The organism is Stappia sp. (assembly GCF_040110915.1).
Classification (GTDB): Bacteria; Pseudomonadota; Alphaproteobacteria; order Rhizobiales; family Stappiaceae; genus Stappia.
Genome location: NZ_CP157793.1, coordinates 340,203 through 792,861, shown reverse-complemented (window position 1 = coordinate 792,861; position 452,659 = coordinate 340,203). Strand labels below are relative to the sequence as shown.

The window sequence follows — 452,659 nt, the reverse complement described above, 5'->3', positions numbered from 1 at the left end:
GGCGCGCGCGCATGCGTCGGGGTTGTCGCCCGGGCTCCGCGAGGAGCACTGGCAAACCGGTGATCTCGTGTTCGCACGCCCCAGATTTGCACGCTTCAGATTTGCACGCCTCAGATGCGTCCACGATCATGCCCCTGGATTGATCCGTTTCGATTGATCCGCTTGCAAGTGCCTGTGCCGCCCTCGATACGGCCATCGGGGCGCAGCCAGTGAGTGGCAGCCGGCGAGAGGCTGCCGTTGAAATGCAGTCGCCGGTGCGCAGCGACCGGGGAGCAATGGGGTGCGCGCAGTCGCGGCGGCGACCGGCGTAACGACGGGGTGCCGATTGCATCGAAACGCCAAGTCGCAAGAGGGTATTCGCCATCAGCCAACGAGCGCAACGTTCTCATAGTGCATACCGGGTTTGTTCCAGTTTGACGAGTGCCCTCGGGATGCTTTGTCGCCTTTTGCCCGCTCCGGTGGGCGACATGGCGATCGAAACAGACCGAGACACATGCGGACCGCAGGTAGCTTCTTTCTGCTATCGGATCGCACGTGACCCAACTGGGCCGGGTTTCGAGCCCGGCCCACCTTTTCACGCGGGCAACTGACGCTCGTTTGGGGGCGGTCGTTCCAGGGCGTGGCGGGAACGGACGATCCTGGCGGCACGCGCCGGGTTCATGCCCTCCTCCGGCCTTTCCTTCGGGGAACTCGCGAGAGGGGCTTGGAAAGCCGGGAACCTGGAAACCTTGGGCCTTGGCAAACCGGTATGCGGCAAACCGGGATGCGGCAAACCGGGATGAAATACCGCAGGAAAGAAAAGAGGCACCTAAGAGAAAGAGGCACCTATGGGCCGCCGGGCAGGCACTCACAGGGCGGGCGCTCAGAAGAGTACGCGCTCGCAAGGGGGCTGTCGCAAGGGGTCTGTCGCAAGGGCCGCCAAGCGGCTCTGCCGCAGGCATGGCGCGCGATGAGTACGCGGCGCGGCACGCGGTGGGGAGCCGACGGCGAAGCCATTTGCCGCAATTGCGCGGCGGATCGGGCCAGGATGCCCGGACCGCAAATTGTGACCGGAGCATGCGACCGGACCGCGATGTGACATGCGGGACGAGTGGGTTTTGAGATCGCTTGCGAGCGACGTTGATTGAGGCAACGGGGCCAGCATTGGCACGGGAGGGTCTTGCGCCCCGGCGCCGCAATTTTTAGCCAGGCGGCAACAGTCATTTGATGCGAGACTAGTCCAGATCTTTCAGGAGATCGCCGCCCATCCGCTTGCGGGTGGGCGGCTTTTTCTCTTGCGCGCCCGCCTTGCCGCACGGGGTCTCGGCTCCCCTGCGCGCAGGACACGCGGCCGGCCCGCCGTGCCCCCGCGCTCCTCACCGGCCAGCCAGCCATCGCGCGGCCGCTTCGCGCTCCCGGGCAGAAACCGTCGCTCGGCCAATCGGTTGCCTTTCGACGGCCTGACCATCGCGCCGCGCCCCGGGCAGAAACCGGTTTGCCTTTTTCCGCGCACTCGGCGACCCTCGCACCCTCGCATCCCCTCCCCGGAGCCTTTTGCATGGACTGGACGTCTCTCCTCTCGAGCCAACGCCTGTGTCAGGCCGACTACAAGGCGCAGGAAGGCCGGTCGATCTTCGTGCAGGATCACGACCGGATCGTCTTTTCCGCCCCCTTTCGTCGGCTGGCGAACAAGACCCAGGTCCAGCCGCTCTACGAGCACGACCATGTGCACCACCGCCTGATTCACTCCATCGAGGTCGGCAGCGTCGGCCGCTCGCTGGCGATGCAGGTCGGCCAATGGCTCGCAAAGCGCGACCAGATCCCCTCCGATGCGGTGCACAGCCTGGCCGACATCGTGCAGGCGGCCTGCGTCGCCCATGACATCGGCAATCCGCCCTTCGGCCATTCCGGCGAGGAGGCGATGGGCACCTGGTTCGCCGAACGCTTCGCCGCCGGGCACGGTCTTTTCGCTGACATTCCCGCCGGACTGCGGCCCGAGTTCGAGGCCTTCGAGGGCAACGCCCAGGGCTTTCGCATCCTGACCCGGCTGGAGATGTACCGCGAGGACGGCGGGATGCAGCTGTCCAAGGCGACGCTCGGGGCCTTCTCCAAGTATCCGGTGACGGCGGCCGTGCGGGCGACCGTCACGGGCGACGGACCCGCGCCCTACGTCGGCTTGAAGAAATTCGGCGTCTTCGAGGCCGAACGTGCGCGCTTCGAGGAGGTCGCGCGCACGCTTGGCCTGCCGGAGGAACGCGCGGAAAACGGCTCCTGGTGGCGCCGGCATCCGCTAGTCTTCGTGGTCGAGGCGGCCGACGACATCTGCTACGGCATCGTCGATCTGGAGGACGCCTTCACCACCGGCGAGCTGTCCTTCGACACGGTGACCGGCCTGCTCGCCCAGCTGTGCGGCGAGATCAAACGCGACCTCTCCACCTATACGCAGGCCGAGGTGATCGCCTATCAGCGCGCGATCGGCATCGGCAAGGCCATCACCGCCTGCGCCGAGGCCTTCACCGAGAATTACGAGGCGATCATGGCCGGCACCTTCTCCCGGGATCTGGTGTCGGCGAGCCGGCTGGCACCGGTCTTCGCGGAGATCAAGCGCGTGTCCGGCCAGCGCATCTTCACCGCGCAGCGCAAGACGGAGCTGGAGATCTCCGGCCGGCGCACCATCGCCAATGTGATGGACGGCATTCTCCCGGTCTACGAGGATCTGGCGGCCGCCGGCTGGCGGGCGGACAGGCTGAACGGCCACTCCGAGCGGCTGATCCGCGCGCTCGATCTCGATCTGCGCGGGGTCGACGACGCGCCGTCGGCGCTGCATGCGCTCGCCGATTTCACCTCCGGCATGACGGACCGCTACGCCCTGCGCATCTCGCGCATGCTGTCGGGCACCTGATCGCGCCGCCGGCCTCCCGCGCGTTTCCTTCGGCGGCAAATCGGATTAAGCAGGGCCGTGAACAGAGGGACTGGCCATGAGCGCGCTACCGCCGATCGACGTTTCCGACCTGCGGGTTCTCGTCTCGCTGGCCGCCGAGCATCATTTCGCCCGCGCCGCGCAGGCCTGCAACCTGTCGCAGCCGGCGCTCTCGGCGCGCATCCGGCGCATGGAGCAGGCGCTCGGCACGCCGCTGGTCAAGCGCGGGCACCGGTTTCTCGGCTTCACCGAAGCCGGCGAACGGGTGCTCGCCCGCGCCCGGCGGGTGCTCGCCGATCTCGACGGCCTGGCGCAGGACGTGACGGGCGGCGCGGAACTCGCCGGTCGCCTGCGTCTCGCCGCCATCCCCAGTGCCGCGCCGCTGGCCGGGCGACTTGCCGCAGCCCTCGGCGCCCGTCATCCGCTGCTGGAAACCGTCTGCACGAACCTGTCGTCGCGGCGGATCGAGATGGGCCTCAACGACTTCAGCGTGGACGCGGGGCTGACCTATCTCAACAACGAGCCGCTTGCCCATGTCGACACGCTGCCGCTGATGCCGGAGCGCTACGCTCTGGTCAGCGGAACGCCCTTTTCCGACGACGCCACGCAGGACGGCGGCGGGCCCATCGGCTGGGCGCAGGCCGCCCGCTGGCCGCTGGCCCTGCTGACCCCCGACATGCAGAACCGCCGCATTCTGGACCGCGCCTTCGCCGAGGCCGACGCCCGTCCGCAGGTGGTGTTCGAATCGACCAGCTTCCTGTCGATCCTCGGCCGGCTGCGCCCGCCCGACACGCCGATCGTCGCCATCCTGCCGGCGCTGATCGTCGAGCAGCTCGACACGCGCGGCCTCCACGTGCGCCCGCTCGCCCCGATGAAGGTGCAGCCGGTGATCGGCCTCGTCGCGCCCAAGCGCGAGCTGCACCTGCCCTCCACCTCCGCGCTCTGGCGCGTCGCGGCCGAGATCGCCGAGGGAGCCGGCGGGGACTTGATAACCTGACGTGATCACCACATCGCCAATCGCGATTTGATTTCGCCCGCCGCGCACCGTCCCCTTTCCCGATCAGGGCACGAAGCGAAACGGACGGACGATGCTGGGTGGAAGTCGGGGACCGCGCGGCGGCGTGGGCGTGGTGGACGCGGAACGCGGCAAGGGGCGACGGGCCGCACGGGTCAAGGGTCGGGCGCTGGACGAAGCGGCGCAGGCGGAGGTCGTGCGCGCGATCGGCCCCGGCGCACGCCGGCGCGATCTCCTGATCGAGTATCTTCATCGCCTTCAGGACACGTTCGGCGCCCTGCATGCGCGCCATCTCAAGGCGCTCGCCGACGAGATGCGCCTGTCGGAGGCCGAGGTCTTCGAGGTCGCGAGCTTCTACCACCATTTCGACATCGTGAAGGAGGGCGAGACGCCGCCGCCGGAGGTGACCATCCGGGTGTGCGATTCCCTGTCCTGCATGATGGCCGGGGCCGAAACGCTGATCGCCGAGCTGGAGCGCGGCGCGGACCCGGATGCGGTGCGCATCGTGCGCGCCGCCTGTCAGGGGCGCTGCGCGGAAGCGCCGGCCGCCCAGGTCGGCCGCAACGAGATCGGCCACGCAACCGCGGACACGCTGCTCGCCGCCGCGCGCGCCAGGGACACGGGGCCGCGCATCGTCGAGGGCAAGCGGCTCGACGCCTATCAGACCGAGGGCGGATACGCGCTTCTACGGGCGTTTCTGGACGGCACACGCACCGCCGACGATGCCATCGCGGCGCTGTCGGATGCCGGCCTGCGCGGGCTTGGCGGCGCGGGGTTTCCGGCCGGGCGCAAGTGGTCCATCGTGCGCTCCTACCCCGGCCCCCGGCTGATGACCATCAACGGCGACGAGGGCGAGCCCGGCACCTTCAAGGACCGGCTGTTCCTGGAACAGGACCCGCACCGCATGCTCGAGGGTGCGCTGATCGCCGCCCATGTGGTGGGCGCGGAGCGCATCTATCTCTACATGCGTGACGAATATCCCGGCGTGATCGAGGTGCTGCGCCAGGAGCTCGCCGCGCTGGCCGCGAGCGGGCTGACCGATCATGCGCCGATCGAGCTGCGGCGCGGGGCCGGCGCCTATATCTGCGGCGAGGAAAGCGCGATGATCGAATCGATCGAGGGCAAGCGCGGCCTGCCCCGCCATCGCCCGCCCTATATCGCGGAAAAGGGTCTGTTCGGCCGCCCCACGCTCAACCACAACGTGGAAACGCTCTACTGGGTGCGCGACATCCTGGAGCATGGGCCGGAGCGCTTCGCCGGGCACGGCAAGGACGACCATTCGGGCCTGCGCTCCTTCTCCGTGTCGGGCCGGGTCAAGAATCCCGGCGTGCGGATCCTGCCGACGGGCAGCACCACCCGCGAGATCATCGAGGCCTGCGGGGGCATGGCCGAGGGGCATGAGCTCGCCGCCTTCCTGCCGGGCGGCGCGTCGGGCGGCATCTTCCCGCCCGCCATGGCCGATCTGCCGATGGATTTCGGCACCTTCGAGAAGCACGGCGGCTTCATCGGCTCGCATGCGGTGGTGATCCTGTCGGACAAGGACGACCTGCGCGCCGCCGCCCTCAACCTGCTGCGCTTCTTCAAGCATGAAAGCTGCGGGCAATGCACGCCGTGCCGCGCCGGCACGGAAAAGATGGTCGCCATGCTGGAGGCCGGCGACTGGGACGGCGCGCGCCTCGGCGACCTGGAGCAGGTCATGCGCGACGCCTCGATCTGCGGCCTCGGCCAGGCGGCCAGCAATCCGGTCCGCTCGATCCTCACCTTCTTTGCACACGGGAGCGCCTGATGCGCGACGCCGACACACCTTTGATCCCCTTCACCCTGGACGGCAAGACCGTCGAGGCGCGGCCCGACGAAACGATCTGGCAGGTCGCCAGGCGGCTTGGCACGTCGATCCCGCATCTGTGCCACAAGGAGGCGACCGGCTATCGCTCCGACGGCAACTGCCGCGCCTGCATGGTCGAGATCGAGGGCGAACGGACGCTGGCCGCCTCCTGCATCCGCAAGCCGGCCGAGGGCATGGTGGTGCACACGGCCTCGGAGCGCGCGGAGAAATCCCGCGAGATGGTGTTCGAGCTGCTGATGGCCGACATGCCGGCGCGCGCCGACGCCCCCGATCCGGACGCGGACTTCTGGATCTGGTCGGACAAGGTGGGCGTCGAAGCCTCGCGATACCCGACGCGCTACACGGACGACGCCACAACCGGTCACGGCGAGATCCGCGCCGAGCGGCTGGATGTCTCTCACCCCTCCATCGCGGTCAATCTGGACGCCTGCATCGCCTGCGGCCTGTGCGAGCGCGCCTGCCGCGAAGTGCAGGTCAACGACGTCATCGGCATGGGCTATCGCGGCGGACAGGCGCGGCCCGTCTTCGACCTGTCCGATCCGATGGGCCTGTCGACCTGCGTCGCCTGCGGCGAATGCGTGCAGGCCTGCCCCACCGGCGCACTCCTGGAAAAGAGCGTCATGGACGCCGATGCCCGGCGCAAGGTGGTCACCGCCGACCGCACCGTCGACACGCTCTGCCCCTTCTGCGGCGTCGGATGCCAGACCACCGTCCACGTCAAGGACGACCGGATCGTCAAGGTCGACGGCCGTAATGGCCCGGCCAACGAGAACCGGCTCTGCGTCAAGGGTCGCTTCGGCTTCGACTATATCGCCCACCCGCACCGGCTGACCAGGCCGCTCGTGCGCCGCGACGACGCGCCGAAGCGCGGCGACATGATGATCGATCCGGGCAATCCTTTCGAGGTCTTCCGCGAGGCCACCTGGGAGGAGGCTCTGGAGCGCGCCGCCGGGGGGCTGAAGACGATCCTCGACGATCACGGCGGATCGGCGCTCGCCGGCTTCGGGTCGGCCAAGGGCTCCAACGAGGAGGCCTATCTCTTCCAGAAGCTGATCCGTCAGGGCTTCGGCACCAACAACGTCGACCATTGCACGCGGCTGTGTCACGCGTCCTCCGTCGCCGCGCTGATGGAGGGCGTCGGGTCCGGCGCGGTCTCCGCCCCCTTCATGGCAGCGGAAGAGGCCGATTGCATCATCGTCATCGGCGCAAGGCCGACGCAGAACCACCCGGTCGCCGCGACCTATCTCAAGCAGGCGGCCAAGCGCGGCGCGACGCTCGTCGTCATGGACCCGCGCGGGCAGGACCTGATGCGTCACGCGACCCATTCGCTGCGCTTCACGCCGGGCACGGACGTGGCGATGCTCAACGCCCTCTTGAACGTCATCGTCACGGAAGAGCTTTACGACCGGCAATATGTGGACGCCCATGTCGACGGGTTTTCCGCCCTTTGCGAGAAGGTCAGGGACTTCACGCCCGAGGCGATGGCGCCGGTGTGCGGGATCGATGCCGAAACCTTGCGCGCGGTGGCGCGCGCCTATGCGACAAGCCCGCGCTCGATCATCTTCTGGGGCATGGGCGTGTCGCAGCATGTGCATGGCACGGACAACGCCCGCTGCCTGATCGCGCTCGCCCTCGTCACCGGTCAGGTGGGGCGTCCCGGCACCGGCCTGCACCCCTTGCGCGGACAGAACAACGTGCAGGGCGCCTCCGACGCCGGCCTGATCCCGATGGTCTTTCCCGACTACAAGCCGGTGGAGGACCCGGAGATCCGCGCGGCGTACGAAGACGCCTGGGGGCGCACGCTCGACCCCGCGCGCGGTCTCACCGTGGTGGAGATCATGGACGCGATCCACGACGGCACGATCCGGGGCATGTACATCATGGGCGAGAACCCGGCGATGTCCGATCCCGACCAGATCCACGCCCGCGCGGCGCTCGCGAAGCTCGACCATCTGGTGGTGCAGGACATCTTCCTGACCGAAACCGCCTGGCATGCGGATGTCGTGCTGCCGGCCTCCGCGCATGCGGAAAAGCTCGGCACCTTCACCAATACCAACCGTCAGGTGCAGCTCGGCCGTCCCGCCGTGCCGCCGCCCGGCGAGGCGCGCCAGGACTGGGAGCTGATCGTCGCGCTGGCGCGGCGCATCGGGCTCGACTGGAACTACGCCCACGTCGGCGAGGTCTACGAGGAAATGCGCGAACGCATGCCCTCGCTCGACAACATCTCCTTCGACCGCATCCTGCGCGAGGAGAGCGTGACCTATCCGGCCGAAGCCGAGGACGCGCCGGGCTCGGAGATCCTGTTTGCGAACGGTTTCCCGACCGCCTCCGGGCGCGGGCGGATCGTCCCGGCCGACCTGGTGCCGCCGGACGAGATGCCCGACACCACCTATCCGCTGGTGCTGACGACGGGCCGTATGCTGGAGCATTGGCACACGGGCGCGATGACCCGGCGGGCCAGCGCGCTGGATGCGCTGGAGCCCGAGCCGATCGCCGCCATGCACCCTTCCGAAATCCGCGAACGCGGCCTGACGGCGGGCGAGGCGATCACGGTGACGACCCGACGCGGCGCCATCACCGCCACCTTGCGCGCCGACCGCGACGTGGCGCGCGGCATGGTGTTCGTGCCCTTCTGCTTCTTCGAGGCGCCGGCCAACCGGCTGACCAATCCGCAGCTCGACCCCTACGGCAAGATCCCGGAGTTCAAGTTCTGCGCCGCCCAGGTCGGCCCGGCCGGGGGGCACATCGCGGAAGCCGCCGAATAGCCGACCCGCAGCGCTGAAACGAAAACGCCCCGGTCTTGCGGCCGGGGCGGTTTTTTCATGCGGCATGAAGATGCGTCCAGGCGACGCCGTGTCGTCTCGATCAGGCGGCCGAGCGGGTGCCGGTGCCCTCGTCCTGGCGGACGCTGATGGTCTCGATCTCGCGGAAGAACTCGCGGATTTCGTCTGCGAGCCCCGTCGACTGGGTCCTCAGGCTCTCCGAGACCTTCAGGAAATCCTCCGCCGCCGCGCCCGTCTTGTCGATGGCACCGCTCACGCTGGAGACGCTGCGCGACAGGGTCTGGGTTCCGGTCGCCGCCTGCTGGACGTTGGCGGAGATTTCGCGGGTTGCCGCCCCCTGCTCCTCGACGGCCGCCGCGAGCGCCGCCGTCAGGCTGTCGATCTCGCCCACGGTGGAGGAAATGCTGCGGATGGCATCCACCGCCTTGGTGGTGCCGGTCTGCACCTCGGTGATCTGCGCGGCGATGTCTTCCGTGGCCTTGGAGGTCTGGCTGGCCAGTTCCTTCACTTCCTGCGCGACGATGGCGAAGCCCCGCCCCGCCTCGCCGGCGCGGGCCGCCTCGATGGTTGCATTGAGCGCCAGGAGATTGGTCTGTTCCGCGATGGCCTGGATGAGACCGATCACGTCGCCGATCTTCTGGGCGGCGCTCGACAGGCGGCCGACCTCGTCGGAGGCGCTGTCCGTGGTGGTCGCGGCCCGGCGCGCCACATCGGAGGCGCCGGTGATCTGGCGGCCGATCTCCTCGATGGAACTCGACAGCTCTTCCGCCGCCGAGGCGACGGTCTGCACGCCGACGGAGGTCTGCTCGGAGGCGGCGGAGGCGGAGACGGCCTCGCTCGACGCGGAGCCGGCCACCTCGGACAGGACGCCGGCGCGATCCTGCATCGTGTCGGCCGTCTGCGCGACGGCGCCCAGGGTGCGGTCGACGGTCGCGCGGAAGCGCTCGAAGGCGGCGTTCATGCGCGCATTGCGCTCCGCTTCGCGCTCGATCAGCATCGTCTGGTAGGTGGAGATCGCATAATCCAGATCGAGCATCGTCGCCTTGGTGATCGCATCGACCGCACGGGCCGCACGGGCGGGCGAAAACCGGAACCGGGCGATGACGACCCGGGTCAACGCCGACATCACGTGCTGATAGCCCGCGATGTACCAGCGCGGCTCGAGGCCGATGCGTACATGCGCGCGTCCGATTCGATTGATGCTCGCAACATAGTCGGCATCGAAACCCGACGTGAAGAGTCGCTTCCAGTGCTTCTTCTGGGCCGATTCCAGAGAGCTTTGACGATCGCCCACCATGGCCTTCATGCGCGGGTCCTTGCGCAGATGATCGTAGAACCCGGCAAGGATACCATCGAGGCTCGGTTCGATGAGCGGCCAGAGCTTGCGCAATTGCGCACATGTTTCTTCATCAATGCCCGCGAACGCGAGGCGACTTTCCTGACCGGAATCATCTGTCTGCGACATGGTGACCTCCAAAAAATTGCAGGCCGGCAGCATGCGTCGTTTGGGTTACAAATCCGCTAACGACAATCGATGGATACCATCTAATTCTTCATAACTGCATGTTTTACCAAGAGTAAGATCTCAGATCGATGCAACTTGAAACAGAAAACGAATCTCGCTGAGAGGAACTTAAGGACTTCGGGTTACAAGTAAAACAAACCAAGGGCAGTTGACAACACGCCAAAGGCGTCAGCGCTTTTTCGAGCAATCCGGACGAGGGCAGAAACGGCGACACCGCGCAAGCAATTGTCAGATTGCACAGGGGTCGTCGCGGGGCATCTGTAACTTTACGTAGCGACCGTTGGACTGCCGGTCCGGCGTCCGGCCTGCCGTCTTTCGCGTGCGCTCGCCGCGCCACGGCGGGCCGTCCGTGTCGTCGGATTTCGCACCGGGGACGTCAAGACGGTGCAACGGGCCGGAGACGGCGGGAGAGACTGGCTGGGGCGGCAGGATTCGAACCTGCGAATGACGGTACCAAAAACCGTTGCCTTACCACTTGGCGACGCCCCACCGTGGGCGCGTATATAACGAGCGTGCCGCCCGCGTGCAAGCATTGGAGCCGTTTGTCTCCACACGTTCGCGGGATGTCGCGGGAGGCAGCGGCTGGCGGGGATGTCGCGGCCCGCGTCGCCGCCGCCACGCGGCGCCCCCTCCGTTTCGGTCCGCGCCTTTCGCTCATCCACAGAAAGCTCGCTCAGCGAACGCAAAAGCCGTGATCGACAGGGTTGCGGAGTTTCGAGGGGGGTGATATGAACCCGCCCACATCAGCGATCGGTGCTGCCTTCCCGAGGCAGATTGCCCGCCAGACTTGGCAGCAAACCCTGAGATCGCCGGCGTCGGAGTGTAGCGCAGCCTGGTAGCGCACCTCGTTCGGGACGAGGGGGTCGCAGGTTCAAATCCTGCCACTCCGACCATTCTTTTCAGATCCCCCTAGATTTTTTTCAGATCCCCTACATGTCTTCCGGCGCGCCAGACCGGGCAGCAACCCGCGCCCCATTGCGCCCCGAGCCGCATGCCCCTCCCCCGCGTCCGGCCGATACGGGCAGCGCCGTACCAAGCCACCACACACGACACCCCCCCGATTAATGGCTCGAAACCGCCATCGGTCAGGACAAGGAGACGGGATGGCTGCGCTCGCGACGGTGACGGCCTGGCAGGCAAAAACGCACGATGTGCGCCCCCCTTGAAAAGCGCACATTTTGCGCTTATCTTTTCAAGTGAACGATGGCCTTGCCCCGGCCGACCGCTCCGGTGGGCGCCGTTCTTTTGGGCGGCTGCCGCGGAACTCCGGTCCGGCAACCGACCGGCCGCGCGACAGCGCAGGCGGAGGGCACAGACACAGGAAACCGCACTCATGACGTTGCAAAACGCCCGCTCCATGCTTGTTCAGCATCGCCAGGACTACAATCGCGACCGTCTCGGCTGGTTGCCGGCACGGCTCTACCGCCTGTTCGCCGACGCCAGGCCGAAAGCGCGCGGCTGACGCGCGGCCCCGGAAGCCGAAAGGCATGGCGCGCGCGATGGAGCGGACCGCGCCGCGCTCACCGGCCCGACAAGCTCACCGGCCCGACAAGCTCACCGGCCCGACAAGAATGAGCGGACCGCCGGGCTGGCGCCTCCGCCCACCATCCGCCCCGCGACACGCCTCTCTCATACCGACCAGTCCCGCAGGACCGGCGCCGTGCGCAGGGATGCGACGGCGTCGAGCCGGGCCAGCCGGTCGCGCAGGTCTTCGAGATGGTCCTGCGAGCGACAGCGCACGAAGAGCGTCATGTCGATATCGCCGGCAATCGACCAGCAGCCCATGAGTTCCGGCCAGCCGCGCACCGCCGCATGGACGGCCTTGCAGAACGGACGGTGCAGGGTGAGGTGGAAGAAGGCGCCGACGCCATCGGGCAACTCGGTCGCCGGCTCGGCGACCTCGATCGTGTAGCGAAGAATGATGCCGCGTTCGCGCAGCCGCTCCATGTGCTCCTTGACAGTGGTGCGCGAAACGCCGAGCCGAAGCGCAAGCTCGGTCTGGGATCGACGTGAGTCCTCGCGCAGCAGCGCGAGAAGAAGCCGATCCAGCCGCGACACTGCGGCCGCGCCAAGCTCCGAAGCCTGTTCCCCGTCGTGCTCGCCGCCCAACCGCGCCCCTCCCCGACCGCCCCAATCGACGCACCGCACACGCGCGATCCTGTGCCGAAGTGTGCATTTCGAAGGGCGATCCGTCAATTTGCACGCTACCATCCCGCACACTACGCGCTCAAGATGCAAAGCCACCGGAGCGGAGCCATCGCCGGAGAGAGGGAAACGCAAGCCATCGTCGCGGGCCCGGCCCGGACCTTCGGATGCGGCGCTCCGGGTGCGGCGCTCCGGGTGCAGTGCCTTGAGCGACGTGCCTCGGATGAACCGCAATGACGCCAGGCGGGACCGGGCGCGTCCCGGCGATGGACCGCAGAGTGGACCGCTTCAGAACCGCGAGGGATGCCCGAAGCATATGCCAGACTTAGCCACGAAAGACACACCCCGGAGCTCGCCAAACCGAACGGTGGGCCCCGCGCCGGGCGATCCGCCGATCCCGACCGCGCTGGCGCGCCCGCTCAACCGAGCGCTGTTCGAGAACGATTTCGATCGGGCGCTGGACCTGATCGCGACCCATATGAGGGACAAGGGTCTCACAGTGTCCCGGACAACCCGGGATCGCATTCCCGTGGCCGAAGACGGCGCTCGCCGAAAGTCGAGACCTCGCCCGTAAGGGCCTGGCCGGACGCGGGCAAAGCGTCCAGAGGCATCCAGAGGCTGAGCTGCAACGACGACTGTGACAGAAGGCTGTGATAGAGGGCTGTGACAGAAGGCTGTGACAGAAGGCTGTGACAAGGGACGCCCCTCACGGCCCGCCATGCGGCAGCCCGAGGCGGTGCGTTGCGGCAGGCCGAGACCGATGTCGGGACACCCCGAGCGCGCGATCGGGCGAGGATCTTGCGCGGGCGCCGGCATCCGCCTCTCGCGGCGTCAGCGTGTGTATCAGGCGTGAAAGCCCACCGCCGCGTTCGCGAGTTCGACGCCTTCCGCGGCATCGGTGGCCAGGAAGTCCGCCCCCACCGCATCGAAGACAAAAGGAGCCGCCGCCACGCCGGCACCGCCGACACAGATCTTGAGATCCGGATTGCAGGACACGGCCCGGGCGCGCTCGACCGCCGTGGCGACATCGCCGGCAATGGCCGAGATCCCCACGGACAGGCCGAAGAGATCGAAGGGGTCGCGCTGCAACTCCCCGAAACAGGCGTCCAGATCGCCGTTCTCGCCGGCCCGGCTGACCTGCCACCCGGACTGGCGGAACACCGATTCCACGATCTGCAGGCCAAGCGCGTGGTTGTCGCCCGGCATGCGGGCCAGCAGCATGCGCGCCTCCGCCTCGCCGGGATTGATCGCCTCGCCGTCGCTCATCATCAGATGCCGCTCGGCATAGGCCTGCGAGACGCTGTTGAACAGAAGGGCGATGCGCCCGGACGCGAGCGTGATGTCGAGAAAGGTCGCCTCCTCGCGCGACCAGCGGCCCCGCACGCAGGCGCAAAGCGGCATGAGAACGCTGCGATAAACCTCCAGAAACGGCCGGTCGAACGCCATGATTTCGGCGACGATGCCGTCGAGCCGCATTTCCTGTGGCGACAGCACATCCTGCGTGAGACGGGACACGATCATGGGCCAGGGATCTCCGTGCGACACCGCACCGCCCTGGAGAGCATGACCCGTACCGGATGTCGTCACACATCGGTCCCCGGGCGTATCCCCGTGAGACCTCGCCGTGCCGACCGCCTCATCGGTCATCGTCTCGGGCGCTGACGCGCGGCGGATCATCTCCGCCGTGACAGTGCCCTGAATGGCGCGTTTGAGCAGTCCTCGATTTACATTCGACCGACCCGCAGCCCCACCTGCAGACTTTTCGTCTGTCTCAATGGCATTACAGGCTATTATCCCCAGCAGGCCGTCCGCACACGTCGGATGATCGGCCATTGGTCCTCCCGCGGAGGGTAATTTTCGCAATCAATAGAATACCCCCCGACCTTTATGCTGTTGCAAAAAGCGAATGCCGGCAAGTCAACAATCAGAACAAGAAGTGAAGCGCCTTTTCCATTTTCAACGTAAGGGAAAGAACGCAGGCATTTACTTTCATAAAACCGAAAGTGTCTTGACGTCCCGAGCGGCATCCGCGCCCTGCAACCCCTGTATCGCCGACAGCACCTTGCAGACGATGTGGCGTGCGTTCAGTCCCGCCTCCTCGTACATGGCTTCGGGCGAGGCCTGCTGGATGAAGCGGTCCGGCAGCGTCATGGTGCGCAGGGCGGTGCGCCCGTCGAGCAGGTTTTCCTCCGCGAGCGTTTGCAACACCAGCGCTCCGAAGCCGCCGCTCGCGCCCTCCTCGATGGTCACGAGCACATCGTGCTCGGCCACCAGATCGCGCAGGAGCGCCACGTCGAGCGGCTTGGCGAAGCGCGCGTCGGCGACCGTTGTCGACAGGCCGCGCTGGTCGAGCCGCTCGGCGGCGATCAGGCATTGGCCGAGACGGGCGCCGAAGGACAGCAGCGCGACGGTGCGCCCCTCGCGCACGATCCGGCCCTTGCCGAGCGCCAGCGGTTCGCCGCGTTTGGGCAGGCGCACGCCCGTGCCCGATCCGCGCGGATAGCGAAAGGCGATCGGCCCCGCGTCGTGGCGGGCGGCCGTGGTCACCATATCGACCAGTTCCGCCTCGTCGGCGGCCGCCATCACGGTGAAACCGGGCAGATTCGCGAGATAGCCGATATCGAAGGCGCCGGCATGGGTCGGCCCGTCCGCCCCCACCAGCCCCGCGCGGTCGATCGCGAAGCGCACGGGCAACCCCTGGAGCGCCACATCGTGCACGACCTGGTCGTAGCCGCGCTGCAGGAAGGTGGAATAGATGGCGCAGAACGGCCGCATGCCGCTGGCCGCCAGACCGGCGGCGAAGGTCACCGCATGCTGTTCGGCGATCCCGACGTCGAAACTGCGTTCCGGAAAGGCCTTGGCGAAACGGTCGACCCCGGTGCCGGCCGGCATGGCGGCGGTGATCGCGACGATACGCTCGTCGCGTTCGCCCTCCGCGACAAGCGCGTTGCCGAACACCGAGGTATAGCTCGGCGGCGCCGGCTTGGAGGGCGCCAGCTTGCCGGTCACGGGATCGAACTTGGAGACGCCGTGATATTTGCACTGCGCCGTCTCGGCGGGGCGGAAGCCCGCCCCCTTCTTGGTCACCGCATGCAGAAGCACGGGGCCGTCGGCATTGGCGCGCAGGGTGCGCAGCAGGCGCACGAGATCCTTCACGTCGTGCCCGTCCACCGGCCCGAGATAACAGAACCCCAGGTGATCGAACATCGTGTAGCCGGACATCAGACCCTTGGCGAGATGGCGGGCGCGCTCGGCGCCCTCGCGAAACGGCTGGGGCAATTGCGCGGTCGCCTGTTTCACCAGATCCTTGAAATCTCGCATCGGCTGGCGCGCGCACAAGCCGGTCAGATAGGTCGACAGGGCGCCCACCGGCGGCGCGATCGACATGTCGTTGTCGTTGAGGATCACGATCATGCGCTTGCCGGCCGCCCCGGCGTTGTTCATCGCCTCATAGGCCATGCCCGCCGACATCGCGCCGTCGCCCACGACGCAGACGACGTCACCGACATCGGCGCCGAGATCGCGCGCAACCGCAAAGCCGAGACCGGCCGAGATCGAGGTCGAGGAATGCGCGGCGCCAAAGGGGTCGTAGACGCTTTCCGCGCGCTTGGTGAAGCCGCTCAGGCCGCCCTCCTGGCGCAGGGTGTGCATGCGCTCGCGGCGTCCGGTCAGGATCTTGTGCGGGTAGCACTGATGGCCGACATCCCAGATCAGCTTGTCGCGGGGGGTGTCGAAGACGGCGTGGATCGCAACGGTCAGCTCCACCACACCGAGGCTGGACCCCAGATGCCCGCCGGTGCGCGACACCGTGTTGATGGTCTCGCGTCGCAGCTCGCGGGCAAGCGCGGCCAGCTCGGCATCGCTGAAGCGCTTCAGATCATCGGGAGATGTCACCCTGTCCAGCAGGGGCGTCGGCGTGTTGAACTCGTTTGCCGCAACCATATCCGGCTCCTCCCTCTCGACGGGCCGAAGTCCGACCCTGAAGCGGCGGGCCGAAAGCGGTCGCATAAGCGCCCGTCAGCGCCCGTCGCTGCCTCTCATCTTCAACCCGACAATAGTAATTGTAAACTTCTTTTTACACTCCATCTGTCCATTTTATGTTACACTTTCTCGTGCACGGCAGATGAGGCACCGCGGCCCGACCGCGTCCGTACTGCTGCGCATGGAATTGCAATCGACACCGGAGTGTCGCATCTTGTTGACACTCGCTGTCGCGTTTGATTGACGCCTTGCCGGGAGAAAGCAATGTCTCCGCCGTTTCCGTTTTCCGCCATCGTCGGCCAGGACGAGATGAAGACCGCCCTGTTGATGTCGGCGGCCGACCCCACGCTTGGCGGGGTGCTCGTCTTCGGCGACAGGGGCACCGGCAAATCGACCGCCGTGCGCGCGCTCGCCGCGCTGCTGCCGGAGATCAGCGCCCGCACAGGCTGCGCGTTCAATTGCGATCCAGCCCGCCCGACCGACATCTGCCCGGTCTGCCGGCCCGGCGCCGGCAAACGCCGCCCGCGCGCCGCGAAACGACCCACACCCGTGGTCGATCTGCCGCTCGGCGCGACGGAGGACCGGGTGTGCGGCACGCTCGATCTCGAGAAGGCGCTGACGACGGGCGAAAAGGCCTTCGAACCGGGTCTGCTGGCGCGCGCCCATCGCGGCTTTCTCTATATCGACGAGGTGAACCTGCTGGAGGACCATCTGGTCGATCTCCTGCTCGATGTCGCCGCGTCGGGGGTCAACGTGGTGGAACGCGAGGGCCTGAGCGTGCGCCATCCGGCCCGCTTCGTGCTGGTGGGCAGTGGCAATCCGGAAGAGGGCGAATTGCGCCCGCAGCTGCTCGACCGCTTCGGCCTGTCGCTCGACATCGCCTCGCCCCGGGAGGTCGCCCAGCGCGTCGAGGTGGTGCGCCGGCGCGAGGCCTACGAGCGCGACCCGCAAGCCTTCGCCGCCGCCTGGGCGAAAGAGGACGCACGGGTGACAGCGCAGCTGCGCAAGGCGGCGAAGGCGCTCGCCGCCATGGAAACCCCGACGGAGGTGCTGGAGATGGCGGCGACGCTCTGCCTCAGGCTCGGCGTCGATGGCTTGCGCGGCGAACTGACCCTGGTGCGCGCCACGCGGGCCCGCGCGGCGCTCGCCGGCCGAAGCGCCCCCACGCCCGACGACGTGGTGTCCGTGGCGCCGATGGCCCTGCGCCATCGGTTGCGCCGCGACCCGCTGGACGAGGCCGGCTCCACCGCGCGGGTTGCGCGGGCGATCGACGAGGTCTCCTTCGCGGTGGCCGGCCATGCCTGACGGGTCGGGACCGCCGGGCCGTTTCCGCCCCGATGGCGAGACCGGCGGACTGCCGCCCGGCGGCGCCGGACCCGCATCAGCCCCTGCCGCCTGGGCCGATGCCCTGCTGGCCGCCCGCGTCCTGAGCGTCGGCGGGCCGTCCCTTGCCGGCATTCACGTGCGCGCCCGCTGCGGCCCCGTGCTCGACGCCTGGCTGGAGCGGTTGCGGCGCATGCAGCCGCCAGAAGCGGCCTGGCGCCGCCTCGCCTCCACCGTGCCGCCGGCAGGTCTCACCGGCGGTCTCGATCTCACCGAAACGCTGGCGCGCGGCCGTCCCGTGCGGGCGCGCGGCGCGCTTGCCGCCTGCGATGGCGGACTGCTGGTGCTCGCCATGGCGGAGCGCACGGAAGCAACCGCCAGCGGCATCCTCGCCGCCACGCTCGACACCGGCCGCACCGACGACGACCGGCCGGCGCGCTTCGCGCTGGTCGCCCTCGACGAGGGCGCGGAGGCCGACGAGGGGCTGCCGCCGGCGCTCGCCGACCGCCTGTCGCTGCGCCTCACGCTCGATGCCATTTCCCTGTCCGACGCGATGCGCGGCGAGCTCGAGGTTCCGCCCGCACCGCGCCGCGACTGGCACACGGTTGCCCTGCCCGACGAGTTGCTGAACGCGTTGGTGGCGGCAACGGCCGACGCCCCGGCCGCGCGCTCGCCGCGCCGGGCGCTGGCGCTGTCGCGTGTGACCCGCATTCTGGCCGCGCTGGACGATGCGTCCGAGGCGACACCCCTCCATGCGGCGACCGCGCTGCGTCTGGTCTTCGGCCTGCCGCCGGAGACCGCTTCGTCCGAGCCGGAAACCGCTCAGGATACGGCGGAGGCCGACGCGGACCCGCCGCCGGACACACAGCCGGATGCGCCCCCGCCCGACACGCCTCTACAAGACAGCCCCCCGCCCGAAACCGAGTCCGGGGACGAACGGCAGATGTCGCCGGAGGATCTTCAGGACATGCTGGTCGCGGTGATGACCGGGCATGGGCTCGACCGGTCCGCGCTGGATGCGCTCGGCGGCGGCGTCACCCAACGCGGGACGGCGGGCAAGTCCGGCGCCGAACGCAAGGGCGCCACGCGCGGGCGCGCCATCGGCATCGGCACCCGTCCCGTCCCGGCGGAGGCCCGGCCGAACGTCACCGCCACCCTGCGCGCCGCAGCGCCCTGGCAGCGTCTGCGCCGGGCCGCGCGCGACGCCGCCGGGCGACCCGCGACCACGCCGATCCTCATCACGCCGTCCGACTTCCGCTATCTGCGCCATCGCCACCGGACCGAGACGACCGCCGTCTTCGCCGTGGATGCCTCGGGCTCCACCGCCATCGACCGGCTCGGCGAGGCCAAGGGCGCGATCGAACTGCTGCTCGCCGACTGCTACGTGCGCCGCGACCAGATCGCCCTGATCGCCTTTCGCGGACGCGACGCGGAGGTGCTGCTGGAGCCGACCCGCTCGCTCGTGCGCGCCAAGCGCAATCTCACCGGTCTGCCCGGCGGCGGGCCGACGCCGCTTGCCCACGGGCTGCAACGCGCGCTCGATCTCGGCCTCCAGATCCGGCGCAAGGGGCAAAGCCCGCTCCTGGTACTGTTCACCGACGGACGCGGCAACATCGCGCTCGACGGCAGCGCGGATCGCGCGGCCGCCCGCGCCGATGTGGAGCGTCTCGCCCGCCAGGGCGCGGCACTCGGCCTCAAGAGCCTCGTGATCGACATCGCCCGGCGGCCGCGCGACGACGCGCGCAGCCTCGCGCAGACGCTTGGCGCCGACTACCGCCCGCTGCCGCGCGCTGACGCGGCCTCCGTCTCGCGCCTTGTTTCCGGTTATCTCAAGGAGGCGCCCGGATCATGATCGGCACGCGCGCCAGCAACCGCCCGGACTGGGCGCGGGAAGGACAGGCCTGGCCCAACCGCGCGGCCAGCCGCTTCGTGCGCGAAGGGCGGATCCTGTGGCACGTCCAGCGGATGGGCGACGCGGGCGCCCCGGCGCTCCTGCTGGTGCATGGAACGGGCGCGGCGACGCATTCCTTCCGCGATCTGATGCCGCGACTGGCACGCAGTTTCCAGGTGCTCGCGGTGGACCTGCCCGGCCACGGCTTCACCGATGCGCGCGGCACCGAGGTTCTGACACTGCACGGCATGGCGCGGGCGGTGAGCACCCTGCTGGATCATCTGGAGGTGGCGCCGGTCGCGGCGGCCGGACATTCGGCCGGCGCGGCGGTCGCGATCCGCATGGCGCAGACAACGGGCTTTTCGCCGTCCCATCTCTTCGGCTTCAACGCCGCGCTGGAGCCGATCCAGGGCAACGCGCTGTTCCAGCCGATGGCGCGCCTGCTTTTTCTCAACCCGCTGACGCCGCGCGTCGTCGCCTGGCGGGCGGGCTTCGGCGATCTCGGCCGCACGCTGCTGTCGGCGACGGGCTCGCGCATCGATGCGGCGGGGCTTGCCGGCTACAACCTGCTCTTTTCCAACCGCGCCCATGTGCGCGGCGCGCTCGGCATGATGGCCCATTGGGACCTCGCGCCGCTGCAGCGCGAGCTTCCCGCCCTGACCGTTCCGCTGACGCTGATCGCCGCCGAGGACGACCCGATGGTACCCGCCGCCGTCTCGCGCAAGGCGGCCGCGCGCGCCGGGGCCGGCGACTATGTCGGCATCCCGCACGGCGGCCATCTGCTGCATGAAACCGATATCGAGCCCATCGCCCGGCTGATCGAAGAGCGCTGCGGCGCGGCGAGCGCGCGGGCGCCGCTCGACGCCCGGTCCGCCTGATCGTTTCACCTGATCGCCCCGCACGCCGTGAAAGGCACCCTACCATGACCGTTCACTCCCGCCCGACGCTTCCGGATCCCGCCACCGACAGCCGGCCGCAGGCGGTCGTCATCGGCGCGGGCGCCGGAGGGCTGGCCGCCGCGATCCGGCTGGGCGCGCGCGGCTACCGGGTGACGGTGCTCGACCGGCTCGACGCGCCGGGCGGACGGGCGAGCGTGTTCCGCCAGGACGGCTTCACCTTCGACGCCGGGCCGACGATCATCACCGCGCCCTTCGTCTTCGAGGAACTGTGGGCGCTGTGCGGCAAGCGCATGGGCGATCACGTGACCCTGCGCGAGCTCGACCCCTGCTACACGATCCGCTTCGACGACGGCGAGACCTTTCGCTGCTTCGCCGACGCGGACGCGATGCGCGCCGAGATCCGCCGTTTCCGGCCGGCGGAGCTTGCCGGATACGAGGCCTATCTGGCGGAGAGCAAGCGCTGCTACGACACCGGCTTCGTGGAAATGGTGGACCGGCCGTTCCTGTCGCTCGCGAGCATGGCGAAGGCGCTGCCGGATCTGATCAAACGCCGGGCCGAGCGCTCCGTGCATGCGCTCGTGTCGAAGCACATCGGCGACGAACGGCTGCGCATGGCGCTGTCGTTCCATCCGCTCTTCATCGGCGGCAACCCCTTGCGCGTCAGCGCGGTGATGAGCCTCATCTCCTATCTGGAGCAGACCTATGGCGTGCATTACGCCATGGGCGGCACCGGCGCTCTCATGAGGGGCATGGCCGATCTGGTCGAGGGCCAGGGCAACCGGCTGCGCATGAACGCCGATGTGGCCGAAATCCTGGTGCGCGAGGGCCGGGCGACCGGCGTGCGGCTCGCCGACGGCGAAGTCCTGCCGGCCGATATCGTCGTCTCCAATGCGGATGCGGCCTGGACCTATGGCAAGCTGATCGCGCCCGAGCATCGGCGACGCTGGAGCGACCGCAAGCTGGAACGAATGGCCTATTCCATGAGTCTCTTCGTCTGGTACTTCGGCACCAACCGGACCTATCCGCACGTGCCGCATCACACGGTGATGATGGGTCCGCGCTATCAGGGGCTGCTCGCCGACATCTTCGACCGCAAGGTGCTCGCCGAGGATTTCAGCCTCTATCTGCACAACCCGAGCGCCACCGACCCGAACGTCGCCCCGCCGGGGTGCAATTCCTTCTACGTGCTCTCGCCGGTGCCCAATCTCGACGGCGACATTGACTGGGAGACGATGGCCGAACCCTATCGGCGAAGAATCGCCGCCCATCTGGAGCGCACGATGCTGCCGGGGCTGTCGGAGGCGCTGGTGACCTCGAAGATCATGACGCCGCTCGATTTCCAAAATCGGCTTCTGGCGCACAAAGGCGCGGCCTTCAGCATGGAGCCGCGCCTCACCCAGCTGGCCTGGTTCCGCCCGCACAACGCGAGCGAGGACGTCGACGGTCTCTACCTGGTGGGGGCCGGCACGCATCCCGGCGCCGGTCTGCCCGGCGTGGTCTCCTCCGCCAAGATCCTGGACAAGGTGGTGCCGCATGCAGCCGAACGGGTCTAACGTTTTCGCGCTTTCCGGGGCCGACCGGGCCGCCTGCCATCGGGCGATCCGCACCGGCTCCAAGTCCTTCTACGCCGCCTCGCTGCTGCTGCCGGCGCGCATCCGTCTGCCGGCGCGCGCGCTCTATGCCTTCTGCCGCTCCACCGACGATCTCGTCGACGAGGCCGGCGCGAAAACCGGTCACACACGGCGCGCGACCGACGTGCTGCGCGAACGGCTCGACGCGATCTATCGCGGCACGCCGGGCGATCAGATCTGCGACCGGGCCTTCGCCGCCGTGGTCGCCGCCCACCGCATCCCCCGCGCCCTGCCCGAGGCGCTGATCGAAGGTTTTGAATGGGACGAGGAGGCGCGCGTCTACCACACGCTCGACAATCTCGGCGGCTATGCGGCGCGCGTGGCCTCGACCGTCGGCGTGATGATGAGCGTGATCATGGGCGTGCGCGACCGCCATGTGCTGGCGCGCGCGGCCGATCTCGGGCTCGCCATGCAATACACCAACATCGCCCGCGATGTCGGCGAGGACGCGCGCAACGGGCGGCTCTATCTGCCGCGCGTCTGGCTCGCGGAGGAAGGCGTCGACGCCGAGGCTCTGCTGCGCGATCCCGCCCCCTCGCCCGCGCTCGCGCGCGTGGTCGAGCGGCTGCTCGCCGCCGCCGACACCCACTACGCGCTCGCCATGACGGGGATTTCCGGCCTGCCGCTCGACTGCCGCGCCGCGATCGGAAGCGCGGCGCTGATCTATCGCGACATCGGCCGGGTGATCGCGCTAAACGGCCACGACAGCGTGACGACCCGCGCCGTCACCTCGCGCCAGGCCAAGATCCGTCTGTTGATGGCGGCCGGCGCGATCCCCTTCCGCCGGCTCGCCGTGGCCGAGGATGCCCCGGCGCCCGCCACACGGTTCCTGGTGGAGGCGAGCGCGCTGCCCGACCGGCCGGCGGAGATCAAGGGCTTCGACGCCAAGCTCGGCCGGGTGCTGGAACTCCTTGCCGCGACCGAGCAGCGCGAGCGCGCCGTGACCGCCACCGCGCGCGGGCGCAGCTAGGAGGCGCGGGATGGGTCAGTATCTCGGGCTCGTGGAACTCGTCTTCACCGCGCTGGTGGTGGGGGCCTTCGGCATCTGGCAACTGAGAAGCCTCAACCGCGACATCGCGGCCAGAAAGGCGCGCGAGCGCGCCGAGGCTGCCGAGGCGGACGCGCGGGCGAAGGATGCGGGGGCGAAGGATCGGGAGACGGACCGCGCGGCCGACACGGAGTCCGGAAAAGCAGCCCCCGGCGAAACCAGGAGCACGCGGGGCGATTGACCCGTCACCGGCGCCGACGCCGGGACCGTGACACCGCCCCGCAGGCGGAGGCCGCCGCTCAGCCCGCGCGGCGGGGCATGCGGAAGGGCAGCATCAGCTTCACCAGATTGCGGGCGAAACGGTCGCCGGAAAAGCTCTCGTGCAGGCCGCGCATCGGCTCGCCCCAGACCCGGCTGTCCACCACCGCGCGGGTGTAGAACGGTCCGTCCTCGAGCGAGCGGGCGATGCGCGCCTCCTGCGGCGCATCGGCATGCAGGAAACGCTCGACGCCCCACAGCCCCCGCCCCAGCGGCGCGGCGGCGGGCAACGCGCGCCGGTCGATCGTCCCGTCGGGACCGATGGACAGGGCCAGCTCCCGGCGCCCGCCGGCCCGGCAGGTCGCGTCGTAGAGGATGGCCGTGCGCCCGTCGCCGAGCCGTCCGCGCGCCCAGTCCCAGCGGCGAAACCCCGCCTCCAGCCCCTCCGTGCCCCAGTTGCTGTCGAGATAGCCGTGTCCCGCCCAGGACGCCCCGCCGCGCGCGACCTCCATCTCGATGCGCGCGCTCGGCGCGATCGGCCACCAGCGGTGCCGGCCGGCCGCGTCGATGTCGAACACCTCGCCCGTGACCGCGTCGGGCTTCAGCCGGATGGTGCCGGCGATGCGCCTCGGCAGGGCGCCAGCGCCGGGAAAGGGCAGGCTGAGTTCGTCGAAGGAAATGGTCAGCCCCTCCGCGTCGCTCCAGTGGAGCGCGCTCGGCCCGACCCGGAACGTCGTGGCATCACGCAAAAGGCTTGCGCGCCCGCGTTCGGTCATCGCCCAGCGCGGCCCGGTCGCGGAATAGAGCGCCACGTTGATCGCGACGTGATCCTCCGGGTCGCGACGCCCCTTCCAGGCGTAATAGGGCGAGAACACCGACCCGACGAAGGCGATCACCGTGACCGCGTGACGACCGCAATCGCTCAACCCGTCGACATACCACCAGAGATAACCGCCGGGCGGAACCGGGGCATCGAAGCGCGGTCCGCGATAAAGGCCTCCGCCGCCAGTTGCCCGGAAAGCGCCGCCATCGGCACGCCCGGCCCCGGATGCACGCTCCCCCCCGCCAGATAGAGGCCCGGCACCGCCGTACGCGCCCCCGCCCGACGGAAGGACGCCGTCCATCCGTGCGACGCCCGGCCGTAGATCGCCCCGCCCGAGCCCGGAAACAGCCGCTCGAAGCCGGCCGGTCCGGTCGCGCGGACCTCCATGGTCGCGGTGTCGAGCGTCAGGCCGCAGCGCGCCATCTGGGTGATCGTGGCGTCCAGACATCGGGCGATCTCGCTTTCGCTTTGAGGGGACCGGTCGCCGTCGGCCGGCGCGTTGATCAGGCACAGGAAGGGATCGCGCGGATCCTCGCTCGCATCCCGCGCGCCGGCATCGTCGCGCTCCTGCGCGCAGAGGTAGACCGTGGGCCGCTCCGGCACGCGGCGGTCCTTGAAGATCTCGTCGAACTCGCGCGCGTAGGCATCGGAGAAGAGCACCGTGTGGCGGGCGAGCGGAAAGTCCCCGACCGACGCCTTGACCGCCCAGGTCAGCGCGGAGAGCGAGCGTGCGGCCGGCGGCACCGGTGTGCCGCCCACCTTGAGCGGGCCGAGCCGCCCGCCGGCGAGCGCCGAGACGTCGCCGTTGAAGATCACCGCGCGGGCCGGCAGCCGGGTCCCGTCGTCGAGGCGCACCGCCTCGACCCCGTCGGCGCCGGTCTCGATGCGCGCCACCGCGCGGCCGTAGTCGATGCGCGCGCCGTGCCGTTCGGCGACGCGGGCGAGCGCCCGGGCGAGCGCATGCATGCCGCCGTCGATCAGCCAGACGCCGTCCTGTTCCACATGGGCGACGAGCATCAGGGTCGCGGGCGCGCGAAAGGGCGAGGACCCGCAATAGGTGGCGTAGCGCCCGAAGAGCTGGCGCAGGCGGGGATCGCGGAAATAGCCGCCGAGCGCCGACCACATGGTGGAAAAGGGTTTCAGCGCCCACATGGCGGAGAGATTCGTCGGGCCGATGCGGCGCACCAGATCGAGCGGCGACGGGCGCTCGGCGGCGATGTAAGTGTCCTTCAGCGTCGCATAGATCGCGCCGGCGTCCCGGCAGAAGCACCGGTAGCCCTCGGCCTCCCGTGCGCCGGCAAAGGCCTCGATGGCGGCAGCACTCGCCGCGACGTCGGCGAAGAGATCGAGCCGCGTGCCATCCGGCCAGGCATGGCGGGCGAGCGTGTCCGCCTTGCGCAGGCCGAGTTCGGCCTCCAGCGTGGTGCCGGCGGTCTCGAGCAACCGGTCGAAGGCCCATTTCATGGTGAAGACGGTCGGGCCGGCATCGACCCGCGCGCCGCCGACCGCGACCTGGCGCATCTTGCCGCCGGGTGCTGCTTCCTTTTCCACGACATGCACATCCGCCCCGCGCGCGGCGAGCGAAACCGCCGCCGCGAGGCCGGCGATGCCCGCCCCGACGATGACGATGCGCTCGCGCCGCAGGCCCGCGGTCATGTCTCGCCTCCATTGCGGCTTGTGCCGGTGTCGCCTGTGTCCGTGTCGTCTGTTTCGAGGTCGCTTGTGTCGGTGTCGCGCCGCATTGACATCCCCACCGTTTGTGTCAATCTAATTTGACAGTATTGATTGTCGTTGTAAATTGACTTTCGGGAGGCGGCGCAGATGGACATTCACACCCGCATCGAACGCGGACTGGAGCGGGCGGTCGCCTTCGCCACCGCCACCGGACAGCCGCCCCGCCTCATGCAGGCGCTGCGCTACGCGGTGTTTCCCGGCGGCGCGCGGGTGCGCCCGCGCCTGTGTCTGGCCGTCGCCAGCGCCTGCGGCGATCCGCATCCGGCGGCGAGCGATGCCGCCGCGGCCGCCATCGAGCTGCTGCATTGCGCCTCGCTCGTGCATGACGACATGCCGTGTTTCGACGATGCCGCGACCCGGCGGGGCCGGCCCGCGCTGCATGTGGTTCACGGCCAACCGCTGGCGCTGCTGACCGGCGATGCGCTGATCGTGCTCGCCTTCGAAACACTGGCGCGCGAATGCGCGCTGGCGCCCGACCGCCTCGCCCCGCTCACCGCCACGGTGGGACGCGCCGTCGGCTCGCCGCATGGCATCGTCGCCGGACAGGCCTGGGAGAGCGAGAGCGACATTCCCCTCGCCGATTATCACCGCGCCAAGACGACGGCCCTCTTCACCGGCGCCACGGCCGCCGGCGCGATTGCCGCCGGCGCGGATCCGCAGCCGTGGATGCAGGTCGGCGAGGCGCTCGGCGCCGCCTATCAGACGGCGGACGATCTGCGCGACATCGCCGCCGGCGAGGACGAGATCGGCAAGCCCTGCGGGCAGGACGCGGCCAACGGACGACCGAACGCGGCGCTCTCCAACGGCGTCGGCGAGACGGTCGCGCGGCTCCAGATCCTCGTCGGAGCGGCGGTGGACGCCGTGCCCGACTGCCCCGGCGGGCCGGCGCTCAGGGCGCTGATCCTGGGCGAGGCAAAGCGGCTGGTGCCGAAGAACCTCGCCCATGTCGCCGCCTGACCCGATCTGACGCGACCTGACGCCGCCAGTCGCGGCCAGACGACCGCGGACCAACAGCACGAAGCCGACCCCGATGGACGGAACCGCCCCCGCCTCGCCCGCCCGCGCGGACGCGCCGCAAGGCCAAGGCCTCACGGCACGGCTGCGCGCCTGGCGCAACCGGATGATCGGCAGCGACCGGTTTCAGCGCACGGTCGCCCGCGTGCCGCTGCTGCGCGGCATTGCCCGGCGCAACGCGCGCGACCTCTTCCGCCTCAACGCCGGCTTTCTCTACACGCAGGTGCTTCTGGCCTGTGTCGAGCTGAGGCTGTTCGACACGCTCAGGGACAGCGGCAAGAGCGAGACGGCGCTCGCGGCCGAAACCGGCCTGTCGCGCGCCGCACTCGCCCGTCTTCTGACCGCCGCGCAAGGGCTGAAGCTGATCACCCGGCTGAAGGACGGGACCTGGTGGCTCGCCGATCTCGGCGCCGTGGTGGCGCACAATCCGGGCATCGCGGCGATGATCCGCCATCACGCCATGGTCTATCGCGACCTTGCCGATCCGGTGGCGCTGCTGCGCTCGACAGGCGAGACCGAGACCTCGCGCTTCTGGGCCTATGCGGGACAGATGGACGGGGCGTCCGTCGATCCTGAGCGCGCCGAGGCCTATTCGCGGCTCATGCATCTCAGTCAGGACCTGATCGCGGCGGAAGTGCTGAGCGCCTATGACTTCGCCCGCCACCGCACGCTGCTCGACATCGGCGGCGGCGACGGCACGTTTCTCGCCGAGGTGGCGAAGTCCCACCCCGACCTCGCTCTTTGGCTGTTCGATCTGCCGCCGGTGGCGGCGGGCGCGGAGACCGCCATGGCGGCGCGCGGGCTTGCGTCCCGCACCCGCACCTTCGGCGGCAGCTTCTTCGACGATCCCCTGCCGCGCGGCGCCGACTGCCTGAGCCTGGTGCGCGTGCTGTGCGATCACGACGACCCGGCCGCGCTCGCGCTGCTCAAGGCGGCGCGTGCGGCGATGCGCGACGGCGACGTGCTGGTGATCGCCGAGCCGATGGGCGGCACCGACGACGACCGGCGCTTCGCGGCCGCCTATTTCGAATTCTACTTCCTTGCCATGCGCTCCGGCCATTGCCGCACCCCGGAGCAGATCACGACCCTTCTGCGGGCCGCCGGATTCACCCGGATCGGCCGTCGCCGCACGGCCATGCCGCTGTTCACCGGGGTCATGACGGCCCGGGTTTAAGGGTTATTACCGCCTTTACCGTGTGTAAAAAATAATTGACACTCTCTACTGTAGATTTATGATGACACTCAGGGAGGCAGAGCCTGTCGACTCAAATTCGAACAGGCCACGCATCAGATGTTCACGTCAGCCGTCGTACTCCAGGAACCGCATGAAATCGCCGTCCGCGACGTCGCGCTGACGCCGGCGGGCGAGGCCGACATCGTGGTCGACGTCGACTGGAGCGGCATCAGCACCGGCACCGAAAAGCTCTTCTGGAACGGCACGATGCCGCCCTTTCCGGGCATGGGATATCCGCTGGTTCCGGGCTACGAATCCGTGGGCCGCGTCGCGCAGGCCGGCCCGACGAGCGGCTATCGCACAGGCGAGACGGTCTTCGTCCCCGGCGCCACCTGCTACCGCGACGCGCGGGGCCTGTTCGGCGCCACGGCGCAGACCGTGATCCTGCCGGGCGCACGCGCCATCCGTGTGCCCGACGCGCTCGGCGCCGATGCCGTGCTGCTGTCGCTGGCGGCCACCGCCCATCATGCGCTCGTCCTGCCCGACACGCCCGCCCCCGATCTCGTCGTCGGCTTCGGCGGGCTGGGCCGGCTCATCGCGCGCATCGCCATCGCGCTCGACCTGCCCGCGCCCACCGTCTGGGAGAAGGCAGCGGACCGGCGCGCGGACCCTGGCAGCGTGACCGCGATCGACGCCGAGGACGACCCGCGCCGCGACTATGCCGCGATCCTCGACGCAAGCGGCGACGGGCGCCTGCTCGACACCCTCATTTCCCGCCTTGCCCCGCGCGGCACGGTGACACTCGCCGGCTTCTACGCGGAGCCGCTCGGCTTTGCCTTTCCGCCCGCCTTCATGCGCGAGGCGCGCATTCACATCGCGGCGGAATTCACGCCCGCGGACCTGAGCGCCGTGACCGGCCTGATCGACAGTGGACGGCTGTCGCTCGCCGGCTTGATCAGCCATCGGGCGCCCGCGCGGGACGCGTGCGACGCCTATGCCACGGCCTTCGGCGATCCGCGCTGCACCAAGATGGTGCTCGACTGGAGGAGGAACGGATGACGGACGGACTGGAACCGCGGATCGACCCGAACGCCGGAACGGAAACCGAGACCGCCCACGGGAGCACCGACGCGATGTACGCGCGGCTGCGCGCGGAAGCGACCAAGGAGCCGCCGCCCCTGCCCGTCGGCGAGCCGACCAAGGCGACGCAGATCATCGCGATCTACGGCAAGGGCGGCATCGGCAAGAGCTTCACGCTCGCCAATCTGTCCTACATGCTGGCCCAGCTCGGCAAGAAGGTGCTGCTGATCGGCTGCGATCCCAAGAGCGACACGACCTCGCTGCTGTTCGGCGGGCGCGCCTGCCCGACCATCATCAACACCGCCTCGAAGAAGAAGGAAGCGGGCGAGGAAATCGCCATCGGCGATGTCTGCTTCAAGCGTGACGGCGTCTTCGCAATGGAACTCGGCGGCCCGGAAGTGGGGCGCGGCTGCGGCGGACGCGGCATCATCCACGGCTTCGAGACGCTGGAAAAGCTCGGTTTCCACGACTGGGACTTCGACTACGTGCTGCTCGACTTCCTGGGCGACGTGGTGTGCGGCGGCTTCGGCCTGCCGATCGCCCGCGACATGTGCCAGAAGGTCGTCGTCGTCGGCTCCAACGACCTGCAGTCGCTCTATGTGGCCAACAACGTCTGCTCGGCGGTGGAGTATTTCCGCAAGCTCGGCGGCAATGTCGGCGTGGCCGGCATGGTGATCAACAAGGATGACGGCACGGGCGAGGCCCATGCCTTCGCCGAGGCGGTCGGCATCCCCGTGCTCGCCTCGGTGCCGCAGCACGAGGACATCCGCCGCAAGAGCGCGAACTACCAGATCATCGGCTATCCCGACGGCGAATGGGGCCCGCTCTTCGCCGAGCTCGCCGGCAACCTGTGCGACGCGCCGCCGATGCAGCCCGCGCCGCTGTCGCAGGACGATCTGATCGCCCTGTTCGACACCGAGCAGACGGGCGGCGACTTCCAGCTCCAGCCGGCCACCCAGGCCGACATGTGCGCCGCCGCGACGCTCGAGAAGCGCTCGCTCGAAGTCATCTACGACACGGTGTGAGGCGGCCATGACGGACAAGCATCCAACCCAGGCGCCACCCGACGCCGCCACCGCACCGACGGGCGCCCAGACCGCTCCCCCGGCGGACGGTCTCGGCTGCCATGCCGGCGCCGACACGCTCAGGGCGGCGGCCAAGGCCGCCGGCAAGTCGGAGACGCTCGCGACTTACGAGCGCGACTATCCCAGGGGGCCGCACGACCAGCCGCAATCCATGTGCCCGGCCTTCGGCTCCTTGCGCGTCGGCCTGCGCATGCGCCGCGTGGCCACGCTGTTGTCCGGCTCGGCGTGCTGCGTCTACGGCCTGACCTTCACCTCGCATTTCTACGGGGCGAAGCGGACCGTCGGCTATGTGCCCTTCAGTTCCGAGACGCTGGTCACCGGCAAGCTCTACGAGGACATTCGCGACGCGGTGCGCGAAACCGCCGATCCCGAGCACTATGACGCGGTGATCGTCACGAATCTGTGCGTGCCGACAGCCTCCGGCGTGCCCCTGCAGATGCTGCCGAAGGAAATCGACGGCGTGCGCATCGTCGGAATCGACGTGCCGGGCTTCGGCGTGCCGACCCATGCGGAAGCCAAGGACGTTCTGTCCGGCGCCATGCTGAAATATGCCCGCGAGGAAGTCCTCGCCGGCCCGGTGGCCGCTCCGCGCGCCGGGGTGGAAGACCGCCCCACGGTGACCCTGCTCGGAGAGATGTTTCCCGCCGATCCGGTGATCATCGGGCAGATGCTGGCGCCCATGGGCCTTGCCGCCGGTCCGGTGGTTCCGGTGCGCGAGTGGCGCGAGCTCTATGCCGCGCTCGACGGCGCGGCGGTGGCCGCGATCCATCCCTTCTACACCGCCTCGATCCGCACCTTCCGGGAGGCAGGGCGTCCGGTGATCGGCTCCGCGCCGGTCGGGCTCGACGGCACGGATGCCTGGCTCACCGCCATCGCCGACACGCTCAACGTGGCCCCGCAGGCGCGCGACGGCGTGCGCAACGCCATGCGCGCGGCCATCGCCGGGGCCTTGGCCGAAAACCGCATCGAGGGGCGCGTCACCCTGTCGGGCTACGAAGGCTCGGAGCTGATCGTCGCCCGGCTGCTGGTCGAATCGGGCGCGGACCTGCGCTATGTCGGCACCGCCTGCCCGAAGACACCCTACTCGGCCGAGGATGCCGCCTGGCTGGAGGCCAAGGGCGTGCGCATCCAGTATCGCGCCTCGCTGGAGCAGGATCTGGCGGCCTTTGCCGAATACGAGCCCGATCTCGTCATCGGCACGACGCCGGTCGTCCAGGCCGCCAAGGAAGCCTCGGTTCCGGCGCTCTATTTCACCAATCTGATCTCGGCCCGCCCGCTGATGGGTCCGGCCGGGGCGGGCTCGCTCGCCCAGGTGATCAACGCGGCCATCGCCAACAAGCCGCGCTTCGACCGGATGACCGCCTTTTTCGAGGGCGTCGGCAGCGGCGACACCGCCGGCGTCTGGCAGGACACGCCGGTCTCCCGCCCCGCCTTCCGCAAGAAATACGCGGCCAAGACGCGCGTCTCCAAGAACGCCGTCGACGCCGGGGAGGCGGTGGGATGCTGATCCTCGACCACGACCGCATCATTTCTGTTTTGCGCGGTCCCGGCCGCGCAGGAGGATCGTCATGCTGATCCTCGACCACGACCGCGCGGGTGGCTACTGGGGCTCGGTCTATGCCTTCACGGCAATCAAGGGCCTGCAGGTGATCATTGACGGCCCGGTCGGCTGCGAGAACCTGCCCGTCACCTCGGTGCTGCATTACACCGACGCGCTGCCGCCGCATGAGCTGCCCATCGTCGTGACAGGCCTCGGCGAGGAAGAACTCGGCCAGCACGGCACGGAAGGGGCGATGAAACGCGCCCGCGAGGTGCTCGATCCGGATCTTCCGGCGGTGGTCGTCACCGGGTCCATCGCCGAGATGATCGGCGGCGGCGTGACGCCGGAAGGCACCAACATCCAGCGCTTCCTGCCGCGCACCATCGACGAGGACCAGTGGCAGAGCGCCGACCGCGCGCTGAAGTGGCTGTGGACCGAATACGGCCCCAAGAAGGGCCGGGTGAAGCCGCTCAAGCCGCGCAAGGAGGGCGAGAAGCCCAAGGTCAACATCATCGGGCCGATCTACGGCACCTTCAACATGCCCTCCGATCTCGCCGAGATCACCCGGCTGGTGGAAGGCATCGGCGCGGAGATCAACATGGTCTTCCCGCTCGGGAGCCATCTCGCCGATGTCGGCAAGCTCGCCGACGCGGAGGTGAACATCTGCCTCTACCGCGAGTTCGGCCGGCTGTTGTGCGAGGCGCTGGAGCGCCCCTATCTGCAGGCGCCCGTCGGCATCCATTCGACGACGGCCTTCCTGGAAACGCTCGGCGAGATGCTGGGGCTCGACCCCTATCCCTTCATCGAGCGGGAGAAACACACGACGCTCAAGCCGATGTGGGACCTGTGGCGCTCGGTGACGCAGGATTTCTTCGCCACCGCGAGCTTCGCCGTTGTTGCGAGCGAGACCTACGAGCGCGGCATCCGCCACTTCCTGGCCGAGGAGATGGGGCTTCCCTGCACCTTCTCCGCCCAGCGCCGGGCCGGGGCGAAGACCGACAACGCGGCGATCCGCGCGCAGATCCACGCGGCGCCGCCGCTGATCCTCTTCGGCTCCTACAACGAGCGCATGTATCTCGCCGAGGCCGGCGCCAAGGCGGTCTACATCCCCGTCTCGTTCCCCGGCGCGATCATCCGCCGGCACACCGGCACGCCGGTGATGGGCTATTCGGGTGCGAGCTGGCTGATCCAGGAGGTGTGCAACGCGCTGTTCGACGCGCTGTTCCACATCCTGCCGCTGTCGAGCGAACTCGACGCGGTGGACGCGACCCCGGTGCGCCGCGCGGGCGAAATGCCGTGGAGCGAGGCGGCGCGTGCCGCGCTCGACACGCTCGTCGCCGCCGAGCCCGTCCTGATCCGGATTTCCGCCGCCAAGCGGCTGCGCGACACGGCGGAGCGGGCCGCGCGTGCCGCCGGCGCCGACCAGGTCGATCCCGTTCATGTGCCCGGCGCCCCCGCGCCGCGCCAAGTGGAGCCGGCCGAATAGCCGGAGGTTGCGCGGAGCGTTTCGGCACCGCGCCAGTGGAGGAGTGAGAGCATGGCCACGAGAAAGCTGCGGCGTTGCGACGGCTCGCGTCTGATCGATCCCTGGGACCGGCTCGAATACCGGGTGCTCGTCGCCCTCGCCTTCGTGCTGTGCCTGACCGGCGGCCTTGCCAAACGCGCGATGCGCCTGGCGGCACCGGCGAAACCCTCCGCCTCTTCCTCGCGCGAAAGCGTTTTCGCCGAGGCGAAATCCGCGGCTCACGCCGCGGTCGGCTACGCTTTCATCTCGTAGCCGTCCATCCTTTGCCGGGGTCCAAACCCGGCAAGCGCCGACGGCGGGACCCCGTTTCCGCCCAGGCACCCCAGCCGCGGGGGATTCGTGGCTTACCTGACTAGGAGGTGACGTTCATGGCAAGCCCAGACAACGTCTCACTTACGGGTCTGACCGAAAGCGAAGCTCAGGAGATCCACAAGTATTTCATCCAGGGCTTTCTCGGATTCACGGCGGTCGCAGTCGTCGCGCATCTGTTGGTCTGGCTCTGGCGTCCGTGGATCCCCGGACCCGACGGTTATGCCGCGCTCGACAGCGTGAACCAGACCGTTTCCGCTCTCCTGCCCGTCATCGCATAGGAGAAGAGCTATGTGGAGAATTTGGTACCTGTTCGATCCCCGCCGCGTGATGGTCGGGCTCGCCGCCTTCCTGTTCTCGCTGGCGATTCTCATCCACTTCATCCTGCTCAGCACGGATCGGTTCAACTGGCTGGAGGGCGCACCGCTCACCACCAGCTCGATCGAACAATCCGTGACGGATGGCGTGGCGCCTGCGCGACTGATCGGATGACAGCGACTTCTTGACAGGGCGGCGGACGGCCCGACCGCGAGCCGGCTCGCCCGCCGCCAAAACTTCCAGGACTTTCTGACACGGAACCTCTGACACGGACCGGGCTCACCGCTGGCACGGATCATCTCAAGCAGGAGGAACGACGATGGCGTTGCTCAGTTTCGAACGCAAGTACCGCGTGCGCGGCGGCACCCTGATCGGTGGAGACCTGTTCGACTTTTGGGTCGGACCGTTTTACGTCGGATTCTTCGGCGTTCTCGGCGCCTTTTTCATCATCGTGGGAACCGCCCTGATCGTCTACGGCGCGGCCATCGGGCCGACGTGGAACATCTGGCGCATCTCGATCGCGCCGCCGGACCTCAGCTACGGTCTGGCGCTCGCCCCCCTTCAGGACGGCGGCCTGTGGCAGATCATCACGATCTGCGCCATCGGCGCCTTCAGTTGCTGGGCGCTGCGCGAGGTCGAGATCTGCCGCAAGCTCGGCATCGGCTACCACGTGCCGATCGCCTTTTCCTTCGCGATCTTCGCCTATGTGACGCTGGTCGTCTTCCGCCCGCTGCTGCTGGGCGCCTGGGGCCACGGCTTTCCCTACGGGATCTTCAGTCACCTCGATTGGGTGTCGAACGTCGGATACCAGTATCTGCACTTCCACTACAATCCGGCGCATATGATCGCGGTGAGCTTCTTCTTCACCACGACGCTGGCGCTGGCGCTGCATGGCGGCCTCGTCCTTTCGGCGGCCAATCCGGGCCGCGAGCGCGGCAATCCGTCGAAACAGGCGGAAGTCAAGACGCCGGAATACGAGGACACCTTCTTCCGCGACACGATCGGCTACTCGATCGGCACGCTCGGCATCCACCGGCTGGGGCTGCTTCTGGCGCTCAACGCCGGCTTCTGGAGCGCGGTGTGCATCATCATCAGCGGGCCGTTCTGGAACCAGGGCTGGCCGCAGTGGTGGAACTGGTGGCTGAACCTTCCCTTCTGGAGCTGAGGACGGGACCATGTCCGAGTATCAAAACATCTTCACCCTGACGCAGGTGCGCGGTCCGCTCGAGGAGGGCATTCCGCTGCCCGCCGGCGACAGTCCGCGCACCGGAAAGCCGTTTCACCTGTGGCTCGCCGGCCTGATCGGCAACGCCCAGATCGGCCCGATCTATCTCGGCTTTCTCGGCACGATCTCGATCGTGTGCGGCGCGATCGCCTTCGTGATCATCGGGCTCAACATGTGGGCCTCGGTCGGATGGGATCCGATCCAGTTCGTCCGCCAGCTGTTCTGGCTGGCGCTCGAGCCGCCACCCGCGAAATACGGCCTTGAGATCATCCCGCCGCTCAGCGAAGGCGGCTGGTGGATCATTGCCGGCTTCTTCCTGACGACCTCGGTCATCCTGTGGTGGGTGCGCATGTATCGCCGCGCCCGGCAGCTGGAAATGGGCACCCATGTGTGCTGGGCCTTCGCCTCGGCGATCTGGCTGTTCCTGGTGCTCGGCTTCATCCGGCCGGTGCTGATGGGCAGTTGGGCGGAGGCCGTGCCCTTCGGCATCTTCCCGCACCTCGACTGGACCGCGTCGTTCTCGATCCGCTACGGCAACCTCTACTACAACCCGTTCCACGCGCTTTCGATCGTGTTCCTGTACGGCTCGGTGCTGCTGTTCGCCATGCATGGCGCGACCATCCTGGCGGTGACCCGCTACGGCGGCGAGCGTGAGCTGGAGCAGATCACCGATCGCGGCACCGCGTCGGAACGCGCCGCCCTGTTCTGGCGCTGGACCATGGGCTTCAACGCCACGATGGAATCCATCCACCGCTGGGCCTGGTGGTTCGCCGTCCTGACACCGCTGACCGGAGGCATCGGCATCCTGCTGACCGGAACCGTGGTCGACAATTGGTACCTGTGGGGCATCGAGCACGGCATCGTCGCGCCGCTCCCCGACATCTATCCGGGCGTTGTTGACCCGGCAGCGACAGGAGGCGGACAATGAACCTCTGGCTACCGACGGCCGCCGGCGCAGGCGCTCTGCTTGCCGCGGCGGCGATCCTGGGGGCAGACTGGGATCTGCCCCCCGTCGACACCGAACAGGTCGGCTATCGCGGGACGGGCATGTATGTCTCCCGCGACCGCGAGAAGGTGGCGGAGCTGCAAGCCGCCAACGTGGTGCCCCCGGCGCCCTGGGAAGCGGATCCGGAAGGCGAGCGCGCCAGCGAGATCTACGAGAACGTCCAGGTGCTCGGCGACCTCTCCAGCGACCAGTTCAACCAGTTCATGGCCGCGATCACCGAGTGGGTGTCGCCGGAACAGGGCTGCGTCTACTGTCACAACGAGGAGAACTTCGCCAGCGACGACGTCTACACCAAGGTCGTCTCGCGCCGCATGATCCAGATGACGCAGGCGATAAACGAGGACTGGACGCCGCATGTCCAGGACGTCGGGGTGACCTGCTACACCTGCCACCGCGGCATGCCGGTGCCGGCCAATGTGTGGTCGCGCGACACCTCGCCGGAGCCGACGCCCGGCATGGCCGGCTATCGCGCCGGGCAGAACGTGGTCGCGCAATACGCCGGCAATTCCTCGCTGCCGCAGAACGCGCTGGAGGACTATCTGCTCAACGACATGAACATCCGCGTGCACTCCAACACCGCGCTGCCGATGGGCGACAACCCCAATGGCACCAAGGAGACGGAGAACACCTGGTCGCTGATGATGCACATGTCGGAGAGCCTCGGCACCAACTGCATGGCCTGCCACAACTCGCGCGCCTTCAACGACTGGGACCAGAGCCCGCCGCAGCGCGTGAGCGCCTGGCACGGCATCCGCATGGCCCGCGAGATCAACACCGACTACATGGTGGGTCTCACGCCGGTCTTCCCGGACAACCGTCTGGGGCCCGCCGGCGACGTGCTGAAGGTGAATTGCGCCACCTGCCACAACGGCGTGCAGAAGCCGCTCTACGGGGTGTCGATGCTGCAGGACTATGTGGACGCGATCTCCCGCAAGACCGAGACCGGCGTGCCCGATTTCGACAGCTACGTGCCGGGCGAAACCGAAGTGCTCGGCCCGGCCGCACCGGGCACGACCTCCAGCCTCGAGCAGGGCGCTGCGGAGGCGGAACGCGACGTGGCGGCGGTCACGCAGGACTAGCGCCCTTGCAAGAACCAGCTTGAAAACAAACGCCGGGCCCCTCGCCCGGCGTTTTTCGTTGGGCCTGCCGGAGGGTACGCGTCCCGGAGAGTCAGGCCGCCGATTGCCGCGACCGGCGCAGGCTGGCGAGGGTCAGGGCGTAGATGCAGGCGACGATCACCACGAAGGAGCCGATCTGATAGGGCTCCACCGCCTCTCCGAGCACCACGGCCGCCAGCACCATGGTCACCGCCGGCCAGGGCGCCGTGATGGAACTGGCGAGCGACACGTCGATGTGGCGCACTGCGTGGAACCAGACGATCAGCTCCAGATAATAGACGAGGCCCAGAGCGACGGCGTGCGGGACGAGGAGCGCCTGCGCGACACTGCCGTCGAAGCCGCCGCCGGCAAGTAGCATCACACCGAGAAAGACGGTCGAGATGGCGACCCGGAAGAAGGTCACCTGGGCCGGCGTCACGGGCGTCTGCGTCAGTTCCTGGCGAATGATCACATGCGCCACGCTCCACAGGAAAGGCACCCCGAGAGCGACGAGAAACCACAGCGACAGGGCGTCCGGACGCAAGGTGCCGCCGGTGGCGAGGAAGGCGAGCGTTCCCACGAGCAGCGCGGTGATCAGCAGTTCGACCGGCGTCTTGCGCTTGCCGAGAAACAGCGTCTCCCACAGGATCGCGAAGAGCGGATAGGCCTGGATGGCGATCGCGAGGTTCGTCGCGCCGGCCTTTTCCGCGCCGAGCACATAGAGATAGGTGGACAGGCCGAACATCGCGCCCGTCAGCAGGGCGATCAGCAGCGCGCGGCGCTTGCGGCCCGGCGCCCAGGTGGCGGCGAAGACGCCCTTGCGCGTCCCCATCATTTCCCGGGCGAACAGCGGCACCGCGAAGACGACCTGCCAGAGCGAGAGCGCGAAGGCGAAGACGAGCGCCTCGACGCGCAGGTCGCGGGCGTTCGACAGAACCGGCATGACCGCCAGCAACCCCAGGCAGACGAGCGCCAGGGCGATTCCGATCTTTGTGTCGGGAGCTTTCATGAAGGCCTCCATTTGATATGATTGATGCGCAAATTGATCAATTGAAATGACGCGAGCAAGCGGTATATTGATCTCATGTCAATCTGGGTGCCCAATCTCGACGGCCGCAACGGCCCGACCTATCGGCGCATCGTCGACGCGCTTGCCGACGACGTCGCAGCGGGGCGTCTCGCGCCGGGAACGCGTCTGCCGCCCTATCGCGAGCTCGCCTTCGCGCTCGGCGTCTCGGCGCAGACCGTCAGCCGCGCCTATGCGCAGGGCACGCAGCGGGGCTTGCTGAGGGGCGAGACGGGGCGCGGCACCTTCGTGCTGGACCCGGCCGCGCGCTCCGCGCGCATGGCGCCGGCCAGCCTCGCACGCGACGTGGATGGCCCCATCGACCTGTCGCGCAACCTCCCCTCGCCGAGCCGCGCCGACACGCATCTGGCAGATGTGCTGCGCGAGATCGGCGCCGGTTCCGATCTGCGCGGCTTCCTCGATTATCAGGACGGCGATGCCGCGCCGCGCCATCACGCCACGGCCGCCCGCGCCTGGCTGGAGGCCTGCGGGCTCGACACGCGCTCGAGCGAGATCGTGACGACCAGCGGCGCGCAGCACGGGCTCTTTTGCGCCCTGACCGCGCTGCTGTCGCCCGGCGACCTGATCCTCACCGAAGCGCTGGGATACGCACCGGTGCGGGTGATCGCGGAGCGGCTCGCCCTGCGCATCCGGCCGGTGGCGCTGGACGACGAGGGGGTTTGCCCGGACGACTTCGAACGGCTGTGCCGGGAGCGCACGGTGCGTCTGCTCTATCTCACGCCGACGCTGCAATCGCCGACCACCGCCACCCTGTCGGCGGACCGGCGGGAACGGCTGACAGACATTGCCCGCCGCCACGACGTGCTGATCCTGGAGGACGACGTCTTCGCCCCGCTGAAAGAGGACCGACCGCCACCGGTCGCGCGCTTCGCGCCGGAGCGCACGATCCATATCACCAGCCTGTCGAAATGCGTGGCGCCGGGCTTGCGGGTGGGTTTCGTGCAGGCGCCCGCCTCTCTCGCCGAGGCGGTGCGTCGCGCCGTCGTGCTCAGCGTGTGGATGACGCCGCCCCTGATGAGCGAGATCGCGGCCCGGCTGATCGAGAGCGGCGCGGCGACGCATCTTTTGCGACAGCAACGGGCCTCGGCCGAACGGCGTCAGGCTCTTGCGCGCGACCTTCTCGGAAACTTCGATCTGCGCGCCGATCCGCAAGGGCTGCATGCGTGGCTGCGGCTACCCGAGGGCTGGAGCGCGGGCGGCTTTCGCGCGGCCGCCGAGGCGCGCGGCGTGCGCGTGTCGGATGCCCGCGATTTCGCCGCCGCCGGCGTGGAGGCTCCGGCGGCCGCGCGGCTGAGTCTCGGGCACGAGGCGGACGAGACCCGCCTTGAGACCGGCCTCACCCGCCTTGCCGAACTGCTGGCGCATCCGCCGCGGGCGGACGCGCTGTTTCTGTGAGCGCCCGCGGGGCGAACCGCTCTACAGGCTGGCCCCTCTACAAGCTGTTGAAGGACAGGTCCGGATAGCGCTGAAGGTACAGCCGGAACCAGGGCGTGAACCGCTCGGGATGCGAGATCACCTCGCGCGACAGCGCGTCCGGCGTGACCCAACGGGTCGCCATCACCTCGTCCGGATTGGGAGCGAGCGGCAGCGTCACGCGGTTCACCTCGGCGACGAACATGGTAACCCGCTCGTGTTCGTGGAGCCCGCCGCCCACATCGGCGGAATATTCCACCGTGCGGCGGCGCTCCAGCGGCACCGAAATGCCGAGCTCGTCGCCGAGACGGCGGTGCGCGCAGGCCTCGACCGTCTCGTTCCAGTTGGGATGCGAACAGCAGGTGTTCGCCCACAGTCCGCCGCAGTGGTACTTGTCCAGCGCCCGCTGCTGGATCAGAAGCGCGTCACCGTCGAACAGAAAGACGGAGATCGCGAGATGAAAGACCGCATCCTCATGCGCCCGCAGCTTCTCGATCGGAAAGAGCGATCCGTCGCCGGCGATGCCGGGGATGAGAATGTCGGTGGCCGTCGTCATGACGTCCTCCCTCGGTCTGGACCGGGGCTCGGCGGCATGGCGGCTCTCAGGCCACCGCGCGGGCGAGCGCGCATTGCGACCACAGGTCGTTCAGCGCGCCGACGAGCCGGTCGATGTCGTCGTCCGTGTGCAGGGGCGAGGGCGTGAAGCGCAGCCGCTCCGTCCCCTCCGGCACGGTCGGATAGTTGATCGGCTGGACATAAATGCCGTAGCCGTCCAGGAGCAAGTCGGAAATCCACTTGCACTTGGCGGCGTTGCCGACCATCACCGGCACGATGTGGCTCGGATTGGGCATATGCGGAATGCCCCGGCGGTCGAGCAGCATGCGCAGCCGGTTCACCCGGTCCTCCTGGCGCCGCCGCTCCAGCCGGCTTTGCTTCAGGTGGCGGATGGAGGCGATGGCCCCGGCCGCGAGTGCGGGCGGCAGCGCGGTGGTGAAGATGAAGCCGCTGGCGAAGGAGCGCACGAAGTCGCACAGATCGCGGTCGGCCGCGATGTAGCCGCCCATCACGCCGAAGGCCTTGCCGAGCGTGCCCTCGATCACGGTGAGGCGATCCATCAGCCCCTCGCGCTCGGCCACGCCGCCGCCGCGCGGCCCGTAGAGCCCGACGCCATGCACCTCGTCGAGATAGGTCATGGCGCCGTGCTTTTCCGCCACGTCGCAGATCTCGGCGATCGGCGCGATGTCGCCATCCATCGAGTAGACGGATTCAAACGCCACCAGCTTCGGCCGGTCGGGATCGTCGCGGGACAGCATCCGGTCGAGATCTTCCGGGCAATTGTGCTTCCAGATCCGCTTTTCGGCGCGCGAATGGCGAATGCCCTCGATCATCGAGGCGTGGTTGAGCGCGTCGGAATAGACGATGCAGCCCGGGATCTTCGATCCCAGCGTGCCGAGTGCCGCCCAGTTCGACACATAGCCGGAGGTGAAGATCAGCGCGTCTTCCTTGGCGTGCAGGTCGGCGAGTTCGGCCTCCAGCGTCACGTGATAGTGGTTGGTGCCGGAGATGTTGCGCGTGCCGCCGGCGCCGGCGCCGCAGCGGTCGATCGCGTCCTTCATCGCCTGGGTGACGATCGGGCTTTGCCCCATTCCCAGATAGTCGTTGGAGCACCACACCGTCACCTCATGGGCGCTGCCGTCGTCGCGGTAGCGCCGGGCCTTGGGAAAATCGCCAGAGATGCGCTCCAGATCCGCGAACACGCGGTAGTTTCCGGCCTCGCGCAAACCGTCGAGCGCCTGCGCGAAATAAGTCTTCATGTCCATGAGGTTAGCCCCCTCTTGTGGTGTGATTGCCGGATCCGCGCGCGCGGCGTGGCGGTCGGGGATCTTGACGTGTCCTGCAAGGGTGCAGGCTGGTCGTCGGCGCCGGATGCGGGCGCCCGATCGCGCGCCGCCCAGAGCCAGAGCAGTTCGTCGGACACCGGCAGCACCAGAAACACATGCTCCAGAACCGCCAGGCCGAGAAAGGTGGACAGCAGCATGAAGGCCACCGCCCGGTGCACATCCGCCGCGCCGAAGGCGGCCTGCAGCAGAAGCGCGAAGGGCACCACCGCCGCGAGGATCGTCGCGGGCAGCAGCCAGCTCACCCGGTCGGTGCGGAAGTAGCTGGTGAGATAGCGCAATTGCCTGGGGATCAAGACGCTCGCCGCGCGCGGCGCGCCGAGGAAGATGTTGAGCTTGGCCGACAGGCGCATCACCCACAGAAGCGCGAAGGTCCACAGGCCCGCGTGATTGGGCCCGCCCCAGACGAGCGCGGCGACCACCAGACCGCCGGCGACGAGGGCGAACTCGTGATCGCGCACGGCGAGAAAGGCGAGCCGGAAGCGTTGCAGGCCGCGCGCCTCGCGCGGACAGCGCGCCTGACGCGGGCCGGTGACCATGCCGAAGAGGAACGTCGCCTCGAGAAAGGCCCACACGGCCAGCGCGCTCAGGAAGGCGAGATAGGTTCCCGCCACGCTTTCCATCCGCGCGCTCGCGTAAAGCCCCGCGCAGCCGAGGATGGCGACGCCGACGAAGGCGAGCAGCAACAGGCGTTGCCGCTGCGCGCCCTGCCAGGCGGCGAACATCACGACGCCGGTGGCGAGCCACCATACGACGAGCGCCACCACGCCCGCGATCGCAAGGTCGAGCACGGCCCGTCCCTCCCTTACCAGACCGGCTCGAGACGGCTCGTCTCGGGAATGGCGTTCGACTTCGTCGGGATCATGTAGACGCCGGCGAAGGTGACGGCGGCGGCCGTGCCCCAGATCGCCTTGCCGATGGCGCCGGAGATCCCGCCGCGCTCGGCCGCCGCGTTGAGGCGGCGGTTGATCCGCTCCAGCTTGCGGAAGCCGTTGAGCAGCTTCGGATTGTCCAGATCGAGCACCAGCGGGAACACCTGGCGCGAGATCTCGGAGGTGATGCGGAAGACCCGCATGTCGTAGTCCTCGATGTCGACGCCAAGCGCCTCGTGGAAGGCGGGGCGGGCATGATCGCGCACATACATGGTCGCGAAGACCGCCAGCAGGAAGAACTTGATCCAGTAGACGTTGCGCCCCGAAAGGAGCTTCGGGTCGGCGCGCATCAAGAGCGAGAAAGCCTCGCCGTGGCGGAACTCGTCGTTGCACCACTCCTTGAACCACTTGAAGATCGGATGGAAGCGCCGCTCGGGATGGCGCTCCAGATGCCGGTAGATGGTGATGTAGCGGGCATAGCCGATCTTCTCCGACAGGTAGGTCGCATAGAAGATGAACTTCGGCTTGAAGTAGGTGTATTTCTTCGCCTTGGCGAGAAAGCCCATGTTCACGCCGATGCCGAAATCCTTCAGCGCATCGTTGATGAAGCCCGCGTGGCGGCTCTCGTCGCGGCTCATGTAGCCGAAGAGCTCGCACATCTCGGCGTTGGTGCCGCGCCGTTTCATTTCCTTGTAGAGCACGCAGCCGGAAAACTCCGCCGTCAGCGAGCTGACGAGGAAATCGACCAGCTCCTTGCGCAGCTCCGGCGACAGGCTCTCGATGTCGAGATCGTCCCACGCCTCGTTGCGCTTGAAGTGCCCCTTGTTGGGATCGCGCTTCAGCTCGGCGATGAGCGCGTCCCATTCGCCGCGCACCCCGCTGACGTCGACCCGGTCGAGTTCGTCGAAATCCGTGGTGTAGAACCGCGGATTGAGCATGGTGGACTCAAGCGCCGCCTTCGTCGTGTCGTTGACCTCGACCTTGCGCGCGCGCTCCTTGAGGGGATCGACGTGGGTGTTCATAGCGTGGCCCTTTCGGAGAAGGAGAACTCGCACAGTTCCATGAATTCGAAGTCGCCGGTCGCCCGCGTCCAGGCGCGCTCCAGACGGCTTGCGCGGGTGATCGTGGCGGTGCGGCGGAAGCTCTGGCATTCGCCGTAGGGCACCGCGACCGGCGCGCCGTGCACCATCACCTCGTCACCGGGATGGACCACCGCACCATTGTCGAAGCGCACATGGGCGCCGAGCGCGTCGAAGGTGTTGTTGATCTCCACCGTGCAGGGCACATCCTCGCGCCTGCGCCAGAAAAGCGCCGATTTCGTCATGGCTCACTCCTCCCCTGTGTTCACGGCCCGCGCGGCCGCCGCGTCGCGCGCGAGGAAACCCTCGAACTGCGCCACGATGTCCGGCCCGAAGGCGTTGAGATAGATCCGCTCCCCGGTCGCCGTGTCGGAGACCGACACCGCGCCGCTGTCCCAGCGGATGATGCGATAGGGCAGCCCCTGGTCGGCCTCCTCCACCAGCCGCATGCGCTTGAACGCCGGCAGCGCGCCGCGCGCGAAGCCGCCGTCGGCCTGCGTCAGCCGGGTGATGACCTGGCCGGAGCTCGCGTCCGCCACGGCAACCGTCCCGTCGGCATGCTCCAGAAACACGATGTCGCGCATGTCGAGCGGCGTGCCGATCACATTGCGCACCGTGCCGATCTCGGTGGTCTGGCCGAAGAGCGTCGCGGCCATGGCGAAGACGACGAGGCCGATGGCGCCGAAGAGCGGCAGCCGGGGGAAGGCCGACCCGCGCGCCGACCCCGCCTCGCGGGCGCCGGGGCGCATCTGTCGCGGATTTGCATGCAGGGTCACGGTTCAGTTCCTCCCAGTTCCTTCACGTCCCGGTTCCTTCACGTCGCTTCCGCACCCCCATGGGGCGCTTGCGGTCATCGTCCTTCGTCGCGGCCGCCCGCAGCGGGCGGCCGGGTCGCCTCAGCCGAGCGCCGAGGCCGTCTTGCGTCCCGCCATCTCGCCGCGCGGGCGCGCCGGTGCCGCATCGCTGCGGGCCTGCGGCCGCGCCTCGGCCGTGGCCATATGCGGGCTCATCTCGCGCGCCAGCAGGGTCGCCACCTCGGTGACGTTCGGCAGGCAGATCAGCGTCGGTTCGGGCCGGCTGAACCGCCAGGCGCGGGCATGCGGCCACAGCACCAGCCAGGACAGGCGGATGTCGGGCCTGAGCCGCAGCGCGATGTTGCCGCTGCCATCCGCGCGCCGGTCGACGCTGGCGGCCTCGATTTCCGAGAACGGCAGGTTGAAGGTCACCGACAGGGCGGCGCCGATGCGCATGGCGACGCGGGCATTGGTGATCGTGTAGAGCGTCGTCTTGGCCACCGCCCAGGCGAAGCCCTCGACGAGGGCGAGCACGATCGCCGCCAGCACCGTCAGCGCGCCGGCCGAGAACAGGATGTAGCCGAGCGGACGGTCGTCGTAGTAGCCGGCGACCAGCGCCCAGACGACGATCACCAGGAAGTAGCCGGCGATCCAGCGGTTCTTGAGGATCCGCTGCGCGATGCGGCGATGCTCGGGGCGGCCCTGCCAGAGGATGAACTCCCCCTCCGGCAAGGTTTCCGGCAGTCCGGGCACGGGTTCGAACTCGTGCTCCGGTGCCTCGTGGATCTCGGCGCTCACAGCAGCGGCTCCGCGCGCTCGGGCGTGGCGTAGAGCTGGCCGGCGCCGAAGTAGGCGGTGACCTTCTCTTCTTCCAGCAGCGTGATCTGCTCCATGCTGGCCAGCGCCGGCACGCCGGCGAACTGCTCGGAGGTGATCGCATGAACATAGACCACCGTCTCCGCCCCGCGCGCCTTCTTGTAGACGCAGAAGGTCATGGGCACGAGCACGCGCCGGGCGCTGGCGCCCTCGCCCTCGCTCGCGGTCGTTCCGAGATCGACCTCCAGATAGCGGATCATCTGCTCCATGCGGTCGACCCACACCTCGGCGACGGTGCCGGCCAGCGCCTTGTCGCACCCGAAGATGCGCATGCCGCGCGGGTCCTTGTCGCCCTCGGCGATGTCGAAGCCCTCGGCGACGCGCAGCGGCACGATCTTCGGCTTGCCGTCATGCCACTGGTCGGGGCGGTCGGGGCGCTCGGCCCAGGAGCCCGGACCGATGCCGAGCTTCATGGGATCGCCGGTCGGGCGCATCGGCGAGCCGGGATAGCGCGGCAGCAGCCGTTCGCCCGGAATGGGCCGCGTGTCGCGCGAGTAGTCGGGATAGGACACGGTGCCATTGCCATGCGGCAGCACGAAGGTCTTCGGCTGGGCCAGGAACAGCCAGGGGTCCTTGTTGTATTCGCCGGTGACGTCGTTCTCCAGCGGATAGCCCTCGCGCCGGTCCTCCTTGCGGATGTACCAGATCAGTCCGGCGAAAAAGATCCAGAACACGTATAACGTCACCTGCGCGACGTCGATGCTACCCACGATCGATCCGGTTCCCATGACGGACCTCCTTCTGTCTGTGCCGGCTCATCCCGGCAGATCGGCCAGGCCAAACTGCCTGAGCCCGTCGCGGTCGCCCCCGAAGCGCTTGCCAGCAAGCGGTCCGAGAACGGCCAAACTCAAGAAAAGCAAAACGATTTCGACGTTGTAGACGACGGCGTAACCGGTCGAGGGCGTCTGCAGCGCCTCGCCCAGCGCGCCCGTCGCCGCCACCGCGTTGACCACGTCGCGCAGCACTCCGCCGATCGCGAGCCCGAGCCCGATGGCGGTTGCCTGCACGGCGGAAAAGGCCCCGATGGCGAAGCCCGCGTCGGTGCGCTCCGCCAGTTCCATCGCCGCCAGCATGGTGCCGACGGCGAAGAGCCCGCCGCCGAAACCGATCGCCAGCGTGCCCGCGCGAAACAGCGTCGCGGAGCCCAGCGCGCCGGAAAAGATCACGGCGGCGAAGGCGAACACGCCGACGAGCGCGCCAAGTGCGGCCATGCGGTGCATGTTCATGCCCCTGTGCAGCAGACGGCCGGCCAGCGCGAAGCCGGCCAGCGTGCCGCCCGCCCACATGGCGGTGAGCAGGGTCGTCTGGCTGACGCTGAGGCCCAGGATCTCGCCGCCGAAGGGTTCGAGCAGCACGTCCTGCATGCTGAAGGCGGCCGAGCCGAGCCCAACGCCGACCAGAAAGCGCGTCACCTGCGCGTTGCCGCGATAGGCGGCGAAGGCCTCGCCGAAGCCCTGCACAGCGCGGCCGGCGCGGGTGGCGTGCGGGCGGCGCGCCTCCTGCTTCCACAGGGCGACGACATTGAGCGCGACCGTCACCACCGCCGCGCCCTGCACGACCTGGATCAGGCGCATTGGCGAGAAGTCGGCGAGCAGCCAGCCGAAGGCCAGCGAGGCGACGATCATGCCGACGAGCAGCATCACATAGACGAGCGCGACGACGCGCGGGCGCGTCTGTTCGGCGGCCAGATCGGTGGCGAGCGCCAGACCGGCGGTCTGCGCCATGTGCATGCCGAGGCCGGTGAGCAGAAAGGCGAAGGCGGCGGCGACCGGACCGGCCCATTCGGGCCCCAGCGTCTGCGATTGCAGCAGGAGCAGCGCGAAGGGCATGAAGGCGAGGCCGCCGAACTGCAGCAGCGTGCCGAACCAGATGTAGGGCACCCGCCGCCAGCCGAGCGCGGAGACATAGGTGTCGGAGCGATGCCCGATCAGCACGCGGAAGGGCGCGGCGAGCACCGGGATCGCCACCATCAGCGCGACGAGGCTCGTCGGCACGCCGAGCTCCAGGATCATCACCCGGTTGAGCGTGCCGGTCAGCAGCACCGCCGCCATGCCGACGGAGACCTGGAACAGCGACAGGCGCAACAGCCGGCTCAGCGGCAGATCCGGCGAGGCCGCATCCGCGAAGGGCAGGAACCGGGTGCCCAGTCGCTGCCAGACCCCGATCATGCGCCGCATGCCCAGTGCACTCGCCTTCATCGCCGGGTCACCTCCATGGCATGGGAGATGTAGAAGCCGCTGGAGATGCGCGCGTCCCGGCCGACGGACCAGCCGCCGAGCCGGGGATCGCGGTGAACGCGGCGGGCAAGCTTCACGGGCGAGACCGGCTCGATGGCCGGCGCCCGGTCGCCGCGCGGAAACAGGCGGCCGACACCGTGCATGACGCTCAGCAGCGGGGTGCGCGGGGCGAGCGTGAAGAGGATCTTGCCGTCCGTGCGCTCGCCCAGCCGGGCAAGCGCGGCCAGCGTGTCCTCGCTGCGGTAGTGGATGAGGGAATCCATCGCCACCACCGCGTCGAAACGGCCGTGATCGGCGCTCAGCATGTCGCCCGCCTCGAAGCGCACGCGGGCGGCAAACGCCCCCTCGCCGGCCGCCCGGTCGGCGGCGAAACGCACCATCTCGGGCGAGAGATCGACGCCGAGCACCTCGGCGCCGCGCCGGGCAAGCTCCAGCGACAGATGGCCCGCGCCGCAGCCGGCGTCGAGAATGCGCCAGCCGGCGAGATCCTCGGGCAGATAGGAGAGAAGCGTCGCGCGCATGCGGTCGCGGCCCGCGCGCACGGTGGCGCGGATCCGCCCCAGCGGCTCGTCGCTGGCGAACTTCTTCCAGGCGTCGACGGCGGTGCGGTCGAAATAGACCTGCAACTCGCCCCGACGGCGGAGGTAGCTCGCGTGCGGCAGGATATCGCTCATCGCCCGGTTGTCTCCACTCGTCCCCAACTCACCCGGCCTCTCACTCGAAGCCCAGGAACTCGAAGATCTCGCGATCCTTCATCGGGGTCGCGTCGAACTCCTGCGATCCGCTCAGCAGGTATTCGGCGAGTTGCAGGTATTCGTTCTGGATCGCCTTGACCTCCGGCGTCTCCTCCATCTCGAAGAGCGTGCACTTCTTGAGACGGCTGATGCGCACGGCGTCGGAGTCCGCGATATGCGCCAGACGCTGCAGCCCGATGGCCTCGTTGAAACGGTCGATCTGGTCGGTCTCGCGCGAGCGGTTGGCGATGACGCCGCCGAGCCGCACGTCGTAATTCTTCGACTTGGCCTTGATGGCCGCGACGATGCGGTTCATCGCGAAGATGCTGTCGAAGTCGTTGGCGGCGACGACCAGCGCGCGCTCGGCGTGCTGCAGCGGCGAGGCGAAGCCGCCGCACACCACGTCGCCGAGCACGTCGAACAGCACCACGTCGGTGTCTTCCAGCAGGTGATGCTCCTTCAGCAGCTTCACCGTCTGGCCTACGACATAGCCGCCGCAGCCGGTGCCGGCCGGCGGTCCGCCCGCCTCGACGCATTGCACGCCGTTGAAGCCCTCGAAGACAAAATCCTCCGAGCGCAGTTCCTCGGTGTGGAAGTCGACCTCCTCGAGGATGTCGATCACGGTCGGGATCAGCGACTTGGTCAGCGTGAAGGTGGAATCGTGCTTCGGGTCGCAGCCGATCTGCAGCACGCGCTTGCCGAGCTTGGAAAAGGCGACCGACAGGTTCGACGAGGTGGTCGACTTGCCGATCCCGCCCTTGCCGTAGATCGCGAAGACCTTGGCGCCCTCGATCTCCATGGCCGGGTCGAGATGCACCTGAACGCTGCCGTCGCCATCCTCGCGCCCGCTGGCCTTCTTCAGCGCGCGGGCCTCGCGCTCGGCGGTCTTGGGGTGCGTATAGAGGTTCATGCCGCAAACTCCACTGTCAGGCCCTCGAGCCGGTCTTCGAGTTCATCTCCCGCCGCGCGCAGGGCGGCCCAGGTTTCCTCGTCGGGTTGCCAATAGGCGCGCTCGCCGGCCTCGATCAGGCGGTTCGCGAGCTTGACGCTGGCCTTCGGGTTCAATTCGGCGAGCCGCTGGCGCATCTCCGCGTCGAGCACGAAGGTCTCGGTGAGATGCTTGTAGACCCAGGGCGCCACCTGGCCCGTCGTCGCCGACCAGCCGAGCGTGTTGGTGACGTGGCTCTCGATCTGGCGCACGCCCTCGTAGCCGTGGGCGAGCAGGCCCTCGTACCACTTGGGATTGAGCATCCGCGTGCGGGTCTCCAGCGCGACCTGCTCCTCCAGCGTGCGCACCTTGCCCGCGCCGGTCGTCTGGTCGCCGACATAGACGGGGATCGCGTCGCCCCGCGAGGACTTCACCGCCGAGCTGATGCCGCCGAGCGTGTCGAAATAGTGGTCGATGGCGGTGATCCCGAGCTCGACGGATTCGATGTTCTGATAGGCCGCCTCGACCCCTTCGAGGATCTCGCCGAGCAGGTCCGGACGCTGCACCGGCTGGCCGTCGATGCCATAGGCAAAGCACTTGCGGCTGGTATAGGTCGCGCCCAACTCGTCCGCGTCGTCCCAGGCGCCGCTGTCGATCAGCAGGTTGACGTTGGACCCATAGGCGCCGGCGGCGTTGGAGAAGACGCGCAACGCCGCTTCCTCGAGCGACACGCCATGGGCCTGCGCATGAGCGAGCGCATGGGCGCGGATCGGATTGTCGGCCTCCAGCTCGTCGACGAGCGCGGCCTGCCGGCTGGCATCGGCGAGCAGCCGAGTCTGCAAGGGCAGCAGATCGCGGAAAATGCCCGACAGGGTCATCACCACGTCGATGCGCGGGCGCCCGAGATCGGCAAGCGGGATCAGATCCGCCCCGGCCAGCCGGCCGAAGCTGTCGAAACGCGGCCTGGCACCGATCAGCGACAGGGCCTGGGCGACGGGCGCGCCCTCGCTCTTCAGGTTGTCCGTGCCCCACAGCACCATGGCGACGCGGCGCGGCATGCGCCCGTGATCAGCCTGGAAACGGGCGATCAGCCGGTTCGCCTGGGCCGCGCCGTCCGTCAGCGCGAAGGGGCTCGGCAGGCGGAAGGGATCGAAGCCGTGAATGTTGCGCCCGGTCGGCACGATGTCGGGCGAGCGCAGGATGTCGCCGCCGCTCACCGGCGGGATGTAGCGCCCGTCGAGCGCGGCCAGCAGCGCCGGCACTTCCGTTTCGCGCTTCAGATCGGCGTCGAGCCGGGCCAGCCGGTCGAAGGCGTCGGCCATCGCCGGATCGGCGGGACGTTTGGCGCGCCCGGCGGCAAGCTCGGCGACCAGATCCTCGGGCAGGGCCGCTTCGCCGCTCGCCGCGTTGACCGAGGCCAGAAGTTCGGCGCGCACCGTGTCGTCCGGCACGTCGCCGACGACATGCAGGCCGTGCGGAATAAGCGAGGTCTCGAAGTCGCGCAGCCGGTCGGCCAGCGCGATCACGTCGAGGTCTGCGGCCTCAGCCGTGCCCGGCTCGATCAGATCGAGCGCCTCGGCCTGCTGGCGGATGGTCTCGACCAGATTGGTCCGCTCGCTCTCCGCCTCCGGCGGCAGCCCGCGCCAGCGGTCGATGGTCGCCTTGAGGTCGGCGAGCCCCTTGTAGAGGCCGGCCTCGGAGATCGGCGGCGTGCGGTAGCTCACCAGCGTCGCCGCCGACCGGCGCCGCGCGATGGTGCCTTCGGAGGGATTGTTCGCCGCGTAGAGATAGATGTTGGGCAGCGCGCCGATCAGCCGGTCGGGCCAGCAGTTGGCCGCCATCCCCGCCTGCTTGCCGGGCATGAATTCCAGCGCCCCATGCGTGCCGAAATGCAGCACGGCGTCGGCGTCGAAATCTTCCTTCAGATAGCGGTAGAAGGCGGCAAACGCATGGGTCGGCGCGAAACCGCGCTCGAACAGGAGCCGCATCGGGTCGCCCTCGTAGCCGAAGGCGGGCTGCACCCCGACGAAGACGTTACCGAACTGCGTGCCGAGCACGAGGATGTTGCGCCCGTCGCTCTGCTGGCGGCCCGGCGCCGGGCCCCATTGCGCCTCGATTTCAGACAGCCAGGGCTCGCGGCGCACATGGGTGTCGGCGTCGATGCGAGCGTGCACATTGGCCGGCTGGCCGTGCCGTTCGGCATTGCCGCCGAGGATCGCCTCACGCAGCGCGTCGGCATCGGCGGGCAGCTCCACCGCGTAGCCGTCGGCCTGAAGCGCCTTCAGCGTGTTGTGGAGCGAGCGGAAGACGCCGAGATAGGCGGCCGTCCCGGTCGCCCCGCCGTTGGGCGGGAAGTTGTAGAGCACGATGGCGAGCTTGCGCTCCGCCTTGGCCTTGCGGCGCATGCCGGCGAGCCTGGCGACACGGCTCGCCAGCATCTCCGCCCGCTCCGGGCAGGAATGCATGTCGCGCCCGCGCCCCGGAGCCGCGTCCTCGAAGGTGCAATGGCGGTCGCAGCCGTCGCAGGCGCCCGAGCCGTCGTTGCGCCCGCCGTAGAGGATCGGATTGGTTGCGCCGTCGATCTCCGGCAGCGCCACCATGATCGTGGTCTCGACCGGCGTCAGCCCCTGTTCGCCGCGCCCCCATTGCTGGAGGCTCTGGAACTCGCTGGCGAAAGCGGAAAGATACGGCACGTCGAGGGCGGCGAGCGCCTCTTCCGCGGCCCGTGCATCATTGTAGGCCGGACCGCCGACGAGCGAGAAGCCGGTGAGCGAGACGACGCAATCGACGCAGGCCTTGCCGTCCTTCATGAAGAAGCGCTCGATGGCCGGGCGCGCGTCGAGGCCGCTGGCGAAGGCGGTGATCACATTGAGGCCGCGCGCGGCCAAGGCCGCCATCACGCCGTCGTAATGCGCGGCGTTGTCGGACAGCACGTAGGAGCGCATGACGATCACGCCGACGGTGGCCGCGTCGCGCCGCGAGCCCGCCGCCCGCGTATAGGCGTCCAGACGCTCGGTCACCCGGCCCGGCAGCGCCGGGTGGTAGAGGCCGACGTCGGGATAATGGATCGGCATCTGCGGCGCGACGACGTCCCGCAGGGGCGCGCGCGGACCGGCCGCATAGCGCGACACCAGATAGCGCACCAGGTTGACGACGTTTTCGTCGGAGCCGGCGAGCAGATACTGCAGCGTCAGGAAATAGGCGCGCACGTCCTGCGCCTTGCCGGGAATGAACTTCAGGATGCGCGGCAGCTGGCGCAGCATCTTCATCTGGCCGCGGCTGGCCGAACCGGACTTGTCCTTCTTGCCGCGCAGCCGCTTGAGCAGGCCGAGCGCGCCGCCGGTCGGCTTGTCCATCTCGAAATCGCCGATCCGCGTCAGCTTGACGATCTCCGCCGCCGACAGGCAGCCCACGAGGCAGTCGCAGGCATCGCGCCGCGCCTTCAGCCAGGGCTCGACCTGGCGGATGTGCTCCTCCAGGAACATCATGTTGGCGATGATGATGTCGCCCTGTTCGATGTCCTCCCGACACCGCTCGGCGGCGGCCGGATCGCCGTTCCATTCGGCGACCGCATGCAGCGTCAGGCTGAGGCCGGGCAGTTCCTTGCGCAGGATCGCGCGCGCCCGCTCGACCGTGCTGTCCATGTGGCTGTCCAGGGTGACGATGACGACGCGAACCGGAATGGTCCCGAGATCCGCGAACGCCGCGTCGCTAGCGACCGAAATATGCTTTTGCATCGTACAGCGTCTCGACGGTTATCGGTGTCAGCCCCCGCTCGGCGGCGAAGCGTTCGGTGTTCCTGCGCGCCTTGCCGCGCACGAAGAACGGGATCTTGCGCAATTCCTTCTCGGCATCCGCGGTCCAGGACAGCGGGTCGTTGACGGCATCGGCGACGGCCACCTGCCCGGCGTCGTTGGCGGCATCCTGTGCGGTGGCGCGCGCGGCGGCCGGCGCGGCGTCCTGCGGGTCGGCGTCCCGCGCCGCGTTGCCGCCCCCGCCAAGCGCTGCGAGATGCGAGGCCCTGGCCTCGTCGTGGAACTCGAAATCCTCGCGGAACATGCCGAGCAGATGCTCCTCCAGCCCCATCATCAGCGGATGGACCCAGCTGTCGAAGAGCACGTTGGCGCCCTCGAAGCCCATCTGCGGCGAGTAGCGCGCGGGAAAGTCCTGCACATGCACGGGCGAGGAGATCACGGCGCAGGGAAGCCGCAGCCGCTTGGCGACATGGCGCTCCATCTGCGTGCCAAGCACCAGTTCCGGCTGGGCGGCGGCGATCGCGTCCTCGACCTCCAAATGGTCGTCGCTGATCAGCGGCTCGACGTCATACTCCGCCGCCGCCGCGCGCAGGTCGCGGGCGAATTCGCGGGCATAGGTGCCGAGCCCGCAGACCTTGAAGCCGAGTTCGTCGCGGCACACACGGGCCGCCGCGATCGCATGGGTGGCATCGCCGAAGATGAAGACCCGCTTGCCGGTCAGATAGTTGGAATCGATGGAGCGCGAGTACCAGGACAGGCGCTCGTCGGAGGACGCCAGCACCGGCGCGGGATCGACGCCGGCAAGCCCGGCCACTTCCTCGATGAAGGCCCGCGTCGCGGTCACGCCGATCGGCACGGTCACGGTGCGCGGCTGCCTGAAGCTGCGCTCCAGCCAGCGCGCGGCGGTGTCCGCGATCTCGGGATAGAGCACGATGTTGAAATCCGCCTCGGGCAGGCGCGCGAGATCGGCCGGCGAGGCGCCGAGCGGCGCGATCACATTGACCGGCACGCCGAGCGCTTCGAGGATCGCGGTCACCTCGCGGATGTCGTCGCGATTGCGAAACCCGAGCGCGGTGGGGCCGAGGATGTTGCAGCGCTTCACGCCGCCCGCCGCGCGCGCCGGCGCCTCGCGCCCGCCGCAAAGGCCCCGCACCAGCCGGTAGAAGGTCTCGGCCGCGCCCCAGTTCTCCTTCTTCTGGTAGGAGGGGAGTTCCAGCGGCACGACGGGAATGTCGAGGCCGAGCGTGCGGGCGAGCCCGCCCGGATCGTCCTGGATCAGTTCCGCCGTGCAGGAGGCGCCGACCAGCACCGCCTGCGGAGCGAAACGCTCCACCGCCTCGCGGCAGGCGGTCTTGAAGATCTCGGCCGTGTCCTTGCCGAGATCGCGGGCCTGGAAGGTGGTGTAGGTGACCGGCGGGCGCGACTTGCGCCGCTCGATCATGGTGAACAGGAGATCGGCATAGGTGTCGCCCTGCGGCGCGTGCAGCACGTAGTGCAGGCCGGTCATCGAGGCGGCGATGCGCATCGCGCCGACATGCGGGGGACCCTCGTATGTCCACATGGCAAGCTGCATGGCCTAGACCTCCACCTTGAGCGCGGCGCGCCGGCGCAGCGGACGGGCGAAGAGTTCGGCCAGGTCTCCGGCCTGCTCGTAGCCCTGGATCGGGGCGAAGACGAGCTCGATGGACCACTTGGTGGCGCGTCCCTCCGCCTCGAGGGGATTGCCGAGCCCCATGCCGCAGACGATCAGATCGGGATCGGCGGCGTGGCAGCGGTCGATCTGGCGGTCGACGTCCTGGCCCTCGCTGATGGTGACGCTGGCGGGCAGCGCCTCCAGATCGGCGCGCATGTGGGCGCGGTGGAGATAGGGGGTGCCGACCTCGACGATCTCGGCGCCGAGCTCGCCGTGGAGAAAGCGGGCGAGCGCCGGCTCCATCTGCGAATCGGGAAAGAAGAAGACCCGCTTGTCCGCAAGATCCGCGCGGTAGTGGTCGAGCGCGGCCCGGGCGCGGGCGCGCCCGGACCGCGTGACCGCGTCGAACCGCGCGGGCTCCACATCGAACGCCTCCGCCGCCGCCCGAAGCCACCTGGTGGTGCCCTCCTCCCCGAGCGGGAACGGTGCGTCGATGCGCCGGCCCCCGCGGGACTCGAGCGCCTTGGTCGCCGCCCCCAGCCAGGGCTGGGCGAGCAGCAAGCGGGTGTTGGGGCCGATTTCGGGCAGATGCGCGCCATGCCGGGACGGCAGGAAGTCCACCCGCTCGATCCCCAGCCCCTGAAAGATCCGGCGGAACTGGTCCTCCACCACGTCGGCCAGCGTGCCGACGACAAGCAGGGAGCGCGGCGCATCGGCCGGGGCCTGCGGCATCTCGGCGGCCAGGGCGGCGACGAAATTGTCCTCGCCTTGCGTGAAAGTGGTCTCGATGCCGCTGCCCGAATAGCTGATCACCCGCGTTTGCGGGGCATGCAGCCGGTGCAGCCGCTGCGCGGCGCGCGGCAGGTCGAGCTTGATGACCTCTGACGGGCAGGAGCCGACCAGCACCAGCATCTTGATGTCCGGCCGGCGCGTGAGCAGCCGGTCGACCACCCGGTCGAGCTCGTCGTTGACGTCGGCCATGCCGGCGAGATCGCGTTCGTCGATGATCGCCGTGGCGAACCGCGGCTCGGCGAAGATCATCACGCCGGCGGCCGACTGCATCAGGTGCGCGCAGGTGCGCGACCCGACGATCAGGAAGAAGGCGTCCTGCACCTTGCGATGCAGCCAGATGATGGAGGTGAGCCCGCAGAAGACCTCGTGCTGGCCGCGCTGGCGCAGTGGGGCCGCCGCCGTGCCGCAGGCCGCCGCACTGCCAGGGCCAGTGGCCGGGGCCGTCGCCATGCCCGGACCGGAGGCGGGATCGAGGGCCGGCCGCTCGAGTGTCGCGGATGCGGAATGATCGGTTCGGTCGCTCATGCCGCCCGCTCCCCGCGCGCAAGCGCCGCGTCGGTTTGGTCGGCATCCACTTCGGCCGCCGGCCCCTCGGCAGGCGCCTGACGCCGCGCCATGCGCAGCTTCCACAGGAACTGGGCGGCGTTGATCACGTAGGCCGCGTAGGCGGCAAGCGCCAGCGCCATCAGCGGGATCGGCGCCAGAAGGTTCTGGAACAGGGCCAGCAGATAGCCCGTGTGCAGCGCCAACACCGCGAAGGACACGACGTCCTCCCAGAAGAAGGCCGGCGCGAAGAGATACTGCCCGAAGACCTCCTTCTCCCAGATCGCGCCGGTGATCATGATCGCGTAGAGCGTCAGCGTCTTCACCACGATGGAGACATTGGCCGCGAACAGCCCCTCGCCCGTCAGCAGGAAGCGCAGGATCAGGGCGAGGCTCACCAGGCACACCAGAAATTGCACCGGCGCCAGAAGCCCCTGCACCAGCGTCCAGCGCGAGGCGTCCCGCCGGGCCCGCTCGGCCGGCGTGTAGAGCGCGCCCGGCGCGCCGCCGGTCGGCGACCGATCGGCCGATCGTTCAGGTTGTGCGTGGACTGTGCTGACCATGCGACCCGGCTCCCTTCAGGACTTGAGAGAACTGTAAACCCGGGCCGAAGCGAGTGTCAACTTTTGTTGACGTTCATACGCGTTTACACAAAAAATAAAGTGTGACATTCTCTCTGTCGTGGAAAAAATCCACGCCCAATACCGACCGTTGGGGCAAGGGGGAGCCGCACGGTCGGCATGTCGTAGGACCAGGTTCGAACAGGTGCTCCGGGCGGATTTCGCCCGCTTCTACCGCGACGCCAGATCGCCGAGCACTCGCAGGGCCGCAGAGAAACCGGTCTGGAATCATGCACGGAGCGGGACTTGGGGGAGCCGACGCGGACCGTCGGCGCATCGAAAACCGGCTGCAGGGCCTGCCGCCGGTCATGTCGACCACATGCGGCCTGCACGGCATGGCGCAACGGGTGCTCGCGGAGGTTGCCGCAAGGCTCTCGCGCGAGGCCCGGGAGCGGGACGTTCCGCTTCGGCTGGCGGAGAGGATCGGCGCCATCGTCCGGGACACGGAGCTCGCCACCCCGGTCGATGCGGCCCTCGCCGCCCTGAACGCCCGTCCGGCCTCCTATCCCGACAAGCTCACCGCGCTGGAGGAAGTCGCCCGGCAGCTGGGCGACGACTGGACCCAGGATGCGACCTCGTTTCTCGCCGTCACCATCGCCATGGGACGCCTGCAGTGCCTGCTGCGGCGAATCTCGCAAGGACGCCCGGCGGAGCCGTCCGACGCGCCGCGCGGAAAATCGCTACTTCTGACCCCTCCGAACGAGGAACACACCTTTGGCGTGTGCCTTCTTGAGGAATTGATGCGGGCATATGGCTGGGAAACGACGATTTATCGCGCTGACAGCGTTGAATCCCTTGTTAAAAGGATGGAAAAGTCACAAATCGACATCGTTTGTTTCTCCTGGACGAATGCCGCCCTTGCCCCAAGCGTCGGAGACTGTGTGAAAGCCATCGACCAGCTTCCCGCCGCCAACCGCCCGGCGATCATTTCGGGCGGTCACGCAGCGGGACAAAATCCCGCATGGCTCGTGCGGCTCGGCGTGAACTACGTTTGCGAAAGCGTGTATGTCGCGGTGCAGATCGCCGACGTTCACTTGCGCGAGCTGCGCGCCGTCTCCCGTCAGGACAGCACGCCCCTCGCCTGCGCAGACCCACGGCCCTGACCCGTCATGCAAATCAAGAACCTCCGCCCCGCCCCTCGCACCTTCAAGGCCTCCAAGGCCCTGTTCGAGCATGTCGGCGCGGCGACCGCGGCGGATCTCGCCGCGCTGGGGTCCGACATCACGCTTCTGGTGGCACGGGACGGGACGATCCGCGACGTGGCCTATGGCGACGCGACGCTGGCAAGCTATGACATCGACACCTTCGTCGGCCGCGCGTGGCGCGACACCGTCACGCCCGAATCGGTGGAGAAGATCGATGCGCTGCTCGGCGATATCGAAACCGCTTCGCCGACGCGCCGGCGCCAGGTGAACCACCCGGCCGCCGGGCTCGCCGATCTGCCGGTCGATTATGCCCTGGTAGCGGTCGAAGGGCTCGACTGCTGGGTGGCGATCGGCGACGATCTGCGCAAGATGGCGGCGATCCAGAACCAGCTGCTCAACGCGCAGCTCGAGCTCGAGCGCGAGTATCGCAAGATCCGCGACGCCGAGACGCGCTACCGCACCATTTTCCAGAAGATCGGCCAGCCGCTGCTCATTCTGGAAGGCGCGGACCGGCGGATCGTCGACGCCAATCTGGCCGCCTCCCGGCTGTTGCTGCGTCCCGTCGGCAAGCTGGTCGGCGAAAATGCGCTCGGCCTGTTCGATACGGCCGCGCGCGCCGATCTGACGGAACTCCTGAACGAGGCCCAGCACAGCGGCACTGCGCGCGCCACCGTCGCCCGGCTCGCCGAGGTCGACGCCGAACAGGCGATCGCCATCGAGCCGTTTCGCGAAAACGGCCGCAACAATCTCTTCCTGCGGCTCGGCACGCCCGCCGGCGCCGGTGCGGATGCGCCCGCGGCGGCGCGCGAGGGCGACGTCGATCTCTTCGACCGTCTGCCGGAAAGCCTCGTCACCATCACGCCAAAGGGCCTGATCGAGGATCTCAACGACACGTTCCTCGACATGGTCGGGCTGCTCAACAAGGAACGGCTGATCGGCCGCAACCTGAACAATTGGCTCGGCGGCTCGGCCGTCGACCTCAGCGTGCTGCTCGCCAAGCTGCGCGACGAGGGGCGCGTGCGCCAGTTCGCCACCGTCCTGCGCGACGAGCTCGGCAGCCTGAAACCGGTCACGGTCTCCGCCTCGCGCTTCGTGCGCGGCGGAACGGAGCATGTCGGACTTCTGATCGGCGACGCGGCCAGGCGCGAGGCGGGTCTGGGCATGTCGGCCGCCGGTCTCGCCCCCGATGCCGCCGATTTCTCCGAGCTGATCGGCCGGGTGCCGCTCAAGGAGCTGATCCGCGAGTCGGTCGACGTGATCGAGAAGATGTGCATCGAGACGGCGCTCCGCCAGACGGACAACAACCGCGCCTCCGCCGCCGATCTGCTGGGGCTCAGCCGGCAGAGCCTCTACATCAAGCTGCGGCGGCACGGGCTGGAGGATTTCAGCCCCAACAATGGCAACGGCAAATCCGTCAATCCAGATTGACACCCTCGATCCCAATTCTGTCAATTTGAATTGACAGTCGCGCGGGGCTAACCTAGCCTTTCGCCATGGTTGTACGCACGCTCCCCCAGCCCCGGCCCGCGAAGACGGGCGCGCCGAGCCCGATGGCGGTGCTCGAGCTGCTGAAGCCCATCACGTGGTTTCCGCCGATGTGGGCCTATGCCTGCGGCATGGTGGCGAGCGGTGCCGATCTCTTCGCGCGCTGGCCCTATCTGATGGGCGGGGTGCTGCTGGCAGGACCGCTGATCTGCGGCACCAGCCAGGCTGTCAACGACTGGTACGACCGGCATGTCGACGCGATCAACGAGCCGGACCGGGTGATCCCCTCCGGCCGGATGCCGGGGCGTTGGGGGCTGTGGGTGGCGATCGCCGGCAGCCTGATCTCGCTGGCGCTGGCTTGGGTTCTGGGGCTTTGGGTCTTCTGGGCCGCTGTCGTCGGTCTCTTCTTCGCCTGGGCCTATTCCATGCCGCCGATGCGGCTCAAGCAGGACGGCTGGCAGGGCAATGCCGCCGTCGGCCTGTCCTACGAGACGCTGCCCTGGCTGACGGCCGTCGCCGCGGCCGTCGACGGGCTGCCCGATCCGCGCATCGCGCTCATCGCCCTGCTTTACGGGATCGGCGCGCACGGGATCATGACACTCAACGATTTCAAGGCGATCGAGGGCGACCGGCAGATGGGCATCCGCTCGCTGCCGGCGCGCTACGGCCCGGAGCGCGCCGCGCGCATCGCCTGCGTGATCATGGCCGCCGCCCAGATCGCCGTCATCGCGGCGCTCATCGTCTGGGACCGGCCGATCCACGCCGGCCTCATCGGCGCGCTGACGCTGGCGCAACTCGCCTGCATGACGCGGTTTCTCAAGGACCCCATCGGCCGGGCGGTCTGGTACAGCGCCATCGGCGTCGGGCTTTACGTCAGCGGCATGATGATCGCGGCGGTCGGCCTGCGCGGGCTCACCGGCGCCTGACGCGGATCCCGGCATCCGGGGAGACCGGGCGCCGCAGGAGACTGAACGGGAGGGGATGACATGACGCGAGGCCATGCCTCACCCGGATTGGCCGCACCCGGATCGACCGCAGCCGGATTGAGTTGGGTCGCCATCGTCCGCCTCGGGCTGGTGCAGGCCGCGCTCGGCTCCATCGTCGTGCTCACCACCTCGACGCTCAATCGCGTGATGGTGGTCGAACTGTCGCTTGCCGCGATGATCCCGGGGCTGCTGGTCGGCCTGCATTACGCGGTCCAGATCGCCCGCCCGCTGTGGGGCCACGGCTCGGACGTCGGCGGCTCGCGCACCGGCTGGATCCTCGGCGGGCTTGCGCTTCTGGCGCTCGCCGGCACCGGCGCGGCGGCCACCACCTTCCTGTTCGAAAGCTCCTTCTGGCTCGGCTTTGCCGCCGCGTTCGTCTGCTACGCGCTGATCGGCATCGGCATCGGCGCCTGCGGCACCTCGCTGCTCGCCCTGCTGGCGAGCCGCACGGCCCCGGCGCGCCGGCCGGCGGCGGCCACCATCGTGTGGATGATGATGATCGCCGGCATCGTGGTCACCGCCATCGTCACCGGGCAGCTGCTCGATCCCTATTCCCACGCAAGGCTCGTCGCCATCACCGGCGCGACCGGAGCGCTGGTCTTCGCGATCGCGCTGGTCGCCGTGTGGCGGCTGGAGCGCGACGCCCCGGCGCTCGGGGCCGGAGAGGACCGGCACGAGCGTGCCGCCACCGCCTCCCCGCGCGCCTTCCGCGACAGTCTCGCCGAAACCTGGCGCGACGGCGAGGCGCGGCTTTTCACGCTGTTCGTCTTCGTGTCCATGCTCGCCTATTCCACCCAGGATCTGATCCTGGAGCCCTTCGGCGGGCTGCTCTTCGCCATGACGCCCGGCGAGACGACGCAATTGTCCGGCGTGCAGCACGGCGGCGTGCTGCTCGGCATGGCGCTCGTCGGGATCGTCGGCACGCTGGTGGCCCGGCGCAAGCCGGCGATCCTCAAGCTCTTCATCGTCGCAGGCTGCCTCGGCTCGGCCGGCGCGCTCGCCGCGCTTGCCCTGTCGGCGGCCGCCGCGCCGGCCTGGCCGCTGAAGCTCAACATCTTCCTGCTCGGGCTCGCCAACGGCGCCTTCGCGGTGGCGGCCATCGGCACCATGATGGCGCTCGCAGGCGCCGGCGGCGGCCGGCGGGAGGGCATTCGCATGGGCGTGTGGGGCGCGGCGCAGGCCATCGCCTTCGGGCTCGGCGGCTTCCTCGGCACGGTCGCGCTGGATGTGGCGCGGGCGACAACCGGCGACACGGCGCTCTCCTTCGCCCTCGTGTTTTCCGGCGAGGCCGTCATCTTCCTCGCCTCCGCCGCCATTGCCCTGCGTATCGGCGGGCGCCCCGGGACCGCGACGGACGACGCCCCTGTCCCCCTCGCACCAGCGGAGTGATCGGATGAGCCCCAAAACCTATCCAGAGACCTATGATGTCATCGTTGTCGGGGGTGGACCGGCAGGAGCGACCGCCGCGCAGGCTCTGGCGGCCGGCGGTCGCTCCACACTCCTCCTCGACCGGGAGGGGCGGATCAAGCCCTGCGGCGGCGCGATCCCGACGCGCGCGATCCGCGACTTCGCCATTCCGCCGGACCAGATCGTGGCGCGTGCCCATGCCGCGCGCGTGATTGCGCCGAGCGGGCATCAGGTCGAGATGGACATCGGCGATCTCGGCTACGTCGGCATGGTCGACCGCGACCGCTTCGACCCCTTCCTGCGCGAGCGGGCGGAAGCCGCCGGCGCGGTGCGCGTCACCGGCACCTTCAAGCATCTGGAGCACGCCCGCGACGGCCGGGTCGCGGTGACGCTCGCCGACAAGGATCGCGGCGGCGAGACCCGCGTCGTGACCGCCCGCGTCGTCATCGGCGCGGACGGGGCCAATTCCGCGGTGCGCCGCGCCGTCTTCGGGCCGGAGAAGAAGCCGCCCTATGTCTTCGCCTATCACGAGATCGTGGAGACGCCGGAAGCGCCCGATCCGGAGCTCTTTCGCGCGGACCGCTGCGACGTCGTCTACGACGGGCGCATCTCGCCCGATTTCTACGGCTGGGTGTTCCCGCACGGCAAGCATTCGAGCATCGGCACCGGGTCGGCGGTCAAGGGCCACAGCCTGAAGACCGCGACGCGGGACCTGCGCGCCGCCGCCGGGCTGGCGGAGGCCAGGACCGTACGCGAGGAAGGCGCGCCGCTGCCGCTCAAGCCCATGCGGCGCTGGGACGACGGGAAGAACGTCGTGCTGGTGGGCGATGCCGCCGGCGTCGTCGCGCCCTGTTCCGGCGAGGGCATCTATTACGCCATGCTGAGCGGCGAGATCGCCGCGCAGGAAGTGTCGGAGATGCTGGTCACCGGCGCGACGAAGCCCCTCAAGAGGGTGCGCAAGCGCTTCATGCGCGAGCACGGCCGCGTCTTCTTCGCCCTCGGCATCATGCAGGCGATCTGGTACGGCAGCGACAAGCGGCGCGAGCAGTTCGTGCGCATGTGCGCCGACCCGGACGTGCAGCGCCTCACCTGGGAGGCCTATCTCGACAAGAAGCTGGTGCGGCGCGAACCGATGGCGCATCTGCGGGTCGCGATGAAGGACATCCAGCAACTCATCGGCTTTCCAGCGCGCGGTTAGGCAGGTCGATGGACGCCCTCACGCAGGTGCTGGACCGGCTCGCCGTCGGCGGCGCGCTGGCGCTGATCGCGCTGGTGGTGCTGTCGCTGGAGATGGTGGCCTTCGCGCTCTTCGTGCGCGATGTCGCGCTGCGGCGCTCGCTGGTGCTCAACGGGGCGTCCGGCGTCGCGCTGATGCTGGCGCTGCACGCCGCCCTGACCGGCGGCGGGGGCCTGCGCATCGCGCTGTTTCTGCTGTTGAGCTTCGTGGCCCACCTTGTCGATCTGACGGCCCGCCTGCGCGCCGCCCGTGCGTCCTGACGGGCGCGCGCGCCTCAGGCGCCGCCGACGGCCTGCGACGGATTGAGTTGGATCATGCGGTAGTTCAGGAAGCCGGCGAGCGCCACCCAGGCCGCATAGGGCAGGAAGAGCGCGGCGGCGAGCGGCGAGACGGGAAAGGCCGTCACCATGAAGGCGAGGATCGAGGCGAGCAGCGCGCCGATGTCGATCAGCGCCAGATCCATGCGCTTGAGACCGAAGAACAGCCACGACCACATGGCGTTGACGACGAGTTGCGCGCCCCAAAGCAGGATGGCGATGCCGAGACCCTGCGCGCTGTAGACCAGATAGCCGGCCGCCGCGATCATCACGTAGAGCAGGGTCCAGACCACCGGGAAGGCCCAGTTTGGCGGAGTCCAGCCGGGCCGGTCCAGGCTCTCATACCAGGCGCCGGGCTTGAAGATCGCGCCCGTCGACGCGGTGAGAAACACCAGCAGCACGATGACGGCAAGGGTCATGGGAGTCCGATCCGGGTCGCGAGGAATGGGCACGCGCACGGGGCGACCCGTCCGCGTTGACGCCCTCACCCTACGCGAAATCGCCCCCGAAAGACCACCCGTGCACTGCAACATCCTCGCCGTCGCGCGATCTCACGCGGCGACGGCGGGCGCGGCCTTCTTGCCCGCACGCTTCTTCAGGATGAAGCGCCGGTGATAGAGAATGATCGCAAGCCCGGTGATCAGCGGCACGCTCCACAGCACCGGATTGAGCGCGATCTCGGGCATGATGCGCACCGCGCCGAAGGCGAAGAACGCCGTGTAGACCGAAATCCCCGCCCCCACCAGCGCCTTGACGTGTTCCGACAGCCAGCCGAAGGGATGCGGCGCGGGCCGGTACATATGATAGAGATTGGTCGCGACGGTGGCGAAGCCGATGCCGGAAATGCCGATCATCAGCGGCTGGCCGATCAGCACGCCCTGCACCACGCAGTTCACCGACAAAAGCGTCAGAACGACCTGCAGGCCCAGATTGACCGGCGTGCGCATCGCCGCGCGGTCGCGCTTCACGGTGATGCAGAGCCAGCCGTACCAGGCGAGATTGATCGTCAGCACCGCGAGATAGAGCATCATCCAGCCGAAGATGCCGCGCACGAAGACCGCATCGTCGAGATGGGGATGGGTGGCGAGCGGCGCGATCAGCGTCGCGGTGCTGATGCCGATGGCCGCCGCGCCCGTCGCCAGCATGGTAAAGGTGAAGACACGCCCGAAACGGCGGTGAACGTCGCCGCCCTTCCGGCCGATCACCGGCACCCAGAAGGCGACGAGGCCGACCGAGCCGGTCACGATGTGGGCGATCACGAAGGCCTCGAAGACCAGGAGCATGCCATCCTCCCCGGCAAGCGGATGTCTTCGTTATATTACACATTTGACCGTCACGAAATATGGACTACCCTCTACGCCGTTCCTCCCGTCGTCGCCGAGGCCGGTCTTGTACGCGCCCCCCCGCACGAAATCGCTGCCCGCGCTCGCCGCGCTCCTGCGCTGCCTGTGGCGCGGCGACGGCGATCTGCTGGGCCTGTTGCCGGCGGCGGCCTATCGCATGGACATCGGCCCGCTCGGCTATTCGCGGCGCTCCACGGTGATCGTCAACGATCCGGAGCTGGTGCTGCATGTGCTGAAGGACCCGGAGGGGATCTTTCCCAAGAGCGATCTGATGGTGGGCGCGCTGGAGCCGCTCGTCGGCGATTCCATCTTCGTCTCCGCCGGCGCGCGCTGGCGCCGCCAGCGGGAGATGATCGACCCCGCCTTCTCCCACATCCGCCTCAACCGCGCCTTCACCGCCATGCAGGCCGCCGTCGATGCCTACGAGACGCATCTGGACCGCTGCGCTGAGACGGGCGCGCCGATCTCGCTCGATCTGGCGATGAGCCATCTGACGGCGGACATCATCACCCGCACGGTGTTTTCCATGCCGCTCGCCTCGCGGATCGCGCATGATGTCTTCGCCGATTTCGCCGAGTTCGAACGGCATGTGGCGCATGTGAAGATCCTGCGGCTGATCTTCGATCCCGCCTTCCATCCGGTCGACCAGCCCGACGCGGTGCGTGCCGCCTGCGCCCGCATCCGCGCGCATCTGGGCGAACTGATCGACACGCATCTGGCGGCGGGCGCGGACTTCAACGACATCGCCTCCGCCGTGATCGGCGCGCGCGACACCGAGACGCAGACGCCCTTCGGTCGGGAAGAGCTGATCGACCAGCTCGGCGTGTTCTTTCTTGCCGGGCACGAAACGACGGCCAGCGTACTGATCTGGGTCTTCTACATTCTGTCGCAGCGCCCGGACATCGCAGAAAAGGTGCGCGCCGAGGTCGATGCAATCGTCGGCAGCAGAGAGGTCGGCTTCGAGCACACCAGGCGGCTCGCCTATACGCGGCAGGTCTTCCGCGAGACGCTGCGGCTCTATCCGCCGATCACCTTCCTGCCGCGCGTGGCGATGGCGGCGACGACGCTTGGCGGACGCAGGATCAAACGCGGCGCGCTGGTGATGATCGCGCCCTGGGTCATCCACCGCCATCACGCCTATTGGCCGGACCCGGATGTCTTCGACCCCGACCGCTTTGCGCCCGAGCGCGAAAAGGACATCCGGCACGGCACCTTTCTGCCCTTCGGGCTGGGCCCGCGCATCTGCGTCGGCGCCGCCTTCGCGCAGACCGAAAGCGCGCTGATCCTGGCGCGTCTGCTGCGCCGCTTCGATTTCGCGCCGCTGGCGCCCGACAGCGTGCGCCCGGCCGCCCGTCTGACCACGCGGCCGGCGGAGCAGATCATGGTGCGGGTGACCCAGCGCGGGTGAGCGTCACGCCGGCTCCGGCGTGTCCATCGGCAGTTCCTCCCGCCACGCCAGATCCTCCGTCGCCGTCTCGGCCATGGATTTTCCCTTGAAGATCGCCGGCACCAGGATCGGATAGGAGGTGAAGGTCATGGTCGGGAACACCAAGGGATCGGCGCGGTCCCAGGTCACGTCGCGGGCGCTGCGCAGCGCCCGCCACTTGAGCCCCGGCTCCTTGCGCGTGAAAAGCGCCGCCTCGGCCTCGATCAGACAGGGGTAGAACTGCTGCATCAGCCGCTCGGGGCGAAAGCGGACCGGATCGTCTCCGCCCGGATCGGCGATAGCGCGCGCCACATCCGCGGCTTCCAGAAAATGAATCCCGCTGGTGACCCGCGGATTGCATTCTATGGCCGTGACCGATCCGTCGGCGGCCTCCACGAAATCGAAGGACAGAAAGCCGGAATAGCCCGTCTTCGCAGAAAATTCCTCCACGAACCGCTCGATCGCGGCCTGCGCCTCCAGCCGCTCGAAACACACCGCCACCGTGCCGCTCATCACCACGCCGCGATAGACGGAGGTGACCCGCACACGGCCCGCCGCGACGAGCGAAAAGCTGCTCAGCACGCGCCCGTCCTTGCGCTCCTGCACGACCATATCGGACGACAGCGCGCCGCCGGGGAACGCGCCATCGGGGAGCGCACCGGCACCGTGAAAGCTCACCCCCAGACCGGCGCAGGAGTTGCGGGGTTTCAGCACGACAGGCGTGCGCGCGGCGAGCGCCCGCGCCGCCGCACTGTCGGCCGAATGGGTTTCGGGCGCGGGCAACCCGAGCGCGCGGATCTTTTGCGCGAAACGCAGCTTGTCGTGCAGCTCCAGCACGGTCGCTTGCGGCGGGGAATGGAGCGCGACGCCTTCGGGCAGCGTGTCCCGCAGCGCCGCCACATACAGGAGTTCCTCCGACACCGGCACGACGAGATCGACGCCTTCCGCCGCGATCACCTCGCCAAGCGCGGCGCGGTAGCCGGGCGCATCGCGCGCGGGCGCCGGCACGCGGACGCTCTTCGCGACAGCGCGCGAGGCGCGGCACAGGTGCCAGGCGAAGGGCTCGGCCACCACAACCCGCCGCCCGAGCGCGTGAAACCCGCGCGCGAGGTCGAGACATTTGGGCATCCGCCCCAGCGTAAGCAACACGGTCCTGGCCATGGTCGCAGGCTAGCAGATCCCTTCGCCCGGGACAGATCCGGATGATCCCGGCTGTCGCGCAGGACGCGCGGACGGCATGGGATCGCGTGAGGCTTGTCGACGCGCTGCAATCGGGCAATGCTTTCACACCGCCGGCAGCGGGTCCGGCTCGAGCCCCCGCCGCAGCATCATGGAGACCCTGTCATGTGGATACGCTGGCTTCTTGCCGCCGTCCTCGCGCTGTCGGGCGCCGCGCCCCTGCAGGCGCTGGAAACCGCCGAGCCGCTGCTCGACGTCGTCCAGAAACCGGCGTTCGGCGACTTCTCCGAGATGAAGAAGGCCCGGACCCTTCGGGTGCTCATCCCCTATTCCTTCACGAGCTTCTATCTGGAGGAGGGACAGGCGAAGGGCCTCGACGCCGAATACATGCGCGAATTCGAGGCCTTCCTGAACAAGGGCGTCCGCAAGGAGGCGGACAGGATCCGCATCGTGATGATCCCCACCCGGCGCGACGATCTCCTCCCCCGTCTGACGGAAGGCCATGGCGACCTCGTGAGCGCGAACCTCACGATCACGCCCGAACGGCTGGAAACGGTCGCCTTCTCCGATCCGCTTCAGGACAACGTGCGCGAGGTGCTGGTCACGCCGGCCGACGCTGCCGATCTCGCGTCGCCGGACGATCTCGCCGGGCTGGAGGTGCACACGCGCGCCTCGTCCAGCTACTTCGAGAGCCTGACGCGCGTCTCGGCGGAGCTCGAGGCGCGGGACCTGGCGCCTTTGGCCATTGTCCCGGTCGACGAGCGGCTGGAAGACGAGGACCTGCTGGAAATGGTGGCGACCGGCATCGTGCCGGCCATCGTGATGGACGAGCACAAGGCGAAGCTCTGGCTCGGGCTCTATCCCGAACTCAAGCTGCACGCGGATGTCGCCTTGCGCGAGGGCGGCGCCATCGGCTGGGCGATGCGCAAGGACAACCCGGAGCTGGCGCGCGTCGTCAACGACTTCCTCAAGACCGCGCGGCAGGGCACGACGCTCGGCAACATCCTGCTGAAACGCTACTATTCGGACGTCAATCGCCTCATCAATCCGCATCAGGCGGACTACGCCCGCAAGCTCCTGGAGCTCGATGCCCTGTTCCGGACCGCCGGGGAGAAATACCGGCTCGATCCGCTGCTGCTCGCCGCCCAGGCGTTTCAGGAATCGCGCTTCGACAACAGCGTGCGCAGCAAGGCCGGCGCGGTCGGGATCATGCAGATGCTGCCCTCCACGGCGCGCGACCCGAATGTGGGCATCGCCGATATCACCTCGGTGGAGGCCAACATCGAGGCGGGCGCGAAATACATGCGCTTCATCGCCGATCACCACTTCCCCGACGCAGACCTTGAGGATGTGGAGCGCATCCTCTTCGCGCTGGCCGGCTACAACGCAGGCCCGAACCGCGTCGCGCGGGTGCGCCCCAAGGCCCCGGACCCCAACCGCTGGTTCAACAGCGTCGAGTGGGAGGTGGGGCGCGCCGCCGGCGCCGAGCCGATCCGCTACGTGAAGAACATCTACATCTACTACACGGTGTTTCGCGGCATGCAGGAAGCCGAACGGCTCAAGAAAACGTTACAGCGGTCCGAGGCGACGGAGTAACGCGGCGCTGGACCCCTGCCCCAAGGCGGGCAATCCTGTTCGCCAGTCGTCCGGCGCGTTCCGCGCGTGAACCGGGATGGCCGCCAACCGGGCCATCACCGGGCCAGTTGACCGGACAGCCGAGCAGGACGCTGAACAGGAAAGGATCGCGAGATGGATCGCAGATTGGCGCGGGTCTTGAGCGTGGGGCTCATCGGTGGGCTGTGCGCCGTCATGGCCACGACCGGGGCGCTGGCCGCGCGGCCCGACACGCGCACGATGACCTGCGCTCAGGCACAGGATCTGGTGCAGCGTTCCGGCGCCATCGTGCTCTCCACGGGGCAATACACCTACTCCCGCTTCGTCGCCGACCGGCGCTACTGCGCCCACTACGAGATCCTGCGCCCGAACTACGCGCCGACGCGCGACACGGCGCAATGTCCGGTCGCCTACCGCTGCGAGCGGGTCGTGCGGCCGCGCCCCTGACCGCGTTGGGCGGGGCTAACCGCTGGCGCGCGCGGGCGCCGTCGCAGTCTGCCGGTCGAGATCGGTCAGCGTGACGATGCGGTTGCCGCGCAGGTCGTTGACGCAGACGATGTAACCCTGCTCTTCCATATGGGTCAGCAGCCAGCGGGCGCGACCGGTCGAGCGGGTGCCATAGGCCTTGGCGATTTCCTCCAGATCCGGACAGGCCCGGTCCTCGAGCGCGGCCTTGGCGAGCAGCAGGTAAACGCCGCGCATCTCCTCGGGAAGGGTTTCGGCCACCGTTTCCGCCGCCGCCCAGGTTTGCGGATCGATGTCGCTCGGCTTCACGCCGGCGCGCGCCAGCGCCACGCGCTGACGGAACTCCGCGAGATCGGGCGGCTTGCCGGGCAGACGGGCGATCCGGCAGCGAACCTGAAAATCCTGATAGAGCGCGGCGATCGGCTGAAACGCTGCTTCCTCGTCACCGAGAAGCTCCGCGATCACCGCGTCGACGGCCCGCTGCCACGAGTCCCGGTCGACCGGCGTGCTTTCCAGCGTCTCGCGCGCGGACGCCTGCCGCGTCAGCCGTTCGAGCACCTCGCTCGCGGGGATCTCGGCCGGCGCGGGCGGCGCTTCGGCGCGGGTGCGCTCCACCGGGCTTGCCGGCTGGAACAGGAGGTCCTGCACATCCTCGGCGCGGACCTCGGGCAGCGGGGTCAGCTTGGGGCCGCCGCCACGCCCGACCGTTTCCACCGGACCGATCCGCACGGTCATCGGGCGACGGGAGACGGCCGGCCCAAGCGCCACGAAATGCCCGCGCTCCAGATTGCGGAAGGCCTCCGCCTGCCGCTTCTCCATGCCCAGAAGATCGGCCGCACGGGCCATGTCGATGTCGAGAAAGGTCCGCCCCATCAGGAAGTTGGACGCCTCGGCGGCGACGTTCTTGGCAAGCTTGGCGAGCCGCTGCGTGGCGATCACGCCGGCGAGCCCGCGCTTGCGGCCCCGGCACATCAGGTTGGTCATCGCGCCGAGCGAGACGCGCCGTGCCTCCTCGCCCGTATCGCCGGACGCGGCGGGGGCGAAGAGTTGCGCCTCGTCGACCACCACCAGAACCGGGTACCAGTGATCGCGCTCGGCCTCGAACAGCGCGTTCAGGAAGACCGCCGCCGCCTTCATCTGCCGGTCGGGCTCCAGCCCTTCCAGATTGAGCACCACCGAGACCCGATGCGCGCGCACCCGGCTCGCGATCACCGCAAGGTCGCGCTCGCTGCCGGCCGCATCCACCACCACGTGCCCGAAGCGGTCGGACAGGGTGACGAAATCGCCTTCGGGATCGACCACCACCTGCTGCACCCAGCCGGCGCTTTGTTCCAGCAGGCGACGCAGGAGATGCGACTTGCCGGAGCCCGAATTGCCCTGCACGAGCAGGCGGGTGGCAAGCAGCTCTTCCAGATCGAAGGCACAGGAGCCGGTGCTCCCCGGCCCCAGGCCTGTCTGGGTCTGGCCCATGTCGATGCTGACGGTCATTTCAAACGATCATCCCGGGACGCGGTTCCAGTTGGGGTTCGCCCGGCGCGCGGGAGGCGCGCCCACGCAGCTCCGGCCGCACGGCAGACCGGCCGGACCGGCCAGGCTTCAGGTTGCTTGAGTGGCGGCAGTATCGTCGATTCGCACCGTGCAGACAAAGCGGCGGACGGCGCGCGTCCGCGCCGGCCCGCGGCGACGATCAAGTCCTTCTGAACAGGCGAGCAATCGCTCGATTTTTAGGCAAATTTTCACCGTTCGGCGGCAGCTTGATCGCATAATCACGAGGAAATTTCGATGACCGTGCACGCAGCTGACACCCGCCGTTCCGCCGAGGCCGAGCCTGTCTCGTCCACAAACCATCTGACCGATGCCATTTCCACCTTTCTCGGGGACGATACCACGGACCCGCGCGAACTGAGCGCCCTGTGGAGCGCGCTCAAGCCCGCGATGCCGGACATCCTCGACGGGTTCTACGACGCGGTGCAGGCGACGCCCGAGATCGCCGACAAGCTCGGCGACCCGAAAAAGCGCGTGCCGCATCTGAAATCCGCCCAGACCCGCCATTGGGACTACATCTTTTCCAATTCGCCGGATCTGGAGTTCGAGGCGCGGGCGCTGAAGATCGGCGAGGCGCATGTGCGCATCGGGCTGGACGCCTCCTGGTACCTCGCCTCCTACGGCCGCCTGCTGTCGGAAACGCTGCCCGTCATCGTGCGCAAGTACCGCTTTTCGCCGGGCAAGCTCGACGGCGCGATCCGGGCGCTGGTGGGGCGCGTGTTCCTCGACCTGATCCTGTCCTACGATGCCTATGAGAACGGCGTCGTCAAGCAGCGCAGCGAACGACAGCGCCAGGAACAGGAAATCATGAGCCTGCGCGGCCTCGCCAACACGGTGGCCGATATCAACCGGGTCGCCATCAGCATGGCGACGCTGTCGCACAACACGCATCTCGCCACCCAGAACGGCCAGGCGATTTCCTCCGCCGCCGCGCAGCTGGTGGCCTCGGTGGAGCAGATCGCGGCCAACAGCGACAGCGCCGCCTCCCAGGCGGACACGACGCGCGAGGCGGTGAGCGCCGGGCTTCAGGCCATGCAGGACGTGTCGATGCGCATGAGCGACATCGCCACCGCGTCGGAAGAAAGCTCCGCCAATCTCGCGGAGCTGCACCGGGCCTCGGATCAGATCGGCGAGTTCCTGGGCGTGATCGAGAGCATCGCCAACCAAACCAATCTGCTCGCCCTCAACGCCACCATCGAGGCGGCGCGGGCCGGCGAGGCCGGCAAGGGGTTTGCCGTCGTCGCCAACGAGGTGAAGAGCCTGGCGACCCAGGCGGCGAAGGCGACCGAGGACATCGCCCGGCGGATCGACGCGCTGAAGGCGGGCATGGTCACCACGCAGGAGTCCATCGCCGGCTCGCGCCAGGCGGTCGACCGCGGCCAGCAGACGATCCTCGACGCCAACGAGCGCATGCAGACCGTCGGCATGCAGATCGCCGAGGTGTCGGGCCGCATGCAGGACATCTCCTCGATCCTTCAGCAGCAGAAGGAAGCGAGCCAGGAGATCGCCCGTTCGATCACCGGCGTCGCCGACATGGCGGTGGAGAACGAAGGCCAGTTGCGCACCATGAACATGGTGCTGCAGGAGAGCAACGACCGCTTCTCCGCCGATGCGCGCTCCTGGTTCAACGCCGGATCGAACCGCTCGCTGTGCGAGATGGCCAAGATCGACCACGTGCTGTTCAAGAAGCGGGTCGTCGACACGGTGCTCGGGCGCGACGACTGGGCGGCGCAGGACGTGCCCGATCATCACGGCTGCCGTCTCGGCAAGTGGTACGACGCCATCGAGAACGCGGAAATCCGCGCCCATCCGGCCTATCGCGCCCTCAAGGAGCCGCACAAGCGGGTGCATGCGGCGGCGAAAGAGGCACTGGCGGCCCATCGCGCCGGCGACACCCTCACGGCCAGCGCCCGGCTGAGCGAGCTGGAAGAGGCAAGCCATACGGTCATCGGCACGCTCAACGAGCTGTCGCTCGCGCTCGAAACGGATCTCAAGGACGCCGACCGGCGCCGCGACCACCGCGAACGCAACGACTATGGCACGGCGGTCGCCTACACCAAGTCGGGCACCAAGACGGTCCAGATCACCGACCTGTCGCGCGGCGGCGTCGGGGTCACGGGCCTGTCGGCCGAGGATGTCGGCAAGCCGATCAAGCTCATTCACAACGGCGAGGAGATCATCGGCGAGGCGGTGTGGGCCGACGGCAACCGGGCCGGCATCCGCGTGATGCGCGGACGCACGGGCGTCGCCTGACAGCGAAGGTCCGTCGCGGACCGTCCGACACCGAGGGCGAAGCGGCGCTCCTGCCGCCCCCACCGGTTCCACGCGTCGTCCCGCGCGACGGCACGGCCAGAGCTGCGGGGCGGGAGTTCCGGAGCGGGAACTGCGGGGCGGGAGCACCGTCGCGCGTCCCCAGTCCGGCGTTCCCAGTCCGGCGTTCGCAGTCCGGCGTCCCCTTTCCGGCGTCCCGAGTCCGGGGAGGCCCGGGGCCAGACCCGCTGCCTCCAGGGCTCCCCGGTTCCGGGTCGCGCTGACACTTGCCCGGACTGACGCGGATGTGGGAGCGGTCTCGCGACCGTTCCCGCCTCATCCCGCACGCAGGCGACGCCGGAGATGCGGGATCGGGGAGGCCCGGAGCTTCGGTGTCCGGATGCCGGATCCCCGAGGCGCGCCAATCCCGGTTTTCCACCACACGCCAACCAGGACGACGCGGGGCAAAGCGTGTCAGCATGGTGCCTGCGCCGGCGTCCTACCGGGTGGCGCCATGGCGAACGGGGATCGGGAACAGCCGGCGCGAACACGGGCGATTGCAAAATCCCGCTTGCGCATCTCCGTCATATTCGAAATCATGCATGTGACAACAGGTCGCGCCTGCGACGCGACCCTTACGGGAGGAACCGTCATGCGCATGATCTCGCCGCTTAGCCGTCTCGCCCTTGTCTTCGCGCGCGGAGTCGCGCGAAGCCTCGCGCCGGGCCTTGTGCTGGGCGGTGCCCTCACCCTCTCGGCGGCGGCGGACGACGCCCTGCCCATCGGCCCCGACCTGACGTCGGTCACCGTCGAAACCGAAGACGGCCCGGTCGAGATCACCCGGCATCGCAACGACACGCAGCTGATCGGCGGCGTGCTTCAGGAGATCGTGCCGGTTCCCGGCGTCCGTCCGGCCGGCGAGCTGGAGGTGCTCGCCGCGCTGCAGGACGAGGGCGCCCGCGTCGTCGACATGCGCACGATGGAGTGGCGCACCAAGGCGACGATCCCGGGCTCGATCCACATTCCCTACACGGAAGTTTCGATGCGGCTCGACGAACTCGGCTGCACGGGCGCGGAAGGAGCGTGGGAGTGCTCCGGCGCGCTGGAGGTCTTCGCCTTCTGCAACGGGCCGGCCTGCGGACAGAGCCCGCAAGCGATCAAGGCCATGGTCCGCCAGGGCTTTCCGGCCGAGAAGATCCACTATTATCGCGGCGGCATGCAAAGCTGGACGGTGATGGGCCTGACCACGGTCGAAAACCTGTTCTGATCGCGCAAACCCCTCGCCTGTCGCCCCCTCGCCTGTCGCTCCCCGGCCGCGGACCGTCGGCGGAGGCGTGGCCAGAACCGGGCAACGTTGCGGGATACGCCTCAGGAAGAGGTGAAGGCGTCCTTGAACTGCTCGCGCAGCACCGTTTTCTGGATCTTGCCCATGGTGTTGCGCGGCAGCTCGGGAAGCACGAAGACCTGTTTCGGCTGCTTGAACTTCGCCAGCGTGTCGGCCAGCGGAGCGGTAATCCCCTCAGGCTCCAGCGTCACGCCCTTGTGCGGGGCGACGACGGCCACGACCCCTTCCCCGAAATCGGCATGCGGCACGCCGATGACGGCGCTTTCCGCGACGCCCTCGATCTCGTCGATGGCGGCCTCCACCTCGGCCGGATAGACGTTGAATCCGCCCGTGATGATCAGGTCCTTCGCCCGGCCCACGATTGACACATAGCCGCGCTCGTCGATGCGGCCCATGTCGCCGGTGATGAAGAAGCCGTCGGCGCGAAACTCCGCCGCGGTCTTTTCCGGCATGCGCCAGTAGCCCTGGAAGACGTTGGGCCCGCGCACCTCGATGACGCCGACCTCGCCGTGAGGCAGGATCTCGCCCGTCTCCGCGTCGGCGATGCGCAACGCCACCCCCGGCAGCGGAAAACCGACGGTGCCGGGGCGCCGGTCGCCGTCATAGGGGTTGGAGGTGTTCATGTTGGTCTCGGTCATGCCGTAGCGCTCGAGGATCGCGTGGCCCGTGCGCGCGGAAAACGCCTTGTGCACTTCCGCCGAGAGCGGCGCCGAGCCGGACACGAAGAGTCGCATGTGCGCCACCAGCTCCCGCGTGAAAGCCTCCGCCCCCAGAAGGCGGGAGTAGAAGGTCGGCACGCCCATCATCGCGCTCACCTTCGGCAACAGGCGCAGGATCGCGTCGAGATCGAACTTCGGCAGGAACAGCATCGATCCGCCGGCCAGCAGCGTCACATTGGTGGCGACGAAGAGCCCGTGCGTGTGGAAGATCGGCAGCGCGTGCAGCAGCACATCGTCGGCGGTGAACCGCCAAGTGTCGACCAGCACGCGCGCGTTGGAGGCCAGATTCTCGTGGCTCAGCATCGCGCCCTTGGAGCGCCCGGTGGTGCCGGAGGTGTAGAGGATCGCGGCGAGATCGTCGGGCCCGCGCGCCACATCCTCGAAGATCGTCGCGGCGGCGTCGACCGCCTCGGCGAGGCTGCCCTGCCCGGCCGCGTCGAGCGTCGCGACCCGCGCGCCGGTCTTCGCCGCGATCGGCTCAAGCGCCGCGACGGAGGCGGGATCGCAGACAAGCAGGGCGGGTTCGGCATCGCCCAGGAAGTAATCGACCTCGGCCGGCGTGTAGGCGGAGTTGAGCGGCAGGAACACCGCGCCCGCGCGCACCGTCCCAAGATAGAGCATCAGGGCCTCGGCCGATTTCTCCACCTGCACCGCGACGCGGTCGCCCGGCTTCACGCCGAGCCCGACCAGCGTGTTGGCATGGGCGGCGGAGCGGGCGATCATGTCGCCATAGCTCAGCGTTTCGCCCTCCGGCGTCTGGAGAAAGGCGGCCGCCTCGTCGCGGATGGCGGACCGGATCTGGGAAAACAGGTGGTTGTCGGCACTCATGCAACGGCATCCGAAACGGGTTTGGTCTTGGGTTCGGGCACGGCCTTCAGCAGCCGCGTGACGGCGCTCGCCGCGGCGACCGCGCCGCTTGCGGCGAAGGCCTCGTGGTTCTTCTCGATGTCGCCGAGATCGTAGAGGTAGTTGACCATCAGCCCATAGGACTGGCGGCGCCCGTTGGGCGAGGGATCGGCGTTCCAGTTGATGCGCTCCAGCCGCGCGCCGTTGCCCAGGTGAAAGCGGGCGACGGGATCGAGCGGACGCCGGGCGGCCTTCTTCTCGCGCATCAGGTAATGGGCGCAAAGCGCGCGCAGCGGCTCCTTGAGATCCTCGTCCGGCGCCTGATCGCTCGCGCCGCTCCCGGCCATCTCGTTCAACATCGCGCGCCGCTCGTCGGTCAGCGCGCCGAGCACGGTCTCGTCGCCGGCCGCGAGTGCCGCCTCCAGCCAGGGCCGGAAGCCCGGCAGCGGCGACAGGGTGACGAAGGTCTTCAGGTTCGGCAGGTCGCGGCGCAATTCCTCCACCACCTGCTTGATCAGGAAGTTGCCGAAGGAAATGCCGCGCAAGCCCATCTGGCAGTTGGAGATGGAGTAAAACACCGCTGTCGTCGCCTCGCGCTCGGCGAGTTCCACGCGCTCCTCGGCCAGGATCGGCGGGATGCCCTCGGCCAGCGCGCGGGTCAGCGCCACCTCGACGAAGATCACCGGATCGTCCACCAGCGCGGGATGGAAGAACGCATAGAGCCGGCGGTCGGGCAGGTCGATGCGCCGGCGCAGGTCGTTCCAGTCGCGGATCTCGTGCACCGCCTCATAGCGGATGATCCGCTCCAGGATCACCGCCGGCGTCGACCAGTCGATCCGCTGCATGACCAGAAAGCCGCGATTGAACCAGGAGGCGAAGAGATGTTCGAAGTCGCGGTCCACCACCTTGAGGTCGGGCCGGTCGCGCAGGCAGGCGAGGAGATCCTTGCGCATGGCGACGAGCGCCGAGGTTCCGCCGGGCGCCAGATTGAGCCGGCGGATCAGCTCCTGGCGGCGCGGCTCGCTGACCTCGTGCAATTGCTTGAGCCGGGTTTCGTCCTCGGGGTCTTCCAGCACGGCCTCGGCGGCCGCGCGCACCTTGTCGCGGTCGGCGCCGAAACGCCCGCGCAACTCCTCGAAGAAGGCCGCGCGTTCCTCCTCCGGCAGCGCCGCGTAGCTCGTCAGCACGTCGCGCGCCAGCGCCACGCCCGAGGCCTCGCCGCGCCCCGACAGAAGCGCCTCGCACAGATCGCCCAGCGCCCGCCCGTTCGGCGCCCGCTCGCGCCTGAGATCCAGCAGATGCCGGCCCTGCTCGGCGATCGAGGACAGAAGATCGTTGAAGAAACTTGAGCGGTTCATTGCAAGGATCCTGTGACAAGCGGAGCGGGTGCGCATCCCGCGACGCGGACAGGGCCTCGCGGCGCGGGGGTGAGACCGGAGCCGGGCGCGGCGACCGGACGCCGCCACTGCCCGGCTCTGCGGGATCGGGGGGTCAGGCGCTTTCCGGCGCCTTGTCCAGCACCTTCACCTTGGTGCGCAGCGGCACGCGCTGGAACAGATCCATGATGTCCTGATTCCACATGCGGATGCAGCCGGAGGAGACATTGCGGCCGATGCTCGACGGCTGTTTCGTGCCGTGGATGCGGTAGAGCGTGTCGACCGCGCCTTCCCACAGGTCCATGGCGCGGGCGCCGAGCGGGTTCTGCGGCCCGCGCGGGTAGCCGTCCTTCCAGTATTTCTCCAACGCCGGATTGCGGGCGATCATGTCGCGCGGAGGGCGCCAGATCGGCCAGACCCGCTTCATGCGCACCTGCGCGTCGCCGCTCCAGGCGAACCCCGCCCGGCCGACGCCGATGCCGTAGCGCAGCGCCTTGCCGCCCGGCAGCGTCCAGTACAGGAACTTGGAATAGGGATCGACGACGATGGTCCCGGGGCTGACCCGCGTCTCGTAGTCGACGACCTGCCGCCAGTACTTGCGGTCGAAATTCCTGTAGGGAACCGCCGGCACCTTGAAATCGTAGTCGGTGGTCGCCGCATAGGCGGCGGCATAGTCGAAATCCTCACCCGGCAGATCCGGCTGGTCGTGCAGGCCGACCGTGGCCACGCCGCCACCGGCCTGACAGGCGGCAAGCACCAGCGGCGCGCCGATCAGAAAGCCGCGCCGCGTCAGCCGCCCCCGCGCGGTCGCCGCGTCCTCGCTTCGCTCAAACGTTGTCTGGCCAGTCGATGCCATGCGTTACTCCCGAACCTCACACGCCCCGAACCGACCGACTTGTACCCGATCTTTGGCGCCTGTGCGAGAGGGCTCGCGCGGGCGACTTCATTCCTGCGCGGAAGGCTCCCAAGAGCGTGTTTTCCTTGATTTGGCGCGCCCGATGGCGGATGCCTTGAGGCAACCCGTATCCGCAACGCTCGCAAACGAAGATCCCAGACCCCATCATGCCGGCCTCAAGCCCTCCCCTTCGCGGCAACCTCAAGTCCGCCGTCGCCGAGACCCTCGCCCTGCGCATTCTCGACGGGACCTATCCCTCCGGCACCACGCTGCCGACGGAAGCGGACCTGCTGAACACGCTCGGCGTCAGCCGCACCTGCCTGCGCGAGGCCCTGCAGATCCTCGTCGGCAAGGGGCTGATCTCCTCGCGCCCCAAGCATGGCACCAGCGTGCGTCCCGAGGTCGACTGGAACTATCTGGACAGCCAGATGCTCGCCTGGCGACAGAAGGTCGTGCCGCAGGCACAGATTCTGTCGGAGCTCGTCGGCATCCGCGAGATGGTGGAGCCGGAAGCCGCCGCCCTTGCCGCGACCCATGCGAGCGACGCGGAAATCGCCGAGATGCGCGCCGCGCTCGACGGCATGGGCGTGGCCGACGGAAAGCGCACCCGCGAAACGCTGGACGCGGACGTGCGCTTCCATCGGCTGATCCTCGCCGCCACCCGCAACGCCATGCTGTCCGGGCTCGGCGCCTGCATCGAGAGCGCGCTGCGCGCCTCGATCACCATCACCTCCGACCCGCGGGTCAGCGACCCGATCGCGCTCGACCAGCACGGCCGCGTGCTGGCCGCCATCGAGGCGCGCGACCCGGACGCCGCCCGCAGCGAGATGCGGGCGCTGATGGGGATCACCCACCGGCTTCTCGACGAGGCCGACGCGCTGTCCTGAGCCGTCGCACCCGCACGATCCGGCCGCGACGATCGCCGATTGACGGCGCGGCCATTTGCGGTACACCTCTCGCCCATGGCTCCTCCCCTTTTGCACCTGCGCGACATCGCGCTGACCTTCGGCGGCACGCCGCTGCTCACCTCGGCCGAACTGCAAGTCGGCGAAGGCGACCGGATCGGTCTCGTCGGCCGCAACGGCTCGGGCAAGTCGACGCTGCTCAAGATCGCGGCCGGGCTGATCGAGGCCGACGCGGGCGAGCGCTTCGTGCAGCCAGGCCGCACCATCCGCTACCTGCCGCAGGAACCGGACCTGTCGGCCAGCAAGAGCGTGCTCGACTATGCCAGCGGCGGGCTGGCGCCGGGCGACGATCCCTATCGCGCGCAATATCTGCTGGAGGTGCTGGGTCTCACCGGCACGGAGGACCCGACAACGCTGTCCGGCGGCGAGAAGCGGCGCGCCGCGCTCGCCCGCACGCTGGCGCCCGAACCCGACATCCTGCTGCTCGACGAACCGACGAACCACCTCGACCTGCCGGCCATCGAATGGCTCGAAGGGGAGCTTTCCGGTATGAAGTCGGCGCTGGTTCTCATCAGCCACGACCGGCGGTTTCTCGCCGATCTCACCCGCGCCACCGTGTGGATCGACCGGGGGATGGCGCGCCGGCTCGACAAGGGCTTCGCCCATTTCGAGGCCTGGCGCGACGAGGTCTACGAGCAGGAGGAACGCGACCAGCAGAAACTCGCGCAGAAGATCAAGCGCGAGGAACACTGGATGACCTATGGCGTCACCGCCCGGCGCAAGCGCAACATGCGTCGCGTGCGCGAGCTTGCGGACCTGCGCGCCCAGAAGACAGCGCATCGCGGCCCCCAGGGCAGCGTCAAGCTGACGGTCGGCGAGGCGGAGGTCTCCGGCAAGCGGGTCATCGAGGCAAAGGACATCTCCAAGGATTTCGGCGCCGGAGCGGTGGTGAACGACTTCTCCATCCGCATCCTGCGCGGCGACCGGATCGGGCTCGTGGGCGCGAACGGCGCGGGCAAGACCACGCTGCTCAAGCTGCTGACCGGCGAGTTGGCGCCCGACACGGGCACGGTGACGCTCGGCTCGGCGCTGGAGATGGTCACCATGGATCAGGCGCGCGAAAGCCTGAAGGACGACGACACCGTGTCGGAGGTGCTGACCGGCGGCGGTGGCGATCAGGTGATGCTGTCGTCGGGCCCGCGCCATGTCGTCTCCTACATGAAGGACTTCCTGTTCGCGCCCGAACAGGCGCGCACGCCCGTCGGCGCGCTGTCGGGCGGCGAACGGGGCCGGCTGATGCTGGCGCGGGCGCTCGCGCGCCCCTCGAACCTCCTGGTGCTCGACGAGCCGACCAACGATCTGGATCTGGAAACGCTCGACCTCCTGCAGGAAATGCTCGCCGACTATCCCGGCACCGTGCTCGTGGTCAGCCATGACCGCGACTTTCTCGACCGCGTCGCGACGTCGGTCGTCTTCGCCGAAGGCAACGGCCTGTGGCGCGAATACGCCGGCGGCTATTCCGACATGATCGCCCAGCGCGGCGCGGGCGTTGCCGCGCGCGCCAGCAAGGCGACGGCTGCAAAGGCGAAGGCCAAGACGAGCGCGGAGCCGCAAAAGGCGCCGGCGAAGCCGAAGAAGACCTCGCGCCTCACCTTCTCCCAGCAGCACCAGCTGAAGACGCTGCCGAAGGAGATCGACGCGCTGACGGCGAAGATCGAGACGCTGCAGGGCGAGCTGGAGGACCCGGATCTCTTTTCGAAGGATCCGAAGCGCTTCGACACGCTGATGACCCGGCTCACCGACCTGCAGGCCCAGCTTGCCACCGCCGAGGAAACCTGGCTGGAGCTGGAACTGCTGGCCGAGGAGGACGCGGCGGACTGACCCCGCCCCCGGCCGTCACGGCAACATGCCCTCAAAAGGCCGTTTCGCGCAGCAGCACCACGCCATCGGCCATCAGCCGCAGCGCCGAGGACCGGCCGTCTGCCGTCACCGCGACCACCAGACGCACATCCTCGCGCGGCATGGCCTCGATCGCCTTGCCCTTGCCCTGCGGCACGAAGAACGCGTTGAGCCCGTAGTCGACCCGCACGATATCGGCGCCGGAGAGGCCGGACACCCGTCCGGCCAGCGCCACGCGCCCGTCCTCTGGCGGCATGGTCAGGACCGCGTCCGCCCGCCAGACGCCGTCTTCGTCGGGCGCGACCACCGTCCAGACGCGATCGCCTTCGGAGAGACCCGGCATGGTGTCGCCGAGATCCGCGCGCGACAGGCGCTCGATTTCCGGATTGAGGATCACGTAATCGCCGCGCAGCAAGTCGCGCGGGTCGACCGGGCGCAGCGCCAGCGTCACCTCGGTGCCGGTCAGATGCACCGACCAGCGCTCGGCGAGCGGCATCGCGATCAGCGCCAGTTGCAGCACCGCGACAAGGCCCCAGCGCAGCCAGGGCGACGACATCCGGCCCGCCATCACGCGCCCTCCCCCTGCTCGTGGAGCGATGCGGAACGGCGTTTCACCATCCGCGCGCTCAACCCCGCGACGGCGATCAGCACCACTCCGGCCAACAGGAAGAACACGGACTGGCCGAGCAGCGAACCGACGGTCTCCTGCAGCAGGAACAGCAGCACGGCGGCGATGCCGAGATTGCCGATAAGGGTCCAGGACAGGAGATGCGCGCCTGAACCGGCCATGGCGATGGCGATCATCGCGCCGAGTGCCAGCACCGCATGCAGCACGATCAGCCCCGGCACGGCGACCAGCGCCAGCGCGACGACAGGGCCCGCGAGGCCGGCGACCGCAATGCCGAGAGCGGCCGCGCGCGTCGATCCCTTGCCCACGAGCCAGCCGGCGCCGATGGAGGCCCCTGCCAGCATGAGAACCACGGGCCAGAGCGTGAGAACGGCGCCTGCGTCGATCTCCGCCGCGTCGAGTGCAAAGGCAATGACCAACGTCACCATCACGCCGCCCGCCAGCAGCACCACGCCGAGATACATCGCGGCCCCGGCAAGCCCCCGCAGACCCACGCCGACGCGCGCGGACAGGCGCTCGTCGCGCGAAAGCGCGTAGCCCCAGACGGCGAGCGCGGCAGCAAGGGACAGGTGGGCAAGCAGCACCGCCGACCCGATCGTGTCGTCCTGCGCGATGGCACGGCCATGCAGCGCGCCGGCCACCAGCCAGGCATAGGTGCCGCCCGCATGCGCCAGCACCGCCCAGCGCCCGGCGAGCGAGGGATGGCGGATCACATGGGCGATGGTCGCGGCAAGCAGAAGCCCCGCGATCAGCAGCCCGGCGGGCGTGAACGTCGGCACGTCCTCGCGCCAGGCCAGCCAGACCAGCGAAGCGAGCGCCGCAACGACGAGCGATGCGCGCGAGCCCGTGCCCCAGGCGGCGGCGAGCGCGCCCAGCACGACCAGCATGGCCCCGCCCGCCCAGTCGGTCGGCAGGTGATACATCTGCCCGACGAGGGCCAAGCCCGCGACGAAGACAAGCGTGGCGAAGAGCGTCGCCAGATCGGCGATGCGGTTGAGACCTCGTGTCGCGCTCCAGCCGGCGACCCCATGCGCGGCGATCAGAAGCCCGGCGATGCCGGCGAGCTTCGCCGGCCGGGGGATCGCCTCCCAGTTCGCCGCGACGAAGGCGACGACGGCCAGCGCCAGACAGATGGCGCCGATCCCGCCGAGCAGCGCCGGCAGGCGAAACCGGTCGGCGCCCGTGCCGGCGGCGACGTCCCCCCGGATGCGGGCGGCGGCCTCCGCGCTGATCCAGCCCTTCTCCACCCAGCGGGCGAGATCGGCCTCCAGACGACGGCGATAGGGGCGATGCAACATGATGACGGGTCTTCTTTTCGCACGCGGGCGTCGGCGGCACGCGTCACACTCTAGCGCATTTCTCGTGAAACCTGAATCACGCGAAATGCGCTATGTCTCTGTTTTTACGCAATTTCGCGAGCGCAAAGGCTCCAACCTTTGCTGAAATTGCTCTAGCGCACCAGCGCGAAGAGGTGCCAGACCGCGGCGGCCAGCAGGCCGCTCAGAGGAAAGGTGATGCACCAGGCCGAGACGATGGTCAGCACATGGGCGCGGCGGACGAGCCGGCGGCGGCGCCCCTCGACCGGGTCCATCGCCCCGCCGTGGCCCGCGCGCAAGCGCCGCAGGCGGCTGCGGTTCGCGTTCCATTCGCGGTAGAAGCCGACGCCGAACACCGCGCCGACGACAATATGGGTGGAGGAGACCGGCAGGCCCGCTCCGCTGGCGGTGAGCACCGTCGCCGCGGTGGCGAGCGCCACGCAAAAGGCCCGCATCGGATTGAGGCGGGTGATCCGTTCGCCGACCATATGCACCAGACGCGGCCCGAACAGCAGGAGGCCGAGGGAGATCCCGAGCGCGCCGACCAGCAGCACCGGCAGGAGCCAGAGCACGCCGGCCGCCTCCGCCTCGACGCCGGTCAGCCCCGACACGATGGCCGCGACCGGGCCGACCGCATTGGCGACGTCGTTCGCCCCATGGGCAAAGGAGAGAATGGCGGCCGCCGCGATCAGCGGCACGCGAAACAGATGCTTCAGCGCCCGGTCCCGCGCCTGAAGATCGCGGAGCGCGCGCACCACCCAAGGCCGCGCGAGGGCCCAGGCCCCGAAGGCGGCCACGCCCGCGATGGCGACATCCTGCAAGAGCGTGACCTCGTCGCCGACGCGCGGCAGACCGACCAGAACCAGATAGAGGGCGAAGGTGCCGGCCATCGCGCCGAAGAGCACCGGCAGCCAGACTTGCGCGGCGGCCTGCCGGTCCGCCCGCTCGAAGATCACCGCCGAGACGAAGGCCAGCAACAGCGCCGCCGCCAGGGCTCCGGCGAGCGGAGAGATCACCCAGGTCGCGGCAATGGCCCCGACGGTCGACCAGTCGACCACCTGCGGACCGGCGGCGGCAACACCCGCGCCGACGACGGCGCCGACGATCGAATGCGTGGTGGAGACCGGCGCGCCGATCACCGTCGCCAGATTGATCCACAAGGCGGCGGCCACCAGCGCGGCGAGCATCACGAAGGCGAGGTCGAGCGGCGTCGCGAAACCGCCCGGAGCGACGATGCGGGTGGAGATGGTGGTCACCACCTCGCTGCCGGCGAGCAGCGCGCCGGCGCTTTCGCACAGGGCGGCGAGCGCCAGGGCGCTCGTCATGGTGAGCACGCGCGCGCCCACCGCCGGGCCGACGTTGTTGGCGACATCGTTGGCGCCGATGTTGAGCGCCATGTAGCCGCCGATGACGAGGGCGGCGGACAGAAGCACCCAATGGGGGCTGTCCACCACGAAGACCGCGGCGAGACTGCCCGTCAGCACCAGGAACAACAGGCCGAAGCCGACCGACAGCAGGGAGCGCGACACGAAGGCGGTCGCCTCCTCGACATAGCCGAGCTTGTCGAGATCCTTGTCGAGCGTCGTGCCCCGTGCGCGGGGGCGTCGCAGATCCATCATCGCTCCCGCCCGGATCGTCCGCGCCCGGATTGTGCCCGCCAAGCCACGCGCGCGCCGGTGCGGCGCACGGACGCGTCGATCATATCAGGGACTTGATGACAGCCGGATTGCGCAAGAGCGCAGCAAGCTGCGGCTCGTGCACCCGTCGCGCCGCTTCCTCGGGCGAAAACCACTGCAGGGTCCGCTCGCCCTTCTCGGGGAAGACGTCGGCCGCCTCGGTCACGGCCAGCGCGAAGACCGACACCCGCACGCGCCGGTGCAGACCGCTGTTCAACCGCTTGCGATAGTCGAAGGTTCCAAGCGCCTTGGCGGCGATGCGGCCCGACAGCCCGGCCTCTTCCCAAGCCTCCTCGGCCGCCGTGGCGCTCAGGCTCTGCCCCTTCTTCGGCCAGCCCTTGGGCAACACCCAGCGTCCGGTGTCGCGGCTCGTCGCCAACAGCACCTCGACCCGCCCGCCGGGCACGCGCCGCCACGGCAGCGCCGCCACCTGGATCGCCGGCGGCTTGCCGCCGAGCCACAGGCGCGCGGCCTCCAGCGCATGGGAAATACGCTGGGACAGACGCGGGGCATATGTGTCGGCAATGGCCAAGGAAACCTGACCTCCAGGCGGTGCGGAACTGTCGGGAAAGCGGCGCAATGCGCCTGCGATGATTTGTATAGATAAGCCGATTCCGCGCCGAATGCAATAAAAAGGCGCACACACTGCGCCTTTCCTCTCGCTGAAAGCCTCCGGTCGGCGGATGCGGGATCCGCCCCCTGCATATGCGCCCTAAGTGTCCGGATTGTGGACGATCTCCCGCGTTTCACGGAATCGGATGTCCGGGTTCTTCTCGGAGATGTAGTTGACCTCCCAGGCGTTCTTGAACAGGAACACCGGCCGGTCGTCGCGGTCCTGGGCGAGGCTTCCCCGGTTGCTGTCGAGGAACTTGCGCAGGGTCGTCTCGTCGTCGCATTCCACCCAGCGCGCGGTGTTGTACTGCACCGGGTCGAAGCCTATCTCGGTGCCGTATTCGACCTTGAGCCGCTCGATCACCACATCGAGCTGCAGCACGCCGACCACGCCGACGATCCAGTTGGCGCCGATCTGCGGCTTGAAGATCTGCACCAGACCCTCTTCCGCCAGATCCTGAAGCCCCTGGCGCATCTGCTTCACGCGCATGGTGTCGGACAGGCGCACGCGGCGCAGAACTTCCGGCGCGAAGGCGGGCAGGCCGGTGACATGGATCTCCTCGCCCTCCGTCAGCGTGTCGCCGACGCGCAATTGTCCGTGGTTCGGCACGCCGATCACATCGCCGGGATAGGCGGTTTCGGCGAGTTCGCGCTCCTCGGCGAAGAAGAAGATCGGCGCGGAGACCGCGATGGTCTTGCCGGCGCGCACGTGCTTGAGCTTCATGCCCCGCTTGAAGGTGCCCGAACACAGCCGCACGAAGGCGATGCGGTCGCGGTGCTTGGGGTCCATGTTGGCCTGCACCTTGAACACGAAGCCGGAGACCTTCGGTTCCTCCGGGCGAATGACGCGGCTGGTGGCCGGCTGGGAATGGGGCGCAGGCCCGAAGCCGGCGATGAAGGAAATGATCTCCTCCACCCCGTAATCGCGCAGCGCCGAGCCGAAGAACACCGGCGTCATGTGGCCTTCCAGAAACGCCTCGCGGTCGAAGGCGGGATAGGCGTCGGCGCCGAGTTCGACGTTTTCCTCCAGCGCGTCGAGCACATGCGCGAAGACGGTGTCGGTGAGTTTGTCGTCGCGCGGACCGTCGACCTCGATCACCGTGTCGCAGCGCTGGCCGCGCCCCTCGCCCGACGTCATGAAGCGCTTGGCCCGCCAGTCGTAGACGCCGAAGAAATCGGAGCCCATGCCGACCGGCCAGGTCATCGGCGTCACGTCGAGGGCGAGCGCCTCCTGGATCTCGTCCAGCGCCTCCAGCGGATCGCGCCCCTCGCGGTCGATCTTGTTGACGAAGGTGATGATCGGGATGTCGCGCAGCCGGCACACCTCGAAGAGCTTGCGCGTCTGGGTCTCGATGCCCTTGGCCGCGTCGATCACCATGATCGCCGCGTCGACGGCGGTCAGCGTGCGGTAGGTGTCTTCCGAGAAGTCCTCGTGGCCCGGCGTGTCGAGCAGGTTGAAGGTGATGCCGTCGCGCTCGAAGGTCATCACCGACGAGGACACCGAGATGCCGCGTTCCTGCTCGATCTTCATCCAGTCGGAGCGCGCGCGGCGCCGCTCGCCACGCGCCCGCACCTGGCCCGCCGCCCGGATCGCGCCGCCCGACAGGAGCAGCTTTTCCGTCAGCGTGGTCTTGCCCGCGTCCGGGTGCGAGATGATCGCGAAGGTCCGGCGCGTGAGATAAGGCGCCGCGGCGCCGTTTGCGGCCGGCGCCTGCGTGTCGGTGAGGCTCATGCCGTCTCCTTGAGGTATTCGGGTCGGCGAACGGGCGTGCCGCGCCGTTTCCCGCCGATGCAGTGCCCGCACATCTATTCATTTCCCGCCCCGAATGCCAGTGCCGCCTTGTGTGATCGCGCGCAACGATGCCCGATGCGCCGGCGGGATTGCGGTTCGCCCGGGCGCGGCTACACTCGCGCGCGATTGCCCGAGCCCCTCTCGCGCCCGCCCCTCTCGTCCCAGATGCCCGGCAAGGATCCCCGCATGGCTTCCCGCTTCGCCCTCTCCCCGCACAGCCGCACGACGGCCATCCTCGCCGGGGTGGTGCTGACGGCACTGACCGCCGTCATCCTGCTCGGCATGGGGCGCGAGCCGATCTGCACCTGCGGCACGGTGAAACTGTGGAGCGGCGACGTCGCCTCGGCGGAGAACTCGCAGCACATCGCCGACTGGTACACGCCCTCGCACATCGTCCACGGCCTGCTGTTCTACTGGGCCCTGCATCTGCTCACACCCTCGCTCGCCCTGCGCTGGCGGGCGGTCGCGGCAATCGTCATCGAGGCCGCCTGGGAGATCGTGGAAAACAGCCCGCCGGTCATCGAGCGCTACCGCGAGGTGACCATCGCAATGGGCTACATCGGCGACAGCGTGATCAACTCGGTCTTCGACATCGTGTGGATGCTCCTCGGCTTCTGGCTGGCGCTGCGCCTGCCGGTGGCGGCGAGCGTCGCGCTGGGGCTGGCGCTGGAGATCGTCGCCGCCGCCGTCATCCGCGACAATCTCACGCTCAACGTGCTGATGCTGCTGTGGCCGCTCGACGCGGTGCGCGAATGGCAGCAGGCGGGCTGAGGACGCATCCGCCCGGCGCGCCCCGCGCCCTTGACAGAAAGCGGAGCGGCGGCGACTGTCCGCGCGCTTTCGCTCCCCATGCGCTTTCGCTCCAGTGCCCCGACCGACGGTCTCGCCCGCCCCATGTCCTTCGCTCTTCCGCTTGCCCTGTCCGCGCTCGGCGGCGGCGCCGCAACGGCCATTTTCGTCCACGATTTCTTCGAGGGCGAGACGCTTGTCGCCGATCTCCTGCGCACCGCACGGCTGGCGCGGCGCGATCTCGCCGCCCTCGACCGCGCGGTGCAGGCCGGACCGCGCTCGGATCTGATCGTCACGCTGACGACGATCCCCAGCCGCATCGCGCATCTGGAAATGACGCTGAAAAGCCTGCTCGACCAGTCGCTGCCGCCGGCCGAGATCCGGTTGAACGTGCCGCATGTCTCGCGCCGCGAGGGCTGCGGCTACGAGATCCCCGACTGGCTGTCCGCGCTCGACACGGTGACCATCGTGCGCTGTGAGGACGTCGGGCCGGCGACCAAGCTCTTTCCGACGCTGACCGGCGTCGATGCGGATACGGCCATCGTCGTGGTCGACGACGACCGCATCTATCCGCCGCATTTCCTGCGCGATCTGGCCCGCGCGGCCGAGGAGACACCCGACGCCGCCTTCGGCCTGTCCGGCTGGGTGGTGCCGGAGGATTTCATCGACCGCCCGACGACGATCCGCAGCAACCTCTACATGGAACCGCCCGCGCCGATCCGGGCCCGGCGGCTGCGCCGCCGGATGCCCATCGATATCCTGCAGGGGTTTTCCGGCTATCTCGTGCGCCCGCGCTTCTTCCCCGAGATGGCGGCGATGCTCGCCCACGAAGGCGCGCCCGAGGCCGCCTTCTTCGTCGACGACGTGTGGATTTCCGGCCATTGCGCGGTGGCGAAATACGTCATTCCGGCGAAACGCGCGGGCTTCCAGCAATGGAGCCGGCAGTCGTTCTACAAGACCACCAGCCTCGGCCTGATCAATCGCGGCAGCGGCGGCAACGAGAGCCGCAACAATTCCATCGTCATCCGCCATCTCGCGGATCGCTGGACGGTGGGCGGCCATCGCGCGGGCGAAGCTCGGCGCAAAGACGCCTGACAGCCCGCGCAAGCGCATCCTGCACCTGCGGATCGCCCCCGAGAAACCGTTTCGTCGCCGCGTTCACGGCGGACCACCGTCGGCCGAGGCCCGGCAGACCCGACACGAAGCCGAGCCGGTCGCGCACATCGAAGGCGACCGCATCGCCGTGCATCGAGATGTGATGCGGCGACACCAGCCGGGCGACATGCTCCAAGGGATGGCCTTCCGCGACCGCCACCTCGCTGTAGCTATCCCTTTCCAGACCCGAGATGCGGCGCACCTCGACCGCCTCGCCGTAGTAGGTCTCGTTTTTCTGCATCACCCGCAGGAGACCCTCGCCATCGGCGAAGACGCTGCCGGCCCCGCGACCGTAACCGAAGTCGCGGTCCGCGAACTGCCGCTCCGCATTGACCGGCAGCGGCTCGAAGGCGCCGTCCAGCAGATCCCGGCTGCGATAGACGCAAAGTCCCCGGCCCCCATCGGCGCCCGCCGGCTTCTCGCAGGTCACGAGCCACCACCAGCCGCCCTGGCGAAACAGCGCCGTGTCCACCGCGTCGACGCCCTCCCGGAGCCGCCGGACACGCCGCCAGCGGTCGGGGAAGGCCTCGCAGACATAGAGATCGAGCGTCCCGAGCGCGCAGGTCTCGGGCACCATGTAGAGCCGGCCGTCCTCCTCGAACAGGAAGGGATAGGAGGCGTGCGTGCGCAGCGGCAGGATCGGCATCACGGGGCCCGGCCGAAGCCGGTCGTCGAGTTCCATCGCGACCAGCCGGCCGAGGCGGTCGGAATAGACGAACTCCTCGACGAAGAGCCACAGCCGTTCTTTGTAACGCCACAGGAACGGATCGGCATAGTAGCTCGAGGCCGGCGCGCGGATCGGGGTCGGCGCGGCGTCGCCCGCCCGCATCACGAAGGTCTGGAAATGCTCCTTCGGCCAGCGGTGCCAGCCCTCGACCGGCCCGTGATAGAAACGCTGCCAGCGCAGATTGAGACGATCCGCCGTCTTGTAGGCCCAGTAGCTGAGCCGCACGAACGGGTCCTGCCAGAGCGGACGGTCGGCGCGCACCTTGTTGCGCGAGGTCATCCAGCGCACTGGCGCGGGCGAGGAGATGTCGATATCGCCGTCGTTCAGGACAAGTTCGCCCGCCGCCTCCATCTCGAACAGAAGCGCGGTCAGCACGGTCTGATCGGCGTTATGCGCGCGGCACGCGGGCCGGAAGGCCTGCGGATCGAGCGCCAGATCCGCCCAGCGCGACAGGAGGTCCCGCGCGGGCGCACGGGACAGATCGAAGCCGATCACCCCGCCGACACGGATCTGTCGATGCAGGAAATCGGGGTCGATACCGAGGTGCTCGCGCACGGGCACGATGCAGCGTTCGGCCAGACTGGCCTGGCCCCGCAGCGTGTAGACGCCATGCGTCTCCAGCACCGTCAACGGCTCCGACAGGTCGCCGCGAAACAGCGTGGCGCTGTCGAACCAGAACAGAAGGCCGCCATTGCGCTCCGCCGCGTCGCGGATGACGAGCGGCTTCCAGGCGAAGGTCCCGGCCTCGACCGCCACATGCGGCGGGTAATCATCGAGGGAAAAGTCGCGAACGGTGGCGAAGGGAAACCGCCTCTCGAGATCGGCGCGCTGGCGCGCGCGCATGCCGAGGTCGTAGACGACGACCCGGGTTCCGCGATGCAGAGCACGCCGGCGCACGCTCAGCAGAAATTGCGCGAGCGTGCGGGCAAAGGCGGCATCGGCCGCGGTCACGAGGGTCACGGGTTGGGTCGCGGTCATGGTCCTGCATCGGGTCGCACGGCGTCGCGGCTGTTGTCGCCCACCCGCGCGCCCGGAGCAACCGCGCATCGATGCGGCGCGGACCGCGCGCCACTCCCCCATCCCTCGATGCGTCATGGCCCCGACACGGGATCACGTCGCACAAACGGCCATGGCCCAGGCGGTTCAAGCGTCGCCTGCCGAGTGAGCGTGTTCGCGGAATTTTTGTGAGTAAGGAGAAGAGTGGTGCCCAGGGCCGGAATCGAACCAGCGACACGCGGATTTTCAATCCGCTGCTCTACCAACTGAGCTACCTGGGCGCCCGGCGCCGCGCAAACGCGCGTTGCACCGAAGTGCCGGTCTTATAGAAGCTCGCTTCCGGCCTGTCCAGTTGCCGCGCGCAAGTTTTTCACAGCTATGCGAAGACCCGATGACCCGCGCATCGCTCCCGGCGCTCCGCCCTCCAGCGCGCGGCCAACGCGCGCCCCCCACGGTTCGACTCCACGGTGCGCCCTCCACGGTGCGCCCCCCACGGTGCACCCCCATGAGGTGCGCATGCGCGGCTCAGTCCGGCACCCCACCCTGCTGCCCGACCACGATCCCGGTCGCGCGCCAGGCGCCGGTCGGATCGGCCACGCCGAAACTGCCCACGACCCCTTGCGCCGGGCCGGCGGGACCGCGCGCGAAGGATCCGGTCAACACTCCTGAGGCGCCGCCCGCCGAGGTCTCGGTCAGGGCGCCGCCGAAGCGGTTGAGATCGCTCGCGCCGCCGGGCACGCCGGCGACGCTGGCGCCGAAGTCACGCCCGTCGAAGCCGCTGATCGTCGCCGTTCCCAGACGGCTCGCGAAATCGTAGGTCATCCCGAAATCGCCGGCGGCGAGATACTGCGCGGTGCCGTCCGCGACCTGCCGCGCCACATTGCCCACCGCATGGCCGCTGAAGGTCGCCGAGCCCGCCGTCGGCAGGTCGGCATTGGCGACAATGTCGCCCGCCGCCCATGTCCCCAGATGCACGTAGTCGTCGCGGGCATCGAAGGGGCCGGTGCCGCCGTCGCCTTCGAAGCGGGTGCCCCAGTAGCCCCACTCCAGGAAGGCACAGGTGCACCGGCTGGCGGAGCCGAACAGGGCGTTGTCGGCGCCCGCCACCAGGGTCGAGGGCACCATGTAGCTGCGCGGGTTGCCCTCCGGCGCGATGGTGGCGGCCGCATCGCTGATCGCAAAGGTCTCGGCGCGATTGTGCGTGAGCGCGTAGCGGTCGTCGTCGATCAGCGCGGAGGATCCGTTCTGACCCGAAAACAGCCCCTGGCCGAAGCCGACGCGCAGGGCCGCAAGGCCGGGGTCCTCGGCGGTCTGGTCATAGACGGTCAGCGCGGCGCCGACCGTGTTGATTTCCGCATTGAACGACATGAGCAGATCGTCGGGCGTCGCGCTCCACAGCGGCACGGGAACGCCGCCTGTGGTCTGGGTTTCCATCATCGCCGCACCGTAGCCGTTGAGCACCCGGGTCGTGCGGCTGAAGGCGCCGACATCCGCCTCATTCGCGAGGCTCCCCACATGGACGAAGCCGGAGGAGCGCTCAGCGTCGCTCGCATAGGGCGCCGGACCGGCGATGGAACTGTCACGGGCCAGGTCGCTCGCGCCGGGGTCGAAGCTCAGCACGAAATTCTCCGCGTCGGGGCCGAAGACATGCCCGCCGTCGGCGCCCGGCAAGGAGGACACCGGGCCGGAGTACAACACCCCGGGGTCGGTGGCCTCGGCCCGGAAGCCGCCGCGCCGCGCGCCGCCGATCTCGAAGTCGCCATAGGCGTTGGTGAAGACGACGCCCGTCGATACCGAAATCGCGGACGACTGGTCCGTCCCCTCTCCCGAGATCAGCATGGAGGCAACGAGATAGCGGGGATCGTTCTCGCTGAGATCGTCGTTGGCCACCAGAAGGAAGTCGCTCGTGCGCACGCCGCTCAGGAAGCTTTCGCCGAGCAGGTCGGCGGCAAAGGGATTGAGGAAGTAAAGGTCGTGGCCGAAGCCGTTGCGCGCCTTCTGCAAGGGATCGGCGGCGAGATGGTAGCGTCGGATCTGATCCGGGTTTTCCGCCTCCACCGTCGCCACGTCGCTCGCCTGCCCCCACAGGCCGAACACGGGATCGTTGACCGCGAGAACGGAGGCCGAGATCTCCTCGAAATAGGTAAAGGCGATGAAGTGATCGCCGGCGATATGCACCGTTCCCGCCACCGCCCGCCCGGCGTCTGTGACGACGCGAAACGCCGCCTCGCCGGAGGCGGGCAGCGGGATCGTCAGCGTCTCGCCGTCGACGGTCCCGGTCATCTGCGTGCGGCTCGCATCGACGGTGAAGACGACGGTGCGATCCTGCGCCGGTCCGCCGCCGATGAGACCGTGACGCCCGGGATCGGGTATCGCCGCCACATCGAAGGCGGCGGTGTAGCTCTCTCCGCTCGACAGCACCCGCACGTTGATCGGGCTGCCGGCTTCGGGAGGCGTTTCCGGCGGTTCGGACGCTTCGGCCGGTTCCGACGTCTCGCGCACGATCTCGGCGTTGGCGCGCGCGGCGATCTTCTGCAAGACCTCTCCGCCCTCGCGCAGGGTGGAGGAGCGCACCGCCTGCGGCTTGGGGCGCGGCGCCACGGCAACGGTCGGCCGGGCGGAGTTGACGGGCACCACACCCGACCGCGCGACCCGCGTGTCGGTCGGCGGCGTCCGCGCGCCGCCGCTCAAGCCCGCCCGGCCGGCCAGCCGCTGCTGGACCCCGCCGAGGTCGGCCTGTGTCGTCCGGCGGATGGTCCGCTGCGGCCCCGCCTGTCCGCCGTCGCGAACGCTCAGCGTATAGCCGCGCTCGTAGACGCGTTCGCGGCTGCCATCCGGTCCGGTGAAGGTGAGTTCATCGCCGAACAGCAGCGAGAACGCCGCCTCGCCCCCCTCGACGCTCAGATTGGCGATGCCGCCGCGGATGCCGATGGTTCCGACTGGCGTGTTCACGGTGACCCCGCCCTCGGACTTGCTCAGCCGGCCGCCGACAAACCGCGCCACGCCCTTGCCGAAGGACGCGACGAGGCGTCCCGTCCCGGCATCCGGGTCGTAGACGAATTCGTCGATCACCAGATCGGAATTGGCCCCCACCGTGAAGGTCGACCCGTCGACCAGCAGGATCTGCACCAGCCCGTCGCCGCGTGTTTCGATGCGCTCGCGAAAGATCAGCGTGTCGCCGAGCACCACGGTGCGCGTCGCGGCACCCGGCGGCGTGCGTCGCGCGTCCGGATTGACGGCAGCCGCGACCCCGACTTCGGCCGCGGCCGGGGGACCCGCGAGACTGGCCGCGAAAGTGGCCGCGAGCATCGCGCCCGTCACGATCATGGCACAGCGTCTCATGTCACGCTCCTCTCCTCGACGACCACATGCACCGGCCCCCGGCCGGCACTTCCTCGCTAGCCGGCACGCCCCCGCTAGAACGTCATGATCAGGCTGACCGTGACCGAGGCGTTTGAAAAATCCCGCGTCGCGTAATTCGACTGCAGCCGGCGAAACTCCGCCGTGATCGCGGCGGCCAGATCCGCGCGAAGGGGAACGGTCAGCCCGCCGCGCAGCCAGAACTCGTTGTCGTGCTGCGCCGTGGCGGGATCGACGGCCGGGTCCGGCGCGCGATACTCGCGGCGGATGTAGCCGGCATCCGCGTCGAGCGCCCAGGGGATCTCCAGCCCCGCGATCGGCGACGCGAAGCGATAGGTCGCCCCGAGGCCGGCCCCGCCCTCGACGCTCTGCTCGAAATTCGCCGCCGCCTGCTCGAAATCGCCGAGCGTCAGCGCCCGCACAACCCAGTTCGCGTCGATCCGGTGGCTATAGGTCAGTTGCCCGAGGATCTGATATCCGTTGCGGTTGGAGACCGTCGGATAGGTCGCCGTGTCGCGAAACCAGCGATGGCGATACTCGATCTTGGCGTTGACCGACGCAAGCGGCGACGGCTGATGCACGATCCGGGCACCGGCGCCCAGCGCGCCGGAATAATTGCCGTCGTTCAGCCGCACGCCGCCCAGAATGGCGTAGACGCCGAGTTGCGCATCGTCGATGCCGAAACGGCCCATGTTGAAGGACGGTCCGAGGGTCAGTTCCGCAAGGCCGGTGTCGAGACGCTGCGTGTCGAGATAGCGCCCGCCGTAGAACAGCAGGTCCGCCTCCAGAAGATCGCCCTGCGTGCCGAGATCGTAGGCCGCATGCACGTTGCCGGCGACGAAGGCGTTCCAGTCCGGCTGACCGATGGCCGTGTCGTCCAGCAGGAAAGGCAGACCGTTGAGCGTGACCTGTCGGCTGCCCGGCCCCGCGTTGGCGTTGGACTGGTAGCGCAGGCCGGTCACCAGCGTGGCGGACAGCTTGCCGCGGGCTTCCTGCGTGTCGATCGCCGCGAGAAAGGTCTCCACGCGCGCCGCGACTTCCGGCGGCACGTCGGGCGTCGCCAGCGCCTGCTCGAAATAGGCGCGCGCGACCTCGGAGGAACCGAGCCGATAATAGAGCACGCCAAGCTCGAGCTGAATGCGCGGCAGGCCCGGCGCGTAGATGAGCATCCGCTCAAGGGTGCCGATCGCCGCCTCGTAGTCGCCAAGTCGGGTGGAGACGGTCGCATAATCGAAGGCGATGTCCAGATCGGCCGGGTCGGCCAGCATCGCCGCCAGAAGCTGCGCCTGACGGGCGCGCAGCGACGCCTCGGCGACCGCGCCCTGCCCGGCAGCGGCGTCCGGCGCGGCCTGCGCCACCGGACCGGACTGGGCGGAGGCATCCGCCGATGACAGGGCGACCGCGCCAAAGAGGCAAGCGGCGCAGAAAAAGGCGCGAACGAGGGCGGGACCAGGGGCGCAACCAGAGTCGCGACCAGAAGAGGCACGAACAAGGACACGGGCGACGACACGGGCAACGACACAGGCAAGGACGCGGGCATTGGCGCGCGGCGGCGAAACCGCCCCCCGTCCCGGCGCTCGCGAATCCGTCGCCCCAGCAATGCGCACCCCGCCCCTCCAGCAAAAAGGTGTGGCAATAGCTTGTCGTAGCGTCAATCGGCGCAAGTGTCGCTCGTCTTGAGCGGCATCTCGCGCCTTACGCACTTCAATGTTGCAATAATAGCACAATAAAGGGGCCGCCCACCACGTTTTTACGCAGCGGGCGGCCGGCGTTACTTACAAGACTGCGCAACAAACGGGCGCACCTTACTCGACCCGACGAATCCGCCCGTCGGTGAACGGCGTGTAGCCCGTGTCCATGTCGGCGATGAAGTCGGCGACCACTTCCTCCAGGCCGGGGCCGTAGTCGTAGGCGTTCGCCCCATTGTCGGCGAAGACGCGGTAGCCGTCGCCGCCGCCGCGCATGTAGTTGTTGGACACCACGCCGTAGGTGGCTTGCGGGTCGAGCGGCGTCCATTCGCCATCCGCCGAGGCGACCTCGACCGTGATGATCCGCCCCTCGCCCGGCGCGCGCGCCGGGGTCCAGCTGAAGCGCAGGCCCGCGACCTGCGGGAAGCGCCCGGCCCCGTCTTCCACCTGGGACACGCCGTTTTCCAGCGCGGCGATGACATCGGCGCCCTTGAGCTGGAAGGTCGACAGCGTGTTCTGGAACGGCAGCACGGTGAGGACCTCGCCCATGGTCACCTCGCCGGCGTCGATCGAGGCGCGCAGGCCCCCGCCGTTCTGGATGGCGATCTGGATGCCCTGATCGCGGACGCGATCGAGCATCGCCTCGGCCACCAGATTGCCCATCTGGCATTCGCCGGCGCGGCAGCTGTCGCGCGATCCGTCGATCGCCGCCTCGGTCCGGCCGATCACCCGGGCGCGCAGCTCTTCCAGCGGCGCGGCGAGTTCGGCGAGGCGCGCGGCGATGTCCTTGTCGGCGGCGACGGAGGCGTCGAGCAGGATCGGGTTGCCGTTCGCCGAGGTGACTTTGCCGGCATCGTCGAAGACAATCTCGATCTCGCCCAGATACTTGCCATAGGCATAGGCCTGCACGACCGGCACCTGTCGCCCGGCCGGATTCTGCACCAGAACCGGATAGGGACCGGCGGCGCCGTCCTCGGTGTTGGACAAGAGCGTGTGCGAATGGCCGCCGACGATCACGTCGATGCCGGGCACGCGCGCGGCGATCTGCATGTCGCGCGGCAGCCCCATATGCGTGAGGGCGATGATCTTGTCGACGCCGGAGGCTTCCAGCGCCTCGACGGCGCCCTTGAGGTAGGTTTCGGCGCGCAGGAACGCCACGTTCGGCCCCGGCGACGAGGTTTCGACGGTGTCTTCCGCCAGCGTCGAGACGATGCCGACGAGCTCTCCGCCGACCTCCAGCACCATCGAACCGGACACCTTGCCCTTGAGCTGCGGCTCGTTCTCCACGTCGATGTTGCCGGACAGGACGGGGACGTCGACCTTGTCGAGGAAGGCGGCGAGCGCCTCCGGCCCGTCGTCGAACTCATGGTTGCCGACCGCCATGGCGTCAAAGCCGATGGCGTTCATGAACTCCGCGGCCGCAGCCCCCTTGTAGGTGGTGTAGAACAGCGAGCCCTGGAACTGGTCGCCGGCATCCAGCGTGAGCACGTTGCGCCCGGCCTCGGCCAGGCTCGCGCGCCGGGCCTCGATCATCGCCTTGATGCGGGCGATGCCGCCGAAGCACTCGCCCGCCGCATCGTCTTCCGGCGCGCAGGTCGAATCGAAGCGGTTGATCGGCTCGAGCCGCGAATGCAGGTCGTTGATATGCAGGATCGTGAGCGCGAAGTCCGCGCGCGCGGGACCCGCCCCAAGCGCCAGAACCGCCACGCCGGCGCAAAGCGCGCCCGTTAGAAACTTCCGTCGTCCCATCGTCCCTCACCCCCTTGCGGCGCCTGTGTCGCGCCGGATCCGCAGCCGCATCTCGCGTGGCGCGGGCCATCGCGGCGCACGCGATCATAGCGCAGGCGCGCGGCGCATCGAAGCCGTTTCGGCGCGGATCCGCCGTGCATTCACACCCTCGCGCGCGCCTTCACGATCAGCGCCCCGTGCCGCGCAAGAGTGCCGCACCGGCATGGCAGGTGCGTGACGCGTGTCCCGCGCGTGTGATCACACCTCAGCCGCGGCCGCGCGAGGCCTCCTCGTCGGCCTGCCGCGCCTCGATCTCGGCGAGATCCTCCGGCTCCAGCTCCACGACCGGGACGCTGTAGCTCCCGGAAAGCCAGCGGTTGAGATCGACGTCGGAACACCGTTTGGAACAGAAGGGATAGAAGGGCTCGACCGACAGCTTGCCGCATTCCGGGCAGGGCCGCGCCCGACGTGGGGCTTGCGCGCCCGCGCCTTCGCTCGTGTCGTCACTCATCGCTGTCCCTGCATCCTGTTGTCCCTGCATGCTGCTGTCCGGGCATGCTGCTGTCCGGGCATGCTGTTGCTCCGCCATGCCTCGGTCGCGCATCGCGAGCACCGGGTCAACTGTATTTCAGCGTGATCCCGCCGTCGACCACCAGCGCGTGGCCGGTGATGTAGCGCGCCTCGTCGCTTGCCAGGAAGAGCGCGGCATGCGCCACGTCCCAGGCGTCGCCCATGTGCCCCATGGGCACCTGTGCATCGCGCTTGCGCCACATCTCCTCCACGTCGCCCTTGGAATAGACATCGGCGAGCCCGGCCGAATGCTCCACCATCGGCGTCTTCATCAGCCCCGGCAGCACCGCGTTCACCCGGATGCCGCGCGCGGCCACCTCCACCGCCGTGGTGCTGGTGAGATGGTTCACCGCCGCCTTGGTGGCGTAATAGGTCGAATAGGGCACGCCGGTGTAGCGGATCGACGCGATGGAGGAGATGTTGACGATCGCCCCGCCGCCCGACGCCTCCATCGCCGGGATCGCGTGTTTCATGGCGAGAAACACGCTCTTCAGGTTGACGGCGCTGACCCGGTCCCAGGTCTCCTCGGGCAGATCCACCACGCCACCGACCTCGGCGATGCCGACGTTGTTGTCGAGCACGGTGAGGCCACCGTAGGTGTCGACGGCAGCCGCCACCGCATCCGCCACGTCGCCGGATCGGGTCGCGTCGCAGCCGATGGCGATGGCCTCCCCGCCCTCGCCGCTGATGATGTCGCGGGTTTCCTCGGCCGCCGCCCGGTTGATATCGGCGCAGACCACCTTCGCGCCCTCCCGCGCGAAGAGCACCGCCGCCGCCTTGCCGTTGCCCCAGCCCGGGCCGACCGATCCGGCGCCGATCACCAGCGCCACCTTGTCCCGCAACCGTCCGCTCATGCCGTCCTCTCCCCCCTGTGTGACGTCGTTTGCTCCTCCGCGCCCCGCTCCGTCGCGCGGCGATCCATCTCGCGCAGCTCCGTCTTGAGGATCTTGCCGTAATTGTTCTTCGGCAGTGACCCGATCCGAACGTAGTCCTTCGGCCGCTTGAAGCGGGCGATCCGCGACAGGCACAGCGCGTCGAGCTCCTCCGGCGCCGCATCGCCCGCGTAATAGGCGACGACGCTCTCGCCCCACTCCGGATCGGGGCGGCCGATCACCGACACCTCGCGCACGCCGGCGTGGGTGAGCAGCACCTCCTCCACCTCGCGCGGATAGATGTTGGTGCCGCCGGAGATGATCACGTCCTTGGAGCGGTCCTTGAGCGTGAGATAGCCCTCTTCATCGAAGGCACCGACATCGCCGGTGTGCAGCCAGCCGTCGCGGATGGCGCCGGCCGTGGCCTCGGGGTTGTTCCAGTAGCCCAGCATCACCGTGTCGCCGCGCACCAGGATCTCGCCGCTCTCGCCGGAGCGCGTGCCGGCGCCGTCGACGCGCACCTCCACGGCCGAATTGGCGATGCCGGCCGAGCCCAGCCGGGCCTCCCAGCGCGGATGGTCGCGGTCGGCGATATCGGCCTTCGACAGCACCGTGGTGGTCATCGGCGTCTCGCCCTGGCCGTAGATCTGCGCGAAGCGGGGCCCGAAGCGGTCGATGGCGCGGATCGCGTCGGCCACATGCATCGGCGCCCCGCCCCAGACGATGGTGCGGATGTTGTCGGCGACGGTCTCGGCCGGACACGCCGTCATCCGCTTGATCATGGTCGGCGCGGCGAACATCGACAGGCGCGGCGTGCGATCGATCTCCTCGAAGACCTCCTCCGGCTCGAAGCCGCCGGACGGCGCCACCGCATTGACGCCGAAGCGCCCGACATGGGCCATGGCATAAAGCCCCGAGCCGTGGCTCATGGGAGCGGCATGCAACAGCGTGTCGCCGGGACCGGTCGGGTCCACGTCGGTCAGATAGGCGAAGCTCATGGCCATCAGGTTGCGATGGCTCAGCATCGCCCCCTTTGGCCGCCCCGTGGTGCCGGAGGTGTAGAACAGCCAGGCAAGATCGTCGGGCGCGCGGTGCATCATGTCGATGCCTTCCCCGGCCGCCATGCGGGCGTACTCCGGCCCGTCGAGGGGCACGATCGTGCGCAGGCTCTCCGGCGCATGGGCGGCGAGCGTCGTCTCGAGCCCGGCGCTTGCAAAGGCCAGCCGCGCGCCGCAGTTTTCCAGGATCCAGCCGATCTCCGCGCCGTGCAGCTTGGCGTTGACCGGCACCGCCGCGAGCCCCGCCCACCAGATGCCGTAAAGCGCCTCGAGATAGGTCGGCCCGTTGGTCGCGACGATGGCGACTCGGTCGCCGGGTTCGAGACCGTACGCGCCGCGCAAGGCCCCGGCGACGGCGGACGCCCGCGCGGCAAAACTGCGGTAGTCGGCATGCAGATGCGCGCCGTGCCGGATCGCGGGCGCATGCGGATGCGCGCGACCGGCGCGCGCCAGCCAGGCCGCCAGATTCATCGGCCCTCTCCTCCCGTTGGCCGTTTCCTCAAGCCACCGCGCGACGCGTCTTGCGCGCGCCTGCGCGGCGGGCTTCTCACCGTCTTATCGCAAGGATGGAGGGGGGACGCCAAGCCCAAAGCGCGCAAAAGGCGCGCGTCGGCGGTTTGCGTGAAAGGCTGGCGTGAGAGGCAAGCTTCAGGGGCGGATACGCGCCGGATCGTGCCAGCTTTCGAGAACCGGATACTTCAATCCGGCCAGCAGGTTCGCCGTCTCATGGACCGGCAGGCCGACGACATTCGTGTAGGAGCCGACGAGCTTGGCGACGAAGGCGCCGGCCAGCCCCTGGATGGCGTAGCCGCCGGCCTTGCCGCGCCATTCGCCGCTGGCCAGATAGGCCGCGATCTCGGCACGCGACAGGCGCTTGAAGCGCACGCGGGTTTCCACCAGGCGCTGGCGGACGACGTCCTTCGGCGCGCTGACGCAGACGGCCGTATAGACCCGGTGCCCGCGCCCGGACAGGAGCTGCAGGCAGGCCTCCGCCTGATCGCGGGTCTCGGCCTTGGGCAGCACCCGGCGCCCCACGGCGACCACCGTGTCGGCGGCGAGCACCAGCCCGTCGAGATTGTCCGCCACCCGGTCGGCGGCCCGGCGGGCCACTTCCGCCTTGGTGCGCGCCAGACGCTGCGCCAGCGCGCGCGGCGTCTCGCCCCTGCGCGGATCCTCGTCGATGTCGGCGGGGAGCAGCGTATCGGGATCGATGCCGATCTGCTGCAGCAGCGCGAGGCGGCGCGGCGACGCGGACGCCAGGATCAGCGGCATGCGCGCGGGCTTGGACGCGGGCGCGGCTGTCGTATCGGCTGTCGGGGCGGTGTCGGACATCGGAGCGCGGGACGCGGGGGAACTACTTGAAGCGATAGGTGATGCGACCCTTGGTCAGGTCGTAGGGCGTCATCTCGACCAGCACGCGGTCGCCGGCCAGCACGCGGATGCGGTTCTTGCGCATGCGCCCGGCGGTGTGGGCGATGATCTCGTGCTCGTTCTCAAGCTTCACGCGAAAGGTCGCGTTCGGCAGCAGTTCCGTCACCACCCCCGGAAATTCGAGGACTTCTTCCTTGGCCATATGGGTTCCTGATTGTCGTGCGAAGATGTGGCGGCGAACCTAGCGGATCGCATCCAGAAAGGAAACAGGCAGTTTCGCGCCATCCAGAGGGGCCCGCGCACGGCCGCGCGCCGTCCGCGACAGGCCCCCGCAAGGGCCGGCCCCTATCCCGGAGACCCCCGGCGCGCTCGACGGTTGCGCGGGCGCGCGATCCATGTAACCGGAAGGTGCATCGCCGCGCGCCGGACGCGCCACGCCTTGAGGAGCATGAGATGCCGGATGAGATCTGGGTCAGCACGGTTGGCAGCAATTACTGGCTTTTCGACAAGCTGGGCATCCGGGAGAAGCACTACGGTCAGGACTGGGCGCCGCCGAAATTCGAAAAGAGCGCTCTAGCCGAAACTCAATATCAGAATGTGCTTAGGTATAGTCGAGGCGAAAAGCTTGAGCGGGAAGACTTCGCCGAAGCGGCCTATGTGTTCGATCCGAAGCGCTGGTCCCGGGTGAAGGACCTTTTCGCGCTTAGGGGTTTTTTCTGCGTCAAGGGCAAGTTGGCCGAGTTGCTCAAGGGGTTCGATCTCGGCGAGGGCGGCCTCGTGGAATTCCCGATCTACGAGATGGACAAGACCACGCGGCTGCCTGGTCCGTTCTACTTTCTGAATTTCGGATCGCAGAAGGACTGCTTTCTGCCCGGTGAAAGTAAAAAAGCCAAATTGCTTGCGCGAAACAAAAAAACCGGTGTTGAAATCTGGGAGAGGCCGATAGAGCCGAGTGACGGCGATGTCGCGGTATCTGAATCGGCATTGGATGGCGCCGATCTTTGGGTCGACCCCAAATTGCATTCGGTAATCTTCATGAGCGGCCCGCTGCATGACGCGATAGAGGCCGCCCAGCTTGGAATCGATTTTTCATTTGTCAAAGCGCGCATCGTCTAGTCTTTTCCCCGATAGTCTTTCCCGGGATTTTCCGCCCCCTCGCGCCGATCTCAGCCACCCGGGGTCGGCGTCCAGCCGAAGCGCGTCTTGATGCGGGTCATCAGCTGATCGCGGACGGCGCGGTAACTGTCGAGGATCTGCTCGCGCGAGCCGGTGGCCAGCGTCGGATCGGCGGTCGGCCAGTATTCCACGTCGACGGCCTCGGTGCGGGTCATCTCCAGCGCCTTGTGGTGCGCCTCCGGGGCCAGCGTCACGACCAGGTCGAAGCCGGATTCCTCCAGCATCTCGAAGGTCTTCGGCCGGTGGCGGGAGAGATCGCAGCCGATCTCCTGCATCACCGCCTCGACGAAGGGATCGGGCTCGCCCTCGCGCACGCCGCAGGAACGCACATAGATGCGGCGCGGGAAAAGCTGTTCGGTGAGCGCCGCCGCCATGGGCGAGCGCACCGCATTCATGCCGCAGGCGAACAGGACGGCAGCGGGGGCCGTTCCCGGCCGCGTCACGCCCGTTACCCCTTCCAGTGCAGGGCGCACACCAGGGTGAACAGCCGTCTGGCGGTCTGCATGTCCACCCGGATCTTGCCTTCGAGACGCTCCATCAGGATGCGCGAGCCTTCGTTGTGCACCCCGCGCCGGCCCATGTCGATGGCCTCGATCTGGCTCGGCGTCGCCGTCTTGATGGCCTCGAAGTAGCTCTCGCAGATGAGGAAATAATCCTTCACCACCTTGCGCAAGGGGGTGAGCGACAAAAGGTGGGTGACGACCGGATCGCCGTTTTCGCGCTCCACGGCGAAGACGAGGCGCTTTTCCACCAGCGACAGCTTCAGCCGGTAGGGGCCCTTGTCGTCGCCTTCCGGCGCGAAGGCATTGTCCTCGATCAGATCGTAGATCGCGACCGCGCGCTCATGCTCTATGTCGGGCGTGGAGCGGCTGATCGACCCCTCGTCGAGTTCCACGTCGATCAGGCGTGCGGTGCCTTGCGCGCCCGCCTCCTCGGATGCCGTCATCTGTCCGTCCCGTCCTGCGCGCCATCGCGGCGCCTGCGCTCGCTCAAGCACTCCTACCGCGCCTTCGCCCGTTTCGACAAGGCCGCAGCCGGAGCGCGCCCGCCCCGAAGGCGGAGCGCGGCGTCAGAGGTTCAGCCGGATGCCGACGGAGCGCGCGTGCGCGCCGAGCCCCTCGGCCTCCGCCAGCGCCATCGCGGCGGGCCCGAGGTCGCGCAGGCTTTCCGCCGTGCAGCGCAGCAGCGAGGTGCGCTTGACGAAATCGAGCACCGACAGGCCGGAGGAAAACCGCGCCGAGCGCGCGGTCGGCAGCACGTGGTTCGACCCGCCGACATAATCGCCGATGGCTTCCGGCGTATGGCGGCCGAGAAACACCGCGCCGGCATTGCGGATGCGGGCGAAGAGCGCCTCGGGATCGGCGACGGCGAGTTCCAGATGCTCCGGCGCGATGGCATCGACCAGCGGCGGCGCGGCCTCCAGCGTGTCGAGGCAGATCACCGCGCCGAAATCGCGCCAGCTCGCCGCCGCCACCTCGGCGCGCGGCAATGTCGCGAGCTGGCGATCGACCGCCTGCTCCACCGCGCCGGCAAAGCCCGCATCGTCGGTGATGAGGATCGACTGGGCGCTGACGTCGTGCTCGGCCTGCGACAGCAGATCGGCGGCGATCCAGTCGGGATTGTTCGCGCCGTCGGCGACCACGAGGATCTCGGACGGACCGGCGATCATGTCGATGCCGACCGTGCCGAAGACGCGGCGCTTGGCGGCGGCCACATAGGCGTTGCCCGGCCCGACGATCTTGGCGACCGGCGCGATGGTCTCGGTCCCATAGGCGAGCGCGGCCACGGCCTGCGCGCCGCCCACCCGGTAGATCTCGGTGACGCCGGCCAGATGCGCGGCCGCCAGCACCAGCGGATTGAGCACGCCATCGGGGCTCGGCACCACCATGACGACCCGCTCAACGCCCGCGACCCGCGCCGGAACGGCGTTCATCAGAACGGACGAGGGATAGCTCGCCGTGCCGCCCGGCACATAGAGCCCCACGGCGGCGATCGCCGTCCAGCGGGAGCCGAGTTCCACGCCGAGCGCATCGGTGTAGCGGTCGTCCTTCGGCATCTGGCGTTGGTGATGGGCGGCGATCCGGTCGCGTGCCAGCGTCAGCGCGTCGAGGGTTGCCTGCGGCACGGCGGCAAGGGCGGCCTCGATCTCCGCTTCGCTCACCGCGAGGTCGGCCACCGAGGCCGCCTCGAGCCGGTCGAAGCGCCGCGTGTAGTCGAGCAGCGCCGCGTCGCCGCGCTGCTGCACGTCCTGCAGGATGTCGCCGACGACGGCATCGACGTCGGCCGAGGCCTCGCGCTTGCTCGCGAGCAAGGCGGCGAAACGGTCCTGGAAATCGCGGTCGGTAACGGTCAGGCGAAGGGCCAACGGGCTCTCCCGGTCATGAGGAACACAAGGTCGAGGCGCGAAGCGCGCGCCGGATCAGTCGAGCGTGTGGTGCGGCTTGCTGCCGGTTTCCCAGGCGGCCCCCAGATCGGCAAGCTGCGCCTCGATGCACTCCACGGCGAAGGACAGCGTCGCGCCGCCGGCGAACAACAGGTTGATCCGCCCGGCCGGCGCCTCGTCGGGGACATATTCCACGGCGAGCAGCGACAGGACGGCATCGCGGGCGTCCTGGCGGATGTTCTGCGCCTTGAGATCGCTGATGCGGGCGAAGGAGAGCGCGGCGCGGCGGCGTTCATGCTGCGACTTCGCGCCGCTCTCCGTCTTGTCCCAGGCGAAGCGGTTCATGGCGATCACCAGCCGCCCCTCGGCGGGCAGATAGCGGATGTCGCCCACCTTGAGCACCGCGTCCTGCACCTGCGCGGACAGCACCGCGAGGTCTTCCGGATCGAGTGCGGCGAGTTTCAACTGCTCCATCGGATCCCCGTCTGCGCGTTCGTGCGGTCGCGGGCCGGACGGCCCGTCCTTCGGCCCGGAGATAGACGGAATGTCGGCGCACGGCAAGACGGCAGGGCCGGCTGCGGCGCAAGGTCGTGCCTCACAGCGTCATGAAACCGCCGTCGACGCACAGCACATGCCCCACGACGAAGGACGCAGCGTCCGAGGCAAGCCAGGTCACCGCCTCCGCGACCTCCTCCGGCTCGCCCATGCGCCGGATCGGCAGCCCGGCGGCGACCGCCTCCATGTCCATGACCCTGGACGACAGCATCATCTCCGTCTTGACCCGCCCGGGGGCGACGAGATTGATGCGCACGCCCTGTTCCGCCGCCTCCATCGCGGCGGAGCGCACGAGCGAAATGACGGCCGCCTTCGAGGCGGAATAGACGGAAAAGCCGGGATTGGGATTGCGCAGCCCGCTCACCGAAGCGTTGACGACGATGGCCCCGCCGCCGGCGGCCGCCATCATCGGGATCTGCAGCCTGAGACATTCGAAGACCGCCTTGACGTTGGTGTCGAACACCTTGTCGAACACCGCGCCCGTCTGCTCGACGAGCGGCGCGCGCCGCTCCTGATAGCCGGCATTGTCGAAGGCGATGTCGAGCCGTCCATGTCGCGCCAGGATCGTCTTGTGCAGGGCCGCGAGATCGTCGGACGAGGTGACGTCGGTCCGGATGAACGACGCCCGCCCGCCCTCGGCCGCGATCTCGTCGACGACGGCCTCCCCCGCCTCGCAGTCCCGCGCGGCGATGATGACATGCGCCCCCTTGCGCGCAAGGGCCAGGGAACTGGCGCGGCCGATTCCCTTGGTGCCGCCGGTGACCACGGCGGTCCTTCCGGCGAATGGGGTTGTCGCGGCGTCCGACATGGCCATGCTCCCTCTCGTCATGTCGGTGCGTGCCGCGCACCTCGGGCAGGGTATAATGCACCGCAGCGCAGCACAATTCCCGCAAGCCTTCGCCGGACCGCGATCCGGTGCCGATGCAACGGCGTAAGACACGGAAACCCAACAGACTTCCATCACCGCGCGCCCGGAGCCCCTGCCGCATGCCCTCAGCCACCCGCCCCCGCATCGCCATCGTCGGCGCCGGCATCGCCGGACTGACCTGCGCCCGTCGTCTTGCCGACGCCGGCCTCGCGCCGGTCGTCTTCGACAAGTCGCGGGGCCTCGGCGGACGCATCGCCACCCGCCGCACGGCCGAGGGGCTGACCTTCGACCACGGGGCGCAATTCGCCCGCGCGCATGGCTCCGACTTCGCGGCGGTTCTGAAGGCGGCCATCGAGGCCGGCATGGCGGCCCCCTGGCCCGCCGCCGATGCGATCGACGCCGCACCGTCCGGCACGGGGGAGCGGATCGTCGGCATCCCCGGCATGTCGTCGCTGGTGAAACCGCTCGCCACCGGGCTCGACATCCGCGTCTCGCACACGCTCGAAGGCTTGCGGCGCGACGGTGGCACCTGGCGTCTGACGTTTGCGGAAGCCGAGGCATCCGCGCATGTCGCCGATGCCGTGGCGCTGTGCCTGCCCGCGCCGCAGGTGGCAGCACTTCTTCCCGATCACGGGTCCGCGCGGGCGGAGCTGGAGCGCGTCCGCATCGCGCCGTGCTGGACGCTGATGGTCGCCTTCGACGCCCCGCCCGCCGGTCTGCCGGATGCGGCGCGTTGCGACGCGGGGCCGATCGCCTGGATCGCGCGCAGTGCCAGCAAGCCCGGCCGCCCGGGCGAGCCGCCGGGCTTCGTGGTCCACGCCACGCCCGACTGGAGCCGCGCGCATCTGGAGCTGACGAAGGAGGAGGCCTGCACCCGGCTTCTGACCGCGCTCGGCGATCTGGCCGGCGCGCCGCTGCCCCCGGTGCGCCACGCCGCCGCCCATCGCTGGCGCTACGCGATGACCGAAACGCCGCTCGGCCGTCCGTTTCTGGAGATCGCACCGGACGGACTCTTCGCCGCCGGCGACTGGTGTCTCGGCGCGCGGGTCGAGGCCGGCCACGACAGCGGCGCGGCGCTGGCCGATCGTCTGCTGACGGCACGCGACCTGACGAGGCGCGCGGGCGCCGACGCAAGGGTGGGAACCGCCGATGCTTGAGATCGCCGCCCTGCTCGCCGCCGCGACGCTGTTCGGCGGCATGGTGAGCTTCTCCGCCCTGTTCGCGCCGCTCGTCTTCCTCAAGCTGCCGGCGGAGACCGCCGGCCGCTTCATCCGGGCGGTGTTTCCCTGGTACTATCTGTTCGTGATCGTTGCCGGGGCCGGCGCGGCGCTTCTCGCGGCCGCGCTGGCACCCCGGGCGGCCGCCCTGCTCGCTCTTGTCGCGGCAGGCGGCCTTGTCGCCCGGCAGATCCTGATGCCGGCGATCAACCGGGCCCGCGACGCGGACCTTGCCGGCGACGCCCGCGCCGGATCGCGCTTCGCCGTGCTTCACCGCGGCTCCGTCGTGCTCAACGTCGCGCAGATGATTGCCGTCGCCGTGGCCCTTGTGGTCTTCGCGCGGTAATGCCCCCCCTTGAGCCGTGCCCGGTGCGGCTCTGCCCGGCGCAGATCAAAGGGCGCGGCTCATCTCGGTGCGGCTCATCTCGGTGCGGCTCATCTCGGTGCGGCTCAGGGGTTTCCCTATGCGACCAACTGCGCCCTGCCGCCGGCGCCTGCGTTGTGCGAGATCGGGTTCGCGGTGTCGGCCCTCACGCGCGGAGTTCCACCAGCAGTGCCCCGAGCGTCGGCGAAAGGGGTCGCCGCGGCGGGGGTGAACCCTGCGGACGTGGCTCCTCGAGCCTGGGACGGGCACCCGATCGGCGCCACTCAGTTCAGATGCTCGCTGCGGCGGCCACGCGCCTTCTCGGCGTCGATGCACTCCCGCGCCATGCGCAAGATGCTCTCCGTATTCGGCAGCGATCCGTCGGCGGCGGCAAGACGGATCATCTCGTCCATCAATGCGATCAGCCGCTGGAGATCGTCGATTTCACGGGCAGCCATCCGTCGCGCTCCGAAGTGAGGATGAATTACTGGATACGGAACAAATAGACTATGGAATCGACTTGAATTTTACCCATACTCATTCAAAACTCAAGCGGCTCGAGGATCCCTCGCCGACCCGGTCACGACGTGGCAAACGCGACAGGTCCCGGATGGCGCGGAGCGGCGGCGGCCCGCAAAGAGGCGGCGGCGCGGCCGGACGACGGAAAAAGACCCCGGCCGGACGCGACAAGCAGACGATGCGGTCTTGACAGATGTTGCCTCAGGGGAAGGGTCCGCTTCGGGCGAAAGGAAAGGACATGAGGCTGACGACCACCACGCATGATGCGCTCGACCGGGTGGACCGGATACGCACCGCCACATCCGTCGACGATGTCGTCGATCTGCTGTCGAGCGCCCTGGAGACCTTCGGGTTCAGCGCCTTCCTGGTGACCGGGCTGCCGCCCGTGCAGGAAGATCTGGGCGATCACGTCCTCTTCAACGGCTGGCCGCGCGACTGGTACCATCTCTATTTGCGTGAGGGGTTCTACAAGCACGACCCCATGGCGGCGCATTCCCGCCAGACCATCAACCCCTTCCGGTGGCGTGACGTCGTCTATCCGCGCGACGACCTTCAGGCGCAGCGGGTGATGAACCGGGCCGCCGATTTCGGCCTCCGGGACGGCTTCTCGGTGCCCATTTTCGGCGCGCGGGGCGAACAGGCCTGCGTCACCATGGCGGGCGAGGATCTGGATCTGGCGGGCCAGAACGGACCGGCGGTGCATCTGCTCGCGCTCTATGCGCATGCGACGCTGCGCGACCTGATCCGCCCGATCCGGCGGGGCCGCCGGCAGCTTTCGGAGCGCGAGCGCGACGTCCTGCAATGGGCGGCGGAAGGCAAGACCAATTGGGAGATCGGCGCGATCCTCGGCATATCGGCGCGCACGGTCCACGGCCACATTCAAAGCGCCAGCCAGAAGCTGGATACGCTCAACCGCACGGCCGCGGTGGTCAAGGCCCTGCGTCTGGGCGAAATCGCGCTTTAAGCTTCCCCGGAGCCTGCTTCCTCTCCGTCAAGCGTCAGATGTGACGGTATTCGCACGCGCCTGCATCGTTCAAATTGCGGTCATTGCCAGTCCGCACCGAAACGATTGCAGGGGGCCGCCATGCACGCGCGCGTTCATCTCATCCATCACGACAATCGTCATCTTTATACAAAGCAGATTGAAGAGCATTTCCGCATCCGGCACGACATTTATGTCGGCGAGCGCGGATGGACCGACATCGCCCGGCCGGACGGCCGCGAGGTCGATCAGTTCGACACGGAAGATTCGCTCTATCTCCTGGCGCTCGACGGCGAGCGGGTGATCGGCGGATCGCGGCTGACCCCCACCACCTGCCCGCATCTGCTCGCGGATGTGTTTCCCCATCTCGCGCCGCGCGGCATCCCGCGCGGGCCCGACATCCTGGAATGGACGCGCGTTTTCGTGATCCCGGAGTTCCGCGAGGAAAGCGGCTACGCCCGCATCGGCTCCGAAGTGATGTGCGCGATCCTCGAATTCTGCCTGGAAGAAGGCATTTCCCGCCTCACCGGCGTTGTCGACGCCTGGTGGCTGCCGCGGTTTTCCGATTGCGGCTGGGCGCCCGAGCCGCTCGGCCTGCCGCGCGAGATCGACGGATCGCCGGCCATTGCGGTGGCCCTGACCCCGTCAGAAGAGGCGCTTCGGGCAACCCGCGAGTTGCGCGGCGTCGACTACCCCTGCCTTGTCCGCAAGGGGCCGCCGGCCCGCCACCACACCCACGTCTTCCCCGCGACGCGCAGCGTCACCCTCCCCCAGCACCTTGATGGATGACCGTCATGATCGATACCGACACACGTCCCGACCACACCAACATCGTCCGCATTCGCGAAACGATCGTCGAGGCCCGCCGGCTGGCCAAGGAATCGGACCTCGCCATGCTCGACTACATTCTGGAGATGGCGCTGATCGAGCTCTACGAGGAAGCCAAGCGCTGACAGTGGGCACCTGAGTGAAGCAAACCGGTGCGCGGGGCACGCGCGTCCCGTGCACCGGCGGTCTGTTGTCTGAGACCGGGCGACGACCCGGCGAGCGGTTCCAGGTCGACAGCGACCTGAGTGGCCGGAGATATCAGGCCCGCGGAAGACGCTCCGCCGCGGCCTCGGCGGCCGCCAGCGCCCCCTCCAGGAAGCCGCCCATTTCAGGCGCCATCTCGCTCACCGCGAACTGCAGACGTCCCTCCCAGGGATCGCGCAGATCCGCCGGCAGACCGTAGTCGGGATGAGCGCGCGGCGGCACGTGATCCGCCGGGACCGCCGTCTCCCCTTCGAAAGCCCAGTCGCGCAACGCCGTCTGGCGCGGGCTCAGCGCCTGCGGCCCGAAGAGGCGGGCCAACTGGTCGAGCGCGGCCTGCCCGATCTCCGCCCCCTTGCCCGCGCGCTGGTCGGCCGGCACGCCGAAAAAGCCGAAGAGCGCGGCCGGCGTCCCCTCCGGACCGCTCGCATCGTGGATTTCCATCAGCGGGCCGTGCCGGCTCATCGCATCCCCCGAAAGCCCGTCCGCGCGCCAGAAGGGCGTGTCGTAGACCGCCACGAATTTCGCATGCGCGCCCATCCAGGTCGGGATATCGTCCAGTGCGCGGAGCTGCTCCGGCGCAAGGTCGGGCGAAAATCTCAGACGGGCGGCGAGGCGCGGCGGCAGGGCAAGCACGATATGTCCGGCCTCAAGCGTCTGCCCGTCGGCGAAGGTCACCCGGCCGTCCCGCGCAAGCCCCGTGACGCGGGCTCCCGTGTGAAGCCGCTCGGGCGGCAGGCGCGCGACCAGGTCCTCCACCAGCCGGATCATGCCGCCGGCCACGCGCAACGATCCGGCCATGGACGCGAAACCCATGCCGCGATGGACCGTGCCGCCTTCGTCCTCGTAACAGATCGCCCCTTGCGCATATTGTGCGAAGGCGGTCAGGCCGAGGTCCGCGACGAGCGCCGCCATGCGCGGTTGCCCCGGCCAGAACCACGAGGGGCCGAGATCGACGGCCCCGGTCGGGGTTCTGAGCGCGTCGATGCGCCCGCCGAGCCGGTCCCGGGCCTCGAAGAGGCGGACGTCGCGCCCGGCGCGATGCAGGCGCTCGGCGAGCGACAGGCCGGCGAGACCGCCGCCGACGATGGCAATATCCGTTTGCATGCTGAAGAATCCATCGGACATCGGGACCGCGCGTCCCTTTGACAGCAGGCGCGGCGATCCCTTGGGAAAAAGACTGATCTTCATCTAGGCCGGCGCCTTTCGTTCGGCCAGTCCCGCCGGACGCAGCGGCTTCGGCCGCCCGTGGCAAACGGGGGCCGGCGGCCAGTCCGGCCGCGTCCGCGTGCTGCCGGTCGCGGCGCTTGCCTTCCCGGTGCATTGCCCTACCCTGCCACTTCAGAGAAGTTGCAAATATCAACGCGTGCGGGAGAGCAGCATCATGGCGGACGGATCGCAGGGCAACCTGAAGGCACAGCGCAGCGTCGTCGTTCAGACCTTCACCAACGGCATTCTCGATCCCGGCGCGCCGATGCTCGGCCCCGTCGAGAACGGCGGCACGGTGATCGCCAACACCGCACCGGGCTGCTGGGGTCCGATGATCACCCCCAGCCTGCGCGGCGGACATGAGGTCACGCAGCCGGTCTTCGTGGAGGGCGCGGAGCCCGGCGACGGGGTTGCCATCCGCATTCGCGACATCACCGTGACCTCGATCGCCACCGCCTCGGGCCACGACAGTTCGCCGGAAGGCTTCTGTCTCGGCGATCCTTACGTCGCCGCGCGCTGTCCGTCCTGCGACACGGTCTGGCCGGAAACCCACGTGGAAGGGATCGGCGGCGACGCGGTCAAATGCGACGTCTGCGGCAACACGGTGAAGCCCTTCGAGGTCGTGCATGGCTACACCGTCACCTTCGACGACACGCGCACGGTCGGGCTGACGGTGCCGAAGGCGGCGGCCGAGACCATGGCGCGCGATGCGGCGCATTACTCCGCCCTGCCCGACGCGAGCCGTCAGCACTCGATCCTCACCTATGCGCCCTCCGACATGCCGGGCACGCTGATCCGCATGCGGCCCTTCATGGGCCAGCTCGGCACCTGCCCGTCGATGCCGATCCCCGACAGCCACAACGCCGGAGATTTCGGCGCCTTTCTGGTCGGCGCGCCGCACGATTACGCGCTGACGGAGGAACAGCTCGCCGAGCATCGCACGGACGGTCACCTCGACATCGACGCGGTGCGCGCCGGGGCGATCCTCGTGGCGCCGGTGAAGGTGCCGGGCGCCGGCGTCTACATGGGCGACATGCATGCCGGCCAGGGCGACGGCGAGATCGCCGGCCACACGATGGATGTCTCGGGCAGCGTCACGCTGCAGGTCGAGGTGGTGAAGGGCTATCCGCTCGACGGGCCGGTGCTGTTCCCGCTGGTGGAGGACCTGCCGCCGCTCGCCCGCCCCTTCAGCGACGCGGAGAAGGCCAAGGGCCAGCGGCTCGCCGCAAAATGGGGCGTCGACGAGATCGAGCCGCTCGCTCCGATCTCGGTCATCGGCACGGCGGCCAACCTCAACGACGCCATCGAGAACGGTCTGGCCCGCGCGGCAAAGCTGCTCGACGTGACGGTGGCGGAAATCCGCAACCGCGCGACCGTCAATGGCGCCATCGAGATCGGCCGCGCGCCGGGCGTCATTCAGGTGACGTTCCTCGCGCCGCTCGCGAAACTCGACGCGGTCGGGCTCGGCGATTACGCCCGCGAGCAATACGACCTGTAGGCCATCGAGCATCGCTCTCACCCGCGGCGGGATGTTTCCCGCCGCGCTTTACAGACCTACGGCGGGATGTGTCCCGCCGCGGGTGCCGGCCTCCGCGTCGCATGGCGGCCAGCCGCCGGCGCTTTCGCGCTTGATCGCGCGCCCCGCGTCCCCATGATGGGACGGCATGAGCCTCACCCTTGCCGATATTCTCGCCGCGCGGCGCACGCTGGCCGGCGTGGCGGATGCAACGCCCCTCGTTCCCTCGCCCTTCATGAGCGCGAGGGTCGGGCGGGAGTTCCTTCTGAAGCTTGAAAACATGCAGCCCATCGGCGCCTTCAAGCTGCGCGGCGCGGTCAACGCGGTGATGGCGCTGCCCGAGGGCACGGCCGGCGTCACCTGCTGTTCCACCGGCAATCACGGACGCGGCGTCGCCCATGCGGCGCGCGGGCGCGGGCTGCGCGCGGTGATCTGCATGTCCGACCTGGTGCCGCAGGCCAAGGTCGACGGCATCCGCGCGCTCGGCGCCGAGGTGCGCATCGTCGGCCGCTCGCAGGACGACGCGCTCGCCGAGAGCCGGCGGCTCGTCGTCAAGGAGGGACTCGCCGAAATCTCGCCCTTCGACGATCCCCACGTCATCGCCGGTCAGGGCACCACGGGGCTGGAAATGCTTGCCGCGCGTCCCGATCTCGACACGCTGCTGGTGCCGCTGTCGGGCGGCGGGCTTGCCGCCGGGGTCGCGCTGGCGGCCAAGTCGATCAAGCCGGATATCCGCGTCATCGGGATCAGCATGGACCGGGGCGCGGCGATGAAGGCCTCCATCGATGCCGGCCATCCGGTCGAGGTCGAGGAAGTGCCGAGCCTCGCGGATTCGCTCGGCGGCGGGATCGGGCTCGACAACCGCCTGTCCTTTCCGCTCTGCCGCGACCTTCTGGACGACATCGTGCTGGTCGGCGAGGAAGAGATCTATCATGCCATGCAGGTGCTCTATTACGAGGACCGGATCGTCGCCGAGGGCGCCTGCGTCGTCGGGCTCGCCGCCTGCCTGTCGGGCCGCATCGCCCCGCGCGACGGGCCGCTCGCCACCATCATCACCGGCCGCAACGTGGACATGACCGTCTTCACCCGTGTGATCACGGGTCAGGACGTGCAACTCGGAGACAGGACCGTGAAGGGACGCACTTATGCCCGATAGCCCGCCGCGCCGCGACATCCGCATCGTCACCGAAACCGAGTTGCGCCAGATCATCCGGCTCGATCGGCAAACGGTCGACGTGATCGAGGCCGCCTTCGCCGCGCTTGCAAGCGGCGCGGTCGTCATGCCGCCGGTGCTGTCGATGGAACTTGCCGACGTCCATGGCGAGGTCGACGTCAAGACCGCCTATATCCCCGGATTCGACGGGTTCGCGATCAAGGTGAGCCCGGGCTTCTTCGACAATCCGAAGCTCGGCCTGCCGTCGCTCAACGGGCTGATGATCCTGTTTTGCGCCAGGACGGGACTGGTGCAGGCGGTCTTTCTCGACAACGGCCATCTCACCGACATCCGCACGGCCGCCGCCGGCGCCGTGGCCGCCCGGCACCTCGCGCCCGAGCGGGTCGAGACCGCCGGCGTGATCGGCACCGGCGTGCAGGCGCGCTTGCAGATGCGCGCCGCCCATCTGGTCCGCCCCTTTTCCCGGCTGCTGGTGTGGGGCCGCGACACGGCAAAGGCGGCGGCCTGCGCCGACGATCTCGCCCGCACGCTCGGCATCGACGCGCGCGTTGCCGACAGCGCGGAACGGCTTGTGCGCGACAGCCAGCTCGTGGTGACGACGACACCGGCGCGCAGCCCTCTCGTGATGGCGGAGTGGCTGCATCCGGGGCTGCATATCACCGCGATGGGCTCGGATCAGGCCGGCAAGACCGAAATCGCACCCGAGGCGCTGGTCGCGGCCGATCTCTATGTCTGCGACCGGGCAAGCCAGTGCGAGACGATGGGCGAGCTGCGCGCGGTGAAGGCGGCCGGACTGTGGCCGGGCGGCACGCCGGTGGAACTGGGCCAGGTGATCGCCGGCGAACATCCGGGACGCCCCGGCCCGGAGGCCGTAACCCTTTGCGACCTCACAGGTACCGGCGCGCAGGACACGGCCATCGCGACCCATGTGTTCAAGCGGCTCGGAGAGAGTGGCACGTCCATTCCCGTCTGACGGCGCGCTCGCTGGTCGATCTTACAGCGTGAGCAGGCCGAACGCGACAAGCGCGCTTGCGGCCGCCACCAGCACCAGGCTTTCCACCACGACGATCCCGATATGCCCGCCGCCGACCTTGGTCATCGCACCGAGCGCGGTCTTGACGCCAAGGGCCGCAATGGCTGTGACCAGCAACAGGCGGGAGAGCTCGCTCGCCACCGTCACGACGAGCGGCGGCAAGAGGCCGAAGCTGTTGAGCCCGGCGAGCACCGCGAAGCCGATCACGAAGCCGGGCAGCCCCGGCGCGCCGCCGCGCCCTCCGGCCCCCGACACCCGCAGGGCCAGAAGCAGGACAACGAGCACCACCGGCAACAGGCTGACCCGCAGCAGCTTGACGATGGTGGCGAGATCGCCGGTCTCCTCCGAGACGAGATAGCCCGCCCCCACCACCTGCGCCACGTCGTGGATGGTCGCGCCGATCAGGAAGCCGATCTCCCGGTCGGAGAAATCCAGCGCGGCGAACAGCAGCGGATAGGCGACCATGGCGACGGTCGACAGCGTGGTCACCGCGATTACCGTGAAGAGCGTGTTGCGCTCCAGCTTGTCGTTGGCGGGCAGCGCGGCGGCAATCGCAAGCGCCGCAGAGGCCCCGCAGATGGCGACCGATCCGCCGGTCAAGACCGCGAAGCGCCAGCCGCGCCCGAACAGCCGGCAGGCGGCAAAGCCGGTGGCGATGGTCAGGGCGATGAGGCCGACCACGGCGAGGCCGGTCTGCCAGCCGAGCCCGGCGATTTCCGAGGCGGTCACCCGCGCGCCGAGCAGCGCGACGCCAAGGCGCAGCAAGCTGCGGGAGGAAAAGGTGATGCCGGCGGAAAAACGGGCGTCCTCGCTGAGGAAGTTGAAGGCCATGCCGATCAGGAGCGCGAACAGCATGGCCGGTCCGCCGTAGTGGTCGGACAGGAACCCGGCGGCCGCGCCGATCACCAGCGCGAGCAGCACGCCGGGCAGAAGCCGCGCGGGCGAGGCGGCGATCCTCACAGCCCGTGCTCCGCGTGCTCCGCGCGCGCATCCGCCTCCACCGCCGCGATCTGATGGCCGTGTTGGCGATAGGCGGCGGCGGCCCGCACCAGCGCGCGGAACAGGGCACGCTGGCGCCGGGCGTAGATGAGATGCTCGGGATGCCATTGCACGCCGAGCGCAAAGGGCGGTTCGGCGCGCTCCAGCGCCTGCACCATGCCGCCCTCGTCGCGCGCGGCGACCCTCAGCCCGGCGCCGAGCCGGTCGACCGCCTGCGTGTGCAGCGCGTTGACGCGCATCGGTTCGGGGCCGGCGATCTCCGCAAGCAGGCTGTCGGCCTCCAGATGCACCCCCTTGCGCGGCAGAACGGTGCGCATGTAGCGGCTGTCGGCATGCACGGCATAGGCGTCCTGATGCAGGCTGCCGCCGAGCGCCACGTTCAGCATCTGCGCGCCGCGGCAGACGCCGAGCACCGGCTTGCCGGCGGCGAGGGCCGCGTCGACCAGACCGCGCTCCAGCGCATCGCGATCCGGATCGAGCCGCGCCGCGATGCGCAGGTCGCCGTCGTAGAGAGCGGGCGAGATGTCGTCGCCGCCGCCGACGATCAGCCCGTCGGCAGCCGACAGGTCGACGTCGCGGCGGGTGTCCCAACGCAGGCCCCGCCCGCCGGCCCACCACAGATTGAGGGCGAAAAGCGGAAAGATCCGCCAGCCGGAGCGGACCGAGGTCGTCACGCCGATGCGCGGGATCACCCCCTCCATATGTCGGCCTCGGCCAGAATGCGGTTCACGTCATGCGCCCAGTCGGAGCGGAAGGAGGTCAGCGCGGCGCGATGCTCGGCCCAGGCAAAGGCCAGCCGGTCGAGCAGATCGGGTTCGGCGGCCACGCGCTCGACGAGCACCCAGCGGTTCCACTCCACGGCGATGGAGCGATGCTCGCCACCGAGCCGCGTTTCGGGCAGGCGATAGTGCCAGGTGGGGCGACCGCCCTTGACCTGCCCGCTCGGCAGGGCGGCGCGCACCGCCTCCGGAAACAGCTCGGTGAGCAGCGGCAGGAGATCGAGCCCGTGATTGCGAGTGCCCACGAGATCGAGATAGACGTCGCGCAGGCGCGGCAGATCCCAGCTTGCGCCCTCCTCCGCGATGCGGTCGACGAAGCCGCGCGGCCAGGGGTTCACGAAAGGCAGCAGACGGCGCATGGGATCGGGCGGGCTCGAGGCGCGCAGCCAGTGCTCGACCAGCGCATAGGCCCGCGCGACCGGCACGATGAAGTCGGCGGTGCGCGCGGCGACTTCCGGATTAAGATGAATGCCGAAAGCGAGCAACACCCCCTCCCCCGACCCCAGCGCCCCGGCCGCGTCGAGACGGTCCATCAGACGGTCGACCTCGGGGAGATCGCCCATGGTCAGCGGCGCGGTGACGATCTCCACCGGCACGACCTCGCGCGACAGGTCGAGCAGCCGGTCGGCGAGCGCCGATTGCGCCTTGTCCCGCAGGAAGATATCGAGCTCGACCTTGACCTCTCCGAGGCGACCGCCCTCGACGGTGAGCGCATGCGCGCCCTCGGCCACGACGGTTCCGCCCCACAGGGCCGCGACCAGCGCGGCCGCGTCGGCCTCGGTCAGCCCGGAGAACTCGATTTCCACCCCGGTCCGGCGCTCGGCCGCACCCTCGACCGTCGGCACGGGCAAAGGCCAGAAGCGATCGCCCGGAATCCGGCGCGCGAGATCTTCAAACTCTGTCATCCGGCCTTCGCCCCTTGCCACCGCGCTGTTCTGCGAATTGTTCCTGAGGCGTGGCACGATCCTCCCCTCGCGCGCAAGAGGAACCGCTCCCGCATGCCCGGTCGGTCACGGTCCATCGGGACAAACGGCACAGGACCGGTGAATTCTTGACTCAAATAGTCCGATTTCACTTGACCCGACGACTCGTTCCTTTAGTGGAGTATTACGGTCATGTTTGGCCGCGACCATCCTCCGAAAGGGACAAAAGGGAGATGTCCATGTCCACATCGCGTTCCCCGCTCGCATGCGCCGGCCTTGCGGCCGCGCTGCTGCTGGCTTCCTCGCCGCTTGCGCTCGCCAATGGCGAACTCAATCTCTATTCGTCGCGCCATTACGATACCGATGAACGGCTGTATTCCGATTTCGAGGAAATGACCGGCATCACGATCAACCGTATCGAGGGCAATGCCGACGAGCTGCTGACCCGCATGCAGGCGGAAGGCGAGAACAGCCCGGCCGACATTCTCCTCACGGTCGACACCTCGCGCCTGGAGCGCGCCAAGGACATGGGCCTGCTCCAGTCGATCGACTCGCCGGTGCTCAATGCCCGCCTGCCCGACTACGTGCGTGACGACGACGGCCAGTGGTACGGCTTCTCGCAGCGCGCCCGCATCCTGTTCTACGACAAGAACGACGTGAGCGAGCCGCCGCGCACCTACCAGGATCTCGCCGATCCGAAGTACAAGGGCCAGATCTGCATCCGCTCGTCGTCCAACGTCTACACGCAGACGATCACCGCCGCGCTCATCGAGCATCTGGGCGCCGACGCGGTGAAGGAGTGGGCCGAGGCGGTCGTCGGCAACTTCGCGCGCGACCCGCAGGGCGGCGACACCGACCAGTTGCGCGGCATCGTGTCGGGCGAGTGCGACATCGCCATGTCCAACACCTATTACTTCGGCCGCGCGATCCGCAAGGACGTGGACGGCGTGTCCGACAGCCTCGACATGTTCGGCTGGACCTTCCCCAACCAGGACACCTTCGGCGCGCACATGAACCTGTCCGGCGGCGGTGTTGCGGCACATGCGCCGAACAAGGACAACGCCATCCGCTTCCTGGAGTATCTCGCCTCCGATCAGGCGCAGGAATACTTCTCGGCCGGCAATGACGAATATCCGGCCGTTCCGGGCGTCGGCCTCAGCCCGTCGGTCGCCCGCCTCGGCTTCTTCAAGCCCGACGACGTGGACGCCTCGGCGATCGCCGGCAACATCGCGGACGCGCAGAAGCTGCTGAACGAGGTGGGCTGGAAATAAGCCGCACGCCTTTTTCGGCTGCCACCGAACCGCCCCCTGCGCTTGCCCGCGCAGGGGGCGTTTGCATTTCCGGGAGGCGTCCCGCGCGAGCGCGAGGCGCAGCCGCACGGACAACGGCCCGCCCCACTGCGATGGATCGCGGGCGTGAGCGAGGGTTCGCCCGCCGCGTGCGGCCACCCGGTGCCGGGGGTGTCAGGTTTTCTTGGGTCTCAGACTTTCGCCGTCGCGGTTTCGGGCGCCGCCCCGGCGGCGGCCACGGCCTTGGTGCCGCGCCGCGCGCGGGCGCCCTTGAAGGTGCCATGCGCCAGCGTCCGACACACGAGGATCACCGGCAGGAGCCCGACCGCCACGATCACCAGCGAGGGCACGGCGGCCCCGGCGAGCCGTTCGTCGGCGGCGAGGCGATGCGCCTGCACCGCCAGCGTGTCGAAGTTGAACGGCCGCATGATGAGTGTCGCGGGAAGCTCCTTCATCACGTCGACGAAGACGATGAGCAGCGCCGTCAGGACCGAGGGGCGCAACAGCGGCACATGCACCCGGCGCAGCATGCCGAGCGGCGTCTGCCCGAGCGTGCGCGCGACCGCGTCCATGGTCGGATGGACGGTCGTCAGGCCGCCCTCGAAGGTGTTGAGCGCGGCCGCGACGAAGCGCACCATATAGGCCATGACCAGCACGGTGATCGTGCCGGTGAAGATGAGGCCGGTGGAGATGCCGAACCAGCTTTCCGCCCGGGCATCGATCCAGTTGTCCAGAAAGGCGAAGGGCACGAGCAGGCCCACCGCGATCACGCCGCCGGGCACGGAATAGCCGATGCGGGCGATATGTCCGGCCGTGGCCGAACGGCGCCCCGGATTGAGCCGCTGGTTGAAGGCGACGAGCACGGCCGCCGCGACCGTCAGCACCGAGGCCACCCCGGCGAGCGTCACGGAATTGCGGATGAAGTGGAGATAGCGGTCGGAGAAGAGATCCTGCTCCGAGCCGATGCCCATTTCCACCAGAAGCACCAGCGGCAGGACGAAGCCGAACAGCACCGGCGCGGCGCAGAACGCGATGGCGCCGATCCGGCCCCAGCCCGTCAGCGCCACGGGGGGAAAGCGCTCGAAGCGTTTTCCGGCCGCGTAGTTGCGCGCGGCCCCGCGCTGCATGCGTTCCAGCACGGCGAGGAACAGCGCGAAACTCAGCAGGCACAGCGCCAGTTGCGCCGCCCCGCCGCGATCGGCCAGCGAGAACCAGCTCGTGTAGATGCCGGTGGCGAAGGTCTGGATGCCGAAATAGCTGACGGTGCCGAAGTCGGCGATCGTTTCCATGACGGCGAGAAGCACGCCGCCGGCGATCGCCGGGCGCGCCATCGGCAGCGACACCCGCCAGAAGGCGCCCCAGGGGCCGCGCCCGAGCGCGCGGGCGGCGTAATTGGCGGTCGCGGATTCCTGCATGAAGGCGGCGCGCGCCAGCAGGTAGACATAAGGGTAGAGCACCAGCGTCAGCATGATCGCCGCCCCGCCGACGCTGCGGATTTCCGGGAACCAGTAGTCGCGCGGGCCCCAGCCCGTCACCGCCCGCAGGGCCGTCTGCACAGCGCCGGGATGATCGAGAAAATCGGTATAGGCATAGCCCATGACATAGGCGGGAAAGGCGAAGGGCAGCGCCAGCGCCACCTCGAAGACCCGCACGCCGGGAAAGCGCGTCATGGTGACCAGCCAGGCCGCGCCGGTCCCGATGATCGCGGTGCAGACCGCAACCAGAACCATCAGGACCAGCGTGGTCATCGTGTAGCGCAGAAGCACCGTGTCGGCGAGATGGCGCAGGGTCTCCAGCGAGCCGAGCGCCGCTGCGATGGCCACCGCCACCATCGGCAGCAGGCACAGGCCAGCGACGACATAGGCCCCGACCGTCAGCGGCCGGCTGGCCATCACGGCGCGCACGCTGCGTCTGGCGCGCGGCGCATCGCCGCCCGGCGCGGCGGTCGCGGTCTGCGTGTCGGGTTTCGGCGCGGCGGTCAGGGCCTGTCTCCCGCGTGAGCGGCCGCCACGCGCGTCGCGTCCGCCGGCTCCGCGAGCGGATCGGCCCCCGCTCCGGCGGGCGGGCATGCAAGGAAAACGGGCCTGCGCATCATTTCTTTCATGTTGGGGTCAACTTTTAGCCCTAGATCGCAAACGCGCGCCCGGGCGTCAAGAGCGCGCGGCGGCGGATGCGACGGGCCGCGCGCGGAAAACCGGGCCGCGCGCAGGCATCGCGAGGGCGCGGCACGAACACCCCCACGCACACCCCAAAGCGCACGAAAAAAGCCAGCGCCGGAGCGCTGGCCTTATCTGGTGCATATCTCAGCTTGTTAACGGCTGGACTGCGTCTTCTGAACGATGCAATCTTCGGTGGCTTTTTCGAACAAGTCAATATCTCCGGTGATTTGCATGACCGCTCCCCTTCTTCGCACCCTCGGCCTCGATCTTGGAACCAACTCCCTCGGCTGGTGCCTTCTGGAGACGGAGGGCGAACCGGGCGCGCACGACCGGGGCCGCGTCGTCGACGTCGGGGTGCGAATCTTCTCGCCCACGGAGATGGCCGGCCGCGATCCCCGGTCGCAGGAGTCGCTGGCGGTGTCCCGGCGCATCGCGCGCGGCATGCGCCGGCGGCGCGACCGCTATCTCCGCCGTCGCGCAAGGCTGCTCGCGCTGCTGACCGAGCTCGGCCTGATGCCGGAGGCGCCCGACGCCCGCACCGCCCTTTTGCGCGCCACCGACGACGGGCCCGGCGGCGATCTCTCCGCGACGGCGCTGGCCCTGCGGGCCAAGGCGCTCGACGGCCCGCTTGAACCACACGAACTCGGCCGGGCGCTCTTTCAGCTCTCCCAGCGGCGCGGGTTCAAGTCCAACCGGCGCACGGACAGTAACGATCCCGAGGAGGGGCTGATCGCCTCCGGCGTGACGCGGCTGGAAACCGCGCTGGCCGAAGACGGCGCGCGGACCTTCGGCGAATGGCTCCACAAGCGCCGGCAGGCCGGCCTTTCGGTGCGCGCGCGGCTGACGAGCGACGGCAAGGCCTATGACTTCTACCCCTCGCGCGACGCGCTGGAGCGCGAGTTCGACCGCATCATGGCGGCGCAGCGCCCCTACCATCCCGACATCCTGGATGCCGCGACCATCGCGGAGCTGCGCGAGACGATCTTCTTTCAGCGCCCGCTTCGCCCCGTGACGCCGGGACGTTGCAGCTACGTGCCCACCGAGGAGCGCCTGCCCAAGGCGCATCCGCTGTTTCAGGCATTCCGCCTCCTGAAGGAGGTCAACGAACTGGAGATCGTCGGCGAGGACCAGCAGCACACCAAGCTCACGCCCGACCAGCGCGACGCGCTGCTGCTGCACCTGCGCACAGACCTGACCAAACAGGGCAAGGCGCCCTTCGCCAAGCTGCGCAAGACCCTGAAGCTCCCGCGCGAGATGCGCTTCAACAAGGAGACCGACACCCGCAAGGATCTGCTCGGCGATGTCGTGCATTTCGCGCTGTCGCGGCCCGAACGCTTCGGCCCCGGCTGGGGAGACCTGCCGCTCGAGCGCCGGGCGGAGATCGTGGAGCGGCTGCGCACGGAGCAGGACAAGGGCGCGCTGGTCGACTGGCTGATGCGCGACTGCGGCCTGTCCCGCGCGGCGGCCGGGGACGTCGCGGACCTGCCGCTGCCGCAGGGCTTCGGACGGCTGGGCCCGAGCGCGCTGTCCGCGCTGATCGACGAGATGACCCGGGGCCGCGACGACGACGGCTTCGTCCTCACCGAGGCGGCGGCCGCCAGGAACGTCTACGGCCGCACCAACGCGGAAGACGACCCCGACCGCAAGGCGCTGACCCGGCTGCCGAAGTATCAGGAAATCCTGGAACGCCACATCCCGCCGGGCACCGGCGGCACGGCGGACCCGGCGGCGCCGGAATGGGACGAGGTGATGGGCCGCATCACCAATCCGACCGTGCACATCGCGCTCAACCAGCTGCGCCGGGTGGTCAACCGGATCCTCGACAGGCACGGCCGGCCCGACCGCATCGCCATCGAGCTCGGCCGCGACCTCAAGCTGAACGACGCCAGGCGCGAGGACGTCAACCGCAGGCTCGCGCAGACGACGCGCGAGGCGCAGCGGCTGTCGGAGTTGCTCACCCACACCTACCAGAAATCCGACACGGGCTACAACCGGCTGCGGCTGCGCCTGTGGGAGGAGCTCAATCCCGACCAGCCGGTCAACCGGGTCTGCGTCTACTGCGGGCGCGCGATCTCCGCCGGCATGCTGTTCAACGGCGAGACGGCCATCGATCACATCCTGCCCTACTCCAAGACGCTGGACGACGGGCAGTCCAACAAGGTGCTGTGCTGCACGCCCTGTAATAATGCAAAGGCCAATCGCCCGCCGGCGGACGTGCCGCAGTGGCAGGCGGGCTACGACGACATCCTGGCGCGGGCCGTCGTCCTGCCCAAGGCCAAGCAGTGGCGCTTCGCGCAGGACGCGATGGAGCGCTTCGGCGACGAGGAAGGCTTCAAGGACCGTCAGCTGACCGACACGCAATATATCTCGCGGCTGGCGCTGACCTATCTCGCCGCGCTTTACGACGCGGAGGAACCCGATATCGACGGCGTGTTCCGCCGCCACAGCCGGGTGCGCGCGCTGCCCGGGCGGATGACGGAGATGCTGCGGCGCAAGTGGGGGCTGAACGATCTGCTGGCCGACCACAATCTCGCAGAGACGGGCAAGGTCAAGAACCGGCTCGACCACCGTCATCACGCCATCGACGCGGCCGTCATCGCCGCGACCTCCCGCTCGATGATCCAGCGCATCCAGACGGCGTCACGACAGGCGGAAGATAGCGCGGCCGAGCGCGCGGTGGCCGAGATCGCCCCGCCCTGGCCGGAGTTCCGCAACGACCTGCGCGAGCGTCTGCGCGCGGTGACCGTCAGCCACAAGCCGGACCACGGCACGGTGTCGCGCAAGGGCTACGCGCAAGGACGCGGCCAGACGGCGGGCAAGCTGCACAATGACACCGCCTATGGCCCGACCTCCGACGTCGACGCAAGGGGCAATGCGCTCGTCTCCCGGCGCGTCGCCATCTCGTCCTTCGAGAATGCGAAGCAACTCGAGGCCATTCGCGGCAACGAGCATGGTCACAGCGAATTGCGCGACCGGCTGATGGCGGCGACGCGGGGTCTGAGCGGCAAGGCCTTTCAGGAGGCGGTGCAGCGCTTCGTGGAAACGGACGAGAAGTTCAAGGGCATCCGCCGGGTGCGCATCGTCGAGGCCCGCTCGCCCGTGTGGATCACGCACGGCGAGAACGGACGCCATCGCAAGGGCTACCTGCCGGGCGAAAACCTGCGCTACGACGTTTGGGAACTGCCGGACGGACGCTGGGACGCGGAGGTGGTCTCGCTGTTCGAGGCGCATCAGCCGGGCTTCGTGCCCAGGATGCGCCAGGAGCATCACAACCCCCGCAAGATCATGAGCCTGATGAAGGGCGACATGGTCGCCTACGACCATCCCGAGACGGGCGAGCGGGTGATCGCCAAGGTGCGCAAGTTCGATCAAACCGGGAAGTCGCTGTACCTCGATCCGCATTTCGAGGCCGGCAATCTGGTCAACAGAGAAAAGGAAAAGACCTACAAGCCCTTCCGCCCCATGCCGAACCCGCTGAAGAAGGTGCGCCCGCGGCAGGTGCGCGTCGACGAGATCGGTCAGGTCTTCGACCCCGGACCCTGGTGGGCGCGGGAGGGCGATTAACCAGATCTTAAGCATGGGCTGGGGACTTGCGCGCATTTGACGTAAACTCAACGCCATGCAGCGCGTGGTTGATCTTTCTTCCGACGGTCTTCACGTCTCGGTCACCCGGGGCTTTCTCGCGGTGTCGCGCGCGGGCGCCGAGGTCGGACGCGTGGCCCTTGACGATGTTCTGGCGGTGATCGCCCATGCGCATGGGCTGACCTGGTCGAACACGGTCTTCACCCGGCTCGCCGAGCGGGCCGTGCCGGTGGTGGTTTGCGCGCAAAATCATGCGCCGGTCGCCTGCGTCTGGCCGATGCAGGGCCATCACCTGCAAGGCGCGCGGCTGCTTGCGCAGGCCGAGGCATCGCGCCCGCGCGTCAAGCGGCTGTGGCGCGACGTGGTTGTCGCCAAGATCCGGATGCAGGGGGCCGTGCTCGCCGCGCATGGGGCGGAAGCCGGCGCCTTCGACACGCTGGCGCGCAAGGTCAAATCCGGCGATCCGGACAATGTGGAGGCGCAGGCGGCGCGGCGCTACTGGCAGGCGCTGATGGGACCGGAATTCCGCCGCGATCGCGACGCGGAGGGGGCGAACGCCCTGTTGAACTACGGCTACACGGTGCTGCGCGCCACGCTGGCGCGGGCGATCTGCGCCGCCGGGCTGCATCCCGGCCTCGGCCTTCACCATGCCAATCGCGGAAATGCCTTCGCGCTCGCCGACGACCTGATGGAGCCCTACCGCCCGCTGGTCGATGCCTGCGTGCACGGGCTGGCCGCCTCGGGGTACACGCAAGTCGACCCGGACACGAAACGCCAGCTTGTCGCGCTGACGACACTCGACCTGCCGAGCCGGCAGGGCATGAGCCCGCTGCATGTCCATGCCGCGCGGCTGGCGCGCGATGTGGCCGCCGCTCTGGGCGCCGAGGGCGCCGATGCGCAGAGAGGAACCAAGCCGGACCTTCCAACCCCGCTCGACCCGCTCGTTCTCGCGAGCCTTGGCCGCGCACGGGAGGAAACGCAATGACCACACTGTACACACAACGAAGGGGAGAGCGGACAGGATCGGTCCCGGCGGGGCCGACCCATTATTCCGCTTACAGGCTGATGTGGATGCTCGTGACTTTCGATCTTCCGGTGGAAACCAAGAAAGAGCGTTCGGCCGCGACGCGGTTCCGGGAGTTTCTGCTCGACCAGGGGTTCGAACGCAGCCAGTATTCGAACTATCTGCGCCTGGTGAACGGGCAGGAACAGTTCGAGACCTATGTCCGTCGCGTGGGCGCCAACCTGCCGGAACGCGGCGACGTCTTTGTCTTTCAGTTCACCGATCGCCAGTACGAGAACATCGTCCGCTTCAGCGATCAGTCGCGGCGCAAACGCCGCAAGAATCCGGAGCAAATCGCTTTGTTTTGAGGGGACGACCTGTGAAAAATCCTCGATCCGGCAACGAATTCCGCTTTGAAAGCAGGAACTTGCCGCCGGATCGAGGATAGCTGTTCAGAAGACGCAGGCCAACCGCAACTCGACCCGTCAGGCACGTCCGGCGCCGAAGAGGATAGCTGTTCAGAAGACGCAGGCCAACCGCAACCGTATTCCGCGCGGGCGGGTCCACGCGTGTAGGATAGCTGTTCAGAAGACGCAGGCCAACCGCAACCGCGGCGACTTGTTGGTCACGCGATAGCGCAGGATAGCTGTTCAGAAGACGCAGGCCAACCGCAACACCCGGCGGGAGGCGCAGGACTGGGCCGCGAGGATAGCTGTTCAGAAGACGCAGGCCAACCGCAACGGCCCGCCCGACGAGCACCGGCAGCGGATCAGGATAGCTGTTCAGAAGACGCAGGCCAACCGCAACGCTCCTGATCGTCGCCCATCGGATTGATCCAGGATAGCTGTTCAGAAGACGCAGGCCAACCGCAACGGACGGGGCGTCTTGCCGCCCGCCGTCCGCAGGATAGCTGTTCAGAAGACGCAGGCCAACCGCAACGAATGGGCACACGAGAAAGCGCGGCGGTGGAGGATAGCTGTTCAGAAGACGCAGGCCAACCGCAACGACGGCGATCTCCCCGACCTTTTCCGACCGAGGATAGCTGTTCAGAAGACGCAGGCCAACCGCAACCGACCCCGATGGGATAGGACGGATCGTGCTGAGGATAGCTGTTCAGAAGACGCAGGCCAACCGCAACGCCACCACCCCGCTGATGAGCGATTTGCTTAGGATAGCTGTTCAGAAGACGCAGGCCAACCGCAACGGGATGCCCCAGCTTGCGACAAGGTCGGCGAGGATAGCTGTTCAGAAGACGCAGGCCAACCGCAACACAGGGGCGACAGTCGCCCTTTTCGTCCTGAGGATAGCTGTTCAGAAGACGCAGGCCAACCGCAACCGTCCGTCTCATCTGCTGTCGGCGCGAATAAGGATAGCTGTTCAGAAGACGCAGGCCAACCGCAACGCGCAGGCCCGGCAATAGGCCGCGCCGCCGAGGATAGCTGTTCAGAAGACGCAGGCCAACCGCAACTCCGGCGCATAAGGATCGCCGTAGATCGCCAGGATAGCTGTTCAGAAGACGCAGGCCAACCGCAACGCCGGCGACCGGCATGAGCAGAACGTCGAGAGGATAGCTGTTCAGAAGACGCAGGCCAACCGCAACAGGGCCGCCCGTACGTCGCGCACGTCGAGTAGGATAGCTGTTCAGAAGACGCAGGCCAACCGCGCTTGATGCCGGGGACCGGCTCTCAGGGCCCGCGCCTCAGTGCGACGAGGCTCCCGGCTCCGCCGCGCCGGTGGGCGACGGTCCGGCCGGCGGAACATGCAGTGCGGCGCGCAGGCCGCCGTCTTCGCGGTTTTGCAGGGTCAGGGAGCCTCCCATGCGGGCGACGGCGGCGCGGGCGATGGCGAGACCCAGCCCGCTGCCGGTCGCCGACCGGTTGCGGCCGCGCATGAATTTTTCCATCACCTGCGGCATTTCCTCGTCCGGAATGCCGGGCCCCGCGTCCTCGACCGCGAAGATCGCCCGACCGTCCGCGCCGACCTCCAGCCGGCATACCACCGGCGTGTCCTCCGGCGCGTGGTTGAGCGCGTTTTCGATGAGATTGCGCAGGGCCAGCGTGAGAAAATGCGGCTCGACGCGAACCCGCGCGGCCCGTGCGCGCGGCCCGTCGACCGCCACGGTCACGCGCGCGCCCTGCCCGCCCGGCACCGCCTCGGCGACCATCGCAGCCAGAAGCTCCCCCGCGTTTTCCTCGCGTGTCGCCTCTTCCGCGTCGCAGGCCTCCAGGGCCGCCAGATCGAGAAGCTGCCGGACGAGCCGGCTGGTGCGGTCGACGCCGGCGGTGATCTGACGCAGGGCGTTGGCGTGCACCTGCGGATCGGCGCTCGCCAGCGCGATCTGCGCCTGCGTCTTGACCCCGGCCAAAGGCGTCTTGAGCTCATGCGCGGCGAAGGCGGTGAAACTGCGCTCGCGCTCCCGCGCCGCCTCCACCCGGCGGAAGAGACCGTTCAGGGCGCTCACCGCCGGCGCGATCTCGCGCGGCAGCGCCGCGTCCGACAGGGGCCGCAGGTCGCTCGCCGCGCGTGTCGACAGGGTCTCGGCCATGTCGTTCAGCGGCGACAGGCCGCGCCGCACACTGATCAGGATCGCCAGCGCCAGAACCGGCAGGACCACAAGGGCCGGAACCGCCAGCCCGGTCACGACATCGCCCACCAGCCCGTCCCGCACCTCCAGGCTGTCCCCCACCATCACCCGCACGCCGAGATCCGCGTTCTCGATGGTGTAGACGCGCCAGCGCTCGCCCTCCACGACCGCCTCGGAAAAGCCGCCCGCCGTGCCGCCCAGCCGCGCGGCCGGTGCGCTTTCCGAGCGGCCGACGAGATTGCCCTCCAGCGACCAGATCTGACAGGCCAGCTGCCGGCCGTAGTCCGCCGGCCCGCTGTCGAATTCGCCAATGGCGCCGGCGTCGGAGGCCCCCGTCTCGCCCACCGCGACGCGCCGGTCGGCGAGCAGCGAGTTCACCATGCGCGCCGCCTCCATCAACCGCGCGTCGAGCACGCGCTCCACCTCCGACTGGGTGCCCAGATAGATCCAGCCGACGGCGACGAGCCACACCAGACCCGTCAGGCCCAGAAGAATCAGGCTGAGCCGCGCCCGGATCGAGCTCATGCCTCCCCCTCCCCGGCCAGCCGGTAGCCGACGCCGCGCACGGTCTTGATAAAATCCGCGCCCAGCTTGGCGCGCAGCTTGTGGATGTGCACCTCCACGGCGTTGCTCTCCAGTTCCTCCTGCCAGCCGTAGATGCGGTCTTCCAGGCTGGCCTTCGACAAGACCCCCTGCGGGCGCTCCATCAGGGCGGCGAGCACCGCGAACTCCCGGCGGGTGAGCTTCACCGGCTGGCCGGCGCGCTGCGCGGAAAAGGCGGCCGGGTCCAGTTCCACGTCCCGCCAGCGCAGCGTGGCGCTCGAGCGCCCCTTGCCCCGGCGCACGGCGGCGCGCACGCGGGCGGCCAGTTCGTCGAGATCGAAGGGCTTGCCCACATAGTCGTCGGCGCCCGCGTCGAGGCCGGCGATCCGGTCCGGCACCTGATCGCGCGCGGTCAGCAGCACCACCGGGATGGCCTCGCCGCGCGCCCGCAGCGACGTCAGCAGATCGAGACCCGAGCCGTCGGGAAGCATCAGGTCGAGGACGATGCCGTCATAGTCCTGCGCCGCGACGGCCGCGCGGGCATCCTCGCAGCCCGTCACCGCGTCCACCGTGAACCCGGCAAGCCCCAGCCCGACCGTCAGGCCGTCCAGAAGAAGCGCGTCGTCCTCGACCACGAGAAGCCGCATGCCCGTTCGCCTCGCTTGTTGGATCGGCCCGGCGGGCGTCCGCTCCGGCACGGCCGATCAGTTGCCCGCGCCGGCTCAGCCGACCAGGAGATGGCTCATCGCCGGGTCCGGGATCACCACGATGGTGCTGCCGTCGCGGACCTGGTCGTGCAGATAGATGACGTCCTGGTTGATCAGGCGAATGCAGCCGGAGGACACGGCCTTGCCGATGCTCGCCGGATCCCAGGTGCCGTGCACCCGATACAGCGTATCCTTGCCATCCTTGTGGATGTAAAGCGAGCGCGCGCCGAGCGGATTGTACGGCCCCGGATCCATGCCGCCGTTGGCGATGCTGTAGGGTTCCAGATCGGGCCGCCTTGCCACCATCTCGTCCGGCGGCGTCCAGCGCGGCCACTTGCGGCGGTAGGCCATGCGTGCCCGCCCCGCCCAGGAAAACCCGTCGCGCCCGACGCCGATGCCGTAGCGCGTCGCCCGGTCGCGCGACTGCGTGTGGTACAGATAGCGGTTCGGCGTATCGACGATCAGCGTGCCGGGCTTTTCGGTGTTCGGATAGTCGACCTCCCGGCGCCAGTAGCGCCGGTCGAGCTTGGCGACATCGACCTCCGGCACCGGAAACCGTTCGCCCGGCACCGCGTAATACATCGGCGGAACCTCCGGCACCGGCGCGGGGGCGGCGGCCATCCGCGGCGCGCGGGTCTGCGTGCTCACACAGCCCGAAACCGCCAGCGCCCCCAGTCCGACGAGAAACCCCCGCCGCCCGAGCGACCCGGCGGTGCGGTCCGCTCCGCCGTCCCGCTGTCCGGGGGCCGGTCCGCTCCCCTCCGCTCGTTCCGCGGTGTCGGGCTCGAGGCCGGTTCGACATTGCACCATTTGCTGAAGCTCCTTGTTGTCGTGCCGACCGCTGGAAGCCTCACTCAGCTTAAGGCTGCCTTAAGCTGCGCCCGTCACCTGCATCCTCGCAAACGCCCGCCCGCCGGTCCCGGCCGGTCGCGGGCGCATTCCCTCCGCCAGTTCCGGCAAGAGGATCGACAGTCGATGAAAACCGTTTTGTTCGCCGCCTGGGCGCTCGTCGCGCTGGCGCTCCCGCCGGTCGCGGGCCCGGCAAGCGCCTCCCCCGGCGTCCCGCTGCCCGTTTCCGAAGCCTTCCAGCTGGAGGTGACGCGCGATCGCGACGGCGCGCTGGTGTTCTCCTGGGACATCGCGCCGGGCTACTACCTCTATCGCGAACACCTCGGCGCCCGACAGGACGACACCGACCTTCCCCTGACCACCCCACCGGGGACGGCGAAGGACGATCCGACCTTCGGGTCGATGGAGGTCTATTACGACAGCGCCACCGCGACGCTTGCGACCCCGGTTTTCGGCACGCTGGACCTGACCTTTCAGGGCTGCCAGGACGACGGCCTGTGCTATGCGCCCGAGATCCGCCATGTCGACGCGCAGACGCTGGAGGTGAGCGCGCCGGATAGCTTCGGCGGGGCGCCGGCCGCGCTTGGCGAGGGCCCGCAGATCGCCTGGACCACGGGTGGCGAAACCGCCTCCGCTCCGTCTTCTGCCCCGTCCGCCGCGCCCGCCGGCTCCACCTCCGCCGTCTCCACGTCCGGAAGCGACTTCGAGCTGGCGCGCACCGGCGGCCTGGTCGAGGGGTTGCTCGCGCGCGGCGGCGTGGCGCTCGTGCTCGTGAGCTTCCCGCTGTTCGGCCTGCTGCTCGCCTTCACCCCTTGCGTCTTTCCGATGTATCCGATCCTGGCCGGCGCGCTGGCCCGGGAAGGCGACACGCTGACCGCGTGGCGCGGCTTCGTTCTGTCGAGCATCTATGTCGTGTCGCTGGCCACCGCCTTCGGCCTTCTGGGCGCGGCCGCCGGATGGTCGGGGCAGAACCTCCAGATGGTGCTGCAATCGCCGGTCACCTCCGGCGTTCTGGCGGTGCTCTTCGCGGTTCTCGCCCTGTCGATGTTCGGAGTGTTCGAGCTGCAGCTGCCCAACGCCTGGACCAACTGGGTCTCGGCGCGCACCGGCGGCCTCGGCGGATCGAAGCGCTCGACGGCGCTGCTCGGCTTCACCTCGGCGCTGATCGTCGGACCCTGCGTCACCGTTCCGCTGGCCGGGGCGCTGCTCTACATCGCGCAGACCGCCGATGTGGCGTTGGGGGCCGCCGCCCTGTTCGGGCTGGGGCTCGGCAAGGGCATTCCGCTGATCGTCATGGGCACGCTCGGCGGACAGGCGCTGCCGCGCGCCGGCGCCTGGATGGAGGGCGTGAAGCGCGTCTTCGGGTTCGGGTTCCTCGCAACCGCCATATGGACGGCCGCGCCGCTGCTGCCGCCCGGGGTCGACCTCGCCCTGTGGGCGGCGCTGCTGATCGCGGTCGCGAGCTTCGCCTTCAGCGCGGCGCTGCCGAATGCCACCGCGCTGGCCTCGCTGCGCGCGCTCGGCGGTCTGGCGCTGGTCTATGGCGTGATCCTCTTGGTCGGCGCCAGCGCCGGCGGGACCGACCCGCTGAAACCCCTCGCCCCGCTCGCCCAGCGCGGCGGCGCCACGGCGCCCGGCTCCGCCGAGGACCTGCGCTTCGCCGCCACCGGCTCGATCCCGGATCTTCAGGCCAGGCTCGCCGCCGCGAAGGGCGAACGTCCGACGATGGTCTATTTCACCGCCGACTGGTGCGTGACCTGCCGCACCATCGAACGGTCCGTCTTCCCCGATCCGCAGGTGAAACGCAGCCTCGCCGCCTTTCAGCTGGTCAAGGCGGACCTCAGCGACTTCGACGCGGAGAATGCCGCCTTGATGCGGACGCTGCAGGTGGCGGGTCCGCCGACCATGATCTTCTTCGACGCCGCCGGACGCGAGGCCGCCGACACCCGTCTCGTCGGCACCGTGACGGTCGACACGCTGACCCGCTCGGCGCGAACCACGGAGCGTCTCTAGCATGAACGCGGTTTCCCTCGGCCCCCTGGTCATGGCCGCCGACCGCTTCGCGGCGGTGCTCGGGGTCCTCGCCTTCCTGATCGTCACGGGCATGCTCGCCCGGCGCGTGGACGAGCGCTTCAACGGCTGGTCCTGGTGGGTTCTGCTCGCCGGCCTCGGCGCCGCCCGGCTCGGGCATGTGGCGCTGCATCTCGACAGTTTCGCGGCCGATCCCTTGCGCGTCTTCTACGTGTGGCAGGGTGGCTTCTTCTGGCCAACCGGCGCGGTGGCGGTGCTGGCGTGCCTCGTCTTCCTCCTCAAGGAGCCGAGGTTGCGGCTGTGGGCCGTTCTGCCGCTGGCGCTGGCGCTCTTCGTGTGGAACACCAGCTGGCAGTTGACGGGCGGCACGCGGGCGCTTGCCCTGCCGGACCGCAGCTTCCAGACGCTGATCGGCGCCCCGCACGATCTGGGCGCCGGCTCGGGCGAACCGCGCATCGTCAACCTGTGGGCGACCTGGTGCCCGCCGTGCCGGCGCGAAATGCCGATGATGGCGGAGCTCGCCGCCGGCACCGACGATGTCGACTTCATCTTCGCCAACCAGGGCGAAGGGCGCTCCGACATCCGCTCCTATCTGGCCAGGACCGGGCTCCACCTGGAGACGATCCTCGTCGATCCCTTCAGCGACCTGTCGCGCTTCTACGGCGCGCCCGGTCTGCCCGCGACGCTGTTCATCGACGCCGACGGCATCCTGCGCCACGCCCATGTCGGCGAGATTTCCCGCGAGGTGCTGCAATCGAACATCGACCGGCTGACCGCGCCGCAAGACACCCCGTCCACGCCCTGACGCCCCGAACCAAGGAGACTTCCATGCTGACACGCCGCACACTGCTGATCGCCGGCGCCGCCGGAACCGCCTCACTGCTCACCTCCGGCCTCCCCGCGACGGCGCAATCCATTCCGACCGTCGAGGAGGTTCTGTTCGACGAGGCCATCCCGGTCATCGGCAACCCCAAGGGCGACGTCACCATCGCCGAGTACTACGACTACCAGTGTCCCTTCTGCAAACGCGGCCACCCCGACCTGCTCGACATCGTGAAGCAGGACGGCAACATCCGGCTGGTCATGAAGGACTGGCCGATCTTCGGCGATCCGTCCGTCCATGCCGCCCGCCTCGTGCTGGGGGCCGGCGACGACTACGAGGCCGCGCATACCGCGCTGATGATGACGGAGGGACGCCTCAGCCGCGACGACGTCGACGCGACGCTTTCAAAGGCGGGATACGACCCGGAGCGTCTCGCCGCCCGCGCCGACGCCCAGTCGGAGCGGATCCAGGGCATTCTCGACCGCAACATGAACCAGGCCCGCGCCTTCGGCTTTCGCGGCACGCCAGTCTATCTGGTCGACACGCGGCTCAACTACGGCGCCATGAGCCGGGAAGCGATCCTGGCGGCCGTGGAACAGGCGCGCGCCGGCTGACCCCCGCACGCCCCGCGCATCGGCCCCGGCGGCCGGTGCGGGGCGGTCGCGCGGTGGCTGTCACGAGGTGGCTGTCACGAGTTGGCGGGCAAACAGGTTGCGGGCAGACGTCCCGCCATCATCTCGCGCTTGCCGGCGAAGCCGGGGCGCCTGTCCACCTCGAAGCCGGCGGCGATCAGGTTGCGCCGCACCCAGCCGGCGGCCGTGTAGGTGGCGAAGGTTCCCTGCGGGCGCGTCCTGACGGCGACGGCCCGCATCAGCTCGGCCGACCACATCTGCGGATTGCGCGAGGGCGCGAAGCCGTCGAGATACCAGGCATCGGCCGCCCCCTCCCAGACCGGCACCGTCTCTTCCGCCATGCCGACCCGCACCTCCAGCGCGGTATGCGCGTCGAGGTCCCAGACACGCGGGAGAGGTGACAGCGTGGCCCAGCGCGCGGCCAGGGCCGACGCCTCAGCCGCCAGATCCGGCCAGGCGGCCAGCGCGCGGGCCATCTCCTGCGTTTCCATCGGATGGGCTTCGAAGGAGACGATCTTCAGATGCGCGCCCTCCGGCGCCGTCTCCCGCCATTGCCGCCAGGTCTCCGCCACGTTGAGGCCGGTGCCGAAGCCCAGTTCCGCGATCACGAAGCGCTCGCCCGGCCCGAGGTGGCGCCAGCGCTCCGGCAGGCCGTTGCCGGCGAGGAACACGTGCCGGCACTCGGCCCGCCCGTCCGCGCGGGCATAAAAGTGGTCGCCAAACCGGGTCGAAAACGGCATGGTCCCGGCCGTCCACTCCAGACGATCGCGATCGAAACGTGTCACTTTCCGCCTCTTCCGCTGCTTCTTCCGCCGATCTCGCCGTGGTTGGCGGCGGTATCGTCGGCCTCTGGTGCGCCTATCGGGCCGCCGACCGTGGCGCGCGGGTCGCCCTCTTCGAGGCGGGCGCGCTCGGCGGCGGGGCCTCGGGCGGGCTGCTCGGCGCCTTGATGCCCCATCAGCCCGTCGGTTGGAATGCCAAAAAGCAGCTTCAGCTCGACGGGCTTCTGGCCCTGCCCGGCCTCGTGCGGGCGCTGGAAGCGGAAACCGGCCTCGCCTGCGGATACCGGCGGTGCGGGCGGATCATGCCGATCGCGCATGCCGACAAGCGGCGGACCAGCGAAGGCTGGGCGCGCGGCGCGTATGATCTCTGGCCGGACAACGCGACGTGGCGCCTCTTGGAGACGCCCGATCACCCGGACTGGCCGCGCGCCGACGCCGGTTCGCACGGCTTCAACCGCGACACGCTGTCCGCGCGTCTGGCGCCGCGCGGCCTGATTGCCGCACTCGTGGCGGCCTGCCGCGCCCGCGGCGTGGACCTGCGGCCGCACACACCCGTCCGCGCGCTTGCCGCCGACGGCAGCCTTCGCACCGCCGACGGGACCCGGCACACGCCCGCCCGCCTCATCGTCACCGCCGGCTGGCGCGGCTTCGAGCTGCTCAAGCCGCTGTGGCCGACCAGCGGCGGCACCGGCGTCAAGGGCCAGGCGGCGCTGCTGGCGCCGCCGAGGCCGCTCGATCCCGCCCGACCCATCGTCTACGACAGCGGCGTCTATGCCATCGTGCATGACGACGGGCGGGTCGCCGTCGGCTCGACCTCGGAGACCGAATTCTCCGCGCCCGACACCACCGACGCCCGGCTGGACGACGTGATCGAACGCGCGCGCGCCCTGTGCCCGGAGCTCGCGCAAGCCCGCGTCGTGGAACGCTGGGCCGGCGTGCGTCCGCGCGCGGGGCGCACCGCCCCCGTCTTCGGGCCGCTTCCGGACGCGCCGGCCATCGTCGTGGCGACCGGCGGGCTGAAGATCACCTTCGCCATCGCCCACCTGATGGCCCGGGCTGCGGTCGATCACGCGCTCGACGGCGAAACCTCGCCGGCCCTTGCCGCCTTCGCGCCCGTGGGCGCTACACAACGCGCCTGAAACGACGCCGGCCCGGGCCGCCGGGTCGGCCTCTCCCATCGCGGTCGTCCGCCGCCTGTGCTATCGGGACAGCGGGCGCGCCGGTCCGCCCTGCTCTTAAACCCGGGGATCTCGCGCATGGACAAGCTCTCCGTCATGCAGGCCTTCCGCCGCATCGTCGAGCGCGGCAGCTTCGCGCGCGCGGCGGAGGATCTCGGCGTGTCGCCCGCGCTGCTCAGCCGCGAGATCAAGCTCCTGGAGGAAAGCCTCGGCACGACGCTGCTCACGCGCACCACGCGGGCCATGTCGCTCACCGATGCCGGGCGGCTCTACTACGACCAGACGAGCGGCATCCTCGATGCGGTCTCCGACGTCGAGGCGCGCATCCGCGACGGCGTCGGGGTGGTGCGCGGCCATTTGAAGGTGAACACCTCCACGTCCTTCGGGCAAACGGTGGTCGCCCCGATGCTGCCCGGATTTCTCGACGCCCATCCCGACCTGCGCCTCACCCTGTCGCTGGACGACAGGGTGGTCGACATGGTCGAGGGCGGGTTCGACGTGTCCATCCGCATTCGCCCCGCCATGCCGGACTCCGCCCTTGTCGCCCGCAAGATCGGCACCGTGCGGCAGCGGATCTTCGCGGCCCCTGCCTATCTGGCAAGCGCCGGCGCCCCCGAAACGCCCGACGACATTCGCCGGCACCGGATCATCGGCTTCCTGCTCGCCGACCATCTGACCTCCTGGGCACTGCATGGCCCCTTGGGTTCGGCCACGCTCGACCTCGACCCGCCGGTGCGCGTCGGCAACAGCCTCGTCCTGCGCGATCTCCTGATCGCCGGGCATGGCATCGGCACCCTGCCGGACTTCGTCTCCCGCGAGCCCGAGGCGACCGGTCGGCTTGTCCGGGTCCTGCCGGACTGGGAGCTCCCCGCGCCGGAGATCTTCGCGGTGACGGCCTCGCGGCTCGGCATGGACGCCAAGGTCACGGCGTTTCTCGACCACCTGCGCGCGGCCCTGCGGTCCTGACATTCTTCAACGGACGTAAAGAGTGAAGTGCGCGCGGGCCGGTTATTCCGGCCGCGCCCTTCCGCGATCCTCCCGGGCAACGAAACGGCCCGAACCCCCCGTGAGGATCCCATGACCCGCATTCTCGTTCTCTACTATTCCAGTTACGGCCACGTCCGCGCGCTCGCCGAGGCCGAGGCGGAGGGCGCGCGCAGCGTGCCCGGCACCCGTGTCGAGGTGCGGCGCGTGCCGGAAACCGTGCCCGAGGCGGTGCGCCGGACGGCCGGTTACGCCGCCGACGACACGCCCGTCGCCAGCCCGGCCGATCTTGAGGCCTATGACGGCCTCATCCTCGGAACGCCGACCCGCTTCGGCATGATGGCCGGGCAGATGAAGTCCTTCCTCGATCAGGCCGGCGGGCTGTGGGCGCGCAAGGCGCTGGTCGGCAAGGTCGCCGCCGTCTTCGCCTCCACCGGCTCGCAGCACGGCGGGCACGAGGCGACGCTGCTGACGACCCAGATCCCGCTGCAGCATTTCGGAATGCTGATCGCCGGCATGCCCTACACCTTCGTGGGTCAGACGACGGCCGAAGGCATCGTCGGCGGCGCGCCCTACGGCGCGGGGACCATCGCCGGCGCCGACGGGTCGCTGTCACCCACAGAGACCGATCTTGCCGGCGCGCGGTTTCAGGGCGCCCATGTGGCGCGCATCGCGGCCAGGCTTGCCGGCGCGAGGCTTGCCGAGGCGGCCGCCTGACCGGCCACCCCACCCACCCCCTTATTGCCGCCATTCCCGATGGCCATCGGCACCGCGCCGATGGCGCCGGCGCGCTTCCTGGAGGCTGCCTGCATGTCCCGCACATCCGATATTCTTCTCACCGCGCTCGCCCCGGCGATCTGGGGCAGCACCTATCTCGTCACGACCGAGGCGCTGCCCGCCGGCTATCCGGTGACGCTCGCCGCACTGCGCGCCCTGCCGGCCGGGCTGCTGCTGCTCGCGCTCACGCGCTGCCTGCCGCCGCGCGCCTGGCTCGGCCGCGCCTTCCTGCTGGGCAGCTTCAACTTCGCGCTGTTCTGGGTGCTTCTGTTCGTGGCGGCCTATCGGCTTCCCGGCGGGGTCGCCGCGACACTCGGGTCGCTTCAGGCGATGATGGTGATCCTCATGGCGCGCGGCTGGCTCGGCACGCCGATCCGGGCGGGCGCGGTCGCGGCAGCCGCGAGCGGGGTTTTCGGCGTGGCGCTGTTGCTGATCGGCCCTGATGCCGCGTTGGACCCGGTGGGGATCGCGGCCGGCCTGGGCGGTGCGGCCTCCATGGCGGCCGGGACGGTGCTCAGCCGGAAGTGGCAGCCGCCCGTCTCGCCCCTGAGCTTCACCGCCTGGCAGCTCACTGCCGGCGGGCTGATCCTGCTTCCGGTCGCGCTGGTGGCGGAGCCCGCGCTGCCGCCGCTCACGCCGACCAATCTCGCCGGTCTCGCCTGGCTCGGCCTCATCGGCGCGGCGGCAACCTATGCGCTGTGGTTTCGCGGCGTGGCCCGGATCGAACCGGGCGCCGTCTCGATGCTCGGCATGATGAGCCCGGTGACCGCCGTGCTGCTCGGCTGGATCTGGCTCGGTCAGTCCCTGTCGCCCGTGCAGGGGCTCGGCGCTGCGATCGTTCTCGCCTCCGTCTGGGCGGGACAGCGCGCGAACCGCGCCGGCGGTGCCCCGCTCTCCTTGCGCGGCACCGCGCGGACGCCGGCCTCCGCCCCCTGAGGCCGCCGCGCGCGTCATCGGGGTGTCGGAGGCCTGGCGTTCAGTGGAATGGCCCGCTGCCGCCCGCGCCACCCCCATTCGAGGTGACGGCGGGCTCCACGGGCGCATCGACGGGATCGAGCACCAGCACGGAGCGCGTCTGGCCCGTTCCCTCGATCGGCGGCGAGCGGTGCAGGAGACCGGAGGGCGGCTTTTGCGGCCACAGCGTCCCCCGCAGCAGGATCGGCGCGCCGGTCGGCACCGTGAAGATGCGGTCCGGCTCGACGCCGTCGGTGGACACGCCGTATTGCGTGCCGGGTCCGCGATAGGTGCACACCAGCCGCGCGGTCACCGCGTCGATATGGAACTTGCGGCAGGCGTTCGTCGTCACGACGTCGAAGCGCAAGCGCACCCATGTCGTGCGCATGAGGTCGCAAAAGCGACCGGTGAGCGCCGCGACATCCTCCACGAACAGGGCGCGGGCCGGATCGGCGGGCGTGCCGCACATCTCGCAGATCTGCAGGACGGTCTCGCGCACCGCATCCGGGCGCAGGATGACGCGTGCGCGAGGCAGGCGATCCGGCGCCAGCGCGTCGATCCAGGACTGCACCCGGGCCGTGGGCCGGCGCTGCCAGATCACGGCGGCGCATCCCGGTTTGCGCAGCGTCGCGAGCCCGTCCGGGGTTGTCGCGACGCCGACCCCGACGGCGGCGTCCGCGATCCTCCGGCGCTCCGTCGTCATTGCGCGGCCTCCGTGCGTTGCCAGCGGGGGAACGGGTCGGGCATGTCCGGCAGCGCGTCCGGTCCCCGCGCCGCGTCCTCGGGCAACAGGCAGGCGTCCAGCCGGGCCTTCAGGGTCGGCCAGTCGATGCCGGCGCCGATGAAGACGATCTCCTGGCGCCGGTCGCCCCAGGGCTCCTGCCAGTTCGCCTCCATATAGGCGCGGGCGCCCTCGTGGTCCGGCCAGCGCGCACGCGGGACGGCCGCCCACCAGGTCCCGAGCGGCTTGATCGAGGACAGTGCGCCGGCGAGCGAGAATTCGGCGACATAGTCCGGACGCGTGGCGATCCAGAAATGCCCTTTCGCGCGGATCACGCCCGGCATCTCGCCATTCAGGACGGACACAATCCTGTCCGGGACGAACGGCCGACGCGCCCGGTACACGAAGCTCGCCACACCGTATTCCTCGGTCTCCGGCACGTGATCGGCATAGCCGTAGAGCTCCTTCGCCCACATGGGATGCTCATGCGCCTTCTCGAAATCGAAGAGCCCGGTGTCGAGGATCTCGGTCGCCGCCACATCCGCGTGATTGGTCTCGATGATCCGGGCGTCGGCGTTGAGGCTGCGGATGATCTTGCGCGCCGCGTCCGTGCGCTCGGGGCCGGCGTCGTCGACCTTGTTGAGGATCACGACATCGGCGAACTCGATCTGCTCGACGAGCAGGTTGACCAGGGTCCTGTCGTCCTCCTCGCCAAGCGTCTCGCCGCGATCGCGCAGGAAATCGTGGCTGGCGTAGTCGCGCAGGAGGTTCACCGCGTCCACCACCGTCACCATCGTGTCGAGGCGGGCCACGTCCGACAGGCTGTCGCCGTCCTCGTCGCGGAAATCGAAGGTCGCGGCGACCGGCAACGGCTCGGAAATGCCGGTCGATTCGATCAGCAGGTAATCGAAGCATCCCTCGGACGCCAGACGGCGCACCTCCTGCAGCAGATCGTCGCGCAGCGTGCAGCAGATGCAGCCGTTCGACATCTCCACCAGGGTCTCGTCGGTGCGGGAAAGCTGCGTGTCGGCGCGCACGAGATCGGCGTCGATGTTGACCTCCGACATGTCGTTGACGATGACGGCGACCCGGCGGCCGTCGCGATTGTTCAACACGCGATTGAGCAGCGTGGTCTTTCCGGCTCCCAGAAACCCGGAGAGGACGGTGACGGGCAGACGGCCGTCGGTCAGGCTCATACCGCACCCTCCAGATGGTCCTTCAACGCAAGGATCGCGTCGAGCAGCCCCGTGTGGTGTTCCGCCCCCGTCGCATGCGCGCGGGAGAAGCGGGCATGCTCGCCGGCCGGCGGCGCGTCCGCATGGGCATCGCCATGGGCGATCTGCTCCTCGTGGCGGGCGATCTCCGCGTCATGGGCGAGGATCCGCGCCTCATGCGCCCAGATCGCGGCCTCCGCGCGCCGCAGGACGGCAAGGGCCTCCATGTGCTCGCCGCGCCAGCGATAATGATCCTGCGTCTGGCGCAGGTGCTCTGCATGCGCGCGTTCGGTGTCCTGGTTCATCTAAGTCTCCGTCGTTTCGAGCCGGATCAGGGCCGGATCTGAGGCGGGCGGGGTCAGGGTCGGTCAGGGTCGGACCGGCTCGCGCGCGGCGTCCGGAGCACGCCCCTCACCGGCAGCAGGGCGCCGCCGGACGGACGTCCCGGCGATCCGCCGCACACATCCCGCCTCTCCGATTGCCGTCTCGCGGCGCGCGCGTCCCGTTGCCCGGCGCCGGACCACGGTCCCCGCGTCCGCCTTGCAGCAAGTTGGTATGTTATACTATCACGTTTTGCAAGTGCCGATGGGGCGCCGGGGGGATCGGCCCGCCGTCTCCGCGCCGAAAGCACCGGTGCTCAGTCCGGCACGGGCGCAAGCGGCCGGTCCGGTACGTGCGATTTCGGAAGGTCGACCAGACGCCCGGCGGTCGCCTGAAGGGGGCGGCAAGGTCGCCACGCCCGGCGATATCGGAGGACCCGTCAAGGGCAGGCACTCGCGACCCTTGGCTTGCCCCCCTGCCTCGCACCCGAAGGCGCGCGTCGTCGCCCGTCCTGCTCCCAGATCGCAGAGGAAACAGGAGCGCAAACAGGGACGGCCTCAGGAATTGGCGGCCGGGATGCCTTTGGACGGCGCCCGTCTCAGGCAGCGGAGCCGGGCGGCATCGTCCTGCGCGGTGGTGTCTTCACGGCAGGGATTTGCGCGACGAGACGTCATGGATCTGCGGCAAGCGCCCCGGCGCCATCCGGCGGATGGAGCTTTGCATCGCCCCGGGCGTCACCCGTCGTTGCGGCGCCCCCGCTTCGGGAAACCGTGCAAGGGGGACGTGAGCGCCGCCTCACGCGCCGGGCGGCGGCGGGGCGAGGGACTCGCGGTCGACCAGCCGCGTCGTGAAGGTGAGATCGTCCGGCAAGGGCGCGTCGTCGCGCAGGGCGAGCAGCGCGCGCGCGGCGGCCGCGCCCATGCGCCGGTGCGGCACATGCACCGTCGTGAGCGCCGGCGAGACCGCCTCGGCCAGATCGATGTCGTCGAAGCCCACCACCGACACCGCGCGTGGCACCTCGATCCCCATCCGGCGGGCGGCGGACAAGGCGCCGGCGGCGATCACGTCGTTGCCGCAGATCACCGCCGTCGGGCGCGTCTCCGCAGCCATCAGCCGGGCGAAGGCGGCGGCGCCGGCCTCCAGCGCGTAATCGCATTCAATGAGCCTTGCGTCGGGCAGCGACAGCCCGCGCGCGTCCAGCGCCGCCCTGACACCCGCCACACGCGCCGCAGCGCGGTCGTTCCAGGCGGTCTTGCCGGCGATCATCGCGATGTCGCGGTGTCCGCGCTCGAGCACCGCCTCGGCCAGGTCGCGCGCGGCGGCCAGATTGTCGAAGCCGACGCAGGTGTGCGGGCACCCCGCGCGCCGCGTCCACACCAGCACGAAGGGAACGCCGCGCCGGGCCAGCAGATCGTAGGTCGTCTCGGGCCGCGCCTCGCCGATCAGCAGCAGGCCGTCGACGCCGCGGGCCAGCAGCGTCTGGATCTGCGTCGCCTCGCGCTCGGGATCGTAGCCGGAACTCGCGATCAGCAAGGTTACGCCGGCGGCGGCCAGTTCCTCCTGCACCGCCTGGATGCCGCGTGCGAAGATCGCGTTTTCCATCGTGGGAATGATCGCGCCGACCGTGTTGGTGCGGTTGGACGCCAGCGCGCGCCCCCCGAAATGGGGCATGTAGCCCAGCGCCTCGACCGCCTGACGCACGCGCTCGCGCGTCTCCGCCCGCACGCGCTCCGGCGTGTTCAGGCAGCGCGAGACGGTCGCCGTCGACACGCCCGCGCGGGTCGCGACGTCGTCGAGCGTCGGCGCGGGAGACTTGAGCATGGGGTGTTCCTTGTGAACGGGGTCCCTAGGTACCATGGCCCCGAGGGCCGACAAATGCGCATTTTGGACAATTTCGGCCAGGAAAGAGAATGTAAGCGCTTGCATTCGTCATGCAAACGCTTACCATGGTGATTACGGGCGATGGGAGACGCCCTGTCTTCTGGGGAGGAGACGATCATGAAAACCGGTTATCCGGCGCTCTTGGCGGCGCTCGCGCTGTTCGCGGCGTTCTTTGCCAATGTCGCGCTCGGGGCGTTCGCCCGCGCCGCGTTTCTCGACGATGTCGGCGAGATGCTCCTGCTGTTCGCCGCGACGCTGATGTTCGTCGTTGGCATCCTGCAGCGCGAGCGCGCGGTCCGGAACGCTGCCGGTGGCCAAAAACAGTCCGGTCCCGCGTGACCGGCCGAAACGACCTTGGGAGGAGATTTCACATGACACTTAGGGACACCGAAACGCTCGCATCCGCCGAGCGCCGCAACTTTCTCAAGCTCGCCGGACGCGGCGCCTTTACCGCCGCCGTCGTCGCCGGCGCGGCCGGCACGCTGTGGTCGGACGAGGCGGTCGCGCAGACGGCCCGCGAGGAGCGGGAGCGCGAGGCGGCGGCCGAGCACACCATGACGATCGCCACCGCCTATGTGCTGGGCGCCTCGCGGTCCTATCCGATCATGCAGCTGGACCTGAAGGAAAACATCCAGAACGCGACCAACGGCAAGGTCTACGTGAAGCTGGCGCCGGGCGGCCAGCTGGGCGCCGGCGGCGCGCTGGTGCAGGCCGTTCAGGGCGCCACGATCCAGTGCGCCCAGCATTCGCTGTCGAACTTCGCGCCCTTCGCAAGCGCCGTCGACCTGATCAACATGCCCTATTTCTGCGGCTCCAATCAGCGCTTCACCAACCTGGTGACCTCGGACACCTGGAAGTCGGAAGTCCATCCCAAGATCGAGGCCGCCGGCTTCAAGGCGCTGTTCTACGTGGTCATCGACCCGCGCGTCGTCGCCGTGCGCCAGGGCGGAGACGCCGTGATCAGCCCGGCGGACATGGGCGGCGTGAAGTTCCGCGTACCCGGATCCAAGATGCTGCAGCAGTATTACCGCATGGTCGGCGCCAACCCGACCCCGGTCGCCTGGGGCGAGACCCCCTCGGCGATCAAGCAGGGCGTGGCCGACGCGCTCGATCCCTCCGTCGGCGCGCTCTACGTCTTCGGCTTCAAGGACATCCTGTCCCATGTGACCTTCACCCAGGCCGTGCCGGACAGCCAGGTGTTCTCGATGAACCTGGAGTGGTTCAACGGCCTGCCCGCCGATGTGCAGGAGGGGATCGAGTTCGCCGGCGAGGTGACCGCCCAGCAGAACCTCGCCAAGGTTCCCGCCGCCCGCGCCTACGCCATGGCGGAGCTCGCCAAGTCCGGCGTGCAGTTCCATTCCCTCAGCGAGGACCAGCTGGCCGAGTGGCAGGCCGCCGGCGGCTACCAGCGCTCCGAATGGGACGACTTCAAGGTCGAACTGGCCGGCTCCATGGAGGCCTTCGCCCGCCTCGAGGAGGCCGCCGGCACCATGGGCCGCTACTACGTGCACGACGCCTGACCGGCGTCGCGGCGGCCCCCGCGTCGGGGCCGCCGCGCCTTCCTCGTCACGATTGAAACGAGTGTGCGCCTTTTCAGGCGCACCGCGGGCTGACGCGGCTCAGCCAACGGGAGACGTGCATGCGAGCCACCCTCAAGGCCATAGACAGGAACGCCGAGCGCTGGCTGCTGCTCGTGTTCTACGTGATGCTGGTCGCCACGATGTTCATCGAGGTGATGCGGCGGGAACTGCTCGCCTATTCGTCAATCTGGGGCGAGGAGATCGTGCGTTACTCCTTCATCTATCTCGCCTGGATCGGCGCGTCCTCGGCGGTCAAGGAGCGGGCGCACATCCGCATCGACGTGCTGATGCACTACGTCGGCCGGCGCGTGAAGGGCGCGCTCTACGTGTTCGGCGACGTGGTGATGTTCATCGTCGCCATCATCGCCTTCTACTGGTCGCTCGAAACGGTGCTGGTCTCGGCCAAGTTCGGCTCGGTCACCCACGGGTTGCGGATCAGCCAGGTCTGGTTCCTGGCGGCGGTGCCGCTGGGCTTTGCCCTGATGATGCTCCGCCTGGTGCAGTCCTTCCTGCGCGACATCAAGGATCTTCGAGGCGGACGTCCCGTCTACGAAGGCGACATGTTGTTCGACTGAGGAGGGCGGGACCATGATGTGGGGTCAACTCGGCGCCCAGACCGTCGAACTCGGCTGGGATTTCTATGCATCGGTGATCCTCTTTGTCGTGCTGGTGGCGCTGGCCGTTCCGGTCTGGGCGGCCATCGGCGCGGCCGCCATCACCATGCTGGTGTGGTCGGGCGCCCTGCCGCTCAGCCTCGTGGGGGAGCGGCTGTTTTCCGGCATCGACGCCTTCGCGCTCACCGCCATCCCGCTGTTCATCCTCACCGGCGATGCGCTTGTACGAACGGGCCTGTCGCGAAAATTCCTCGATGTGGCGGAAGCTCTGACCTGCTGGGCCAAGGGCGGCTTCGGGTCGGCGACCGTGCTGGTCTGCGGCATGTTCGCCGCCATCTCCGGCTCCGATGCGGCGGGCGCCGCGGCTGTGGGGCGGATGACGATCAACCGGCTCGTGGAATCGGGCTATCCGCGCCCCTATGCCTGTGCGCTGGTGGCGGCGGGGGCCTGCACCGGCATCCTCATTCCCCCGTCGATCGCCTACATCATCATCGGTCTCGTGCTGGGGATCTCCGCCTCGACGCTGTTTCTGGCGGCCGTCGTCCCGGGTCTCGCGATCCTGCTGTCGATCCTTGTCACCAATGTGATCATGAACCGGCTCTACGGCTGGGAAGGCGGCGGGCAGATGACCTTTTCGGAATGGGCCGGCCGGCTGGGCCGGGCGCTGGCCTCCGGCTGGTACGCCTTCATCGTGCCCGGGATCATCTTCTACGGCATCTTCTCCGGCCGCCTGACGCCCACGGAAGCGGGCGCCACGGCCGTGGTCGTGACCATCGCCATGGGCTTCATGCTCGGCACGCTCAAGTTTTCGGACTTTCCCGCCATGCTGGTCAGCTCGGCCAAGGTGAACGGGGTGATCCTGCCGATCATCGCGTTTTCCGTGCCGCTCGCCGAGGCGCTGGCGATCATCGGCGTGCCGCAGGGCTTCGTGGCCGCGGCGACCTCGGTGAGCGACGAGCCCTGGGTGCTGATCCTGATGATGATCTGCATTCTGGTGGCGGCCGGCTGCGTGATGGAGACCACGCCCAACATCGTGATCCTCGCCCCGATTCTGATGCCGCTGGCGCAGGACATCGGCATGAACGAGATCCAGTTCTGCATCATGATGATCACCGCGCTCGGCGTCGGCTTCATCACGCCGCCGCTCGGGCTCAACCTCTTCGTGGTGTCCGGGCTTACCGGCGAGTCGATCCTCAAGATCGCCTATTGGGCCGTCCCCTTCGTCTTCTTCATGCTGATCGTGACGCTGGTCATCGCCTATGTGCCGGCGATCTCGACGGCGCTTCTTCCAGACATCTACAAGTGAGTGAGGTCGACCATGGCCGTTGATTACCTGAAGAAAGCCCCGAAGCGCTCGTCCGACGATGCGGGCGACGTGCGTGCCACCGTCCAGACGATCCTCGACGAGATCGAGGCCGGCGGCGACGCCAAGGCAATGGAATATGCCGCGAAGTTCGACAAGTACGAGGGCAACATCGTCCTGACCCGCGACGAGATCGACGCCGCCGCCGCCCGCGTGCCGGAGAAGCTGAAGGACGACATCCGCTTCGCCCACGACAACGTCCGCCGCTTCGCCGAGGCGCAGAAGGACACGCTGAGGGAAACCCGGCTCGAGGTGGTGCCGGGGCTGATCGCGGGCCAGAAGGCGATCCCCTGTCAGGCGGCGGGCTGCTACGCGCCGGGTGGACGCTACGCCCATATCGCCTCCGCGCTGATGACCGTGACGACGGCCCGGGTCGCCGGCTGCGGCCACATCACGGCCTGTTCGCCGCCGCGTCCGGGTCAGGGCATTCACCCCGCGATCGTCTACACCGCCGATCTGTGCGGCGCCGACACGATCCTCGCGCTCGGCGGCGTGCAGGGCGTGGCGGCGATGGCCTTCGGCCTCTTCGGGCAGCCGAAATCCGACATTCTCGTCGGCCCCGGCAACCAGTTCGTCGCCGAGGCCAAGCGCATCCTGTTCGGCCGCGTCGGCATCGACATGTTCGCCGGCCCCACCGACAGTCTGATCCTCGCCGACGAGACCGCCGATCCGCTGATCGTCGCCTGGGACCTCGTGGGCCAGGCGGAGCATGGTTATAATTCGCCGGTCTGGCTGGCGACCACCCACCGCCCGCTCGCCGACAAGGTCATGCAGCTGGTGCCGGAGCTGATCGCGACCCTGCCGCCGACCAACGCCGAGAACGCCGCCGCCGCCTGGCGCGACTATGCGGAGGTGATCGTCTGCGACAGCCGGGAAGAGGTCGCGCAGGTCTCCGACGCCATCGCGCCGGAACACCTGACGGTGCAGGCCGCCGACCTCGACTGGTGGCTCGACCGGTTGCAGTGCTACGGCTCCCTGTTCCTCGGCGAGGAAACCACGGTGGCCTTCGGCGACAAGGCATCCGGCACCAATCATGTGCTGCCGACCTCGGGGGCCGCGCGCTACACCGGCGGGCTCTCGGTGCACAAGTTCATGAAGATCGTGACATGGCAGCGGGCCACGCGCGAGGGCGCCCGTCCCGTGGCGGAAGCCACCGCCCGCATCAGCCGTCTGGAGGGCATGGAGGGCCACGCCCGCACCGCCGACGTGCGCCTCGAGAAGTGGTTTCCGGGCGAGCGCTTCGACCTTCAGGCAACGGAGTGAGGCATGGTCCATTTGCCTGAAAATGTAAGCGCTTCCATTACCACTCACCCGGATGCGGCGAGAGGGAGGATCGCATGAGCGCTGAGTTTTCCGTCGCGGGGCGCATCGCCTGCGTCACCGGCGCGTCGTCTGGCCTCGGCCGGGCCATCGCCGACGCGCTTCAAGCAGCAGGCGCGCAGGTGGTCGGCGTCGCCCGGCGCCCGCTGGAAGGACTGGCCTGTGTTGCGGCGGATCTTTCCGACCTTGAGGCGATCCCCGACATCGCGCGGCGCGTGGCGGCCGTGCACGGAGCCCCGCAGATCCTGTTCAACGCCGCCGGTGTCAACACCCGCGAGACGGCCGACGAGGTGACGCTCGCGGGCTGGCGCACGACGATGGACCTCAATCTCGCGGCGCCGTTCTTTCTCGCCCAGGCGCTGGTGCCGGGGATGCGGGCGGCCGGCTACGGGCGGATCGTCAATTTCGCCTCGCTCCAGAGCCGGCGCGCCTTTCCGGGCGGGATCTCCTACGGGGCGTCGAAGGGCGGGATCGCCCAGCTCACAAGGGCCATGGCGGAAGCCTGGTCAAGGCACGGGATCACCGCCAATGCGCTGGCGCCGGGGTTCTTTCCGACCGAACTGACCGGCCCCGTGTTCGGCGATCCGGAGCGCGCGGCGCGCAACGCCGCGCAGACCTGCATCGGGCGCAACGGCACGCTCGAGGACATCGTCGGACCGGCGGTGTTCCTGGCCTCGCCGGCGTCCGCCTATGTGACCGGTCAGTTGCTCTACGTCGACGGGGGGTTCACCGCGAAATGAAGGCCCTCGTCTATACCGCGCCGCGCGCCCTCGCCCTGCGCGACGTTCCGGACCCGATCCCGCGAGACGGCGACGTCGCAATCGCCATCGAGGCCGTCGGCATCTGCGGCTCGGACATGCATGCCTATCTCGGGCATGACGCCCGGCGGCCGGCCCCGCTCATCCTCGGTCACGAGGCGGCCGGCCGTCTTGCCGACGGGAGCCGCGTCACCGTCAATCCGCTGGTCACTTGCGGCACCTGCGAGGACTGCCGCGCCGGTCGGGCCAACCTCTGCGCCGATCGCCAGATCATCTCCATGCCGCCGCGCGAAGGGGCCTTCGCCGAGCGGCTCGCCATGCCGGCGGGCAATCTCGTCGCGGTTCCCGACCGCGTGTCGAGCGTCACCGCGGCGCTTGCCGAACCGCTCGCCTGCGGCTGGCACGCGGTGCGGCTCGGCGAGCGCGCGCTTGTCAAACCGCTTGCCGAGGCGCGCTGCCTGGTTCTCGGCGGCGGCGCCATCGGGCTCGGCGCGGCTCTCGCGCTCGCCGCGCGGGGCGCACCGGAAATCTGGATCGGCGAACCGCATGCCGGCCGCCGCGCCGTGCTGGAACGGGCCGGCGATTTCCGGGTCCACGACCCGCTTGCCGGCACGGGTCCCGCCCCCGGCGCGATCGATCTCGTGATCGACGGCGTGGGGCTTGCGGCGACGCGGGCCACCGCCTCGGCGGCGGTGCGTCCGGGCGGGGTCATCGTGCACATCGGGCTCGGATCGTCCGATGGCGGTCTCGATATCCGTCGCATGACACTGCAGGAAATCACCTTCATCGGCACCTACACCTACACGCCGGAGGACTTCCGACAGACGGCGGCTGCGATCTTCGACGGGCGCCTCGGGCCGCTCGACTGGGTCGAGACACGTCCGCTCAGCGAGGGCGCGCGCGCCTTCGCCGACCTTGAAGCCGGCGCCGTGGCGGCGCCGAAACTCGTTCTCATCCCCTAAAGGAGACATCGATGGGAGAAAAACCACATCTTCTCGTTCACGACCGGGCCGACAATGTCGGCGTTGTCGTTGTGGAGGGTCTGACGGCCGGCACGGACATGCTGTGCGTGGTGACGGAAGACGACAGCGACTTTCACCTTAAGGTGAACGCCGACATTCCCATCGGCCACAAGGTCGCGCTGGTCGACCTCGCCGAGGGCGACACGGTGATCAAATACGGCGAGGACATCGGCCGCATGACCGGCCCGGCCCCGAAGGGCGGCCACGTCCACACCCACAACCTCAAGACCAAGCGGTGGTGATCATGCAGGACCCCAAGAGCCTCGAAGTCCGCGCCTGGCGCCGCGAGAACGGCCGCGTCGGCGTGCGCAACCACGTGCTGATCCTGCCCGTGGACGACATTTCCAACGCCGCCTGCGAGGCGGTCGCCAACAACATCAAGGGCACGCTGGCGATCCCGCATGCCTACGGCCGGCTGCAGTTCGGCGAGGATCTGGATCTCCATTTCCGCACGATCATCGGCACCGGTGCCAATCCGAATGTCGCCGCCGTCGTCGTCATCGGCATCGAGCCGGAATGGACCAGGGTGATCGTCGACGGCATCGCGAAGACCGGCAAGCCGGTGGAGGGTTTTTCCATCGAGCAGAACGGCGACATCGCGACCATCGCGGCGGCCTCGCGCAAGGCCAAGGAGTTCGTCCACTGGGCGAGCGAGCTGGAGCGCGAGCCTTGTCCGCTCACCGACCTGTGGGTCTCGACCAAATGCGGCGAGAGCGACACGACGACGGGCCTGTCGTCCTGCCCGACGGTCGGCAACATGTACGACAAGCTGCTGCCGCACGGGCTCTACGGCTGTTTCGGCGAGACCTCGGAGATCACCGGCGCGGAGCACATCTGCGTCAGGCGCGCGGCGACGCCCGAGGCGGGCGAGAAGTTCATGGCGCTGTTCCAGGCCTATCAGGACGAGGTGATCGAACCCTTCAAGACGTCGGATCTCTCCGACAGCCAGCCGACCAAGGGCAACATCCTGGGCGGGCTGTCGACCATCGAGGAAAAGGCGCTCGGCAATCTGGAGAAGATCGGCCGCACCTCGACCTATATCGACGCGCTGGGGCCGGCGGTGGCGCCGGAGAAGGGCCCGGGGCTCTACTTCATGGACACCTCGTCGGCGGCGGCCGAATGCGTGACGCTGATGGCGGCGGCGGGCTATGTGATCCACACGTTCCCGACCGGTCAGGGCAATGTGATCGGCAATCCGATCGTGCCGGTGATCAAGATCTCGGGCAATCCGCGCACGCTTCGCACCATGTCGGAGCATATCGACGTGGACGTGACCGGGGTGCTCAGCCGCGAGATGACCATCGATCAGGCGGGCGACGCGCTGATCCAGATGATCGCGCGCACCGCCAACGGCCGCGCCACCGCCGCCGAGGCACTCGGCCACCGCGAGTTCTCCATGACGAAGCTCTATCGCAGCGCGTGAGCTTGCAAAACGCGGCAGGGGCGATCGGCCCCTGCCGCCAGCTGCATCGACACTGCCGGTGTGCGATGCACACGCCCTGACGCTCAGCCCACCGCCGGTGTGACATGACCTTTCCGACCCTGCGGGCGCGCGCAGCCGCCCCCCTCTATCGCCTCGCGCCGGGCGTTCTACTCGCGCTGGTGATCGGCGCGGCCGCCGGCTTCCTGTCGGATCACTACGGCGGGCCGGCGATGCTGTTCGCGCTCTTGATCGGCATGGCCTTCAACTTCACGTCGGAAGACGCCCGCTTCGCGCCCGGCATCGGCTTCAGTTCCAGAACGCTCCTGCGCCTTGGCGTCGCGCTGCTCGGCGCGCGGGTCACGGCGTCGGAAATCGCAGGCCTCGGATGGCAGACGGGGGCGGCGGTCGCGGGGCTCATCGCGCTCACCATCGCGACCGGGTTTCTCGCCTGCCGCCTCTTCGGGCGCGGCTGGCGCTTCGCGATCCTCACGGGGGGCTCGGTCGCCATCTGCGGCGCCTCGGCCGCGCTCGCCATTTCCGCCGCCCTGCCCGTCAACGACAAGCTTGAGCGCAATACGCTCTTCACGGTAATCGCCGTCACGACGCTGTCGACGGTCGCGATGGTTCTCTATCCGCTGATCTTCACCGCTTTCGATTTCTCGCACCGCGAGATCGGCTTTTTGATCGGCGCAACGATCCACGACGTCGCGCAGGTCGTCGGCGCGGGATATCTTGTTTCGGAAGAAACCGGCGAGCTCGCGACCATCGTCAAGCTGCTGCGCGTCAGCCTTCTGCCGGTCGTGTTGATCGTCCTGCTGCTGGCCCTGCGCGGCACGAATGCCGGTGGCAGCGGCGCGGCGCCGCGCCTGCCGGGCTTTGTCATCGGCTTCGCGGTGCTGGCAGCGCTCAACAGCTTCGGCCTGCTGCCCGCGCTTGTGGTGACGGTGGCGACCGAAGTGTCGCGCCTGCTTCTGGTCACGGCGATCGCGGCACTCGGCGTCAAGACCGCGCTCGGCGCGATGACCAGGGTCGGCGGCGGCCATATCGGCATCGTGGTGACGGAAACCGTGGTGCTCGCCGGCGCGGCGAGCGCCCTCGTCGCCTTCGGGCTCCTCACGTTCTAGGAATCGTCGCGGCGGACGGCGCAAGTTGACTGATACCCCCTCGCCCCCGATGGCCTGTCCCGCGATAACCTTGCCCGCGATGGCACTGACGGACGAGAGCTCGGGTCACCACCGTCCCCGGTCGCGGCCCGTCTTGCGCCCGGGGGCTGTCACGCCCGGCTGTCTTCCACCCGGCTCTCTTCCACCCGGCTCTCTTCCAGAAGCCTGCAAAGGTCCGCGTGCAAACGCTCGGCGCATCCCGGGGCGTCGAACCACCAGTCGGTGGACCACACCCGCAAAATGGACCAGCCAAGGCCGGCGAGCACCTGCTGGCGAACCTTGTCGCGGTCACGCGCGGTCGCCGAGCCGTGATAGGTCGCGCCATCGCATTCCACCCCGGCCAGATACGCTCCGGGCCTGTCGGGATTGCGCACGCCCATGTCCACGCGGAAGCCGGACACGCCGACCTGGGGAACGACGAGCCAGCCGCGCCGCTGCAGTTCGTCGGCAACCGCCTCCTCGAACGGCGAGTCGAAACCACCCACCGACCCGATATCCTGCGCCGGAAGCGCCACGGCGCCACGCTCGGCGTAGTCCAGGAACGCCTTGAGATGCCGCACGGCGAGGCCCTTGGCCCGGCCCGTGTCGATCATGTCCGCCGTGAAGCCGGAGAACACCACCAGTTCCCGACGCGCGCGGGTCACGGCGACATTCAGCCGCCGTTCGCCGCCATCCCTGTTGATCGCGCCGAAGTCCATGGTCAGCTTGCCCGCGGCATCCTTCCAGTAGGTGATCGAGAACAGGATGACGTCGCGCTCGTCGCCCTGGACGTTTTCCAGGTTCTTGACGATCGTCGGCTCGACCCGGTCGTCGGCGAAGAACCACTCCAGATCGGGGGCGTCGCGCCGCGCCGCGTCGAGCAGGTCCATGATAAGCGACTGCTGCTGCGCATTGAAGGTGATCACGCCGAGGGTCGGGCGGTCCTCCTCGGGGAGGTCCAGCCAGCCGGTCATGCGGGCCACGGCGTCGCGCACGACGGCCTCGGCCTCGATCCGGTTGGTTCGGCTCTTGCCCCGGTCGTACACGCCGTCTGAAACCTGGCGCAGATGCACCGCGCGATCCTCCACGGTCGGGGAGGGAAAGGTCACCAGACGGTTGTTGTAATAGTGGTGGTTGGAGAAGGCGATCAGCGATTCGCTGCGGCTGCGGTAATGCCATCTCAGGTCGCGAACCGGGATGCCGGCCGCCGTGGCTTCGTCCAGAATGCTCTCCAGATCCTTCTCGTGATCCGCGATCTCCTCGTCTTCCTCGTTGCGGCCGAAGAAGTTGGTCGGAGGCAGCTGTTTCGGATCTCCGACGATGATCGTCTGCCGTGCCCGCGCAATCGCGCCGACCGCATCCCAGGTGGTGATCTGCGACGCCTCATCGAAAATCACGACATCGAAAAGCGACTGGTTCGCGGGGAGATACTGGGCAATCGAGAGCGGCGACATCAACATGCATGGCGCGAGCCTGGGGAAGGTTTCCGGCATGCTTGCGATCATGTCGCGGATCGAGCGGCTCGGGCGTTTCAGCTGCATCTGGTGACGCAACTGCCCGAGTTCCGATTTGCGGGGCACGCTCTGCACGGACGGCAGGCCATGCGCGACGGAGAGGGCGACCCTGCGGGCGGCATGCGCCTGCACCATCTCGTCGAGATGGCGGAACTGTTCGAGGGTGTTCTCGTGCTGGAAGCGCCGGAAGTCGCGGAGGATCGGGTCGCCGTCGAGAACCTTGGGAAGCCACCACCGGGCGTAACCGACCCGAAAGGCCTCCCGCGCGTCGCGGGCCGGGATGATCCCGCTCTCCAGCCCCGCAACCAGCGCGTCGAGCGCATAGACGCGCGCCTGACGTCGAACCTTGCACCAGGACGACCAGTCCCTGAGCAGATGACGCGCGTTCATCAGATCGACAAGGCGGCCCTTGAGCGCCTCGAGCGACCGGTCCTCGTCGACCTCCTCGACCGGACGGGCCGCGGCCTCGTCGAAGCGCCCGCGGGCCGCGTCCAGATCCTCCAGCGCACGCAACAGGGCCCTTGCGGCACCGCGCAGCGCGCCGCCCTCCTCGCCCGCGCCCAGACAGGGCGCGACGGCCTGCAGCACGGGCCGCAGGGCATCCGCATCCCGTTCGGGCAGGGTCAGGGCCTCACGCACCTCCCTGGCGGCGCCGAGAACCTCTCCGAGCGCTTCCAGATCCGTCGTCAGCCCCTCGAAGGGCACGCGCTTCCCGGCAAGGGGACTGTCCGCGATCCGGGCCAGGATGTCCTGCATGCGGCGCAGCACCGGAAGGTCGGTTTCCGGATTGGCACGGCCCGCCTCGGCATATCCTTGCAGCAACCTGGCGACCTTTCGCTTGCCCAGCATCGACATGGGCCACAGGGACGCCACCGCCTCCCGCCAGCGCCCGTCGAGCGATCCCGTGTCCAGATCGCGCACGGACACCGGCGCATAGGACGCCGAGAGCGCCGCCTCCTCGTTCCTGTAGGCGTCCACGTCCGCCGCGAGGCGGGTCAGCGCCCTTTCGCAGTCCGGCAGGTCGCGGTCGAAGGCGATGCTGACGTCCAGCCCTTCGCACCGGCACAACGCCCCGGCGAGCCGCTTCAGCGGCGCGACCTCGTCGGCGGACGCCCTGCGCTCGCCCTCCAGGCCGAGGGACTCGCGGAACGCGGACAATTCCGCGAGCCCCGTCTCGATGGCATCCGCAAGCGCCTGCGCCGCCGCGAGGACCGCGTCCTGCGCGCCGCTGCTCCAGCTCTCGAGATCCACCAGTTCCAGTCCGGGACGTCGTTCCACCGACGCGAACACGTGCCCGAGGTTTTCCGCCAGATCTTCAAGAGCGCGAAGCGCTTCCGCGTCCCGCGTCTCGCGCTCGCTCCAGGCAAGCTCCGGCGCCGGCATCTCCGCCTTGTGCAGCGCCAGGCCGAGCGCCATGAACGGGCTCCATCCATTGGCATGACGCCTGTGCAGGGCCTCGACGTAGGCGTTGAGTTCGTCGCGCCGCAGCCGCAGCCGCTCGTTGATCTCGATCCATTCGTCGAGATCCGCCGCGCCCCCCTCCTCCCAGGCCGACTTCAATTGCCCGAGGAAGTGGCGGCGATCCGTCTTGCTCGAATGCAGTTCGACGCAATGCGGCCCCAGCCCGTGCTCGCGAAGGCGGCGATACACGACGTCCAGCGCCGCCGTCTTCTCCGCGACGAACAGCACCGTTTTCCCGGCCGCGAGGCAGTTGGAGATCATGTTGGCGATGGTCTGGCTCTTGCCCGTTCCGGGCGGACCGACCACCACGAAGTCATGCCCGTCCGCCGCCGCAACGCTGGCCGCGATCTGAGAGGAGTCGGCGGGCAGGATATTGACGATGTCGGCGGGGTCGCAACTGCGGTCGAGATCTCCCTCGTCGCGCACCGGCGCGCCGCTCGCCTCCGGTCCGAAGGCCTGATCGGGCGTGTCGATCAGGTGCCGGACGACCCTGTTCCGGCGAAGATCGTCGGTGCGCTCGACAAGGTCCTTCCACATCAGGAACTTCGCGAAGGAGAATGTCGAAAGCGCCGTCTCGTCGACGACTTCCATTCCGGGCACATCGCGGACGGCATGGCGCACCATGGACAGGACGCGGGGAACGTCGACGCCGCTGTCGTCGGTCGGCAGCTCCCCGTCGAACCCTGTGAGCGCGAGATCGAAATCGCGCTCGAGGAACTGCAGAAGCGTTGCGTTGAAGCGCGGCTCGTCCTCATGATACCGCAGCGAGAAGCGGGAGCTGGCACTGCGCCGTTCCAGCTTCACCGGAATCAGCAGCAGGGGCGCACGGTAACTGCGCTCGTCGCTCGCCTGCTTCTTCCAGCGCAGGAAGCCGACCGCGAGAAACAGCGTGTTCGCGCCCCCTTCCGCATAGTCGTTGCGGACCTGACGGTAGAGATCGATCAACCGGGCCTCGAGCTGACGCGCGTCGAGCGTGGAGGTCAACTCATCGCGCGCCAGCGCCTCCGCCGCGAAGGTCCGCTGCAGATCCTTGCCGTGAACGTCGCGGTAAAGCGCCGCGTCGCGCTCGCCGAGCGGGTTCTGCTCCGGCAGGGAAACGATGCGGATCGCCACGCCCTCCGCCAGCCGGTCTTCCAGACGCGCAACGTCGCCGCACAGAAAGGGAATGGTCTTTTTCGACTCCGGAAAATTCAGCAAGCGGTTGCGAAGCGTCAGGTCGAGCAGCTTCCTCTGCCACCGCTCGATCCGGCCCGCCGCCGTCGTCGGCTTTTCCTCGGCCGTTTCCGGAGGCAGCTCCGCGAACGCCGGCATGGCCGGCAGCGGCAGATCGGAGACCGGCGCCTGCTCCTCCTCCCCTTCGGGCAGGCGCCGGCGCAAGGCATCGTGGGAGGCGAGCGGCGTGATCCCCGCGCTCCGCGATCGCCGGATGTCAACCGCCGCGACGAAATCCTTCGCCCGATCCTCGCCGAGACGCGGCGCCAGCAGGTGCTGCGCCGCTTCGAACGTCATCGCGGGGCGATGGGTGACGCCGGTCGTTTCGAAGACGATCGCCTCGCGCGCGGCCAGCGCCTTGCGGACTTCCATCGGATCGGTCTCGATCGACCTGGCAAAGCTGCGCTCCTGCAGCCAGACCCCGGAGGCGGCGTGCCCGTCGAACAACAGCACGAAGGGGTGCAGGCCGGCGGCCTCCAGCGCCGCCGCGAACAGCAGCGCGGTGTCGAGACAGGTTGCAAGGCGCGCCTCCGCGATCGTCGCCGGCCGTCGGATTTTCTGCCCGCGCGTTTCGAAACTGGCCGGCGGCTCGGCATAATGGAGCCCCTGCTTCGCGATGGCCGCGTAGATGGCGGCCGCGAGCATGAAGGCGCGCTGAGGACTTTGCGACTGGTATCCGTCGAGCGCACCGGAATGACCATGCGCCACGAGACGCTCCGCCGCCGCCCGCAGAACGGGCGGAATGCCCGGATCGTTCGGCAGGATGAAGGCGGGCAGCAATTGCGCCATGTCCTCCACGCCGCCCCATTCGTCGCGGGCCAGAAGCCTGACCGGAAGGCGTCGCTCGTCCAGGAGCTTGCCCGCCGCCGAAAGACGCAGGGTGATTTCCCCGCGCTCCGCCTCGTTCAACCCGTCGAGATAGGCCGCATCGAGGTCGAGCGTCCTGTCGCTCATCGCAAGGCTGTCGTCGGCACGCACACGATCGACAGTCCAGGTCTTCGGACGAAGGAATGCCGGCGACGACGTCAGCTCGAGCCGAAGATCGTCGACCTGACGATCCGACCCGTTCTCGATCGCCAGCGAGCGGATGACGGGAATCGCGTTCTGGTAGGACGCATAGGTGAAACTCGACGCGATATCGGCGCAAATCCGTGGCCCGGATGGCGCCGCACCGGCCTCCCCCGAGCCGCCGGGCGCCTCGGGGCCGTCGGGCGCCTCGGGGCCGTCGGGCACATCGGACGGCTCGAGCGCATTCGTCGGCTCGCGTGTATCGGACGTGTTCCGCGCGCCGTCGTCGCTCGGCGCGCGAATGGAAACGACGGGTCCCGTTCCCGGATCCGCGTCTTTCTGATGACCGCTCTCGATTTGACCGCTTCGCGACGCGTCGCCCCTCGAATGCACTCCCCCGGACTCGCTCACCTCGACAACCTCATGTAAGTAAAAGAAATTATACTCTCGAATGACTTGTTTCACGTTAGCCGCCGTGCATCGGCAAGACAACCCTTACGCACTTTCCAGCCATTCCACACGCCGATACATCCCGGCCGCGCGACCCCGGGCGGGCCCTTCGGCTTGCCGGCGCGCGTTTGCGGCCCATGTGTCCGGTCGTCATTTGATCTGTCGATGCCCCCTGCGGCATCGATCTGGGAGGGAGACACAATGCGCCTGAAACCGATCCTCTTTGCATGCATGCTCGCCGCGACACCCGCCGTGGCGGCCGACGTGTCCTACACCGTCGATGGCGAGGCCTTCACCGGCTATTTCGCGGCGGCCGAGAGCCCGCGCGGCCTCGTGCTGATCGTGCACGACTGGGACGGCATGACGGACTACGAGCGCCGCCGTGCCGACATGCTGGCCGACATGGGCTACAGCGCCTTCGCCCTCGACATGTTCGGCGATGCGACGCCGACGGAAACGGTCGACCACCGGCGGGCCGCGACCGGCGCGCTCTATCAGGACCGGGAGCGCATGCGCGCGCTCATTCAAGCCGGCGTCGCCCAGGCACGCGAGCAGGCGGGCGATACGAACATGGTGGTGATGGGCTATTGCTTCGGCGGGGCCGTCGCGCTGGAAATGGCGCGCAGCGACATGGCCGGCGAGGCGGCGGGCTTCGCGAGTTTCCATGGAGGCTTGTCGACGCCCGAGGGGCAATCCTGGACCGGCGACGAACCGCCTCTTCTCATCCTGCACGGCGGCGCGGACACCTCGATCACGATGGACGACGTCGCGACCCTCGCCAAGGAACTCGAGACCGCCGGCACGCCCTATGCCATCGAGGTCTATTCCGGCGCGCCGCATGCCTTCACGGTGTTCGGCTCCAACCGCTATCAGGAGCGGGCCGACACGGCGAGCTGGGACGCCTTCTCCGATTTCCTGAACGACCGCCTCTGAGGGCCGGTCCAGACGGCGCGGGCGGTCGCCTTGACCGCCCTCGGGCCCTGTGCGTGCCTTTTGCCCGGGCCCGCCCGCGTCCGCGGACCGGACACGAGGGGCCGGACGCAGACCGCCCGTCGCGGGGCCGGATCGTGAGGAGGGTCGGATGCCCGGTCTTGGACGGCTGGTTCTTGCGGTCTGTCTGATCGCTGGCGCGGGCATCGCGGCTCCCGCCGCACAGGGTGATCTGCGGGCGGAGGGTCGCGAGCGCATTCGTCTCGCCGTCGAGCGCCTGTGCCCCATCGCCGAGCTGACCGGACGCCGCGCCGTGGCCGCCTTTCCCGGCAGCAGCCTGCGCGCGGAACGCCACCGGCCGAACGTGACCGCGCCGCGTCGGACACTCATCCGCCTCGCGCTGCCGGGCGCGCGGGCGATGGAGATCGAGCGCTGGCAGTCCGGCCAGCACCTTCGCCGCTTCACCGTGTCCTACCATGCGGCCGGTCCGGACGGCGATGTCCCGGTGCTCTTTGCGATCGCGGATGGCGACTGCCGCATCCGCCAGGGACGCGCCATCAGAGCGGAAGGTCCCGCGTGGCGCCATCTCGATCTGCTCGACAGCGATCTGACGACCATAGGCGGCAGCGAGACGCTGCAGGCGCCCTGGCCGGACGGCAGGGATCCCGGCGGCGTGCGGGTGGCGCTTGTCGATTCCGGTCTCGCCTACGACCTGCCGCTCTTCCGAGACGGCCTTGCGCGCGACGCCGACGGCACGCCCCTTGGCTATGATTTCTGGGACATGGACCCATGGCCCTATGACGGCGATACCGCACGCGGGCCCTTTCTGCCGATGCGCCATGGCACGGCGGTCGCCTCGATTCTGGTGCGCGAGGCGCCGAATGTCGCCCTGATTCCCTTCCGGTATCCCCGCCCGGACATGACGCGCATGGCCGATATCGTCGACGCCGCCGCCAGGGCCGGGGCGCGCATTCTCGTGCTTCCGCTGGGCAGTCGGAACGCGGACGACTGGGAGACCTTCGCGCGGGCTCTTTCCCGCCGCGACATGCTCGCCATCGTTTCCGCCGGCAACGACGGGCGCGACATCGACCGGGATCCGGTCTATCCGGCGGCGCTCGATCTGGACACCGTCCTGACCGTTACCTCATCCGACACCGAGGGCCGGCTGGCCCGCGGCTCGAACTGGGGACGTGTCGCCGTCGACATCATGCTGCCCGGGGAAAGCATCGCGGTCGTCGATCATCTCGGCCGGACGGGCCAGGCCTCGGGCTCCAGCTTTGCCGTGCCGCGCGTTGCCGCCATGGCCGCGCGACTGCTGGAGGCAGAGCCGCAGCTAAGCGCCCGGGAGACAAAGCGGCGCATCCTGGACCGCGCCAAGCGCGTCCCGTCAGCCGACGACGCCCCGGTCGCAACCGGCTGGATTGCCGATCCGTTGTCCAGGTGAGAAGCTCCCGTACGCACGCCCGTCGCGCAGCCCTGAAGCGACCGCGATGAAAGACCGGAAAGGTGGACGCATCCCGAAGAGCAAGCACTGCGCAAAATACGCGGTGGAGGCTCGATGAACTACCGACCAGATCGCAAAAACTTGCCAATCTATTGAAATAATGGTGCTGCCGGAGAGATTTGAACTCTCGACCTCTCCCTTACCAAGGGAGTGCTCTACCCCTGAGCTACGGCAGCGATGTGCGCGGGTGTAAGTCCAAAAATCGGGCCGGTCAAGAGGCGTTTCGCCCGGCGGGCGTGCAAATCCACGCCTTCCTGCCGGGCATCCCGGGCAAGTCGTCCCGCGTTGACGGATCGCAAGGTCCGGGCGTCTTCAGGCGCAGGTCCCTTGCCTCGGGATCGTCGACCAGGGCAGGAGTGGACCGCGTCCGCCCCGTATAGCCGGGCCTTGCGATTTCATGTCCGCGACCGCACTCTTGGCGCTTCGAGGCCGGCGCCCTCGGGCGGGTCCCGCCTTGACCACGCCTCGCTTTCACCATTCCTCGTTTTCACCATTCCACGTTTTCACCATGCCTCGCGTTCAAAGGGAGACCGCGCATGAGCGACACCGGCAAGACGCCACGCGCAGACACCTCCGACCCCGCCCCCACCACGCCGGCGCCTCGCCCCGTCACTCCCGGGTCGGCACGCGCGGCGGACGGAAGCGCCCGGACCTCGGGGACCGGCGCGGGCAAGCCGCCCGGCACGGATGACCGCGAGGCGCGGCTTGCCGCCGCTTTGCGCGCGAACCTGAGGCGGCGCAAGTCGGCCAAGGCGCCCGCGAAGCCGGCCGCCGACCCGGCAGACGACGCAGCCAGGGGCGATGACCCGGCGAAGAACGACGCGCCAACATGACGCACCAACATAAAGACGGCCATCGCCTGCGGGCTGCTCGCGGGCACGGATCGCCCCCCCTCTTCACGGTGCAAGCCTTGGCCTCCCCGCTTCGGGCGGACCGATCCGTTCGGTCCCGGCGCATGGCGCTCCGGCCGACCGGCGACCGGCCTGTCCCGCGGTCCTGCGGCGCGCGTCAGTCGATATAGACGACGTAATAGGTCGACGCGGCGATGGTCATGTCCAGAAACACCAGACGGCGGATCGACGCCATCATCGCGCCGAGCCTGTCCTGCGACACCCCGCCCGCGCGCAGCGCCTTCTCGAACGCATTGAGGAACCAGCCGTAGGAGGCGATGTAATCGCTCAGTGTCACGCCATAGTGCTTGTGCTTCATCGCGATGTTGCGCGCATGCGTGCTGTAGACCTCATCCAGCGTTCCGGAAAACAACACCTGCCAATAGGCAACCTGCTTCTTTTTCAGCGCGACAAGGCAGAAATCCTTCATCCGCCACTTGTCGTCCGTCATGATCCGATTGGCATAGAACTCGTCGAGGATTTCGGGAACCCGATCCGCGAACACGCGCCATGCCTGCGCGACATTGTCGATATCCGCCGGCGACAATTCGACGAATTCCGCAAGATCGCCCAACTGCGACAACCCGCCTCCCGTCATCGCTTCCTCCGTCATTTTCGTTATTTCGATTTCCTGATACTAATAACATCCTCGCAATTTCCAACAAGTATTCAAACTATTCTCCGCAAAAACTCGAAACGGATTAAAACGTTTTATCTGATTTGGATCATTACGCATAAATTGATTCATCGTTTTCGATTTTGTAACATTTAAAAAAACAAATCACATCTGGGCTCCGGGGAAATTCATGCGCCTCACCAACCGCACCGACATCGCGGTACGAACACTAATGTACTTGGCAATAAGCAAAGATCGCATCATTCCTGTTGATGAAATTGTCGAACAAACTGCAAGTCACCGCTCACAGGTTGTTGCCGCCGTTCAGAAATTGAGGAAGGCGGGCTACATCAAATCGACCGTGGGACGCAGCGGGGGCGTGATGTTGGCCAAGCAGCCCGACGATATAGACATTAGTTCCATTGTAAAACTTATCGAGACGGATTTTGCCCTTGCGGAATGTCTCGAGGATCAATGCCCGGTGCGATGCGGATTTCAGTCCGCCTGTCGCTTCCGCACCGCGCTGGACGGCGCGCTCGCGGCCTTTCTCGACTATCTGGAGGGGGTCACCATTGCCGATCTGGTGGCGGATCGCGACGGTCTGCTGCGAGCGCTCTCGAACAATCGGCAGCGGCTCGCGCTCGAAACGCACCAGTGAGCTGCCTCGCCGGGGGCATGCGGCACGGCGCGTCGATGGCTTGAGGGGTCGGCGCGCGGGCGTTATGCCGCCTGTCCGCCCTCGCCGCCTTCCATGTTCTGCCAGATCTTCTGCCGGTTGCGGATCTCGCGCGGCGCCGGGCCGAAATAGCTCGGCGTCTTCACGAAGTCGCGCGGCTGCATGATCACGCTGTTGACGCGCTGATAGAGCGCCTTGGCGGAGATGGGCTTCGACAGGAGTTCATGCACCCCGAGCCGCCGCGCCTCGATGATCCGGCTGCGCTCGGTGTGGCCCGTCACCATGATGATGGGAATATAGGCGAAGGGATTGTGCGGGTTGCGGATCATGCGCACCATGTCGGCCCCGTCCAGGATCGGCATCACCCAGTCGAGAATCAGAATATCGGGATTGGCGCGCTCCATGGCTTCCAGCCCGGATGCGCCGTCCTCCGCCTCGACAATCCGCCGGGCGCCGAATCCTTGCAGCATCGTGCGCAGGATCGTGCGCATGTAGGCGCTGTCTTCGACGAGCAGAAATGTCAGGGATGCCAGATCGAGCGACACGCAATAACCTCCGTTCCCGCGCATCCTGACATGCGAAATCTGAAATAACGGTTAGTCCAACCGCACAGTCGCAGCCCACGCTTGCACACGGACGGCATCCGCCCGATCGCGGTGCTACGCACGCTCCCTGGAGCGCCGCTCGGACTCGCGCGGGCGCGCGTCGCGCGCCTTGGGGCGTTGATGATCCGGCAGGTCGTCGTCCTGCAGGATGCGGTATTTCGCCCCCTCCAGATCGTCGTACTGGCCGGACTTGAGCGACCACAGAAAGCCGACCAGCCCGAGCAGACCGAGAACGAGGGCAACCGGAATGAGGAAGATGAGAACGTCCATCAGGTCTCTCCCGCCGGCGGAGCCTCCCGGCCGGGGGCGCCGGGCGCACCGATCCGCAGGCGCAGGGCGTTGAGGGTCACGATCACCGACGACGACGACATCGCCACGGCGGCGAGCAGCGGCGTCACATAGCCCGCGACCGCAATGGGCACGGCGATGAAATTGTAGAGCGTGGAGATCCACAGGTTCTGTTTCATCGCGGCATGGGCGCGGCGCGAGACCGCAAGCGCGGTGACCACCGGGGCGAGCCGGTCGCCCAGGAACACGGCGTCGGCGGCCGCCTGCGCCACATGCACGGCGGTGACCGGCGACAGCGAGACATGCGCGGCGGCGAGCGACGGCGCGTCGTTGAGACCGTCGCCGACCATCAGCACCTTCGCGCCCTCGCGCGCCAATGCATCGAGCCGCGCGATCTTGTCCTTGGGGCTGAGCTCGCTCTGCCAGTCGTCGATGCCGAGCCGCTCCGCGATCGCCGCCACCGGCGCGCGCCGGTCGCCGGACAGGATGGCCAGCCGATAGCCGCGCGCCTTCAGCGCGGCGACGGCCTCGACCGCATCCGCGCGCAGCTTCTGCTCGATGAGGAAGGGCACGGGCGCCGCGTCGCCATCCCGGAAGACGATGAGCGAGGCGCCGGGATGATCGGCGACCGCGCGCGCTGCGGTTTCGGCGTCGAGCCCGCAAAAGGCCGCACTGCCGAGCCGCAGCGTGCGCCCGTCCAGCTCCGCCTCGACCCCGGAGCCGGCCGCCTCGCGGGCGTCGTCGAGCGGGCGCTCGGCGCCGCTCGCGCGCGCCAGCGCGGTCGCGAGCGGATGCCGGCTCGACAGGGCGAGCCGCCCGGCCAGCGCCAGCACCTCCGCCGGCACGGCCTCGGCGGCGCAGAGTTCCGGCACGGCGAGGGTCAGCGTGCCGGTCTTGTCGAAGACGATGGTGTCGGCCGCCGCGAGCCGTTCCACCGCGTCACCGGAGTGCAGCAGCACGCCGGCGCGAAACAGCAGCCCGGAGGTGACGACCTGCACCGCCGGCACGGCGAGGCCGAGCGCGCAGGGACAGGTGATGATGAGAACGGAGATGGCGATCACCAGCGAGGGCTGCCAGCCATAGCCCGTCAGCCACCAGCCGAGGAAGGTCAGCAGCGCGGCCAGATGCACCAGCGGCGAATACATGGCCGCCGCGCGGTCGGCGAGCTGCACGTAGCGCGATTTCGCCTGGGCGGCGGTGTCGAGCAGCCGCGTCACCTCGTCGAGCAGCGTGCCGCCGGAGGCGGTGGTGACCCGCACCGTCAGATTGGCCGAGGCGTTGAGCGTGCCGGCATAGACCGCATCGCCCGCCCCAACTTCCGCCAGCGCCGTCTCGCCGGTGACGAGGCTCTGGTCGATCTCCGAGTGTCCGCTCTCGACCCGCCCGTCGAGCGGCACCCTTTCGCCGGCGCGCACATAGATGATCTGGCCCGGTTCCACCTTCGACAGCGGCACCTCGCGCAAGGTGCCGTCCGGGCGCTGGATCACCGCCGTTTCGGCCTTGAGCGCGGCGATGTTCTCGGCAAAGGAGCGCGTGCGCCGGCGCATCGTGTGGTCGAGATAGCGGCCGATCAGCAGGAAGAAGAGCAGCATCACGGCCGACTCGAAATAGGCGTGATGGGCCGATTGCAGGGTCTGCATCACCGACAGGAAGAGCGCCAGCGACACGCCGATGACGATCGGCACGTCCATGTTGAGCCGGCGCGCGGCCAGGGCGGTGACGGCGGAGCGCACGAAGGGCCGGCCGGCGTAGGCGGCGGCGGGAAGCGCGATCAGCGCCGAGATCCAGTGAAAGAAGTCCCGCGTCTCGGGCGTGATCGTGGTGGCGTTGCCGGACCACACGGAGACCGACAGCAGCATGATGTTCATCATCGCGAAGCCGGAGACGGCCAGCGCGCGCAACAGCTCTCGCCCGGCCGCGTCGGCGCGCTCGCGCACCTGTGCGGGATCGAAGGGATGCGCGCGATAGCCCAGCCGGTCGAGGGTTTCCACGATGCGGTCGGCGGAGGTTTCCTCCGGCGACCAGTCCACCGCCAGGCGGTGGCTGGTGAGGTTGAGACGCGCGGTCTCCACCCCCGGCTGCGCGCCGAGCCCGCGCTCGATCTCCACCATGCAGGCGGCGCAGGTCACGCCCTCGACGGCCAGATCCATATGGGCCCGGCCCTCGGGCGTCAGGGTGATGAACGCATCCCAGTCCCGTTCATGCACTGTCATCGCTTTGTCGCCTCTTGCGGCGCGCGGCGGGCGGAAGACATCAGCCCGCGGCCGACACCCTGCGCGGTCAGTCGCGCTCCGACAGGAAGATCCGGTTGCGCGACCGGAAGGTCGCCGTGTCGTCACCCTTGCGGGCGTCGAGCTCCAGGATCCAGCGGCCGGCCGCGAGATTGGACAGCGTGCCCTCGTAGCGGCCGAGTTCGCCCTCCTGCAGCACCAGGACGCGCGCGGCTTCCGGGCTCGCCGGGCGGATGAGACGGGCGGTCACCAGCAGCCCGACCAGCGGATTGCCGGCCTTGTCCTTCGCCACGACCTCGACCGCCGCCTGACCGTCGGCGCTGCGCTCCACGGCGCCGGCGACCGACCAGTCGCGGGCGGCCTGCGCACGCGCGGCCGCGATCTCGTCGTTGTAGGCAAGCCCGTCCTCGTAGGAGGTCTCGCTCACCACACCCGGAAAGGAATTGAGCGCGAGGTGCAGAAACACCCCGTTGACCGCGAAGATGACCGAGAAGAACCCGATCAGCCAGATGAGCACGGTGCGCCCGGTGATGCGCCGCTCGGAGCGTCCGTCAGCCATGTGTTCCGTCGTCGATGTCATGTGTCCGTCCTGTCGACTTGCCCCCTTGCGACCCCGGCCGCAAGCCCTCCGTTGCAATATCGTGTTGAGGAATACCGTGCGTTTTGCCGCACCGCTTTGATCCCGATCATGAACGCGCCGACGGCCGGAGCGAAAGACGCCCCGGCCGCCGTTGAAAATGCCCGATCATTTGCGCGTCGAACCGCGATCAGGGCGCCTTGAAGAAGTCGGAGCCCGTGGCGATGTCGCCCATCACCGTTTCCGTGATGCGGAAGGTGATCGGGGTCGACTTCGGCATCTCGGCGTCGGCCGGCGAGAACACCAGCACGCGGATCTCGCGCGTCGTGTCCGGACCGACCGCGACGACCGGCTTGCCGTTGACCTCTTCCTCGATGCCGATCGCCTCGATGCGGGTGCCCTCGGGCATGCCCTCGACGGAGAGGATGAAGTCGCGTGCCAGCGGACGCTTGTTGAGCAGGCGTATCGTGTAGCCGTTGCGCACCGCGCCGTCGGACAGTTCGACATAGATCGGATTGCGGTCGTGCAGCACGTTCACGCCCTCGAAGTCGCGCGTGTAGAGGGCATAGGCCATGACGAGACCGACGATCACGATCAGCGCGGCGTAGATCACCGTGCGCGGACGCACGATGCGCACGAAGGTTTCCTTGCCCTCCATCCGGCGCAGGATGTTGTCGTCCGTGTCGTAGGCGATCAGCCCGCGCGGCTTGCCGACCTTGTCCATCACCGCGTCGCAGGCGTCGATGCACAGCCCGCACTGGATGCAGCCGAGTTGCGTGCCGTTGCGGATGTCGACGCCCGTCGGGCAGGCATGGAAGCACTGGTGGCAATCCACGCAGTCGCCCGCCGGCAGGCCTTCCGCCTCGCGCTTCAGGTTCTGCTTCAGCGAGCCGCGCGGCTCGCCGCGATCGTAGCGGTAGGTGACATTGAGCGCCTCCTCATCCGTCAGCGCCGCCTGGATGCGCGGCCACGGACACAGGAAGATGCAGACCTGCTCGCGCATGTGACCGGCCAGCGCATAGGTCGTGAAGGTCAGGATGCCGATCCACAGGTAGGCCGCGAAGGCCGCCTGGCCGGTGGCGAGATCCATCACCAGCGTCGGGGCGTCGGCGAAATAGAGCACCCAGGCGCCGCCGGTCCACCAGGCGATCATCAGCCACAGGGTGTGCTTGGAGATCTTCTGGGTGATCTTCTTCAGCGTCCAGGGCTCATGCTCGAGCCGCATGCGCTCGCGCCGGTCGCCCTCGGTGTGGCGCTCGACCCAGAGGAACAGATCGGTCCACACGGTCTGCGGACACAGGTACCCGCACCACACGCGGCCCGCGACCGCGTTCATCAGGAACAGCACCATCGCCGCGATGATCAGGAGCCCGGTGAGGTAATAGACCTCCTGCGGCCAGATCTCGATGAAGAAGAAATAGGCCCGCCGGCCCTCCAGGTCGACGAGCACGGCCTGGCTCGGCGCGTCGGGACCGCGGTCCCAGCGCACGAAGGGCAGGAAGTAGTAGATGCCGAGCGTGACGAAGAGCACGGCCCACTTGATCTTGCGGAACGTGCCATGCACGGCCATCGGGTAGATCTTCTTGGCCGAGGCAAACCAATCGTCCGGTTGGGCGCCGCCGCCCGAGGGGTCCGTTTCTGCACGCATCGATCCGTCCATTTTCTGATCTCTCATCGCCCCGTCGGGCGGGGTCGTCGTCCACGGAGCAGTCGCCGGGTCCTTCGGCGGACGCTCCATCGCTCCTGGCGGCGGACGTTAGCGACCATCCCTTGCCGCCGCCTTGCGACACGTCATCTCCGCGACAATCCGTCACTGCGGCCGATCCTTGCCGGCCATCGAGGTTGCGGACCATGGACCCTCGACGGCTCGGGGCATGCCCCCGCATTCCGTCGATTGGTGCATTCTAGGGTCACCAATGGCGCGGCGTCCTTGATCCCGGTCAACCGGCGGCCCGCGACAGCCCGCCGCACCCCCTCCCCGCAAAAGACAAGCGCCGCGCCTTCGCAAGGAAGACGCGGCGCCTGTATCGATTGTCGAAGCCGCCTGTCGGCGCCGGCTTTCAGGCCGGGCCGGTGTCAGTCGGCGAAGGACTGCGCGAAGGCATCGTAGATAATGTCGGGCCCATGGGCGTGGGTGCCCTGCTCCTCCAGATGCGCGGAGGCATGCCGCAGGAAGTTGCCGAAGGCGTCCTCGCCGCGCGAATCGGGCCGGATGCGCAGGAAGCCCTGCTTCTCCTCCGTCTCCTTCAAGGTGAAGATCGTCTCGCCGCCCTTGACGGTCTCGGTCACCTTAAGACCGTCGAGCGTCTCGGGGTCGATGGCGGTCGGATCGTTCGACAGGATCACGAAGTCGGCCACCTTGCCGAGTTCGATGGAGCCCTTCGAAGCCTCCTCGAAATGCTGATAGGCCGGCCAGATGGTCATTGCCTTCAGCGCCGTCATGACGTCGACGCGCTGGTGCGGGCCGAGGATGTCGCCGGTGCGGGTGCGCCGGGTGACGGTGGCATCCAGGATGCGCATGGAATCGGGGAAGGCCACCGGCGCATCGTGATGGGTGGAGAACATCATGCCGCGCTCATGCACCCAGCCGGTCGGGGAGATGTTGTCGGCGTTGACCGGCCCGACCGTGCGGTCGCGGTGCCAGTCGCCCCAGTAGAAGGTGTGCATGGGAAAGAGCGAGGGGAACATGTCCAGCGCCTGCACCGCGTCGACCTGATCCTCGCGCAGGAACTGCCCGTGGATCAGCACCGGACGGCGGTCGGCCTTGCCGTGCTTGTCCGTCGCCGTCTTCACGGCGGCGATCAGCATGTCGGACGCGCCCTCGCCGTTGGAGTGCGTCAGGATCTGCACGTCGTTCTCGAACGCCCAGTCGATCGCGTCGAACACCTGGTCGGAGGACGCCGCCGCATAGCCCGCGTAATCGGCGCGGAACTGCTCGGGCGGATCGTAGTAGGGCCGGTCGCGCAGCGCCGTGAAGCCTTGCGGCGAGCCGTCGATGGTGAGCTTCGCGCCGCCGACCCGGAAGCCGTCTTCATAGGCGCGGGACTGGCTCTTCAGGATGAAGTCGCGGTCGACCAGAATGTCGGGATAGGCGACCACGTCGATGGAAATGCGCCCGGCCTTGGAGGCCGCCTGCATCAGCTTCACGACATTGGGGGTCGCGCGCCCCTCCTGGCCGGTGGTGTAGCCGTAGCTCGCCAAGAGTTCCGTGCCGGCCACGAAAAGCTCCTGGCCGCCCTCCTTGTCGATGCCACCGAGCAGCTTGACCAGCGAGCCGAAGAACGCCTGCTCCTCCAGCACGCCGTTGGGCGTGTCGGAGCCGTCCTCGCGGCGGATCTTGCCGCCCTCGGGATCCGGCGTGTCGGCCGCGATGCCGGCCATCTCCAGCGCCTTGGAGTTCAGCACGCCGAGGTGGCCCGACTGATGGATGATCAGCACCGGCTTGTCGGTGGAGACCGCGTCGAGATCCTCGCGGGTGGGGTGGCGCTGTTCCTCAAGCTGGGCGTCGTCGTAACCGAAGCCGAGGATCGTGCCGAGCCGGTCGATCCGCTCGGGATACATGCCGGCCCAGGAGGTCAGGCTGTCGCGCAGCGCGGGGATGTCGTTCACCTGCCCGTCGGGCGCCGGCTGCAGGTTGGCCGAGACGGCCTGGATGCCGATCATGAAGGCATGGCCATGCGCGTCGACGAAACCGGGCAGCATGGCCCGCCCGCCGAGATCGACGATGGTCGTCCCCTCGCCCTTGAGCTTCAGGACCTCGGCCTCGCTGCCGATGGCGACGATCTTGCCGTCGCGCACCGCGACGGCCTCGGCGCGCGGCGCGGCGTCGTTCATCGTCAGGATGGGACCGCCCGACCAGATCCGGTCGGCCGGGGCGTCCTCGGCCAGGGCGGCGCCGATGCTGACGGCGAGAAGTGCGACACAGGACAAAAGCGATCGTTTCAAGACGGTCTCCCAGGACTGATGGCAGGCGCCGGACCGTGGTTCGATCACGCTCCGGTCGACGTCCCGTCACCAAACCCCGTCGAGGTTTCGAAAGTGTGTAACCACAGGTTACATCCCCGATTTTCCCGATCGCAAACGGAGAGCCCGCCCCCCGCGAGACGCCGAAACCCGAAATGCAAAAAGGCGCCCCGGAGGGCGCCTTTCGCAGTGCGGTCGGTCCGTTGGCCCGGGCTTATTCGCCGCCGCCGAAGGAGTGGACGTAGACGGCGAGCGACTTCACCGTGGCCGGCTCGAGGCGCGGCGCCCAGGCCGGCATCACGCCGTTGCGGGCGTTGTGGACCTGCGCCTTGATGGCCTCGATCGACTTGCCGTAGAGGTAGTTGTTGGCGGTCAGATCCGGCGCGCCGACTTCCCGCATGCCCTTGAGATCGTCGCCGTGGCAGGCGGCGCAGTTGATCTCATAGACCTCCTGGCCGGCGGCGAGATCGACACCGGCTTCCGGCTCGAGACCGGCCTGCTGGCCGACATAGTTCGCGACCTGGGTGATCTCCTCGTCGCTGAGCAGACCGTCGGCGCCGAAGGACGGCATGTCGCCGAAGCGCGCTTCGTCGTGGCCGGAGCGGATGCCGTACTTCAGGGTCGTGTGGATGTCGTCGAGCGTGCCGCCCCAGATCCACTTGTCGTCCTGCAGGTTCGGGTAGCCCTCGAAACCGAGCGCGCCCGACCCGTGACAGGCCGCGCAATTGTCGCCGAAGGCGGCGCGGCCGTTCGCCATGGCGAACTCCAGCAGCTCCGGCGTCGACTTGATCTCGTCGAGCGACGCGTCGATCAGCGCCCCGCCGATCTCCGCGCGTTCGGCCATGCCCTCTTCGTAGGCGGCCAGCGCGTTCGCACGCTGGCTGTCGCCGATCACGCCCTGCGTGTAGCCGGAAATCAGCGGCCAGGACGGATAGACGACCCAGTAGCCGATGGCCCACACGATGGTGGCGTAGAAGATGTAGAGCCACCACTTGGGAAGCGGGTTGTTGAGTTCCTTCAGGCCGTCCCACTCGTGCCCGGTCGTCTCGACGCCGGAGATGTGGTCGACTTCCTTTTTATGTGCATCAGCCATGTATCAGTCCTCCCGCAAGGGGATCTGCGCGGCGTCGTCGAAACGGCGGCGGTTCTTGGGCCACAGCGCGTAGGCAACGACGACGGCGAAGAGGATCACGAAGTAGAGAAGGCCCCAGATCTGGGCGAAGCTCGCTACGGACTCGTAGGCTTCGTTCATATCATGCTCCCTTGCTCAACGCAGGTTGGCCTTGTTGTCGTAGATCGAGAAGTCGACCAGCGTGCCCAGCATCTGGAGATAGGCGATCAGCGCGTCCATCTCGGTCACCTTTTGGGGATTGCCGTCGAAGTCCCGCACGATCGCATCCGGGTAGCGCTCCAGGAAGCCGTCGACCGCATCGGTGTCGGGGCTGGCCTGGGCGATCAGATCGGCACGGGCGTATTCCACCTGATCGAGCGTGTAGGGCACGCCGACGACCGTATTGGTCTTCAGGTGATCCTCCTTGCCGCGCGTCTCCACTTCCGCGTCCAGCAGGAAGGGATAGCCGGGCATGATGGATTCCGGCACGACCGACCGCGGGTTCACCAGGTGATCGCGATGCCACTCGTCGGAGTACTTGCCGCCGACACGGGCGAGATCCGGGCCGGTGCGCTTCGAGCCCCACTGGAACGGATGGTCGTACATCGACTCCGCCGCCAGCGAGAAGTGACCGTAGCGCTCCAGCTCGTCGCGCATCGGGCGGATCATCTGCGAGTGGCAGGTGTAGCAGCCCTCGCGGATGTAGACGTTGCGCCCGGCCAGTTCGAGCGGGGTGTAGGGCCGCATGCCCTCCACCTTCTCGATGGTGCTCTTCAGGTAGAAGAGCGGCGCGATCTCGACAAGGCCGCCGATGGAGACGACGACGAGGATGCCGATCGTCAGCACCAGGGAGTGCTTCTCGAAGATTTCGTGTTTTTTCCAAGCAGACATGTGACGTTCCCCTCCTTATTCCGCAGGGGCCATGGCGCCGGCGCCGACGGGCTTGGCTTCTTCGGCCTCGCCGTGACGGACGGTCATGTACAGGTTGTAGGCCATGATCAGGGCGCCGACGACGAACAGGCCGCCACCGATCGCACGGATCACATAGAAGGGGTGCATCGCCTCGACGGTCTCGATGAAGGAGTACTCCAGGAAACCGAGCTGGTCGTAGGCGCGCCACATCAGGCCCTGCATGATGCCGGACACCCACATCGCGGTGATGTAGAGCACGATGCCGATCGTGGAGATCCAGAAGTGCCAGTTCACCAGCTTCAGCGAGTAGAGCGCCTTCTTGTTCCACAGCCAGGGGATCAGGCAGTACAGCGCGCCGAAGGAGATGTAGCCGACCCAGCCGAGCGCACCAGAATGCACGTGACCGATGGTCCAGTCCGTGTAGTGCGACAGCGAGTTGACCGACCGCAGGCTCATCAGCGGACCTTCGAAGGTCGACATGCCGTAGAAGGCCACCGACACCACCATCATGCGCAGCACCGGGTCCGTGCGCAGCTTGTCCCACGCGCCCGACAGCGTCATCAGGCCGTTGATCATGCCGCCCCAGGAGGGCATCCACAGGATGATCGAGAAGGTCGCGCCCAGCGTCGAGGCCCACTGCGGCAGAGCCGTGTAGTGCAGATGGTGCGGACCGGCCCAGATGTAGATGAAGATCAGGGCCCAGAAGTGCACGATCGACAGACGGTAGGAGTAGACCGGCCGCTCGGCGCGCTTCGGCACGAAGTAGTACATGATGGCCAGGAAGCCGGCGGTCAGGAAGAAGCCCACCGCGTTATGGCCGTACCACCACTGCACCATCGCGTCCTGGACGCCCGACCACACGATGTAGGACTTGGTGCCGTAGATCGAGACGGGGATCGTCAGGTTGTTGGTGATGTGCAGCATGGCGATGGTGACGATGAACGCCAGATAGAACCAGTTCGCCACATAGATGTGCGGCTCGCGGCGCTTCCACAGGGTGCCGAGGAAGAGCAGCAGATAGGCCACCCAGACGATGGTCAGCCACAGGTCGGCGTACCACTCCGGCTCGGCGTATTCCTTCGACTGCGTCGCGCCCAGCAGGTAGCCGGTGCCGGCGATCACGATGAAGGCGTTGTAGCCGAGGATCACGAACCACGGGGTGATCTTGCCGGGCATGCGGGCATGGCTGGTGCGCTGCACCACATACATGGAGGTCGCCAGCAGCACGTTGCCGCCGAAGGCGAAGATCACGGCCGAGGTGTGGAGCGGACGCAACCGGCCGAAACTCGTCCAGGGCAGATCGAAGTTGAGCACCGGGTAGGCGAGCTGAAGCGCGATGACCAGACCGACGGTGAACCCGGCCACGCCCCAGAAAACCGCGGCCCAGGCGCCGAACTTGATCGGCCCCAGATTGTAGTTCGGCTTGCCGTCGATCTCCTGCGGGACGACCGTGCCGTCGCCGAGGAAGTAGTTCTTGACGATAATGAACGCCCCGACCGCCGCGAAGAGCGTGCCGATCGTGGCGTGAAATGCCATCACCTGATCATAGGTCTTGCCGGCAATGATCAGGCAGGCGAAGGCAATCACGATGAGAAAGGCGGCGTAGAAGCCTTCCTCCAGCGTGAGATATTTGGCTTTTGCATGAGCCATGTCCGCGCCCCAGTTCGTTAGTGATCCAACCCCCTATGGGTCCGGGAGACGGTATGACGCACCCCGTCAAAACCGCCTTGATCCAGGTCAACGTGGCTTAGGATAAGTCGCGGGCCATTTCATCCGCCGAAGGACGAAGTGCGACGATTTGCGCGGGAAAAATTGCGGAAAATCATATAATTACGTAGATCCCCCTAAGGGAACCCACGACGTCTTCACCGCCCCTGTCCGCCCGCCTCGGCGGCTCCGCCCCCCGAGCGGCCGGCCGCGCCCGGCGGACCGAGCACGCGCCGGGTGATCGGGGGAATCAGAAACACCATGGCGATGTAGCGTGCAAGCTGATGCGCGGCCACGAAGGCGGGGTCGAGATTGAGCAGGAAGGCCAGCAGCGTCATCGCCTCCAGCCCGCCGGGCGCGAAGGCGAGCAGCACCTGACCGAACGGCAGCCCGAGCCCCCAGGCGACGAGCCCCGACATGGCGAGCGCAATCCCCATACCGACCGCAAACGCCCCGAGCGACACCGTGAAGAGGCGCGCCAGCAACGCCAGCGAGACATCGGCGAAGCGGCTGCCGATCCAGCTGCCCAACCCCACCATCGACAGCGCCACCAGCCAGGGCGGCAGAATCACGACGAAGAGCCCGCTCGCATTGGCCGCGGCACTCAGAAAGAACGGCACGGTCAGCCATCCGGCCGGCACCCCGAGACGCGACGCGCCCCACCCCAGAAGGCTCGCGACGCCCAGGAACGGCACAAGCCCGGCCGGGCCGAGTGCCTGCGGATCGGGTCCGTCCGGCACCGGCAGGCTGCCGTCTCCCGGGATCAGCGAGGGCAGGATCGCCACCAGCACGAACAGGCGCACCGTCTGGGCCAGCGCCACGCGCACCGGCTCGGCGCGGGGGTAGGACTGCATCAGGGCCATGACGAGACCGAGCGTGCCCGGCACGGCGGCGAAATAGGCGGTCTCGCGGTCCCAGCCCGCGACGCGGCGCTGATAGGCATAGGTCGCCAGCAGCACGGCGACCACGGTGGCCAGCAGCATCGCCATGGTCACCGGCCATTCGCCCATGCGCGCCAGCGTCTCGGGGCGCACGCCGGCGCCCATCGTGATGCCGAGCACCACAAAGAAGGCATCGCGCAGCCCCTGCGGCTGGGCCACGCGCACGCGCGCCAGCGCGGCGACCGCCACCGCCAGCATGGCGCCGGACAGCCACGCCGCCGGAAGCCCGGCGAGCATGCACACCGCGCCGCCGAGACCGCCGATGGCGAGCGTGCGCAAGGCGAGCGCGCCATGCAGGGCCGCGCCGGGCCTCTCCCCCACCCTCATCGCACAAGTCCGATCGTGAAATTTACCATTAACAAAGCCTTAAATTGAACGCACACCCGGCCTGTGGTTCGCTCGCGCCGTATTGATGCCACAAACCTACAGCGAGCAGATTATGACAAATTCGGATTTCCTCAACCAAGGGTCGCCCGCCCCGCCGCGGCCCTTCGGCTCGACCTGGAACCACCTCAAGGTCGTGACCCTTCGGCAGATCATGTCCCGCCTGCCCGTCCCGACGCGGTTCCTCGAGCCGCTGATCCAGGTGCTGCGGCTCGATCTCGCGCCGCTGGATGCACCGCAGGTCCTGTGGGACCGCTCGCGCAGCTTCCGGATCGCCATCGACGACCCGTCCGACCACGTCCAGACCTACATGTTTTTTCAGGGCCGGTTCGAAGGGCCCGAAACCCGGCTCGTTCGCGACCATCTCGCGGAGGGCAACGTCTTCGTCGATATCGGCGCGAATGTCGGCTGGTTCACCCTGGCCGCCGCGAGCAAGGTCGGCCGCACCGGCCGGGTGCTCGCCTTCGAGCCGTTTCCCGCCTCCTTTCAGCGTCTCCAGCGCAACGTCGCCCTCAACGGCTTCCAGACCGTCACCGCCTTCGAGATGGGGCTCGGCGACGCGGATGCCGTCGCCCCGGTCTATGCCGGCACGGGCAACAGCGGCCGGACCTCGCTCTTTCCCGATCCCGATCAGGCGACCGCGAGCCAGATCCAGCTGCGGCGCGCGGAGGACGTCCTTGCCGAGACCGGCGTCGAGCGGATCGACTTTTGCAAGATCGACGTGGAAGGCGCGGAACTTCTCGTGCTCGACGGCCTCGGCCGTTATCTGCGGGACGGACGCATCGGCGCGATGCTGATCGAGATCAACCCGATGAAGCTCGAGCAGGCCGGCGGCAGCGCCGCCGCGCTCTACGACCGGCTCGTCGCCTCCGGTTTCCATGTGTATGACGTGCGCCGGCCGGCGGTGCGTCTCGCCTCGGCGCCGGATCGCTTCATGAACGTCCTGTGCCGGCACGAGAGCCTCGACGCGCGCTGAAACGCGACGTCCGGCCCGGGTCGCGGCAATCGCGCTCCGGCTTGAGCAAGATCAAGGCGGGGGGACGCGATCCGCGCTCCAATCGCGGCATGACACAGCTCGACGACCGCTACGCCACCCGCGCCGTTCCGCGCTACACCAGCTACCCGACGGCGCCGCATTTCCACGCCGGCATCGACGGGGCGACCTACGGGCAATGGCTCGACACGCTCGCCCCCGACACAAGGCTGTCGCTCTACCTGCACGTGCCCTATTGCCGCACGATCTGCGCCTATTGCGGCTGCCACACCAAGGGCGCGCGCCGCGACGAACCGGTGATCGCCTATGCGGACGCGCTGCTCCGGGAGATCGACCTGGTGGCCGACCGGCTCGGCGACAGGCGGCCGGTCGTGCATATCCACTGGGGCGGCGGCACGCCGAGCCTGCTGCCGCGCGCGAGCTTCCTTGCACTCGTTGCCAAGATGCGGGCCCGCTTCCGGCTCGAGGACGGTCATGAGCACGCGATTGAACTCGATCCGCGCACCGTCACGCCGCAGCTCGTCACGACGCTGAAGGAAGCCGGCATCACCCGGGCGAGCCTCGGCGTGCAGGACTTCGACCTCGAGGTGCAGACCGCCATCGGGCGGGTGCAGCCGCACGAACAGGTGGAGCGCGCGGTCGCGCTGCTGCGCGGCGTCGGCATCACGGCCATCAACTTCGACCTGATGTACGGCCTGCCGCATCAGACCGTCGAGACCATCGACGAGACCATCCGGCTCACCCGGGCGATGGGCCCGGGCCGCATCGCGCTCTTCGGCTATGCGCATGTGCCCTGGTTCAAGAAGCACCAGCGGCTGATCGACGAGGAGGCGCTGCCCGGCACCGAAGAACGCATCCGCCTCGCCGATCATGCCCGCGAGACGCTGGTCGCCGCCGGTTACGAGGCCATCGGCCTCGATCACTTCGCCCTGCCCGACGACAGCATGGCGATCATGCACCGCGACGGCACGCTGCGCCGCAACTTCCAGGGCTACACCACCGACACGGCCGACGCGCTGATCGGCCTGGGCTGCTCGTCCATCGGCCTGCTGCCACAGGGCTACGTGCAGAACATGCCCGACATCGGCGGCTGGCAGCGCGCGATCGACGCCGGCCTCCTGCCGATCGCCAAGGGCATCGCGCTCGACGACGACGACCGGGCGCGCGCGGAGATCATCGAACGGCTGATGACCGACCACGAGGCCGACATCGACGCCATCGCGGCGAAACACGGCTTCACCCCGGCGCATTTCGCGGAGGCCTTCGAGGCCCTGCAGGAGATGGTGGCCGACGGGCTCGTGGAACAAAAGGGCGCGCATGTCGCGATCACCGACACCGGCCAGCGCTATGCGCGCGTGGCGGCGGCCGCCTTCGATGCCTATCTCGCCCGCGGCACGGCGCGCCATTCGGTCGCCGTGTGATCCGCCAGGTGGTCTGCCCTGCGATCCGCCGAGCGGAGGCCTCGACGGGGGGCGCGACAAGCCATGCGAGCCGCGACTCTCGTGGCTCCGCTTCCCCCGGATCACCGGGCAAAAAACGCCCCGGTGCGACACCGGGGCGAGGACAGGGCAGGAGAAACGCGAAAGCGTCAGACATGGATACGGCCGGTGAGACGCAAAGTGACACGCCCGGCGGCACGCCTTCACTCCCGACCGGATCGCCGCGACGATGCACCCGTCCGGGACGGGCGGTTGCCTCAGTGAATGCCGGTGAGCTGGCAGATGCCGCAGACGCGCGCGATGTGAATGCGATCCTGGCGTTCGACCTTGATGAGGCCGCGGCGCTTCAGCTCGGAAATCACGCGGCTCACCGTCTCGATGGTCAGACCGAGATAGTCGGCGATTTCCTGGCGGGTCATGGTGAGCACGATCTCATGCGTGTCGGGCTCCGCCTCGGCCGGGCCGATGCAGCCCTCGCCGCTGCGATCCGGCACCATGCGCATCAGGAAGGTCGCCACCCGCTCGATCGCCGACTTGCGCCCGAGCAGCACGGCGTGGTCGTGCATCAGCTCCATCTGCGAGATCAGGCAGCGGGTCAGATGCTTCTGCAGCGGGGCCGACTGGTCGATCTCGCGCCGGTCGTAGGTGCTGATGCGCGCCGGGGTCAGGGTCTCGGCGGAGCAATCGTAGCTGTCGCCGGCCGCCGCCCCGAAGATGGTGCCGGGGTTGAGCACCTCGACCACCTGACGCCGTCCGTCCGGCAGCAGCTTGTAGAGCATCACGATGCCCTCATCGAGCTCGAACACGCGCTCGGCGCGGTCGCCCTCGTAGAAGATCACGCTGTGCTGGGAAAATCTCTGAAACTTGGCATTCTGCGACTGCTTGAGGCCAAGCGACCTCGCACCCGCATCGGACAAGCCCTGCTGGCCATCGAGAGTATCCAGCATCTGTTCCACATAGGCCATTTCGCCCTCCTGTCGCGGTCCATGGCGTCGGGAACCCTTGTCACGTTTTGCCGGCCCGTCCGCCGGCATCCCGATAGGTCGATGCGCCCCGTCCGACGCCGACCATCCGTCAACCATGCGAAAAAGCGTAATCCGAGTTTGCGAAAGCCGGAATTCGGTCGTTTTCGTACGACGTTCTACCTAGTCACATTCGCAACAATGGACCCTGCCGCAGGGTCGGGCGGGGCTTTCGCCCCGTCACCCAGACCCGTCACCTAGAGATGCGAGACGAGCGCTTCCTCGTTGAGGGGCTTGCGCAGCAGGATGGCGGGCCGTTCGCCCTCGAGCATCTCCATGATCGAACGATGCGACTGGCCGGTGATGGCGATCACCTTCGGCGGGACCTTGAGCCCGTTCAGCCATCGGATGAGCTGCATGCCGCTGAGGCCCGGCAGTCCCAGATCGACGATCACCGTGTCATGCGCGGTCGGCGGGGAGGCCTCGAAGAACGATTCCGCATCCGGATAGACGCGCGCCTCGTGTCCGATCTGCCCCAGCAGAAGCGCCAGCGAATCGCCGACGCCCGGATCGTCCTCAATGATGTGAACGGTCACGGGGTTCCCTTTCGTCCGCCTGTCCTGTGACAGGCGCAGATACGACAGGCCCACTGGCGACGGACACGAATGCGCGCGCGCAAGGCCTGCGTGACGCGGTGTCCATCCGGCGTGGTCATTCCTGCATCCATTTCCAGCCCGAACTCTGCCGGCCCCTGTTTCAGCCCGTTCGTCGGCCCCTGCCCGACCGTGACCGCGCGGTGCGGACGCACAGCCCGGCGGTGATTGCGGGCAAAGCGCATCCGGACGACGCCGGTCCAGCAAGCGGGTCCAGCAAGCGGGTCCAGCAAGCGGGCCCCGGCACGACGACGGCGCGACACCTGCCCCGCGACATCGCGCGAGGAGCCCACATGCGAGGAACCGCGTGCAAGGCACCGCCACACACGCCTTCGGCCCGCCCGGGATCCTCCCGACGGAACCATACGAGCCCGACGACTTCGTCAGTCAAATATAGGAGGTCGATCGTTCGGAAGAACTACGCAGAAGCACGGAACCCGCAGTTGCACGTAGACGGGGCCCCGGCGGGCCGCCGGCCGCGGGGCCGGCGGGTGCGTCAGTCGTGCGCGCCCCGGGTCAGCACGATGCGCACCAGATCGGCGGCGTTGCGCGCGCCGAGCTTCTCCATGATGCGGGCGCGGTGCACCTCGATGGTGCGCGGGCTGATGCCGAGCGCGCGCCCCGCTTCCTTGTTGGAGGCGCCGGCGGTGATCTCGCGCAGCACCTCGCGTTCGCGCGGTGTCAGCGTGTCGGCGCCTGGGAAGTCGTCGGCCATGGGGGCCGGCTCGTCGGCCGCCTTTTTCGCCGCGTCGATGGCATCGCGCACCCGGGTGACCACGGTGTCGGCGTCGAACGGCTTTTCGATGAAGTCATGCGCGCCCTGCTTGATCGCCTCGACCGCCATGGGAATGTCACCCTGCCCCGAGATCACGAAGACCGGAGCCTGGAAGCCGTCCTTGTGCAGCCGGCGCAGGATCTCGATGCCCGACTGTCCGGGCATGTGAACATCGAGAATCACGCAGTCCGGTGCCGTCGTGCCGACGGCCCCGAGAAACGCGTCGCCCGTCTCGAAGGTGTCGACGCCGAAGCCTTCCATGTCGAAGACGACCGACAGGGCGTCGCGGATCGCGGGATCGTCATCGACAATATGGATCACCTGCGCGTTCGCGCTCATGGCTTCGGTCCTTTCGTCAGGGTCGTCTCGTCCGGATCCGCGTCCGGCGCCGGCCGGTCCGCGGGCATGTCGCAGGGCGGATCCACGGGCAGGCGCAGGACGAAGGTCGCTCCGTCGCCCGCGCCCATCGGCTCCACCGACAGGTCGCCGCCGTGATTCTGGGCGATCGACCGGGAGATCGTAAGCCCGAGACCGAGGCCGCGACGCTTGGATCCCGAAAACGCCTTGAACAGCGACGGCACCACCTCGGCCGGCACCCCGCCGCCCGAATCGGACACGCGGATCTCCACGTCGGCGCCGGCAAGCCGCGCGGCGATGCGCACCCGCTTGCGCTCGACCTTGCGCACCGCCTCGACCGCGTTGCGCGCCAGATTGACCAGCACCTGCTGGATCTGCACCGGGTCGGCGTTGATCTCCGGCAGGGCCGGATCGAGCTCGGCGGCGATGTCGACCCCGTCGCAGGCATCGCCGAGCCGGACCAGATCGAGGCACTCCTCGATCAGCGCCGCAACCGACACGCAGCGGCGTTCCGGCTCGCGCTTTTCCACGAACTGGCGCATGCGCTGGATGATCTGGCTGGCGCGCTCGGCTTCCTTGACGCCCTTGTCGACGATCTCGACAAGCTTGTCGTCCGGCGCGTCTCCCGCCGCGACCTTGCGCCTGGCGGCCTGCAGATACAGCATGATCGCGGTCAGCGGCTGATTGAGCTCATGGGCGATGGCCGCGCCCATCTCGTCCAGCGCGCTGATGCGGGTGATGCTGACGAGCTGCGCCTGCGCCTCCGCCAGCCGGCGTTCGACCGCCTTGCGCGAGCGGATGTCACGCATGATCCCGATGAACTGGCGCCCCTCGGGCGTCGCCGCCTCGCCCACGGACAGCTCGATGGGAAACTCGGTCCCGTCGCGATGACGACCGCGCACCTCGCGCCCGATGCCGATGATGCGCTTCTCGCCGGTCTCCAGATAATGCGACAGGTAGCCGTCATGCGCGTCCGCGTAATCGCGCGGCATCAGCATCTTCACATTGCGGCCACGCACCTCGTCGGCGCTGTACCCGAAGAGCTTTTCGCAAGCCTTGTTGAAGAGAATGATGCGTCCGTGATCGTCCATCACCACGATGCCATCCACCGCGGTCCCCAGGACGCTGACCAGCCGCGCTTCCGAAACGCTCGGCGGGACCGCCATGCTGCGGGTATGGTCGTCGCGCATCCCTTGCTCGGCCTGCCCCCGTGTCCTGCCTCGTCCCGCGCCCGGCGGGCAATCATCACAAACCCTTACGCAGAAATCCGTAACGCATCCTAGACAAGCCCGTCAACGCGTATCCAGCGCGACAGACGTTCGGCGGCCCGCGTCAAATCCGCCTCGCCGCGGGCGAAACACAGCCGCAGGAAGCCCGCGCCGGCCGCGCCGAATGCAGACCCCGGCGCCAGACCGACACCGGCTTCGGAGACCAGCCGCTTGGCGAGCGCTCGGCAATCGGGATGGCCGTCGACGCGGAAAAACGCATAGAAAGCCCCGCTCGGCGCTGCGTAACGGAAGCGCGCGTCGCTATCCAGCGCGGCGCGCACGATGGCGAGCCCGCGCGCCGCCCGCGCCTGCTGCTCGGCGAGAAACGGCTCGCCGTCGCGCAGCGCGGCGAGCGCCGCGTGCTGGAGGAATTCCGCAACACCCGAGGTCGAATACTGGATCAGATTTTCCACAGCCTGCGCCAGTTCGGGCGGGGCGGACAGCCAGCCGACGCGCCAGCCCGTCATCGCCCAGTTCTTGGAGAAGGTGTTGACGTAGAGCACCCGGTCGTCGGGCTCGGCGACGTCGACGAAGGAGGGCGCGCGCGCCGTGCCGTCATAGACGAACCGGCTGTAGACCTCGTCGGCGATGATCCACATGCCCCGCGCCCGCGCCGCCTCGAGCAGGGCTGCCAGCGTGTCGCGGTCGGCGACAAAACCGGTCGGGTTCGACGGCGAGTTGAGATAGATGGCGCGGGTGCGCGGGGTCACGGCGGCGAGCAGGCGCTCGGGGTCGAGCCGCCAGCCGTCCTCGGCGAAGTCGAGCGGCACGGCGACGGCCCGCGCCCCGCCGATTTCGGCGGCCGCGGCGAAATTCGGCCAGGCCGGCGCGGGGTAGACGATCTCGTCGCCGGCGCCCGCGACCAGATCGATCGCGATCTGGATCGCCTGCATGCCGGAGCCGGTGACGAAGTGGCGCTCCGCCCCCCAGTCCTTGCCGAACTGGGCATGGGTGTAGGCGGCCAGCGCCTCGCGCAGGGGCGGGATGCCGCGCTGATAGGTGTAGAAGGTCTCGCCGCGCGCCAGCGAGGCCTCGGCCGCCCGCTTGATGAAATCCGGGGTGGGCAGATCGCCCTCGCCCACCCACAGCGGCACGAGATCGGGATGGTCGCGGCCGAAGGTCACCACCTCGACGATGCCGCTTTCCGGCGCCGCGCGCGCCTCGGCCCGAAGGCTGTCCAGAAGCTCGGTCATGCGGATTATGTCCTGCCAGAGATAACGGAAGCGCGCGGCGCGACGGCTCAGCGCGTTTTCAGAAGATCGCGGATTTCCTCCAGAAGCTCCTGGTCGCGCGTCGGTGCCGGAGGCGCTGCCGGGGCGGCCTCTTCCCTGGTGCGCAGCCGGTTGACGCCCTTCACCACCATGAACAGCGCGACGGCGACGATCAGGAACTTCAGCACCGCATTGGCGAAAAGCCCGACGTTCCAGGTGACCGCACCGGCTTCCTGCGCCGCGGCGACGGTCGGATACGGGCCGGCCGGATCGCCGGCCTTGAGCACCAGGAAGAGATCGGAGAAGTCGACCCCACCCAGCAGCAGACCGAGCGGCGGCATGATGAGATCGTCGACCAGCGAGGAGACGATGGCGGTGAAGGCGGCGCCGATGACGATGCCGACGGCCATGTCGACCATATTGCCCTTGACGGCAAATTTCTTGAATTCCTGAAGCATGCCTGAAGACCCTGAAGGAGGCGCGGCGATGCGCGCGAAGATGGGGAGATGTGCACGCCGCTCCCTTAGCATGGCTTTTCGGGCGCCGGAATCGCGGATCGCGGGCTTTGCATCGGGAAACCGGCGCACGGCGGCAGGAGACGCGGCTCACGCCCGCCGACCGGCCTCGATCAGGGCGCCCATGTCGAGATGCCGGGCGAAGTCCTCATGCACCTCGGCGAGCAGCAGCCGCAGCGTGTTGCGGATGGTCTCGCGGTCGTCGTCGGTAAACGCCCGGTCGAGCGGCAGCATCAGCGCGAAACACGCCGCCTCGCAGGGCGTGACCGCCTCGCTCAGCCCGGCGGGCGGGCGGGCGAAGGCGTCCTCCAGCAGACCGGCGGCCCGTCCGGTGGCCTGTCCGACGGCCTGTCCGCCGTGCGTTCCCGCCGCCTCGTCGTGCGCACCGGGCGCAAGGTCGCGGGCCGCGCGGGCGGCGGCCGACGCCACCACCCTGTCCCAGGCGTCCTGATGGGCGACGGGGCCCGCGCCGGCGATCTCCGCCGGGGCGAGGCGGGCGACGCGCACCACCCACACCAGCGCCAGCGGCGCGGCGCTGCGGCAGGCACAGCCGAGCGCCTCCTGGAAGGCGGCCTCGGCGAAGAGCCGGGGCCAGGAGGGGCCGACGCGCATGCGGGTGTATTCGGTGATCGCGCGTTCGGCGAGGATGCGGGAGCGGGTCGCCAGGACACCGGCCAGCGCGGGCGCGTCGGCGACGGTGCGGCCCGGTCGACCGCGCAGCAGCTTTCCCAATCCGAACAGCACTTTTCCCCGAACCTCGTGCCGCGTGCCGGCCTCGCACAGGCCCCGACCTGTCCCGGCCGGCGTTTCCCCGCATGCCCGTCCTTCGCATGATGGACAGGATCGGGCAACTGTGCTCGGATCGCGACCGGGAGGCAAGAACCGCGAGGAAGCGCCATGCTGGAGGGATGGGTCGTCGTCGTTTCGGCGCTCGGCTACGTGCTGCTTCTGTTCGCCATCGCCAGCTACGGCGACCGCAAGGCGCGCACGATGGAGCCGGGGCGCGGGCGCCCGCTGATCTATGCCCTCTCGCTCTCCGTCTATTGCACCTCCTGGACATTTTTCGGCTCCGTCGGCACCGCGACGCGCAACGGGCTGGAATTCCTGACGATCTACATCGGTCCGGTGCTCGTCTTCGCCGCCTGCTACCCGATGCTGCGGCGGATCGTGCGGCTCGCCAAGAGCGAGCGCATCACCTCGATCGCCGACTTCATCGGCGCGCGCTACGGCAAGAGCCAGTCGGTCGCCGCCGTCGTCGCGATCATCGCGGTGATCGGCATCATTCCCTACATCGCGCTGCAGCTGAAGGCAGTGTCGATGTCGGTGACGACGATGATCGCCCGGCTCGACGTGCAGAACGGCGGGCCGAACCTGCCGATCTTCAGCGACATCACCCTGCTCATCGCGGTCGGCATGGCCGTGTTCGCCTGGCTGTTCGGCACACGCCACATCGACGCCACCGAGCACCAGGAAGGCCTGATGCTGGCCATCGCGGCGGAAGCGGTGGTCAAGCTCTTCGCCTTTCTCGCCGTCGGCGTCTGGGTCACCTACGGTCTGTACGACGGGCCCGGCGAGCTCTTCACGGCGATGGCGAGCGATCCGCGGGTCTCCGAGGCCATGTCGGGCCAGCAATCGGGTGGCAACTGGATCGTGATGACGTTGCTGTCCTTCTTCGCGGTGATCCTGCTGCCGCGCCAGTTCCACGTGACGGTCACGGAAAACAACTCCGGCGCCGAACTGAAGCGCGCCACCTGGTTCTTCCCGCTGTATCTGGTGGCGATCAACCTCTTCGTCGTGCCCATCGCGGTCGCCGGCATGATGATGCTGCCGGCCTCCACCAATCCCGACACCTATGTGCTGGCGCTGCCCATCGCCGCCGATCACCCGTGGCTGGCGCTCTTCGCCTTCATCGGCGGCCTGTCGGCGGCCACCGCCATGGTGATCGTGGCGACCGTGGCGCTCGCCATCATGATTTCCAACGACCTGGTGATGCCGCTGGTGCTGCGCCGCTCCTCGGAGGATGCGATCATCTCCTCGTCCGGCGAGGACATGAGCCGGATCCTGCTGCTGATCCGACGGGTCGCGATCTTCGTCACGCTGCTGCTCGCCTATGCCTATTTCCGCGCGGCCGGCGACACGGCGGCGCTGACCTCCATCGGCCTTCTGTCCTTCGCCGCCATCGCCCAGTTCGCGCCGGCCTTCTTCGGCGGGCTGATCTGGCGCCGGGCGACGGCGCGCGGGGCGATCGCCGGCATGACCGCCGGCTTCGCCATCTGGGTCTACACGCTGCTGTTGCCGACCTTCGCCCAGTCGGGGCTGATCTCCGACGCCGTCATCGAGAACGGGCCCTTCGGCCTGTGGCTCCTGAAACCCCAGGCGCTCTTCTCCCTCAGCTTCGACCCGCTCACCCACGGCGTCTTCTGGAGCCTGTCGGTCAATCTCGCCGCCTATGTGCTGGTGTCGCTCGCCCGCCCGCCCGAACCGTTGGAGCGGCTGCAGGCCAACATCTTCGTGCCCTCCGAGCTGTCTCCGGCACCGGGGCTGCGGCTGTGGCGGACCTCGGTGACGGTCGGCGACCTGCAGGCGACCATCGCGCGCTATCTCGGCGAGGAACGCACGCAGCGCTCGTTCCACCGCTTCGCCCGCGAACGCGGGCGCGATGCCGACGCCGATTTCTCCGCGCCGGCGGACGCGCAGATCCTGCGGTTTTCCGAGCAGTTGCTGGCCAGCGCCATCGGCGCCGCCTCCTCCCGGCTGGTGCTGTCGCTGCTGGTCAAGCGGCGCGACCCCAGCGGCAAGGGCGCGATGAAGCTGCTGGACGATGCGACCGTCGCCATCCAGTACAACCGCGACCTGCTGCAGACCGCGCTCGACCAGGTGCGCCAGGGCATCGCCGTCTACGACCGCGACCTGCGGCTGATCTGCTGGAACCGGCAGTTCCGCGAGTTGCTCGGCCTGCCGGCGGAATACGGACAGGTCGGCACGCCGCTCGACGCGATCCTGCGCTACAACGCCAAGCGCGGCGCCTTCGGCGACGATCCGGTCGAGGTCATCGTCGGCGACCGGATCGACAAGCTCGCCGTGCGCCACGAGACCTTTCAGGAGCACATCGCGACCACCGAGACGGTGCTGGAGGTGCGCACCAACCCGATGCCGGATGGCGGCATCGTCACCACCTACACCGACATCACCGAACGGGTCTTGGCCGAGGAAGCGCTGGCACGGGCCAACGAGACGCTGGAACGGCGGGTGCGCGAGCGCACGTTGGAACTCACCCACGTCAACGAGGAACTGCAGCGCGCCAAGCAGGTGGCCGATGACGCCAATCTCGGCAAGACCCGCTTTCTCGCCGCCGCCGGCCACGACATCCTGCAACCTTTGAACGCCGCCCGGCTCTACGCCTCCAGCCTGACAGAGCGCTTTTCCGACGGCGAATTGCGCCATCTGGTGCAGAACGTCGGCTCGTCGCTGGAATCGGTGGAGGAAATCATCGGCGCGGTGCTCGACATCTCCCGCCTCGACACCGGCGCATTGAAGCCGGAGATCACCATCTTCCGCATCGACGAGATCCTCAATCCGCTGCGCAACGAGTTCGGCCCGATCGCGCAGGAGAAGGATCTCGACCTGCGCATCCTGCCGAGCGGACTGAGCGTGCGCTCCGACCGGCGGCTGCTGCGCCGCCTGCTGCAGAACCTCGTTTCCAACGCGATCAAATACACGCGCACCGGCAAGGTCCTGGTCGGCGCGCGCAAGCGTGGCGAAACGGTGGTCGTGGAGGTGCTCGACACCGGCATCGGCATCCCGGAATCGAAGCAGAAGCTGATCTTCATGGAGTTCCACCGCCTCGACGACGGCGCCCGCGAAGCGCGCGGCCTGGGGCTCGGCCTGTCCATCGTGGAGCGTATCGCAAGGGTGCTGAACCATCCCGTGAAGCTCCGCTCGACGGCGGGTCACGGCGCGCGCTTCTCGCTGACGCTGCCGCTGGCGGCCGCCGTTCCGGCCACGCAGGACGCGCCCGCGCCCGCGCCCGCCACCGCCGCGCTCGACGGTCTGCACGTGCTCGCCATCGACAACGAGCCCCAGATCCTCGACGGCATGCGCGTGCTGCTGGAGGGCTGGGGCTGCCGGGTGACGACCGCGCACGATCCGCGCGAGGCGGCCCGCAAGGCCGGGGAGGCCGGCGCGCCGCCCGACATCCTGATCGTCGATTATCACCTCGACGAGGGCACCGGCGTGGAGGCGGTGGTGCAGCTGCGCTGGCAGTTCGGCGCCGAGACGCCGGCGCTTCTCATCACCGCCGACCGCACCCGCGCGGTGCGCGCGGAGGCGGCGGAGAAATCCATCGACATGCTCAACAAGCCGGTCAAGCCGGCCGCGCTCCGGGCGCATCTGTCGCGGCTCGTGAGCGTCGCCACGGCCGCCGAGTAACGGCGGGTTCCCGGCCGGCCTCAAGCGTCGCGTGACGCCACCCCGCCTCGGACCCACACCGCATCAAGGGTTCGTGCGCCGTCGTGTAAAGGCTTGACTTGTCGAGCGCGCCGGCATGACTGACCTTGCCCGCGTCGAGACCGCGCCAGCCACGGCGCGGTCCGCGCATCACAGGGAGTAGGACATGGCCAGAATCGGGGCCAGAGCGGGGGCCAGAATCGGGGCCAGAGCAGGAGCCAGAACCGGAGTGAGAACCGGGGCCGCCTGCTGGACGGCGGTGCTTGCCGTTGCCGCCTTGACCGCGTTTTCCCATGCGATCGCGCATGAGACGGCGGAAGAGGTGGCGCGTGAGAAAACGCAGGCCGCCTGCGTGGCGGACAAGGCGGGTCACGCGCTGACACCGGCCGACGCCTCGGCGCTCTACGCCTGTCTGGCCGAGGACCTGCATGCCGGCTATCGCGCGGGGGACAAGCGCTGGATCCCGGCGGAATTCGTCGACGATTACCGCTCTTGGACAGCCGTCAGCGCCTTTCCGGCCGCCCCCGGAGTCCATGGCACCCGCTTCCTGATGACTTATGTGAACGCCATCGGGGCGGAGACCTACCTGCGCTATCAGGAGGCCGGCGTCACCATGCCCGAGGGCACGGTGATGGCCATGGAATCCTTTGCCGTCAACGACGAGGGCCAGGTGCAGAACGGTCCGCTGTTCCTGATGCAGAAGGTGACCGCCGGCACCTCGCCCGAGACCGGCGACTGGTACTACATGGCGGTCACGCCGGCCGGCGCGCCAATGACCATGAACGTCATCACCGCCTGCAGCGACTGCCACCAGGGCAGTTTCGGCGCGCGCGACGGCGTCGGCTATCCGGTGCCCGAGGCCCGGGTCACGCGATAAATCCGGGCGTCATCGCGGCGGCGGGCCACTCAGGAGGGAACCGCCGACTGCCACTGCCCCTGCTCGATCTTCGCGGCGGCGATGACGGCCTGCGTGCGGCTTTCGACGCCGAGCTTCTGCAGGATCGCGGAGACATGCGCCTTGACGGTCGCTTCCGAAACACTGAGCTCGTAGGCGATCTGCTTGTTGAGCAGGCCCTCCGACAGCATCATCAGCACGCGCACCTGCTGCGGCGTGAGGCTCGCGAGGCGCTGAACCATCTCGCTCACCTCGTCGCTTTCCCCCGCCATGTCGACGTCCGGCGGGATCCAGGTGTCGCCGCGCATCACGCAGGTCACCGCGTCGCGGATGACGTCGATGCCGAGCGACTTGGGGATGAAGCCGGAGGCGCCGAGATCCATGCAGCGGCGGATCGTCACCGCATCCTCGGTCGCCGACACGATCACCACCGGCACGCCCTGATACTGCGCCCGGAGGTACATCAGGCCGGAGAAGCCACGCATGCCGGGCATCGAAAGATCGAGCAGAAGAAGGTCGACCTCGTCGTGGGCATCGAGATCGGCGGCCGCGTCCTCCAGCGTGCCGACTTCGGAAATGGTCGAGCCGGGATAGACCGTCTCGAGGGTCTGGCGCATGGCGCCGCGAAACAAAGGATGGTCGTCCGCAATCACGAAATGAAAATCGGCGGTCTCCGACACGCTCTCGCCCTCCCTGCGCACCGGCTTTTTCGCCGGCGTTGCGGATCGCATCGCCTCGCCCCCGTCCCCGCCCGCTTCGCGCGGGCAAGGGGTCTGGCGCACGCCCCTGTTGTTTCCTCGAAGGACGCAGCCCGTGCGGGCGTTGCCTCGATCGCCCGCCGCCCCGTTCCGGGTGCGCCCCCCTTTGCCGCATTATTCACGCGGCCCGGTCGCGCATCAACCCGCCGATACGGGCACGACGGCACATCCGTGTTCCTCGTAGTCTCACAGATATCGTTTTCCCGAAAGTCGTAGTCCTATACCCATCGAAACACACGCCATGCCATGCTACGCGACCGTAGAGGGGCGCGATGCGGCGCCGGGTGCACGGACCGTCCGGGGGGAGAGGACACCATGACAGACCCATCGGGGAGAGACCCATCGGGGCCACGCCAATCGGGGCCCCACCAATCGGGAACAGACCCGGCCGGAACGCGACCGTCCGCGGCGGGGCCGTCCGGCTCACGTCCGCTGGGTCGGCCCATGCCGGACCCACGGATCTGGTGGCGGCGCACGGTGCGCCTGGTCCTGGTCGCCCTTGCGATCTGGTTCGTGTTCGGCTTCGCGATCCACGGCTTCGTCGACGCGCTCAACACCATCGTCGTCGCGGATTTCCCGCTCGGCTTCTGGATGGCCGCGCAAGGCTCGCTGATCGTCTTCGTCGTGCTGGTCTTCTGGTTTTGCGCCCGACAGGAGCGGATCGACCGCGACGCCGGTCTCTCGGAGCCCGAATCGCAGCGTGAGGAGATCGTCCCATGAGCCTGCCGGGACCCGACGACGCCTTTCTCGACAATCTCGGGCGGATCTACGGCACCTATGCGGGCGGCTTTGCCGCCTTCGTCGTGGTGCTGGCGATCCTGGAACAGCTCGGCGTGCCGGATCAGGTGATCGGCTATCTCTTCGTGCTGTGCACGCTCGGCGTCTATGCCGCCATCGGCATCGTCACGCGCACCGTGCGCGTTTCGGAATATTACGTCGCCGGGCGGCGCGTGCCGGCGGTCTACAACGGCATGGCCACGGCCGCCGACTGGATGAGCGGCGCCTCCTTCGTCGGCATGGCCGGCACGCTCTACGCGCTCGGCTACGACGGGCTCGCCTATGTCGTCGGCTGGACCGGCGGCTATGTGCTGGTGGCGGTGCTCGTCGCCCCCTACCTGCGCAAGTTCGGCGCCTACACGGTGCCGGATTTCCTGGCGGCCCGTTTCGGCGGCAATCTCGCCCGGCTGATCGGCATCCTGGTGCTGCTCGCCTGTTCCTTCACCTATGTGGTGGCGCAGATCTATTCGACCGGGCTGATCGCCTCGCGGTTCCTCGGCATCTCCTTCGAGGTCGCCGTCTATGTCGGGCTCGCGGGCATCCTCCTGTGCTCCATGCTCGGCGGCATGCGCGCCGTCACCTGGACGCAGGTCGCCCAATATATCGTGCTGATCGTCGCCTACATGCTGCCCGTCGCGATCCTCTCGGCGCAGCAGACGGGCTTTCCCGTCGCGCAGCTCGCCTATGGCACTGTCCTGCAGCAGATCACGGTTCTGGAACAGCAGATGCTGGCGAGCGGGCTCGCCACGGCGGAGACGCTGACACCCCATCTGGAGCCCTTCACCTCGCTCGATCCGTTCAACTTCTTCGCGCTGATCGCCTGCCTGATGATCGGCACGGCCTCGCTGCCGCACATCCTGATGCGCTATTTCACCACGACCACGGTGCGCGACGCGCGCCGCTCGGTCGCCTGGTCGCTGGCCTTCATCTTCCTGCTTTATGTCACCGCGCCGGCCTATGCCGCCTTCGCCAAGCTGGAGGTCTATCAAAACGTGATCGGCGCCGGGCTCGAGGCGCTGCCGCAGTGGATCTACACCTACGGCAAGCTCGGGCTGATCGACATCTGCGGCGCCAACGCTGCGTCGGTGGACGCGGTGCAGGCGGCCTGCGCGGCGGTGCCCGGCAACGAGGGCGTGCTGCGGCTTCCGGATCTCGCGATCGACCGCGACGTGATCGTCATCGCCACGCCGGAGATCGCCGGTCTGCCCTATGTGATCGCCGGTCTCGTCGCCGCCGGCGGGCTCGCCGCCTCCATGTCGACCGCCGACGGGCTGCTGCTCGCCATCGCCAATGCGCTCAGCCACGACGTCTACTACCGCATGGTCGACCGGCGCGCGCCGGCGAGCCGCCGGCTTGTGGTCGCCCGGGTGCTGCTGATCGGCATGGCGGTGCTCGCCGCCTATGTCGCCTCGACGCGGCCCTCCGACATCCTGTCGGTGGTCGCCTGGGCCTTCTCGCTGGCCGCCGCGGGCTTCTTCCCGGCGCTGGTGCTCGGCATCTGGTGGCGGCGCTGCACGGCGGCCGGCGCCATTGCCGGCATGCTCGCCGGCTTCGGGCTGACGCTCTACTATCTCGCCATGACGCAATACGGCGGCATGGCGGAATGGTTCGGCGTGAAGAACATCTCCGCCGCCGTCTTCGGCCTGCCGCTCGGCTTCGCGGTCACCGTGCTGGTCAGTCTCGTGACGCCCGCGCCCTCGCGCGAGGTGCAGGCGCTGATCGACGACATCCGCAAGCCCGCCGGAGAGCCGGTCCTGCGCGACGGCGCTTCCTGAGGCCCGCCGCGCCCCGGATTCAACGAGACGCGAGGTTCGAACCGCGATGGCGCTGTGGGCCTATCACCTGACCAACCTGGCGCTCGCGGCTCTCCTGTACACGCTGCTCGGACGGCTGGCGCTCACCCTCCTGCTGGGGCCCGACAGCGGCAATTTCATCCATCGCGCCTTCGTGCGGCTGACCGATCCGGTCGTGGCGCCGGTGCGCGTCGTCACCCCTCAGGCGGTGCCGCACGCCCTGCTGCTGCTCTTCGCGGCGGTGTGGCTGATCCTCGCCCGGCTGGGGCTCGCCGTGGGCTTTGCCGCGAGCGGCTGGCTGTCGGCCCCCGGCACCGGAGCCGGCGCATGACCCGCTCCGGCATCCCCCTCGCCATCGCCGCCCTGGCGCTGCTCAACGGCGTGTTCAATCCCTGGCTGCTGCCGCAAACGAGCGCCGGCGTCATCCTGCTGGCGCCGGGGCTGCTCGTGTCGTCGCCGGGGCTCGTCGCCTTTCTGGCCTATCTGCTCGGCGCCGGCGTCACCGTGGTGCTTGCCGGCGTGCCGGCCGCCCTCGTGGAGCGGATGACGGGCGCGCGCGACACGACGCCCGCCGCCTGGTTCGTCTGGCTTGCCGCCACCGCGGCGCTCTCGCTTCCGGCCGCCGGCATGGCCGCCGTGCTCCTGCTACGCTAGGGAGCGATCCGCATCGCCCTGCCCCAACCCTGAGGACCGCCCCGCATGTCCGCGCCGCTTTATCCCGTGCTCGCCCCTTTTGACGCCGGCCTTCTCCCCGTCAGCGATCTGCACACGCTCCACTACGAGCAATGCGGCAACCCGGACGGGGTCCCGGTCGTCATGCTGCACGGCGGACCGGGCGGCGGCACGACGCCGATCATGCGCCGCTTTCACGACCCCAGTGTCTATCGCATCGTCCTGTTCGACCAACGCGGCTGCGGGCGCTCGACCCCGCATGCGGAACTGCGCGACAACACCACCTGGGATCTGGTCGCCGACATCGAGCGGCTGCGGACCCATCTCGGCATCGCGCGCTGGCAGGTCTTCGGCGGCTCCTGGGGCTCCACGCTGGCGCTCGCCTATGCCCAGACGCATCCCGACCGCGTGACGGCACTGGTGCTGCGCGGCATCTTCCTGATGCGCCGCGCCGAACTCGCCTGGTTCTATCAGGAGGGCGCGAGCTGGCTCTATCCGGACCTCTTCGCGCCCTATCGCGACTTCATCCCCGAGGACGAGCGCGGCGATCTGATCGCCGCCTATCATCGGCGGCTGACCTGTCCGGACGAGGCGATCCAGGTTTCCGCCGCCCAGCGCTGGGCGCTGTGGGAAGGCGCGACGCTCTCCGTGCTGCGCGATCCCGAGCGCGAGGCGGCCTTTCACGATCCGCGCTACGCGCATGCCTTCGCGCGCATCGAGGCGCATTACTTCATCAACGGCGGCTTCCTGCCCCATGACGACCAGTTGCTGCGCGACATCGACCGCATTCGCGATATTCCAGGGGTGATCGTGCATGGCCGGCACGACGTGGTGACGCCGATGAAGAACGCCTACGATCTGGCGGAGGCCTGGCCGCAGGCGGACCTCAGGGTCGTCGAGGACGCGGGTCATGCGGCCAGCGAACCGGGGATCGCGGCGGAACTGGTCGCCGCCGGGCGCCGCTTCGCGCATCTGCGCTAGCCGCCTTCCGGCGCGGCTCGCCCGCGATCACGTGCCCAGATAGCGCAGCGTCAGGCTGCGCTGATGGGCCTCCAGCCGGTGCTCGACCACATAGACCTCCTGCCAGGTGCCGAGATCCAGCTTGCCGGCAACCACAGGGATCTGCAGGCTCACGCCGGTGAGCATCGTCTTCACATGCGCCGGCATGTCGTCCGGCCCTTCCGACACATGACGCCAGTCGGCATCCTGCGGCGCCAGATCGTCGAGCGCGTCGATCAGGTCCGCCTGCACGTCCGGGTCGGCGTTTTCCTGGATCGTGAGGGAGGCGGAGGTATGGCGCAGAAACACCGACATCTCCCCGTCGCGGGCCGTCTGCTCGCTAAGCCAGGCGTCGAGGCGGCGGCCGATGCCGTAGAAGCCCTGCCCCCGCGTGGTCACCACCAGACGTCCCATGCGCTGGCGCAGGTCCAGCCCGTCGTCCTCGAAGGTCCAGGCCTCGGCCGGGCCGCTGCGGATGGGGTGTGTCATGGTCGCGGTTCTCCTCCTGATCGCCAACTATGCGAATCGCGCAGGTCAGACGCAAGCGTGACGGGACTTGGCAGAAATTGACCCAGCCATTAGCCTGAGCGCAAAGGATTATTTCCGAAGCGGCGAAGACGGGGGCGGTCGCCTGAAATGGCTGGATCGGGTGGAGGACTGGACTGCGACGCGGCGGCTTTGGCCGAGGCGCGCGCATTCAACGAGGATCTGACGCGGCGGCTGTCGATGCTGCCCGATCAATGGTCCTATCCGCCGGCGGTGATCCGCGAGCGGCGGGCCGAGGGGCTCGGCCCCTTTCCGCAGCCGCCGAAATCGCCCGACGCGCAAACCCTGAGCATCGAAGGACCGCACGGGCCGGTTCCCTTGCGCGTCCTGCGCCCGACAACGCGGGAGCCGCGCGGCGCTTATCTGCATTTCCACGGCGGCGGCTGGACGCTCGGGGCGGCCGACGAACAGGATCCGCGGCTGGCCGAGATCGCCGAGCGCACCGGGCTCGCGGTGGTCTCCGTGGCGTATCGGCTCGCGCCCGAACATCCCTATCCGCAAGGCCCGGACGATTGCGAGACGGCCGCGCTGTGGCTGTTTCGGGAGGGCGCGCGCGCCTTCGGCGGTACCCGCTTCGCCATCGGCGGAGAGAGCGCCGGCGCCAATCTTGCCGCGACGACGCTGCTGCGCCTGCGCGACCGGCACGGCGCGGCCGACGCCTTCGCGGCGGCCGTCCTCGTGTGCGGCTGCTTCGATCTGCGGCTGACGCCGAGCGCCCGCAACTGGGGCCCCCGCAAGCTCGTCCTGAATTCCCGCGACATCGACCAGTTCGTGCGCCACTACCTGGCGCATGGCACCGACCCGGCCGATCCGGACGTGTCGCCGCTGCTGGCCGATCTCGCCGGCATGCCGCCCGCGCATTTCGTGGTGGGCGACGCCGATCCGCTTCTCGACGACACCTTGTTCATGGCCGCGCGCTGGCGGGCGGCCGGATGCCCGGCCGAGCTTGTCGTGGTGCCCGAAGGCTGCCACCTCTTTCAGCATTTCCCCCTTGAGATCGCCCGGGCGAGCAATGCCGCGATCGATGCCTTCCTGACCCGTACCCTCGCCTGACGCCGTCCGGTACGCCCCCCCAAAAAGCCCCGTCGACACACCGGAGAGCCGAAAATGGCCGCCATTGAAACAGTCTTTTCCTTTGTCAATTGCTGGGAATGCGACGAAAACGATCACCTGAACGTGCAGTTCTATCTGGCCCGCTTCGACGAGGCCGACCGGCAGTTCCGCCTGATGAGCGGGCTGAGCGACGCGCTCGCCGGGGCACGGCGGGCGCGCCACATCCGCTATCACGAGGAGCTCTACTCCGGCGACACGCTGGTGATGCGCTCGCATGTCGCCTTCGACGGCCCCTATATGCTCACCGTCGTGCATGAGCTGCGCCGCGCCGCCGACGACGCGCTGGCCGCGACCGCGACGGACGGATACGCGCCCGCGACCGCCGTCGCCAAGGAGTTGCGCCGCCGCTTCCAGACCGTCAGCGCGCCGATGCCCGATCCGGCGCAGCCGCGCAGCTTCGCCGCCAGCTCCAACGGCAACGGCGTCGTCACCGCGCAGCAGATCGAGAAGGCCGGCGCCCGCGTCGTGCACCGCGCCACCGTGCTGCCCCGCCACACCGGTGCGGACGGGCGGGCCGACGACGCCTTCGCGCTGATGTGTTTCACCGAAGCGGCCCCGCATGTGTGGAACACCACGCCGATGGGCGATGCCTGGCTGACCGAACGCGGGCTCGGCCGGGTGGCGGTGGAGATGAAGCTGGTGTGGCACGGGCCGCTGAAGCCGGGCGATCCGGTGGTGACGATGAGCGGGCTCACCGGCGCGGGCGGCAAGACGTTTTCCTTCCGCCACCATCTGTTCGAGGCGCGCACGCACCGCCTGGCGGCCGTGTGCGACGTGATGGCGCTGACGATGGACCTGAAGACGCGCAAGGCGATCCCGCTGGACGACGACGTGCGCGCCGCGATCCTCAACGGCGCGCTCAAGAGCTGACGTCAGAGAGACCAACAGCCGGGCGGGCCGGTCGCGCCGCCCCGCCGGCGGTCTATTCGCCGAGGGTTTCGTAGTCTTCCCGCAGCGTCTTCATCATTCCGAAGAAGCGGCGCATGGCGCGTTCGGTGAAGTCGAGCGCCTTGTCGAGTTCGGCTTCCTCGTCCGGCGTGAAGCGCGGCTCGCCCTCGGCGCGCGGCGTCGGATCGGGGGACGCCTTCGGGGTCGCTCCGGGTGTGCTGTCACCCTCGCCCGTCCCGTCCCCGTCCCGCGCGACGAGACGCGCGTTCAGGCGTGCGTTTTCCCGCTCCAGCCGCGCCAGTTCGTCGCTCAGGCGGGCGATCTCGCCCTCCATCGCCCTCTGCGCGTCGGGCACCGGCACGCAGCGCCACGACTGCCCGCGCTTGCGGCATTCCGCGACCCGTCCGCTTTCCCGGTCGAGGCGCAGATAGACCTCGCCCGCCGGGGCGAGCAGATAGCGGTCGGCATCGACCTCGGGGCGGTCTTCCGTCTGCGGATCTTCCGTCTGGGCGACGGCGGCGCCTGGCTCCGCAAGCCCCAGAAGGCCGGCGGCGAGGGCCAGGGCGACGGCGATCTTCGCCGTTCCGGCCGCTGTGCGCATGGTGTTTCCGCGCATGTCAGAATCCTTTTCGGCGGGCGGAGTCGCGCCCGCATCCCGGCGCATCCCATCCGCGCTCCCACTATCGCCCGACGATGATGGCGGAAGCACGACGGCAAGCCGCGCTCAGGGTACGGTGAAGGGCCCGCGCCCGCTCGCCAGCGCGGCATCCAGCAACTCGAGCCGGTCCTGGCCCCAGAAGACCTCGCCGTTCAGCACGTAGCTCGGCGAGCCGAACACGCCGCCGGCGATCGCATCGCTCTGGTTCTCCATGTAGCGTTCCACGACCGGCTTTTCGCCCGCCTGCGCCAGCACCGCCTCGGCATCGAGATCGAGGCGCTTGAGGATCGCGGCGAGCACGGGCGCGGCGGCGATGTCCTGATCCTCCGTCCAAAGCGCGCGAAACACCGCGTCGGAATAGGCGGCGACGGGGCCGCCCTCCAGCGCCAGCGCCACGGCGACCCGGTCCGCGAGATCCGGCTTCACCGGAAAATAGGCAGGCTTCAGGGTGAGCGGAAGATTGCGCTGCTCGCGCCAGCGCTGCAGCTCGATGAAGCGGTAGGCCTGGCGCACCGGATGGCGCTTCGCCAGCGGAAGACCGCCCGTTTCGGCGAAGACGGTCGTCAGCGAGACCGGACGAAACCGCACGGCGTAGCCATGTCGCTCGACAAGGGCGAGCAGCGCGGCATGGCCGAGATAGGCCCAGGGCGAGGCATGCGTGTAGTAATAGTCGATGACGCGTTGCATACGGTCGGTCCGGCTCTGATTGCGACAGGGTGCGACAAGTGGCGGCAGCCTGCGCCGGGACGGGCGAACGATCAAGCCCCGATGAGCCTCCCGCAGCGGGGAAAGCGCTCCGCCGGCATGGCCGCCGATCAGCGGCGCGGCGCGCGCCCCGCCGCCGGCTCGTCATCCGGCAACAGCGCCTCGAGCGTTTCGATGCGGTCGGCCTCCGCCGCCGGCTTGTCCCAGCGCAGCCGCGCGACGCGTGGAAAGCGCATGGCAAGCCCCGACTTGTGCCGCGTCGAGCGGTTCAGTCCCTCGAAGGCGATCTCCAGCACCAGCCCGTCCCGCGCCCCGTGGCGCACCTCGCGCACCGGGCCGAACCGGTTCGTCGTGTTGGCCCGCACGAACCGGTCGATCTCGGCCAGTTCCTCGTCGGTGAAGCCGAAATAGGCCTTGCCGACCGGCACCAGTTCCTCGCCGCCGTCCCGCATCCGCCAGACGCCGAAGGTGTAATCGGAATAGAAGGACGAGCGCTTGCCGTGGCCGCGCTGCGCATACATCAGCACCGCGTCGATGCGGAAGGGGTCGCGCTTCCACTTGAACCACTGCCCCTTGGGCCGGCCCGGGACATAGGGCGCGTCCCAGCGTTTGAGCATTAGCCCTTCGATGGCGCGGGCATCGGGACCGGCGTGCAGGCGCTCGGGCGCGTTGCGTGCCGCGTCGATGTCCGCCCAGTCGGCGGCCGGCACCAGCGGCGACAGGTCGAGACGCGGCGTGTCGAGCCGGGCGATGAAGCGCTCCAGCCGCTCCCGGCGGGCGCGAAAGGGAAGGCCGCGCAGATCCTCGCCGTCGAGCGCCAGGAGATCGTAGGCGCGGATCGCGGCCGGGTGGCTCGCCATCAGTTTCGGCGAGACGGTCTTGCGGTTGAGCCGCTGCTGCAGCGCGTTGAAGGAGCGCACCTCGCCGTCGGTGACCACCAGCAGTTCGCCGTCGATCACCGCCTCGAAGTCGAGCGCCTCGAGAATGTCGGGGAAGGTGGCGGAGATGTCGTCGCCGGTGCGCGAGTAGAGCCTGCGACGCAACGCGCCGCCATCCTCGCGCCCGGCCTCGCGCCCAACCTCGCGTCCGGCCGCCGCCTGTACGCGGATGCCGTCCCACTTCCACTCCGCCGCGAATTCGGCCGGGTCGAGGGTCTCCAGATCGCGCGGCTCGAGGGGATGGGCAAGCATCGGCGGGCGGAAGGGCACCGGGTCCACCGAGACGGGACGCGGCCCCGCCCCCTGCGCCCAGGCGAAAAGGTCCTCATAGGGCGGCTCCAGACCGTGCCACACCTCCTCGATGTCGTCGGGCGCGAGCGGCCCGAGCGCGGCCACCGCCGTCTTGGCGAGCCGGGCGGACACGCCGACCCGCAAGCCCCCGGTCACAAGCTTCAAGAGCGCCCAGCGCCCGGTCTCGTCGAGCGCGTCGAGCCAGCCGGCGATCAAGGCCGGCACCTCGGCCCGCCCGGCGGCGGAAAGACGCGCCACCACATCGGCGAGTGCGGGCGGCGGGGCCGCCTCGATGCGTTGCGGGGCGGGCCAGATCAGCGCGATCGTCTCCGACAGGTCGCCGACAAAATCGTAGGACAGCGCGAAGAGATGTTCGTCCACCCGGTCCGCGACGAGCGCGCGCAGCAGCGCCGGCTTGGCATGGCGAAAGCTCAGGCCGCCGGTGAGCGCGGCGAGGGCCAGCCCGCGTTCCGGGTCGGGCACGGTCTCGAAATGCTCGCGCATCAGCGCGAGTTTCGCCGTGCGGCGCGGCTCGAAGGACAGGCGGTCGAGAAGGGTCGCGAAGCGCTGCATGCGGTGCGCCGCCCGGCTCAGGGCTCGTTGACGATCATCGCGATCCGCCAGGTGTCGCCGTCGAACAGCAGGTGATAGTGGCAGGTGAACTCCAGAACCGGCTCGTCCGCCGCGTCGACCTGGGCCCAGGCAAGCGTCACCAGCCCGGTATCCCCGCCGACATGCGCCGACAGCACCTCGTATTCGGAGCGCACCACGCCCTCCTTGTCGAGGGCGTCGAACAGCTTCTCGATGTTCTCCAGAAGCTCCTCGTCGTCGGCGAAGACGTTGCCCTTGCCGAATTGCCAGATCACCGCGGGATAGGCGAAGCAATCCGCGACCCCGTCGGCGTCGAAATCGTCGAAGCCCGCGCAATAGTCGTCGAAGAGCTCACGCACCTCGGCATCGAGGACCGCCTCGTCGTCGGCAACGCCATCGTTCATCGCGTTCCCCGCGCCCTGTTCGTCCGTCATCGTCTCTCTCCTTCCCCCGTGATGGCCACCGCAATGGCCACTGTTATGGTCAGGCGACGTCCTCGGCCTCGCCGTCGTCGCCATAGCCGATCAGATTGAGCGGCCGGGCCGTGAGCCCCGCGCCTTGACACCAATGCACCAGCGCCTCCTCGGCGCCATGCGTGACCCAGATCTCGCCCGCGCCCGTCTCGCGGATGGTCGCGCGCAAATCGTCCCAGTCGGCATGGTCGGAAATCACGAGCGGCAGTTCGGCCCCGCGCTGGCGCGCCCTTGCGCGCACCCTGACCCAGCCGCTGGCGAGCGCCGTGACGGGATCGCCGAAGCGTCGCGCCCAGCGGTCGGCCAGTTGGCCCGGCGGGGCCAGCACGATCTCGCCGGCGAGGTCCTTGCCGCGCCGCCCGACCGTCTCCAGGGGCCCAAGCGCCACCCCTTCCGCCTCGTAGAGCCGGCACAGCTTGTCGAGCGCGCCATGCAGGTAGATCGGCCGGTCGTAGCCGGCGCGGCGCAATTCGGCGATGACGCGCTGCGCCTTGCCGAGCGCATAGGCGCCGACCAGATGCGTGCGGTCGGGAAAGGTGGCGAGCGACGCCGTCAGCCTGGCGATCTCCTCCTGCGCCGGCGGATGACGGAAGACCGGCAGTCCGAAGGTTGCCTCGGTGATGAAGACGTCGCAGGGCACGAGTTCGAAGGGCGCGCAGGTCGGGTCCTCCTGGCGCTTGTAGTCGCCGGAGACGACGACGCGGGTGCCGCCGTGTTCCAGCCGGATCTGCATGGAGCCGAGCACATGGCCGGCCGTATGAAAGGACACCGTCACACCGCCGAGCGCGATCGCCTCGCCCGGTGCCGCGACCTGTGTCGCGCCCGCGAAGTCCGCGCCGTAGCGCACGGCCATGATCTTCAGCGTTTCGGCCGAGGCGAGCACCGTGCCATGGCCGGCGCGGGCATGATCGGCGTGGCCATGCGTGATCAGCGCCCGCGCGACCGGGCGCACGGGATCGATATGGACGTCGGCGGCCGGGCAATAGAGCCCCGCCGGCGTCAGGGTCAGGAGATCGCCACCCCAGGTCATGGCGCGAATGTAGGGTGCGGGCGCGCGAAAGGAAACGGAGCACGCCCATCCATCCCCGTCATCTCGACGCGGCCCGCGTCAGGCTCTATCTGTGGCGGCGATGGACGCCGCCACTTCCCCTCTCCTGCCCGAGCGATTTCGCGACTGGTTCGCCAGCCGCGGCTGGCGTCCGCGCGCCCATCAGCTCGAGCTTCTGGAGGTGGCCCAGGCCCGCAAGTCGGCGCTGCTGATCGCTCCCACCGGCGCCGGCAAGACGCTCGCCGGCTTCCTGCCGAGCCTGGTGGCGCTCTCGCAGCGTCCGCCCAAGACCCCGGGATCCGCCGGATGGCGCGGCGTGCACACGCTCTACGTCTCGCCGCTGAAGGCGCTGGCCGTCGACATCGCCCGCAACCTCGAGGCGCCGGTCGCCGAGATGGGGCTCGACATCCGCATCGAGACGCGCACCGGCGACACGCCGACGCACAAGCGCCAGCGCCAGAAGCAGCGCCCGCCCGACATCCTGCTGACGACACCGGAGCAGATCGCGCTGCTTCTGTCGGACGCGCAGGGGCGCGCGATGCTGGCCGATGTGGACACGCTGATCCTCGACGAGTTGCACGCGCTGGTGACCTCCAAACGCGGCGATCTTCTCTCGCTCGGTCTTGCGGCGCTGCGCCGGCTGTCGCCGGGCATGCGCGCCATCGGCCTGTCGGCGACGGTCGCCGAGCCCGACGACCTGCGTGCCTGGCTGGTCGCCCAGCCGGCAAACAGCGAGACCCGCGCTTTGGCGGACTGCGTCACCGTGAAGGGCGGCGCGGTGCCCGACATCTCGATCCTGGAAAGCGAGGACCGGCTGCCCTGGTCGGGCCACTCGGCGCGCTACGCGATCCCCGAGATCTACCGGATCGTCAAGGCGCACCGCCTGTCGCTCGTCTTCGTCAACACGCGCTCGCAGGCCGAGGCGCTGTTTCAGGCGCTGTGGCACGTCAACGACGACAATCTGCCGATCGCGCTGCATCACGGGTCGCTCGACGTGGCACAGCGGCGCAAGGTCGAGGCGGCGATGGCCGACGGGCGGCTCAAGGCGATCGTGTGCACCTCCTCGCTCGACCTCGGCATCGACTGGGGCGACGTGGATCTCGTCGTCAACGTCGGCGCGCCGAAGGGGGCGAGCCGGCTGGCGCAGCGCATCGGGCGCGCCAACCACCGCATGGACGAGCCGAGCAAGGCGATCCTCGTGCCCGCGAACCGCTTCGAGGTGATGGAGTGTCAGGCCGCGCTCGCCGCCTCGCGCGAGGGCGCGCAGGACACGCCGCCGCTGCGCACCGGCGCGCTCGACGTGCTCGCCCAGCATGTGCTCGGCGTCGCCTGTGCGGGTCCCTTCGATCCGGACGCGCTTTTCGACGAGGTGCGCTCGGCCGAACCCTATCGCGCGCTCGAGCGGACGACCTTCGACCGTGCGGTCGCCTTCGTCGCGACCGGCGGCTATGCGCTGAGGACCTACGACCGGTTCGCCCGGCTGAAGGACGACGGCGAGGGCCGGCTGCGCCTCGCGCACCCGAGGATCGCCCAGCAGTATCGGCTCAACGTCGGCACCATCGTGGAAGCGCCGATGCTCAAGGTGCGGCTCGTGCGCTCCAGGGCCCAGGGACGCCGTGCTCCGCTCGGGCGCGGCGGGCGGGTGCTCGGCGAGATCGAGGAATGGTTCGTGGATCAGCTCGCGCCCGGCGACACGTTCCTTTTCGCCGGCGAGATCCTGCGCTTCGAGGCGATCCTGGAAAACGAGGCCTATGTCTCGCGCACCCGCGCGGAGGCGCCGAAGATCCCCTCCTATCAGGGCGGCAAGTTCCCGCTCTCCACCTATCTGGCGAGCCGCGTGCGCGCCACGCTCGCCGACCCGCAAAGCTGGTCGGCCCTGCCCGATCAGGTGCGCGAGTGGCTGGAGATCCAGCGCCTGCGCTCGCGCCTGCCGGGCACCGACACGCTGCTGGTGGAGACCTTCCCGCGCGCCAACAAGCATTACCTCGTGTGCTATCCCTTCGACGGGCGGCTCGCCCACCAGACGCTCGGCATGCTGCTGACCCGGCGGCTGGAGCGCGCCGGCGCGCGGCCGCTTGGCTTCGTCGCAAGCGACTATGCGCTCGCCGTATGGGGGCTCGGGGATCTGGGCGCGATGATCGCCGAGAAGCGGCTTTGTCTCGACGCGCTGTTCGACGAGGACATGCTGGGCGACGATCTCGATGCGTGGCTGGCCGAATCGAGCCTGATGAAGCGCACCTTCCGCGCCTGCGCGGTGATCGCCGGGCTGATCGAACGCCGCCATCCGGGCCAGGAGAAGAGCGGGCGTCAGGTCACCGTGTCCGCCGATCTGATCTACGACGTGCTGCGCCGGCACGAGCCCGATCACATCCTGCTGGAAGCCACCTGGCAGGACGCGGCGCAAGGACTTCTGGATATCTCGCGTCTGGGGCAACTTCTCGCCCGAATTTCCGGGCGAATCACGCATAGTCGACTCGACCGAGTCTCGCCGCTCGCCGTTCCGGTTCTGCTGGAAATCGGCAAGGAGCCGGTGTTCGGAGCCGGGCAGGAAGCGCTTCTGGCAGAGGCTGCCGACGATCTCGTCAGGGAGGCAATGGGGTGAAGCCGTTCACGGCCGAGGTTGCTCAGCGATCATTCGCACCGGTGTGCCACGACATCTCGCTGGCCGGGGAGCTGGTCGGTCTGCATGACAGCGGCGCCCTGTGGTGGCCGGACGAGAGCACGCTCGTCGTCGCCGACCTTCACTTCGAAAAGGCCTCCAGCTACGCGGGCCGCGGCGTGATGCTGCCGCCCTATGACACGGCCGCGACGCTGGAGAAGCTCGCCGAGGTGCTCGACGCCTTCGATCCGGCGCGGGTGATCGCGCTCGGCGACAGCTTCCACGACCGTTCCGGCGCCGACCGCCTGCCGGCCTGCTACCGCGCCATGCTCACCACGCTGCAGCTCGGCCGCGAGTGGATCTGGGTCACCGGAAATCACGATCCGGTCGCCCCGGTCGGTCTGTGCGGCGAGACCGTCGACGACGTGGCGCTCGGCGGCCTGACGTTCCGCCATGAACCGGCGGAGAACCCGGCCCCGGGCGAGGTCGCGGGACATCTTCATCCGGCCGCGCGCATCCGCCGCTACGGGCGCAGCGTGCGCCGGCCCTGTTTCGCGACGGACGGCCAGCGTCTCGTCCTGCCGGCCTTCGGCGTTCTGACCGGCGGGCTCAACGTGCTCGACCGGGCGTGGCAGGCGCTGTTTCCGCCCCGGGAGTTTTCCGTCTTCCTGCTGGGCGACGGTCGCCTCTATCCCTTCACCGCAAGCCGTCTGGTCGCCGACTGAGCGGCACGCTCAGACCACCGCCATTCAGGTCCGCGCGACCTCGACCAGCAGGACGCTGGCGGCCGATACCAGCAGGCTTGCGGCAACGATCACCGTGAGATGGCGGCGCAGGCGCGCGTACCACGCCGGCAGACCGCCCTCGGAGGCCGTCTTCACGTCCCATGCCCCCTGAAGCATGAAGCCGGCGGCGAGGACCAGCAGCGCCCAGGGCGCGGGCAGCAGCGCCGCGCCCCAGCCAATCAGCGACGGCACCACCGAAAGGGCAAACACACGCCCGTCGGCATCGCCACGCGCCACGGCCACCCCCCAGCGCACGCCGCCGAGAAACGACAGGATCACCGCGCCATAAACGATCACCGCGCTGGAGATCGCGGCGGCCAGCGCCACATCGCGCAGCGTCATGGCGATCGCCGTCAGCGCCGCCGCTCCGGCCAGGAACGGGATGAGTCCAGCGTAGCCAAGCGCCTGCGACCAGTCCGGCGCCGGCGCGGTCTCGGCGTCGACAGCTCGATTGGACATGGCTCCCCCTTCGCGATCGCGGCTTTCTTGTGTCGTGTCCGCGATTTACGGCTCAATCGCGCCGGAAGATCACTCCGGCGAGCCAACCCGTGAAGATGGCAAGCGCAATGGCGATCAGGCCGTAGAGCAGCGAATAGTCGTAGGCCAGACGGAAGGTGAACTGCTCGAACCCTGTCTTGGCGATGGTCAGCCGGTCCTCGTGCTCGGCCAGCAACGCCCCGCCGCGCAAGAGATAGGTGGAGACCGTATAGGAGCCGACCGGCACATTGGCCGGCAACGGCACGGTGGTGCGAAACAGGGAGTCGCTCAGGAACTCGATGGTTTCGGGGCGTTCGGCATAAAGCCCGCTTTGCACCCGCAGACGCAGGAAGGCCTCCCGGAAATCGCCGCGATCCCCGACCGGAACGGTGGATTCGCCGACAATCGGCAGATTGAGATTGCGCAGTCCGATGCGATGGCGCTCGCGCAGCGTGCGCGACGTCAGGTCATAGGAGGGGCGCGTCGTATGCACCGCGAGGAAGCTCGGCACCTGCGCGAAGGTTTCCGCGTCGCGATTGACCCAGATGCCGAAGAAGCGGCCCTTGCGCCGTGTGGTGACCGTCTGCTGCGGACCGGCCACGACCACCGCGAGGTCGTAGGGCTCGGGCCGGGCCACCGTCAGCGCGTCGCGCACGATCTCGCCGAAGACGACGATCTCCGTGCCGGTGAAGTTCGACTCGATCTTCACCTCCTCCGACGACAGGGCCACGACGAGGTTTTCCGCCGCCGCGCTCACGGTCAGCCCGAGAAGCGCCAGCCCGCCAGCAAGCCCGCCCGCCAGCGCCGACGTCACCCTTTGCCGGACTGTCGCGGCCGCGTGCCTCATCGCGTCGCCTCCATCAGCGAAACGGAGATCGAATAGAGCTCGTCCGGCGTCAGCACCAGATTGACGGCGAACCGCAGGCCGACCGACAGCACCAGCAGGGCCAGCAGCAGGCGAAGCTGATCGCCGCGCAGCTTCTGCCCCATGCGCGCGCCGAACTGGGCGCCGATCACGCCGCCGATCATCAGCGTCAGCGCCAGCACGATGTCCACCGACTGGGTGGACATGGCATGCAGAAGCGTCGCCGCGGCCATGGTGAACAGGATCTGGAACAGCGACGTGCCGATCACCACGTTGGTCGGCACCCGCAGCAGATAGATGAGCGCCGGCACCATCATGAAGCCGCCGCCGATGCCCAGGATACTGCCGAGAAAGCCGATGACACCGCCCAGCGTCAGGATCGGAATGACGCTGACATAGAGCCGCGACTGGCGAAAGCGCATCTTCATCGGCAGCCCGTGCACCCAGTTGTGGCGTCCGGGCTGGCGCACGGGCGTCTGCACGCCCTGCCGCCGCCGCGTCATCGCGCGCACGGATTCAAAGAACATCAGACCGCCGATGGCGCCCAGAAACGAGACATAGGACAGCGAGATCACCAGATCGAGCTGACCCAGCGTGCGCAGCATGCCGAACAGCCACACGCCGATCGCCGAGCCGATCACGCCGCCGACGAGCAGCACGCCGGCGAGCTTGAAATCGATCATCTTGCGCCGCCAGTAGGCGACCACGCCGGAGGCGGAGGAGGCCACGACCTGGGTCGTCACGGTGGCGACGGAGACCGCCGGCGGAATGCCCGAAAAGATCAGGAGCGGTGTCAGCAGGAAGCCGCCGCCGATGCCGAACAGCCCCGACAGGAAGCCAACGGCTCCCCCCATCCCGAACAACATGAACATGTTGACGGGCAATTCGGCAATGGGCAGGTAGATTTGCACGTCACACCGACGACTCGGCCGCTCGCTTGCCCGGGCGGCGGGGTGGGCCAAATGGGTCGAAGCCCGGTTTGCGGCCGCCCGGGCCGCGGACGACGACGCGCCGGGCGGCGCCCTTGAAAACGATAAAGCGCGCTTCCCCCGGCCCTGTCAACGCGCCAGTCGGCCCGCCGCGCGGCCGGCGCCCCGATGCCGGAAAACGGGTCGGAAACGGGGCCTGAAATCGGCGCCGTCACCGGGGACGGACCGGCCCCATCCTCTAGATCGAGCGTTCCGACAGCGCCTCGACCAGCGCCGGCGTCACGTGGCCGGTGACCGGAAGGCCGGCGGCCGCCTGGAAGGCGCGAATCGCCTCCCGCGTGCGCGGGCCGACCTGGCCGTCGGGCGTTCCCGGATCGAAGCCGCGCTCGGCGAGAAGCTTCTGCGCCTGCAGCACCATGGTGCGCGGGTCGCCGGTCATCGTCGCCTGCGAGATCGGGGCGGCCGGAGCCGACCAGCTCGGGCTCATCTCCACGGTGTTGGCGGACGCGGACTGCGGCGCCTGCTGCCAGGTCTCCACCGCCAGACGCGCCTCGGCCAGCTGCTCCTTGGACAGCATGTTGGCAAGCTCGTCGCGCTTGTTGGCGGCATCCGCGTCGCCCTGCTCGGCCGCCAGCGCGAACCACTTGTAGCTTTCGACGAGGTTCTTCTCCAGGCCCAGCCCCCGGGCATAGAGAATGCCGAGATTGTACTGGCTGTCGGTCAGGCCGAAATTGGCGGCCGTCTTGAACCAATGCGCGGCGTCGCGAAACTCCGGATTGCCCGAGATCCCTTCGGCGTAGAGCACCGCGAGATTGTGCGAGGCCTTGGCGTTGCCCTGCTTGGCGGCGCGGGCGTACCAGTCGCGCGCGGCCTCCAGATCGCGTTCCACCCCGCGCCCCTTTTCATAAAGGCTGCCGAGCCGGTATTGCGCGGGCGCAAGCCCCGCCTCCGCCGCGCGCCGGTAGTAGCGCGCCGCCTCGGCCAGATCCGGCGTCACGCCCTTGCCTTCGGTGTAGCGCACGGCGACGGCGAAGAGCGCATTGGGGTCGCCCTGCGCGGCGGCCTGGCGCAGCGGCAGAGGGCCGATGCTTTCGGGGATCCCGGCCAGCGCGTCGGAGGCGCCGGGCGTGCCCGTGCCCATCCCCGTCTCGCCGGCATCCGCGGGCCCCTGAAACTGCGAGGTCGGCAGCGTGTCGGGATTGGCGCTGAAGCCGGCCTGCGGCACGGCCGGGGGCGCGAAGGCCATCTCGGCCTCGCCCGCACCGGCGTCTTGCGCCGGCATGTCCCGGGACGGGATACCCTGTGCCGGCGACGCCGACGAACCCGGCATCCCGGCCTCAGTAGCCGTCGGCCCCTCCGGCGCGCCGGTGGCCGCGCGCTGCGCGCGCTCGACCGTCGGTCCGGCCCGGGATCCCGTGTTGGATGCGGTCTGGGCTCCTGCCTGGGCTCCCGTCTGGCCGCTCGCGCTTGCCAGCGTCGCCGGCGTGTCCGGCGCGCGCCGGGACGTCGCATCTTCCTGCGGCTGCGCCACCTGTTCGATCACGGGCGGCGTGTCGAGGGCCGCGAGATCCTCCGCGCCGTCCGAGCCACCGGGTCCGACCTGCTTGAAGATCTGCAGTGCCCCGATGGCGATCACCACGGCGGCGGCGGCGAGCAGCACCGCGCGACGTCCACCCGGCGAGAAGAGCCGGCGTCCCCCGGCCTCGGCCTGTTCGGCCTCGTCGCCGGCAAGATCCGTGGGCCTTGCATCGGCGCGCACGCTCGGCGCGGCCGCCGCCTCGTCCGCACGCGGCGCGCCCTTGCCACGCCCGCCGTCCCGGCGCTCGGCGGTGGCGGGGGTCGCGACCTCGCTCTCGGCCTCGTCCTCGCGCCCGCCCTTGCGGCGCCCGGACAGACGCGAGCGGAGCCAGCCGGCGGCCGAACGGCCCGCCGTGTCCTCGCCCTCCTGGGCAGCACTCTTGCCGCGCCCGCGCAACAGGCCGAGCGTCGACTTCGGCTCGTCCACTTCGGCGGCCGCCGCCTGCGCCGCCCGGCGGGCAGCGGCGATGAAGTCGGCCTTGCGGTCGCGCGGGTCGTTCGACCTTGCATGGCGCTGTGCGCCCTCGCCGCGCTCTGCCGAACCCGCCTGCGCGCCACCGGCCTGTGCGTCTGTCGCCTGTGGCCCTGCTGCCTGTGCGGTTCGCGGGGCGCGCGCCGGCGGATCGCCGGCGGGATCGGCACCCGGCGCACCCTTTTGCGCCGGACGGGCGCGGGCCACCGGCGTGCCGGCGCGCTGCTGTTCCTGAATGCGGATGCGCGGGCGCGGCTGCGGCTTGCCGGAGCCCGGCTCCAGCGGACGGTCGTCCTCGGGCGAGGCAAGCGGCGCGCCGTCCGCGCCGCGATCCTGCTCGAGCGCCACCAGACGCTGGTTGATGGAGGCCAGCACGCTCTGGACGCTGTCCATCGACTCGCGCGTCTTGCGCTCCGAGCTGGTGGCGGCATCCATCAGACGGTGGAGGTCGCCGCGCAGGGCGTCCATGATCTCGCCGGACATGCCGGATTGCGCCCCGGCGTGGAGATCGTCGAGCCGGGCGAACCCGTGCTCCGCCGCGTCGAGCTTCTCCGCCAGTGCGGCGATCTTGGATTCGATCTGGGCGAGCGCCGCCCCGTCGTCGCGGCCGCTGCTGCGGCTGACGGCTTCGGCCAGATCGCGGACCTGGGCTTCCAGATTGCCGAACTGCGGTTCGCCCGGGCTGGCGAGCCCCTCGCGCAGCGCGGCGATTTCCGCGTGAAGACGGTCGAGATCCGGGCCCTGGCCGGAGCTTTGCGCGCCGTCGAGGCGCCGGGTCAGATCGGCGATGCCCGATTCCAGACGGGTGAGCAGGTCGGTCTCGATCGCCGCCCGGCCGTCGCCGGCGGAAAGCGTCACCGTTTCGGGGCGGTCAAGCGCGTCGATCTTGCTGTCGATGGCGGTCAGCCGCTTTTCCAGCAGCGTGAAGGCGGCATCGTAGCTCGGCGGCATCTGGCGGGCGTTCTCGATCCGCTTCAGCCGGCCGGCGATCTCGTCCAGTTGCTGATCCAGCCTCGGATCGGGTTCGGCGGCGCGCGCCGCGCGATCGTCGGCAAGCATGCCGGCGATCTCCTCCAGCCGATCGTTCAGCCGGTCCACCGCGCCGGAGGCCGGCAGACGGCGGTCGATCTGCTCCAGACGCTCGCGCATCGCGCGCTGGTCGTCGGCCAGCTGCTCGACGCTGTCGAGACGCACGGAGAGCGTCGACAGCCGCTCCTCGATGCCGCCCAGCAGATCCTGCACGTCGAGCCGCTCGACGAGATCGCGCACGCCGCGCACCTCGCCGCGCAGCGTCTCGAGTTCCGGTCCGGCATTGCGGCGCACCAGTTCCTCGACCCGATGGCCGATGTCGGCGACCCGGTCGTCGAGCGCGACCAGTTGGTCGGCGCGGGGCACGATGCGGAAGGCGTCCTCGATCTCGGCAAGGCGCTGACCGAGATCTTCCAGCAGACGGGGCTCGGCGCGGTCGCGCGCCAGTTCGTCCAGCCGCTGGACCAGATGCGCATAACCGCTTTCCAGCGACTGCAGCATGCCGTCGACGTTGGACTGGCCGATCAGGGACCGAAGGTCGGCGATCTCCGCGCGCAGTTCGCGCGCCACCCGCATGTCGGAACGGTCCGCGCGCAGACGCTCCACCGCATCCGACAGGCGCCGCATTTCCGCCGCCTCGCGCGGCGATGCGCGCCCGCGCTCGGCGCGCAGGCTTTCCATCAGCGTGTTGCGCAACTCCGCAATGTCGCGGCGCAGGGTCGCCACCGCCACATCTTGCGGACCGCCCGCGCGCTCGATCTTGCGTGCGAGGTCCTGAAACAGCGGGCGCAGCTCCTCGCCGAGTTCGGCGGCAACCACGGCCGGGACGGGCTCGCCGCGCGCGGACCGCCGTCGCTCGGGCGCCCGGGCAGCCATCATCTCGCGCTCCTGGCGGTCGAAATCGTCGTCGGCGGCACCCCCATGCGGCGCCCGGCGCTGCGGTCCGCTTGCCCCGAACCTCGCCGCGTGCCGCGCGGCCGACCGGTCGCGGCGCATGGCCTCGACGCGCTCTTCCTCGTGCCCCGCGCGCATGTAAGGATCGGCGTCATAGGGGTCGACGTCATAGGACGGGTCATAGGCCTCGGCGCCATACGGATCGGCATCATAAGGGGCCGCATCATAAGGCGCCGCATCGTACGGGTCGGCATCATAGCCATCGGCGGGCGCGCCCTCGCCCCGCCTCGTGTCGGAGGCAGCGGGCCCCGTGGCCGCCTGGGACAGATCTTCCACCCGCCGGTCGAGCCGGTCGAGCGCACCGAGAACGGCCTCGATCCGGCTGGTGCGGCGCTCCGCCTCCGACGTCGGCGCCGGACGGCCTTCGGTGCGCGCACGCGCGGCGGCCGCACGGCGCATCTTGCGGTTGGGCTGGGGTTGAGAGTGGGGCGCGCGGGCCGGTTGCGGCGCCTCGCCGCCATCCATCAGACGCTCGAGCTGATCGGCCACCGCGTTGAGCTGATCGCGGGCGCTGCCGCGATCCGCGTGCCGCGGCGCCGGCTCGGCCGGCTCCCCGCGCCACGCGGGCGCCCGCCGCTGCGGCTCGTACCAGCTGTCGTTGTCGCGGCCCATGTCGGGGTCGGCGCCAGCATCCGGGCGAGGGGAACGGGTCGTGCGGTTTCGCGCTGTCCAGGACATCTATGGGCCTCTTCACCCGAGTTCTTCGCGCTTGCGGCGCAAATTCTTCTTCTTCCGGCCCGCTACACGGAGACTGACGGCCCGGACGACCTTCCCTGAAACTCTCCGTCGTTATGGTAAACACCGGGTTAAGCCGCGCGATTACAGGGTTAACAGGTCGTGAACACCACTCACGCCAGGCTGTGCGGAGCCGCCTGCCGGGGCCCACGACCGGCCCGAAACGCACGCCGAAACCTTGACGCTTACGTCTACGGAAGCTATGCGGAAGGCAGGTGACGTTGTGTCATGTCGCGCCAGGCGGACATGAGGCGAACGTGACCGGGGCAATGGCCCAGGGCGATGACGAGACGCATCGCAAAAACACTGTGCGGCCGCCCGCGCGACAGAAAAACATCAATGAGGACAAGCATATGAGCGAAGCGCTCTCGGTCAACAACGACATCGTCGAGGCGGTCGCGGCCAAGGACACCTCCACCAAGAAGACGCTGTTCACCATCGGCGATCTGTCGAAGGAGTTCGGCGTGACCCTGCGCACCCTGCGCTTCTACGAGGACAAGGGGCTGCTCAATCCGCGCCGCGACGGGATGAACCGGGTCTACACGCGGCGCGACCGGGCACGGCTGAAGCTCGTCATCATGGGCAAGCGCGTCGGCTTTTCGCTCGCCGAGATTCGCGACATGCTCGACCTCTACGACCTGCGCGACGGGCAGGTCACGCAGCTGCGCGTCGCCCTGTCGCGTTTCCAGGAACAGATCGACATTCTGGTCGAGCAGCGGCGCAACATCGACCAGGCGGTCGAGGAACTGGGCCGCACGGTCGAGATCGTCTCCGGCATGCTGAAAGAAAAGGAAGCCGACGGCGGCTGAGCCGGCGTCCCATCCCGAGCCCTTTCCTGCGCGTTTTTCCCGCGTGTTTTCCTGCGCGCCGGCCGGTCTCCGCCGCGCCGCCTTACACTTTTGCGCGCGGCGGCGCGGGAGATCCGGCGCGCGGATCGTCGGGTGGCGACCGACGCCCCTCTCGACGCCCCCCTCCGCTCAAACGCCGCGAAAACCCGCCCGCCACGCCCCCTTCCCGTCGAGCCCGCGCCGGATTCGCATCGCTTTCGCCCGAAAAAGCGCGCAAGGTGACGTTGGGACACGTCTTGCCGGCCCGGTTTTCCCGGCCTATAACCCGCCCAAGGTGACGTTTACGCAAACGTAAGGCTTGCGAACGTCCAATCCGAGAGCGGCCCGAGGAGGGGCCGGGACAGCGACCGGGAGGCAAAAGCATGCCCACATATTCCGCGCCCGTGAAGGACGTGACCTTCCTGCTGAACGACGTGCTGGAGGTCCAGCGCCACGGCAACCTGCCGGGCTTCGCAGACGCCACGCCCGACATGATCGACGCCATCGTCTCCGAGGGCGCCCGCTTCTGCGAGGAAGTGCTCGCCCCCCTCAACGCGGTCGGCGACCGGGAGGGCTGCACCCGGCACGACGACGGCTCGGTGACCACGCCAACGGGCTTCCGCGACGCTTATGCCACCTATCGCGACAACGGCTGGATCGCGCTCTCCATGCCGGAGGCGCATGGCGGCCAGGGCCTGCCGTCGACGCTCAACACGGTCATCCAGGAGTTCATGACCGGCGCCAATCTGGCGTGGAGCATGTATCCGGGCCTGTCGCAGGGCGCGGCGGCCGCGCTGATGGAGCATGCCAGCGAGGCGCAGAAGGCGCTTTATCTGCCCAAGCTCGCGAGCGGCGCCTGGTCGGGCACCATGAACCTGACCGAGCCGCATTGCGGCACGGATCTCGGCCAGATCAAGACCAAGGCCGTGCCGAACGGCGACGGCAGCTACAAGATCTCGGGCCAGAAGATCTTCATCTCCGCCGGCGAGCACGACCTCACCGAGAACATCGTGCATCTGGTGCTGGCGCGCATCGAGGGCGCGCCGGAGGGCACCAAGGGAATCTCGCTCTTCGTCGTGCCGAAATTTCTGCCCGACGACAACGGGGAGCCTGGCGCGCGCAATCTGGTCTCCTGCGGCTCGCTGGAAGAGAAGATGGGCATTCACGGCAATGCCACCTGCGTCATGAACTACGACGAAGCGACGGGCTGGCTCGTCGGCGAGGAAAACCGCGGGCTCGCCGCCATGTTCGTGATGATGAACGAGGCGCGGCTCGCCGTCGGCGTTCAGGGGCTCGGCCAGTCGGAGGTCGCCTATCAGAACGCCGCCGCCTACGCCAAGGAGCGGCTGCAGGGCCGGTCCCTGTCGGGCGCGAAATACCCCGACGCCAAGGCCGATCCGATCCTCGTCCATCCGGACGTGCGCCGCACGCTCTTGTCGATCCGCGCCTTCAACGAAGCGGCGCGCGCGCTGGTGCTATGGACCGCGCTGCAGTCCGACATCGCCCACCGCTCGGACGACGAAAAGGCCGCCCAGGCGGCCGACGATCACATGGGGCTGATGACGCCGGTCATCAAAGGCGTGCTGACCGATGTCGGCTTCGACAATACGGTGGCGGCGCAGCAGATGCTCGGCGGCCACGGTTATGTCGAGGAATGGGGCATGTCGCAATTCGTGCGCGACGCCCGCATCGCCATGATCTACGAGGGCGCCAACGGCATCCAGGCGCTGGATCTCGTCGGCCGCAAGCTGCCGAAGAACGGCGGACGGGCCGTGATGGCCTTCTTCACGGAGGTCGGGACCTTCCTGAAGGAGAACGGCGAGAATGCCGATCTCGCCCCGCTGCTCGGTCCGCTCAAGAGCGGGCTCGACGACCTTCAGGGCGCCACCATGTGGTTCATGAACAACGCCATGAAGGCGCCCGACAACGCCGGCGCGGGCTCGAGCGACTACATGCACCTCTTCGGCACCGTGGCGCTCGGCTACATGTGGGCGAGGATGGCGAAGGTCGCGCGCGCCAAGCTCGCCGCCGGTGACGAGGACACGGAGTTTCTTGAGACCAAGCTCGTGCTGGCGCGCCATTTCATGGAGCGGCACATGCCCGAGACGGCGCTGCGGCGCGCCCGCGTCGAGGCCGGCGCCGAGACGATGATGTCGCTCGCCGCCGAAGCGTTCTAGGCTTGCGTGCAAGGCCGGCGACCGGACACCCTCAAGGCGGCGCAAGACCGCCGGGACACCGGTCGGCGGCCCGGACACATCGCACCGGCAGATCGCACGGGCAGATCGCACGGATGGACCGCACGCACAGGGAGGAAAGCTGCGTGACCGCATTGCATGAGACCGCGCCGGAGTGGATGACCGACGAGCACAGGATGCTCGACGACGCCTTCGCCCGCTTTCTGGAGCGCGAGATCGCGCCCGACTACGAAAGCTTTGTGGAAGCAGGTTCCGTCACCCGCGAGGCGTGGGCGAAGACCGGCGCCGGCGGGTTCCTGTGCCCGGCCATGCCGGAGGAATATGGCGCGGCCGGCGGCACCTTCGCGCATGAGGCGGTGATCATCCGCCGGCTGGGGCTTGCCGGCTTCGACCATTTCGGTATCGCCCTGCATTCGGCGATCGTCGCGCCCTACATCCTGCACTACGGCTCGGACGATCAGAAATCCCGCTGGCTTCCGGGCCTCGTCTCGGGCGAGCGCATCGGCGCCATCGCCATGACGGAACCGGGTGCCGGATCGGACCTGCAAGCCGTCAAGACGACGGCGGTGCGCGACGGCAACCACTACGTCATCAACGGCTCCAAGACCTTCATCACCAACGGCCAGCTCGCCAATACCATCGTGGTGGTGGCCAAGACCGATCCGGCCGCCGGCGCCAAGGGCACCTCGCTCTTCGTGGTGGAGACCGACAAGGTCGAGGGCTTCCGCCGGGGCCGCAATCTCGACAAGCTCGGCTTCAAGGGCAACGACACCTCCGAGCTCTTCTTCGACGACGTGCGGGTGCCGGCCGACGCGCTGCTCGGACCGGAGGAAGGCCGGGGTTTCTATCAGCTGATGGAGCAACTGCCGCAGGAACGGCTGCTGGTCGCCGTTCAGGCGATGGCGGCAATCGAACGCGCGCTCGACCTCACGCTCGATTACGTGAAGGAGCGCAAGGCCTTCGGCAAGCGTGTCCTCGATTTCCAGAACACCCAGTTCAAGCTGGCCGAGTTGAAGACCGAGGCGACCATCGGCCAGACCTTCGTCAACGACTGCATCCGCAAACTCGACGCCGGCACGCTCGACACGGTCACCGCGTCGATGGCCAAATACTGGTGCACGGACCTGCAGATGAAGACCATGGACGAGTGTCTGCAGTTCTTCGGCGGCTACGGCTACATGACCGAGTATCCGATTTCCCGGCTCTACGCGGACGCGCGCGTCCAGCGCATCTATGCCGGCACCAATGAAATCATGAAGGTGCTGATCGCGCGCAGCCTGTAAGGCGCGCGTCCGGCCCGCCCATTCTCATTCGACGGCAAGGAGACATTCATGGCCGACGCATTGATTTTCGACCACGTTCGCACGCCGCGCGGGCGCGGCAAGGCGGATGGCGCCCTGCACGAGGTCACGGCCGTGCAGCTCGCCGCAGCCCCCCTGAAGGCGCTGAAGGAGCGCAACGACCTCGACACGAAGCTCATCGACGACGTGGTGCTCGGCTGCGTCGACCCGATCGGCGAGGCGGGCGGCGACATCGCGCGCGCCGCCGTCTTCGCCGCCGGCTACGACAGTTCCGCGCCGGGCGTGCAGATCAACCGCTTCTGCGCCTCGGGTCTGGACGCGGTCAATTTCGGCGCCGCACAGGTGATGAGCGGGCAGCACGATCTGGTCGTCGCCGGCGGGGCGGAATCCATGAGCCGCATCGGCATCGGCGCCTCCGGCGGGGCTTGGCCGGTCGACCCGGCCGTGGCCCTGCCCTCCTACTTCATGCCGCAGGGCGTGTCGGCGGACCTGATCGCCACCAAATACGGCTTCTCGCGCGACGATGTCGACGCCTATGCGGTGGAGAGCCAGAAACGCGCGGCCAACGCCTGGGAGAAGGGCTATTTCGCCAAATCCGTCGTGCCGGTGCGCGACGTCAACGGGCTCGCCCTGCTGGAGCGCGACGAGCACATGCGCCCCGAGACCGACATGCAGTCGCTGGCGGGCCTCGCCGCCTCCTTCGAGATGATGGGCCAGATGGGCGGCTTCGACGCTGTCGCGATCCAGGCCCACCCCGAGGTGGAGAAGGTCCGCCACGTGCATCACGCGGGCAATTCCTCCGGCATTGTCGACGGGGCGGCGGGCGTGCTGATCGGCAACCGCAAGGCCGGGCGCAGGGCGGGCCTCAAGCCGCGCGCGCGGATCAAGGCCTTCGCCAACATCGGGTCCGATCCGGCGCTGATGCTGACCGGACCGGTCGACGTGACGCAGAAGCTGCTCGCCTCGGCGAAGATGAGCCTGTCGGACATCGACCTCTTCGAGATCAACGAGGCCTTCGCCTCCGTGGTGCTGCGCTACCGGCAGGCCTTCGATCTCGACGCGGATATCGTCAACGTCAACGGCGGGGCCATCGCCATGGGCCACCCGCTGGGGGCGACCGGCGCGATGATCCTCGGCACGGCGCTGGACGAACTGGAGCGGCGCGACCTCAACACCGCGCTCGTGACCCTGTGCATCGGCGCCGGCATGGGCACGGCGACCATCATCGAGCGGGTGTGAGCGATGCGGGTCACCGCAAAGGGGCTCGGAAAAGGGGCCGCGACCAGGGTCGGGAAAGGGATCGGAAAAGGGTCAGGCCACGTCGCTGACGGCGGGCTCGGCCTGCGGATCCGCGCCGAAGCGGACCTGCGGCAGCGCCGCCACGACCGGGCGGGCGAAGTGGTACCCCTGCTGAAGCGAGATGCCGGCGGCGGCCAGGACGGCGCTTTCGGCCTGCGTCTCGATGCCCTCGGCGAGCACGGTGACCCCGAGGCCCCGGCCGATCTGCGCGATGCCGGCGACGATCGTCCGGCGCGCGGGATCGCGGTCGATGTCGCGCACCAGATCCATGTCGATCTTGATGAGATCCACCTTGAAATCCGCGAGCAGGCGCAGGCCGGAATGTCCGGCGCCGAAATCGTCGATGGCGGTCAGAAAACCGCGCCGGTGGTACTCCGCGACAATGCCCTGAACATGCGCCGTGTCGAGCATCGGCTCGTTCTCGGTGAACTCGAACATGATGCGGTCGAGGGCGAAACCGGTGCGGGACGCCGCAAGGAGGGTCGTGCGGATGCAGGCGGCCGGATCGTAGACGGCGTTCGGCATGAAGTTGATCGACAGGCGCGAGCCGTCGTCGGGAAACAGCATGGCTGCCAGTTCGATGGCCTTCACCCGGCACGCCTGGTCGAAGCGATAGCGGTTTTCCGCGGTGACGCGGTCCAGCACGGCGTGCGCGCCCTCGCCGTTCACGCCACGCACGAGCGCCTCGTAGCCCCACACGCAACGGTTGGCGACGTCGACGATCGGTTGAAACGCCATCGTGAAGTCGAAGTCCAGCCCGGCCCCGTTCCGGCACCCGTCGCAGCCCGTTCGCATCGCGTCCCCTCTGGTCTCGGCATGATCCCGACGTCGAAGGGGAACCGTAATCGACAACCCTTGATAAGGACTTACCGCAAGGTCCCGCACGCGCCGCAGCCGGCCTGCCCCTTGCACCCGGCAGGCCCCGACCCGGAGGACGCACGATGCCCAAGATCGACCTGACCGCCGTTCCGGTGCGGGACACGACGATCTATCCCGCCCCCTTCGACGCGCTCACCCGCGGCCGCGCGAAACAGGCCCTCGGCACGGCGGCCGGGCTGACCCAGTTCGGCGTCAATCTCACCCGCCTCGCGCCGGGCGCGATTTCCGCGCTCAAGCACTGGCACGCGCAGGAGGATGAGTTCGTCTTCATTCTGGAGGGCGAGGCCGTGCTGGTCGAGGACGACACGGAGACGCCGCTTTGCGCCGGCGAGGCGGCCGGCTTCAAGGCGGGCGTCGCCACCGCCCACCAGCTGGTCAACCGCTCCAGCGCCGACGTCGTCTACCTGGAGATCGGCACCCGCGCGGCGCACGAGCGCGCCACCTACCCCGACGACGACCTCGTCTTCGAACGCGACGAAACCGGACACCGCTTCACGCGCAAGGACGGAACGCCCTACTGACTTTCGGGAGGCCAAGATGACCTACACCAATTTCACGCTTGAAACCGACGCCGACGGCATCGCGCTGATCACCTGGGACATGGCCGACAAGTCGATGAACGTCATCGATCTGTCGGTGATGGACGATCTCGACGCGCTGATCGACGCGGTGGTCGCCGACGCGGCCGTCACCGGCGCCGTCATCACCTCCGGCAAGCCGACCTTCTCCGGCGGCGCGGATCTCACCATGCTGGAGGGGCTGCTGCGCGACTTTCACGCGCAACGCGCGCAGGATCCGGAAAGCGCGGCACGGCTGCTCTTCGACGGATCGCGGCGGCTGTCGCAGATCTTTCGCAAGCTGGAGACCTGCGGCAAGCCCTTTGTCGCCGCGCTCAACGGCACCTGCATGGGCGGGGCGACGGAGCTGGCGCTTGCCTGCCATGCCCGCGTCGCGGCGGAGGAACGCGCCTTCAAGATGGCGCTGCCGGAGGTCAAGGTCGGCCTGTTTCCCGGCGCCGGCGGCACCCAGCGCGTGATGCGCATGGCCGACGCGCAAGGGGGACTGCAGTTCCTGCTGCAGGGCAAGACGCTCGACGCGAAGAAGGCGCTGGCGCTGAAACTCGTCGACGAGGTGGCCCCGGCGAAGAAGCTCGTCGCGGCGGCGAAGAAGCGGCTCAAGGACGGTGTCGATCCGGTCAAGCCCTGGGACCGGAAGGGCTTCAAGCTGCCCGGCGGCAAGATCTATTCGCCCGCCGGCTTCCAGTTCTGGCCGGCGGCGAACGCCATCTACCGGCGCGAGACCCAGGACAATTACCCCGGCGCACGCGGGCTCCTGCAGGCGGTCTACGAGGGTCTGCAACTGCCAATGGATCAGGCGCTGACGGTGGAAAGCCGGCACTTCGCCCATGTGCTGCAAAGCCCGGAAGCGGCGGCAATGATCCGCTCGCTCTTCGTCTCCATGCAGGAGCTGAACAAGGGCGCCCGCCGGCCGGCGGAGGTGAAGCCGAACAAGATCAGGAAGGTGGGCATTCTGGGTGCGGGCTTCATGGGGGCTGGCATCGCCTATGTCACGGCGAAGGCCGGTATCGACGTGGTGCTGATCGACCGCGAGCAGGCGGCGGCCGACAAGGGCAAGGCCCATTCCGACGAACTCATGAGCAAGGCGATCAAGCGCGGCCGGGCGACGGAGGAGGAGAAGGACAAGCTGCTGTCGCGCATTCTCGCCACCACCGACTATGAGACGCTCGCCGACTGCGATCTCGTCATCGAGGCGGTGTTCGAGGATCGCGAGATCAAGCGCGTCGTCACGGAGCAGGCGGAGGCGGCGATGAGGACGCGCGCGATCTACGCCTCGAATACCTCGACCCTGCCGATCACCTCGCTCGCCGAGGCCTCGAAGCGGCCGAAGAACTTCATCGGCATCCATTTCTTCTCGCCCGTCGACAAGATGATGCTGGTGGAGGTGATCCTCGGCAAGAAGACCGGCGACAAGGCGCTGGCCATGGCGCTCGACTACATCAAGGCGATCAAGAAGACCCCGATCGTGGTCAATGATTCCCGCGGCTTCTACACCTCGCGCGTGGTGATGACCTACATCCGCGAGGGGCTGATGATGCTCGCCGACGGCGTGCCGGCGGCGATGATCGAGAATTGCGGGCGGATGGCCGGCATGCCGGTCGGCCCGCTGTCGCTCGGCGACGAGGTGGCGCTCGATCTCGCCTGGAAGATCGTCTCCGCGACCCGCAAGGATCTCGGCGTCAAATACGTCGAGGGTCCCCTCGACAACATCCTGGAGGAGATGGTCGTCAAGCGGGAGCGCTTCGGGCGCAAGAACGCCAAGGGCTTCTACGACTATCAAGGCAGGGACAAGACCCTGTGGCCCGGCATTCCGGAGGTCGTCGGCAAGCCCAAGCCGGCCGAGCATTTCAACGTGGAGGAGCTCAAGCAGCGCTTCCTGGTGATGCAGGCGCTGGAGACGGCCCGCATCTTCGAGGAAAAATGCCTGACGGACGTGCGCGAGGCGGACGTCGGCTCGATCCTCGGCTTCGGCTTCGCGCCGTTCACCGGCGGCACGCTGTCCTACATCGACGGCATGGGCACCGCGCGCTTCGTGGAGCTGTGCCGGAAGTTCACCAAGAAGTGGGGGCCGCGCTTCAAGCCCAACAAGCTGCTGCGCGAGATGGCCAGGACCGACGCGCGGTTCTACGACCGCTTCCCGCCCGAAAACACCGAGGCGAAGGACGCGGCCTGAGGCGGATCGGCCGGAGACGGCGGGACGGCATACCGGGGGCAGCGGAATCGGGATAGGGTCCGGATTTCAGGCCGCCCCCGCCCGCCTGCCCCGCCATATGCCGGAGTGCGTCCCGCATGTCCTCTCCCGCCGCCCCGCGGCTCGACATCGCCCTGCTGGTGCTGCTCGCCTTTTTGTGGGGCAGTTCCTTCACGCTGATCGAGGTCGCGCTCGACACCGTGCCGCCGGCCACCATCGTCGCCGGACGTCTGACGCTCGCCGCCCTCGTGCTGATGGCACTGGTGGCGATCCGCCGGCTGCCGCTGCCGAAAACGCCCCGGCGCTGGGGCGCGCTCGCAGGCCAGGGCGCGCTGCAGACCGCCCTGCCCTTCTCGCTGATCAGCTGGGGGCAGCAGCATATCGACAGCGGCATGGCGAGCCTGTTGAGCACCACGCCGCCGCTCTTCGTGTTCCTGATCGGCTTCGTGCTGCTGAAGGAGCGGGAGGCGGCGGGCCGCAAGCTGCTCGGCGTGACGCTCGGCTTTTCCGGGGTGCTGGCGATCATGGGGCCGGCGGCGCTGGCGTCGAAGGACAGCCAGCTCGCCGGTCAGTTGGCCGTCGTGGCGGCCAGCCTGTGCTATGGAGTGTCGGCCTTGAACGCCCGGCGGTTTGCCGACCAGCCGGCGCTGATCACGGCCGCCTGCTCGATGGGGTTCGGCGCGCTCCTGATGATCCCGATCGCCCTTGCGGTCGATGCGCCGCTGGCGCGCGCGCCGGATGCGAAGGCGCTGGCCGCCATTGCGGCGCTGGGCCTGCTGTCCACCGCGCTTGCCTCCGTCGTGTTCTTTCGGCTGGTGCGCACGCTGGGGCCGCTCGGGGTCACCACCGGCAGCTACATGCGCGCCGGCTTTTCCATCCTGCTCGGCACCTGGCTCTTGGGCGAGGCGGTGACGCCGGCGCTTGCCATCGGGCTGATGCTGATCTTCCTGGGCGTTGCGCTGGTGACCGGTCTGCTTCGTCCGCGCCGCGCGCGAAGCCTGCGCGGATAGGCCGTCTCAGCGACCGACGAGAAGCACAACGGCCGCGCCCGAGGCGTCGCGCAGAAGCACGCGGCCGGCGACGCCGTCGACCTCGACGGCGGCGGGGAAGTACTTCATGAAGCGCCGCTCCAGATCGCCCGCCGGGCCCTGGCAGGCCATCTTGGTGGCCATTACCCGGTCCGAGACCGAGATCGTGCGCCCCGCCTGCTCCAGCGTGCCGCGCAGCCGGTTGCAGCCGGCCGAGGCCGCCCACAATCCGTGCCGGTCGATCACGACCTCCGTGCGCGCCGAGGTCGCGCCGTCCAGATCGACCAGCGCCCCCGCCTCCGTCGCGATGGCCCCGATGCGCCATTCGCCGGCGATGCCCGGACGGTCGTCGCCGGCGGCGGCCACGCCGGGCGCAAGAGACGCGCCGAGGCAAGTGACGGCGAGGGCAGCGATGACGAAGCGAAATCCGGCAGCGGGCATGGAGGTTCGGATCCCCGATGGAACAGCAGGTCGACGCGCTTTTGTGCTCGCAGGCCGAGGGCCTCGTCAAGACCCGGCGGTCGCGGACCCCGGCGGGGCCGCATCACGCAGGCGCGCAACGCCTTTTCCCGGATGTCACAAGGCAATGCGGCGGAAGGAAGGCGTTGGCCGGCGGAAGGGTCGCGGCGTCCGGCTTGGCGCGCCCGTGCGCGGCGTTTATGGTCGCGGTCCGACCGTGATGTGCACGACGCTCCCGGCCGGGCGACCCCGCAAGGACGGGGCCGGATCCGCCTATCCAAGGACCTTCTTCATGGCCAATCGAACGCTCGCCCGCTTTCTCGGAGATTCGCCGGGCCGCGTGATCCTCAAGCTGCTGTTCCTGTCCTTCGTCGTCGGCGTGCTGATGTCGGCGCTCGATCTCGACCCGCTCGACCTGGTCGACGGGCTCGTGTCCTTCATCGAGCGGCTTTGGAACATGGGCTTCGAGGCGCTCGGGCAATTCGGACGCTATCTGCTGCTCGGCGCGGTGGTGGTGATCCCCGTGTGGATCGTGCTGCGGCTCCTCAACATGGGCCGGCGCGACTGACCGCGCGCGCTTGCGCGGCCGCCCCGCTCAGGGACCACGCGCTCACGCATGTTCCGACGCGACGCGGTGCAGGATCGTATGGCGGCGCGCCAGCCGGTCGATGTCCTTCAGGTAGCCGCCGCCGATCACGCCGGCCAGCGGAATGCCGGCGGCGCGCACGGTGCGGATGACGAAGCGGTCGCGCGCCTCCAGCCCGGCATCCGACAGCGCGAGGCGCCCCAGCCGGTCCTCCTCGTGCGGATCGACGCCGGCGTTGTAGAAGACGATGTCGGGCCGCGCGGCGCGGATCGCCTCGGGCACCGCGCGTTCGACCGCCTCCAGATAGGCCGCATCGCCCAGCCCGTCCTCCAGCGCGACATCCAGGCTCGAGGGCACCTTGCGCACCGGATAATTGCGCCGGGCATGGAGGGAGAGCGTGTAGACCGCCGGATCGCCGGCGAAGATCTCCGCCGTCCCGTCGCCCTGATGCACGTCGAGGTCGATCACCAGCGCCCGGCGGATCGCGCCGTCCGCCAGGAGCACGCGGATCGCCACCGCCACGTCGTTGAAGACGCAAAAGCCCGCGCCATGCGCCCGCCGCGCGTGATGGCTGCCGCCGGCCGTGTTGCAGGCGATGCCCTGCTCCAGCGCCAACGTCGCGGTCAACAGCGTGCCGGCGGTCGCGCAGCGGGCGCGGAAGCCGACGCTCTCGCTCATCGGCAGGCCGATCTCGCGTGCGATCGCATGCGGCACGGTCGCGGAAAACACCTGGTCGACATAAGCGCGTGCGTGCGCAAGCGCCACCCAGCCTGCCGGCGCCGGCGCGGGCCGGTGAAATCCGTCGGGCGCGACGATGCCGTCCTCCACCAGCACCTCCGCCACCCGACGAAACTTGTTCATCGGGAAACGATGACCGGCGGGAATGTCGGCACAGAAGGCGGGATGATGGACGACGGCAAGCGGCATGGGGTCGGCGGCACCGGGGATCTGCGAGACGAGGCGGGGTGATCGCTTCCGCCATATGACGCGCGTCCCGTCAAAGGCAAGATCACCCCCGAGACCTAACCGGGAGAAGACCGTACCGGGCGAAGACCAGACCGGGGGCAGACGAACGCGGGGGCAGACCAAGGCGGGGGCAAGGGATGCGCGCGATCAGGGGTCTGCGGGCTGCGCTTCGTCCGGCGTCTGCGCACCCGGAAACCAGGGCGTGTCGACAATGTCGACGCCGCCGCCGAGATCCTCCAGCCCGTCCCCCTCTCCCGCGAATGGAGCCTCCGGCGTGGCGGCGGCGGGTGCCGCGCTTTTCGTGGTCGGAGCGGGCGGTCGCTGTTCGAGTTGCCAGATGCCCTTGCGTGCGTCGCGCGCCGCCTCCGCGGCAGCGCGCATCTCCGCTCCGGCCCCCTCTCCCGGCCGCGCCCAACCCTGTTGCACCATCCAGGCGCTCAGATCCTCGTCCTGCCGGCGGCAACGGGCCGACACGAGGCCCGGCGCGATCTCCACCATGTCCTCACAGGTGACCGCGCGCCGGCGCACGAAGGCTCTGAGCGCCGTGCGCGCCCGCATGCCGCAGGGCCAGGTTCCGCCAAGGCGGGACGGACAGGTCTCCGCGAGCGCCGGCGCATCGAGGCCGGCGAGGCGGACCGTCAGACGCTTCATCCGCAAGGTGCCGGCATCGAGCACCACCGGGCGGCGAAAGCTGATCTCCTCCGGCACCTCCTGGACGGGGCGCTCTGGCGCGCGCGAGGCCACCCGGGTCAAGGGCCCCGACACCGGCGGCGGCGGCAGGATGCCGTCCGGCGCGACATTGCGGATCGTGTCGGGCAGCGGCGCGGGGGGAAGCTCCACGGCGGCGACGGGTTCCGAGGCCGCCTCTTGCGCGGAACCGGGCGCGGGGCCGGGCGCGGGCGTGCCGCCATCGGCGCCCGGTCCCCAGGCGATCTGGGCCGCCAGCAAAAGCCCCGCGGTCATCGCCGATCCGGCGACGAGCGCGATCGCGAGTTGGCCGATCCGCATGATCCCCTCCCGCCTACTGGCTCGCCCAGACGATGCGGGCCACCCAGTCGACCTCGGCCAGCGCCAGCGTCAGGGCCGGCGCGCCGGGGGCCACGGCCCCGAACTCGAAGCGCGTGCGGGTTCGGCGCCGGAAGACATGCGCGGTGAGACTGCCCGTCACCTGACGCACCAGCACGCGGTTGCCCGGTTCCAGCGCCTGGGCCGGCGACACGACAACCACATCGCCGTCGCGATAGAGCGGCAGCATGGCGTCGCCGCTGACCCGCACCGCGATATCGCCCTGGCGGCCGGTCGGGCCCATGGCGCTCATGCCGGCCTGCCCGGCCGGTGCGGACGGCCAGCCCGCCGGCTCGGGCGCGCCTCCATCGTGAAAGAAGCCGGGCGCTCCGCTCGGAGTCATGGCGAAGACCGGGACCGCCTCGTCCGGCGCGGGCGGCCGGTCGATGTCGAAGGCGGGGGGATGCGCGCGCCGCCGCTCGTCGACGAGATCGACGAAGTCGGCGAGATCCGCCTCGGTCGCATTCAGGATCTTGGCAATGGACTCCATCGACGGCCAGCGCGGACGCCCGTCGGCGGACGTGCGCTTGGACGGGTTGAAGGCCGTCGGGTCCAATCCTGCGCGCCGGGCCAGGCCGGACGGGCTCAGTCCGTGCCGCTGCGCCAGTCTGTCGATCGCGGACCATATGCTCGCATGCGACAGCATCATCCGGCTCCGTTGATCCCGCGTTGCGCTCGTGAATCGCGTCCGCCGGAGGTCTTGTCCTCCGGTCGGGCCGGGGAATCGCACATGCGGCGGGACGGTTATCCCCGCTTCGGTATATATTCCTAATTCGTAAAAAACGCCAGTCCGGGAGGGCCACTTTCTCCAAAGCCGATCTCCCGGGCCCGGTCTCTCCGGTCCGGTCTCCGTTCGGCGCCGCGACGTGCGCGGGTTGCGCGCCCTTTGCGGTCGGGCGGACGTTTCGATGGCGTTTGCTTCACCGCGCGGGATACTGATACCAGTCCGAAACAAGGGCGCGCCGCGAACGACCTGTCGCGCAGCCAGACGGTCCGGAAAAACCAGGAATGAAAACAACATGCCCGGAGATTGCGGCTTCCATCGGCGGCGCGCGGGGCGATTTTCGGACGCAAGACCTGCTGGCGGCCCGCATCACGCTTTTCGCCGTCGACCCGATGCACCCCTATCCGCTGGGAACCGTCGCGCCCGCACAAGCCGCAACCCGCTTTGCGGCGTTGCTCGGCGAAGCGCTCGCCCTTGACGCCGACCTTCTGCGCCTGCGCTACCTGCCCCCCGACGCGCTGTACGGGGCGGGAGCGCCGGACCTGCCGGCCGGAAGCCGCATCGTGCCCCATCGGTCGAGCCGCGTGGACGTTTCCGGCGGCTGGGCGCCGTCGCGGCTTGGCAGGAACGCACGCAAGAGCTTGCGGCGACGCACCCGCGCCCTCGAGGCGCTGGGGCCTGTCCGCTGCGAGGAGCTGATCGACCCGGCACAGCGTTCGGCGGCCTGCAAGCGCATGCTTCACTGGAAGCGCGACTGGCTGAACCGGCGGCTGAAGATCGCTGTCGGCTTTCGCGATCCCGTCTTCCAGACGTTTTTTCGCACCACTTTCGCGCAGGGCGATCCGGCCGGCTATCGCCTGTTCGCCCTGACCGTCAACGGAACTCCGGTCGCTTATCAGGCCTGCCTTCAGGACAACACGCGGCTTTTGTCGGTGATCTCAAGCTTCGACAACGCCCATCGCCGCTTCGCCCCCGGACACCTCCTGACGGCGGCGATCCTGGAACGCTCCCGCGCGTTGCGGTTCGACAGCTATGACATGCTGCCTCCCGCCTCCGACTACAAGCACAGCCTTGCAACCGACTCGGACCCCTGTTTCGAGGTGATCGTGCCGCGCACGCGCCTTGGCAGGGCCCTGCTCCGGCTTGCCGGAGCGCTCGGGCGCGCGTGACGCCCGGGAGCGGTTGGGCGTGCGTGACGCCCGGCGCCAGGTGCACCCGGCCGAGATTTGCCGCAATCGCCGGCCCGGGTCTTGTGCGCCGGCCGCCGCTTCAGTATCCCCAGTGAGCCGTTGCGTCTCCCAGCCGCCGAGGTTCGTTCCATGCCCCTGATCTACAAGATTTCTCCCGCAGCCGACTGGCGCGCGGCCGAGCAGGTCGGCCGTTTCACCGGCGCGCCGGTCGATCTGGCGGACGGCTACATCCATTTCTCCACCGCCGACCAGGCGCGCGAGACGGCCGCCAAGCATTTCAAGGGCCAGGGCGATCTGGTTCTTGTCGCGGTGGAGGCCGACCGTCTCGGCGACGCGCTCAGATGGGAGCCCTCGCGCGGCGGAGCGCTGTTTCCCCATCTCTACGCGGAGCTCTCCATGGACGCGGTGGTCTGGGTCAAGGACCTGCCGCTCGGGCCGGACGGCGCGCATGTCTTCCCGGAGGAAGCGGGATGCTGAAGGGTCTCGTCGATGCCGCCGCGCGGCGCGCGCTCTTTTCCCTCGACGCGGAAACCGCGCACGGGATGACCATCAAGGCGCTTGCCAGCGGCCTCACCCCGGCCTGTCCGGTCCCGGCCGACCCGCGTCTGTCCGTCTCCCTCGGCGACCTCACCTTCCCCAATCCGCTCGGCATGGCGGCGGGCTTCGACAAGAACGGCGAGGTCCCCGACGCGCTCCTGAAGCTCGGGTTCGGCTTCACGGAAGTCGGTACGGTGACGCCACGCCCGCAGGACGGCAACCCGAAGCCGCGCGTTTTTCGTCTGGTCCCGGACCACGGCGTCATCAACCGGCTCGGCTTCAACAACGAGGGTCACGCAGCACTGCGCACGCGTCTCCTCGCCCGCCGGCACCGCACGGGCGTCGTCGGCGTCAATGTCGGTGCCAACAAGGACGCGCAGGACCGGGTGGCGGACTATGTCGCCGGAATCGAGACCTTCGCCGATCTGGCGAGCTATTTCACGGTCAACATCTCCTCGCCGAACACGCCGGGCCTGCGCGACCTTCAGGCGCGCGACGCGCTGAAAGAGCTGCTGGCGCGCGTGCTCGAGGCGCGCGATGCGGCGGCCCGGACCCATGGCCGGACCGTGCCGGTCCTTCTCAAGATCGCTCCGGACGTGGACGAAGCCGGCCTCGACGACATCGCCGCCGAGGTGCTGGCCGCCCGGGTGGACGGACTGATCGTCTCCAACACGACGCTGTCGCGCGCCGGGCTCACCGACACGGCCGGTGCCGGCGAGGCGGGCGGGCTGTCCGGACGCCCGCTGTTCCGCCGCGCGACGATCACGCTGGCGCGCATGCGCCAGCGCGTCGGTCCCGACCTGCCGCTGGTCGGCGTCGGCGGGATCGACAGCGGCGAAACCGCCTGGACGAAGATCACCGCCGGCGCGACGTTGATCCAGCTCTACACCGGCCTCGTCTACGAAGGCCCCGGTCTGGTCGGGCGCATCCTGACCCATCTCTCCGCCTGTCTCGACCGGCACGGCCTGTCGTCGCTCGAGCAGGCGGTGGGCCAGAACACCGACGCCTGGGCCCGGCTCGACCCGGATGCGGACGGAGCACCCGCATGACCGTCACCCTCTGGCACAATCCGCGCTGCTCGAAATCGCGGCAGACGCTTGCGCTGCTGGAAGAGCGCGGGATTTCTCCGACCGTGCGCCACTATCTCGACGATGCGCCGGACGCGGAGGAGATCCGCGCGGCCCTCGCCGCGCTCGGCTTCGAGGATCCGCGCAAGCTGATGCGCACGAAGGAAGCCGTCTATCGCGACCTCGGCCTGACGAGCGAGACCGACCCGGACGCCCTCGTCGCAGCGATGGCCGCGCATCCCGTCCTGATCGAACGTCCGGTCGTCTTCGCCCAAGGCAAGGCCGCGCTCGGCCGGCCGCCCGAGGCGGTGCTGGCGATCCTCTGAGCTGCGGGAAACCGGACGGCGGGCGCGTTGCCTTGCGCGTGCAACGGCGGCATGATCGCGCGCAGTGACACGGCATGGACCGGACCGGGTCGCGCAGGGAGACGCAGACGACATGCCCCGACGCTTCGCAAGAATGACGACCGGATTTTGCCAGGCGCTGAGCGCTCTCATGGTGGGTGGCGCCCTTGTCCTCGGCGCATTGCAGATGGCCCTCGCGGCGGAGCCGCCGCTCATCGAGCGTCTCGAGGCCCTGTCCGACGCCGATTACGACGACCTGCTCGATTTTGTCGAAGGCAATGCGCTCTTCACGCTCTATCACGAAGCCGGCCACATGCTGGTGTCGCAACTCGACCTTCCCGTGCTCGGTCAGGAAGAGGATGCGGTCGACAATCTGGCCACCATCTCCATGTTGCAGTCGGGCGACGCGGACATGGACCACCTGCTGTCGCAGGCGATGCTCGGCTGGTTCCTCTCCGCGTCCGACGCTTACGACGATCTCGTCTTTCACGGCGAGCACGATCTCGACCTGCAACGCGGCTACCGCATGCTGTGCCTGATGGTCGGCAGCGATCCGGACGCCTTCGGCGAATTGGCCGCCGATCTCGAACTCCCCGGCGACCGCGTGGAAACCTGCCCCGCCGACTACGATCAGGCGGTGGCCGCCTGGGACGGGGTGACCGAGGCGCATCGCAAGCCCGAGAACGGGGGCGGTCTGCGCTGGATCGAGGTGCGGCACGACCCCGCGCCCGAGGATCTTGCGCCCTTCGCGGAGCTGCTGAAGGAGACCGAATTGATGGAAGTCGTCGCGCAGGAGATGGACGATCTCTACCGGTTGCCGGCGCCCGTTCTCTTCCGCTCGACCGCCTGCCAGGAGGCCAATGCCTTCTGGGACCCGGACGCGCGCGAGGTCATCCTGTGCTACGAGCTGCTCGGCGCCTTCGCCGAGCTCTTTCTCGAGGTGCTTGCGGAGGACGACTGAGGCCGCCCCCGCCCCGGCGCAAAGGCCACGCCTCAATAGGCGCTTTCGACGTCGCCGAGTTCCACGTAGACCGATTTCACCTGGCTGTAGTGCTCGATGGCGGCGTGCCCGTTCTCGCGCCCGATGCCGGACTTCTTGACGCCGCCGAAGGGCATCTCGACGGGCGTCAGATTGTAGGTGTTGATCCAGCAGGTTCCGGCGTGCAGCGCCGCGATCACGCGGTGGGCGCGGGCGAGGTCGCGGGTGAAGACGCCAGCGGCCAGACCGAAGTCCGTCGCATTGGCCCGCGCCACCGCTTCCTCTTCGGTGTCGAAATCGAGCACGCACATCACGGGGCCGAAGATCTCCTCGCGCGCGATGGCCATGTGATCGGCGACATCGGCGAAGACGGTCGGCGCGACGAAGAGCCCGTCCGGCAGACCGGGGACTTGCGCGCGCGTGCCACCGCACACGAGCCGCGCGCCTTCCGCGCGTCCCTTTTCGATGTAGCCCATCACCTTGTCGAGCTGACCCCGGCTGACGAGCGGGCCGGTGTCGACGGTGTCGTCCAGCGGGTCGCCGAGGCGCGCCCTGGCCGTGCGCTCGGCGAGGCGGGCGAGAAAGGCCTCCTTCAGGTCCCGCTGCACGAAGACGCGGGTGCCGTTGGAGCAGATCTGGCCGCTGGAATAGAAATTGGCGTTGATCGCGGCGGAGACGGCGTTGTCGAGATCGGCGTCGTCGAAGACGATCAGCGGCGACTTGCCGCCCAGTTCCAGCGTGACATGCTTGAGCGTGTCGGCCGCCGTCTGCGCGACCTTGATGCCGGTCGGCACGGACCCGGTGAGCGACACCTTGGCCACGTCGGGGTGGGCGACCAGATGCGCACCCGTGTCGCCATGGCCCTGCACCACGTTGAAGACGCCGGCCGGCAGGCCCGCCTCGGTCAGGATCTCGGCGAGCTTCAGCGCGCTGAGCGGGGTCAGTTCGGAGGGCTTGAACACCATCGCATTGCCGCAGGCCAGCGCGGGGGCAACCTTCCAGCAGGCAATCTGGATCGGATAATTCCACGCGCCGATCGCGCCGACCACGCCGAGCGGTTCGCGCCGCGTGTAGGCGAAGGCGCCGCCCAGATCGATGTGCTCGCCGGTCAGCGTCGGCGCGAGGCTGCCGAAGTACTCCAGGCAGTCCGCGCCCGACGCCGCGTCGGCGACCAGCGTTTCCTGCAGGGGCTTGCCGGTGTCGAGCGTCTCGAGTTCCGACAATTCGCGATTGCGCGCCCGCATCAGTTCCGCCGCGCGGCGCAGCACGCGCCCGCGCTCCGCCAGCGGCGTCGCGGCCCAGATCTTCTGCCCGGCGCGCGCGGCGGCGACCGCCGCGTTGACCGTCTCGGGGCCGGCGGCATGCAGACGCGCGATCACCTCGTTGGTCGCAGGATAGCGGCTTTCGAGGATCGCGCCGTCGGGCGTCTCGTGCGGCACACCGTCGATGTAGTGCGAGGCGGAGGGCTGGGCACGCATGGGGTAATCCTCCTGTGCGATATCGGGTCGAAGCGGCGGAAGCGTCAGCGCTGCGCGGTTTCCCACGCCGGATGAATCCAGGGGTCGCGGTTGCTGCGCGGCAGCGGCGTGCGGCCGAGCACGTGATCGGCGACCTTCTCGCCGACCATGATCGAGGGGCCGTTGAGGTTGCCGTTGGTGATGCGCGGGAAGATCGAGCTGTCGGCGACGCGCAGCCCCTCCACGCCGATCACCCGCGCCTCAGGGTCGACCACGGCCAGCGGATCGTCGGTCGCGCCCATGCGGCAGGTGCCGCAGGGATGATAGGCGCTTTCCACGTGGTCGCGGATGAAGGCGTCGAGGTCCGCGTCGTTCTGCACCTCGCTGCCCGGCTGGATCTCCTTGCCGCGATAGGGGGCGAAGGCCTCCTGGCCGAAGATCTCGCGGGTCAGGCGGATCGCGGTGCGGAAATCCTCCCAGTCGTCCGGGTGCGACATGTAGTTGAACAGGATCGAGGGATCGGCCTCGGGGTCGGGCGAGGTCAGCGCCACGCGCCCGCGCGACTTCGAGCGCATCGGCCCGACATGCGCCTGAAAGCCGTGGCCTTCCGCCGCCGCCTGCCCGTCGTAGCGCACCGCGAAAGGCAGGAAGTGATATTGCAGGTCCGGATATTCCACGCCGGCGCGCGAGCGGATGAAGGCGCAGGCCTCGAAGTGGTTCGAGGCGCCGAGCCCCGTTCCGGTGAACAGCCATTGCGCCCCGATCAGCGCCTTGGAGATCGGGTTCCAGTGCCTGTAGAGCGTGATCGGCTGGGTGCAGGCCTGCTGGATGTAGAGCTCCAGATGGTCCTGAAGGTTCTGTCCGACGCCCCGGCGATGCGCCACGACATCGATCCCGAGGTCGGAGAGCGCGGCCGCGTCGCCGATCCCCGACAGCATCAGGAGGCGCGGCGAGTTGATCGCCGAGGCCGCCACGATCACCTCCGCCGAGGCCTGCGCGGTCTCGATCCGCCCGCCACGCGCGTACTCCACGCCGGTGGCCCGCGTGCCGTCGAAGAGAATGCGCCGCGCCGTGACGCCGGTCAGCAGGCGGACGTTGTCGCGCTTGAGCGCCGGCTTCAGATAGGCGTTGGCGCTCGACCAGCGCCGCCCCTTCCACACGGTCATCTCCATGTCGGCGAAGCCTTCCTGCTTCAGCCCGTTGTAGTCCGGCGTCGTCTCGTAGCCCGCCTGGCGGCCGGCCTCGATGAAGGCGTCGTAGAGCGGGCTCCACTTGGTGCCGCGCGTCACATGCAGCGGACCGTCGGTGCCGCGCACGCCCGCCTCTCCGCCATGGCTGGTTTCCATGCGCGAAAAATAGGGCGCGACATCGGCATAGGCCCAGCCCCGCGCGCCCATCTCGGCCCAGGTGTCGAAGTCGCGGGCGTGGCCGCGCACATAGACCATGCCGTTGATCGACGAGGAGCCACCGATCACCTTGCCGCGCGGCGTGACGAGCCGACGCCCGCCAAGATGGGGCTCGGGATCGCTCACATAGCCCCAGTCGTAGCGGGCCATGTTCATCGGGTAGGAGAGCGCCGCCGGCATCTGGATGAAGGGACCGGCGTCGCTGCCGCCCGCCTCCAGCACGAGCACGCGGTTGCCCGGATCCTCCGACAGGCGGTAGGCGAGCGCGGCGCCGGCGGAGCCCGCGCCGATCACGATGTGGGTAGCCTCGACCATGCATTCAGTCCGTGAGTTGGCGTTCCACGTAGTCCTCGACCCGGCGCACGGCGGTGCGCGGGCGCGGCGGGCCGTCGGCGAAGACGCGCTGCAGCCACAGCCCGTCGATCAGGGCGGCGGTGCCTTCCGCCGCCGCGCGCGCCCGCTCCGCCGGCAGAAGCTCGCGAAACGCATGCGCCAGGTTCGACACCAGCCGGCGATGATAGATCCTGAGCAGCCGCCGGGTCTGCGGGTCCGTGCGCGCCTGCAGATAGAAGGCGAGCCAGGCCGAGATCAGCGCCGGCTGGAACTGATCCGGCGCGAAGCTCGCCGCGATCATCGCCGAGATCCGGGCGCGGGCGCTGTCCGCTTCCGCCATGCGCGCCTGCGTCTCGCGCGACAGATCGCTCAGCAGCGCGCGCATCGTGGCGTTCAGCAATCCGGCCTTGGAGCCGAAATAGTGATGCGCCAGCCCGCCGGAGACGCCGGCCCGCCGGGCAATTTCCGCGATGGTCGCATCGCCGAAACCGCGCGCATGGATCGTCTCCACGGTCGCGTCGATGAGCGCCTTGCGCCGGGTGGCTTCCATTCCGATACGCGGCATCACCGGGTCCGTTCGACAGGCGGGCGGCATCCGCCCGCGGGAGCCAAGGATTAATTTTGATTGGCTGTTCAATCAACCAAAAAACAGGATTATGGCCAAGGTTTGCACGCGGCGATCAAAAATGCTTTGATAAGCGTCGCGGGCCGCCCCGTCCGCACCACCGCCGCCGAAGACATCGGTGGCGAGCGCACCACCCGGACGCCTTCACTGACCGCGTCGGCGCGCAGCTTCGCGCCGGACGGCGGCGCGCCGGAAGCACGTCGGCAGGCGCCTCGAGACGGAACGCCGGACCGGCGCGTGGAGACGGGACGCCGGGACGGAACGCCAGGACGGGGCGCCGGAGAGCGTGTACCGTCGCCGACCTGCGGCACGTGTCCCGCATCGACGGGCGGCCCCCCGTCGGGACAGTTTCCCCGGGCAGCGGCCCGGCGGCAAGAACGCAACGAAGACATGCCGGCGCGGGTCCGCGTCGGCGCCAACCAGGAGGACACCTTCAGATGACCCCGATTTCCCTGCGCCTCGGCGTTGCAGCCCTCGCGCTCGGCCTGACCGCCGGTCCCGCGCTCGCGGCCGAGGCCGATTCCTGCAAGGCCGTGCGCTTCTCCGACGTCGGCTGGACGGACATCACCGCGACGACGGCGGCGGCCTCCGTGGTCCTGGATTCGCTCGGCTACGAGAGCGAGGTGAAGATCCTCTCCGTGCCGGTGACCTATGCCTCGCTGAAGAACAAGGACATCGACGTCTTCCTCGGCAACTGGATGCCCACCATGGAGGCCGACATCGCCGCCTACCGGGAGGACGGCTCGGTGGAAACCGTGCGGGCCAATCTGGAGGGCGCGAAATACACGCTCGCCGTGCCGAAATACACCTACGACAAGGGCCTCAAGACCTTCGCCGACATCGCCGCCTTCCAGGAAGAGCTCGACGGCAAGATCTACGGCATCGAGCCGGGCAACGACGGCAACCGGCTGATCATCGACATGATCGAGGCCGACACCTTCGGCCTCAAGGACTTCGAGATCGTCGAAAGCTCCGAGTCCGGCATGCTGGCGCAGGTCTCGCGCGCCGCCAAGCGCAAGGAAGACGTCGTCTTCCTCGGCTGGGAGCCGCATCCGATGAACGCCAACATCGAGATGGCGTATCTGGCCGGCGGCGACGACATCTTCGGCCCCAACTACGGCGGCGCCACGGTCTACACCAACGTGCGCGCGGGCTACCGCGAGGAATGCCCGAACGTCGGCGCCTTCCTGGACAATCTCGTCTTTTCGCTGGAGATGGAGAACGAGATCATGGGCGCGATCCTCAACGACGGCGAGGAGCCGGTGCGCGCCGCCCGCGCCTGGCTGCGCGACAACCCGTCCGTGCTCGACGGCTGGCTCGACGGCGTGACCACCTTCGACGGCGAGGACGCGCTTCCCGCCGCCCGTGCCGCCCTCGGCCTGTAACGGCCTGCCAGCGACGGACGCGCGCTCCCGTCGGCGTGCGTCCGTCGCGAACCGAAGCCGCGGCGCAAGAAATCGCGGCACCAGGGAACAAGAGCGACACTCGAAAAAGGGGCGGAGCCTGCCGTGGACTGGCTGACCGAACACAAGCTGCCGATCGGACAATGGGCCAAGACCGTCGTCGACTGGCTCACCGACAACGCCTATTGGGTTTTCGACGGCATTTCCGCCGTGCTGGAAGGCTTGATCGACGCCATCCTGTGGGTCCTGCAAGGCCCCCATCCGTTGCTCGTCGTGGCCATAGCCGCCGCCCTCGCCTATGCGGTGCAGCGCAGGATTTCCTTCGCCGTCTTCGTGGCCGCGAGCCTGCTGCTGATCATCAACCAGGGCTACTGGGAAGAGACGACGGAAACGCTCTCGCTCGTCATCGCCGCCGCGACCGTGTGCATGGCCATCGGCGTGCCGCTGGGTGTCGCCGCCGCGCATCGGCCCAGGCTCTATGCGGCGATGCGCCCGGTTCTCGATCTCATGCAGACGATCCCGACCTTCGTCTATCTAATCCCCGCGCTGATCCTCTTCGGGCTCGGCATGGTGCCGGGGCTGATCGCCACGGTCGTCTTCGCGATTCCCGCGCCAATCCGCCTGACGCAGCTCGGCGTGTCCTCCACGCCGAAACAGCTTCTGGAGGCTGGCGAAGCCTTCGGCGCGACGAAGTCGCAGCTCCTGTGGAAGGTGGAACTGCCCTACGCCCTGCCGCAGATCATGGCCGGGCTCACACAGACCATCATGCTGTCGCTGTCGATGGTGGTGATCGCCGCGCTGGTCGGCGCCGACGGGCTCGGCGTGCCGACGCTGCGCGCGCTCAACACGGTGAACATCGCCAAGGGCTTCGAGGTGGGGATCGCCATCGTGCTGATCGCCATCGTGCTCGACCGCTTCTTCCGGACCTCCAAGGACGGAGGGCAACCCTCATGACCCAGGCGGTGGTGACCTTCAGCGATGTCGACATCGTTTTCGGCGAGCATCCCGAGCGCGCCGTTCCGATGATCGACGCCGGCGCGAGCCGGGCGGAGATCCAGGAAAAGACCGGCCAGATCCTCGGCGTCGCCGGGGCGAGCTTCGACATTCGCGAGGGCGAGCTGATCGTGCTGATGGGCCTGTCGGGCTCCGGCAAGTCGACGCTGCTGCGCGCCGTCAACGGGCTGAACCGGGTGACGCGCGGCGAGGTTCTGGTGCGCCACGGCGACCAGTCGGTCAATCCCTCCTCCTGCACGGCGGAGGAGTTGCGCAGCCTTCGCCGGTCGCGCATCGCCATGGTGTTCCAGCAATTCGCGCTGCTGCCCTGGCGCAGCGTGCGCGAGAACGTCGGTTTCGGCCTGGAGCTTTCCGGAATGGCCCCCAAGGCGCGCCGGGCCAAGGTGGACGCGCAGCTGGAGCTCGTCGGGCTCGCGGACTGGGGCGACAAATACGTGCACGAACTGTCCGGCGGCATGCAGCAGCGCGTGGGGCTCGCCCGCGCGTTCGCCACCGATGCGCCGATCCTGCTGATGGACGAGCCGTTCTCCGCGCTCGATCCGCTCATTCGCGACCATCTCCAGGACGAATTGCTGGCGCTGCAGGAAAAGCTCAACAAGACCATCGTCTTCGTCAGCCACGATCTCGACGAGGCGGCCAAGATCGGCTCGCGGATCGCGATCATGGAGGGCGGGCGCGTCATCCAGCTCGGCACGCCGCAGGAGATCGTGCAGAAGCCGGCGACCGATTATGTCGCGGAGTTCGTCGCCCACATGAACCCGCTCGGCGTCTTGCGCGCCCGCGACATCATGCGCCCGCTGAACGGCGTGGCACCAAGCGCCGACGCGCCGCGCTGCGCCGCCCGGACGCCGGTGCGCGAGGTGATCGCGCTGAGACGCGCGGCAAGCGGTCCGCTCGTCGTGGAGGACAAGGGCACACCGGTCGGCCTCGTCGACGAGGCGGACATTCTCGACTGCCTGCGCTGACGCCCCCCGCCTGACCGCGCCTTCAGGCGAAGGTCTCGGCGGCGCGCCGGCGCGAGATGGCGAGCAGCGTGCCCCCGCGCGCGGCGAGAAACAGCGAGAAGGCGAGCCACAGGCCGTGGTTCCCGAGAACCGGGAACAGCACGACATAGGCAGCGACGAAGAGCGCCAGCGACACCAGCATCATGTTGCGCATGTCGCGCGACCAGGTGGCGCCGATGAAGACGCCGTCCATCTGGAAGGCGAGCACCGCGAGCACCGGCGTCGCCGCCGCCCAGGGCAGATAGATCAGCGCCGCGGCGCGCACGTCCTCCGCCGTGGTCATGGCGGCGATCAGCGCTGGCCCGCCCAGAAGAAAGAGGACGGCGGCAAGCCCCGCGAGCACGAAGCCCCAAATCAACGACAACCGAAGCGCCTTGTCGAAGGCCGGGCGATATCGAGCGCCGACGGCGCGCCCCGCAAGTTGCTCCGCCGCCGTTGCGAGGCCGTCGAGAAAGTAACTCGCAAGCAGGAAGAGCTTCTGCAGGATGGCGTTGGCCGCCAGGATCGTGTCGCCCTGGATCGCCGAGCGCGAGGTGAAGAAGGCGAAGGCGAAGACGAGCGCGAAGGAGCGCACGAGAATGTCGCGGTTGAGCGCCAGCATGCGCTTGAAGCGTGCGGCGTTGAAGATGCGAACCCGCGAGGGCAGCGGCCGGCCCTTCAGCGCACGGGCGGCGAGCAGCGTGCCGGTCAGCGCCGTCGCGAGTTCGGCCAGCACCGTCGCGCCGGCGACCCCCGCCACGCCCCACCCCAGCCCCAGCACGAACCACACCGACAGCGCGATGTTCAGCCCGTTCAGGCCCGTCTGCAAGGCGAGCGCGGTCACCGCCTGCCCGCGCCCGATGAACCAGCCGAGATAGGCGTAATTCATCAGGGCAAGCGGCGCCGACAGCGCGCGGATCGAGAAATAGGTGGTCGTCGCCTCCTTCACCGCGTCGCTGCCGCCCATGACCGCCAGTCCGGCCGTGAGGATCGGCAGATGCAGCAGCACCACGGCAAGGCCGAGCCCGAGCGCGAGCAGCCCGGCGCGGAACAGCACGGCGCGTTCCTCCTTCCCCTCCCCGGCGCCGACGGCCTGCGCGGTCAGACCCGTCGTGCCGGAGCGCAGGAAGTTGAAGCTGGTGAAGACGAGGTCGAACAGCACGCCGCCGAGCGCGATGCCGCCGATCAGCGCCGCATCGCCCAGTTGTCCGATGACCGCCGTGTCGACGAGCCCGAGCAGCGGAGTCGACAGATAGGCGAGCGTCATCGGCACGGCGATCGCCAGCACCGTGCGATTGGTCACCTCGAAGGGGCGGACAGCTTCGGATCGCGTGCCGGCACGCGGGCGGACGGAGGACAAGGGCGCGTATTCCGTGAGAAGGCCAACAGGCACGTGGAGGGGGCGGACGGGCGCGAACGGGAAACGATCCGGGACATGCCATGACCGGGGCGACGAAGCTACCGCGCCCACCCGATGCGGTCAAAGACGGCGATGCCAACGCAGGCGCCAGTCCCTCGGCTCCCGACCTCATCGCTCCCCTTGCAATGCGTGAGTAATCACGTATATATCACGCAACACTCAAATACCCCTCACCCATTCATAAGGAGCAGAGCCATGAAACCGCTCGTCTTCGATCTTCTGGACATCGCGGCGCGCATCGAAAAGCGCTTCGATTCCGCCCTGTCGCTCGCGCGCGGCGTCAGCTTGCGCGAATACCGGATGCTGGCCAGCCTCTCCGCCTTCGAGGGCGGGCGCGCCACGCGGGTCGCCCTTGCCGAGGCGGTGGGGCTGACGCCCTCCGCGGTGACCCGCGCGCTCAAGCCGCTGGAGAAGGTCGGCCTCGTGGCGACCGAAAAGAGCGCGCGCGACGCGCGTCAAAGCCTCGCCCGGCTGACGCCGGCGGGCGAGGTGCTCCTGTCGGAGGTCGAGCAGGTCGTCGCCGACGTCGCGGCATCCCTGCCGCCCCTGCCCGTCACGGAAGCCGAGATCGACGAGGTTGCGCGCGGGCTCGCCATGACGCCCCGCGCGGCGTGACCCGAGCCGTTGACCGGCGCAACCGACACGGGGGCGCCCGCTTTGCCGACGCGGTGAAGCGGGCGTCGCCCTGCCAGGCCTGCGCAGCCTCAGGTGTCTGCCATCATATGCGCGGCGAGATGCTCCGCCCAGCCACGAAACCCCTGTCTGGAGGGGTGAATGCCGTCGCTGCAAAAGGCCTCCGGCGGCAGCCCCTGCATGGCCGGGATGGCGATCGCCCCGCGTTCGCGGCACAGACAGGCACCCAGCGGATCGAGCGCCCGGCGGCGCAGGCGCAGGATCGCCGCCAGACGCGGCGTCAGACCCGGCACCTCGGCCGGATCGAGCAGCTGCGACCAGAAGATCCGGCTTTCGGGAAAGCGTGCCTTCACCGCATAGATCAGCCCGCCGAACTCCCTGAGAAAGCGGCGGCCGGAGTGAAAATTCTTCAGGTCGTTGAAGCCGACCGACAGAAGAACATGGGTGTAGGGCGCGGGCTCCAGAGCGGGCACGACATGGTCGCGCAATTGCCCCGACGTGGCGGAGTTGAAGCCGGCCGCCCGCCAGACCACGGAGCGCCCCGACCGCGCGGCGAGGGCCTCGGCCAGTTGCGGCGCGAGCCCGTCCTCCTGCCGGTCGAGCCCGACGGCGGCGGCGGAGGAATCGCCGAGCACCAGCAGCCGGATCTCGTCGTCGCCTGCCTGCCACGGGGCGCCGACCCTTCCCATGACCGGGCCGGGCGGCGGGGGAAAGCGCGGCGTGCGCGCGCGCACCCGCGTCCCCTCCACCGCGTAGAGCGGCAGCGCCAGCCAGCTCAGGAACGGCGGCAGACCGGCCATGGCGGTGCGCCCGTCAGCGCGTCGTGGCCAATTCGCCGGAGAGCGCCTTGGCGATCAGCGCACGGGTCTCGGCGATGCCGTAGAGCGCCACGAAGGAGCCGAAGCGCGGACCGCGCTCCTGTCCCAGCAGCAGCTTGTAGAGCGCGGAAAACCAGGCCACCGACACACCGGGGCCGCCATCGGGGCCCTTCTTCTTCGGGTCCTGATAGCGCTCGATCGCCCGTGCCACATCGAGCACCGCGTCCTGGATCGTGGCCCCGTCCGCGTCCGCGGGCAGGTCCGCGAGCCTGGCATCAAGCGCCTGAAGCGCGGCGCGCTCGATGTCGTCGGGCACGTGATAGACCTTGGCCGGTTTCACGAAGTCGTCGAAGTAGCGGATCGCATAGCCGACCAGCTTGTCGAGATCGGGATGGTTGTCCGGCGTCACGCCCGGCGCCTGGCGCGAGATGAACGCCCACAGCACGTCCTTGGTCTCCGCATTGGAGGCGGACACCAGGTTCAACAGCATCGCGAAGGGCACCGGATTGTCCGTCTCCGGCACATTGCCGGAATGGATGTGCCAGGCCGGATTGGCGAGCTGCTGCTCGACCGGCATCGACGGATACTTCTGCGCGAAGGTCAGATACTCGTCGACCGCCTTCGGGATCACGTCGAAATAGAGCTTCTTCGCGGTCTTCGGCTTGGTGAACATGTAGAGCGCCAAGCTCTCGGGCGAGGCATAGGTCAGCCACTCGTCGATGGTCAGGCCGTTGCCCTTCGACTTGGAGATCTTCTCGCCGTTCTCGTCCAGGAACAGTTCGTAGACGAAGTGCTCCGGCGGACGGCCGCCGAGGATCTCGCAGATCCGGTCGTAGATCGGCGCGTTGGTGAGGTGATCCTTGCCGAACATCTCGAAATCGACGTCGAGCGCCGCCCAGCGCATGCCGAAGTCGGGCTTCCACTGGAGCTTCACGTGCCCACCGGTGACCGGCAGCGTGATGTCCTCGCCCTCCTCGCCCTCGAAGGTCACCGTGCCCTCGCGGGCGTTCACATCCTTCATCGGCACATAGAGCACGCGCCCCGACGTCGGCGAGATCGGCAGGAACGGCGAATAGGTCGCCTGCCGCTCCTCGCCGAGGGTCGGCAGCATCACGTCCATGATGTCCTGATACTTCTCGGCGGCGCGGATCAGCACCTCGTCGAACCGGCCGGCCTTGTAGTAGTCGGTCGCGCTGGCGAACTCGTACTCGAAGCCGAAGGTGTCGAGGAACCGGCGCAGCATGGCGTTGTTGTGCGCGCCGAAGCTGTCGCCCACGCCGCCGAACGGGTTGGGAACGGCCGTCAGCGGCTTGTGCAGATGCGGCCGGAGCATCTCCGGGTCCGGCACCGTGTCGGGGATCTTGCGCATCCCGTCCATGTCGTCGGAGAAACACAGGAGACGCGTGGGGATCTCGTCGCCGGTCAGCAGCCGGAAGGCGGTGCGCACCATGGTCGTGCGCGCCACCTCGCCGAAGGTGCCGATATGCGGCAGGCCGGAGGGGCCGTAGCCGGTCTCGAACAGCACGGGACGGTCTTTCGGCCGCCCCTCGATCCGCTTGAGGATCTTGCGCGCCTCCTCGAAGGGCCAGGCCTTGGAGGCCATGGCCGCGTCTCTGACGGACGGGGACAGGTCGAGCGGAGGCAGCGCGGCAGAGGTCATGATCGAAACGTGGTTCCTGGTGTTTGGGACAGTCCGGATGCGGCGCGAGGCGCGCGCAGGCGGCGCGCGGACACTAATTCAACGTCCCGTGAAACGAAACCGCAAAGTACCGGACCCGCAAGGCGCGAATGTCGCCGCCGGCGCCGCGACCAGGTGCGGGCCGGTCTCCCGCCTGCCGCGACGATATCGCGTCTTGCCTTGACCGGGCCATGCCGGTACTCACCGAAGACACGATTGATGCCCCGACCGAGGAAAGGTCCGAGATCACGATGAGCGACCGCGTCTCCCTGCCCGAAGCCCTGATCTACGTGATGGTGATGGTCTCAGCCTCCGACAGCAGCATGACCGACAAGGAGCTGCATTCCATCGGCGAAGTGGTGAAGACGCTGCCGGTCTTCTCCGGCTTCGACACCGACGACCTCGTGCTCGTCGCGCAGAATTGCGGCACCCGGCTCCAGGCCGAAAACGGCATGAGCGAAACGCTGAACGTGATCGCGGCGAGCGTGCCGGAAAGCCATCGCGACACCGCCTATGCGCTGGCGGTCGAGATCGCCGTCGCCGACGTGCGGGTGCGCCAGGAAGAGCTCCGGATGCTGCAGATGCTGCGCGACGCGCTCGACCTCGACAAGCTCACCGTGGCCGCCATCGAGCGCAGCGCCCAGGCGCGTTACCGCCCGCTCTGATCCGCAGGCGCCGCCGCCCCGCCCGGCCGGCCGGGCGCGAGACCGTAGCCCACCCAGGGCTGCGGGCGGCCGATGTAGTACCCCTGCGCCATCGTCACGCCGAGGTCGGCCAGCGTCTCCAGCGTGCAGGCGTCCTCGACATATTCCGCGATGACGTCGATGCCGAGCTTGCGGGCGACCGCGACGATCCCGGCCACGATGGTTTCCTGGACGGGGTCGCTCGCCACCTCGCCGATCAGCGCGCCGTCGATCTTCAGGCAGTCGATGCGGAACTGGCGGAGATAGGCGAAGGACGACAGGCCGGAGCCGAAGTCGTCGAGAATGATAGCGCTTCCGCGCGCCCGCAGATCGTCGATCAGCCCCTGTGCCGTCGCCATCGAGCGCACCGCCGCGGTCTCCGTGATCTCGAAGGCAAGCCGGTCGGCAGCACCGGGCCGCGCGTCGAGGGCGTCAAGCAGGAACGTCCTGAACTCCGGGTCCCCGATCGACAGGCCGGACAGGTTGATCGTCAGCACCGTCGCGGGGTCCACCTCGTCGAGATGCGCCAGAACCGTCGCCACCACCCAGCGGTCGATGCGCGGCATCACGCCGTGACGTTCGGCCGAGGCGATCAGCGTCGCCGGCGCCAGCACCCGCCCCGCCTCGTCCACGAAGCGCAGAAGCACCTCGGCATGGGCGGGCTCCCGGTCGCGCACCGAGCGGATCGGCATGGTGTGGAGCTGGAAGCGACCGTCCGCGAGCGCGGCGGTCATGATCTCGAAGTTCCCGATATCGGTGCGATGGGCGACCATTTCGCGCGCATCCGGGCGATAGACGACCGGGCGGGCGCCGCCCAGTTCCTTGGCGTAGAGGCAGGCCCGGTCCGCGCGGCTGAGCAGCTGGTGCACGGTCAGCGGCGGGCCGTCCTCGGCGGCGCGCTCGATCGGCGCGATGCCGACGCTCGCGCTGACCGCATGGCTGCGGCCCTCCCAGGTGAAGCGCATCGTGGTCAGATTGGCGATCACGCGCTCGCCGAGGTCAACGGCGTCGGCCCGCGACGTGTTCCGACACACCAGCGCGAATTCATCGCCGCCGAGACGGGCGCAATGGACGTCCTCCCCGGCGAGACTGCGCAGCATGTCGGCGATCTGCCGGAGCAGCGCATCCCCGCCGCTGTGGCCGCACAGATCGTTGACGATCTTGAACTCGTCGAGGTCGATGGTGACGAGCGCCGCGCTCTCGCCGCTCTCGGCGGCCCGCGCCAGCACGTCTTCCAGCGCCTCTTTCAGCGCGTGCCGGTTGCACAGGCCGGTCAGCGCGTCCTCGCGCGCCTGCCGCCGCAGCTTGGCCGACAGGTGCGCCGCCTCGGTGATGTCGCGCAGCACGATGATGGCGCCGGTGACCCTTCCCCGATCGTCGCGATAGGGATCCATCCGCACCCGGATGTGCCGCGCCTCCGTGTCGGTCAGCCGCAACTCGTGTTCGTATTCGACCGAGGTTCCGGCGAAACAGATCTCGAACTGGCGCCGGGCGCGGCTGTCGAAGCGCTCCGCCCCGATCAGATCGCGCACGTGCAGGCCGGGGAAATCCTCCGGTTCCATGCCGTAGAAGGCCGCATTGGCGGCATTCGTCATCTTGTAGCGGAAATCGGTGCCGACGACGGAAATGCGGTCGGTCGTCTGGCGCACGATCTCCTCGTGCATGGACAGACGCTCGCGCATTTTCTGAAAGGGCGTCACGTCGCGCACGCTGGAGATCACGCAGGCGACAGCGCCGGCCTCGTCGTGGACGGGCTGCAGCAGCACCTCCAGCGTCTTGCCCCGCGTCCGGTCGCGCGCGCCGGCGGCATGCAGACGGGCCGGACGCCCCTCGAAGGCCGCGTCCAGCACCGGCTTTCGCAGCGCGAACACACGGTCCCCGAGGATATCCGCCACGTGCTTGCCGATCACCTGCGCCCGCGTCAGCCCCTCCATCTCGAGGAAGGCCGCATCGACCTCGCCGATACGGTAGTCGCGGTCGCAGACGAAGACGCCGGCGCGGTTGAGGTCGATGATCGCCGCCTGCACCGTCTCGCGCGGCAACGGCAGCATCCAGTCGCCGACCGCAGGTGATGCGGAAGAACCGGCCGGCGCCTGTGCCCGATGTCGCCCCACCCCAGGCGTCATGCGCGCGGACCGATGACCATGTCCCAGGGCGCGGGCTTGCCCACGTGATAGCCCTGAACGAGGCTGACGCCGAGGTCCTGCAGGGTTTCCAGCGTCCGCGCATCCTCCACGAACTCCGCGACCACGCGCACCTGCATGGCCGCCGCCACCGCCACGATGCCCGCCACGATGGTCTGCTGAACCGGATCGTTGGCCACGTCGCCGATGATGTTGCCGTCGATCTTCAGCATGTCGACGTCGAAGTGACGGAGATAGCCGAAGGACGACAGGCCCGAGCCGAAATCGTCCAGGATGATGCCGCAGTCGCGCGACTTCAGTGCCGCGATCAGATCCTGGGCGGTCTCCATGGAGCGCACCGCCGAGGTTTCCGTGATCTCGAAGGCGAGCCGTCCGTGCAGGGTCGGATGACGGTCGAGCTCGGCGAGCAGGAAATCGCGAAACTCGGAGTCGCCGACGGACTGGCCCGACAGATTGACCGTGAGGAAGACCCGGTCGTCGGCCTCCGCCATGCGCTCCAGAACATGGCGCACGACCCAGCGGTCGACCCTCGTCATCATCTGGTGGCGCTCCGCCGCGGCGATGAAGGCGCCCGGCGGAAACGCCCGGCCGTCGGGGCCGATCACGCGCAGCAGAACCTCGTGGTAGCTGCCGCTCACACCGTCGATGGCCGCAATGGGCATCGCATAGAGTTCGAAGCGACCGTTCGCCAGCGCGTCCTGCACGATGCGCAGATTGCCGACTTCCTCGAACCGCGCCTGGATCTCCGTATCGCCCGGATGATACACGGAAATCCGCGACCCGCCCTTTTCCTTGGCGAGACGGCATGCCCGGTCGGCCCAGTTGATGACGTCGTAGACTGTGGGCATCGCGGTCTCGAACACGTCCTTGTCGAGATAGGCGAGGCCGATGCTGGCACGGATCGCGTAGCGCGCGCCTTCCCAGTCGAAGCCGGTGGTCTCAAGCGTCGCGATGATGCGGTCGGCCAGCAGCTCGCCGGCGCGCGCCGCCGCCCCCGACAGCACGATGGCGAATTCGTCGCCCCCCAGCCGCGCGATATGGGCGCCGCTCGACATCGAGCGCAGCAGCCCGGCCACCTGCTTCAGCAGGGCGTCGCCGGCGCTGTGGCCGGCGAGATCGTTCACGACCTTGAAGCCATCGAGATCCACCAGCATGAAAGCCGACAGGCATGCATCGGTTTCGCACCCGGTGCGCGCGCATTTGGCGATCCGCGCCTGCAATTCTTCTTCCAGCGCATATCGATTGGCGAGGCCGGTCAGCGTGTCCTGGCGGGCGCGGCGCTCCAGCTCCTCGCGCATCAGCGCCGCCTTGGTGACATCGCGGCGGGTGATCGCGGCCCCGGTGATCACGCCGTCCTCGCCACGAAAGGGCACGCAGGTCAGTTCGTAGAAGGCGACGCTGCCATCCTCGGCCTCGAGGCGGAAGTCGTATTCGACCCGCTCGCCGGCGAACACGCGGGACAGGTTCGGCTCGGCCCGGTTGCGGAAGTTCTCCTCGCCGATCACGTCGCGCACGTGCCGCCCGATGATCTCCTGCGCGGTCAGGCCCCAGGTTTCGGCGTTCGCCCGGTTCGACATCAGGATGCGAAAATCGGTGCTGACGACCGCCATCGCCTCGCTCGACTGGCGCACGACCTCCTCGTGCATGGAGACCCGGGTCTCGAGCTCGTAAAGGGTGGTCGTGTCCTCCATCAGGAGAAGGATGCCGCAAATGAGGCCGTCCTCGCTGCGGATCGGCTCCAGCGTGAGGCGGATCAGAAGATCGCGCGTCGAACGGCGCATGCCCCACTCGACGAAACATTGCCGCTCGCCGGCCAGCGCCGCCTCAAGCGCGGGCTTTCGATACTCGAAGAGCGCCTCGCCGAAGACACTCGCCATGGTGCGCCCGAGCACCTCGGCGCGGTCGAACCCCTCATGCGCCAGAAAGGCATCGTTGATGCCCCGGATCACGTAGTCGCTGTCGTAGAACAGCGAGCGCACGGGCGAGGTGTAGAAGGCCGTGCGGAAGGCATCGTTCAGGAAAGCGAGAGGGTCAGCGGGATAGCCATTCAACAAATCGACAGCGTTGCGGTTCGATGCCACGACGGTTCGCCCCTTCAGACCCTCTACGGCCGTCTCCCAGCCCCTCAAGGCAGTCTGTGATTTGAAGTATTAAGATAGCAGAAAAGAAGTGCGATTCGATCATATATTTTTTCAGGACACTTCAGGATTTCGACACGCCCCGCAGCGGCTCTTCATGGTCTTGTCGGCGGGAGAACACAGACCGCAGAACACAACTATTTATTGCAATTCGACAGATCGAAGTACAATCCAGAGACGGCGGGACGCCGCCGCACTCGGGCCATGCGTGCGCGCACATGAATGCCTTTTTCACGCAGACCAGGATCAAGGCCGCTCAGTTGATGCTGCGCTGCTCGCCGGGAATGTCGAGCGAGAAGGCGGGGATCGCAATGTCGAAGCGGCCACCTTCGAGGTCTTCCATCTCATAGGTTCCGCGCATCATGCCGGACGGCGTGCGCAAGGGACATCCGGAGGTGTATTCGAAGCGCTCGCCAGGCGCGAGCACCGGCTGTTCGCCGACGACACCGAGGCCACGCACCTCTTCCTCGCGGCCCAGCGCATCGACGATCCGCCAGTGACGCGCGCGCAGGCGCACGGTCTCCTGTCCCAGATTGACGATCTCCACGGTGTAGGCCCAGAGGAACTGGTTGGCCTGCGGGTCGGATTCCTCCGCCAGATAGAACGGCTCGACCGTCACCTGAATACCGTGCGTGAGGGCGCGATACATGCATTTCCTCTCCCGTCTCGCGTGACGCGCGCCAGAGGGCGCCTCACGAGCATAGCGCGACGGCGGCCGGTTTCCAGCCTTGCGCGCCGCGTCGACGGGGTCCGGAAGAGGCGGCGATGACGCGAGCGTGAGCGGATGCGACTTGCGCGCGGGGCCCGTCCGGTCCATCCAGACGCAACCTCTGCGCCGCTTGATGATCCGGGACCGCCATGTTCGATACGCGCCTGCGCCGTCTGATCGATCCGCCCCTCGACGCCGCCGGGCGGCAGCTTGCCGCGCGCGGGGTCACGGCCGACGCGATCACGCTCGCCGGCTTCGGCGTCGGGCTCGCCGGCGCGCTCGCCATCGCGCTCGGCCACCCGGGCCTCGCCGTGGTTCTGATCCTCGTCAACCGGCTGGCGGACGGGCTCGACGGCGCGGTCGCGCGCGCCAGCCACAAGACCGACCGCGGCGGCTATCTCGACATCGTGCTCGACTTCTTCTTCTACGGCGCGGTGCCGTTTGCCTTCGCGCTCGCCGATACGTCCACCAACGCGCTGGCCGCGAGCGCCCTTCTGCTCAGCTTCTACATGAACGGCGCGAGCTTCCTCGGCTTCTCGGTCATGGCGGCGAAACGCGGCATGACCACCGACATTCAGGGCCAGAAGTCGCTCTATTACCTCGGCGGCCTCGCCGAAGGCGCGGAGACCATCGCCGTCTTCCTGGCCATGTGCCTGTTTCCGACAGCCTTCGCGGCGATCGCCTGGAGCTTCGCCGCCGTCTGCGTCGTCTCGGCGAGCGCGCGGGTGATCCTGGTCGCGCGAATGCTGCGCGAATGACACCTGCGCCCGACCGCGCCCGGTCGGGATCAGTCCCGCGCGGCGTCGAGGGCCGCCAGAATGTCCGTGGCCAGATCCTCGGCGTTTTCCAGCCCGACCGACAGCCGGAGCAGCCCGTCGGTGATGCCCAGTTCGGCGCGCGCCTCTTCCTTCAGGCTCTGGTGCGTCGTCGTCGCCGGATGGGTCACCAGGCTCTTGGCGTCGCCGAGATTGTTGGAGAGCTTGACGATCTCAAGCGCATTGGCGAAGCGGAAGGCCGCCTGCTTGCCACCCGCGACCTCGAAGGCCAGCATCGTCGAACCGGCCTTCATCTGCCGCCGGGCGAGGTCCGCCTGCGGATGGTCGGCGCGGCCGGGATAGATCAGCCGCGCGACCGCCGGATGGTCGGCGATGCGGTCGGCGAGTACGGCCGCCGTTTCCGTCTGGCGGGTGACGCGCAAGGGCAGCGTCTCCAGCCCCTTCAGCAGGACCCAGGCGTTGAACGGGCTCATCGCCGGGCCGGTGTGCTTGATGAGCGGCATCACCTCGTCGGCGATCCACTCCGCATCCGAAAGCACGGCACCGCCCAGACAGCGGCCCTGCCCGTCGATGTGCTTGGTGGCGGAATAGACGACCACATCCGCGCCCAGGTCCAGCGGCGACTGCCACAGCGGCGTTGCGAAGACATTATCGACGATGAGCCGCGCGCCGACCTTGTGCGCCATCTCCGCCACCGCCGCGATATCGATCACCTCCAACGTCGGATTGGTCGGGCTTTCCAGGAAACAGGCGACCGTCTCGGGCCGGATCGCGGCGCGCCACTGGTCGAGATCTGTGCCGTCGACCAGCGTCGAGGCAACGCCCATGCGCGGCAGCAGCGTTTCCACGATGTAGCGGCAGGAGCCGAACAGCGCCTTGGCCGCGACGACGTGATCGCCGGCCTTGCAGCAGGCCATCAGCGCCAGATTGACCGCCGCCATGCCGCTTGCCGTGCCGCGTGCGGCCTCCGCGCCTTCCAGTTCGGCGATGCGGGCCTCGAACATGGCCACCGTCGGATTGGCATAGCGCGAGTAGACGAAGCCCGGATCGTCGCCGTTGAAGCGGGCTTCCGCCGCTTCCGCGCTGTCGTAGACGAAGCCTTGCGTCAGGAACATCGCCTCGGAGGTCTCCCCGAAGGGCGAGCGCGTCGTGCCGCCATGAACGAGCGCGGTTTCGGGGTGCCAGCGGCGAGTGGTCGAAGTCATCGTGGTCTCCAAAGCAAAAACCCCGGCCGTTCGGCCGGGGTTTTTGCAACCCGGCCTTTTTAGCGACTTGTTTAACGTGGCTGCAAGCCGGCCGGCTCAAATCACCACGGAGTGGACAGGTTCTTAGGCGAACCCCTCCCCTGCGTCAACTGCCTGGCACGCTCGCCCGCGCCCCGCCGCCACCCGGGACGTGCAAAACGACCGCGCTTGCGCTAAGGACGGCACACAAAACGGGGACAGGCGACGACATGACCGCAACCGACCAGGGCATCCTTCCCGCACAGGCGCTCGAAACCATGTTCGCGCAGGGCGCGATCACTTCGCCTCGCCAGCCGGATGGCGACCAGATCCAGCCCGCGAGCCTCGATCTGCGGCTCGGGCCGCTCGCCTACCGGGTGCGCGCCAGCTTTCTGCCCGGCGCGGGCGCGAAGGTGATGGACAAGCTCGACCGGCTGAAGCTCCACGCCTTCGACCTGACGCGCGGCGCGGTGCTCGAAACCGGCTGCGTCTACATCGTCCCGCTGATGGAGGGGCTGGCGCTGCCGGACGACGTGTCGGCCACCACCAACCCGAAGAGCTCCACCGGACGGCTCGACGTCTTCACCCGCGTCATCACCGACGAGGGCCGCGCCTTCGACACGGTGCCGGCCGGCTATCGCGGCCCGCTCTACGCCGAAATCAGCCCGCGCACCTTTCCCGTGCTGGTGCGCGAGGGCTCCAGGCTGTCGCAGATCCGCTTCCGCAAGGGCGCGCCGACGGTGCCCGACGCCGAGCTTCAGGCCGTGCATCTGGCGCAGGAACTCGTCTCCGGCGGCGACACGGCGATCGCCGGCGGGGTGCATCTCACCATCGACCTTCAGGGCGAGGGGCCGGGCAGCCTGATCGGCTATCGCGGCAAGCGCCACACCGGCGTGATCGACATGGACGCCAAGGCCGCGCAGGACCCGCTCGACTTCTGGGAGCCCATCGTCAACCGCGGCGAGGCGGCGCTCATCCTCGATCCCAACGAGTTCTACATCCTCGTCTCGCGCGAGGCGGTGCATGTGCCGCCGCTCTTCGCGGCCGAGATGGTGCCCTTCGATCCGCTGGTCGGCGAGTTCCGGGTGCATTACGCGGGCTTCTTCGATCCCGGCTTCGGACATTCCGAGATCGGCGGCGGCGGCTCGCGCGCCGTGCTCGAGGTGCGCTCGCACGAGGTGCCCTTCATCGTCGAGCACGGCCAGACCGTCGGCCGGCTCGTTTACGAACACATGCAGGAACGCCCGCGCACGCTCTACGGCGAGGGCATCGGCTCCAACTACCAGGGCCAGGCGCTGAAACTGTCGAAACACTTCCGGGCAAGCGTCTGATAGCAGGCATCCGGCATTCGGCCACCGGTCCCGGCGGGCCGGACAGCGAGACGACCCCTCAGCTTCGCGTGACCATGACAAAGCCTGACCGATGGCCAACATCCTGGAAACAGACCTCTATCCTCCGATCAAGGCCTTTCTCGCGGCGCAGGGCTACGAGGTGAAGGCGGAAGTCGGCGCCGCCGATGTCGTCGCCCGCCGGGGCACGGAGGATCCCGTGATCGTCGAGCTGAAAACGGGGTTCAGCTTGGGTCTTTTTCATCAGGCGATCGCGCGGCAGTCGATCACCGATTCCGTCTATGTGGCGGTCCCCCGGCTGGCGGGCCGCAGATTTCAGGCAGCCCTGAAGAACAATCTCAAGCTCGCCCGCCGCCTTGGCCTCGGGCTGATCACGGTGCGCCTGTCGGACGCGCTGGTCGAAGTGCATCTGGATCCCGCCCCGTTCACCCCGCGCAAGTCGAAACCGCGCAAGGACCGCTTGCTGAGGGAGTTCGCCCGCCGGGTCGGCGACCCGAACACCGGGGGCTCGACACGGGTCGCCCTGGTAACCGCCTATCGGCAGGACGCGCTGCGCTGCGCCGCCCATCTCGACGCGAATGGCCCCAGCCGGGGCGCGGAGGTGGCCAGGGCGACCGGCGTGGCCCGCGCGACACGACTGATGGCCGACGATCATTACGGCTGGTTCGAACGGGTGGACCGCGGCGTCTATGCGTTGACCCCGAAGGGCGCCGCCGCGCTTCCCGGCTTGGCCGGCTTGGCCGCCCTGCCCGCCGTGGCGAAGAACGCGGAATAGCGCCTTGCCCCTCATGACGATAACCCGCGAATACGAGGGCTATCTGGAAGACCGGAAATCCCGGTTTCTGGCGCATCTGGTGCCGCTCGCCGCGTTCGACGCCCGCCTGGAGGAGTTGCGCAAGCAACACCGCAAGGCCAATCACATCGTCACCGCGCATCGCCGGCTTCTGGACGACGGCCGCATCGAGGAAAGCGCCAGGGACGACGGCGAGCCGGCCGGCACCTCCGGCATGCCGACGCTGAAAGTCCTGCAGGGCGCGCATCTGGTCGATTGCGCGGTGCTGATCGTGCGCTATTTCGGCGGCGTGAAGCTCGGCGGCGTGAAGCTCGGCGGCGGCGGTCTGGCGCGCGCCTATTCCGGGGCCGCGCAGACCGCGATCGCCAACGCCCGGCTTGTGCCCTTCCAGCGGCGGTCGACGCGCCGCGTCAGCGCGGATTTCGCCGGCACCGCCGAGCTTGAGGGTCGCGTCGCTCACCTCGGGCTGACGGTGATCGCCCGCGAGTTCACCGCCGACGGCGTGACGCTCACCCTCGAGGGACCGGAGGACGCCCTCAACGAGCTGGACGACTGATCACGTCGGGTGCCCGTCCCCCGCTTCGCCCCGGCCGCGCAGGGCCTGCACTTCCTTCCGGAGCGCGCGCACCTCGGCGAGCAGCACGCTCGTCTCGTCGTGGATCGCCTGCCGGTCGGCCTCGGCGGTCTGTTCGTGCTCCTGCTGCATGGCGGAGACGATGACACCGATGAAGAGGTTCAACACCGTGAAGGCGGTGCACAGGATGAAGGGCACGAACAGCAGCCAGGAGAGCGGATAGGTCTCCATCACCGGGCGGACGATGCCCATCGACCAGCTTTCCAGCGTCATGATCTGGAACAGCGTGTAGAGCGAGCGCCCGATGGTGCCGAACCATTCGGGGAAGGACGCGCCATAGAGCTTCGTCGTCATCACGGCGAAGACATAGAAGACCAGCGACAGCAGAAGCACGATGGAGCCCATGCCGGGCAGGGCCGCGACCAGTCCGCCGACCACCCGGCGCAGCGACGGCATCATCGAGATCAGACGCAGCACACGCAGGATGCGCAGCGCGCGCAGCACCGACAGCGGACCTGTTGCCGGCATCAGGGCGACCGCCACGACGGCGAAATCGAACAGGCTCCAGGGGTCGCGGAAGAAGGCGAGCCGGTGGGCGTAGATCCTGAGCGCGATCTCCACCACGAAGACGGCGAGCACCGCGCGGTCCAGCGCCAGCAGGAACGGCCCCGCGACGGCCATCGCCGCCGGGCTCGTTTCCAGCCCCAGCGTCACGGCGTTGATCACGATGAGGGCGATGATCGCCGCTTCCCATCGCTTCGACTGCACGAGGCGCGTCACCTGCTCCCGCATGATTTCCAGCTCCTGTGTGTGTGAGGTCGCATGATCGTGTCGCCGACCCGGCGCGCACCGCGGTGCGCGGGCGCGCGAACCGCCGCCCAACGTGGCGATTGGCCGGGCGAAATCAAGCGCAAACTCGCGCCCCCGGGACCTTCGCGCTCCGGCCCGGCGGCGACGTGGCCGGGACACGGCGGGGACGCGCGATCAAAGCCGTGCGTTGTGCGGCGACGCCGGCGCCTCGCCTCTTGACACGGGCCCTGCGGCACGCCGATATAGCGCGACGAGGCGGGTGTAGCTCAATGGTAGAGCAGAAGCTTCCCAAGCTTAAGACGAGGGTTCGATTCCCTTCACCCGCTCCATCCGCCCCGCGTCGCGGCGGCGCGCGACACGCTCCCTGACATATCCGGCAAGTCACCGCTGCAGCAAGTGATCGTGCGGCCCGTGTTCCTTCGCAGCTGCGGAGCGGGCTTCCGCCTGCCTCACCCGGCGGGCGTCTCGAACAGCGTCGGCGAGTAGAGCGGAAAGCGCGCCGTCGCCCGCTCCGCGTCCGAGGCAGGCAGGAGCAGCCGTCCGCCGCGCCCCTTGAAGAGCCCGAGCCCCGCGACTCCCCGGTCTGCCGGGTGCCGATCCGGGCCGTAGCTGGCCAGAAGCTCCGCCAGCGCCGGATCCTCGGCCATGCGCGCGTCCGCCCGCGCCAGCTCACAGAGCGCCAGGGCGATGCCGATGCGCCCGCAGCACAGACTGTCGCCGGCGCGCGCCTGACCGGAGAGCGCATGACACGCCGCCTCCCGGGCGACATCGAGAAACGCGGTCTCCGCGAACACCCGAAACGCCGCCGTGAACAGCAGCACATGACCCGCACTGCCGTGACACCAGCCCGGCCAGCCATCGGAGGGGGCAACCTCCCCGGCCTCGACCGGCCAGAAGCGCCCTTTTGCGCCGACGCGGGAACGCGCGGTCAGCCCGGCCAGCACGGCGGCGTCCAGTGGCTCGGGCGCTCGGCCCGCCGCCTTGCGGAACAGCAGGACGGCGAAGAGCGCCCCGGCCACGCCATGCGCGAAGCCGAGGTAGCGCGGGCCAGACCCGGCGACGGGATCCTCGGCGAAGCCCGCAAGCAGCGGTTCGATCTGCGCCGCAAGGGCCGCGCCCGACGCCAGCAGATCGGCCCGCGCCGGGCCGGTCGGCGCGTCTTCGCCAAGAAGCAGCATGCCGATGGCCGCCAGCACGCTGGCCTGGCCGCCGGTGACATCGATCACCGCCTGCGGGTCGGCGGGATCGCGGGCAGCCGCCCGCCGCGCGGCTGCGACGATCTCCGACAGGCAGCGCTCCGCCGTCTCGCTCTCGCCGGTCGAGGCGACGAGGCGATACTGGATGAGATCGAGACCGAGGGGGCGCTGCAGCAGGCCTTCGGGCGTTGCGAGGTCGTGCAAGGGACGCCAGCCATGCGGCCAGTCGCCCGCAAGGCGCGCACGCTCGATCCACAGATCGGCGGCCGCCACCAGGCGGGCGTCCTCGCGGGTCCTCCCGCGCTCCAGCAGCGCGAGTGCCGCGCCCGCCATGCCGTCATAGATCGCGGCCGCGCCCGGTTCGGCGAAATCCGCCTCCCAGCCCTCCAGCGTCGCGAGCGTGGGCAGCCAGACGTGGGCAAGCGGATCGGCCAGCGCGGAGGACGGAGCGGACGACGGTGGCGGAGGCACACATCGGGGCGCCTGCGCCAGCGCATCGGACAGCGCCTCGTTAAAGTCCGCCATGGAGGAAAACCGCGCCGACGGGGATTTCGCCAGCGCCTGTCGCAAGACCTGCTCGACCGGTGGCCAGTCGAGACCGAAGGCGGCGAAGGGGCGCGGGTCCTCCTCGACGATCTGGCGCGCGCTTTCCGCCTGTTCCAGCGACAGATCCAGCGGCGGCGTGCCGGTCACCACCTCGAAGATCAGGGTCGCGACGCCATATTGCTCACCGGCCGCGCTTGAGCCGGCGATCGCGCCGCCATCGCGCCGGGCCGCCAGCGCTTCGGGTTCGAAATAGGACTGGACGCCGAGCCGCCCGCCCGGCGGGTGGTCCCCGGCGACAACGGCCGCGCCGAAATCCACGAGGCGCACGCCCGGCGCGGCATCCCGACCCGCGTCTTGGGCCGGATCGACCAGGATGTTCTTGGGGTGAATGTCGCCATGCAGCACCTCCGCCGCATGCAGGCGGGCATAGGCCCCGGCCAGAGCGCGGGCCAGCGCCGCGCGCGCCGGCATCTCCTGACGGTTGGCCAGCCAGGCGGCCAGCGTCACGCCCTCAAGCGGGTCCAGCGCGAGCGCCGGCCCCGCCCCGCGCACCCCGAGACACCGATGGCGCGCGACGAGGTCCGGTGCGCGCTCGGCGAGATGCGCATAGGCCCGCGCCTCCCGCTCGAGCCCGCCGCCGACCGGCGTTCCGTGCTGCCATTTGATCACGCGGTCGATGCCTTGCGCGTCGCGCATGCGGGCAACGGCGCAGTCGGAACTGTCGGCAAGCAACGCAAGCAGCGTGAAGTCCGGAAAGGCCTCGGCCAGCCGCGCCGGAAGGTCGGGGGCGGCGGCGATGCTGTCCGGCGGCACCAGCACCTCGGCATCCACGAAGTCCGACAAAAGCCCGCCGACACGCGCCAGGATCGCCTGGGGATCGGCCCCGGTTTTCCGGGCGTAGGCGAGGATGGCGGCGGCAATCGCATGGGGCGCGCGAAAGACCTCCAGCAGGTCGGCGGTGGCGCGCGTGATGCGCTCCGAGGTGACCCGCCCGCGCAGACGCGACAGGACGACGTCGGTTTCCGCCCCGCCGAGGCTGCGGCGCATCTCCGGCGAAAACGCGCTGACCGGCGTCAGTTCGACGTCCGCGTTCAGCACGAAGGCCCCGCGCATGCCGGAGGCGTCGTCGCTCATGCCATGCGCTCCTTCGGCAGTGCCCCATCCGGCATCCAGCCGAAGAGATCGATGCGCGCCAGAAGCAAGTGGCGCAGAAGATCCTCCAGAGCGTCCGCCGACGTGCGCGCGGCCGGCATCGCGGCGAGCGTGCCGGCGATCTCGCGCGCCACATGCGCGCGCCAGCTCACGCGCTCTCCCGGCCCCGGCGGCGGATCCTCGGCCATGGCCGCGAAGCCGCGCGGATCGAGCGGACGGGCGAAGGGCACGCCCTGCCCGGCGATCCCTGCGAACTCCCGCTCAAGCCGGGCGACGAACCGGCCGCGCTCGGCCGCATCGGCGAAATAGACCACGAGCTTGTCGGGGCGCGCCGCCCCTTGCGCGCCCGCGCCGCATTTGTAGGCGGTCACGTCGCAGTCGGCGGCGAGCGCGTGCAGGCGCTGAAGCGTCTCGCCAAAGGCCGAGGGAACGGGGCTCAGATAGACCTTGTGACGCAAGGCGGCACTGACGGCGCGCGCGCGATGGTTCCAGTAGATCCAGCCGGGCGGCGTCGAGCGGAGGAAGCGCGCGTCCGCCTCCGGCAGCGGTTCCGGCGCGGCGCGTCCCGGCAGCGTGTTGAAGCGGTAGAGCTTTCCGGCCAGACGCGGCGCGGACAGATGGCGCAGCGCCAGAGCCTGAACAAGTGCGGCATGGCTTGCCGGCGCCTGGGCTTGCGCCCGCGCGAAGAGCCCGCGCAGGGCCTGCGGAAAGAGCGGATCGAGCGACGCAGGCCCGGAGCGAAACGGCCCGTCACCCGTTTGCATCTCCAGAAGCCCCCGCGCGCTCAACCGCGCGAACAGCAATGCAAGGTCCGCCACCGCCCCGGACCCGTCGCCGCACCCCCCGCACGAGGCGCCCGGCGCATCGAGGCGCCGGGCCACGGCGGCATCCACGGGATGACGAAGGGGAGATGCGACGGAAGACGTCTCCTCCCCTTGCGGTCGGCGAAGGTCGAACAGGCCCGGCGCGCTGTCCGAGGCGACGATCCTCGTATCGGGATGCAGGCGAAAGCGCGCGTGCCGCAATCGCGGCAGATCGAGGACAGTCGAGGGAATGCCGGACGGGGAGATCGCGGATGGGCGGGCGACTGGCGAAGAGGAAACCGGCGGGACGCCGGCGGCGCCGTCTTCGGAAAGGTCTTCGCCGGAATCCGCTGCATCCGAGCCGGCCGCATCCGCGTGCATGGCACCCGTTTGTCGTCCCTCCCTCGGCTCTGCCTGCGTCCGTTGTCCGGGGATCGCGGTCATCGGCCCCGGCCTCCCGTCACGAAGCCCGGCAAGGCCACGGCGTCGCAATCCGGTGCCGCCGTGGGGAAACGGTCGACTTCGCGGGTCATGTCCGCCTCACCTCCGTGCGGTCCGCTTCTCGGTGCTGCGGCCGGGTCCGGGCCACGCCATGGTCCATGCGTCCCTGCCAGATGGCCCCCCGTCCGATGCGCCCCGCCGGAAGCACTCCTGCCCGATGCCGTCCCGTGGGATACGCTTGCAGCGACGTCGTCCGCCTCGCCGGGCCCGCTTCCGCGCGCGCTTGAAGCACGCAGGGAGGATCTTCCGCCGATGGATATGCAACGGGCGCGTTGGCACGCCGAAGAGATTCCGACTCGCCCGACCTCTCCGCTCGCGGTTCAGGCTGCCAACGCCCGATCCCCGATCAACGCGGACGCGCAGCTATCCCAGGTGCTTCTTGAGCAGAGCGGCGAGATCCTCTTCCAGCGCCGCCATCCGCGCCGCCCGGGTCTCCACCACCCGTTCGCCGTCCTTGTAGGAGGTGTTGTAGCAGGACCAGTCCTGCCGGCCGCAGGCATCCAGGCTTTCGTCCGGCGGGCAGATATAGGAGCCCTGCGGTCGGCAGGTCGCGCTCTTCGCCCGCACGTTGATCGCAAGCCTCACCGATCCGAAATCCGCGTCCTCAGCCATCGTTCTCGCCTCCCGATCCCCAACACGCATCCCGCGCCATCCGCGGGCCTGCACACCAATCAGGAAACAACTCTTGAGCGCAAAACGGCGGCCGTCAATCCCCAAGGCGCCATCGGGCCGGGGCAGCAGCGAGACGACAGCGGGACGAAGGCGGGACGACGGGGGCCCGGCACAGGCCGATGATCGCGGCGGACGAGGACCGCCGGAAACCGCGGTCCCGGCGGCCTCGCGCGCCGGTACGGGCCGGCCCCGCACACGCGCCCCGGCCGCCCCGCCGTGAGCGGCCTATCCCAGATGCTTTTTCAGAAGATCCGCGAGCTCGGCCTCGAGCGCCGACATGCGCTCGGCCTTGAGCGTCACCACGGCACCCGCGTCCTTGTAGGACGTGGTGACGCAGGACCAGCTCGCCTTGCCGCAGGCATCGAGACTTTCCGGCGAGGGACAGATATACGACCCGCCTGTCTTGCAGCTCTTGTCCGTGCCCCGCACGTTGACGGCGAGTTTCACAGAACCGAAATCATAGGTGCCTTCCATCATAGCCTCCCCATCGCGAACGATTACCCAACGCGGCAATCCTCGGTCGCGTATTCCGCTACGTCAACCTAGAGTCATTACGCATGGCCGACAGGCCCTGCGTGACCCTGTTGCAGGCGCCTTGCCTCTCGCGGGCGGAGCGGCCTATCGTGGCGGCCAACATGGGACTTCGCGGCCGCTCCCGGCGGGGCGTCACCGGAGCCCGTCCCGTTCGATGATCACGGACCTGTCATGCGCATCGCCTACACCATGTCGCCCGGACGCGGCGACACCGACCTCGTTCTCGCCCGCCTCGCGACCGGGCTCGCGGACGCGGGCCTGCGGACCTGCGGCGTTGTCCAGATCAACACCGAGCGCCCCGATACGCCGGTCTGCGACATGGACGTGAAGGTGCTGCCCGAGGGCCCCGTCATCCGCATTTCGCAGACGCTCGGCCCCGGCGCGCGCGGCTGCCGGCTGGACCCGCCGGCGCTGGAGGAAGCGGTCGGGCTGGTGTCGGCCCGCCTGGCGGCCGGCGCGGATGTGCTCATCGTCAACAAGTTCGGCAAGCACGAAGCGGGCGGCCGCGGCTTTCGCGACGTGATCGCCGATGCGCTCGCCCGCGACGTGCCCGTCGTCGTGGGCGTCAACGGCATGAACGAGCGCGCCTTTCTCGACTTCACCGCCGATATGGCGACCCGCGTCGACCCGGATGCGGACGCGCTGCGGGCCTGGCTCGACGCCGCGCGGCTCGCCGCCTGATACCTTTCGGCACGGGCATCCCCCGGCGATCTCCTTCCCCCGGCGATCCGGGGTGCGGTCCCCGGAACGGGACCATGGCCTAGCCGAACCAGATCTTCACGATCACGCCGGTGGCGTCCTGTTCGATGTTCACCCGGTCGGGAACGTAATCGTCGGTGAGCAGATCGCCGGTCGTGTAGACGCGCAGCGGGCGCCCGACGAGATCGGCGACCGTGTTCGTCGCGGCGGCAATTGCACCGGCCAGGCGCAAAGCCCCCGCATCGGCGGACATCGACGCTTCCCCCGGCTTGCCGCAATTGTCCGCGATGAACCGTTCGCAGGCCGCCGGGTCGGCCGGCCCGAAGACCTGGGAATAGATGCCCGGATAGACCGCATCGTCAGCGACGGTGCGGCAGGCAACGAGGGCGGGCAAGGCCTCCGTCAACGAAATCACGATATTCATGCGCCTGTCCTCCCATCCCGGTCCGGCCATCGCCCGACCACCAATGCAATTCAAGGTCGCATTTCTCGCAAAATCAATCCCTGACATTTATGCCAGTTCGAGCAGATCGACCGTGTCGCCGAGCTCAGCCCGCGCGATCTCCACAACGCTGCGGTGGTGGGTGAAGAGGATCGGCTGCACCGTGTCGGCCAGCCGGGCGAGCGCGCGCAGGCCGGCGGCCGTTCGCGCGTCGTCGAAGGTCTGGAACAGATCGTCGCCGATGAAGGGAAGCGGCTCCGCACGCGCGGCGTAGTCCAGCAGGGTCGCGAGCCGCAGGGCGAGATAGAGCTGGTCGCACGTCCCCTCGCTCAGACCGTCGACGCCGACGCGTTCGCCCGTGCCGCGAAGCGCCAGCAGCCGGGGCCGGTCGTCCGCGTCGAAAGACTGGTCGAGACCGGTGAAGGCGCCGCCGGTCAGATCCGCCAGCAGGCTCCCGGCGCGCTCCAGGACCGGGTTGCCCTGCGCCGCGCGATGGCGCTCCATGGCCGCCGAAAGCAGCGTCTCCGCGAGCTTGAGCACCAGCCAGTCGCGTCCCGCCGCCGTCATCTCCGCCTCGGCGGCCGCCCGGGCGAAGGCCGCCCCTTCCGCGCCGCCGGCCTGCGCGCGCCGCTCCTTCTCCGCCTCGCAGGCCCGGGTTCGGGAATGCGCCTCCTTGAGCGCCTCGATGCGCTCCTGTTTCTCGGCCTCGAGCACGTCCAGCGCGACACGGGCTTCCTCGGCGTTGAACGCCGCAAGCTCCGCGGCGATCGCCTCCCGCGTTTCCCCCCGCGCCATGGCCTCGAAGCGCGCCGCGCTCTGCGCCACCGCCTCGGCGAGGGCGTCGCGGCGCGCCAGACGCGCCACGAGGTCGGCGAGGTCGTGCCCGCGCAGGGCTTCGGGCAGGCGCGCCACCTCGTCCGTCAACGCGGCATGCGCCGCGTCGCGGGCGTGGCGGGCCGTCTCCCTTGCGGCCGTCGTTTCCGCCACGGCGCGGTCTGCGGCTTCCCACAGGGTGCGCGCCGTCCGCGCCGCCTCCAGCCGCGTGCGCACATGCGTCAGCGCGCGGTCGGGCGCCTCGTCGACCAGATCGGGCGCGCAGGCGGCCACCAGCTCGCGCACCCGCGCCTCGAAGGCCGCATTGTCGCGGCGCATGCCGGCGACCCGCCGTGCGGTCTGGTCGCGCCGCGTCACGCGCTCCGGCAGATCCCGCCACAGGTCGAGCACGACGGCGGCCGCCGCAAGCCCCGTCTCCGGCGGCTGCCCGACACGTTTGAGGGCGGCGGTGAACCGCGTTTCCCAGGTCTCGAGATCGGCGGCCAGCGCGGCGCGCTCCGCCTCCAGCCGGTCGATGCGCGTCTGGATATCGACGCGACGCGCCGTGCGTTCGCGCAGATCCGAAAAGCGCTCGGTGCGGCGACGCAACGCCTCCCCGACCTGACGGGCAAGCGCGGCCACCGGGACCGGCCGACCGGCCTCCTGCCCGCCGTCCAGCTCCGGATCGATGCCGAGCGTTCGCGCGATCCCGGCAAGGCGTGCCCCCGTTTCCGCCTCGCGGGCGCGTGCCTCGGCCAGCCGGTCTCCGAGACGGGCCACCCCCTCGCGCTCGCCGAGCAGCGTTTCGACCGCCCGTCGCCAGTCGACCATCTCGTCCGCCGTGCCCGGCACGATGCCCGCGCCCTCGAAAGCCGCGGTCAGGTCGGCGCGCAAGCCGTCGTGCGCCGCCGCCAGCCGGTCGATCTCGGCGCGTTGCGTCTCGAGGCTTGCCCCCAGGTCCGCAAGCCGGCTGCGGTCGGCAAGATGACGCGACACCCGGTCGGCCTCGGCGACGGCACGGTCGGCAAGACGGTCGGCCTCCGCGCGAAGGGCGAGATAGCGCGCAAGCCGCGCCGCATTCCCGTCTCCGTCTCCGTCTCTGGCCACGTCCCCAGCCACGCCCCCGTCCGGTGTCTGCGGTCCGGCCGCTGGCGCGCGCAGGGCCTCGAACGCCGCGTCGCGCGCCTGCCGGGCGGCCGCGATCGCCTCGGGCGAGGGAACCGCGCCGCCTGCATCGGCGTCCGCAACGACCGCGCGCAGGCGATGCGCCTCGCCCTCCAGCTCGCGCAGGCGCTCGCCCGCACGCCGGCGCGCCTCGGCCAGCTCTCTGGCACGGGTGCGCAGGGCAAGCAGGGCATCCACATCGGGCAGCGGCGCGCGGGCCAGCGCATCGAGGTCGGCAACCGGCGGCGCAAGCCGGCCCGCCGCCTCCGACAGTCTGCGGCGCGCCGTGCGATGCTCGGCGGCCATCTCCTGCGTGCGCTCCAGCGCGCGCAGATCCTCCCCCATCGCCTCGAAGCGGGCGCGCAAGGGGGCGGGATCGGCGATCTCCCCCGCCTCGTGGGCGCGCATGACCTCTTCGAGGTCTGAGCGCTCCGACGTCAGTTGCCGGGCAAGCCGCTCCTGGTTTGCGTTGAACCGCTCGCCTTCGGCGATGCGCTCGGCCAGATCCGTCAGGCCCGCCTCGTCGGGCTGATGAGCGGCGAGCGCCTGCGTCTCGGGCGCCAGATGTCCCAGCCCCAGCCGGCGCATCCGGTCCGCCAGATCCGCCGTTTCCGCGTCGGCCTGGGCGGCGACGCGCGGCAGATCCTTGCAGCGCTCGCGATAGGCGCCGATCTGCGACACCAGGTCGCCGATGGCCTCGGCGCGGGAGAGAAGATCCGCGTCGACCGAAATGGCGGCGCGGGCGGCAAGCGCCTCCTGTGCCGCCCGCTCGGCCTCGGCGAGCGTCGTCCCGGTGCGCTCCCGCGCCTCCAGCCGCGTCGAAAGTTCCTCCGCGCGTCGGTGTGTCACCTCCGCGAGATCGTCGTAGGCGGCAAGCGCCCGCTCGCCCGCGGCGAGTTCGCTCAACACGGGCTCCAGATCGATGAGCCGCTGAAGACGCTCCGCCTTGCGGCTGGTCTCGCGAAACCGCGCGTCGGCCTCCTCGTGCGCGGCCTGCGCCTCGGCGATGGCGTCGTTGAGGGCCTTCCACTCGGCGGCGCGCAGCTCGCGCTCCTTTTCCTCCTGCTTCGCCGCGTCGTAGCGATCCTTCGCCTGATAGAAGAGACGGTCGCGCGATGCGCGGGGCGCGAAGATCGCGTCCGCCTCCGCGGCGAGGTCGGCGCGCAGGTTACGCACGCCGTGCAGGCCGGTGGCGGCGGCGAACAGCACCCCCTCCTCCCCGTCCGCGCCGTCGAGCATCGCCTTGCCGCCTTCGCGCAAGCCTTCGGACCCCAGACCGAAACTGCGCTCGAAGATCTCCCGCGTCGCGCCGCCCAGAAAGGGCACCAGCGCATCGTCGCGCAGGGCCTCTTCGGCGTCGCTGTCGGCGAGCAGCGTGTTCTTGCGGCCCTTGCGGCGACGGAACGCGAGTGTCTCGCCCGCCCGGTTGCGCAGGGTCGCGGCGATACGCAGGCTCGACGCCTCATGCAGGAAATCGGAGGATGTCTGGTGCGGGAAGCCGAACAACAGATCGGAAATCGCCGCCAGCACCGTGCTCTTGCCGGCCTCGTTGGGGCCATAGACGAGATGCAGGCGCGCATCGGGGCGAAAGCGCAGGCTGCAGGCGCTCAGATGCCCGTAGCGCAGGAGATCGAGACGGTCGAAGCGCATCAGCCGTCCTGCGTCCGCAGCCGCGCGGCCAGCACCGCGCGGGCCTCGTCGATCAGGCTCGCAACCTCCTCGCCGAAGGGGCGGTCGGGGTCGAGAAGGCCGGGCGGCATCTTGCGTCCGAGGTCCGCCAACGCGGCCTCGGCGGCTTGCGCCACATCGTCGTCGCGCGCGGCCGCGTCGAGAAGGGTTTGGAGATCGAGCGCGCTGTCGGCGTCGAGTGGCGCGGCCTCCAAGGGGGCGAGATCGAGGCGCAGCTTCTCCAGCCAGAGATCGGGATCGACATGGTGACAGACGGCCTCGATCTCCTCGCGAAGCCGGGCCCGGCCCGACAGCAGCCGGTCGTGCAGATCGGTCGCGCCGGAAAGCCGGACGCGCAGCGCGACGAGGCGGCCCTGCGCGGCCTGCGCGACCGCCTCCGCCTCCCCCTTCACACGTGCCAGAACGTCGGAGATATCGGCGCAGACCGCGATGTCGAGATCGAGGCGCGCCCAGCGCGCTGTGTCGACCACGAGCCGTTCGAGCCCCGTCACCCGCCCATCCTCGACATGCACCAGCACCGCGCCCTTCTCGCCCGTCTCGCGGATGTTGCGGCCCTGGAGGTTGCCCGGATAGACCACCGGCGGATCGGCATGCACCACCTCATACCCGTGCACATGACCGAGCGCCCAATAGTCGTATCCCCTGGCCGTCAGGTCCTCCAGCGAGCAGGGCGCATAGTCTGCGTGGGGCGGCCGACCGGTCAGCGAGGTGTGCAGCACGCCGATGTTGACGTGACCGGCCAGCGGTGCGGGATAGGCGCGGGCGAGATTGTCGCGCGCCTGTCGCTCGGCGAAGCTCTGACCGTGCAGCGCGACCGCGACATCCTCCAGAACATGCGTCTCCGGACGGCGCGCGGAAAAGGTCCGCACGCTGTCGGGCAGCGGGATCGAGCGGGTCACGACGCTTTCCGCGTCGTGATTGCCGCGCAGCAGGAACACCGGAATGCCGGCGCGGTCGAGCCGGGCGATCTCGCGATTGAAGAAGAGGCCGATCGCGCTGTCCTTCCATTCGCCGTCATAGACATCGCCGGCGATGACGAGAAACCGCGCTCCGGCGGCGAGCGTTCGCTCCACCAGCGCGACGAAGGCGCTGCGGGTCGCCTGGGCGAACCGCTCCGAAACCTCCCGGTCGCGCAGGGCCAGCCCGCGAAACGGGCTGCCCAGATGCAGATCCGCCGCATGGACGAAGGAAAAAGACGCCACCGATGGTCTCCCATTCCCATTCTGGTGTCCGGATCCGGGACCGGTGCGGGAACCGGCTCCGTTACCGACGGGTCGGTCTCCCACCCCGCCGCACGCCGGGCCGCTGCGCGGGAATCACCCCTCCGGCCGGTCCGGTCAGGCTAGATCATGCCGACGCCGGGTCAAACGTCGCAAGATGCCGGCGAGACAGCGACGCATCCTTGTGGGCGCCCTTGCACGCGAGGACGCGCGCGGGCTTTCGCGCATCGGCAGATCGCCGGGGCGGCGCGCGACGCCATGCTCGGTCTTCGCCCAGCGGTGGGGCGCGCGAACGATGTCCAGAACCGCCGCATAGAAGGCGATGCTCTGCGCAAGCCAGTAGACCGGGATCAGCGCCATGTCGACCACGGAGGGACGCCAGCCGCGGCGCCGCGCCCCGACCGCCATCGACAGGGCGGTCGATCCGCACGACAGCACCACGCTTGCCGCCGCGAGACACAGGATCGAGGGGACCACCCATCCCGTCCCGGTCTCAAGGCGCACCAGCCCGGCCGCATAGAGGACGAGCAGCCCCATGAAGAGCGGATGGGCGGCCAGCGTCACGACCATGCCGCTCAGATAGAGAACGATCACGAGAAGCTGCCCCCGGCCGATTTCCCGGGCGAGACGCAGCGGATCGCGAAAGGTGACGAGAAGCACCTGAAGCCATCCTTTCAGCCAGCGGGTCCGCTGCCGATGCCAGGCACCCCACCCCAGCGGCGCTTCCTCGTAGGTGGCGGAGGCAAAGGTCTGGAGCCGGTATCCGCCGCGCACCAGACGCACCGCCAGATCGGCGTCCTCGGTGACATTGTGCGGGTCCCAGCCGCCGACAGCTTCCAGCGCCTCGCGGCGAAAGTGATTGGAGGTGCCGCCGAGCGGAAACGGCCAGCCGCGCGACGACAGCCAGGGCAGCAGGCAATCGAACAGCGCCGCGTACTCGAAGCGGAACTGGCGCGGAAAGAACCGGAGACTGGAATGGTCGATGACCAGGTGCGCCTGCAATGCGGCCACGCGGGTCGAAACCTCCGCGAAGCGGCGGGCGGCAAGATGAAGCTGGTTCGGGTCCGGCCGGTCCTCGCCGTCGAAGACCGCGATCAACTCGCCCCGGGCCTCGTTCAGACCGTGACACAGCGCCCGTGGCTTGGTGCGCGGCGTGCCCGGCGGGACGATCAGGATGCGCATGTGCGGCAGCAGAAGCGGCTCCAGCGCCGCGCGGGTTTCAGGGTCGTCGGCCTCGAGCAGGAACAGGATCTCGTGGCGGTGACGGGGATAGCTGAAGCAGGCGAGACTGCGCACCAGCGCGGGGATCACGCGTGCCTCGCGGTAGACGGGCACGAGCACCGAATAAAGCGGCAGCCGGCCACCCCGCGCCCCGCCACGCGGCCCAAGGTCCGGCAGCGGCCCGGGCACGGGGCTTCGCGCCGGCCGCAAGCCGGCCGCGAGACGCACGACGCCGGGCACCATGCCGACCGCCGTGACGGCAAGCGAGGCGACAAGCACCGCCGCACCGACGCTTGAGGCAAGACCGGCCAGAAACAGCGCAAGTCCGCCGCCGACGACGGCCGCCTGCGGGCGCGTGAGCGCCTGACGGGCGCTCATCTCGGGCCGCGTCAGGGCGAGCCGGGCGGCCGGGTCGGCCATGCGGATGGCGTCCGCAAGCGCCTGCGGCGAGACGATGCGGATGCGCCGCCGCACTTGCGGAGACCGCAGGAGCTGAGAGCGGATGCGCGACAGGCATTCCGGCACCGGGGCAAGGGCCACGATCATCTCCCCGTCCGCGTTCCGGCCGATGGACAGGGGCCCCGGAAAATCCGCCGGCGGCGGAAAGGCGGGCGAGTGGCAGGAGCGGAAGCTTCCGCCCGGGAGGAACTGCAGATCGCAGGCTTCGGCGAAGGCGCTGTAATAGGCCTCGCACGACACAAGGCCCTGTTCCAGCAACACCCGCGCCGGCGCGCAGGATCGCCGCCGCCCCTCGCGCACGGCGATCAGCAGGAGAACCGGAGACAGGCCGCGCAAGCGCAGGATCTCCAGATCCGCTGGCAACGCGAGGGCCCGCGCGGCGGGCGCCGGTGCCTGCCGCGCCTCCCCGCGCCGGACCGCGGGCGACAGGGCGCGCGCCTGTGCGCCCGCGCTGGACGTCCCCCGTGGCCTGCGGCTACGCTCGGCGAGATCCCGCAGGACGCGTTGGTGCAGAGATGCGAGAGTGACGGGCGGTGGGTCGAACATCCTTGGGGCTTCGGACGGCCAAAATGAGGAAAGCAGGACTTTCGGCTTGCAACGGGACAAGCCTCACGCAATCAAAAACGGGCTTGCAGGAACGGGCAGCACACCCGTGGCGGAGATCACCTCCCGCCGAAAACGACCTTCGGTTGAACATGTCAAAAATGCCGAGCTCATTTGAGCGTATATCACGCCCCTTAGCAACCCTTGCGATAATTTTCGGATTTTTCTACCTTTTGGGGCAGGGTGTCACGGAGACCCGCGCGCAAGACCCCGCGGGGTCCCGTTCTCCCGCCGGGGCGCCGGACCTGACCGGGCCCGCCGCCGACGCCCGGGTGCGCGTTCCGAACTTCTGGGATCCGCGCAAGATCGGCGACCGCCCGGCCAATCGCCCCGAGACGATCCGCTTCCTGGCGAGCGACGATTTTCCGCCCTTCGTCTTTCGCGACGGGACGGGCCGCCTGACCGGGTTCAACATCGACCTCGCCCGGGCGATCTGCGAGGAACTGGACGCGGCGTGCTCGCTGCGGGTGATGACCTTCGAAGCGCTGGTCCCCGCGCTTGAAAACGACGACGGCGACGCGATCATCGCCGGCCTTGCCCGCGATGCGCAAACCGCGGAACGGCTCAGGTTTTCCGAGCCTTATCTGCGTCTGCCCGCCCGCTTCGTCGTTCTCCGGGACCGCGAGCTGGAGGTGATCCCGGAGGAGATGGCCGGCAAGCGCATCTCGGTGACGCAGGACACCGTCCACGAAGCCTTTCTGCGGAGGTACTTCGCGGATGCCGAGATCGTCACCTATCCGACCGCGACCGAAGCCCGCACGGCGCTCGGCACCGAGGAGGCCGACGCCCACTTCGGCGACGCGCTGTCGCTGTCGTTCTGGCTGAACGGCGATCTGTCGGCGGGATGCTGCGCCTATGCCGGCGGACCGTGGCTCGAACCCGGCTATTTCGACCGGGGCCTGTCGATCGCCTTTCGCGGCGACGATGCGCTGCGCCAGGAGGCGATCAATCACGCCCTGTCGCAATTGCAGGCCAAGGGCGTCTACTCGGAGCTGTATCTACGCTACTTTCCCGTCAGTTTTTACTGATGGTGTATTTCCCGAGGGCTTTTCTGCGCAGGTTGCGGCCTCCTCGCCGGCTGTCGCGGCGGCGGGGCGAAACGGCAGGGCGAGACACCACCAGTAGCGCGTCGGCGCGGCGGACTGATACTCGTTTAGCCCGATCGTCATGCCGAGATGGCCCTTGCTCGGCTGGTCGGTGTAGGTGCGGAACAGCCGGTCCCAGATCGACAGGTTGAACCCGTAGTTGGAATCCGTCTCGCGCCGGATCACCGAATGGTGGACGCGATGCATGTCGGGCGTCACGATCACCAGTCGCAGAACACGGTCGAGCGCGGCCGGCAGCTTCACATTGGCGTGGTTGAACATGGCCGCCCCGTTCAGCACCACCTCGAAGACCAGCACCGCCATCACCGGAATGCCGAAGGCCAGCACCACCGCCGCCTTCCAGGCCATCGAGATCACGATCTCCAGCGGATGGAAACGCAGCGCCGTGGTCACGTCGATATCCGGGTCGGCGTGGTGCATCTTGTGGATGCGCCACAAGAGCGGGATCTTGTGCGAGGCCCAATGCTCCGCCCAGACGGCGAAATCCAGGATCACGAAGCCGAGCACGGCGGCGAGCCAGAGGGGAACGTCGGCCACCGCGAAAAGCCCGTAGCCGTTGGTCGAGGCCCACAGGGCGACCCCGACGGCGGCCATGGGAAAGACGATCCGCAGGATCGCGGTGTCGCTCGCCACGATGGCGAGATTGGTGATCCAGCGCCGCGAGCGGCCATAGCTCAGATCGCGGCGCGGCAGCAGCACCTCGACCAGCGCCATGCTTGCAAAGATCCCGAAAAACAGGACCAGCCGGATCGTCGCTTCGCTCATTACCCTCTCCCGCGCGCTCCAGCACGCAATACTCTTCGGATGCAGGGCCGCGCCGCGCATCCCGTTCGGCTTGAACCTAAGGCGCCCCCGTGGGATAGGCGAGGCCGATCACATTCAAGATTTCGCGACCAAAGGTCCCACGCATCATGACCGACATTCTCTGGACGCGGCCCGAGGCCGATCCGACCGCGACGCTCGTCCTCGCCCATGGCGCCGGCGCGCCGATGGACTCCGGCTTCATGGAGCGCTTCGCGGGCCATGCGGCGCGGGCCGGGCTCGCCGTCGCGCGCTTCGAGTTCGCCTATATGGCGGCCCGGCGCGCCGGCGGCCCCAAGCGCCCGCCACCGAAGGCCGACACGCTCGTCGGCGAGTTCCAGCGCGCGGTGCAGGAGGTGATGGCGGAAACCCCGGGCCCGGTGCTGATCGGCGGCAAGTCGATGGGCGGACGCGTCGCGGCCATGCTCGCCGGCTCGCCCTCCCTGCCCCGGCGCGTCGCGGCGGTCGTATGCCTCGGCTATCCGTTTCACCCGCAGGGCAAGTCCGATCCCGAGGCCTGGCGGCTCGCACCGCTCGCCGCGAGCAGGCGGCCGGTTCTGGTGGCGCAGGGCACGCGCGACGGCTTCGGCACGCAGGACGAGGTCGGCGCGGTGACCTTGCCCGCGCATGTCACGCTGCATTGGCTCGAGGACGGCAACCACGATCTCGCGCCGCGCGGCGCCTCGCCGGCCACCTGGGACGGCAATCTGGCGGCCGCCGCGGCGGCGGCGGCGGAGCTTGCCGCGCGCGTCAGCGACTGACGACGTCCCGCCTCATTCCGCCGGCAGGTTGCGCACCGGTCCTTTCGGCGCGTCTTCCTCCGGCGGCGCGATGCGGAACAGCCGCCCGATGTCCGACCCGATGCCCATGAGCGCCGGCACGATGACAAGCACGAGGACGGTCGCCGTCGACAGGCCGAAGACGATGGTGATCGCCATCGGCATCAGGAACTGGGCCTGAAGGCTCTTTTCGAAGAGCAACGGCGTCAGGCCGCCGATGGTGGTCAGCGAGGTCAGCAGCACCGCGCGCAGGCGATCCTGGGCGGAGGCGATGGCGGCCGCCTCGATGCTCTCCCCCGTCTTGCGCCGCTCGTCGAAGCGCGCGACCAGGATGATCGAGTTGTTCACCAGGATGCCGGAGAGCCCGAGCAGGCCGATCAGACTGAGAATGGTGAGGTCGAAGCCCAGCAGGTAATGGCCGAAGACGGCGCCGACGATGCCGAAGGGAATGATCGACATCACCGCGAGCGGCGTGAAGTAGCTGGCGAAGATCGCCGCCAGGATCAGGTAGATCGCGGCAAGGGCGGCCAGCGTGCCGATCCTGAGATCGGCAAAGGCGCCCTGGCGCTCCTCCTCGCGGCCCGAGAAGCGGAAGTCGACGCCATGGCGGTCCGTGATCTCCTGGATCTTGCCGTCGCTCAGGTCTTCCACGATCTGGATGCTGGAGGTCACATCGGCGTCGACATCGGCCGACACGCTCACGGTGACCCGCCCGTCGCGGCGCTGAATGACCGAAAAGCCCTGCCGGTCGTCGAGCGTCACAACCTCCAGAAGCGGCACGAACTCGCCGTTCGGCGCCTTGAGGTTGAGGTTTCGGAGCGCCCCGCCGCCGGAGGTCGGCAGGTCCTGCAGGACGCGGATGGTGATCTCTTCCTCGCCTTCGGCGAAGCGGCGCGGGATGGTGCCCTCGAGCGCGCTGCGGATCTGACGGGCGGCACTGTCGACGGTGAAGCCCAGCGCCTCGCCGCGCGGGCTCAGCTCGACCACCAGTTCCGGCTTGCCGTAGGGCAGATCGTCGGCCACCCCGTCGACGCCCGGATACCCGGTCAGGAGTTCCTGCACCTTGAGCGAGGCCTGCTTGAGCGCATTGGGGTCCGCGCCCTGCAGCAGGATGTCGAGATCGCGGCCCGGAGGCCCGCCGCGCCGTTCGAACACGGCGACGCGCTTGGCGCCGGGGATATCCGGATTGGCCTGGCGCCAGGCCCGCACGATCTCCGGCGTGCGGATGGTGCGGTCTTCCGAGGCGGTGAGCTGGACATCGATGCTGGCGACGTTGTTGCCCCGGTTGTTGCCCGACTGGCCGAGCGTGGCATAGGTCGCGACGATGAGTTCCTCGCCGCTGTCGCCGGCAAGCGTTGCTTCCGCCTGGCGCAGCGCCTGTTCGATGCGCAGCAATCCGGCCTCGGCCTCTTCCAGCGAAATGCCGGCATTGAAGGTGATCGAGGCGCGGATGTTCTCCGCCTCCGGCGAGGGGAAGAACTGGAAGCCCACCCGGTCGCCGCGGATCATGCCGGCGGTCAGCAGCACGGTGGCGATGGCGACCGCGAGCGTCACGTAGCGCCAGCGGTAGGAAAGCGTGACGAAGCCGCGGAAGGGAACGTCGCGCACCCAGCCGAAGCCCGCGTCGAAGTTGCGACGGAACCAGCCAGGCCGGTCCTCATAGGCGCTCGTCGCGCGCATCCGCCGCAGCACCAGGAACAGGAACTCCAGCGCGATCGCCAGCGCGAAGAATATCGCCAGCACGAGAATGTCGAAGACGAGCGTGCCGAAAGCATCGCGCCCGGCACGCGCGGGATCGGCGATCACGTCGAGCCACGGCGGCACGGACATGTCGGGCCGTCCGGCCAGCGCGATCACGAAGAGCGCCGGCGCGCCCGCCAGGATCACCACCCGCCACCAGCTCCAGGAGGGCCCGCGCGCGAGCGAATGCGCCAGATGGCCCGGCAGCACGAAGAAACACTCGACCAGGCTGGCAAGCACCACCGCCACGACCACGAGGGGCAAGGCCACCATGATCTGCCCGATGGTGTCCTGGATCAGCATGATCGGCAGGAAGGCGGCGATGGTGGTGGAACAGGCCGCGATGATCGGCCACAGCATGCGGCTCGCGCCCTCTTCCGCCGCCTGGAACGGACCGTCGCCCATGGCGACCCGGGTCGCCGTGTGCTCGCCCACCACGATGGCGTCGTCGACGATGATGCCGAGCGTCATGATGAGCGCGAAGAGCGACATCATGTTGATGGTCTGCCCGCTCACCCACATGATGCCGACGGTCGCCAGGATCGCCACGGGAATGCCCGCGGCCACCCAGAGCGCGATGCGCGCGTTCAGGAACGCGAAGAGCACGATGACGACGAGCAACAGGCCGGACAGGCCGTTCTCCACCAGGATCATGATGCGCTGGCTGAGACTGTCGGCGCGCACCTCGTATTTGACGAGTTCGAGCGAGGCCGGCAGTTGCGGGGCGATCTCGGCGAGATATTCGTCGAGGATCGCGTTGACCTTCAGCTGGTCGGCCTGGGCGGAGCGCTCGACGGTGAGTTCCACCGCCCGCACACCGTCGGAATAGCCGATCACCTGATCGTCGTCGAAGCTCTTCGACACATCCGCGATGTCGCGCAGCTGGACCTTTTCGCCGGTCGGAAAGGCCTTGACGACGATGCGCCCGATGGCCTCCGGCGAGGTCGTGTCGGCGACCGCGCGCACCTGCCGCTCGATCCCGCCGGCCAGATCGCCGGACGGCAGGTCGCGCGTGTTGGCGGCGATCTGGTTCGACACGTCGGCAATCGTCAGGTCGAGCCGGCGCAACTCGCGTTCGGGCACCTTGACGACATATTCCGTATCGCGAAAGCCGGTGAAGGTGACCTTGTCGATGCCGCGGTCGATCAGATCGTCGCGGATCTGGCGGGCGTAGCTCTTCAGCGCGTCCTCGGAGAACGGCCCGCGCAGGGCGACGCGCGCCACCCGGTCGAACCAGCTTGCGAGCGTCACCGTCGGCGTCTCGCTGTCCTCGGGCAGCGTCGTCACGCCGGCGATCGCCTGATCGACGTCGGACAGGGCCTTCTGCATGTCCGCGCCCTCGAGGAACTCGAGCCGCACGGAGGCCGCGCCCTCGCGGGCGTAGGATTTCATCTCGTCGACATTGTCGATGAAGCGCAATTCCGGCTCGACCGCCTGGAGAATGTTCTTCTCCACGTCCTCCGCGCTTGCGCCGGGCCAGGACACTGACACGGAGATCGTGTTGACGACGATCTGGGGAAAGAACTCGGTGTTCAGCTTGGCCATGCCGAAGACGCCGAACAGGATCATCAACGCCATGACGAGATTGGCGGCGTTGGGATGGCGCAGGAACTGGCCGATGACGCCCGAGGGCTTGAAATCCGGTGCGCGCATGGTCACTGGCTCCCGCCGGTGCCGGGCGCGGCTCCCGCCCCGCCGGGCGCGGCCTCGCCCGCCGGCGCGCGGGTCGCGGGATCGGAGACCCGCACGCCCTCGCCCGCCTCGTCGAGCCGGGTGACGACAAGCACGTCGCCGTCGCGCAGATCGCCGTCAACGATCAGATGGGCTCCGTCGAAGGCGCGCGGCGTGACGCTGCGCCGCTCGGTGCGCCCGTCGACCACCACATAGACGTGATCGGTGCCATAGAGCGCGGCCTCCGGAATGCGGGCGGTCTGAGGATAGGTGCGGTCGGCGACGCGGACCTCGACGAAGGCGCCGGGCCTCAGCGCCGGCTGCCCCTCGGCCACGTCGACGCGGGCGAAGACATCGATGCCGCCGCGCGCCAGCGCGACTTCCGCGCCCACCCGCACGATCTCGCCCGAATAGCGCACCGGCTCGCCGCCAATGAACCACAGCACCTCGACCGGGCGTCCGATCACCGACGCCTCGTCGGACAGGATGCGCCCGTACTGGTTGTCGGAGAGCGTCAGACGGACCTCCAGCGCGTTGCGGTCATAGAGCGTCGCGATCACGTCGTTAACGTTGACGAGACGCCCGACGGCGGCCGCCTCGGACTGCACCACCGCGTCGAAGGGCGCCTTCAGGACCGTGTCGTCGAGGTTCTTCTCCGCCTGCTCCAGGCGCCATTCGAGGCGCTCGATGGCCGCTTGCTGCTGGTCGATACGGGCTTCCTCGATGGCGAGCGCGTTGCGCCGCTGGTCGACGGCCTGGCGACGCTGGGAGACCAGAAGGCGCCGTTCGTCGACGGCGCGTTCCGTGACCGCGCCGCTGCCCTGAAGCTGCTCGGCACGGTCCAGATCGCGCTCGGCGAAGGCCAGTTGTTCTTCCGCCCGGGCGACATTGCCGGTCTCGGTTTCCAGCCGTCCGCGCGCCTCGACGAGCTGGGCCCGCGCTTCGGCGAGATTGGCCCGCGCCTCCGTCACCGCACCGCGATAGGCGAAGGGATCGATCGCCACGATCTCGTCGCCGGCATCGAGCGTCGCCCCGGCGTCGAGCGCGGGATTGACGCGCACGATCTCGCCGGCCACCAGCGCACGCAGATCGGCGCTGCGCGCCGCCTGGACCTCGCCATAGAGGCTCAGCATCGGGGCGTGATCGCGGATCTCGACGGGAGCCGTCTCGACCGTGTAGACCATCTCGCGCGCCTGACGGGTCGGGACCTCGGGCTTGGTGAGCACGAAATAATTCATGCCCTCGTAGGCGCCGAAGACGATCAGTCCCGCCAGCGCCGTCTGCAGCAGCGCCTTGAACACCAGCATCACGCGACCCGGCCGGTCAGAGCGTGCTTGGTCCTCCGACGGCAGCGCAACCTCGCTGCGCGCCGTGCCGGCATCCTCGTCGACCGACTTCAGCATGACGTTCCTATCCACTCGCGTAACCCACCCAGGCGCTGTCGCGCATTCGTCCGTTCAAGACGTTATAGGTTGAAAAACCCTCACCGGATTGCCCGACGCGCGTCCTGACTTCATGGTGACGCGACTATCGAAGCCAAGTCGGGGCAAAGCAAGGCAAAGTCTGTAACAAAATGTGCCGTCCCGCGTACCGGATTCGGCACGCGGGATATGTCGCGGACGCCCGACCGGTCGTTTCAGACGTGGCGACGGGACGCAGGTCAGACCGCGTCGGCGGAATAATCGTAGCGGGTGTTGCAGAAGCGGCAGGTCACCTCGATCCGGCCGTCGACGGTCATGTCGGCGCGCTCTTCCTCGGAAAAGCCCGCCAGCATGGCGCGAATCCGCGCATCGGAACAGCGGCAGCGGTCGGCGAGCGGCTGCGGGTCGAAGATGCGCACGCCACGCTCGTGGAACAGGCGAAACAGCAGCCGCTCCACGGTCATTTCCGGATCGCCCAGCTCCGCGTCGCGCACCGTCTCGACCAGCGCCCGCGCCTCGCGCCAGGCGTCGTCCTCCTCCACCGCGTGCGGCTCGGCGCCTTCCGGTGCGTCGCCGGGATGCAGATCCGGCTTGCGCATGCGCTCCGGCGCCTGCGGCAGGAACTGCGTCAGAATGCCGCCGGCCACCCAGGAGCGGCGCGGCGCCGCGCCGGCGCGACGGTCGAGCACCTCACCGACCGCAAGACGCACGATGGTCGGGATCTGCTCGGACTGGGCGAAATACTGATGCGCGACCTCTTCCAGCGACGTGGCGTCGAGCGCCACGATGCCCTGATAGCGGTTCATCGCGCTGCCCTGGTCGATGGTCATGGCGAGATGGCCACGCCCCATCAGGTGCGCCGGATCGGCCGTGCCCTCGGCCTGCGCACGGGCCACCGCCTCGGCGTCGAACTGCGCGCAGGCGCGCAACCCGTCGGGCGTCGCGAAATCCACCACCAGCATGGAGACCGGACCGTCGGTCGTCGTCTGCAGGGTGAAGCGTCCCTCGAACTTGAGCGAGGTGCCGAGCAGCGCGACCAGCGCCACCGCCTCGGCGAGGAGCCGCGACACAGGCTCGGGATAGGCGTGGCGCTGCAGAATCGTGTCGAGCACGGGGCCGAGCAGCACGGCCCGGCCGCGCACGTCGAGCGGCTCCACGGCAAAGGGCAACACGGCATCGCGTCCGGCGGGCGTCACGCCCTTCCGGTCGAGTTCGTCCTGTACGCTCATCGCTTCCAACTCATGCGGTGGTTTGCAGCGCTCCAAAGCACCAGGCCAGGATGCCCTTTTGGGCGTGCAGGCGGTTTTCCGCCTCGTCGAAGACCACGGAATGGGGTCCGTCCATGACCTCGCAGGTCACCTCCTCGCCGCGATGGGCGGGCAGGCAATGCATGAAGAGCGCCGCCTCGTCAGCCTCCGCCATCAGGCGCTCGTTGACCTGATAGGGTTTCAGCAGATTGTGCCGGTCGCCCTCGTCGTCGCCCATCGACACCCAGCAATCGGTGACGACGCAATCGACGCCCTTGACCGCTTCATAGGGGTCGTCGGTCAGCCGGATCTCGCCGCCGGCGGCGCGCGCCGCCTCGATCAGCTCCCGCGGCGGCGCCAGCTCCTTCGGCGTGGCGATGCGCAGCTCGAAGTCGAACTTCGGCGCGGCCTGCACCCAGGAGGCCAGCACATTGTTGCTGTCGCCCGTCCAGGCGACGGAGCGCCCCGAGATCCCGCCCTTCTTTTCCTCGAAGGTCAGCACATCCGCCATGATCTGGCAGGGATGGGTGTCCTTGGTCAGCCCGTTGATCACCGGAACGGTGGCGTTTTCGGCCAGCTCGGTCAGCGACGCATGGTCGAGAATGCGGATCATCACCGCATCGACATAGCGCGACAGGACCCGCGCGGTGTCGGCGATGGTCTCGCCGCGGCCGAGCTGCATTTCCGCGCCCGTCAGCATCAGCGTCTCGCCACCGAGCTCGCGCATGCCCACATCGAACGAGAGGCGCGTGCGCGTGGAGGGCTGCTCGAAGATCATCGCCAGCACCCGTCCCGCCAGCGGGCCGTCGCCGCTCACGCGCACGGGGCCGCGGGCTTCCTTGATCCGGCGGCTTCCGTCGAGAATGGCCCGCAGTTCCGCGGCATCGACATCGCTGAGATCGAGAAAATGGCGTGGCTTTGCACTCATTACTCGGCGGCTCCCCGTTCCAGACCGGTTTCCATGGCCTTGGCGGCCGTTTCGATGCGCTCCACCGCCTCGCCGAGTTCCGCCTCGGTGATCGTCAGCGGCGGCATGACGCGCAGCACGTTGTCGCCCGCGCCCACCGACAGCACGCCGGCCTCGCGGAAACGGGCGAGCAGGTCCCCATTGGGAACGCGGCACTTGAGGCCAAGCATCAGCCCCTTGCCCCGAACCTCCTCGAAGATCGCGGGATGCGCGTCGACCACGCCGGCGAGCGCCTGCTTCAGCTTCAGACCCTTGGCCTGAACCTCTTCCAGAAAGCCCTCGGCCAGGATCACGTCGAGCACCGCATTGCCGACCGCCATGGCCAGCGGATTGCCGCCGTAGGTCGTTCCATGCGTGCCCGCGACCATGCCGGCGGCCGCCTCCTCGGTGGCCAGGCAGGCGCCAAGCGGAAAGCCGCCGCCGATGCCCTTGGCGATCGCCATGATGTCCGGCGCGATGCCGGCCCATTCGTGCGCGAAGAGCTTGCCGGTGCGCCCGACGCCGGTCTGCACCTCGTCGAAGATCAGCAGGATGCCGGCCTCGTCGCAGAGCGCACGCAGCCCGCGCAGGCACTCGGTCGGCAGCGGCCGGATGCCGCCCTCGCCCTGGATCGGCTCGACCAGGATCGCCGCCGTCGTCTCGTCGATGGCGGCCCGCAGCGCGTCATGATCGCCGAAGGGCACCTGCACGAAGCCGGGCGCCTTCGGCCCGAAGCCTTCCAGATATTTTTCCTGCCCGCCGGCCGCGATGGTCGCCAGCGTGCGGCCGTGAAACGCGCCTTCGATGGTGACGATGGTCACGCGCTCCGGCTCGCCCCTGACATAGAAGTACCGCCGCGCGGTCTTGATCGCGCATTCCAGCGCCTCGGCGCCGGAGTTGGTACAGAACACCTTGTCCGCGAAGGTCGCCTCGCACAGCCGCTGCGCGAAACGCTCCTGCCCCTCGATGGCATAGAGGTTGGACACATGCCACAGCTTGTCCGCCTGCGCCTTGAGCGCGGCGACCAGATGCGGATGGCTGTGGCCGAGGGAGTTGACCGCGATGCCGGCGGCGCAATCGAGGAAACGGCGGCCGTCGGTGGTCTCCAGCCACACACCTTCCCCGCGGGCGAACTCCAGGTCCGCACGGTTGTAGGTCCGATAGAGAGATGACTCCGCCATATCCGCCTCGCTCCTGTCCGCCACGCCCATGACCGGCCGCTCCTGCGGACCCTACCGACCGGCCGTCGCGCGGGCCGACCCGCGTGCGGGCCGGGCATCAATCGTGATCGTCTCGCGTATCGTGATCGTCTCGAGATCCTCGTCGCGGACCGACCCGCCGGACGCCGCACCGCATCCCCCTGGCAGGACACTCCGCCGACCAAACACGCCCCAAAACAGACCAAACACGCCCCAAAACATATGTGCCGCCCGAAAGAGGCGGCACGGCAACTTGCGCCGTTATACACCGCGCGGACCTGAGAAAGTCAATCGAATAGGCAGGTCCCGCATCCTGCGCCCTTGAGTCAGCAAGCAGCCTTTTTTGGGGAAAACCGCCGCAATCCCCAGGTGAATCGGGCCGATGACTTGCAGAAAAAACGCGGCATATTGTAGTTTCTCAGTCAAGAAATACGACATCTCGTGTGCATGACTCACTTTCGCCCCAAAATCCGGCGATCAGCGGAGTGCCCGTAGGAGCGGGCCGGTAACCGGCCGTTAACCAGATGTCAGGTCCCGAACCAAGACGGAGTGTGGCGCATGTCCTGGACAAGCGAACGTGTCGAGCTGTTGAAGAAGCTCTGGGGTGACGGACTGAGCGCCAGCCAGATCGCCGGGGAGCTCGGCGGCGTGACACGCAATGCCGTCATCGGCAAGGTTCACAGGCTCGGGCTTTCGGGGCGGGCGAAGACCGCCGTCGCCGGCAACGCCAAGAGCCGCAAGACGGCGAAGACGGCCGCCAACGACAGCCAGACGCCGACGACCGCGCCCGAGAGCATGCCGCAGAGCGTCGGCGCGACCGCGCTCAAGGCCGAGACGGCGCCCGCGCCCCAGGCCAAGCCCGAGGAAAAGCCGGTCGCGGAACTCGTGCCCATCGCCAAGCGCGCCACCATCCTGACGCTCACCGAGCGCACCTGCAAATGGCCGATCGGCGATCCGACCAGCAAGGATTTCCACTTCTGCGGTCACGCGTCCAATCCGGGCGTTCCCTACTGCCCGTATCATTGCCGCATGGCCTATCAGCCGGCGACCGACCGGCGCCGCGACCGCTCCAAGGCCGCCGCCGGCTGACGGCGCCCTCGGCGCGGTGCGAGCCGCCAGGAGGGCCGGTTTCAGGACGGCCGGATCGGGATTTGAAAAAGGGCCCCAAGCGGGCTCCCTGCCTCTCCGATCCCGGATCTCCGCTTCGCGGCGCCCGGGATGACGACCTTGCAAGGCTTTGTCAGCAGTCTGAGGGCGCCGCGCGGCGCCCTTTTTGGTGTTGTCCGGATAGTGTTGTCCGGATCGTCGTCGCGAACGCGCGTGTCCTTGCCGAATGGACAGCGCGCGTTCGCGATCAGGACGCGGCGGCGAACTGGTCGTTGAAGGCGTAGCCCGCGCCGCGCACGGTGCGGATCGGATCCATCATCCGCCCCCGATTGATCGCCTTGCGCAGCCGGCCGACGTGGACGTCCACCGTGCGCTCGTCGACATAGACGTCATGGCCCCACACGCCGTCGAGCAGCTGCTCGCGCGAGAACACCCGGCCGGGCGACGTCATCAGGAACTCAAGCAGGCGGAACTCCGTGGGCCCGAGATGGATCTCGCGGCCCGCGCGGCGCACCCGGTGGGTCTCGCGGTCGAGCTCCAGATCGCCCGCCCGCAGAAGCGAGGACACGACCTCGGGCTTCGCCCGGCGCAACATGGCGCGCACCCGCGCCATGAGCTCGGGGATGGAGAAGGGTTTCACGACATAATCGTCGGCCCCGGTCGCCAGCCCGCGAATGCGCTCCTGCTCCTCGCCGCGCGCGGTGAGCATGATCACCGGCAGCCGCTCCGTTTCGCTGCGCGAGCGCAGACGACGGCACAGCTCGATGCCGGACAGGCCTGGCAGCATCCAGTCGAGAAGCAGAAGATCGGGCTGGCTTTCGCGCAGCAACAGTTCCGCCTCGTCGCCGCGCGTGCAGGTCTCGACGGTATAGCCTTCCGCCTCGAGGTTGTAGCGCAGCAGCAGGATGAGAGGTTCCTCGTCCTCGACAACAAGAACCTTCGGCATGCGTATCTACCCTTGTCTCGCCAGGTCCAATGGCGGCCGCGTCAGGACGCGGCGCCGACGCTCGTCTCGTCGACCTTCGGCCGCTCGTCCATCGGCTGGGTGCCCGTCACCATGTAGATGACGTTTTCCGCGATGTTGGTGGAGTGGTCGCCGATGCGCTCGATGTTCTTGGCGCAGAACAGAAGATGCGCGCACATGGTGATCTGGCGCGGGTCTTCCATCATGTAGGTGAGCAATTCGCGGAAGATCGAGGTGTAGAGCGCGTCGATCTCGTCGTCGCGGTCGCGCACCGTCTGGGCGGCTTCGTCGTCGCGATTGGCATAGGCATCGAGCACGGTCTTCATCTGCTGCTGCGCCAGCTCGCTCAAATGCTCGACGCCTTGCGCGAATTTCTTGCTGTCGAAGGCGCCTTCGATGGCGATGACGCGCTTGGCGACGTTCTTGGCCAGATCGCCGACCCGCTCCAGATCGTTGCAGATGCGCATGGCGGCGACCACGTCGCGCAGGTCCTGCGCCACCGGCTGACGGCGGGCGATCAGCAGAATGGTCTGCTCCTCGACCTCGTGCTGCAGAAGGTCGACGCGCCGGTCGGTGGAAATGACCCGGCGGGCGAGATCCTTGTCCATGCGCACCAGCGCGGAAATCGCGTCGGACAGCATGACTTCGGTGAGCCCGCCCATTTCCGACACGCGGCCGGCAACGGCTTTCAGCTCATCGTCGAAGGACGTCACTGTATGATCAGGCATTTTATAACTCCTAGACAGCGCGCGGATCTTGTCCCGGCGCCGGACGTCGCGGTATGCGTCCTCAGCCGAAGCGGCCGGTGATGTAGTCCTGGGTGCGCTTGTCGTGCGGGTTCGTGAAGATCTCCTTCGTCTCCCCTTCCTCGACCAGATTGCCGAGGTGGAAGAAGGCGGTGCGCTGCGACACGCGCGCCGCCTGCTGCATGGAGTGCGTCACGATGACGATCGTGTAGTTTTCGCGCAACTCGTCGATCAGTTCCTCGATCTTCGCCGTGGCGATCGGGTCGAGCGCGGAGCACGGCTCGTCCATCAGGATCACCTCGGGGCTCACCGCGATGGCGCGCGCGATGCACAGGCGCTGCTGCTGACCGCCCGACAGACCCGTGCCCGGTTCCTCCAGACGATCCTTCACTTCTTCATAGAGGCCCGCCTTCTGAAGGCTGGAGGCGACGATGTCGTCGAGCTCGCTCTTGTTGCGCGCAAGCCCGTGGATGCGCGGGCCGTAGGCGATGTTGTCGTAGATCGACTTGGGGAACGGGTTCGGCTTCTGGAACACCATGCCGACCTTGGCGCGCAGCTGCACCGGATCGACCTTGGGATCGTAGATGTCTTCCCCGTCGATGCGGATGTCGCCGACCACCCGACAGATGTCGATGGTGTCGTTCATCCGGTTGAGGACGCGCAGGAAGGTCGACTTGCCGCAGCCCGACGGTCCGATGAAGGACGTCACGGTGCGATCGGCGATGTCGAGCGTCACGTCCTTGATGGCCTGGGTGTCCCCGTAAAAGACCTGGACGTTCCTGGCCGCGATCTTGGGCTCTTTCATTTGAACGGCTTCCTTCACAACAGGCATTTCGTTCATGGCTTTATCCTTCCTCGCCCGCGGCGATTACCAACGACGCTCGAACCGGCGGCGGAGAATGATGGCCAGGATGTTCATGGTCATCAGGAACAACAACAAGACGATGATGCCGCCCCACGCCTTTTCGTAAAAGGCGAAGTCGGCGCGCGCGGCCCAGGTGTAGATCTGCGCCGGCATCGCGGAGTTCGGATCGGTGAAGCCCGCGATGAAGCCGTCCGGATACCCGCGGGCGACAAAGCCCACCATACCGATCAGCAGCAGCGGCGCGGTCTCGCCGAGCGCCTGCGCCAGACCGATGATGGTGCCGGTGAGAATGCCCGGCATGGCAAGCGGCAGCACGTGGTGAAACACCGCCTGCATCTTCGAGGCGCCGACGCCCAGCGCCGCGTCGCGAATGCTCGGCGGCACCGCCTTCAGCGAGGCGCGCGTCGAGATGATGATCGTCGGCAGCGTCATCAGCGTCAGCACCAGACCGCCGACCAGCGGCGCGGACTGCGGCAGATGCGCGAACTGGATGAACACCGCCAGGCCGAGAATGCCGAACACGATGGACGGCACGGCGGCCAGATTGGAGATGTTCACCTCGATCAGGTCGGTGAACCAGTTCTTCGGCGCGAATTCCTCAAGATAGATCGACGCGGCGACGCCGATCGGCAGCGACAGGACAAGCACCACCAGCATCATGAAGAAGGAGCCGATGACGGACGCGCCGATGCCCGCGCCGCCGGGGTTGTCCACGCCGGAGTCGGCGCCGGTGATGAAGCTCCAGTTGAAGGCCGTGGTGATCACGCCCGCCTCGACCAGCGCGTCGACCACATCGAGATCGGCCCGGGTCAGGAAGCGGCTGTCGACGATGGATTCACGCGTGATACGCCCGTTCATGTAGCCGTCGACCCGCGAGGAGGCCGCGAGCTCGAATGCGGCCGGCTGCCCGATGCTGCCCGGATTCTCCCGGAAGAAGGTGCGCAGCGTGTTGCCGGGCTTGCCGACGAGGCGCTCGATGGTGTCGGCGTCGAACGCGACATCCAGACCCTTGCCCTCCATCTGCCCCTTGAGGGCCTGGATGAAGAGGTCTTCATAGGCCCGGGTCTTGAAGATCTGGCTTTCGGCGTCGTCGAACTGCTCCTGCGTGACCGTGAATTCGACCTGGATCACCGTCCGTGTGAAGGCCGGAATGCCTTCCATGACGATCGACACCGCCAGCACCACCAGGAAGAACAGGCCGATGCCGATGGCTGTCAGGCCGTAGGCCTTGAAGCGGGCCTCGGAGGCGTTGCGCTTGCGCGTGCGCGCATCCAGCGCGTACAGCGATTTCGAGGTGCGCCCGGCAGTTTCGGGAGCGGCATCGGAGGATGTGGGAAGAGCTGCGTCAGACATCAGTCATACTGCTCCCGGTATTTGCGCACGATGTAGAGCGCCAGAACGTTGAGGCCGAGCGTCACGACGAACAGCGTCATGCCCAGCGCGAAGGCGACCAGCGCCTCGGGCGAGGCGAAATCCGCGTCGCCCGTCAGCTGGCTGACGATCTTGGCCGTCACCGTGGTCATCGCGTCGAAGGGATTGAGGCTGAGGCGCGCGGCGGCGCCGGCACCCAGCACCACGATCATGGTTTCGCCGATGGCGCGTGAGGCGGCGAGCAGGATCGCGCCGACGATGCCCGGAAGGGCGGCCGGCAGGATCACCTGACGCACCGTTTCCGACTTGGTCGCGCCCAGCCCGTAGGAGCCGTCCCGCATCGCCTGCGGCACGGCGTTGATGATGTCGTCCGACAGCGAGCTCACGAAGGGGATGAGCATGATGCCCATCACGAGGCCCGCGGTGATGACGGCGGTGCCCGCCTGCATGATGCCGAGCCCGTCGTCGCCAAAGACGGAGACCAGCAGGGGACCGACCGTCAGCAGCGCGAACAGACCGTAGACGATGGTCGGAATGCCGGCCAGAACCTCCAGCAGCGGCTTGGCGACGGCGCGCACGCGCGGCGTGGCGTATTCCGACAGATAGACCGCCGCGAACAGCCCGATCGGCACGGATACCGCGAGCGCCACGATGGAAATATAGAAGGTGCCCCACAGCAGCGGGAGAATGCCGAGCTCGGAACTGCCGCCGCGTCCGGAGAAGCTCGGCGACCAGGTCGTGCCCGTGAAGAAGTCCCAGGCCGGATAAAGGCGGAAGAACTCGACGGTGTTGAACACCAGCGACAGGACGATGCCGACCGTCGTCAGGATGGCGATCGACGCCGCGGCCACCAGCAGGCTGCGCACGCCCTTTTCCACGGTGTTGCGCGCGCGAAAGTCGGGGCGCGAGTCCCGCAAGCCCCAGGCCGCACCGGCCAGCGCGGCCAGCAGGACGGCGATGGACATGAACAGGTTGCCGGTCGCGTTCATCACGCGATAGGCCTGCGCGGCGCGCATGATCGGCTGCGTGACCTCCGAGGTCACGATCTGCCCGGCGTCCTTGAGACGCGCGGTGATGTCGTTGAAATCGGCGCGCGCGTTGCGGGCGAAGTCTTCCGTGACGATGCCCTGCGCGACGAGATTGTCGAGCCCGCGCGCGGTGCGGCGCACCTCGGCCATGACGAGGCCGAGCGAGGAGCCCTCGCGGATCGACGTGTCGGGGATCATCTCCGACACCGTGGCGTTGACGTAGAAGGGCTGCGCCAGAAGCCACAGGATCAAAATGAGATACGCCGGAACCGCCACCTTCATGGCGACGTTCGCCCCGTAGTAGGACGGCAGCGAATGCAACGACTTGCGATCTCCGCCGGCACCCGCCAGGGCGCGAGACCGCCCCAGGACGTAGCCCACGATCGCAACGCCGAGCACGATCAAAATCAGCCAGAGTAACGGCATTCGCGCCCCCCCGAGAGCTGTCCGAAAATGGTCAAAACGGGTCGAGGGGCGGCATGGACGCCGCCCCTCCCGAAATCGAGCCGGGGCCCGATTACTTCATGGTCTCTTCCGCGGCGACGGCGGCCTGCGTGGCGGCCAGCTCCGGATCGGCGACCAGGCCGTACTGCGCGAGCGGGCCGTTCGGGCCGGCGATCTCGTCGGCGACGAAGAACTGCGCGTACTCCTTGAGGCCCGGGATCACGCCGATGTGCGCCTTCTTCACGTAGAAGTACAGCGGACGCGACACCGGGTACTGACCCGTCGAGATCGTCTCGGTGGACGGCGCGACGCCGCCCATGGTGGCGACCTTCAGCTTGTCGGTGTTGTTCTCGTAGAACGCCAGGCCGAAGATGCCGATGCCGTTGGCGTTGGCGTCGATGCGCGCCAGCGTCTCGGTGTAGTCGCCGTCGATGTCGACCGACTTGCCGTCGGTGCGCACGTCGATGCAGGCGTCCTCGGCGTCGTCCTCGGACATGCCGGCGTCCATCATCGCCTTCATGGCGCCGGTGGCTTCGCAGCCTTCCATCAGCACCTTTTCCTCGAACACTTCACGCGTGCCGTGCTTGGTGCCCGGGATGAAGGCGGCGATTTCGACGTCCGGAAGGTCGGCGTTGAACTCGGCCCAGTTGGTGTAGGGGTTGTCGACGATCTCGCCGTCCTTCAGCACCTTGGCGCCGAGGGCGTTGAAGATGTCGGCCGGCTCGAACGCGGTGAAGGCCGGTCCGTCCTTCTGGGAGGCGAAGACGATGCCGTCGTAGCCGATGCGGACTTCGATGATGTCCGTCACGCCGTTCTCGGCGCAGGCCGCGATCTCGCGGTCACGGATCTTGCGCGAGGCGTTGGCGACGTCGATCGTGTTCTCGCCGACGCCTTCGCAGAAGCGCTTCAGGCCGGACGAGGAGCCGCCCGATTCCACGACCGGGGTCGGGAAGTCGGTGTTCTCGCCGAACGCCTCGGCAACGATCGACGCATAGGGCAGAACCGTGGACGAACCGGCGACCTGCACCTGGTCGCGCGCAACGGCATGACCGGCAAAACCGGTGGTGGCAACCGCAAGCGCGGTCGCGCTGAGAAGAGCCTTGATTTTCACCTGACCTCTCCCTGGATGTTCAGGATTTTCGTGTCGCCCTGCGAACTTATTCCCGCAAGGTCGAGCGGACCGTAGCCCGGTGCGGTGATGCTTATATGACGGTTTCTTATCAGTTATGTGACACTTCAAGCTCTTGTTTTTTATCGCCTATGTCCGCCTGAAGCGGGGTCGCACCGTCCGCGAGGGCCGGTATTTTGACAGTGAAGGTCGCCCCCTCGCCGGGCGTGCTCTCGATCTCCAGACGGGCCCGGTGGCGGGTGAGGATGTGTTTCACGATGGCGAGCCCCAGCCCGGTGCCCTTCATCTCGCGGCTGGCCACCACATCGACCCGGTAGAAGCGTTCGGTGAGACGCGGCAGATGCTCCGGCGCAATGCCCGGGCCGTGATCGCGCACGCTCAGCACCCACTGGCCCGGCGGGCAGGGTTCGGCCTGTGGCCGGTCGAGATCGGCGAAGCGCAGGCCGATCTCGACGCGCTTGCCGGACGCCCCGTACTTGAGGCTGTTCTCGATCAGGTTCTCCAGAACCTCGATCATTTCGTCGCGGTCGCCGCGCACCGGGCACGCGCCCTCGGGAAGATCGAGCGCGATGGCGACGCCGACCTCGTCGGCGACCGGCTTGAGCGCGTCGCAGGTGTGACGCACCAGGTCCTTGAGATCGACCACGCTCTCGGGCTGGACGTGCGCCTTCAGTTCGACCCGCGACAGCGACAGAAGGTCGTCGATCAGCCGGCGCATGCGTTCGCCCTGCTGCATCATGATGGCCAGGAACCGGTCGCGCGCCACCGGGTCCTCCCGCGCCGGCCCCATCAGGGTCTCGACGAAGCCGGTCAGCGAGGCGAGCGGCGTGCGCAGCTCGTGACTGGCGTTGGCCACGAAGTCCGCGCGCATGCGCTCCAGCCGGCGCTGGTCGGTCTGGTCCTGCACCGTGACCAGGATGAAGCGCACGCCGCCGTCGGTCGCCCCGTCGCCGACCGAGGCGACCGGCGCGATATGCGCCTCAAGCCACTGTTCGGTCTGACCCTTCTCGCTCCACTCAATCCGCCGGGCGGCCTCGCCGGCGATCACCCGTTCCAGCGCCTCCAGCAGCGCCGGCGAACGCAGGCGAAAGGAGATCGGATCGCCGGGATGCACCTGCCCGAAGCGGGCGCGGGCGGCGGCATTCGCGTAGCGCGTCACCCCCCGCCGGTCGACCAGGAAGCAGGCGTCGGGGAAGGCGTCGGCCAGGTGTTTCATGCCCGTCTCGGGCCAGGGCGTCACGGCGGAGCGCCGCTTGAGACGGCGCGCGATCAAGGGCCGGCGGCGCAGGCCGACGAGGGCCGCCACCGCGATCGCGGCCAGCGCGGCGACGGCCTGCGCGGGCGATGCCACGCCGGCCTGAAGCGCCAGAGCGGCGATGGCGACCGCCACCGCCAGCACCCAGCGCTGCGCGATCACACGCTCGCGCAGCGTCCAGCGCGCGCCGCGGTCGCCCGGCACGGGCTTTTGAGGATCGTTGGGCGCGCCGTCGTCACTCATCGGATTTCGTCACTCGTTGGATGTCGTCAATCGTTGGATGTCCTCAACCGTCGGTCGCCCGATCGGTCCCGAATTCGCCCCGCTGAACAGGCGCGGCCGCCGATGCGCATCCGGGGCACGGCAGAGGGTCGACAGGCGGCGGGATCGTTGACCGTCGTTGTTAGCATAGCGCACATGACAGCCCAACGACGCGCACGCGCGCTTTCCGCATCCGCCCCGCAATGCTACCACACCGCCGATCCGCTTCGCGCGAGACCGAACGAGGAGGCACAGCAGGCGCATGACCCCGAAACAGGCTGCGGCACGCCTGCCGGCAGCACTGGCCGGAGAGGACTGGCCGACGGCGCGCAAGGCCCTGAAGGCGCTGTTGAAAGCCGACCCGGACAATGCCGCGCTGCATTACAATCTCGGCCTCGTTCACAAGCGGCTCGGACAGGGCGAGCAGGCGCGCGCAGCCCTCGCCCGCGCGCTCGAACGCGCGCCCGATCACACCAACGCGCTGTTCGAACTGGCGACGGGTCTGCTCGATGCGGAGCTCTATTCGCAGGCCGCGGACCGGTTCGCCGCCTACACCGCGCGCTGCCCGGACGACCCCGACGGCTGGCGCAATCTGGCCAACGTCCGCCTGCGCCTCGACGATGCGGCGGGGGCGGTCGATGCCTTCACGCGCCTGCGGGCGCTCGTGCCGAACGACGCGGACGCGGAGATCGGCCTGGCGGAAGCCCGTCTGCGCACGGGCGAGGATGCGGAGGGCGCGGCGTTGCGCGCGCTCTATGCGCGAAACCGGGAGGCACGGCCGCGCCTGCTCAAGGCCCTGCACCAGGGACCGCGCGGGCGGGTGCCGCTGTCGGCCTCCGCGCTGCGCGACCGCTGAAGCGCGGCGCATCGAGCCGCACCACGGCTGCCCCCCCCTCAAAGCTGGGTGTCAGCGCCCGTTTTCGGCCGTGGCGCGCGGAAGCTCTTGCGGTAGAGGCCCGGATCGTCCTGGAGGCCATCCTGCACGCGGGCGTGCGCGGCCCGCTCCGCCTCCGACATCGGCGCGATGTCCAGATCGAGCGCGGCGCGGCGGATGGGAAAGGCCTGCGCCACCGGCGTGCCGGCGGCAAGGCGACCGGTGAACGTCGGGTCCACCCAAATTGCGGGAAAATGCACGAAGCCGTCGCGATAGCGGTCGCAGTCGACGAGGCCGGCGAGCGTGCGAAACGGCAGATCCTCCCGGTTGAGCGGATGCGTGAACAGCAGCGAGACGCCCTCGGGCGCGCGCACCGTCCAGAAATTCGTGAACTTCACGACGAACTGGTCGTCGGGCAGCCCGAAGGGCACGCCGGCCGCCTGTTCGGGCACATGCAGCCCAATGGGCGCGCGGGTCTGGCGGGCGCCGGGCGCAAGCGGGGGATTCCAGTCCCAGGACAGCTCCCCGTCCGCGACATCGACATCGACGGCGAGGCGGAACATCACGCCGAGCGACAGGGCGTCGATCAGCGGCGGGCAGTGCTTGAGCGTGCGCACCTCTGCCCCGCCGAGCGTCTCGCTCGCCACTATCGAGGGCACGGCCTTGAGCCAGTCGGGCAGCGCGGCGCGGGCGGGCACCGGCTCGGGCACATGGCCGAAAAGCTCCGGGAGACAGCGAAAGGCGAGGGTCATGACGGGTCCGGGGGATGTGAGCGGCAAGCAAGGGCTCCGATACAGGCGCAGCGACGGGCCGGCGAGAAGCAATGATCACGCCTGAGCGCGGGCAACCCGTTCCAGATGATCGAGGCAAAAGGGCCAGCCCTCGGGCGAGGCCATGGCCGCGCGATAGGCTTCGGCGCCCTCGCCGTGGCGCAGGAAGTCGTCATGGGTCAGGTCGACCAGCGTCCCCTGCAATCCGGTGCGAAACTCCACCGTCACGCGGCTGGCGGTCGCGGGATCGGGCACGACCGAGCGGTCCGGCCCGATCTGCCAGGCAAGGCGCAGGAACAGGGGACGCTCGATCGACAGCACCGTTCCCCAGACGATGCGCGGGCCGCGCGCGGACTGCTCGTAGCAGGCACCGCCGGCCATGGGCTCCAGGCCGATGTCCTCGCAGTCCTCGCCGGAAAACGTATAGGCGCGCGGCCACCACCGCGCGAAACCGTCGACGAACAGATCGAACGCCTGCTCGCGATCGAGCGGCACCCATCTGGCGACCCTGCAGGCGGTGTCCGCCATCTTGCCACCTCGCTCCTTGCGTTGTTCGCCGCCGGCCCTTTCGGTTGCTCGCCGAAGGCCGAGGCGCGCCCGCGCCGGGCGCCTGTCCTCAGGTGTGGCCTCAGGCATGGCCCCAGGTGTGGCCTCAGGTGTGGCCTCAGGCGGGTGCCGCGCGCCGGCGGGACAGCACCCAGGCCGTGGCGCACACCACGGTCAGCGTGACGAAGATCACGCCGATCACATTGACCACCGGCGAGAGCCCGAAGCGCATCCGCGAGCCGATCTCGGTCACCAGCGTCCAGCTCGGACCGATGGCGAAGAAGGTCGTATTGTAGTTCTCGATCGACTGAAGGAAAGCGATCACCGAGGCGGTCAGCACCGTCGGCATCAGGAACGGCAGCGTGATGCGGCGGAAGACGAGCAGCGACGAGGCGCCGAGATCGAGGGCGGCCTCCTCAAGCGCCAGGTCCTGACGCTGCAGCCGGGCCATGAACATCAGCATGCAATAGGAGGCGATGAAGGCGGCTTGCGCGATGGTCGCCGTCGTCAATCCGGCCTCGAGCCCGAAGGTGTCGCGCCAGAAGATCATGGTCGTGGCGCCGAGCACGATGCCGGGCGTCAGGATCGGCGACACGAGCACCGTGTAGAGCAATGTGCTCGCCCGCGACTGCAGCCGCGTCAGGACCAGCGCGCCCGACAGGCCGAGCGGGATCGCGATGACGATCACGCCGAGCGCCACCAGCAGGGAATGGATCAGCCCCTGAATGAAGCGCGTGTCCTGCGGCAGCTCGCGAAACCACTTGAGCGTGAAGCCGTGCCAGTCGAGCACCGAGGGGGTGGGATTGGCGTTGAAGGCCGCCGCCACCATGAACAGCAGCGGCAGGAACATATAGGCGAAGAAGACCACCAGATAGGCGTTGAGGATCGCGCCCGACCAGTCGCGGGCGGCCCGCGGCGCGGCGGCGGGGCGCGGCGGGGTGGAGGTTGCGGCGAGGCTCATTTGGCGATGTCCCTGATGCCGACGCGGAAGACGGCCATGTTGAGCAGGATGAAGGCGATGCAGGCGACGACCAGCGCCAGCGAATAGGCCGCGCCCTGGTTCCACGACGCCGCCTCGAAGAACCGGCGGTAGATCACCTGGCTGAACCAGTCGGGATGGAGACCGCGGCCGACGATCTCCGGCACGGCGATGGAGCCGGCCGAGAGCATGAAGGTCATGATGGCCCCGACGGCAATGCCCGGCTTGGCATGCGGCAGCACCACGCGCCAGTGAATCCGCCAGGTCGCGGCGCCGAGGTCGCGGGCGGCCTCGATCTGGTTCTTGTCCAGCGTCTCGATGGTGTTGTAGATCGGAAACACCATGAAGAGCACATAGGTATAGGCCATCACGGTGAAGACCGCGCCGTTGGAGGCGACGAAGCGCATCCCCTCGCCGGCCTCCATGTCGATGAGGCCCAGAAGGTCCAGCAGGCCGTTCAGGATGCCCTGCTTCTCCAGGATCATTACCCAGGAGAAAATCCGCAGCAATTCGTTGATCGCATAGGGAACGACGAGGGCGAGCATCAGCACCGCCACCTTGTTGGCGCTCCGCGCGGTGGCCACCGCATAGGCGACCGGATAGCACACGACGAAGGCGAGCACCGTCACGCTCAGGGCGTAGAAGATCGTGGAGACGAAGATCTCCAGATGAACGGCGCTCATGTCGGTGAAGTTGCGCAGCGAATAGACCTCGTCGACGCTCACCGGCGAGGCACTGGCGTTTTCCTCCGCCTCCAGCACGGCGATGCGCGCCGTCAGCTCGTCGCGTTCGGCCTCGAGCGCCGCGATCCGGGCGGCGGGATCGATGCCGTCCTCCGCCGCGCCCCCGCCCAGAGACGGCGCGGGGCTTGGCGTCATGGAGGGACTGGGAGTCAGGGATGGACTGGGTGTGACGGACGGACTGGGGGCGAGGGATGGACTGGGCGTCAGGCTCGGCGTGAGCGTGGGGCTCGGTGTCAGCGTCGGGCTCGGCGTCAGGCTGGGTGTCAGGGACGGAGCCGGTGCGTCCTGCGGCGCCGCGGCCTGCGCCGTCAGTTCGTCCAACTCGGTTTCCAGCGTGAACAGCCGCCGGTAGCTGTCGTCGATCTCCTGCGCCAGCTGGGCGGATTCGCCGGCCCGGTCGGTGTATGTGAAGGCGCGCTCGATCAGCCGCGCCTGCGGCAGCACGATCAGCAGCGCGATCCAGGCAACCGTCAGGCCGACGAAAACCGCCGTCAGGCCCTTGCCGTAGCTCTTCACCAGCGAGACCATGGCTTACGCCCTTTCGCGGGCCATCGGCCCCGGCTTCATGATCATGGTGCTTTCCGGCGCGAAATGGAGGCGTTGCGCGCCGTCGGCAACCTGCGCGCCCGGCCCGCTGTTGTGCAGGTTGACATGAACCTGCCGACCGCCGGCCTCGAAGTGCAGATGGATCAGCGCGCCTTCCAGGCTGCGGCGCAGCAGCGTGGCATCGAGCGCGTTCGCGGTTTCGGATGCGGGCGCGGCCTCGATGCGCATGTGCTCGGGGCGCACCAGCGCCAGCGCCTCGTCGCCGGCGGCCAGCCCGTGCTTGTTCACACCGAGAATCGCGCCGTGCGGGGTCTCGATGCGCGCCAGTCCATCCGCCGTGTCGCGCACCCGGCCCGTGAAGACGTTCTGTTCGCCGACGAAGGTCGCCACGAAGGGCGTGTCCGGCTTGTTGTAGATGTCGTCGGTGCCGGCGACCTGCTCCAGACGTCCGGCGTTCATCACCGCCACCCGGTCGGACATGCCGAGCGCCTCGCCCTGGTCGTGGGTGATGTAGATGAAGGTGACGCCCGTCTTGCGTTGCAGCTCCTTCAGCTCCGCCCGCATGTGCTGGCGCAGCTTGAGATCGAGCGCCGACAGCGGTTCGTCCAGCAACAGGACGGCGGGCTCCACCGCAAGGGCGCGTGCGATGGCCACGCGCTGCCGCTGGCCGCCCGACAGCTCCGAGGGCTTCTTGGTCCCCTGCCCGCCGAGCGCCACCAGCTCGAGCAGCTCCTCGGCGCGTTGGCGCCGCGCCTTGCGCCCCACGCCGCGCGCCTCCAGTCCGAAGGCGACGTTTTCCCACACGCTCATGAGGGGGAAGAGCGCCAGATTCTGGAAGATCAGCGCGGTCGGCCGGCCGTTCGGGCGAATGCCGCGCATGCTGTCGCCGCCGATGCGCACATCGCCGGCGCTCGGATCGAGAAAGCCCGACACCATGCGCAGGATGGTGGTCTTGCCGCAGCCCGACGGCCCCAGGATCGAGAAGAATTCTCCCGCCCGCACCGTCAGATCCGTGGGATGGACCGCCACGAAGTCGTCGAAGCGCATCGAGACGCCTTCGAGCACGACATCCTTGCCGAGCATGTTTCCCCCTTGCGGCCGATCCGGGCCGCGATGTCGTCCGCCATCCCGGCGGCGCACGTCGCAAAAACGAAAAGGGAGCCCGCGGGACAGTCCCCGCGCGCTCCCCCGCAAAGGCCCGAAATCAGGCGTTGGTGATCAGGTCGACGTATTCGCCGACGATGGTGGACGTCCACGGACGGTCGCTCGGCCACCACCACAGGTTGGCCATGTTCTCGGCCGTGTAGACGCTGGAGAACTGCGCCTTGTAGTCCTCGCCGGCATGGTCGGCCGCGCCGACCATCGCGGAGTTGTAGCCGGTGTTGGCCGAATGCAGGCCGCCCATGCGCGGATCGAGCATGGCGTTGATGAAGGCGTAGGCCTGGTCGAGGTTCTCCGAGCCCGAGGGGATGCCCATGGAGTCCATCCAGGTCAGCCCGCCTTCCTTCGGCATGCGGTACTTCCACTTCGCGTCCTGCCGGTTGAGCAGCAGGCCGGTCGTGTCCCAGGTCTGGCCGATGGAGGCACCCGCCTGCGTGAAGGCGTTGCTCGCCTCGGTGGCGTTGTTCCAGAAGGCCGCGATATTGGCCTTGTTGTCGATGATGAACTGCGCAACCGCCCCGTACACCCGATGGGCGTCCTCTTCGCTCTTGAAGGCGTCGAGCATGCGGTTCGACTTCACCTCGCCGATGGCGTCGAGGTAGAGACCCGTGCCGGCGAGCGCCGACTTCTGGCGGAAGGCCGCCTTGCCGGCTGCTTCCGGCGCCCAGAGCGACCCGAAGGACACCTCGTCATCGGCCAGCGGCATCACGGAGCTGTCGAAGGTCACGCCCTCGGTGCCCCAGTTGAACGGCAGCAGCATGCGCTTGCCGCGATAGGTGGCGCCGAGCTGGACGCTGTCGCGCAGCATCGAGGGAATGATCGCGTCGAGGTTCAGCTTGCTCTCGTCGAGCGGCTGAAGAAGCTCGTCGGGATAGTACAGGATGCCGTTGGTGACCGACGGCATGATCACGTCGAAGCCCTTGCCGCCGGCGGCCTTGAGCTTCTGCACCGCCTCGTCGTTGGAGCCATAGGTCGACAGGTTGATCGAGATGCCGGTGTCGCCCTCGAACTTGTCGATCATGTTCTGCTGGATGTAGTCGCCCCAGGCGAACACATTGACCTGGCCGGAAGAGGCCAGCGCATCGCCGGCCTTGAGAATGGCCGGAGCGGCGAGAAGGGTCGACGCGGCGGCGGACCCCTTCAGCATGGAACGGCGTGTGATGGACATGGAAGACCTTCCCGGATTGCTCTTCGATCATTTGAATGAAACGCAGGGCGACGCAGCATCGGACAGCGGACCATCCACGAGGCACTCGCGTCCCCTCGCCGGCTTCGCCATTAGGTCATATTGACAACGGTTGTGTGACACCGAAGCGGAGCGCGCCCATTGACCGACGATGCGAAAGCCGGCGCTCCACGCACGACCGACCCGGTGTCTCATTCGAGGCTATGCCACCGGATCCGGGGCGACAAGGCAAAGTTGAGCCGGCGCACTTTTGACGAGCGCGAGACCTCTGCCGGTTGCGCGCGATCCGCTCGATCGGCTAGAGGCTGTGCAAACCCGCGCAAGGATCTCCCGTGATGACACAGCTTCGCCACGACCGCGACTTCGATCCCGCGCATGGCAGGGCCGTCACCGTGTCCGATGCCGTGCGCCGGATCACCGCGCCGAACGCCGGTCCCTTCACCTGGCACGGCACCAACACCTATCTGGTGGGCCGCGACGCGGTGGCGGTGATCGATCCCGGCCCGACCGATCCCGACCACATCGCCCTGATTCTGGAGGCGGCGGGCCCGGCCCCCGTCGAGGCGATCCTCGTCAGCCATACCCATGTCGATCACTCGCCCGGCGCACGGCTTCTGCAGCAGCGCACCGGCGCGCCGATCGTGGGCTGCGGCGCGCATCGCGCCGCCCGGCCGCTGTTCGACGGCGAGGTCAATCCGCTCGACGCCAGCGGCGACGCGGATCATGCCCCGGACCGGGAACTTCGCGAGGGCGATACGGTCACCGTCGACGGGCTGACGCTCACCGCGGTGGAAACGCCGGGGCACACCGCCAACCATCTCGCCTTCGCGCTCGACGAGGGCGAGGTTTTGTTTTCCGCCGACCACGTGATGGCCTGGTCGACCTCCATCGTCGCGCCGCCGGACGGGGCGATGGGCGCCTATATGGCCTCGCTCGAAAAGCTCGCGGCGCGCGATGAAGCGACCTATCTGCCCGGCCACGGCGGGCCGGTGCGCCACGCCCAGGACTATGTCGCGGCGCTCAAAGACCATCGGCTGGCCCGCGAAAAGGCCGTGCTCGACCGGCTCGCGGCCGGCGACACGACGATCCCGCAGATGGTGTCGACGATCTATGCCGCCGTCGACCCCGCCCTGCACGGCGCGGCCGCGCTCTCGGTGCTGGCGCAGATCGAGTGGCTGGTGGAGCGCGGGCTCGTCGAGGCCGACGCCGCGCCGTCGCTCTCGGCGCGCTACCGGCTCGCCTGACCTCTTCCCTGACCGTCTTCCCTGGCGGGCTCTCTCGGCCAGATCTTCTTTCCAGGGCGCCTTGATCTTTGACGGGCGCGGGCCGACATGGCATGACGACGCGGCCCGCACGCGTCCTCCCTCGTCATCACGGATTTCCCACATGCGCATCAAGGCCGTTCTCTTCGACCGCGACGGCACGCTCACCGACTTCGACCGGACCTGGGGTCCGGCGATCGCCGCCGTGCTGCGCGATCTTTCGGCCGGCGACGCCGGGCGGCTCGACACCCTGAGCGAGATGGCGATGTTCGACGTGGAGGCCGCCCGTTTCACCGGCCCCTCGCCGCTCAAGGTGCAGGCCCCGGCGGATTACGCCGCCGGCTGGGCCGAGGTGCTGGGCGAGCCGGATCCGGATGCCATGCTCGCCCGCATCGAGGCGACGCTGCTCGACCACTGCACCCGCTCCGTCACGCCCTTCGAGGGGGTGGTGGACACGCTCACGTCCCTGCATGCCTCGGGGCTGCCGCTGGGGCTTGCCACCAACGGCACGGAGGCCTCGGCGCGCGCGCAGATGGCGGCGCTGGGGCTCGCGCCGGCCTTCAGCTTTCTCGCCGGCTACGACAGCGGCCACGGGCGCAAGCCCGCGCCGGGTCAGCTTCTCGCCTTCGCCCGCCATACCGGGATCGCGCCGGGCGAGATCGCGATGGTCGGCGACAGCCTGCACGACATGCATGCGGCGCAAGCGGCCGGCATGATCCGCGTCGCCGTGCCGACCGGCGCGGTGGATCGCGAGACGCTGGCACGCGACAGCGACGTGCTGCTCGACACGATGGCCGACCTGCTGCCGCTGGCGCGCGGGGAGCGCGCGGCATGAGCGAGAGCGTGCGCGCGGTGCTGTTCGACAAGGACGGCACGCTCATCGACTTTCAGGCGACCTGGGCGCCAACCTTCCACACGCTGATCGAGGAGGTTTCCCAAGGCGACGCAGCGGTGCTGGCGGGGCTCGCCGAGGCGAGCGGCTATCTGCTGGAGACGCGCCGCTTCGCGCCCGATTCCGTGCTGGTCGCCGGCACCAACGACGAGGTCGCCGAGGCCTGGGGCGCCGTGCTCGGCGATGTCGATCTGGAGGCGCTGTTCGCCGACATCGACGCCCGCATCGGCGACATGAGTCTGCCGCATCTCACCCCCTTTGGCGATCTGGTGCCGGTGCTGGATGCGCTCGCGGCGCGCGGCCTGGCGCTTGGCGTGGCGACCAACGATTCCGAAGCCTCGGCCCGCACGCAGCTGACGGCGCTCGGCCTCGAGACCCGCTTCGCCGCCGTCATCGGCGCCGACAGCGGCCACGGCGCAAAGCCGGAGCCGGGGATGATCCACGGTTTCTGCGCCGCCGTCGGCGTGAGGCCACACGAGGTGGTGATGGTCGGCGACAGCCTGCACGACATGCACGCTGGACGCGCCGCCGGCGCGCGCACGCTCGCCGTCACCAGCGGCACGGTCGGCGCGGAGGTGCTGGCGCCCCACGCCGATCACGTGGCCGGCTCGCTCGCCGAGGCGCTCGCCTGGATCGAGGCGCAGGCCACGGGGTAATTCCGGGCAACTCTCCGTCAGATGAGAAAGCTGCGCGGATCGGGCACCGGCTCGCCGCGCCCGATCCACTGCAATCCCCTGAGGCAGCGCAGGATCAGCCACACGGCGACGGCGATCATCAGCAGGAAGCCGATGCCCACCACCATCAGCACGGCCGCGACGAGACCGTATCCGAGCGCCAGCCAGAAGGTGCGCACCAGATAGGTGTAGTGGCTCGCGAGCACGCCGCTCGCCGCGCCCCGGTTCATATAGGCCAGCACAACGCCGATCAGCGCCGTCAGGCCGAAGGCCAGTCCGACCAGATAGAGCACATAGATCAACTGGACGTTGGCCGGGCCCGTCTCGAGATAGCCCTGCGCGCCCGCGCCCCGCTCGTCGCCTTCGCTCATGTCGTTCCCCGTCCTTGCGGTCAGATGCCTGCCGGTTGCGGTTCCCAGCGTGCGGCCCGGAGCCCGGCGGGTCAAGCCGGCGGATCGCCTCCGCCGACCTTCATGACGCTGGACAGCGCCCCCGACCCCGGTGCTAAGGTTGTCCCGATAAAAAACACACCAGAAGAATGACTTACCCTTCCGGAGGACAACGCATGCCCACGCCCGTCATGCCCGGCCTGATGCAGGACTGGTCGCTGACCTGCCCGCGGATTCTCGATCACGCGGCCCGCAATCACCCGACCCGCGCGGTGGTGTCGCGCTCCGTCGAGGGACCGATCCATCGCACCACCTACGCCGAGCTGCGTCAGCGCGCGCTCACCCTCGCCAAGCGGTTCCAGCGCTACGGGCTCACGGAAGGCGACCGGGTCGCGACGCTCGCCTGGAACACCTGGCGCCACATGGAGACCTGGTACGGCCTGCTGGGGATCGGCGCGGTCTATCACACGGTCAATCCGCGCCTGTTCCCCGACCAGATCGCCTGGATCATCAACCATGCGGAGGATCGGCTGCTCGTCGTGGATCTCACCTTCGTTCCCATCGTCGAGGCGATCTGGAAGGATCTGACGAGCGTGGAACACGTGATCGTGCTGACCGATGCCGCGCATATGCCGGAAACGTCCTTTCCCGCCTCGCCCTACGAGGAATGGCTGGCGGAAGCCGACGCGGATTTCGCCTGGGTCGAGGTCGACGAAAACGCCGCCGCCGGCATGTGCTACACCTCCGGCACCACCGGCAATCCCAAGGGCGTCGTCTACTCGCATCGCTCCAACGTGCTGCACGCCATGGCGGTGAGCGTGCCCGACATGCTGAGCCTCGCCGCGCGGGACCGGGTCATGCCGGTCGTGCCGCTGTTTCACGCCAACGGATGGTCGCTCGCCTTTTCCTGCCCGCTCGCGGGCGCGGCGATGATCATGCCGGGGCCGCGCATGGACGGCGAGGCGATCTGGGAACTGCTCGACACGGAAAAGGTGTCGCTCACCGCCGCCGTGCCGACCGTGTGGCTGATGCTGCTGCAATATCTGGAAAAGACCGGCAGGACCCTGCCTCACCTTGAGCGCGTGGTCATCGGCGGCTCGGCCTGTCCACGGGCCATGACCAAGGCCTTCGAGGAGGTCTACGACGTGCGCGTCATGCACGCCTGGGGCATGACCGAGATGAGCCCGCTCGGCACCGTGTGTTCGCTCAAGCCCGAGGTCGCCGATCTCGCCGGCGAGGCCCGCCTCGACCTGCAGGAGAAGCAGGGACACGCGCCCTTCACGGTGGAGATGAAGGTCACCGACGACGACGGCACCGAGCGCCCCTGGGACGGCAAGACCTTCGGCCGGCTGAAGGTGCGCGGACCGGCGGTGACGCGCAGCTATTTCAAGGAAGACAAGGCCGGGATCCTGGACGAGGACGGCTTCTTCGACACCGGCGACGTGTCGCATATCGACGCACACGGCTACATGCAGATCACCGACCGGGCCAAGGACGTCATCAAGTCGGGCGGCGAATGGATCTCGACCATCGATCTGGAAAACCTCGCCCTGCTGCATCCGGACGTCGCCGAGGCCGCCGTCATCGGCGTCGCCCATCCCAAGTGGGACGAACGCCCGCTGCTGATCGTCGTTCCCAAGGACGGCACGGAGCCCGGCAAGGAGGAGATCCTCGCCACCTTCGAGGGGCGGATCGCCAAATGGTGGATGCCGAACGACGTGATCTTCGTGGAGGAGATCCCGCACACCGCGACGGGGAAGATCAAGAAGACGGCGCTGCGCGAGCAGTTTTCCGACTTCACCTTCGAGGCGTGAGCGCGCGCGGATCTCGCGGGACAGTTCGCAAGGGCGCGCCGGCGTGCTAAGCCCTGTGCCAGACGTCACGACACGGATCCGCCCGCCCTTCCCATGCGCACAGTGCTCCCCGTCCACCGCTCGCGGCTCGCCGCCGTCAGTCATCGCCTGGGACGCCTCGCCCTTCCGGTGCTGGTGGTCGGGGCGCTGGCGCATCGCGCGCAAATCGTCACCACGCCGCAGCTGTTCGGCGTGCTGGGGCTGGGGTTCCTGCTCGCCGGCGCGGCGGTTCTTCTGGGCGCGCTCGCCATGGCGCTTCTGTGGGCGCGCGGCGGTTTGGGCTGGGGGCGGGCGGTGCGCGGCATCGGCTTCGGTCTGGTGGCGCTTCTGCCGGTTGCGCTCGGGCTTGTCGACTTCGTGCGCTATCCGCTCGTCGCCGACGTCAGCACCGATCGGGAAACGCCGCCGCCCATCGTCGCGCCGGACGGGGAGCGCGGGACGCGCGCCTATGCGCCGGGCGATCCGGAGGCCTATCCGGGGCTGGTGACGCGCCGCTTCCGCGTGACGCCGGCGGAACTGCATGCGGCTGCACGCAGCGCCGCCGAGGCCGCCGACTGGACCATCACCGGCGAGTTGCCGCCCGGCATGCCCGACGAGCCGACCCGTTTCCAGGCCGTCGCCACCTCGCTTCTCTTCGCCTTTCGCGACGACATCGCGGTGCGCATCCTGCCCGATCCCGTCGGCGCGCGGCTCGACATCCGCTCCGCCTCGCGCTACGGCCGCCACGATCTCGGCGCCAACGCCCGGCGCATCCGCCGTTTTTTCGAGGACCTGGACGCGGTCCTGGTCGCGACCTTTGGCGCGGTGGAAGCGGTGGAGGACGACGAGGAAGCCGAAGACCTGCCGCTGCTCGATCCGAACGCACAGCCGCGCGAGGAGGGGCCGCCGCCGACGCCGGGCACCAAACCGGAGGAAACCGCGCCCGATGCGCCGCCGGCGGCCGACGATCTTCCGCCGCTGCCGGACGATCTCTCGGAAATCTACCAATAAGCCGCCAGCCGACCCGGTCAACACAGGCCAGAGACCTGTTTTAGAAGCGGAATTTCGCTTGGCGACCTCTGGGACGCGCGGCCCGGCGGACATTGCGCCGGCTGACGGAAAATCGCGAAATCTTACAGGGCGATATCGAATGTGACTGGAATCACCGTGTTTCCATGCCGCATCCTTAGTTTCGTCCCAATCGGACGGGATTTTTTCGAAATGCTTGGGAATGAGCCCGAGCCGACAGCCCCGATCCCGGATCGCCAAACCGGACTGGAAAGATGACCGCGAAGCCGAACGACGCCGCCCAAGCCAACCCGCGTCCCGATCTCGACGCCCTGTACAAGCCCGTCGGCATCAACGCGGTGACCGCCGCGACGCTCTGCAACAAGAGCAAGAAAGCCGGCGCCGCGGGCAAGTAAGCCCGCCGCATCGCGAGTGCCCGGGTCGCCGCACCTGTCAGGTCTGCGGGGGCAAGACACAGGGCGCGTGATGCGACGAGCCTGATGCAAGCCGCCTGATACAAGCCGCCTGATACACGGTGCCCGAAGCGGCGCCCCGGACGCGGCCTGCCGGAAGCATGCGCCGACCCGCGTCGCGGGTCTGCCGCGGCGGCTGTGTCTCTGCCTGTCTTCGGTCGTTGCCTGTCTTCGGTCCTTGGCTGTCTTCAGTCGTTGCCTGTCTTCAGTGCTTGGCTATCTTCAGATGGCCTACCTCGAAGGTCTGGACTCAGGCGGCGGCCAACGCGGTCTCTGCGCGATCCCGGGCGCTCCGGCGCGCCGAACCCGGCCCCCGCGCATGACGAAAGCCGCGCCCCTTGCCGCCAAAAGGCGGAGGCTGGCGCGCAACGCCGTTTCGACACCCAAGGCCGGCGCGAATGTCGGCGCGCGTTTGCAGGCCGCCTTTTTACGCGCAGTTCGCCCGGTGCCACGTCTGCCCGCGCGTTCGCTGCCGTCCGTCTTCCGCGAACCTCTGCCTTTCGCTGACATGCGTCTGTCTCCAAGATCTGCGAGACAGGTCGGACGATTCGGAGGCGTTCCCGCATGATCACCGCCTATGTACCGCGCGATGGCAGGCTTGCCGCCGTTCCCTGTGCGAGCCTTGAGGACGTGCCGGCGGAGGCCGTGTGGCTCGATGTCTGCGCCCCGGAGGAGGCGACGCGCGCCGGCCTCGCGCGCTGGATCGGCGCGCCGCTGCCCGACCGCACCGACGTCGTCGCCATCGAAACCTCGGAGCGGCTCTACCAGGCGCATGACGCACTGGTCATGACGCTGGTCATGCCGATGGTGGCGCGCGTCCCCGATCCCGGAACCTCGTCCATGACGCTCGCCGCGACCGCGCGGCGGCTGGTTTCGATCCGCGAAGCCGAGCCGATCTCCATCGGGATGGCCAGCAAGCGCGTGCAATCGGAGGCCGCCGGTGTCGAGACGAGCAACGGTGCGCTCTTCATCCTGCTCGACGCCATCGCCGACCGGGCGGCCGACGTCATCGAGGAGTGCTCCGGCACCTTCGACGCCATTGCGAGCGAGGTGTTCGAGGGAAAGATCGACAGCCGCAAGAGCGCCATCTACCAGGCGACGATCCAGAAGATCGGCCGTGTCGGGGTCAAGGTCGCGCGGATGCACGATTCCTGCGCCAGCCTGGAGCGGCTGTTTCTCTTCCTGTCGCTGAACAGCGGAACGCTGCGCTTGAGCTCCGCGCAGAAGGCCCAGTGCAAGGCGCTCGGCCGCGACATCCGCTCCATCCGCGAGCACGCCAGCGCCCTCGACGCCAAGCTCAACTTCCTCCTCGACGCCACCGTCGGGCTGGTCAACCTCGAGCAGAACCAGATCATCAAGATCTTCTCGGTTCTGGCCGTCGTCTTCCTGCCGCCGACGCTGATCGCCTCGATCTACGGCATGAACTTCCAGGGCATGCCGGAACTGGACTGGAGCTACGGCTACGCCTTCTCGCTCGGCGTCATGGTGCTGTCGGTGCTGCTCACCTTCCTCTACTTCCGCTGGAAGAAGCTTCTCTAGTCCCGCCGCAAGTCCGCGCCGCACACGCGACGAAACGTCGCCTTCCACCGCGCGCCCCCGCCATGGCAGGCCACGCTCATGGGCGCGCGCCATAACCGCCGCTGGCATCTGTGGAAACGGGATCCCCATCCGGTTGGCCTTACCATTTGTTAAGCCTTTTCCCGGACACTGTTGCTCTGACGTCACAGTCGTGCGTTGCCACGCCGCTGCGACCCCGCGTCGGGACATGCGCCCGGCGCCCGAACACGGGACAGGTCCCATGACACCGATTCCCATGACACGGATCGATCCTCGCTCTCGTTTCGCCGCGCGCGGCGGCCGCACGGCCGCCGGCCTCGGGATCTCGCTCGCGCTGGCGCTGCTCGCCGGGGCCTGCGGCGGCGTGTCGATGCCGGTCGGCAGCGCGGATCCGGCGACGCCGCTCGATCTGACCGGCTCGATCGACGCGGAGCAGAACACCGCCGATGTCGACATCGGCGCCCAGGACCGCGCCGTCATCGCCAGGGCAATCGCCACCGCGCGCGGCAGCACGACCGCGCAACCGCCCTTTTCCTGGACCAATCCGCTTTCGGGCAATTCCGGCACGATCCTCGCACTGACCGACGACACCATCGCCTCGGGAACGGGCTGCGCACGCTTCCGCACCACCGCCAACACCATCGGCGGCCTGCGCGCCTATGACGGCGTCGCCTGCCAGGACGCGATGCAAACCTGGCAGGTCATCGACCTCACCGAGGCCGACGGCGAGGCGACGCAGACCCAGGCGCAGACCCCGCCGGCGGACGCGCCGCAAGGCTGATCGCCGCCCGTTCGGTGCCCCCCGCGTCCCCGCCCGCTTCAGGCGTGAGGGATCTGGATTTTATTCCTATCAATTCCCATATGGTTTGCGAGCCTTCCCCCGGTGTATACCGGGTCGAACCCCTTGAACCTGCGGTCCTGAACCATGCGCGATCCATATACGGTCCTCGGCGTCGGAAAATCGGCGAGCGAGGCGGAGATCAAGCGAGCCTATCGCAAGCTCGCCAAGACCTATCACCCGGACCAGAACGCCGACGATCCGACGGCGAAGGAACGCTTTTCCGAAGCGAGCCAGGCCTATGAGATCCTCGGCGACAAGGAGAAGCGCGCGCAGTTCGACCGCGGCGAGATCGACGCGGAAGGAAAGCCGCGCTTCCAGGCGCACGGCTTCGACGGCTTCGCCGACAGCGACATCTTCCGCCAGGCGCGCGGCTTCGGCGGCGCGCAGGGCGGCGCCGGCGGCTTCGACGACATCCTGAACGACATTCTCGGCGGGTTCGGCGGACGCGGGCGCGGCGGCGGCTTCGGCGGCGGAGCGGGCGCGCAGGGCGCGGGCTTCGGCGCGGGCGGCGGGCGCACGGCCCGTCCCCGGCGCGGCGAGGACGTGAAGATCACCGCGCAGGTGACGCTCGAACAGCTCGTCCACGAGGGCAAGGCCCGCGTCACGCTCCCAAGCGGCAAGTCGGTCGACGTCAAGCTGCCGGCCGGCACCACCGACGGCGAGAAGATCCGCCTGCGCGGCCAGGGTCATCCGGGCGAGAACCATGCGCCGGCGGGCGATGCCATCGTCGAGGTGCGTCTGGCCCGCCACCCGCTGTTCACCCCGTCCGGCGACGATCTCAAGCTCGACCTGCCGATCACGCTCTATGAGGCGGTGCTGGAGGAAAAGGTGCGCGTGCCGACCCTCGACGGCGCCATCAACCTCAAGATCTCCAATGCGGCGGCGAGCGGCAAGACCATGCGCCTGAAGGGCAAGGGCCTGCCCAACAAGAACGGCGGGCGCGGCGATCTGCTGATCGCGCCACGCATCGTCTTGCCGGAAGACGGCGACGAGGAACTGCAGACGCTGATGCGCGCCTGGAAGGAGCTGCGGCCCTACCGCCCGCGCGGACCCGAATTCAGCTGACCGCGAGCAGGCGATGGGAGACCGGCCCGGCAAACCCCGTCCGCCCCACCGGCGCGGATCGCGCGAGGACAGTCATCCGGTCCTGCGCGCGGTCGCGCTCGTCGTGTGCATCGCCGCCTTCCTCGGCGCGCTCGCCTGGCGCGCCCTCGGTTGGTAGAGGGGAGGGTTTGTAGGCGGCAGGCTTACTCCCCGACCTTGCCGAGACCGGCCGGCGCCGGCACATCGTCTGGCACGAAGAAGTCCGGCGTCAGCGCCACCGTCGGATCGACCCGATACTTGTCGAAGTCGGTCACGCCACGCGCGGCGAGGAACGTGTCGTCGATCAGGAACTGACCCGAAAAGGCGCGGGCCGGGCTGAGAAAGATCTCATAGGCCGCGTCGGCGAGAATGTCCGGCGTGCGGCTCGCGCGCACCATCTCGTCGCCCCCGATCAGGTTCCGGATCGCGGCCGTGGCGATGGTCGTGCGCGGCCACAGCGCATTGACGGCGATCCCCCTGGGGCGCAACTCTCCGGCCAGCCCAAGCACCGCGAGGCTCATGCCGTATTTCGCGATCGCATAGGGCGTGAAGGGCGCGAACCATTTTTCCTGCAGGTCGAGCGGCGGCGACAGCATCAGGATATGCGGGTTTTCCGCCCGCTCCAGATGCGGCTCGGCGTGTTTGCAGCAGGCCAGCGTGCCGCGCGTGTTGATCTGATGCATCAGATCGAAGCGCTTCATGTCGGTCTGGGCGAGCGGCGTGAGCTGGATAGCGCTCGCGTTGTTGACCAGGATATCGAGCCCGCCGAAGCGCGCGGCCGTCTCGTCGATGGCGGCCTTGACGCGGTCGTCGTCGCGCACGTCGACGATCAGCGGAAAGGCCGTGCCGCCGGCCGCCTCGATCTCCTCCGCCGCCGTGTGAATGGTGCCCTCGAGCTTGGGATGCGGCTCGGCGGTCTTGGCGGCGATGGCGATATTGGCGCCGTCGCGGGCAGCCCGGAGCGCGATCGCCTTGCCGATCCCGCGCGAGGCGCCGGTGATGAACAGCGTCTTTCCCTTCAGTGACATGTCTCGTCCTCCCCGTTGCCCGGACGCGCCGGCGCGCCGGGAGCCTGTCGATACTTCCTGCGACGGACGCCGGCCGGCGTCGTCAGCTCTTGTCGAGAAACCTCGCGAAGGCGGCCTGCGCCGTCGGCGAGCGCAGGCACTCGGCGAAGAGGGCGATCTCCTCCTCGATCCGCGCCTTCAGCGCCGCCCGGTCGCCGACCAGCAGATCGCGCGCGGCGCGCATCGTCCCCGGCGGCTTTTCGGCAATCGCGCGGGCCGAGGCGAGCGCGCGGGCCTCCAGCTCCTCTTCCGCCGCGATGTGATTGACGAAGCCGGCCGCCTTGGCGCGCACCGGATCGAAGCTTTCGCCGAGGCACAACAGCTCGAAGGCGCGCTGATGCCCCATGAGCGCGGGCGCCAGCAGGCTGGCCCCGGCCTCGGGCACCAGTCCGAGGTCCACGAAGGGCGTCTTGAACAGCGCGCGCGGGCTGGCGAACACCATGTCGCAGTGAAACAGCATGGTCGTGCCGACGCCGATGGCCAGACCGTCCACGGCGGCAATGAGCGGCGTACGGCAGTCGGCCAGCGCGCGCAGGAAGCGCACCACCGGCGCATTGGCAAGCCCGCCCTCCCCCGCGAAGGCGAGGAAATCCGCGATGTCGTTGCCGGCGGTGAAGGCGCCCGGCACGCCGCAGACCAGATGCACGCGCACCTCGTCGTCCGCGTTGCCGCGCTCCAGCGCCTCGGCCAGGGCTGAATACATCTCGCCGGTGAGCGCGTTCTTCTTGGCCGGGCGGTTCATCCGCAGGATCTCGATGCCGTCCTGCCTCTCGATGTCGATCATCGTGGTCCTCTGATCTTGTGAAACGGGTCGTGTCGGGGGACTGCCCGCCCCCTTGGCTCAGGCAATCGGCGAACGCAAGCGGATCAAACGAGCGGATCGTACGCCACCACGGCCTCGGCGCCACCGGTTACCTGATCCTTGAGGGCCTCCGCCTCCCCCAGATGCGCGGTGGCGAAATAGCGTGCGAGCAGGCGCCGGTGGCCGGCCGCGGGGCTCGTGTCGTCGCGGCGCGCGAGCGCCCCCTTGATCAGCAGCGCGCCGCCATGGACGGTGCCGAGCAACCGCAGGAAGGGCGTAGCCCCCGCAAGCGCCTCGGCGGTGCGTCCCTCGGCGAGTGCGGCGCCCATCCAGTCGACCGCCTGCCTCAGCGCGGCAGCGGCGCGCGCCAGCCGTGCCCCGCTGTCGGCCAAGCCGCGGTCGGCCAAGCCGCTGTCGGTCGGGGCGCCGCCGGCGGCCTCGGCCACCCCGGAGATCTCCTCAATCAACGCGCGGACGGGCGCGCCGCCCTCCATCGGCAGCTTGCGCTGCACCAGATCGATGGCCTGGATGCCGTTGGTGCCCTCGTAGATGGAGGCGATGCGGACGTCGCGCAGCAATTGTGCCGCGCCGGTTTCCTCGATGTAGCCCATGCCGCCATGCACCTGCATGCCCATCGACGCGACCTCGAAGCCGATGTCGGTCGACAGCGCCTTGGCCACCGGCGTGAGCAGCGCGGCCCGCGCGCCCCAGCGGGCGCGGGCCTCGGCGTCGCCCGCCAGGCGCGCCATGTCGAGGGCCTGCGCCGTGGTCAGGCAGATCGATCGGGCGACCTGCGTCCAGGCCTGCATCGCCAGCAGGGTGCGCTTGATGTCGGGATGCGCGGCAATCGGGCTCATGCCGTCGCCGCGCGCGCCCGGCGCCCGCCCCTGGCGGCGCTCCAGCGCATAGGCCGTCGCCTTCTGCAGGGCGCCCTCGGCAACGCCGAGCCCCTGGATGCCGACGGCGAGCCGGGCGTTGTTCATCATGGTGAACATGCAGGCAAGGCCCCGGTTCTCCTCGCCCACGAGCCAGCCGACGGCCCCGCCCTCGTCGCCGAACACCATGGTGCAGGTCGGCGAGGCATGAATGCCCATCTTGTGCTCAAGACCGGCGCAGCGCACGTCGTTCGCCGCCCCGAGCGATCCATCCGCCTCGACGAGGATCTTGGGAACGAGAAACAGCGACAGGCCGCGCGTGCCGGCCGGCGCGTCGGGCAGGCGGGCGAGAACCAGATGCACGATGTTGTCGGTCAGGTCGTGCTCGCCATAGGTGATGTAGATCTTCTGCCCGGTGATCCGGTAGGTGCCGTCGCCGGCGGGTTCGGCGCGCGTGCGCAGGGCGTTGAGATCGGACCCGGCCTGCGGCTCGGTCAGGTTCATCGTGCCCGTCCACTCGCCCGATACCAGCCTGGGCAGATAGAGCGCGCGCAGCTCGTCGCTGGCATGCGCCTCCAGCGCCTCGATCGCACCCATGGTGAGCATCGGCCCCATCGCGAAGGCCATGGAGGCGGAATTCCACATCTCGAAGGTGGCCGCCTGCAGCATCACCGGCAGGCCCTGCCCGCCATGGTCCGGCGCGCCGGTCAGCCCGTTCCAGCCGCCCGCGCACCAGGCGTCATAGACGCTCTTCCAGCCGGCCGGCATGGTCACGCTGCCCTGCGCGTCGCGCCGCGCGCCTTCCCGGTCGCCGAGCATATTGAGTGGCGCGACTTCCTCGCCCGCGAACCGGCCGGCCTCCTCCAGGATCGCCACGACCAGATCCTCCGACAGCTCCCCGCCCGCATCGGCGGCCAGGACATCGGCAAGCCCGGCCACATGCTTGAGCGTGAAAGCGATCTCCGAAACCGGCGCGTTGTACATGTGGCGTCCTTCCCTGATTGTCTTGTGCGTCGCGCCCCGGGTGGAGGTCGCCCATGCTACGGTCGATCGGTCATCGGCGACTTGACGTCGGCCGGCGAAGCCCGCAAAAACCGCATCTCATCGGCCTTTCGGCAACCGGACGCCCCTGGCCCGAGGCACGCCGGCGGGAGGATGGGATGCGATGACGTAAACGTCAACCAGTGACGTAACGCCATGTACTGCATATTTTTTCCGCCGTCGGCGCTTGCAAGACCCGCCTTTCCCACCGGGCCATCGCACAGGACCCCACCGAGCACCCCATGCAGCGCTGGACCGTTTCTCCTTCCGACCCCGATCCGACGCGCCACGCCGGCTTTTCCGCGGCGATCGCGGCGCTGCGGGCCGGCAAGCTGGTCGCGGTGCCGACCGAGACCGTCTACGGGCTCGCCGCCGATGCCACCGACGCCGAGGCCTGCGCGGCGATCTATCAGGCCAAGGGGCGACCGAGTTTCAATCCCCTGATCGCCCATGTGGAGAGCCGGGCTGCGGCCGAGCGGCACGGGGTGTTCGACGCCCGCGCGCGGGCGCTCGCCGACGCCTTCTGGCCGGGGCCCCTCACCCTCGTGGTGCCGAAACGCGCCGACAGCCCCGTCTGCGATCTGGCGACCGCCGGGCTGGAGACCATCGCGCTGCGGGTGCCTGCCGCGCCGATCATGCGTGCGCTCGCCCAAGCCTGTGGCGTGCCGCTCGCCGCCCCCAGTGCCAACCGGTCTGGACGCATCACCGGCACGACCGCCGACGCGGTGGCCGAGGATCTGGGCACAGCACTTGCCGTGCTCATCGATGCAGGCCCCTGCCCCGTCGGGGTCGAATCCACCATCGTCGGGCTGACCGACGCAACCCCGCGCCTGCTGCGCCCCGGCGGCATTGCCCGCGCCGAGATTGAGGCCGTGCTCGGTTGCCCGCTGGAAGGGGCTCCGGCGCAAGAGCCGGACGCGCCCGCCGCACCCGGCATGCTGACATCGCATTATGCGCCGGGCGCCGCCGTCCGGCTCGACGCGCGCGCGGTGATGCCCGGCGAGGCGCTGCTCGCCTTCGGCGCGGACATGCCCCCCGGCGCGGAGGGCGCGGTGGCGGTCGAAAACCTGAGCCCCTCCGGCGATCTGGTGCAGGCCGCCGCCCGGCTCTTCACCGCGCTGCGCCGCCTCGATGCCTCCGGCGCCGCGACCATCGCCGCGATGCCGGTGCCGACCGACGGGCTCGGCGAGGCGATCAACGACCGGCTCCGCCGCGCCGCCGCACCGCGTGAAACCGGATGACGCAGGCCACCGCACAAGCAACACGTCATTTTTACCTACGCCCTTTTCCGAGGGACTTTCGTCCATAAGACGTTTTACGATCTTTTCCCTGTAAAACGCGCGGGCTAGCCTTGAGGTGCTTTCGTTGGATCGGCCAGATCCTCTGGCACCGATTTCATGATGCAGCGGACCTCCCCAACGGGCTCATGCGTGCCCGCACCTTTGCACACCGGGGCCGGCGACCTGTCGCCGCCCCGGTCTTTTTTCAGTCGACGGCCGACGCCTTGGTATCGCGTCCGCACGGGATGACGGCCCCGCGCGCGCCCGGTCGCATCTTGACCTCGCTCATTGACAGGGCTCGCGCGCGCCGATCAGATGGCGGCAATCACAAACACAAAACGTGCCCGAGGAAACGCGCTTGTCGACCCTTTACCTGCACCATCCGTCCTATCTCGATCATCTGACGCCGGTCGGCCATCCGGAGCGCCCGGACCGCCTGCGCGCCATCGACCGGATTCTCGAGCACGAGCGGTTCCAGTCGCTGGAGCGCGACGTCGCGCCCATGGGCCGGGTGGTCGACATCGCCCGCGTGCACCCGTCGGAATACATCGACATGCTGCACAATTCGGCGCCGCAGGACGGGCTGGTGCGCATCGACGCCGACACCACCATGTCGCCGGGCAGCTGGGAAGCGGCGATGCGCGGGGTCGGCTCCGCCTGCCGGGCGGTGGACGAGGTCATGCAGCGCAAGGTGACCAACGCCTTTTCGGCGAGCCGCCCCCCCGGCCACCATGCCGAACGGGCCCGCGCCATGGGCTTCTGCTTCTTCAACAACGCCGCCGTCGCGGCGCGCTACGCCCAGTCCGAATACGGCGCCGACCGCGTCGCGATCATCGACTTCGACGTCCATCACGGCAACGGTACGCAGGACATCTTCTGGAACGACCCCAGCGTAATGTATTGCTCCACGCACCAGATGCCGCTCTATCCCGGCTCCGGCGACACCGGCGAGCGCGGCGAGAGCGACAACATCGTCAATGCGCCGCTGTCCGCCGGCGACGGCGGGGCGGAGTTCCGCGAGGCGATGGACATCGCCATCCTGCCCCGGCTGGAAGCCTTCTCGCCCGATCTGGTGATCATTTCCGCCGGCTTCGACGCGCATGTGCGCGATCCGCTCGGCGGGCTGAACCTGGTGGAAGCGGATTTCGCCTGGGCGACCGTCAAGCTAATGGAGGTGGCGGACAAGACCTGCGGCGGGCGCGTCGTCTCGCTGCTGGAAGGCGGCTACGACCTGGAAGGCCTCGCCCGCTCCACGGCGGCGCACATCATGACGCTGATGAACTCCTGACGCGGCACCCGACACACGGAGCCGGCGAATTGGCTGTTCACGACCGGGCGCTGCGCCTTGTCGCGCCCGGACGCCGCCTCTACCATGGCGGCCGTGACCCTCAGTGCGAGCCGGAGCAGCCGATTTGACCAGCGACGCCCCCGATCCCGACCTCACGGACCTCAGCTTCGAGGTCGCGCTCAAGGAACTGGAGGAGATCGTCGGCCGGCTGGAGCGCGGCGACGTGCCGCTTGAGGAAAGCATACAGCTCTATTCGCGCGGCGACGCGCTGCGCCGGCATTGCGACAAGCTGCTGAAGGCGGCCGAAGCGAAGGTGGAAAAGATCCAGCTCGCCGCCGATGGCCGACCGGCCGGGACCGAGCCGCTCGACGTCGACTGACCCCGCGTCGATTGACCTGACGTCGACCGACCGGGCGGCGCGCCGAAGGTGGGCGCCCGCCTTTGCCTTACACCTTCTCGTAGACCGCGACCCGCGTCAGGAAGGCCGGCGTCATCTCCCTGAGCCGCAGACCGGCGCGCGCGAACATCCCGTCGAGATCGTCGGTGAGATAGCCCTCGTAATAGGGCTCGTGAAAGAGCGCCGGGAAGAGGTGCAGCAGCCCGTCGTTTTCCGGCAGGTCGCCCTCCTGCAGGCTGTCGGCGAAAATCAGCAGCCCGCCCGGCTTCAACACGCGGGCGAACTCGGCGGCGACCTGACGGCGCACCTTCGGCGGCAGCTCGTGAAACAGATAGACGCAGCTTGCCACATCGAGGCTGTCGTCGGCGAAGGGCAGCGCCTCGGCCGGGGCCGTGACGAAGGACGCACGGGCGCGCGCCCGCCGGGAAAGGGTCGTGCGGGCATGCTGCAGGTAGGGGTGCGACAGGTCCACGCCGACGCCGGCAAGCCGGGGAAAGGCGGTGAGCGCCGGCGCGAGCAACCCGCCCGTGCCGCAGGCGATGTCTGCATAGGCCACGCGGCGCTGGTCCTTCTGCCGCAGCAGCTGCGAGAGCGGCACCAACGCCTGACGGCGCATCGCCGCCGTCGCCCCCTTGAACAGCACCTCCACCTGAAAATCGTAGATGCGCGCGCTGTCGCGCGACAGCCAGCCGTCGGTCTGGAAGTGGAAGTTCTGGCGATAGTAGCGCGGCAGGCCGGCCGGTTCGTCGCGGGTCGCCTCGAACACCTCCTGATGCGCGCCGGTCGCGCGGCGGCGCGCCACCTTGGGCACATCCGCCAGGAACCGCCGGCTCAAGTCGAGAAAGGCGGCCGGAGACCCGAACTCGCCTGAGGGCAAGGGATAATGTCCGGCCTCGACATTGGCGAGATCGCGCCGAAAGAGATCGGCGATCTGGGCGAAGAGGCGGCGCTGGTCGGGCGTCGGGCCGATGGGCCGGCGTCGGGGCGCCTTGCTGCCGGCCGAGCCATGGCGCCGGGCCACGCGTTTCGTGATCGCCTGCGCCAGTTCCCCATGGGCCGCGAACCAGCCGACCCGCGCGCCCTGCCGGGCGGCATAGGCCGCCCGCCGCGACCAGGTCGCAAGAGTGTCCAAGGGGGTCTCCGCCATCCACGCCTCCCGCCGCAACCGTCCGGCCATCCCGTGTCGGGGCCGGGCCCGGCGTCGCTCAGGCGCGCACCAGACCGGCCACCACCTCAATATGGGGCGCGTGGCGAAACTGGTCCACAGGCGTGACGGTCTCGATGCGATAGCCGCCATCGACCAGATGGCGCAGATCACGGGCGAGCGTTGCCGGATTGCAGGAAACGGCCGCGATGCGCGGCACCCTGGAGCGGGCGATCTCGCGCGCCTGGGCTTCCGCGCCGGCCCTTGGCGGATCGAAGACCACCGCCTCCACGCCCGCGCCGAAATCGTCGAGATCGCCGGCGGTCAGCGGATTGCGGAAGAGATCGCGGCGTTCGGCGCGGATCTCGCGCAAGGCGCCTCCACCTCGGCGCATCGCCGCATCGAGCGCGTCGAGCGCGGCACGCTCGCTCTCCACCGCATGAACGCTTGCCTGTCGGGCGAGGCGTAGCGCGAAGGTGCCCACGCCGGCGAAGAGATCCGCGACCTTGCGCGCGTCCCCGACCGCCTCCGCGACGAGGCCGGCCAATGCCGCCTCGCCCGCCGCCGTCGCCTGCACGAAGCCCGCCGGCGGCGGCACGACCGCCACGCCGCCCATGTCGAGCGTCGGCGCGCGCGCCTCAACGAGCGGCTCGCCATTGACCGACAGGCGCGCGAGGCCCGCCGCCATCGCCTGCTCCACGAGGGCCGGCACCTCCTTGTGCGCCAGCCGCGCCGGGGTCTTCAGATCGACGTCGAGACCGGTCCCGCTGGCCAGCACCGTGACGGCCACCTCGCCCTTGCGCGGCAGCACGGCAGATGCCAGCCGCCTGAGATCGGGCAGCGCGGCGACGATCTCCGGCACCAGAACGGGACATTCGGCAAGATCGACAAGCCGATGGCTGGCGCGCTCGTGGAAGCCGAAAAGCGTCTTGTTCCCGGCGCGCGTCGCGGCGAAGACCGCCCGCCGGCGTCCCGCCCCATGCGCATCGACCGTGGCGCGGACAGTGTCCGCCGCCTCCAGCCCGCGCGCGGCAAGGGCCGCGACCACCTGATCGCGCTTCCAGCCGAGCACGGCGGATTGCTCCATGTGCTGAAGCGCGCAGCCCCCGCAGGTTCCAAAATGCCGGCAGGCGGGCGCGACCCGGTCCGGCGCGGACGTCAGCACCTCGAGCAGGCGCCCGCGTCCGCCCGCATGTTCGACGCGCACGGTCTCGCCCGGCAGCGTGAAGGGCACATGCACAGTCACGCCGTCGATCTCCGCGCGCCCCTCCCCCTTGTGGGCGAGCGCGGCAATCGTGCAGGTCGCCTCGACGGGCGGCGGAGCGGAGGGTGTGGACGGCGGGCGTTTGCGTGTCATGGGCGCCGGTTACAGCGCGCGGGCGGGACTTGCAAGCGCAATGGCGCCCGGCCCGGCGATTGTCACGCTTCCTTGCGCGCCACCAGCAGCCATTCGGCGTTGCCGTCACTGCCCGTGATCGGCGAGGGTTCAAGGCCGCGCACCTGCCAGCCGGGCCGGGCGGCCAGCCAGTCGGCGATGGCGCGCGCGCATCCCGCCCCGGTCTCGGGATCGACAAGTCCCTTCTTGCCGATGTTCTCCCGCCCCGCCTCGAACTGCGGCTTGACCAGAAACACGCCGTCGGCGCCGGGGGCCGCCAGATCGAGCGCGGGCGGCAGCGCCAGACGCAGCGAGATGAAGCTCATGTCGCTCACCACGACCCCCGGCCGGTCGCCGTCGAGATCCGCGAGGGTGAGCGCGCGGGCGTTCACGCCATCGCGCCGCACCACGCGCGGTTCGGCGGCGATGCGCGGGTGCAGCTGGTCGTGACCGACGTCGATGGCGTGCACCTTCGCCGCCCCCGCCTCCAGCAGCACCTGCGTGAAGCCGCCGGTCGAGGCGCCGAGGTCGAGCGCGATGCGGCCCTGAACGGATATGGGAAAGGCATCGAGCGCGCCGACGAGTTTCAACGCCGCGCGCGAGACATAGCCCGCGGCGGGATCGTCAAACGCGATCTCCGCGTCCAGAGGCACACGCTGCGCCGGCTTGTCGGCAGGCGCGCCTGCGACACGCACCGTGCCCCGCAGGATCGCGTCGCGGGCGCGCGCGCGCGTTTCGGCCAGCCCGCGCTGCACCAGAAGCTGATCGAGACGCAGGCGCTCAGCCATGGCGACGCCCCGGCCCGGACACGCTGGTCAGAAGCAATTGGCGAGCCCCGTCAGCAGCCGGTCGACGAAGAGCCGCTCGCCGTAGAGCCACCACAGGCCGAGCGTCGCCGCCATCGCGATGGCGAAGAACAGCACGGCGGGCAGGATCAGACCGCCGGACGCCTCCCCGCCACGATCCGGCGACCCGGGCCCGGTCGAACCGGGTGCGGTGTCGCCGGTCTCGGCGATGGGCAGGATCTCGCTGTGCGCGCTCATGCCGCGAGTGTCCGTCAGGACGCCGTGTCGATCAAGCGGCGCAGCTTCGCCATGGCGTTTTCATGCGCCTCGCCCCAGGCGATCGTGCCGACGAACCGGTTGTCCGCATCCATCAGGAAGACCGAGGCGGTGTGGTCCATCGTGTAGTCGCCGTCGTCGAGCTCCACCCGCTTGGCGTAGACCCGATAGGCCTCGATGATCGCGTCGGTCTGCGCCCGCGTGCCGGTCAGCGGACGGATGCGTTCGTCGAAGGCCGCGACGTAGTCGCGCATGACCTCGGGCGTGTCGCGCTCCGGATCGACGGAGATGAAGGCGAAGTCGATCTTGTCGGCATCGTCCCCCAATTCCTCGATCCAGCCCTGCGTTTCGGCGAGCGTCGTCGGGCATACGTCGGGGCAATAGGTGAAGCCGAAGAAGAAGGCCGAGGGCTTGCCCTTGAAGTCGGCCTCGGTGACTTCGACCTCGCGCGCCGCGTCCGTCAGCGTGAACGGCCCGCCGATGGAGGCGACGGGCGAGATCAGCCCGCCGCCCTCCGATGCCTGCTGGTAGTAGCCGACCGTCACATAGCCGACCACGACGAGCAGGGCGGCAACCGCCGCCCATGCTCCATAGCGAATGAGTTTCAAACCGGACATCGTTTCCTCAGTTCTTGGACTGGCCGTGCTTCATGCCGGTGCCGTTCATGCCGCCCCCGGTGCCCATGCCCATGCCCTTGGCGCCGATCTTCTCCGCGGTGAAGGACACTTCGACGGTGCCGGCGTTCTCGAAGGTGAGCGTCACCGGCACGGTCTCGCCCTCCTTGATCGGCGCCTTGAGGCCCATGAACATCACATGGAGGCCGCCCGGCTTCAGGTCCACGGTCCCGCCGGCGGGAATCTCGATGCCGCCTTCCATCTCGCGCATCTTCATCACGCCGTCGGTGACGACCATCTCATGCAGTTCGGTCTTTTCCGAAACCGGCGCGGAGGCGGCGACGAGACGGTCGGCCTCGCCCGCATTGGTGATGGTGACGAAGCCGCCGCCGGCCATGGCGCGCGGCGGCGTGGCGCGGGTCCAGGCGTTGGAGAGCGTCAGGTCGCCGACGGTGACGTCCCCGGCGGAGGCGGGCACGGAGCCCAGCACGAAGGGCGTGGCGAGCGCGGCGGCGAGAGCGAGGGTTTTCACGAAGGTCATGAGTTTCATCCATCAAGCGTGTGAGACGCACGCGGCCGATCCAAGCGGGAAAACGGCTCCGAGTGCGGTTTTTGAATGCGAAAAGAGAAGACACCGGCGTATCGGCCGGCAAGGACGCGGGCTCCGGCGAGGGCGGAGGCGCGCCGGATAACTCTCACATGGATGGGGGACCGCGGATGCCGCGCGCGCGCAGGAAGGCCGCCCGGTCGGGGCGCGCCTCCAGATGTGCCCGCAGGCCGGGAGCCGACGCAGGGTCGGCGTCGAGCGCCCAGGGGGACGCGGGGGCGAGACCGCGCGCGTTCACGCAAGCGCTGGCATGCGGGCAGACGGGACCGCAGGGACAGGCGTCATGACCGTGCCCGCCCGGATCGCCGGAGGGCGCGGGCTCGTCGGCGGCGGCGTCGAGGGTCAGGCAGAGATCGAAGGGATTCGGCCCGCCGACGCTCGTCGCGGCCGCGACCATCGGCGCGATCAGGCCCTGCAGGAACAGGGCCAGCATCGCGACAACGGCCAGCGGCAGCGCCTCGCGGCGCAAGAGACGAAGGAAGTCGGACCGTCCGATCATGCGCGCGACAATGCCGCAACTCGGCGGCGGCGTCGAGGCATCATTTGCCGCATCCGGCCGTGCGGCGCGGGGCGGCGCCAGCGCACGCGCGGCTTCGGCGGAGCGGGCTCGCTCGCCGCCACATGCTCGTCGTGGACCGTCTCGCTCTCGTCGCTTTCCTCGGTGTCGTAGTCATAGGCCGGGAACTCCTCCGGCGGGATGACCTGCGGGTCTTCCACGTCGAGCGGCTCGGGCGAGATGACGGTACCGACGGAGGCGGTCGAGGCGTAGTCGTAGTCGGTCTTTTCCTCCGCCGGCAGCGACGAGCGCTGGAACAGGCGGCTGACGATATAGGCCGCCATGGCGAACTGAACGATCGCGACCAGCAGGAACAGGCCCGACGGTCCGGCGCGGTCCATCAGCAGCGAGGCCGTCAGCGGTCCGAAGGCCGAGCCGATGCCGAAGGCGAGCGTCAGGCCGGAGGAGGTTTCGACGTATTCCTCGGGGTCGGCGTAGTCGTAGCCGTGCGAGGCGGCGATCGCATAGGCCGGCTGGGTGGCGACGCCGATCGCCACCGCCAGCGTCATCGCCATCCAGAAACCGTCGATCGCGAGGACCGACGGCACCAGCGAGATCACCACCGCCGCGCCGGCCAGGCCGAGAAGCACGAGACGACGGTCGAAGCGGTCCGACAGGCGCCCGAAGGGCCATTGCACGAGCGCGCCGGTGCCCATGATCGCCGCCGCGAAGAAGGCGGCCTCATTGATCGTCAGCCCGATCTGGATGCCGTAGAGCGGCGTCATCATCCAGATCGCGCCCTGGGTCACGCCGATCATCAGCACCGCGACCAGCGCCGTCGGCGAGGTCCGGTAGAGCTTGATCGGACGAAACCGCACCACGGTGATCGGCGCCGGCTGGTTGGCGGTGGTCAGCGAAACCGGAATCACCGCAAGGCTCACGGCCACGGAGGCCACCGCGAAGGGCACGAAGGTCGCCACATCCATCGTCGTGATCGACACCTGGCCCAGCGTCATGCTCGCGTAGACCAGAAGAATGTAGATCGACATGATCGTGCCGCGGTTCTCGTTGCTGGCCTGCTCGTTGAGCCAGCTTTCCACGATCATGTAGAAGCCGGCCAGGCAGAAACCCGAGACGATGCGGATCACGCTCCAGGTGATCGGCTCGACCACGATCGGATGCAGGATCGCCGCCCCCGACATCAGCGACACCAGCGCCGCGAAGGCGCGGATGTGACCGGCGCGCATGATGACATAGGGCGCGCCGATGCAGCCCAGCACGAGACCGAAGAAGTAACTCGACGAGATCGTACCGATCGCCACGTCGGAGAAGTCGAACTGCGCGCCCGCAAGCGGCAGAAGCGTGCTTTGCAGACCGTGCCCGGCAATGAGCAGGGCGATCGACAAAAGCAGCGCCGTCACCGGCGCCAGAGCCTGAGCCATGAACACGCTCCCGTCTTTCTGGTTCGGAGGGCCGGGCCGGCGCGAGGCGCGGCCGATGCGGATGATTGCGAGGTCGGGTCGGCGCACTTGCGTGCCCTGCCGCAACGGCAGACCTGTTCCACCCTCGCCTGTGTGACGCTCTCGAAGCCACTCCACCGACGTGCCGGCACGAATGCCGGATCGGCGCGCACAAGCGCGACCATGCGGATGAGACCCCGAAACAGAACGAACGCCGACTTGCATCGGCGTCCGCGACTTGGTGCGACCGTCTCAGACGACTTCAGGCTTGTCAATCAAGACGAAACGCATGCCTGCGGCGCGTGCCGCATAGCTTGCGCCGCGCGCGGTCAGGCCCGGCGGGCGGCGGCGCCGGCCGACGCGCCCAGCGCCTCGAAGGCGGTCTTCAGGATGCCCTCGGCGTCGAGCCCGGCATCCTTGTACATGCGCTCCGGCTTGTCCTGATCGAGGAAGCGATCCGGCAGGCACATGGGCCGCACCTTGAGGCCGGCATCGAGGGCGCCCCGGCTCGCGAGCAGCTGCAGCACATGGCTGGCGAAACCACCGACCGAGCCCTCCTCGATGAGGATCAGCACCTCGTGCTCGCGCGCCAGCCGCAGGATCAGATCCGTATCGAGCGGCTTGGCGAAGCGCGCGTCGGCAACTGTGGTCGACAGGCCGGCGGCGTCGAGTTCGTCGGCCGCGAGCAGGCACTCGCGCAAGCGCCCGCCGAAGGACAGGAGCGCCACCTTGCTGCCCTCGCGCAGCACGCGCCCGCGCCCGATCTCCAGAACCTCGCCGCGCTCGGGCAGATCGACGCCCATGCCCTCGCCGCGCGGATAGCGGAAGGACACCGGCCCCTCGTCATAGGCGGCGGCGGTCGCGACCATGTGGCGCAATTCCGCCTCGTCGCCGGCGGCCATCACCACGAAGCCCGGCAGGCAGGCGAGATAGGCGGTGTCGAAACTGCCGGCATGGGTCGGACCGTCCGCCCCGACGAGACCGGCCCGGTCGATGGGAAAGCGCACCGGCAGGCCCTGGATCGCCACGTCGTGCACGACCTGGTCGTAACCGCGCTGCAGGAAGGTGGAGTAGATCGCGCAGAACGGCTTGTAGCCTTCCGTCGCCATGCCGGCGGAAAAGGTCACCGCGTGCTGTTCGGCGATGCCGACGTCGAACATGCGCGTGGGGAAGGCCTCGCCGAACAGGTCGAGCCCGGTGCCGTCCGGCATGGCCGCGGTCACGCCGACGATCTTGTCGTCGGCCTGCGCCTCCTGGATCAGGCTTTCGGCGAAGACGCGGGTGTAGGACGGCGCATTGGCCTTGGGCTTGGACTGCTTGCCGGTGACGACATCGAACTTGGCGACGCCGTGATACTTGTCGGCGGAGTTCTCCGCCGGCGCGTAGCCCTTCCCCTTGCGCGTCACGGCGTGGATCAGCACCGGCCCCTGATGGGTGTCGCGCACGTTCTTCAGGACGGGAAGCAGGTGGTCGAGGTTATGTCCGTCGACCGGCCCGACGTAATAGAAGCCCAGTTCCTCGAACAGCGTGCCGCCGGTCCAGAAACCGCGGGCGTATTCCTCGGCCCGCGCCGCCTTCTGCTGCAGCTGGCGCGGCAGGGCCTTGGCCAGTTGCTTGGCGGCATCGCGCAGGGTGAGATAGGTGCGGCCCGACACGAGACGCGCCAGATAAGCGCTCATGGCCCCGACCGGCGGGGCGATCGACATGTCGTTGTCATTGAGAATCACGATCAGGCGCGAGTGCTGCGCGCCGGCGTTGTTCATCGCCTCATAGGCCATGCCGGCCGACATGGCCCCGTCGCCGATCACCGCGATGACATTGTTCTTTTCCCCATCGAGATCGCGCGCCACGGCCATGCCGAGCCCCGCCGAGATCGAGGTGGAGGAATGCGCCGCGCCGAAGGGGTCGTAGTCGCTCTCCGCGCGCTTGGTGAAGCCCGACAGGCCGTCGCCCTGACGCAGGGTGCGGATGCGGTCGCGCCGCCCCGTCAGGATCTTGTGCGGATAGCACTGGTGGCCGACGTCCCAGATCAGGCGGTCGCGCGGCGTCTCGAACACATAGTGCAGCGCCAGCGTCAGCTCGACCACGCCGAGCCCCGCGCCCAGATGACCGCCGGTCACGGAGACGGCGTCGATCATCTCGGCGCGCAATTCCTCGGCGAGCCGGGGAAGATCGGCTTCGGAGACCTGTCGCAGGTCGGCCGGCGTGGCGACCTTGTCGAGAAGCGGCGTTGAGGGGCGCTGATACACGGTTGTGATCCCAAATGTCGGGGGCGCGAGCGCGCGTGGGGCCAAGCGCGCTCCTTATCATCATTGGCACATAAGGCGCAAATTCCCTGTCTTCAAAGGCCCTTTGCCCGCCGCTCCGCTCGTCGGGGCACCACCCCGGCCAGGCTCCCGCGACAAAACACCCTGTCCAAAATACCTAGGTTTTTTTGGATATAATCGGCACGCCTCACCCATTTGGGTGATGAAAATCCAGACGGAAACTACTAAATAGAAGTTGTGGTCGATGGGGCCACGTGCACAGTGATCGACTTGAGGCCGTGCCTTGGCACGGCCTCTTTTTTTGATTCCGACAGCGTGATCAAGCTCTTGGCAGGTGCGGCGCGCCCCGCGCGACCGGGTCTTGTCGGATCAATCCCCGATGTCCATCGGACCGATATATGCCGCCTCGGCAGGGTCGCACCGTGAGGCGCAAGGGTGGCGCAAGGGTCGCCATTGCGCCCGCTGCCTCCGCAGACGCCCCTCCGTATACGAGCCTACGGATACGAACGGAGGGAGGGGCAGCGAGAAACCGCGGCCCGCGCCCTGCCCGTCCCGGGAGAGCGCGCGCCAGACGGCTCAGATCTCGCGGATCTCCGTGCCCTCGATCACGATGCCGAATCCCTCGAGACCGACATAGTGGCGCTGGCGCGACGCCAGCAGGGTGATGGAGTTCACGCCCAGATCCTTGAGGATCTGCGCGCCGAGGCCGACCTCGCGCCATTGCTCCTCGCGCGCCTGCGCGGACTGATGCTCCTCCAGTTCAGCCGCCGCCAGATCGGAGCGCGGACGACGCGTCTGGCGGGCGACGCCGACGGAGCCCTCGCGCAGATAGACGACGACGCCGCGTCCGCGCCCGGCGAAATCGCGCATCACGTCGTCGAGCACCCGGGTTTCGCCGAAGACGTCGTCGAGCACCGATTCCAGCTGCAGCCGCACCGGAACATTCCGCCCATCGAGAATGTCGCCATAGACGATCGCCACATGGTGCATGGGGTCGTAGGGCGTGGAATAGGTCACGGCATAGGCCGGGCCCGCCACGGTCTCGACCGGCTGTTCGCTGACGCGCTCCACCAGACGCTCGGTGCGCTGGCGCCAGGCGATCAGATCGGCCACGGACACCATCTTCAGGTTGTTCTCGGCGGCGAATTCCGCCACCTGCGCGCCCCGCTTGACCGTGCCGTCGTCATTGACCAGCTCGCAGATCACGCCGACTTCCTCGACGCCGGCGAGGCGACACAGGTCGACGGCGGCTTCCGTGTGGCCGGAGCGCATCAGCACCCCGCCCTCGCGCGCGATCAACGGAAACACGTGGCCGGGACGCACGAAATCCTCCGCGCCCGCATTGGAATTGGCGAGCCCGCGCACGGTCGAGCAGCGCTCCTCGGCGGAGATGCCGGTGGTCAAGCCGTGACGATAGTCGACGGAGATCGTGAAGGCGGTCGCCAGCGGGGCGTCATTGGTCGCCACCATGGGATCGAGGCGCAACCGCCGCGCCGTTTCCCGGGTCATGGGCGCACAGACAATGCCGGAGGTGTGACGCACCATGAAGGCCATCTGCTCCGGCGTGACGAGCGACGCCGCGACGATCAGATCGCCTTCGTTCTCGCGGTCGTCGTCGTCGGTGACGACGAGCATTTCGCCGCGCTCGAATGCGCGGATCGCGTCCGCGACGCGGGTCTGGGACTGATCCAAGGCCTTGGGTCCTTTCAAGCCGAGAAGGTCATTCGGGGTCACCGCGCCACCGGTGGCGGCGGCGATGCGCTCGGCGCTGTCGCGCGAAACCCACACGCCGGGATCTTTGCACAAGGCCGTGACCGCGGCCGGCGACAGACCGGCGCGACGGGCAAATGCGGAGCGGGTTTCCCTGGCCTGGGCCAGCCATTCGTCGAGACGCATGGCGACACCCTAACGGACAGACTTTTCAGTGACAATGAAAAACAAGCGGTCTTTCAGTATTACTGAAAGTCACCGACCTGACCGCGATGACGCAGCAGGTGATCGGCCAGGACGCAGGCGAGCATCGCCTCGCCCACCGGCACGGCGCGGATGCCGACGCAGGGGTCGTGGCGCCCTTTGGTGCGCACATCCACCTCGTCGCCACCGCGGTTCACCGACTTGCGCGGCGTCAGGATCGACGAGGTCGGCTTGACGGCGAAGCGCGCGACCACCGGCTCGCCGGAGGAAATCCCGCCCAGCACGCCGCCGGCGTGGTTGGACAGGAATTGCGGACGCCCGTCCGCGCCAAGGCGCATCTCGTCGGCGTTTTCCTCGCCGGTGAGGCTGGCGGCGGCGAAGCCGTTGCCGATCTCCACGCCCTTCACCGCATTGATGGACATGAGGGCCGCGGCGATGTCCTGATCGAGCTTGCCGTAGAGCGGCGCGCCGAGGCCGGCGGGAACATTGTCGGCCACCACCTCGATCACCGCGCCCACCGAGGAGCCGTCCTTGCGGATCCTGTCGAGATATTCCGCCCAGCGCGCGGCGGTGGTGGCGTCGGGGCAGAAGAAGGGATTGTTGCCGATCTCGTCCCAGTCCCAGCGCGTGCGATCGACCGCATGCGGGCCGATCTGCACCAGCGCGCCGCGCACCCGCATGCCCTCGATCACCTTGCGCGCGACCGCGCCGGCGGCCACCCGTGCGGCGGTCTCGCGCGCCGAGGAGCGCCCCCCGCCGCGATAGTCGCGAATGCCGTATTTGGCGTCATAGGTGAAATCGGCGTGGCCGGGCCGGTAGCGGTCCTTGATCTCCCCGTAGTCCTTGGACCGCTGGTCGGTGTTCTGGATCATCAGCGAGATCGGCGTGCCGGTGGTGCGTTGCACGCCGTCGTCGTCCTCCATCACGCCGGACAGGATGCGCACCTGATCCGCCTCGCGCCGCTGGGTGGTGAAGCGCGACTGGCCGGGTTTGCGCTGGTCGAGAAAGGCCTGGATATCGCTCTCCGTCAGCGGCAGGCGCGGCGGGCATCCGTCGATCACGCAGCCGAGCGCCGGGCCGTGGCTCTCGCCCCAGGTGGTAACGCGGAACAGGTGGCCGAAGGTGTTATGCGACATCTGACGATTTCCGGATGAAACGGTGCTCGGGGCCGGGCCGTTGTCCGGCCCGCTACCGTCTTCTAAAGGCGGAAGCGCTCAAGGGAAAGCCGTCGAACCGACAAAAGCGCGGACCGACGCTGCGGATCGCCCGCTCGCGATGCGGGCGCTCACGCCGCCTGACGGCGCTCCAGGTCCTCGGCCGCGCGCGCATAGCCACCGTCGGCGCCATCGACGAAGTGGATGTGCCGGTCGTCCTCGAGACTGGTCACCAGGCAGGTCATCAGGGCGGAATCCGACACGTGCAGGCCGTAGGAGAGCCGCCCGGCGCGCACGCCGTCGTCCAAATAGGCGCGCAGCGCGGCGAGCTGGTCCGCGTCGACGTCGAGCACGAGCCGCAGCGTGTCGTCGAACTTGCGGTAGTCGGTGTTGCGCACGAGGTCGTCGAGATAGGCATCCGGCTCCAGCGGCCCGACCCGCCGGCCGCTCTTCACCGCCACCAGAAAGGCAACGGACTCAAACAGCGCCCGCCCGAGCGCCCGGACGACGCCGCGCCGCCACCCGACGATCCGCGCCTCGCGCATCAGCCCGCTCGGGGGAAACCGGAACCGAAGCCCTTCGCGCCGCACCGGCGCGCTCGCCGGCGTCCGCCCTGCCACATCGAGACCCGGCAGGCGCCCCAGTTCCGCAAGGATGCGCGACAGCGACCCCGCCTCGCTGCCGGGTCGCAGAAGCAGCGTCGCGATGTGACCGTTGCGCGCGCGCATCGCCTCCCACCGGCAGGACAGGCCGTCGAGCGAGGCCGCCGCCCCCGCCTCCGGCGCGATGTCATACGGGCCGACGCGCGCCGGGTCCTTCAGGATCGTGTCGGCAAGGGCGATCCCGCCGCCGGCGAACATGGCGAGCGTGTTCGCCGGGCTCAGCCGGAACTTCGCGACGCGAAGATCGCCGCCGGCGGCGCGCAGGTCGGCCAGGGGAATCGCCGCCGCGCGCAGCTCCAGACCGGCCGTGTCGCGGGCGAGCAGACGCAAGGTCGCGAGCGCGCGGCGCGCCGGGCCGACCAGATCGGGCGGCACCGCCGCCGCCGCCCCGTCGCCGGCAAAGACGAAGGGCACCTGTCGCTCGGGATCGAGATTTACCAGTGCGGCGACCACCGAGGCCGCGATCATGTTGACGGTCTTGTAGTGCCCTTCGGCCATCGCCGCGCGCGAGCGCACGATATCGGCGCACAGCACGGTCCAGTCGTCGGGGATCGCCGCGAAGACCGACGGATCCGCGACATTCGCGAAATCGTCGAACGCGGGCAGGTCCTCATAGAATCGGTCGATGTCTCCCGCCCCTTGCGGATCGTCGTTGCCGTGCGGGTCGCTCTCGTGGCCCTTCAGTGCGTCCATCGGCTTGCGCCACTCCCATCGGATGCCGTTCGCGCCCCGCCAACCCCGGTCATTGTCGCAGTCCTGCTTCTTGCCCGGGTATACGCGGAGCGCTCCCGGCCGGGCTTCCGCCGCCCGGCGATCACACGAAGATGTGAAGGCCCGAAGGACCGGTCGCGGCGACGGCGGCGGGTGCGCCTGCCGTCATTTTGCCGCTGTGCCGGCGCAGGGTTTCGGTCTAAGGAAGACAGCGCGGCGCATCGGGACGCGTCGCTTCAGGAGCTTTTCAGACATGACCCGTATCGTCTTGGCGGCGCTGGCCGCCGTCGTCGCTTCCGCTCTGGCGCTTGGCGCCGCGCTGGCGGGAGAAGTGGAAGCCACGATTGTCGCCGTCGACGTGGAAGCCTCGGAGATCGAACTGTCCGACGGCGAGCGCTACCGCTATCCGGTCGATTTCTTCGTCGACGATCTGCAGCCGGGACAGGCCGTGCTGGCCTTCTTCGACGAGGAGAACGGCGACAAGGTGCTCGTCGACCTGCAGGTACTGGAGCAATAGCGCCGCGCGGCATCGGGTCGCGCGCGGCTCAGACCCAGGCGAGATCCGCGCCGTCCCAGACCAGAAACCTGTCCTGCGGCGTTTCGAGCCGCGGGATCTCGGCTTCCGCTATGCCCTTCAGCCGTCCCTGCACCACCCGCATCACGCCGCCGTGCGACACGATCACGCTGGGGCGGGTCACCGTCGCCAGCCAGGCGTCGATGCGGTTCGCGAGCATGGAGTAGCTTTCGCCCTCCGGCGGCACGAAGCCCCATTTGTCGGCCTTGCGCCGCGCGGTGAGATCGGGCGAGCGCTCGGCGAGTTCGGGGATGGTGTAGCCCTCCCACGCGCCGAAGGTGATCTCGCGCAGGCGCTCGTCGCAGAAGAAATCGTCGTCCGCCCGGTCCAGTTCGCCCCGCAGGATGCGCATGGTCTCCACCGCGCGCGACAGGGGCGAGGCGAGAAACATCAGATCGTCCGCCGCCATGCCGAGCGCCTCGAGATGCGCGCGCAGCGCCTGCCCGTTGCGCCGCGCCTGCGCGCGGCCGGTGTCATTGAGCGGAATATCCTTCTGACCCTGCATGCGGCCTTCCGCATTCCAGTCGGTCTGCCCGTGGCGGACGAACACGAGGAAGGGCGGCACCGGACGCGCCTCGGCGCCCGGCCGCGCGGGATCGCGCGCATCCGGGTCGACGGTCTTGTCCGCCTTCGCTGTCACTGTATCGGAGATCGCTGTCATGGTCCTTTCGGAGCGCCCCGGGGCGCCCGCGCTCGCGGTGGCACGCGACCGCATGGGCCGCGCGGGTCTGCGTCAGATACGCAGAGCGTGCCGCGATTCGATCAATCCTTGACGACGGAAATGTCGGGCGCGTCGACGGCCTTCATGCCGACCACGTGATAGCCGCTGTCCACGTGCTGGATCTCGCCGGTGACACCGCGTCCGAGATCGGACAGCAGGAACAGGGCGGCGTCGCCGACTTCCTGGATCGTCGTCGAGCGGCGCAGCGGGGCGTTGTACTCGTTCCACTTCAGGATGTAGCGGAAATCGCCGATGCCCGACGCGGCGAGCGTCTTGATCGGCCCGGCCGAGATCGCGTTGACGCGGATATTCTGGCTGCCCAGGTCGACCGCGAGGTAGCGCACGCTCGCCTCAAGCGCCGCCTTGGCCACCCCCATGACGTTGTAATGCGGCATGACCTTCTCGGCGCCGTAATAGGTCAGCGTCAGCATCGAGCCGCCGTCGCTCATGAGCTTTTCCGCACGCTGCGCCAGCGCGGTGAACGAGTAGCAGGAGATCTGCATGGTGCGCGCGAAATTGCCGGGGCTGGTGTCGACGTAGCGCCCGGTCAGCTCGTCCTTGTCGGAGAAGGCCACCGCATGCACCAGAAAGTCGATCTTGCCCCATTTTTCGGCGAGCGTGTCGAACACGGCATCCATCGACGCCTCGTCGGTCACGTCGCAATGGCCGGCGACGATGGCGCCGAGATCCGCGGCCAGCGGCTCGACCCGCTTGCGCAGCGAATCGCCCTGATAGGTCAAGGCGATCTCCGCGCCGGCATCCGACAGCGCCTTGGCGATCCCCCAAGCGATGGACCGATTGTTCGCGACGCCCATGATAAGCCCGCGCTTGCCAGCCATCAGTCCCTGTGTCACCGCCATGCCAATTCTCCTGCACGCTCACTCTGGCGCCGGCGGATCGCTGTGCGCGCCGCCGCGCCCCCCGCTCCGCACACCCTGCGGCCGGGAGCGCTTCCTATGGCACAGCCCCCCCTTGCCTTCAAGCCACCCGACACGTCGTCCGGGCGGTCGACGGAGGCGGGAAATGTGATATGGCTCTTGCGCTCAAACGTTCGAAAATGATCAGGCGTCCCATCCCCATGACCGACCCCGCAGTCCATGCCCGTCTCATCGAGATCGTCGGCGATCGCAACGCCTTGCGCGCCGAAGCCGACACCGCCCCCTATCTGCGCGAATGGCGCGACCTCTATGTCGGAAAGACGCCGATGGTGCTGCGCCCGGGCGGCCGCGAGGAGGTCGCCGAGATCCTGAAGGTGGCCAATGAGGCCGGGCTCAGGATCGTTCCGCAAGGCGGCAACACGGGTCTCGTCGGCGGCCAGATTCCCGATGATTCCGCTACGGAAATCGTGCTCAGCCTGAGCCGCATGAACCGGGTTCGCGACATCGATGCGGACGGCTTTTCGATGACGGTGGAGGCCGGCTGCACCCTGCAGGCGATCCACGACGCGGCCGATGCGGCGGACCGGCTGTTCCCGCTCACGCTCGGCTCGCAGGGCTCCTGCCAGATCGGCGGAAACATCGCCACCAACGCCGGCGGCACCGCCGTGCTGGCCTATGGCAACACCCGCGATCTGGTGCTCGGACTCGAGGTCGTGCTCCCCGACGGGCGCATCTGGGAGGGGCTCCGGAGCCTGCGCAAGGACAACACCGGTTACGATCTGAAACAAATGTTTATCGGTTCGGAAGGCACGCTGGGGATCATCACGGCCGCCGTGCTGAAGCTTTTCCCCAGGCCGCGCGCCCAGGACGTCGCCTTCGTCGCGCTGGCCTCTCCGCGCGATGCGCTGGCGCTGTTTTCGACCGCCCGCGCGCGCGCCGGCGCGATGCTCACCGGCTTCGAGCTGATGCCGCGCATCGGCGTGGAATTCGCCGTGCGACACCTGCCCGGCGCCCGCGATCCGCTGGCCACCGCCGCACCCTGGTATGTGCTGATCGAACTGTCGTCGGGCACCGAGGGCGCGGACGGGGGCAACCCGACCCGCGACCTGATGGAAACGATCCTCGGCGAGGCCTATGAGGCTGGGCTGGTGGAGGATGCCGCGCTCGCCGAATCCGTCCAGCAGGCGGCCGACTTCTGGCACATCCGCCACGGCATGTCGGAGGTGCAGCGCGAGGAAGGCGGCTCGATCAAGCACGATGTCTCCGTGCCGGTCGCCGCCGTGCCGGATTTCCTCGACGAGGCGATCGCGGCCGTCGAGGCGCTGGTGCCCGGCTGCCGGCCAGTGCCCTTCGGCCACATGGGCGACGGCAACATCCACTTCAACGTCAGCCAGCCGGTCGACGCCGACAAGGCCGCGTATCTCGCGCGCTGGGACGAGATGAACGCGGTCGTGCACGGCATCGTCGCCAGATATGGCGGGTCGATCTCCGCCGAGCACGGCATCGGTCGGCTCAAGCGCGATCTGCTTGGCACGGTCAAGAGCGAGGTGGAGATGGACCTCATGCGCCGCGTGAAGGCCGCCTTCGATCCCAACGGCATTCTCAATCCGGGCCGGATTCTCTGACGGAACGCCCCCGCCCCCGGGCGTCGCGCGGCGCACCGCAAACCGAAGGGCGGGGATCACCCGATGCCGACCATCCTTGCCTACGACGCGCGCTTCGAGGACGAGCTGATCGCCCTGCTGGGCCGCGATCCCGACTGGGCCGATTTCACGAAGGCGGACACGCTCGAGGTCTTCAAGACCGCGCTGTCGACCAGCCGGACCTATCTCTGCGCCGACCGGGGGTGCGTGTGCGGCTATCTGCGCGCCGTGGTCGACGGCTTCGGCCTCTACGTCAGCGAACTCTATGTGGCACCGCACGCGCGCCGGGCCGGCCACGGGAAAGCCTTGCTCGCGCGGATCAAGCAGGATCACCCGGATCGCCCCGTCTACGTCCTGTCCGACGAGGATTGGTACTATGAGGCGCTCGGCCTGACCCGGAGCGGGTCGGTCTTCGACCTGTAACGACAGACCGGCCTCCGGCTCCGGTCGCGACGTCAGAAGAGGTCGAGCTGATCGTCGTCGGCTTTTGAGATCGCGCCGGAGGCGGCCTTGCGGGGTTTTGGCGCGGGGGACGTCCCGGCCTTTGCCTGCGGTTGAGCTTCGGGTGCAGCTTCCGAGTCTGCCTCCGGGGCGACGGGGCGGGTCAGCTCTTCGTCGTCGATGCGCGCGCTGTTGACGCGCGTCGACACGGGCACGGCCTCGAAGAGATCCTCCGCCGGCGAGGTCAACAGGGAGCAGGCCTCGGCCAGCGGCGTGGAGCGCACGTCCAGCCAGGCATCGAAGTCCTGCGGCGCGATGACCGCCGGCATGCGGTGATGGATCGCGCCGATGGTGCGGTTCGCCGGGACGGTGAGGATCGCCCCCGTCTCGATCTCCCCGCCGTCGGGATCGCACCATTCCTCCCACAGACCGGCGAAGGCGACGAGCCTGCCGTCGCGCGGGCGGATCCAGTAGGGTTGCTTGGCGCCCCCTTGCGGCCTGTGCCACTCGTAAAAGCCGCTGGCCGGCACGAGGCAGCGGCGATGGCGCATGGCGGCGCGGAAGGAGGGCTTTTCCGCCGCCGTCTCGGCGCGGGCGTTGATCAGCAGGGAAAAGCTCGCCGGGTCCTTCACCCAACCCGGCACCAGCCCCCAGCGCACCAGCGCGAAACGCCGCGCGTTGCCCGACAGACGCACGGTGGCGATCGGCTGGGTCGGGGCGATGTTGTAGCGCGGGGGAAACTCGGGCGTGTCGACATGGTCGAAGAGCGCCCGCACCTCCTGCGGCGTTGCCGAAAGCGCATACCGTCCGCACATGATCCCGCCTTTCTGTCTTGCGCGCCGGTCTGTCTTGCGCGCCGGTCTGTCTTGCGCGCCGGCTTGTCTCGCGCCTCGTCCATGCAGCGCAGAGCCTCCCGGCGCGGCATTCTACGTCGCGGCATCTTCCGGCGCGGAAATGGGACAGCGACGTCGCACGGCGCTGCGCTGCAATCGTATCGCGACGTTACATCCCGAAGGGGCCCGTTTCACGCCCCCCGCGCCCTCTCGTCCGCCGGCAAGGGTATCGCCTTCTGAGGATTAGCAAAATCGAAACCGGCGCGGGCTATCGTCACGCCGACGCGGATCAAGAGACGGATTCATGGGCGAGACGCAGGGGATATTGGGCAAGGGACGGCTGAGCGCCGAACGGCTCGCGGCCGCCAACATCAATCCGAATACCGGATTGGCGACCGATTATCTCAACCATTTCAACGAAGTGGTCATGGTGCTGGAGATGCTCCCGGCGATGCCGGACTGCGCCGAGGACGTGCTCGCCTGGGAACCGCTGAGCTACGAGGCGCATTTCCAGGCCTCCGGCTTCACCGAAAAGCAGCTTGCGATCGAGGCGTTTCAGGCCGCGCCGGATGCGGTGCGCCGGGCGCTGAAGGATGTGGTCGCGACGCTCGACACGGCGGTTTGCGAAAAGCAGGGGCGGCTGCGCGCCACCGACGACGTTCCAGGCGTCGCGGAAGCCCTGGCCTTCGAGACCGTGGAGGAAATCAAGCCGCTGATCGCCAGTGCCAGCGCGATCATCCATGGCCAGCTCGACGCCCGGGACGACCCGGACGCCGATTCGCAAGCCTCCATCGATGCGCTCTTTGCCTGACATGATGTGCTGTACGGGAGCTGGCTCGTGGCCGGAAGGGGGGCGCGGACGCCCCGCCGCACCGGAGACGCGCGGATGAGCGCCGCCGGCACCGATCCGGCGGTGCGCCAGGGGGTCAGCGTGATGTGCGTCGCCGACGACGGGCGGGTGCTGCTGGTGCGGCGCGGCAAGGATCCCTACCGCGATCACTGGAGCCTGCCGGGCGGCAGCATCGAGGCGGGCGAACCGCCGGCGGCGGCCGCGATCCGCGAGCTTCTGGAGGAAACCGGCCTGACGGCGACGCTGGTGCCGGAGCCGGTCGACCGGGTCGACCTCAGCCACATCGACGCGGCGACCGGGACGGCGACGCGTTTCCAGATCTCCGTTTTTCTCGCGCGCACGCCACGCGGCCGGCTGCGTCCCGGCGACGACGCCAACGATGCGGCCTGGGTGACGCTCGCCGGTCTGGCGGACCGGGCCATGACACCCGGGACGGCGGACCGCATCCGCCGCCTTCTCGGCAGCGAAACGCCGGCCGATCCGGGCACCGATCCCGATCCGGACCGGTCGCCCGCGTGAGCCGGTTCGACATGGGCCGCGCCGCCGCAATCCCCTTGCGCCGCCGCCCGAAGGGCCGCATCTTGGCGCCCATGTCGCGCGTCTTCCGACCCTTCTCCGCCACCTCGCCGCACCGGGCCCGGGCCGCTGGCGGTGCGGGCGCCGTGCTGGCGCTGACCCTGGCGCTCGGCCTCGCGGTCATCGCATGGAGCGCGCCCGTGCAGGCGCAGGCGCCCGGCGACGACCCGCCCTATGAGGCGGATCTGATGCGGCTGTCGGAGATCCTGGGCGCGCTGCACTATCTGCGTCCGCTGTGCGGGGGCGAGGACGGGACGCTGTGGCGCGACCAGATGCGCGCGCTGCTCGACGCGGAAGTGCGCGACGAGGCCCGCGAGCGCCGCTTCATCGAGCGCTTCAACCAGGGCTATCGCGGCTTTTCCTCGGTGTACCGCCGCTGCACGCCGGCCGCCGAGGCCGCGCTTGCGCGCTATGTGGAGGAAGGCGGCGCCCTCATTCGCGACGTCACCACCCGCTACAATCGCTGACCCTCCGGCTCCGGGGTCTCCGCGCGTTTTTCGGCGCGCCGCGCGGGTCGTCGGCGTTAACCATATTGGCCGGAATTCGAGCGAATGCGTTAACGAAGCGTTTACGACCGCGCCCCGACTCCCCCATACCTGTCCCGAGGGTTCACACCGACCGCGCGAGGCGTCATGCGAGACAACGACCATCTGGACATCGAGAGCGACGAGGGCGAGGACGGCATCGTGACCGACCGGGAAATCCGGCAGATGGCGCTCGGCTACATCGACGACGCCTTCGCCGAGGCCGTCGCCTCGGGCATTGATTCGGCCGCCGTTGCCCATGCCGCGCTGTTCACCGCCTTCGCCGATCTGGTGACCACCTTTGGCGAGGAAGCGGTGGCGCAGATGGCGGAAGACCTGCCCTCCCGCGTCCGGCGCGGCGATTACACGCTGTTCAAGCCCCTGCACTGACGATCCGGCCGTCGGGGCGACCGGCCCGCTGCGATGCGCGGCAGGCGCGCTCAGCCCGCGAGATAGAGATGGGCGAAAATGCCGATCCCGAACAGGATCAGCAAGGCGCCCGAGATCCGGTTGATCCAGACGAGCCAGTCGTCGGTCATGCGCGCGCGCAGGCCCGACACGACGGCGGAAATGAACACCCACCAGGCGAGCGCGCCGGTCACCACGCCGGCGACCATCAGCGCCGCGCCCGTGTAATTGCCGGGATCCGGGGCCCATTTCCCCAGACTTCCGAAGATCGCGATGAAGCCGAGCACGACGCCGGGGTTGGTGAGCGTGATGGCGAATCCGGTGACGAGACCGGACACCAGCCCGGTGGGCGGCGCGTCGTCGGCGGGCATGTGCGGCCGGGCGATCAGCACCTTCGCTCCGAACAGGATGACCAGCATGCCGCCGGCGGTCTGGATCAGCGCGCTGTGGGTCTCGACGAAGTCCGACACGGCGGTGATGCCGAAGGCGGCGAAAGTGGCATAGAGCCCGTCGGCGAGAACGGCGCCGGCACCGGCGAACAGCCCCGGCAGAAAGCCGTAGCGAAAGGCGCGCTGGATGGCCGCGATGTTGATGGGGCCGACCGGGGCGCTGGTCGCGAGGCCGATGGCAATCCCGATCAGAAAGAAAAACGTGTCTGACAGCACCGCTCGCTCTCCGGATCGTCGGCGCGGCGCAGCCCCCGGCCCACGACCCTGCCCGCGCGCCCGCGCGCTCCGGGACGGGAGGCGGGCGCGGCAACATCCCCGTCGCTCCCCTTAGCGCAGAAGCGCGCGGCTTCACAACCTCCCAGCCCCACGAAGCTCATGCGGCGCGGACGATTTTCGCCCACCGTGGAGATGCGTGTTTGCGCCGGTGCGGCCTTGGGTTAGGGTCGCGGGCGCCGGAGACGAGCGAACGAAAGACGAGGTGATCATGCCCCTGCCGCGCACGCTTCTCGTGGGTCTTGCCAGTTGCGCGCTGATCGCCGCGCCGGCGGCCGCGCACGCCGCGCAGGACACGCGCGTGCAGACCGAGCGCATCCAGCTCGACCCGCCCGAAATGCCGGGCGGCGCGGGTGGCATCCCGGTCGATCCCGATCTGGCCGCGTCCCCCGACGGGGCCGCAGACGTGCCCTCCGACGCGGTGCGCCCCGCGCCCGGGCCCGCGCCGGACATCCGCTACGGCGAGGCGGGTCTGCCGAAGCCGGTGGCGCGCACCCGCGCGCAGCTGCTCGAGGCCGCCCATGCCGGCGACTTCGACCGGCTGCGCATGGTGCTGGAGGGCAACGAGATGATGCCCACCCTCACCTTCGCCGAGATGGGCGATCCCATCGAGACGCTGAAGGCCGCCGCCGGCGACGACGACGGCTACGAGATCCTGGCGATCCTGATCGAGGTGCTGGAGGCGGGCTACGTCCATGCCGACGTCGGCACGGCGCAGGAGATGTACATCTGGCCCTATTTCGCCCGCACGCCGCTCGACACGCTGACCGCCGAGCAGAAGGTGGAGCTCTATCAGCTCGTCACGGCGGGCGACATGGCGGAGATGGACATCACCGGCACCTGGACCTTCTACCGCGTCGGCATCGGTCCCGACGGCACGCTGCATTATTTCGTCGCCGGCGACTGAGCCGCCGGCGACCGCCGGTCCGGTTACTGGCGCGTGGTGACGACGAAATCCGTGCCGAGACCGGAATGCAGGCGGAAGGGCCGGTCGGTGACGATCAGCGACGTGCCGAGCGTCAGGCGATCCTCCACGAAGCGGCGCGCCTGCGGGGACCATTCGATCCGGTCGAGCACGCTGGCCGCGCTCGCTCCCTCGGCCTCGGCGGCCGTGACGCTCATCCAGCGCCCCGAACTGATGCCGCCGCCCGCGTCGATCAGCGTGTAGAGATGCGTGCCGAGCGGCGCGTCGGGGGCCTTGAGGACCAGATTGCCGGCATAGATCTCCCTGAACTTGCGGCGCACGTAGACACGCCCCGTCGCCGGGCCCGCCTCGCCGGCCTCGGCATAGAGACGCCGCAGCACGACATCGGTCGGCTCGCCGGTGACCGGCAGATCGGCGCCTTCCTGAAACAGCCGGATCGCGGCGCGCGTCTTGCGACCCATCACGCCATCGACGGGACCGGGCGCATAGCCCAGACGGTCGAGCACGCGCTGCATGTCGCGGATGCGCTCGCGCGCGGTCGTCCGCGTGATCAGGATGCGCAAGGGATCGCCGGCCTCGCGCGCGTCGGCCGCCGCATCCTTGCCGATCGCGGCCACCGTTCGCGGCTCGCCGTCGGCCGCAACTCCGGGCAGCGCCGGACGCAGCCCGAGCACGCTGTCATCCAGGCTCGCCACTTCCGTGCCCTTGATGTCGCGCCGTGGCAGCGCGGCATGAAGGATCCCGTCGGGCCGCGTGCGCTCGCGCGTGATCACCACATGGCCGCCGCGCTCCGTCATGCCGAAGAGATTGCTCGCAAACCCCTTCGGCAGGCGCACGCAGCCGTGCGAGGCGGGATAGTTCGGCACCCGCCCCTCGTGCAGGGCGATGCCCGACCAGGTCAGCCGCTGCATGTAGGGCATCGGCGCATTGTCGTAGAGATTGGAAAAATGCCGGCGCCGTTTCTCCAGAATGCTGAAGATGCCCGTCGGCGTGGAATGCCCGCGCTTGCCGGAGGAAATGCGCGAGCTGTCGATCAGCTGCGTGCCGCGATAGACGTCAAGCTTCTGATCCTTCAGGGACACGAGGATCTGAAGCGGCGCCTCGACCTGCTGCTTGCCCTCCCGCTCATGGTCGCCCGCCACGGAGACCATCGGCCCCGCATCGCGCGCCACGGCCGGCAGGCTCAGTCCCGCAAGCGCCAGGACCAGCATCATCGTGCGGACAGGCCGCCGGCCAACTTGCGCGCCGCGCGCGCTCTCGGTCACCTTACTCATACGCGTACCCATCCCGCTCCACAGCCCCGCTCTTCGGCGTATCACCGCCGGTTGTTTTACCTGACGCCGGTGAATCTCCGGTTAGTCCGCCCAAGCTATCCGCCATTTCCGCTCACGATGGCGTGATGGCGATCACAGGATGGCAGGTCCGTGACTCCGCGCGCGGGACGCGACGATTCGCACCTGTCCACACAAAACTTGCACACAGACTACAAACAACCTTGCAAAACCCAAGCACTTCTTCGTTGCGACTCAGAATGCGATTCGGAATCTTTTAACCAAGACGGTCGCCTTCCCGGCCGGCACACCACACAAGACACGACTTGCAACGCGGCCCCCGGCGCCCGCGAAGGAGACCGCTGTGTTCAACACGCAAACGACACCGGACCGCACGGCCCAGCCCATGTTCACCGACATCAACGATATCCGCATGTCCGATTGCCCGGTCGAGGCGGACGCGCTTCCCGTCGTCAACCGCCTGCTGCAGGCCAATCCGTGCTTTCGAAACGTCAGCGAGGCCTTCGAGACCGGCCTGTTCGACATCATCGAGATGAGCTTCGTGGAGTGCAATCCGGCGCAGGAGCGCGCCCTGCGCGATCTCGTGCATGTGCTCTCGCGGCGCATCCTCGATATCTTCGAGGCCTCGCTGCTGATGAAACAGCTGGCGCTCGAGGACGGCACCTGCAAGCTCACCGCCGCGCAGATCGCCGCCTTCGTCGACACCGCGCGCGAGGAAGCGCAGATCCAGTGTCTCGACATCAACGAGCTCAATCCGCGCTCGGCGGAGATGGAATACGCGGCGGTGCTGAAATCGATCTTCGACGAGCTGCGCGCCTATCTCGGCCTGCCGACGCTCGACCTGGAGTTTCTGATCGCGGACCTGAAGACCTGTCTCGATCTCGTCGTCCAGCGCCATGTGTGGCGCCGGGTGCGCATCGAGACGGAGACCCACCGCCGGGTCGGCGAGCAGATCGAGGCGCTGCTGGCGCTGGCGAGCGACGCGCAGGACCAGCGCATTCCCCGCCTGTTCACGATCAAGCCGATCCCGGCCCGCGCGCGGATCGCCAATCTCTCCGCGTCTTTCGGCGGGCGCCGCTCGCTGCCGAACCCGGCCTGAGCCCCCATTCGACCGGCGCGCCGCAGCAAGCTTCCCCGCGAAGCGGCGCGCCGAACGGGTCAGACCTCGTCAGTCGCGCGGCAGGGCCTCGTGAAAGAGCACCGGCCGGCCGTTCGACGGGGTGACCAACTCGCCGTCCCACATCACCTGACGTCCGCGCACGATGGTGCCGACCGGCCAGCCGGTGACCTCCTTGCCGTCATAGGGCGTCCAGCCGCATTTGGAGGCGATCCAGTCGTTGCGGATCGTCTCCTTGCGCTTCATGTCGACCACGGTGAAATCGGCGTCGTAGCCGACCGCGATGCGGCCCTTGCGCGCGATGCCGAACAGCCGCTGCGGCCCGTGCGAGGTCATGTCGACGAAGCGGGCGAGCGACAGGCGCCCGGCGTTGACGTGATCGAGCATGATCGGAACCAGCGTTTGCACCCCGGTCATGCCCGAGGGCGAAGCCGGATAGGGCTTCTGCTTTTCTTCCAGAAGGTGCGGCGCGTGGTCGGAGCCGAAGATGTCGAGCACGCCCTGTTCGAGCCCCCACCACAGGCGCTCGGCGTGGCGCGGATCGCGCACCGGCGGGTTCATCTGCACCAGCGAGCCGAGGCGCGCATAGGCCTCGTCGGTCAGCGTCAGGTGATGCGGCGTCACCTCGATGGAGGCGACGTCCTTGTGGGCGATCAGATAGTCGACCTCTTCCGCCGTGGACAGATGCAGGATGTGGATGCGCGCGCCGACCTTGCGCGCGATGCGCACCAGCCGCTCGGTCGACTGCAGGGCGGCCTGCACGTCGCGCCAGACCGGATGCGAGCGCGGATCGCCTTCCACGCGCTCGCCCATGCGATCGCGCAGCCGGTACTCGTCCTCGCTGTGGAAGGCCGCGCGCCGGCGTGTGTTGGAGAGGATCCGGCACACGCCCTCGTCGTCCTCGACCAGCAGATCGCCGGTCGAGGATCCCATGAACACCTTGATGCCGGCCGCGCCCGGCAACCGCTCCAGCTCCCCGACGTGGTCCGCGTTCTCGCGCGTGCCGCCGACCCAGAAGGCGAAGTCGCAATGCATGCGGTTCGTCGCCCGCGCGATCTTGTCGGCGAGCGCCGCCTCGCTGGTGGTCAGCGGATTGGTGTTCGGCATCTCGAAGACGCTCGTCACGCCGCCCATCACGGCCGCACGCGCGCCCGATTCCAGATCTTCCTTGTGCTCCAGCCCCGGCTCGCGGAAATGCACCTGCGTGTCGATGACGCCGGGCAGCACATGCAGGCCCGTGCAATCGATCACGCGCCCGGCGCTCGCCGCCTCGAACCGGCCGAGCCCGACGATCCGCCCGTCGCGCACCGCGACGTCGCGCAGGCCCTCGCCATCGTGATTGACGACGGTTGCGTTTTTCAGGACGAGATCAAACGTATCGGGCATCGAAAGCTCCTTGTTCGCGCGGGGACCGCCGGGCGGGGACGCCGCCCGGCGGCATGACACATAATGACTGGAAGCCCGCGCGTCATCCACAGGCGGGCGCATTGGCCCGCTTTTCCCGGAGAATGGGGCGCAGAGCACGCCTGCGCGCCTCAAGCGTCCCTCGCCCATGCGCAGCCGCCCCTTGTTGGCACGCGCGTTCCGGCTTATCTCGCACGGGACACGATGAGCGGAGGGGAGCATGCACGACGCGACGGGCGACACAGCAACGACGGGCACGGCGGTGCGGCTGAGCGACCGCGCGGTGCTGCGCGTGGCGGGCCCGGAGGCCCACGGTTTTCTGCAGAACCTGCTGACCTGCGATTTCGAGGCGATCGACCGCACAGGCGCCGGCTACGGCGCGCTGCTGACGCCGCAGGGCAAGATCCTGTTCGATTTTCTCGTCTTCGCCGATGCGCCGGACGAGGACGGGGGGGCCGCCTATCTCCTCGACGTGGCCGCCGACGTCGCCGCCGATCTGGCCAAGCGCCTCACCTTCTACAAGCTGCGCTCCAAGGTCGCGATCGCGGATGTGAGCGAAGGAACAGCCGTGCTCGCCGCCTGGGGCGCGCCCTGGGACGACGCCCTGCCCGGCCGCGCCTGCCCCGATCCCCGGCTCGCCGCCTTCGGCCTGCGCATTCTCGCCCCCGCCGGTGCCTTCGCCGGCGACACGCCGCCCGCCGGCTTCGCCTGGGGCCACGCGAGCGCCTATCACGCGCGCCGGGTCGCGCTCGGCCTGCCCGAGTCGCCGGTGGACTTCGCGCTTGGCGACAGCTTCCCCCATGACGCGGACATGGACGATCTTCACGGCGTCGCCTTCGACAAGGGCTGCTTCGTCGGGCAGGAAGTCGTCAGCCGCATGCAGCATCGCGGCACCGCGCGCCGGCGCGTCATCCAGGTCACGGGCGACGTGGCCCTGCCCGCGCCGGGAACCGAAATCCTCGCCGGAGCGAAACCGGCCGGCACGCTGGGAACCGTCGACGGCACCCGGGGGCTGGCGCTGGTGCGGCTCGACCGCATCGCCTCCGCACGCGCCAGGGGCGACGCGGTGACCGCCGACGGCGTGGCCCTGACGGCCGAGCTCCCCGACTGGGCCCGTTTCACCTGGCCGTCCGACGCGACCGCCCCGGACGCGAGCTGAGATACACCGATGGCAACGGCCCGATCCAAGCCGCGCTCCACGCCGCCCGCCAGGCCGCCCGCCAAGCCGCGAAGTGCGCCGCGCGCCTGGCAGCGCATGCTGTCCGGCCGGCGGCTCGACCTGCTCGACCCCTCGCCGCTCGACGTGGAGATCGAGGACATCGCGCACGGACTCGCCCGGGTCGCGCGCTGGAACGGGCAAACCGTGGGCGAGCACGCCTATTCGGTCGCCGAACATTCGCTGCTGGTGGAGCGGCTTGCCCGCGACCTGCACCCCGATCTGACGCCCGAGGCCTGTCTCGCCGTGCTGCTGCACGACGCGCCCGAATATGTGATCGGCGACATGATCTCGCCGTTCAAGGCGGTGATGGGCGGCAGCTACAAGGAGATCGAGGAGCGGCTGCAGGGCGCGATCCATCTGCGCTTCGCGCTGCCCGCCGCCATGTCCGTCCGCCTGAAGACGCTGACCAAGCGCGCCGACACCATCGCCGCCTATTTCGAGGCGGTGGAACTGGCCGGCTTCGAGGCGAAGGAAGCCGCCCGCATCTTCGGCCGGCCGCGCGGCTTCCCCGATCCGGACGGAACGGGTCCGCGCCTGGGACTGACCGCCTCCCCCGCCTCGCAGGCCCAGGCCGCCTTCCTGCACCGGTTCGGGGAGCTTGAAGCCGCGCGGGATCGGGCGAAAACACGCTGACATGCACGCCCGCGCGCCCTACATGGTACCCGTCCGCCTTCGCTGGGGGCAGCCCGAGGAGACCCGATGATCACCGTATGCTCGCTGGCGCATCTGGGCGCGACCGTGGAGCGCACAGGCGCGCGCCATCTCATCACCCTCATCAGCGCGGGCACCGAGGTGCCGCGCCCGCCGCAGATCGCGGAGCGGGATCATCTGTTCCTCGCCTTCAACGACATCACGGCGCCGGCGGAGGGTCTGACCCCGCCGGGCGAGGAGCACGTGCGCCAGCTTCTCGACTATGTGACCGCCTGGAACCTCTCGGCGCCGCTGGTGATCCATTGTTTCGCCGGCATCAGCCGCTCCACGGCCGCGGCCTATATCACCGCCTGCGCGCTGGATCCGGACACGCCGGAGGAGGCACATGCCGCGCGGCTGCGCAAGGCCTCGCCCTCGGCGACGCCGAACCCGCGCCTCGTCGCGCTGGCCGACGGGCTGCTCGCGCGCGACGGGCGGATGCGCACGGCCATCCAGGCCATCGGCCGGGGGGCGGATGCCTATGAGGGCGCGCCCTTCGCCTTCGACCTCGGTGCGCGGCGCGCGCCGATGCGCCCCTGAGCGGGCGATGATCGAGATCGGCCTCAACGCGGTCATCGTCGCGGTGGCCGATCCGCACCCGCAGGTGCTGACCATCGCACCGCCCGGCGGCGGCGTGCCTCCCGCCCTGCCCTTCGGCCCCTTCGATCCGACGCGGCACCGCACCTTCGAGATCGGCCTGCGCGAATGGGTGGAGGAACAGACCGCCCTGCGTCTGGGCTATGTCGAGCAGCTCTACACCTTCGGCGACCGGGGCCGCCACCACATCCATTCCGACGACGGACCGCATGTCGTCTCCGTCGGCTATCTGGCGCTCGCCCGCCAGACCGCGCGATCCGATGCGGCACTTGCCCAGCAGAATGCCCGCTGGCGCTCCTGGTACAGTTTCTTTCCCTGGGAAGACTGGCGCGCCGGGGTACCGGACGTGGTCGCCGCCGAGATCATGCCCGCACTTTCCGCATGGATGCGCGCGCCGGTGCCGGCCGGCAGCCCGCCGCGCGCGCAATCGCGCGAGGACCGGGTGCGTCAGGCGTTCAACCTGCAAGGGCTCGACGAGGAGGGGGCCGGCTGGGACGAGGAAAAGGTGCTCGACCGCTACGAGCTTCTCTACGAGGCCGGTCTGGTGGAGGAGGCGCGCCGGGACGGGCGCCCCGCCGCGCTCGAACGCGACTGCCTGCCCGGGCTCGGCCTTGCGATGCATTACGACCACCGCCGCATCCTCGCCACCGCCATCTCGCGGCTGCGCGCCAAGCTCAAGTACCGCCCGGTCGTCTTCGAACTGATGCCGCCGACCTTCACGCTCACCGACCTGCAACGCTGCGTCGAGGCGATTTCCGGACGGCATCTGCACAAGCAGAACTTCCGCAGGCTGGTCGAGAAGGGCGATCTGGTGGAGGCGACGGGAGAAACCTCCACCGCCACCGGCGGGCGTCCGGCCGCCCTGTTCCGCTTCCGCCGCGACGTGTTGAAGGAGCGCCCCACCCTCGGCCTGCGCGTCGGCGGACGGTGAGAGCACGCCACGCCTTGGCAAGCGCGCGGGGATCGGCATAGTCAGCGCCATGTCCGCACACCCCACCACCTCGGCCCCGGTCGACACGCCGCCGGCCCCGCGCCCCTACGATCCGCCGCGCGAGCCCTATCTCACGGTGCTGCACGGGGACGACGACATTCTGGTGCTCGACAAGCCGAGCGGGCTTCTCAGCGTGCCGGGCAAGGCGGAGACCCATGCCGATTGTCTTGCCGCCCGCGCCGCGGCGCGTTTTCCCGGCGCGCGCATCGTGCATCGCCTCGACATGGACACCTCGGGCGTGATCGTGCTGGCGAGGACGGCCGCCGCGCACCGCCACCTCGGGCTGCAATTCGAACGCCGGCACGTGGAAAAGAGCTACGTCGCGCGGGTGTGGGGCCGCATGGCGGCGGAGGCGGGCATCGTCAACCGGCCGCTGCGCTGCGACTGGCCGAACCGCCCGCGCCAGATCGTCGACCACGACGCCGGCCGGGCGGCGCGCACCGACTGGGCGGTGCTGTCGCGCGACGGCGACACCACAAGGGTGCGTCTTGCGCCCCACACGGGGCGCTCGCATCAGCTCAGGGTGCACATGCTGTCGCTGGGCCACCCGATCCTCGGCGATCCGCTCTATGCCCCGGCGGACGCGCTGGCGGCCGCCCCCCGCCTGCAGTTGCACGCGGCGCGGCTCGTCTTGCGGCATCCGGACGGCGGCCGGCGGCTGATCTTCGACGCGCCCTGCCCGTTCTAGAAAAACGACGCCAACCAACCGCTTAACCCGCATTTGAACGGACGGATTAACCATGGTCGCCCGTCCGCAACGGGTAAAACCGCGCCATTCGGCGGTTTCGCGCAGGCATTAACTCTCTTTCAAGGTTAAACGACGACGATAGGTCTACGGATGGCGCCGGTTTTACCGCGCACCCGATGTTTCGACAGGACCGGAGTTGCCGCGTATGACTGGCACGGTTGAGACCGCCCCCCCTCGTGCAGGCCGCCGCCCGCGGCGCCGCCTCTCGCGCAGCGCCCGCCGTGCGGCCCTTCTGGCGCCGGCGCTCTATCTGACCTTTGCCGGGACGATCGCCGAGCAGGACACGACCGCGCTGATCGAGGCGACGCGCGGCGATGCCCCGCGCTGGATGTCCGCCATCGAGGCCGCGCCGCATGCGACCAGCGTGGCGCCGAGCCTGGTGCTCGCCGACGCGTCGCGCGCCACCGGCGGCGACACGCCCGATTATGCCGTGACCAACGCCGCGCCCGGCACGGACCCGGCGGTGGTGCGCGGCCTGGAATCGCTCGTCAAGGACGCCAAGCCCGACACATTGCCGGCCGAAACCCCGGTCAACCGCGCCGCCAAGGGGGACCGCTTCGTGTCGCTCGCCCCCGACCGGCAGATGGTCGGCGTCGCCGCCGGCTCGGTCTACGCCATGAACAGCCTGATCGGCGCGCGCGACGCCTCCGCGCTGCCGCGCGTCGCCTTCGTGCGTCCGCAGATGCCGGAAGGCACGGCCGCGATGATCGCCAAGGCCAAGGAGAAGGGCCTCGCCTCGCCGCTCGATCTGACGCGGATGGCGGTTGCCCGCAACGCGGCCGCCACCAGCATGTCGCTCGCCTCGGCCTATGCGCCGGACCAGCTCGACGACGTGCGCGCGCCCTTCGAGGCGCTGCTCGGCGGCAATGCGATCAAGGAGGAGCTCTCCCGCGAGGCCAAGCGCGAGGGCGATCCCTTCTGGTGGGCCACCGCGCCGCTGCCAGCAAACGTGATCACCGCCAAGGAGCAGCGCTGCCTTGCCGAGGCGGTCTATTTCGAGGCCCGCGGCGAGCCGCTCAACGGCCAGGTCGCCGTTGCCCAGGTCGTGCTCAACCGGGTGCGCAACCCGGCCTATCCGAACACCATCTGCAAGGTCGTCTATCAGAACCGCCACCTCTACAACCGCTGCCAGTTCTCCTTCGCCTGCGACCGCATCCGCGACCGCATCACCGAGAAGCCGCAGTGGGAGACGGCGCAGAAGGTGGCCCGGGAGACGGTGTCCGGCAAGCGCTATCTGGAAGCCGTGGGCGCCTCGACCCACTATCACGCGACCTACGTCAGCCCGCGCTGGGCGCGCTCGATGAAGCGCCTGGAGCGCATCGGCCAGCACATCTTCTATCAGACGCTGCGCGGCGGCTGGAGCTGACGGCCCAGCACGCCCGGGCGACTCGTGCAAGCGCCGGGTCGCCGTCGTCCCCGCAGTTCGCCGATTTCCCCCGTCGCACGCGGATTTTTGCCGCGCGGGCGGATCGGCGCGTGCGAATCGCTTTCAGGGAAACATAGGTTTAACCGGTCGCGTCTAGTGTTCGCGCGCTCGGAGCGAGCAGCTTTTGCGTGGCCGGGCCCGGCGATCCGCCGGGTGTGGGACGTGTTTAAAATTCGACCGAAGTCGGAGGCGTTTCCTTCGAACTTCGATGACATGACATTGCGGCCTGATATCCGTTTCGCGGCGACGTGTGGCAGCGTACCGAAACGTCGGGGTTTCCCCGCCGACGCTCACGCCTCCCGCATGAGGGACTTTGGATGAGCACTGACATCGACATGCTGACCCAGGCGTGGCGGTCCAATCGCAACACGAGCCTGTTTCTGGCGCGTCTCGAGGCGTCGCTCGATTATGCCCTTCAGCCCATCGTCGACATCCGCGACGGCACGGTGCAGGGCTACGAAGCACTGCTGCGCGGGGTGGAGGCGCTCGACTTCTCCAGACCCTGCGAGATCTTCGACTTCGCCGCGGAGATCGCCTGCCTGCCGCATCTGGAGGCGCTGCTGCATCGCAAGGCCATCGCCAAGTTCGCGCGGCTCGCGGATGCGACGAAAACGCGGCTGTTCCTCAACATCGACATTCGTACCCTGTCGCTGGCGCGCGATCCCCTCGCCCCGATCCTCCATGCGGCGCGCGAGCACGACCTGTCGCCCCGCAATTTCTGTCTCGAGATCCCGGAGCTCGACGCACGCGCCTCTGAAGAGCGTCTGCACACGGTCGTCGCCGCCGCCCGCGACGCCGACTTCAGCTTCGCCATCGCCGATTTCGGTCAGGGCCATTCCCAGTTGCGCCTGCTCTACCAGTACGATCCGGGCGTGCTGAAGATCGACCGCTTCTTCATCACCGCCCTGGAGAAGGACGCCCGCAAGCGTCTCTTCGTCTCGAGCGTCGTCGATCTGGCGCATGTGCTCGGCATTCAGGTCGTGGCCGAAGGGGTGGAGACGCCCTCGGAGCTGCGCGCCTGTCGCGACGTCGGCTGCGACCTGGTGCAGGGCTATCTCGTCGCGCGGCCCTTCACGGACCCGGGCGACGCGCGTACCTGCTACTCCGAGATCACCGAGCTTGCGCAACGCAGCACGTCGCGCCGGGGCGAGGATGCGGATCTGCTCAAGCGCGAGACCGTGACGCTCACCCCGATCCGTCAGTCGGCCGACGTCGCGGAGGCGCTGGAGATCTTCCGCGCCAATCCGACGCAGTCGATCCTGCCCGTGCTCGACGCCCGCGACGAGCCGCGCGGCATCATCCGCGAGTCCGATCTCAAGTCCTTTCTCTATCTGTCCTACGGCCGCGATCTGCTGATCAATCCGACCATCGACAATCATCTCAAGCGGTTCGTCCGCCCCTGCGCGATCGCCGACGTGAACGCGCCCGTCGCCCGCCTGATCGACATCGCCAGCGAGGAGCTGAGCGACGGTGTCGTCATCACCGACGGCGGGCGCTACCTCGGATGCCTGCTGCCCAACGCGCTGCTCAAGCTGTCGAACGAGGCGCGGCTCCGGATCGCGCAGGACCAGAACCCGCTCTCCAAGCTGCCGGGCAACGCCGCGATCTCCGATCACGTCACGCAGGCCTGCGGCCGCTCCGATGTCGAGCGCGCCTTCTGCTATCTCGACTTCGACAACTTCAAGCCCTTCAACGACGCTTACGGCTTCCGCATCGGCGACCGGGCGCTGATGATGATGTCGGACCTGCTGAAGCGCCGGCTCGACACCTCGCGAAATTTCGTGGGCCACATCGGCGGCGACGACTTCTTCGTCGGCCTCGCGGAATGGACGCCGGATCGCCTCGAAATGCTGATGCGGGACCTGCGCGCGGAGTTCGCCCGGCAGGTGGAAAGCCTGTATCAGGCGGACCACCGCAGGCAGGGCTATATCGTCGCCGAGGATCGCGCGGGCCGGCCCATGCGCTACCCGCTGCTGACCTGCTCCATCGCGGTGCTGCATATCCCCAAGGGATTGTCGATCGACAACCTCGACCTGCTGAGCAACCACATCGCCCGCCTCAAGAAACAGGCCAAGACCGCCGACAGCGGCCTTGCGCTCGGCACCTTCGGCAGCGCGGACGGGCTTCCAGATCCCGTCGCCACGCCGGTGACGCCGCTGCAGCCGTCGCTGACCGTGGTCTGATCACGGGCTCCCGGCGCGCGCCGCCGCAAGCCAGGCGAGGCTTTCGTCCGTGCCCCCGCGCGGGCGATACTCCGCGCTTGCCCATCCCGCGTAGCCGATGCGGTCGAGATAGGCGAAGAGAAAGGGGAAGTTCAATTCGCCCGTGCCCGGCTCGTGCCGGCCCGGCGTGTCGGCGAACTGGACATGCGCGATGCGCGGCAGCAGCGCGCCGAGGCGCGCGGCGATATCCCCCTCCATCACCTGCATGTGATAGATGTCGTATTGCAGGAAGAGATTGTCCGAACCGACCGCGTCCATCACCGCCAGCGCCTGAGCGGAGGTGGAGAGATAGAATCCCGGCATGTCGCGGGTGTTGATCGGCTCGATCAACAGGCGGATGCCGACCTCGCCGAGCCGCTCGGCGGCATAGCGCAGGTTCGCGACGAAGGTCGCCTCCAGTTCCAGAGGGTCGGCGTCCTCCGGTGTGATGCCGGCCAGACAGTTGAGCTGCCTGCAGCCGAGCACGCTCGCGTAGCGCAGCGCCGTCTCCACCCCGTCGCGAAACTCCTCCACCCGGTCGGGCAGGATCGCGATGCCGCGCTCGCCCGCCTCCCAGTCGCCGGGGGGAAGATTGTGCAGCACCTGTTCGACCCCCGCCGCGTCACGCGCCGCCACCAGGTCGGCCATCTCGTGGTCATAGGGAAACAGGAACTCGACGCCCTCGAAACCGGCCTCGGCGGCGGCCGCGAAGCGCTCGAGAAAGGGGCGTTCGGTGAAGAGCATGCTCAGGTTGGCGGCAAATCTCGGCATGGCGCCCCCACGCAAATGACTGACGCCGAAAAGCATAGCGCCGCGGCGGGCGGGTGCAACCCGGCCCGCCGAACCGTTTGATGCGTCCGCGCCTCAGGCGAGCAGCGCGCGGGCGATGATCGTGCGCTGGATTTCCGACGAGCCCTCGTAGATGCGGAAGATCCTGAGGTCGCGCAGGTAGCGCTCCAGCGGCCAGTCGCGCGTGTAGCCGTAGCCGCCGTGGATCTGCAGCGCCTTGTCGGCGATGCGCCAGGCGGCCTCGCTCGCGTAGAGCTTGGCCAGCGCGGATTCCTGCGAATAGCGCTGCCCGCTGCCGCGCAGGGTCGCCGCCTGGTGGCCGAGCGCGCGGGCGGCCGCCAGATCGGTCGCCATGTCGGCCAGCATCCATTGCAGGCCCTGGAAATCGGCGATCGGATGGCCGCCGACCTTGCGCTCCTTTGCATAGTCGATCGCCGCCTCCAGCGCGGCCGCCGCGATGCCGGTCGCCTGCGCGGCGACCTCGATTCGGCCGTTGTCGAGCACCTTCATCGCGGTGCGGAACCCGGAGCCTTCGGCGCCGAGGCGGTTTTCCGCCGGCACGAAACAGTCGAAGGACAGGCTGAAGACATGTCCGCCGCGCAGACCCATCGTCTTTTCGCACGGTCCGATGTCGATGCCCTCGGTGACCTTCGGCTCGACGATGAAGGCGCTGACGCCGCGCGCGCCGGCCTCACGGTCGGTCTTGGCATAGACCACAAGGAAGTCGGCCGCGCCGGCGTTGGAGATGAAGCACTTGGAGCCCTTGAGGCGGTAGCCGTCGCCCTCGGGCACGGCGAAGCTGCGCATGTCGGCGGGGTTGGAGCCCGCCTCCGGCTCGGTCAACGCGAAGGCGCCGAGCTTCGTGCCGGCGGCCGCATCGGGCAGCAGGCGGGCGCATTGCGCTTCGTCGCCGCCGATCAGCAGCGAATCGGTCGCCAGGAAATGCGCCGTCAGCATCGACGCGGTGGAGCCGCAGGCGCCGGCGATCAGTTCCACCGCCCGGTAGAGCGCCGGACCGGAAAGGGCGACGCCGCCGTGCGCCTCGGGCAGGTTCATGCCCATCAGGCCCATCTCGGCCATGGCCGGCAGATGGCAGGTGGCGAAGGCGCTTTCCTCGTCGAGACGCGCGGCCTGCGGCTTCAGCACGTTTTCGGAAAACTTCTCGATCTCGCGGACAATCGCAGTTTCGGCGTCGTTGAGGGTCAGGGTCATCACGCGTCTCCCGCATCGAGGTCGCCGAGGATCTCGGCTTCATGTTGATTGAGCCGGGGGGCGGAGCGGCCACCGCCGCGCGCCGCACCGGAGAAATGAACGGGCTGTTCGGGCAGCAACATCGCGCCGAGCGTCGAGTCCTCGACCGCCCGCGTCAGCCCGCGTGCCACGACCTGTTCCGAGCGCCAGGCCTCGCCGGCGGTGCGAATGGGCGCGGCGGGAATGCCCGCCTCGCCGAGGCGCTCCACCACCTGGTCCATGGTCATGTCCGAGGCCCAGCCCTCGATGAGGGTGGCCAGCGCCGGCTCGTTCTCGCGGCGCAGCGCATCGCTTGCAAAGCGCGGGTCGCAGGCCAGGCCCTCGTCGCCCAGCACATGGGCGAAGGCCTCGAACAGCCGGTCGTTGAGCACGGCCAGGGCGAAATGCCCGTCCGCCGCGCGATAGGTGCCGAAGGGCGCCGACAACGCGTGGCGGTTGCCGGTGCGCATCGGCTCGTCGCCGGCCAGGAGCACACGCGCGGCCGCCGTCGGCATCATGGACACGAGCGCGTCGAACAGCGCGAGATCCACGTGACGCCCCTGCCCGGTCCGTTCCCGGTCGTAGAGCGCGACCATGGCGCCGAAGGCGGCGAAAAGCCCGCCGGCCACATCGCCGACCGCCTCGCCGATCATGGTGGGCGGGCCGTCCGGCTCGCCGGTGACATGCATCAGACCCGACAGCGCCTGAACGATGATGTCATAGGCCGGCCGCTTCACGTCCGGCCCGGTCTGACCGAAACCCGAGACGCTGACATAGACGAGGCGCGGGTTGACCGCGCGCAGGTCGTTGGGGCCAAGCCCGAGGCGCGCCATCACGCCGGGGCGGAAGTTCTCGACCACCATGTCGGCGGAGCGCGCCAGCGCCTTGACCCGGGCGACCGCCTTCGGGTCCTTCAGATCGAGCGCGATGGAGCGCTTGCCCCGGTTCACCGTCTGGAACAGGAGGCTCTCGCCGTCGCGGAACGGGCCGATGTGGCGGTAATCGTCGCCCTTCGGTCCCTCGATCTTGATCACGTCGGCGCCGAGGTCCGCCAGCATCGCCGTGCAATAGGGCCCCGCCAGCACGCGGGTGAAATCGAGAACCCTTACCCCGTCGAGCGGTTTCGCCCCGTCGAGCGGTTTCGCCCCGTTCGCCTCGCTCATGCCGTCGCTCCTTGCGCCTTCGTGGTCCGGTCAGTCATCCGACGAGGATAGGCACGGCAGGGCTATAGCCAGAAATACAGTATTGTCATAAACTCAATAGATGTTGCCTATACCCTTGAGCTTCCGCCAGCTCGACTATGTGATCGCCGTGGCCGAGACCGGCAGCACGGCGGCGGCCGCGCGCCGTCTCAACGTGTCGCAGCCCTCGGTCTCGCTCGCGGTGGCGCGGCTGGAAGAGGTGCTGGGCCAGCCGCTCTTCCTGCGCGCCGCCGGTCAGGGCATGACGCCGACGCCCTTCGGCCGGGAGAAGCTGGTGGCGTTTCGCAGTCTCAGGGCGCAGACCCATGCGCTGCTCGCCGGCGCGGCCGAAGGCACGACCCTGCCGCCGACGCTCGATCTCGGCGTCTTCTCGACGCTCGGGCCGCGCTATGTGCCGCGCCTCATCCGGGCCTTTCGCGCGCAGGTGCCCAATGCCCGCGTGCGCCTGCACGAGGCGGATCTGGAAACGCTCCACCGCTGGCTGGAAGAGGGGCGGATCGATCTGGCTCTGGTCTACGACTTCGGCGCCGGCACCGAGGTGACGCTGACCCCGCTCGTCGAGGTGCCGCCTTATGCGCTGGTGGCGACGGACCACCCGCTTGCCGGGGCCGGGCGGGTATCGCTCGCCCGGCTCGTCGCCGATCGACTCATCCTGGTGAACCTGCCGCAAAGCCGCGGTTACTTTCTGTCGATCCTTCAGGCGCAGGGCCTGTCGCCGACCATCGCGCTGGAGACCGGATCGATCGAGATGGTGCGCTCGATGGTGGCGAACCGGCTCGGCGTCGGTTTGCTCGCGACCGAACTGCCCTATCGGCAGACCTACGACGGCGGGGACGTGGTCCATCTCCAGCTTGAGGAGCGCCTGCCGCCGCACCGCGTGGCGCTGGCGCGCGCGCAGCATCTGCCGGCGACCTGGGTCGCCGACACCTTCACCGAGGTCGCCAAGGTGATGCTCGGCGCGCCGGAGCAATCGACGGAAAGGGATGCGAACGAGACGTGACGCCGCTCAGCCCGGCAGGCCATCGAGGGCGATATCCAGCCCGAGATCGAGCACAGGGGCGGAATGGGTGATCCAGCCGACTGACACCAGATCGACGCCCGTCTCGGCGATCGCGGCGACCGTGTCCAGCGTCACGCCCCCCGAGGCTTCCAGCAGCACCCGCCCGCCGGCGATTTCGACCGCCTCGCGCAGGGTGTCGGGCGCCATGTTGTCGAGCATCACCACGTCGGGGCCCGCGTCGAGCGCCTCGCGCAATTGCCCCAGCGTGTCCACCTCGACCTCCACCTTCACCAGATGCCCGGCGAAGGCCCGCGCGGCCTCGATGGCCGCGCGCACGCCGCCGGAGACCGCGATGTGGTTGTCCTTGATCAGGATCGCATCGTCGAGACCGAAGCGGTGATTGGCCCCGCCGCCGCAGCGCACGGCGTATTTCTCGAAGGCGCGCAGGCCCGGCGTCGTCTTGCGGGTGCAGACCACCCGCGTCTTCGTGTGGGCGATGCGCGACGCGAAGGCCTGCGTCGCCGTCGCGACGCCCGACAGATGGCCGAGAAAATTGAGCGCCACGCGTTCCGCCGACAGAACAGCGCGCGCCGGCCCTTCCACACGCAGCGCCACATTGCCCGGCGCGACGGCATCGCCGTCGCTCAGGACCGGCTCGACCGCGATGGCCGGATCGCTCAGCCGGAAGGCGGTGGCGGCGATCTCCAGACCGGCCAGCACGCCCGGCTGGCGCGCGGCGATCACCGCCCGCGCGGTGAGGTCGGGCCCGAGCGTCGCCTGGGCGGTGATGTCGCCGGCCCGGCCCCAGTCCTCCAGGAGCGCGGCCTTCACCGCGTCCTCGATCATCAGCGCCGGCAGCACCGGACGATTGGCAATGGCGCTCATGACGTGTCTCCTTCGCGCAACCCTCGCGCCGCGACCGCCGCGCGTCCGGTCTCACTCTCGGCGGCCGCGCGCACCACGCGCTCCACGTCGCCCAGCGTCAGGAAGGACCGGCGGGCAAACGCCGGGTCCGCTTGCGGGAAATCGACGCGCCAGTGGCCGCCCCGGCTTTCGCGGCGCAACAGCGCGGCCGCCGCGATCACCTTGGCGGTCAGCATCATGTTGCGGATCGAGCGGCGGGTGCAGCGGGCTTCCAGCGCGTCGATCACGGCGAGCGCGCCGGTGAGCCCGTCCGCATCGCGCACCACGCCGACGCGGGCGCTCATGACCTCGCGCAACACGGTGATGGCGTCGCGCTCCACCTCGTTGCGCCGGGTCGCCTCCTGGATGCTGTCGTCGAGCTCCGGCCAGTGGGCGGTGCGCGGATTGGGCATCTGGTTCTGGATGTCCTCGGCGATGCGCGCGGCGAAGACCACCGTCTCCAGCAGCGAGTTGGACGCCAGCCGGTTGGCCCCGTGCGCTCCGCTGGAGGCGACCTCCCCGGCCGCCCAGAGATTGTCGAGGGAGGTGCGCCCGTTGGCGTCGGTCAGCACGCCGCCCATGTGGTAATGCTCCGCCGGCGCGACCGGGATCGGCTCACGGGTCGGGTCGATGCCCGCCGCGCGGCAGGCGGCGAAGACGGTCGGGAACTTGTCCGGGAAGGCCGCGCCCGGGGCCCTGCGGCAATCGAGGAAGGCGCCGCGCCCCTCGCGGATCTCGGTGGCGACGGCGCGGGCGACCACATCGCGCGGGGCCAACTCCTTGAGCGGATCGACAGCCTCCATGAAGCGGGCGCCGGCGGCGTTGACGAGCGTTGCCCCCTCGCCGCGCAGCGCCTCGGAGGCGAGCGGCGCCGGGTCCTGCCCGACATCCAGCGCGGTGGGGTGAAACTGCACGAATTCCGCATCCGCGATGATCGCGCCGGCGCGCGCCGCCATCGCCAGCCCCTGCCCGTTCGCCTCGCGCGGGTTGGTGGTCACCGCATAGAGATGGCCGACGCCGCCGGCCGCCAGCACCACGGCGCGCGCGGGAAAGGCCAGACGCTGACGATCGCCGCGCTTGCGCGCCAGCACACCGGTGACGAGGCGCCCCTCGTGCAGCAGTTCCTCGCCGAGATAGCCCTCCACGACGCGGATCGACGGCGTCTTGCGCACCGCCGCCACCAGCGCATCCATGATCGCGCGTCCAGCCATGTCGCCCTTGACCCGCACGATGCGATTGACCGAATGCGCCGCCTCGCGCGACAACTGGAGCCGGCCTTCCAGATCGGTGTCGAAGGGAACGCCGTAGCCGAGCAGGTCGCGGATGCGCTCGCCCGCCTCCTCGGTCATCAGCCGGACGATCTTTTCCGCGCAAAGCCCGCCGCCCACGGCGATGGTGTCTTCGGCATGCGCGGCGGCGCTGTCCTCGTCGGAGACGGCGGCCGCGATGCCGCCTTGCGCCCAGGACGAGGACGCGCCCTCGCCGATGGGGGCCGCGGAGAGCACCGTGACCGGGCGCGGCGCGAGCTTGAGCGCGCAGAACAGGCCGGTCAGGCCGCCGCCGAGAATGACGACATCGTCGATATGAGCGCTTGCGGGGGATGCGAGGGACATGAAACGAGGGTCCGGGATGAAGGGTCCGGCGTCCGGGGCGCGGCGGGGAGAGGATACGCCCCCGGCGGCCTGTCGCGGACGTCCCGCGCCCGGACCGTCACATGGCCCGGGCGCGCAGGAAAGAGCGCGCACAGGGGAGCGCGCCAGGGGAAAGCGCGACGCGCCTCAGCTCTTCAGGTGGATCATGCGCTCCACGGACTGGCGGGCGCGGGCGGCAATCTCGGGATCGACCGTCACTTCCTCGCGCATCTCCACCAGCGAATCCAGGATCTTCGACAGCGTGATGCGCTTCATGTGCGGGCACAGGTTGCAGGGCCGCACATAGTCGACGCCCGGCGTTTCCGAGGCGATGTTGTCGGCCATCGAGCACTCGGTGACCAGCATGACCTTCTTCGGCAGATTGGTCTTCACCCAGTCGATCATGCCGCCGGTGGAGCCGGAGAAGTCGGCCTCGTCGACCACCTCGGGCGGGCACTCGGGGTGGGCGATGATCTTCACGTCCGGCTCGATGGCGCGATATTCGCGCAGTTCCTCGGGCGTGAAGCGCTCGTGCACCTCGCAGGCACCGGCCCAGGTGAGGATCTCCACGTCGGTCTGGCGCGCGACATTGGCCGCCAGATACTGGTCGGGAATGAGCAGCACCTTCGGCGCGCCGAGGCTTTCCACCACCTGCACCGCGTTGGCCGAGGTGCAGCAGATGTCGCATTCCGCCTTCACGTCGGCCGAGGTGTTCACATAGGTGACGATGGGCACGCCCGGGTGCTTCTCGCGAAGCCCGCGCACGTCGGCGGCGGTGATCGATTCGGCGAGCGAACAGCCCGCCTTCATGTCCGGGATGAGCACGGTCTTCTCCGGGCTCAGGATCTTCGCCGTCTCGGCCATGAAGTGCACGCCGCACTGCACGATCACATCGGCATCGGTCTTCGCCGCTTCCTTGGCGAGCGCCAGACTGTCGCCGACGATGTCGGCGACGCCGTGGAAGATCTCCGGCGTCATGTAGTTATGCGCCAGGATGACGGCGTTGCGCTCTTTCTTCAGCACGTTGATCGCATGGATCACCGGCGCCAGCACCGGCCATTCGATCTCCGGCACGAAGTCCTTGACCTTCTCGTAGATCGGCGCGGTCTCGGCGGCGATCTCCGGCGTGTAGTCGAGCGCGGGACGCTCGACCGGGGCGAAGCCGGCGGCCGTGGCGTCGCGACGCGGCGCCCGCGTGGCGGTGGCGTGCGTGTCGGCAGAAAGAAGCGTGGTCGTCATGACGACCTCCCTTGACTGATCCGGGCGCGCCCGAAGGCGGCCCTCTCGACCCTGAGCGTCACGCGTCTTGTGCGGGGCGCTTTATGCTCATTATGAGCATAACCGGACGTTTAAAAAACGCGGCCTTAGCCGACGGTTGTGCTCGTTGTGCGTATATATAGGCCCGCCGACCCCGGTTGCCAAACTCTTTCTGCGGCCGCTCCGCCAGCAGGCGCGACACCGGAGACGGACAGCGGGGACCGATCCGGACGTGCCCGAACATCCATCACAGTATTTGATTGGTCTTGCCCGGTCGATCACGGCATCTTATGCGCAATGCGGTACGCGCCGCGCACTGACACGCCCCTCGTCCGGAATTGCCTCATGACCGCTTCCCCCCGCCCTGCCCGCTTTCGGGACGGCCCCAATGTGCCGCTGATCATCGTCTGCGGCTGTCTCATCGCGCTGATCGGCTTCGGCCCGCGCTCCGCGCTCGGTCTGTTCCTCACGCCGATGACCGAGGCGCGGGACTGGTCGCGCGAGGTGTTCTCGCTGGCGCTCGCCATCCAGAACCTGATGTGGGGCGCCGGACAGCCCATCGCCGGCATGATCGCCGACCGCTACGGCACCGCGCGCACGCTCACGCTCGGCGCGCTCGTCTATATCGCCGGGCTGGTGCTGATGGCTTACGTCGAGGCGCCGCTGTGGCTGCATGTCTCGGCGGGCGTCATGGTCGGGCTCGGCATCGCCTTTTCCTCCTTCTCGCTGGCGCTCGCCGCCTTCGGCCGCAGCGTCACGCCGGAAAAGCGCTCGATTGCCTTCGGCATCGGCACGGCGGCGGGCTCCTTCGGCCAGTTTCTCTTCGCCCCGCTCGGCCAGGCGCTGATCGACGGCTTCGGCTGGCAGACCACGCTGCTCATCATGGCCGGCATCGTCGCGCTGGTGCCGTTCCTCTCCGTCGCGCTCAAGGGCAAGCCGCAGGCCCTGCCGGCCCACGCCGGCGAGGCCGACCAGTCGCTCGGCGAGGCGCTGGCCGAAGCATTCGGCACGCGCGGTTTCCTGCTGCTGACCTTCGGCTTTTTCGTCTGCGGCTTTCACGTCGCCTTCATCACCGTGCACCTGCCGCCCTATATCGTGGATCTGGGGCTCGACCCGAGCTGGGGCGCGGTGGCCATCGCGCTGATCGGTTTCTGCAACATCTTCGGCGCGCTCGCCGCCGGCTACATTGGCGGGCGCTATTCCAAGCCCTATTTCCTGTCGCTGATCTACCTCGGTCGGGCGGTGGCCATCGCCGTCTTCCTGATAGTGCCGCCGACGCCGCTCGCCGTGCTCGCCTTCGCCGCGACCATGGGCTTCCTGTGGCTGTCGACCGTGCCGCCGACCTCCGGTCTCGTGGCCGTGATGTTCGGCCCGCGCTACATGGCGACGCTCTTCGGCTTCGTGTTCTTCTCCCACCAGGTCGGCGCGTTTCTCGGCGTGTGGCTCGGCGGACGGCTCTACGACCAGACCGGCTCCTACGACCCGATCTGGTGGGCGGGCATCGCGCTCGGGGTCTTCGCCGCCCTCGTGCACTGGCCGATCAAGGAACGCCCGGTGCCCCGGCTCGCCGGCACGCCGGCGGAGTGACGCCGGGCACGAGCCGCATCCACCGACGTCATCCCGGCCCCCGAGCCGGGATCCAATCCACGTCGCCAGGGTCGACGGCAGATGCCGGAACGCGGACGCATCGGCCCCACGCGGAACCGCAGAGGTTGCCAATGGATCCCGGCTCTCCGCTGCGCTGCGGCCGGGATGACGCGGAGTGTGGCGGCGGGTCCGCTTGCCAGGGGCGAGGCGGAGACGGACACGGCCGACACCGTGCCTTCGGCACGCTTCACCCCCACCGCGTGGCAAAAACCCACCGCAGCGAGACGGATGGCGTCTTTCCGGCTCTCCGTTGCGCTACGGCCGGAGTGACGCCGGGCGCAAGCCTCACTCACCGACGTCATCCCAGCCCCCGAGCCGGGATCCAATCCACATCGCCGGAGTCCACGGCAGATACCGGAACGCGGACGCATCGGCCCCACGCGGAACCGCAGAGGTTGCCAATGGATCCCGGCTCTCCGCTGCGCTGCGGCCGGGATGACGCGGAGTGTGGCGGCGGGTCCGCTTGCCAGGGGCGAGGCGGAGACGGACACGGCCGACACCGTGCCTTCGGCACGCTTCACCCCCACCGCGTGGCAAAAACCCACCGCAGCGAGACGGATGGCGTCTTTCCGGCTCTCCGTTGCGCTACGGCCGGAGTGACGCCGGGCGCAAGCCTCACTCACCGACGTCATCCCGGCCCCCGAGCCGGGATCCAATCCACATCGCCGGAGTCCACGGCAGATACCGGAACGCGGACGCATCGGCCCCACGCGGAACCGCAGAGGTTGCCAATGGATCCCGGCTCTCCGCTGCGCTGCGGCCGGGATGACGCGGAGTGTGGCGGCGCGCTTAACCCGCGATCTTGGAAAAATCCGCCACCGTGCGCGTCGCCTCGCGGATTTCGGCGAGCAGCCGCAGACGGTTGAGCCGCAGATCGGCATCCTCGGCATTCACCAGGATATCGTCGAAGAAGCGGTCGACGGGCGCGCGCAGGCCGGCAAGCGCCGTCATCGCGCCTTCGAAGTCTTCCCGGGCCAGCGCGTCGCGCATGTCGGCGCGCGCCGTGTCGATGGCCGCCGCCAGATCGATCTCCGCCTGCTCGACCAGATGGTCGGCATGCGGCGCGCCCTCGATCGGCGCGCCCTCCTTCTTTTCCTCCGCGCGCAGGATGTTGGCCGCGCGCTTGGTGCCGGCCAAGAGGTTCGAGCCGTCGTCGGTCGCCAGAAAGGCACCGAGCGCCTCGACGCGCTTCACCACCATCAAGAGATCGTCCTGACCCTCGAGCGCGAAGACCGCATCGATCAGGTCATGGCGCGCGCCCTCGTCCTTGAGATGGACCTTCAGACGGTCGCCGAAGAAGGCGAGGAGGTCGAGCGCGAGCGCCCCGTCCTGCGCGTCCATCGCCGCGTTGGCGGCCTTGAACCAATCCAGCAGGCGCAGCCGCAATCCGTTCTCCAGAACGATGCGGAGCACGCCCAGCGCCGCCCGTCTGAGCGCGAAGGGATCCTTGGAGCCGGTCGGCTTCTCGTCGATGGCCCAGAAGCCGGTCAGGAGATCGAGCTTGTCGGCGAGCGCCACCGCAATGGCGACGGGATCGCTCGGCACGTCGTCGGAGGGGCCTTGCGGCTTGTAGTGGTCCTCGATGGCCGTTGCGACGGAGGCATCCTCGCCCTGAAGCTCCGCGTAGGTGCGCCCGATCTGGCCCTGAAGCTCGGGGAACTCGTAGACCATCTGCGTCGGCAGATCGGCCTTGGCGAGACGCGCGGCGCGGCCGGCCTTGTCGACATCCGCGCCGACGGCCGGCGCCAGCGTGCGGGCCAGCGCCTCGAGCCGGTTGACCCGCGCGCCCTGGCTGCCGAGCTTTTCGTGGAAGACCACGTCGTCGAGCTTCGGCAGGCGGCTTTCCAGCGGCGCCTTGAGGTCCGTTTCCCAGAAGAACCAGGCGTCGGAGAGACGCGCGCGGATGACCTTCTCGTTGCCGGCGATGATCGTCTTGCCCCCGTCCGGGGCCTCGATGTTGGCGACCGCGACGAAGCGGTTGGACAGCGCGCCCGTCGCCGGATCCCTGAGCACGAAGCACTTCTGGTTCGCGCGGATCGTCAGGCGGATCACCTCGTCGGGCAATTGCAGGAAGGTCTCGTCGAAGCTGCCGGTCAGCACCACCGGCCATTCGACCAGTCCCGCGACCTCTTCCAGCAGGCCCTCGTCCTCCACGAGTTCGAGACCGAGCGCCATCGCCCGGTCGCGCGCGTCATGAGCGATGATGTCCTTGCGCCGGTCGGCGTCGAGCACGACCTTCGCCTTCTCCAGCTTGTCCATGTAGTCGTCGAGCCGGCGCACCTCGAAGGCGTCGGGCGCATGGAAGCGGTGGCCGCGCGTCGTCCTGCCCGAGACGATGCCGTCGACCTCGAAGAGCACCACTTCCGGCTCCTCGGTTTCGGGGCCGAACATGGCGACGATGGAATGCAGCGGCCGCACCCAGCGCAAGGTGCCGGTGCCCCAGCGCATGGATTTCGGCCAGGGGAAATCCTTCACGATTGCCGGCATGACCTCGGCGACGATCTCCGGCGTCGCGCGGCCCGGCTTCTCGATCACCGCGACGTAGAAGTCACCCTTCTTCGGGTCGGTGTGGATTTCGGCGTCCTCGATGGAGGCCAGCCCCGCACCGCGCAGAAAGCCCTCGACCGCCTTGTCCGGGGCACCGACGCGCGGGCCCTTTCGCTCCTCGCGCGTGGCTTTGGAGCCGGCCGGCAGCCCGGCAATCTGCAGCGCCAGACGGCGCGGCGTGACGAAGGCCTTGGCGCCCTCGTAGGTGAGCCCGGCGTCGACCAGCGCATTGGTCACGCGGGTCTTCAGGTCCTCGCCGGCCTTGCGTTGCATGCGGGCGGGAATTTCCTCGCTGAAAAGCTCCAGGAGAAGATCGGGCATGGGGCGTCTCGAAGGTTCGGGTGATCGGCGCGCGGGCGCGCCTTGCAGCGTCTGGCGATCCCGTTAGCAAGGGCCGTGCGAAATGTCACCCCTTGGCGCGCGGCAGGGCGACACGGAGCAGCGTCTACCAACCCCCGCCGCCGCCTCCACCGCCCCCGCCGCCGGAGAAGCCGCCGCCGCCGGAAAATCCGGAACTCGACGATTTCGGCGCCGGCACGGAGGAGGAGAAGCTTCCCGCCATGGCGCCGGCGGTATCCCCGAGGGATCCGGCGACGTCACCGATGTCGAAGCGGCCGCCCGAATACCAGGTCGGCGCGTAGCCCGCCGCGACCGCCGCGCCGGCGGCCGTCGCCAGCCACGCCTGAAACGCCCGGCTCCACGGCTTCTCGACACCGAGCGCCACCGCATAGGGCAACAGCGTCTCGAAATGCGACGGGCTCATCTCGGGGTGGCCGGCCATGTTCATCCGCTCTTCCTCGGCGACCTCGAGATACATCTTCAGCCCGTCGATCTCGTCCATCACCGCGCGCCCCAGCGCCGTGGGGGCGCCGAGCAGAAAGTAGAACAGCAGATTGACCGCCAGCAGTCCGACGGCGACCGCCGGCAGGAAGGGAAGCCCCTCGTCGGCCTCGAACACCGTGAGCACCCCGGATACCATGCCCATGGCCACGAAGGCGAAGAACACGAAGACGAGCGCGATGCGCGCGCCCAGACCGCGCGCGCGACGCAAGGAGCGGCCGATGTTCACCGAGGCAATGACCCCGAAGACCGTCAACATCGCGATCGGCACCAGCAGGACGATCTCGTCCTCGCTCAGGTTGCCGAAGGCGAGCAGCGCGAAGATCGTCAGCACGCTCAGCGCGATGCCCGGAACGAGATAGAGGCGGTTGGCCTTGAAGTAACGGTTGCGGTTCTCGTCTTCGATGGCGCTGCGGAAACGGCTCCCCAGCGACTTGACCGAGGTGCCGTTCGCCTCGTTGAGCGTCAGCGGCGCGCCGCGGCTGTCGAGGAACTTTCGAACAGCGGCCTCGCCATGCGGCAGGCCCGCCTGTTTGGCGGAGGCCTCCGCGCTGCGGATCAGCGTCAGATCGGCGTCGACATCCTCCAGCCGCAGATGGCCGTGGACCGCGAGGTTGAGGCAGGCGGCGGACAGCGCCTTCCAGCCGCCATCGCCGAAGCCCTTGTCGTGGACATAGGCCGCGAGCGCCGGCGACACGCCCTTCGGCGGCGCGAAGCGGGGAAAGACAACGCCGCGCGGCGGATCGCGACCGACGAGCCACCACGTGCCGAAGTAATAGACGAGCACCAGAAGACCGCCGAGACCGGCAAGCAGTTCGGCGCGATGATCGGAGAGCCAGTAGAGCGCCTTTTCATCCGCCGTCGGCTCGGCCACCGCGCCCTTCGGCAGGGCAACGACCACCGTCAGCCCCTCGCCGGCAGCCAACGCGCGCGTCGTCGAAAAGAGCACGCTCGCGGCGCCGTCCTCGGGGCGCGCGGTGAAGGCATCGCCGCGCGCGCCGTATCCCCCGGTGTAGGCCGTCCAGCGCTCGGCGGTTTCGCCGTCGGGGAGCACCACGCGGGCGACGGCCCTGTCGATCGGAAACGCCCATTGATTGCCCGTGACGTTCCAGTTCACCTCGTCGTGATCGTCGAAGAAGCGGATCTGGCGGGTGGTTTCGTAGCGGATGACATAGGTGTAGTCGCCCGGAACCCGCAGGAAGGTCTCCTCGCGGCCGATGTAGATGCGCACGCCGTCGCCGCTGGTGTTGACGCGATAGCCCTCCGGTTGGCCGTCGCGGCTGACCTCCAGCAGTTCGAAGCCGGCCCGCGCGCGCCGGCCGTCGGCGGTTTCGAAGACCAGCGGAATGTCGCGATAGATGCCCCGGCGGATGGCCTGCCCCTCCGCGCGCACGCTAATCGTCTCGGTGACGGTGAGCGTGCCGTCCCGCGCCACCTCGATGGTCGCGTTGAAGGCATGGATGCGCTCTTCGGCCCGCAGCGGCTGGGCAAGACACAGGAGGGCCGCGACGGCGAGTGCGATAACGACGAAGGGGGCGCGCGCGCTCATGACTGCCGCCCTCAGAAGGACACCTGGGGCACGGCCCGGGCTTCCGGGTCCTCGATCTCGAAATACTCCGCCTGACGGAAGCCGAACTGGCCGGCGACGAGGTTCGACGGAAAACTCTCGACCATCACGTTGAGCCCGCGCACCGCGCCGTTGTAGTAGCGCCGGGACATCTGGAGGGCGTGCTCGATCTCTTCCAGCGAGCCCTGAAGCTCGCGGAAATTGTCGCTCGCCTTCAGGTCGGGATAGGCCTCGGCCACCGCGAAAAGCTTGCCCAGCGCCCGGGTCAGCATGTCCTCGGCCTGCGCCCGGCCAGCCACGTCGTCACGGTCGACCCCGGCGGCCCGCGCGCGCATCTCGGTCACGGCCTCGAGCGCGGCGCGCTCATGGGTCGCGTAGCCCTTCACCGTCTCCACGAGATTGGGAATGAGATCGGAGCGGCGCTGGAGTTGCACGTCGATGCCCGACCAGCCCTCGCGCACCATCTGCCGCTTCTTCACCAGCGAATTGTAGAGATAAATGACGTAAAGGCCGACCAGAACGATCAGCCCGAGCACGATCCACGTCGTCATGTGCACAGCCCCCGAGCGCGGTCCACGGACGTGGCCGCAGGTGTCGCGAATGGGAATGCAGGTTAGTGCGAGAGCGCGGCGCTGTCACCGGGGGAGCGCCACCCTGAATCAGCCGGCCGTGTACCCCACCCCACCCGCTTCGGTTTCCAGGAAGGCGGCGCCGCAGGCCTTGGCGAGGTCGCGCACCCGCAGGATGTAGCTCTGCCGCTCGGTCACGGAGATCACGCCGCGCGCGTCCAGCAGATTGAAGGCGTGGGACGCCTTGATGCACTGGTCGTATGCCGGCAAGACCACCTGATGCACGGCCGCGCCGGCGGCCTCGCGCGCCTTGGCGCCGGCGTCGAGCAGGCGGCGGCACTCGTCTTCCGCGTCCTTGAAGTGGCGGAACAGCATCTCCGTGTCGGCATGCTCGAAATTGTGGCGTGAATACTCCTGCTCGGCCTGCAGGAAGACGTCGCCATAGGTGACCTTCTCCGCGCCCTCGCGGCCATTGTAGTTGAGGTCGTAGACGTTATCGACGCCCTGGATGTACATGGCGAGGCGTTCCAGCCCGTAGGTGAGTTCACCGGACACGGGCGAGCACTCGAAGCCCGCGACCTGCTGGAAGTAGGTGAACTGCGACACCTCCATGCCGTCGCACCAGCACTCCCAGCCAAGCCCCCAGGCGCCGAGCGTCGGGCTTTCCCAGTCGTCCTCCACGAAGCGGATGTCGTGCACGGACGGGTCGAGGCCGATGGCGTAGAGGCTTTGCAGATAGAGCTCCTGAAGGTTTTCCGGCGACGGCTTCAGGATCGCCTGAAACTGGTAGTAGTGCTGAAGCCTGTTGGGGTTTTCGCCGTAGCGGCCGTCGGTCGGGCGGCGCGAGGGCTGCACATAGGCCGCCTTCCAGGGGCGCGGACCGAGCGAGCGCAGGGTGGTGGCCGGATGGAAGGTGCCGGCGCCCACTTCCATGTCGTAGGGCTGCAGCACGACGCAGCCCTGGTCCGCCCAGAAGCGTTGCAGCGTCAGGATCAGGCCCTGAAAGGAATTTTCGGGGCGCATGTGCGCGGGCACCGCGTCGCTGGTCATCTCGTGCGTCCTTGCCGCTGACTGGGAAACCGGGGCGGCGCCGGGATCGGCGCCGCGACGCGGCGAGAGGTGCCATCATCGCCCTTCCCCGTCAAGCAAGGGGCGTCAAGCAAGGCCAATCAGGCAAGGGCGTCAGGCAGGGCGCGTCGGGCAGCCAGCGTCCGGCAGCCCGCGTCCGGCAGCCCGCGTCCGGCAAGGTTCTCCCGGCAGCCCCCGTTTCCCGGTCCCGACGCCGGCACGCCGCCCTGCCCCCCGGCTACCGGTCTCGGGCCCCCAGTCTCTTGCCCCCAATCTCTTGCCCAAACCCCTTTCGCACTCCATATCTCCAGAAGCTATAGAGTTCAAAGCGATCGCAAAGGGAGTTGTCATGCTGTCCATCGGCGCCTTGTCGAGGGCCACCGGCGTCAAGGTGCCCACCATCCGCTACTACGAGCAGCAGGGGCTCATCGATCCCCCCGCCCGCTCGAACGGCAACCAGCGCCGCTATCCGCCCCAGGCCCGCGACCGGCTGTCCTTCATCCGCCACGCGCGCGATCTCGGCCTTCCGCTGGATGCCATCCGCGAGTTGTTGAGCCTGAGCGAAAATCCCGAGATGCCCTGCGCCGACGCGCATCGCATTGCCGCAACGCATCTGGCGGAAATCCGGGCCCGGATTGCCCGGCTTCGGCGCCTGGAGAGCGAACTCAAACGCATCACGAGCACATGCGACGCGGACACGGTCGGCGACTGCTACGTGCTGCAATCCTTCGCCGACCACAGCCTGTGCGACAAGGAGCATTGACGGCGCGCACCCGGAACCTGGGGCACCGCACCGGGCGTTCCCGCGGCGCGCTCAATCCTTCGGGCGGTAGCGCCCCGTCTCGGGATCGCGTTCCAGCGTCTTGACCGCCTTGCCGTCGGTGGCCTTGCGCGCGGCCTCCGACACGCGGCGTTCGACCCGGCCCATCTCCCGGCGCACGGCGCGCATCAGAAGGTAACCGCCGACCGCAAGCGCCGCAGCGCCCAGAACATTCACCATCCTCGCCTCCACCTTGCCGGTCCGGTCGCCGGGCCGCACGCGCTCTCGCTCGCGCGACGCCCCGCACCATGCCATGCGCCCCGGTTACAATCCATAGCGCGCCCACAGCGCGCGGACTTCCAGCGCGGTCAGCGTTTCCTCGGCCAATCCGCTCGCCAATCCAGCCCCTTGGCCGCCCCCAAAAGCACGCGCCAGCATGTCGGCATCGACGCCCACGCCCTGCCGCCGGCCGAACAGCGAGCGGGGTGCGGTGATCAGCGGCGTCTTGACCTTGTCGCCGAAGCGGTCGCGCACCACGGCGCGCAGGTCACCGAGCTGATCGATCAACCCGAGATCGCGTGCCCGCGCTCCGCTCCAGAACAGGCCGGAAAAAAGATCCGGCCCATCGCTCAGCACGTCGCCGCGCCGGGCCTTGACCAGATCGATGAAACTCTCGTGCACCTCCTGCTGGAGGCTCTTGAGATGGCGCACGTCCTCCTCCCGCTCGGGGCGGAAGGGGTCGAGGATCGCCTTGCTCTCTCCGGCGGTGTGCACGCGGCGCTCGATGCCGAGCTTCGCCAGCGCCTCGGGAAAGCCGAAGCCGGCCGACACGACGCCGATGGAGCCGACCACCGACGAGGGGTCGGCATAGATCTCGTCGCCGGCGATGGCGATCATGTAGCCGCCAGAGGCAGCGACATCCTCGACGAAGACGAGAACTTCCTTCTCGTGCTCCTTCGCCAGCGCGCGAATGCGCTCGTGGATGAGCCGCGACTGCACCGGCGAGCCGCCCGGCGAATTGACGATCAGCGCCACCGCCTTGCCCGGCATGGCAAAGGCCTTGTCCAGCGGCTGCGCGACGCTTGCCAGCGTCAGACCGGGGCGCAGCGGGGTCGACATGCCCACCGCGCCCTGAAGACGCACGACCGGGACGACCGGCGGAACCTGACCGAGCTTGCCGGGGAGATACTTTCGCACAGCTTCGAACACGCGGATTTCCTTGTCTGCGGGGTGGGGTCTCTTGTCCCTGCGATATAGGATCACCGGCCCGGCGACGGAAGACGCCGCCGCGCGCTAGCCGTTCGGCGGGCCGCCGCCCGGCGCCGCCAGCGCCGCCTTCACGGCCAGGAAATCGCGCCAGGCGAAGCGTTTCTGAACGGGGTTGCGCAGCAGATAGGCCGGATGCAGCGTCGCCATGGCCTTCACCGGGCCCGACGCCATCGGCAGTTCGAGCCAGCGCCCGCGCAGGCGCAGGATGCCCTCGCTCGTTTCGGTCAGCGCCTTGGCCGAGGCGCCGCCGAGAAACACCACGATCTCGGGCGCCACCAGTTCGATCTGTCGCAGCACGAAGGGCTTGCAGATCTCGGTTTCCTGCGGGCTCGGTGTACGGTTGCCGGGCGGACGCCAGGGCACGACATTGGTGATATAGACCGCCTCGCGCGCAAGCCCGATGGCGGCGAGCATGCGGTCGAGCAACTGCCCCGAACGCCCGACGAAGGGCAGGCCCTGACGGTCTTCCTCGCGCCCCGGCGCCTCGCCGATGAACATCACGCGGGCGTCCGGCGACCCGTCGGCGAAGACGAGCGACTTGGCGGTCAGGCGCAGATTGCAGCCGGTGAACTGACCGAGCGCCTCACGCAGCGCCTCCAGCGACGGCGCCTGACGGGCCAGCGCCCGCGCCGCGCCGACCGCCTCGTCATCGGGCAGGACGGCATGATGCGTCGGCTCCAGCGGGCCGACCGGCGGCGGGGCGGCATGCGGCGCGACGGGCGCCCCCTCCGGCGTCTGCCGGGTCGGTGGATGGGGGGCCTGATATCCGCTCCGGGGCGACGTCTGGAGCGACGTCTGGGGCGAAATCTGGGGCGGCGCCTTTGCCTGCCGGCTTGCCTGCGACAGGGCGAAGGCATCCACCGGGTCTTCCGCCAGCCACGCATCCGCGCCCGCCGCGATCTGGAAATCGAACAGCGCGGCGAGCACGCGCCCGACATCGAGGGGCGGCACGCCATCCGTCCCGACCGGATCGGCGGTCGGGGTCGCAAGCGGCTGTGAGGGCGGAGACGGGTCGCGCGGATCCATGCCTCTCGTTGTGCCGCATCCCGTGCCCGCGCGCAACGCCACGCCCGCCCTGGCACGTCGGTCGCGCGGCAAAACTCTCACCTTACGTAAACGGCAATATCGACGTCTTGCCACCGGAACGCCATTGCGGCGTCTTTCGCACTGCACTAAACAGGCAGGCATAGTGGACAGGGCACAGTGCGGGGAGAGACAGATGAGCGAGGCGGACGCGCTTCCGGAACGCGAGAGCATGGATTTCGACGTGGTCATCGTCGGGGCGGGCCCCGCGGGACTGTCGGCCGCGATCCGGCTGAAGCAGATGGCCAATGAGGCCGGCGAGGAGTTGTCCGTCGTCGTGCTGGAAAAGGGGTCGGAAGTCGGCGCGCATATTCTGTCGGGCGCGGTGGTCGATCCGATCGGCGTCGACAAGCTGCTGCCGGGCTGGCGCGAGGAGGCGGACACGCCCTTCAAGACGCCGGTGACCGCCGACCATTTCCTGGTGCTGGGGCCGGCCGGCTCGATCCGCCTGCCCAATCTGTTCATGCCCAGGCTCATGAACAACCACGGCAATTACATCGTCTCTCTCGGCAACGTGTGCCGCTGGCTGGCGGAAAAGGCGGAGGCGCTCGGCGTCGAGGTCTATCCGGGCTTCGCGGCCGCCGAAGTGCTCTATGACGACGCGGGCCGCGTGGTCGGCGTCGCCACCGGCGACATGGGCGTGGGCCGCGACGGCAAGCCCAACGCGAATTTCACCCGCGGCATGGAGCTGCGCGGCAAATACGTGCTGATCGGCGAAGGCGTGCGCGGGTCGCTCGCCAAGGAGCTGATCGCGAAATTCGATCTCGACGCCGACAGCGACGTGCCGAAATTCGGCATCGGCATCAAGGAGCTGTGGCAGGTCAATCCGTCCAAGCACCGGCCCGGCCTGGTCCAGCACTCCTTCGGCTGGCCGCTCGACAACAAGACCGGCGGCGGCTCGTTCCTCTACCACCTGGAGGACAATCAGGTCGCGGTCGGCTTCGTGCTGCACCTCAACTACAAGAACCCCTATCTCTCGCCCTTCGACGAATTCCAGCGGTTCAAGACGCATCCGGCGATCCGCGAGACCTTCGAGGGCGGCAAGCGCATCTCCTACGGCGCGCGCGCCATCACCGAGGGCGGCTTCCAGTCCGTGCCGAAGCTCTCCTTCCCCGGCGGCCTGCTGATCGGCTGCTCGGCCGGCTTCGTCAACGTGCCGCGCATCAAGGGCTCGCACAACGCGATGCTGTCGGGCATGCTCGCCGCCGAACAGGTCATGGACGCGCTCAAGCGCGGCGAGGCGAACACCGAGCTCACCGGCTTCGACGCCGCCTGGCGCGAGAGCGAGATCGGCGCGGACCTGAAGAAGGTGCGCAACGTCAAGCCGTTGTGGTCGCGCTTCGGCACCGTGCTCGGCATCGCGCTCGGCGGGCTCGACATGTGGACCAACGAGCTTTTCGGGGTGTCCTTCTTCGGCACGATGAAGCACGGCAAGAGCGACGCGGACAGCCTGGAGCCGGCGGACAAGCACACGCCCATCGCCTATCCCAAGCCGGACGGCGAGGTCTCCTTCGACAAGCTGTCCTCGGTGTTCCTGTCGAACACCAACCACGAGGAGGATCAGCCGATCCACCTCAAGGTGGCGGATCTCGACCTGCAGAAGGCGTCGGAACACGACGTCTATGCAGGCCCCTCCAACCGCTACTGCCCGGCCGGCGTCTACGAATGGGTCGAGGAAGGCGAGGATGCCCCGCGCTTCCAGATCAACGCGCAGAACTGCGTGCACTGCAAGACCTGCGACATCAAGGACCCGAACGGCAACATCACCTGGACGGTGCCGGAAGGCGCCGGCGGTCCGAACTACCCGAACATGTGACGCAGGCCGGCGCCCGTCGACGGCGCGCCGAGCGCAGGCATGTGATCGAGAGGAACTCAGGAAACGGCGGGCCCGCGACACGGCGGCCCGCCGCTTTGCGTGGGACCGTCTGCCTTCGTGGCCGCGTCGTTTCAGGATCGGCTTTCCCGGGTCTCGGTGACCGTCGGTTTGGACCGCTGCCGACCCGTGTCGATGTCAGGCGATGGCGCGCCCCGGCGTCACGCAGTGCGCCAGGAAGGTGTCGAGGAAGAGGTCGAGCGCCAGCCAGTCGGTGAATTCCATGTCGCCGGAGGGGTCCATCTCGACGCCCTTCTCGCGCAGGATGCGGTGGATCATCCAGCGCTTGAGGAAGCCGAGCTGACGGTCGTGCACCGCGCCGGCGGCCAGATGCACCCGCGTCGCCTCCCAGTCGAGCTCCTCGAACATCTCGTCGACGGCCGCCCAGGCGCCGTCGAGATCCTTCGCCTCGGTGGAGGAGGCCGACAGGCTGACCGACACGAAGGCCGTCGGCACCCGCTCCAGCCGGGCGCGGTGGTTGCGGATGAACTGGACGATCTCCTTCTGATGCTGGCCGACATGCAGCGAGGCGGCGAGCACGGCCGCATCGAAGGTGCCCAGTTCCTGGGAGACGGCGGCGCGCGCGTCGACCAGCGTCGTCTGGTGGCCGGCCGCGGCCAGCCGGGCGCGCACGCGCTCCGCGATCTTGCGCGTCTGCCCTTCCGTCGTTGCGTAGACCACCAGAAAATGCGCCATGACCCTCGTCCGAATGCGCCCGCCAAACGCCCTGCCACACGCATAGTGTGCAGGGATTCAACGACGCTTCCATGACAGGTGTCAAAGAGTTTGGGCGAAAGCCGGCTAATCAGCCGGCGATCGCGGTTCCACTCCTGGTGCGCGCCTCCACGGCGGCGAAGGCCGACATGTTCACCACGCCGCGCGAGGTCACCGAGGGCGTGAGAATGTGCACCGGCTTTGCCGTCCCGAGCAGGATCGGGCCGACATGCAGGCTGTCGGTCATCACCTTCACCAGGTTGAGCGCGATGTTCGCCGCATCGAGGTTGGGGAAGACCAGCAGATTGGCCTCGCCCTCCAGCCGCGAGGCGGGCATCACGCGGTTGCGCATGGCCACCGACAGGGCGCTGTCGCCGTGCATCTCGCCATCGACCTCGAGATCCGGCGCGCGCTCGCGCAGGATCTCCAGCGCGGCGCGCATCTTGGCGGCCGAGGCCATGTCGCGGGAGCCGAAGTTCGAGGCGGAGAGCAGCGCCGCGCGCGGCGTGATGCCGAAGCGGCGGATTTCCTCCGCCGCGAGCATCGTCGTGCCGGCGATTTCCTCCGCGCTCGGATCGATGGTGACATAGGTGTCGGTGAAGAAGGTCGCGCCGCCGGAGTTGATCAGCAGCGACAGCGCGGAGAAATCCTCCACGTTCGGCGCGGTGCCGATGATGTTGCGCACGTCCGCGAGGTGACGGGAGTAGCGCCCCTCGAGCCCGCAGATCAGCGCGTCCGCCTCGCCGCGATGCAGCGCCAGCGCCCCGATCACCGTGGTGCTGGAGCGCACCATGGTGCGCGCGGCCTCCGGCGTCACGCCGCGCCGGCCGACCAGCGAGAACAGCGTGTCGACATAGTCGCGGTAGCGCGGATCGTCCTCCGGATTGGTGCATTCGAAATCGACGCCGGGGCGGATCTTGAGGCCGAAACGGGCGCAGCGCGCCTCGATGACGGAGGGACGGCCGATCAGGATCGGGCGCGCCAGCGCATCCTCGATCAGCACCTGCGCGGCGCGCAGCACGCGCTCGTCCTCGCCGTCGGAATAGATGATGCGCGTGTCGCTGTCGCGCGCCGCCTGGATCACCGGCTTCATGATCAGGCCCGAGCGGAAGACGAAGCGGTTGAGCCGGTCGGCATAGGCGTCGAAATCCTCGATCGGCCGGGCCGCGACGCCGGTCTCCATCGCCGCGCGCGCCACCGCCGGCGCGATGCGCAGGATCAGCCGCTGGTCGAAGGGCGAGGGAATGAGATACTTGGCGCCGAAGGTCTCGCTGACCCCGCCGTAGGCGCGTGCGGCGACCTCCGACGGCTCCTCGCGCGCAAGCGCCGCGATCGCCTTGACGGCGGCGAGCTTCATCTCCTCGTTGATCGTCGTCGCGCCGACGTCGAGCGCGCCGCGGAAGATGTAGGGAAAGCACAGGACGTTGTTCACCTGGTTGGGAAAGTCCGAGCGCCCGGTGCACATCATCACGTCGTCGCGCACGGCCAGCGCCACCTCCGGCATGATCTCCGGCCTGGGGTTGGCGAGCGCCAGGATCAACGGGTTCGGCGCCATGGCGGCGACCATCTCCGGCTTCAGCACGCCGGCCGCCGACAGGCCGAGAAAGACATCCGCGCCGGGGATCACCTCGGCGAGCGTGCGCGCCTCGGTCTTTTGCGCGAAGGCCGCCTTCCACTCGTCCATGAGCGCCTCGCGGCCCTCGTAGACGACGCCCTCGATGTCGGTGACGATGATGTTCTCGCGGCGCGCGCCGAGCGAGACCAGCAGGTTGAGACAGGCAAGGGCTGCCGCGCCGGCACCCGAGGCAACGATCTTCGCCTCGGCGATGTCCTTGCCGGCCAGTTCCAGCGCGTTGGTCACGGCGGCCGCCACGATGATCGCCGTGCCGTGCTGGTCGTCGTGGAAGACGGGGATGTTCATCCGCTCGCGCAGAGCGCGCTCGATCATGAAGCATTCCGGCGCCTTGATGTCCTCCAGATTGATGCCGCCGAAGGTGGGTTCCAGCACCGCGACCGCATCGACGAAGCGGTCGACGTCGAGCTCGTCGACCTCGATGTCGAAGACGTCGATCCCTGCGAATTTCTTGAAAAGGACCGCCTTGCCCTCCATCACCGGCTTGGAGGCGAGCGGCCCGATGGCGCCCAGCCCCAGCACCGCCGTGCCGTTGGAGATCACCGCGACCAGATTGCCGCGCGCGGTGTAATCGGCGGCGAGCGCCGGATCGCGGGCGATCTCCATGCAGGGCGCGGCGACGCCAGGCGAATAGGCCAGCGCCAGATCGCGCTGGTTGCCGAGCGGCTTGGTCGCCAGGATCTCGAGCTTGCCGGGGCGCGGATAGCGATGGAAGAACAGCGCGGCCTCGTCCAGATCGCTTTCGGGCGGGGTGGCGGTCGGCTTGTCGGTCATGGGGATCCACTCACGGGCTTGGCGGGTCATCGGACGGCGCCGCGCGCCGGGCGCGCGACGGTGGAGAGGCAGTGGCGGTGCGGGCCGCTCAGGCGCCCGTCGCTGCCGGCGCGGCGCGCAGCAGGGCGCGAATCAGCAGGTACAGGACCAGCGCGTTCAGGCAATGCCATACGAAATGCGTGCCCAAAGGGAAAGTCGGGCACAGGAGGATATCACCCGTCCTGAACGCGAGGGAAACCAGGAAGACCGCGCCCACCACGGCAAGCGGCGCGGCAAGGGCGGGGGCGCGCCAGCGCGCCGCCACGGCCACCGCGAAGATCGCGAGCGCCGCCGGCGCATAACCGCCGGAAGAGCCGATCAGATCGGACGCCAGCGGGGCAATCAGAGCGCTTGCGCCGAAGAAACCCGCCGTGACGCCGAGCGACGCCCAGATGCCGAGCCGCAGGATGGTCCGCATGGCGAAGAAGAAATAGAGATAAATGAAGGCGACGATCGGCAGCACGTCGGCCAGGCCCGCCCAGCGGGTCGCGAAGGTGTGGAACAGGAAGGATCCGATGCCGACCAGCGCGACCAGCGCGATCAGCACCGGCACGGCAAGACCGCCCGTGCCTCGCGCGCGCCAGTCCCTGGCCGCCGCGAGCGCCGCGATCAGGAACGCGGCATTGGTGATGGCATTCACCGGCTCGGCCCAGAAATGCGGCCCCACCCGCTCGCAATAGGCGTCGACCGCCGCTGTCCAGTCCATCGCCATCTCCTCGTCTTGGCCGGCGCGCTCCGCGCTTCCCGGCGCGCGCGCCGGCACGGGCCGCGCTCTGGTCAGGCGCCTGCACCCATCCTATTGTCACCTCGACACCGGCGCAGTCTGCGGCGCCCGGCTCTCGCGCGCCAGGCCGGTCATAATGCCCGCACGCATCAAGGACACGCATGCTCATGCATCGGATCGATGACAGTCGCCCCTTCATTCCGCTCCGCATCGCGGTTCTCACCGTCTCCGACACGCGCACGCCGGAGGACGACAAGTCCGGAAACACGCTGGTCGCCCGCCTGACGGAAGCCGGGCATCGCCTCGCCGACCGGACCATCGCCACCGACGACGTGGACGCGATCCGCGCCGTGGTCAAGCGCTGGATCGACAGCCCCGACGTCGACGTGGTGATCTCCACCGGCGGCACCGGCTTCACCGGCCGCGACGTCACGCCGGAAGCCATCGAGCCGCTGTTCGAAAAGCGCATGGACGGCTTCTCGGAGGTCTTCCACCGGATTTCCTACGACAAGATCGGAACCTCGACGATCCAGTCGCGGGCCACCGGCGGGGTTGCGAACGCCACCTATCTCTTCGTGCTGCCCGGCTCGCCGGGCGCCTGCAAGGACGCCTGGGACGGTATCCTCAAGTGGCAGCTCGATTACCGCCACATGCCGTGCAACTTCGTGGAGATCCTGCCGCGCCTCGACGAACACCTGAAGCGCGGCAAACTGCAGGGCGCGTGAGCGGCGCGGTCCCGAGGGCGCGCGGATGACGGACGTTCACGGCTTCGTGAACGCCGCTTTCCGTTTCGGCAAGCGAGGCTAAGTGTCGCGGTGACCTTCGTCGCAACCCGACCCGGGAGGACCTTTTCGACATGACGCATGTTTCCTTCAGCCGTCGCGGCCTGCTGGCCGGCGCCGCCGGCGCCACTCTGGCCGCGCCCGCGCTTCTGTCGCAGACGCTCACCGCCTCCGCCGCCGCGCCGATGATGGGCGCGAGCGCCGCCCGCCACCGGCGCATCATGCTCGGCAGCTTCGAGGTTACGACCGTGCTCGACGGCCAGCGCGCCTCCGACGGCCCGCATCCGATCTTCGGCGAGAACCAGGAGGCGGAGGCCGTCGCCGCGCTGATGGAGGAAAACTTCCTGCCGCCGGCGCGCACCGAGTTCGTGTTCACGCCGGTCGTGGTCAACACCGGTTCGGAGCTGGTGCTGTTCGACGCCGGTCTCGGCGGCGACGCGGGCACGCTCACCACGCAGCTTCAGGCCGCCGGCTACACGCCCGACCAGATCGACGTCGTGGTCATCACGCATATGCACCCGGACCACATCGGCGGGCTGATGACGGATGGCGCGCCGACCTTCCCCAATGCCCGCTACGTGACCGGCCAGGCGGAATACGACTTCTGGTCGGGCGAGGACAAGCTCTCCGGGCCGACCGAGCGGGTCGCGCGGCTGGTGCAGTCGAACGTCACGCCGCTTGCGGAGAAAATGACCTTCATCGGCGACGGCGCCGATGTGGTCTCCGGCATCACCGGCATGGACACCTCCGGCCATACGCCGGGCCATATGTCCTATCTGATCGAGAGCGACGGCGCGCAGCTCCTTGTGTGGGGCGACGTCGCAAACCATTTCGTCGCCTCGATCCAGCGTCCCGACTGGCACGTGCGCTTCGACATGGACAAGGAGAAGGCGGCGGCGACCCGCAAGCGCGTGTTCGACATGGTGTCGGCGGACAAGATCGCGGTGACGGGCTATCACATGCCCTTCCCCGCCATCGGCTACATCGACACGCGCGGCGGCGGCTACCGCTGGCTGCCGGCGTCCTACCAGTTCTCGGTCTGACGCCGCCCGCTCTCCGCTCTTGCGAGAGACCGCCCCTGACCGCAGGGCCCGGGGCGTTTTTTTTTCAGCAGATGAGGCCGCGCCGCCTCACGCCCCGACCGGCTGCCCGGTCGCGGCCGGCGCAGGGGCGTCGGGACGGACGGCCCGCGTCCCGGTCCCGTCCACGCGATACTCCGGAACGCTCGCGAGATAGGCGGCATAGGCGTCCGCATCCGGGGGCAGGAAGGCCTCGGCGAGCGGATTGGCCCTGCGCCGCTTGCGCGCCCCCATGTCGGCGAGCAGTTCGTCGAGATGGTGGAAGTGGAAGGGCGCCGAACACAGCCCACCATAGACCTTGGCCGCCGGACGGTCCTTGCGCCGCCACGCCAGATGCGCGGCGATCCACTCGCGCATGGTCTTGTGCGTCGGCTGGCGGGCCAGCTTGCCGTCGGCATAGCGCACCAGCCATTGCGCCGCCATGTCGCTGGTCAGCACGGTCGCGAAGGACGAATTGAAGCCGACGAACCCGAGATCCGGCAGGTCCGGATTGACGATCAGCCGATAGAGCCGGTATTGCCCGTCGTCCTCCAGCAGCGCGGCGCGCGCGGCCTCATCGAGATAAGGCACGCCGAGCTTCCAGCCGGTCGCCTGGATCGCCACGTCGAGGGGCAGTTTCTCGCCGCCGGTCAGCACCACCTGGCCGTCCTCGTAGTGGTCGAAGGTGCCCTGGATCGTCCGGATCCGGCCCGCCTTGACGAGATCGAAGAAGCCTTCGGTCGCGATCGGCAGACCGCAGGAAATCGTCGTCTCGATGGGCTTCTCGGGCCTGAGGCCCAGTTTCTTCAGGCCGTGCTGCATGGTGAGCAGCGCTTCCAGAGCCCGCCAGTTCGCCCAGATCAGCGGTTTGGCGAGCGCCCGCGCGGCCCGTCCGATGCCGCCCGCCCCCCAGGGCAGGAACATCGCCTCCGACGCCCGGCAATAAAGAATGCGCTTGAAGTTGATCAGCCCGGCGAAATGGTAGGGAATGCGCCAGACCGGCTCCAGGTAGACCATGGTGACCGAGCGCGCGCCCTCCTTCACCGCGTTGACCGCCACATCCGTCGCGGACTTGGAGAAGCCGAGCACGACGACATTCTTGTCTCGGATCATCGCCGGGTCGGTGTATTCGCACGAATGCATCACCGTGCCGCCGGCCGCCTCGAAGGCCTGCTGGCCCCGGTGGGTGAGGACGTTCTTGTCGGTGAAGGTGCCGCTGGCGACCACGACGAAATCGAAGGCGACGGTGTCGCTCTGCCCGCCGGTCCCTTCCACCTTCACCCGCCAGCCGCCCTCGGCGCGCCGGTCGATATGGCGGACGGTGTGGGAGAAGCGGATCAGCGGCAGCAGCTCGTTCTTTTCCGCGAAACTCCACAGATACTCGTAGACCTGCCGGCCGGAGGGCCATTCGGGATAGTCGTCCGGCATCGCCATGCCGGAATAGCGATAGAGATCCTTCGGGCTTTGGGTCTTGATGCCGGGGTAGGAGCGCGACGGCTCCCACACGCCGCCGAGATCGGCGCCGCGTTCGTAGACGGTAACCTCATGCCCCCGGGCCTTGAAGGCGTTGGCGGACGCAAGTCCGCTGACGCCGGCGCCGATGACGCAGACGCGCTTGCGCTTGACCATGACTGTCTCCTGACGAAACGGAAAACGGCCGGCCCCGCGGCGCGGGACCGCCGGACGAACTGGGCCGCGACGCAAGGTCCGGCCCGTGCGCGTCAGCCCTTCAGGGAGAGCGGGTCGAAGGCCATCTCCTCCGGCTTGAGGAACTGCACCTCGCGCAGGGCGGACTGGCGCACGACCTCTTCCGGGTCGCCGAGATTGTGGAGATTGTCGAACAGCTCGCGCAGACGCCGCGCCGGGCTCACCCAGAACAGACCGCGCGTCGGCTTGTCGGTCAGATTGTAATAGCCGTGCGGAATGCCCATCGGCATGCGCACCAGGTCGCCCGCATTGGCCTGATGGTGCTGACCGTCGAGATAGAGGTCGAAGCGACCTTCCAGCACATAGATGAACTCATCCTGCGTGGGGTGGATGTGCGGCGGCACGAAGGTGCCCGGCGGGTCCAGCGTTTCGAAACAGAAGCAGGCCTCGCCCTCCGACTTCATCCAGTAGGTGTGGCCGAGGATGTTCCATTCCACCTCGTCCAGCCCCGTGCCGGCGGCCGTGATGCCCGGGTCGGTGTTCACCTGAACCATGTTGGCGACGGACGTCTTCATTGTCTCACTCCCGATTGCGCCGCCGCGTGGGCCGCATGGCGCGCGGCGACTGTCTCCTCTCATCCGGCCCTTTTGGAGATGCCGCTCTTCGGCGGCGCCGGATGTCCTCTGAGACGTCGAGCAAAGCGCAGGTGAGCGAACCGGGTCTATCCGCTGGGCGACGCGATTATCCATCCAGCGAAGCCGGCGCGCCGGAAGGACGCCCCCGGGCGCCTGCGTTGCGGCGCAGCATGACGCGGCCATCGGCGCGTGTTAGTCTCGTAGGATATGACAAGGGTCGGCGAACGACCCGCGCGAACACCCCGCGCACCGGCACGCCCGGGCGCATACTCCAGAGAGAGCCTGGCGCAAAGCCGCAGCACACCAGAGCATTTCCCGTGAACGCTGACGCATTCGAAATGCTCTGTAACTTTGTTTTCACGCAATTTCACGAGCGCAAAAGTCTCCAACTTTTGCTGAAATTGCTCTAGCCGGAGGGCACGGATGACGGGCGCACGTCTGCCGCTTGCCGCCCATGTCAAGGTCGCGACCCGGGAGGTTGCCCGGGCCGAGGAGGAAGTCGGGCGGATCTTCTGCGCGCACCGGCTGAAGCCGCTCGACCGTGCCCAGACCTTTTCCGCCGTTCACAACAGCCGCCGCTTTCCCGGCGGGTCCATCAATTATGTCGCCTATGGCGGGGACGTGGAGATCGACCCCGGCTGCCTGGAGAAATTCTTTCTCCTGCAGATCCCGGTGCGGGGCGGCGCGGACATCGCCTGCGGCAGCGACATCAGCCAGACGCGGCCCGGACGCGCCGCCTCGCTCCTGTCGCCCACCCGGCCGACGATCATGAAATGGCGGGCCTCCTGCGGCCAGTTGATCCTGATGCTCGACCGCAGCCCGCTGGAACAGGCCATGGCCGCCTATCTGGACGCGCCGGTGGAGGAAATCGTCTTCGCGCCGACGCTGAAACTGGACACGGAACCCGGGCGCACCATCGCGATGCAGGTGGCGCATCTCGCCCGGCTGGCCGAGGACGACGCGCCGCAGCGCCAGGCCGCATTGCAGCAGATCGCCCAGGCGGTCGCGCACTCGCTGCTGTGGACCCACGACAACGACCGGCGCGCCGCCCTGTTTCGCCTGCCCGACACCACCCGGGGCGAGCCGCGCCGCATCGCCGATGCGCTCGACTACATCGACGCCCATATCGACGACGCCATCGACCACGCCGCGCTCGCCCGTCACTGCGGATGCTCGCTGCGCGCGCTTCAGTCCGCCTTCAAGCGCCATCGCGGCGAGACGCTGACCGAGGCCATTCAGGCCCGCCGCCTGGCCCTGCTGCGCGAACGCCTGCTCGGCGGCGTCGGCGACGACAGTGTCACCGATCTGATCTACGCGTCCGGCTTCACGCATCTGGGACGTGCCGCCAGCGCCTATCGCTCCGCCTACGGAGAGCGTCCGAGCGATACACTCAGGCGCGGAAGATAAATATCATCTTCCCCATCGTAACCTTAAAAAAATATGGCGAAATTAATTCGCCTCATAAGCCCCATTATATTCTAAAATAAATACGTTTTGCGCGATACTTCGATCGACACATTTTAATGCGTTTATTTTCTATATTTTGACACGTCTTTGGAGCGCCATTATCTCTTCATGATATTTCCCTTCGATTTTCATTTAGCAACCACCATCGGAAACGATCTTGTTTCTCGTGGACGGCAGGAGGTCGTTCGCTGACGGCTTCACCCGGACGTCCGGAGCGCCGTCATCCAGAATGAAGAACGGAGGCTAGATCCATGAAGAAGACCATCGCAACCATCGCCGCCCTGTCCTTTGCGACTGCCGCGGCGGCGCAAGCTGCGAGCTTCGCGGAGCTGGATGCCGACCAGAACGGTGAGCTGACCTACGCCGAAGTCACGGCGGCCATGCCCGACATGACGATGGCGGCCTTCGCCGAAGCCGATGCGGATGCCAACGGCACGCTGTCGGAGGAGGAATTCACGGCCGCGACCGAGACGGACGGCTGATCCTCGTCCTCCTTTCACATAAAGGCCACCCCGGTGTCGCACCGGGGTGGCCTCTTGCGTTCGGACAAACGCGCCGGCGCAGATCAACAGGACTTCCTCGCGCCGATTGTTCCTGTTATGTTCCTTTCCTGTGACCGACAGGACAAGGACCGCGCCCGTGTCAGCCGCCCCGATCCCCGATCCCCTCTCCGTGTCCCGGGACCAGCCCCCCGCCGACGAGACCGGCGCCGGGCCGACTGTCTCCGGGCAGCCCGGAGACAGTCTCGTGGCCCGCGCCCGGGGTCGTGCCGCCGGGCTCAACATGGCCGGGCGCTTCGAGCGCGAAAGCTCGCAGGCCTTCGACGACGGCTGGGCGACGCTGGAGGATCTGCCGCCGCTCAAGACCGAGGTGCACGAAGAGCGGGCGCGCACGATCATCACCCGCAACGAATCGCCGGATATCTCCTTCGACCGGTCGATCAATCCCTATCGCGGCTGCGAACACGGCTGCATCTATTGTTTCGCCCGTCCCAGCCATGCCTATGTCGGGCTCTCTCCGGGCATCGATTTCGAGACGAAACTCACCGTCAAGCCGAATGCGGCCGAACTGCTGGAGCGCGAACTGGCGAAACCGGGGTACAAGCCGCGCACCATCGCCATCGGCACCAACACCGACCCCTATCAGCCGGTCGAACGCGAGCGCCGCATCATGCGCGAGATCCTGGAGGTGCTCGACCGCTGCAGCCATCCGGTCGGCATCGTCACCAAATCCGCTCTGATCCTGCGTGATCTCGATCTTCTGGCCCCGATGGCCGAGCGCGGTCTCGTCAAGGTGGCGCTCTCCGTCACCACGCTCGATCGCAAGCTCGCCCGCTCCATGGAGCCACGTGCCGCGACGCCCACCCGCCGGCTCTCCGCAATCCGGGCGTTGTCGGAGGCGGGGATCCCGACCTCCGTGATGGTCGCGCCCGTGATTCCGGCGCTGACCGATTCGGAGATGGAACGCATTCTGGACGCGGCGCAGGAGCATGGCGCGGCCGAGGCCGGCTATATATTGCTGCGCCTGCCGATCGAGGTCAGTCCGCTGTTTCGCGACTGGCTGCTGCGCAACCGTCCGGACAGCTTCCGCCATGTGATGAGCCTCGTGCGCTCCATGCGCGGAGGAAAGGACTATGACGCGCAATGGGGCAAGCGCATGCGCGGCGAGGGCCCCTATGCCCGCCAGCTCGCGCAGCGCTTCTCGCTCGCCTGCCGGCGGCTCGGGCTCAATACGCGCCGAAGACCGCTCGCCACGGATCTGTTTGCCCCGCCGTCCGCAGGCGGGGTGCAATTGCAGCTCTTCTGACGGCACGCGCGCCGTGGCGTGCCGACGGCGGTGGACAAGTGACGGGGGCCGCGGCCCCGCACATTGCCGCGCGCGCCGGTCGCTGTAAGCATTGTGCCATGGACTTCGCGCTTAAGACCGCCCTGTCGCTCGACCTCCCCGCCCGCCTCGATCCAGGCGTCGAGCGCGGACTGGCGTCGCGCTTCGGCCATTGCCTCGCCGGCATCGACGAGGCCGGGCGCGGCCCCTGGGCGGGTCCGGTCGCCTGCGCGGCCGTCATCCTCGATTACGACGATCTTCCCCAGGGGCTCGGCGATTCCAAGACCCTGAGCGCGGCCACGCGCGAGCGTCTCTACGAGGAGATCCTCGGCCGGGCACACGTCGGTGTTGCCTTCGCGGCCCCCGCGACCATCGACCGGCTGAATATCCGCGCCGCCACGCTGGCCGCGATGAGCAAGGCCGCCGCCGCACTCGACATGGCGCCGGCCGCTTGTCTGATCGACGGGCGGGACGTGCCGCCGGGCCTGCCCTGCCCGGGCCAGTCGGCCATCAAGGGCGACGGCCGGCTGCTGTGCATTGCCGCCGCCTCGATCGTCGCCAAGGTGACCCGGGACCGCCTGATGGCGCGCATGGGTCGTGTCTGGCCCGCCTATGGCTTCGCCGGACACAAGGGCTACGGTACCGCCGCGCATGCCACCGGGCTCTCCGAGTACGGCCCCTGCCCGCTGCATCGCCGAAGTTTTCGCCCCGTCGCAGCCGTCTCCAAACGGGACGGCAGCCGCTGACCGGACGCGCCACGGCGGTCGCTGCGCGCCGACTCATTCATTGCGGATCCGCCCGCCCGAGGCCGCGCCAGTCGCCGCAGCACGGCCCAAACGCAAAAACGGCCCCGAAGGGCCGTTTCGCGAAAACATGACGGACAGGATCGGCGGGAGCCTCAGTTGAGCCGCGCCTTCACTTCCTCGATGCTCTTGGCGAGAAGCTCCTCGCCCGGCTTCCCCGACACCTTGCCGGCCAGAATATGCTCGGCCGCCAGGATCGCGATGTCGGCGGCGCGTCCGCGCACCTCGGCGATGGCCTGGCCCTCGGCCTGGGCGATCTTGCGCTCGGCGGCTTCCGTGCGGCGCGCGATCATTTCCTCAAGGGCGGCATTGGCCTCCTCGGTCAGGCGATCCGCCTCGCGCTTGGCCTCCGCGACGATGCCGGCGGCCTCTTCCTCGGCCTCCTGACGACGGCGCTGGTATTCGGCCAGCAGCGACTGGGCTTCCTCGCGCAGCCTGCGCGCGTCATCGAGTTCCTTGCGGATGCCGTCGGCGCGCTTGTCGAGCCCGGAGCCGACCATGCCCGGCACCTTGAGATAGGCGAGCAGGGCAAGAAAGAGAATGAGGCCAATGAGGGCCCATGCAGAAGAATCCATCACGCGGTCCTCACTTCATCGCGCCGTCGACGGCCTTGGACAGTTCCGTCTTCGTCGGCGCCTTGCCGATCAATTGCTCGACCAGCGCGGAGGTGGTGTCCGTGGCGATCTCGCCGACGTTTTCCATCGCGGCCGCCTTGATGTCCCGGATCCGGGATTCCGCGGCGGACAGCTTTTCGGCCAGATCCTTCTCGGTCGCCGCGCGGCGGCGCTCGACGTCGGCCTTCAGCTTGTCGCGCGTTTCCTGAGCGATCTTGTGGGCGTTCGCCCGGGCCTCGGCCAGCGCCTGCTCGTAGGCGGCGATCGCGGCGTTGCTCTCTTCGTTCAGACGGTTCGCCTCGGCGATATCGCCGGCGATCCGGTCGCGGCGATCCTCGAGGATCCCGCTGATGCGCGGCAGGGCGACCTTGGCCATGATCCAGTAGAGCAGGCCGAAGGTGATCGCGAGCCAGAGGATCTGGGAGGCGTAGGTGGAGCCGTCGAACGGCGGGAAGCCGGCCGAGCCCTGCGCGTCGGCGGGGACGACGGTTCCGGTTTGGGTTTCGGCACTCGTGGTGGCCATGACTCTCTCCAATGCCGCAGTCTTTCGGCTTCACGAAGGTCGCGAAGCGCCGACCGGGCGCATCCTCGAATGCCTCGAATGCGCCCGGTCAGATAGCCCGCGTCGCTGACGCTCTGTCGTGCCTTAGACGGCGAAGAGCAGGAGGAGCGCGACGAGAAGCGAGAAAATGCCGAGCGCCTCGGTCACGGCGAAGCCGAGGATGAGGCGGCCGAACTGGCCGTCGGCGGCGGACGGGTTGCGCAGCGCGCCCGACAGGTAGTTGCCGAAGATGTTGCCGAGGCCGAGGGCGGCACCGCCCATGCCGAGACAGGCGAGACCGGCACCGATGTACTTTGCTGCTTCAGCTTCCATGACACTTGCTCCTTGAGTGAGATTGCAGCGACGAAAGGGCGGCTCCGCGCATCAGTGCGGAGCCAGACCAGACTGACTTCTAGTGGCTCGGATGCAGCGCATCGTTGAGGTACATGCAAGTCAGAACCGTGAAAACATAGGCCTGGAGGAAGGACACCAGGAACTCCAGCGCCGTGATGGCGATGGTCATGATCAGCGGCAGGATCGAGAGCAGCGGCCCGAAGACCCCGAGCCCTTCCGCCGCCAGAAGCGACACCACGAAGCCGGCGAACACCTTCAGCGTGATGTGGCCGGCGAGCATGTTGGCGAACAGACGCACCGACAGGCTGACCGGGCGCGACAGGAACGAGATGACCTCGATCGGCGTCACCAGGATGTACATCACCGGCGGCACGCCGGAAGGCGCGAAGAGATGCAGGAACTTCGCGCCATGCTTGGCGAAGCCATAGACCGTGACGGTCCCGATCACCAGCAGCGCCAGCATGAAGGTGACGATGATGTGGCTGGTGACGGTGAAGAAATAGGGGAACATGCCGAACAGGTTGGCGATCAACACGAACATGAAGAGCGAGAACACCAGCGGGAAGAAGCGCATGCCCTCATTGCCGGCCGAGCTTCGCAAGGTGTTGGCGACGAACTCGTAGCTGAGCTCCGCCATCGACTGCCAGCGCCCCGGCACCAGCCCGCGCCCGTTCGTCGACAGGATCAGGAACGCGGCCACGGCCGCGGTCGTCGCGACCATGAACAGCGAGGAGTTGGTGAAGGAAAGGTCGAGACCTCCGACCTCGATCGGAACAAGGGATTTGATCTGAAATTGCGAGATCGGATCGTTCGCCACCGGGTCGGCCCCTCTTTAGCGGTCGCTTGCGGCGCGCACGCGCCTGGAAATCTGGTTCACGTTCTTGTCGTCCGGCCGCCCGGCGTCCGGTCACTTCGTCTCATTGCCCGGCGTCCGGTCAGTCCCGCTGCCCGGCGTCCGGTCATGCGTCGCGTCATCCTGTGCCCGCCTGTCAGGCTCGGCCACGACGCCGGCGGATCGCAGCACATTCAGGACGCCCGCACAAAAGCCCAACAGAAGGAAGACGATCAAGCCCCAGGGACTCGTTCCCAATCCTCTGTCGATCAGCCAGCCGATCCCCGCTCCGACCACAACGCCCGCGACGAATTCCGTCGACAGCTTCATGGCCTGCGCGAACCCGTGTCCGGCGCCCGAAGACGCGGCAGCCCTGGGATCCTCGACCTTGGGCGCCCTGTCCTCGAGCGATCGAACCAGCCGGTCTCTTCGCTCGGACAATTCCGCTTCCGTGAGCCTGCGATCCCTGTCGCCGTCGTCGCTCTCGTCCGGAGACATTCGAACCCGTCCCCTTCTCGTGTCGCGCACCGGAAAAAAGCCCGCGTGCCCTTGGAAGCCGGGCGCACCATAGTCGGCACCCCCGGCCCTGTCAAGAACAGGCCGAAACAACATAACTATCTGATATATATGATTTATTATCGCCACGAGAGAAGCCGGCAAGAGGTCTTCCACCAATTGCCGAGGCCGGAATGCTGCATGGCAGCGGCGCTACACGGCCTCGCGGAATCGCTCCGCCGTCTCCAGATCCACGGAAACCAGCTGCGACACGCCGCGTTCGGCCATCGTCACGCCGAACAGACGGTTCATGCGCGCCATGGTGATCGGGTTGTGCGTGATCACGACGAAGCGGGTTTCGGTGGACCGCGTCATCTCGTCGAGCAGGTCGCAGTAGCGCTCCACATTGGCGTCGTCGAGCGGCGCGTCCACCTCGTCGAGCACGCAGATCGGTGCCGGGTTGGTCAGGAACACCGCGAAGATCAGCGCCATGGCGGTCAGCGCCTGCTCGCCGCCCGACAGAAGCGTCATGGTCTGCGGCTTCTTGCCCGGCGGGCGGGCGATGATCTCCAGCCCGGCGTCGAGCGGGTCCTCGGCGTCGACCAGCTGGAGTTCCGCCGTGCCGCCGCCGAACAGATGGGTGAACAGACGCTGGAAATGGCCGTTGACGATGTCGAAGGCGGTCAGCAGGCGCTCGCGCGCCTCGCGGTTGATGTTCGAGATGCCGCCGCGCAGGCGCTTGATCGCCTCGATCAGGTCGTCACGGTCGGTGATCAGCGTGCCGCGCTGTTCCTCGATTTCCGCCAGTTCCTGGTCGGCGCGCAGATTGACCCCGCCGAGCCGTTCGCGCTCGCCCTTCAACCGGTCGAGACGGCGCTCCAGCGCATCCGGGTCGGGCAGCGGCGCCCCCTCCTTCAGCCCGGCCAGCTCCGGAAGGGCTGCGACGGAGACCTCCAGTGCCTCGTCGATCAGCGCCTCGACCTCGCTCTTGCGCCCCTTGGCGGCGGCGAGACGTTCCTCGGCCCGGATGCGGCGTTCGCGCACGGAGGAGAGCGCGGCCAGCGCCTCCTGCGCGGCGCGGTCCGCCTCGCGCTGGTCGCTTTCCGCGCGCGCCAGCGCATCGTCGGCCTCGCGGCGCCGCTCCTCGGCCCTGGAGATCTCGCTCATCAGCTCGCGGCGCTTGCGCTCGATCTCGTCGGGCGCTTCCAGCAGCTCCGCGCGCTCGTCCTCGGCCTGCGCCATGCGCTCGCGCAGGGTCTCGATCTGCTGCCGGGCGCCGGCGGTGCGCTGGCTCCAGTTCGCCCGTTCGCGCGCGATGGCGTCCATCCGCCGACGGCGCATGTCGGCCTCGCGCTGCAGGCTGTCGGCGGCCGCGCGCTCGCGCGCCAGGGCCGCGCGTGCATCCGCCGCCTGGGCGCGGACGGTTTCGAGCTCATGCTGGACGCCGTCGTCGTCGGGAAGCGCCGCCAGATCCGCATCGGCCTGCGCGAAGGCGGCGCGCGCCTCTTCCAGATCGGCGGCGAGCCGCGCGCAGGTCTCGACCAGCCCGACCCGGCGGGCATCGGCCTCCGCGTGGGCACGCTCCAACCGCACCACCGTCTGACGCGCCGCTTCGGCCGCCGCGCGCAGATCCTTGATGCGCTGACGGGCCGCGCGTTCCGTTTCGCCGGCCTCGGCCAGATCGCCCTCGGCCATTGCGACCGCCTCGGCGGCCACATCTCGGCGCGCCTGCGCCTCGGCGATCTCCTCCTCCAGCGCGACCAGCCGGTTCTTGCGCGCCAGACGCTGCGCGGCCGCCGTCGGCGCATCCGCCGATACAGTGAAACCGTCCCAGCGCCACAGGCCGCCGTCGCGGGCAACGAGGCGCTGCCCCGGTTTCAGATGCGGCTGAAGTCGCGCGGCGGGCTCGGCGTCCACCACGCCGATCTGGGCCAGCCGCCGGGCGAGCGCGGCCGGCGCCGACACGAAGCGCGCCAGCGGCGCGACCCCCTCGGGCAGCGCCGGATCGCCGGCGGTCTCGGAGCCGGCTTCGGCCCAGCGCATCGGCGCCGCGCCGCCCACCGGCGCGTCCAGATCCTCGCCGAGCGCGGCGCCGAGCGCGGTCTCGTAGCCGGGCTCCGCCGTCATCGCCTCGACGACCGCCGGCCAGTCGCCCGCCTGCCCTTCCGCCAGGATATCGGCAAGCGTGCGGGCCTCGGTTTCCAGACGCGAGACCTGCGCCTGCGCCTCCGACAGCGGCGCGCGGGCCGCCTCCAGCGCGGCGCGGGCGGCGCCGGTGCGCTCCTCCGCGTCGAGCGCGGCCTCCTCGCCGGCGGCAAGCGCCTCGTCGGCCACCAGTTGCGCCTCGCGTCCGGCCTCCAGGTCCGGAGCGGTTTCCAGTTCGGCCTCGAGCGCGGCCAGTTGCGCGGCGCGCTCGTCGTGCTGCGCGGTCAGCCGGTCGACACGGGTCCGCGCGCTCGCCTGGGTCTCGGTCAACTGGCGCCGGCGCGCGGCCGCGGAGGCCTGCTCCTCGGTGAGAATCGCCAGCCGCTCCTCGATGTCGACCACCCGGCTTTCGGCGGCCTCCACGCGCAGGGCGACATCCGCGCGCTGGTCGTCTTCCGCCATCGCCTCGGCGCGCAGTTCCTCTTCTTCCGCCGTCAGCTCGGCGAGATGCTCGTCGTTCTCACCGAGCAGCGCTTCCTCGCGCGCGATGTCCTGATGGAGCTGCTGCAGCCGGGCGGAGAGATCCGACAGGCGTTCGCGCACGCGCGCCTCCGAGCCGTCGAGCTCGTTGCGCGCGAGCACGAGCCGCTGGAGTGCGGCGCCCGCGCTGGCCGCCGCGTCGCGCGCCTGGGGCACCTTATGCGCGGCGATCGCCTGCGCCTTGGCGGCCTCGGCCTGCACATGCGCGACCTCGCCGGCGCCCGATTCGGCCTCGGCGAACTCGCGTTCCGCCTCCGCCAGCCGGTCGCGGCAGTCCCGCCAGCGCAGATAATAGAGCGCCGCCTCGGTGGCGCGGATCTCGGAGGAGAGATTGCGGAAGCGGGTCGCCTGACGGGCCTGACGCTTGAGACTGTCGAGCTGGCCGTCGATCTGACCGAGCACGTCCTCCAGCCGCTCGAGATTCTGCTCCGCCGCGCGCAGCCGCAGTTCCGCCTCGTGACGGCGCGAATGCAGGCCGGAAATGCCGGCGGCCTCTTCCAGGATCTGACGGCGTGACGTCGGCTTGGCGGCGATCAGCTCCCCGATCTGGCCCTGACGCACGAGCGCCGGCGAGCGCGCGCCGGTGGAGGCGTCGGCGAACAGCAGCTGCACGTCGCGCGCGCGCACGTCCCTTGAGTTGATCTTGTAGTTCGAGCCGCCCTCGCGCTCGATGCGGCGCGTGACCTCGAGCGCATCGGCGTCGTTGAAGCCGGACGGCGCGGTGCGGTCGGAATTGTCGAGGAAGAGCGTCACCTCGGCCGTGTTGCGGGCCGGACGGTTCAGGCTGCCGGAGAAGATCACGTCGTCCATGCCGGACGCGCGCATGCTCTTGTAGGAGTTCTCCCCCATCACCCAGCGCAACGCCTCGACAAGGTTCGACTTGCCGCAGCCGTTGGGGCCGACCACGCCCGTCAGCCCGTCGCCGATGACGAAATCCATCGGTTCGACGAACGACTTGAAGCCGAGGACGCGGAGCTTGGTGAACTTCATCGGGCGCGGACCGTTCCGGGCGCGCACACGCGCCTGCATGCCCGCGCCCGAGGGACCGGCGCGCGGTTACAGATGCTCTGCGATGGCCTCGTCCAGTTGTTCAACCGTCAGCGCTCCGCTCGTCTTGACGCCGTTGAAGAAGATTGTCGGCGTTCCGGTCACACCATACTGCGTGCTGGCGCGATCGCGCGAGGCCTCGAGTCCGTCAAGGAGTTCCTGATTCGTCAAACAGGCCTCGAAGCTTTCCTGTGTAAAGCCGATCTGCCGGGCGAATTTCAACAGGGAGTCATACGGATTTTGCGTGAAGGCCCAGGTCCGCTGCTCGGCGAACATGAGATCGATCACGTCGAAGTACTTCTCCTCCGGGACGCAGCGCGCGAGCATGGAGGCGGCCGATGCAACCGGATCGAGCGGGTATTCCCGGAACACGTAGAAGACCTTGCCGGTGTCGATGTATTCCGACTTCAGATGCGGATAAGTGCGGACGTGGAAATTGGCGCAATGCCCGCAGGTCATCGACGCGTATTCCACAACCTTCACAGGCGCGTCGGCGGAGCCTTGCGTCTTGTCCGGCAGGACGCCGGGCGTCATGAGGTCCTCGACATCGTAGGTCTGCGCCCGGGCCGGCAGCGCGGACACGCTCGCTCCGGCAAGCGCGAGACCCGCTGACGTGTGAAGAAGAAACTGTCGACGGTTCAGACTCACGTTCATGTCCCCATGGTTGTGTGGCGGCCCTGAAAGGGTGTTTATCGCCTTTCGCTCACCGGTCAACCGGACACGCAGAATATGGCGCGAATTGGGGTCGACGCCCGCGCGCGATCACAAGGCCGCGAGCGCCCGCCCCGCTGCCTTGAGCGCGGTCATCGCCGTCTGGCGACCACGGCGCGGCCCAGCTTGTCGAGCGCGGCGGCGAGACGCGTGTCGCTCACGCCGGAAATCCGCGCGGCGAGCTCCGCCTCTTCGCTTTCGGTGAGAGCGCGCAGCGGCGGCGGCGCTGTGACGCGGCGTGGGGTGAGCGGGCGCTGCAGGATGCGCAGCCGGGCGACCGCCGCCCAGCCGAAGAACCCGTTGATGCGCTCCACCACCTGCGGCATGTCGTGGGTGAGCAGCAGCGCCGTGGCGCCGTCGCATTGCACCACCAGCGTCGCCGGCTGGGGCTCGGGCTCCTCCACCCCGCGCGGCGGGCGCGGCCAGTCGAGGCGCACGGGCTGAACCCGGCCGGCATAGCGCGCGCCGACGATGTCGGGCCAGTCCGCCAGGAGGTCCGAGGTCGCGAAGCCCCGGCGCCGGCAGGCCTTGTCGAGGGTGCGGCCGATCAGGTCGCCGATGGGCCGGGCGCGCGTGACCCGACGTCCGCCGGCGGCGGCGGACGCGGCACGAGAACCGGACGGGGGGCGCGAATCGCTCATGTCTTCGGTTTCACGCGGCAATTGCGACCTTTTCGCGACATTTCCCGACCCGGTCCCGGTGGAGCGGATCGCGGGCGCGATTTCGCCCGCTTTGCACTCTTTTGCACAGGCCGTCGGCGGAGGGCGGAGGTTTTCACCAGCAAAGAGGGCGCGGGACGCGGCCGGACCTTGAATTCGCCGCGCCGCGCCCGATCCTGAGCGCCATGACCGCATCTCCCGCCACATCCGCATCGGCCGACGCCCTTCTCGACTGGTACGACCGGCATGCCCGCGCCCTTCCCTGGCGCGTGCCGCCGCATGAGCGCGCCGTCGGCGTCGTGCCCGATCCCTATCGGGTGTGGCTCTCGGAGATCATGCTGCAGCAGACGACAGTTCAGGCGGTGAAACCCTACTTCCACGCCTTCACCGGACGCTGGCCCACGGTTCTGGATCTCGCCGCGGCGGCGGAAGAAGACGTCATGAAGGCCTGGGCGGGGCTTGGTTATTACTCGCGCGCCCGCAACCTCAAGGCCTGCGCCGAAACGGTCGCCCACGACCACGGCGGGCGTTTTCCCGACACGGAAGAGGCCTTGCGGGCGTTGCCCGGCATCGGCCCCTATACCGCCGCCGCCATCGCAGCCATCGCCTTCGACCGGCCGGCGGCCGTGGTCGACGGCAACGTGGAGCGGGTGATCAGCCGGTTGCGCGCCATCGAAACGCCGCTGCCCGCGTCCAAGCCGGAGATCAAGGCGGCGACCGCCGAGCTCGTGCCGAGCGCGCGCCCCGGCGATTTCGCGCAGGCCATGATGGATCTCGGCGCCAGCCTGTGCAGCCCGAAACGCCCGGCCTGCGCGCTCTGCCCCTGGATGGAGCCTTGCGCGGGCCGGGCGCGGGGCCTCGCCGAAACGCTGCCCCGCAAGGCGCCCAAGGCGCAGAAGCCGACGCGCAAGGGCATGGCCTTCGTCGTCGTGCGCGCCGATGGCGCGGTGCTCCTGCGCCGCCGCCCGCCGAAGGGGCTGCTCGGCGGCATGAGCGAGCCGCCCGGCACGGTGTGGGCCGAGGACGCCCCGCAGGACGACCGCACGCTGGCCCCGGCCCTTCCCGGCGTGACGGCAGACGCCTGGCGGCGCACGGCCTCGGACGTGCGCCACACCTTCACGCATTTTCATCTGGATCTGGCGGTCTGGCGCGCGGATGTGGCCGCGACCACGCCGGCGCCGGACGGCCACTGGTGGTCGACGCCCGACGCGCTCGACGGCGAGGCCCTGCCCACGGTGATGAAGAAGGCCGTGGCGGCCGGAACCCGCGGCTGATAGCGCGTTCCCCCCCCCGTCCGCCTCTCCCCCTGATTGGCGCGGGCGCGCGACCGCCAAGCTCGCGCCATGCGGGAATTCTTCGCCGGCGCATCAGCGTGTTGCCTTTTTCCGCGCCCTGCCGCATAGCTTCGCCTCCCCGGGCGCTGCCCAGCCGTTGCGGAGACTTCGGCCGATGTTCCTGCATGCGATTCCTGCGATCTTCTCCCCCGCCGAAGCCGCCGAGGTGATCCGGCTCGCCGAGACCGCGCAGCGCGCCGACGGCGGTCTGGTCGGCGGCCACCATCACCACAATATCCGCCGCGCCGAGATCTCCTGGCTCGACGACAGGGGCGACGCGGCCTGGGTGATGGAGCGCATCGTGTCGACGGTGGCCGAGGCCAACCGCGCCGCCTTCGATTTCGACATCACGGAATTCGCGGAGCGGCTTCAGGTCGCAAGCTACGACGAGACCGTCGAGGGCCATTACGACTGGCACGCCGACATCGGCGACGGGCCGCTGGCGCGCAAGCGCAAGCTGACCATCGTCGTGCAGTTGAGCGATCCCGACACCTACGCCGGCGGCGAGCTGGAGATCAGCTTCGGCGGCACGATCCACACCGGCGGGCGCGGCCAGGGCGACGCGACGCTGTTCGCCTCCTTCCTCGCGCACCGGGTTGCCCCGGTGACGCGGGGCCGTCGCCATTCGCTCACCTGCTGGTGCCACGGACCGGCGTTCAGATAGGCGCCCCGCGCCTGCCCCCCGCCCTACTGAAACGCGGTCTCGGCGAAGCTGCGCAGTTTGCGCGAGTGCAGCCGGTCATGCGGCATGGCGCGCAGCTTCTCCATCGCCAGAATGCCGATCTTGAGATGCTGCGCGACCTGGCGCTTGTAGAAGTCGGTCGCCATGCCGGGCAGCTTCAATTCGCCGTGCAGCGGCTTGTCGGAGACACACAGCAGCGTGCCATAGGGCACGCGGAAGCGGAAGCCGTTGGCCGCGATCGTCGCCGATTCCATGTCGAGCGCGATCGCCCGCGACTGCGAGAAGCGCTGCACCGGCTCGCGGTGATCCCTGAGTTCCCAGTTGCGGTTGTCGATGGAGGCAACCGTGCCGGTGCGCATCACGCGCTTGAGCTCGTAGCCCGCGAAGCCCGTCACCTCGGCGACGGCCCCTTCCAGCGCCACCTGGATTTCGGCGAGCGGCGGGATCGGCACCCAGGCCGGCAGGTCGGCGTCGAGCACGTGATCCTCGCGGACATAGCCGTGGGCGAGCACATAGTCGCCGAGCTGCTGGCTGTTGCGCAGGCCCGCGCAGTGGCCGAGCATCAGCCAGGCATGCGGGCGCAGCACCGCCACGTGATCGGTGATCGTCTTGGCGTTCGACGGGCCGACGCCGATGTTGATCATGGTGATGCCCGACTGGCCGTCGCGCGCCAGATGATAGGCCGGCATCTGCGGCAGCCGCGCCGGACGCTCGCCCTGCGAGGGCTCCAGGTCGCCGGCCCGCGTGACGACGTTTCCCGGCTCGACGAAATGCGTGTAGCCGCTGTGCGGGTCGGCCAGCAGTTCCTGCGCCAGTCGGCAAAACTCGTCCATGTAGAACTGGTAGTTCGTCAGGATCACATAGTTCTGGAAGTGGGACGCGGCGGTTGCGGTGTAATGCTGCAGGCGGTGCAGCGAATAGTCGACGCGCGGCGCGGTGAAAGGGGCGAGCGGGCGCGGCTGACCGGCCTGCGCCTCGAAGGTGCCGTTGACGATGGCGTCGTCGAGGATCGACAGATCCGGCAGGTCGAAAACGTCGGCGAGCGGGCGGGCGAGCGTCTGGGCGACGCCTTCCACATGGGTGCCGTCGTAGAAGGCGAAATGCAGCGGGATCGGCAGGTCGCTCGGCCCGATCTCCACCGGCACCTCGTGATTGCGGATCAGAAGCTCGATCTGCTCGCGCAGATAATTGCCGAAGAGATCCGGCCGGGTGACCGTGGTGGAATGCACGCCGGGCCCGGACACGAAGCCATAGGCAAGCCGGCTGTCGACGCGAGCGTGCGTGTCGGTGACGATGCGCACCTCGGGATAGCAGGCGCGCACGCGCCCCTCCGGGATCTCGCCGGCGAGAAACTGCTGGAAGCGCGCGCGCAGGAAGGCGGCATTGGTCTCGAAGATTTCCTGAAGCCGGGCCACTGCGGCGTCCGCATCCTCGAAGCGCTCGTGCGGGCGAAAGGCCGGCTGCTGGAGAATGGCGTCTTCGCTTCGCTCTGTGTCCATCGGCTTCCGTCCTTTTCTGCCTGCCCGCGCGCGAGCCGGTCGCCCGGGCCCGTCCCGCAGGATAGTCGCATCGGGGCGCTTCGCCGGGTCCGCCGGCCTCTCCCGACTATGAATTTTCTTTCATTCAGTGAAAAGTTTTTTCTCAAGCCCCCGGCTTCCCGGCGGCGACGTTAACGCTCTTGCGCCGCGTTCGATGCATTTTGCAAGGCGTCCCGCGCGCCGGCGGGGATTTCGCGTGAGGCGTCAGGGCGTTGGGCAATAGTTGCCGGGTAACGGGGTTACGCGCGTGCGTTAACGAAGCGAAGCGGCGCCGGACGCCGGGCTGAAAATCGTAAACAGACAATTGATTCTCTTAAGGTTTTTTCTGTCAGCTCTTAACCACCGATTTACCACGCCCGGTAACCATGATGCTCGTAATTGCGTGAGGTAATGCGTCGCAATGAGTGTACTGCGTACCGGGGTGCCCGCAGCGGCACCCCGTCTCTCCCCGACCGACCCGTCCGCGCGCTCCGGCTCCCGGCCGGAGTGGCTCGACACGATCCTGAAGGGCGACTGCGTTGCCGCGCTGGAACGCCTGCCCAAGGATTCCGTCGATCTCGTCTTCGCGGATCCGCCCTACAATCTCCAGCTCGGCGGCGATCTGCTGCGCCCCGATCAGTCCAAGGTCGACGCCTGCGACGACCATTGGGACCAGTTCGCGAGCTTCGAGGCCTATGACGCCTTCACCCGCGCCTGGCTGATGGCCGTGCGCCGCGTGCTCAAGCCGAACGGCGGGCTGTGGGTGATCGGCTCCTATCACAACATCTTCCGCGTCGGCGCGATCCTGCAGGACCTGGGCTTCTGGATCCTCAACGACGTCGTGTGGCTGAAGTCGAACCCGATGCCGAACTTTCGCGGCAAGCGGTTCACCAACGCCCATGAGACGATGATCTGGGCCTCGCCCTCGCGGGATGCCAAATACACCTTCAACTACGAAGCGTTGAAGACCTTCAACGACGATCTCCAGATGCGGTCCGACTGGCATCTGCCGATCTGCACCGGTCAGGAGCGGCTGAAGGACGACGACGGGCAGAAGGTGCATCCGACCCAGAAGCCGGAAAGCCTGCTCTACCGGGTGCTGCTCGCCGCCTCCAATCCGGGCGACGTGGTGCTCGATCCCTTCTTCGGCACCGGCACGACCGGGGCGGTCGCGAAGAAGCTCGGCCGGCATTTCGTCGGCGTGGAGCGCGAGCAGGACTATATCGACGCGGCGCGCGCGCGCATCGACGCGATCGAACCGGCCGCCGCCCACACGCTGACCGTGACACAGGGCAAGCGCGCCGCGCCGCGCGTGCCCTTCGGCAATCTGCTGGAGGCCGGGCTGATCAAGCCCGGCGCGCAACTCACCTGCGCCAAAGGCAAGCACAAGGCGGAAGTGCGCGCCGACGGCTCGCTCGTCTCCGGCGATCACACGGGATCGATCCACAAGGTCGGCGCCCTTGTGCAGGGTTTCGACGCCTGCAACGGCTGGACCTTCTGGCACATCACGGACAAGGGCAAGCGCACGCCCATCGACGCGCTGCGCCAGACGTTCCGCAAATCGAAGACCTGACGGGGTCTTCGATCCGGCTTTCCCGCGCTTCCCCGCGCCACCGCCTCCGTCCGCCTCGCGGGCGGGGGCGGTGTTCGTTTGCACGCAAGGGTCTCAGGCGACGCCGAGCGCCTCCTCGCCACGCTCCAGAATGAGCGGCACGATCAGGTCTTCCTCGTCGTCGAGATGCCGCAGCAGGCCGGTGAGCAGAAGGTCGCTGTCGGCGGCATAGGCATCGGCGGCGCGGCGGATCCGGTCCAGGTCCTTGCCCTGAAGGTCGGCGAAGAGCGCATTGGCCCGGCTCACCACCTGTTCGATGCGCTGGTGGATCAGCTCGTGATCGCCTTCCAGAAGCTCGAAGCCGGCCGCAAGCCGTCGCTCCGCCGCCGTGAAGACCGGGAAATAGTGGTGGTCCTCGATCATGTGGTGGTGGTGCAATTCGCTCAGGAAGTGCTGCAGCCGAGGCCCGAACGCCGGCCCGAAGCGCTCGGCCGGCACCTCGCCCTCGCGAAAGCGGTCAAGCAGGCCGTCGAGCGCGCCGCCGAGCTTGCGGAAGCCCGCGTGACGGTCCAGCCAGAAGCGGGTCAGCCCGCCAAGATTGGGATGGCCCGCCCAGGCGTCGCGCGGATGCGCCTGCAGCAGGAACAGCCATTCCTGAGGCAGGCCGCCGCGCGTGTCGAGATCGGTCGGATGAGGCATGGTCGGTATCCTGGCGTGTCAGCTTCGGCACATGGGAGCCGCACCGCGCGGGACAAGGGCGGGCCCGAAGACTGGCCCGCCGGGCAAGGAGGCACTGCCCGCGTGTACTCAAGAGGCCATTGGCTCTCCGATGCCGGGTCGCGGCTTTGCCTTGCCCGGCATGACGCCTCATGCGGACTTTGCGCGAGAAGCCCCCTCGGCGTCATTCCGGCCCGATGCAATGAGAGCCGGGATCGGAGAGCCACCGGTGGTACCACAACCCGCCGGCGGCTCTTCCGCCCGTTACGCCCTACTCCGCCGCTTCCGGCTGGACCTTGCGCGGTTCGGGCCGTTCCCACTTGAGGACCGGCTTGCGCGCGGCGCGCGTCTCGTCGAGACGGGCGCGCGGGGCATGGAACGGCGCGCCCTTGAAGCGGTCCGTCTCGCCCTTCTGCGCGCTCATCACCAGATCGCGCATGGTGGCGATGAAGAGATCGAGCGCGGAACGGCTTTCCGATTCGGTCGGCTCGATCAGCATGGCGCCATGGACGACCAGCGGGAAATACATGGTCATCGGATGGTAGCCCTCGTCGATCATCGCCTTGGCGAAGTCGAGGGTGGTCACGCCGGTGTCCTTCAGGAAGGTGTCGTCGAAGAGCACCTCATGCATGCACCAGCGCTCGCCGAAGGGCAGGCTCATCAGGTCCTGCAGGCCGACGCGCACATAGTTGGCATTGAGAACAGCGTCCTCCGACGCCTGCCGGAGACCGTCCGCGCCGTGGCTTTTCATGTAGGCAAGCGCGCGCACATACATGCCCATCTGACCGTGGAAGGCGGTCATGCGGCCGAAGGGGCTTTCGCCCTCCCGAAGCTCGGCCTCCGTTTCCACCCAGGTGACGCCATCGCCCTCCTTGCGCAGGAAGGGCAGCGGCGCGAAGGCGGCGAGCCGGTCCGACAACACCACCGGCCCGGAGCCCGGCCCGCCACCGCCATGCGGCGTGGAGAAGGTCTTGTGCAGGTTGATGTGCATCGCGTCCACACCGAGATCGCCGGGGCGCGCCTTGCCGACGATGGCGTTGAAATTCGCCCCGTCGCAGTAGAAATAGCCGTCGGCGGCGTGGATCGCCTCGGCGATCTCGATGATGTCGCGTTCGAACAGCCCGCAGGTGTTGGGGTTCGTCAGCATGATGCCGGCGATGTCGCCCGCGTGTTCGGCGATCTTGTCCTTCACCGCCTGCGTGTCGACCGTGCCGTCCTCACGCGCGTCGATGGCGACGACCTTGTAGCCGAGCAGCGCCGCCGTCGCCGGGTTGGTGCCATGGGCCGATTCCGGCACCAGCACGATCTTGGGATCGCGTCCGGCCGCCTTGTGCGCCGCCTTGATCGCCATCATGCCGCAGAGTTCACCATGCGCGCCCGCCTTGGGACTCATGGCGACCGCCTCCATGCCCGTCATGGTGACGAGCCAATGGGCAAGCTCCGCGATCAGATCCACCGCGCCCGGCACGGTGGACAGCGGCTGCAGCGGGTGAATGTCGGCAAAGCCCGGCAGCCGCGCCATCTTCTCGTTGAGGCGCGGATTGTGCTTCATGGTGCAGGAGCCCAGCGGATAAAGCCCCGCGTCGATGGCGTAGTTCTTCGACGACAGGCGCACGAAATGGCGCATGGTCTCCGGCTCGCTGAGCGCGGGAAGATCCAGCTCCGCCGTGCGGGCATGCCCGCCCAGCGCCGGCGCGAAGTCCTCCGGCTCGTCGAGATCCACCCCGCAAATGTCGGTGCGGCCGATCTCGAACAGCAACGGCTCTTCCATCTGGAGCGCCTTGTTGCCGGTAAAGGTCTCATGGGTCGCGACGGCCGCGGTTTCGGCCGGGGCGGAGGGGCGTCCCTGATTGTTCATGCTCATGCCAGCACCTCCTTCAGCGCGGTGGCGAAGGCCGCGCGGTCCTCGTCGGTGGTCACTTCGGTCGCGGCGACGACCAGCAGGTCGTCGAGCGCCGGTTTGCCGGGGTCGAGCCGGGAAACCGGCACGCCGCCGAGCACGCCCTTTTCCGCGAGCGCCTCGACGACCTCTGCCGCCGGCTTCGGCAGCTTGACGGTGAATTCGTTGAAGAAGGCGTCGTTGATCACCTGCACGCCGGGTACGCCCTGAAGTGCTGCCTTCAGCTTCACCGCGCTCGCGTGATTGATGCGGGCGAGTTTCTTCAGGCCCTCCCCGCCCAGCAGCGTCATGTGGATGGTGAAGGCGAGGCAACAAAGGCCCGAATTGGTGCAGATGTTGGACGTCGCCTTGTCGCGGCGGATGTGCTGCTCGCGGGTCGACAGCGTCAGCACGAAGCCGCGCTTGCCGTTGGCGTCGACCGTCTCGCCGCACAGCCGGCCCGGCATCTGGCGGATGTATTTCTGCCGCGTGGCGAAGAGGCCGACGTAAGGACCGCCGAAGTTCAGGCCGTTGCCGATGGACTGGCCCTCGCCGACGACGATGTCCGCGCCCTGCGCGCCCGGCGGCTCGATCAGCCCCAGCGAGACCACTTCGGTGAAGACGGCGATCAGCAGCGCGCCATGGGCATGCGCCTTCTCGGCGATGGACTTCAGGTCGATGAGCTGGCCGTAGAAGGACGGCGACTGCACGACGACGCAGGAGGTCTCGTCATCGATGGCCGCCAGAATGTCCTCGGTGCCGGCCGGATCGGCGGGCAGCGCGACCGTCCGGTCATTGGCCATGGCGGAAAGCCCCTCGACCACCTCCCGATACTGCGGATGCAGCCCGCCGGAGAGCACGGCCTTCTGGCGTCTGGTGATGCGGTGCGCCATCAGCACCGCTTCCGCCGTGCCCGTCGAGCCGTCGTACATGGAGGCATTGGCCACTTCCATGCCGGTAAGGGCCGCGACCTGGGTCTGGAACTCGAAGAGATACTGCAGCGTGCCCTGGGTCACCTCCGGCTGGTAGGGCGTGTAGGAGGTGAGAAACTCCGAGCGCTGGATCAGGTGATCCACGGTCGCCGGCACGTGGTGCTTGTAGGCCCCCGCCCCGACGAAGAAAGGCACTTGGGACGCGGTGGTGTTCCTCGCCGCCATGCGAGCGAGATCGCGCTCCACGCCGGCCTCGCTCTGGCGCGTCGGCAGGTCGAGCAGCCCTTTGAGGCGGGCGCTTTCAGGAATATCGGCGAAGATTTCGTCGATGTCGGAGACGCCGACGCGGGCACGCATGTCGGCGCGGTCGGCATCGGACAGGGGCAGATAGCGCATGGTCACGCTCCTTGTGCGTCGCCGGAAAGCCGCGCGGGGCGCGGGGCGATGGCGATTTCACTGGTCACGGAATTGGCGATGAAACACAGCTCGTGCGCCCGGTGGTGCAGGGCATCGAGGCGGGCGGCGTCGGGCAAGGCATCTCCGGCAAGCACGATCCCGGGGCGCAGCGTGACGCGGGTGATCGCCATCCGCCCCCGCGCGACGCGCTCCATGACGGCTTGCGCCGCGTCGTCATAGGCCTCGACCACGAGGCCGTCGCGGCGGGCGAGATCGAGAAACCACAGCATGTGGCAACTGGAAATCGCGGCCACGAAAGCCTCTTCCGGATCGACCGCCGCCTCCACCGACTGCGGCAGGGGGACGACGGACGGCGACGCGGAGGCCGGCACGGCGATCCCGCCGTCGAACGACCACGTGTGGGCGCGTGTGTAGGCGTTCGCCGCGAAATCGCCCTCGCGGCGCCAGGACACGGAGGCCTGGTAGACGTGACCGGTCACGGGATCACAGGCCTTCCAGATGCGCCTTGTAGGCGTCGGCATCCATCAGCGCGTCGAGCTGGCTCTTGTCGGACAGCTTGATCTTGACGAACCAGGCCGCGCCTTCCGGGTCCTCGTTGACCTTGGCCGGTTCGTCGGCGAGCACGTCGTTGGCCTCGACCACCTCGCCGTCGAGCGGGGCGTAGACCTCGGAGGCCGCCTTGACGCTTTCCACGACCGCCGCCTCGTCGCCCTTGGCGACCTTGCGGCCGACCTCGGGCAGTTCCACGAAGACGACGTCGCCGAGCTGTTCCTGGGCGTAATTGGTGATGCCGACGGTGGCGACGTCGCCGTCGACGGTGATCCACTCGTGATCTTCGGTGTAGCGGGTGGTCATGATCGTACTATCCTTTGCGATGCGGGTTCGATGCGGTTGCACAAGATCGGCCGCCGGCGGCGGCGTGCGGGTGTCAGGTCTTGGGTTTGCGATAGTAACGCTGGGGGACGAAGGGCATGGGCACGACGGTCGCGGGGAGTTCCCGGTTGCGCACGGCGAGCACCAGCGCGGTGCCCTCGGCGGCATGGGCGGGGTCGACATAGCCCATGGCAATCGGTGCCTGCAGCGTCGGCGCGAACCCGCCCGACGTCACGACGCCGACCGGCTTGCCGTCCGGATCGCGGATCTCCGCGCCCTCGCGGGCCGGTGCCCGGCCGTCCAGCTTCAGGCCGACGCGCAGGCGCTTCGGGCCGTCCTCCAGCTCGCGCAGGATGCGCTCGGCGCCGGGGAAATCGCCGGCCTCCCTGCGCCGCTTCTGCATCACGAAGGTGATGGCGCCCTCCACCGGGGACGTCGTCTCGTCGATGTCGTGGCCATAGAGGCACAGGCCCGCCTCAAGCCGCAGCGAATCGCGCGCGCCAAGCCCGATGGGGGCGACGCGCTCGTCGGCCAGCAGCGCGCGGGCGATGGGCTCCGCCGCGCCGGCGGGAACCGAGAGCTCGAAACCGTCCTCGCCGGTGTAGCCGGAGCGCGAGACATGCACCGCGATCCCGTCGAACTCCATCGCCCGGGCGGCCATGAAGGCCATGTCGGCGGCCTCCGGCGCATGGGCGGCGAGCACCTCGGCGGCCATCGGGCCCTGCAGGGCGATCAGCGCCCGGTCCGTGACCGGCTCCAGCCGCACATCGTCGGGCAGCCCGGCGGCGATCGTCTCGTAGTCCACGTCCTTGCGCGCCGCGTTGACGACGAGGAAGAGCCTGCCGTCGTCGGCCTCGCCCTCCGGCCGGCTCACCATCAGGTCGTCGACAATGCCGCCCGCGTCGTTCAGCAGCACCGTGTAACGCTGGCGGCCGGGCTTCAGTGCGGCGATGGACGAGGGCGTGAGACGCTCCAGGGCGGCCGCCGTGGTCTCGAAGTCCGGACCGACGAGCCAAGCCTGGCCCATGTGCGAGACGTCGAAGAGACCGGCCTTGTCGCGCGTGTGCGCATGCTCGGCGAGAATGCCGGCCGGGAACTGCACCGGCATCTCGTATCCCGCGAAGGGAACGAGGCGGGCGCCCAGCTCGCGATGGAGATCGGTGAGCGGCGTCGTCTTGAGGGGTGTCTCGTTGAGGGGCGTCTTGCTCTGCAACGCCGCGGTCTGGTCGCTGTCGGTCATGGTGCGTCCTGGCACAAGAGGGATCGGTGACGTGAAACCGAAGCGTTTTCACGCACCCCCTCTGTCCCGACGACCTGAGAGATTTCCCGTCCATGCCCGGCGGAGCGACACGCGCCGCCCGGACACGTCGCGATCCCGCGGTCGGGATCGGGACGGTTACTCCTTCGGTGAGGCCGACACGGTCACCCGCGCCCACCTGCTTTCCAGAGCGTTGCTCGATCTGCGGTCCTTTTGCCTGAGAGTTTCCGGGGCGGTTGCTCCTTCGGCGCCGGCGCGAGGCCGACCTCTCCCGCATATCGTGTCCCGCCGGCCCGAGCGCGCCTCCCCGGGGAAGGCGAACCAGACCGGAAGCGACGGCGCACAACGATCACGCCGTCTCAAGTCGCGCGCATTGTCGACACTCGCGCGCGACCTGTCAACGCGGGCGCGCGGCCCGAGGGCACAAGCGCACCGGTGATTTGACGGTCAGCGCCGTCCCCGGCGGCTTTCGTCGAGGGCGATCACCGCACGCACCGACCCGCTGTCGGACACCGCGATGCCCTCTTCCACGACCGCCCATTGCTCGGCCGGCGCGCCCTCGCCGAGCGTCACCGGAACGGGAAGGTTGATCGTCTGCGGCTTGCCGTCGCCGGTCGGCTCCAGCGTCAGGCGCAGGGGCAGCACGAGTTCGCCCCCGCCCCAGGCCGGCCCCGGCGTGGCGCGGCCCGACACGCCGAGCGTCATCGCGACGCCCGACGCGGTGCGGCTGCAGCGATTCGCCCATTTCTCGACGGTCGCCTGGTAACGCAGGGCGCGCGGATCGTCCTCGCGCCCGCGCTCGTAGACCATCACGATGTAGCGTCCGTCCTCCACCTCCAGCGCCGGACAGGGCACGTCCTGGCGAAAGACCTCGGGGTCGACGTCGACGGCCGACCGGGTGGCCGCGTTTCCCGAGATCACGGTCTTGGCGGTTTCGTCGCCGATGCCGCCGACGGCGCCACATCCGGCCACGGCCAGCGCCAGCGTCACCGCCAGAACGGCCCGGGCGGGCGGGAGGCTAAGAGGATGATCCATCATTCACGGCCCAATCTTGGCGCACCCTTCACGGTGCTCATCTCACGTCGCAGTGCTCGTCTCACGAAGCTCGTGGCTCATCTCACGGAGCTCGTGCGTCCACGCACCCGGCACGGCGCGGGCGTATCGGCGCCGCAGACCGCGCGGGAGGCGCCTGTCCTGTCGGGTTCCTCATATCAGGACACGACGCGGAAGGCGAGACACCCCGCGCTCCCTGCCCGCCCGCGATCTGGCCGCCCGCGATCTGGCCGCCCGCGATCTGGCCACCCGCGACCCTTGACACGACCCGGGCGGGTCACTCTATTGCCGGCACGTCAGCGCAGTGTCACCATGACCGCGCAGCGACGACGGACAGCGACGCGACGGACAGCGACGAAAGGAGGCCGGCGGTGGCTTCGACAACCCCGGGTTCGACGGATCAGGCACCACGCGCGACCGGCGACGCGGCGCGACCGGCGCTCGATGTGCTGCTGTGCGCGCCGCGCGGATTCTGCGCCGGCGTCGACCGCGCCGTGCAGATCGTCGAGCTGGCGCTGGAGCGCTACGGCGCGCCGGTCTATGTCCGCCACGAAATCGTGCACAACAAGTTCGTGGTGGAGGGGCTGAGGACCAAGGGCGCGGTCTTCATCGAGGAACTGACCGAGATCCCCGAAGCGGATGTCGAGCGGCCGGTGGTGTTTTCCGCCCATGGCGTGCCCAAATCCGTCCCGGCGGCCGCGCAGGCGCGCAACATGTTCTATCTCGACGCGACCTGCCCGCTCGTCTCGAAGGTGCACAAGGAAGCCGAGATCCATCACCGGCGCGGACGCGAGATCATCCTGATCGGTCACGCGGGCCATCCGGAGGTGATCGGCACCATGGGGCAACTCCCCGAGGGCGCGGTACGGCTGGTGGAAACGGTGGCCGATGCCCGCGCCTATGAGCCGACCGGCGACAGGCCGCTTGCCTGGATCACGCAGACGACGCTCTCCGTCGACGACACGAAGGAAATCGTCGACACGCTGACGGAGCGCTTTCCCGACATCGTCGCCCCGCACAAGGACGACATCTGCTACGCCACCACCAACCGGCAGGAAGCGGTGAAGGCGGTGGCGCCGAAGGTCGACGCGATGGTCGTCGTCGGGGCGCCGAATTCGTCGAACTCCCAGCGCCTGCGCGAGGTGGCCGAACGGGCCGGCTGCCCGACCGCGATCCTGGTGCAGCGCGCGGCCGACATTCCCTGGGACGCGCTTCCCGCCCTCTCCCGTCTCGGCATCACCGCCGGCGCCTCCGCGCCGGAAGTGCTGGTCGAGGAAATCATCGGCGCCTTCGCCGACCGCTACCGCGTCACCGTCGAGACGGTGCGCACGGCGGATGAGACCGTCGCCTTCAACCTGCCGCGCGTGCTGCGGGAGCCGGTCGTCTCCTGACCGGACGTCCGCCCGCCCGACGCCCCAACAAGAACCCGATCACATGGCAGTCTACACGGAAGTGTCCGACGAGGACCTCGCCCGGTTCGTCGCCGGGTATGACATCGGCGATGTGCTCGCCTGCAAGGGCATCGCCGAAGGCGTCGAGAACTCGAACTTTCTGCTGCACACGCGCGCCGGCTACTTCATCCTCACGCTCTACGAGAAACGCGTCGATCCGGCCGACCTGCCGTTCTTCATCGACCTGATGCGTCATCTCGCCGACAAGGGCATCTCCTGCCCCACCCCCGTTGCCGCGCGCGACGGGGCGATGCTGGGCGAACTCGCCGGCCGGCCGGCGGCCATCGTCTCCTTTCTCGACGGCATGTGGGTGCGCCGGCCGAAGCGCGTGCATTGCGCCGAACTCGGCCGCGCGCTCGCCGAGCTGCATCTGGCCGGCTCGGACTTTTCCATGCGCCGGGCGAACGCGCTCTCCGTCGAACACTGGCGGGGGCTGCTGGCCCTGTCGCTCGATCAGGCGGACACGGTCAGCCCCGGCCTCGCCGATCTGCTTGCCCGCGAGGTCGACCACCTGGAAGGCGCCTGGCCCCGCGATCTGCCGAGCGGCGTCATCCATGCCGATCTCTTTCCCGACAATGTGTTCTTCATCGGCGAGGAACTGTCGGGCCTGATCGACTTCTATTTCGCCTGCACCGACGCCCTCGCCTACGACGTGGCGATCTGCCTCAACGCCTGGTGCTTCGAGCCGGATCTTGCCTTCAACGTCACCAATGCCCGCGCGCTGCTCGACGGATACCGCAGCGTGCGCGCCTTCACCGATGCCGAGTTCGAAAGCCTGCCGCTGCTGGCGCGCGGGGCGGCGCTGCGCTTCCTGCTCACCCGCCTGCACGACTGGCTGCGCGTGCCCGAAGGCGCGCTGGTGACGCCGAAGGACCCGGTGGAATACCTCAAGAAACTCCGCTTCCACCAGGGCGTGTCCAGCGCCTCCGACTATGGGCTCGTCACGTGAGCGACACCGATACGACCACCGCATCCCCCGCGCCAGCGCCCGCGTCGCGCGTCGAGGTCTTCACCGACGGCGCCTGTTCGGGCAATCCGGGCCCGGGCGGCTGGGGCGCGCTGCTGCGCTTCGGGGCGCACGAGAAGGAACTGTGCGGCGGCGCGGCGGAGACCACCAACAACCGCATGGAGTTGACCGCCGCCATCGAGGCGCTCGACGCCCTCAAGCGCCCCTGTGCGGTCGATCTTCACACCGACAGCACCTACGTGAAGAACGGCATCACCCAGTGGCTCCACAACTGGAAGCGCAACGACTGGCGCACCGCCGACAAGAAGCCGGTCAAGAACGCCGATCTGTGGAAGCGTCTCGACGAAGCGCGCCGACGCCACGACGTGACCTGGCACTGGGTGAAGGGCCACGCCGGTCACGACGAGAACGAGCGCGCCGATGCGCTGGCGCGCGCCGGAATGGCGCCGTTCAAGTCCTAGGCATTTTCACGCCATAGGTCCTTGGCGCATGCGGCCGCTCTTCCGCCGCCGCGCGCGCGGATCAGGCCCTGAGCGCCGCCATTTCCGCCTCGAGCAGCTTGGTCGCTTCCGCCGCATCCATCGGCTGACCGAACAGAAAGCCCTGCGCGAACTCGCAGCCCAGCTGATGCAACTCGAGGGCGTCGGATTCCGACTCCGCCCCTTCCGCCACCACCTGCATGCCCAGATCGTGCCCGAGCGCCACGATGGAGCGCAGGATGACCGGCCGGGCGCTGCGCCCGTTCGGCCGCACGAAGGACTGGTCCACCTTGATCGTGTCGAAGCGGAAGCGCTGCAGGTAGCTGAGGCTCGAATAGCCGGTGCCGAAATCGTCCAGCGACAGGCCGGCGCCGAGCGCCCGCAGCCGCTCCAGCATGCGGGCGGCATATTCGGGATTGGCCATGACCACGGATTCGGTGAGTTCCAGCTTCAGCGTGCCCGGCGCCAGCGAGGAGCGCGCCAGGACCTGCTTCACGTCGTTGATGAGATCGTGGCGCAGCAGCTGCAGCGAGGAGATGTTCACACTGACGAAATGCGGGATCGGAACCCGGAAGCGCTCCTGCCATTCGGCGAGTTGCCGGGCGCCGCGATCGAGCATGTAGAGGCCGAGTTCGTTGATAAGGCCGGACTGTTCGGCGATGGGAATGAACTCGACCGGCGAAATCGCGCCGCGACGCGGATGCTTCCAGCGCGCCAGCACCTCGAAGCCGGCGATGGAGCGGTCGCCGAGGCGGACGATCGGCTGGAAGTAGACGGAGATGCCGTCGGTCTTGAGCGCCTTGCGCAGATCGGCCTCGAGCTCCACCCGGGTGGCGCCGACCGTCTGAAGCGTCGGCCGATAGACCTCGACCCGGTCGCCGCCCATGCGCTTGGCGTGGTTCATGGCCACATCCGCCTCGCGCATCAGGTCCTGCGCCGAGACATTGGCCTGATTGTCCTCATAGAGCGAGATGCCGACGGAGGCGGTGAGCAGCACTTCCTGATCGCCGAAGGTGATCGGCGAGCGCAGCGCCCGGCGCACGGCGTCGGCGAAGGCGGCGACCCGATCGGCGGATTGCTCCGACAGGAGCATCAGGCCGTAGGTGTCGGCGCTCAGCCGGGCCAGTGCGTCCTGCGGCTTGAGCTGCCGCGACACGCGCCGCGCGATGGTGAGCAGAATGCTGTCGCCGGCCGACAGCCCGAGCGAATCATTGACCTGCTTGAAGCGGTCGAGATCGATCATGATCACCGACGGCCGCGCCAGCCCCTCGGCGCGCGCGCGCGCCAGCGCGCCCTGCAGCCGGTCGAGGAACAACTCGCGGTTGGCGAGGCCCGTCAGATTGTCATGCACCGCGTCGTGCAGCAGCCGTTCCTCGGTGACCTTCTGCTCGGTCACGTCGAGCAGCGTGCCGACACAGCGGATCACCTCGCCGTCGGAGCCGACGATGGGTCGGGCGCGCAGGCGGAACCAGCGGAAGTGCCCGTCCTCGGCGCGCAGACGGAAGGCCTGCGTGATCCGGCCGCGCCGCTGGTCGATCACCGCGTCGAGCGTGGCGCGGAAGCTGTCGCGGTCCTGGGGATGGAGAATGTCCAGCCAGTCGCGCGCCGGGCCTTCCAGCAGCCCGTGCTTGATGCCCAGAAGCTCCTCCACCTCGTTGCCGGTGGAGATGCGGTCGCGGTCGACGTCCCAGTCCCAGATGATGTCGCCGCAGCCGGTGAGCGCCAGCGCCCGCCGCTCGACGTCGGAGATCAGCCCCTGCGCGATGGCGCCGCCGGCGAAGGCATGCTGCATCACCGTGAAGCCGATCAGAAGAACCACCAGCACCAGCCCGCCGGCCAGCGCCGGCTGCACGATGTCGTTGGCGAGCGCGCCCGTCACCGTCATCGCCGCGCCGATGAGCCAGGACAGGAGCAGCACCCAGGTCGGTACCAGCATGATCGCCCGGTCGTAGCCCTGCGCCGTCAGCGCGACGATCACCGCGAAGCCGAGCACGGCGATGATGCCGAGCGAGATGCGCGCGATGCCGGCGGCGACGGCCGGGTCCCAGACCGCCACCCCGAGAAGCCCGAGCACCAGCACGAGCGTGCCGAGCAGCAGGTGGCTGTAGCGGATGTGCCAGCGGTTGAGGTTCAGATAGGCGTAGAGAAAGATGATCAGGCTCGCCGCGAGCGCCACTTCCGCGCTTGCGCGATAGAGCTGCTCGTCGCCCGGCGTGATCTGCAACACCTTGTTCCAGAAGCCGAAGTCGATGGTGAGATAGGCCAGCACCGACCAGGCCAGCACGGCGGTCGCCGGGAACATCACCGTGCCCTTGACCACGAAGAGGATGGTCAGGAACACCGCCAGCAGGCCGGAGATGCCGAGGATGATGCCGCGATAGAGCGTGTAGGCGTTGACCGTGTCCTTGTAGACGTCGGGCTCCCACAGGCGGATCTGCGGCAGGTTCGGCGTGCTGAGCTCGACGACATAGGTGACGACCGCCCCCGGATCGAGCGTGACGAGGAAGACGTCGGCCTCCTGGCTCGACTGGCGCTCCGGCGCGATGCCCTGGCTCGGGGTGATCGAGGCGATGCGCGAGGAGCCGAGATCCGGCCAGATGACGCGCGAGCCGACGAGCTGGAAATAGGGCGCGACGATCAGCCGGTCGATCTGCTCGTCACCGGGATTCGACAGCGCGAACACCGCCCAGCTCGTGTTTTCGTCATCGCGGGAGTTCACCTCGATGCGGCGCACGATGCCGTCGGCGCCGGGCGCCGTGGAGACCTGGAGGCTCGGGCCGGTCTCGGCATAGATGTCGACCGCCGACGTCAGGTCGATGGCGTCCGCATCGGCCGCGACCTCGACGGCTTCCAGCGCCGCGGCGGGCGCAAGCGCCACGAACCACGCCGCCAGCGCGAGAAGGACGATCTTCACAAAACGCAACCGAACCACCTGTCGACTTTCGATCCTGCAAGGCTCGCGGACACATATCGGCATCCGCCGCATCTCACAAGGTTTCATTCCGGGCGGGGGCGCCCGGGAGTTCCGGCCGCCAGACCGTGTCGTCTCCCGCTGTCGCGGTCCCGCGCACCTCATGGATGTCGGCCCCGCCCTCGCGCCTCACGTCGGGATCGCTCGACAGCCGCGCGAACAGCAGATGATCCTGCCACTCGCCCGCGATGCGCAGGTAGCGCCGCGCGCAGCCCTCCGCCTGAAACCCGAGCTTTTCCAGCAGCCGTCGGGACGCGGCATTGTGCGGCAGGCAGGCGGCCTCGACCCGGTGCAGCCGCAGCTCGGCGAAGGCGAAGGTCAGCAGCGTGCGCACCGCCGCGCTCATGTAGCCCTGACCGGCGAAAGGCGCGCCCATCCAGTAGCCGAGCGAACACGTCTGGGCGACCCCGCGCCGCACGTTCGACAGCGTCGCCCCGCCCAGCAGCACATCGTCTTCGGCGCGGAAGACGAAGAAGGGATAGGCCTTGTCGGCGCGCATCTCCCGCTGATAGCGGCGCAACCGCCGGCGAAAGGCGGAGCGGGTGAGCTCGTCGCGCGCCCAAAGCGGTTCCCAGGGCTGAAGAAACGTCCGGCTTTGCGCGCGCAAGGCCGCCCAGGCCGCATAGTCCTGCGGCAGGGGCGCGCGCAGGTGGACGCTTTCGCCCGTCAGGCTCCGCGTCGTTTCCGGGCTTGCAAGACCGCGCAGGAACGACATCGCGCCCTCCGTGCGGCTGTCACGCGCCGACGGCCCGCGCCGCACCGGTCGGCGGGTCGAGACGGGCGGCGACATCCTCGGCGGTCAGCCGCACGCCGGCCGGACCGACGGTCGACAGCGTCGGCGCGCCGCCAAAGGTCTTGCCCGCAACGCGGCGCAGGCAATCGAGCGTCACGGCGTCGATCCTGGTCTGGATCTCGTCGAGCGACAGAACGTGGTCGTGGATCATCATCTGGCGGGCGATCTGGCCGGCCCGCGCCGCCGGGCTTTCCAGCGACATCATCAGCCCGGCCCGAATCTGGGCCTTCGCCCGGTCGAGATCGGCCTGGGCGATCCGCTCCGCCGCGGCGTGCACCTCGTCCACCAGCACGGGGAACAGCTCGTCGATGTCCTCCTCGCCCGTCGCCGCGTGAATGGCGAAGACACCGGTGTCGCGAAACGCCCAGTGGAAGGCGTAGATCGCATAGCACAGGCCGCGGCGCTCGCGGATCTCCTGGAACAGACGCGACGACATGCCCCCGCCCATCACCGAGGCCAGCACCTGGATGGCATAATAGTCGGCCGCCTTGTAGGGCTGCCCCTCGAAACCGAGGACGAGCTGGACCTCCATCAGGTCGCGCTCCAGACGCCCGGTCCCGCCGGTGTAGCGGGCCGGCGCCAGCGCCGGCGAGGGCGCCGACGGCAGATCGGCGAAATGCGCGCGCGCCAACTCGACCATCGTGTCGTGATCGACCGCGCCGGCCGCCGACAGGATCATGCTGTCGGCCCGGTAATGGCGCGCCAGATACCCCCTGAGATCGTCGGGCGTGAAGCTCATCACCGTGTCGCGGGTGCCGAGGATCGGCCGGCCGATGGACTGGTTCGCCCAGGCCGTTTCCTGGAACTGGTCGAACACCTTGTCGTCCGGCGTGTCATGCGCCGCGCCGATCTCCTGCAGGATCACGTGCTTCTCGCGGGCCAGTTCCTGCGCGTCGAAGGTGGAGTGCTGCAGGATGTCGGCGATCAGTTCCACCGCCAGCGGCACGTCCTCGGCGAGCACGCGGGCGTGGTAATTGGTGTGCTCGACGCTGGTCGCCGCGTTGAGTTCCCCGCCGACCGCCTCGATCTCCTCGGCGATCTGGCTGGCGCTGCGCTTTGCCGTTCCCTTGAAGGCCATGTGCTCGAGCAGATGGGTGATGCCGTTCTGCTCCGCCGTTTCCGACCGCGACCCGGCCTCGACCCACACGCCGAGCGCCGCGGTGCGCAGATGCGGCATGGTGTCGGTCACCACCCGCAGACCATTTTCGAGACGGCTTACGCGCACGCTCATCAGCCGACCTCCAGATCGACCGCGCGGGCGGTCTCGAGAATGTGCTGCTCGATCCGCGAGCGGTCGGCCGGCATCGGCGTGAAGCGTTCGGGCGCCTCCATCATCGGCCGCAGTGCCGGCGGCAAGTCGGGATAGGTCCCGCTCGCCCGCTCCACCGCATCCGGGAACTTGGCCGGATGGGCCGTGGCGAGCACCACCATGGGCGAGGCGGTCTCGCCCCGCGCCTCGGCCACATGCACGCCGATCGCCGTGTGCGGATCGAGCAGATAGCCGGTCTCGCGCAGGGTCCGCGCGATCGACTCGGCGGTCGCCGCCTCGTCCGCCCGTCCGGCGTCGAAATCGCGCCGGATCTCGCCAAGCGGACCGGCCTCGAGCGCGAAACCGCCCGACTGGCGCAGCCGCTCCATCAGCCGGCGCACCGCGCCGGCGTCGCGATCATGCGCCGAAAACAGCAGCCTTTCGAAGTTCGACGAGATCTGGATATCCATCGACGGCGAGATCGTCGGCTGGACGGCGCGCGTCTCATAGGCGCCCTGTTCCAGCGTGCGCGTCAGGATGTCGTTGGAATTGGTGGCGATCACCAGCCGGTCGATCGGCAGGCCCATGCGCTTTGCGACATAACCGGCGAAGATGTCGCCGAAGTTGCCGGTCGGCACGGTGAAGGACACGGGACGATGCGGCGCGCCGAGCGCCGTGCCGGCCACGAAGTAGTACACCACCTGCGCGACGATGCGCGCCCAGTTGATCGAATTGACGCCGGCGAGCCCCACGCGGTCGCGGAAGGCGGGATGGGTGAACATCCCCTTCAGGATGGTCTGGCAATCGTCGAAATTGCCCTCCACGGCGAGCGTGTGGACGTTGTCCTCGCCCGGCGTGGTCATCTGCCGGCGCTGCACGTCCGACACGCGGCCGTGCGGATAAAGGATGAAGATGTCGGTGCGCGCGCGCCCGCGAAACGCCTCGATGGCCGCGCCGCCGGTGTCGCCGGAGGTGGCGCCGACGATGGTCGCGCGCTGGTTGCGCTCGGTCAGCACGTGATCCATCAGCCGGCCGAGCAGCTGCATCGCCACGTCCTTGAAGGCCAGCGTGGGGCCATGGAACAGCTCCAGCACGAAGCGGTTCGGCGCGATCTGCACGAGCGGGGTCACCGCCGGATGACGGAAGCCGGCATAGGCCTCGTCGATCATCGCCCGGAGCTTCGGGCGCGGGATGTCGTCGCCGACGAAGGGGGCGATTACCGCCTCGGCGATCTCCGCATAGGAGCGGCCGGCCAGATCCGCGATCTGCGCGTGCGACAGGTCCGGCCAGTCACGGGGCACATACAGGCCGCCATCGGCCGCAAGGCCGGTGAGGAGCACGTCGGAAAACCCAAGCTCCGGCGCCTCGCCCCTCGTACTCACATATTTCACGGTGGCGATGTCCTTCCTGTCAAAACCCGCGCCCTGAACAATGTCCGCGCCGCCCGGGAGCGCTTTTGCCCGTCGCGGCCCGAACCGATCCGGGGTTGGACCGATCCGGGGTCGGGCTGGTCCGGGATCGGGCCGTGTCCTGCGTTCGTCCCCGCTCCGGCCGGGCTGCACGCGGGCCCGGGGCGGCGACGCCCGGGCGGTGCGCGCCAGCCCCCGGGCGCGAAATCATCGCGCACCCTATCGCCCTGCCCGAACGCGGGCAAGCGCGACACGGTTGCACGCCGCACGCCGCCTGCGCCGGGGCGCGACGCATCGTCGGCCGCGTCAGGCGTGGCCGGCCTCGCTCGACAGGCTGCCGGGGCTGATGCCCAGCGTCGCGAGCGCCCGGTCCCATTTGCTGTCGATCGCGGTATCGAAGATGATGTCGGCATCGGCCGGGCCGGTGATCCAGCCGTTTTCCTGGATTTCGGTCTCCAGCTGACCGGCGCCCCACCCCGCGTAGCCGAGCGCCAGCATCGCCTGGGCGGGGCCGCGCCCCTCCGCGATGGCGCGCAGGATGTCGAGCGTCGCCGTCAGGCAGATGCCGTCGTCGATCACCAGCGTTGAGCTGTCGAGCACGAAGTCGCGCGAATGCAGCACGAAGCCGCGTCCGGTCTCCACAGGGCCGCCGCGATGCACCCGCATGCGGCGCGCCAGACCGGGAAGCACGATATCGGCGTCCTCGGGGATGAGGTCGAGCTGGCGCAGCAGATCGGGAAAGGACAGGTTGGGCGCGGTCTGGTTCACGATGATGCCCATCGCCCCGTCGCTGGTATGCGAGCACACGTAGATCACCGCCTGGGCGAAGCGGTCGTCCGCCATCTGCGGCATGGCGATCAGAAACTGCCCCGTCAGATCGTCGCCCCGGGTTCTCATGTTCCGCATCGGCCTCGTCCTGCCTGCATCGTCCTGCCCGCTTGTCCCGCATGCCTCGTCCTGCATGCTTTCCCTTCCGCCTCGCGAACGCGGGACGCAGGGGCGTTGCGCCCGCATGGCGCGCCGCGCTCGCGCGAAGCAGTCAAGGATACGACGCCTCGGCGCTGTTGTTAACCGCATTGCGGGCCGGCGAGCGGGCCCGACACCCTGTCGTTGCCCTGTCTGCGCCGCTTTCGAAGGGGCGCGCGGTCGTGCCGGACGGAGGTTTCACGCGCTTGTGCGCGTGCGCAAGCTGGACCGCCGCCCCGGATTGCGCCAAGACTCTCGGGTGAACATCACAACCGTGGGGTGGAGACGAATCATGCGCTGGGGCGCCATGTCATGGGCCCGGGACCGGATCCGGCCAAGGGTCCGGCCAGGGCCCCGGAGGAGGATCCGCCGGCTTGCCGGCCTCGCGATCGCGGGCCTTGTCTGCGGCGTGCTGACGCTTGCAGCCGGCCTGGCTCTCGCGCCAGGGGTCGCGGCCGCCGAAAGCGCCTGGCAGGAGGTGCCCGGCGCGAAGGTGCGCCTCGTCACCGTGGGCCGCCTGGGTCCGGATGCCAAGACGCCGGCCGACGCCGCGCTCGAAATCCAGCTCGAGCCGGGCTGGCACACCTATTGGCGCTTTCCCGGCGAGGCCGGCATTCCCACGGAAGCGGATTTCACCCGCTCGCGCGGCCTGCGCGGCGCCACGCTGCGCTTTCCCGCCCCGAAGCGCTACTTCGACGGGCAAACCACCTCCATCGTCTACACCGACCGTGTGGTGCTGCCGATCGATCTCGACATCGATCCGCAGGCCACATCGGCGATGCTTTCGGCCGATGTGACCTTCGGCGTGTGCCGCGACATCTGCGTGCCGGCCACTGCGGCCCTGTCGCTCGAGATCGGCGCCGAGGACGGCTCCATCATGAGCCGGATGGCCATCACGCGGGCCCGGCTGGCGATCCCCAAACCGCAATCGGAGGCCGCGCCGCGCATCGCGCGGATCGCGGGCAGCACGCCCGACGCCAACGGGGAACGCACGCTGACCATCGAGGCACGGCTTGCACCCGGCGCGCTGGAGGCGGACCTATTCGCGGAAGGCGCGCCGGGCTCCTACATCGAGGTGCCGCGCCGGATCGCGCGCGACGGCACCTCGGCGACCTTTGCCCTGACGACCCACGGGCTCGCCCGCACCGACGACGGGCGGCCACTCTCCCTCGTGCTCGTCAACGGGCCCGTCGCCGTGCGTCACGCCATCGACGCCGACACGCTTTCGCCGCGCTGAGCGGCCATTCGCGCCCGCGCGGTGCGATTGCGGGTCGACGCAGGCGCCCTGCGACCCTATGTCTCGCGCGGGGCCCGCTGACGGGTCTCGCACAGGGCCCGATGCCGGGTCCGGTCCAAGCTTTCCTTCATCCGCATCGTTTCGGAGACATTCCCATGAGCATCCAGGTAGGCGACACGCTTCCCGACGCCACGTTCAAGACCATGACCGCCGACGGTCCGGCCGATCAGAGCGCCAGCGATCTCTTCGCGGGCAAGACCGTCGTGCTCTTCGCCGTCCCGGGCGCCTTCACGCCGACCTGCCACCTCAATCACCTGCCCGGCTTCGTGGAGCACGCCGACACGATCCTGTCGAAGGGCGTCGACACCATCGCCGTCGTGTCCGTCAACGACGTCTTCGTGATGGACGCCTGGGCGAAGGCCAGCGGCGCGGGCGACAAGGTCCTGTTCCTCGCCGACGGCAGCGCCGAGTTCACCAAGGCGATCGGCATGGAGCTCGACGCCTCGGGCTTCGGCATGGGCGTGCGCTCGCAGCGCTATGCGATGATCGTCAAGGACGGCAAGGTCACGACGCTCAACGTCGAGGACGCGCCGGGCACGGCCGAGGTGTCGGGCGCGGCCGGGATCCTCAACGCGCTTTGAGCGGATCGGCCGCAGGGCCATCAGATGACATGAGGAGGCCGGGTGGACGCCCGGCCTTCTTTCGTTTCGGGACGCGGGTTTCGCTTCGCGACGCGGGGAACCGCGACGCTCGGGCCAGTGTCAGCGGACAGCGCGGCCCTTGCGCCACTCCGAGCGGGCGAAGGCGGCGAAGATCACCACCAGCACGGCGGCGAGCCCGTACCAGGTCACGGCGTATTGCAGGTGGTTGTTGCGGAAGCTCACGATGGTCTCGCCCGACTGCGGAAGACCGGAGGGGGGCGTGAAGCGCGCCGCCAGGTCGAGGGTGAAGGGCGCGACCGGCACGTCGGTCACGCCGAGCGACGCCGCCATCTTGCGCGCCTCGCGCACGAACCAGATGCCATCGGCCGGGTCCGCCTCCAGCGTGAACATGTTACCGCGTTCATCGCGCCGCCACAGACCCTCCAGCTCGACCTCCCCTTGCGGCGGCGCGCTGCCGGGCCGGACCTCGGGACGCTCGTGGCCGTCGGGCACGAAACCGCGATTGACCATCACCACATAGCCGTCCTGGGTGCGGAACGGCGCATAGACGAAATATCCGGGCCCGGCATAGGCCCCCTGCGGCTCGCTCAAAGTGATATAGTAATAGAGTTCGCCGTCGAGGAAACGCCCGCGCACCGTCACCGGGCGGTAGTCCCAGGCCGCGTCCGTCAGGCCCGCCCAGTCCTGCGGTCCGGGTGCGGTCACCGGATCGGCATCGACGCGCGTCTCCACGCGCTCGATCAGGTCGAGCTTCCAGGCGAGCCGCTGCACCTGCCAGGTGCCGAGGGCCAGCAGGATCGCCAGAGACACCACGGCGGCGACCGCCGGCCACAGCAGCCGGCGCGCCAGCGGGCGGGTCGGCGGATTCGCGGGTGTCGTGGTGGAGGACTCAGGGGTCAAGTCGCCCCTCCCGTGCGTTGTGGCGATACTGGTGCGCGATCATCAGGCCCTTGAGCGGACGCAGCATCCCCAGCGCCAGCGCAACGATCAGCGGGATCCACAGCAGCAGATGCACCCAGATCGGCGGTTGCACGGCCAGCTCGAGCCACAGTGCCAGCCCGACGACGACGAAGCCGACGACCATGATGATCAGCACCGCCGGGCCGTCGCCGGCATCGGCGAAATCATAGGCCAGGCCGCAATTGGAGCAGCGCTCACGCACGGTGAGAAAGCCGCGAAACAATGCGCCCTGGCCGCAGCGCGGGCAGCGCCCGCGAAGGCCCGTTCGCGACGGGTCCTGCGGCGGATACTGGGCCTGATCCCGACCTGTGGTCATGGAGCACTCCTGGCGCGAGGCGAACAACAGAATGCCACCCCGCATGCGTTCGATCCTTGCTTCGACGCCGGCCCGACGCCGCCCGGCCGGCGACACGATTCCTGAGCGACCCTGCCGTCACGCGGCCCCGGCGTCGAGAGGGCAGATCGATGCAGGGCAACCGAAAACGCCTGCGGCGGCCGAAGCCGCCGCAAACCCTCGTTCATGGACCGGGCACCCGGCTCAGCGCCGCGCGTGCCGCTCGATCCAGGCCTCGATCAATGCGCCGGGCCGGCGGCCCAGACATAGATCGTGACGAAGAGGAACAGCCACACGACGTCGACGAAGTGCCAGTACCAGGCCGCCGCCTCGAAGCCGAAGTGCTTCTGCGGGGTGAACTGACCCTTCATCGCGCGGATCAGGCACACGAGAAGGAAGATCGTGCCGACGATGACGTGGAACCCGTGGAAGCCGGTCGCCATGTAGAAGGTCGCGCCATAGATCGAGCCGGAGAAGCCGAAGGCGGCATGGCTGTACTCATAGGCCTGGACGATGGAGAACAGCACGCCGAGCAGCACGGTGAGCGTCAGACCCCACTTCAGGCCCTCGCGGTCGTCGTGCAGAAGCGCATGGTGCGCCCAGGTGACCGTCGTGCCCGACAGGAGCAGGATCAGCGTGTTCAGCAGCGGCAGATGCCAGGGGTCGAAGGTCTCGATCCCGACCGGCGGCCAGACGCCGCCCGTCGCTTCCACGCGCTGATACTGCGCCGCCTCGCCGGCGAAGAGCGACGCGTCGAAGAAGGCCCAGAACCACGCCACGAAGAACATCACCTCCGAGGCGATGAACAGGATCATGCCGTAGCGCAGGTGAAGCTGGACCACCGGCGTGTGATCGCCCGCCAGCGACTCGCGCACCGTGTCGCGCCACCAGCCGTACATCGTGTAAAGCACGACGAGCATGCCGACCGCGAAGATGCCCCAGCCCGAAAGATCGAGGCCGAACAGAAGGAACGGCTGATCCTGGGTGTAGCGGAACAGGCCGACCGCTCCCAGCGCCATGATGAATGCGCCGACGCCGCCGAGAAAGGGCCAGGGGCTCGGGTCAACGATGTGATAGTCGTGGTTCTTGGCGTGCGCCATGGGTGGTGTCTCCCCCGATCTTTCCTATCTCGCCGCGCAACGCGCGGCGCGACACGTTTACTGACGTTTCATCTACAGACGGTTCTTCTCTGCCGGCTCGTCGGCACGGGCCGCGACCGGCGTTTCCGACGACTTCGCCGGGAAGAAGGTATAGGACAGCGTGATTTCGCGCAGGTCCTTCAGGGCCGGATCTTCGTCCATCGCCGGATCGACGAAGAACACGACCGGCATCTCGACATCCTCGCCCGCCTTGAGCGGCTGTTCGAGGAAGCAGAAGCAGTCGATCTTGTTGAAGTAGACGCCGGCCTCGAAGGGCGTGACGTTGAAGGTCGACGTTCCGACCGTCTCCGACCCGCTCATGTTCTTTGCCACGTAGTTGAGCTGCCGGGTCTCGCCCATCTTCAGCGTGATCGTGCGCTGTTCGGGGCCGAACTCCCACGGAAGGCGCGAGTTGACGTTGCCGTCGAAGCGCACGGTGATGGTCCGGTCGATCACGCGATCCGCATCCACATCCGCGCGCTGCGTGGTCCCGCCGTAGCCGGTCACGCGGCAGAACAACTCATAGAGCGGCACGGCGGCATAGGCCGCGCCGGTCATCGTCACGACACCGAGGCAGGCAGCGATCGCAACCCGCCGGTTGGAGCGCTGCAGGCGGCGCTCACGCGCCTCGTCGCCCTGGGCTGCGTCCTGTCCCTGCCCGGACCTGGTCGTGTCTTGTGTCATGATGCCGGCACCTCCCGCTTCACATCGCTCTGTTCAGCACGTCCGGTCCCATCTTGACCAGCGTGATGACGTAGAAAAGGATCACCAGCCCCCCGACAGCCAGTCCGATCGCGATCGACCGGGCCCGCTGCCGCTTCTTCTGTTCGTCCGTCATCCGGACACCGTCTTCACTCATGACAAGCCTCCGGACATCAGGGACGCAACCACCGTGTCCACCAGAAGAAGGGCGAACACGGCAAAGAGATACAGCAGAGAAAACTTGAAGAGCGCGACCGCGGCCTTGCGCGCCGCGTCGCCCTCGCGCAGGCGATAGACCTGCACCGCGTACCACACGAAGACCGCGCCCAGCACGGCCGCCGCGACCGCGTAGTAGATCGATGCGAAGCCGAGCAGCCCCGGCAGCACGCCGACCGGCGCCAGCAGCACCGAATAGATCAGGATCTGCGCGCGCGTCGCGTCCTCTCCGGCCACGACCGGCAGCATGGGGATGCGCGCGCTCTCGTAGTCGCCGCGCTTGAACAGCGACAGCGCCCAGAAGTGCGGCGGCGTCCACATGAAGGTGATCAGGAAGAGCACCACGCTTTCCAGCGACACACTGCCGGTGACCGCCGCCCAGCCGATCATCGGCGGGAAGGCGCCGGCCGCGCCGCCGATCACGATGTTCTGCGGCGTCGAGCGCTTCAGCCACATCGTGTAGATCACGGCGTAGAAGAAGATGGTGAAGGCGAGCAGGCCGGCCGCCAGCCAGTTCACGGCGACACCGAGGATCAGCACGGAGAAGGCGGAAAGCACGAGGCCGAAGCCGAGCGCCTCCTCGCGGGTCACGCGCCCGGAGGGGATCGGACGGTTGCGCGTGCGCGACATCACCTCGTCGATGTCGGCGTCATACCACATGTTGAGCGCACCCGACGCGCCCGCGCCGACGGCGATGCACAGGATCGCCACCGCGCCCAGAATCGGGTGGATGCCGCCCGGCGCGATCAGCAGCCCGACCAGCGCGGTGAAGATCACCAGCGACATGACCCGCGGCTTCAGCAGCGCGATGTAATCGGCAACCTGGCCCTGACCGCCCTGCGTGGACGCCTGGAGGGGTTCGTCGTGGAGTTCGGCAAGCGACATGGAGCAACTCGTCGTCGGAACATTTTGTCGTGCGCGCGGCGCAGGCGTTGTCGAGCGCGGGGGGTGGATCCGCGCCGCACCGGCGGCGTCGGACCCTGTTCGAAACCCCGCCGGCGGAAGCCCGGCGGGGTCGGTCCTGTCAGGACGCGGCGGCGATCAGCGGATGCGCGGCAGCGTCTCGAACTGGTGGTACGGCGGCGGCGAGGACAGGGTCCACTCCAGCGTCGTCGCCCCCTCGCCCCACGGGTTGTCGCCCGCGACGCGCTTCTTGGCGAAGGCCTCGAACACGCCGTAGAGGAACACCAGCACCGCGAAGGCCGAGATGTAGGAGCCCCAGGACGAGACCGCGTTCCAGCCCGCCATCGCGTCCGGGTAGTCGACATAGCGACGCGGCATGCCGGCAAGGCCCAGGAAGTGCTGCGGGAAGAAGATCAGGTTCACGCCCACGAAGGTGATCCAGAAGTGCGCCTGACCGATCGCCTCGCTGTACATGTAGCCGAACATCTTCGGGAACCAGTAGTACCAGGCCGCGAAGATGCCGAAGACGGCGCCGAGCGACAGCACGTAGTGGAAGTGCGCCACCACGTAGTAGGTGTCGTGCATCGCCCGGTCGAGACCCGCGTTGGCGAGCTGCACGCCGGTCACGCCACCCACGGTGAACAGGAAGATGAAGCCCGTCGCCCAGACCATCGGCGTCTTGAAGGTGATCGACCCCTGCCACATCGTGGCGATCCAGGAGAACACCTTCACGCCCGTCGGCACCGCGATGACCATCGTCGCCGCGACGAAATAGGCCTGCGTGTCCACGTCGAGGCCGACCGTGTACATGTGGTGCGCCCACACGATGAAGCCGACCACGCCGATCGCGACCATGGCGTAGGCCATCCCGAGGTAGCCGAAGACCGGCTTGCGGGCGAAGGTCGAGATGATGTGGCTGACGATGCCGAAGGCCGGCAGGATCAGGATGTACACTTCCGGGTGGCCGAAGAACCAGAACAGATGCTGGTAGAGGATCGGATCGCCGCCGCCGGCCGGATCGAAGAAGGTCGTGCCGAAGTTGCGGTCGGTCAGCAGCATGGTGATGGCGCCGGCCAGGACGGGCAGCGACAGGACCAACAGGAACGCGGTCACCAGCACCGACCAGGCGAAGAGCGGCATCTTGTGCAGCGTCATGCCCGGCGCGCGCATGTTGAAGATGGTGGTGATGAAGTTGATCGCGCCAAGGATCGACGAGGCGCCCGCGATGTGCAGCGACAGGATCGCCAGATCCATCGCCGGACCCGGGTGGCCTTCCGGCCCGGCCGAGGACAGCGGCGGATAGGCCGTCCAGCCGCCGCCGAAGCCCATGCCGCCGGCCGGCCCCTCGACGAAGAGCGAGAGCAGCAGCAGCAGGAAGGCCGGCGGAAGCAGCCAGAAGGAGATGTTGTTCATCCGCGGGAACGCCATGTCCGGCGCGCCGATCATGATCGGCACGAAGTAGTTGGCGAAGCCGCCGATCAGCGCGGGCATGACCATGAAGAAGATCATGACCAGACCGTGCGAGGTCGTGAACACGTTGAAGGTATGCGGATCGGAGAAGATCTGCATGCCCGGCTCGTGCAGCTCCATGCGGATGCCGACGCTGAGCGCGCCGCCGATGATGCCGGCGATGATCGCGAAGATCAGGTAGAGGACGCCGATGTCCTTGTGGTTGGTCGAATAGACCCAGCGCGTCCATCCGGTCGGATGGTCATGGTCGCCTTGCGCATGCGCTGCATAGGCCATCTTCCAGCTCCCTTTTCGTCATGCCCGGGTTTCCCCGGCTCGTCATGTGCCCGTTCTGACCGGCCCGCGCGGGCCGGAGGGAATGCGGACGTTCCCGTCCGCGCAAGTCGCGAGGGACGGCGCCGTCAGCGCGCCGCCACCTCGATGTCCTCGTCCGTCGCGGCCGCGGCCGTCTCGGGCTCCGCGGCATTGATCGCGGCCATCAGCTGCTCGTTGGCGGCGTCCACGTCATCCTTCGCCGCCTCGACCCAGGCCTGGAACTGGTCCTGCTCGACCACGCGGATGGCGATCGGCATGAAGGCGTGATCCTTGCCGCAAAGCTCCGAGCACTGGCCATAGTAGATGCCGGTGCGGTCGGCGCGGAACCAGGTCTCGTTCAACCGGCCCGGCACCGCGTCCATCTTCAGCCCGAAGGCCGGCATGGCGAAGGAGTGCAGCACGTCGGCCGCCGTCACCTGCACGCGGACCACCGTGTCGACCGGAACGACCATTTCGTAGTCGACGGCGAGCAGGCGCGGGTATTCCTCGATCGGACGGCCGGTCGCGGCGGCCTTTTCGGCCAGCGCCTCGGGACCGCGCAGCATGTAGGAATCGAGGATGATCCCTTCCGAGCCCTCGTCCATGTACTCGTAGCTCCACGCCCACTGAAGACCGGTCGCCTTCACCGTCATGTCGAAGGGCGGGATCGTCGCTTCCTTGTAGAGCAGGCGGAAGGACGGGATCGCGATCACCACGAGAATGATGATCGGCACCACCGTCCAGACCACCTCGATCATCGTGTTGTGCGAGGTGCGCGACGGCGACGGGTTGGACTTCGCGTTGAAGCGGAAGATGCACCACAGCAGGAGCGCCAGAACGAACAGCGTGATCACCGTGATGATCGTCAGCGTGAAGCCGTTGAACCAGCGGATGTCACTCATGACCTCCGTCGCCGAGGGCTGCATGCCCATCTGCCACGGCGTCGGCTGCGCCGCCTGCGCGGCGGCCGCAAACCCCAGTAGTGCGGCCAGCCCGGCCGCTCCGATCGTCGTCAGACGCTTGACCAATTCCGTCACGTCCGTGCTCCCTTCCTGACCGACCCGACACGGGCACAGGTCCGTTTTCCTATTCGTGCGTGAAGGTTGTTCGCACCCGCGGCGCGTCGATGCGTCACCCTGTCACTCCGGCTGTCACTCCGGCGGCCCCGCCGACCGAACGGCGCCTTCCCCTCCCGCGCGGCCCGCACAAACGGTGCGTTTCCAGTCTAATGCGCGTCTGCCGTGGCGCGCGAGAGCCTGGGGCCGGGAGCGTCAAAACGCCGCAATCGGACTTGATAAAGATCAAAGTCGGCTTGTGAAACCACAAGCGGCCGCGTTGCGCAATGGACTCCTTTCACGATTTGCCAAATTCCGGCCCGATTTCGCGCAAGCCGCGCGTGACGGCCCGACGGGTTTCAAGGATGTCGACGGCCGGCGGCGTGAAAATGCGGAAAAGGATCCTTTCCGGCACGGCCATGATGGCACATGCCTCCCTTTCGCCTTGAAATCGGCCTTTCAAGGGAGGAAAACCGCTTTCGACACGCGTCCGGGCGAATCACGCCATGATCCCGCGATGGCCCGGCCGCGCCCCGCAATGGCCGCCGCGCCGCCCAACACGGAGCCTTGCCTGTGCCTTTCCGATCCGTTCCGTCCCTCCGCAGCCTTGCCGTGGCCGGCCTCGTCGTCGCGCATGCGCTGGCGAGCGGCCCCGCGGCGCTTGCCCAGGGCGCCGTGCGCTCGGTGCACGGGGACTGGCAGATGCGCTGCGACACGCCCGCCGGCGCGCAGGAAGAGCAATGCGCGCTGATCCAGAACGTGACCGCCGACGACCGCGAAAACGTCGGCCTGTCCGTCATTGTACTCAAGACCGCCGACAAGCAGTCGCGCCTGCTGCGCGTGCTCGCGCCCCTCGGCGTGCTGCTGCCGATGGGTCTCGGCCTGCGCGTCGACAACGCCGACGTCGGGCGGGCCGGCTTCGTGCGCTGCCTGCCGAACGGCTGCATCGTCGAGGTCGTCATGCAGGACGACCTCATCGAGAAGATGCAGAAGGGCAATGCCGCGACCTTCGTCATCTTCCAGACGCCGGAAGAAGGCATCGGCATTCCGATCTCGCTGAACGGCTTCTCGGACGGCTTCGCCGCCCTGCCCTGACCGCGATCCCGCCGGCGACACCGGCGCCTTCCGTGACTTCAAGGTCGATCCCCGGACAGGTTGCGGGCGCGGTGTGCCCGTTCGCCTTGCGGGCTTTCTCGCCTCTGGCCGCTGCGCGGGCTTTCTCACCTCTGGCCGCTGCGCGGCCGGGGGCCTATGTTTGGGAGACGCCCCTCCCCTCGCGCCCTTCGGAGAGCCTCATGACCGAGACCGCCATCGACCTGCTCGCCACCAACGACGTTTCGGAGGCGCGGGCGCGCGCGCTGCTTTCGGCGGCGGTCACCGGCGCCGACGACGGCGAGTTGTTCCTCGAGTACCGGCAGGCGGAAAGCCTCGTCTTCGACAACGGCCGGCTGAAGGCGGCCAATTACGACACGACGCAGGGGTTCGGCCTGCGCGCGGTCGCCGGCGAGGCGGCCGGCTATGCCCATTCCGGCGAGATCTCCGAGGCCGCGCTCAAGCGCGCCGGCGACGCCGTGCGGGCGGTCGCCTCGGGCCATTCCGGCACCTATGCGGCCGCGCCCCAGCGCACCAACGCGCATCTCTATCCCGAGACCAACCCGCTGGACCGGCCGACCTTCGCCGACAAGGTCGCGCTGCTCCAGACAATCGACGCCTACGCCCGGGCGAAGGACCCGAAGGTCCGGCAGGTGAGCGTGTCGCTCGCCGCCTCCTGGCAGGTGGTCGACATCCTGCGCGCCGACGGTCACCGCATGCGCGACGTGCGTCCGCTGGTGCGCTTCAGCGTCTCCATCGTCGCCGGCGACGGATCCCGGCAGGAATCGGGCTCCCACGGCTTCGGCGGGCGCGACACCATCGGCGCCTTCGTCACCGAGGAAAGCTGGAAGGCGGCCGTCGACGAGGCCCTGCGTCAGGCGCTGGTCAATCTTGAGGCCGTGCCGGCCCCGGCCGGCAGCTACGACGTGGTGCTCGGCAACGGCTGGCCCGGCATCCTGCTGCACGAGGCGGTCGGTCACGGGCTGGAAGGCGACTTCAACCGCAAGAAGACCTCGGCCTTCGCCGGGCTGATGGGCGAGCGGGTCGCCTCGAAGGGCGTCACCATCGTGGACGACGGCACGCTCGGCGGGCGGCGCGGCTCGCTCACCGTGGACGACGAGGGCACGCCGACCTCGCGCACCGTGCTGATCGAGGACGGCATTCTCACCGGCTACATGCAGGACCGGCAGAACGCGCGCCTGATGGGCGTCGCCCCCACCGGCAACGGCCGGCGCCAGTCCTATGCGCATATCCCCATGCCGCGCATGACCAACACGATCATGCTCTCCGGCGACCGCGATCCGGGCGAGATCCTGGAGGGCGTCAAGGACGGCATCTACGCCGTGTCCTTCGGCGGCGGCCAGGTCGACATCACCAGCGGCAAGTTCGTCTTCTCCTGCACCGAGGCCTACAGGATCGAGAACGGCAGGCTCGGCGCGCCGGTCAAGGGCGCGATGCTGATCGGCAACGGCCCCGACGCGCTCACCCGCGTGGAAGCGGTCGGCAACGACATGGCGCTCGATCCCGGTATCGGCACCTGCGGCAAACAGGGCCAGGGCGTGCCCGTCGGCGTCGGCCAGCCCACCCTGCGCATCAACCAGATGACCATCGGAGGCACCGCCGTCTGAGCGGCGGGTGGCGGGATGGCCGTCTGAGCGGCGGGGGGCGGCACCGCCGTCTTGCCGCATCAACACCGAAGCCCTGAGGCTCCCCGATCCCGCATCTCCGGCTGCGCCTGCGTGCGGGATGACGCTGGGCGGACCGTAGGGCGCCCGAGACGGCCCTGCATGTGCGACAATGCCTGAGGGAGCGGTATCCGTGACGCGAATGCTCTTGCATCTCCATCCGGCGTCATCAACTCATTGCGTTGAGTTCGTCTCTCATGCGTGCATTTAGGATGACGACGATCTTTCTCATGACGGCCGTGAGAGCGACGAGCTTCTTCTTTCCGTTTTCGACAAGTCGTTGATAGAAGGGCTTTAACGGGCCCTTGCTGCGTGCCGCGCCAAGGGCGGCCATGAACAGGAGGGAGCGGATCTGCGGGCGTCCGCCGCGGGTCTTTCTGTAGCCCCGGAGTGTCCCGCTGTCTCTGGGGTGCGGAGCAAGGCCAGCGAGAGAGGCGGCCTGCTTGCCGGTCATCGTCCCCAGTTCGGGCATGGTGGCGGCGAGTGCGATGGCGGTTCGCGGCCCCACGCCCGGAAGGCTGCGGTAAAGAGCGATGCGCCGGGCAAGCAGTCTGCAGCGGACGCACAGCGCGTCGATGGCTGTATCGAGCGCCGCCAGTTGCCGGTCCAGCGTCCGCAGGAGCGCCTTGCAGGAAGAGGCAATCAACGCGCAGCCCGGAGACTTGGCCCGATTGAGCTCGGCGACCCGGATCGCCATGAGATCCTGCCTACGGGCCACGAGCGCGGCCAGCCTGGCCTGTGTGTCTCCGCTTGGCTGATGCAGCGACAGGCGCTGCCAGCGCTCCTGCCCGTAGGCGGCGAGCAGACCGGCGTCGATCGCGTCGGTCTTGGCCAGGCGTCCGAAGGAGCGTGCGAAAGCCTTGACCTTCAAGGTGTCGGCCCGGTGGCAGGGGACCCCTGCGGCCCTGAGTTCAACCAGCAGCAGGCGTTCATATCCGCCGGTCGGCTCGCAGACGACCAGCGTGCCGGAAGGCAGGCCGGCGACGAGCTTGCGGATCGCGCGGGTCGTGTTGGCGACGCTGCGCGCCGCATTGCCGCGACAGGCGGAGACGGCCAGCGTCTGCTTCGAGACATCGATGCCGACGACATGGGGTGGGGCATGTTCCAGAAAAGCCATGGCGGTGGTATCCTGATCAGGCTTCGGATTGTTCGCGGGCGTGGTGACAGCCAGAGGCCCCATCAACTCTCCAAGCGGGAAAAGGAAGCGGCAGGGACCCTGATGACGACGGGTGGAAACCCAATCCCGGAACGGTCGCCTGCCACCGGTCTCCCGGCAATCTATGGGCCGGGAGACCGCCCCGAATCTAACACTCCTTCAAACGAACAATCCCGGGCAAGCGAAGCGCGACCCGGGATCGGAGAGCCACCGTCCGTACGCATTTCTAACTGACGGGACCGCTCGGCCCCGCGCGCCGCGCCCTCTCTTTGCTTCCTTCGTGCTTTTGCCTGACGCCGTAACCCTGAGCCCCACCCCTCACGCCCCCGCTTTGACCGCAAACCCCCACGCCGTCTCCGCGAGCGGGCGGATCTGTTTCGCCATCTGCTCCGCGTTCTCGCTGGTCGCCGTGCCGTCGCGCACCCGGCCGGCGATGCCCTGCAGGATCGCGGCGATGCGGAAGAAATTGTAGGCGAAGAAGAAATCCAGATCCCGTGCCACGGGAAAGCCGGTCGCGCGTTCGTAAGCCGCGATGTAGTCGGAAAGATGCGGCAGGCCGAGCGCGTCGAGATCCCGTCCCCTCAGCGTGCCGATGCCCGCGCCGTCCGGCCCTTCCGGCATCACCCATTGCATGCAGTGGTAGGTGAAATCGGCGACCGGATCGCCCAGCGTCGACAGTTCCCAGTCGAGCACGGCGGCGATCTCGGGGCGGTCGGGCGCGACGATCAGATTGTCGAGGCGGAAGTCGCCATGCACCACGCGCGCCGGCATCGCCTCGGGCAGGCGGGTCGGGAGCCAGTCGATCAGCCGGTCCATCTCGGCAATCGTCCCGGTTTCCGACGCGCGGTACTGTTTCGACCAGCGCGCGATCTGGCGCGCGACATAGCCCTCCGGTTTGCCGTAGTCGGCAAGCCCCAGCGCGGCCGGATCGTAGCCGTGCAGGCGGGCGAGCGTCGCGTTCATGGCCGCATAGACGGCGGCGCGCTCGGCCGGCGCCGAGCCGGGCATCGCCGGATCCCAGAAGATCCGCCCCTCGACCTTCGCCATGACATAGAAGGCGGTGCCGATCACCGCCGCGTCCTCGCACAGGCCGACGACGCGGGGCACCGGGAAGCCGGCCTCGCCCAGCGCCTTCATCACCCGGTATTCGCGCTCCACCGCATGGGCGGAGGGCAGCAGCTTGCCCGGCGGCTTGCGGCGCAGGACATAAGCGCCGTCCGGCGTTTCGAGCAGATAGGTCGGGTTGGACTGGCCGCCCTTGAACTGGCGCACGCTCACCGGCCCGCGAAAGTCCGGGATCCGTTCGGCAAGCCACGCCGCCAGCGCCTCCGCGTCGATGGCGAGCGCGGGCGGCACGTCCTTGGTGCCGGAAAACGCGGCGTCGCGGTCGAAGCGGTCGCTCACGCCCCGGCCTCCTCCGTCAGGAACGGCAGCAGCGCCTGCAGCGTCGCCTTGGGGTTTTCCTCGACCATGAAATGGCCGCCCTCGATGCCGGTGCCGCGCACGTCGTCGGCCCAGGCGGCCCAGGTCTCGACCGGCGTCGAGGCCTTGTCGGCCAGCCCCGCCGTGCCGTAGAGCACGCAGAGCGGGCAGGAAATCGTCCGCCCGGCCTCGCGGTCGGCGGTGTCGAGCGTCATGTCGACGGTCGCGCCGGCCCGATAGTCCTCACAGGCCGCGTGCTGGCGCGCGCTCTGGCGGAAGGCCGCGCGATAGGCGTCGAGCGCGCGCGGGTCGAAGGCGGAGAGATCCTTCGCCGCCGTCCAGCTCGCCAGCGTGTGCTCGAGGTAATAGTCCGGCGCCCCGGCGATCAGCGTTTCCGGCAGCGGATAGGGCTGGGCGAGAAACAGCCAGTGATAGATCGCCATGGCATAGCGCCAGTCCATCGCCTTCCAGTATTCATAGGTCGGCAGGATGTCGAGGACGGCCAGCCGGGAAACCGCGTCGGGGTGATCGAAGGCCATACGATAGGCGACCCGCCCGCCCCGGTCGTGACCGGCGACGGCAAAGCGCTCATGTCCAAGCGCGCGCATCGCCGCGACCATGTCGCGCGCCAGCGCCCGCTTGGAATAGATCTCGTGCGCGGCATCGCCCCTCGGCGCGTCGGACGCGCCTTCGCCCCTGGGCGCGTCGGATGCGCCATAGCCGCGCAGGTCGGCGGCGACCACGGTGAAGCGGCTGGCCAGGTCCGCGGCAATCGGGTGCCACATGGCATGGGTCTGCGGATAGCCGTGCAGCAGCAGCAACGGCGGCCCCGAGCCGCCGATACGGGCGAAGATCTCCACCCCGTCGCCCGTCAGCCATTGCGTCTCGAAGCCCGGAAACAGATCGTCCGCCGTCTCGCCCATGCAGCCCTCCCCTGATCCGGCCGACGTGCGATCGTCCCCGCCGGCCCTCCTTGGGGCCGACAATGGACGGTTGCGCCAAGGCGTTCAAGTGCTTGGGGGAGGCAGGGGGTGTGCGCGGGGCGCGCGCGTCAGTCCTCGCCGCGCTCGCGGGCGACCGCCCGCCAGCCGATGTCACGGCGGCAAAAGCCCTGCGGCCAGTCGATGGCGTCGACGGCCGCATAGGCGCGCGCCTGCGCCTGCGCCACGGTCGCCCCCAGCGCCGTCACGTTGAGCACGCGCCCGCCGTTGGCAAGGACGCGCCCGTCCTCGGCGCGGGTGCCGGCGTGGAAGACCATGACGTCGGGATCGTTCTCGAGCGCCTTGAGGCCCCGGATCTCGCTGCCCTTGTCATAGGCGCCCGGATAGCCACTGGCGGCGAGCACCACGGTCAGCGCGACGTCGTCGCGCCAGCGCACGCTCATCTTGTCGAGCGTGCCGTCGACCGATGCCAGCATCAGCGCGACGATGTCGTCCTTCAGCCGCATCATCAGCACCTGACACTCCGGATCGCCGAAGCGCACGTTGTATTCGATCAGCTTCGGACCCGTCGCCGTGATCATCAGCCCGGCGTAGAGCACGCCCTTGAAGGGCGTTCCTTCCGCCGCGAGCGTCGCGATGGTCGGCCCGACGATCTCGCGCATCGCCTGTGCGGTGAGGTCCTCCGCCATCACCGGCGCGGGCGAATAGGCGCCCATGCCGCCGGTGTTCGGACCCGTGTCGCCGTCGCCGACGCGCTTGTGGTCCTGCGCGGTGGCAAGCGCCAGTCCGGTGGTGCCGTCGGAGAGCACGAAGAGGCTCGCCTCCTCGCCTTCCAGAAACTCCTCGATCACCACTTCGGCGCCGGCGTCGCCATAGGCGCCGTCGAAACAGGCGTCGACCGCTTCGAGCGCCTGCTCCAGCGTTTCGGCGACCACGACGCCCTTGCCGGCGGCCAGCCCGTCGGCCTTGACGACGATGGGCGCGCCTTGGGCCTCGACATAGGCCCGCGCGCTCGACGCATCGCGGAAGCGTCCATAGGCGGCGGTCGGGATGTCGGCACGGGCACACAGATCCTTGGTGAAGCCCTTGGAGCCTTCCAGCGCGGCCGCCGCGCGGCTCGGCCCGAAGGCGCGGATGCCGGCCTGCGTCAGCGCGTCGACCAGACCGGCGACGAGTGGCGCCTCGGGTCCGACGACCACGAGACCGATATCCTCGGCCTTGCAGAAGGCGATCACGGCGGCAGAATCGCCGGTGTCGAGATCGATGCAGGTCGCCTCCGCCGCGATGCCCGCATTGCCCGGCGCGGCGAAGAGGCGCGTCGTCAGCGACGACCTGGCGATCGCCCAGGCGAGCGCGTGTTCCCGTCCGCCGGATCCGATGAGAAGAATGTTCATGGGGTGTCGCGCGCCTCGTTCGAAGATCGAAAACCTGTCCGGATCGCAGGGGGACGCAGGTCGAACCCGGGTCCGCTCCGGCGCCTGCGGTCTACAGCGCGCCCCCCGCGCGCACAAGCCCCGGCGCGCCGGCCTGTCGCGCTGACCTGTCGCGCGCCGGGTCCGGGCGCCGCCCTTTCGCTCGCGCCGCAAAACCGGTATCACCCGGCAAACGGCATGAGGGATGCGATGAGCGAAGACACCATCAAGGGCCGGGTCGCGGACGCGGTGAAGGGTCACTGGGTCGACACGCGCGCGCCCGACTGGCTGCGCCCCTACGCCCGACTGGCACGCTGGGAGCGCCCCATCGGCTGGTGGCTTCTCCTGTGGCCGTGCTGGTGGTCGGCGGCGCTGGCGGCAATCGCCGGCGGCGCGGCCTATCCCGACCCCTGGCATCTGCTGCTCTTCATGATCGGCGCCATCGCCATGCGCGGGGCGGGCTGCACCTACAATGATCTCGTCGACCAGGACATCGACGACAAGGTCGCGCGCACGCGCTCGCGTCCGCTGCCCTCCGGTCAGGTGACGCCGTTGCAGGCGAAGGTCTTTCTCGTCGCGCAGGCGCTGGTGGGTCTGGCGGTTCTCTTGCAGTTCAACGGCTTCGCGATCCTGCTCGGCATGGCCTCGCTCGCCGTCGTCGCCGTCTATCCCTTCATGAAGCGGGTGACCAACTGGCCGCAGCTCTTCCTCGGGCTTGCCTTTTCCTGGGGGGCGTTCATGGGCTGGGCCGCCGCCTTCGGCCGTCTCGACTGGCCGGCCGTCGCGCTTTACGCAGGCGGCATCCTGTGGACCATCGGCTACGACACGATCTACGCCCATCAGGACAAGGAAGACGACGCGCTCGTCGGCGTGAAATCGACCGCGCGGCTCTTCGGAGACCGCACCCGTCCGGCGCTCGTGCTGCTCTATGGCGGCGCGACGGCGCTTTTCGCGGCCGCGCTCGTCGGGGCGGGCGGGGGTATCCTCGCCTTCGTCGGTCTGGCGGCGGGCTTCATGCATCTCATGCGGCAGATCGCCGTTCTCGACATCGACGACAACGATCAGTGCCTGAAGCTCTTCCGCTCCAACGCGCAATTCGGCTGGATTCTCTTCGCCGGGCTCGTCGCGGACGCGCTGGCGCGCACGCTGTTCTAAAAGGCGACTCGCCCGCTCAGCTGCGGGCGATGATCTCGCGCTCCCCGCGGTGCACCGGGGCACCGGCCACGCAGCGGCCCGGCTTGCGGCGCACCAGGAAACGCGGGCGGCGGGCGGTCAGCGCGGCAACGCGCCGGCGCTGCGGGCCCATCGGCGCGCATGCCGGGCTGTCGGGTCGCTCGATCCGCGTCAGCGCCCCGTCGGGTTCGACGAGAAGCAGTGGCAGACCCAGCGTCTCGCCCCAGGCGCACCAGTCGTCGGCCAGGTCTTCCAGCCGCGCGTCGCGGGCAAGCGTCAGGGACAGGGCCGGGTCGCGATGACGCAGCCCGATCCGGGCGCTGACAGTGCCGGGATCGCGCCCCGGCGTCACTTCCGCGAACACGCCGAGAAAGCTCGCCACCGGCTGAACCAGGGTGAGCGGCAGGCCGGCAAGCCGGCGTTTGACGATGACGTGCTGGCGATCGATATAGACGTCGAGCCTCGACGGCTCGCCGCGTGCCCCCGGTGCCTCGCCGCTCGTTGCGAAGCGGTGCGGCAGCCGGGCCGGATCGAGCCGCATGGCGCGGCCCGATCCGGTGTGTGTGGCGTCCTGTTGTGCTGTTTGACGGCTCAATTCGCTCTCCACCGGGCCTATTGGTTGTGGCCTCTGATGCACCCAAGGTAGCAAGCGCGGCTGCCGATCCGCTTAACAAGCACGGTTAAATTTCTCTGTTTTCCAAGAGGGTTAGAGAATGGTGAGCGAACGTTGCAAACAAAACGTCACCACGTCCGGCGCGCCTTGCTTGCCGAGATGCGCGCCGCCCACTACGGTCGCTCCCGCCTGCCCGAAGGATCTTTGATGACACACCCGTTCGACCCCACCGACCTGACCACAAAGGCCCAGCGGCTCGTGGAGGCCGCGCACGCGGCCGGTGCCGACGCCGCCGACGTGGTCGCCGCCACCGGCACGTCGCTCGGCATCGATGTGCGCGACGGCCACATCGAGGAAACCGACCGCTCCGAGGGCGAGGACGTGACGCTGCGCGTCTTTTGCGGCGGGCGCATCGCGAGCGTGTCGGCCAACGGCTTCCGCGAGATGACGGCGCTGGCCGAGCGCGCGGTGGCGATGGCGCGCACCGCGCCGGAAGACCGCTTCGCCGGTCTTGCCGGTCCGGACGAGCTGGAGACCGCCTTCGCGGACCTCGACCTGCTCGACCCGGTCGAGGTGGACGCGGCCGCTCTCGCGACGCGCGCCCGCGCGGCGGAAGAGGCGGCGCTCGCGGTTCCCGGCGTCACCAAGTCGGGCGGCGCCAGCGCCTCCTGGCGGGTCGGCGGAATGGTGCTTGCGACCAGCAACGGCTTTTGCGGCGGCTATGTCGCCTCGCGCCATGGCGTCTCGGTGACGGCGATCGCCGGCGAGGGCACCGGCATGGAGCGCGATTACGACTTCGACAGCCGCACGCACCTTGAGGATCTGGCGGACGCGGCCGAGATCGGGCGGCGCGCCGGGGAGCGCGCCATCGCGCGGGTCAACCCGCGCAAGCTCTCCACCCGCACGGCGGATGTCGTCTACGAGCCGCGCGTCGCACGCTCGCTCGTCGGTCATCTCATCGGCGCGATCAACGGCGCGGCCATCGCGCGCGGCACCGGCTTTCTGAAGGACCGGCTCGGCACGGCGGTGTTTCCCGAAGCCCTGTCGCTCATCGACGATCCGACCCGGCCGCGCGGCCTTGCCAGCCGCCCCTTCGACGGCGAGGGCCGCCCGGCGCGTCCGCTCACGCTGATCGACAAGGGCGTGCTCACCCAGTGGCTGCTCGACACGGCCTCGGCGCGCGAACTGGGCCTGACGCCGAACGGGCGCGCGGGCCGCGGCGGCGCGGGGCCCTCGCCGACGTCCACGAACCTCACGCTGACACCGGGCACCGCCACCCAGGCGGAACTGCTGGCCGAGATCGGGACAGGACTTCTGGTGACCGATCTGATCGGCCACGGCGTCAATGCGGTGACCGGCGACTATTCGCGCGGCGCCTCGGGCTTCTGGGTGGAAGGGGGCGAGATCGCCTATCCGGTGAGCGAGATCACGCTCGCCGGCAATCTGGTGCCGATGTTCGCCTCGCTCGTCGCCGGCAATGACGTCGACACGCGCTCCGCCCATCACGTGCCGAGCCTTCTCGTGAGGACCCTCACCATTGCCGGTCAGTGACGCGCGGGCCAATATGGCCGATCTGGAGCTGATCGCCGCGGCCGCGCGCAGCGGTGGCGCCATTGCGCTCGACTACTTCCGCAAGGATCCGGTGCGCTGGACGAAGGACAATGAGTCGCCCGTCTCGGAAGCCGACATCGCCGTCGACCGCCATCTGGGCGAGGTGCTCAGGGCCGCGCGTCCCGACTACGGCTGGCTGTCGGAGGAAACGGCGGACGACCGCTCGCGGCTCGCGTCGCGGCGCAGCTTTGTCGTCGACCCGATCGACGGCACGCGCGGGTTCCTGTCCGGCTCGCCGGAATGGACGGTGGCGATCGCGGTGGTGGACGGCGGACGGCCCGTCGCGGCCGCCCTCTATCAGCCTGTGGAAGACGACCTCTATCTCGCGATCCCCGGCCATGGCGCGCGGTGCAACGGCGCGCCGCTGACGGTGTCGCGCCGGCCCGGACTGTCGGGCGCGCGCGTCGCCGGACCCAAGGCGATCACCGGCAAGCCGCGCCTGCGCGACGCGGGGCTTCAGCCTGCGGGATACGTGCCCTCGCTGGCGCTGCGTCTCGCCATTCTCGCCGCCGGGCGCATCGATCTCGCGGTGGTGCGGGAGAACGCCTGCGACTGGGATCTTGCGGCGGCCGATCTTTTGGTGCACGAAGCGGGCGGGCGGCTTGAGGACCTCGACGGCCGGCCGCTCCTGTACAATCGGCCGAGCGTGCGCCACCCCGCCCTGGTGGGCGGCCCCGCCGCGCTGGTCGATCCGCTGAGACCGATCCTGAAAGAGCTCATGTAGCGCGCCGGGCCGTCGGCCAAGTCCTCATGCAAAGCGCCGGGCCGTCGGCGCGGTACCTGAAGCGCCGGGCCATCGGCGCAGTTTTTAAAGCGCCGGGCCATCGGCGCAGTCGGAGAGACCCATGACCCAAACCGAACCGGACAAGCAACTCCTCCATCTGGTCTTCGGCGGCGAGCTGGAGACGGTGGACGGGCTGACGTTCCGCGATCTCGACGCCCTCGATCTCGTCGGCATCTATCCGAATTATGCCAGCGCCTACCGGGTGTGGAAGCAGAAGGCGCAGCAGTCCGTCGACAATGCCCACATGCGCTACTTCATCGTGCACATGCACCGTCTTCTCGATCCCGAGACGGACACCGCCCGCACGGACTGAAGACGGATTGAAGACCGACTGGCGACCGACCGAGATGAGACGTTCCGACGCCGCGCGCCGACAAGCGCGCGCTTTCCCATGCTGAAGCGTGCCGGGCGCGCGCCCGTGCTGCAACGCGTCGTGGGCGCGGGCCTCGCCGGCTATCTGAAATTCGTGCGCCGCACGAACCGCTTCGTCCTCGATCCGCCGGACCTGTTCGACGTCATCGCGCCGGATCTGCCGGCCATCGTCGCCATGTGGCACGGCCAGCATTTCCTCATGCCCTTCGCGCGCCTGCCCGAGCACAAGGCCAAGGTGATGGTCTCGCGCTCGGCGGACGGCGAGATCAACGCGATCGCCGCCGAAAAACTCGGCCTCGGCCTGATCCGCGCCTCCGGGGCGCATCAGCAACATCAGATCGCCAAGCGCGGCGGCGCGCGCGGCTTCCTGGAGGCGATGCGGGCCCTGCGCGCGGGTTACAACATCGCCATGACCGCGGATGTGCCGAAGGTCTCGCGCGTCGCCGGCGCGGGCATCGTCCAGCTCGCGCAACGCTCGGGCCGGCCGATCCTGCCGATGTGCATGGCGACCAGCCGCGCGATCCACCTCGACAGCTGGGACAGGGCGACGATCAACCTGCCCTTCGGCCGCATGGCGCTCGCCGCCGCCCCGATGATCCACGTCGCCCCCGATCTCGACGCCGAGGGGCTCGAGGCGGTGCGCCTGGATCTGGAGCGTGCGCTGCACGAGGTCGAGGCGCGGGCCTATGCCACCGCGCGGACGGCGTGACCGTGACCGGGCGCGGCTCCGCCTCGCGGATCGCCGGCGCGCTGCTGCGCACCGCCTACGGTCTGTTCGCACGCGCCGTGACGCCGGCCCTCCCGCTCCTCTACCGGCGGCGCGTGGCACGCGGCAAGGAAGACCCGGCGCGGCGAGGCGAGCGCTTCGGTCGCGCGTCCCTCTCCCGCCCGGAGGGCCCGCTGGTCTGGCTGCATGCGGCGAGCGTCGGCGAGATGAACGCCGCCGACGCGCTCATTGCGCCCCTGCTTGCGCGGGGCGTCACGGTGTTGCTGACGACCGGCACGCTCACCTCCGCCCGCATCGCCGCCAAGCGGGCGCGCGCCGGGGTGATCCACCAGTTCGTGCCCTATGACACGCCGGCCGGCATCGGCCGGTTTCTCGACCATTGGCGGCCCGGTCTGGCCCTGACGGTGGAATCGGAGATCTGGCCGACGACCATCCTGGAGCTCGACCGGCGCCGCATTCCCCTCGCCATCGTCAGCGCAACCCTGTCGGACCGCTCCGCACGGGGCTGGGCCCGGGTGCGGCCCTTCGCCATGGAGCTCTTCTCGCGCATGACGCTGTGTCTGGCGCAGACGGACGCGGATGCGGACCGGATGCGCGCGCTCGGCGCGCCGCGCGTCCATGTGACCGGCAACCTCAAGTTCGACGCCCCGCCGCCGGACTGCGACCGCGACGAACTGGAACGGCTGTCGGCTCTCATCGGCGCGCGACCCGTGTGGCTCGCCGCCAGCACCCACGACGGCGAGGAGGAGATCGTCGCAGAGGTTCACGTGACGCTCGCCGCCCGCCTGCCGGGTCTCATCACGCTCCTCGCACCCCGTCATCCCGAGCGCGGGGACGGGATCGCCGGGATGCTGCGGGCGCGCGGGATCGCCCTTGCCCAGCGCTCGCGCGGGGAGGATCCGACCGAAGACACAGGCATCTATCTCGCCGACACCATCGGCGAAATGGGGCTCTTCCTGCGCCTGGCGCCGGTCGCCTTCATCGGCAAGTCGCTGGTGCCCGAGGGCGGGCAGAACCCGCTCGAGGCCGCGCGGCTCGACACGGCGATCCTGTCGGGGCCGCATGTGTTCAACCTGGAAGACCTCTACGCCCCCCTGATCGCGGATGGCGGGGTGGAGATCGTGGCCGATGCACCTCTGCTCGCGGACGCGCTCGCCGATCTTCTCGGCGATCCGCAAGCCCGCGCGGCCCAGGCCCGCGCCGCGCGAAAGGTCGCGGCGCGCGGCTCCGGCGCGCTCGCGTCCACGCTCGAGGCCTTGGCCCCCCTGCTGCCGCCCGCGCCGGCAAGCGACGCCCCCGGATGCACGGAGGATGCGCCGTGACCCGCGGCCGCCATGCGCCGCGCTTCTGGTGGCGGTCGCCCCCCACGCCGCTCGCCCGGCTGCTTGCGCCGGCCGGTCACATCTACGGCCGCATCACCGCGTCACGCATGGACCGCGCGCCCGCATCCCGCGCGCAGACGCCGGTTCTCTGCGTCGGCAATCTCGTCGCCGGCGGCACCGGCAAGACGCCTTTCGCGCTGATGCTGGCGGAGGTGCTCGCTGCGCATGGCGCACGCCCGGTGTTCCTGCTGCGCGGCTACGGCGGCCGGCTCACGGGACCGGTGCGGGTCGATGCGGGCGCACACACGGCGCAAGATGTCGGCGACGAGGCGCTGCTGCTGGCGGCGCGCGCGCCGACCGTCGTGGCGGCCGACCGGGGCGCCGGCGCGCGGCTCGCCGAAACGCTCGGCGACGTGATCGTGATGGACGACGGTTTCCAGAATCCGACCCTCTACAAGGATCTCGCGCTGGTGCTCGTGGATGCCGCCACCGGCATCGGCAACGGGCTGTGCCTGCCCGCCGGCCCCTTGCGCGCGCCGCTGGCCGCGCAACTGCCCCATGCGGACGCGGTGATCCGCGTCGGCACGGGAGAGGCCGCCGCTCCGGTCATGGAGGCGGCCCGCCGTCTCGGCCGACCGGTTCTGCAGGCCCGCGTCGCCGCGGTGGACCCGCAGCGCTTCGCGGGACGCAAGGCGGTCGTCTTCGCCGGGATCGGCCGGCCGGACAAGGTCTTCGACACGCTCGCCGCGACCGGTGCCGAGATCGTCGCCCGGCATGCCTTCGGCGACCATCACGTCTACGCGGAGGCGGAGGCGCGGATGCTCATCGCCGAGGCCGAGCGGCACGACGCCTGTCTCGTCACCACCACGAAGGATCGGGTCCGCCTCGCGGGCGCCGCCTCTGGCGCCCTCGCGGAACTCCACGCGCGGGCGCAGACGCTCGACGTCGCCTTGCGGATGGACGATCCCGACGCGCTCGTCGCGCTGCTGCCGGCCGGCGCGCTGCCTCAGGCCTCGCGGCCAGACTCCTCGTAGCGCGCCATCGCCGCCGCGGCGTCGACATAGGCCTCCTGGCGCGCCACGCTCCAGTACTTGAGCTCGTCCACCGGGATCGCCTGGCCGGTCACCGCGCAGCGCACGAATGTGCCGGGCGACAGGATCTGGTAGTCGGCGTCGAGATAACGCACGCGCGCCTCGTTGGGCGCTCGCGGAGGATCGAACCGGTTCATCATCGCATCACCATCTTCGCATCGGCGTCTTCGCATGGGCGTCTTCGCATCGGCATCTTCGCGCCGCCCTGACCGCATCACCGGGATCGCATCGCCGCGCGTGCTCCGCCGGCCGGGCTGCATCTGCAACGGACGCCCTCAATACCCGTCCGCCACGATTTTTGCCAGATCCGCGTTGCTCAGCTCCTGGCCGTATCGGACGTCTCGTCGCGCGCGCCTTCGCGCGGGGAAACCTCCTCCGCGTCGTCCACGCCCCGCGGCGTGACGCGGTGCAGCCGGTCGGCCCCGGCGAGCGGCCCGTCCTTCAACTGCATGTCCAGCCGCTCCTGGTCGCGCCGGCGCACGTCGTCCTCGATCTGGCCGATGCGGTCGGGCGCGATGCCGAGCGCCTCCAGCGCCGCGCGGCCGAAGGTCACGCTGGACTCAAAAGTCTCGCGGATCTGGAAATCGACGCCGCGCCGGGTGAGGTCGAGCGCATGCGCCCTGTCCGTGGCCCGGCAATAGAGCTTCGCCTTGGGAAAATGCGAGCGGATCAGGTCGATGGCCTGTCCCATCACCCGGTCGTTCTCGATGCACAGCGCGATCAGCACCGCCTCGTCGGCGCCCGCCGCCTTGAGCACGTCGGGCCGCGTCGCGTCGCCGACATAGACGTGATAACCGAGCTTGCGGGCATAGGCGACGCGGTCGGCGCGGTTGTCGAGCGCGGTGATCTCGATCTCCTCGGAGGTGAGCATCTGCGACACCATCATGCCGAAGCGCCCGAAGCCGATGACCAGCACGGTGGGCCGCGTGTCGGAAATCCGCTCGATGGCGGTCGGCTCGACGCCGCGGCTCTGCAGGCGGCGGGCAAGCAGATCGTGGGCGAGCCCGGCGACCGGAGTCATCAGCATCGACAGCACCACCACGGCAATCAGCTGCGTCAGCAGTTCGACCGAGAGGATCGCCGCCCCGGCCGCCGCCGTGAACAGCACGAAGGCGAATTCCCCGCCCTGCGGCAGCGTCACCGCGATCTTCAGCGCATCGGAATTGGAGGAGCCGAACAGCCGCGACAGCCCCCAGATGAGCACGCCCTTGATCCCCATCACGGCGATGACGCCGAGTGCCACGACGCGCCAGTTGTCGGCGACCAGACCGAGATCGAGCGACATGCCGACGGAGATGAAGAACAGCCCCATCAGCAGCGAGCGAAAAGGTTCGATGTCCGCCTCGAGCGTGTGGCGGAAGCTCGATTCGGCCAGCATCACGCCCGCGAGAAAGGCGCCGAGCGCCATCGACAGGCCCGCCGCATGCATGATCCCGCCGCTGCCGAGCGCGACCAGCAGCGCAGCCGCCAGCATGACCTCGCGCGCGCGCACCGCCGACAGAAGCGTGAACAGCGGCGTCAGGAAATAGCGGCCCGCCACGATCACCGCGCCGACGGCGGTGATCGTGATCCCGATCTCCTGCAGGATGTCCATCCAGCTTGCCGCGCCCTGGTTGGGCGACAGGATCGGGATCAGCGCCAGGAAGGGCACGATCGCCATGTCCTGCAGGAGCAGGATGCCGAAGGCCCGCTGGCCGTAGGGGGTCGACAATTGCCCGCGTTCCTGCAGGATCTGCAGCGCGAAGGCGGTGGAGGAGAGCGCCAGGCCGAGCCCGGCGATCAGCGCCACATTGAGCGGCTGGCCGATGGCGAGAAAAAGCGCGATGAGCGCCGCGCCGCAGGCGGCGACCTGCGAGGTTCCAAGCCCGAAGATGTCACCCTTCATGCGCCATAATCGGGCCGGTTCCAGCTCCAGCCCGATGACGAACAGCAGCAGGACGACGCCAAGTTCCGCGACCCCGCGAATGCCTTCCGCCGACTGGATGAAATCGAAGCCGTAGGGGCCGATGGCGATCCCCGCCGCCAGATAGCCGACGACCGAGCCGAGGCCGATCCGCTTGGCGAGCGGCACCGCGACCACGGTCGCGGAGAGAAACAGGATCGATTCGACAAAGAAAGGAGGCGCGGCTTCGCTGGCCATGAGGTCTCGCGGGCGTCGACAACGGGTGCGGATCGGGCGTCCGGGCCCGACTCGCCCGACCCCCGACTTCCACGACCCTAACGCCTTTCTCCGCGTCGCACCACGGCAGAACGCGCGCGCCCGCCGGGTGCGAGGCAATCGCCCGACGCGCGCCGGCCCCGGACGGGGTCAGGTCGCGAAGAGTTGGCCCATGTCGGCGAAGGCCTTGAACTCGAGCGCGTTGCCGGACGGATCGAGAATGAACAGGGTCGCCTGCTCGCCCGGCTCGCCCCGGAAGCGGACCTTCGGCTCGATCACCCAGCGCGTGTCGGGATCGGCCTTGAGCCGCCTCGCCAGCGCATCCCAGTCGGTCATGGTCAGCACGACGCCGAAATGCGGCACGGGGACATTGTCGCCATCGACCGGATTGACGAGCGGTCCGCGCGCGGCCGCGGCCGCGTCGTAATGGGCGACGATCTGGTGACCGAACAGGTCGAAATCGATCCAGGTGTCGGATTCGCGGCCCTGCCGGCAGCCGAGCACATCGCGGTAGAAGGCGCGCGCCGCTTCCAGGTCGTGCACGGGAAAGGCGAGGTGAAAGGGCGTGAGGTCGCTCATGGGGTCTCCGCTATGATCATCGGAGGGCTCCGCTACGCTCAGGAGGGGGATCCGCTACGCTCAGGGAGGGGGCTCCGCAAGACTGTCTGCCCGGTGCCGCACCGGCCACGGGCGCTTCAGCGAGTCGTGACGCATTCCCGCCCGCAAGACAAGATGGCACGCGCGGCAAGACGGCCGCGACGTATGAGCAAGCCGGAAACGGATCCGCACGCGATGCTTGCCATCCCTACCCGCGGCCTTTTTGCACACCGCCGCGATTTCAGGAACCGGTGACAGGGTACCGCCGATCGGACCGCCAGATGCCCCGGACGGCAGGGACCGAGATCGGCATTCCCCAGGCTGTCGGCTTGACTTCACGCCAAGAAGACCGTCGCACCGGTCCGCTCGCAAACCCACGCGGCACACCTGTGCCGCCAAGGCGCGGAGGTTTTGGATCGACGCCGAAGGGCAATCCACGTCCCATTGGTCGCACGCGCCCGGATGGCTCCGGGCGCGTGCGACGTCAAGCGGTTCAGCGTTGCTCAGACGAAGCTGAAGTCGTCGGAGGACAGGGCGCTCACGACGACCCCGTCCAAGCGAACCGATGTATCTGCGTCGATGGCAATCGTCGTATCCGTTCCGTCGTCCTGCGCCGCCAGCATCACCTCGGAGAAGGAGGCAAACGTCGCGCTTTCAAACTCCAGGATATCGCCCGCCCCCACGTCGAAGTCCGTGACGACATCATGACCGGCCTCCAGAGACTTGAACTGGAAAATGTCCGCTCCCGTGCCCCCGGTAAGGACATCGCTGCCCGCGCCCCCGGCAAGCAGGTCGTCTCCGGCAAGGCCGTCGAGTTCGTCGTCTCCCGTGCCGGCCGCGAGCATGTCGGCCCCGGTGGTTCCCGTCACCGCGAGATCCGCCACCGTGGGCTGATAGACGGTCCCGTCCGGCCCGACGTATCCGCCCAGACCGTCGGGGGTATAGACGTAGACGGCGCCGCTGTCGGCTTGCTGCCCGTCTCCGGCGGTCGCTCCGATCATCACGACGCCGTCGGCATTGATGGCAACCGAATAACTGAACGAATCGCCCGCGCTGGCGTCCGGCGCCGTCAGCTTGACTTCCGAATAACCGCCCGTCCCATCGGGAATGTAAACATATGCCGATCCGGAGTTCGAGCCGGCATCGTCGTTCCGGTTCCCGCTGGCGACGATGACACCATCGTCATTGATCGCGACCGACCAGCCGAAGTTGTCGCCCGCTGCCCCGTCGCTCGCCAGGATACGGGTTTCGATATAGCCGCCCGCGCCGTCAGGTTCATACACGTATATTGCACCTGCATCCGTTCCGTTCGCGTCCACGCCATAGGCGCCAACGGCGACGGTGCCGGCATCGTTCACCCCACCGCTGACACCAAAATAGTCCAGTGCCGTCCCATCCGAGGCAGTCAGCTTGCTCTCGGTGTATCCTCCGGCCCCATCGGGATGGAACAGATAGACCGCACCGCTGTCCGATCCGGCCCCGTCGTTGTGCATCCGGGAACCGACGAACACCACGCCCGCGTCATTGATCACGGTGGGGTAACCGAATCTGTCGTCCGGCCAACCATCGGAAGGAACCAGCTTCGTCTCGTCGTACCCGCCAGCCCCGTTCGGTTCGTACACATAGACCGCGCCCGTCTCCCACACCGCGCCCATCGCGTAGCTCGCGCCGACCGCGACGACACCGGCATCGTTGATCGATACGCCCATGCCGAAACGGTCTTGCGGCGTGCCGTCGGACGCCATCAGCTTGGTCTCGACGTACCCGCCGTTGCCGTCCGGCTCGTACACGTAAACCGCACCAGAGCGATAACCGTTTTCACCATCAAGAAAGGCTCCGACCGCAACCGTCCCGGCCGTGTTGATCGCAGTGCTGTAGCCAAAGGCCGCCCCGGCAGTCGCATCGGACGCGGTCAGCTTGACCTGATCGAAGCCTTGAGATCCGTTCGGCGTATAGACATAGACTGCCCCGGCGCCGTTACCGCCGTCGTCATCGCCGCGCGCGCCGACCACCCCCACCGCGAGATCGTTGACAGCGGTCGCATATCCGAACGAATCCAGGGTGTCGCCATCCGACGCGATGAGTTTGATCGCCTCGACCTGCCCCGTCACCGTGATAGTGACCGTCTCCGTCGACGTGCCGCCATTGCCGTCGTTCACCGTGTAGGTGAACGTGTCCGTCGCGCTCTCGCCGGCCGCGAGATGCTCGAACGCTCCCGCCGGGTCGTAGACGAAGGTCCCGTCGCCCACATTCGTCACGCTGCCGAGCGTGCCGGTCGTATCAATCGTGAAGCTGTGCGTGTCGCTCGCGTCGGCATCCGTGAAGTCCGCCGCCACCGTCAGGGTCGGGCCGTCTTCCGACACCGTCCCGTACACGGCGAGCGCCACCGGCGCGTCGTTCACCCCCGTCACCGTGATCGTGACCGTCTCGCTCGACGTGCCGCCATTGCCGTCGTCCACCGTGTAGGTGAACGTGTCCGTCGCGCTCTCGCCGGCCGCGAGATGCTCGAACGCTCCCCCAGGATCGTAGACGAAGGTCCCGTCGCCCACATTCGTCACGCTGCCGAGCGTGCCGGTCGTATCAATCGTGAACGTATGCGTGTCGCTCGCGTCCACATCCGTGAAGTCCGCCGCCACCGTCAGGGTCGGGCCGTCTTCCGACACCGTCCCGGACACGGCGAGCGCCACCGGCGCGTCGTTCACGCCCGTGACCGTGATCGTGACCGTCTCGCTCGACGTGCCGCCATTGCCGTCGTCCACCGTGTAGGTGAAGGTGTCCGTCGCACTCTCGCCGGCCGCGAGATGCTCGAACGCTCCCGCCGGGTCGTAGACGAAGGTTCCGTCGCCCACATTCGTCACGCTGCCAAGCGTGCCGGTTGTGTTCACCGTGAACGTATGCGTGTCGCTCGCATCCACATCCGTGAAGTCCGCCGCCACCGTCAGGGTCGGGCCGTCTTCCGACACCGTCCCGGACACGGCGAGCGCCACCGGCGCGTCGTTCATCCCCGTCACCGTGATCGTGACCGTCTCGCTCGACGTGCCGCCCTGCCCGTCGTCCACCGTGTAGGTGAACGTGTCCGTCGCGCTCTCGCCGGCCGCGAGATGCTCGAACGCTCCCGCCGGGTCGTAGACGAAGGTTCCGTCGCCCACATTCGTCACGCTGCCAAGCGTGCCGGTTGTGTTCACCGTGAACGTATGCGTGTCGCTCGCGTCCGCGTCCGAGAAGTCCGCCGCCACCGTCAGGGTCGGGCCGTCTTCCGACACCGTCCCGGACACGGCGAGCGCCACCGGCGCGTCGTTCACCCCCGTCACCGTGATCGTGACCGTCTCGCTCGATGTGCCGCCATTGCCGTCGTTCACCGTGTAGGTGAACGTGTCCGTCGCGCTCTCGCCGGCCGCGAGATGCTCGAACGCTCCCGCCGGGTCGTAGACGAAGGTCCCGTCGCCCACATTCGTCACGCTGCCAAGCGTGCCGGTCGTGTCCACCGTGAAGCTGTGCGTGTCGCTCGCGTCCACATCCGTGAAGTCCGCCGCCACCGTCAGGGTCGGGCCGTCTTCCGACACCGTCCCGTACACGGCGAGCGCCACCGGCGCGTCGTTCACCCCCGTCACCGTGATCGTGACCGTCTCGCTCGACGTGCCGCCATTGCCGTCGTCCACCGTGTAGGTGAACGTGTCCGTCGCGCTCTCGCCGGCCGCGAGATGCTCGAACGCTCCCCCAGGATCGTAGACGAAGGTCCCGTCGCCCACATTCGTCACGCTGCCGAGCGTGCCGGTCGTATCAATCGTGAACGTATGCGTGTCGCTCGCGTCCACATCCGTGAAGTCCGCCGCCACCGTCAGGGTCGGGCCGTCTTCCGACACCGTCCCGGACACGGCGAGCGCCACCGGCGCGTCGTTCACGCCCGTGACCGTGATCGTGACCGTCTCGCTCGACGTGCCGCCATTGCCGTCGTCCACCGTGTAGGTGAAGGTGTCCGTCGCACTCTCGCCGGCCGCGAGATGCTCGAACGCTCCCGCCGGGTCGTAGACGAAGGTTCCGTCGCCCACATTCGTCACGCTGCCAAGCGTGCCGGTTGTGTTCACCGTGAACGTATGCGTGTCGCTCGCGTCCGCGTCCGTGAAGTCCGCCGCCACCGTCAGGGTCGGGCCGTCTTCCGACACAGTCCCGGAGACGGCGAGCGCCACCGGCGCGTCGTTCACGCCCGTGACCGTGATCGTGACCGTCTCGCTCGACGTGCCGCCATTGCCGTCGTCCACCGTGTAGGTGAACGTGTCCGTCGCGCTCTCGCCGGCCGCGAGATGCTCGAACGCTCCCGCCGGGTCGTAGACGAAGGTCCCGTCGCCCACATTCGTCACGCTGCCAAGCGTGCCGGTCGTGTCCACCGTGAAGCTGTGCGTGTCGCTCGCGTCCACATCCGTGAAGTCCGCCGCCACCGTCAGGGTCGGACCGTCTTCCGACACCGTCCCGGACACGGCGAGCGCGAGTGGTGAATGATTGGTCAACGGATCGGACATACGGGCGACTCCACTTGCTTTCTTCAAAGGGCATTCTGCGTAAAGGCGTTCTTTCAGGATTTTCCCGCAACAAGCTTCAGGAGTGCCGAAAACGCTCTGCAACCCTCGCAAATCAAACGAACTCGGAGAGCTTGCGGCAAGGGCTAGAGATTGTAAAATTTGACATGCATTACCCAGAGTTAAATTCATCAAATTTAAGTATTATTATTTTCGCCAAAGTTGAATATGGCTATTCGCTTTAGAGATCTGCGGACGCCCCCAATCGAATATCGCAAGCAAAGAAATCAGGCGCTGAAAAACAGGATCGAAGACGTCTGGAAGACGCGGCGCCCAACCCACGCACGACCGACCGCACTTTTTCAACGGCTCCCTGCAAACCGGCATCGCCGCCAACTCGCAAAACCCGGGCGGAGGTTTCCCTGCCGAGGGCAGCGGCATTGCCATCTCGAGGGAGCCCGGCACCCGTCACCTCTCGCCCCGGTCACAGGGCTTCCGCATTCCTCTAGTTGAATGCAGGCTGGAGCGAGGGCGATTCGCCCGACACAGACCCGGCACAGGCGGAGACGGACCATGGCGACACCCCGGATCGGACTGGCGCTCGGCGGCGGGGGCGCGCGGGGCATGGCCCATGTGCCGGTCATCGAAGCGCTCGACGACCTGGGCATGGTCGCCTCGGCGGTGACGGGTACCTCCATCGGCGCGATCTTCGCGGCCGGCTATGCCGGCGGGCTCAGCGGCGAGGACCTGCGCGAGGTCTCCAAGCAGACCTTCAAGGACCGTAACGCCGTCTTCTCGCGGCTGTGGAAGCTGCGGCCGCGCCGCTTCGGCGACATCTGGGGCAGCCCGACCATCATGCAGTTCGATGCCGGAAAGGTGGTCGAGCATTTCGTCGGCCAGCACATTCCCGAGACCTTCGACGGGATGCGCATGCCGCTGACGCTGATCGCCACCGATTTCTTCCAGTGCCGGGAAGCGCGGCTGACGGAGGGCTGCGTGCAGACCGCCGTCGCCGCCTCGATCGCGATCCCCGCGCTGTTCAAGCCGGTTCTGGTGGGCGAGCGCATCATGGTCGACGGCGGGCTCGTCAATCCCCTGCCCTTCGACGCGCTTCCCGACGACATCGATATCGTGATCGCCTCCGACGTCGTCGGCTCGCCGATGCCGCGCAAGGGGCGGGCGATCCCCGGGGCGGGCGACGCGGTGTTCGGCGCCACCCAGATCCTGATGCAGTCGATCACACACGAGAAACTGCGCAATCGCCAGCCGGACATCCTGGTCAAGCCGGACATCGCCGCCTTCCGGGTGCTCGACTTCATGAAGACGGAGAAGATCCTCGCCGCCGCCGAGCCGATGCGCGAGACGGTCAAGCGCCGCATCGACGCGGCGATCGAGGCCTTCGAGAGAGGCCGCCGCGCCGCGTCTTGAACTCCGCCGGCGCGTGCCTACCCTTTCCGTTGGGTCAGGTGCGAAAGCGGAGGGTCGCCATGCCAAGCCTTGCAAGGGTCTCGAGGGACCGGAACCGCCCGTGGGCGCGCGGCATGCCGGCCGCTCCGACCTTGCGTGCGGCTCTGCGTCCGCCTCTCGCCGGTCTGCTGCTGGCGGCGGGCGTCGTCCTCGCTCTGGTGGGGCAGGCGGCCGCGTCCTGCCAGTTGCTGGCCGACGGGTGGTTTCGCGATAGTCCGCAGATGCAGCGCGCGTCTTACCTCCATCGGGCGTCCCTTGTCCGGCCGGCATCGCTGGCCCGCGACGAGGTCGGCATCCGCTACGTGGGACATGCGACCTTCGAGATCGAAACGCCGATGGGCGTGCGCATCGCCACCGACTACAACGCCATTCACAGACCCGAGCGCCTGCCGCGCATCGTGACGATGAACGGCGCCCATTCCACCCATTTCACCCTCAATCCCGATCCGGGCATCGAGCATGTGCTGCTCGGCTGGAACCCGGACGGCGGTCCGATGGACCACGACCTCGTCGTGGACGACGTGCGCATCCGCAACCTGCAGACCAACATCCGCGGCTGGGACGGCGAGACCCGCAGGCTCGGCAATTCGATCTTCGTGTTCGAAACGGCGGATCTGTGCATCGCCCATCTGGGCCATCTGCACCATCGCCTGACCCAGGAGGACCTGGCGCGACTCGGGACGATCGACATCGTCTTCGCGCCCGTCGACAACGCCTCCACGCTGCGCCTCGACAGCCTGATCGAGGTGCTCAAGGCGCTGTCGCCGCGCGTGATCGTGCCGATGCACGCCTATACCTACGGCTCGCTGGAGAGTTTCGTCGGCCGCATGGCGAGCGAGGGCTACCCCGTGCAACGCAGCGACACGCCGCTCTATGTCGCCAGCCGGCGCACCCTGCCCGAGGCGGCGACGGTTCTGGTGCTGCCCGAGGGATAGGCGCCGTCGCGCCCACCCGCGCGGCGTTGCCTCAACCGTGCAGCGCCACGCTGTCGTCGGGCGCCTGATCGCGCTCGGTCATGCCGTAGTCGCGGATCACGCCCGCGACGCGCAGGCGGTAATCGGCGAAATGCCTCGTCCGCCCGGCCGTCTGCGCCAGGCGGTGTTCGGCCTGATGCCGCCAGGCGGTGAGCGCGGCCTCGTCGCGCCAGAAGGACAGCGACAGGAGCTTGCCCGGCTGCGTCAGGCTCTCGAAGCGTTCGACGGATATGAAGCCGTCGGCGTCCCCGAGCAGGGGCTTCAGCTCCGCGGCGATGTCGAGATAGGCCTCGCGATGCCCGTCCCTGGGCTCGACTTCGAAAATCACGGCGATCACGGATCGTCTCCCTCCTGGTCCCGCGCCCGCGCCCGCGCGCCACGGCGCACGGGCGTACCGCCGGCTATATTGCACGCGGTGTGCGCGCGTCGAGGGGGCGGGAGCCGCAAGACGCCTCAGTGCGGGACGAAGGTATTGCTCGCCGTGTAGGTCAGGCGCACGATGGGCACGCCGGCGAAATCGACCGGATAGGCACTGCTCACCAGCGTCGGGTCGAGCACATCGCCCGCATCCGTGGCGGAGGGGCCGGCGCGGACCGAATAGGCGGGCCCGGGCGCGAGCGTCGCCACCGTGTTGGGCAGGTAGCGGATGGCGCTTGCAGGCGAAAAGCGCCCGGCGACCGCCTCCTCGCCGATGGACCAGGCGGCGGCATAATAGACCAGCGCCGCGCTCTGCTCGCCGGCCGTCGGCACGGTGCCGTCGCTGTTCATCGTGAACTTCGTACTCGAGGTCTTCGACAGGGCCGTCACCTTCGGCGCGCCATGACCGGCCGTGCCGGTGAACCCGGCCGACACGTCGTTGGTTCCCCCGTTCGCCATCGGCGCGGCGACCGTTGCCAGGAACGTGCCCGCCCCCGCCTGGGTGATCGATCCGAGACCCAGCGCGAAATCCTCGGCCCAGTAGAAACATCCGCTTGAGACGAGGCTGCCCACCTTGCCCGGGATCACCCCGACGAGCCAGGCGAGCGTCTGCGCCGCCGGACCGCTCGGCGTCACCGTCTGGGTGCCCGGGTCGGCGATCATCACGAAGGTCTGGTCGTTGGGATTCTCGTTGAAGATCTCGAGATTGAACGGGTGGGTGGCGTCCTCGACCAGTGGCGCCGGTCCACGCTTGAACGGCATTTCAAGCTCCTTCCGCCGTCGCCCCCGCGCGAAGAGCCCGCGCGGGGAACCCGTTGACCAGACAGTCGGCGCTTACGCCGGCTGGAACTGGTTTTCCTCGGTGAACTTGAGGGTGCGGGTGGTGACGCCATCGAACACCACCTTATAGGCGGCGGACGAGGTTGCCGTGTCGATCACCTGCCCTTCGACGAAGGATCCGGAGATGATGTAATAGGTCGGCTTCGGCGTGAACTGGTAGAGCAGGTTCGGCAGAAGCTCCACGACCACCGTCGGCTTGTTGTTCATGCCGATGCCGATATTCAGCGTCATGTTCTGCGACTGCGTCTCGACATGGGTGGGGATCTTGCCGTCCGACTGGACCTGGATCTCGCCCTTCTGGCCCGTGGTCGGGTCGTTGGGGAAGGCCGGGGCGCCGTTCGGGAAACTCCCCAGGTAGGTCACGTCGAGATAGTTCTGGCTGTCCACCATCACACCGATGTTGCTGGCCGTGGTGAAGCGGCGCGGATCGGTCGACGTGCCGATGTCCTGCACGTAGCCGGTGTTGGCGGAATACTCGATCTGCCAGTCGAAGCGCGACTGGCTGGGGTTGCTGGGGCTGCCCGGCGCGGCGGTGCCCAGCATCCAGGCCAGCGACAGCGGATCGGTCGACGGCCCGACGATGTTGGGAATCGTCTGGAACATGGCGAACTGCTGCAGGCTGCTGTTCTCGTTGAGAACCGTGAGGCTGTAAGGCTGCGCCGCCTCGAGATCGGACACGGCCGGCGCCTTGGCGCCCATCCAGAATGTCATGGCGTTCTCCAATGCAAGGTTTTGATCGCTTCTGTGAAAACGACGCGACCGTCCGGCCCGCGCGGGACGTCGGATCGCGCGTCGCGTGGCCCCGGCGGGAGACCCGCCGAACCGCTCCGCGCCGAGGCGGTGGAGCGAGATCCACGCTAGGGCGCTCAACGTCCACCTGCTGTTCCGCATGTTACAATTGATAATTGAATTTCTAGCTAAATCTATTCTCGGTTGTATTTTCATTCCAGCAAATGCGGGGGTCATGGTGGGATATCCGTCGCGCGATGCACGCTTGCACTTCCTGCAGTCGCTGTCCCCCTTCGCCGCCCTCGGCGCCGACCGGCTCGCGTCGGCCATGCCCTACATTCGCGAGATGACGCTGGCCCGGGGCGAGGCGGCGTTTCGACAGGGCGACATGCTTGCGGCGGTCTTCGTGGTGCGCTCGGGCGCGCTTGCCCTGTCGCTGACGTCGGAGGACGGCAAGGAGGTCATCATCCGTCAGGTGGCGGCGGGCGGGATGCTCGGCGAAAACGACGTGATCCTGGGCCTTCCCGCGCCCTACGAGGGCATCGCCCTCGCGCCCACGACGCTCATGCGGATCGCGGCGCCCGTGTTCGAGGCCTGGCTCGACGAGCCCGCCTTCACCAAGCCGCTGCTGCATGCCATGTCCGCGCAGGTGCGCGAGGTGCTCGACTTCGCGGAGACCGTGTCGCTCTACACGCTCGAAACCCGGCTCGCCCGCCTGTTCCTGAAGCTGTGCGACCAGACCGGGCGCGCGGTCGAGGACGGCATCCTGATCGACCGGCCGCTGTCGCAATCGACCATCGGGCGGATGATCAACGCCAGCCGGCCGAAGATAAACCTGCAGATGCGGCGCTGGCATTGCCTGGAGGTCATCCGCGTGCGGGGCAGCCGGATCACCGTGCTCGACCCGGACGCGCTGACCGTGCTGTCACGCCCCATGCGGTAACCGCGCCGCCGCGCCGCGCGGGATGACCACGCAGCGCGGCGGCGCCTCGCGTTACTGGCAGCCTCCGGCGACATAGGCGAACAGATCCTCGGTCAGATCCTTGAACACCGGACCGTAGACGATCCCGTCGCCGCCGCTGGAGATCGAGCTCACGGCCGTATAGGGCGCGGCGTCGCCGATGAACCAGGCCCCGCCGCTGGCGCCCTGCGTCAACCCGTTGGGCTGGGCCTGGAAGGCGTCGCCGATGGTCGCCACCCGCTGGCTCGGCTGCTTGTACATCCGGTTGCCGCCGTCGAGCGCCGCCGGATAGCCGATCAGCGTCACATCGACGAAATCCGCGTCCTTGCCGAGCGCGAACTTGCCCACCGCGCTGTCGGTGCGCGTCTTGAGCACCGCGTAGTCGAGCGCGCTGCGCTGCGGCGAGGGCGGGTCGTCGGCGACGCCCGGCCAGCCGGCCAGAACGGCGGCGTTGTCGATCTCGAACTGCGTGCCGCCACCGGCGTCATAGGCGCGATAGAAGGTGATGTTGGTTGCCTGGTTGCCGCCCTTGTACATGCTGTGCGCGGCCGCCAGCACGGTGTTGTCATTGGCCACGAATTGCGCGCTCGCACTGTAGTCCTGCCCGCCGCGCGTGTAGAACAGCTTGCCGCCGAAGGAAAACGGCGCCACCGTGACATCGGCGCGCGAGGGCGCAACATCCACGACATCCCCCCGGTCGGCCCTCGGCGTCAGCAGGCCGAAAACCTCCTCCACCGCCGCCGCGCGGCGCTCCGGCGTCCAATACTCCACCGCCGCGAGCCGCAACCCCGCGTTCGGCTCCCAGCACACGAAGCGGTCGTCGGCGGCCTGTGCCGCCCCGCCCGACGCAAGCGCGAGCGCCAGCGCCCCCGCCCCGATCGTCACCCTGATGCCCATCTCGATCCTCCCTTCGCTCACATCCGCTCGATGCGCGACAATCGCGCACCCCTGAAGCGAGAACACGCTAGACGTGCATTTCGGCACGCTCAGTTTCCAGCGGAACAGGCACGGCGGATCGGCGAGCGGAGATCGACGAAGGGAGTCAGGCGGTCGGGTCGCGCTTCTCCTGGAAGAAGCGCCGCAGCAGATCGGCGGCATCCCGCTCGGCAAGGCCCGAATAGACCTCGGGCGTGTGGTGGCACGTGGGCTGGCCGAAGAAGCGCACGCCGTGTTCGACCGCCCCGCCCTTGGGATCGCCGGCGCCGAAGTAGAGCCGGCGGATGCGGGCGAAGGAAATGGCGGCCGCACACATGGGGCACGGCTCCAGCGTCACATAGAGATCGCACTCCGGCAGGCGCTGGCTCGCAAGCCGCGCACAGGCCGCCCGGATCACCTGGATCTCGGCATGGGCGGTCGGATCGGCAAGCTCCAGGGTGCGGTTTCCGTCGGCGGCCAGCACCTCGCCCCGGTGCACCAGAACGGCGCCGACCGGCACCTCGCCGCGCGCGGCGGCGCGGCGCGCTTGCTCAAGCGCGCGATCCATGAAGCCGCCGGCGGTCGGCGCGGATTTCGGAAGCGATGTCGTCATGGCGCGAGACCCTAGCCGCACGCGCGCGGAATGAAAACGGCGATGCGCGGATGACCGCGCCCGGCGAGACGCGCCGCGTGGCGTAAAAGTCCGCTTCCCCGGGTCCCGCCGCTCTGATATGACGCGCGCCATGACCAAGGACAATCGACCGAAACGGCCGTCGCGCCCGCGCGCGGGAGACGCCCCGACGCCGCGCGGCAAAAGCCCTCGCCCGCCCGCCGGCGCGCCCGGAAAAAGCGACAAGCCGCGGCGCGGGCCGAAGCCCGGCCCCGGCGCAAAGCCCTATGCCGCCGCCAAGGGCGCCGACGGCGCCGGCAAGGGACGCGGCCGAACCGATCCGGGCCGCCCCGGCAAGGGACAGGGCAAAGGCGCTGGCCAGGGGCCCGCGCGGGGGCCGGGCAAAGGCACGGCCAGGGACCGGAGCGCGGCCGACCGCCCGGCAAAGCGCCCCACGCCCGCCGCGCAGCCGCTGCAGGCGCGCGAGGGCGAGAGCGAGCGCGTCGCCAAGGTCATCGCGCGCGCCGGACTGTGCTCGCGGCGCACCGCCGAAAGCTGGATCATCGCCGGGCGCGTTGCCGTCAACGGCACCGTGCTGACGACGCCGGCGGTCACCGTCACGCCCGCTGATACGGTCACGGTCGACGGCACGGACCTGCCCGAGCGCGAGCGCACCCGGCTGTGGCTCTACCACAAGCCGCGCGGTCTGGTGACCACCAACCACGACCCGGAAGGCCGCCCGACCGTCTTCGACCGGCTGCCGCCGGCCCTGCCGCGCGTCGTCACCATCGGCCGGCTCGACATCAACACCGAAGGCCTCTTGCTGCTGACCAACGACGGCGGCCTGTCGCGCGTGCTGGAACTGCCCGCCACCGGCTGGCTGCGCCGCTACCGCGTGCGCGCCTACGGCAAGGTCACGCAAGCAGAGCTCGACGCGCTGGCCGACGGCATCGCCATCGACGGCGTGCTCTACGGAGCGATCGAGGCGGCCATCGACAAGGAGCAGGGCGACAACATCTGGCTGACCATCGCGCTCAGGGAAGGCAAGAACCGCGAGATCAAGCGCGTGCTCGAGCATCTGGGCCTGTCGGTCAACCGGCTGATCCGGATCTCCTTCGGCCCCTTCCAGCTCGCCGATCTGGCGGTCGGCGAGGTGCGCGAGATCCGTGGCCGGGTGTTGCGCGACCAGCTCGGCGACCGTCTCGCCGACGAGGCCGGCGTCGATTTCGACGCGCCGCTGCACACGCCGCTCGAGCCGGAGACCCCGGCCGCCAAGCCCGCCCGCCCGCAGGCCCGGCCCGCGAAGGGCGGCGGGCACTACGTCAGTGCCCGCGAAGCGCGCGACACGCTGACCAAACGCTCCGAAAAGCGGGGCGACAAGCCCAGGCGCGGCGCGGCCCCGGCGGCCGGCAAACCGGGACGCGGCGGCAAGACGCCTGAGGACAAGCCGGCCTATATCTCGCCGCGCTCGCGCTTCCGCTTCACCTCCGACATGAAGCCGCGCCCGCAGGACGAGGCTCCGCTCGGCCGCAAGCGCCGGATCTGGGACGAGGACGGCTCGCTCGTGGAAGACCGCGCCCCACCGCCGGAAGATGCCGGCAAGGGACGCGGCGGTCCGCCGGCGCGCGGCGGTCCGGCCCGAGGCGGGCCTGCGCGAAGTGGCCAGGGTGGACGGGATCGCGACGCCGCCCCGCGCCGCGAGGGCGGGCGTCCGCAGCGCGACGGCGACCGGCCGTTCGGCCGCGGCCCGGCACGCGACGACACGCCGCGCCCCGGCAAGCGGGAACGCGAGGCGGGCGCGCGCGGCCCCGGCCGCGGCTTCGACGACAAGGGACCGCGTGGCGGTGGTCCCAGAGGGCCCGCAGGCCCGAAGGGTCCACGCGGCGCAGGCCCCAATGGTCCGCGCAGCGCGGGTCCAAAGGGTCCGCGCGGTGGCGGCCAGGGTCCGCGCGGCGGCGGTAAAGGCCCGCGCGGCGGAGGCGCCCGGTGAGGATCGTCGCCGGCCGCTTCAAGGGCACCGCGCTGACCGCCCCGCGCGGCGACGCGACGCGTCCGACGAGCGACCGGCTGCGCGAGACGATCTTCAACGTGCTCACCCACGCCCATCCCGAAAGCCTCGACGGCACCCGGGTGCTCGATCTTTTCGCCGGCAGCGGCGCGCTCGGCCTCGAGGCGCTCAGCCGGGGCGCCGCGTCGTGCCTTTTCGTGGAGGAAGGCACGGCCGCACGCGGCGCGATCCGCACCAATGTCGAGGCGCTGGGGCTGACCGGCGCGACAAAAATCTTCCGCCGCGATGCGACCCGGCTGGGGCCGGCCGGCACCATCGCCCCCTTCGATCTGGTCTTCGCCGATCCGCCCTATCGCAAGGGACTGGGTGAGCGCGCCCTTGCCGCCGCCCATGCCGGCGGCTGGCTCGCGCCGGGCGCGCTGATCGTGCTGGAAGAAGACGCCCGCGCCGAGATCGCGCTGGACGACACCTTCGAGCGGCTCGACACGCGCACCGTCGGCGACAGCCAGATCCTCATCCTGCGCGCGACGCCCGCCGCGTCCTAGGAGCCCGGCTCCCCGCTCGGACGAGGCGGCAGCTCCGGCCCGGGCAGTCGCGGCTTGCGGCGCGGGCGCGTGCGCCGGAGCACATTGGCCACGCCCTTCGGCGCCCTGGTTTCCAGCCAGGTGAAGGCATGATCGAGCCGCGCGCGGTGGCGGCGATGGCCGCGCAGCCAGCGCGTGGCCGCCCGGCTTGTCGCCAGAATGAGGACGAAGCCCAGCGCCAGCAGCGGGACGCCGGTCGGCAGCGGCAGCAGGACGGTCAGAAGACCGAGAACGATCAGGACGGACGCCGCCGCCCAGACGAGGATCCGCATCGATGGGGTGCCTTGTTGCACGCGCCGCGGCAGCGGACCCGGCGCGCGGCCAGACCGTCTCATCGCATATCGGCGACGACGGTTTCGTGACGATACCCCCGGACTGCGCGGCGCGGTTCGCGCCTCACTTGCGGCCGAACAGCCGCTCGATGTCGGAGAGTTTCAGCTCGATCCAGGTCGGCCGGCCGTGGTTGCACTGGCCCGAGTTGGGGGTTGCCTCCATGTCGCGCAGAAGCTGGTCCATTTCCGCCGGGCGCAGGCGGCGGCCGGCGCGCACCGAGCCGTGACAGGCCATCGTCGCCGCCACATGGTCGAGCCGCTCGCGCACGCGCGTCGTCTTGTCCCATTCGGCGAGGTCGTCCGCGAGATCCCGGACCAGTCCGCGAATGTCGATCTGGCCGAGCATCGCCGGGGTTTCGCGCACCGCGATGGCGCCGGGGCCGAAGGGCTCGAGCACCAGTCCCACCGCCTCCAGATCCTCCGCCCGCTCCGCCAGCCGCTGGACGTCCTCTTCCGGCAGTTCGACGATCTCCGGGATCAGGAGCCCCTGACGCGCGACCGACCGCGTGGCGAGCGCCGCCTTCAGCCGTTCGTAGACCAGGCGCTCATGCGCGGCGTGCTGGTCGACGATCACGAGCCCGTCCCGCGTCTGCGCGATCACATAGGTTTCGTGCACCTGCGCCCGGGCCGCGCCGAGCGGCAGCGCGATGCGCGCCTCGCCCGCCTCCTCCTCATGCGCGCGCGCATCGGCCGAGGGCCGGCTTGCCTCGGCCAGCACGCTCTGCCCGCCCTCGGCGAAGCCCGCGTCGAAAGCCGTGCCCGGTGCAGCCGCGCCCGGCCCGGCCTCGTCCATCGGCCGCCAGGCGGAGACCCGCCAGTCGCCGCCTCCGTAGGGCGCGACACCGGGTCGCCCCGGCGCGGGCCGCGCGCCGTATCCGCCAGTTGCGTGGCCACCCATCGCCTGGCCGCCTGCCCCGGCGCCGACCGCGAAGGCCGCCAGCGCGGAGGTGGCGTTGTGCGAGGAGGCGAGATGGCCGGCCTCGGCGAAGACCTGCTTCAGCGCGCCGACCACCAGACCGCGCACCAGCTGGCCGTCGCGAAAGCGCACGTCGGCCTTGGCCGGATGGACGTTGACGTCCACCTGGCGCGGGTCGAGCTCGAGAAACAGCGCGACGACCGGATGCCGGTCGCGGGCCAGCAGATCGGCATAGGCACCGCGCAGCGCCGACATCAGCAGCTTGTCGCGCACCGGACGACCGTTGACGAAGAAGAACTGCGACAGCGTGTTGGCGCGATGGAAGGTCGGCAGGCCGGCGAGGCCGAAAAGCCGCACGCCTTCACGCGTCGCGTCCACCGGGCAGGCGTTGTCGACGAACTCCGTGCCCATCACCTGGGCGATGCGCGCTTCAAGCGCGGTGTCGCCGCTCGCCGCCGCATAGGTGGTCGTCTGCCGGTCGCTGCCCGACAGCTCGAAGCGCACATGCGGATGGGCAAGCGCCAGCCGCTTGACCACGTCGGTGATCGCCGCCCCTTCCGCCCGGTCGGACTTCAGGAACTTCAGCCGGGCGGGCGTGGCGAAGAAGAGATCGCGCACCTCGACGCGCGTGCCCACCGGCCGGCTCGCCGGTTCGGGCGGGCCGCCGCGTCCGCCCTCGACCGCGATCGTCCAGGCGTGATCCTCTGCGGCATGGCGCGAGGTGAGCCGGAGCCGCGCCACCGCGCCGATGGAGGGCAGCGCCTCGCCGCGAAAGCCGAGACTGCGAATGTCGAAGAGGTCGTCCTCGGAGAGCTTCGAGGTGCAGTGGCGCTCGACCGCGCGCGGCAGATCGTCGGCCGCCATGCCGGAGCCGTCGTCGTCGACGCGGATCAGCGTCTTGCCGCCGGCGGCGGTCGCCACCGCGATGCGGCCCGCGCCCGCGTCGAGCGCGTTCTCGACAAGCTCCTTAACCACGCTCGCCGGGCGTTCGATCACCTCGCCGGCGGCGATCTGGTTGATCGCATGGTCGCTCAGTTGCCGGATCGTCATCTGCAGACCTGTCCTTGCCGCTTCCAATCCCCGCCGCCGTGAAACGCCCGCCGCCCCCCTGCCGGCCGGCGGGCGGCAGCGGATGCGGTTCCAACGCGCGGGCGGATCCACTATGGTCCGCGCGCACTCGCCATCGTCGCGCCCTGCGGTGTGGCGATTCTCGCCCGCCGAGTCTATCAGATCGTCACCGCGCCCGTTCCCCTCGCCCCTTTACGAGACCGCCATGTCCACACCCGCTCCGCTTCTCGTTCCCGGCCTTGCGGCCCTCGCCCCGCGATATCGCGCCATCCTGTGCGATGTGTGGGGCGTGCTGCACAACGGCGTCGCCGCCTTTCCGGCCGCCTGCGCGGCGTTGCAGCGCTTTCGCCGCGAAACGGGCGCGCCGGTGGTCCTGATCACCAATGCGCCGCGCCCCTCGCCGCCGATCCTGGAGCAGCTGGCCCGGCTCGGCGTGCCGGACGACGCCTTCGACGCGGTGGTCACCTCAGGCGACGTCACCCGCGCCGAGATCCTCGCCCATCGCGAGGCGCCGATCCTGCACATCGGGCCCGAACGCGACCGCACGCTGTTCGCCGATCTCGACGTCACGCTGGCCGACGAGACGGCGGCGCGGCAGGTGGTCTGCACCGGGCTGCTCGACGACGAGCGCGAGACGCCGGAGGACTATCGCCCGCTGCTGGAGCGGCTGGTGGCGCGCGACCTGCCGTTCCTCTGCGCCAATCCCGACATCGTGGTGGAACGCGGCAGCACGCTGATCTGGTGCGCCGGGGCGCTGGCGCGGCTCTACGAGGATCTCGGCGGGCGGGTGACGATCCAGGGCAAGCCGCATCCGCCGATCTACAAGGCGGCAATGGAGCGGCTCGCGGAACTGACCGGCGCGCCGGTGGCGCGCGAGGCGGTGCTGGCGATCGGCGACGGTCTGCCGACGGACATTCGCGGCGCGGTCGCCAACGAACTCGACGTCCTGTTCATCACCGGCGGCATTCACGGCGCGGACTTCGGCCCGGCGGATGCCCCCGACGAGACGCTGATCCGCCGCCGGCTCGCGGAAGACGGCCTCGCCGCCACCGCCGCCCTGCCGAAGCTCGTGTGGTAGGCCCCCGCGCCGCCGGCCGCGCCCTGCCATCGAAAAGAAGAAAAGGCCGAACCCGGCAGGGCTCGGCCTTTCTTGAGTTTCCGGCCACTCGCGGGGGCGCGGGCCAGGCAACGGGCGTCTCTTGACGGACGCCGGAAGATCGCGGGCAAGGGGCACGGGCGCGCCACGCGGGGCCCGCCCGGCGGGATTACCCGAAAAGCTTGTCGATGTCGTCCTGCGCGCTTTCGGCCATCATGTCGTCGACCTGGCTCTGCGACACGCCCTCGCCCTTGTGCTGGGGGCCGTGCAGGATGAGATCGCGCTTGCGCCGCTCCGCCTCGGTCTCCTCCA

General features: G+C 68.9%; 398 protein-coding genes, 5 tRNA genes, 1 CRISPR repeat array and 2 riboswitches (1 of these 406 running past the window's edge). Of the genes, 177 read left to right on the top strand and 226 right to left on the bottom strand.

Annotated elements, in window-relative coordinates:
- Positions 1–1,537: 1,537 nt before the first annotated feature.
- The 4 genes from dgt (at position 1,538) to fdhF (ending at position 8,525) form a co-directional block, all read left to right on the top strand.
- A complete protein-coding gene (gene dgt, locus ABL312_RS03540; RefSeq protein ID WP_349359999.1) occupies positions 1,538–2,881 on the top strand; it encodes a dGTP triphosphohydrolase in 1,344 nt (447 codons plus the stop codon).
- A gap of 76 nt (positions 2,882–2,957) precedes the next feature.
- Positions 2,958–3,896 carry a LysR family transcriptional regulator gene (locus ABL312_RS03535; protein WP_349359998.1) on the top strand — a complete coding sequence of 313 codons (939 nt, stop codon included), beginning with the start codon at positions 2,958–2,960 and terminating at the stop codon, positions 3,894–3,896.
- A 91-nt stretch (positions 3,897–3,987) separates the two neighbouring features.
- Positions 3,988–5,700, top strand: a complete 1,713-nt coding sequence (locus ABL312_RS03530) for an NAD(P)H-dependent oxidoreductase subunit E (protein WP_349359997.1) — start codon at positions 3,988–3,990, stop codon at positions 5,698–5,700.
- A complete protein-coding gene (fdhF, locus tag ABL312_RS03525; protein ID WP_349359996.1) occupies positions 5,700–8,525 on the top strand; it encodes a formate dehydrogenase subunit alpha in 2,826 nt (941 codons plus the stop codon). The genes ABL312_RS03530 and fdhF overlap by 1 nt, the downstream gene beginning before the upstream one ends.
- A gap of 100 nt (positions 8,526–8,625) precedes the next feature.
- On the opposite strand, the gene ABL312_RS03520 is transcribed toward fdhF, so the two are convergent.
- Both ABL312_RS03520 and ABL312_RS03515 read right to left on the bottom strand, forming a co-directional pair.
- The gene (locus ABL312_RS03520) at positions 8,626–10,008 is read right to left on the bottom strand and encodes a globin-coupled sensor protein (protein WP_349359995.1); all 1,383 of its coding nucleotides are present in this window, start codon (positions 10,006–10,008) and stop codon (positions 8,626–8,628) included.
- Between the two features lie 474 nt (positions 10,009–10,482).
- A tRNA-Gln gene (locus tag ABL312_RS03515) sits at positions 10,483–10,557 on the bottom strand.
- Positions 10,558–10,884: 327 nt separating this feature from the next.
- Here ABL312_RS03515 and ABL312_RS03510 point away from each other — a divergent pair.
- A tRNA-Pro gene (locus tag ABL312_RS03510) sits at positions 10,885–10,961 on the top strand.
- 440 nt (positions 10,962–11,401) lie between these two features.
- The gene (locus ABL312_RS03505) at positions 11,402–11,530 is read left to right on the top strand and encodes a hypothetical protein (protein ID WP_349359994.1); all 129 of its coding nucleotides are present in this window, start codon (positions 11,402–11,404) and stop codon (positions 11,528–11,530) included.
- A 167-nt stretch (positions 11,531–11,697) separates the two neighbouring features.
- Here the strand turns inward: ABL312_RS03505 and ABL312_RS03500 are convergent, their stop codons facing one another.
- The 3 genes from ABL312_RS03500 to dxs (ABL312_RS03490) form a co-directional block, all read right to left on the bottom strand.
- On the bottom strand, positions 11,698–12,177 hold the full coding sequence (locus ABL312_RS03500; RefSeq protein WP_349359993.1) for an Lrp/AsnC family transcriptional regulator: 480 nt from the start codon (positions 12,175–12,177) through the stop codon (positions 11,698–11,700).
- Positions 12,178–13,056: 879 nt separating this feature from the next.
- The gene (locus ABL312_RS03495; protein ID WP_349359992.1) at positions 13,057–13,734 is read right to left on the bottom strand and encodes a cobalamin-dependent protein; all 678 of its coding nucleotides are present in this window, start codon (positions 13,732–13,734) and stop codon (positions 13,057–13,059) included.
- 468 nt (positions 13,735–14,202) lie between these two features.
- A complete protein-coding gene (gene dxs, locus ABL312_RS03490; RefSeq protein WP_349359991.1) occupies positions 14,203–16,155 on the bottom strand; it encodes a 1-deoxy-D-xylulose-5-phosphate synthase in 1,953 nt (650 codons plus the stop codon).
- Positions 16,156–16,458: 303 nt separating this feature from the next.
- Here dxs (ABL312_RS03490) and bchI point away from each other — a divergent pair, with 303 nt between their 5' ends.
- Genes bchI through ABL312_RS03460 form a run of 6 tightly spaced genes read left to right on the top strand, consistent with a single transcriptional unit; the run spans position 16,459 to position 23,167 of the window.
- Positions 16,459–17,499 (top strand): magnesium chelatase ATPase subunit I, encoded by a 1,041-nt coding sequence (gene bchI / locus ABL312_RS03485; protein WP_349359990.1) that lies wholly within the window; start codon positions 16,459–16,461, stop codon positions 17,497–17,499.
- The gene (locus ABL312_RS03480; RefSeq protein ID WP_349359989.1) at positions 17,492–19,369 is read left to right on the top strand and encodes a VWA domain-containing protein; all 1,878 of its coding nucleotides are present in this window, start codon (positions 17,492–17,494) and stop codon (positions 19,367–19,369) included. Before bchI ends, ABL312_RS03480 begins: the two co-directional genes overlap by 8 nt.
- The gene (bchO, locus tag ABL312_RS03475; RefSeq protein WP_349359988.1) at positions 19,366–20,286 is read left to right on the top strand and encodes an alpha/beta fold hydrolase BchO; all 921 of its coding nucleotides are present in this window, start codon (positions 19,366–19,368) and stop codon (positions 20,284–20,286) included. The genes ABL312_RS03480 and bchO overlap by 4 nt, the downstream gene beginning before the upstream one ends.
- Before the next feature lie 44 nt (positions 20,287–20,330).
- Positions 20,331–21,860, top strand: a complete 1,530-nt coding sequence (locus tag ABL312_RS03470; RefSeq protein ID WP_349359987.1) for a phytoene desaturase — start codon at positions 20,331–20,333, stop codon at positions 21,858–21,860.
- A complete protein-coding gene (locus tag ABL312_RS03465; RefSeq protein WP_349359986.1) occupies positions 21,841–22,908 on the top strand; it encodes a phytoene/squalene synthase family protein in 1,068 nt (355 codons plus the stop codon). The genes ABL312_RS03470 and ABL312_RS03465 overlap by 20 nt, the downstream gene beginning before the upstream one ends.
- 10 nt (positions 22,909–22,918) lie before the next feature.
- Positions 22,919–23,167: a hypothetical protein gene (locus ABL312_RS03460; protein ID WP_349359985.1), complete on the top strand. Its 249-nt coding sequence runs from the start codon at positions 22,919–22,921 to the stop codon at positions 23,165–23,167.
- A 58-nt stretch (positions 23,168–23,225) separates the two neighbouring features.
- On the opposite strand, the gene ABL312_RS03455 is transcribed toward ABL312_RS03460, so the two are convergent.
- Entirely contained in the window at positions 23,226–24,080 is an 855-nt protein-coding gene (locus ABL312_RS03455) for a carotenoid 1,2-hydratase (RefSeq protein WP_349359984.1), read from the bottom strand.
- A gap of 26 nt (positions 24,081–24,106) precedes the next feature.
- Complete coding sequence (gene crtD / locus ABL312_RS03450; protein WP_349359983.1) at positions 24,107–25,663, bottom strand: 1-hydroxycarotenoid 3,4-desaturase CrtD; 1,557 nt, start codon at positions 25,661–25,663, stop codon at positions 24,107–24,109.
- Between the two features lie 165 nt (positions 25,664–25,828).
- Here crtD and ABL312_RS03445 point away from each other — a divergent pair, with 165 nt between their 5' ends.
- The 12 genes from ABL312_RS03445 (at position 25,829) to pufC (ending at position 37,096) form a co-directional block, all read left to right on the top strand.
- Positions 25,829–26,698: a polyprenyl synthetase family protein gene (locus ABL312_RS03445; protein ID WP_349359982.1), complete on the top strand. Its 870-nt coding sequence runs from the start codon at positions 25,829–25,831 to the stop codon at positions 26,696–26,698.
- 73 nt (positions 26,699–26,771) lie between these two features.
- The gene (locus ABL312_RS03440) at positions 26,772–27,929 is read left to right on the top strand and encodes a methyltransferase (RefSeq protein WP_349359981.1); all 1,158 of its coding nucleotides are present in this window, start codon (positions 26,772–26,774) and stop codon (positions 27,927–27,929) included.
- Positions 27,930–28,046: 117 nt separating this feature from the next.
- Positions 28,047–28,988: a chlorophyll synthesis pathway protein BchC gene (bchC, locus tag ABL312_RS03435; protein WP_349359980.1), complete on the top strand. Its 942-nt coding sequence runs from the start codon at positions 28,047–28,049 to the stop codon at positions 28,986–28,988.
- Positions 28,989–29,062: 74 nt separating this feature from the next.
- Positions 29,063–30,034, top strand: a complete 972-nt coding sequence (locus tag ABL312_RS03430) for a chlorophyllide a reductase iron protein subunit X (protein ID WP_349361333.1) — start codon at positions 29,063–29,065, stop codon at positions 30,032–30,034.
- A 7-nt stretch (positions 30,035–30,041) separates the two neighbouring features.
- On the top strand, positions 30,042–31,601 hold the full coding sequence (gene bchY, locus ABL312_RS03425; RefSeq protein WP_349359979.1) for a chlorophyllide a reductase subunit Y: 1,560 nt from the start codon (positions 30,042–30,044) through the stop codon (positions 31,599–31,601).
- 61 nt (positions 31,602–31,662) lie between these two features.
- Entirely contained in the window at positions 31,663–33,120 is a 1,458-nt protein-coding gene (gene bchZ, locus ABL312_RS03420; protein ID WP_349359978.1) for a chlorophyllide a reductase subunit Z, read from the top strand.
- A gap of 51 nt (positions 33,121–33,171) precedes the next feature.
- Positions 33,172–33,411 carry a hypothetical protein gene (locus tag ABL312_RS03415; protein WP_349359977.1) on the top strand — a complete coding sequence of 80 codons (240 nt, stop codon included), beginning with the start codon at positions 33,172–33,174 and terminating at the stop codon, positions 33,409–33,411.
- Between the two features lie 116 nt (positions 33,412–33,527).
- Positions 33,528–33,749, top strand: a complete 222-nt coding sequence (gene pufB / locus ABL312_RS03410) for a light-harvesting antenna LH1, beta subunit (RefSeq protein WP_349359976.1) — start codon at positions 33,528–33,530, stop codon at positions 33,747–33,749.
- A gap of 10 nt (positions 33,750–33,759) precedes the next feature.
- A complete protein-coding gene (gene pufA / locus ABL312_RS03405) occupies positions 33,760–33,960 on the top strand; it encodes a light-harvesting antenna LH1, alpha subunit (protein WP_349359975.1) in 201 nt (66 codons plus the stop codon).
- A 145-nt stretch (positions 33,961–34,105) separates the two neighbouring features.
- Complete coding sequence (gene pufL, locus ABL312_RS03400) at positions 34,106–34,951, top strand: photosynthetic reaction center subunit L (RefSeq protein ID WP_349359974.1); 846 nt, start codon at positions 34,106–34,108, stop codon at positions 34,949–34,951.
- Positions 34,952–34,961: 10 nt separating this feature from the next.
- Entirely contained in the window at positions 34,962–35,939 is a 978-nt protein-coding gene (gene pufM / locus ABL312_RS03395; protein WP_349359973.1) for a photosynthetic reaction center subunit M, read from the top strand.
- Positions 35,936–37,096 (top strand): photosynthetic reaction center cytochrome PufC, encoded by a 1,161-nt coding sequence (gene pufC, locus ABL312_RS03390; protein WP_349359972.1) that lies wholly within the window; start codon positions 35,936–35,938, stop codon positions 37,094–37,096. Before pufM ends, pufC begins: the two co-directional genes overlap by 4 nt.
- A gap of 91 nt (positions 37,097–37,187) precedes the next feature.
- On the opposite strand, the gene ABL312_RS03385 is transcribed toward pufC, so the two are convergent.
- Entirely contained in the window at positions 37,188–38,123 is a 936-nt protein-coding gene (locus tag ABL312_RS03385; protein WP_349359971.1) for a DMT family transporter, read from the bottom strand.
- Positions 38,124–38,198: 75 nt separating this feature from the next.
- On the opposite strand from ABL312_RS03385, the gene ABL312_RS03380 reads away from it, so the two are divergent.
- Positions 38,199–39,596 carry a PLP-dependent aminotransferase family protein gene (locus tag ABL312_RS03380; protein ID WP_349359970.1) on the top strand — a complete coding sequence of 466 codons (1,398 nt, stop codon included), beginning with the start codon at positions 38,199–38,201 and terminating at the stop codon, positions 39,594–39,596.
- 37 nt (positions 39,597–39,633) lie between these two features.
- Here ABL312_RS03380 and idi read toward each other — a convergent pair whose 3' ends face one another.
- The 15 genes from idi to bchF all read right to left on the bottom strand — a co-directional run bounded on the left by idi (position 39,634) and on the right by bchF (position 56,318).
- A complete protein-coding gene (idi, locus tag ABL312_RS03375) occupies positions 39,634–40,170 on the bottom strand; it encodes an isopentenyl-diphosphate delta-isomerase (protein ID WP_349359969.1) in 537 nt (178 codons plus the stop codon).
- A 46-nt stretch (positions 40,171–40,216) separates the two neighbouring features.
- On the bottom strand, positions 40,217–41,434 hold the full coding sequence (gene hemA / locus ABL312_RS03370) for a 5-aminolevulinate synthase (RefSeq protein WP_349359968.1): 1,218 nt from the start codon (positions 41,432–41,434) through the stop codon (positions 40,217–40,219).
- Positions 41,425–42,303 (bottom strand): putative photosynthetic complex assembly protein PuhE, encoded by an 879-nt coding sequence (gene puhE / locus ABL312_RS03365; protein ID WP_349359967.1) that lies wholly within the window; start codon positions 42,301–42,303, stop codon positions 41,425–41,427. The genes hemA and puhE overlap by 10 nt, the downstream gene beginning before the upstream one ends.
- Before the next feature lie 14 nt (positions 42,304–42,317).
- Positions 42,318–43,406 (bottom strand): magnesium-protoporphyrin IX monomethyl ester (oxidative) cyclase, encoded by a 1,089-nt coding sequence (gene acsF / locus ABL312_RS03360; protein WP_349359966.1) that lies wholly within the window; start codon positions 43,404–43,406, stop codon positions 42,318–42,320.
- Positions 43,403–43,708, bottom strand: coding sequence for a hypothetical protein (locus ABL312_RS03355; RefSeq protein WP_349359965.1), 306 nt, complete (start codon positions 43,706–43,708; stop codon positions 43,403–43,405). Before ABL312_RS03355 ends, acsF begins: the two co-directional genes overlap by 4 nt.
- Before the next feature lie 3 nt (positions 43,709–43,711).
- Positions 43,712–44,239, bottom strand: a complete 528-nt coding sequence (puhC, locus tag ABL312_RS03350; RefSeq protein WP_349359964.1) for a photosynthetic complex assembly protein PuhC — start codon at positions 44,237–44,239, stop codon at positions 43,712–43,714.
- Between the two features lie 120 nt (positions 44,240–44,359).
- Entirely contained in the window at positions 44,360–45,055 is a 696-nt protein-coding gene (puhB, locus tag ABL312_RS03345) for a photosynthetic complex putative assembly protein PuhB (RefSeq protein WP_349359963.1), read from the bottom strand.
- Positions 45,052–45,861 (bottom strand): photosynthetic reaction center subunit H, encoded by an 810-nt coding sequence (gene puhA / locus ABL312_RS03340; RefSeq protein ID WP_349359962.1) that lies wholly within the window; start codon positions 45,859–45,861, stop codon positions 45,052–45,054. The genes puhB and puhA overlap by 4 nt, the downstream gene beginning before the upstream one ends.
- Positions 45,862–45,888: 27 nt before the next feature.
- Positions 45,889–47,331 (bottom strand): BCD family MFS transporter, encoded by a 1,443-nt coding sequence (locus tag ABL312_RS03335; protein WP_349359961.1) that lies wholly within the window; start codon positions 47,329–47,331, stop codon positions 45,889–45,891.
- On the bottom strand, positions 47,328–48,044 hold the full coding sequence (gene bchM / locus ABL312_RS03330; protein WP_349359960.1) for a magnesium protoporphyrin IX methyltransferase: 717 nt from the start codon (positions 48,042–48,044) through the stop codon (positions 47,328–47,330). The genes ABL312_RS03335 and bchM overlap by 4 nt, the downstream gene beginning before the upstream one ends.
- Positions 48,045–48,084: 40 nt before the next feature.
- A complete protein-coding gene (gene bchL / locus ABL312_RS03325) occupies positions 48,085–49,014 on the bottom strand; it encodes a ferredoxin:protochlorophyllide reductase (ATP-dependent) iron-sulfur ATP-binding protein (protein WP_349359959.1) in 930 nt (309 codons plus the stop codon).
- A complete protein-coding gene (locus ABL312_RS03320; RefSeq protein ID WP_349359958.1) occupies positions 49,011–52,769 on the bottom strand; it encodes a magnesium chelatase subunit H in 3,759 nt (1,252 codons plus the stop codon). The genes bchL and ABL312_RS03320 overlap by 4 nt, the downstream gene beginning before the upstream one ends.
- Positions 52,744–54,360 carry a ferredoxin:protochlorophyllide reductase (ATP-dependent) subunit B gene (gene bchB / locus ABL312_RS03315; protein WP_349359957.1) on the bottom strand — a complete coding sequence of 539 codons (1,617 nt, stop codon included), beginning with the start codon at positions 54,358–54,360 and terminating at the stop codon, positions 52,744–52,746. The genes ABL312_RS03320 and bchB overlap by 26 nt, the downstream gene beginning before the upstream one ends.
- Positions 54,361–54,363: 3 nt before the next feature.
- Positions 54,364–55,662 (bottom strand): ferredoxin:protochlorophyllide reductase (ATP-dependent) subunit N, encoded by a 1,299-nt coding sequence (locus tag ABL312_RS03310; RefSeq protein WP_349361331.1) that lies wholly within the window; start codon positions 55,660–55,662, stop codon positions 54,364–54,366.
- Between the two features lie 71 nt (positions 55,663–55,733).
- A complete protein-coding gene (bchF, locus tag ABL312_RS03305; protein ID WP_349359956.1) occupies positions 55,734–56,318 on the bottom strand; it encodes a 2-vinyl bacteriochlorophyllide hydratase in 585 nt (194 codons plus the stop codon).
- Positions 56,319–56,710: 392 nt separating this feature from the next.
- On the opposite strand from bchF, the gene ABL312_RS03300 reads away from it, so the two are divergent.
- The 6 genes from ABL312_RS03300 (at position 56,711) to ABL312_RS03275 (ending at position 62,895) form a co-directional block, all read left to right on the top strand.
- Positions 56,711–57,478 carry a cobalamin B12-binding domain-containing protein gene (locus ABL312_RS03300; RefSeq protein WP_349359955.1) on the top strand — a complete coding sequence of 256 codons (768 nt, stop codon included), beginning with the start codon at positions 56,711–56,713 and terminating at the stop codon, positions 57,476–57,478.
- A 6-nt stretch (positions 57,479–57,484) separates the two neighbouring features.
- Positions 57,485–58,948, top strand: a complete 1,464-nt coding sequence (gene ppsR, locus ABL312_RS03295) for a transcriptional regulator PpsR (RefSeq protein WP_349359954.1) — start codon at positions 57,485–57,487, stop codon at positions 58,946–58,948.
- 65 nt (positions 58,949–59,013) lie between these two features.
- Positions 59,014–59,931 (top strand): chlorophyll synthase ChlG, encoded by a 918-nt coding sequence (chlG, locus tag ABL312_RS03290; RefSeq protein ID WP_349359953.1) that lies wholly within the window; start codon positions 59,014–59,016, stop codon positions 59,929–59,931.
- A gap of 60 nt (positions 59,932–59,991) precedes the next feature.
- Complete coding sequence (locus tag ABL312_RS03285; RefSeq protein ID WP_349359952.1) at positions 59,992–61,380, top strand: BCD family MFS transporter; 1,389 nt, start codon at positions 59,992–59,994, stop codon at positions 61,378–61,380.
- Between the two features lie 4 nt (positions 61,381–61,384).
- Positions 61,385–62,596, top strand: a complete 1,212-nt coding sequence (locus ABL312_RS03280) for a geranylgeranyl diphosphate reductase (RefSeq protein ID WP_349359951.1) — start codon at positions 61,385–61,387, stop codon at positions 62,594–62,596.
- Positions 62,597–62,604: 8 nt separating this feature from the next.
- Positions 62,605–62,895: a hypothetical protein gene (locus tag ABL312_RS03275; RefSeq protein ID WP_349359950.1), complete on the top strand. Its 291-nt coding sequence runs from the start codon at positions 62,605–62,607 to the stop codon at positions 62,893–62,895.
- Positions 62,896–62,909: 14 nt separating this feature from the next.
- Here the strand turns inward: ABL312_RS03275 and ABL312_RS03270 are convergent, their stop codons facing one another.
- Positions 62,910–63,371, bottom strand: a complete 462-nt coding sequence (locus tag ABL312_RS03270; RefSeq protein WP_349359949.1) for a TspO/MBR family protein — start codon at positions 63,369–63,371, stop codon at positions 62,910–62,912.
- Between the two features lie 132 nt (positions 63,372–63,503).
- Positions 63,504–64,235, bottom strand: coding sequence for a hypothetical protein (locus tag ABL312_RS03265; RefSeq protein WP_349359948.1), 732 nt, complete (start codon positions 64,233–64,235; stop codon positions 63,504–63,506).
- Positions 64,236–64,341: 106 nt separating this feature from the next.
- Here ABL312_RS03265 and ABL312_RS03260 point away from each other — a divergent pair, with 106 nt between their 5' ends.
- Complete coding sequence (locus ABL312_RS03260) at positions 64,342–65,703, top strand: cytochrome P450 (RefSeq protein WP_349359947.1); 1,362 nt, start codon at positions 64,342–64,344, stop codon at positions 65,701–65,703.
- Between the two features lie 3 nt (positions 65,704–65,706).
- On the opposite strand, the gene ABL312_RS03255 is transcribed toward ABL312_RS03260, so the two are convergent.
- Positions 65,707–66,882, bottom strand: coding sequence for an ATP-grasp domain-containing protein (locus tag ABL312_RS03255; RefSeq protein ID WP_349359946.1), 1,176 nt, complete (start codon positions 66,880–66,882; stop codon positions 65,707–65,709).
- A gap of 183 nt (positions 66,883–67,065) precedes the next feature.
- Between ABL312_RS03255 and ABL312_RS03250 the strand changes: the two genes are divergently transcribed.
- Together ABL312_RS03250 and ABL312_RS03245 are read left to right on the top strand one after the other, a co-directional pair.
- On the top strand, positions 67,066–68,496 hold the full coding sequence (locus ABL312_RS03250; protein WP_349359945.1) for a lytic transglycosylase F: 1,431 nt from the start codon (positions 67,066–67,068) through the stop codon (positions 68,494–68,496).
- Positions 68,497–68,649: 153 nt separating this feature from the next.
- Positions 68,650–68,961, top strand: a complete 312-nt coding sequence (locus ABL312_RS03245) for a hypothetical protein (protein ID WP_349359944.1) — start codon at positions 68,650–68,652, stop codon at positions 68,959–68,961.
- 15 nt (positions 68,962–68,976) lie between these two features.
- Here ABL312_RS03245 and ABL312_RS03240 read toward each other — a convergent pair whose 3' ends face one another.
- A complete protein-coding gene (locus ABL312_RS03240) occupies positions 68,977–70,467 on the bottom strand; it encodes a helicase HerA domain-containing protein (RefSeq protein ID WP_374730173.1) in 1,491 nt (496 codons plus the stop codon).
- Between the two features lie 294 nt (positions 70,468–70,761).
- Between ABL312_RS03240 and ABL312_RS03235 the strand changes: the two genes are divergently transcribed.
- Both ABL312_RS03235 and ABL312_RS03230 read left to right on the top strand, forming a co-directional pair.
- Positions 70,762–72,777, top strand: coding sequence for a methyl-accepting chemotaxis protein (locus tag ABL312_RS03235; protein ID WP_349359943.1), 2,016 nt, complete (start codon positions 70,762–70,764; stop codon positions 72,775–72,777).
- Between the two features lie 655 nt (positions 72,778–73,432).
- Positions 73,433–74,041, top strand: coding sequence for a rhodanese-like domain-containing protein (locus tag ABL312_RS03230; RefSeq protein WP_349359942.1), 609 nt, complete (start codon positions 73,433–73,435; stop codon positions 74,039–74,041).
- 101 nt (positions 74,042–74,142) lie between these two features.
- Here the strand turns inward: ABL312_RS03230 and ABL312_RS03225 are convergent, their stop codons facing one another.
- From ABL312_RS03225 to ABL312_RS03215, 3 genes are all read right to left on the bottom strand, one after another.
- Positions 74,143–75,666, bottom strand: a complete 1,524-nt coding sequence (locus tag ABL312_RS03225; RefSeq protein WP_349359941.1) for a malonyl-CoA synthase — start codon at positions 75,664–75,666, stop codon at positions 74,143–74,145.
- Positions 75,663–77,042, bottom strand: a complete 1,380-nt coding sequence (locus ABL312_RS03220) for a malonyl-CoA decarboxylase (protein ID WP_349359940.1) — start codon at positions 77,040–77,042, stop codon at positions 75,663–75,665. Before ABL312_RS03220 ends, ABL312_RS03225 begins: the two co-directional genes overlap by 4 nt.
- A 133-nt stretch (positions 77,043–77,175) precedes the next feature.
- Positions 77,176–77,916, bottom strand: a complete 741-nt coding sequence (locus ABL312_RS03215; RefSeq protein WP_349359939.1) for a L,D-transpeptidase — start codon at positions 77,914–77,916, stop codon at positions 77,176–77,178.
- Between the two features lie 206 nt (positions 77,917–78,122).
- Between ABL312_RS03215 and ABL312_RS03210 the strand changes: the two genes are divergently transcribed.
- Positions 78,123–78,842, top strand: a complete 720-nt coding sequence (locus ABL312_RS03210) for a FadR/GntR family transcriptional regulator (protein ID WP_349359938.1) — start codon at positions 78,123–78,125, stop codon at positions 78,840–78,842.
- A 75-nt stretch (positions 78,843–78,917) separates the two neighbouring features.
- Complete coding sequence (locus tag ABL312_RS03205; protein ID WP_349359937.1) at positions 78,918–80,741, top strand: ABC-F family ATP-binding cassette domain-containing protein; 1,824 nt, start codon at positions 78,918–78,920, stop codon at positions 80,739–80,741.
- Positions 80,742–80,772: 31 nt separating this feature from the next.
- Here the strand turns inward: ABL312_RS03205 and ABL312_RS03200 are convergent, their stop codons facing one another.
- The 5 genes from ABL312_RS03200 to ABL312_RS03180 all read right to left on the bottom strand — a co-directional run bounded on the left by ABL312_RS03200 (position 80,773) and on the right by ABL312_RS03180 (position 86,723).
- Entirely contained in the window at positions 80,773–81,327 is a 555-nt protein-coding gene (locus ABL312_RS03200; protein WP_349359936.1) for a GDYXXLXY domain-containing protein, read from the bottom strand.
- Positions 81,327–82,685 (bottom strand): DUF2157 domain-containing protein, encoded by a 1,359-nt coding sequence (locus ABL312_RS03195; protein ID WP_349359935.1) that lies wholly within the window; start codon positions 82,683–82,685, stop codon positions 81,327–81,329. Before ABL312_RS03195 ends, ABL312_RS03200 begins: the two co-directional genes overlap by 1 nt.
- A gap of 152 nt (positions 82,686–82,837) precedes the next feature.
- Complete coding sequence (locus ABL312_RS03190; protein ID WP_349359934.1) at positions 82,838–84,322, bottom strand: inorganic phosphate transporter; 1,485 nt, start codon at positions 84,320–84,322, stop codon at positions 82,838–82,840.
- Between the two features lie 79 nt (positions 84,323–84,401).
- On the bottom strand, positions 84,402–84,911 hold the full coding sequence (locus ABL312_RS03185; RefSeq protein ID WP_349359933.1) for an NUDIX hydrolase: 510 nt from the start codon (positions 84,909–84,911) through the stop codon (positions 84,402–84,404).
- A 180-nt stretch (positions 84,912–85,091) separates the two neighbouring features.
- A complete protein-coding gene (locus ABL312_RS03180; protein WP_349359932.1) occupies positions 85,092–86,723 on the bottom strand; it encodes a peptide chain release factor 3 in 1,632 nt (543 codons plus the stop codon).
- A 246-nt stretch (positions 86,724–86,969) separates the two neighbouring features.
- Here ABL312_RS03180 and ABL312_RS03175 point away from each other — a divergent pair, with 246 nt between their 5' ends.
- Together ABL312_RS03175 and ABL312_RS03170 are read left to right on the top strand one after the other, a co-directional pair.
- Positions 86,970–87,554: a DUF2585 domain-containing protein gene (locus tag ABL312_RS03175; protein ID WP_349359931.1), complete on the top strand. Its 585-nt coding sequence runs from the start codon at positions 86,970–86,972 to the stop codon at positions 87,552–87,554.
- Positions 87,555–87,677: 123 nt separating this feature from the next.
- On the top strand, positions 87,678–88,667 hold the full coding sequence (locus ABL312_RS03170) for a hypothetical protein (RefSeq protein ID WP_349359930.1): 990 nt from the start codon (positions 87,678–87,680) through the stop codon (positions 88,665–88,667).
- Here ABL312_RS03170 and ABL312_RS03165 read toward each other — a convergent pair.
- The 10 genes from ABL312_RS03165 to infA all read right to left on the bottom strand — a co-directional run bounded on the left by ABL312_RS03165 (position 88,594) and on the right by infA (position 101,299).
- Positions 88,594–90,432: a hypothetical protein gene (locus ABL312_RS03165; RefSeq protein ID WP_349359929.1), complete on the bottom strand. Its 1,839-nt coding sequence runs from the start codon at positions 90,430–90,432 to the stop codon at positions 88,594–88,596. The two genes, ABL312_RS03170 and ABL312_RS03165, sit on opposite strands and share 74 nt — an antisense overlap.
- A 223-nt stretch (positions 90,433–90,655) precedes the next feature.
- Positions 90,656–90,731, bottom strand: a tRNA-Phe gene (locus ABL312_RS03160).
- A gap of 244 nt (positions 90,732–90,975) precedes the next feature.
- Positions 90,976–93,792 carry a FecR domain-containing protein gene (locus tag ABL312_RS03155; RefSeq protein WP_349359928.1) on the bottom strand — a complete coding sequence of 939 codons (2,817 nt, stop codon included), beginning with the start codon at positions 93,790–93,792 and terminating at the stop codon, positions 90,976–90,978.
- Positions 93,793–93,866: 74 nt separating this feature from the next.
- Positions 93,867–95,168: a tetratricopeptide repeat protein gene (locus tag ABL312_RS03150; RefSeq protein WP_349359927.1), complete on the bottom strand. Its 1,302-nt coding sequence runs from the start codon at positions 95,166–95,168 to the stop codon at positions 93,867–93,869.
- 447 nt (positions 95,169–95,615) lie between these two features.
- The gene (locus ABL312_RS03145; RefSeq protein WP_349359926.1) at positions 95,616–97,247 is read right to left on the bottom strand and encodes a bifunctional metallophosphatase/5'-nucleotidase; all 1,632 of its coding nucleotides are present in this window, start codon (positions 97,245–97,247) and stop codon (positions 95,616–95,618) included.
- Positions 97,248–97,491: 244 nt separating this feature from the next.
- Positions 97,492–97,737 (bottom strand): DNA gyrase inhibitor YacG, encoded by a 246-nt coding sequence (gene yacG, locus ABL312_RS03140; protein WP_349359925.1) that lies wholly within the window; start codon positions 97,735–97,737, stop codon positions 97,492–97,494.
- 106 nt (positions 97,738–97,843) lie between these two features.
- Entirely contained in the window at positions 97,844–98,650 is an 807-nt protein-coding gene (locus ABL312_RS03135; RefSeq protein WP_349359924.1) for an SDR family oxidoreductase, read from the bottom strand.
- Positions 98,647–100,197, bottom strand: a complete 1,551-nt coding sequence (locus tag ABL312_RS03130; protein WP_349359923.1) for an AMP-binding protein — start codon at positions 100,195–100,197, stop codon at positions 98,647–98,649. Before ABL312_RS03130 ends, ABL312_RS03135 begins: the two co-directional genes overlap by 4 nt.
- Positions 100,198–100,374: 177 nt before the next feature.
- Complete coding sequence (locus tag ABL312_RS03125; protein WP_374730172.1) at positions 100,375–101,058, bottom strand: Maf-like protein; 684 nt, start codon at positions 101,056–101,058, stop codon at positions 100,375–100,377.
- A 22-nt stretch (positions 101,059–101,080) separates the two neighbouring features.
- Positions 101,081–101,299, bottom strand: coding sequence for a translation initiation factor IF-1 (gene infA / locus ABL312_RS03120; RefSeq protein ID WP_224807306.1), 219 nt, complete (start codon positions 101,297–101,299; stop codon positions 101,081–101,083).
- Positions 101,300–101,550: 251 nt separating this feature from the next.
- Here infA and ABL312_RS03115 point away from each other — a divergent pair, with 251 nt between their 5' ends.
- A complete protein-coding gene (locus ABL312_RS03115; protein WP_349359922.1) occupies positions 101,551–102,213 on the top strand; it encodes an imm11 family protein in 663 nt (220 codons plus the stop codon).
- Between the two features lie 50 nt (positions 102,214–102,263).
- Here ABL312_RS03115 and ABL312_RS03110 read toward each other — a convergent pair whose 3' ends face one another.
- The 5 genes from ABL312_RS03110 to ABL312_RS03090 all read right to left on the bottom strand — a co-directional run bounded on the left by ABL312_RS03110 (position 102,264) and on the right by ABL312_RS03090 (position 106,025).
- On the bottom strand, positions 102,264–102,668 hold the full coding sequence (locus tag ABL312_RS03110; protein ID WP_349361328.1) for a protein-tyrosine-phosphatase: 405 nt from the start codon (positions 102,666–102,668) through the stop codon (positions 102,264–102,266).
- A gap of 53 nt (positions 102,669–102,721) precedes the next feature.
- Positions 102,722–103,219, bottom strand: a complete 498-nt coding sequence (locus tag ABL312_RS03105; RefSeq protein WP_349359921.1) for a UPF0262 family protein — start codon at positions 103,217–103,219, stop codon at positions 102,722–102,724.
- 123 nt (positions 103,220–103,342) lie between these two features.
- Positions 103,343–104,638, bottom strand: a complete 1,296-nt coding sequence (gene hisD / locus ABL312_RS03100; RefSeq protein WP_349359920.1) for a histidinol dehydrogenase — start codon at positions 104,636–104,638, stop codon at positions 103,343–103,345.
- Positions 104,639–104,692: 54 nt separating this feature from the next.
- Positions 104,693–105,130 (bottom strand): DUF2948 family protein, encoded by a 438-nt coding sequence (locus ABL312_RS03095; RefSeq protein ID WP_349359919.1) that lies wholly within the window; start codon positions 105,128–105,130, stop codon positions 104,693–104,695.
- A 121-nt stretch (positions 105,131–105,251) separates the two neighbouring features.
- On the bottom strand, positions 105,252–106,025 hold the full coding sequence (locus tag ABL312_RS03090) for a glucose 1-dehydrogenase (RefSeq protein ID WP_349359918.1): 774 nt from the start codon (positions 106,023–106,025) through the stop codon (positions 105,252–105,254).
- 173 nt (positions 106,026–106,198) lie between these two features.
- On the opposite strand from ABL312_RS03090, the gene ABL312_RS03085 reads away from it, so the two are divergent.
- The gene (locus ABL312_RS03085) at positions 106,199–107,236 is read left to right on the top strand and encodes an FAD-dependent oxidoreductase (RefSeq protein WP_349359917.1); all 1,038 of its coding nucleotides are present in this window, start codon (positions 106,199–106,201) and stop codon (positions 107,234–107,236) included.
- Entirely contained in the window at positions 107,229–107,642 is a 414-nt protein-coding gene (locus ABL312_RS03080) for a DUF4149 domain-containing protein (RefSeq protein WP_349359916.1), read from the top strand. The genes ABL312_RS03085 and ABL312_RS03080 overlap by 8 nt, the downstream gene beginning before the upstream one ends.
- Positions 107,643–107,944: 302 nt before the next feature.
- Here ABL312_RS03080 and ABL312_RS03075 read toward each other — a convergent pair whose 3' ends face one another.
- Entirely contained in the window at positions 107,945–108,118 is a 174-nt protein-coding gene (locus ABL312_RS03075; protein ID WP_349359915.1) for a hypothetical protein, read from the bottom strand.
- A 299-nt stretch (positions 108,119–108,417) separates the two neighbouring features.
- Between ABL312_RS03075 and ABL312_RS03070 the strand changes: the two genes are divergently transcribed.
- The 3 genes from ABL312_RS03070 to ABL312_RS03060 all read left to right on the top strand — a co-directional run bounded on the left by ABL312_RS03070 (position 108,418) and on the right by ABL312_RS03060 (position 110,114).
- Complete coding sequence (locus tag ABL312_RS03070) at positions 108,418–109,143, top strand: LuxR family transcriptional regulator (RefSeq protein ID WP_349359914.1); 726 nt, start codon at positions 108,418–108,420, stop codon at positions 109,141–109,143.
- 120 nt (positions 109,144–109,263) lie between these two features.
- Positions 109,264–109,950, top strand: a complete 687-nt coding sequence (locus tag ABL312_RS03065; protein ID WP_349359913.1) for an acyl-homoserine-lactone synthase — start codon at positions 109,264–109,266, stop codon at positions 109,948–109,950.
- A gap of 5 nt (positions 109,951–109,955) precedes the next feature.
- A complete protein-coding gene (locus ABL312_RS03060) occupies positions 109,956–110,114 on the top strand; it encodes a hypothetical protein (protein WP_349359912.1) in 159 nt (52 codons plus the stop codon).
- A 133-nt stretch (positions 110,115–110,247) separates the two neighbouring features.
- Here ABL312_RS03060 and ABL312_RS03055 read toward each other — a convergent pair whose 3' ends face one another.
- Positions 110,248–111,297: an FAD-dependent oxidoreductase gene (locus ABL312_RS03055; protein ID WP_349359911.1), complete on the bottom strand. Its 1,050-nt coding sequence runs from the start codon at positions 111,295–111,297 to the stop codon at positions 110,248–110,250.
- A gap of 277 nt (positions 111,298–111,574) precedes the next feature.
- Here ABL312_RS03055 and ABL312_RS03050 point away from each other — a divergent pair, with 277 nt between their 5' ends.
- The 3 genes from ABL312_RS03050 (at position 111,575) to ABL312_RS03040 (ending at position 115,062) form a co-directional block, all read left to right on the top strand.
- Positions 111,575–112,897, top strand: a complete 1,323-nt coding sequence (locus ABL312_RS03050) for an acetamidase/formamidase family protein (protein ID WP_349359910.1) — start codon at positions 111,575–111,577, stop codon at positions 112,895–112,897.
- A gap of 166 nt (positions 112,898–113,063) precedes the next feature.
- Complete coding sequence (eutB, locus tag ABL312_RS03045) at positions 113,064–114,071, top strand: hydroxyectoine utilization dehydratase EutB (RefSeq protein ID WP_349359909.1); 1,008 nt, start codon at positions 113,064–113,066, stop codon at positions 114,069–114,071.
- Positions 114,061–115,062: a cyclodeaminase gene (locus tag ABL312_RS03040; RefSeq protein ID WP_349359908.1), complete on the top strand. Its 1,002-nt coding sequence runs from the start codon at positions 114,061–114,063 to the stop codon at positions 115,060–115,062. Before eutB ends, ABL312_RS03040 begins: the two co-directional genes overlap by 11 nt.
- Before the next feature lie 21 nt (positions 115,063–115,083).
- On the opposite strand, the gene ABL312_RS03035 is transcribed toward ABL312_RS03040, so the two are convergent.
- From ABL312_RS03035 to ABL312_RS03025, 3 genes are read right to left on the bottom strand one after another with little or no spacing between them, the layout of a single operon-like run.
- The gene (locus ABL312_RS03035; protein WP_349359907.1) at positions 115,084–116,082 is read right to left on the bottom strand and encodes a putative sulfate exporter family transporter; all 999 of its coding nucleotides are present in this window, start codon (positions 116,080–116,082) and stop codon (positions 115,084–115,086) included.
- Positions 116,079–116,822: a gamma-glutamyl-gamma-aminobutyrate hydrolase family protein gene (locus ABL312_RS03030; protein ID WP_349359906.1), complete on the bottom strand. Its 744-nt coding sequence runs from the start codon at positions 116,820–116,822 to the stop codon at positions 116,079–116,081. The genes ABL312_RS03035 and ABL312_RS03030 overlap by 4 nt, the downstream gene beginning before the upstream one ends.
- On the bottom strand, positions 116,810–117,805 hold the full coding sequence (locus ABL312_RS03025) for an amidoligase family protein (protein ID WP_349359905.1): 996 nt from the start codon (positions 117,803–117,805) through the stop codon (positions 116,810–116,812). The genes ABL312_RS03030 and ABL312_RS03025 overlap by 13 nt, the downstream gene beginning before the upstream one ends.
- Positions 117,806–118,062: 257 nt before the next feature.
- Here ABL312_RS03025 and ABL312_RS03020 point away from each other — a divergent pair, with 257 nt between their 5' ends.
- Positions 118,063–119,094 (top strand): extracellular solute-binding protein, encoded by a 1,032-nt coding sequence (locus ABL312_RS03020; protein ID WP_349359904.1) that lies wholly within the window; start codon positions 118,063–118,065, stop codon positions 119,092–119,094.
- 209 nt (positions 119,095–119,303) lie between these two features.
- On the opposite strand, the gene ABL312_RS03015 is transcribed toward ABL312_RS03020, so the two are convergent.
- A complete protein-coding gene (locus tag ABL312_RS03015; RefSeq protein ID WP_349359903.1) occupies positions 119,304–121,016 on the bottom strand; it encodes an iron ABC transporter permease in 1,713 nt (570 codons plus the stop codon).
- 486 nt (positions 121,017–121,502) lie between these two features.
- Here ABL312_RS03015 and cas9 point away from each other — a divergent pair, with 486 nt between their 5' ends.
- Genes cas9 through cas2 form a run of 3 tightly spaced genes read left to right on the top strand, consistent with a single transcriptional unit; the run spans position 121,503 to position 126,224 of the window.
- Positions 121,503–124,835, top strand: coding sequence for a type II CRISPR RNA-guided endonuclease Cas9 (gene cas9, locus ABL312_RS03010; protein ID WP_349359902.1), 3,333 nt, complete (start codon positions 121,503–121,505; stop codon positions 124,833–124,835).
- Positions 124,836–124,890: 55 nt separating this feature from the next.
- Positions 124,891–125,838, top strand: coding sequence for a type II CRISPR-associated endonuclease Cas1 (gene cas1 / locus ABL312_RS03005; protein ID WP_349359901.1), 948 nt, complete (start codon positions 124,891–124,893; stop codon positions 125,836–125,838).
- A complete protein-coding gene (gene cas2 / locus ABL312_RS03000; protein ID WP_349359900.1) occupies positions 125,835–126,224 on the top strand; it encodes a CRISPR-associated endonuclease Cas2 in 390 nt (129 codons plus the stop codon). The genes cas1 and cas2 overlap by 4 nt, the downstream gene beginning before the upstream one ends.
- Before the next feature lie 73 nt (positions 126,225–126,297).
- Positions 126,298–127,522: a CRISPR direct-repeat array (repeat unit 36 nt; unit sequence AGGATAGCTGTTCAGAAGACGCAGGCCAACCGCAAC).
- Between the two features lie 33 nt (positions 127,523–127,555).
- On the opposite strand, the gene ABL312_RS02995 is transcribed toward cas2, so the two are convergent.
- The 3 genes from ABL312_RS02995 to ABL312_RS02985 all read right to left on the bottom strand — a co-directional run bounded on the left by ABL312_RS02995 (position 127,556) and on the right by ABL312_RS02985 (position 130,338).
- Entirely contained in the window at positions 127,556–128,965 is a 1,410-nt protein-coding gene (locus tag ABL312_RS02995; RefSeq protein ID WP_349359899.1) for an ATP-binding protein, read from the bottom strand.
- Positions 128,962–129,630, bottom strand: a complete 669-nt coding sequence (locus tag ABL312_RS02990; RefSeq protein WP_349359898.1) for a response regulator transcription factor — start codon at positions 129,628–129,630, stop codon at positions 128,962–128,964. The genes ABL312_RS02995 and ABL312_RS02990 overlap by 4 nt, the downstream gene beginning before the upstream one ends.
- A gap of 75 nt (positions 129,631–129,705) precedes the next feature.
- The gene (locus tag ABL312_RS02985; RefSeq protein WP_374730171.1) at positions 129,706–130,338 is read right to left on the bottom strand and encodes a L,D-transpeptidase; all 633 of its coding nucleotides are present in this window, start codon (positions 130,336–130,338) and stop codon (positions 129,706–129,708) included.
- Positions 130,339–130,665: 327 nt separating this feature from the next.
- Here ABL312_RS02985 and dsbD point away from each other — a divergent pair, with 327 nt between their 5' ends.
- Genes dsbD through ABL312_RS02970 form a run of 3 tightly spaced genes read left to right on the top strand, consistent with a single transcriptional unit; the run spans position 130,666 to position 134,007 of the window.
- A complete protein-coding gene (gene dsbD / locus ABL312_RS02980) occupies positions 130,666–132,552 on the top strand; it encodes a protein-disulfide reductase DsbD (protein WP_349359897.1) in 1,887 nt (628 codons plus the stop codon).
- 1 nt (position 132,553) lies between these two features.
- A complete protein-coding gene (locus ABL312_RS02975) occupies positions 132,554–133,375 on the top strand; it encodes a TlpA disulfide reductase family protein (RefSeq protein ID WP_349359896.1) in 822 nt (273 codons plus the stop codon).
- Between the two features lie 23 nt (positions 133,376–133,398).
- A complete protein-coding gene (locus tag ABL312_RS02970) occupies positions 133,399–134,007 on the top strand; it encodes a DsbA family protein (RefSeq protein WP_349359895.1) in 609 nt (202 codons plus the stop codon).
- Between the two features lie 74 nt (positions 134,008–134,081).
- On the opposite strand, the gene mnmD is transcribed toward ABL312_RS02970, so the two are convergent.
- Positions 134,082–134,765 (bottom strand): tRNA (5-methylaminomethyl-2-thiouridine)(34)-methyltransferase MnmD, encoded by a 684-nt coding sequence (gene mnmD / locus ABL312_RS02965; protein WP_349361326.1) that lies wholly within the window; start codon positions 134,763–134,765, stop codon positions 134,082–134,084.
- Between the two features lie 38 nt (positions 134,766–134,803).
- On the opposite strand from mnmD, the gene ABL312_RS02960 reads away from it, so the two are divergent.
- The 4 genes from ABL312_RS02960 (at position 134,804) to ABL312_RS02945 (ending at position 138,682) form a co-directional block, all read left to right on the top strand.
- On the top strand, positions 134,804–135,946 hold the full coding sequence (locus tag ABL312_RS02960) for an FAD-dependent oxidoreductase (protein ID WP_349359894.1): 1,143 nt from the start codon (positions 134,804–134,806) through the stop codon (positions 135,944–135,946).
- 117 nt (positions 135,947–136,063) lie between these two features.
- Positions 136,064–136,951 (top strand): LysR family transcriptional regulator, encoded by an 888-nt coding sequence (locus ABL312_RS02955; protein WP_349359893.1) that lies wholly within the window; start codon positions 136,064–136,066, stop codon positions 136,949–136,951.
- 111 nt (positions 136,952–137,062) lie between these two features.
- A complete protein-coding gene (wrbA, locus tag ABL312_RS02950; protein ID WP_349359892.1) occupies positions 137,063–137,686 on the top strand; it encodes an NAD(P)H:quinone oxidoreductase in 624 nt (207 codons plus the stop codon).
- A 93-nt stretch (positions 137,687–137,779) separates the two neighbouring features.
- Positions 137,780–138,682, top strand: a complete 903-nt coding sequence (locus ABL312_RS02945; RefSeq protein ID WP_349359891.1) for an EamA family transporter — start codon at positions 137,780–137,782, stop codon at positions 138,680–138,682.
- A gap of 40 nt (positions 138,683–138,722) precedes the next feature.
- Here the strand turns inward: ABL312_RS02945 and ABL312_RS02940 are convergent, their stop codons facing one another.
- The 4 genes from ABL312_RS02940 to ABL312_RS02925 form a co-directional block, all read right to left on the bottom strand.
- Positions 138,723–139,403 carry a DUF1826 domain-containing protein gene (locus ABL312_RS02940; protein ID WP_349359890.1) on the bottom strand — a complete coding sequence of 227 codons (681 nt, stop codon included), beginning with the start codon at positions 139,401–139,403 and terminating at the stop codon, positions 138,723–138,725.
- The gene (gene zigA / locus ABL312_RS02935; protein ID WP_349359889.1) at positions 139,400–140,617 is read right to left on the bottom strand and encodes a zinc metallochaperone GTPase ZigA; all 1,218 of its coding nucleotides are present in this window, start codon (positions 140,615–140,617) and stop codon (positions 139,400–139,402) included. Before zigA ends, ABL312_RS02940 begins: the two co-directional genes overlap by 4 nt.
- The gene (locus ABL312_RS02930; RefSeq protein ID WP_349359888.1) at positions 140,614–140,940 is read right to left on the bottom strand and encodes a hypothetical protein; all 327 of its coding nucleotides are present in this window, start codon (positions 140,938–140,940) and stop codon (positions 140,614–140,616) included. Before ABL312_RS02930 ends, zigA begins: the two co-directional genes overlap by 4 nt.
- Before the next feature lie 811 nt (positions 140,941–141,751).
- On the bottom strand, positions 141,752–142,777 hold the full coding sequence (locus ABL312_RS02925; RefSeq protein WP_349359887.1) for a LacI family DNA-binding transcriptional regulator: 1,026 nt from the start codon (positions 142,775–142,777) through the stop codon (positions 141,752–141,754).
- A gap of 177 nt (positions 142,778–142,954) precedes the next feature.
- Here ABL312_RS02925 and ABL312_RS02920 point away from each other — a divergent pair, with 177 nt between their 5' ends.
- The 10 genes from ABL312_RS02920 to ABL312_RS02875 all read left to right on the top strand — a co-directional run bounded on the left by ABL312_RS02920 (position 142,955) and on the right by ABL312_RS02875 (position 152,041).
- Positions 142,955–143,176 (top strand): hypothetical protein, encoded by a 222-nt coding sequence (locus ABL312_RS02920; RefSeq protein ID WP_349359886.1) that lies wholly within the window; start codon positions 142,955–142,957, stop codon positions 143,174–143,176.
- A 32-nt stretch (positions 143,177–143,208) separates the two neighbouring features.
- Positions 143,209–144,357, top strand: a complete 1,149-nt coding sequence (locus ABL312_RS02915) for a TRAP transporter substrate-binding protein (RefSeq protein WP_349359885.1) — start codon at positions 143,209–143,211, stop codon at positions 144,355–144,357.
- A gap of 119 nt (positions 144,358–144,476) precedes the next feature.
- The gene (locus ABL312_RS02910) at positions 144,477–144,992 is read left to right on the top strand and encodes a TRAP transporter small permease (RefSeq protein ID WP_349359884.1); all 516 of its coding nucleotides are present in this window, start codon (positions 144,477–144,479) and stop codon (positions 144,990–144,992) included.
- Positions 144,993–145,005: 13 nt separating this feature from the next.
- Entirely contained in the window at positions 145,006–146,337 is a 1,332-nt protein-coding gene (locus ABL312_RS02905; RefSeq protein WP_349359883.1) for a TRAP transporter large permease, read from the top strand.
- A 12-nt stretch (positions 146,338–146,349) separates the two neighbouring features.
- Positions 146,350–147,657, top strand: coding sequence for a histidinol dehydrogenase (hisD, locus tag ABL312_RS02900; protein WP_349359882.1), 1,308 nt, complete (start codon positions 146,350–146,352; stop codon positions 147,655–147,657).
- A 74-nt stretch (positions 147,658–147,731) separates the two neighbouring features.
- Positions 147,732–148,454 carry an SDR family oxidoreductase gene (locus ABL312_RS02895; RefSeq protein ID WP_349359881.1) on the top strand — a complete coding sequence of 241 codons (723 nt, stop codon included), beginning with the start codon at positions 147,732–147,734 and terminating at the stop codon, positions 148,452–148,454.
- A complete protein-coding gene (locus ABL312_RS02890; RefSeq protein WP_349359880.1) occupies positions 148,451–149,434 on the top strand; it encodes an alcohol dehydrogenase catalytic domain-containing protein in 984 nt (327 codons plus the stop codon). The genes ABL312_RS02895 and ABL312_RS02890 overlap by 4 nt, the downstream gene beginning before the upstream one ends.
- A gap of 11 nt (positions 149,435–149,445) precedes the next feature.
- Positions 149,446–149,736, top strand: coding sequence for a UxaA family hydrolase (locus tag ABL312_RS02885; RefSeq protein WP_349359879.1), 291 nt, complete (start codon positions 149,446–149,448; stop codon positions 149,734–149,736).
- 2 nt (positions 149,737–149,738) lie between these two features.
- A complete protein-coding gene (locus ABL312_RS02880; RefSeq protein ID WP_349359878.1) occupies positions 149,739–150,917 on the top strand; it encodes a UxaA family hydrolase in 1,179 nt (392 codons plus the stop codon).
- Between the two features lie 104 nt (positions 150,918–151,021).
- Positions 151,022–152,041: a putative sulfate exporter family transporter gene (locus ABL312_RS02875; RefSeq protein ID WP_349359877.1), complete on the top strand. Its 1,020-nt coding sequence runs from the start codon at positions 151,022–151,024 to the stop codon at positions 152,039–152,041.
- A 149-nt stretch (positions 152,042–152,190) separates the two neighbouring features.
- Here the strand turns inward: ABL312_RS02875 and ABL312_RS02870 are convergent, their stop codons facing one another.
- Positions 152,191–157,395 carry a DUF4011 domain-containing protein gene (locus tag ABL312_RS02870; protein WP_349361325.1) on the bottom strand — a complete coding sequence of 1,735 codons (5,205 nt, stop codon included), beginning with the start codon at positions 157,393–157,395 and terminating at the stop codon, positions 152,191–152,193.
- Between the two features lie 510 nt (positions 157,396–157,905).
- On the opposite strand from ABL312_RS02870, the gene ABL312_RS02865 reads away from it, so the two are divergent.
- Positions 157,906–158,637 carry a dienelactone hydrolase family protein gene (locus tag ABL312_RS02865; RefSeq protein ID WP_349359876.1) on the top strand — a complete coding sequence of 244 codons (732 nt, stop codon included), beginning with the start codon at positions 157,906–157,908 and terminating at the stop codon, positions 158,635–158,637.
- A gap of 148 nt (positions 158,638–158,785) precedes the next feature.
- Positions 158,786–160,078: a S8 family serine peptidase gene (locus ABL312_RS02860; protein ID WP_349359875.1), complete on the top strand. Its 1,293-nt coding sequence runs from the start codon at positions 158,786–158,788 to the stop codon at positions 160,076–160,078.
- A gap of 161 nt (positions 160,079–160,239) precedes the next feature.
- Here ABL312_RS02860 and ABL312_RS02855 read toward each other — a convergent pair.
- Positions 160,240–160,314 (bottom strand) — tRNA-Thr (locus tag ABL312_RS02855).
- A 360-nt stretch (positions 160,315–160,674) separates the two neighbouring features.
- Between ABL312_RS02855 and ABL312_RS02850 the strand changes: the two genes are divergently transcribed.
- Positions 160,675–160,971 (top strand): hypothetical protein, encoded by a 297-nt coding sequence (locus tag ABL312_RS02850; protein WP_349359874.1) that lies wholly within the window; start codon positions 160,675–160,677, stop codon positions 160,969–160,971.
- A 175-nt stretch (positions 160,972–161,146) separates the two neighbouring features.
- On the opposite strand, the gene ABL312_RS02845 is transcribed toward ABL312_RS02850, so the two are convergent.
- Positions 161,147–161,641 (bottom strand): protoglobin domain-containing protein, encoded by a 495-nt coding sequence (locus tag ABL312_RS02845; protein WP_349359873.1) that lies wholly within the window; start codon positions 161,639–161,641, stop codon positions 161,147–161,149.
- A gap of 193 nt (positions 161,642–161,834) precedes the next feature.
- Between ABL312_RS02845 and ABL312_RS02840 the strand changes: the two genes are divergently transcribed.
- Positions 161,835–162,302 (top strand): Rrf2 family transcriptional regulator, encoded by a 468-nt coding sequence (locus tag ABL312_RS02840; protein ID WP_349359872.1) that lies wholly within the window; start codon positions 161,835–161,837, stop codon positions 162,300–162,302.
- A 62-nt stretch (positions 162,303–162,364) separates the two neighbouring features.
- Here the strand turns inward: ABL312_RS02840 and ABL312_RS02835 are convergent, their stop codons facing one another.
- The 11 genes from ABL312_RS02835 to ABL312_RS02785 form a co-directional block, all read right to left on the bottom strand.
- Entirely contained in the window at positions 162,365–162,811 is a 447-nt protein-coding gene (locus tag ABL312_RS02835; protein WP_349361324.1) for a response regulator, read from the bottom strand.
- Positions 162,812–162,979: 168 nt separating this feature from the next.
- Positions 162,980–163,195, bottom strand: a complete 216-nt coding sequence (ccoS, locus tag ABL312_RS02830; protein ID WP_349359871.1) for a cbb3-type cytochrome oxidase assembly protein CcoS — start codon at positions 163,193–163,195, stop codon at positions 162,980–162,982.
- A complete protein-coding gene (locus ABL312_RS02825; protein ID WP_349359870.1) occupies positions 163,195–165,426 on the bottom strand; it encodes a heavy metal translocating P-type ATPase in 2,232 nt (743 codons plus the stop codon). The genes ccoS and ABL312_RS02825 overlap by 1 nt, the downstream gene beginning before the upstream one ends.
- A 67-nt stretch (positions 165,427–165,493) precedes the next feature.
- Positions 165,494–166,024, bottom strand: coding sequence for a FixH family protein (locus ABL312_RS02820; RefSeq protein WP_349359869.1), 531 nt, complete (start codon positions 166,022–166,024; stop codon positions 165,494–165,496).
- A gap of 187 nt (positions 166,025–166,211) precedes the next feature.
- Positions 166,212–167,669 carry a cytochrome c oxidase accessory protein CcoG gene (ccoG, locus tag ABL312_RS02815; RefSeq protein ID WP_349359868.1) on the bottom strand — a complete coding sequence of 486 codons (1,458 nt, stop codon included), beginning with the start codon at positions 167,667–167,669 and terminating at the stop codon, positions 166,212–166,214.
- A 428-nt stretch (positions 167,670–168,097) separates the two neighbouring features.
- Positions 168,098–169,966: an amidohydrolase gene (locus ABL312_RS02810; protein WP_349359867.1), complete on the bottom strand. Its 1,869-nt coding sequence runs from the start codon at positions 169,964–169,966 to the stop codon at positions 168,098–168,100.
- Between the two features lie 232 nt (positions 169,967–170,198).
- The gene (gene ccoP / locus ABL312_RS02805; RefSeq protein ID WP_349359866.1) at positions 170,199–171,077 is read right to left on the bottom strand and encodes a cytochrome-c oxidase, cbb3-type subunit III; all 879 of its coding nucleotides are present in this window, start codon (positions 171,075–171,077) and stop codon (positions 170,199–170,201) included.
- A gap of 3 nt (positions 171,078–171,080) precedes the next feature.
- Positions 171,081–171,236 carry a cbb3-type cytochrome c oxidase subunit 3 gene (locus tag ABL312_RS02800; RefSeq protein ID WP_349359865.1) on the bottom strand — a complete coding sequence of 52 codons (156 nt, stop codon included), beginning with the start codon at positions 171,234–171,236 and terminating at the stop codon, positions 171,081–171,083.
- Positions 171,237–171,251: 15 nt separating this feature from the next.
- Complete coding sequence (gene ccoO, locus ABL312_RS02795) at positions 171,252–171,986, bottom strand: cytochrome-c oxidase, cbb3-type subunit II (protein ID WP_349359864.1); 735 nt, start codon at positions 171,984–171,986, stop codon at positions 171,252–171,254.
- 15 nt (positions 171,987–172,001) lie between these two features.
- Positions 172,002–173,657, bottom strand: coding sequence for a cytochrome-c oxidase, cbb3-type subunit I (gene ccoN, locus ABL312_RS02790; RefSeq protein ID WP_349359863.1), 1,656 nt, complete (start codon positions 173,655–173,657; stop codon positions 172,002–172,004).
- A gap of 215 nt (positions 173,658–173,872) precedes the next feature.
- Positions 173,873–174,982, bottom strand: a complete 1,110-nt coding sequence (locus ABL312_RS02785) for an AbrB family transcriptional regulator (protein ID WP_349359862.1) — start codon at positions 174,980–174,982, stop codon at positions 173,873–173,875.
- A 112-nt stretch (positions 174,983–175,094) separates the two neighbouring features.
- Here ABL312_RS02785 and ABL312_RS02780 point away from each other — a divergent pair, with 112 nt between their 5' ends.
- Complete coding sequence (locus ABL312_RS02780; protein ID WP_349359861.1) at positions 175,095–176,015, top strand: FkbM family methyltransferase; 921 nt, start codon at positions 175,095–175,097, stop codon at positions 176,013–176,015.
- Positions 176,016–176,056: 41 nt separating this feature from the next.
- Positions 176,057–177,454 (top strand): oxygen-independent coproporphyrinogen III oxidase, encoded by a 1,398-nt coding sequence (gene hemN / locus ABL312_RS02775; RefSeq protein ID WP_349359860.1) that lies wholly within the window; start codon positions 176,057–176,059, stop codon positions 177,452–177,454.
- 275 nt (positions 177,455–177,729) lie between these two features.
- Here hemN and ABL312_RS02770 read toward each other — a convergent pair whose 3' ends face one another.
- The 7 genes from ABL312_RS02770 to ABL312_RS02740 all read right to left on the bottom strand — a co-directional run bounded on the left by ABL312_RS02770 (position 177,730) and on the right by ABL312_RS02740 (position 183,957).
- On the bottom strand, positions 177,730–178,437 hold the full coding sequence (locus tag ABL312_RS02770; RefSeq protein WP_349359859.1) for a helix-turn-helix domain-containing protein: 708 nt from the start codon (positions 178,435–178,437) through the stop codon (positions 177,730–177,732).
- A 254-nt stretch (positions 178,438–178,691) separates the two neighbouring features.
- A complete protein-coding gene (locus tag ABL312_RS02765; protein ID WP_349359858.1) occupies positions 178,692–179,030 on the bottom strand; it encodes a response regulator in 339 nt (112 codons plus the stop codon).
- 553 nt (positions 179,031–179,583) lie between these two features.
- Positions 179,584–180,201, bottom strand: coding sequence for a response regulator (locus ABL312_RS02760; protein ID WP_349359857.1), 618 nt, complete (start codon positions 180,199–180,201; stop codon positions 179,584–179,586).
- On the bottom strand, positions 180,198–181,409 hold the full coding sequence (locus ABL312_RS02755; protein WP_349359856.1) for a PAS domain S-box protein: 1,212 nt from the start codon (positions 181,407–181,409) through the stop codon (positions 180,198–180,200). The genes ABL312_RS02760 and ABL312_RS02755 overlap by 4 nt, the downstream gene beginning before the upstream one ends.
- 89 nt (positions 181,410–181,498) lie before the next feature.
- On the bottom strand, positions 181,499–182,680 hold the full coding sequence (locus tag ABL312_RS02750; RefSeq protein ID WP_349359855.1) for a pyridoxal phosphate-dependent aminotransferase: 1,182 nt from the start codon (positions 182,678–182,680) through the stop codon (positions 181,499–181,501).
- A gap of 47 nt (positions 182,681–182,727) precedes the next feature.
- Entirely contained in the window at positions 182,728–183,156 is a 429-nt protein-coding gene (mscL, locus tag ABL312_RS02745; protein ID WP_349359854.1) for a large-conductance mechanosensitive channel protein MscL, read from the bottom strand.
- 147 nt (positions 183,157–183,303) lie between these two features.
- A complete protein-coding gene (locus tag ABL312_RS02740) occupies positions 183,304–183,957 on the bottom strand; it encodes a hypothetical protein (protein ID WP_349359853.1) in 654 nt (217 codons plus the stop codon).
- 153 nt (positions 183,958–184,110) lie between these two features.
- Here ABL312_RS02740 and ABL312_RS02735 point away from each other — a divergent pair, with 153 nt between their 5' ends.
- A complete protein-coding gene (locus ABL312_RS02735; RefSeq protein ID WP_349359852.1) occupies positions 184,111–187,641 on the top strand; it encodes a PAS domain-containing hybrid sensor histidine kinase/response regulator in 3,531 nt (1,176 codons plus the stop codon).
- Positions 187,642–187,888: 247 nt separating this feature from the next.
- A complete protein-coding gene (locus ABL312_RS02730) occupies positions 187,889–188,536 on the top strand; it encodes a cytochrome P460 family protein (RefSeq protein ID WP_349359851.1) in 648 nt (215 codons plus the stop codon).
- Positions 188,537–188,565: 29 nt separating this feature from the next.
- Here ABL312_RS02730 and ABL312_RS02725 read toward each other — a convergent pair whose 3' ends face one another.
- Positions 188,566–189,234 carry a response regulator gene (locus ABL312_RS02725; protein WP_374730170.1) on the bottom strand — a complete coding sequence of 223 codons (669 nt, stop codon included), beginning with the start codon at positions 189,232–189,234 and terminating at the stop codon, positions 188,566–188,568.
- Between the two features lie 522 nt (positions 189,235–189,756).
- Between ABL312_RS02725 and ABL312_RS02720 the strand changes: the two genes are divergently transcribed.
- From ABL312_RS02720 to pip, 5 genes are read left to right on the top strand one after another with little or no spacing between them, the layout of a single operon-like run.
- On the top strand, positions 189,757–190,032 hold the full coding sequence (locus ABL312_RS02720; protein WP_349359850.1) for a DUF4212 domain-containing protein: 276 nt from the start codon (positions 189,757–189,759) through the stop codon (positions 190,030–190,032).
- Complete coding sequence (locus tag ABL312_RS02715; RefSeq protein ID WP_349359849.1) at positions 190,029–191,864, top strand: sodium:solute symporter family protein; 1,836 nt, start codon at positions 190,029–190,031, stop codon at positions 191,862–191,864. Before ABL312_RS02720 ends, ABL312_RS02715 begins: the two co-directional genes overlap by 4 nt.
- A 46-nt stretch (positions 191,865–191,910) precedes the next feature.
- Entirely contained in the window at positions 191,911–192,213 is a 303-nt protein-coding gene (locus ABL312_RS02710) for a hypothetical protein (RefSeq protein ID WP_349359848.1), read from the top strand.
- Positions 192,210–192,536: a hypothetical protein gene (locus tag ABL312_RS02705; protein WP_349359847.1), complete on the top strand. Its 327-nt coding sequence runs from the start codon at positions 192,210–192,212 to the stop codon at positions 192,534–192,536. The genes ABL312_RS02710 and ABL312_RS02705 overlap by 4 nt, the downstream gene beginning before the upstream one ends.
- Before the next feature lie 45 nt (positions 192,537–192,581).
- Positions 192,582–193,535 (top strand): prolyl aminopeptidase, encoded by a 954-nt coding sequence (gene pip, locus ABL312_RS02700; RefSeq protein ID WP_349359846.1) that lies wholly within the window; start codon positions 192,582–192,584, stop codon positions 193,533–193,535.
- Between the two features lie 27 nt (positions 193,536–193,562).
- Here the strand turns inward: pip and ABL312_RS02695 are convergent, their stop codons facing one another.
- Positions 193,563–194,042 (bottom strand): secondary thiamine-phosphate synthase enzyme YjbQ, encoded by a 480-nt coding sequence (locus tag ABL312_RS02695; protein WP_349359845.1) that lies wholly within the window; start codon positions 194,040–194,042, stop codon positions 193,563–193,565.
- Positions 194,043–194,189: 147 nt separating this feature from the next.
- On the opposite strand from ABL312_RS02695, the gene ABL312_RS02690 reads away from it, so the two are divergent.
- Complete coding sequence (locus tag ABL312_RS02690; RefSeq protein WP_349359844.1) at positions 194,190–195,152, top strand: alpha/beta hydrolase; 963 nt, start codon at positions 194,190–194,192, stop codon at positions 195,150–195,152.
- Between the two features lie 54 nt (positions 195,153–195,206).
- The gene (locus tag ABL312_RS02685) at positions 195,207–196,082 is read left to right on the top strand and encodes a thioesterase family protein (protein WP_349359843.1); all 876 of its coding nucleotides are present in this window, start codon (positions 195,207–195,209) and stop codon (positions 196,080–196,082) included.
- A gap of 52 nt (positions 196,083–196,134) precedes the next feature.
- On the opposite strand, the gene ABL312_RS02680 is transcribed toward ABL312_RS02685, so the two are convergent.
- The 5 genes from ABL312_RS02680 to ABL312_RS02660 form a co-directional block, all read right to left on the bottom strand.
- Positions 196,135–196,716, bottom strand: coding sequence for a hypothetical protein (locus tag ABL312_RS02680; protein ID WP_349359842.1), 582 nt, complete (start codon positions 196,714–196,716; stop codon positions 196,135–196,137).
- A gap of 108 nt (positions 196,717–196,824) precedes the next feature.
- Entirely contained in the window at positions 196,825–197,445 is a 621-nt protein-coding gene (locus tag ABL312_RS02675) for a 2-hydroxychromene-2-carboxylate isomerase (protein WP_349359841.1), read from the bottom strand.
- 128 nt (positions 197,446–197,573) lie between these two features.
- On the bottom strand, positions 197,574–199,265 hold the full coding sequence (locus ABL312_RS02670; RefSeq protein ID WP_349359840.1) for a cisplatin damage response ATP-dependent DNA ligase: 1,692 nt from the start codon (positions 199,263–199,265) through the stop codon (positions 197,574–197,576).
- A 17-nt stretch (positions 199,266–199,282) separates the two neighbouring features.
- Positions 199,283–199,717 carry a nuclear transport factor 2 family protein gene (locus tag ABL312_RS02665; protein ID WP_349359839.1) on the bottom strand — a complete coding sequence of 145 codons (435 nt, stop codon included), beginning with the start codon at positions 199,715–199,717 and terminating at the stop codon, positions 199,283–199,285.
- A gap of 49 nt (positions 199,718–199,766) precedes the next feature.
- Complete coding sequence (locus tag ABL312_RS02660) at positions 199,767–200,786, bottom strand: ligase-associated DNA damage response exonuclease (protein WP_349359838.1); 1,020 nt, start codon at positions 200,784–200,786, stop codon at positions 199,767–199,769.
- A 91-nt stretch (positions 200,787–200,877) separates the two neighbouring features.
- Between ABL312_RS02660 and ABL312_RS02655 the strand changes: the two genes are divergently transcribed.
- Positions 200,878–203,406 carry a ligase-associated DNA damage response DEXH box helicase gene (locus ABL312_RS02655; protein WP_374730169.1) on the top strand — a complete coding sequence of 843 codons (2,529 nt, stop codon included), beginning with the start codon at positions 200,878–200,880 and terminating at the stop codon, positions 203,404–203,406.
- On the top strand, positions 203,403–204,128 hold the full coding sequence (gene pdeM, locus ABL312_RS02650; protein ID WP_349359836.1) for a ligase-associated DNA damage response endonuclease PdeM: 726 nt from the start codon (positions 203,403–203,405) through the stop codon (positions 204,126–204,128). The genes ABL312_RS02655 and pdeM overlap by 4 nt, the downstream gene beginning before the upstream one ends.
- A gap of 24 nt (positions 204,129–204,152) precedes the next feature.
- Here the strand turns inward: pdeM and ABL312_RS02645 are convergent, their stop codons facing one another.
- From ABL312_RS02645 to ABL312_RS02630, 4 genes are all read right to left on the bottom strand, one after another.
- Entirely contained in the window at positions 204,153–204,647 is a 495-nt protein-coding gene (locus tag ABL312_RS02645) for a DUF3429 domain-containing protein (RefSeq protein WP_349359835.1), read from the bottom strand.
- A gap of 52 nt (positions 204,648–204,699) precedes the next feature.
- Positions 204,700–205,512: a TIGR02186 family protein gene (locus tag ABL312_RS02640; protein ID WP_349359834.1), complete on the bottom strand. Its 813-nt coding sequence runs from the start codon at positions 205,510–205,512 to the stop codon at positions 204,700–204,702.
- Positions 205,509–206,441, bottom strand: coding sequence for a sulfite exporter TauE/SafE family protein (locus ABL312_RS02635; RefSeq protein ID WP_349359833.1), 933 nt, complete (start codon positions 206,439–206,441; stop codon positions 205,509–205,511). Before ABL312_RS02635 ends, ABL312_RS02640 begins: the two co-directional genes overlap by 4 nt.
- 256 nt (positions 206,442–206,697) lie before the next feature.
- On the bottom strand, positions 206,698–211,170 hold the full coding sequence (locus tag ABL312_RS02630; protein ID WP_349359832.1) for a peptidoglycan-binding protein: 4,473 nt from the start codon (positions 211,168–211,170) through the stop codon (positions 206,698–206,700).
- Positions 211,171–211,580: 410 nt separating this feature from the next.
- On the opposite strand from ABL312_RS02630, the gene ABL312_RS02625 reads away from it, so the two are divergent.
- The 4 genes from ABL312_RS02625 (at position 211,581) to ABL312_RS02610 (ending at position 216,789) form a co-directional block, all read left to right on the top strand.
- Positions 211,581–212,036 (top strand): MerR family DNA-binding transcriptional regulator, encoded by a 456-nt coding sequence (locus ABL312_RS02625; protein WP_349359831.1) that lies wholly within the window; start codon positions 211,581–211,583, stop codon positions 212,034–212,036.
- 401 nt (positions 212,037–212,437) lie between these two features.
- The gene (locus ABL312_RS02620) at positions 212,438–214,231 is read left to right on the top strand and encodes an acyl-CoA dehydrogenase C-terminal domain-containing protein (protein WP_349359830.1); all 1,794 of its coding nucleotides are present in this window, start codon (positions 212,438–212,440) and stop codon (positions 214,229–214,231) included.
- Positions 214,232–214,425: 194 nt separating this feature from the next.
- A complete protein-coding gene (locus ABL312_RS02615; RefSeq protein WP_349361322.1) occupies positions 214,426–215,532 on the top strand; it encodes an acyl-CoA dehydrogenase family protein in 1,107 nt (368 codons plus the stop codon).
- Between the two features lie 48 nt (positions 215,533–215,580).
- Complete coding sequence (locus ABL312_RS02610; RefSeq protein WP_349359829.1) at positions 215,581–216,789, top strand: acetyl-CoA C-acetyltransferase; 1,209 nt, start codon at positions 215,581–215,583, stop codon at positions 216,787–216,789.
- A 72-nt stretch (positions 216,790–216,861) separates the two neighbouring features.
- Here ABL312_RS02610 and ABL312_RS02605 read toward each other — a convergent pair whose 3' ends face one another.
- The gene (locus ABL312_RS02605; protein WP_374730168.1) at positions 216,862–217,587 is read right to left on the bottom strand and encodes an EAL domain-containing protein; all 726 of its coding nucleotides are present in this window, start codon (positions 217,585–217,587) and stop codon (positions 216,862–216,864) included.
- Positions 217,588–217,790: 203 nt separating this feature from the next.
- Between ABL312_RS02605 and ABL312_RS02600 the strand changes: the two genes are divergently transcribed.
- The 3 genes from ABL312_RS02600 to ABL312_RS02590 all read left to right on the top strand — a co-directional run bounded on the left by ABL312_RS02600 (position 217,791) and on the right by ABL312_RS02590 (position 221,507).
- Positions 217,791–218,249, top strand: a complete 459-nt coding sequence (locus tag ABL312_RS02600; RefSeq protein WP_349359827.1) for a cupin domain-containing protein — start codon at positions 217,791–217,793, stop codon at positions 218,247–218,249.
- A gap of 16 nt (positions 218,250–218,265) precedes the next feature.
- Positions 218,266–220,479, top strand: coding sequence for a 3-hydroxyacyl-CoA dehydrogenase NAD-binding domain-containing protein (locus ABL312_RS02595; RefSeq protein ID WP_349359826.1), 2,214 nt, complete (start codon positions 218,266–218,268; stop codon positions 220,477–220,479).
- A gap of 116 nt (positions 220,480–220,595) precedes the next feature.
- Positions 220,596–221,507 (top strand): DMT family transporter, encoded by a 912-nt coding sequence (locus ABL312_RS02590; protein ID WP_349359825.1) that lies wholly within the window; start codon positions 220,596–220,598, stop codon positions 221,505–221,507.
- A gap of 6 nt (positions 221,508–221,513) precedes the next feature.
- Here the strand turns inward: ABL312_RS02590 and ABL312_RS02585 are convergent, their stop codons facing one another.
- Positions 221,514–221,966 carry an META domain-containing protein gene (locus tag ABL312_RS02585; RefSeq protein ID WP_349359824.1) on the bottom strand — a complete coding sequence of 151 codons (453 nt, stop codon included), beginning with the start codon at positions 221,964–221,966 and terminating at the stop codon, positions 221,514–221,516.
- A 310-nt stretch (positions 221,967–222,276) separates the two neighbouring features.
- Here ABL312_RS02585 and ABL312_RS02580 point away from each other — a divergent pair, with 310 nt between their 5' ends.
- Entirely contained in the window at positions 222,277–222,552 is a 276-nt protein-coding gene (locus ABL312_RS02580) for a DUF6460 domain-containing protein (RefSeq protein ID WP_349359823.1), read from the top strand.
- A 42-nt stretch (positions 222,553–222,594) separates the two neighbouring features.
- Here the strand turns inward: ABL312_RS02580 and ABL312_RS02575 are convergent, their stop codons facing one another.
- From ABL312_RS02575 to ABL312_RS02565, 3 genes are all read right to left on the bottom strand, one after another.
- Positions 222,595–223,497 (bottom strand): histone deacetylase, encoded by a 903-nt coding sequence (locus ABL312_RS02575; RefSeq protein ID WP_349359822.1) that lies wholly within the window; start codon positions 223,495–223,497, stop codon positions 222,595–222,597.
- Positions 223,498–223,683: 186 nt separating this feature from the next.
- Positions 223,684–224,544 carry a thermonuclease family protein gene (locus ABL312_RS02570; RefSeq protein WP_349359821.1) on the bottom strand — a complete coding sequence of 287 codons (861 nt, stop codon included), beginning with the start codon at positions 224,542–224,544 and terminating at the stop codon, positions 223,684–223,686.
- A gap of 13 nt (positions 224,545–224,557) precedes the next feature.
- Positions 224,558–225,250, bottom strand: coding sequence for a helix-turn-helix transcriptional regulator (locus tag ABL312_RS02565; RefSeq protein ID WP_349359820.1), 693 nt, complete (start codon positions 225,248–225,250; stop codon positions 224,558–224,560).
- Between the two features lie 359 nt (positions 225,251–225,609).
- On the opposite strand from ABL312_RS02565, the gene ABL312_RS02560 reads away from it, so the two are divergent.
- The 5 genes from ABL312_RS02560 (at position 225,610) to ABL312_RS02540 (ending at position 229,424) form a co-directional block, all read left to right on the top strand.
- The gene (locus ABL312_RS02560) at positions 225,610–226,494 is read left to right on the top strand and encodes a GNAT family N-acetyltransferase (RefSeq protein ID WP_349359819.1); all 885 of its coding nucleotides are present in this window, start codon (positions 225,610–225,612) and stop codon (positions 226,492–226,494) included.
- 150 nt (positions 226,495–226,644) lie between these two features.
- Positions 226,645–226,992, top strand: a complete 348-nt coding sequence (locus tag ABL312_RS02555) for a DUF952 domain-containing protein (protein WP_349359818.1) — start codon at positions 226,645–226,647, stop codon at positions 226,990–226,992.
- Positions 226,986–228,101: a quinone-dependent dihydroorotate dehydrogenase gene (locus ABL312_RS02550; RefSeq protein ID WP_349359817.1), complete on the top strand. Its 1,116-nt coding sequence runs from the start codon at positions 226,986–226,988 to the stop codon at positions 228,099–228,101. The genes ABL312_RS02555 and ABL312_RS02550 overlap by 7 nt, the downstream gene beginning before the upstream one ends.
- Positions 228,098–228,445, top strand: coding sequence for an arsenate reductase (glutaredoxin) (gene arsC, locus ABL312_RS02545; protein ID WP_349359816.1), 348 nt, complete (start codon positions 228,098–228,100; stop codon positions 228,443–228,445). Before ABL312_RS02550 ends, arsC begins: the two co-directional genes overlap by 4 nt.
- Before the next feature lie 133 nt (positions 228,446–228,578).
- Entirely contained in the window at positions 228,579–229,424 is an 846-nt protein-coding gene (locus tag ABL312_RS02540; protein WP_349359815.1) for a DUF4344 domain-containing metallopeptidase, read from the top strand.
- Positions 229,425–229,456: 32 nt separating this feature from the next.
- Here the strand turns inward: ABL312_RS02540 and betB are convergent, their stop codons facing one another.
- From betB to betI, 3 genes are read right to left on the bottom strand one after another with little or no spacing between them, the layout of a single operon-like run.
- Positions 229,457–230,920, bottom strand: a complete 1,464-nt coding sequence (betB, locus tag ABL312_RS02535; protein WP_349359814.1) for a betaine-aldehyde dehydrogenase — start codon at positions 230,918–230,920, stop codon at positions 229,457–229,459.
- Between the two features lie 44 nt (positions 230,921–230,964).
- Positions 230,965–232,620 carry a choline dehydrogenase gene (gene betA / locus ABL312_RS02530; RefSeq protein ID WP_349359813.1) on the bottom strand — a complete coding sequence of 552 codons (1,656 nt, stop codon included), beginning with the start codon at positions 232,618–232,620 and terminating at the stop codon, positions 230,965–230,967.
- Positions 232,621–232,624: 4 nt separating this feature from the next.
- On the bottom strand, positions 232,625–233,203 hold the full coding sequence (gene betI / locus ABL312_RS02525; RefSeq protein WP_349359812.1) for a transcriptional regulator BetI: 579 nt from the start codon (positions 233,201–233,203) through the stop codon (positions 232,625–232,627).
- Positions 233,204–233,700: 497 nt separating this feature from the next.
- Here betI and ABL312_RS02520 point away from each other — a divergent pair, with 497 nt between their 5' ends.
- The 3 genes from ABL312_RS02520 to choV all read left to right on the top strand — a co-directional run bounded on the left by ABL312_RS02520 (position 233,701) and on the right by choV (position 236,645).
- Positions 233,701–234,648 (top strand): choline ABC transporter substrate-binding protein, encoded by a 948-nt coding sequence (locus ABL312_RS02520; RefSeq protein ID WP_349359811.1) that lies wholly within the window; start codon positions 233,701–233,703, stop codon positions 234,646–234,648.
- A gap of 123 nt (positions 234,649–234,771) precedes the next feature.
- Positions 234,772–235,620 (top strand): choline ABC transporter permease subunit, encoded by an 849-nt coding sequence (choW, locus tag ABL312_RS02515; RefSeq protein WP_349359810.1) that lies wholly within the window; start codon positions 234,772–234,774, stop codon positions 235,618–235,620.
- Positions 235,617–236,645, top strand: a complete 1,029-nt coding sequence (gene choV / locus ABL312_RS02510; RefSeq protein ID WP_349359809.1) for a choline ABC transporter ATP-binding protein — start codon at positions 235,617–235,619, stop codon at positions 236,643–236,645. Before choW ends, choV begins: the two co-directional genes overlap by 4 nt.
- 22 nt (positions 236,646–236,667) lie before the next feature.
- On the opposite strand, the gene ABL312_RS02505 is transcribed toward choV, so the two are convergent.
- Complete coding sequence (locus tag ABL312_RS02505) at positions 236,668–238,023, bottom strand: MATE family efflux transporter (protein ID WP_349359808.1); 1,356 nt, start codon at positions 238,021–238,023, stop codon at positions 236,668–236,670.
- Positions 238,024–238,278: 255 nt separating this feature from the next.
- Between ABL312_RS02505 and ABL312_RS02500 the strand changes: the two genes are divergently transcribed.
- Positions 238,279–238,698, top strand: coding sequence for a MarR family transcriptional regulator (locus ABL312_RS02500; protein WP_349359807.1), 420 nt, complete (start codon positions 238,279–238,281; stop codon positions 238,696–238,698).
- 89 nt (positions 238,699–238,787) lie between these two features.
- Here the strand turns inward: ABL312_RS02500 and ABL312_RS02495 are convergent, their stop codons facing one another.
- Entirely contained in the window at positions 238,788–239,516 is a 729-nt protein-coding gene (locus ABL312_RS02495; protein WP_349359806.1) for an SGNH/GDSL hydrolase family protein, read from the bottom strand.
- Between the two features lie 13 nt (positions 239,517–239,529).
- Positions 239,530–241,194 carry a lysine--tRNA ligase gene (locus ABL312_RS02490; protein ID WP_349359805.1) on the bottom strand — a complete coding sequence of 555 codons (1,665 nt, stop codon included), beginning with the start codon at positions 241,192–241,194 and terminating at the stop codon, positions 239,530–239,532.
- A 269-nt stretch (positions 241,195–241,463) separates the two neighbouring features.
- Here ABL312_RS02490 and ABL312_RS02485 point away from each other — a divergent pair, with 269 nt between their 5' ends.
- Entirely contained in the window at positions 241,464–241,877 is a 414-nt protein-coding gene (locus ABL312_RS02485; protein ID WP_349359804.1) for a tellurite resistance TerB family protein, read from the top strand.
- Here ABL312_RS02485 and ABL312_RS02480 read toward each other — a convergent pair.
- From ABL312_RS02480 to apaG, 3 genes are all read right to left on the bottom strand, one after another.
- On the bottom strand, positions 241,862–243,946 hold the full coding sequence (locus ABL312_RS02480; RefSeq protein WP_349359803.1) for an EAL domain-containing protein: 2,085 nt from the start codon (positions 243,944–243,946) through the stop codon (positions 241,862–241,864). The two genes, ABL312_RS02485 and ABL312_RS02480, sit on opposite strands and share 16 nt — an antisense overlap.
- A gap of 71 nt (positions 243,947–244,017) precedes the next feature.
- Positions 244,018–246,120: an EAL domain-containing protein gene (locus tag ABL312_RS02475; RefSeq protein ID WP_349359802.1), complete on the bottom strand. Its 2,103-nt coding sequence runs from the start codon at positions 246,118–246,120 to the stop codon at positions 244,018–244,020.
- 313 nt (positions 246,121–246,433) lie between these two features.
- Positions 246,434–246,826 (bottom strand): Co2+/Mg2+ efflux protein ApaG, encoded by a 393-nt coding sequence (gene apaG, locus ABL312_RS02470; RefSeq protein WP_349359801.1) that lies wholly within the window; start codon positions 246,824–246,826, stop codon positions 246,434–246,436.
- A 209-nt stretch (positions 246,827–247,035) separates the two neighbouring features.
- On the opposite strand from apaG, the gene ABL312_RS02465 reads away from it, so the two are divergent.
- On the top strand, positions 247,036–247,644 hold the full coding sequence (locus tag ABL312_RS02465; RefSeq protein WP_349359800.1) for a CDP-alcohol phosphatidyltransferase family protein: 609 nt from the start codon (positions 247,036–247,038) through the stop codon (positions 247,642–247,644).
- Positions 247,645–247,673: 29 nt separating this feature from the next.
- Here the strand turns inward: ABL312_RS02465 and ABL312_RS02460 are convergent, their stop codons facing one another.
- Positions 247,674–248,867 carry an O-succinylhomoserine sulfhydrylase gene (locus ABL312_RS02460; RefSeq protein ID WP_349359799.1) on the bottom strand — a complete coding sequence of 398 codons (1,194 nt, stop codon included), beginning with the start codon at positions 248,865–248,867 and terminating at the stop codon, positions 247,674–247,676.
- A 38-nt stretch (positions 248,868–248,905) separates the two neighbouring features.
- Positions 248,906–248,985: riboswitch (SAM riboswitch) on the bottom strand.
- Between the two features lie 130 nt (positions 248,986–249,115).
- On the opposite strand from ABL312_RS02460, the gene ABL312_RS02455 reads away from it, so the two are divergent.
- The 3 genes from ABL312_RS02455 (at position 249,116) to ABL312_RS02445 (ending at position 251,583) form a co-directional block, all read left to right on the top strand.
- Positions 249,116–250,216, top strand: coding sequence for a 2'-deoxycytidine 5'-triphosphate deaminase (locus ABL312_RS02455; protein WP_349359798.1), 1,101 nt, complete (start codon positions 249,116–249,118; stop codon positions 250,214–250,216).
- Positions 250,217–250,307: 91 nt separating this feature from the next.
- Positions 250,308–251,009 carry a DUF2161 family putative PD-(D/E)XK-type phosphodiesterase gene (locus ABL312_RS02450; RefSeq protein ID WP_349359797.1) on the top strand — a complete coding sequence of 234 codons (702 nt, stop codon included), beginning with the start codon at positions 250,308–250,310 and terminating at the stop codon, positions 251,007–251,009.
- A gap of 13 nt (positions 251,010–251,022) precedes the next feature.
- A complete protein-coding gene (locus tag ABL312_RS02445) occupies positions 251,023–251,583 on the top strand; it encodes a YigZ family protein (protein WP_349359796.1) in 561 nt (186 codons plus the stop codon).
- Here ABL312_RS02445 and ABL312_RS02440 read toward each other — a convergent pair whose 3' ends face one another.
- On the bottom strand, positions 251,584–252,393 hold the full coding sequence (locus tag ABL312_RS02440) for an ion transporter (RefSeq protein ID WP_349359795.1): 810 nt from the start codon (positions 252,391–252,393) through the stop codon (positions 251,584–251,586).
- A 273-nt stretch (positions 252,394–252,666) separates the two neighbouring features.
- Here ABL312_RS02440 and ABL312_RS02435 point away from each other — a divergent pair.
- Positions 252,667–252,740: transfer RNA gene (locus ABL312_RS02435), tRNA-Gly, on the top strand.
- A gap of 120 nt (positions 252,741–252,860) precedes the next feature.
- Here the strand turns inward: ABL312_RS02435 and ABL312_RS02430 are convergent.
- The 4 genes from ABL312_RS02430 to ABL312_RS02415 form a co-directional block, all read right to left on the bottom strand.
- Entirely contained in the window at positions 252,861–255,287 is a 2,427-nt protein-coding gene (locus ABL312_RS02430) for a lanthionine synthetase LanC family protein (protein WP_349359794.1), read from the bottom strand.
- Complete coding sequence (locus tag ABL312_RS02425; RefSeq protein ID WP_349359793.1) at positions 255,284–256,123, bottom strand: hypothetical protein; 840 nt, start codon at positions 256,121–256,123, stop codon at positions 255,284–255,286. Before ABL312_RS02425 ends, ABL312_RS02430 begins: the two co-directional genes overlap by 4 nt.
- Before the next feature lie 849 nt (positions 256,124–256,972).
- Positions 256,973–257,221 (bottom strand): hypothetical protein, encoded by a 249-nt coding sequence (locus ABL312_RS02420; RefSeq protein WP_349359792.1) that lies wholly within the window; start codon positions 257,219–257,221, stop codon positions 256,973–256,975.
- A gap of 285 nt (positions 257,222–257,506) precedes the next feature.
- Entirely contained in the window at positions 257,507–257,758 is a 252-nt protein-coding gene (locus ABL312_RS02415) for a hypothetical protein (RefSeq protein ID WP_349359791.1), read from the bottom strand.
- 228 nt (positions 257,759–257,986) lie between these two features.
- Here ABL312_RS02415 and ABL312_RS02410 point away from each other — a divergent pair, with 228 nt between their 5' ends.
- The gene (locus ABL312_RS02410) at positions 257,987–258,496 is read left to right on the top strand and encodes a DUF2478 domain-containing protein (protein ID WP_349359790.1); all 510 of its coding nucleotides are present in this window, start codon (positions 257,987–257,989) and stop codon (positions 258,494–258,496) included.
- A 79-nt stretch (positions 258,497–258,575) separates the two neighbouring features.
- On the opposite strand, the gene ABL312_RS02405 is transcribed toward ABL312_RS02410, so the two are convergent.
- The 4 genes from ABL312_RS02405 to ABL312_RS02390 all read right to left on the bottom strand — a co-directional run bounded on the left by ABL312_RS02405 (position 258,576) and on the right by ABL312_RS02390 (position 265,858).
- Entirely contained in the window at positions 258,576–258,938 is a 363-nt protein-coding gene (locus ABL312_RS02405; protein WP_349359789.1) for an I78 family peptidase inhibitor, read from the bottom strand.
- A gap of 87 nt (positions 258,939–259,025) precedes the next feature.
- Positions 259,026–262,583 carry an AAA family ATPase gene (locus tag ABL312_RS02400; protein ID WP_349359788.1) on the bottom strand — a complete coding sequence of 1,186 codons (3,558 nt, stop codon included), beginning with the start codon at positions 262,581–262,583 and terminating at the stop codon, positions 259,026–259,028.
- Positions 262,583–263,824, bottom strand: a complete 1,242-nt coding sequence (locus ABL312_RS02395; protein WP_349359787.1) for a DNA repair exonuclease — start codon at positions 263,822–263,824, stop codon at positions 262,583–262,585. The genes ABL312_RS02400 and ABL312_RS02395 overlap by 1 nt, the downstream gene beginning before the upstream one ends.
- Before the next feature lie 135 nt (positions 263,825–263,959).
- A complete protein-coding gene (locus ABL312_RS02390; protein WP_349359786.1) occupies positions 263,960–265,858 on the bottom strand; it encodes a glycosyltransferase family 2 protein in 1,899 nt (632 codons plus the stop codon).
- Positions 265,859–266,397: 539 nt separating this feature from the next.
- On the opposite strand from ABL312_RS02390, the gene ABL312_RS02385 reads away from it, so the two are divergent.
- Positions 266,398–267,153, top strand: coding sequence for a transporter substrate-binding domain-containing protein (locus ABL312_RS02385; protein ID WP_349359785.1), 756 nt, complete (start codon positions 266,398–266,400; stop codon positions 267,151–267,153).
- On the opposite strand, the gene ABL312_RS02380 is transcribed toward ABL312_RS02385, so the two are convergent.
- Positions 267,124–267,996, bottom strand: coding sequence for a sterol desaturase family protein (locus tag ABL312_RS02380; protein WP_349359784.1), 873 nt, complete (start codon positions 267,994–267,996; stop codon positions 267,124–267,126). The genes ABL312_RS02385 and ABL312_RS02380 overlap by 30 nt on opposite strands.
- A 146-nt stretch (positions 267,997–268,142) precedes the next feature.
- Here ABL312_RS02380 and ABL312_RS02375 point away from each other — a divergent pair, with 146 nt between their 5' ends.
- The gene (locus tag ABL312_RS02375; protein WP_349359783.1) at positions 268,143–268,793 is read left to right on the top strand and encodes an alpha/beta family hydrolase; all 651 of its coding nucleotides are present in this window, start codon (positions 268,143–268,145) and stop codon (positions 268,791–268,793) included.
- A gap of 12 nt (positions 268,794–268,805) precedes the next feature.
- Here the strand turns inward: ABL312_RS02375 and ABL312_RS02370 are convergent, their stop codons facing one another.
- The 5 genes from ABL312_RS02370 to ABL312_RS02350 all read right to left on the bottom strand — a co-directional run bounded on the left by ABL312_RS02370 (position 268,806) and on the right by ABL312_RS02350 (position 277,017).
- The gene (locus tag ABL312_RS02370) at positions 268,806–272,204 is read right to left on the bottom strand and encodes an efflux RND transporter permease subunit (protein ID WP_349359782.1); all 3,399 of its coding nucleotides are present in this window, start codon (positions 272,202–272,204) and stop codon (positions 268,806–268,808) included.
- Positions 272,205–272,206: 2 nt separating this feature from the next.
- The gene (locus ABL312_RS02365; RefSeq protein ID WP_349359781.1) at positions 272,207–273,625 is read right to left on the bottom strand and encodes an HlyD family efflux transporter periplasmic adaptor subunit; all 1,419 of its coding nucleotides are present in this window, start codon (positions 273,623–273,625) and stop codon (positions 272,207–272,209) included.
- Between the two features lie 257 nt (positions 273,626–273,882).
- On the bottom strand, positions 273,883–274,872 hold the full coding sequence (locus tag ABL312_RS02360) for an Hsp33 family molecular chaperone (protein WP_349359780.1): 990 nt from the start codon (positions 274,870–274,872) through the stop codon (positions 273,883–273,885).
- A gap of 10 nt (positions 274,873–274,882) precedes the next feature.
- Positions 274,883–275,818, bottom strand: a complete 936-nt coding sequence (gene argF / locus ABL312_RS02355; RefSeq protein WP_349359779.1) for an ornithine carbamoyltransferase — start codon at positions 275,816–275,818, stop codon at positions 274,883–274,885.
- A complete protein-coding gene (locus ABL312_RS02350) occupies positions 275,818–277,017 on the bottom strand; it encodes an aspartate aminotransferase family protein (protein WP_349359778.1) in 1,200 nt (399 codons plus the stop codon). The genes argF and ABL312_RS02350 overlap by 1 nt, the downstream gene beginning before the upstream one ends.
- Before the next feature lie 576 nt (positions 277,018–277,593).
- On the opposite strand from ABL312_RS02350, the gene ABL312_RS02345 reads away from it, so the two are divergent.
- The gene (locus ABL312_RS02345) at positions 277,594–278,124 is read left to right on the top strand and encodes a GcrA family cell cycle regulator (protein ID WP_349359777.1); all 531 of its coding nucleotides are present in this window, start codon (positions 277,594–277,596) and stop codon (positions 278,122–278,124) included.
- A gap of 265 nt (positions 278,125–278,389) precedes the next feature.
- Here the strand turns inward: ABL312_RS02345 and phoB are convergent, their stop codons facing one another.
- The 7 genes from phoB to ABL312_RS02310 all read right to left on the bottom strand — a co-directional run bounded on the left by phoB (position 278,390) and on the right by ABL312_RS02310 (position 286,187).
- Positions 278,390–279,088, bottom strand: coding sequence for a phosphate regulon transcriptional regulator PhoB (gene phoB, locus ABL312_RS02340; RefSeq protein WP_349359776.1), 699 nt, complete (start codon positions 279,086–279,088; stop codon positions 278,390–278,392).
- Between the two features lie 41 nt (positions 279,089–279,129).
- A complete protein-coding gene (phoU, locus tag ABL312_RS02335; protein ID WP_349359775.1) occupies positions 279,130–279,834 on the bottom strand; it encodes a phosphate signaling complex protein PhoU in 705 nt (234 codons plus the stop codon).
- A gap of 61 nt (positions 279,835–279,895) precedes the next feature.
- Positions 279,896–280,657, bottom strand: a complete 762-nt coding sequence (pstB, locus tag ABL312_RS02330; protein WP_374730167.1) for a phosphate ABC transporter ATP-binding protein PstB — start codon at positions 280,655–280,657, stop codon at positions 279,896–279,898.
- A 63-nt stretch (positions 280,658–280,720) separates the two neighbouring features.
- A complete protein-coding gene (gene pstA, locus ABL312_RS02325; protein WP_349359773.1) occupies positions 280,721–282,070 on the bottom strand; it encodes a phosphate ABC transporter permease PstA in 1,350 nt (449 codons plus the stop codon).
- The gene (gene pstC, locus ABL312_RS02320; RefSeq protein WP_349359772.1) at positions 282,070–283,542 is read right to left on the bottom strand and encodes a phosphate ABC transporter permease subunit PstC; all 1,473 of its coding nucleotides are present in this window, start codon (positions 283,540–283,542) and stop codon (positions 282,070–282,072) included. Before pstC ends, pstA begins: the two co-directional genes overlap by 1 nt.
- A gap of 91 nt (positions 283,543–283,633) precedes the next feature.
- Positions 283,634–284,665 carry a substrate-binding domain-containing protein gene (locus tag ABL312_RS02315; RefSeq protein ID WP_374730196.1) on the bottom strand — a complete coding sequence of 344 codons (1,032 nt, stop codon included), beginning with the start codon at positions 284,663–284,665 and terminating at the stop codon, positions 283,634–283,636.
- Positions 284,666–284,780: 115 nt separating this feature from the next.
- Positions 284,781–286,187 (bottom strand): ATP-binding protein, encoded by a 1,407-nt coding sequence (locus tag ABL312_RS02310; RefSeq protein ID WP_349359770.1) that lies wholly within the window; start codon positions 286,185–286,187, stop codon positions 284,781–284,783.
- Between the two features lie 280 nt (positions 286,188–286,467).
- Between ABL312_RS02310 and ABL312_RS02305 the strand changes: the two genes are divergently transcribed.
- Entirely contained in the window at positions 286,468–287,061 is a 594-nt protein-coding gene (locus tag ABL312_RS02305; RefSeq protein WP_349359769.1) for a tetratricopeptide repeat protein, read from the top strand.
- A gap of 38 nt (positions 287,062–287,099) precedes the next feature.
- On the opposite strand, the gene ABL312_RS02300 is transcribed toward ABL312_RS02305, so the two are convergent.
- From ABL312_RS02300 to ABL312_RS02275, 6 genes are all read right to left on the bottom strand, one after another.
- Positions 287,100–287,831 (bottom strand): hypothetical protein, encoded by a 732-nt coding sequence (locus tag ABL312_RS02300; protein ID WP_349359768.1) that lies wholly within the window; start codon positions 287,829–287,831, stop codon positions 287,100–287,102.
- Between the two features lie 75 nt (positions 287,832–287,906).
- On the bottom strand, positions 287,907–288,377 hold the full coding sequence (locus tag ABL312_RS02295) for an SRPBCC family protein (protein WP_349359767.1): 471 nt from the start codon (positions 288,375–288,377) through the stop codon (positions 287,907–287,909).
- A gap of 136 nt (positions 288,378–288,513) precedes the next feature.
- Positions 288,514–289,356 (bottom strand): ABC transporter permease, encoded by an 843-nt coding sequence (locus ABL312_RS02290; RefSeq protein ID WP_349359766.1) that lies wholly within the window; start codon positions 289,354–289,356, stop codon positions 288,514–288,516.
- Positions 289,353–290,645 carry an ABC transporter permease subunit gene (locus ABL312_RS02285; protein WP_349359765.1) on the bottom strand — a complete coding sequence of 431 codons (1,293 nt, stop codon included), beginning with the start codon at positions 290,643–290,645 and terminating at the stop codon, positions 289,353–289,355. The genes ABL312_RS02290 and ABL312_RS02285 overlap by 4 nt, the downstream gene beginning before the upstream one ends.
- 3 nt (positions 290,646–290,648) lie before the next feature.
- Positions 290,649–291,746 (bottom strand): ABC transporter ATP-binding protein, encoded by a 1,098-nt coding sequence (locus ABL312_RS02280; RefSeq protein ID WP_349359764.1) that lies wholly within the window; start codon positions 291,744–291,746, stop codon positions 290,649–290,651.
- 121 nt (positions 291,747–291,867) lie between these two features.
- On the bottom strand, positions 291,868–292,992 hold the full coding sequence (locus ABL312_RS02275; protein WP_349359763.1) for an extracellular solute-binding protein: 1,125 nt from the start codon (positions 292,990–292,992) through the stop codon (positions 291,868–291,870).
- A gap of 353 nt (positions 292,993–293,345) precedes the next feature.
- Here ABL312_RS02275 and ABL312_RS02270 point away from each other — a divergent pair, with 353 nt between their 5' ends.
- The 3 genes from ABL312_RS02270 to ABL312_RS02260 all read left to right on the top strand — a co-directional run bounded on the left by ABL312_RS02270 (position 293,346) and on the right by ABL312_RS02260 (position 295,820).
- On the top strand, positions 293,346–294,254 hold the full coding sequence (locus tag ABL312_RS02270; protein ID WP_349359761.1) for an MBL fold metallo-hydrolase: 909 nt from the start codon (positions 293,346–293,348) through the stop codon (positions 294,252–294,254).
- A 142-nt stretch (positions 294,255–294,396) separates the two neighbouring features.
- Positions 294,397–295,107, top strand: coding sequence for an HAD family hydrolase (locus ABL312_RS02265; protein WP_349359760.1), 711 nt, complete (start codon positions 294,397–294,399; stop codon positions 295,105–295,107).
- A complete protein-coding gene (locus ABL312_RS02260; protein ID WP_349359758.1) occupies positions 295,104–295,820 on the top strand; it encodes an HAD family hydrolase in 717 nt (238 codons plus the stop codon). The genes ABL312_RS02265 and ABL312_RS02260 overlap by 4 nt, the downstream gene beginning before the upstream one ends.
- A 17-nt stretch (positions 295,821–295,837) precedes the next feature.
- Here ABL312_RS02260 and ABL312_RS02255 read toward each other — a convergent pair whose 3' ends face one another.
- Positions 295,838–296,209 (bottom strand): hypothetical protein, encoded by a 372-nt coding sequence (locus ABL312_RS02255; protein WP_349359757.1) that lies wholly within the window; start codon positions 296,207–296,209, stop codon positions 295,838–295,840.
- A gap of 209 nt (positions 296,210–296,418) precedes the next feature.
- Between ABL312_RS02255 and ABL312_RS02250 the strand changes: the two genes are divergently transcribed.
- The 7 genes from ABL312_RS02250 (at position 296,419) to ABL312_RS02220 (ending at position 303,160) form a co-directional block, all read left to right on the top strand.
- Positions 296,419–298,041 (top strand): long-chain-fatty-acid--CoA ligase, encoded by a 1,623-nt coding sequence (locus ABL312_RS02250; protein ID WP_349361321.1) that lies wholly within the window; start codon positions 296,419–296,421, stop codon positions 298,039–298,041.
- Positions 298,042–298,134: 93 nt separating this feature from the next.
- Positions 298,135–299,070 carry a DUF1499 domain-containing protein gene (locus ABL312_RS02245; protein ID WP_349359756.1) on the top strand — a complete coding sequence of 312 codons (936 nt, stop codon included), beginning with the start codon at positions 298,135–298,137 and terminating at the stop codon, positions 299,068–299,070.
- A 272-nt stretch (positions 299,071–299,342) separates the two neighbouring features.
- Positions 299,343–299,483: a hypothetical protein gene (locus ABL312_RS02240; protein WP_349359755.1), complete on the top strand. Its 141-nt coding sequence runs from the start codon at positions 299,343–299,345 to the stop codon at positions 299,481–299,483.
- A 621-nt stretch (positions 299,484–300,104) separates the two neighbouring features.
- Complete coding sequence (locus tag ABL312_RS02235; RefSeq protein ID WP_349359754.1) at positions 300,105–301,079, top strand: CorA family divalent cation transporter; 975 nt, start codon at positions 300,105–300,107, stop codon at positions 301,077–301,079.
- A 259-nt stretch (positions 301,080–301,338) separates the two neighbouring features.
- On the top strand, positions 301,339–301,878 hold the full coding sequence (locus ABL312_RS02230; protein ID WP_349359753.1) for an RT0821/Lpp0805 family surface protein: 540 nt from the start codon (positions 301,339–301,341) through the stop codon (positions 301,876–301,878).
- Positions 301,879–302,022: 144 nt separating this feature from the next.
- On the top strand, positions 302,023–303,003 hold the full coding sequence (locus tag ABL312_RS02225) for a J domain-containing protein (RefSeq protein WP_349359752.1): 981 nt from the start codon (positions 302,023–302,025) through the stop codon (positions 303,001–303,003).
- Between the two features lie 13 nt (positions 303,004–303,016).
- Positions 303,017–303,160 (top strand): hypothetical protein, encoded by a 144-nt coding sequence (locus ABL312_RS02220; RefSeq protein ID WP_349359751.1) that lies wholly within the window; start codon positions 303,017–303,019, stop codon positions 303,158–303,160.
- 25 nt (positions 303,161–303,185) lie between these two features.
- Here ABL312_RS02220 and ABL312_RS02215 read toward each other — a convergent pair whose 3' ends face one another.
- The 3 genes from ABL312_RS02215 to ABL312_RS02205 form a co-directional block, all read right to left on the bottom strand.
- Positions 303,186–304,049, bottom strand: coding sequence for an NAD(P)-dependent oxidoreductase (locus tag ABL312_RS02215; protein WP_349359750.1), 864 nt, complete (start codon positions 304,047–304,049; stop codon positions 303,186–303,188).
- Positions 304,050–304,131: 82 nt separating this feature from the next.
- Positions 304,132–304,872, bottom strand: coding sequence for a crotonase/enoyl-CoA hydratase family protein (locus ABL312_RS02210; RefSeq protein WP_349359749.1), 741 nt, complete (start codon positions 304,870–304,872; stop codon positions 304,132–304,134).
- An 83-nt stretch (positions 304,873–304,955) separates the two neighbouring features.
- Complete coding sequence (locus ABL312_RS02205; RefSeq protein ID WP_349359748.1) at positions 304,956–306,749, bottom strand: acyl-CoA dehydrogenase; 1,794 nt, start codon at positions 306,747–306,749, stop codon at positions 304,956–304,958.
- Between the two features lie 299 nt (positions 306,750–307,048).
- Here ABL312_RS02205 and ABL312_RS02200 point away from each other — a divergent pair, with 299 nt between their 5' ends.
- From ABL312_RS02200 to ABL312_RS02190, 3 genes are all read left to right on the top strand, one after another.
- Positions 307,049–308,047 (top strand): L-threonylcarbamoyladenylate synthase, encoded by a 999-nt coding sequence (locus ABL312_RS02200; RefSeq protein WP_349359747.1) that lies wholly within the window; start codon positions 307,049–307,051, stop codon positions 308,045–308,047.
- A 397-nt stretch (positions 308,048–308,444) separates the two neighbouring features.
- Positions 308,445–309,374 carry a histone deacetylase family protein gene (locus ABL312_RS02195; protein ID WP_349359746.1) on the top strand — a complete coding sequence of 310 codons (930 nt, stop codon included), beginning with the start codon at positions 308,445–308,447 and terminating at the stop codon, positions 309,372–309,374.
- Between the two features lie 124 nt (positions 309,375–309,498).
- Complete coding sequence (locus ABL312_RS02190; protein WP_349359745.1) at positions 309,499–309,753, top strand: exodeoxyribonuclease VII small subunit; 255 nt, start codon at positions 309,499–309,501, stop codon at positions 309,751–309,753.
- A 67-nt stretch (positions 309,754–309,820) separates the two neighbouring features.
- Here ABL312_RS02190 and ABL312_RS02185 read toward each other — a convergent pair whose 3' ends face one another.
- The 12 genes from ABL312_RS02185 to ABL312_RS02130 all read right to left on the bottom strand — a co-directional run bounded on the left by ABL312_RS02185 (position 309,821) and on the right by ABL312_RS02130 (position 323,218).
- Positions 309,821–310,903, bottom strand: coding sequence for a class I SAM-dependent methyltransferase (locus ABL312_RS02185; protein ID WP_349359744.1), 1,083 nt, complete (start codon positions 310,901–310,903; stop codon positions 309,821–309,823).
- A gap of 73 nt (positions 310,904–310,976) precedes the next feature.
- Positions 310,977–312,272 carry an RNA methyltransferase gene (locus ABL312_RS02180; protein WP_349359742.1) on the bottom strand — a complete coding sequence of 432 codons (1,296 nt, stop codon included), beginning with the start codon at positions 312,270–312,272 and terminating at the stop codon, positions 310,977–310,979.
- A gap of 62 nt (positions 312,273–312,334) precedes the next feature.
- Positions 312,335–313,078, bottom strand: a complete 744-nt coding sequence (locus ABL312_RS02175; RefSeq protein WP_349359741.1) for a TlyA family RNA methyltransferase — start codon at positions 313,076–313,078, stop codon at positions 312,335–312,337.
- A 27-nt stretch (positions 313,079–313,105) separates the two neighbouring features.
- Positions 313,106–313,333: a hypothetical protein gene (locus tag ABL312_RS02170; RefSeq protein ID WP_349359740.1), complete on the bottom strand. Its 228-nt coding sequence runs from the start codon at positions 313,331–313,333 to the stop codon at positions 313,106–313,108.
- 14 nt (positions 313,334–313,347) lie between these two features.
- The gene (locus tag ABL312_RS02165; RefSeq protein ID WP_349359739.1) at positions 313,348–313,968 is read right to left on the bottom strand and encodes an SCO family protein; all 621 of its coding nucleotides are present in this window, start codon (positions 313,966–313,968) and stop codon (positions 313,348–313,350) included.
- Between the two features lie 7 nt (positions 313,969–313,975).
- A complete protein-coding gene (locus ABL312_RS02160) occupies positions 313,976–314,506 on the bottom strand; it encodes a copper chaperone PCu(A)C (protein ID WP_349359738.1) in 531 nt (176 codons plus the stop codon).
- A 154-nt stretch (positions 314,507–314,660) separates the two neighbouring features.
- The gene (locus ABL312_RS02155) at positions 314,661–315,071 is read right to left on the bottom strand and encodes a hypothetical protein (RefSeq protein ID WP_349359737.1); all 411 of its coding nucleotides are present in this window, start codon (positions 315,069–315,071) and stop codon (positions 314,661–314,663) included.
- Positions 315,068–316,510 carry an MFS transporter gene (locus ABL312_RS02150; protein WP_349359736.1) on the bottom strand — a complete coding sequence of 481 codons (1,443 nt, stop codon included), beginning with the start codon at positions 316,508–316,510 and terminating at the stop codon, positions 315,068–315,070. The genes ABL312_RS02155 and ABL312_RS02150 overlap by 4 nt, the downstream gene beginning before the upstream one ends.
- 347 nt (positions 316,511–316,857) lie before the next feature.
- Positions 316,858–318,777 carry a 1-deoxy-D-xylulose-5-phosphate synthase gene (dxs, locus tag ABL312_RS02145; protein ID WP_349359735.1) on the bottom strand — a complete coding sequence of 640 codons (1,920 nt, stop codon included), beginning with the start codon at positions 318,775–318,777 and terminating at the stop codon, positions 316,858–316,860.
- A 594-nt stretch (positions 318,778–319,371) separates the two neighbouring features.
- Complete coding sequence (gene ribB, locus ABL312_RS02140) at positions 319,372–320,691, bottom strand: 3,4-dihydroxy-2-butanone-4-phosphate synthase (protein ID WP_349359734.1); 1,320 nt, start codon at positions 320,689–320,691, stop codon at positions 319,372–319,374.
- A gap of 59 nt (positions 320,692–320,750) precedes the next feature.
- Positions 320,751–321,845: a chorismate synthase gene (gene aroC / locus ABL312_RS02135; protein ID WP_349359733.1), complete on the bottom strand. Its 1,095-nt coding sequence runs from the start codon at positions 321,843–321,845 to the stop codon at positions 320,751–320,753.
- Positions 321,846–321,994: 149 nt separating this feature from the next.
- The gene (locus ABL312_RS02130; protein WP_349359732.1) at positions 321,995–323,218 is read right to left on the bottom strand and encodes a DUF3095 domain-containing protein; all 1,224 of its coding nucleotides are present in this window, start codon (positions 323,216–323,218) and stop codon (positions 321,995–321,997) included.
- Between the two features lie 271 nt (positions 323,219–323,489).
- Here ABL312_RS02130 and ABL312_RS02125 point away from each other — a divergent pair, with 271 nt between their 5' ends.
- Positions 323,490–323,753 (top strand): DUF1344 domain-containing protein, encoded by a 264-nt coding sequence (locus ABL312_RS02125; RefSeq protein WP_349359731.1) that lies wholly within the window; start codon positions 323,490–323,492, stop codon positions 323,751–323,753.
- Between the two features lie 28 nt (positions 323,754–323,781).
- Here the strand turns inward: ABL312_RS02125 and ABL312_RS02120 are convergent, their stop codons facing one another.
- Positions 323,782–324,471 carry a histidine phosphatase family protein gene (locus ABL312_RS02120; RefSeq protein ID WP_349359730.1) on the bottom strand — a complete coding sequence of 230 codons (690 nt, stop codon included), beginning with the start codon at positions 324,469–324,471 and terminating at the stop codon, positions 323,782–323,784.
- A gap of 101 nt (positions 324,472–324,572) precedes the next feature.
- Complete coding sequence (fabI, locus tag ABL312_RS02115; protein ID WP_349359729.1) at positions 324,573–325,391, bottom strand: enoyl-ACP reductase FabI; 819 nt, start codon at positions 325,389–325,391, stop codon at positions 324,573–324,575.
- Between the two features lie 218 nt (positions 325,392–325,609).
- Here fabI and ABL312_RS02110 point away from each other — a divergent pair, with 218 nt between their 5' ends.
- Both ABL312_RS02110 and ABL312_RS02105 read left to right on the top strand, forming a co-directional pair.
- Positions 325,610–327,034 carry an FAD-binding oxidoreductase gene (locus tag ABL312_RS02110; RefSeq protein ID WP_349359728.1) on the top strand — a complete coding sequence of 475 codons (1,425 nt, stop codon included), beginning with the start codon at positions 325,610–325,612 and terminating at the stop codon, positions 327,032–327,034.
- A gap of 63 nt (positions 327,035–327,097) precedes the next feature.
- A complete protein-coding gene (locus tag ABL312_RS02105; RefSeq protein ID WP_349359727.1) occupies positions 327,098–327,475 on the top strand; it encodes a GNAT family N-acetyltransferase in 378 nt (125 codons plus the stop codon).
- Positions 327,476–327,507: 32 nt separating this feature from the next.
- On the opposite strand, the gene ABL312_RS02100 is transcribed toward ABL312_RS02105, so the two are convergent.
- On the bottom strand, positions 327,508–328,308 hold the full coding sequence (locus ABL312_RS02100) for an SOS response-associated peptidase (protein WP_349359726.1): 801 nt from the start codon (positions 328,306–328,308) through the stop codon (positions 327,508–327,510).
- A 322-nt stretch (positions 328,309–328,630) separates the two neighbouring features.
- Here ABL312_RS02100 and ABL312_RS02095 point away from each other — a divergent pair, with 322 nt between their 5' ends.
- The 4 genes from ABL312_RS02095 (at position 328,631) to ABL312_RS02080 (ending at position 330,666) form a co-directional block, all read left to right on the top strand.
- A complete protein-coding gene (locus ABL312_RS02095; protein WP_349359725.1) occupies positions 328,631–329,137 on the top strand; it encodes a hypothetical protein in 507 nt (168 codons plus the stop codon).
- A gap of 75 nt (positions 329,138–329,212) precedes the next feature.
- Positions 329,213–329,695 carry an NUDIX domain-containing protein gene (locus ABL312_RS02090; protein WP_349359724.1) on the top strand — a complete coding sequence of 161 codons (483 nt, stop codon included), beginning with the start codon at positions 329,213–329,215 and terminating at the stop codon, positions 329,693–329,695.
- Positions 329,692–330,219: a TIGR02301 family protein gene (locus ABL312_RS02085; protein WP_349359723.1), complete on the top strand. Its 528-nt coding sequence runs from the start codon at positions 329,692–329,694 to the stop codon at positions 330,217–330,219. The genes ABL312_RS02090 and ABL312_RS02085 overlap by 4 nt, the downstream gene beginning before the upstream one ends.
- A gap of 165 nt (positions 330,220–330,384) precedes the next feature.
- Complete coding sequence (locus ABL312_RS02080; protein ID WP_349359722.1) at positions 330,385–330,666, top strand: hypothetical protein; 282 nt, start codon at positions 330,385–330,387, stop codon at positions 330,664–330,666.
- 50 nt (positions 330,667–330,716) lie between these two features.
- Here the strand turns inward: ABL312_RS02080 and ABL312_RS02075 are convergent, their stop codons facing one another.
- Positions 330,717–331,349, bottom strand: coding sequence for a LysE family transporter (locus ABL312_RS02075; protein WP_349359721.1), 633 nt, complete (start codon positions 331,347–331,349; stop codon positions 330,717–330,719).
- A 268-nt stretch (positions 331,350–331,617) separates the two neighbouring features.
- Between ABL312_RS02075 and ABL312_RS02070 the strand changes: the two genes are divergently transcribed.
- Positions 331,618–332,313, top strand: coding sequence for a hypothetical protein (locus tag ABL312_RS02070; RefSeq protein WP_349359720.1), 696 nt, complete (start codon positions 331,618–331,620; stop codon positions 332,311–332,313).
- 23 nt (positions 332,314–332,336) lie between these two features.
- On the opposite strand, the gene ABL312_RS02065 is transcribed toward ABL312_RS02070, so the two are convergent.
- Positions 332,337–333,605 (bottom strand): L,D-transpeptidase family protein, encoded by a 1,269-nt coding sequence (locus ABL312_RS02065; protein ID WP_349359719.1) that lies wholly within the window; start codon positions 333,603–333,605, stop codon positions 332,337–332,339.
- A gap of 361 nt (positions 333,606–333,966) precedes the next feature.
- On the opposite strand from ABL312_RS02065, the gene ABL312_RS02060 reads away from it, so the two are divergent.
- Complete coding sequence (locus tag ABL312_RS02060) at positions 333,967–334,722, top strand: hypothetical protein (RefSeq protein WP_349359718.1); 756 nt, start codon at positions 333,967–333,969, stop codon at positions 334,720–334,722.
- A gap of 69 nt (positions 334,723–334,791) precedes the next feature.
- On the opposite strand, the gene ABL312_RS02055 is transcribed toward ABL312_RS02060, so the two are convergent.
- Positions 334,792–336,126, bottom strand: a complete 1,335-nt coding sequence (locus ABL312_RS02055; protein WP_349359717.1) for a dihydroorotase — start codon at positions 336,124–336,126, stop codon at positions 334,792–334,794.
- A gap of 238 nt (positions 336,127–336,364) precedes the next feature.
- Here ABL312_RS02055 and ABL312_RS02050 point away from each other — a divergent pair, with 238 nt between their 5' ends.
- The 7 genes from ABL312_RS02050 (at position 336,365) to ABL312_RS02020 (ending at position 343,998) form a co-directional block, all read left to right on the top strand.
- Entirely contained in the window at positions 336,365–337,303 is a 939-nt protein-coding gene (locus tag ABL312_RS02050) for a folate-binding protein (protein ID WP_349359716.1), read from the top strand.
- Positions 337,304–337,399: 96 nt separating this feature from the next.
- The gene (locus ABL312_RS02045) at positions 337,400–337,996 is read left to right on the top strand and encodes an HD family hydrolase (RefSeq protein ID WP_349361320.1); all 597 of its coding nucleotides are present in this window, start codon (positions 337,400–337,402) and stop codon (positions 337,994–337,996) included.
- 66 nt (positions 337,997–338,062) lie between these two features.
- Complete coding sequence (locus tag ABL312_RS02040) at positions 338,063–338,593, top strand: tyrosine protein phosphatase (RefSeq protein WP_349359715.1); 531 nt, start codon at positions 338,063–338,065, stop codon at positions 338,591–338,593.
- 7 nt (positions 338,594–338,600) lie between these two features.
- Entirely contained in the window at positions 338,601–339,581 is a 981-nt protein-coding gene (locus ABL312_RS02035) for an NAD regulator (protein ID WP_349359713.1), read from the top strand.
- Between the two features lie 49 nt (positions 339,582–339,630).
- Positions 339,631–340,329 (top strand): RluA family pseudouridine synthase, encoded by a 699-nt coding sequence (locus ABL312_RS02030; protein ID WP_349359712.1) that lies wholly within the window; start codon positions 339,631–339,633, stop codon positions 340,327–340,329.
- A 205-nt stretch (positions 340,330–340,534) separates the two neighbouring features.
- On the top strand, positions 340,535–341,755 hold the full coding sequence (locus ABL312_RS02025) for a cell wall hydrolase (protein WP_349359710.1): 1,221 nt from the start codon (positions 340,535–340,537) through the stop codon (positions 341,753–341,755).
- Positions 341,756–342,132: 377 nt separating this feature from the next.
- A complete protein-coding gene (locus tag ABL312_RS02020) occupies positions 342,133–343,998 on the top strand; it encodes a GGDEF domain-containing protein (protein ID WP_349359709.1) in 1,866 nt (621 codons plus the stop codon).
- Here ABL312_RS02020 and hyi read toward each other — a convergent pair whose 3' ends face one another.
- From hyi to ABL312_RS02005, 3 genes are all read right to left on the bottom strand, one after another.
- Positions 343,999–344,787, bottom strand: coding sequence for a hydroxypyruvate isomerase (hyi, locus tag ABL312_RS02015; RefSeq protein ID WP_349359707.1), 789 nt, complete (start codon positions 344,785–344,787; stop codon positions 343,999–344,001). It lies immediately after the preceding gene.
- 93 nt (positions 344,788–344,880) lie between these two features.
- The gene (locus ABL312_RS02010; RefSeq protein WP_349359706.1) at positions 344,881–346,017 is read right to left on the bottom strand and encodes an acyl-CoA dehydrogenase family protein; all 1,137 of its coding nucleotides are present in this window, start codon (positions 346,015–346,017) and stop codon (positions 344,881–344,883) included.
- Complete coding sequence (locus tag ABL312_RS02005) at positions 346,017–347,198, bottom strand: CoA transferase (protein ID WP_349359705.1); 1,182 nt, start codon at positions 347,196–347,198, stop codon at positions 346,017–346,019. Before ABL312_RS02005 ends, ABL312_RS02010 begins: the two co-directional genes overlap by 1 nt.
- 100 nt (positions 347,199–347,298) lie before the next feature.
- On the opposite strand from ABL312_RS02005, the gene ABL312_RS02000 reads away from it, so the two are divergent.
- Entirely contained in the window at positions 347,299–348,237 is a 939-nt protein-coding gene (locus ABL312_RS02000) for a LysR family transcriptional regulator (RefSeq protein WP_349359704.1), read from the top strand.
- A 6-nt stretch (positions 348,238–348,243) separates the two neighbouring features.
- Here the strand turns inward: ABL312_RS02000 and nadC are convergent, their stop codons facing one another.
- The 3 genes from nadC to nadA form a co-directional block, all read right to left on the bottom strand.
- On the bottom strand, positions 348,244–349,122 hold the full coding sequence (gene nadC, locus ABL312_RS01995; protein ID WP_349359703.1) for a carboxylating nicotinate-nucleotide diphosphorylase: 879 nt from the start codon (positions 349,120–349,122) through the stop codon (positions 348,244–348,246).
- Positions 349,119–350,753, bottom strand: coding sequence for an L-aspartate oxidase (locus tag ABL312_RS01990; protein ID WP_349359702.1), 1,635 nt, complete (start codon positions 350,751–350,753; stop codon positions 349,119–349,121). Before ABL312_RS01990 ends, nadC begins: the two co-directional genes overlap by 4 nt.
- 165 nt (positions 350,754–350,918) lie before the next feature.
- A complete protein-coding gene (nadA, locus tag ABL312_RS01985) occupies positions 350,919–352,010 on the bottom strand; it encodes a quinolinate synthase NadA (RefSeq protein ID WP_349359701.1) in 1,092 nt (363 codons plus the stop codon).
- Positions 352,011–352,373: 363 nt separating this feature from the next.
- On the opposite strand from nadA, the gene ABL312_RS01980 reads away from it, so the two are divergent.
- Positions 352,374–353,615 carry an MFS transporter gene (locus tag ABL312_RS01980; protein ID WP_349359700.1) on the top strand — a complete coding sequence of 414 codons (1,242 nt, stop codon included), beginning with the start codon at positions 352,374–352,376 and terminating at the stop codon, positions 353,613–353,615.
- 849 nt (positions 353,616–354,464) lie between these two features.
- On the opposite strand, the gene glyS is transcribed toward ABL312_RS01980, so the two are convergent.
- From glyS to ABL312_RS01960, 4 genes are all read right to left on the bottom strand, one after another.
- Positions 354,465–356,543, bottom strand: coding sequence for a glycine--tRNA ligase subunit beta (gene glyS, locus ABL312_RS01975; RefSeq protein ID WP_349359699.1), 2,079 nt, complete (start codon positions 356,541–356,543; stop codon positions 354,465–354,467).
- Between the two features lie 124 nt (positions 356,544–356,667).
- Positions 356,668–358,611, bottom strand: coding sequence for a DUF2207 domain-containing protein (locus ABL312_RS01970; RefSeq protein WP_349359698.1), 1,944 nt, complete (start codon positions 358,609–358,611; stop codon positions 356,668–356,670).
- An 11-nt stretch (positions 358,612–358,622) separates the two neighbouring features.
- Positions 358,623–359,180, bottom strand: coding sequence for a LemA family protein (locus ABL312_RS01965; RefSeq protein WP_349359697.1), 558 nt, complete (start codon positions 359,178–359,180; stop codon positions 358,623–358,625).
- Between the two features lie 108 nt (positions 359,181–359,288).
- On the bottom strand, positions 359,289–360,221 hold the full coding sequence (locus tag ABL312_RS01960; protein ID WP_374730195.1) for a glycine--tRNA ligase subunit alpha: 933 nt from the start codon (positions 360,219–360,221) through the stop codon (positions 359,289–359,291).
- A gap of 394 nt (positions 360,222–360,615) precedes the next feature.
- Here ABL312_RS01960 and ABL312_RS01955 point away from each other — a divergent pair, with 394 nt between their 5' ends.
- Positions 360,616–361,029, top strand: a complete 414-nt coding sequence (locus ABL312_RS01955; protein ID WP_349359695.1) for a helix-turn-helix domain-containing protein — start codon at positions 360,616–360,618, stop codon at positions 361,027–361,029.
- Positions 361,030–361,080: 51 nt separating this feature from the next.
- On the opposite strand, the gene ABL312_RS01950 is transcribed toward ABL312_RS01955, so the two are convergent.
- The 3 genes from ABL312_RS01950 to ABL312_RS01940 all read right to left on the bottom strand — a co-directional run bounded on the left by ABL312_RS01950 (position 361,081) and on the right by ABL312_RS01940 (position 363,246).
- Positions 361,081–361,266 (bottom strand): hypothetical protein, encoded by a 186-nt coding sequence (locus ABL312_RS01950; protein ID WP_349359694.1) that lies wholly within the window; start codon positions 361,264–361,266, stop codon positions 361,081–361,083.
- Positions 361,267–361,350: 84 nt separating this feature from the next.
- Entirely contained in the window at positions 361,351–362,235 is an 885-nt protein-coding gene (locus ABL312_RS01945) for a S49 family peptidase (RefSeq protein WP_349359693.1), read from the bottom strand.
- A gap of 84 nt (positions 362,236–362,319) precedes the next feature.
- Positions 362,320–363,246, bottom strand: a complete 927-nt coding sequence (locus ABL312_RS01940) for a uracil-DNA glycosylase (protein ID WP_349359692.1) — start codon at positions 363,244–363,246, stop codon at positions 362,320–362,322.
- Positions 363,247–363,514: 268 nt separating this feature from the next.
- On the opposite strand from ABL312_RS01940, the gene ABL312_RS01935 reads away from it, so the two are divergent.
- A complete protein-coding gene (locus ABL312_RS01935; RefSeq protein WP_349359691.1) occupies positions 363,515–365,194 on the top strand; it encodes an electron transfer flavoprotein-ubiquinone oxidoreductase in 1,680 nt (559 codons plus the stop codon).
- A gap of 195 nt (positions 365,195–365,389) precedes the next feature.
- On the opposite strand, the gene ABL312_RS01930 is transcribed toward ABL312_RS01935, so the two are convergent.
- From ABL312_RS01930 to ABL312_RS01920, 3 genes are all read right to left on the bottom strand, one after another.
- Positions 365,390–365,947, bottom strand: coding sequence for a flavodoxin domain-containing protein (locus tag ABL312_RS01930; RefSeq protein ID WP_349359690.1), 558 nt, complete (start codon positions 365,945–365,947; stop codon positions 365,390–365,392).
- Positions 365,948–366,056: 109 nt separating this feature from the next.
- The gene (locus tag ABL312_RS01925) at positions 366,057–368,372 is read right to left on the bottom strand and encodes an NADP-dependent malic enzyme (RefSeq protein ID WP_349359689.1); all 2,316 of its coding nucleotides are present in this window, start codon (positions 368,370–368,372) and stop codon (positions 366,057–366,059) included.
- 88 nt (positions 368,373–368,460) lie between these two features.
- On the bottom strand, positions 368,461–369,123 hold the full coding sequence (locus ABL312_RS01920; RefSeq protein WP_349359688.1) for a ceramidase domain-containing protein: 663 nt from the start codon (positions 369,121–369,123) through the stop codon (positions 368,461–368,463).
- 179 nt (positions 369,124–369,302) lie between these two features.
- On the opposite strand from ABL312_RS01920, the gene moaB reads away from it, so the two are divergent.
- Together moaB and ABL312_RS01910 are read left to right on the top strand one after the other, a co-directional pair.
- Entirely contained in the window at positions 369,303–369,860 is a 558-nt protein-coding gene (gene moaB / locus ABL312_RS01915) for a molybdenum cofactor biosynthesis protein B (RefSeq protein WP_349359687.1), read from the top strand.
- A gap of 131 nt (positions 369,861–369,991) precedes the next feature.
- Complete coding sequence (locus ABL312_RS01910; protein ID WP_349359686.1) at positions 369,992–370,960, top strand: MBL fold metallo-hydrolase; 969 nt, start codon at positions 369,992–369,994, stop codon at positions 370,958–370,960.
- A gap of 87 nt (positions 370,961–371,047) precedes the next feature.
- Here ABL312_RS01910 and ABL312_RS01905 read toward each other — a convergent pair whose 3' ends face one another.
- Together ABL312_RS01905 and ABL312_RS01900 are read right to left on the bottom strand one after the other, a co-directional pair.
- Positions 371,048–372,604 carry an FAD-dependent oxidoreductase gene (locus tag ABL312_RS01905; RefSeq protein ID WP_349359685.1) on the bottom strand — a complete coding sequence of 519 codons (1,557 nt, stop codon included), beginning with the start codon at positions 372,602–372,604 and terminating at the stop codon, positions 371,048–371,050.
- A gap of 92 nt (positions 372,605–372,696) precedes the next feature.
- On the bottom strand, positions 372,697–373,197 hold the full coding sequence (locus ABL312_RS01900) for a cupin domain-containing protein (RefSeq protein WP_349359684.1): 501 nt from the start codon (positions 373,195–373,197) through the stop codon (positions 372,697–372,699).
- A gap of 483 nt (positions 373,198–373,680) precedes the next feature.
- Between ABL312_RS01900 and ABL312_RS01895 the strand changes: the two genes are divergently transcribed.
- From ABL312_RS01895 to ABL312_RS01880, 4 genes are all read left to right on the top strand, one after another.
- Positions 373,681–374,664, top strand: coding sequence for an AraC family transcriptional regulator (locus ABL312_RS01895; RefSeq protein ID WP_349359683.1), 984 nt, complete (start codon positions 373,681–373,683; stop codon positions 374,662–374,664).
- 311 nt (positions 374,665–374,975) lie between these two features.
- The gene (locus ABL312_RS01890) at positions 374,976–375,206 is read left to right on the top strand and encodes a hypothetical protein (protein WP_349359682.1); all 231 of its coding nucleotides are present in this window, start codon (positions 374,976–374,978) and stop codon (positions 375,204–375,206) included.
- Positions 375,207–375,507: 301 nt separating this feature from the next.
- Positions 375,508–376,530 carry a PA0069 family radical SAM protein gene (locus tag ABL312_RS01885; RefSeq protein ID WP_349361319.1) on the top strand — a complete coding sequence of 341 codons (1,023 nt, stop codon included), beginning with the start codon at positions 375,508–375,510 and terminating at the stop codon, positions 376,528–376,530.
- 98 nt (positions 376,531–376,628) lie between these two features.
- On the top strand, positions 376,629–377,294 hold the full coding sequence (locus tag ABL312_RS01880; protein ID WP_349359681.1) for a ribonuclease HII: 666 nt from the start codon (positions 376,629–376,631) through the stop codon (positions 377,292–377,294).
- Positions 377,295–377,446: 152 nt separating this feature from the next.
- Here the strand turns inward: ABL312_RS01880 and ABL312_RS01875 are convergent, their stop codons facing one another.
- From ABL312_RS01875 to ABL312_RS01840, 8 genes are all read right to left on the bottom strand, one after another.
- Entirely contained in the window at positions 377,447–377,926 is a 480-nt protein-coding gene (locus ABL312_RS01875; protein WP_349359680.1) for a F0F1 ATP synthase subunit B, read from the bottom strand.
- Positions 377,927–377,936: 10 nt separating this feature from the next.
- Complete coding sequence (locus ABL312_RS01870) at positions 377,937–378,488, bottom strand: F0F1 ATP synthase subunit B (protein WP_349359679.1); 552 nt, start codon at positions 378,486–378,488, stop codon at positions 377,937–377,939.
- Between the two features lie 123 nt (positions 378,489–378,611).
- The gene (locus ABL312_RS01865) at positions 378,612–378,839 is read right to left on the bottom strand and encodes a F0F1 ATP synthase subunit C (protein WP_029060187.1); all 228 of its coding nucleotides are present in this window, start codon (positions 378,837–378,839) and stop codon (positions 378,612–378,614) included.
- A 79-nt stretch (positions 378,840–378,918) separates the two neighbouring features.
- Entirely contained in the window at positions 378,919–379,677 is a 759-nt protein-coding gene (locus ABL312_RS01860) for a F0F1 ATP synthase subunit A (RefSeq protein ID WP_349359678.1), read from the bottom strand.
- A 90-nt stretch (positions 379,678–379,767) separates the two neighbouring features.
- Positions 379,768–380,190: an AtpZ/AtpI family protein gene (locus ABL312_RS01855; protein WP_349359677.1), complete on the bottom strand. Its 423-nt coding sequence runs from the start codon at positions 380,188–380,190 to the stop codon at positions 379,768–379,770.
- A 210-nt stretch (positions 380,191–380,400) separates the two neighbouring features.
- Complete coding sequence (gene smc, locus ABL312_RS01850) at positions 380,401–383,862, bottom strand: chromosome segregation protein SMC (protein ID WP_349359676.1); 3,462 nt, start codon at positions 383,860–383,862, stop codon at positions 380,401–380,403.
- 66 nt (positions 383,863–383,928) lie between these two features.
- Positions 383,929–384,573 carry a DsbA family protein gene (locus ABL312_RS01845; RefSeq protein WP_349359675.1) on the bottom strand — a complete coding sequence of 215 codons (645 nt, stop codon included), beginning with the start codon at positions 384,571–384,573 and terminating at the stop codon, positions 383,929–383,931.
- Between the two features lie 149 nt (positions 384,574–384,722).
- Complete coding sequence (locus tag ABL312_RS01840) at positions 384,723–385,271, bottom strand: DciA family protein (protein WP_349359674.1); 549 nt, start codon at positions 385,269–385,271, stop codon at positions 384,723–384,725.
- A gap of 203 nt (positions 385,272–385,474) precedes the next feature.
- Here ABL312_RS01840 and mutY point away from each other — a divergent pair, with 203 nt between their 5' ends.
- Positions 385,475–386,563, top strand: a complete 1,089-nt coding sequence (gene mutY, locus ABL312_RS01835) for an A/G-specific adenine glycosylase (protein ID WP_349359673.1) — start codon at positions 385,475–385,477, stop codon at positions 386,561–386,563.
- Between the two features lie 175 nt (positions 386,564–386,738).
- The gene (locus ABL312_RS01830; protein ID WP_349359672.1) at positions 386,739–387,287 is read left to right on the top strand and encodes a 2OG-Fe(II) oxygenase; all 549 of its coding nucleotides are present in this window, start codon (positions 386,739–386,741) and stop codon (positions 387,285–387,287) included.
- Between the two features lie 23 nt (positions 387,288–387,310).
- Here the strand turns inward: ABL312_RS01830 and ABL312_RS01825 are convergent, their stop codons facing one another.
- Positions 387,311–388,804, bottom strand: a complete 1,494-nt coding sequence (locus ABL312_RS01825) for an AMP nucleosidase (RefSeq protein WP_349359671.1) — start codon at positions 388,802–388,804, stop codon at positions 387,311–387,313.
- A gap of 439 nt (positions 388,805–389,243) precedes the next feature.
- On the opposite strand from ABL312_RS01825, the gene ABL312_RS01820 reads away from it, so the two are divergent.
- Positions 389,244–390,395 carry a site-specific DNA-methyltransferase gene (locus ABL312_RS01820; RefSeq protein ID WP_349359670.1) on the top strand — a complete coding sequence of 384 codons (1,152 nt, stop codon included), beginning with the start codon at positions 389,244–389,246 and terminating at the stop codon, positions 390,393–390,395.
- Positions 390,396–390,488: 93 nt separating this feature from the next.
- Here the strand turns inward: ABL312_RS01820 and ABL312_RS01815 are convergent, their stop codons facing one another.
- The 7 genes from ABL312_RS01815 to ABL312_RS01785 all read right to left on the bottom strand — a co-directional run bounded on the left by ABL312_RS01815 (position 390,489) and on the right by ABL312_RS01785 (position 397,488).
- The gene (locus ABL312_RS01815) at positions 390,489–391,073 is read right to left on the bottom strand and encodes a hemerythrin domain-containing protein (RefSeq protein WP_349359669.1); all 585 of its coding nucleotides are present in this window, start codon (positions 391,071–391,073) and stop codon (positions 390,489–390,491) included.
- A gap of 289 nt (positions 391,074–391,362) precedes the next feature.
- Positions 391,363–392,955 carry an aminomethyl-transferring glycine dehydrogenase subunit GcvPB gene (gene gcvPB / locus ABL312_RS01810; protein WP_349359668.1) on the bottom strand — a complete coding sequence of 531 codons (1,593 nt, stop codon included), beginning with the start codon at positions 392,953–392,955 and terminating at the stop codon, positions 391,363–391,365.
- A complete protein-coding gene (gene gcvPA / locus ABL312_RS01805) occupies positions 392,952–394,298 on the bottom strand; it encodes an aminomethyl-transferring glycine dehydrogenase subunit GcvPA (protein ID WP_349359667.1) in 1,347 nt (448 codons plus the stop codon). Before gcvPA ends, gcvPB begins: the two co-directional genes overlap by 4 nt.
- A gap of 2 nt (positions 394,299–394,300) precedes the next feature.
- Positions 394,301–394,798, bottom strand: coding sequence for an OsmC family protein (locus ABL312_RS01800; protein ID WP_349359666.1), 498 nt, complete (start codon positions 394,796–394,798; stop codon positions 394,301–394,303).
- 4 nt (positions 394,799–394,802) lie between these two features.
- Entirely contained in the window at positions 394,803–395,174 is a 372-nt protein-coding gene (gene gcvH / locus ABL312_RS01795; RefSeq protein WP_349359665.1) for a glycine cleavage system protein GcvH, read from the bottom strand.
- Between the two features lie 73 nt (positions 395,175–395,247).
- Complete coding sequence (gene gcvT, locus ABL312_RS01790; RefSeq protein WP_349359664.1) at positions 395,248–396,432, bottom strand: glycine cleavage system aminomethyltransferase GcvT; 1,185 nt, start codon at positions 396,430–396,432, stop codon at positions 395,248–395,250.
- A gap of 213 nt (positions 396,433–396,645) precedes the next feature.
- Positions 396,646–396,734: riboswitch (glycine riboswitch) on the bottom strand.
- Between the two features lie 163 nt (positions 396,735–396,897).
- A complete protein-coding gene (locus tag ABL312_RS01785; RefSeq protein ID WP_349359663.1) occupies positions 396,898–397,488 on the bottom strand; it encodes a hypothetical protein in 591 nt (196 codons plus the stop codon).
- Positions 397,489–397,949: 461 nt separating this feature from the next.
- Here ABL312_RS01785 and ispH point away from each other — a divergent pair, with 461 nt between their 5' ends.
- From ispH to rnhA, 3 genes are read left to right on the top strand one after another with little or no spacing between them, the layout of a single operon-like run.
- A complete protein-coding gene (gene ispH, locus ABL312_RS01780) occupies positions 397,950–398,894 on the top strand; it encodes a 4-hydroxy-3-methylbut-2-enyl diphosphate reductase (RefSeq protein ID WP_349361318.1) in 945 nt (314 codons plus the stop codon).
- Positions 398,895–398,937: 43 nt separating this feature from the next.
- On the top strand, positions 398,938–399,903 hold the full coding sequence (locus ABL312_RS01775) for a homoserine kinase (RefSeq protein WP_349359662.1): 966 nt from the start codon (positions 398,938–398,940) through the stop codon (positions 399,901–399,903).
- On the top strand, positions 399,900–400,382 hold the full coding sequence (rnhA, locus tag ABL312_RS01770) for a ribonuclease HI (RefSeq protein WP_349359661.1): 483 nt from the start codon (positions 399,900–399,902) through the stop codon (positions 400,380–400,382). The genes ABL312_RS01775 and rnhA overlap by 4 nt, the downstream gene beginning before the upstream one ends.
- A gap of 61 nt (positions 400,383–400,443) precedes the next feature.
- On the opposite strand, the gene ABL312_RS01765 is transcribed toward rnhA, so the two are convergent.
- From ABL312_RS01765 to ABL312_RS01745, 5 genes are all read right to left on the bottom strand, one after another.
- A complete protein-coding gene (locus ABL312_RS01765; protein WP_374730166.1) occupies positions 400,444–403,377 on the bottom strand; it encodes an EAL domain-containing protein in 2,934 nt (977 codons plus the stop codon).
- A 10-nt stretch (positions 403,378–403,387) separates the two neighbouring features.
- On the bottom strand, positions 403,388–404,086 hold the full coding sequence (locus ABL312_RS01760) for a GNAT family protein (protein WP_349359659.1): 699 nt from the start codon (positions 404,084–404,086) through the stop codon (positions 403,388–403,390).
- A gap of 19 nt (positions 404,087–404,105) precedes the next feature.
- Entirely contained in the window at positions 404,106–405,395 is a 1,290-nt protein-coding gene (locus ABL312_RS01755; RefSeq protein ID WP_349359658.1) for a pitrilysin family protein, read from the bottom strand.
- Positions 405,395–406,804, bottom strand: coding sequence for a threonine synthase (gene thrC, locus ABL312_RS01750; RefSeq protein WP_349359657.1), 1,410 nt, complete (start codon positions 406,802–406,804; stop codon positions 405,395–405,397). Before thrC ends, ABL312_RS01755 begins: the two co-directional genes overlap by 1 nt.
- A 324-nt stretch (positions 406,805–407,128) precedes the next feature.
- Complete coding sequence (locus tag ABL312_RS01745; RefSeq protein ID WP_349359656.1) at positions 407,129–407,728, bottom strand: YqgE/AlgH family protein; 600 nt, start codon at positions 407,726–407,728, stop codon at positions 407,129–407,131.
- Positions 407,729–408,197: 469 nt separating this feature from the next.
- Here ABL312_RS01745 and ABL312_RS01740 point away from each other — a divergent pair, with 469 nt between their 5' ends.
- Positions 408,198–409,025 (top strand): protein-disulfide reductase DsbD domain-containing protein, encoded by an 828-nt coding sequence (locus ABL312_RS01740; protein WP_349359655.1) that lies wholly within the window; start codon positions 408,198–408,200, stop codon positions 409,023–409,025.
- Between the two features lie 155 nt (positions 409,026–409,180).
- Positions 409,181–409,666 (top strand): peroxiredoxin, encoded by a 486-nt coding sequence (locus ABL312_RS01735; protein ID WP_349359654.1) that lies wholly within the window; start codon positions 409,181–409,183, stop codon positions 409,664–409,666.
- Between the two features lie 120 nt (positions 409,667–409,786).
- On the opposite strand, the gene ABL312_RS01730 is transcribed toward ABL312_RS01735, so the two are convergent.
- From ABL312_RS01730 to ABL312_RS01690, 9 genes are all read right to left on the bottom strand, one after another.
- Positions 409,787–410,587 carry an SURF1 family protein gene (locus tag ABL312_RS01730; protein WP_349359653.1) on the bottom strand — a complete coding sequence of 267 codons (801 nt, stop codon included), beginning with the start codon at positions 410,585–410,587 and terminating at the stop codon, positions 409,787–409,789.
- Positions 410,577–410,963: a DUF983 domain-containing protein gene (locus ABL312_RS01725; protein WP_349359652.1), complete on the bottom strand. Its 387-nt coding sequence runs from the start codon at positions 410,961–410,963 to the stop codon at positions 410,577–410,579. The genes ABL312_RS01730 and ABL312_RS01725 overlap by 11 nt, the downstream gene beginning before the upstream one ends.
- A gap of 257 nt (positions 410,964–411,220) precedes the next feature.
- Positions 411,221–412,081 carry a cytochrome c oxidase subunit 3 gene (locus tag ABL312_RS01720; protein ID WP_349359651.1) on the bottom strand — a complete coding sequence of 287 codons (861 nt, stop codon included), beginning with the start codon at positions 412,079–412,081 and terminating at the stop codon, positions 411,221–411,223.
- A 72-nt stretch (positions 412,082–412,153) separates the two neighbouring features.
- A complete protein-coding gene (locus ABL312_RS01715; RefSeq protein ID WP_349359650.1) occupies positions 412,154–412,804 on the bottom strand; it encodes a cytochrome c oxidase assembly protein in 651 nt (216 codons plus the stop codon).
- 19 nt (positions 412,805–412,823) lie between these two features.
- Positions 412,824–412,979 (bottom strand): hypothetical protein, encoded by a 156-nt coding sequence (locus ABL312_RS01710; RefSeq protein ID WP_349359649.1) that lies wholly within the window; start codon positions 412,977–412,979, stop codon positions 412,824–412,826.
- Complete coding sequence (locus ABL312_RS01705; protein WP_349359648.1) at positions 412,976–413,923, bottom strand: heme o synthase; 948 nt, start codon at positions 413,921–413,923, stop codon at positions 412,976–412,978. The genes ABL312_RS01710 and ABL312_RS01705 overlap by 4 nt, the downstream gene beginning before the upstream one ends.
- Before the next feature lie 156 nt (positions 413,924–414,079).
- Complete coding sequence (ctaD, locus tag ABL312_RS01700; protein ID WP_349359647.1) at positions 414,080–415,687, bottom strand: cytochrome c oxidase subunit I; 1,608 nt, start codon at positions 415,685–415,687, stop codon at positions 414,080–414,082.
- Between the two features lie 125 nt (positions 415,688–415,812).
- On the bottom strand, positions 415,813–416,742 hold the full coding sequence (gene coxB / locus ABL312_RS01695) for a cytochrome c oxidase subunit II (RefSeq protein WP_349359646.1): 930 nt from the start codon (positions 416,740–416,742) through the stop codon (positions 415,813–415,815).
- Positions 416,743–417,058: 316 nt separating this feature from the next.
- Positions 417,059–417,181, bottom strand: a complete 123-nt coding sequence (locus ABL312_RS01690) for a hypothetical protein (RefSeq protein ID WP_349359645.1) — start codon at positions 417,179–417,181, stop codon at positions 417,059–417,061.
- 191 nt (positions 417,182–417,372) lie between these two features.
- Between ABL312_RS01690 and ABL312_RS01685 the strand changes: the two genes are divergently transcribed.
- Together ABL312_RS01685 and tldD are read left to right on the top strand one after the other, a co-directional pair.
- Positions 417,373–417,855, top strand: a complete 483-nt coding sequence (locus ABL312_RS01685) for an invasion associated locus B family protein (RefSeq protein WP_349359644.1) — start codon at positions 417,373–417,375, stop codon at positions 417,853–417,855.
- Between the two features lie 200 nt (positions 417,856–418,055).
- Entirely contained in the window at positions 418,056–419,480 is a 1,425-nt protein-coding gene (gene tldD / locus ABL312_RS01680) for a metalloprotease TldD (RefSeq protein ID WP_349359643.1), read from the top strand.
- Between the two features lie 226 nt (positions 419,481–419,706).
- Here tldD and ABL312_RS01675 read toward each other — a convergent pair whose 3' ends face one another.
- The 4 genes from ABL312_RS01675 to purD all read right to left on the bottom strand — a co-directional run bounded on the left by ABL312_RS01675 (position 419,707) and on the right by purD (position 424,450).
- Positions 419,707–420,654 (bottom strand): transposase, encoded by a 948-nt coding sequence (locus ABL312_RS01675; RefSeq protein ID WP_349357457.1) that lies wholly within the window; start codon positions 420,652–420,654, stop codon positions 419,707–419,709.
- Positions 420,655–421,011: 357 nt separating this feature from the next.
- On the bottom strand, positions 421,012–422,097 hold the full coding sequence (locus ABL312_RS01670) for a phosphotransferase family protein (RefSeq protein WP_349359642.1): 1,086 nt from the start codon (positions 422,095–422,097) through the stop codon (positions 421,012–421,014).
- Complete coding sequence (locus ABL312_RS01665; protein WP_349359641.1) at positions 422,094–423,038, bottom strand: alpha/beta hydrolase; 945 nt, start codon at positions 423,036–423,038, stop codon at positions 422,094–422,096. Before ABL312_RS01665 ends, ABL312_RS01670 begins: the two co-directional genes overlap by 4 nt.
- A gap of 128 nt (positions 423,039–423,166) precedes the next feature.
- Entirely contained in the window at positions 423,167–424,450 is a 1,284-nt protein-coding gene (gene purD, locus ABL312_RS01660; protein ID WP_349359640.1) for a phosphoribosylamine--glycine ligase, read from the bottom strand.
- Positions 424,451–424,678: 228 nt separating this feature from the next.
- Here purD and ubiA point away from each other — a divergent pair, with 228 nt between their 5' ends.
- The gene (gene ubiA / locus ABL312_RS01655) at positions 424,679–425,623 is read left to right on the top strand and encodes a 4-hydroxybenzoate octaprenyltransferase (RefSeq protein ID WP_349359639.1); all 945 of its coding nucleotides are present in this window, start codon (positions 424,679–424,681) and stop codon (positions 425,621–425,623) included.
- Between the two features lie 16 nt (positions 425,624–425,639).
- Here the strand turns inward: ubiA and ABL312_RS01650 are convergent, their stop codons facing one another.
- Complete coding sequence (locus ABL312_RS01650; RefSeq protein WP_349359638.1) at positions 425,640–426,236, bottom strand: DUF6101 family protein; 597 nt, start codon at positions 426,234–426,236, stop codon at positions 425,640–425,642.
- Between the two features lie 225 nt (positions 426,237–426,461).
- On the opposite strand from ABL312_RS01650, the gene ABL312_RS01645 reads away from it, so the two are divergent.
- The 6 genes from ABL312_RS01645 to lpxK all read left to right on the top strand — a co-directional run bounded on the left by ABL312_RS01645 (position 426,462) and on the right by lpxK (position 432,104).
- Complete coding sequence (locus ABL312_RS01645; protein ID WP_349359637.1) at positions 426,462–427,805, top strand: TldD/PmbA family protein; 1,344 nt, start codon at positions 426,462–426,464, stop codon at positions 427,803–427,805.
- Positions 427,792–428,589, top strand: a complete 798-nt coding sequence (locus ABL312_RS01640; protein WP_349359636.1) for a 3'(2'),5'-bisphosphate nucleotidase CysQ — start codon at positions 427,792–427,794, stop codon at positions 428,587–428,589. Before ABL312_RS01645 ends, ABL312_RS01640 begins: the two co-directional genes overlap by 14 nt.
- A 121-nt stretch (positions 428,590–428,710) precedes the next feature.
- Positions 428,711–428,962 (top strand): DUF4170 domain-containing protein, encoded by a 252-nt coding sequence (locus ABL312_RS01635; RefSeq protein ID WP_349359635.1) that lies wholly within the window; start codon positions 428,711–428,713, stop codon positions 428,960–428,962.
- A 78-nt stretch (positions 428,963–429,040) separates the two neighbouring features.
- Positions 429,041–429,730: a lysophospholipid acyltransferase family protein gene (locus ABL312_RS01630; protein WP_349359634.1), complete on the top strand. Its 690-nt coding sequence runs from the start codon at positions 429,041–429,043 to the stop codon at positions 429,728–429,730.
- A complete protein-coding gene (locus ABL312_RS01625) occupies positions 429,727–431,070 on the top strand; it encodes a 3-deoxy-D-manno-octulosonic acid transferase (protein WP_349359633.1) in 1,344 nt (447 codons plus the stop codon). Before ABL312_RS01630 ends, ABL312_RS01625 begins: the two co-directional genes overlap by 4 nt.
- Complete coding sequence (gene lpxK, locus ABL312_RS01620; protein WP_349359632.1) at positions 431,067–432,104, top strand: tetraacyldisaccharide 4'-kinase; 1,038 nt, start codon at positions 431,067–431,069, stop codon at positions 432,102–432,104. Before ABL312_RS01625 ends, lpxK begins: the two co-directional genes overlap by 4 nt.
- Here lpxK and ABL312_RS01615 read toward each other — a convergent pair.
- The 4 genes from ABL312_RS01615 to ABL312_RS01600 form a co-directional block, all read right to left on the bottom strand.
- Entirely contained in the window at positions 432,077–432,301 is a 225-nt protein-coding gene (locus ABL312_RS01615; protein WP_349359631.1) for a DUF2093 domain-containing protein, read from the bottom strand. The two genes, lpxK and ABL312_RS01615, sit on opposite strands and share 28 nt — an antisense overlap.
- A gap of 176 nt (positions 432,302–432,477) precedes the next feature.
- Positions 432,478–434,301 carry a monovalent cation:proton antiporter-2 (CPA2) family protein gene (locus tag ABL312_RS01610; protein ID WP_349359630.1) on the bottom strand — a complete coding sequence of 608 codons (1,824 nt, stop codon included), beginning with the start codon at positions 434,299–434,301 and terminating at the stop codon, positions 432,478–432,480.
- A gap of 168 nt (positions 434,302–434,469) precedes the next feature.
- Positions 434,470–434,898: a VOC family protein gene (locus ABL312_RS01605; protein WP_349359629.1), complete on the bottom strand. Its 429-nt coding sequence runs from the start codon at positions 434,896–434,898 to the stop codon at positions 434,470–434,472.
- Positions 434,899–435,419: 521 nt separating this feature from the next.
- Positions 435,420–439,433, bottom strand: a complete 4,014-nt coding sequence (locus ABL312_RS01600; RefSeq protein ID WP_349359628.1) for an Ig-like domain-containing protein — start codon at positions 439,431–439,433, stop codon at positions 435,420–435,422.
- A gap of 570 nt (positions 439,434–440,003) precedes the next feature.
- On the opposite strand from ABL312_RS01600, the gene ABL312_RS01595 reads away from it, so the two are divergent.
- Entirely contained in the window at positions 440,004–440,858 is an 855-nt protein-coding gene (locus ABL312_RS01595; RefSeq protein WP_349359627.1) for a patatin-like phospholipase family protein, read from the top strand.
- A gap of 113 nt (positions 440,859–440,971) precedes the next feature.
- Positions 440,972–441,832, top strand: a complete 861-nt coding sequence (locus tag ABL312_RS01590; RefSeq protein WP_349359626.1) for an MBL fold metallo-hydrolase — start codon at positions 440,972–440,974, stop codon at positions 441,830–441,832.
- A gap of 31 nt (positions 441,833–441,863) precedes the next feature.
- Here the strand turns inward: ABL312_RS01590 and ABL312_RS01585 are convergent, their stop codons facing one another.
- The 3 genes from ABL312_RS01585 to ABL312_RS01575 all read right to left on the bottom strand — a co-directional run bounded on the left by ABL312_RS01585 (position 441,864) and on the right by ABL312_RS01575 (position 443,839).
- Positions 441,864–442,208 (bottom strand): antibiotic biosynthesis monooxygenase, encoded by a 345-nt coding sequence (locus ABL312_RS01585; protein WP_349359625.1) that lies wholly within the window; start codon positions 442,206–442,208, stop codon positions 441,864–441,866.
- A gap of 116 nt (positions 442,209–442,324) precedes the next feature.
- Complete coding sequence (locus ABL312_RS01580) at positions 442,325–443,050, bottom strand: hypothetical protein (protein WP_349359624.1); 726 nt, start codon at positions 443,048–443,050, stop codon at positions 442,325–442,327.
- 72 nt (positions 443,051–443,122) lie between these two features.
- Positions 443,123–443,839: a hypothetical protein gene (locus ABL312_RS01575; RefSeq protein ID WP_349359623.1), complete on the bottom strand. Its 717-nt coding sequence runs from the start codon at positions 443,837–443,839 to the stop codon at positions 443,123–443,125.
- A 253-nt stretch (positions 443,840–444,092) separates the two neighbouring features.
- Here ABL312_RS01575 and ABL312_RS01570 point away from each other — a divergent pair, with 253 nt between their 5' ends.
- Positions 444,093–444,800 carry a Crp/Fnr family transcriptional regulator gene (locus tag ABL312_RS01570; protein ID WP_349359622.1) on the top strand — a complete coding sequence of 236 codons (708 nt, stop codon included), beginning with the start codon at positions 444,093–444,095 and terminating at the stop codon, positions 444,798–444,800.
- 51 nt (positions 444,801–444,851) lie between these two features.
- Here ABL312_RS01570 and ABL312_RS01565 read toward each other — a convergent pair whose 3' ends face one another.
- Together ABL312_RS01565 and ABL312_RS01560 are read right to left on the bottom strand one after the other, a co-directional pair.
- Positions 444,852–445,715: a hypothetical protein gene (locus tag ABL312_RS01565; protein ID WP_349359621.1), complete on the bottom strand. Its 864-nt coding sequence runs from the start codon at positions 445,713–445,715 to the stop codon at positions 444,852–444,854.
- A gap of 145 nt (positions 445,716–445,860) precedes the next feature.
- Complete coding sequence (locus ABL312_RS01560) at positions 445,861–446,346, bottom strand: nucleoside deaminase (protein WP_349359620.1); 486 nt, start codon at positions 446,344–446,346, stop codon at positions 445,861–445,863.
- 130 nt (positions 446,347–446,476) lie between these two features.
- Between ABL312_RS01560 and ABL312_RS01555 the strand changes: the two genes are divergently transcribed.
- The gene (locus tag ABL312_RS01555; RefSeq protein ID WP_349359619.1) at positions 446,477–448,333 is read left to right on the top strand and encodes a pseudouridine synthase; all 1,857 of its coding nucleotides are present in this window, start codon (positions 446,477–446,479) and stop codon (positions 448,331–448,333) included.
- Positions 448,330–448,896: a 16S rRNA (guanine(966)-N(2))-methyltransferase RsmD gene (rsmD, locus tag ABL312_RS01550; RefSeq protein WP_349359618.1), complete on the top strand. Its 567-nt coding sequence runs from the start codon at positions 448,330–448,332 to the stop codon at positions 448,894–448,896. The genes ABL312_RS01555 and rsmD overlap by 4 nt, the downstream gene beginning before the upstream one ends.
- Here rsmD and ABL312_RS01545 read toward each other — a convergent pair.
- Positions 448,893–449,207, bottom strand: coding sequence for a hypothetical protein (locus ABL312_RS01545; protein WP_349359617.1), 315 nt, complete (start codon positions 449,205–449,207; stop codon positions 448,893–448,895). The two genes, rsmD and ABL312_RS01545, sit on opposite strands and share 4 nt — an antisense overlap.
- A gap of 124 nt (positions 449,208–449,331) precedes the next feature.
- Entirely contained in the window at positions 449,332–451,233 is a 1,902-nt protein-coding gene (gene mutL / locus ABL312_RS01540; RefSeq protein ID WP_349359616.1) for a DNA mismatch repair endonuclease MutL, read from the bottom strand.
- Positions 451,234–451,456: 223 nt separating this feature from the next.
- On the opposite strand from mutL, the gene ABL312_RS01535 reads away from it, so the two are divergent.
- Complete coding sequence (locus tag ABL312_RS01535) at positions 451,457–452,329, top strand: TIGR01459 family HAD-type hydrolase (protein ID WP_349359615.1); 873 nt, start codon at positions 451,457–451,459, stop codon at positions 452,327–452,329.
- A 187-nt stretch (positions 452,330–452,516) separates the two neighbouring features.
- Here the strand turns inward: ABL312_RS01535 and ABL312_RS01530 are convergent, their stop codons facing one another.
- Positions 452,517–452,659, bottom strand: partial view of a protein phosphatase CheZ gene (locus tag ABL312_RS01530; protein ID WP_349359614.1) — the end only. 535 nt of this gene lie beyond the right edge of the window; the window shows 143 of its 678 coding nt (coding positions 536–678); its start codon lies off the right edge, out of view; it ends in the stop codon at positions 452,517–452,519.

Excerpts from the sequence above, each read along its gene's own strand:
- dgt (WP_349359999.1), top strand. The coding sequence starts at position 1,538 with ATGGACTGGACGTCTCTCCTCTCGAGCCAACGCCTGTGTCAGGCCGAC.
- ABL312_RS03535 (WP_349359998.1), top strand. The coding sequence starts at position 2,958 with ATGAGCGCGCTACCGCCGATCGACGTTTCCGACCTGCGGGTTCTCGTC.
- ABL312_RS03530 (WP_349359997.1), top strand. The coding sequence starts at position 3,988 with ATGCTGGGTGGAAGTCGGGGACCGCGCGGCGGCGTGGGCGTGGTGGAC.
- fdhF (WP_349359996.1), top strand. The coding sequence starts at position 5,700 with ATGCGCGACGCCGACACACCTTTGATCCCCTTCACCCTGGACGGCAAG.
- ABL312_RS03520 (WP_349359995.1), bottom strand. The coding sequence starts at position 10,008 with ATGTCGCAGACAGATGATTCCGGTCAGGAAAGTCGCCTCGCGTTCGCG.
- ABL312_RS03505 (WP_349359994.1), top strand. The coding sequence starts at position 11,402 with ATGACGTTGCAAAACGCCCGCTCCATGCTTGTTCAGCATCGCCAGGAC.
- ABL312_RS03495 (WP_349359992.1), bottom strand. The coding sequence starts at position 13,734 with ATGATCGTGTCCCGTCTCACGCAGGATGTGCTGTCGCCACAGGAAATG.
- dxs (WP_349359991.1), bottom strand. The coding sequence starts at position 16,155 with ATGGTTGCGGCAAACGAGTTCAACACGCCGACGCCCCTGCTGGACAGG.
- bchI (WP_349359990.1), top strand. The coding sequence starts at position 16,459 with ATGTCTCCGCCGTTTCCGTTTTCCGCCATCGTCGGCCAGGACGAGATG.
- ABL312_RS03480 (WP_349359989.1), top strand. The coding sequence starts at position 17,492 with ATGCCTGACGGGTCGGGACCGCCGGGCCGTTTCCGCCCCGATGGCGAG.
- bchO (WP_349359988.1), top strand. The coding sequence starts at position 19,366 with ATGATCGGCACGCGCGCCAGCAACCGCCCGGACTGGGCGCGGGAAGGA.
- ABL312_RS03470 (WP_349359987.1), top strand. The coding sequence starts at position 20,331 with ATGACCGTTCACTCCCGCCCGACGCTTCCGGATCCCGCCACCGACAGC.
- ABL312_RS03465 (WP_349359986.1), top strand. The coding sequence starts at position 21,841 with ATGCAGCCGAACGGGTCTAACGTTTTCGCGCTTTCCGGGGCCGACCGG.
- ABL312_RS03460 (WP_349359985.1), top strand. The coding sequence starts at position 22,919 with ATGGGTCAGTATCTCGGGCTCGTGGAACTCGTCTTCACCGCGCTGGTG.
- crtD (WP_349359983.1), bottom strand. The coding sequence starts at position 25,663 with ATGACCGCGGGCCTGCGGCGCGAGCGCATCGTCATCGTCGGGGCGGGC.
- ABL312_RS03445 (WP_349359982.1), top strand. The coding sequence starts at position 25,829 with ATGGACATTCACACCCGCATCGAACGCGGACTGGAGCGGGCGGTCGCC.
- ABL312_RS03440 (WP_349359981.1), top strand. The coding sequence starts at position 26,772 with ATGGACGGAACCGCCCCCGCCTCGCCCGCCCGCGCGGACGCGCCGCAA.
- bchC (WP_349359980.1), top strand. The coding sequence starts at position 28,047 with ATGTTCACGTCAGCCGTCGTACTCCAGGAACCGCATGAAATCGCCGTC.
- ABL312_RS03430 (WP_349361333.1), top strand. The coding sequence starts at position 29,063 with ATGTACGCGCGGCTGCGCGCGGAAGCGACCAAGGAGCCGCCGCCCCTG.
- bchY (WP_349359979.1), top strand. The coding sequence starts at position 30,042 with ATGACGGACAAGCATCCAACCCAGGCGCCACCCGACGCCGCCACCGCA.
- bchZ (WP_349359978.1), top strand. The coding sequence starts at position 31,663 with ATGCTGATCCTCGACCACGACCGCGCGGGTGGCTACTGGGGCTCGGTC.
- ABL312_RS03415 (WP_349359977.1), top strand. The coding sequence starts at position 33,172 with ATGGCCACGAGAAAGCTGCGGCGTTGCGACGGCTCGCGTCTGATCGAT.
- pufB (WP_349359976.1), top strand. The coding sequence starts at position 33,528 with ATGGCAAGCCCAGACAACGTCTCACTTACGGGTCTGACCGAAAGCGAA.
- pufA (WP_349359975.1), top strand. The coding sequence starts at position 33,760 with ATGTGGAGAATTTGGTACCTGTTCGATCCCCGCCGCGTGATGGTCGGG.
- pufL (WP_349359974.1), top strand. The coding sequence starts at position 34,106 with ATGGCGTTGCTCAGTTTCGAACGCAAGTACCGCGTGCGCGGCGGCACC.
- pufM (WP_349359973.1), top strand. The coding sequence starts at position 34,962 with ATGTCCGAGTATCAAAACATCTTCACCCTGACGCAGGTGCGCGGTCCG.
- pufC (WP_349359972.1), top strand. The coding sequence starts at position 35,936 with ATGAACCTCTGGCTACCGACGGCCGCCGGCGCAGGCGCTCTGCTTGCC.
- ABL312_RS03385 (WP_349359971.1), bottom strand. The coding sequence starts at position 38,123 with ATGAAAGCTCCCGACACAAAGATCGGAATCGCCCTGGCGCTCGTCTGC.
- ABL312_RS03380 (WP_349359970.1), top strand. The coding sequence starts at position 38,199 with ATGTCAATCTGGGTGCCCAATCTCGACGGCCGCAACGGCCCGACCTAT.
- idi (WP_349359969.1), bottom strand. The coding sequence starts at position 40,170 with ATGACGACGGCCACCGACATTCTCATCCCCGGCATCGCCGGCGACGGA.
- hemA (WP_349359968.1), bottom strand. The coding sequence starts at position 41,434 with ATGGACATGAAGACTTATTTCGCGCAGGCGCTCGACGGTTTGCGCGAG.
- acsF (WP_349359966.1), bottom strand. The coding sequence starts at position 43,406 with ATGAACACCCACGTCGATCCCCTCAAGGAGCGCGCGCGCAAGGTCGAG.
- ABL312_RS03355 (WP_349359965.1), bottom strand. The coding sequence starts at position 43,708 with ATGACGAAATCGGCGCTTTTCTGGCGCAGGCGCGAGGATGTGCCCTGC.
- puhA (WP_349359962.1), bottom strand. The coding sequence starts at position 45,861 with ATGGGAACCGGATCGATCGTGGGTAGCATCGACGTCGCGCAGGTGACG.
- ABL312_RS03335 (WP_349359961.1), bottom strand. The coding sequence starts at position 47,331 with ATGAAGGCGAGTGCACTGGGCATGCGGCGCATGATCGGGGTCTGGCAG.
- bchM (WP_349359960.1), bottom strand. The coding sequence starts at position 48,044 with ATGAGCGATATCCTGCCGCACGCGAGCTACCTCCGCCGTCGGGGCGAG.
- bchL (WP_349359959.1), bottom strand. The coding sequence starts at position 49,014 with ATGAACCTCTATACGCACCCCAAGACCGCCGAGCGCGAGGCCCGCGCG.
- ABL312_RS03320 (WP_349359958.1), bottom strand. The coding sequence starts at position 52,769 with ATGCAAAAGCATATTTCGGTCGCTAGCGACGCGGCGTTCGCGGATCTC.
- bchB (WP_349359957.1), bottom strand. The coding sequence starts at position 54,360 with ATGCAGCTTGCCATGTGGACATACGAGGGTCCCCCGCATGTCGGCGCG.
- ABL312_RS03310 (WP_349361331.1), bottom strand. The coding sequence starts at position 55,662 with ATGGCGACGGCCCCGGCCACTGGCCCTGGCAGTGCGGCGGCCTGCGGC.
- bchF (WP_349359956.1), bottom strand. The coding sequence starts at position 56,318 with ATGGTCAGCACAGTCCACGCACAACCTGAACGATCGGCCGATCGGTCG.
- ABL312_RS03300 (WP_349359955.1), top strand. The coding sequence starts at position 56,711 with ATGGCGCAACGGGTGCTCGCGGAGGTTGCCGCAAGGCTCTCGCGCGAG.
- ppsR (WP_349359954.1), top strand. The coding sequence starts at position 57,485 with ATGCAAATCAAGAACCTCCGCCCCGCCCCTCGCACCTTCAAGGCCTCC.
- chlG (WP_349359953.1), top strand. The coding sequence starts at position 59,014 with ATGGTTGTACGCACGCTCCCCCAGCCCCGGCCCGCGAAGACGGGCGCG.
- ABL312_RS03285 (WP_349359952.1), top strand. The coding sequence starts at position 59,992 with ATGACGCGAGGCCATGCCTCACCCGGATTGGCCGCACCCGGATCGACC.
- ABL312_RS03280 (WP_349359951.1), top strand. The coding sequence starts at position 61,385 with ATGAGCCCCAAAACCTATCCAGAGACCTATGATGTCATCGTTGTCGGG.
- ABL312_RS03275 (WP_349359950.1), top strand. The coding sequence starts at position 62,605 with ATGGACGCCCTCACGCAGGTGCTGGACCGGCTCGCCGTCGGCGGCGCG.
- ABL312_RS03270 (WP_349359949.1), bottom strand. The coding sequence starts at position 63,371 with ATGACCCTTGCCGTCATCGTGCTGCTGGTGTTTCTCACCGCGTCGACG.
- ABL312_RS03265 (WP_349359948.1), bottom strand. The coding sequence starts at position 64,235 with ATGCTCCTGGTCTTCGAGGCCTTCGTGATCGCCCACATCGTGACCGGC.
- ABL312_RS03255 (WP_349359946.1), bottom strand. The coding sequence starts at position 66,882 with ATGGCCAGGACCGTGTTGCTTACGCTGGGGCGGATGCCCAAATGTCTC.
- ABL312_RS03250 (WP_349359945.1), top strand. The coding sequence starts at position 67,066 with ATGTGGATACGCTGGCTTCTTGCCGCCGTCCTCGCGCTGTCGGGCGCC.
- ABL312_RS03245 (WP_349359944.1), top strand. The coding sequence starts at position 68,650 with ATGGATCGCAGATTGGCGCGGGTCTTGAGCGTGGGGCTCATCGGTGGG.
- ABL312_RS03240 (WP_374730173.1), bottom strand. The coding sequence starts at position 70,467 with ATGACCGTCAGCATCGACATGGGCCAGACCCAGACAGGCCTGGGGCCG.
- ABL312_RS03235 (WP_349359943.1), top strand. The coding sequence starts at position 70,762 with ATGACCGTGCACGCAGCTGACACCCGCCGTTCCGCCGAGGCCGAGCCT.
- ABL312_RS03230 (WP_349359942.1), top strand. The coding sequence starts at position 73,433 with ATGATCTCGCCGCTTAGCCGTCTCGCCCTTGTCTTCGCGCGCGGAGTC.
- ABL312_RS03225 (WP_349359941.1), bottom strand. The coding sequence starts at position 75,666 with ATGAGTGCCGACAACCACCTGTTTTCCCAGATCCGGTCCGCCATCCGC.
- ABL312_RS03220 (WP_349359940.1), bottom strand. The coding sequence starts at position 77,042 with ATGAACCGCTCAAGTTTCTTCAACGATCTTCTGTCCTCGATCGCCGAG.
- ABL312_RS03215 (WP_349359939.1), bottom strand. The coding sequence starts at position 77,916 with ATGGCATCGACTGGCCAGACAACGTTTGAGCGAAGCGAGGACGCGGCG.
- ABL312_RS03210 (WP_349359938.1), top strand. The coding sequence starts at position 78,123 with ATGCCGGCCTCAAGCCCTCCCCTTCGCGGCAACCTCAAGTCCGCCGTC.
- ABL312_RS03205 (WP_349359937.1), top strand. The coding sequence starts at position 78,918 with ATGGCTCCTCCCCTTTTGCACCTGCGCGACATCGCGCTGACCTTCGGC.
- ABL312_RS03200 (WP_349359936.1), bottom strand. The coding sequence starts at position 81,327 with ATGGCGGGCCGGATGTCGTCGCCCTGGCTGCGCTGGGGCCTTGTCGCG.
- ABL312_RS03195 (WP_349359935.1), bottom strand. The coding sequence starts at position 82,685 with ATGTTGCATCGCCCCTATCGCCGTCGTCTGGAGGCCGATCTCGCCCGC.
- ABL312_RS03190 (WP_349359934.1), bottom strand. The coding sequence starts at position 84,322 with ATGATGGATCTGCGACGCCCCCGCGCACGGGGCACGACGCTCGACAAG.
- ABL312_RS03180 (WP_349359932.1), bottom strand. The coding sequence starts at position 86,723 with ATGAGCCTCACCGACACGCAGGCGCCGGCCGCAAACGGCGCCGCGGCG.
- ABL312_RS03175 (WP_349359931.1), top strand. The coding sequence starts at position 86,970 with ATGGCTTCCCGCTTCGCCCTCTCCCCGCACAGCCGCACGACGGCCATC.
- ABL312_RS03170 (WP_349359930.1), top strand. The coding sequence starts at position 87,678 with ATGTCCTTCGCTCTTCCGCTTGCCCTGTCCGCGCTCGGCGGCGGCGCC.
- ABL312_RS03165 (WP_349359929.1), bottom strand. The coding sequence starts at position 90,432 with ATGACCGCGACCCAACCCGTGACCCTCGTGACCGCGGCCGATGCCGCC.
- ABL312_RS03155 (WP_349359928.1), bottom strand. The coding sequence starts at position 93,792 with ATGAGACGCTGTGCCATGATCGTGACGGGCGCGATGCTCGCGGCCACT.
- ABL312_RS03145 (WP_349359926.1), bottom strand. The coding sequence starts at position 97,247 with ATGGGACGACGGAAGTTTCTAACGGGCGCGCTTTGCGCCGGCGTGGCG.
- yacG (WP_349359925.1), bottom strand. The coding sequence starts at position 97,737 with ATGAGTGACGACACGAGCGAAGGCGCGGGCGCGCAAGCCCCACGTCGG.
- ABL312_RS03135 (WP_349359924.1), bottom strand. The coding sequence starts at position 98,650 with ATGAGCGGACGGTTGCGGGACAAGGTGGCGCTGGTGATCGGCGCCGGA.
- ABL312_RS03130 (WP_349359923.1), bottom strand. The coding sequence starts at position 100,197 with ATGAATCTGGCGGCCTGGCTGGCGCGCGCCGGTCGCGCGCATCCGCAT.
- ABL312_RS03125 (WP_374730172.1), bottom strand. The coding sequence starts at position 101,058 with ATGTCCGACACCGCCCCGACAGCCGATACGACAGCCGCGCCCGCGTCC.
- infA (WP_224807306.1), bottom strand. The coding sequence starts at position 101,299 with ATGGCCAAGGAAGAAGTCCTCGAATTTCCGGGGGTGGTGACGGAACTG.
- ABL312_RS03115 (WP_349359922.1), top strand. The coding sequence starts at position 101,551 with ATGCCGGATGAGATCTGGGTCAGCACGGTTGGCAGCAATTACTGGCTT.
- ABL312_RS03110 (WP_349361328.1), bottom strand. The coding sequence starts at position 102,668 with ATGAATGCGGTGCGCTCGCCCATGGCGGCGGCGCTCACCGAACAGCTT.
- ABL312_RS03105 (WP_349359921.1), bottom strand. The coding sequence starts at position 103,219 with ATGACGGCATCCGAGGAGGCGGGCGCGCAAGGCACCGCACGCCTGATC.
- ABL312_RS03095 (WP_349359919.1), bottom strand. The coding sequence starts at position 105,130 with ATGGAGCAGTTGAAACTCGCCGCACTCGATCCGGAAGACCTCGCGGTG.
- ABL312_RS03090 (WP_349359918.1), bottom strand. The coding sequence starts at position 106,025 with ATGGCCATGTCGGACGCCGCGACAACCCCATTCGCCGGAAGGACCGCC.
- ABL312_RS03085 (WP_349359917.1), top strand. The coding sequence starts at position 106,199 with ATGCCCTCAGCCACCCGCCCCCGCATCGCCATCGTCGGCGCCGGCATC.
- ABL312_RS03080 (WP_349359916.1), top strand. The coding sequence starts at position 107,229 with ATGCTTGAGATCGCCGCCCTGCTCGCCGCCGCGACGCTGTTCGGCGGC.
- ABL312_RS03075 (WP_349359915.1), bottom strand. The coding sequence starts at position 108,118 with ATGGCTGCCCGTGAAATCGACGATCTCCAGCGGCTGATCGCATTGATG.
- ABL312_RS03070 (WP_349359914.1), top strand. The coding sequence starts at position 108,418 with ATGAGGCTGACGACCACCACGCATGATGCGCTCGACCGGGTGGACCGG.
- ABL312_RS03065 (WP_349359913.1), top strand. The coding sequence starts at position 109,264 with ATGCACGCGCGCGTTCATCTCATCCATCACGACAATCGTCATCTTTAT.
- ABL312_RS03060 (WP_349359912.1), top strand. The coding sequence starts at position 109,956 with ATGATCGATACCGACACACGTCCCGACCACACCAACATCGTCCGCATT.
- ABL312_RS03055 (WP_349359911.1), bottom strand. The coding sequence starts at position 111,297 with ATGCAAACGGATATTGCCATCGTCGGCGGCGGTCTCGCCGGCCTGTCG.
- ABL312_RS03050 (WP_349359910.1), top strand. The coding sequence starts at position 111,575 with ATGGCGGACGGATCGCAGGGCAACCTGAAGGCACAGCGCAGCGTCGTC.
- eutB (WP_349359909.1), top strand. The coding sequence starts at position 113,064 with ATGAGCCTCACCCTTGCCGATATTCTCGCCGCGCGGCGCACGCTGGCC.
- ABL312_RS03040 (WP_349359908.1), top strand. The coding sequence starts at position 114,061 with ATGCCCGATAGCCCGCCGCGCCGCGACATCCGCATCGTCACCGAAACC.
- ABL312_RS03030 (WP_349359906.1), bottom strand. The coding sequence starts at position 116,822 with ATGGAGGGGGTGATCCCGCGCATCGGCGTGACGACCTCGGTCCGCTCC.
- ABL312_RS03025 (WP_349359905.1), bottom strand. The coding sequence starts at position 117,805 with ATGACAGAGTTTGAAGATCTCGCGCGCCGGATTCCGGGCGATCGCTTC.
- ABL312_RS03020 (WP_349359904.1), top strand. The coding sequence starts at position 118,063 with ATGTCCACATCGCGTTCCCCGCTCGCATGCGCCGGCCTTGCGGCCGCG.
- cas9 (WP_349359902.1), top strand. The coding sequence starts at position 121,503 with ATGACCGCTCCCCTTCTTCGCACCCTCGGCCTCGATCTTGGAACCAAC.
- cas1 (WP_349359901.1), top strand. The coding sequence starts at position 124,891 with ATGCAGCGCGTGGTTGATCTTTCTTCCGACGGTCTTCACGTCTCGGTC.
- cas2 (WP_349359900.1), top strand. The coding sequence starts at position 125,835 with ATGACCACACTGTACACACAACGAAGGGGAGAGCGGACAGGATCGGTC.
- ABL312_RS02995 (WP_349359899.1), bottom strand. The coding sequence starts at position 128,965 with ATGAGCTCGATCCGGGCGCGGCTCAGCCTGATTCTTCTGGGCCTGACG.
- ABL312_RS02990 (WP_349359898.1), bottom strand. The coding sequence starts at position 129,630 with ATGCGGCTTCTCGTGGTCGAGGACGACGCGCTTCTTCTGGACGGCCTG.
- dsbD (WP_349359897.1), top strand. The coding sequence starts at position 130,666 with ATGAAAACCGTTTTGTTCGCCGCCTGGGCGCTCGTCGCGCTGGCGCTC.
- ABL312_RS02975 (WP_349359896.1), top strand. The coding sequence starts at position 132,554 with ATGAACGCGGTTTCCCTCGGCCCCCTGGTCATGGCCGCCGACCGCTTC.
- ABL312_RS02970 (WP_349359895.1), top strand. The coding sequence starts at position 133,399 with ATGCTGACACGCCGCACACTGCTGATCGCCGGCGCCGCCGGAACCGCC.
- mnmD (WP_349361326.1), bottom strand. The coding sequence starts at position 134,765 with ATGCCGTTTTCGACCCGGTTTGGCGACCACTTTTATGCCCGCGCGGAC.
- ABL312_RS02955 (WP_349359893.1), top strand. The coding sequence starts at position 136,064 with ATGGACAAGCTCTCCGTCATGCAGGCCTTCCGCCGCATCGTCGAGCGC.
- wrbA (WP_349359892.1), top strand. The coding sequence starts at position 137,063 with ATGACCCGCATTCTCGTTCTCTACTATTCCAGTTACGGCCACGTCCGC.
- ABL312_RS02945 (WP_349359891.1), top strand. The coding sequence starts at position 137,780 with ATGTCCCGCACATCCGATATTCTTCTCACCGCGCTCGCCCCGGCGATC.
- ABL312_RS02940 (WP_349359890.1), bottom strand. The coding sequence starts at position 139,403 with ATGACGACGGAGCGCCGGAGGATCGCGGACGCCGCCGTCGGGGTCGGC.
- zigA (WP_349359889.1), bottom strand. The coding sequence starts at position 140,617 with ATGAGCCTGACCGACGGCCGTCTGCCCGTCACCGTCCTCTCCGGGTTT.
- ABL312_RS02930 (WP_349359888.1), bottom strand. The coding sequence starts at position 140,940 with ATGAACCAGGACACCGAACGCGCGCATGCAGAGCACCTGCGCCAGACG.
- ABL312_RS02925 (WP_349359887.1), bottom strand. The coding sequence starts at position 142,777 with ATGCTCAAGTCTCCCGCGCCGACGCTCGACGACGTCGCGACCCGCGCG.
- ABL312_RS02920 (WP_349359886.1), top strand. The coding sequence starts at position 142,955 with ATGAAAACCGGTTATCCGGCGCTCTTGGCGGCGCTCGCGCTGTTCGCG.
- ABL312_RS02915 (WP_349359885.1), top strand. The coding sequence starts at position 143,209 with ATGACACTTAGGGACACCGAAACGCTCGCATCCGCCGAGCGCCGCAAC.
- ABL312_RS02910 (WP_349359884.1), top strand. The coding sequence starts at position 144,477 with ATGCGAGCCACCCTCAAGGCCATAGACAGGAACGCCGAGCGCTGGCTG.
- ABL312_RS02905 (WP_349359883.1), top strand. The coding sequence starts at position 145,006 with ATGATGTGGGGTCAACTCGGCGCCCAGACCGTCGAACTCGGCTGGGAT.
- hisD (WP_349359882.1), top strand. The coding sequence starts at position 146,350 with ATGGCCGTTGATTACCTGAAGAAAGCCCCGAAGCGCTCGTCCGACGAT.
- ABL312_RS02895 (WP_349359881.1), top strand. The coding sequence starts at position 147,732 with ATGAGCGCTGAGTTTTCCGTCGCGGGGCGCATCGCCTGCGTCACCGGC.
- ABL312_RS02890 (WP_349359880.1), top strand. The coding sequence starts at position 148,451 with ATGAAGGCCCTCGTCTATACCGCGCCGCGCGCCCTCGCCCTGCGCGAC.
- ABL312_RS02885 (WP_349359879.1), top strand. The coding sequence starts at position 149,446 with ATGGGAGAAAAACCACATCTTCTCGTTCACGACCGGGCCGACAATGTC.
- ABL312_RS02880 (WP_349359878.1), top strand. The coding sequence starts at position 149,739 with ATGCAGGACCCCAAGAGCCTCGAAGTCCGCGCCTGGCGCCGCGAGAAC.
- ABL312_RS02875 (WP_349359877.1), top strand. The coding sequence starts at position 151,022 with ATGACCTTTCCGACCCTGCGGGCGCGCGCAGCCGCCCCCCTCTATCGC.
- ABL312_RS02865 (WP_349359876.1), top strand. The coding sequence starts at position 157,906 with ATGCGCCTGAAACCGATCCTCTTTGCATGCATGCTCGCCGCGACACCC.
- ABL312_RS02860 (WP_349359875.1), top strand. The coding sequence starts at position 158,786 with ATGCCCGGTCTTGGACGGCTGGTTCTTGCGGTCTGTCTGATCGCTGGC.
- ABL312_RS02850 (WP_349359874.1), top strand. The coding sequence starts at position 160,675 with ATGAGCGACACCGGCAAGACGCCACGCGCAGACACCTCCGACCCCGCC.
- ABL312_RS02845 (WP_349359873.1), bottom strand. The coding sequence starts at position 161,641 with ATGACGGAGGAAGCGATGACGGGAGGCGGGTTGTCGCAGTTGGGCGAT.
- ABL312_RS02840 (WP_349359872.1), top strand. The coding sequence starts at position 161,835 with ATGCGCCTCACCAACCGCACCGACATCGCGGTACGAACACTAATGTAC.
- ABL312_RS02835 (WP_349361324.1), bottom strand. The coding sequence starts at position 162,811 with ATGCGCACGATCCTGCGCACGATGCTGCAAGGATTCGGCGCCCGGCGG.
- ccoS (WP_349359871.1), bottom strand. The coding sequence starts at position 163,195 with ATGGACGTTCTCATCTTCCTCATTCCGGTTGCCCTCGTTCTCGGTCTG.
- ABL312_RS02825 (WP_349359870.1), bottom strand. The coding sequence starts at position 165,426 with ATGACAGTGCATGAACGGGACTGGGATGCGTTCATCACCCTGACGCCC.
- ABL312_RS02820 (WP_349359869.1), bottom strand. The coding sequence starts at position 166,024 with ATGACATCGACGACGGAACACATGGCTGACGGACGCTCCGAGCGGCGC.
- ccoG (WP_349359868.1), bottom strand. The coding sequence starts at position 167,669 with ATGCGTGCAGAAACGGACCCCTCGGGCGGCGGCGCCCAACCGGACGAT.
- ccoP (WP_349359866.1), bottom strand. The coding sequence starts at position 171,077 with ATGGCTGATGCACATAAAAAGGAAGTCGACCACATCTCCGGCGTCGAG.
- ABL312_RS02800 (WP_349359865.1), bottom strand. The coding sequence starts at position 171,236 with ATGAACGAAGCCTACGAGTCCGTAGCGAGCTTCGCCCAGATCTGGGGC.
- ccoO (WP_349359864.1), bottom strand. The coding sequence starts at position 171,986 with ATGTCTGCTTGGAAAAAACACGAAATCTTCGAGAAGCACTCCCTGGTG.
- ccoN (WP_349359863.1), bottom strand. The coding sequence starts at position 173,657 with ATGGCTCATGCAAAAGCCAAATATCTCACGCTGGAGGAAGGCTTCTAC.
- ABL312_RS02785 (WP_349359862.1), bottom strand. The coding sequence starts at position 174,982 with ATGAGGGTGGGGGAGAGGCCCGGCGCGGCCCTGCATGGCGCGCTCGCC.
- ABL312_RS02780 (WP_349359861.1), top strand. The coding sequence starts at position 175,095 with ATGACAAATTCGGATTTCCTCAACCAAGGGTCGCCCGCCCCGCCGCGG.
- ABL312_RS02770 (WP_349359859.1), bottom strand. The coding sequence starts at position 178,437 with ATGGCCTATGTGGAACAGATGCTGGATACTCTCGATGGCCAGCAGGGC.
- ABL312_RS02760 (WP_349359857.1), bottom strand. The coding sequence starts at position 180,201 with ATGAGCGCGAACGCGCAGGTGATCCATATTGTCGATGACGATCCCGCG.
- ABL312_RS02755 (WP_349359856.1), bottom strand. The coding sequence starts at position 181,409 with ATGCGCGACGACCATACCCGCAGCATGGCGGTCCCGCCGAGCGTTTCG.
- ABL312_RS02750 (WP_349359855.1), bottom strand. The coding sequence starts at position 182,680 with ATGACCGAGCTTCTGGACAGCCTTCGGGCCGAGGCGCGCGCGGCGCCG.
- mscL (WP_349359854.1), bottom strand. The coding sequence starts at position 183,156 with ATGCTTCAGGAATTCAAGAAATTTGCCGTCAAGGGCAATATGGTCGAC.
- ABL312_RS02735 (WP_349359852.1), top strand. The coding sequence starts at position 184,111 with ATGCTGGAGGGATGGGTCGTCGTCGTTTCGGCGCTCGGCTACGTGCTG.
- ABL312_RS02720 (WP_349359850.1), top strand. The coding sequence starts at position 189,757 with ATGCCGGACCCACGGATCTGGTGGCGGCGCACGGTGCGCCTGGTCCTG.
- ABL312_RS02715 (WP_349359849.1), top strand. The coding sequence starts at position 190,029 with ATGAGCCTGCCGGGACCCGACGACGCCTTTCTCGACAATCTCGGGCGG.
- ABL312_RS02710 (WP_349359848.1), top strand. The coding sequence starts at position 191,911 with ATGGCGCTGTGGGCCTATCACCTGACCAACCTGGCGCTCGCGGCTCTC.
- ABL312_RS02705 (WP_349359847.1), top strand. The coding sequence starts at position 192,210 with ATGACCCGCTCCGGCATCCCCCTCGCCATCGCCGCCCTGGCGCTGCTC.
- pip (WP_349359846.1), top strand. The coding sequence starts at position 192,582 with ATGTCCGCGCCGCTTTATCCCGTGCTCGCCCCTTTTGACGCCGGCCTT.
- ABL312_RS02695 (WP_349359845.1), bottom strand. The coding sequence starts at position 194,042 with ATGACACACCCCATCCGCAGCGGCCCGGCCGAGGCCTGGACCTTCGAG.
- ABL312_RS02690 (WP_349359844.1), top strand. The coding sequence starts at position 194,190 with ATGGCTGGATCGGGTGGAGGACTGGACTGCGACGCGGCGGCTTTGGCC.
- ABL312_RS02685 (WP_349359843.1), top strand. The coding sequence starts at position 195,207 with ATGGCCGCCATTGAAACAGTCTTTTCCTTTGTCAATTGCTGGGAATGC.
- ABL312_RS02680 (WP_349359842.1), bottom strand. The coding sequence starts at position 196,716 with ATGCGCGGAAACACCATGCGCACAGCGGCCGGAACGGCGAAGATCGCC.
- ABL312_RS02675 (WP_349359841.1), bottom strand. The coding sequence starts at position 197,445 with ATGCAACGCGTCATCGACTATTACTACACGCATGCCTCGCCCTGGGCC.
- ABL312_RS02670 (WP_349359840.1), bottom strand. The coding sequence starts at position 199,265 with ATGCAGCGCTTCGCGACCCTTCTCGACCGCCTGTCCTTCGAGCCGCGC.
- ABL312_RS02665 (WP_349359839.1), bottom strand. The coding sequence starts at position 199,717 with ATGACGGACGAACAGGGCGCGGGGAACGCGATGAACGATGGCGTTGCC.
- ABL312_RS02660 (WP_349359838.1), bottom strand. The coding sequence starts at position 200,786 with ATGACCTGGGGTGGCGATCTCCTGACCCTGACGCCGGCGGGGCTCTAT.
- ABL312_RS02645 (WP_349359835.1), bottom strand. The coding sequence starts at position 204,647 with ATGTCCAATCGAGCTGTCGACGCCGAGACCGCGCCGGCGCCGGACTGG.
- ABL312_RS02640 (WP_349359834.1), bottom strand. The coding sequence starts at position 205,512 with ATGAGGCACGCGGCCGCGACAGTCCGGCAAAGGGTGACGTCGGCGCTG.
- ABL312_RS02630 (WP_349359832.1), bottom strand. The coding sequence starts at position 211,170 with ATGTCCTGGACAGCGCGAAACCGCACGACCCGTTCCCCTCGCCCGGAT.
- ABL312_RS02625 (WP_349359831.1), top strand. The coding sequence starts at position 211,581 with ATGAGCGAAGCGCTCTCGGTCAACAACGACATCGTCGAGGCGGTCGCG.
- ABL312_RS02620 (WP_349359830.1), top strand. The coding sequence starts at position 212,438 with ATGCCCACATATTCCGCGCCCGTGAAGGACGTGACCTTCCTGCTGAAC.
- ABL312_RS02615 (WP_349361322.1), top strand. The coding sequence starts at position 214,426 with ATGCTCGACGACGCCTTCGCCCGCTTTCTGGAGCGCGAGATCGCGCCC.
- ABL312_RS02610 (WP_349359829.1), top strand. The coding sequence starts at position 215,581 with ATGGCCGACGCATTGATTTTCGACCACGTTCGCACGCCGCGCGGGCGC.
- ABL312_RS02605 (WP_374730168.1), bottom strand. The coding sequence starts at position 217,587 with ATGGCGTTTCAACCGATCGTCGACGTCGCCAACCGTTGCGTGTGGGGC.
- ABL312_RS02600 (WP_349359827.1), top strand. The coding sequence starts at position 217,791 with ATGCCCAAGATCGACCTGACCGCCGTTCCGGTGCGGGACACGACGATC.
- ABL312_RS02595 (WP_349359826.1), top strand. The coding sequence starts at position 218,266 with ATGACCTACACCAATTTCACGCTTGAAACCGACGCCGACGGCATCGCG.
- ABL312_RS02590 (WP_349359825.1), top strand. The coding sequence starts at position 220,596 with ATGTCCTCTCCCGCCGCCCCGCGGCTCGACATCGCCCTGCTGGTGCTG.
- ABL312_RS02585 (WP_349359824.1), bottom strand. The coding sequence starts at position 221,966 with ATGCCCGCTGCCGGATTTCGCTTCGTCATCGCTGCCCTCGCCGTCACT.
- ABL312_RS02580 (WP_349359823.1), top strand. The coding sequence starts at position 222,277 with ATGGCCAATCGAACGCTCGCCCGCTTTCTCGGAGATTCGCCGGGCCGC.
- ABL312_RS02575 (WP_349359822.1), bottom strand. The coding sequence starts at position 223,497 with ATGCCGCTTGCCGTCGTCCATCATCCCGCCTTCTGTGCCGACATTCCC.
- ABL312_RS02570 (WP_349359821.1), bottom strand. The coding sequence starts at position 224,544 with ATGCGGATCGGCCAACTCGCGATCGCGCTCGTCGCCGGATCGGCGATG.
- ABL312_RS02565 (WP_349359820.1), bottom strand. The coding sequence starts at position 225,250 with ATGATGCTGTCGCATGCGAGCATATGGTCCGCGATCGACAGACTGGCG.
- ABL312_RS02560 (WP_349359819.1), top strand. The coding sequence starts at position 225,610 with ATGAAAACAACATGCCCGGAGATTGCGGCTTCCATCGGCGGCGCGCGG.
- ABL312_RS02555 (WP_349359818.1), top strand. The coding sequence starts at position 226,645 with ATGCCCCTGATCTACAAGATTTCTCCCGCAGCCGACTGGCGCGCGGCC.
- ABL312_RS02550 (WP_349359817.1), top strand. The coding sequence starts at position 226,986 with ATGCTGAAGGGTCTCGTCGATGCCGCCGCGCGGCGCGCGCTCTTTTCC.
- arsC (WP_349359816.1), top strand. The coding sequence starts at position 228,098 with ATGACCGTCACCCTCTGGCACAATCCGCGCTGCTCGAAATCGCGGCAG.
- ABL312_RS02540 (WP_349359815.1), top strand. The coding sequence starts at position 228,579 with ATGACGACCGGATTTTGCCAGGCGCTGAGCGCTCTCATGGTGGGTGGC.
- betB (WP_349359814.1), bottom strand. The coding sequence starts at position 230,920 with ATGCGTGCCCAGCCCTCCGCCTCGCACTACATCGACGGTGTGCCGCAC.
- betA (WP_349359813.1), bottom strand. The coding sequence starts at position 232,620 with ATGGTCGAGGCTACCCACATCGTGATCGGCGCGGGCTCCGCCGGCGCC.
- betI (WP_349359812.1), bottom strand. The coding sequence starts at position 233,203 with ATGCCGCGTATCGGAATGGAAGCCACCCGGCGCAAGGCGCTCATCGAC.
- ABL312_RS02520 (WP_349359811.1), top strand. The coding sequence starts at position 233,701 with ATGACCCCGATTTCCCTGCGCCTCGGCGTTGCAGCCCTCGCGCTCGGC.
- choV (WP_349359809.1), top strand. The coding sequence starts at position 235,617 with ATGACCCAGGCGGTGGTGACCTTCAGCGATGTCGACATCGTTTTCGGC.
- ABL312_RS02500 (WP_349359807.1), top strand. The coding sequence starts at position 238,279 with ATGAAACCGCTCGTCTTCGATCTTCTGGACATCGCGGCGCGCATCGAA.
- ABL312_RS02495 (WP_349359806.1), bottom strand. The coding sequence starts at position 239,516 with ATGGCCGGTCTGCCGCCGTTCCTGAGCTGGCTGGCGCTGCCGCTCTAC.
- ABL312_RS02490 (WP_349359805.1), bottom strand. The coding sequence starts at position 241,194 with ATGACCTCTGCCGCGCTGCCTCCGCTCGACCTGTCCCCGTCCGTCAGA.
- ABL312_RS02485 (WP_349359804.1), top strand. The coding sequence starts at position 241,464 with ATGAGCGACCGCGTCTCCCTGCCCGAAGCCCTGATCTACGTGATGGTG.
- ABL312_RS02480 (WP_349359803.1), bottom strand. The coding sequence starts at position 243,946 with ATGCTGCCGTTGCCGCGCGAGACGGTGCAGGCGGCGATCATCGACCTC.
- apaG (WP_349359801.1), bottom strand. The coding sequence starts at position 246,826 with ATGTATCGCGCCCTCACGCACGGTATTCAGGTGACGGTCGAGCCGTTC.
- ABL312_RS02465 (WP_349359800.1), top strand. The coding sequence starts at position 247,036 with ATGTTCGATACGCGCCTGCGCCGTCTGATCGATCCGCCCCTCGACGCC.
- ABL312_RS02460 (WP_349359799.1), bottom strand. The coding sequence starts at position 248,867 with ATGACTTCGACCACTCGCCGCTGGCACCCCGAAACCGCGCTCGTTCAT.
- ABL312_RS02455 (WP_349359798.1), top strand. The coding sequence starts at position 249,116 with ATGACCGCAACCGACCAGGGCATCCTTCCCGCACAGGCGCTCGAAACC.
- ABL312_RS02450 (WP_349359797.1), top strand. The coding sequence starts at position 250,308 with ATGGCCAACATCCTGGAAACAGACCTCTATCCTCCGATCAAGGCCTTT.
- ABL312_RS02445 (WP_349359796.1), top strand. The coding sequence starts at position 251,023 with ATGACGATAACCCGCGAATACGAGGGCTATCTGGAAGACCGGAAATCC.
- ABL312_RS02440 (WP_349359795.1), bottom strand. The coding sequence starts at position 252,393 with ATGCGGGAGCAGGTGACGCGCCTCGTGCAGTCGAAGCGATGGGAAGCG.
- ABL312_RS02430 (WP_349359794.1), bottom strand. The coding sequence starts at position 255,287 with ATGAGCGACGACGCCTCCGGCATGCGCGGGGCCTTCGTGCTGAACGCG.
- ABL312_RS02420 (WP_349359792.1), bottom strand. The coding sequence starts at position 257,221 with ATGGCTGAGGACGCGGATTTCGGATCGGTGAGGCTTGCGATCAACGTG.
- ABL312_RS02415 (WP_349359791.1), bottom strand. The coding sequence starts at position 257,758 with ATGATGGAAGGCACCTATGATTTCGGTTCTGTGAAACTCGCCGTCAAC.
- ABL312_RS02410 (WP_349359790.1), top strand. The coding sequence starts at position 257,987 with ATGCGCATCGCCTACACCATGTCGCCCGGACGCGGCGACACCGACCTC.
- ABL312_RS02405 (WP_349359789.1), bottom strand. The coding sequence starts at position 258,938 with ATGAATATCGTGATTTCGTTGACGGAGGCCTTGCCCGCCCTCGTTGCC.
- ABL312_RS02400 (WP_349359788.1), bottom strand. The coding sequence starts at position 262,583 with ATGCGCTTCGACCGTCTCGATCTCCTGCGCTACGGGCATCTGAGCGCC.
- ABL312_RS02380 (WP_349359784.1), bottom strand. The coding sequence starts at position 267,996 with ATGAGCGAAGCGACGATCCGGCTGGTCCTGTTTTTCGGGATCTTTGCA.
- ABL312_RS02375 (WP_349359783.1), top strand. The coding sequence starts at position 268,143 with ATGACCGACATTCTCTGGACGCGGCCCGAGGCCGATCCGACCGCGACG.
- ABL312_RS02370 (WP_349359782.1), bottom strand. The coding sequence starts at position 272,204 with ATGCGCGCACCGGATTTCAAGCCCTCGGGCGTCATCGGCCAGTTCCTG.
- ABL312_RS02365 (WP_349359781.1), bottom strand. The coding sequence starts at position 273,625 with ATGCTGAAGTCGGTCGACGAGGATGCCGGCACGGCGCGCAGCGAGGTT.
- ABL312_RS02360 (WP_349359780.1), bottom strand. The coding sequence starts at position 274,872 with ATGAGCGTACAGGACGAACTCGACCGGAAGGGCGTGACGCCCGCCGGA.
- argF (WP_349359779.1), bottom strand. The coding sequence starts at position 275,818 with ATGAGTGCAAAGCCACGCCATTTTCTCGATCTCAGCGATGTCGATGCC.
- ABL312_RS02350 (WP_349359778.1), bottom strand. The coding sequence starts at position 277,017 with ATGGCGGAGTCATCTCTCTATCGGACCTACAACCGTGCGGACCTGGAG.
- ABL312_RS02345 (WP_349359777.1), top strand. The coding sequence starts at position 277,594 with ATGTCCTGGACAAGCGAACGTGTCGAGCTGTTGAAGAAGCTCTGGGGT.
- phoB (WP_349359776.1), bottom strand. The coding sequence starts at position 279,088 with ATGCCGAAGGTTCTTGTTGTCGAGGACGAGGAACCTCTCATCCTGCTG.
- phoU (WP_349359775.1), bottom strand. The coding sequence starts at position 279,834 with ATGCCTGATCATACAGTGACGTCCTTCGACGATGAGCTGAAAGCCGTT.
- pstB (WP_374730167.1), bottom strand. The coding sequence starts at position 280,657 with ATGAAAGAGCCCAAGATCGCGGCCAGGAACGTCCAGGTCTTTTACGGG.
- pstA (WP_349359773.1), bottom strand. The coding sequence starts at position 282,070 with ATGTCTGACGCAGCTCTTCCCACATCCTCCGATGCCGCTCCCGAAACT.
- pstC (WP_349359772.1), bottom strand. The coding sequence starts at position 283,542 with ATGCCGTTACTCTGGCTGATTTTGATCGTGCTCGGCGTTGCGATCGTG.
- ABL312_RS02310 (WP_349359770.1), bottom strand. The coding sequence starts at position 286,187 with ATGAGTGACGACGGCGCGCCCAACGATCCTCAAAAGCCCGTGCCGGGC.
- ABL312_RS02305 (WP_349359769.1), top strand. The coding sequence starts at position 286,468 with ATGACCCCGAAACAGGCTGCGGCACGCCTGCCGGCAGCACTGGCCGGA.
- ABL312_RS02300 (WP_349359768.1), bottom strand. The coding sequence starts at position 287,831 with ATGACCCTCGCCTTTCGCTGTCTCCCGGAGCTTTTCGGCCATGTGCCC.
- ABL312_RS02295 (WP_349359767.1), bottom strand. The coding sequence starts at position 288,377 with ATGGCGGACACCGCCTGCAGGGTCGCCAGATGGGTGCCGCTCGATCGC.
- ABL312_RS02290 (WP_349359766.1), bottom strand. The coding sequence starts at position 289,356 with ATGAGCCTCGCCGCAACCTCCACCCCGCCGCGCCCCGCCGCCGCGCCG.
- ABL312_RS02285 (WP_349359765.1), bottom strand. The coding sequence starts at position 290,645 with ATGGTCTCGCTGGTGAAGAGCTACGGCAAGGGCCTGACGGCGGTTTTC.
- ABL312_RS02280 (WP_349359764.1), bottom strand. The coding sequence starts at position 291,746 with ATGCTCGGCAAGGATGTCGTGCTCGAAGGCGTCTCGATGCGCTTCGAC.
- ABL312_RS02275 (WP_349359763.1), bottom strand. The coding sequence starts at position 292,992 with ATGTCCATCACACGCCGTTCCATGCTGAAGGGGTCCGCCGCCGCGTCG.
- ABL312_RS02270 (WP_349359761.1), top strand. The coding sequence starts at position 293,346 with ATGACACAGCTTCGCCACGACCGCGACTTCGATCCCGCGCATGGCAGG.
- ABL312_RS02265 (WP_349359760.1), top strand. The coding sequence starts at position 294,397 with ATGCGCATCAAGGCCGTTCTCTTCGACCGCGACGGCACGCTCACCGAC.
- ABL312_RS02260 (WP_349359758.1), top strand. The coding sequence starts at position 295,104 with ATGAGCGAGAGCGTGCGCGCGGTGCTGTTCGACAAGGACGGCACGCTC.
- ABL312_RS02255 (WP_349359757.1), bottom strand. The coding sequence starts at position 296,209 with ATGAGCGAAGGCGACGAGCGGGGCGCGGGCGCGCAGGGCTATCTCGAG.
- ABL312_RS02250 (WP_349361321.1), top strand. The coding sequence starts at position 296,419 with ATGCCCGGCCTGATGCAGGACTGGTCGCTGACCTGCCCGCGGATTCTC.
- ABL312_RS02245 (WP_349359756.1), top strand. The coding sequence starts at position 298,135 with ATGCGCACAGTGCTCCCCGTCCACCGCTCGCGGCTCGCCGCCGTCAGT.
- ABL312_RS02240 (WP_349359755.1), top strand. The coding sequence starts at position 299,343 with ATGACCGCGAAGCCGAACGACGCCGCCCAAGCCAACCCGCGTCCCGAT.
- ABL312_RS02235 (WP_349359754.1), top strand. The coding sequence starts at position 300,105 with ATGATCACCGCCTATGTACCGCGCGATGGCAGGCTTGCCGCCGTTCCC.
- ABL312_RS02230 (WP_349359753.1), top strand. The coding sequence starts at position 301,339 with ATGACACCGATTCCCATGACACGGATCGATCCTCGCTCTCGTTTCGCC.
- ABL312_RS02225 (WP_349359752.1), top strand. The coding sequence starts at position 302,023 with ATGCGCGATCCATATACGGTCCTCGGCGTCGGAAAATCGGCGAGCGAG.
- ABL312_RS02220 (WP_349359751.1), top strand. The coding sequence starts at position 303,017 with ATGGGAGACCGGCCCGGCAAACCCCGTCCGCCCCACCGGCGCGGATCG.
- ABL312_RS02215 (WP_349359750.1), bottom strand. The coding sequence starts at position 304,049 with ATGTCACTGAAGGGAAAGACGCTGTTCATCACCGGCGCCTCGCGCGGG.
- ABL312_RS02210 (WP_349359749.1), bottom strand. The coding sequence starts at position 304,872 with ATGATCGACATCGAGAGGCAGGACGGCATCGAGATCCTGCGGATGAAC.
- ABL312_RS02205 (WP_349359748.1), bottom strand. The coding sequence starts at position 306,749 with ATGTACAACGCGCCGGTTTCGGAGATCGCTTTCACGCTCAAGCATGTG.
- ABL312_RS02200 (WP_349359747.1), top strand. The coding sequence starts at position 307,049 with ATGCAGCGCTGGACCGTTTCTCCTTCCGACCCCGATCCGACGCGCCAC.
- ABL312_RS02180 (WP_349359742.1), bottom strand. The coding sequence starts at position 312,272 with ATGACACGCAAACGCCCGCCGTCCACACCCTCCGCTCCGCCGCCCGTC.
- ABL312_RS02175 (WP_349359741.1), bottom strand. The coding sequence starts at position 313,078 with ATGGCTGAGCGCCTGCGTCTCGATCAGCTTCTGGTGCAGCGCGGGCTG.
- ABL312_RS02170 (WP_349359740.1), bottom strand. The coding sequence starts at position 313,333 with ATGAGCGCGCACAGCGAGATCCTGCCCATCGCCGAGACCGGCGACACC.
- ABL312_RS02165 (WP_349359739.1), bottom strand. The coding sequence starts at position 313,968 with ATGTCCGGTTTGAAACTCATTCGCTATGGAGCATGGGCGGCGGTTGCC.
- ABL312_RS02160 (WP_349359738.1), bottom strand. The coding sequence starts at position 314,506 with ATGACCTTCGTGAAAACCCTCGCTCTCGCCGCCGCGCTCGCCACGCCC.
- ABL312_RS02155 (WP_349359737.1), bottom strand. The coding sequence starts at position 315,071 with ATGATCGGACGGTCCGACTTCCTTCGTCTCTTGCGCCGCGAGGCGCTG.
- ABL312_RS02150 (WP_349359736.1), bottom strand. The coding sequence starts at position 316,510 with ATGGCTCAGGCTCTGGCGCCGGTGACGGCGCTGCTTTTGTCGATCGCC.
- ribB (WP_349359734.1), bottom strand. The coding sequence starts at position 320,691 with ATGCGTCTCGACGAATGGCTGGCCCAGGCCAGGGAAACCCGCTCCGCA.
- aroC (WP_349359733.1), bottom strand. The coding sequence starts at position 321,845 with ATGTCGCATAACACCTTCGGCCACCTGTTCCGCGTTACCACCTGGGGC.
- ABL312_RS02130 (WP_349359732.1), bottom strand. The coding sequence starts at position 323,218 with ATGGACGCACTGAAGGGCCACGAGAGCGACCCGCACGGCAACGACGAT.
- ABL312_RS02125 (WP_349359731.1), top strand. The coding sequence starts at position 323,490 with ATGACCCGTATCGTCTTGGCGGCGCTGGCCGCCGTCGTCGCTTCCGCT.
- ABL312_RS02120 (WP_349359730.1), bottom strand. The coding sequence starts at position 324,471 with ATGACAGCGATCTCCGATACAGTGACAGCGAAGGCGGACAAGACCGTC.
- fabI (WP_349359729.1), bottom strand. The coding sequence starts at position 325,391 with ATGGCGGTGACACAGGGACTGATGGCTGGCAAGCGCGGGCTTATCATG.
- ABL312_RS02110 (WP_349359728.1), top strand. The coding sequence starts at position 325,610 with ATGACCGACCCCGCAGTCCATGCCCGTCTCATCGAGATCGTCGGCGAT.
- ABL312_RS02105 (WP_349359727.1), top strand. The coding sequence starts at position 327,098 with ATGCCGACCATCCTTGCCTACGACGCGCGCTTCGAGGACGAGCTGATC.
- ABL312_RS02100 (WP_349359726.1), bottom strand. The coding sequence starts at position 328,308 with ATGTGCGGACGGTATGCGCTTTCGGCAACGCCGCAGGAGGTGCGGGCG.
- ABL312_RS02095 (WP_349359725.1), top strand. The coding sequence starts at position 328,631 with ATGGGCGAGACGCAGGGGATATTGGGCAAGGGACGGCTGAGCGCCGAA.
- ABL312_RS02090 (WP_349359724.1), top strand. The coding sequence starts at position 329,213 with ATGAGCGCCGCCGGCACCGATCCGGCGGTGCGCCAGGGGGTCAGCGTG.
- ABL312_RS02080 (WP_349359722.1), top strand. The coding sequence starts at position 330,385 with ATGCGAGACAACGACCATCTGGACATCGAGAGCGACGAGGGCGAGGAC.
- ABL312_RS02070 (WP_349359720.1), top strand. The coding sequence starts at position 331,618 with ATGCCCCTGCCGCGCACGCTTCTCGTGGGTCTTGCCAGTTGCGCGCTG.
- ABL312_RS02065 (WP_349359719.1), bottom strand. The coding sequence starts at position 333,605 with ATGAGTAAGGTGACCGAGAGCGCGCGCGGCGCGCAAGTTGGCCGGCGG.
- ABL312_RS02055 (WP_349359717.1), bottom strand. The coding sequence starts at position 336,126 with ATGCCCGATACGTTTGATCTCGTCCTGAAAAACGCAACCGTCGTCAAT.
- ABL312_RS02050 (WP_349359716.1), top strand. The coding sequence starts at position 336,365 with ATGCACGACGCGACGGGCGACACAGCAACGACGGGCACGGCGGTGCGG.
- ABL312_RS02045 (WP_349361320.1), top strand. The coding sequence starts at position 337,400 with ATGCTGTCCGGCCGGCGGCTCGACCTGCTCGACCCCTCGCCGCTCGAC.
- ABL312_RS02040 (WP_349359715.1), top strand. The coding sequence starts at position 338,063 with ATGATCACCGTATGCTCGCTGGCGCATCTGGGCGCGACCGTGGAGCGC.
- ABL312_RS02035 (WP_349359713.1), top strand. The coding sequence starts at position 338,601 with ATGATCGAGATCGGCCTCAACGCGGTCATCGTCGCGGTGGCCGATCCG.
- ABL312_RS02030 (WP_349359712.1), top strand. The coding sequence starts at position 339,631 with ATGTCCGCACACCCCACCACCTCGGCCCCGGTCGACACGCCGCCGGCC.
- ABL312_RS02025 (WP_349359710.1), top strand. The coding sequence starts at position 340,535 with ATGACTGGCACGGTTGAGACCGCCCCCCCTCGTGCAGGCCGCCGCCCG.
- ABL312_RS02020 (WP_349359709.1), top strand. The coding sequence starts at position 342,133 with ATGAGCACTGACATCGACATGCTGACCCAGGCGTGGCGGTCCAATCGC.
- hyi (WP_349359707.1), bottom strand. The coding sequence starts at position 344,787 with ATGCCGAGATTTGCCGCCAACCTGAGCATGCTCTTCACCGAACGCCCC.
- ABL312_RS02010 (WP_349359706.1), bottom strand. The coding sequence starts at position 346,017 with ATGACCCTGACCCTCAACGACGCCGAAACTGCGATTGTCCGCGAGATC.
- ABL312_RS02005 (WP_349359705.1), bottom strand. The coding sequence starts at position 347,198 with ATGAGCGAGGCGAACGGGGCGAAACCGCTCGACGGGGCGAAACCGCTC.
- ABL312_RS02000 (WP_349359704.1), top strand. The coding sequence starts at position 347,299 with ATGTTGCCTATACCCTTGAGCTTCCGCCAGCTCGACTATGTGATCGCC.
- nadC (WP_349359703.1), bottom strand. The coding sequence starts at position 349,122 with ATGAGCGCCATTGCCAATCGTCCGGTGCTGCCGGCGCTGATGATCGAG.
- ABL312_RS01990 (WP_349359702.1), bottom strand. The coding sequence starts at position 350,753 with ATGTCCCTCGCATCCCCCGCAAGCGCTCATATCGACGATGTCGTCATT.
- nadA (WP_349359701.1), bottom strand. The coding sequence starts at position 352,010 with ATGACGACCACGCTTCTTTCTGCCGACACGCACGCCACCGCCACGCGG.
- ABL312_RS01980 (WP_349359700.1), top strand. The coding sequence starts at position 352,374 with ATGACCGCTTCCCCCCGCCCTGCCCGCTTTCGGGACGGCCCCAATGTG.
- glyS (WP_349359699.1), bottom strand. The coding sequence starts at position 356,543 with ATGCCCGATCTTCTCCTGGAGCTTTTCAGCGAGGAAATTCCCGCCCGC.
- ABL312_RS01970 (WP_349359698.1), bottom strand. The coding sequence starts at position 358,611 with ATGAGCGCGCGCGCCCCCTTCGTCGTTATCGCACTCGCCGTCGCGGCC.
- ABL312_RS01965 (WP_349359697.1), bottom strand. The coding sequence starts at position 359,180 with ATGACGACGTGGATCGTGCTCGGGCTGATCGTTCTGGTCGGCCTTTAC.
- ABL312_RS01960 (WP_374730195.1), bottom strand. The coding sequence starts at position 360,221 with ATGCGCCCCGAAAATTCCTTTCAGGGCCTGATCCTGACGCTGCAACGC.
- ABL312_RS01955 (WP_349359695.1), top strand. The coding sequence starts at position 360,616 with ATGCTGTCCATCGGCGCCTTGTCGAGGGCCACCGGCGTCAAGGTGCCC.
- ABL312_RS01950 (WP_349359694.1), bottom strand. The coding sequence starts at position 361,266 with ATGGTGAATGTTCTGGGCGCTGCGGCGCTTGCGGTCGGCGGTTACCTT.
- ABL312_RS01935 (WP_349359691.1), top strand. The coding sequence starts at position 363,515 with ATGAGCGAGGCGGACGCGCTTCCGGAACGCGAGAGCATGGATTTCGAC.
- ABL312_RS01930 (WP_349359690.1), bottom strand. The coding sequence starts at position 365,947 with ATGGCGCATTTTCTGGTGGTCTACGCAACGACGGAAGGGCAGACGCGC.
- ABL312_RS01925 (WP_349359689.1), bottom strand. The coding sequence starts at position 368,372 with ATGACCGACAAGCCGACCGCCACCCCGCCCGAAAGCGATCTGGACGAG.
- ABL312_RS01920 (WP_349359688.1), bottom strand. The coding sequence starts at position 369,123 with ATGGCGATGGACTGGACAGCGGCGGTCGACGCCTATTGCGAGCGGGTG.
- moaB (WP_349359687.1), top strand. The coding sequence starts at position 369,303 with ATGCATCGGATCGATGACAGTCGCCCCTTCATTCCGCTCCGCATCGCG.
- ABL312_RS01910 (WP_349359686.1), top strand. The coding sequence starts at position 369,992 with ATGACGCATGTTTCCTTCAGCCGTCGCGGCCTGCTGGCCGGCGCCGCC.
- ABL312_RS01905 (WP_349359685.1), bottom strand. The coding sequence starts at position 372,604 with ATGGTCAAGCGCAAGCGCGTCTGCGTCATCGGCGCCGGCGTCAGCGGA.
- ABL312_RS01900 (WP_349359684.1), bottom strand. The coding sequence starts at position 373,197 with ATGAAGACGTCCGTCGCCAACATGGTTCAGGTGAACACCGACCCGGGC.
- ABL312_RS01895 (WP_349359683.1), top strand. The coding sequence starts at position 373,681 with ATGACGGGCGCACGTCTGCCGCTTGCCGCCCATGTCAAGGTCGCGACC.
- ABL312_RS01890 (WP_349359682.1), top strand. The coding sequence starts at position 374,976 with ATGAAGAAGACCATCGCAACCATCGCCGCCCTGTCCTTTGCGACTGCC.
- ABL312_RS01885 (WP_349361319.1), top strand. The coding sequence starts at position 375,508 with ATGGCCGGGCGCTTCGAGCGCGAAAGCTCGCAGGCCTTCGACGACGGC.
- ABL312_RS01880 (WP_349359681.1), top strand. The coding sequence starts at position 376,629 with ATGGACTTCGCGCTTAAGACCGCCCTGTCGCTCGACCTCCCCGCCCGC.
- ABL312_RS01875 (WP_349359680.1), bottom strand. The coding sequence starts at position 377,926 with ATGGATTCTTCTGCATGGGCCCTCATTGGCCTCATTCTCTTTCTTGCC.
- ABL312_RS01870 (WP_349359679.1), bottom strand. The coding sequence starts at position 378,488 with ATGGCCACCACGAGTGCCGAAACCCAAACCGGAACCGTCGTCCCCGCC.
- ABL312_RS01865 (WP_029060187.1), bottom strand. The coding sequence starts at position 378,839 with ATGGAAGCTGAAGCAGCAAAGTACATCGGTGCCGGTCTCGCCTGTCTC.
- ABL312_RS01855 (WP_349359677.1), bottom strand. The coding sequence starts at position 380,190 with ATGTCTCCGGACGAGAGCGACGACGGCGACAGGGATCGCAGGCTCACG.
- smc (WP_349359676.1), bottom strand. The coding sequence starts at position 383,862 with ATGAAGTTCACCAAGCTCCGCGTCCTCGGCTTCAAGTCGTTCGTCGAA.
- ABL312_RS01845 (WP_349359675.1), bottom strand. The coding sequence starts at position 384,573 with ATGAACGTGAGTCTGAACCGTCGACAGTTTCTTCTTCACACGTCAGCG.
- ABL312_RS01840 (WP_349359674.1), bottom strand. The coding sequence starts at position 385,271 with ATGAGCGATTCGCGCCCCCCGTCCGGTTCTCGTGCCGCGTCCGCCGCC.
- mutY (WP_349359673.1), top strand. The coding sequence starts at position 385,475 with ATGACCGCATCTCCCGCCACATCCGCATCGGCCGACGCCCTTCTCGAC.
- ABL312_RS01830 (WP_349359672.1), top strand. The coding sequence starts at position 386,739 with ATGTTCCTGCATGCGATTCCTGCGATCTTCTCCCCCGCCGAAGCCGCC.
- ABL312_RS01825 (WP_349359671.1), bottom strand. The coding sequence starts at position 388,804 with ATGGACACAGAGCGAAGCGAAGACGCCATTCTCCAGCAGCCGGCCTTT.
- ABL312_RS01820 (WP_349359670.1), top strand. The coding sequence starts at position 389,244 with ATGAGTGTACTGCGTACCGGGGTGCCCGCAGCGGCACCCCGTCTCTCC.
- ABL312_RS01815 (WP_349359669.1), bottom strand. The coding sequence starts at position 391,073 with ATGCCTCATCCGACCGATCTCGACACGCGCGGCGGCCTGCCTCAGGAA.
- gcvPB (WP_349359668.1), bottom strand. The coding sequence starts at position 392,955 with ATGAGCATGAACAATCAGGGACGCCCCTCCGCCCCGGCCGAAACCGCG.
- gcvPA (WP_349359667.1), bottom strand. The coding sequence starts at position 394,298 with ATGCGCTATCTGCCCCTGTCCGATGCCGACCGCGCCGACATGCGTGCC.
- gcvH (WP_349359665.1), bottom strand. The coding sequence starts at position 395,174 with ATGACCACCCGCTACACCGAAGATCACGAGTGGATCACCGTCGACGGC.
- gcvT (WP_349359664.1), bottom strand. The coding sequence starts at position 396,432 with ATGACCGACAGCGACCAGACCGCGGCGTTGCAGAGCAAGACGCCCCTC.
- ABL312_RS01785 (WP_349359663.1), bottom strand. The coding sequence starts at position 397,488 with ATGATGGATCATCCTCTTAGCCTCCCGCCCGCCCGGGCCGTTCTGGCG.
- ABL312_RS01775 (WP_349359662.1), top strand. The coding sequence starts at position 398,938 with ATGGCAGTCTACACGGAAGTGTCCGACGAGGACCTCGCCCGGTTCGTC.
- ABL312_RS01765 (WP_374730166.1), bottom strand. The coding sequence starts at position 403,377 with ATGCCGATATGTGTCCGCGAGCCTTGCAGGATCGAAAGTCGACAGGTG.
- ABL312_RS01760 (WP_349359659.1), bottom strand. The coding sequence starts at position 404,086 with ATGTCGTTCCTGCGCGGTCTTGCAAGCCCGGAAACGACGCGGAGCCTG.
- ABL312_RS01755 (WP_349359658.1), bottom strand. The coding sequence starts at position 405,395 with ATGAGCGTGCGCGTAAGCCGTCTCGAAAATGGTCTGCGGGTGGTGACC.
- ABL312_RS01745 (WP_349359656.1), bottom strand. The coding sequence starts at position 407,728 with ATGCGGAACATGAGAACCCGGGGCGACGATCTGACGGGGCAGTTTCTG.
- ABL312_RS01735 (WP_349359654.1), top strand. The coding sequence starts at position 409,181 with ATGAGCATCCAGGTAGGCGACACGCTTCCCGACGCCACGTTCAAGACC.
- ABL312_RS01725 (WP_349359652.1), bottom strand. The coding sequence starts at position 410,963 with ATGACCACAGGTCGGGATCAGGCCCAGTATCCGCCGCAGGACCCGTCG.
- ABL312_RS01720 (WP_349359651.1), bottom strand. The coding sequence starts at position 412,081 with ATGGCGCACGCCAAGAACCACGACTATCACATCGTTGACCCGAGCCCC.
- ABL312_RS01715 (WP_349359650.1), bottom strand. The coding sequence starts at position 412,804 with ATGACACAAGACACGACCAGGTCCGGGCAGGGACAGGACGCAGCCCAG.
- ABL312_RS01710 (WP_349359649.1), bottom strand. The coding sequence starts at position 412,979 with ATGAGTGAAGACGGTGTCCGGATGACGGACGAACAGAAGAAGCGGCAG.
- ABL312_RS01705 (WP_349359648.1), bottom strand. The coding sequence starts at position 413,923 with ATGTCGCTTGCCGAACTCCACGACGAACCCCTCCAGGCGTCCACGCAG.
- ctaD (WP_349359647.1), bottom strand. The coding sequence starts at position 415,687 with ATGGCCTATGCAGCGCATGCGCAAGGCGACCATGACCATCCGACCGGA.
- ABL312_RS01690 (WP_349359645.1), bottom strand. The coding sequence starts at position 417,181 with ATGGCCGTGCCGGAAAGGATCCTTTTCCGCATTTTCACGCCGCCGGCC.
- tldD (WP_349359643.1), top strand. The coding sequence starts at position 418,056 with ATGACCGAGACCGCCATCGACCTGCTCGCCACCAACGACGTTTCGGAG.
- ABL312_RS01675 (WP_349357457.1), bottom strand. The coding sequence starts at position 420,654 with ATGGCTTTTCTGGAACATGCCCCACCCCATGTCGTCGGCATCGATGTC.
- ABL312_RS01665 (WP_349359641.1), bottom strand. The coding sequence starts at position 423,038 with ATGGGCGAGACGGCGGACGATCTGTTTCCGGGCTTCGAGACGCAATGG.
- purD (WP_349359640.1), bottom strand. The coding sequence starts at position 424,450 with ATGAACATTCTTCTCATCGGATCCGGCGGACGGGAACACGCGCTCGCC.
- ubiA (WP_349359639.1), top strand. The coding sequence starts at position 424,679 with ATGAGCGAAGACACCATCAAGGGCCGGGTCGCGGACGCGGTGAAGGGT.
- ABL312_RS01645 (WP_349359637.1), top strand. The coding sequence starts at position 426,462 with ATGACACACCCGTTCGACCCCACCGACCTGACCACAAAGGCCCAGCGG.
- ABL312_RS01635 (WP_349359635.1), top strand. The coding sequence starts at position 428,711 with ATGACCCAAACCGAACCGGACAAGCAACTCCTCCATCTGGTCTTCGGC.
- ABL312_RS01630 (WP_349359634.1), top strand. The coding sequence starts at position 429,041 with ATGCTGAAGCGTGCCGGGCGCGCGCCCGTGCTGCAACGCGTCGTGGGC.
- ABL312_RS01615 (WP_349359631.1), bottom strand. The coding sequence starts at position 432,301 with ATGATGAACCGGTTCGATCCTCCGCGAGCGCCCAACGAGGCGCGCGTG.
- ABL312_RS01610 (WP_349359630.1), bottom strand. The coding sequence starts at position 434,301 with ATGGCCAGCGAAGCCGCGCCTCCTTTCTTTGTCGAATCGATCCTGTTT.
- ABL312_RS01605 (WP_349359629.1), bottom strand. The coding sequence starts at position 434,898 with ATGAGCGACCTCACGCCCTTTCACCTCGCCTTTCCCGTGCACGACCTG.
- ABL312_RS01600 (WP_349359628.1), bottom strand. The coding sequence starts at position 439,433 with ATGTCCGATCCGTTGACCAATCATTCACCACTCGCGCTCGCCGTGTCC.
- ABL312_RS01595 (WP_349359627.1), top strand. The coding sequence starts at position 440,004 with ATGGCGACACCCCGGATCGGACTGGCGCTCGGCGGCGGGGGCGCGCGG.
- ABL312_RS01590 (WP_349359626.1), top strand. The coding sequence starts at position 440,972 with ATGCCGGCCGCTCCGACCTTGCGTGCGGCTCTGCGTCCGCCTCTCGCC.
- ABL312_RS01580 (WP_349359624.1), bottom strand. The coding sequence starts at position 443,050 with ATGCCGTTCAAGCGTGGACCGGCGCCACTGGTCGAGGACGCCACCCAC.
- ABL312_RS01575 (WP_349359623.1), bottom strand. The coding sequence starts at position 443,839 with ATGACATTCTGGATGGGCGCCAAGGCGCCGGCCGTGTCCGATCTCGAG.
- ABL312_RS01570 (WP_349359622.1), top strand. The coding sequence starts at position 444,093 with ATGGTGGGATATCCGTCGCGCGATGCACGCTTGCACTTCCTGCAGTCG.
- ABL312_RS01565 (WP_349359621.1), bottom strand. The coding sequence starts at position 445,715 with ATGGGCATCAGGGTGACGATCGGGGCGGGGGCGCTGGCGCTCGCGCTT.
- ABL312_RS01560 (WP_349359620.1), bottom strand. The coding sequence starts at position 446,346 with ATGACGACATCGCTTCCGAAATCCGCGCCGACCGCCGGCGGCTTCATG.
- ABL312_RS01555 (WP_349359619.1), top strand. The coding sequence starts at position 446,477 with ATGACCAAGGACAATCGACCGAAACGGCCGTCGCGCCCGCGCGCGGGA.
- ABL312_RS01545 (WP_349359617.1), bottom strand. The coding sequence starts at position 449,207 with ATGCGGATCCTCGTCTGGGCGGCGGCGTCCGTCCTGATCGTTCTCGGT.
- mutL (WP_349359616.1), bottom strand. The coding sequence starts at position 451,233 with ATGACGATCCGGCAACTGAGCGACCATGCGATCAACCAGATCGCCGCC.
- ABL312_RS01535 (WP_349359615.1), top strand. The coding sequence starts at position 451,457 with ATGTCCACACCCGCTCCGCTTCTCGTTCCCGGCCTTGCGGCCCTCGCC.